Source organism: Ensifer sp. LBL (assembly GCF_050435225.1).
GTDB lineage: Bacteria > Pseudomonadota > Alphaproteobacteria > Rhizobiales > Rhizobiaceae > Ensifer.
In genome coordinates, this window is sequence record NZ_JBNDJY010000004.1 from 333,161 (window position 1) to 780,535 (window position 447,375).

441 protein-coding genes, 1 tRNA gene, 2 other RNA genes, 2 pseudogenes, 2 riboswitches and 1 other annotated feature (2 of these 449 only partly in view) are annotated in these 447,375 nt (G+C 63.9%); of the genes and pseudogenes, 228 read left to right on the plus strand and 218 right to left on the minus strand.

The genetic code is table 11. The features are described 5' to 3' along the window. Positions 1-18, minus strand: the 5' portion of a protein-coding gene (locus OKW20_RS17475; RefSeq protein WP_429173821.1) for a DMT family transporter. 879 nt of this gene lie to the left of the window's left edge; 18 of the gene's 897 nt are visible here — the first part of the coding sequence; it begins with the start codon at positions 16-18; its stop codon lies off the left edge, out of view. A gap of 172 nt (positions 19-190) precedes the next feature. Here OKW20_RS17475 and OKW20_RS17480 point away from each other — a divergent pair, with 172 nt between their 5' ends. Beyond that, a complete protein-coding gene (locus tag OKW20_RS17480; RefSeq protein WP_429173823.1) occupies positions 191-622 on the plus strand; it encodes a hypothetical protein in 432 nt (143 codons plus the stop codon). A gap of 18 nt (positions 623-640) precedes the next feature. On the opposite strand, the gene OKW20_RS17485 is transcribed toward OKW20_RS17480, so the two are convergent. The 3 genes from OKW20_RS17485 to OKW20_RS17495 all read right to left on the minus strand — a co-directional run bounded on the left by OKW20_RS17485 (position 641) and on the right by OKW20_RS17495 (position 4,923). After that, complete coding sequence (locus tag OKW20_RS17485) at positions 641-1,762, minus strand: PQQ-dependent sugar dehydrogenase (protein ID WP_429174525.1); 1,122 nt, start codon at positions 1,760-1,762, stop codon at positions 641-643. 151 nt (positions 1,763-1,913) lie between these two features. Beyond that, positions 1,914-2,666: a class GN sortase gene (locus tag OKW20_RS17490; RefSeq protein ID WP_429173825.1), complete on the minus strand. Its 753-nt coding sequence runs from the start codon at positions 2,664-2,666 to the stop codon at positions 1,914-1,916. Next, entirely contained in the window at positions 2,572-4,923 is a 2,352-nt protein-coding gene (locus OKW20_RS17495) for a marine proteobacterial sortase target protein (RefSeq protein ID WP_429173827.1), read from the minus strand. Before OKW20_RS17495 ends, OKW20_RS17490 begins: the two co-directional genes overlap by 95 nt. Positions 4,924-5,382: 459 nt before the next feature. Between OKW20_RS17495 and OKW20_RS17500 the strand changes: the two genes are divergently transcribed. After that, positions 5,383-6,585 carry a pyridoxal phosphate-dependent aminotransferase gene (locus OKW20_RS17500; RefSeq protein ID WP_034788681.1) on the plus strand — a complete coding sequence of 401 codons (1,203 nt, stop codon included), beginning with the start codon at positions 5,383-5,385 and terminating at the stop codon, positions 6,583-6,585. Between the two features lie 128 nt (positions 6,586-6,713). On the opposite strand, the gene OKW20_RS17505 is transcribed toward OKW20_RS17500, so the two are convergent. The 3 genes from OKW20_RS17505 to OKW20_RS17515 all read right to left on the minus strand — a co-directional run bounded on the left by OKW20_RS17505 (position 6,714) and on the right by OKW20_RS17515 (position 8,826). Then, the gene (locus OKW20_RS17505; protein ID WP_043624500.1) at positions 6,714-7,019 is read right to left on the minus strand and encodes a hypothetical protein; all 306 of its coding nucleotides are present in this window, start codon (positions 7,017-7,019) and stop codon (positions 6,714-6,716) included. A 154-nt stretch (positions 7,020-7,173) separates the two neighbouring features. Continuing rightward, positions 7,174-8,040, minus strand: a complete 867-nt coding sequence (locus OKW20_RS17510) for an NAD(P)-dependent oxidoreductase (RefSeq protein ID WP_429173829.1) — start codon at positions 8,038-8,040, stop codon at positions 7,174-7,176. 24 nt (positions 8,041-8,064) lie between these two features. Beyond that, a complete protein-coding gene (locus tag OKW20_RS17515) occupies positions 8,065-8,826 on the minus strand; it encodes an SDR family oxidoreductase (RefSeq protein ID WP_429173831.1) in 762 nt (253 codons plus the stop codon). A gap of 117 nt (positions 8,827-8,943) precedes the next feature. On the opposite strand from OKW20_RS17515, the gene OKW20_RS17520 reads away from it, so the two are divergent. Further along, positions 8,944-9,834, plus strand: coding sequence for a LysR substrate-binding domain-containing protein (locus OKW20_RS17520; RefSeq protein WP_429173833.1), 891 nt, complete (start codon positions 8,944-8,946; stop codon positions 9,832-9,834). An 81-nt stretch (positions 9,835-9,915) separates the two neighbouring features. On the opposite strand, the gene carA is transcribed toward OKW20_RS17520, so the two are convergent. After that, positions 9,916-11,121: a glutamine-hydrolyzing carbamoyl-phosphate synthase small subunit gene (gene carA / locus OKW20_RS17525; RefSeq protein WP_043624510.1), complete on the minus strand. Its 1,206-nt coding sequence runs from the start codon at positions 11,119-11,121 to the stop codon at positions 9,916-9,918. Positions 11,122-11,449: 328 nt separating this feature from the next. Between carA and OKW20_RS17530 the strand changes: the two genes are divergently transcribed. Then, entirely contained in the window at positions 11,450-11,899 is a 450-nt protein-coding gene (locus tag OKW20_RS17530) for a GatB/YqeY domain-containing protein (RefSeq protein WP_043624513.1), read from the plus strand. A gap of 6 nt (positions 11,900-11,905) precedes the next feature. On the opposite strand, the gene OKW20_RS17535 is transcribed toward OKW20_RS17530, so the two are convergent. Continuing rightward, a complete protein-coding gene (locus OKW20_RS17535; protein ID WP_429173836.1) occupies positions 11,906-12,811 on the minus strand; it encodes a hypothetical protein in 906 nt (301 codons plus the stop codon). A gap of 215 nt (positions 12,812-13,026) precedes the next feature. Between OKW20_RS17535 and dnaG the strand changes: the two genes are divergently transcribed. After that, positions 13,027-15,039 (plus strand): DNA primase, encoded by a 2,013-nt coding sequence (gene dnaG / locus OKW20_RS17540; protein WP_429173838.1) that lies wholly within the window; start codon positions 13,027-13,029, stop codon positions 15,037-15,039. A gap of 58 nt (positions 15,040-15,097) precedes the next feature. Here the strand turns inward: dnaG and OKW20_RS17545 are convergent, their stop codons facing one another. Beyond that, positions 15,098-15,937, minus strand: coding sequence for a hypothetical protein (locus OKW20_RS17545; protein ID WP_043624522.1), 840 nt, complete (start codon positions 15,935-15,937; stop codon positions 15,098-15,100). Positions 15,938-16,135: 198 nt separating this feature from the next. Here OKW20_RS17545 and recQ point away from each other — a divergent pair, with 198 nt between their 5' ends. Next, entirely contained in the window at positions 16,136-18,013 is a 1,878-nt protein-coding gene (recQ, locus tag OKW20_RS17550; protein WP_429173840.1) for a DNA helicase RecQ, read from the plus strand. 64 nt (positions 18,014-18,077) lie between these two features. Here the strand turns inward: recQ and OKW20_RS17555 are convergent, their stop codons facing one another. Next, positions 18,078-18,218 carry a hypothetical protein gene (locus OKW20_RS17555; RefSeq protein ID WP_429173842.1) on the minus strand — a complete coding sequence of 47 codons (141 nt, stop codon included), beginning with the start codon at positions 18,216-18,218 and terminating at the stop codon, positions 18,078-18,080. On the opposite strand from OKW20_RS17555, the gene OKW20_RS17560 reads away from it, so the two are divergent. Next, on the plus strand, positions 18,217-19,404 hold the full coding sequence (locus OKW20_RS17560; RefSeq protein ID WP_429173844.1) for a glycine C-acetyltransferase: 1,188 nt from the start codon (positions 18,217-18,219) through the stop codon (positions 19,402-19,404). The genes OKW20_RS17555 and OKW20_RS17560 overlap by 2 nt on opposite strands. Positions 19,405-19,677: 273 nt before the next feature. Next, positions 19,678-20,712, plus strand: coding sequence for an L-threonine 3-dehydrogenase (gene tdh / locus OKW20_RS17565; RefSeq protein WP_402325069.1), 1,035 nt, complete (start codon positions 19,678-19,680; stop codon positions 20,710-20,712). 38 nt (positions 20,713-20,750) lie between these two features. Here tdh and OKW20_RS17570 read toward each other — a convergent pair whose 3' ends face one another. After that, positions 20,751-21,209 (minus strand): hypothetical protein, encoded by a 459-nt coding sequence (locus OKW20_RS17570; protein ID WP_043613302.1) that lies wholly within the window; start codon positions 21,207-21,209, stop codon positions 20,751-20,753. Positions 21,210-21,426: 217 nt separating this feature from the next. Between OKW20_RS17570 and OKW20_RS17575 the strand changes: the two genes are divergently transcribed. From OKW20_RS17575 to OKW20_RS17585, 3 genes are all read left to right on the plus strand, one after another. Further along, complete coding sequence (locus OKW20_RS17575; protein ID WP_429173847.1) at positions 21,427-21,771, plus strand: GFA family protein; 345 nt, start codon at positions 21,427-21,429, stop codon at positions 21,769-21,771. A gap of 462 nt (positions 21,772-22,233) precedes the next feature. Then, positions 22,234-24,291, plus strand: a complete 2,058-nt coding sequence (gene rpoD / locus OKW20_RS17580; protein WP_043613292.1) for an RNA polymerase sigma factor RpoD — start codon at positions 22,234-22,236, stop codon at positions 24,289-24,291. Positions 24,292-24,484: 193 nt separating this feature from the next. Then, positions 24,485-24,778, plus strand: a complete 294-nt coding sequence (locus OKW20_RS17585; protein WP_034803438.1) for a GYD domain-containing protein — start codon at positions 24,485-24,487, stop codon at positions 24,776-24,778. 55 nt (positions 24,779-24,833) lie between these two features. On the opposite strand, the gene OKW20_RS17590 is transcribed toward OKW20_RS17585, so the two are convergent. Both OKW20_RS17590 and OKW20_RS17595 read right to left on the minus strand, forming a co-directional pair. After that, complete coding sequence (locus OKW20_RS17590) at positions 24,834-25,640, minus strand: DUF2066 domain-containing protein (RefSeq protein WP_429173849.1); 807 nt, start codon at positions 25,638-25,640, stop codon at positions 24,834-24,836. Positions 25,641-25,654: 14 nt separating this feature from the next. Continuing rightward, positions 25,655-26,062, minus strand: coding sequence for a lysozyme inhibitor LprI family protein (locus OKW20_RS17595; RefSeq protein ID WP_402319683.1), 408 nt, complete (start codon positions 26,060-26,062; stop codon positions 25,655-25,657). A 265-nt stretch (positions 26,063-26,327) separates the two neighbouring features. Between OKW20_RS17595 and OKW20_RS17600 the strand changes: the two genes are divergently transcribed. Beyond that, a complete protein-coding gene (locus OKW20_RS17600) occupies positions 26,328-26,897 on the plus strand; it encodes a hypothetical protein (RefSeq protein WP_429173852.1) in 570 nt (189 codons plus the stop codon). Between the two features lie 31 nt (positions 26,898-26,928). Here OKW20_RS17600 and OKW20_RS17605 read toward each other — a convergent pair whose 3' ends face one another. After that, positions 26,929-27,381 carry a VOC family protein gene (locus tag OKW20_RS17605; protein WP_429173854.1) on the minus strand — a complete coding sequence of 151 codons (453 nt, stop codon included), beginning with the start codon at positions 27,379-27,381 and terminating at the stop codon, positions 26,929-26,931. 160 nt (positions 27,382-27,541) lie between these two features. Here OKW20_RS17605 and OKW20_RS17610 point away from each other — a divergent pair, with 160 nt between their 5' ends. From OKW20_RS17610 to OKW20_RS17625, 4 genes are all read left to right on the plus strand, one after another. Continuing rightward, positions 27,542-27,895, plus strand: a complete 354-nt coding sequence (locus OKW20_RS17610) for a DUF1428 domain-containing protein (RefSeq protein WP_043613276.1) — start codon at positions 27,542-27,544, stop codon at positions 27,893-27,895. A 126-nt stretch (positions 27,896-28,021) separates the two neighbouring features. Continuing rightward, on the plus strand, positions 28,022-28,444 hold the full coding sequence (locus OKW20_RS17615; protein WP_429173856.1) for a secondary thiamine-phosphate synthase enzyme YjbQ: 423 nt from the start codon (positions 28,022-28,024) through the stop codon (positions 28,442-28,444). Between the two features lie 98 nt (positions 28,445-28,542). After that, positions 28,543-28,947, plus strand: a complete 405-nt coding sequence (locus tag OKW20_RS17620; RefSeq protein WP_192446863.1) for a ketosteroid isomerase-related protein — start codon at positions 28,543-28,545, stop codon at positions 28,945-28,947. A gap of 395 nt (positions 28,948-29,342) precedes the next feature. Continuing rightward, complete coding sequence (locus OKW20_RS17625; protein WP_402319668.1) at positions 29,343-29,729, plus strand: hypothetical protein; 387 nt, start codon at positions 29,343-29,345, stop codon at positions 29,727-29,729. 740 nt (positions 29,730-30,469) lie between these two features. On the opposite strand, the gene OKW20_RS17630 is transcribed toward OKW20_RS17625, so the two are convergent. After that, positions 30,470-31,210, minus strand: a complete 741-nt coding sequence (locus OKW20_RS17630; RefSeq protein WP_402319665.1) for an SIMPL domain-containing protein — start codon at positions 31,208-31,210, stop codon at positions 30,470-30,472. 262 nt (positions 31,211-31,472) lie between these two features. Between OKW20_RS17630 and OKW20_RS17635 the strand changes: the two genes are divergently transcribed. Next, a tRNA-Ile gene (locus tag OKW20_RS17635) sits at positions 31,473-31,548 on the plus strand. Between the two features lie 172 nt (positions 31,549-31,720). Here the strand turns inward: OKW20_RS17635 and OKW20_RS17640 are convergent. After that, positions 31,721-32,410, minus strand: coding sequence for a hypothetical protein (locus OKW20_RS17640; RefSeq protein WP_429174566.1), 690 nt, complete (start codon positions 32,408-32,410; stop codon positions 31,721-31,723). Between OKW20_RS17640 and OKW20_RS17645 the strand changes: the two genes are divergently transcribed. After that, positions 32,328-32,507: a hypothetical protein gene (locus tag OKW20_RS17645; RefSeq protein WP_429173858.1), complete on the plus strand. Its 180-nt coding sequence runs from the start codon at positions 32,328-32,330 to the stop codon at positions 32,505-32,507. The two genes, OKW20_RS17640 and OKW20_RS17645, sit on opposite strands and share 83 nt — an antisense overlap. Here OKW20_RS17645 and OKW20_RS17650 read toward each other — a convergent pair. Beyond that, a complete protein-coding gene (locus OKW20_RS17650) occupies positions 32,493-33,353 on the minus strand; it encodes a hypothetical protein (protein WP_429173860.1) in 861 nt (286 codons plus the stop codon). The two genes, OKW20_RS17645 and OKW20_RS17650, sit on opposite strands and share 15 nt — an antisense overlap. A gap of 177 nt (positions 33,354-33,530) precedes the next feature. On the opposite strand from OKW20_RS17650, the gene OKW20_RS17655 reads away from it, so the two are divergent. Continuing rightward, complete coding sequence (locus OKW20_RS17655) at positions 33,531-33,785, plus strand: hypothetical protein (protein WP_429173861.1); 255 nt, start codon at positions 33,531-33,533, stop codon at positions 33,783-33,785. A 153-nt stretch (positions 33,786-33,938) separates the two neighbouring features. After that, positions 33,939-34,892 carry a hypothetical protein gene (locus OKW20_RS17660; RefSeq protein ID WP_429173863.1) on the plus strand — a complete coding sequence of 318 codons (954 nt, stop codon included), beginning with the start codon at positions 33,939-33,941 and terminating at the stop codon, positions 34,890-34,892. A 280-nt stretch (positions 34,893-35,172) separates the two neighbouring features. Here the strand turns inward: OKW20_RS17660 and OKW20_RS17665 are convergent, their stop codons facing one another. The 3 genes from OKW20_RS17665 to OKW20_RS17675 all read right to left on the minus strand — a co-directional run bounded on the left by OKW20_RS17665 (position 35,173) and on the right by OKW20_RS17675 (position 37,567). Further along, the gene (locus OKW20_RS17665; protein ID WP_429173865.1) at positions 35,173-35,544 is read right to left on the minus strand and encodes a hypothetical protein; all 372 of its coding nucleotides are present in this window, start codon (positions 35,542-35,544) and stop codon (positions 35,173-35,175) included. Beyond that, entirely contained in the window at positions 35,544-36,089 is a 546-nt protein-coding gene (locus OKW20_RS17670; protein ID WP_429173867.1) for a hypothetical protein, read from the minus strand. Before OKW20_RS17670 ends, OKW20_RS17665 begins: the two co-directional genes overlap by 1 nt. A gap of 248 nt (positions 36,090-36,337) precedes the next feature. Beyond that, positions 36,338-37,567 carry a glycosyltransferase family 4 protein gene (locus tag OKW20_RS17675; RefSeq protein ID WP_429173869.1) on the minus strand — a complete coding sequence of 410 codons (1,230 nt, stop codon included), beginning with the start codon at positions 37,565-37,567 and terminating at the stop codon, positions 36,338-36,340. An 809-nt stretch (positions 37,568-38,376) separates the two neighbouring features. Between OKW20_RS17675 and OKW20_RS17680 the strand changes: the two genes are divergently transcribed. Together OKW20_RS17680 and OKW20_RS17685 are read left to right on the plus strand one after the other, a co-directional pair. Continuing rightward, entirely contained in the window at positions 38,377-38,730 is a 354-nt protein-coding gene (locus OKW20_RS17680; protein WP_043624570.1) for a hypothetical protein, read from the plus strand. A gap of 188 nt (positions 38,731-38,918) precedes the next feature. Further along, positions 38,919-39,935, plus strand: a complete 1,017-nt coding sequence (locus OKW20_RS17685) for a glycoside hydrolase family 26 protein (RefSeq protein WP_429173872.1) — start codon at positions 38,919-38,921, stop codon at positions 39,933-39,935. A 158-nt stretch (positions 39,936-40,093) separates the two neighbouring features. Here OKW20_RS17685 and OKW20_RS17690 read toward each other — a convergent pair whose 3' ends face one another. The 3 genes from OKW20_RS17690 to OKW20_RS17700 form a co-directional block, all read right to left on the minus strand. Beyond that, a complete protein-coding gene (locus tag OKW20_RS17690; protein ID WP_034791960.1) occupies positions 40,094-40,333 on the minus strand; it encodes a DUF982 domain-containing protein in 240 nt (79 codons plus the stop codon). Between the two features lie 277 nt (positions 40,334-40,610). Continuing rightward, entirely contained in the window at positions 40,611-41,321 is a 711-nt protein-coding gene (locus tag OKW20_RS17695) for a GntR family transcriptional regulator (protein WP_429173874.1), read from the minus strand. A 113-nt stretch (positions 41,322-41,434) separates the two neighbouring features. Further along, complete coding sequence (locus OKW20_RS17700) at positions 41,435-42,229, minus strand: DUF1194 domain-containing protein (RefSeq protein WP_192446857.1); 795 nt, start codon at positions 42,227-42,229, stop codon at positions 41,435-41,437. A 147-nt stretch (positions 42,230-42,376) separates the two neighbouring features. Between OKW20_RS17700 and OKW20_RS17705 the strand changes: the two are divergent. Further along, positions 42,377-43,720 (plus strand): annotated as a pseudogene (locus tag OKW20_RS17705) (glucoamylase family protein). A gap of 20 nt (positions 43,721-43,740) precedes the next feature. After that, positions 43,741-44,595: a ferric iron reductase gene (locus tag OKW20_RS17710; RefSeq protein WP_429173875.1), complete on the plus strand. Its 855-nt coding sequence runs from the start codon at positions 43,741-43,743 to the stop codon at positions 44,593-44,595. Between the two features lie 41 nt (positions 44,596-44,636). Here the strand turns inward: OKW20_RS17710 and OKW20_RS17715 are convergent, their stop codons facing one another. The 3 genes from OKW20_RS17715 to OKW20_RS17725 form a co-directional block, all read right to left on the minus strand. Continuing rightward, positions 44,637-45,431: a CbtA family protein gene (locus OKW20_RS17715; RefSeq protein WP_429173876.1), complete on the minus strand. Its 795-nt coding sequence runs from the start codon at positions 45,429-45,431 to the stop codon at positions 44,637-44,639. Positions 45,432-45,628: 197 nt separating this feature from the next. Then, positions 45,629-45,805, minus strand: coding sequence for a CbtB domain-containing protein (locus OKW20_RS17720; protein ID WP_034791966.1), 177 nt, complete (start codon positions 45,803-45,805; stop codon positions 45,629-45,631). Between the two features lie 41 nt (positions 45,806-45,846). Beyond that, positions 45,847-46,108: riboswitch (cobalamin riboswitch) on the minus strand. Next, entirely contained in the window at positions 46,107-46,799 is a 693-nt protein-coding gene (locus OKW20_RS17725; protein ID WP_429173878.1) for a TetR/AcrR family transcriptional regulator, read from the minus strand. Its footprint overlaps the riboswitch before it by 2 nt. A gap of 104 nt (positions 46,800-46,903) precedes the next feature. On the opposite strand from OKW20_RS17725, the gene OKW20_RS17730 reads away from it, so the two are divergent. Together OKW20_RS17730 and OKW20_RS17735 are read left to right on the plus strand one after the other, a co-directional pair. Next, positions 46,904-47,734, plus strand: a complete 831-nt coding sequence (locus OKW20_RS17730; RefSeq protein WP_429173880.1) for an NAD(P)H-binding protein — start codon at positions 46,904-46,906, stop codon at positions 47,732-47,734. Beyond that, positions 47,731-48,210 carry a DUF1772 domain-containing protein gene (locus tag OKW20_RS17735; RefSeq protein WP_043624587.1) on the plus strand — a complete coding sequence of 160 codons (480 nt, stop codon included), beginning with the start codon at positions 47,731-47,733 and terminating at the stop codon, positions 48,208-48,210. Before OKW20_RS17730 ends, OKW20_RS17735 begins: the two co-directional genes overlap by 4 nt. 69 nt (positions 48,211-48,279) lie before the next feature. Here the strand turns inward: OKW20_RS17735 and OKW20_RS17740 are convergent, their stop codons facing one another. From OKW20_RS17740 to OKW20_RS17750, 3 genes are read right to left on the minus strand one after another with little or no spacing between them, the layout of a single operon-like run. Then, the gene (locus tag OKW20_RS17740; RefSeq protein ID WP_192446850.1) at positions 48,280-48,846 is read right to left on the minus strand and encodes an SRPBCC family protein; all 567 of its coding nucleotides are present in this window, start codon (positions 48,844-48,846) and stop codon (positions 48,280-48,282) included. Continuing rightward, the gene (locus tag OKW20_RS17745; RefSeq protein WP_043624592.1) at positions 48,843-49,205 is read right to left on the minus strand and encodes an ArsR/SmtB family transcription factor; all 363 of its coding nucleotides are present in this window, start codon (positions 49,203-49,205) and stop codon (positions 48,843-48,845) included. Before OKW20_RS17745 ends, OKW20_RS17740 begins: the two co-directional genes overlap by 4 nt. A 50-nt stretch (positions 49,206-49,255) precedes the next feature. Continuing rightward, positions 49,256-50,071: a crotonase/enoyl-CoA hydratase family protein gene (locus OKW20_RS17750; protein WP_429173882.1), complete on the minus strand. Its 816-nt coding sequence runs from the start codon at positions 50,069-50,071 to the stop codon at positions 49,256-49,258. A gap of 83 nt (positions 50,072-50,154) precedes the next feature. On the opposite strand from OKW20_RS17750, the gene OKW20_RS17755 reads away from it, so the two are divergent. Beyond that, on the plus strand, positions 50,155-50,751 hold the full coding sequence (locus tag OKW20_RS17755) for a TetR/AcrR family transcriptional regulator (protein WP_429173883.1): 597 nt from the start codon (positions 50,155-50,157) through the stop codon (positions 50,749-50,751). 118 nt (positions 50,752-50,869) lie between these two features. Further along, positions 50,870-51,220, plus strand: a complete 351-nt coding sequence (locus tag OKW20_RS17760; protein WP_429173885.1) for a VOC family protein — start codon at positions 50,870-50,872, stop codon at positions 51,218-51,220. A gap of 212 nt (positions 51,221-51,432) precedes the next feature. On the opposite strand, the gene OKW20_RS17765 is transcribed toward OKW20_RS17760, so the two are convergent. Beyond that, the gene (locus OKW20_RS17765; RefSeq protein ID WP_429173886.1) at positions 51,433-52,716 is read right to left on the minus strand and encodes a cystathionine gamma-synthase family protein; all 1,284 of its coding nucleotides are present in this window, start codon (positions 52,714-52,716) and stop codon (positions 51,433-51,435) included. Positions 52,717-52,842: 126 nt separating this feature from the next. On the opposite strand from OKW20_RS17765, the gene OKW20_RS17770 reads away from it, so the two are divergent. From OKW20_RS17770 to OKW20_RS17780, 3 genes are all read left to right on the plus strand, one after another. After that, entirely contained in the window at positions 52,843-53,301 is a 459-nt protein-coding gene (locus tag OKW20_RS17770) for an Lrp/AsnC family transcriptional regulator (protein WP_043624607.1), read from the plus strand. 136 nt (positions 53,302-53,437) lie between these two features. Next, on the plus strand, positions 53,438-54,727 hold the full coding sequence (locus OKW20_RS17775) for a mechanosensitive ion channel family protein (RefSeq protein WP_429173888.1): 1,290 nt from the start codon (positions 53,438-53,440) through the stop codon (positions 54,725-54,727). A 255-nt stretch (positions 54,728-54,982) separates the two neighbouring features. Then, a complete protein-coding gene (locus OKW20_RS17780; protein ID WP_429173889.1) occupies positions 54,983-56,668 on the plus strand; it encodes an alpha/beta hydrolase in 1,686 nt (561 codons plus the stop codon). Between the two features lie 98 nt (positions 56,669-56,766). Here the strand turns inward: OKW20_RS17780 and OKW20_RS17785 are convergent, their stop codons facing one another. Continuing rightward, a complete protein-coding gene (locus OKW20_RS17785; RefSeq protein ID WP_429173891.1) occupies positions 56,767-57,678 on the minus strand; it encodes a LysR substrate-binding domain-containing protein in 912 nt (303 codons plus the stop codon). Positions 57,679-57,814: 136 nt separating this feature from the next. Here OKW20_RS17785 and OKW20_RS17790 point away from each other — a divergent pair, with 136 nt between their 5' ends. The 4 genes from OKW20_RS17790 to OKW20_RS17805 all read left to right on the plus strand — a co-directional run bounded on the left by OKW20_RS17790 (position 57,815) and on the right by OKW20_RS17805 (position 60,361). Beyond that, the gene (locus OKW20_RS17790) at positions 57,815-58,480 is read left to right on the plus strand and encodes a cysteine hydrolase family protein (RefSeq protein ID WP_429173893.1); all 666 of its coding nucleotides are present in this window, start codon (positions 57,815-57,817) and stop codon (positions 58,478-58,480) included. 62 nt (positions 58,481-58,542) lie between these two features. Further along, a complete protein-coding gene (locus OKW20_RS17795) occupies positions 58,543-58,845 on the plus strand; it encodes a GYD domain-containing protein (protein ID WP_429113069.1) in 303 nt (100 codons plus the stop codon). Between the two features lie 11 nt (positions 58,846-58,856). Continuing rightward, a complete protein-coding gene (locus OKW20_RS17800) occupies positions 58,857-59,672 on the plus strand; it encodes a transporter substrate-binding domain-containing protein (protein WP_429173895.1) in 816 nt (271 codons plus the stop codon). Between the two features lie 17 nt (positions 59,673-59,689). Beyond that, on the plus strand, positions 59,690-60,361 hold the full coding sequence (locus tag OKW20_RS17805) for an amino acid ABC transporter permease (protein WP_429173897.1): 672 nt from the start codon (positions 59,690-59,692) through the stop codon (positions 60,359-60,361). Here the strand turns inward: OKW20_RS17805 and OKW20_RS17810 are convergent. Next, the gene (locus OKW20_RS17810) at positions 60,358-61,233 is read right to left on the minus strand and encodes a LysR family transcriptional regulator (RefSeq protein WP_429173899.1); all 876 of its coding nucleotides are present in this window, start codon (positions 61,231-61,233) and stop codon (positions 60,358-60,360) included. The genes OKW20_RS17805 and OKW20_RS17810 overlap by 4 nt on opposite strands. 123 nt (positions 61,234-61,356) lie before the next feature. Here OKW20_RS17810 and OKW20_RS17815 point away from each other — a divergent pair, with 123 nt between their 5' ends. From OKW20_RS17815 to OKW20_RS17825, 3 genes are all read left to right on the plus strand, one after another. Next, the gene (locus OKW20_RS17815) at positions 61,357-63,804 is read left to right on the plus strand and encodes a GcvT family protein (RefSeq protein WP_429173901.1); all 2,448 of its coding nucleotides are present in this window, start codon (positions 61,357-61,359) and stop codon (positions 63,802-63,804) included. After that, entirely contained in the window at positions 63,801-66,248 is a 2,448-nt protein-coding gene (locus OKW20_RS17820; protein WP_429173903.1) for a GcvT family protein, read from the plus strand. The genes OKW20_RS17815 and OKW20_RS17820 overlap by 4 nt, the downstream gene beginning before the upstream one ends. Positions 66,249-66,501: 253 nt before the next feature. Continuing rightward, the gene (locus OKW20_RS17825; RefSeq protein ID WP_429173904.1) at positions 66,502-67,734 is read left to right on the plus strand and encodes an aromatic ring-hydroxylating oxygenase subunit alpha; all 1,233 of its coding nucleotides are present in this window, start codon (positions 66,502-66,504) and stop codon (positions 67,732-67,734) included. A 63-nt stretch (positions 67,735-67,797) separates the two neighbouring features. Here the strand turns inward: OKW20_RS17825 and OKW20_RS17830 are convergent, their stop codons facing one another. Then, positions 67,798-68,241: an Lrp/AsnC family transcriptional regulator gene (locus tag OKW20_RS17830; protein WP_226020607.1), complete on the minus strand. Its 444-nt coding sequence runs from the start codon at positions 68,239-68,241 to the stop codon at positions 67,798-67,800. 113 nt (positions 68,242-68,354) lie between these two features. Here OKW20_RS17830 and OKW20_RS17835 point away from each other — a divergent pair, with 113 nt between their 5' ends. Then, positions 68,355-68,939: a cysteine hydrolase family protein gene (locus OKW20_RS17835; RefSeq protein ID WP_429173906.1), complete on the plus strand. Its 585-nt coding sequence runs from the start codon at positions 68,355-68,357 to the stop codon at positions 68,937-68,939. A gap of 60 nt (positions 68,940-68,999) precedes the next feature. Here OKW20_RS17835 and OKW20_RS17840 read toward each other — a convergent pair whose 3' ends face one another. From OKW20_RS17840 to lepB, 11 genes are all read right to left on the minus strand, one after another. After that, positions 69,000-69,524, minus strand: coding sequence for a hypothetical protein (locus OKW20_RS17840; protein ID WP_429173908.1), 525 nt, complete (start codon positions 69,522-69,524; stop codon positions 69,000-69,002). Between the two features lie 250 nt (positions 69,525-69,774). Beyond that, on the minus strand, positions 69,775-70,884 hold the full coding sequence (locus OKW20_RS17845; protein ID WP_429174530.1) for an ABC transporter substrate-binding protein: 1,110 nt from the start codon (positions 70,882-70,884) through the stop codon (positions 69,775-69,777). A gap of 32 nt (positions 70,885-70,916) precedes the next feature. Beyond that, positions 70,917-71,672 carry a siderophore-iron reductase FhuF gene (gene fhuF / locus OKW20_RS17850; protein ID WP_429173909.1) on the minus strand — a complete coding sequence of 252 codons (756 nt, stop codon included), beginning with the start codon at positions 71,670-71,672 and terminating at the stop codon, positions 70,917-70,919. Positions 71,673-71,889: 217 nt separating this feature from the next. Beyond that, positions 71,890-72,384, minus strand: a complete 495-nt coding sequence (locus OKW20_RS17855; protein WP_402319370.1) for an ester cyclase — start codon at positions 72,382-72,384, stop codon at positions 71,890-71,892. Positions 72,385-72,444: 60 nt separating this feature from the next. After that, entirely contained in the window at positions 72,445-73,872 is a 1,428-nt protein-coding gene (locus tag OKW20_RS17860) for a gamma-aminobutyraldehyde dehydrogenase (RefSeq protein ID WP_429173911.1), read from the minus strand. A gap of 24 nt (positions 73,873-73,896) precedes the next feature. Continuing rightward, positions 73,897-74,709, minus strand: coding sequence for an ABC transporter permease (locus tag OKW20_RS17865; protein ID WP_429173913.1), 813 nt, complete (start codon positions 74,707-74,709; stop codon positions 73,897-73,899). Further along, positions 74,699-75,649 carry an ABC transporter permease gene (locus OKW20_RS17870; RefSeq protein WP_429173914.1) on the minus strand — a complete coding sequence of 317 codons (951 nt, stop codon included), beginning with the start codon at positions 75,647-75,649 and terminating at the stop codon, positions 74,699-74,701. The genes OKW20_RS17865 and OKW20_RS17870 overlap by 11 nt, the downstream gene beginning before the upstream one ends. Continuing rightward, positions 75,646-76,644, minus strand: a complete 999-nt coding sequence (locus tag OKW20_RS17875; RefSeq protein ID WP_429173916.1) for an ABC transporter ATP-binding protein — start codon at positions 76,642-76,644, stop codon at positions 75,646-75,648. The genes OKW20_RS17870 and OKW20_RS17875 overlap by 4 nt, the downstream gene beginning before the upstream one ends. A 193-nt stretch (positions 76,645-76,837) precedes the next feature. Then, on the minus strand, positions 76,838-77,998 hold the full coding sequence (locus OKW20_RS17880) for an ABC transporter substrate-binding protein (RefSeq protein WP_429173917.1): 1,161 nt from the start codon (positions 77,996-77,998) through the stop codon (positions 76,838-76,840). Positions 77,999-78,181: 183 nt separating this feature from the next. Further along, positions 78,182-79,090 (minus strand): LysR family transcriptional regulator, encoded by a 909-nt coding sequence (locus OKW20_RS17885; RefSeq protein ID WP_043624663.1) that lies wholly within the window; start codon positions 79,088-79,090, stop codon positions 78,182-78,184. A gap of 66 nt (positions 79,091-79,156) precedes the next feature. Then, a complete protein-coding gene (gene lepB / locus OKW20_RS17890; protein WP_429173919.1) occupies positions 79,157-80,098 on the minus strand; it encodes a signal peptidase I in 942 nt (313 codons plus the stop codon). 159 nt (positions 80,099-80,257) lie between these two features. Here lepB and OKW20_RS17895 point away from each other — a divergent pair, with 159 nt between their 5' ends. After that, positions 80,258-81,184: an alpha/beta hydrolase gene (locus OKW20_RS17895; RefSeq protein WP_429173921.1), complete on the plus strand. Its 927-nt coding sequence runs from the start codon at positions 80,258-80,260 to the stop codon at positions 81,182-81,184. Between the two features lie 53 nt (positions 81,185-81,237). Here the strand turns inward: OKW20_RS17895 and msrA are convergent, their stop codons facing one another. Then, positions 81,238-81,918, minus strand: a complete 681-nt coding sequence (gene msrA / locus OKW20_RS17900) for a peptide-methionine (S)-S-oxide reductase MsrA (protein WP_429174532.1) — start codon at positions 81,916-81,918, stop codon at positions 81,238-81,240. Positions 81,919-82,117: 199 nt separating this feature from the next. Here msrA and OKW20_RS17905 point away from each other — a divergent pair, with 199 nt between their 5' ends. After that, positions 82,118-82,519, plus strand: coding sequence for an ACT domain-containing protein (locus tag OKW20_RS17905; RefSeq protein WP_429173922.1), 402 nt, complete (start codon positions 82,118-82,120; stop codon positions 82,517-82,519). A 13-nt stretch (positions 82,520-82,532) separates the two neighbouring features. Here the strand turns inward: OKW20_RS17905 and OKW20_RS17910 are convergent, their stop codons facing one another. The 7 genes from OKW20_RS17910 to OKW20_RS17940 form a co-directional block, all read right to left on the minus strand. Then, the gene (locus tag OKW20_RS17910) at positions 82,533-82,952 is read right to left on the minus strand and encodes a GFA family protein (protein ID WP_429173924.1); all 420 of its coding nucleotides are present in this window, start codon (positions 82,950-82,952) and stop codon (positions 82,533-82,535) included. Between the two features lie 139 nt (positions 82,953-83,091). Beyond that, positions 83,092-84,690 carry an MFS transporter gene (locus OKW20_RS17915; protein WP_429173925.1) on the minus strand — a complete coding sequence of 533 codons (1,599 nt, stop codon included), beginning with the start codon at positions 84,688-84,690 and terminating at the stop codon, positions 83,092-83,094. After that, a complete protein-coding gene (locus tag OKW20_RS17920; protein ID WP_192446824.1) occupies positions 84,683-85,147 on the minus strand; it encodes an SRPBCC family protein in 465 nt (154 codons plus the stop codon). The genes OKW20_RS17915 and OKW20_RS17920 overlap by 8 nt, the downstream gene beginning before the upstream one ends. A gap of 163 nt (positions 85,148-85,310) precedes the next feature. Further along, on the minus strand, positions 85,311-85,874 hold the full coding sequence (locus tag OKW20_RS17925; protein ID WP_429173927.1) for a TetR/AcrR family transcriptional regulator: 564 nt from the start codon (positions 85,872-85,874) through the stop codon (positions 85,311-85,313). After that, entirely contained in the window at positions 85,871-86,365 is a 495-nt protein-coding gene (locus OKW20_RS17930; RefSeq protein WP_429173929.1) for an HPP family protein, read from the minus strand. The genes OKW20_RS17925 and OKW20_RS17930 overlap by 4 nt, the downstream gene beginning before the upstream one ends. Positions 86,366-86,485: 120 nt before the next feature. Then, positions 86,486-88,480: a CocE/NonD family hydrolase gene (locus OKW20_RS17935; RefSeq protein ID WP_429173930.1), complete on the minus strand. Its 1,995-nt coding sequence runs from the start codon at positions 88,478-88,480 to the stop codon at positions 86,486-86,488. A 74-nt stretch (positions 88,481-88,554) separates the two neighbouring features. Next, positions 88,555-90,159, minus strand: coding sequence for an ABC transporter substrate-binding protein (locus OKW20_RS17940; protein ID WP_429173932.1), 1,605 nt, complete (start codon positions 90,157-90,159; stop codon positions 88,555-88,557). Between the two features lie 163 nt (positions 90,160-90,322). On the opposite strand from OKW20_RS17940, the gene OKW20_RS17945 reads away from it, so the two are divergent. Together OKW20_RS17945 and OKW20_RS17950 are read left to right on the plus strand one after the other, a co-directional pair. After that, entirely contained in the window at positions 90,323-91,117 is a 795-nt protein-coding gene (locus tag OKW20_RS17945; protein WP_429173934.1) for a helix-turn-helix domain-containing protein, read from the plus strand. Between the two features lie 55 nt (positions 91,118-91,172). Next, positions 91,173-91,514 (plus strand): PAAR domain-containing protein, encoded by a 342-nt coding sequence (locus OKW20_RS17950; protein WP_429173936.1) that lies wholly within the window; start codon positions 91,173-91,175, stop codon positions 91,512-91,514. 133 nt (positions 91,515-91,647) lie between these two features. On the opposite strand, the gene OKW20_RS17955 is transcribed toward OKW20_RS17950, so the two are convergent. Next, complete coding sequence (locus OKW20_RS17955; RefSeq protein ID WP_429173938.1) at positions 91,648-92,622, minus strand: alpha/beta hydrolase family protein; 975 nt, start codon at positions 92,620-92,622, stop codon at positions 91,648-91,650. Between the two features lie 143 nt (positions 92,623-92,765). On the opposite strand from OKW20_RS17955, the gene OKW20_RS17960 reads away from it, so the two are divergent. Next, positions 92,766-93,671, plus strand: coding sequence for a LysR family transcriptional regulator (locus tag OKW20_RS17960; RefSeq protein WP_245281735.1), 906 nt, complete (start codon positions 92,766-92,768; stop codon positions 93,669-93,671). A gap of 15 nt (positions 93,672-93,686) precedes the next feature. Here OKW20_RS17960 and OKW20_RS17965 read toward each other — a convergent pair whose 3' ends face one another. Continuing rightward, positions 93,687-95,162 (minus strand): LuxR C-terminal-related transcriptional regulator, encoded by a 1,476-nt coding sequence (locus OKW20_RS17965; RefSeq protein ID WP_429173940.1) that lies wholly within the window; start codon positions 95,160-95,162, stop codon positions 93,687-93,689. 223 nt (positions 95,163-95,385) lie between these two features. On the opposite strand from OKW20_RS17965, the gene OKW20_RS17970 reads away from it, so the two are divergent. Beyond that, the gene (locus tag OKW20_RS17970) at positions 95,386-95,640 is read left to right on the plus strand and encodes a DUF1127 domain-containing protein (protein WP_429173942.1); all 255 of its coding nucleotides are present in this window, start codon (positions 95,386-95,388) and stop codon (positions 95,638-95,640) included. A gap of 55 nt (positions 95,641-95,695) precedes the next feature. On the opposite strand, the gene OKW20_RS17975 is transcribed toward OKW20_RS17970, so the two are convergent. From OKW20_RS17975 to OKW20_RS18015, 9 genes are all read right to left on the minus strand, one after another. Continuing rightward, complete coding sequence (locus OKW20_RS17975; protein ID WP_429173944.1) at positions 95,696-97,327, minus strand: ABC transporter ATP-binding protein; 1,632 nt, start codon at positions 97,325-97,327, stop codon at positions 95,696-95,698. Further along, positions 97,320-98,147: an ABC transporter permease gene (locus tag OKW20_RS17980; RefSeq protein ID WP_043624703.1), complete on the minus strand. Its 828-nt coding sequence runs from the start codon at positions 98,145-98,147 to the stop codon at positions 97,320-97,322. Before OKW20_RS17980 ends, OKW20_RS17975 begins: the two co-directional genes overlap by 8 nt. Continuing rightward, a complete protein-coding gene (locus OKW20_RS17985) occupies positions 98,144-99,265 on the minus strand; it encodes an ABC transporter permease (RefSeq protein WP_429174534.1) in 1,122 nt (373 codons plus the stop codon). Before OKW20_RS17985 ends, OKW20_RS17980 begins: the two co-directional genes overlap by 4 nt. After that, entirely contained in the window at positions 99,265-100,854 is a 1,590-nt protein-coding gene (locus tag OKW20_RS17990) for an ABC transporter substrate-binding protein (protein ID WP_192446814.1), read from the minus strand. The genes OKW20_RS17985 and OKW20_RS17990 overlap by 1 nt, the downstream gene beginning before the upstream one ends. 373 nt (positions 100,855-101,227) lie before the next feature. After that, on the minus strand, positions 101,228-102,010 hold the full coding sequence (locus OKW20_RS17995) for a carnitinyl-CoA dehydratase (protein ID WP_429173946.1): 783 nt from the start codon (positions 102,008-102,010) through the stop codon (positions 101,228-101,230). Positions 102,011-102,015: 5 nt separating this feature from the next. After that, the gene (locus OKW20_RS18000; protein WP_429173948.1) at positions 102,016-104,082 is read right to left on the minus strand and encodes an acetate--CoA ligase family protein; all 2,067 of its coding nucleotides are present in this window, start codon (positions 104,080-104,082) and stop codon (positions 102,016-102,018) included. 237 nt (positions 104,083-104,319) lie between these two features. Continuing rightward, entirely contained in the window at positions 104,320-105,480 is a 1,161-nt protein-coding gene (locus OKW20_RS18005; RefSeq protein ID WP_429173950.1) for an acyl-CoA dehydrogenase family protein, read from the minus strand. 281 nt (positions 105,481-105,761) lie between these two features. After that, positions 105,762-107,252, minus strand: a complete 1,491-nt coding sequence (locus tag OKW20_RS18010) for a carnitine 3-dehydrogenase (protein WP_429173952.1) — start codon at positions 107,250-107,252, stop codon at positions 105,762-105,764. Between the two features lie 17 nt (positions 107,253-107,269). Further along, positions 107,270-108,172: a 3-keto-5-aminohexanoate cleavage protein gene (locus tag OKW20_RS18015; RefSeq protein WP_043624717.1), complete on the minus strand. Its 903-nt coding sequence runs from the start codon at positions 108,170-108,172 to the stop codon at positions 107,270-107,272. Positions 108,173-108,280: 108 nt separating this feature from the next. Between OKW20_RS18015 and OKW20_RS18020 the strand changes: the two genes are divergently transcribed. After that, positions 108,281-109,252 carry a GlxA family transcriptional regulator gene (locus tag OKW20_RS18020; RefSeq protein ID WP_429173953.1) on the plus strand — a complete coding sequence of 324 codons (972 nt, stop codon included), beginning with the start codon at positions 108,281-108,283 and terminating at the stop codon, positions 109,250-109,252. Between the two features lie 46 nt (positions 109,253-109,298). On the opposite strand, the gene OKW20_RS18025 is transcribed toward OKW20_RS18020, so the two are convergent. Continuing rightward, positions 109,299-110,528, minus strand: a complete 1,230-nt coding sequence (locus OKW20_RS18025; protein WP_429173955.1) for a LysR family transcriptional regulator — start codon at positions 110,526-110,528, stop codon at positions 109,299-109,301. Positions 110,529-110,737: 209 nt separating this feature from the next. Between OKW20_RS18025 and OKW20_RS18030 the strand changes: the two genes are divergently transcribed. The 6 genes from OKW20_RS18030 to OKW20_RS18055 all read left to right on the plus strand — a co-directional run bounded on the left by OKW20_RS18030 (position 110,738) and on the right by OKW20_RS18055 (position 118,393). After that, on the plus strand, positions 110,738-112,276 hold the full coding sequence (locus OKW20_RS18030; RefSeq protein ID WP_402320618.1) for an aromatic amino acid lyase: 1,539 nt from the start codon (positions 110,738-110,740) through the stop codon (positions 112,274-112,276). A gap of 18 nt (positions 112,277-112,294) precedes the next feature. Continuing rightward, the gene (locus OKW20_RS18035) at positions 112,295-113,662 is read left to right on the plus strand and encodes a dihydroorotase (RefSeq protein WP_429173956.1); all 1,368 of its coding nucleotides are present in this window, start codon (positions 112,295-112,297) and stop codon (positions 113,660-113,662) included. A gap of 64 nt (positions 113,663-113,726) precedes the next feature. Then, positions 113,727-115,007: a Zn-dependent hydrolase gene (locus OKW20_RS18040; RefSeq protein ID WP_429173958.1), complete on the plus strand. Its 1,281-nt coding sequence runs from the start codon at positions 113,727-113,729 to the stop codon at positions 115,005-115,007. Between the two features lies 1 nt (position 115,008). Further along, complete coding sequence (locus tag OKW20_RS18045) at positions 115,009-116,103, plus strand: DUF917 domain-containing protein (protein WP_429173959.1); 1,095 nt, start codon at positions 115,009-115,011, stop codon at positions 116,101-116,103. 11 nt (positions 116,104-116,114) lie between these two features. Beyond that, a complete protein-coding gene (locus OKW20_RS18050) occupies positions 116,115-116,444 on the plus strand; it encodes a TfoX/Sxy family protein (protein WP_429173961.1) in 330 nt (109 codons plus the stop codon). Positions 116,445-116,734: 290 nt separating this feature from the next. Then, complete coding sequence (locus OKW20_RS18055; RefSeq protein WP_429173963.1) at positions 116,735-118,393, plus strand: urocanate hydratase; 1,659 nt, start codon at positions 116,735-116,737, stop codon at positions 118,391-118,393. 36 nt (positions 118,394-118,429) lie between these two features. Here the strand turns inward: OKW20_RS18055 and OKW20_RS18060 are convergent, their stop codons facing one another. Continuing rightward, positions 118,430-118,873, minus strand: a complete 444-nt coding sequence (locus OKW20_RS18060) for a cupin domain-containing protein (protein WP_275020014.1) — start codon at positions 118,871-118,873, stop codon at positions 118,430-118,432. A gap of 71 nt (positions 118,874-118,944) precedes the next feature. Between OKW20_RS18060 and OKW20_RS18065 the strand changes: the two genes are divergently transcribed. After that, complete coding sequence (locus tag OKW20_RS18065) at positions 118,945-120,573, plus strand: winged helix-turn-helix domain-containing tetratricopeptide repeat protein (RefSeq protein ID WP_429173965.1); 1,629 nt, start codon at positions 118,945-118,947, stop codon at positions 120,571-120,573. A 165-nt stretch (positions 120,574-120,738) separates the two neighbouring features. After that, on the plus strand, positions 120,739-121,545 hold the full coding sequence (locus OKW20_RS18070; protein WP_429173966.1) for a class I SAM-dependent methyltransferase: 807 nt from the start codon (positions 120,739-120,741) through the stop codon (positions 121,543-121,545). 15 nt (positions 121,546-121,560) lie between these two features. Here the strand turns inward: OKW20_RS18070 and OKW20_RS18075 are convergent, their stop codons facing one another. From OKW20_RS18075 to OKW20_RS18100, 6 genes are all read right to left on the minus strand, one after another. Further along, complete coding sequence (locus OKW20_RS18075) at positions 121,561-121,938, minus strand: hypothetical protein (protein WP_429173968.1); 378 nt, start codon at positions 121,936-121,938, stop codon at positions 121,561-121,563. A gap of 129 nt (positions 121,939-122,067) precedes the next feature. Next, a complete protein-coding gene (locus OKW20_RS18080) occupies positions 122,068-122,829 on the minus strand; it encodes an SDR family NAD(P)-dependent oxidoreductase (RefSeq protein ID WP_429173970.1) in 762 nt (253 codons plus the stop codon). 4 nt (positions 122,830-122,833) lie between these two features. Further along, entirely contained in the window at positions 122,834-123,652 is an 819-nt protein-coding gene (locus OKW20_RS18085; protein ID WP_429113155.1) for an ABC transporter permease, read from the minus strand. Continuing rightward, the gene (locus OKW20_RS18090; RefSeq protein WP_113540374.1) at positions 123,652-124,518 is read right to left on the minus strand and encodes an ABC transporter permease; all 867 of its coding nucleotides are present in this window, start codon (positions 124,516-124,518) and stop codon (positions 123,652-123,654) included. The genes OKW20_RS18085 and OKW20_RS18090 overlap by 1 nt, the downstream gene beginning before the upstream one ends. Before the next feature lie 300 nt (positions 124,519-124,818). Next, positions 124,819-125,979, minus strand: coding sequence for a polyamine ABC transporter substrate-binding protein (locus OKW20_RS18095; protein ID WP_429173972.1), 1,161 nt, complete (start codon positions 125,977-125,979; stop codon positions 124,819-124,821). 69 nt (positions 125,980-126,048) lie between these two features. Further along, positions 126,049-127,131 carry an ABC transporter ATP-binding protein gene (locus OKW20_RS18100; protein WP_429173974.1) on the minus strand — a complete coding sequence of 361 codons (1,083 nt, stop codon included), beginning with the start codon at positions 127,129-127,131 and terminating at the stop codon, positions 126,049-126,051. Positions 127,132-127,376: 245 nt separating this feature from the next. On the opposite strand from OKW20_RS18100, the gene OKW20_RS18105 reads away from it, so the two are divergent. The 18 genes from OKW20_RS18105 (at position 127,377) to OKW20_RS18190 (ending at position 147,102) form a co-directional block, all read left to right on the plus strand. Beyond that, positions 127,377-128,120 carry a helix-turn-helix transcriptional regulator gene (locus tag OKW20_RS18105; RefSeq protein ID WP_429174538.1) on the plus strand — a complete coding sequence of 248 codons (744 nt, stop codon included), beginning with the start codon at positions 127,377-127,379 and terminating at the stop codon, positions 128,118-128,120. 277 nt (positions 128,121-128,397) lie between these two features. Then, a complete protein-coding gene (locus OKW20_RS18110; RefSeq protein ID WP_043615966.1) occupies positions 128,398-129,363 on the plus strand; it encodes a sugar-binding transcriptional regulator in 966 nt (321 codons plus the stop codon). Between the two features lie 116 nt (positions 129,364-129,479). Beyond that, a complete protein-coding gene (locus OKW20_RS18115) occupies positions 129,480-130,922 on the plus strand; it encodes an extracellular solute-binding protein (RefSeq protein WP_043615733.1) in 1,443 nt (480 codons plus the stop codon). A gap of 232 nt (positions 130,923-131,154) precedes the next feature. Next, complete coding sequence (locus OKW20_RS18120; RefSeq protein ID WP_043615736.1) at positions 131,155-132,078, plus strand: carbohydrate ABC transporter permease; 924 nt, start codon at positions 131,155-131,157, stop codon at positions 132,076-132,078. A gap of 11 nt (positions 132,079-132,089) precedes the next feature. Beyond that, positions 132,090-132,947, plus strand: a complete 858-nt coding sequence (locus OKW20_RS18125; protein ID WP_034792198.1) for a carbohydrate ABC transporter permease — start codon at positions 132,090-132,092, stop codon at positions 132,945-132,947. Positions 132,948-132,950: 3 nt separating this feature from the next. Beyond that, positions 132,951-134,069: an ABC transporter ATP-binding protein gene (locus OKW20_RS18130; protein ID WP_429173977.1), complete on the plus strand. Its 1,119-nt coding sequence runs from the start codon at positions 132,951-132,953 to the stop codon at positions 134,067-134,069. Beyond that, complete coding sequence (locus OKW20_RS18135) at positions 134,066-135,190, plus strand: ABC transporter ATP-binding protein (RefSeq protein ID WP_429173978.1); 1,125 nt, start codon at positions 134,066-134,068, stop codon at positions 135,188-135,190. Before OKW20_RS18130 ends, OKW20_RS18135 begins: the two co-directional genes overlap by 4 nt. Continuing rightward, a complete protein-coding gene (locus tag OKW20_RS18140) occupies positions 135,190-136,767 on the plus strand; it encodes an FGGY-family carbohydrate kinase (RefSeq protein ID WP_429173979.1) in 1,578 nt (525 codons plus the stop codon). The genes OKW20_RS18135 and OKW20_RS18140 overlap by 1 nt, the downstream gene beginning before the upstream one ends. Further along, the gene (locus OKW20_RS18145) at positions 136,764-137,801 is read left to right on the plus strand and encodes a 2-hydroxyacid dehydrogenase (RefSeq protein WP_429113172.1); all 1,038 of its coding nucleotides are present in this window, start codon (positions 136,764-136,766) and stop codon (positions 137,799-137,801) included. The genes OKW20_RS18140 and OKW20_RS18145 overlap by 4 nt, the downstream gene beginning before the upstream one ends. Next, on the plus strand, positions 137,801-139,333 hold the full coding sequence (locus OKW20_RS18150; protein ID WP_429174539.1) for a glycerol-3-phosphate dehydrogenase: 1,533 nt from the start codon (positions 137,801-137,803) through the stop codon (positions 139,331-139,333). Before OKW20_RS18145 ends, OKW20_RS18150 begins: the two co-directional genes overlap by 1 nt. 10 nt (positions 139,334-139,343) lie before the next feature. Beyond that, entirely contained in the window at positions 139,344-140,396 is a 1,053-nt protein-coding gene (locus OKW20_RS18155; RefSeq protein ID WP_429173980.1) for a class II aldolase/adducin family protein, read from the plus strand. After that, a complete protein-coding gene (locus tag OKW20_RS18160; RefSeq protein ID WP_429173982.1) occupies positions 140,393-141,679 on the plus strand; it encodes an FGGY-family carbohydrate kinase in 1,287 nt (428 codons plus the stop codon). Before OKW20_RS18155 ends, OKW20_RS18160 begins: the two co-directional genes overlap by 4 nt. Continuing rightward, the gene (locus OKW20_RS18165) at positions 141,676-142,527 is read left to right on the plus strand and encodes a TIGR01459 family HAD-type hydrolase (protein WP_429173984.1); all 852 of its coding nucleotides are present in this window, start codon (positions 141,676-141,678) and stop codon (positions 142,525-142,527) included. The genes OKW20_RS18160 and OKW20_RS18165 overlap by 4 nt, the downstream gene beginning before the upstream one ends. Positions 142,528-142,539: 12 nt before the next feature. After that, complete coding sequence (locus OKW20_RS18170; RefSeq protein WP_429173986.1) at positions 142,540-143,478, plus strand: sugar phosphate isomerase/epimerase family protein; 939 nt, start codon at positions 142,540-142,542, stop codon at positions 143,476-143,478. A gap of 100 nt (positions 143,479-143,578) precedes the next feature. Beyond that, positions 143,579-144,358, plus strand: coding sequence for a DeoR/GlpR family DNA-binding transcription regulator (locus OKW20_RS18175; protein WP_429173987.1), 780 nt, complete (start codon positions 143,579-143,581; stop codon positions 144,356-144,358). Further along, on the plus strand, positions 144,355-145,122 hold the full coding sequence (locus tag OKW20_RS18180; protein ID WP_429173989.1) for a triose-phosphate isomerase: 768 nt from the start codon (positions 144,355-144,357) through the stop codon (positions 145,120-145,122). The genes OKW20_RS18175 and OKW20_RS18180 overlap by 4 nt, the downstream gene beginning before the upstream one ends. Positions 145,123-145,163: 41 nt before the next feature. Beyond that, on the plus strand, positions 145,164-145,607 hold the full coding sequence (locus OKW20_RS18185) for an RpiB/LacA/LacB family sugar-phosphate isomerase (protein ID WP_043615766.1): 444 nt from the start codon (positions 145,164-145,166) through the stop codon (positions 145,605-145,607). Positions 145,608-145,818: 211 nt separating this feature from the next. Beyond that, entirely contained in the window at positions 145,819-147,102 is a 1,284-nt protein-coding gene (locus OKW20_RS18190) for a low temperature requirement protein A (RefSeq protein ID WP_429173990.1), read from the plus strand. A 355-nt stretch (positions 147,103-147,457) separates the two neighbouring features. Here the strand turns inward: OKW20_RS18190 and OKW20_RS18195 are convergent, their stop codons facing one another. The 7 genes from OKW20_RS18195 to OKW20_RS18225 form a co-directional block, all read right to left on the minus strand. Next, the gene (locus tag OKW20_RS18195) at positions 147,458-147,931 is read right to left on the minus strand and encodes a 6,7-dimethyl-8-ribityllumazine synthase (protein ID WP_429173992.1); all 474 of its coding nucleotides are present in this window, start codon (positions 147,929-147,931) and stop codon (positions 147,458-147,460) included. 92 nt (positions 147,932-148,023) lie between these two features. Then, positions 148,024-148,174, minus strand: a riboswitch (FMN riboswitch). 154 nt (positions 148,175-148,328) lie between these two features. Continuing rightward, the gene (locus tag OKW20_RS18200) at positions 148,329-148,670 is read right to left on the minus strand and encodes a TfoX/Sxy family protein (RefSeq protein ID WP_429173994.1); all 342 of its coding nucleotides are present in this window, start codon (positions 148,668-148,670) and stop codon (positions 148,329-148,331) included. 95 nt (positions 148,671-148,765) lie between these two features. Next, a complete protein-coding gene (locus tag OKW20_RS18205) occupies positions 148,766-149,827 on the minus strand; it encodes an ABC transporter ATP-binding protein (protein WP_043615778.1) in 1,062 nt (353 codons plus the stop codon). Between the two features lie 10 nt (positions 149,828-149,837). Beyond that, entirely contained in the window at positions 149,838-150,620 is a 783-nt protein-coding gene (locus OKW20_RS18210; protein ID WP_429173996.1) for an ABC transporter permease, read from the minus strand. Continuing rightward, positions 150,617-151,498: an ABC transporter permease gene (locus tag OKW20_RS18215; RefSeq protein WP_192446781.1), complete on the minus strand. Its 882-nt coding sequence runs from the start codon at positions 151,496-151,498 to the stop codon at positions 150,617-150,619. The genes OKW20_RS18210 and OKW20_RS18215 overlap by 4 nt, the downstream gene beginning before the upstream one ends. Positions 151,499-151,682: 184 nt before the next feature. Beyond that, positions 151,683-152,789 (minus strand): ABC transporter substrate-binding protein, encoded by a 1,107-nt coding sequence (locus OKW20_RS18220; RefSeq protein ID WP_429113191.1) that lies wholly within the window; start codon positions 152,787-152,789, stop codon positions 151,683-151,685. 204 nt (positions 152,790-152,993) lie between these two features. Then, positions 152,994-153,872 carry a MurR/RpiR family transcriptional regulator gene (locus OKW20_RS18225; protein ID WP_043615788.1) on the minus strand — a complete coding sequence of 293 codons (879 nt, stop codon included), beginning with the start codon at positions 153,870-153,872 and terminating at the stop codon, positions 152,994-152,996. A gap of 175 nt (positions 153,873-154,047) precedes the next feature. On the opposite strand from OKW20_RS18225, the gene OKW20_RS18230 reads away from it, so the two are divergent. From OKW20_RS18230 to OKW20_RS18265, 8 genes are all read left to right on the plus strand, one after another. After that, positions 154,048-154,821 carry an N-formylglutamate amidohydrolase gene (locus OKW20_RS18230; protein ID WP_429173998.1) on the plus strand — a complete coding sequence of 258 codons (774 nt, stop codon included), beginning with the start codon at positions 154,048-154,050 and terminating at the stop codon, positions 154,819-154,821. A 113-nt stretch (positions 154,822-154,934) separates the two neighbouring features. Next, a complete protein-coding gene (locus tag OKW20_RS18235) occupies positions 154,935-156,482 on the plus strand; it encodes an amino acid permease (protein WP_429113194.1) in 1,548 nt (515 codons plus the stop codon). Positions 156,483-156,631: 149 nt separating this feature from the next. Further along, complete coding sequence (locus OKW20_RS18240) at positions 156,632-157,996, plus strand: glutamine synthetase family protein (protein WP_429174000.1); 1,365 nt, start codon at positions 156,632-156,634, stop codon at positions 157,994-157,996. Positions 157,997-158,209: 213 nt separating this feature from the next. Beyond that, positions 158,210-159,595 (plus strand): aldehyde dehydrogenase family protein, encoded by a 1,386-nt coding sequence (locus OKW20_RS18245; RefSeq protein ID WP_429174002.1) that lies wholly within the window; start codon positions 158,210-158,212, stop codon positions 159,593-159,595. Further along, the gene (locus tag OKW20_RS18250; protein ID WP_429174003.1) at positions 159,592-160,737 is read left to right on the plus strand and encodes an iron-containing alcohol dehydrogenase; all 1,146 of its coding nucleotides are present in this window, start codon (positions 159,592-159,594) and stop codon (positions 160,735-160,737) included. The genes OKW20_RS18245 and OKW20_RS18250 overlap by 4 nt, the downstream gene beginning before the upstream one ends. Positions 160,738-160,975: 238 nt before the next feature. Continuing rightward, positions 160,976-161,722: an AAA family ATPase gene (locus OKW20_RS18255; protein ID WP_429174005.1), complete on the plus strand. Its 747-nt coding sequence runs from the start codon at positions 160,976-160,978 to the stop codon at positions 161,720-161,722. A 187-nt stretch (positions 161,723-161,909) separates the two neighbouring features. Then, positions 161,910-162,629, plus strand: a complete 720-nt coding sequence (locus OKW20_RS18260) for a ParA family protein (RefSeq protein WP_043615969.1) — start codon at positions 161,910-161,912, stop codon at positions 162,627-162,629. A gap of 269 nt (positions 162,630-162,898) precedes the next feature. Further along, positions 162,899-164,419, plus strand: a complete 1,521-nt coding sequence (locus OKW20_RS18265; RefSeq protein ID WP_052201755.1) for a globin-coupled sensor protein — start codon at positions 162,899-162,901, stop codon at positions 164,417-164,419. A 123-nt stretch (positions 164,420-164,542) separates the two neighbouring features. Here the strand turns inward: OKW20_RS18265 and OKW20_RS18270 are convergent. The 5 genes and pseudogenes from OKW20_RS18270 to OKW20_RS18290 form a co-directional block, all read right to left on the minus strand. Continuing rightward, positions 164,543-164,785, minus strand: a pseudogene (locus OKW20_RS18270) (N-acetyltransferase family protein); the annotation flags it as partial. A 27-nt stretch (positions 164,786-164,812) separates the two neighbouring features. After that, positions 164,813-165,343 (minus strand): dihydrofolate reductase family protein, encoded by a 531-nt coding sequence (locus tag OKW20_RS18275; RefSeq protein ID WP_429174007.1) that lies wholly within the window; start codon positions 165,341-165,343, stop codon positions 164,813-164,815. A gap of 150 nt (positions 165,344-165,493) precedes the next feature. Continuing rightward, complete coding sequence (locus tag OKW20_RS18280; protein WP_429174008.1) at positions 165,494-165,658, minus strand: hypothetical protein; 165 nt, start codon at positions 165,656-165,658, stop codon at positions 165,494-165,496. A 395-nt stretch (positions 165,659-166,053) separates the two neighbouring features. Continuing rightward, positions 166,054-167,343 carry an NAD(P)/FAD-dependent oxidoreductase gene (locus OKW20_RS18285; protein WP_429174010.1) on the minus strand — a complete coding sequence of 430 codons (1,290 nt, stop codon included), beginning with the start codon at positions 167,341-167,343 and terminating at the stop codon, positions 166,054-166,056. Between the two features lie 383 nt (positions 167,344-167,726). Next, positions 167,727-169,184, minus strand: coding sequence for a L,D-transpeptidase family protein (locus tag OKW20_RS18290; protein ID WP_429174012.1), 1,458 nt, complete (start codon positions 169,182-169,184; stop codon positions 167,727-167,729). A gap of 164 nt (positions 169,185-169,348) precedes the next feature. Here OKW20_RS18290 and OKW20_RS18295 point away from each other — a divergent pair, with 164 nt between their 5' ends. From OKW20_RS18295 to OKW20_RS18305, 3 genes are all read left to right on the plus strand, one after another. Then, complete coding sequence (locus tag OKW20_RS18295) at positions 169,349-170,194, plus strand: DUF4432 family protein (RefSeq protein WP_429174014.1); 846 nt, start codon at positions 169,349-169,351, stop codon at positions 170,192-170,194. A gap of 92 nt (positions 170,195-170,286) precedes the next feature. After that, positions 170,287-170,625 carry a TIGR01244 family sulfur transferase gene (locus OKW20_RS18300; protein WP_429174015.1) on the plus strand — a complete coding sequence of 113 codons (339 nt, stop codon included), beginning with the start codon at positions 170,287-170,289 and terminating at the stop codon, positions 170,623-170,625. A 63-nt stretch (positions 170,626-170,688) separates the two neighbouring features. Next, entirely contained in the window at positions 170,689-171,039 is a 351-nt protein-coding gene (locus OKW20_RS18305; RefSeq protein WP_043615823.1) for a cupin domain-containing protein, read from the plus strand. Between the two features lie 131 nt (positions 171,040-171,170). On the opposite strand, the gene OKW20_RS18310 is transcribed toward OKW20_RS18305, so the two are convergent. The 3 genes from OKW20_RS18310 to OKW20_RS18320 all read right to left on the minus strand — a co-directional run bounded on the left by OKW20_RS18310 (position 171,171) and on the right by OKW20_RS18320 (position 174,783). Continuing rightward, on the minus strand, positions 171,171-172,817 hold the full coding sequence (locus tag OKW20_RS18310) for a thiamine pyrophosphate-binding protein (protein ID WP_429174017.1): 1,647 nt from the start codon (positions 172,815-172,817) through the stop codon (positions 171,171-171,173). A gap of 65 nt (positions 172,818-172,882) precedes the next feature. Further along, on the minus strand, positions 172,883-173,827 hold the full coding sequence (locus OKW20_RS18315; protein ID WP_371742517.1) for a DMT family transporter: 945 nt from the start codon (positions 173,825-173,827) through the stop codon (positions 172,883-172,885). A gap of 20 nt (positions 173,828-173,847) precedes the next feature. Further along, positions 173,848-174,783 (minus strand): alpha/beta fold hydrolase, encoded by a 936-nt coding sequence (locus OKW20_RS18320; RefSeq protein WP_429174019.1) that lies wholly within the window; start codon positions 174,781-174,783, stop codon positions 173,848-173,850. A gap of 184 nt (positions 174,784-174,967) precedes the next feature. Between OKW20_RS18320 and OKW20_RS18325 the strand changes: the two genes are divergently transcribed. The 4 genes from OKW20_RS18325 to metF all read left to right on the plus strand — a co-directional run bounded on the left by OKW20_RS18325 (position 174,968) and on the right by metF (position 180,226). Then, entirely contained in the window at positions 174,968-175,750 is a 783-nt protein-coding gene (locus OKW20_RS18325) for a ribonuclease T2 (RefSeq protein ID WP_429174021.1), read from the plus strand. Positions 175,751-175,957: 207 nt separating this feature from the next. Continuing rightward, complete coding sequence (gene ettA, locus OKW20_RS18330) at positions 175,958-177,607, plus strand: energy-dependent translational throttle protein EttA (protein ID WP_043615834.1); 1,650 nt, start codon at positions 175,958-175,960, stop codon at positions 177,605-177,607. Positions 177,608-178,256: 649 nt separating this feature from the next. Next, positions 178,257-179,276, plus strand: coding sequence for an ArsR/SmtB family transcription factor (locus OKW20_RS18335; protein ID WP_043615837.1), 1,020 nt, complete (start codon positions 178,257-178,259; stop codon positions 179,274-179,276). Positions 179,277-179,278: 2 nt separating this feature from the next. After that, positions 179,279-180,226, plus strand: coding sequence for a methylenetetrahydrofolate reductase [NAD(P)H] (metF, locus tag OKW20_RS18340; protein WP_429174022.1), 948 nt, complete (start codon positions 179,279-179,281; stop codon positions 180,224-180,226). A gap of 743 nt (positions 180,227-180,969) precedes the next feature. Here metF and OKW20_RS18345 read toward each other — a convergent pair. The 5 genes from OKW20_RS18345 to OKW20_RS18365 form a co-directional block, all read right to left on the minus strand. Continuing rightward, positions 180,970-181,908: a DMT family transporter gene (locus OKW20_RS18345; protein WP_429174024.1), complete on the minus strand. Its 939-nt coding sequence runs from the start codon at positions 181,906-181,908 to the stop codon at positions 180,970-180,972. A 297-nt stretch (positions 181,909-182,205) separates the two neighbouring features. Beyond that, positions 182,206-183,435, minus strand: a complete 1,230-nt coding sequence (locus tag OKW20_RS18350) for a lytic murein transglycosylase (RefSeq protein WP_429174542.1) — start codon at positions 183,433-183,435, stop codon at positions 182,206-182,208. Between the two features lie 141 nt (positions 183,436-183,576). Then, positions 183,577-184,368, minus strand: coding sequence for a glycoside hydrolase family 25 protein (locus OKW20_RS18355; RefSeq protein WP_429174026.1), 792 nt, complete (start codon positions 184,366-184,368; stop codon positions 183,577-183,579). 240 nt (positions 184,369-184,608) lie between these two features. Continuing rightward, positions 184,609-185,244 (minus strand): class I SAM-dependent methyltransferase, encoded by a 636-nt coding sequence (locus OKW20_RS18360; RefSeq protein WP_429174544.1) that lies wholly within the window; start codon positions 185,242-185,244, stop codon positions 184,609-184,611. A 36-nt stretch (positions 185,245-185,280) separates the two neighbouring features. After that, the gene (locus tag OKW20_RS18365) at positions 185,281-186,531 is read right to left on the minus strand and encodes a DUF3419 family protein (protein ID WP_429174028.1); all 1,251 of its coding nucleotides are present in this window, start codon (positions 186,529-186,531) and stop codon (positions 185,281-185,283) included. Positions 186,532-186,709: 178 nt separating this feature from the next. On the opposite strand from OKW20_RS18365, the gene OKW20_RS18370 reads away from it, so the two are divergent. Both OKW20_RS18370 and OKW20_RS18375 read left to right on the plus strand, forming a co-directional pair. Continuing rightward, entirely contained in the window at positions 186,710-188,269 is a 1,560-nt protein-coding gene (locus OKW20_RS18370) for a putative bifunctional diguanylate cyclase/phosphodiesterase (RefSeq protein WP_429174030.1), read from the plus strand. A gap of 141 nt (positions 188,270-188,410) precedes the next feature. Next, positions 188,411-189,763: a serine hydrolase domain-containing protein gene (locus OKW20_RS18375; RefSeq protein WP_429174032.1), complete on the plus strand. Its 1,353-nt coding sequence runs from the start codon at positions 188,411-188,413 to the stop codon at positions 189,761-189,763. Positions 189,764-189,830: 67 nt separating this feature from the next. Here the strand turns inward: OKW20_RS18375 and OKW20_RS18380 are convergent, their stop codons facing one another. From OKW20_RS18380 to OKW20_RS18390, 3 genes are all read right to left on the minus strand, one after another. Next, entirely contained in the window at positions 189,831-190,877 is a 1,047-nt protein-coding gene (locus OKW20_RS18380) for a transglycosylase SLT domain-containing protein (protein ID WP_429174033.1), read from the minus strand. A gap of 116 nt (positions 190,878-190,993) precedes the next feature. After that, positions 190,994-191,629: a LysE family translocator gene (locus OKW20_RS18385; RefSeq protein ID WP_429174035.1), complete on the minus strand. Its 636-nt coding sequence runs from the start codon at positions 191,627-191,629 to the stop codon at positions 190,994-190,996. A gap of 128 nt (positions 191,630-191,757) precedes the next feature. Next, positions 191,758-192,975: a pyrophosphate--fructose-6-phosphate 1-phosphotransferase gene (locus OKW20_RS18390; protein WP_043615863.1), complete on the minus strand. Its 1,218-nt coding sequence runs from the start codon at positions 192,973-192,975 to the stop codon at positions 191,758-191,760. 430 nt (positions 192,976-193,405) lie between these two features. Between OKW20_RS18390 and OKW20_RS18395 the strand changes: the two genes are divergently transcribed. The 17 genes from OKW20_RS18395 (at position 193,406) to murB (ending at position 212,290) form a co-directional block, all read left to right on the plus strand. Next, positions 193,406-194,113 carry a J domain-containing protein gene (locus OKW20_RS18395; RefSeq protein ID WP_043615866.1) on the plus strand — a complete coding sequence of 236 codons (708 nt, stop codon included), beginning with the start codon at positions 193,406-193,408 and terminating at the stop codon, positions 194,111-194,113. Further along, positions 194,110-194,874: an N-acetylmuramoyl-L-alanine amidase gene (locus OKW20_RS18400; RefSeq protein WP_043615869.1), complete on the plus strand. Its 765-nt coding sequence runs from the start codon at positions 194,110-194,112 to the stop codon at positions 194,872-194,874. The genes OKW20_RS18395 and OKW20_RS18400 overlap by 4 nt, the downstream gene beginning before the upstream one ends. A gap of 223 nt (positions 194,875-195,097) precedes the next feature. Next, positions 195,098-195,625: a lytic transglycosylase domain-containing protein gene (locus tag OKW20_RS18405; RefSeq protein ID WP_043615871.1), complete on the plus strand. Its 528-nt coding sequence runs from the start codon at positions 195,098-195,100 to the stop codon at positions 195,623-195,625. A gap of 295 nt (positions 195,626-195,920) precedes the next feature. Next, positions 195,921-197,111, plus strand: a complete 1,191-nt coding sequence (locus OKW20_RS18410; RefSeq protein ID WP_043615980.1) for an NAD(P)/FAD-dependent oxidoreductase — start codon at positions 195,921-195,923, stop codon at positions 197,109-197,111. A 106-nt stretch (positions 197,112-197,217) separates the two neighbouring features. Further along, an RNA gene (rnpB, locus tag OKW20_RS18415) (RNase P RNA component class A) lies at positions 197,218-197,616 on the plus strand. Between the two features lie 575 nt (positions 197,617-198,191). Continuing rightward, entirely contained in the window at positions 198,192-198,632 is a 441-nt protein-coding gene (mraZ, locus tag OKW20_RS18420) for a division/cell wall cluster transcriptional repressor MraZ (protein ID WP_429174038.1), read from the plus strand. 14 nt (positions 198,633-198,646) lie between these two features. After that, entirely contained in the window at positions 198,647-199,672 is a 1,026-nt protein-coding gene (gene rsmH, locus OKW20_RS18425; protein WP_429113246.1) for a 16S rRNA (cytosine(1402)-N(4))-methyltransferase RsmH, read from the plus strand. 6 nt (positions 199,673-199,678) lie between these two features. Then, positions 199,679-200,062: a cell division protein FtsL gene (gene ftsL / locus OKW20_RS18430; protein WP_429174040.1), complete on the plus strand. Its 384-nt coding sequence runs from the start codon at positions 199,679-199,681 to the stop codon at positions 200,060-200,062. Beyond that, the gene (locus OKW20_RS18435) at positions 200,062-201,810 is read left to right on the plus strand and encodes a peptidoglycan D,D-transpeptidase FtsI family protein (protein ID WP_429113249.1); all 1,749 of its coding nucleotides are present in this window, start codon (positions 200,062-200,064) and stop codon (positions 201,808-201,810) included. The genes ftsL and OKW20_RS18435 overlap by 1 nt, the downstream gene beginning before the upstream one ends. A gap of 66 nt (positions 201,811-201,876) precedes the next feature. Continuing rightward, entirely contained in the window at positions 201,877-203,340 is a 1,464-nt protein-coding gene (locus OKW20_RS18440) for a UDP-N-acetylmuramoyl-L-alanyl-D-glutamate--2,6-diaminopimelate ligase (protein ID WP_429174042.1), read from the plus strand. Between the two features lies 1 nt (position 203,341). Next, positions 203,342-204,796, plus strand: coding sequence for a UDP-N-acetylmuramoylalanyl-D-glutamyl-2,6-diaminopimelate--D-alanyl-D-alanine ligase (locus OKW20_RS18445; RefSeq protein WP_402319116.1), 1,455 nt, complete (start codon positions 203,342-203,344; stop codon positions 204,794-204,796). A gap of 232 nt (positions 204,797-205,028) precedes the next feature. Further along, entirely contained in the window at positions 205,029-206,129 is a 1,101-nt protein-coding gene (gene mraY / locus OKW20_RS18450; RefSeq protein WP_043615886.1) for a phospho-N-acetylmuramoyl-pentapeptide-transferase, read from the plus strand. Positions 206,130-206,136: 7 nt separating this feature from the next. Further along, positions 206,137-207,528 carry a UDP-N-acetylmuramoyl-L-alanine--D-glutamate ligase gene (murD, locus tag OKW20_RS18455; protein WP_429174044.1) on the plus strand — a complete coding sequence of 464 codons (1,392 nt, stop codon included), beginning with the start codon at positions 206,137-206,139 and terminating at the stop codon, positions 207,526-207,528. A gap of 96 nt (positions 207,529-207,624) precedes the next feature. Next, the gene (ftsW, locus tag OKW20_RS18460; RefSeq protein ID WP_043615892.1) at positions 207,625-208,779 is read left to right on the plus strand and encodes a putative lipid II flippase FtsW; all 1,155 of its coding nucleotides are present in this window, start codon (positions 207,625-207,627) and stop codon (positions 208,777-208,779) included. A 3-nt stretch (positions 208,780-208,782) separates the two neighbouring features. After that, a complete protein-coding gene (gene murG, locus OKW20_RS18465) occupies positions 208,783-209,907 on the plus strand; it encodes an undecaprenyldiphospho-muramoylpentapeptide beta-N-acetylglucosaminyltransferase (RefSeq protein ID WP_429174046.1) in 1,125 nt (374 codons plus the stop codon). Next, complete coding sequence (murC, locus tag OKW20_RS18470) at positions 209,904-211,313, plus strand: UDP-N-acetylmuramate--L-alanine ligase (protein WP_192446742.1); 1,410 nt, start codon at positions 209,904-209,906, stop codon at positions 211,311-211,313. The genes murG and murC overlap by 4 nt, the downstream gene beginning before the upstream one ends. A 2-nt stretch (positions 211,314-211,315) precedes the next feature. Continuing rightward, on the plus strand, positions 211,316-212,290 hold the full coding sequence (gene murB / locus OKW20_RS18475) for a UDP-N-acetylmuramate dehydrogenase (RefSeq protein WP_043615900.1): 975 nt from the start codon (positions 211,316-211,318) through the stop codon (positions 212,288-212,290). Positions 212,291-212,597: 307 nt separating this feature from the next. Here murB and OKW20_RS18480 read toward each other — a convergent pair whose 3' ends face one another. After that, positions 212,598-213,908 carry an MFS transporter gene (locus OKW20_RS18480; RefSeq protein ID WP_429174048.1) on the minus strand — a complete coding sequence of 437 codons (1,311 nt, stop codon included), beginning with the start codon at positions 213,906-213,908 and terminating at the stop codon, positions 212,598-212,600. 324 nt (positions 213,909-214,232) lie between these two features. Here OKW20_RS18480 and aqpZ point away from each other — a divergent pair, with 324 nt between their 5' ends. The 11 genes from aqpZ (at position 214,233) to OKW20_RS18535 (ending at position 228,314) form a co-directional block, all read left to right on the plus strand. Further along, a complete protein-coding gene (gene aqpZ, locus OKW20_RS18485; RefSeq protein WP_043615908.1) occupies positions 214,233-214,919 on the plus strand; it encodes an aquaporin Z in 687 nt (228 codons plus the stop codon). Between the two features lie 310 nt (positions 214,920-215,229). After that, positions 215,230-216,156: a D-alanine--D-alanine ligase gene (locus OKW20_RS18490; protein WP_429174051.1), complete on the plus strand. Its 927-nt coding sequence runs from the start codon at positions 215,230-215,232 to the stop codon at positions 216,154-216,156. Further along, the gene (gene ftsQ / locus OKW20_RS18495) at positions 216,144-217,094 is read left to right on the plus strand and encodes a cell division protein FtsQ (RefSeq protein ID WP_043615914.1); all 951 of its coding nucleotides are present in this window, start codon (positions 216,144-216,146) and stop codon (positions 217,092-217,094) included. Before OKW20_RS18490 ends, ftsQ begins: the two co-directional genes overlap by 13 nt. Further along, positions 217,091-218,422 (plus strand): cell division protein FtsA, encoded by a 1,332-nt coding sequence (gene ftsA, locus OKW20_RS18500; protein ID WP_034792498.1) that lies wholly within the window; start codon positions 217,091-217,093, stop codon positions 218,420-218,422. The genes ftsQ and ftsA overlap by 4 nt, the downstream gene beginning before the upstream one ends. A gap of 97 nt (positions 218,423-218,519) precedes the next feature. Then, entirely contained in the window at positions 218,520-220,307 is a 1,788-nt protein-coding gene (gene ftsZ, locus OKW20_RS18505) for a cell division protein FtsZ (protein WP_192446737.1), read from the plus strand. A gap of 334 nt (positions 220,308-220,641) precedes the next feature. Continuing rightward, positions 220,642-221,595 (plus strand): UDP-3-O-acyl-N-acetylglucosamine deacetylase, encoded by a 954-nt coding sequence (lpxC, locus tag OKW20_RS18510; protein ID WP_429174052.1) that lies wholly within the window; start codon positions 220,642-220,644, stop codon positions 221,593-221,595. A gap of 173 nt (positions 221,596-221,768) precedes the next feature. Then, the gene (locus OKW20_RS18515; protein ID WP_043615925.1) at positions 221,769-222,635 is read left to right on the plus strand and encodes an outer membrane protein assembly factor BamD; all 867 of its coding nucleotides are present in this window, start codon (positions 221,769-221,771) and stop codon (positions 222,633-222,635) included. A 35-nt stretch (positions 222,636-222,670) separates the two neighbouring features. Continuing rightward, a complete protein-coding gene (gene recN, locus OKW20_RS18520) occupies positions 222,671-224,344 on the plus strand; it encodes a DNA repair protein RecN (protein ID WP_192446735.1) in 1,674 nt (557 codons plus the stop codon). Between the two features lie 159 nt (positions 224,345-224,503). Next, entirely contained in the window at positions 224,504-225,493 is a 990-nt protein-coding gene (locus OKW20_RS18525; protein WP_429174054.1) for a hypothetical protein, read from the plus strand. A gap of 75 nt (positions 225,494-225,568) precedes the next feature. Then, on the plus strand, positions 225,569-227,722 hold the full coding sequence (gene ligA, locus OKW20_RS18530; RefSeq protein ID WP_429174055.1) for an NAD-dependent DNA ligase LigA: 2,154 nt from the start codon (positions 225,569-225,571) through the stop codon (positions 227,720-227,722). A 199-nt stretch (positions 227,723-227,921) separates the two neighbouring features. Beyond that, positions 227,922-228,314, plus strand: coding sequence for a hypothetical protein (locus tag OKW20_RS18535; RefSeq protein ID WP_043615937.1), 393 nt, complete (start codon positions 227,922-227,924; stop codon positions 228,312-228,314). Positions 228,315-228,421: 107 nt separating this feature from the next. Here OKW20_RS18535 and OKW20_RS18540 read toward each other — a convergent pair whose 3' ends face one another. Next, positions 228,422-228,829, minus strand: a complete 408-nt coding sequence (locus tag OKW20_RS18540; protein ID WP_429174057.1) for a VOC family protein — start codon at positions 228,827-228,829, stop codon at positions 228,422-228,424. 324 nt (positions 228,830-229,153) lie between these two features. On the opposite strand from OKW20_RS18540, the gene OKW20_RS18545 reads away from it, so the two are divergent. Beyond that, a complete protein-coding gene (locus OKW20_RS18545; protein ID WP_082005993.1) occupies positions 229,154-229,510 on the plus strand; it encodes a hypothetical protein in 357 nt (118 codons plus the stop codon). Between the two features lie 54 nt (positions 229,511-229,564). On the opposite strand, the gene OKW20_RS18550 is transcribed toward OKW20_RS18545, so the two are convergent. Further along, on the minus strand, positions 229,565-229,864 hold the full coding sequence (locus OKW20_RS18550; protein ID WP_429174059.1) for a hypothetical protein: 300 nt from the start codon (positions 229,862-229,864) through the stop codon (positions 229,565-229,567). A 249-nt stretch (positions 229,865-230,113) separates the two neighbouring features. On the opposite strand from OKW20_RS18550, the gene panC reads away from it, so the two are divergent. From panC to OKW20_RS18570, 4 genes are all read left to right on the plus strand, one after another. Then, positions 230,114-230,989: a pantoate--beta-alanine ligase gene (gene panC / locus OKW20_RS18555; RefSeq protein WP_429174061.1), complete on the plus strand. Its 876-nt coding sequence runs from the start codon at positions 230,114-230,116 to the stop codon at positions 230,987-230,989. 1 nt (position 230,990) lies between these two features. Next, positions 230,991-231,812, plus strand: coding sequence for a 3-methyl-2-oxobutanoate hydroxymethyltransferase (gene panB / locus OKW20_RS18560; protein WP_429174063.1), 822 nt, complete (start codon positions 230,991-230,993; stop codon positions 231,810-231,812). A gap of 211 nt (positions 231,813-232,023) precedes the next feature. Next, positions 232,024-232,737, plus strand: a complete 714-nt coding sequence (locus tag OKW20_RS18565; protein WP_429174065.1) for an AzlC family ABC transporter permease — start codon at positions 232,024-232,026, stop codon at positions 232,735-232,737. Positions 232,738-232,739: 2 nt separating this feature from the next. Next, a complete protein-coding gene (locus OKW20_RS18570; RefSeq protein ID WP_104663095.1) occupies positions 232,740-233,054 on the plus strand; it encodes an AzlD family protein in 315 nt (104 codons plus the stop codon). A gap of 85 nt (positions 233,055-233,139) precedes the next feature. Here OKW20_RS18570 and OKW20_RS18575 read toward each other — a convergent pair whose 3' ends face one another. The 4 genes from OKW20_RS18575 to OKW20_RS18590 all read right to left on the minus strand — a co-directional run bounded on the left by OKW20_RS18575 (position 233,140) and on the right by OKW20_RS18590 (position 237,793). Continuing rightward, positions 233,140-234,975 (minus strand): aminopeptidase P family protein, encoded by a 1,836-nt coding sequence (locus OKW20_RS18575; protein WP_429174068.1) that lies wholly within the window; start codon positions 234,973-234,975, stop codon positions 233,140-233,142. A 757-nt stretch (positions 234,976-235,732) separates the two neighbouring features. Continuing rightward, positions 235,733-236,608, minus strand: coding sequence for a 50S ribosomal protein L11 methyltransferase (locus OKW20_RS18580; protein WP_429174070.1), 876 nt, complete (start codon positions 236,606-236,608; stop codon positions 235,733-235,735). 161 nt (positions 236,609-236,769) lie between these two features. Beyond that, complete coding sequence (locus tag OKW20_RS18585) at positions 236,770-237,369, minus strand: SCO family protein (protein WP_043626551.1); 600 nt, start codon at positions 237,367-237,369, stop codon at positions 236,770-236,772. A 265-nt stretch (positions 237,370-237,634) separates the two neighbouring features. After that, positions 237,635-237,793 carry a hypothetical protein gene (locus OKW20_RS18590; RefSeq protein ID WP_429174071.1) on the minus strand — a complete coding sequence of 53 codons (159 nt, stop codon included), beginning with the start codon at positions 237,791-237,793 and terminating at the stop codon, positions 237,635-237,637. 370 nt (positions 237,794-238,163) lie between these two features. Between OKW20_RS18590 and OKW20_RS18595 the strand changes: the two genes are divergently transcribed. The 3 genes from OKW20_RS18595 to OKW20_RS18605 all read left to right on the plus strand — a co-directional run bounded on the left by OKW20_RS18595 (position 238,164) and on the right by OKW20_RS18605 (position 241,291). Then, positions 238,164-240,263 (plus strand): methyl-accepting chemotaxis protein, encoded by a 2,100-nt coding sequence (locus tag OKW20_RS18595; RefSeq protein WP_429174073.1) that lies wholly within the window; start codon positions 238,164-238,166, stop codon positions 240,261-240,263. 2 nt (positions 240,264-240,265) lie between these two features. Next, complete coding sequence (locus OKW20_RS18600; RefSeq protein WP_034792537.1) at positions 240,266-240,730, plus strand: chemotaxis protein CheW; 465 nt, start codon at positions 240,266-240,268, stop codon at positions 240,728-240,730. 258 nt (positions 240,731-240,988) lie between these two features. Further along, positions 240,989-241,291, plus strand: a complete 303-nt coding sequence (locus OKW20_RS18605; RefSeq protein WP_043621430.1) for a hypothetical protein — start codon at positions 240,989-240,991, stop codon at positions 241,289-241,291. A gap of 241 nt (positions 241,292-241,532) precedes the next feature. Here OKW20_RS18605 and OKW20_RS18610 read toward each other — a convergent pair whose 3' ends face one another. Both OKW20_RS18610 and OKW20_RS18615 read right to left on the minus strand, forming a co-directional pair. Continuing rightward, positions 241,533-242,027, minus strand: a complete 495-nt coding sequence (locus OKW20_RS18610; RefSeq protein WP_192446720.1) for a CreA family protein — start codon at positions 242,025-242,027, stop codon at positions 241,533-241,535. A gap of 153 nt (positions 242,028-242,180) precedes the next feature. Beyond that, the gene (locus OKW20_RS18615) at positions 242,181-243,425 is read right to left on the minus strand and encodes a diguanylate cyclase (RefSeq protein WP_429174074.1); all 1,245 of its coding nucleotides are present in this window, start codon (positions 243,423-243,425) and stop codon (positions 242,181-242,183) included. A gap of 329 nt (positions 243,426-243,754) precedes the next feature. Between OKW20_RS18615 and OKW20_RS18620 the strand changes: the two genes are divergently transcribed. The 3 genes from OKW20_RS18620 to OKW20_RS18630 all read left to right on the plus strand — a co-directional run bounded on the left by OKW20_RS18620 (position 243,755) and on the right by OKW20_RS18630 (position 245,742). Next, positions 243,755-244,426: a phosphoribosyltransferase gene (locus OKW20_RS18620; RefSeq protein WP_429174075.1), complete on the plus strand. Its 672-nt coding sequence runs from the start codon at positions 243,755-243,757 to the stop codon at positions 244,424-244,426. A 170-nt stretch (positions 244,427-244,596) separates the two neighbouring features. Beyond that, on the plus strand, positions 244,597-245,232 hold the full coding sequence (locus OKW20_RS18625; RefSeq protein ID WP_429174077.1) for a cysteine hydrolase family protein: 636 nt from the start codon (positions 244,597-244,599) through the stop codon (positions 245,230-245,232). 48 nt (positions 245,233-245,280) lie between these two features. Then, a complete protein-coding gene (locus tag OKW20_RS18630) occupies positions 245,281-245,742 on the plus strand; it encodes an N-acetyltransferase family protein (protein WP_429174079.1) in 462 nt (153 codons plus the stop codon). 179 nt (positions 245,743-245,921) lie between these two features. Here the strand turns inward: OKW20_RS18630 and OKW20_RS18635 are convergent, their stop codons facing one another. Together OKW20_RS18635 and OKW20_RS18640 are read right to left on the minus strand one after the other, a co-directional pair. Next, entirely contained in the window at positions 245,922-248,387 is a 2,466-nt protein-coding gene (locus OKW20_RS18635) for an ATP-dependent helicase (RefSeq protein WP_429174546.1), read from the minus strand. 186 nt (positions 248,388-248,573) lie between these two features. Next, positions 248,574-248,981, minus strand: a complete 408-nt coding sequence (locus tag OKW20_RS18640) for a carboxymuconolactone decarboxylase family protein (RefSeq protein ID WP_429174081.1) — start codon at positions 248,979-248,981, stop codon at positions 248,574-248,576. Between the two features lie 371 nt (positions 248,982-249,352). Here OKW20_RS18640 and OKW20_RS18645 point away from each other — a divergent pair, with 371 nt between their 5' ends. After that, positions 249,353-249,667, plus strand: coding sequence for an EthD family reductase (locus OKW20_RS18645; RefSeq protein WP_043621455.1), 315 nt, complete (start codon positions 249,353-249,355; stop codon positions 249,665-249,667). 196 nt (positions 249,668-249,863) lie between these two features. On the opposite strand, the gene OKW20_RS18650 is transcribed toward OKW20_RS18645, so the two are convergent. Continuing rightward, positions 249,864-250,685 (minus strand): cyclase family protein, encoded by an 822-nt coding sequence (locus OKW20_RS18650; RefSeq protein ID WP_429174082.1) that lies wholly within the window; start codon positions 250,683-250,685, stop codon positions 249,864-249,866. 315 nt (positions 250,686-251,000) lie between these two features. Here OKW20_RS18650 and OKW20_RS18655 point away from each other — a divergent pair, with 315 nt between their 5' ends. Continuing rightward, the gene (locus OKW20_RS18655; RefSeq protein ID WP_402319030.1) at positions 251,001-252,182 is read left to right on the plus strand and encodes an efflux RND transporter periplasmic adaptor subunit; all 1,182 of its coding nucleotides are present in this window, start codon (positions 251,001-251,003) and stop codon (positions 252,180-252,182) included. Positions 252,183-252,241: 59 nt separating this feature from the next. Beyond that, on the plus strand, positions 252,242-255,352 hold the full coding sequence (locus OKW20_RS18660) for an efflux RND transporter permease subunit (protein ID WP_429174548.1): 3,111 nt from the start codon (positions 252,242-252,244) through the stop codon (positions 255,350-255,352). Positions 255,353-255,376: 24 nt separating this feature from the next. Here the strand turns inward: OKW20_RS18660 and OKW20_RS18665 are convergent, their stop codons facing one another. Both OKW20_RS18665 and OKW20_RS18670 read right to left on the minus strand, forming a co-directional pair. After that, complete coding sequence (locus OKW20_RS18665; protein ID WP_429174083.1) at positions 255,377-255,811, minus strand: DUF1772 domain-containing protein; 435 nt, start codon at positions 255,809-255,811, stop codon at positions 255,377-255,379. Positions 255,812-256,002: 191 nt separating this feature from the next. Next, positions 256,003-256,263, minus strand: coding sequence for a hypothetical protein (locus OKW20_RS18670; protein ID WP_429113304.1), 261 nt, complete (start codon positions 256,261-256,263; stop codon positions 256,003-256,005). A 315-nt stretch (positions 256,264-256,578) separates the two neighbouring features. Between OKW20_RS18670 and OKW20_RS18675 the strand changes: the two genes are divergently transcribed. The 3 genes from OKW20_RS18675 to OKW20_RS18685 all read left to right on the plus strand — a co-directional run bounded on the left by OKW20_RS18675 (position 256,579) and on the right by OKW20_RS18685 (position 263,757). Next, positions 256,579-257,985 carry an FAD-binding oxidoreductase gene (locus tag OKW20_RS18675; RefSeq protein WP_429174084.1) on the plus strand — a complete coding sequence of 469 codons (1,407 nt, stop codon included), beginning with the start codon at positions 256,579-256,581 and terminating at the stop codon, positions 257,983-257,985. A gap of 231 nt (positions 257,986-258,216) precedes the next feature. Continuing rightward, the gene (locus tag OKW20_RS18680; RefSeq protein WP_429174087.1) at positions 258,217-261,963 is read left to right on the plus strand and encodes an AsmA-like C-terminal region-containing protein; all 3,747 of its coding nucleotides are present in this window, start codon (positions 258,217-258,219) and stop codon (positions 261,961-261,963) included. Positions 261,964-262,434: 471 nt separating this feature from the next. Continuing rightward, the gene (locus OKW20_RS18685) at positions 262,435-263,757 is read left to right on the plus strand and encodes a TadE/TadG family type IV pilus assembly protein (protein ID WP_429174089.1); all 1,323 of its coding nucleotides are present in this window, start codon (positions 262,435-262,437) and stop codon (positions 263,755-263,757) included. 74 nt (positions 263,758-263,831) lie between these two features. On the opposite strand, the gene OKW20_RS18690 is transcribed toward OKW20_RS18685, so the two are convergent. The 5 genes from OKW20_RS18690 to ssrA form a co-directional block, all read right to left on the minus strand. Continuing rightward, entirely contained in the window at positions 263,832-264,620 is a 789-nt protein-coding gene (locus OKW20_RS18690; RefSeq protein WP_156134195.1) for a hypothetical protein, read from the minus strand. Positions 264,621-264,887: 267 nt separating this feature from the next. Beyond that, the gene (locus OKW20_RS18695) at positions 264,888-265,124 is read right to left on the minus strand and encodes a ribbon-helix-helix domain-containing protein (RefSeq protein WP_429174090.1); all 237 of its coding nucleotides are present in this window, start codon (positions 265,122-265,124) and stop codon (positions 264,888-264,890) included. A gap of 88 nt (positions 265,125-265,212) precedes the next feature. Beyond that, on the minus strand, positions 265,213-265,425 hold the full coding sequence (locus tag OKW20_RS18700) for a DUF4169 family protein (RefSeq protein ID WP_043621476.1): 213 nt from the start codon (positions 265,423-265,425) through the stop codon (positions 265,213-265,215). Between the two features lie 18 nt (positions 265,426-265,443). Beyond that, positions 265,444-265,956 carry an SspB family protein gene (locus tag OKW20_RS18705; protein WP_043621479.1) on the minus strand — a complete coding sequence of 171 codons (513 nt, stop codon included), beginning with the start codon at positions 265,954-265,956 and terminating at the stop codon, positions 265,444-265,446. 139 nt (positions 265,957-266,095) lie between these two features. After that, positions 266,096-266,454, minus strand: a transfer-messenger RNA (tmRNA) gene (gene ssrA / locus OKW20_RS18710). 146 nt (positions 266,455-266,600) lie between these two features. Here ssrA and OKW20_RS18715 point away from each other — a divergent pair. The 10 genes from OKW20_RS18715 to OKW20_RS18760 all read left to right on the plus strand — a co-directional run bounded on the left by OKW20_RS18715 (position 266,601) and on the right by OKW20_RS18760 (position 275,195). Next, positions 266,601-266,909: a DUF2853 family protein gene (locus OKW20_RS18715; protein WP_043621481.1), complete on the plus strand. Its 309-nt coding sequence runs from the start codon at positions 266,601-266,603 to the stop codon at positions 266,907-266,909. A 99-nt stretch (positions 266,910-267,008) separates the two neighbouring features. Further along, positions 267,009-267,803, plus strand: a complete 795-nt coding sequence (locus OKW20_RS18720; RefSeq protein ID WP_429174092.1) for a thymidylate synthase — start codon at positions 267,009-267,011, stop codon at positions 267,801-267,803. A gap of 168 nt (positions 267,804-267,971) precedes the next feature. Next, a complete protein-coding gene (locus OKW20_RS18725) occupies positions 267,972-268,577 on the plus strand; it encodes a glutathione S-transferase (RefSeq protein ID WP_429174094.1) in 606 nt (201 codons plus the stop codon). After that, positions 268,570-269,106, plus strand: coding sequence for a dihydrofolate reductase (locus OKW20_RS18730; RefSeq protein ID WP_429174096.1), 537 nt, complete (start codon positions 268,570-268,572; stop codon positions 269,104-269,106). Before OKW20_RS18725 ends, OKW20_RS18730 begins: the two co-directional genes overlap by 8 nt. Before the next feature lie 156 nt (positions 269,107-269,262). Further along, the gene (gene hflK, locus OKW20_RS18735; protein WP_034792611.1) at positions 269,263-270,381 is read left to right on the plus strand and encodes an FtsH protease activity modulator HflK; all 1,119 of its coding nucleotides are present in this window, start codon (positions 269,263-269,265) and stop codon (positions 270,379-270,381) included. Beyond that, on the plus strand, positions 270,378-271,298 hold the full coding sequence (gene hflC, locus OKW20_RS18740) for a protease modulator HflC (protein ID WP_043621493.1): 921 nt from the start codon (positions 270,378-270,380) through the stop codon (positions 271,296-271,298). The genes hflK and hflC overlap by 4 nt, the downstream gene beginning before the upstream one ends. Before the next feature lie 7 nt (positions 271,299-271,305). Continuing rightward, positions 271,306-271,491: a DUF2065 domain-containing protein gene (locus tag OKW20_RS18745; RefSeq protein WP_034792618.1), complete on the plus strand. Its 186-nt coding sequence runs from the start codon at positions 271,306-271,308 to the stop codon at positions 271,489-271,491. 6 nt (positions 271,492-271,497) lie between these two features. Then, positions 271,498-271,884, plus strand: coding sequence for an ACT domain-containing protein (locus OKW20_RS18750; protein WP_043621496.1), 387 nt, complete (start codon positions 271,498-271,500; stop codon positions 271,882-271,884). Positions 271,885-272,155: 271 nt separating this feature from the next. Continuing rightward, the gene (locus OKW20_RS18755; protein WP_082006127.1) at positions 272,156-273,676 is read left to right on the plus strand and encodes a DegQ family serine endoprotease; all 1,521 of its coding nucleotides are present in this window, start codon (positions 272,156-272,158) and stop codon (positions 273,674-273,676) included. A 613-nt stretch (positions 273,677-274,289) separates the two neighbouring features. Beyond that, a complete protein-coding gene (locus OKW20_RS18760) occupies positions 274,290-275,195 on the plus strand; it encodes a LysR substrate-binding domain-containing protein (protein ID WP_429174097.1) in 906 nt (301 codons plus the stop codon). Between the two features lie 72 nt (positions 275,196-275,267). On the opposite strand, the gene OKW20_RS18765 is transcribed toward OKW20_RS18760, so the two are convergent. Then, positions 275,268-275,843 carry a GNAT family N-acetyltransferase gene (locus OKW20_RS18765; RefSeq protein WP_429174099.1) on the minus strand — a complete coding sequence of 192 codons (576 nt, stop codon included), beginning with the start codon at positions 275,841-275,843 and terminating at the stop codon, positions 275,268-275,270. Next, a complete protein-coding gene (gene serB, locus OKW20_RS18770; RefSeq protein WP_429174100.1) occupies positions 275,840-276,727 on the minus strand; it encodes a phosphoserine phosphatase SerB in 888 nt (295 codons plus the stop codon). Before serB ends, OKW20_RS18765 begins: the two co-directional genes overlap by 4 nt. Between serB and miaA the strand changes: the two genes are divergently transcribed. Further along, on the plus strand, positions 276,726-277,637 hold the full coding sequence (gene miaA, locus OKW20_RS18775; protein WP_429174102.1) for a tRNA (adenosine(37)-N6)-dimethylallyltransferase MiaA: 912 nt from the start codon (positions 276,726-276,728) through the stop codon (positions 277,635-277,637). The two genes, serB and miaA, sit on opposite strands and share 2 nt — an antisense overlap. Before the next feature lie 19 nt (positions 277,638-277,656). Here miaA and OKW20_RS18780 read toward each other — a convergent pair whose 3' ends face one another. Further along, a complete protein-coding gene (locus tag OKW20_RS18780; RefSeq protein WP_402318981.1) occupies positions 277,657-278,058 on the minus strand; it encodes a VOC family protein in 402 nt (133 codons plus the stop codon). 118 nt (positions 278,059-278,176) lie between these two features. After that, positions 278,177-278,569, minus strand: coding sequence for an MAPEG family protein (locus OKW20_RS18785; RefSeq protein ID WP_429174103.1), 393 nt, complete (start codon positions 278,567-278,569; stop codon positions 278,177-278,179). A gap of 160 nt (positions 278,570-278,729) precedes the next feature. On the opposite strand from OKW20_RS18785, the gene OKW20_RS18790 reads away from it, so the two are divergent. After that, positions 278,730-279,143 (plus strand): winged helix-turn-helix transcriptional regulator, encoded by a 414-nt coding sequence (locus tag OKW20_RS18790; RefSeq protein WP_245281695.1) that lies wholly within the window; start codon positions 278,730-278,732, stop codon positions 279,141-279,143. A gap of 21 nt (positions 279,144-279,164) precedes the next feature. Here OKW20_RS18790 and OKW20_RS18795 read toward each other — a convergent pair whose 3' ends face one another. Both OKW20_RS18795 and OKW20_RS18800 read right to left on the minus strand, forming a co-directional pair. After that, the gene (locus OKW20_RS18795) at positions 279,165-279,878 is read right to left on the minus strand and encodes a class I SAM-dependent methyltransferase (protein ID WP_429174105.1); all 714 of its coding nucleotides are present in this window, start codon (positions 279,876-279,878) and stop codon (positions 279,165-279,167) included. Positions 279,879-280,010: 132 nt separating this feature from the next. Then, positions 280,011-282,023: an ATP-binding protein gene (locus OKW20_RS18800; RefSeq protein WP_429174107.1), complete on the minus strand. Its 2,013-nt coding sequence runs from the start codon at positions 282,021-282,023 to the stop codon at positions 280,011-280,013. Between the two features lie 271 nt (positions 282,024-282,294). Between OKW20_RS18800 and cax the strand changes: the two genes are divergently transcribed. Beyond that, positions 282,295-283,395 carry a calcium/proton exchanger gene (cax, locus tag OKW20_RS18805; RefSeq protein WP_429174108.1) on the plus strand — a complete coding sequence of 367 codons (1,101 nt, stop codon included), beginning with the start codon at positions 282,295-282,297 and terminating at the stop codon, positions 283,393-283,395. 12 nt (positions 283,396-283,407) lie between these two features. On the opposite strand, the gene OKW20_RS18810 is transcribed toward cax, so the two are convergent. Both OKW20_RS18810 and OKW20_RS18815 read right to left on the minus strand, forming a co-directional pair. Then, complete coding sequence (locus OKW20_RS18810; protein WP_429174110.1) at positions 283,408-284,418, minus strand: NAD-dependent epimerase/dehydratase family protein; 1,011 nt, start codon at positions 284,416-284,418, stop codon at positions 283,408-283,410. Positions 284,419-284,442: 24 nt separating this feature from the next. Then, entirely contained in the window at positions 284,443-285,054 is a 612-nt protein-coding gene (locus tag OKW20_RS18815; RefSeq protein ID WP_429174112.1) for a class I SAM-dependent methyltransferase, read from the minus strand. 116 nt (positions 285,055-285,170) lie between these two features. Here OKW20_RS18815 and OKW20_RS18820 point away from each other — a divergent pair, with 116 nt between their 5' ends. Continuing rightward, on the plus strand, positions 285,171-285,782 hold the full coding sequence (locus tag OKW20_RS18820; RefSeq protein WP_429174114.1) for a TetR/AcrR family transcriptional regulator: 612 nt from the start codon (positions 285,171-285,173) through the stop codon (positions 285,780-285,782). A gap of 391 nt (positions 285,783-286,173) precedes the next feature. Beyond that, entirely contained in the window at positions 286,174-286,542 is a 369-nt protein-coding gene (locus OKW20_RS18825) for a hypothetical protein (protein WP_429174116.1), read from the plus strand. 46 nt (positions 286,543-286,588) lie between these two features. Here the strand turns inward: OKW20_RS18825 and OKW20_RS18830 are convergent, their stop codons facing one another. Next, positions 286,589-287,962 carry an MATE family efflux transporter gene (locus OKW20_RS18830; protein WP_429174118.1) on the minus strand — a complete coding sequence of 458 codons (1,374 nt, stop codon included), beginning with the start codon at positions 287,960-287,962 and terminating at the stop codon, positions 286,589-286,591. Between the two features lie 510 nt (positions 287,963-288,472). Here OKW20_RS18830 and OKW20_RS18835 point away from each other — a divergent pair. The 3 genes from OKW20_RS18835 (at position 288,473) to OKW20_RS18845 (ending at position 292,320) form a co-directional block, all read left to right on the plus strand. Next, positions 288,473-290,251 carry an acetolactate synthase 3 large subunit gene (locus OKW20_RS18835; protein WP_034792684.1) on the plus strand — a complete coding sequence of 593 codons (1,779 nt, stop codon included), beginning with the start codon at positions 288,473-288,475 and terminating at the stop codon, positions 290,249-290,251. Between the two features lie 22 nt (positions 290,252-290,273). Next, entirely contained in the window at positions 290,274-290,846 is a 573-nt protein-coding gene (ilvN, locus tag OKW20_RS18840) for an acetolactate synthase small subunit (RefSeq protein ID WP_034792687.1), read from the plus strand. A gap of 448 nt (positions 290,847-291,294) precedes the next feature. Continuing rightward, positions 291,295-292,320 carry an NADP-dependent oxidoreductase gene (locus OKW20_RS18845; RefSeq protein WP_429174120.1) on the plus strand — a complete coding sequence of 342 codons (1,026 nt, stop codon included), beginning with the start codon at positions 291,295-291,297 and terminating at the stop codon, positions 292,318-292,320. 19 nt (positions 292,321-292,339) lie between these two features. On the opposite strand, the gene OKW20_RS18850 is transcribed toward OKW20_RS18845, so the two are convergent. Together OKW20_RS18850 and OKW20_RS18855 are read right to left on the minus strand one after the other, a co-directional pair. Continuing rightward, positions 292,340-292,591, minus strand: a complete 252-nt coding sequence (locus OKW20_RS18850) for a DUF7660 family protein (protein ID WP_429113349.1) — start codon at positions 292,589-292,591, stop codon at positions 292,340-292,342. 71 nt (positions 292,592-292,662) lie between these two features. Continuing rightward, the gene (locus tag OKW20_RS18855; protein WP_429113351.1) at positions 292,663-293,019 is read right to left on the minus strand and encodes a metalloregulator ArsR/SmtB family transcription factor; all 357 of its coding nucleotides are present in this window, start codon (positions 293,017-293,019) and stop codon (positions 292,663-292,665) included. A 202-nt stretch (positions 293,020-293,221) separates the two neighbouring features. On the opposite strand from OKW20_RS18855, the gene OKW20_RS18860 reads away from it, so the two are divergent. Next, positions 293,222-294,178, plus strand: a complete 957-nt coding sequence (locus OKW20_RS18860) for an acyl-CoA desaturase (protein ID WP_429174121.1) — start codon at positions 293,222-293,224, stop codon at positions 294,176-294,178. A gap of 145 nt (positions 294,179-294,323) precedes the next feature. Here the strand turns inward: OKW20_RS18860 and OKW20_RS18865 are convergent, their stop codons facing one another. After that, positions 294,324-295,169: an aldo/keto reductase gene (locus OKW20_RS18865; RefSeq protein WP_429174123.1), complete on the minus strand. Its 846-nt coding sequence runs from the start codon at positions 295,167-295,169 to the stop codon at positions 294,324-294,326. A gap of 161 nt (positions 295,170-295,330) precedes the next feature. Continuing rightward, a complete protein-coding gene (locus OKW20_RS18870) occupies positions 295,331-296,239 on the minus strand; it encodes a LysR family transcriptional regulator (protein ID WP_429174125.1) in 909 nt (302 codons plus the stop codon). A 117-nt stretch (positions 296,240-296,356) separates the two neighbouring features. On the opposite strand from OKW20_RS18870, the gene OKW20_RS18875 reads away from it, so the two are divergent. Next, on the plus strand, positions 296,357-297,268 hold the full coding sequence (locus OKW20_RS18875) for an MBL fold metallo-hydrolase (protein WP_429174127.1): 912 nt from the start codon (positions 296,357-296,359) through the stop codon (positions 297,266-297,268). A gap of 316 nt (positions 297,269-297,584) precedes the next feature. Then, positions 297,585-298,178, plus strand: a complete 594-nt coding sequence (locus OKW20_RS18880) for a LysE family translocator (protein ID WP_429174129.1) — start codon at positions 297,585-297,587, stop codon at positions 298,176-298,178. On the opposite strand, the gene OKW20_RS18885 is transcribed toward OKW20_RS18880, so the two are convergent. The 3 genes from OKW20_RS18885 to OKW20_RS18895 all read right to left on the minus strand — a co-directional run bounded on the left by OKW20_RS18885 (position 298,170) and on the right by OKW20_RS18895 (position 301,102). Continuing rightward, positions 298,170-298,649 carry a DUF2269 family protein gene (locus tag OKW20_RS18885; protein ID WP_429174131.1) on the minus strand — a complete coding sequence of 160 codons (480 nt, stop codon included), beginning with the start codon at positions 298,647-298,649 and terminating at the stop codon, positions 298,170-298,172. The two genes, OKW20_RS18880 and OKW20_RS18885, sit on opposite strands and share 9 nt — an antisense overlap. Further along, a complete protein-coding gene (locus OKW20_RS18890; RefSeq protein ID WP_429174133.1) occupies positions 298,649-299,929 on the minus strand; it encodes an SDR family oxidoreductase in 1,281 nt (426 codons plus the stop codon). Before OKW20_RS18890 ends, OKW20_RS18885 begins: the two co-directional genes overlap by 1 nt. Before the next feature lie 150 nt (positions 299,930-300,079). Then, a complete protein-coding gene (locus tag OKW20_RS18895) occupies positions 300,080-301,102 on the minus strand; it encodes a hypothetical protein (protein WP_429174135.1) in 1,023 nt (340 codons plus the stop codon). 345 nt (positions 301,103-301,447) lie between these two features. On the opposite strand from OKW20_RS18895, the gene nthA reads away from it, so the two are divergent. The 3 genes from nthA to OKW20_RS18910 are packed head-to-tail and all read left to right on the plus strand — an operon-like array spanning position 301,448 to position 303,100. Then, complete coding sequence (nthA, locus tag OKW20_RS18900) at positions 301,448-302,086, plus strand: nitrile hydratase subunit alpha (RefSeq protein ID WP_429174136.1); 639 nt, start codon at positions 301,448-301,450, stop codon at positions 302,084-302,086. Beyond that, entirely contained in the window at positions 302,083-302,742 is a 660-nt protein-coding gene (nthB, locus tag OKW20_RS18905; protein ID WP_429174138.1) for a nitrile hydratase subunit beta, read from the plus strand. The genes nthA and nthB overlap by 4 nt, the downstream gene beginning before the upstream one ends. Further along, the gene (locus OKW20_RS18910) at positions 302,729-303,100 is read left to right on the plus strand and encodes a nitrile hydratase accessory protein (RefSeq protein ID WP_429174140.1); all 372 of its coding nucleotides are present in this window, start codon (positions 302,729-302,731) and stop codon (positions 303,098-303,100) included. Before nthB ends, OKW20_RS18910 begins: the two co-directional genes overlap by 14 nt. A 403-nt stretch (positions 303,101-303,503) precedes the next feature. Here OKW20_RS18910 and OKW20_RS18915 read toward each other — a convergent pair whose 3' ends face one another. Next, on the minus strand, positions 303,504-304,394 hold the full coding sequence (locus OKW20_RS18915) for an SDR family oxidoreductase (RefSeq protein WP_429174142.1): 891 nt from the start codon (positions 304,392-304,394) through the stop codon (positions 303,504-303,506). Positions 304,395-304,448: 54 nt separating this feature from the next. Continuing rightward, entirely contained in the window at positions 304,449-305,102 is a 654-nt protein-coding gene (locus OKW20_RS18920; RefSeq protein ID WP_429174144.1) for an O-methyltransferase, read from the minus strand. A 91-nt stretch (positions 305,103-305,193) separates the two neighbouring features. Between OKW20_RS18920 and OKW20_RS18925 the strand changes: the two genes are divergently transcribed. Continuing rightward, complete coding sequence (locus OKW20_RS18925; protein ID WP_429174549.1) at positions 305,194-305,829, plus strand: TetR family transcriptional regulator; 636 nt, start codon at positions 305,194-305,196, stop codon at positions 305,827-305,829. A gap of 159 nt (positions 305,830-305,988) precedes the next feature. Here the strand turns inward: OKW20_RS18925 and OKW20_RS18930 are convergent, their stop codons facing one another. The 4 genes from OKW20_RS18930 to OKW20_RS18945 all read right to left on the minus strand — a co-directional run bounded on the left by OKW20_RS18930 (position 305,989) and on the right by OKW20_RS18945 (position 308,971). After that, positions 305,989-306,822, minus strand: coding sequence for an anti-sigma factor family protein (locus tag OKW20_RS18930; protein ID WP_429174145.1), 834 nt, complete (start codon positions 306,820-306,822; stop codon positions 305,989-305,991). Further along, the gene (locus OKW20_RS18935; protein WP_429174146.1) at positions 306,819-307,370 is read right to left on the minus strand and encodes an RNA polymerase sigma factor; all 552 of its coding nucleotides are present in this window, start codon (positions 307,368-307,370) and stop codon (positions 306,819-306,821) included. The genes OKW20_RS18930 and OKW20_RS18935 overlap by 4 nt, the downstream gene beginning before the upstream one ends. Next, positions 307,354-307,731 carry a COG4315 family predicted lipoprotein gene (locus tag OKW20_RS18940; RefSeq protein WP_043624149.1) on the minus strand — a complete coding sequence of 126 codons (378 nt, stop codon included), beginning with the start codon at positions 307,729-307,731 and terminating at the stop codon, positions 307,354-307,356. The genes OKW20_RS18935 and OKW20_RS18940 overlap by 17 nt, the downstream gene beginning before the upstream one ends. Positions 307,732-307,987: 256 nt before the next feature. Further along, positions 307,988-308,971, minus strand: a complete 984-nt coding sequence (locus OKW20_RS18945; protein WP_429174149.1) for a quinone oxidoreductase family protein — start codon at positions 308,969-308,971, stop codon at positions 307,988-307,990. A gap of 99 nt (positions 308,972-309,070) precedes the next feature. On the opposite strand from OKW20_RS18945, the gene OKW20_RS18950 reads away from it, so the two are divergent. Then, positions 309,071-309,961 (plus strand): LysR family transcriptional regulator, encoded by an 891-nt coding sequence (locus tag OKW20_RS18950; protein WP_429174151.1) that lies wholly within the window; start codon positions 309,071-309,073, stop codon positions 309,959-309,961. A gap of 39 nt (positions 309,962-310,000) precedes the next feature. Here OKW20_RS18950 and OKW20_RS18955 read toward each other — a convergent pair whose 3' ends face one another. Both OKW20_RS18955 and OKW20_RS18960 read right to left on the minus strand, forming a co-directional pair. Then, complete coding sequence (locus OKW20_RS18955) at positions 310,001-310,423, minus strand: hypothetical protein (RefSeq protein WP_429174152.1); 423 nt, start codon at positions 310,421-310,423, stop codon at positions 310,001-310,003. Positions 310,424-310,469: 46 nt separating this feature from the next. After that, positions 310,470-311,558 carry an AbrB family transcriptional regulator gene (locus OKW20_RS18960; RefSeq protein WP_429174154.1) on the minus strand — a complete coding sequence of 363 codons (1,089 nt, stop codon included), beginning with the start codon at positions 311,556-311,558 and terminating at the stop codon, positions 310,470-310,472. Positions 311,559-311,961: 403 nt separating this feature from the next. Here OKW20_RS18960 and OKW20_RS18965 point away from each other — a divergent pair, with 403 nt between their 5' ends. Together OKW20_RS18965 and OKW20_RS18970 are read left to right on the plus strand one after the other, a co-directional pair. Further along, positions 311,962-313,089, plus strand: a complete 1,128-nt coding sequence (locus tag OKW20_RS18965) for an ATP-dependent DNA helicase (RefSeq protein ID WP_429174155.1) — start codon at positions 311,962-311,964, stop codon at positions 313,087-313,089. A 249-nt stretch (positions 313,090-313,338) separates the two neighbouring features. Next, positions 313,339-313,842 (plus strand): glyoxalase superfamily protein, encoded by a 504-nt coding sequence (locus OKW20_RS18970; protein WP_429174157.1) that lies wholly within the window; start codon positions 313,339-313,341, stop codon positions 313,840-313,842. Between the two features lie 22 nt (positions 313,843-313,864). Here the strand turns inward: OKW20_RS18970 and OKW20_RS18975 are convergent, their stop codons facing one another. From OKW20_RS18975 to OKW20_RS18985, 3 genes are all read right to left on the minus strand, one after another. Further along, a complete protein-coding gene (locus tag OKW20_RS18975; protein WP_429174159.1) occupies positions 313,865-314,539 on the minus strand; it encodes a hypothetical protein in 675 nt (224 codons plus the stop codon). 251 nt (positions 314,540-314,790) lie between these two features. Continuing rightward, positions 314,791-315,465 (minus strand): MerR family transcriptional regulator, encoded by a 675-nt coding sequence (locus OKW20_RS18980; RefSeq protein WP_429174160.1) that lies wholly within the window; start codon positions 315,463-315,465, stop codon positions 314,791-314,793. Between the two features lie 399 nt (positions 315,466-315,864). Continuing rightward, positions 315,865-316,977: a hypothetical protein gene (locus OKW20_RS18985; RefSeq protein WP_429174161.1), complete on the minus strand. Its 1,113-nt coding sequence runs from the start codon at positions 316,975-316,977 to the stop codon at positions 315,865-315,867. Positions 316,978-317,450: 473 nt separating this feature from the next. Here OKW20_RS18985 and OKW20_RS18990 point away from each other — a divergent pair, with 473 nt between their 5' ends. The 3 genes from OKW20_RS18990 to OKW20_RS19000 all read left to right on the plus strand — a co-directional run bounded on the left by OKW20_RS18990 (position 317,451) and on the right by OKW20_RS19000 (position 320,174). Then, the gene (locus tag OKW20_RS18990; RefSeq protein WP_192446672.1) at positions 317,451-318,203 is read left to right on the plus strand and encodes a pyridoxine 5'-phosphate synthase; all 753 of its coding nucleotides are present in this window, start codon (positions 317,451-317,453) and stop codon (positions 318,201-318,203) included. Between the two features lie 24 nt (positions 318,204-318,227). Continuing rightward, positions 318,228-318,860, plus strand: coding sequence for a histidine phosphatase family protein (locus tag OKW20_RS18995; RefSeq protein WP_429174162.1), 633 nt, complete (start codon positions 318,228-318,230; stop codon positions 318,858-318,860). A 99-nt stretch (positions 318,861-318,959) separates the two neighbouring features. Continuing rightward, the gene (locus tag OKW20_RS19000) at positions 318,960-320,174 is read left to right on the plus strand and encodes a multidrug effflux MFS transporter (RefSeq protein ID WP_429174163.1); all 1,215 of its coding nucleotides are present in this window, start codon (positions 318,960-318,962) and stop codon (positions 320,172-320,174) included. Between the two features lie 105 nt (positions 320,175-320,279). On the opposite strand, the gene OKW20_RS19005 is transcribed toward OKW20_RS19000, so the two are convergent. Together OKW20_RS19005 and OKW20_RS19010 are read right to left on the minus strand one after the other, a co-directional pair. Continuing rightward, on the minus strand, positions 320,280-320,663 hold the full coding sequence (locus OKW20_RS19005) for a VOC family protein (RefSeq protein WP_043624179.1): 384 nt from the start codon (positions 320,661-320,663) through the stop codon (positions 320,280-320,282). 171 nt (positions 320,664-320,834) lie between these two features. Further along, positions 320,835-321,719 carry an SDR family oxidoreductase gene (locus OKW20_RS19010; RefSeq protein WP_429174165.1) on the minus strand — a complete coding sequence of 295 codons (885 nt, stop codon included), beginning with the start codon at positions 321,717-321,719 and terminating at the stop codon, positions 320,835-320,837. A 200-nt stretch (positions 321,720-321,919) separates the two neighbouring features. Between OKW20_RS19010 and OKW20_RS19015 the strand changes: the two genes are divergently transcribed. From OKW20_RS19015 to OKW20_RS19030, 4 genes are all read left to right on the plus strand, one after another. Further along, the gene (locus OKW20_RS19015; protein ID WP_429174166.1) at positions 321,920-322,324 is read left to right on the plus strand and encodes a winged helix-turn-helix transcriptional regulator; all 405 of its coding nucleotides are present in this window, start codon (positions 321,920-321,922) and stop codon (positions 322,322-322,324) included. 461 nt (positions 322,325-322,785) lie between these two features. Further along, on the plus strand, positions 322,786-324,066 hold the full coding sequence (locus tag OKW20_RS19020) for an FAD-dependent oxidoreductase (protein ID WP_429174167.1): 1,281 nt from the start codon (positions 322,786-322,788) through the stop codon (positions 324,064-324,066). A 52-nt stretch (positions 324,067-324,118) separates the two neighbouring features. Next, positions 324,119-324,511: a VOC family protein gene (locus OKW20_RS19025; protein ID WP_429174169.1), complete on the plus strand. Its 393-nt coding sequence runs from the start codon at positions 324,119-324,121 to the stop codon at positions 324,509-324,511. Continuing rightward, entirely contained in the window at positions 324,512-325,381 is an 870-nt protein-coding gene (locus OKW20_RS19030; protein WP_429174170.1) for a GrpB family protein, read from the plus strand. A gap of 101 nt (positions 325,382-325,482) precedes the next feature. Here OKW20_RS19030 and OKW20_RS19035 read toward each other — a convergent pair whose 3' ends face one another. Next, positions 325,483-326,202 carry an aspartate/glutamate racemase family protein gene (locus OKW20_RS19035; RefSeq protein WP_429174171.1) on the minus strand — a complete coding sequence of 240 codons (720 nt, stop codon included), beginning with the start codon at positions 326,200-326,202 and terminating at the stop codon, positions 325,483-325,485. A gap of 189 nt (positions 326,203-326,391) precedes the next feature. Between OKW20_RS19035 and OKW20_RS19040 the strand changes: the two genes are divergently transcribed. Next, the gene (locus OKW20_RS19040; protein ID WP_043622517.1) at positions 326,392-326,856 is read left to right on the plus strand and encodes an Lrp/AsnC family transcriptional regulator; all 465 of its coding nucleotides are present in this window, start codon (positions 326,392-326,394) and stop codon (positions 326,854-326,856) included. Positions 326,857-326,862: 6 nt separating this feature from the next. Continuing rightward, complete coding sequence (locus OKW20_RS19045) at positions 326,863-327,459, plus strand: isochorismatase family protein (protein ID WP_429174173.1); 597 nt, start codon at positions 326,863-326,865, stop codon at positions 327,457-327,459. Between the two features lie 23 nt (positions 327,460-327,482). Here the strand turns inward: OKW20_RS19045 and OKW20_RS19050 are convergent, their stop codons facing one another. Continuing rightward, the gene (locus OKW20_RS19050) at positions 327,483-328,469 is read right to left on the minus strand and encodes a GlxA family transcriptional regulator (protein WP_429174174.1); all 987 of its coding nucleotides are present in this window, start codon (positions 328,467-328,469) and stop codon (positions 327,483-327,485) included. Between the two features lie 70 nt (positions 328,470-328,539). On the opposite strand from OKW20_RS19050, the gene OKW20_RS19055 reads away from it, so the two are divergent. Together OKW20_RS19055 and OKW20_RS19060 are read left to right on the plus strand one after the other, a co-directional pair. Further along, entirely contained in the window at positions 328,540-328,854 is a 315-nt protein-coding gene (locus OKW20_RS19055; RefSeq protein ID WP_429174176.1) for a DUF1272 domain-containing protein, read from the plus strand. Between the two features lie 138 nt (positions 328,855-328,992). Further along, on the plus strand, positions 328,993-330,261 hold the full coding sequence (locus OKW20_RS19060; RefSeq protein WP_429174178.1) for an NAD(P)/FAD-dependent oxidoreductase: 1,269 nt from the start codon (positions 328,993-328,995) through the stop codon (positions 330,259-330,261). Positions 330,262-330,298: 37 nt separating this feature from the next. Here the strand turns inward: OKW20_RS19060 and OKW20_RS19065 are convergent, their stop codons facing one another. Both OKW20_RS19065 and OKW20_RS19070 read right to left on the minus strand, forming a co-directional pair. Further along, positions 330,299-330,847 (minus strand): tetratricopeptide repeat protein, encoded by a 549-nt coding sequence (locus OKW20_RS19065; protein WP_429113429.1) that lies wholly within the window; start codon positions 330,845-330,847, stop codon positions 330,299-330,301. A 91-nt stretch (positions 330,848-330,938) separates the two neighbouring features. Then, positions 330,939-331,664 carry a class I SAM-dependent methyltransferase gene (locus OKW20_RS19070; protein ID WP_429174180.1) on the minus strand — a complete coding sequence of 242 codons (726 nt, stop codon included), beginning with the start codon at positions 331,662-331,664 and terminating at the stop codon, positions 330,939-330,941. Between the two features lie 278 nt (positions 331,665-331,942). Between OKW20_RS19070 and OKW20_RS19075 the strand changes: the two genes are divergently transcribed. Both OKW20_RS19075 and OKW20_RS19080 read left to right on the plus strand, forming a co-directional pair. Then, the gene (locus OKW20_RS19075) at positions 331,943-332,419 is read left to right on the plus strand and encodes a hypothetical protein (protein ID WP_429174182.1); all 477 of its coding nucleotides are present in this window, start codon (positions 331,943-331,945) and stop codon (positions 332,417-332,419) included. A gap of 3 nt (positions 332,420-332,422) precedes the next feature. After that, positions 332,423-333,655, plus strand: coding sequence for an HlyD family secretion protein (locus OKW20_RS19080; RefSeq protein WP_043622471.1), 1,233 nt, complete (start codon positions 332,423-332,425; stop codon positions 333,653-333,655). A gap of 43 nt (positions 333,656-333,698) precedes the next feature. Here the strand turns inward: OKW20_RS19080 and OKW20_RS19085 are convergent, their stop codons facing one another. The 3 genes from OKW20_RS19085 to OKW20_RS19095 all read right to left on the minus strand — a co-directional run bounded on the left by OKW20_RS19085 (position 333,699) and on the right by OKW20_RS19095 (position 335,732). Next, positions 333,699-334,100: a hypothetical protein gene (locus OKW20_RS19085; protein ID WP_429174183.1), complete on the minus strand. Its 402-nt coding sequence runs from the start codon at positions 334,098-334,100 to the stop codon at positions 333,699-333,701. Between the two features lie 535 nt (positions 334,101-334,635). After that, positions 334,636-335,112 carry an N-acetyltransferase family protein gene (locus OKW20_RS19090; protein WP_429174184.1) on the minus strand — a complete coding sequence of 159 codons (477 nt, stop codon included), beginning with the start codon at positions 335,110-335,112 and terminating at the stop codon, positions 334,636-334,638. A 188-nt stretch (positions 335,113-335,300) separates the two neighbouring features. After that, positions 335,301-335,732: a rhodanese-like domain-containing protein gene (locus tag OKW20_RS19095; RefSeq protein WP_205238400.1), complete on the minus strand. Its 432-nt coding sequence runs from the start codon at positions 335,730-335,732 to the stop codon at positions 335,301-335,303. Between the two features lie 84 nt (positions 335,733-335,816). Here OKW20_RS19095 and ftrA point away from each other — a divergent pair, with 84 nt between their 5' ends. Then, positions 335,817-336,851 carry a transcriptional regulator FtrA gene (gene ftrA / locus OKW20_RS19100; protein WP_429174551.1) on the plus strand — a complete coding sequence of 345 codons (1,035 nt, stop codon included), beginning with the start codon at positions 335,817-335,819 and terminating at the stop codon, positions 336,849-336,851. Positions 336,852-336,876: 25 nt separating this feature from the next. Here ftrA and OKW20_RS19105 read toward each other — a convergent pair whose 3' ends face one another. Further along, the gene (locus OKW20_RS19105) at positions 336,877-337,860 is read right to left on the minus strand and encodes a nucleoside recognition domain-containing protein (RefSeq protein WP_429174186.1); all 984 of its coding nucleotides are present in this window, start codon (positions 337,858-337,860) and stop codon (positions 336,877-336,879) included. Between the two features lie 113 nt (positions 337,861-337,973). Between OKW20_RS19105 and OKW20_RS19110 the strand changes: the two genes are divergently transcribed. Further along, positions 337,974-338,429 carry an Lrp/AsnC family transcriptional regulator gene (locus OKW20_RS19110; protein ID WP_429174188.1) on the plus strand — a complete coding sequence of 152 codons (456 nt, stop codon included), beginning with the start codon at positions 337,974-337,976 and terminating at the stop codon, positions 338,427-338,429. A gap of 28 nt (positions 338,430-338,457) precedes the next feature. Here the strand turns inward: OKW20_RS19110 and OKW20_RS19115 are convergent, their stop codons facing one another. The 5 genes from OKW20_RS19115 to OKW20_RS19135 all read right to left on the minus strand — a co-directional run bounded on the left by OKW20_RS19115 (position 338,458) and on the right by OKW20_RS19135 (position 341,850). Further along, entirely contained in the window at positions 338,458-338,793 is a 336-nt protein-coding gene (locus OKW20_RS19115; protein WP_429174193.1) for a DUF6966 domain-containing protein, read from the minus strand. Positions 338,794-338,993: 200 nt separating this feature from the next. After that, positions 338,994-339,743, minus strand: a complete 750-nt coding sequence (locus OKW20_RS19120; RefSeq protein WP_429174195.1) for an SDR family oxidoreductase — start codon at positions 339,741-339,743, stop codon at positions 338,994-338,996. A 334-nt stretch (positions 339,744-340,077) separates the two neighbouring features. Beyond that, on the minus strand, positions 340,078-340,209 hold the full coding sequence (locus OKW20_RS19125; protein ID WP_256364293.1) for a hypothetical protein: 132 nt from the start codon (positions 340,207-340,209) through the stop codon (positions 340,078-340,080). Positions 340,210-340,619: 410 nt separating this feature from the next. Next, positions 340,620-340,811: a hypothetical protein gene (locus OKW20_RS19130; RefSeq protein ID WP_429174196.1), complete on the minus strand. Its 192-nt coding sequence runs from the start codon at positions 340,809-340,811 to the stop codon at positions 340,620-340,622. A gap of 133 nt (positions 340,812-340,944) precedes the next feature. Then, positions 340,945-341,850 carry a LysR family transcriptional regulator gene (locus OKW20_RS19135; RefSeq protein ID WP_429174197.1) on the minus strand — a complete coding sequence of 302 codons (906 nt, stop codon included), beginning with the start codon at positions 341,848-341,850 and terminating at the stop codon, positions 340,945-340,947. 113 nt (positions 341,851-341,963) lie between these two features. On the opposite strand from OKW20_RS19135, the gene OKW20_RS19140 reads away from it, so the two are divergent. Beyond that, positions 341,964-342,188 carry a DUF1127 domain-containing protein gene (locus OKW20_RS19140; protein ID WP_429174204.1) on the plus strand — a complete coding sequence of 75 codons (225 nt, stop codon included), beginning with the start codon at positions 341,964-341,966 and terminating at the stop codon, positions 342,186-342,188. A 60-nt stretch (positions 342,189-342,248) separates the two neighbouring features. Here OKW20_RS19140 and OKW20_RS19145 read toward each other — a convergent pair whose 3' ends face one another. The 8 genes from OKW20_RS19145 to OKW20_RS19180 form a co-directional block, all read right to left on the minus strand. After that, a complete protein-coding gene (locus tag OKW20_RS19145; RefSeq protein ID WP_429174206.1) occupies positions 342,249-342,821 on the minus strand; it encodes a nucleotidyltransferase family protein in 573 nt (190 codons plus the stop codon). Next, positions 342,818-343,519: a Type 1 glutamine amidotransferase-like domain-containing protein gene (locus OKW20_RS19150; RefSeq protein WP_429174208.1), complete on the minus strand. Its 702-nt coding sequence runs from the start codon at positions 343,517-343,519 to the stop codon at positions 342,818-342,820. Before OKW20_RS19150 ends, OKW20_RS19145 begins: the two co-directional genes overlap by 4 nt. A gap of 44 nt (positions 343,520-343,563) precedes the next feature. Then, entirely contained in the window at positions 343,564-343,962 is a 399-nt protein-coding gene (locus tag OKW20_RS19155) for a hypothetical protein (protein WP_429174209.1), read from the minus strand. Between the two features lie 109 nt (positions 343,963-344,071). Then, entirely contained in the window at positions 344,072-344,497 is a 426-nt protein-coding gene (locus OKW20_RS19160; RefSeq protein ID WP_429174210.1) for a hypothetical protein, read from the minus strand. Between the two features lie 69 nt (positions 344,498-344,566). Then, on the minus strand, positions 344,567-344,989 hold the full coding sequence (locus OKW20_RS19165; protein WP_043622499.1) for a hypothetical protein: 423 nt from the start codon (positions 344,987-344,989) through the stop codon (positions 344,567-344,569). Between the two features lie 92 nt (positions 344,990-345,081). Then, positions 345,082-347,025 (minus strand): MacB family efflux pump subunit, encoded by a 1,944-nt coding sequence (locus OKW20_RS19170; RefSeq protein ID WP_429174211.1) that lies wholly within the window; start codon positions 347,023-347,025, stop codon positions 345,082-345,084. A 20-nt stretch (positions 347,026-347,045) separates the two neighbouring features. Then, a complete protein-coding gene (locus OKW20_RS19175; RefSeq protein WP_429174212.1) occupies positions 347,046-348,383 on the minus strand; it encodes an efflux RND transporter periplasmic adaptor subunit in 1,338 nt (445 codons plus the stop codon). Between the two features lie 180 nt (positions 348,384-348,563). Beyond that, a complete protein-coding gene (locus tag OKW20_RS19180; RefSeq protein ID WP_429174213.1) occupies positions 348,564-349,172 on the minus strand; it encodes a cysteine hydrolase family protein in 609 nt (202 codons plus the stop codon). A gap of 199 nt (positions 349,173-349,371) precedes the next feature. Here OKW20_RS19180 and OKW20_RS19185 point away from each other — a divergent pair, with 199 nt between their 5' ends. Continuing rightward, positions 349,372-350,220, plus strand: a complete 849-nt coding sequence (locus tag OKW20_RS19185) for a LysR family transcriptional regulator (RefSeq protein WP_429174215.1) — start codon at positions 349,372-349,374, stop codon at positions 350,218-350,220. Between the two features lie 390 nt (positions 350,221-350,610). Here OKW20_RS19185 and OKW20_RS19190 read toward each other — a convergent pair whose 3' ends face one another. Together OKW20_RS19190 and OKW20_RS19195 are read right to left on the minus strand one after the other, a co-directional pair. After that, positions 350,611-351,189, minus strand: a complete 579-nt coding sequence (locus OKW20_RS19190; protein ID WP_429174216.1) for an AAA family ATPase — start codon at positions 351,187-351,189, stop codon at positions 350,611-350,613. A gap of 99 nt (positions 351,190-351,288) precedes the next feature. Continuing rightward, a complete protein-coding gene (locus tag OKW20_RS19195; protein ID WP_429174218.1) occupies positions 351,289-351,468 on the minus strand; it encodes a hypothetical protein in 180 nt (59 codons plus the stop codon). Positions 351,469-351,628: 160 nt separating this feature from the next. Here OKW20_RS19195 and OKW20_RS19200 point away from each other — a divergent pair, with 160 nt between their 5' ends. After that, complete coding sequence (locus OKW20_RS19200) at positions 351,629-352,276, plus strand: TetR/AcrR family transcriptional regulator C-terminal domain-containing protein (RefSeq protein WP_043612670.1); 648 nt, start codon at positions 351,629-351,631, stop codon at positions 352,274-352,276. A gap of 54 nt (positions 352,277-352,330) precedes the next feature. Next, entirely contained in the window at positions 352,331-353,350 is a 1,020-nt protein-coding gene (gene ilvC, locus OKW20_RS19205) for a ketol-acid reductoisomerase (RefSeq protein WP_429174219.1), read from the plus strand. 195 nt (positions 353,351-353,545) lie between these two features. On the opposite strand, the gene OKW20_RS19210 is transcribed toward ilvC, so the two are convergent. From OKW20_RS19210 to OKW20_RS19260, 11 genes are all read right to left on the minus strand, one after another. Next, positions 353,546-353,794, minus strand: a complete 249-nt coding sequence (locus OKW20_RS19210) for a hypothetical protein (RefSeq protein WP_429174220.1) — start codon at positions 353,792-353,794, stop codon at positions 353,546-353,548. Positions 353,795-353,910: 116 nt separating this feature from the next. After that, on the minus strand, positions 353,911-354,825 hold the full coding sequence (locus tag OKW20_RS19215) for a pyridoxal-phosphate dependent enzyme (RefSeq protein ID WP_429174221.1): 915 nt from the start codon (positions 354,823-354,825) through the stop codon (positions 353,911-353,913). Positions 354,826-355,084: 259 nt separating this feature from the next. Then, positions 355,085-355,207, minus strand: coding sequence for a hypothetical protein (locus tag OKW20_RS19220; protein WP_256364274.1), 123 nt, complete (start codon positions 355,205-355,207; stop codon positions 355,085-355,087). A 107-nt stretch (positions 355,208-355,314) separates the two neighbouring features. Then, positions 355,315-355,536 (minus strand): hypothetical protein, encoded by a 222-nt coding sequence (locus OKW20_RS19225; protein WP_043612665.1) that lies wholly within the window; start codon positions 355,534-355,536, stop codon positions 355,315-355,317. 41 nt (positions 355,537-355,577) lie between these two features. After that, positions 355,578-355,814 carry a 30S ribosomal protein S21 gene (rpsU, locus tag OKW20_RS19230; protein ID WP_043612663.1) on the minus strand — a complete coding sequence of 79 codons (237 nt, stop codon included), beginning with the start codon at positions 355,812-355,814 and terminating at the stop codon, positions 355,578-355,580. A 176-nt stretch (positions 355,815-355,990) separates the two neighbouring features. Continuing rightward, positions 355,991-356,200 carry a cold-shock protein gene (locus OKW20_RS19235; RefSeq protein ID WP_043612661.1) on the minus strand — a complete coding sequence of 70 codons (210 nt, stop codon included), beginning with the start codon at positions 356,198-356,200 and terminating at the stop codon, positions 355,991-355,993. A gap of 171 nt (positions 356,201-356,371) precedes the next feature. Further along, on the minus strand, positions 356,372-356,641 hold the full coding sequence (locus OKW20_RS19240; RefSeq protein WP_429174222.1) for a hypothetical protein: 270 nt from the start codon (positions 356,639-356,641) through the stop codon (positions 356,372-356,374). 12 nt (positions 356,642-356,653) lie between these two features. Continuing rightward, complete coding sequence (locus tag OKW20_RS19245) at positions 356,654-356,890, minus strand: helix-turn-helix domain-containing protein (RefSeq protein WP_043612659.1); 237 nt, start codon at positions 356,888-356,890, stop codon at positions 356,654-356,656. A gap of 272 nt (positions 356,891-357,162) precedes the next feature. Then, positions 357,163-358,749, minus strand: a complete 1,587-nt coding sequence (locus OKW20_RS19250) for an acetolactate synthase large subunit (protein WP_429174227.1) — start codon at positions 358,747-358,749, stop codon at positions 357,163-357,165. A gap of 154 nt (positions 358,750-358,903) precedes the next feature. Beyond that, entirely contained in the window at positions 358,904-359,536 is a 633-nt protein-coding gene (locus OKW20_RS19255; protein WP_429174229.1) for a LysE family translocator, read from the minus strand. 122 nt (positions 359,537-359,658) lie between these two features. Next, the gene (locus tag OKW20_RS19260) at positions 359,659-360,282 is read right to left on the minus strand and encodes an FMN-binding negative transcriptional regulator (RefSeq protein ID WP_429174230.1); all 624 of its coding nucleotides are present in this window, start codon (positions 360,280-360,282) and stop codon (positions 359,659-359,661) included. A 75-nt stretch (positions 360,283-360,357) separates the two neighbouring features. Here OKW20_RS19260 and OKW20_RS19265 point away from each other — a divergent pair, with 75 nt between their 5' ends. The 11 genes from OKW20_RS19265 (at position 360,358) to OKW20_RS19315 (ending at position 371,294) form a co-directional block, all read left to right on the plus strand. After that, positions 360,358-361,887 carry a PLP-dependent aminotransferase family protein gene (locus OKW20_RS19265; protein ID WP_429174231.1) on the plus strand — a complete coding sequence of 510 codons (1,530 nt, stop codon included), beginning with the start codon at positions 360,358-360,360 and terminating at the stop codon, positions 361,885-361,887. A 126-nt stretch (positions 361,888-362,013) separates the two neighbouring features. Then, positions 362,014-362,601, plus strand: coding sequence for a hypothetical protein (locus tag OKW20_RS19270; protein WP_429113497.1), 588 nt, complete (start codon positions 362,014-362,016; stop codon positions 362,599-362,601). A 63-nt stretch (positions 362,602-362,664) separates the two neighbouring features. After that, on the plus strand, positions 362,665-363,648 hold the full coding sequence (locus OKW20_RS19275; RefSeq protein WP_429174234.1) for a threo-3-hydroxy-L-aspartate ammonia-lyase: 984 nt from the start codon (positions 362,665-362,667) through the stop codon (positions 363,646-363,648). Positions 363,649-363,985: 337 nt separating this feature from the next. Continuing rightward, the gene (locus OKW20_RS19280; RefSeq protein WP_043626719.1) at positions 363,986-364,648 is read left to right on the plus strand and encodes a peroxiredoxin; all 663 of its coding nucleotides are present in this window, start codon (positions 363,986-363,988) and stop codon (positions 364,646-364,648) included. A 429-nt stretch (positions 364,649-365,077) separates the two neighbouring features. Next, on the plus strand, positions 365,078-365,992 hold the full coding sequence (gene ubiA, locus OKW20_RS19285) for a 4-hydroxybenzoate octaprenyltransferase (RefSeq protein WP_429174236.1): 915 nt from the start codon (positions 365,078-365,080) through the stop codon (positions 365,990-365,992). Between the two features lie 138 nt (positions 365,993-366,130). Next, a complete protein-coding gene (locus OKW20_RS19290; RefSeq protein ID WP_043617023.1) occupies positions 366,131-366,346 on the plus strand; it encodes a hypothetical protein in 216 nt (71 codons plus the stop codon). Between the two features lie 130 nt (positions 366,347-366,476). Beyond that, a complete protein-coding gene (locus tag OKW20_RS19295; protein ID WP_429174238.1) occupies positions 366,477-366,806 on the plus strand; it encodes a hypothetical protein in 330 nt (109 codons plus the stop codon). Between the two features lie 160 nt (positions 366,807-366,966). Beyond that, a complete protein-coding gene (locus OKW20_RS19300; RefSeq protein WP_429174248.1) occupies positions 366,967-368,658 on the plus strand; it encodes a methyl-accepting chemotaxis protein in 1,692 nt (563 codons plus the stop codon). A gap of 541 nt (positions 368,659-369,199) precedes the next feature. Next, the gene (locus OKW20_RS19305) at positions 369,200-370,114 is read left to right on the plus strand and encodes a glycine betaine ABC transporter substrate-binding protein (RefSeq protein ID WP_043616378.1); all 915 of its coding nucleotides are present in this window, start codon (positions 369,200-369,202) and stop codon (positions 370,112-370,114) included. Then, the gene (locus tag OKW20_RS19310) at positions 370,111-370,818 is read left to right on the plus strand and encodes a L,D-transpeptidase (protein WP_429174249.1); all 708 of its coding nucleotides are present in this window, start codon (positions 370,111-370,113) and stop codon (positions 370,816-370,818) included. Before OKW20_RS19305 ends, OKW20_RS19310 begins: the two co-directional genes overlap by 4 nt. Before the next feature lie 182 nt (positions 370,819-371,000). After that, positions 371,001-371,294: a hypothetical protein gene (locus OKW20_RS19315; RefSeq protein ID WP_226020593.1), complete on the plus strand. Its 294-nt coding sequence runs from the start codon at positions 371,001-371,003 to the stop codon at positions 371,292-371,294. A gap of 32 nt (positions 371,295-371,326) precedes the next feature. On the opposite strand, the gene OKW20_RS19320 is transcribed toward OKW20_RS19315, so the two are convergent. After that, complete coding sequence (locus OKW20_RS19320) at positions 371,327-372,847, minus strand: arylsulfatase B (protein WP_429174252.1); 1,521 nt, start codon at positions 372,845-372,847, stop codon at positions 371,327-371,329. 630 nt (positions 372,848-373,477) lie between these two features. Here OKW20_RS19320 and OKW20_RS19325 point away from each other — a divergent pair. Further along, entirely contained in the window at positions 373,478-374,719 is a 1,242-nt protein-coding gene (locus tag OKW20_RS19325) for an RDD family protein (RefSeq protein ID WP_429174255.1), read from the plus strand. Positions 374,720-374,764: 45 nt separating this feature from the next. On the opposite strand, the gene OKW20_RS19330 is transcribed toward OKW20_RS19325, so the two are convergent. Then, positions 374,765-375,364 carry a class I SAM-dependent methyltransferase gene (locus OKW20_RS19330; protein ID WP_429174264.1) on the minus strand — a complete coding sequence of 200 codons (600 nt, stop codon included), beginning with the start codon at positions 375,362-375,364 and terminating at the stop codon, positions 374,765-374,767. A 240-nt stretch (positions 375,365-375,604) separates the two neighbouring features. Between OKW20_RS19330 and OKW20_RS19335 the strand changes: the two genes are divergently transcribed. Continuing rightward, positions 375,605-376,267: a LysE family translocator gene (locus tag OKW20_RS19335; protein ID WP_429174269.1), complete on the plus strand. Its 663-nt coding sequence runs from the start codon at positions 375,605-375,607 to the stop codon at positions 376,265-376,267. 125 nt (positions 376,268-376,392) lie between these two features. Here OKW20_RS19335 and OKW20_RS19340 read toward each other — a convergent pair whose 3' ends face one another. Together OKW20_RS19340 and OKW20_RS19345 are read right to left on the minus strand one after the other, a co-directional pair. Continuing rightward, positions 376,393-376,842 carry a hypothetical protein gene (locus OKW20_RS19340; RefSeq protein ID WP_429174274.1) on the minus strand — a complete coding sequence of 150 codons (450 nt, stop codon included), beginning with the start codon at positions 376,840-376,842 and terminating at the stop codon, positions 376,393-376,395. Positions 376,843-377,067: 225 nt separating this feature from the next. Then, complete coding sequence (locus OKW20_RS19345) at positions 377,068-378,699, minus strand: arylsulfatase (RefSeq protein ID WP_429174277.1); 1,632 nt, start codon at positions 378,697-378,699, stop codon at positions 377,068-377,070. Between the two features lie 459 nt (positions 378,700-379,158). Between OKW20_RS19345 and OKW20_RS19350 the strand changes: the two genes are divergently transcribed. The 5 genes from OKW20_RS19350 to OKW20_RS19370 all read left to right on the plus strand — a co-directional run bounded on the left by OKW20_RS19350 (position 379,159) and on the right by OKW20_RS19370 (position 383,804). Then, the gene (locus tag OKW20_RS19350) at positions 379,159-380,388 is read left to right on the plus strand and encodes a PLP-dependent aminotransferase family protein (protein WP_429174281.1); all 1,230 of its coding nucleotides are present in this window, start codon (positions 379,159-379,161) and stop codon (positions 380,386-380,388) included. Between the two features lie 264 nt (positions 380,389-380,652). Continuing rightward, positions 380,653-381,423, plus strand: a complete 771-nt coding sequence (locus OKW20_RS19355; protein WP_429174285.1) for a siderophore-interacting protein — start codon at positions 380,653-380,655, stop codon at positions 381,421-381,423. 301 nt (positions 381,424-381,724) lie between these two features. Beyond that, positions 381,725-382,285 carry a recombination regulator RecX gene (recX, locus tag OKW20_RS19360; protein ID WP_429174288.1) on the plus strand — a complete coding sequence of 187 codons (561 nt, stop codon included), beginning with the start codon at positions 381,725-381,727 and terminating at the stop codon, positions 382,283-382,285. Between the two features lie 80 nt (positions 382,286-382,365). Continuing rightward, on the plus strand, positions 382,366-382,887 hold the full coding sequence (locus OKW20_RS19365) for a MarR family winged helix-turn-helix transcriptional regulator (protein WP_429174290.1): 522 nt from the start codon (positions 382,366-382,368) through the stop codon (positions 382,885-382,887). Further along, positions 382,884-383,804 (plus strand): DMT family transporter, encoded by a 921-nt coding sequence (locus OKW20_RS19370; RefSeq protein ID WP_429174294.1) that lies wholly within the window; start codon positions 382,884-382,886, stop codon positions 383,802-383,804. Before OKW20_RS19365 ends, OKW20_RS19370 begins: the two co-directional genes overlap by 4 nt. Before the next feature lie 51 nt (positions 383,805-383,855). On the opposite strand, the gene OKW20_RS19375 is transcribed toward OKW20_RS19370, so the two are convergent. Then, complete coding sequence (locus OKW20_RS19375; RefSeq protein WP_429174298.1) at positions 383,856-384,326, minus strand: group III truncated hemoglobin; 471 nt, start codon at positions 384,324-384,326, stop codon at positions 383,856-383,858. Positions 384,327-384,637: 311 nt separating this feature from the next. Between OKW20_RS19375 and OKW20_RS19380 the strand changes: the two genes are divergently transcribed. Both OKW20_RS19380 and OKW20_RS19385 read left to right on the plus strand, forming a co-directional pair. Then, on the plus strand, positions 384,638-386,302 hold the full coding sequence (locus OKW20_RS19380) for an arylsulfatase (RefSeq protein ID WP_429174300.1): 1,665 nt from the start codon (positions 384,638-384,640) through the stop codon (positions 386,300-386,302). Between the two features lie 141 nt (positions 386,303-386,443). Beyond that, complete coding sequence (locus tag OKW20_RS19385) at positions 386,444-387,241, plus strand: hypothetical protein (protein WP_043616333.1); 798 nt, start codon at positions 386,444-386,446, stop codon at positions 387,239-387,241. A 91-nt stretch (positions 387,242-387,332) separates the two neighbouring features. On the opposite strand, the gene OKW20_RS19390 is transcribed toward OKW20_RS19385, so the two are convergent. Continuing rightward, complete coding sequence (locus tag OKW20_RS19390; RefSeq protein WP_429113529.1) at positions 387,333-388,823, minus strand: DUF1254 domain-containing protein; 1,491 nt, start codon at positions 388,821-388,823, stop codon at positions 387,333-387,335. Positions 388,824-389,221: 398 nt separating this feature from the next. Between OKW20_RS19390 and OKW20_RS19395 the strand changes: the two genes are divergently transcribed. Beyond that, a complete protein-coding gene (locus OKW20_RS19395) occupies positions 389,222-389,548 on the plus strand; it encodes a GNAT family N-acetyltransferase (protein ID WP_429174553.1) in 327 nt (108 codons plus the stop codon). Between the two features lie 38 nt (positions 389,549-389,586). On the opposite strand, the gene OKW20_RS19400 is transcribed toward OKW20_RS19395, so the two are convergent. The 13 genes from OKW20_RS19400 to OKW20_RS19460 all read right to left on the minus strand — a co-directional run bounded on the left by OKW20_RS19400 (position 389,587) and on the right by OKW20_RS19460 (position 401,357). Beyond that, entirely contained in the window at positions 389,587-390,132 is a 546-nt protein-coding gene (locus tag OKW20_RS19400) for a hypothetical protein (protein ID WP_429174303.1), read from the minus strand. 18 nt (positions 390,133-390,150) lie between these two features. After that, positions 390,151-392,202 carry an alkyl/aryl-sulfatase gene (locus tag OKW20_RS19405; protein ID WP_429174306.1) on the minus strand — a complete coding sequence of 684 codons (2,052 nt, stop codon included), beginning with the start codon at positions 392,200-392,202 and terminating at the stop codon, positions 390,151-390,153. A 391-nt stretch (positions 392,203-392,593) separates the two neighbouring features. Continuing rightward, entirely contained in the window at positions 392,594-392,935 is a 342-nt protein-coding gene (locus OKW20_RS19410) for a DUF6616 family protein (RefSeq protein ID WP_034793040.1), read from the minus strand. Between the two features lie 48 nt (positions 392,936-392,983). Beyond that, positions 392,984-393,778 (minus strand): DNA alkylation repair protein, encoded by a 795-nt coding sequence (locus OKW20_RS19415; RefSeq protein WP_429174312.1) that lies wholly within the window; start codon positions 393,776-393,778, stop codon positions 392,984-392,986. Next, complete coding sequence (locus OKW20_RS19420) at positions 393,775-394,299, minus strand: MarR family winged helix-turn-helix transcriptional regulator (protein WP_429174314.1); 525 nt, start codon at positions 394,297-394,299, stop codon at positions 393,775-393,777. Before OKW20_RS19420 ends, OKW20_RS19415 begins: the two co-directional genes overlap by 4 nt. A gap of 78 nt (positions 394,300-394,377) precedes the next feature. Next, entirely contained in the window at positions 394,378-395,172 is a 795-nt protein-coding gene (locus OKW20_RS19425; protein WP_429174320.1) for a DUF1194 domain-containing protein, read from the minus strand. Between the two features lie 136 nt (positions 395,173-395,308). Continuing rightward, entirely contained in the window at positions 395,309-396,127 is an 819-nt protein-coding gene (locus OKW20_RS19430) for an arginase family protein (protein ID WP_429174324.1), read from the minus strand. Positions 396,128-396,270: 143 nt separating this feature from the next. Next, positions 396,271-397,155: an NAD(P)/FAD-dependent oxidoreductase gene (locus OKW20_RS19435; protein ID WP_429174326.1), complete on the minus strand. Its 885-nt coding sequence runs from the start codon at positions 397,153-397,155 to the stop codon at positions 396,271-396,273. 167 nt (positions 397,156-397,322) lie between these two features. Further along, a complete protein-coding gene (locus tag OKW20_RS19440) occupies positions 397,323-397,757 on the minus strand; it encodes an RrF2 family transcriptional regulator (protein ID WP_043616306.1) in 435 nt (144 codons plus the stop codon). Positions 397,758-398,081: 324 nt separating this feature from the next. Continuing rightward, the gene (locus OKW20_RS19445) at positions 398,082-398,807 is read right to left on the minus strand and encodes a hypothetical protein (protein ID WP_429174328.1); all 726 of its coding nucleotides are present in this window, start codon (positions 398,805-398,807) and stop codon (positions 398,082-398,084) included. Positions 398,808-398,883: 76 nt separating this feature from the next. Then, positions 398,884-399,807, minus strand: coding sequence for a DMT family transporter (locus OKW20_RS19450; RefSeq protein ID WP_429174332.1), 924 nt, complete (start codon positions 399,805-399,807; stop codon positions 398,884-398,886). Between the two features lie 15 nt (positions 399,808-399,822). Then, a complete protein-coding gene (locus tag OKW20_RS19455) occupies positions 399,823-400,785 on the minus strand; it encodes a DMT family transporter (RefSeq protein ID WP_429174335.1) in 963 nt (320 codons plus the stop codon). Next, the gene (locus OKW20_RS19460; protein ID WP_429174336.1) at positions 400,782-401,357 is read right to left on the minus strand and encodes a TetR/AcrR family transcriptional regulator; all 576 of its coding nucleotides are present in this window, start codon (positions 401,355-401,357) and stop codon (positions 400,782-400,784) included. Before OKW20_RS19460 ends, OKW20_RS19455 begins: the two co-directional genes overlap by 4 nt. A gap of 287 nt (positions 401,358-401,644) precedes the next feature. On the opposite strand from OKW20_RS19460, the gene OKW20_RS19465 reads away from it, so the two are divergent. The 4 genes from OKW20_RS19465 to OKW20_RS19480 all read left to right on the plus strand — a co-directional run bounded on the left by OKW20_RS19465 (position 401,645) and on the right by OKW20_RS19480 (position 405,529). Then, positions 401,645-403,048: a DUF1254 domain-containing protein gene (locus OKW20_RS19465; protein WP_429174338.1), complete on the plus strand. Its 1,404-nt coding sequence runs from the start codon at positions 401,645-401,647 to the stop codon at positions 403,046-403,048. A gap of 208 nt (positions 403,049-403,256) precedes the next feature. Then, positions 403,257-403,742: a hypothetical protein gene (locus tag OKW20_RS19470; RefSeq protein WP_429174340.1), complete on the plus strand. Its 486-nt coding sequence runs from the start codon at positions 403,257-403,259 to the stop codon at positions 403,740-403,742. A gap of 146 nt (positions 403,743-403,888) precedes the next feature. Next, positions 403,889-404,584, plus strand: coding sequence for an SOS response-associated peptidase (locus OKW20_RS19475; protein ID WP_043620181.1), 696 nt, complete (start codon positions 403,889-403,891; stop codon positions 404,582-404,584). A gap of 339 nt (positions 404,585-404,923) precedes the next feature. Beyond that, positions 404,924-405,529 carry a histidine phosphatase family protein gene (locus tag OKW20_RS19480; RefSeq protein WP_429174342.1) on the plus strand — a complete coding sequence of 202 codons (606 nt, stop codon included), beginning with the start codon at positions 404,924-404,926 and terminating at the stop codon, positions 405,527-405,529. Positions 405,530-405,649: 120 nt separating this feature from the next. Here the strand turns inward: OKW20_RS19480 and OKW20_RS19485 are convergent, their stop codons facing one another. The 3 genes from OKW20_RS19485 to OKW20_RS19495 form a co-directional block, all read right to left on the minus strand. Then, positions 405,650-406,006: a response regulator gene (locus OKW20_RS19485; RefSeq protein ID WP_429174344.1), complete on the minus strand. Its 357-nt coding sequence runs from the start codon at positions 406,004-406,006 to the stop codon at positions 405,650-405,652. 29 nt (positions 406,007-406,035) lie between these two features. After that, complete coding sequence (locus OKW20_RS19490; protein WP_429174554.1) at positions 406,036-407,019, minus strand: HWE histidine kinase domain-containing protein; 984 nt, start codon at positions 407,017-407,019, stop codon at positions 406,036-406,038. A 187-nt stretch (positions 407,020-407,206) separates the two neighbouring features. Beyond that, a complete protein-coding gene (locus tag OKW20_RS19495) occupies positions 407,207-408,130 on the minus strand; it encodes a bifunctional helix-turn-helix transcriptional regulator/GNAT family N-acetyltransferase (RefSeq protein ID WP_429174346.1) in 924 nt (307 codons plus the stop codon). Between the two features lie 202 nt (positions 408,131-408,332). Here OKW20_RS19495 and OKW20_RS19500 point away from each other — a divergent pair, with 202 nt between their 5' ends. Then, positions 408,333-408,605, plus strand: a complete 273-nt coding sequence (locus tag OKW20_RS19500) for a hypothetical protein (RefSeq protein ID WP_156134171.1) — start codon at positions 408,333-408,335, stop codon at positions 408,603-408,605. 22 nt (positions 408,606-408,627) lie between these two features. On the opposite strand, the gene OKW20_RS19505 is transcribed toward OKW20_RS19500, so the two are convergent. Then, on the minus strand, positions 408,628-408,969 hold the full coding sequence (locus OKW20_RS19505; protein ID WP_043620201.1) for a hypothetical protein: 342 nt from the start codon (positions 408,967-408,969) through the stop codon (positions 408,628-408,630). 308 nt (positions 408,970-409,277) lie between these two features. On the opposite strand from OKW20_RS19505, the gene OKW20_RS19510 reads away from it, so the two are divergent. Then, the gene (locus OKW20_RS19510) at positions 409,278-411,035 is read left to right on the plus strand and encodes an adenylate/guanylate cyclase domain-containing protein (protein WP_429174349.1); all 1,758 of its coding nucleotides are present in this window, start codon (positions 409,278-409,280) and stop codon (positions 411,033-411,035) included. Between the two features lie 26 nt (positions 411,036-411,061). Here the strand turns inward: OKW20_RS19510 and OKW20_RS19515 are convergent, their stop codons facing one another. Both OKW20_RS19515 and OKW20_RS19520 read right to left on the minus strand, forming a co-directional pair. Next, a complete protein-coding gene (locus tag OKW20_RS19515; RefSeq protein WP_429174350.1) occupies positions 411,062-412,342 on the minus strand; it encodes an abortive infection family protein in 1,281 nt (426 codons plus the stop codon). 133 nt (positions 412,343-412,475) lie between these two features. After that, on the minus strand, positions 412,476-412,997 hold the full coding sequence (locus OKW20_RS19520; RefSeq protein WP_429174351.1) for a DUF6428 family protein: 522 nt from the start codon (positions 412,995-412,997) through the stop codon (positions 412,476-412,478). Between the two features lie 42 nt (positions 412,998-413,039). Here OKW20_RS19520 and OKW20_RS19525 point away from each other — a divergent pair, with 42 nt between their 5' ends. From OKW20_RS19525 to arsB, 4 genes are read left to right on the plus strand one after another with little or no spacing between them, the layout of a single operon-like run. After that, complete coding sequence (locus OKW20_RS19525) at positions 413,040-413,390, plus strand: ArsR/SmtB family transcription factor (protein ID WP_043620212.1); 351 nt, start codon at positions 413,040-413,042, stop codon at positions 413,388-413,390. Beyond that, complete coding sequence (gene arsN2, locus OKW20_RS19530; protein ID WP_429174353.1) at positions 413,387-413,836, plus strand: arsenic resistance N-acetyltransferase ArsN2; 450 nt, start codon at positions 413,387-413,389, stop codon at positions 413,834-413,836. The genes OKW20_RS19525 and arsN2 overlap by 4 nt, the downstream gene beginning before the upstream one ends. 12 nt (positions 413,837-413,848) lie before the next feature. Beyond that, the gene (locus OKW20_RS19535) at positions 413,849-414,370 is read left to right on the plus strand and encodes an arsenate reductase ArsC (RefSeq protein WP_429174354.1); all 522 of its coding nucleotides are present in this window, start codon (positions 413,849-413,851) and stop codon (positions 414,368-414,370) included. Next, complete coding sequence (arsB, locus tag OKW20_RS19540) at positions 414,370-415,428, plus strand: ACR3 family arsenite efflux transporter (protein WP_429174356.1); 1,059 nt, start codon at positions 414,370-414,372, stop codon at positions 415,426-415,428. The genes OKW20_RS19535 and arsB overlap by 1 nt, the downstream gene beginning before the upstream one ends. 439 nt (positions 415,429-415,867) lie before the next feature. Here arsB and OKW20_RS19545 read toward each other — a convergent pair whose 3' ends face one another. Both OKW20_RS19545 and OKW20_RS19550 read right to left on the minus strand, forming a co-directional pair. After that, positions 415,868-416,236 (minus strand): VOC family protein, encoded by a 369-nt coding sequence (locus OKW20_RS19545; RefSeq protein WP_043620224.1) that lies wholly within the window; start codon positions 416,234-416,236, stop codon positions 415,868-415,870. Positions 416,237-416,390: 154 nt separating this feature from the next. Beyond that, positions 416,391-417,281 (minus strand): LysR family transcriptional regulator, encoded by an 891-nt coding sequence (locus OKW20_RS19550; protein ID WP_429174359.1) that lies wholly within the window; start codon positions 417,279-417,281, stop codon positions 416,391-416,393. A gap of 286 nt (positions 417,282-417,567) precedes the next feature. Between OKW20_RS19550 and OKW20_RS19555 the strand changes: the two genes are divergently transcribed. Then, a complete protein-coding gene (locus OKW20_RS19555; RefSeq protein WP_429174361.1) occupies positions 417,568-419,019 on the plus strand; it encodes an MFS transporter in 1,452 nt (483 codons plus the stop codon). Positions 419,020-419,053: 34 nt separating this feature from the next. On the opposite strand, the gene OKW20_RS19560 is transcribed toward OKW20_RS19555, so the two are convergent. Beyond that, complete coding sequence (locus OKW20_RS19560; RefSeq protein WP_429174364.1) at positions 419,054-419,635, minus strand: GNAT family N-acetyltransferase; 582 nt, start codon at positions 419,633-419,635, stop codon at positions 419,054-419,056. A 48-nt stretch (positions 419,636-419,683) separates the two neighbouring features. Beyond that, positions 419,684-420,058, minus strand: a complete 375-nt coding sequence (locus tag OKW20_RS19565; RefSeq protein ID WP_429113594.1) for a DUF4180 domain-containing protein — start codon at positions 420,056-420,058, stop codon at positions 419,684-419,686. 389 nt (positions 420,059-420,447) lie between these two features. On the opposite strand from OKW20_RS19565, the gene napE reads away from it, so the two are divergent. The 8 genes from napE to OKW20_RS19605 all read left to right on the plus strand — a co-directional run bounded on the left by napE (position 420,448) and on the right by OKW20_RS19605 (position 427,896). After that, positions 420,448-420,636: a periplasmic nitrate reductase, NapE protein gene (napE, locus tag OKW20_RS19570; RefSeq protein ID WP_034793129.1), complete on the plus strand. Its 189-nt coding sequence runs from the start codon at positions 420,448-420,450 to the stop codon at positions 420,634-420,636. A gap of 9 nt (positions 420,637-420,645) precedes the next feature. Further along, positions 420,646-421,146: a ferredoxin-type protein NapF gene (gene napF / locus OKW20_RS19575; RefSeq protein WP_429174367.1), complete on the plus strand. Its 501-nt coding sequence runs from the start codon at positions 420,646-420,648 to the stop codon at positions 421,144-421,146. Beyond that, positions 421,139-421,423 carry a chaperone NapD gene (locus tag OKW20_RS19580; protein WP_402318591.1) on the plus strand — a complete coding sequence of 95 codons (285 nt, stop codon included), beginning with the start codon at positions 421,139-421,141 and terminating at the stop codon, positions 421,421-421,423. Before napF ends, OKW20_RS19580 begins: the two co-directional genes overlap by 8 nt. Next, positions 421,420-423,927 (plus strand): periplasmic nitrate reductase subunit alpha, encoded by a 2,508-nt coding sequence (gene napA, locus OKW20_RS19585; protein ID WP_429174369.1) that lies wholly within the window; start codon positions 421,420-421,422, stop codon positions 423,925-423,927. Before OKW20_RS19580 ends, napA begins: the two co-directional genes overlap by 4 nt. Positions 423,928-424,034: 107 nt before the next feature. Further along, entirely contained in the window at positions 424,035-424,490 is a 456-nt protein-coding gene (locus tag OKW20_RS19590) for a nitrate reductase cytochrome c-type subunit (protein ID WP_043620245.1), read from the plus strand. Between the two features lie 4 nt (positions 424,491-424,494). After that, positions 424,495-425,193, plus strand: coding sequence for a NapC/NirT family cytochrome c (locus OKW20_RS19595; RefSeq protein WP_043620248.1), 699 nt, complete (start codon positions 424,495-424,497; stop codon positions 425,191-425,193). Positions 425,194-426,077: 884 nt separating this feature from the next. Then, positions 426,078-426,500 (plus strand): YciI family protein, encoded by a 423-nt coding sequence (locus tag OKW20_RS19600; RefSeq protein ID WP_043619622.1) that lies wholly within the window; start codon positions 426,078-426,080, stop codon positions 426,498-426,500. Between the two features lie 547 nt (positions 426,501-427,047). Continuing rightward, entirely contained in the window at positions 427,048-427,896 is an 849-nt protein-coding gene (locus tag OKW20_RS19605; RefSeq protein ID WP_429174371.1) for a hypothetical protein, read from the plus strand. A 70-nt stretch (positions 427,897-427,966) separates the two neighbouring features. Here the strand turns inward: OKW20_RS19605 and OKW20_RS19610 are convergent, their stop codons facing one another. Continuing rightward, positions 427,967-429,904, minus strand: coding sequence for a GTP-binding protein (locus OKW20_RS19610; RefSeq protein ID WP_429174373.1), 1,938 nt, complete (start codon positions 429,902-429,904; stop codon positions 427,967-427,969). Between the two features lie 329 nt (positions 429,905-430,233). Here OKW20_RS19610 and OKW20_RS19615 point away from each other — a divergent pair, with 329 nt between their 5' ends. Then, a complete protein-coding gene (locus tag OKW20_RS19615; protein WP_043619617.1) occupies positions 430,234-431,673 on the plus strand; it encodes a DUF1254 domain-containing protein in 1,440 nt (479 codons plus the stop codon). 63 nt (positions 431,674-431,736) lie between these two features. Here the strand turns inward: OKW20_RS19615 and OKW20_RS19620 are convergent, their stop codons facing one another. After that, positions 431,737-432,081: an antibiotic biosynthesis monooxygenase gene (locus OKW20_RS19620; protein ID WP_429174375.1), complete on the minus strand. Its 345-nt coding sequence runs from the start codon at positions 432,079-432,081 to the stop codon at positions 431,737-431,739. Between the two features lie 125 nt (positions 432,082-432,206). On the opposite strand from OKW20_RS19620, the gene OKW20_RS19625 reads away from it, so the two are divergent. Together OKW20_RS19625 and OKW20_RS19630 are read left to right on the plus strand one after the other, a co-directional pair. Further along, on the plus strand, positions 432,207-433,094 hold the full coding sequence (locus tag OKW20_RS19625) for a LysR family transcriptional regulator (protein WP_429174377.1): 888 nt from the start codon (positions 432,207-432,209) through the stop codon (positions 433,092-433,094). A 109-nt stretch (positions 433,095-433,203) separates the two neighbouring features. Next, positions 433,204-433,971, plus strand: coding sequence for an adenylate/guanylate cyclase domain-containing protein (locus tag OKW20_RS19630; RefSeq protein WP_429174380.1), 768 nt, complete (start codon positions 433,204-433,206; stop codon positions 433,969-433,971). Positions 433,972-434,049: 78 nt separating this feature from the next. Here OKW20_RS19630 and OKW20_RS19635 read toward each other — a convergent pair whose 3' ends face one another. The 7 genes from OKW20_RS19635 to OKW20_RS19665 all read right to left on the minus strand — a co-directional run bounded on the left by OKW20_RS19635 (position 434,050) and on the right by OKW20_RS19665 (position 439,149). Beyond that, positions 434,050-435,534 (minus strand): SulP family inorganic anion transporter, encoded by a 1,485-nt coding sequence (locus tag OKW20_RS19635; protein ID WP_429174382.1) that lies wholly within the window; start codon positions 435,532-435,534, stop codon positions 434,050-434,052. A 71-nt stretch (positions 435,535-435,605) separates the two neighbouring features. Continuing rightward, positions 435,606-435,661, minus strand: a sequence feature (sul1 is cis-regulatory element that is thought to sense ions involved in sulfur or methionine metabolism; They are found in Alphaproteobacteria). 87 nt (positions 435,662-435,748) lie between these two features. Further along, positions 435,749-436,315 carry a hypothetical protein gene (locus OKW20_RS19640; protein WP_429174384.1) on the minus strand — a complete coding sequence of 189 codons (567 nt, stop codon included), beginning with the start codon at positions 436,313-436,315 and terminating at the stop codon, positions 435,749-435,751. Between the two features lie 103 nt (positions 436,316-436,418). Then, positions 436,419-436,820: a GFA family protein gene (locus OKW20_RS19645; RefSeq protein ID WP_429174385.1), complete on the minus strand. Its 402-nt coding sequence runs from the start codon at positions 436,818-436,820 to the stop codon at positions 436,419-436,421. Then, entirely contained in the window at positions 436,775-437,053 is a 279-nt protein-coding gene (locus OKW20_RS19650) for a GrpB family protein (RefSeq protein WP_429174387.1), read from the minus strand. Before OKW20_RS19650 ends, OKW20_RS19645 begins: the two co-directional genes overlap by 46 nt. A 116-nt stretch (positions 437,054-437,169) precedes the next feature. Next, positions 437,170-437,610: a GNAT family N-acetyltransferase gene (locus OKW20_RS19655; RefSeq protein ID WP_429174388.1), complete on the minus strand. Its 441-nt coding sequence runs from the start codon at positions 437,608-437,610 to the stop codon at positions 437,170-437,172. A gap of 433 nt (positions 437,611-438,043) precedes the next feature. Then, the gene (locus OKW20_RS19660; RefSeq protein ID WP_429174390.1) at positions 438,044-438,748 is read right to left on the minus strand and encodes an RES family NAD+ phosphorylase; all 705 of its coding nucleotides are present in this window, start codon (positions 438,746-438,748) and stop codon (positions 438,044-438,046) included. Then, complete coding sequence (locus tag OKW20_RS19665) at positions 438,745-439,149, minus strand: antitoxin Xre-like helix-turn-helix domain-containing protein (RefSeq protein ID WP_429174391.1); 405 nt, start codon at positions 439,147-439,149, stop codon at positions 438,745-438,747. The genes OKW20_RS19660 and OKW20_RS19665 overlap by 4 nt, the downstream gene beginning before the upstream one ends. Before the next feature lie 174 nt (positions 439,150-439,323). On the opposite strand from OKW20_RS19665, the gene OKW20_RS19670 reads away from it, so the two are divergent. Continuing rightward, on the plus strand, positions 439,324-439,947 hold the full coding sequence (locus OKW20_RS19670; RefSeq protein ID WP_429174392.1) for a hypothetical protein: 624 nt from the start codon (positions 439,324-439,326) through the stop codon (positions 439,945-439,947). A gap of 226 nt (positions 439,948-440,173) precedes the next feature. Here OKW20_RS19670 and OKW20_RS19675 read toward each other — a convergent pair whose 3' ends face one another. Beyond that, positions 440,174-441,931 (minus strand): adenylate/guanylate cyclase domain-containing protein, encoded by a 1,758-nt coding sequence (locus OKW20_RS19675; RefSeq protein ID WP_429174393.1) that lies wholly within the window; start codon positions 441,929-441,931, stop codon positions 440,174-440,176. Between the two features lie 196 nt (positions 441,932-442,127). Beyond that, a complete protein-coding gene (locus tag OKW20_RS19680; RefSeq protein ID WP_429174395.1) occupies positions 442,128-443,183 on the minus strand; it encodes an aldo/keto reductase in 1,056 nt (351 codons plus the stop codon). A 325-nt stretch (positions 443,184-443,508) separates the two neighbouring features. Here OKW20_RS19680 and OKW20_RS19685 point away from each other — a divergent pair, with 325 nt between their 5' ends. Continuing rightward, entirely contained in the window at positions 443,509-444,486 is a 978-nt protein-coding gene (locus tag OKW20_RS19685) for a SphA family protein (protein WP_429174397.1), read from the plus strand. 228 nt (positions 444,487-444,714) lie between these two features. Then, on the plus strand, positions 444,715-445,218 hold the full coding sequence (locus OKW20_RS19690; protein ID WP_429174399.1) for a hypothetical protein: 504 nt from the start codon (positions 444,715-444,717) through the stop codon (positions 445,216-445,218). A gap of 12 nt (positions 445,219-445,230) precedes the next feature. On the opposite strand, the gene OKW20_RS19695 is transcribed toward OKW20_RS19690, so the two are convergent. Beyond that, positions 445,231-445,911 (minus strand): glutathione S-transferase family protein, encoded by a 681-nt coding sequence (locus tag OKW20_RS19695; RefSeq protein ID WP_429174400.1) that lies wholly within the window; start codon positions 445,909-445,911, stop codon positions 445,231-445,233. Positions 445,912-446,265: 354 nt separating this feature from the next. Here OKW20_RS19695 and OKW20_RS19700 point away from each other — a divergent pair, with 354 nt between their 5' ends. Next, a protein-coding gene (locus OKW20_RS19700) for an elongation factor G (RefSeq protein WP_429174402.1) crosses the window boundary here: on the plus strand, positions 446,266-447,375 show its 5' portion. Its footprint extends 849 nt past the window's final position; 1,110 of the gene's 1,959 nt are visible here — the first part of the coding sequence; it begins with the start codon at positions 446,266-446,268; the stop codon falls past the right edge of the window.

The following is a 447,375-nucleotide window of genomic DNA, read 5'->3' on the forward strand; positions in this document are numbered from 1 at the left end:
GGCCTGAATGCGCGGCATGTCGTTCTCTCCTCGGACAGGCGCGTCTAGCAGTTGCGTTTTCGCCGGGCAAGGCTCATCGTCGCCAAGGTTGGGCGCAGTTGTCGTTGGCGGAAACGGCCGGAGACATGGCGCCTGGAGAGGGCGCCGAGGAGGGGGCTCGGCTCCAATCACCCATCGGAGATCGGCGGCCATGAGCGATGCCGGCTATTCCGGCACGCCGCTCGGGCGCAAGCTGGGGCTGAAGGACGGGCAGGAAGCCCTGCTTCTCGGGGTGCCAGCCGGGCTCGACGCGATCGGCGGTTTTCCCGGCTTTCGCAGGTGCGAGACCGAGATCGGCGCGGTAGCCGCGCGCGACATCGATTATGCGCATGTGTTCGAAACGGAGCGATCGGCTTTGGAAGAGCTTGCGCCGAAGCTGGTTGCGAGGTTGAAGCCGGACGGCATGCTGTGGATCTCCTGGCCCAAGAAGGCGTCAAAACGGCCGACGACACTGACGGAGGATGTATTGCGCGAGGTCTTCCTGCCGCTCGGCCTTGTCGATGTGAAGGTTTGCGCCGTCGACGCGGTCTGGTCCGGGCTGAAATTCATGTTCCGGCGCGAGGTGCGCGACCGGCTGTCGTGAGCCAGTGGCGGACGCCGCCTATTGCTCTGCGGCCTTGGAGACCCTGAGCACGGCGCCGTCTTCCTCGTCCGTTACCATCAGCAAGGCGCCATCGGGTGCCACGACGACGTCGCGGATGCGGCCGAATTCGCCATCGAACAAGCGCTCCTCGGAGCCGATCGCGCCGCTGTCGTCGCGTTCGAGCCGGGCGAGCAACTGGTACTTCAGCGCCGCCACCAGAAGGTCGCCGTCCCATTCGGGAAACATCTTGCCGCGATAGACGGCAAGCGCGCCCGGCGCGATCGAGGGATCCCAATAGAAAAGCGGCTGGTCGAGGCCCTCTTTCGACGTGCCTTCGCCGATCTCGGCGCCGGAATAATCCTTGCCGTAGGTAATGACAGGCCAGCCGTAATTGTGGCCGGCCTTCGGATTGTTGATCTCGTCGCCACCGCGCGCGCCGTGCTCGACGGTCAGCAACGTGCCGTCTTTCGGGTCGAAGGCGATGCCTTGCGGATTGCGGTGCCCCTTCGACCAGATCTCCGCAAGGCCGCCGGTACCGCCGCGATAGGGGTTCGATCCGGGAATGCTGCCGTCGGCATTGATGTGCAGGATGGCGCCGGCATGATCGCGCGGGTCCTGCGCCCGGTCACCTTCGCCGCGGTCGCCGATGCCGAAGAACAGGCTGCCATCGGGCGCGATGGCGATGCGTGAGCCGAAATGCTGGCCCTTGCCGGTGAACTTGCTCATCCGGAAGAGTTCCTTGACATCGCTAAGCCCGGTTCCGTCGGCGGCGAGTTTCGCCCGTACGACGGCGGTGCCGTAGCCGCCTTTGCCGTTGGCGGCCATCGTCAGGTAGAGCGTCCGGTTTTCGTCGAAACCGGGATCGAGCGCGATGTCGAGCAGGCCGCCCTGGCCACGCTCGGCGACCTCGGGCACGCCGGTCAGCGGCTTCGAGAGCTTGCCGTCGCGCAGGATGCGCAGCCGCCCCGGACGCTCGCTGACGATCAATCCACCATCGGGGAGTGCTTCTACCGCCCAGGGGTGCTCGAGACCGGTGGCGAGCGTTTCGACAATGAGGGTACCCTTCTTGCTCGGGAACTCGCGGGCGTCTTGTGCCTTGGCGCCGAACGGGGAGACGAGGGCAGCCAGAGCGGTGGACATGGCCAGGATGGCGACCTTGCGCACGCCTTTGCCTGTCCGTCCCGATGTTCCTGCAATCGCTCGCCTCATTCCGCTTCTCCGACACCGACTCGTTCCGGGGAAGCTGGAGCGGTCTCTCCGCCGGTTCAAGTCACATCCGATCAAAAGCCGTTTATTTCGAGATCGAGCCCGTCGTCAGCGGTACCGGGCGCTGTTCGCCGATGAGTTCGGCATCGACGATGTAGCGCATCGGTCCCTGCTCGATCGCATCGAAGGGCCAGCAGGTGGCGAGCGCCAGGTGGTGGCCACTGGAAGACGCGTTGATGCCGCTTTCATCCCAGCGGGCAACCCGGCTTTCGCCGGCCCGAAACAGGAAGCGGCGGCCGTCCTTGCGCGTCAGCACCAGGAGGTCGCCGGGGTTGACGTCCTTCAGCCAGCGAAAATGCGTGTCGCGGTGGGCGGCGATGACGGAGGTACCCTCGTCGCCGGGGAGCGGCGTCGTCGTCAACCAGGCGGGGCCGAAGGCCAGCGCTTCGCCGCTGGCGCCTTGGAGCACGATCGCCGAGCGATTGATCCGCGGCGCCGAGATTTCCGCAGCCGTCTGGAAATCGGCCCAGGGCCAGGGCTTACCATCAGGGCTGCCATGAAGCTGCGCCTCGAAGGTGCGCTTCAACAGCACTTGCGAGACCTCGGCCTTGGCTTTCATGTAGAAGCCCTTGCCGATCAGAAGCAGGCCGGCAAGGGCAATGAGCGCGATGATCGCAAGCACGATCGTTTCGACCGCCGAGAGGCGGGCGAGAAAACCCGGGCGCGGCTCGGGCCTTTCGTTGTCAGCGGCCACGGCGGCGCACTCCGGCAGTGACCACGGCGGCGATCGGCGCGCGCCAGAAGACGAAGGTCGTGCCGGCAAGAAGCGCGAAGGCAAGCAGCATCAGGCCGATCAGGATCTGCTTGTCGGCTTCCGTTGCCGTCTGCGGCAGGGACACCTGGTTGTTGGCTTCAGCGATCAGACCGGCCGCCCGCGCCGTCGGTGCGGCGAGCATGCGGTCGGCCGTCACCATCGCAAGCTTGGTTCGGCTTTCGAGCGCGGCGCGTTTGTCGACCTTGCCGGGGACGGTCTCGGCAGGGGCTTCGCCGAAGACCTTGCCGAAGTCCCAGCCGGCGGGGAGATTGAGCGGCAGCTTCGTTTCGCTGAGGTTCTCGCTGCTGGGCCGCGATGGCGTCGCGTCGACGGCAACGAGGCTCGTGACGCGGGAGACGAGATGGTGGGCTAGAGCCACCGTTTCGATCCGCTTGTCGAGGGTCGCCGGGTCGGCGATCGTCGACGCGCTCGCTTCGAGGTCGTCGATCTTGCGGCGGGCCCAGAGCTTGGCGATGCCTTCGCCGGTCGAAGCCTTGGCGATGTCCATCTCCACCCGCCAGGGCTGGTCTCCGGCCTTGCCGAGGATCTGCAGCTTGCCTTCGGGGGCGGTGCCATCGAGTTCGGCCGTCAGCACCACGGGCTCGCCGCGATAAAGATCGGGCATCGGGTTGGGTGTGATGTCGCCGGCCGATGCGCCCTCGAAGGCGGCCGAGATATCCGTCATGGCGGGGCTTTCGAGCTTGGTGAAGAGTTCGCCCATGCGCGCGGCGACCTCGCTCTCCGAGCCGATCAGCGTGAAGGTGCCGCGGCCATATTCGGCGGCCTTGGTCATGAAGTGGCTGTTCGGGGCCGAGCCGATGCCGACGGTGAAGACGCGGGCGTCGCCGCGGTTCTTCTGGATCTCGTCGAAAAGCTGCGTCTCGTTGCCGATCGCACCGTCTGTCAGGAAGACCACCTGGCGAAGGGCGCCGGCCTCAACCGGTCCTTGCGTGCGAAGGGCCGCTTCCAGCGCCGGCAGCATCTCGGTGCCGCCATCGGCCGTCAGGCCGCGCACATAGGCGATCGCATCTTCCCGCTTGTCCGGCGTCGCTTCGACCAGTTCGGGGAAGTGCACCGACATGGTGTCGTCGAAGCGGATGACGTTGAAGCGGTCCTCGGGCTTCAGCCTGGAGATCGCCAGCGCCAAGCTCTCCTTGGCCTGCTCCATCGAGGGGCCGGCCATGGAGCCGGAATTGTCGATGACGAAGACGATCTCGCGCTTGACGGGCTTGGCGTCGGCCTCGCTTGCGGCGGCCGGCGGGGTGACGAAGGAAAGCAGATAGGTCTTGCCGCCGACCGTCTCGCGGAACAGGCCGGCATAGGGGCTCTTGCCCTCGATCGCCTTCCAGGTCAGTTCGAAGTCTCGGTCGGCCGGCACGCTGTCGCCCTTCAGCGTCACGCGGCGGCTGGGATCGTCAAGATTGGCGATATCGACGTCGTGATAGCCGGATTTCACTTCGCCGAGCGGGAAGCCGGCCTTGAGGTTCACCGTCAGCGTGACGGGGTTGATCCTGGCGTTTTCCTTGGGGTCGAGGACCGGGGCTTCGATCTTCTCGCGATCCGGGACCGGGTCGCTGACGGCATAGCCCGTGCGGCTGTCGAGATCGACGGTCTGGACGATCGGCTGCGGATTGTAGCGCGGTGCCACGACCATCGGGAAACGGAGAGAATAGAGCCCGTTCGACTGGCGCACCGCGCTCTGGTACTCGATCTGCACCACCACTGTTTCACCCGGGCCGATATTGGCGACCTGGTTGGTGAAGATGTTCGGGCGCTGCTGTTCGAGAAGCGCTGCCTTCTTGCCTTCGGCCTTTGCCTGTTCGTAGATTTCCTTGGCGGCCTGGCGCGGCTTGATCTGGCCGTCGATGAAGCGGTCGCCGATCTGCATCTTCAGCGTATCGACGGCCGAATCTTCGGGTAGCGGAAAGACATAGGTGCCTTCGACCCAGCCCTTGCTCGGGTTCTCGAACCGCTGGGTGACGCGGGTGCGCAAGATCGGGCCGTTGACGTCGATCTGGACGTCGGTCGCAAGCCGCGGCGCCTCGACGAAATAGCCCGGTTCCTTCGACGGGAAGAGCAGGGCGCCGGCGCCGACGTCGTTGGGGCGAACGTAACCCGCCATCTGCCGCGGCTTGGCATCAGCCGTTTGCGCGGCCGCCTGGGTCATCAGCCCGATGAACATCAGGATGCAGGCAGCAAGGGCCGCGAGCGCCAGATACATGCCCCAGCGTGCTTCGCTCTGCCGTGTCTTCATGGAAGCGATTTCGTCGTCGAGAAACATTGCATAACCCCCGTAATGCGAATGTGTTCGGATCATCGGAGGAAAAGCCCGGAAGCCGGCTGTTGCGCGACGGAATTGCGGCGTTCCGCGACAGTTGTCGTGGCTAAATTATGGCATTTGCAAATTCGGCGGACTGCGCTGATTTTTTTGAATAAATCGCGATCAACAACCGTTTCTGATCGTTACGTTTCGTGGTCGTTCAAACGGGCGCCACAATCCGTTTTCGCAGCGCTCGACGGCCGGTCATGCATCGCGGCGTGTCGTGACCTGCGATCGACGATGCTGATCGCATTCATGAAACTTTGTCATGGTAACGCTTTTTGCCCGCGTTTCCGGCGTTTTTGCCGTTCCGGCGCTTGCAAGACCGGGCGTCTTTCGACATAGACCTAACCGCTATGGAGCCTGGCTTTTTCGTTCCGTAGCGATCACCTCGTCTCGAAACGATCAGGACCTTCACCCATGGCCTTCCTTGCCGATGCCCTTTCCCGTGTAAAGCCTTCCGCCACCATCGCCGTTTCGCAGAAAGCCCGTGAGCTGAAAGCGAAAGGCCGCGATGTCATCGGCCTCGGCGCCGGAGAGCCGGACTTCGACACGCCCGACAATATCAAGAAGGCCGCCATCGACGCGATCAATCGCGGCGAGACGAAGTACACGCCGGTCTCCGGCATTCCCGAACTGCGCGAAGCCATCGCCAAGAAGTTCAAGCGCGAGAACAACCTCGACTACACGGCTGCCCAGACGATCGTCGGCACCGGTGGAAAGCAGATTCTTTTCAACGCCTTCATGGCGACCCTGAACGCGGGCGATGAAGTCGTCATCCCGGCGCCTTACTGGGTTTCCTACCCGGAAATGGTGGCGCTGTGCGGCGGTACCCCGGTCACCGTCTCGACCAAGCAGGAGAACAACTTCAAGCTCAAGGCCGAGGACCTCGACAAGGCGATCACGCCGAAGACCAAGTGGTTCATCTTCAACTCGCCGTCCAACCCGTCGGGCGCTGCCTACAGCCATGCCGAGCTCAAGGCGCTGACTGACGTGCTGATGAAGCATCCGCATGTCTGGATCCTCACCGACGACATGTACGAGCACCTGACCTATGGCGACTTCAAGTTCGCGACCCCGGTCGAAGTCGAGCCTGGCCTTTATGACCGCACGCTGACGATGAACGGCGTTTCCAAGGCCTATGCCATGACCGGCTGGCGCATCGGCTACGCCGCCGGCCCGCTGCAGCTGATCAAGGCCATGGACATGATCCAGGGCCAGCAGACCTCGGGCGCGACTTCGATCGCGCAGTGGGCGGCCGTCGAGGCGCTGAACGGCACCCAGGACTTCATTCCCGAAAACAAGAAGATCTTCGAAGGCCGCCGCGATCTCGTGGTGTCGATGCTGAACCAGGCCAAGGGCATCTCGTGCCCGACGCCGGAAGGCGCCTTCTACGTCTACCCGTCCTGCGCCGGCCTGATCGGCAAGACCGCGCCGTCGGGCAAGGTCATCGAGACGGACGAAGACTTCGTGTCGGAACTGCTGGAGTCCGAAGGCGTCGCCGTCGTCCACGGTTCGGCCTTCGGTCTCGGCCCGAACTTCCGCATCTCCTATGCGACCTCGGAAGCCCAGCTCGAGGAAGCCTGCCGCCGCATCCAGCGCTTCTGCGCCGCCTGCAAGTAAGCGCGAGCAACCGCACCTGACAAAAGAACCCGCCGGAAACGGCGGGTTTTTTCGTTCGCAAAGCGATTCAACGGCTGGCCATGCAGATTCAAGTCATCCGGCTAAGGTCTTGAAATCAGAGTCCATTCTCAGGCGCCGGGAACCTCGTCGTCGCCAACGACGCCGCCCTCGCTTTCGAGGATCGAGAGGCGGCGGGCTTCGGAGCGGGTGAACTTCAGCCGGACGCCGATCCCGCGTTCGCCCTCCGGCAGAAACACCGCGCCGGCATTTTCGAGCGCATGCTTCAACGACAGGATTACCGCGTCGGCCGGTTTTTCCAGCTTGCGCTCGAACCTGAGGATCGTCTCTTCGTCGACGCCCGAAAAGCTCGAAAGCATCTCGCGCGAAATTTCGATCAGCGCCCGGGCGGCGCGGCACTGTGGACCTGTAATCATCGTCACCTCCAGTTGCGGTGAGGATGCGCGAAGGGCGCCCGAGGGTCAACAACAAGCCGGTGGCCCGCGACGTTTCGACCGCGGGCCATCGGCATGTCGCTTGCTTGGCGAGCACCATCGGCGCGTACTCGCATCCAGACCTCTCCGACGGCCTCTATTTGCCCCGCATCGCCTCGATCAGGCCCGAGGCCTCGTCGCTGCCAAAGCCGGCGGCGAGGCGCTTTTTCGCCAGCCTTTCAATCGGCTCCATGAAAGCCGGATCGATGCCCAGGCTGCGGCTTGCGGCCACGATGTTGGTGATCGCTACCGATTGCATCTGAAGGTTCGACATCACGTCGCGGGCATGGTCGCCGCTGTCGATCCGTTCGGCGTAATCGGGCAGCGCCGTCATCATCGCGGCAAGCCAGGGCTCGACCAGCGGCAGGAACTGCTTGGCGGTGAAGCCGACGCTGCCGGCGAGCGCGGTTGTGTGCAGATAGCCGCCGAAGAGACCGTACATCGCCGACAGCAAGGCGAGGTCGCTGACCGCGGCGAGAACAGGATCCTCGCCGAGATAGTGGCTTTGGCCGAAGGCAGCGAGTTGTTCCTCGGCATCCCTGAATGCAGCGCTGTCCCCACTGTAGAGAACGAAGGCGTGCGGCGTGCCGATCATCGGCGGCGTTGCCATGATGCCGCCGTCGAGATAGCGCGCGCCAAGCCCACCAAGCCGGGCGGCGATCGCCCGGACCTCGTCCGGACGGCCATTGGTGAGGTTGACGACTGTCTTGCCGGCGATGGCTGCGCCGACGTCCGCCAGCGTTGTTTCGACGGCGGCGTAGTCGGTGAGGCACAGGACGAGCACATCGCTGGCCGCAATCGCCCCGGCGACCGTTGCCGCCCGGCGGGCGCTACGGGCAATGAGGGCGTCGGCCCGCGCGGACGTACGGTTCCAGACGGTGATGGCATTGCCCGTATCGATGAGGGCGCCGGCAAGGGCTGCGCCCATGGCGCCGAGCCCGATGATCGAGATGGATCTGGACATGTTGTCTCTCCGCTCCGGGCCGCGTCAGGCGGCAGGCGACAATTGCTGGCCAAGGCCACCATCGACGGTCAGGCGTGCGCCGGTGGTGAAGGTGGCGTCGAAGGCGAGGAACAGCACGGCGCGGGCGACTTCGTCCGCCGTGCCGTTGCGGCCCATCGGCGTGATCGCATCGCCGAGCGCCTTGAACTCGGCACGCTCGGCGTCGGTGACGCCTGCCACGCCCTTGGTCGGCGTATCGATGAAGCCGGGGCTGACCGAGTTCACCCTAATGCCGCGCGGCAGAAGTTCGGCGGCAAAGACGGAGGCAAACGAGATCAGCGCCGCCTTGCTGCCGCTATAGACCGCCATTCCCGGATGGCCGCCGACATCGGCAACCGACGAGGTGAAGACGATCGAGCCGCCGTCGCGGATCAGAGGCGCCAGCCGCTGGACGGTGAAGAAGGCGCCCTTGGTGTTGATGGTGAACTGGCGATCGTAGGATGCTTCCGTCACCTGGTCGAACGGCTCGAGCAGCGATGTGCCGGCGTTGACGTGCAGGAGATCGATCGAACCCAGCTTCTGCCCGACCGTCGCCCCGAGCACGGCGATCTCGCCGAGGTCGGCGATATCCGATTTTACGGCATGAACGCGGTCGCCGAAGCGCTGCTGGATCCGGGCGAGGTTCTCTTCGTTGTTTCCGGTCAGGAGCACCTCGGCGCCGCCGTTGACGAGACGCTCGACCGTCGCCAGGCCCATGCCATGCGTGCCGCCGATGACCACGGCTTTCTTGTCTTGATAGATACCCATTGTCTCTCTTCCTTCGATATCAAGTTTCGATGAGGAAGAGATAATTTTATGGACGATGTTGCGTAAGACGGGCAAATGTGGATGTATCGTTCACATTTGCAGACATTGGGAGCCGCGATGCGCAATCTCAACGACTTCATCGTCTTTGTCCATGTGGTTGATCACAAGGGGTTCGCGCCGGCGGCGCGGGCGCTGAACGTGCCGAAATCGACGCTGAGCAAGCGCGTGGCCGAGCTGGAAAAGACGCTTGGCGTCCGGCTGATCAACCGAACGTCGCGCCGCTTCACCGTGACGGAGATAGGCGAGGATTTCTACCGGCATGCCTCGGCGATGTTGATAGAGGCGGAGGCGGCCGAAGCCATCGTCAAGGGCCGCCTTGCCGAGCCGAGCGGCACGGTCAGGATCACCGCCTCGGTGCCGACGGCGCAGATGATGCTGGCCGGGCTGCTGCCGCCGCTGGCGAAGACCTATCCCAAGATGAAGGTGATGTTGCACGCGACGGACCGTTTCGTCGATGTGGTGCAAGAAGGCTTCGATATCGCGGTGCGCGATCACTTCGCGCCGTTGCCCGATTCCGGCATGGTACAGCGGCGGGTGGCAACGGATGCGATCCTCCTGGTGGCAGCGCCGGCCTATCTGGAACGCAGCGGGCATCCGCGCGAGCCCAGCGACCTTTCGCATCACGACGGGCTGCTCGCCTCGTTGAGTACAGAGGGATGGACGATGCGCAACGATGCGGGCGTGGTCGTCAGGGTTCGGCCAATGCCGCGGTTCCTCGCGGACGAATCCAACGTGTTGCTCGAGGCTGCCGTCTCCGGTCTTGGCATCACCGCGTTGCCGCGAAAGATCTGTCGGGCGGCAATCGAAGCCGGAAGTCTGGTGCGCGTGCTTGCGGACTGGGAGGCCGGCAACGTGACGACGACGCTGTTGATGCCGCACCGGCGTGGGCAACTGCCGTCGGTTCGCGCCGTCGTCGACTTCATCGTCGCGCATCTGCAGGAAGGGTAAGTTCGGCGGCAACGAAGGCGCACGCTCGAAAAGAAAAGGCCCGCTCTAAGCGGGCCCTGGAAGCTTGTGTCGGTCGGTCGCTCAGCGCTCCGCGAGCGCCGGTTCGCCCTTCTTCTCGCGCACGAGGTTCATGAAGCGGCGGAAGAGGTAGTGGCTGTCCTGTGGGCCGGGGGAGGCTTCCGGGTGGTGCTGCACCGAGAACACCGGCTTGCCATCGACGCGCAGGCCGCAATTGGTGCCGTCGAACAGCGAAATGTGAGTCTCTTCAACACCCTGTGGCAACGACTTCGAATCGACCGCGAAGCCGTGGTTCATCGAGACGATCTCGACCTTGCCCGTGGTGTGGTCCTTGACCGGGTGGTTGGCGCCGTGGTGGCCCTGGTGCATCTTCTCGGTCTTGCCGCCGAGTGCCAGCGCCAGCATCTGGTGGCCGAGGCAGATGCCGAAGAGCGGGATATCGGTCTTCAAGAGGTCCTGGATGACCGGCACGGCGTATTTCCCGGTTGCTGCCGGGTCGCCGGGGCCGTTCGACAGGAAGATGCCGTCCGGCTTCTGCGCCAGAACTTCGTCGGCACTGGTCGTGGCGGGCATGACCGTGACGCGGGCATTGAGGCCGGCAAAGAGGCGCAGGATATTGCGCTTTACGCCGTAGTCGAGCGCAACGATGTGGTAGGCCGCATCGGTTTCGCCGAGCGTCGAATAGCCTTCGTTCCAGACCCAGGGCTGCTCGTCCCAGCGCGACGACTGACCGGAGGTCGCGACCTTGGCGAGGTCGAGGCCTTCAAGGCCGCTCCAGGCCTTGGCTTCGGCCTTCAGCGTGTCGATGTCGAAGACGCCCGAGGGATCGTGGGCGATGACGGCGTTCGGCATGCCGTTTTCGCGGATCCAGGCGGTGAGCGCGCGGGTGTCGATGCCGCAAAGGCCGATGATGCCGCGGGCCTTCAGCCAGGCGTCGAGGTGCTTGGCGGCGCGGTAGTTCGACGGCTCGGTGATGTCGGCCTTGAAGATGACGCCGACCGCGCCGTGGCGTGCTGCCGGCGTCAGGTCTTCGATGTCTTCGTCATTGGCGCCGATGTTGCCGATGTGCGGGAAGGTGAAGGTGACGATCTGGCCGAGATAGGAGGGGTCCGTCAGGATTTCCTGGTAGCCGGTCAGCGCCGTGTTGAAGCAGACTTCCGCCTGCACCTTGCCGGTCGCGCCGATGCCCTTGCCCTCGATCACGGTGCCGTCGGCCAGAACGAGCAGTGCGGTTGGTTTTTCAGTGGTCCATGCGGGTGTCGCGGTCATCGTTCCTATCCCGTTGCGGCGTGGAGCGCAGGGGCTTGAAAGCCCGGCAGTCGATCGCCATTTCTTTGCTCAGGCATGGACGCGCGGAGACCCCGCGGAAAAGTGCTCTCATGCCGATGTTGTGCAGGTGCGGGAAAATACCCAAAGCGCTTAGCCGGGTCAACCAGCCGCTGTGAATTGTCTGGAAATAAAATTCCTTATAATTCAAGCGGTTGCGTATTCCGTTTGATTGCACCTGTCACACTGGTTTAAGACGACGACAACAATAATGGTTTCGAACCGGTTCCGGGCAGAGCACCGCGGGCCGGTTTCGACATGGAGTATAGACATGCGCGACCTGTTCGCTGACGCACTGAAGGAAGCCCTCAAAGCCAAGGACGCACGGCGTACCTCGACCGTGCGGCTGATCCAGGCGGCGATCAAGGATCGGGACATTGCCAATCGGGGCCTCGGCAAGGACCCGGTCAGCGATGACGACATCCTGCAGATCCTCGCCAAGATGATCAAGCAGCGCGAGGAATCGGCTCGTATCTACGATGACGCCGGCCGGCCGGAGCTTGCCGCGCAGGAGCGTGAGGAAATCGTCATCATCAATCGGTTCCTGCCGGCCCAGCTTCCGGAAGACAGAGTGAAGGAACTCTGCGCCTCGGTCATCGCCGAAACCGGCGCACATGGCCTGCGCGACATGGGCAAGTGCATGAACGTGCTCAAGGAGCGCTATCCCGGCCAGATGGACTTCGCCAAGGCCTCCGGCCTGGTGAAGGAACTGCTCAAGTAGCTCCGCTCAAGTGAGTGCCGGCGCCCGTCGCGATAGGACGGGCGTCGCCACCTCGGCTTTCGCCGGAAACGTCGCCTCGAATGCGCGATCGATCAGGGCGAACTTCTCTGCCTGGTAATCCCAGTATTCACGGATGAAGGCTTTCGACAGCCAGACCGCGCCGCGTCCGGGCGTCCGCTCCCACCCCATATTTCCCAAAAGCGCTGCCTTGTCGAAGATCCGCTTGAGGTGGGTCTTGGAGATAATGAAGCGTTCGCTGAGATCGCTCGGAGAAACCGGCCCGATCGCGTGGCGCTCCGCCTCGGGGTCGAAGTCGCCGATGCGCGAGAAGAGATCATCCATCACCACGCCACCGGAATTGACCCAGGTGAAGAGGTCGAAGGTCGGGCCTGGACGGCGGACCGTGTCGTTGCCGACAAGCGCTTGGGCGACCGCGGCCTGCAGCCGACCGAACCGGTCGTGCTCTTCGTTAAGCCGCGCCAGCCGCGACTGGCCGTCGAAGGCGTCGAGGATGGCCAGATGGGACTGCATCCATTTCCAGACATAGTCGAGTGCCGCCTCGGTAGGCTCCAGCGGCCGGCTGCGCTTGTCCGGCTGCACCGTGATGTAGCGGGCGAAGCGGTAGGCGACCATTTCCTGCACGAAGGATGCTGCGGTGTTGCGGCTGGCGATCCCGTGCATGACGGCATAGTTGATGAAGCGGCCGCTGTAGAGGCCGCTCGAGGGATCATCCGGATCGCGGTCGTGATAGAGCGCAAGGCCGGATTGGGCCATCAGCCAGCGCTGCTGCGAGGCAAAGATCGAGGCGAGCCGCGGGTTTGCCGCATACATCTCCACCATGCCGCGCGCATAGCTCAGCACCGCGCTGAAGAATGCCGGACTGGAGGCGAGCACTTTGACGGAAACGGCCATGGCAAGTGATCCAATTCGAGACGGCGAATTGATCCTTTTCGTCAAAGGGGTGTCAAGCGCTACTTTTGGTCTTTAGAAAATATTCACGCACAACTTTTGATTGGTTATTCGCCGTGCGATTCCCGTTTCGCTCCTGTGAATAGCGTGCAAGCAGGATCACCGTTGTAGCGCCCGCCGGCCATGCCGCCTATATGGAGGATCGACCAGAGGTATCCATGCGCTTTTCACAGTCCTTTCTTGACGAGATACGCGATCGCGTTCCGATTTCGGACGTGATTGCCAAGCGCGTTACCTGGGACCGGCGCAAGACCAACGTCTCGCGCGGCGACTATTGGGCCTGCTGCCCCTTTCACGGCGAGAAGTCGCCGAGCTTCCACTGCGAGGACCGCAAGGGCCGCTACCATTGCTTCGGCTGCGGTGTTTCGGGCGACCATTTCCGTTTTCTCACCGATCTCGAAGGCCTGAGCTTTCCGGAAGCCGTCCAGCAGGTCGCCGACATGGCGGGCGTTGCCATGCCGCAGCCGGATCCGCAGGCCGAGCGCCGGGAGAAGGAACGCACGAGCCTGCTCGACGTGATGGAAATGGCGACCGCGTATTTCGAGGACCAGCTCCAGACGGCGGGTGGCGCCAAGGCGCGCGCTTATCTGCGAGAGCGCGGGCTTACGGGGCGCACGATCGAGACCTTCCGTTTGGGCTACGCGCCCGACAGCCGCAATGCGCTCAAGGAACATCTCGCCGGCAAGGGCGTCGCCAAGGAGCAGATCGAGGCTTGCGGCCTCGTGGTGCACGGGCCGGACGTGCCGGTTTCCTACGACCGCTTCCGCGACCGCATCATGTTCCCGATCCTGTCGTCGCGCGAAAAGGTCATCGCCTTTGGTGGTCGCGCCATGTCGCCGGACGCGCCGGCCAAGTACCTCAATTCCAACGAGACGGAGCTCTTCCACAAGGGCAACGTTCTCTACAATTTCGCCCGTGCGCGCCGTGCTTCGCAAGGCGGCGCCCGCGACGCCGGCGGCGACGATGCGGCCGGAACGATCATCGCCGTCGAAGGCTACATGGACGTGATCGCGCTGCACCAGGCAGGTGTCGAAAACGCCGTGGCACCGCTCGGTACGGCGCTCACCGAAAACCAGCTCGATCTGTTGTGGAAGATGACGTCGCAGCCGGTGCTCTGCTTCGACGGAGATGGCGCAGGCATTCGCGCCGCCAACCGCGGCGTCGACCTGGCGCTGCCGCACTTGAAGCCCGGCCGCTCGGTCCGCTTCGCCATGCTTCCCGATGGCAAGGATCCCGACGATCTCGTGCGCCAGGAGGGCCGTGGGCCCTTCGACAAGGTGCTTGCCAATGCCCGTTCGCTGGCCGAGATGGTCTGGCAGCGCGAGGTCCAGGGCGGCGCCTTCGATACGCCGGAAAAGCGCGCCGAGCTCGAAGCGCGGCTGAAGCAGGTGACATCCGTGATCGCCGACGAAAGCGTGCGCCGGCACTATGGACAGGATATGCGCGACCGGTTGCACGCCTTCCTGCAATCGTCAGGAGCAGGGCGGGGCGAGCGCCGACCGTTCGAGCGCGGCGGCCGGCAGGGCGGTGGCGGCGGAGCGCGCGGCGCCGGTCAGGCACGGGGACCGAATGCGAGCGGGCCGACGGCGATTTCCGATCGGCTGGCGCGTTCGACGCTGGTCAGCGGACAACAGGTGGCCCCGCTTCTGAGAGAGAGCGTGCTGGCGCTTACCATCGTCAACCACCCGCAATTGCTGTTCGACGAGTATGACGAGATCTCGACGATCGAGTTCGATCACCGCGAGCTGCAGCGCTGCTGGGCGGCGGTGTTGAACGCTGCGGCCGAGCAAGGGCCAAGGCTCAACCGCGACGATCTGATCGAACAGTTGCAGGGCGAGGGGTTTGGCGCGCTGATTACCGCGATCGACCAGCAGATCCGCTATGCCAGGCTCTGGACCGCGACGACGGCGGCCGCGCCTGAGGACGCCCGCGAAGGCTATCTGCAGGCGCTGGCCCTGCACCAACGCTCGAAGGCATTGCATTGGCAGGTGCGCGAGCTTGAACGTGAACTGGCCTATGCGACCGAGGAGGGCGACCTCGAAGCCGTGCCGCAGTTGCTGCGCACGCTTCAGGAGGTGCAGCACGAAGTGACGCGGCTTGAAAACCAGGAAGCGATCATCGAGGGCTTCGGCGTACTGTCAGGCCGCGTGAAGGGGCCGGCGGCGCGCTAGCAGCTGGGTTTTTCCGGCCCGCACGACGAAGGCAGGCTCGTTCTTGACGAGGTCTCGACTATTCGCGCCAATGTTCGGCCACCCACGGCGATGGGCGAATGTAGTGGCGCAGGTAGCGAAACGCATTCTTCTCGTAGCGGTCGGATGCAAACAGCCCGAGGATATGGCCGAGCGGCGTGGAGACCTTGTCCTTCTTGCCGAAGCGCCCCTCGATCGCATGCTGCGGCAGGATGTTGCGCGGGAACAGCACGACGCGTGCGTCCTTCGGCAGGCGCGGCGCCAGGAAGTAGTTGAGCGGAAACGGCCGGCGGCAGTCCTGCCGGAAATGCAGGACCCAGCGGCGGGGGAAGAGTTTGGCTCCGCCCGGCGCATTGCGCGTGACGAAGCGTTGTTCGAAACGGTACTCGTCTGCAATGCCTTGCGGGTCGGCGCGGAACCTCTCCTGCAATGGCACCAGCTTGCCGACCGGAAAGCGGAAAATCGAGGTCTGGCCGAGGCGCTCGAACGGCGTCGTCTGGTTGCGGGCGAGGATGACGTCGTCCGGTTCCCCCTGCTCGAAGAAACCATCGAGCGATCCGACGATGACCAGGTCGAGGTCCAGGAACAGGACGGGGCCCTTGAGATTGCCGAGCTTCGGCCCCCAGAGCCGCGACTTCTGCCAGATGCCGGGCGTGTTCTTGGGCATTTCGCCAATGTCCAGCGGCGGCAGGTCCTCGCAGAGAATTTCCGGACGCAATCCTTCGAAATTGTCGTTGAAGCAGGTGAAGGTGAAGGGGGGGGTGATGTTGCGCGCCACCATGGCGTAGAGCCGGTTGATGAACGGTGCGCCGTACTTCGTACCCCAGTTGATGCAAATGACCTGCTTGACGCCGCCGCTCGCCGCGAGAATGTTCGCCATGGTGACTTCCTGATTTTTGCGGGTCACTAAAGTACTGATGTGTTATCAAGGTCAAGCTGGCAAACCGGGCAATCCCCGATGAAGCGCAGCAGGGCCTTCGGGGAAAAACAGCCCTTGTCTCTTCAGTTGCGGCAACGGCTATGGCATTGCCTGCGCATGTGGCCATGATGGCCTAAGCTGATTCCCGAAGGAGATGTGATGGAGTTCGTCGAAAGGGCGACGCCCTCAAGAAGCGCTGCCAGCAAGCTCTTCGACGAAGCCGGCCAGGCACCGCTCGACGTGCTGAAGCGCGTTTATGGCTATTCCGCCTTTCGCGGCAAACAGCAGGAAGTGGTCGAGCATGTGACCGCTGGCGGCGATGCGGTCGTTCTCTTTCCGACCGGCGCCGGCAAGTCGCTCTGCTTCCAGATCCCGGCGCTCTGCCGCCCCGGGCTGGGTGTCGTCGTCTCGCCGCTGATCGCGCTGATGCGCGACCAGGTGGAAGCGCTGAAACAGCTCGGCGTCAATGCGGCGGCGCTGAATTCGTCGCTGACGCGCGAGGAGGCGATTGCGGTCAGGCGCCAGATCCACGACGGCACGCTCGACCTTCTCTATGTGACGCCGGAGCGGACCGTGACCGATGGGTTTTCCGATCTCATCGGCAATGCCCGCATCGCGCTTTTCGCCATCGACGAGGCGCACTGCGTTTCGCAGTGGGGCCATGATTTTCGCCCCGAGTACCGCGCGCTCGGGCTGCTTGCCGAGCGTTACCCCGGCGTGCCGCGCATCGCGCTCACCGCCACGGCCGATCCGCATACGCGCGACGATATCGTCGAGCGGCTGGCGCTCAGCAATGCCGAGGTTTTTACCACCAGCTTCGACCGGCCGAACATCGCCTATGAAATCGTCGAGCGCGACCAGCCGCGGCAGCAATTGCTGCGCTTTCTCTCCCGCTTCAAGGGCGCGTCCGGTATCGTCTATTGCCTGTCGCGCGCCAAGGTCGAAGATACCGCGGAATGGCTGAACGCGCAGGGCATCAGGGCATTGCCCTATCACGCCGGCATGGACCGGACGCTTCGCGACAAGCACCAGGACGCTTTCTTGAAAGAAGAGAGCCTCTGCCTCGTTGCGACCGTCGCTTTCGGCATGGGCATCGACAAGCCGGACGTGCGCTATGTCGCCCATCTCGATCTGCCGGGATCGGTGGAGGCCTATTACCAGGAGACCGGGCGTGCGGGGCGCGACGGCCAGCCGTCGGAGGTCTGGATGGCCTATGGCATGGCCGACGTTTTGCAGCGCCGCCGGATGATCGACGAGGGGGGAGCTGCCGACGACATCAAGCGTATCGAGCGCGGCAAGCTCAACGCGCTGCTTGCGATCTGCGAGACCGCCGGCTGCCGCCGCCAGGCGATCCTCGCGCATTTCGGCGAGGCGCATCCCGGCCGCTGCGGCCATTGCGATACCTGCCTGAAACCGGTCGAGACCTGGGACGGGACGGAAGCGGCGATCAAGGCGCTGGCGGCGGTCTATCGCACCGGCGAGCGTTTCGGTACCGGCCATGTGGTCGATGTGCTGATGGGCACGGTCAACGAAAAGACCGAGCGCTTCGGTCATGTCGACATGCCGGTCTTCGGCGCTGGCAAGGACCTGCCGGCCCGCACCTGGCAATCGGTCTTCCGCCAATTGCTGGCGGCAGGCCTGGTCAGCGTCGACCATGCCGCCTTCGGGGCGATAAAGCTCGAACCGGACGCACGCGCCGTCTTCAAGCGCGAGCGCCAGGTATTCTTCCGCAAGGACCGCCCGACCACGGGCAAGGCGGCGCGCGGCGCCAAGTCCGGTTCGCAGCGCGAGCGCGCCGATCTGGCCGGGTCGGATCTCGAACTCTTCGAACTGCTCCGCGCCGAGCGCTTCTCGATCGCCAAGGAGTTGAACGTCCCGCCCTATGTCGTCTTCCCCGACGCGACCTTGATTGCGCTTGCCAAGGAGCGCCCGCGCGATTTCGACGAACTGCTCGACATTCCCGGCATCGGTGAAAGCAAACGCGAACGCTACGGCGAGGCATTCCTTGCGGTCATCGACGGTTATCTCGACGGGTGAGGGCGGTCGCCCTCGCGGTTCTCCGTCATCGGAAAATGTCTGCGACGAAGCGCTTGGCGACACATTATTTCCGCCGCGCCATTGCAGCGTGAAATGCCCTGTCGTTTTTGCGCTGGATCCGGCCGAGCGCCGGATTTTGCTGCAAGTCAAAAGCCGTCATGATACTCGTCAGCCAAGCGATGTTTTCTTGAAGCGAGAGCGCCATGACTTCAGCCTTCCTGTCCCATCTCCGATCCGAACTCGAGGGCCTGAAGACGGCCGGGTTGTACAAGTCGGAGCGCGTGATCACCTCGAAGCAGGCGGGTGAAATTAAGGTCGCCTCGGGCGAGCGGGTGCTCAACTTCTGCGCCAACAACTATCTCGGCCTCGCCAACAGCGAGGAACTGGCTGCGGCCGGCAAGCAGGCGCTCGATCGTTATGGCTACGGCATGGCCTCGGTGCGCTTCATCTGCGGCACGCAGGAGGAGCATAAAGCACTCGAGGCGCGCATCTCGTCGTTCCTCGGCCTGGAAGACACGATCCTCTATTCGTCGTGTTTCGACGCCAATGGCGGCCTGTTCGAAACGCTCTTGGGCGAAGAGGACGCGATCATCTCGGACGCGCTCAACCATGCCTCGATCATCGACGGCGTGCGGCTGTCGAAGGCCAAGCGCTTCCGTTATGCCAACAACGACATGGTAGCCCTTGAAGAGGAGCTGAAGAAGGCGGAGGGCAGCCGCTTCAAGCTGATCGCCACCGACGGCGTGTTCTCGATGGATGGCATCATCGCCAATCTCGGTGGTGTCTGCGATCTCGCCGACAAGTACGGCGCCATGGTCATGGTCGACGACAGCCATGCGGTCGGCTTCGTCGGCAGACATGGTCGTGGCTCGGCCGAGCATTGCGGCGTCGAAGGCCGGATCGACATCATCACCGGCACGCTCGGCAAGGCGCTTGGCGGTGCCTCCGGTGGCTACACCTCGGCCAAGGCGGAAGTGGTCGACTGGCTCAGGCAGCGCTCGCGCCCGTATCTGTTTTCCAACACGCTGGCGCCGGTCATTGCCGCGGCATCGCTCAAGGTCTTCGACCTGATCGACAACGGCGATGCGCTTCGCGAACGGCTCTATGCCAATGCCAGCCTGTTCCGCACCGAGATGTCGAAGCTCGGCTTCACGCTCGCCGGCGAAGGCCATCCGATCATCCCGGTGATGCTCGGCGACGCGGCGCTGGCCCAGGAGATGGCGGCACGCATGCTGAAGAAGGGCGTCTATGTCATAGGCTTCTCCTTCCCGGTGGTGCCGAAGGGCCAGGCGCGCATCCGCACGCAGATGTCGGCCGCCCACAGCGAACAGGACGTGCGCCGGGCGATCGCCGCCTTCGAAGAGGTCGGCCGCGAGCTGGGCGTGATCTGAGGGAGACGGCGATGTCCGATCCGGAAAGAACGGAGAGTTTGCCCCTCTCCTCGGGTTTAACCCGAGGACTAACCCTCTCCCCGCAGGCGGGGAGAGGGGACGTGCCCGCCGGAGGCCTTGGAGGACTTGGCGGAAGCGCAGTCCTGAAAGAGGAGTGGTGAGGGTGCGGCATATCCCTTCTCCCCGCGCGCGGGAAGAAGGTGGCGGCAGCCGGATGAGGGGCTTCCCTCAACGCGCAGCGCCGAAACGGCAGATGATTTTGGAGGCAGTCAAATGACGAACATGATGAAGGCGCTGGTCAAGTCGAAGGCCGAAGTGGGCTTGTGGATGGAACGCGTGCCGGTGCCGGAGATCGGCCCGAACGACGTGCTGATCAAGGTGAAGAAGTCGGCGATCTGCGGCACCGACGTGCACATCTGGAACTGGGACCAGTGGGCGCAGAAGACCATTCCGGTGCCGATGGTCGTCGGTCACGAGTTCATGGGCGAGATCGCCGAGGTCGGCTCGGCCGTCACCAAGTACCATGTCGGCGAGCGGGTCTCGGGCGAGGGCCATATCGTCTGCGGCAAGTGCCGCAACTGCCGCGCCGGGCGCGGGCATCTCTGCCGCAACACGCTCGGCGTCGGCGTCAACCGGCCGGGCTCGTTCGGCGAGTTCGTCTGCCTGCCGGAATATAACGTCGTGCCGATCCCCGAGGACGTGCCCGACGAAGTGGCGGCGATCTTCGATCCGTTCGGCAATGCCGTGCACACCGCTCTTTCCTTCGATCTCGTCGGCGAGGACGTGCTCGTCACCGGTGCCGGCCCGATCGGCATCATGGGGGCGATGGTCGCCAAGCGCTCTGGCGCGCGCAAGGTTGTCATCACCGACATCAACCCGACGCGGCTGGCGCTCGCGAAAAGCGTCGGCATCGATCATGTCGTCGATGCGTCGAAGGAGAACCTTGCCGACGTGATGAAGGCGATCGGCATGACCGAGGGTTTTGACGTCGGGCTTGAAATGTCGGGGGCGGCACCCGCCTTCCGCGACATGATCGACAAGATGAACAATGGCGGCAAGATCGCCATCCTCGGCATTGCACCGGCGGGTTTCGAGATCGACTGGAACAAGGTGATCTTCAAGATGCTCAACCTCAAGGGCATCTACGGCCGCGAGATGTTCGAGACCTGGTACAAAATGATCGCCTTCGTGCAGGGCGGCCTCGACCTTGCCCCGGTCATCACCCACCGCATCAAAATCGACGAATTCCGCGACGGCTTCGAAGCGATGCGCTCCGGCAACTCCGGCAAGGTCGTCATGGACTGGTGAAGTCCGATGGGCCGTTGCACCCGTGGGGGGGCGGCGGCTCAGTTCGCAAGGCCGAACTGGATCTCGATCTCGTGATAGCGGGCGCCCTGGCCCGCCCAGCGATGGTAGATCTCGCGGCTCTCGCCGGAGAAATTGTGCCTGGACATTTCGATCTTTGCGACCAGCGGCGCGTAGCCTTGGGTGAAAAGGCTGCGCATCGGACCCTGGTGCAGCGTGGACGCCACCATGATCGGCTCCAGTTCGACCAGATCGAGCTTACCGCAATAATCCTTGCCGCCGAAGACCGGGCGGCAGATCCGCCAGTCGAACAGGGTCTTGGCGTTTTTCGGCAGGTTCTGCGCGATGAAGATCCAGGGGCCCGCCGGCGTCAGGCCGACGCGCTCCATCTCCGCCTCGATGACAGGCGCCAGTGCGGCGCTCTCGCCCTTGACATCGGCTATGGTGAGCCGCCGCGCGATCGATAGCACGCGCATGGCGTCGGTTTCCTTGATGAGCATTCGAGCCTCCGTTTCGGAGCGAAGTTCCTGCGCGATCAGGTCAAGCGCAAGCGAAAAGCCGGAATAATCTTGCGAGTTTGCATCGATAATCGGCTCCTTCGGGAATCGTTTTGCGTGCATGTGCCTGGCTGCTGCCTGCGCTTGCTTGAGGGCAGGGACGCTCTATCTTGCTGGCAGAGGTGGCGCAGCTGCGCCGGGAGGAAGAGGAGATGCCTGCATGCGTTATGAGGGAAGCTGTCACTGCGGCAAGATCGCCTTCGAGGTGGAAGGGGAATTCAACGAAGCGATCGACTGCAATTGTTCGCTCTGCCGTCGCCGTGGTGGGCTGCTCGCCTTCGTTGCCCGCGACAAGCTGATGCTGACGACGCCGGAAGCGGACCTCTCGACCTACCTCTTCAACAAGCATGTGATCCAGCACCGGTTCTGCGACACCTGCGGCATCGCGCCGTTCGGCGAGGGCGACGGGCCGCATGGGAAGATGGCGGCGGTCAACCTGCGCTGCCTGCCGGAGTTCGATATCGAGGCGGTGAAGGTCGTCAAGTATGACGGCCGATTGGTTTAGAATCGGGCCGGAAAATGCAGCTCTGGTTGCGCGTGCGGATATGGCACAACGAGACCTTGCCGATTAAATTGTTGCTACCCTTGTCTTTTGGCGGGCAGCGCCTACATCTTCAGCGGAAGCTGATAAACCCCAAAAAGCGATAGGAACGGTGATTTTTACCGAATCATCCGGTTTTTCAGCGGAAATGCTTGACGGGATCGAAAATTCTGGGAATCACCATTTCCGAATAAGAAATGGCGAGATGACACGGCGGTTAGGGAATCATGCCAGAGACGTTTCAGTGGCAGGACTGTCGGAGCTTGCCCGCTTTGCCACGAGTACACTCGTGGTTAAACAGGAATTAAACATCATCCCGTTACGTCAGGGGAAATGATTCGGTGGCGGGTGCGCGGCGCACCCGGACCTTCGAGCGGCATTGGCACCGGGCTCACGCCGGTTGCGACAAGGAAAGCGACGAACTAAATGGCAACCAAAGTCAAAGAAAACGAAGAAGCTGACGTAGAACGCGAAGGCGCTCCGGACGGCCCGCTTCTCGATCTTTCCGATGACGCTGTCAAGAAGATGATCAAGGCCGCCAAGAAGCGCGGCTACGTGACGATGGACGAGCTCAACTCGGTCCTTCCGTCCGAAGAAGTCACCTCCGAACAGATCGAAGACACGATGGCGATGCTGTCCGACATGGGCATCAACGTGATCGAGGACGAGGAAGCCGAAGAGGCAGCCAGCGGCGGTGACGACGAGGGCGGCGACGACGACGGCGACAGCGAAGGTGGCGAACTCGCGCCTTCCAGCGGCACGTCGCTTGCGACCAGCAAGAAGAAAGAGCCGACCGATCGTACCGACGATCCGGTGCGCATGTACCTGCGCGAAATGGGCTCGGTCGAGCTTCTCTCCCGCGAAGGCGAAATCGCGATTGCCAAGCGCATCGAGGCTGGCCGCGAGACGATGATCGCCGGTCTCTGTGAGAGCCCGCTGACCTTCCAGGCGCTGATCATCTGGCGCGACGAACTGAACGAAGGCCAGACGCTGCTGCGCGAGATCATCGATCTCGAAACCACCTATTCCGGGCCTGAGGCCAAGGCTGCACCGCAATTCCAGAGCCCGGAAAAGATCGAGGCCGACCGCAAGGCTGCCGAGGAAAAGGAAAAGACCCGCAAGGTCCGTTCGCCTGCCAACGACGACGACATCACCAATGTCGGCGGCGATGTCATGCCGGCCGAGGAGGAAGAGGAAGACGACGACGAGTCGAACCTTTCGCTCGCCGCCATGGAAGCGGAACTGCGTCCGCAGGTCATGGAAACCCTCGACATCATTGCCGAGACCTACAAGAAGCTGCGCAAGCTGCAGGACCAGCAGGTGGAAGCCCGCCTTGCTGCCACCGGCACGCTTTCGCCTGCCCAGGAGCGCCGCTACAAGGAGCTCAAGGACGAGCTGATCAAGGCGGTCAAGTCGCTGTCGCTCAACCAGAACCGCGTCGACAGCCTGGTCGAGCAGCTCTACGACATCTCCAAGCGCCTGATGCAGAACGAAGGCCGCCTGCTGCGCCTTGCCGAATCCTACGGCGTCAAGCGTGACTCGTTCCTGGAACAGTATTCGGGTGCCGAACTCGACCCGAACTGGATGAAGTCGATCAGCAACCTGGCCGGCAAGGGCTGGAAGGAATTCGCCAAGAGCGAAAACCAGACGATCCGCGACATCCGCCAGGAGATCCAGAACCTTGCGACCGAAACCGGCATCTCGATCGCCGAGTTCCGTCGGATCGTATCCATGGTGCAGAAGGGCGAGCGCGAAGCGCGTATCGCCAAGAAGGAAATGGTCGAAGCGAACCTGCGCCTCGTCATCTCCATTGCCAAGAAATACACCAACCGCGGCCTGCAGTTCCTCGACCTCATTCAGGAAGGCAACATCGGCCTGATGAAGGCGGTCGACAAGTTCGAATACCGCCGCGGTTACAAGTTCTCGACCTACGCCACCTGGTGGATCCGTCAGGCGATCACCCGGTCGATCGCCGACCAGGCCCGTACGATCCGTATTCCGGTGCACATGATCGAGACGATCAACAAGATCGTCCGTACCTCGCGCCAGATGCTGCACGAGATCGGCCGCGAACCGACGCCGGAAGAGCTGGCTGAAAAGCTCGCCATGCCGCTCGAAAAGGTCCGCAAGGTCCTGAAGATCGCCAAGGAGCCGATCTCGCTCGAAACGCCCGTCGGTGACGAAGAAGACTCGCACCTCGGCGATTTCATCGAGGACAAGAACGCACTGCTGCCGATCGACGCCGCCATCCAGGCGAACCTGCGCGAGACGACGACCCGCGTTCTCGCTTCGCTGACGCCGCGCGAAGAGCGCGTTCTGCGCATGCGCTTCGGCATCGGCATGAACACCGACCACACGCTCGAAGAAGTCGGCCAGCAGTTCTCGGTTACCCGCGAACGTATCCGCCAGATCGAGGCGAAGGCGCTGCGCAAGCTCAAGCATCCGAGCCGCTCCAGGAAGCTCAGAAGCTTCCTCGACAGCTAAAGTCGGATACAGGTAAAGATCGAAAGCCGGGCCAAATGCCCGGCTTTTTCGTTTCCGCCTCACCCATGCGATTTATTGTGGGCGCTTTCGCCGGGGAGTATAGTCGCCCCTTCGCAGTAATCTGGGGCACCCCGTCTTGTACGCGGGCGCAATCGCACCGCGGGCGTGAAGCGTGCCCCCGTGGAGGTGTCAGATGACGACGTATGTCATGCTCCTCAACTGGACCGAGCAAGGCGTCAAGAATGTGCGCGATTCCCCGAAGCGGCTCGACCTCGCACGGAATGTGCTCGGCGAGATGGGCGGCTCCTTCAAGCATTTCTTCCTGACCATGGGCGACTACGACATGGTGGCCATCGTCGAAGCGCCTGACGATGCGGTGGCCGCACGCTTCGCGCTCACGCTGGGCATGGCCGGCAACGTGCGCTCGACGACGCTGAAAGCCTTCCCTGAGGCTGCCTATCGCGAACTGATCGCCTCGCTTGGATGAACAGCCGACGTTGCGGCCGTGCGGCAAATGGCGGTCATAACGCCGGATGCCTCGTTCACGGTGCACCGTTTCCCGAGAGGATGCGGGCGGCGCCGCGCATGGCGTTGCGAAAGGCGTCGTCGAAGCTCACGCCGCTCACATGCCAGCGATAGCGCCTGCCGCCCGCGTCCATCTGCCATTGGGCGATCCAGCCGCGGGCGGCATCGGACCAGACGAGCGTGCCGATAAGCGGCATGTCCCCGCCGGTCTGTGCCGCGGGCGAGAAGAGTTGCGCGGGATCCGCGTGCGGCAGGGTACCGAGCGCGGATTTGCGGGCAGTGACGGTCGCTGCATCCGGCAGCACGACCGAGAGCGCCAGTGGCTCTGCCGCTGCCTGAAGCGAATCCGTCATGTAGGGGCTTTCGCTGCCGTCGCGCGCCAGCACGAAGCGGCGCTTCTGGTCCTTGACCGCCAGCCACACGGCGATCCTGGGGCGAGGGGAGAGCCATGGCTTGCGGCCGAGGTCTGCGAGCAGCGGATCGAGCGTTGCCGGCCGATAGCGGCAGCTGAGATCATGCGGGCGGTCATGCGTGCCCTGTTCGTCATGGATCGGGATGCCTTCGAGCCGGTCGCGATAGGAGAAGGCCGAAACGAAGCTGCCGGCCCTGGCCTCCGCTGCAGCAAATCCGGGCGCCTCCGTGATCGCCGGATCGCCGGACACTTTGACGAGCACCTCACGCAGGCATTCGCGAAAGCCGATTTCGCGGTTGGCTTCGCCCGTGCCGGTGACGATCGCGTCACTGCGATAAAGCGCATCGATGTCTGCCGCGCCGGCGCCGCCGCCGGCAAGACAGAGGAGCGCCACGGCGAGTGCCGCGGCCATCGCTCTTTTCCGAGTCAGTTTGCCGCCGGCAGGACGCAACTGAGGTCGCCCTCCTCGCAGCTCAGATAGGTCTTGAAGTCGGCAACGCGCTTCTTCGTGCGGTCGTCGCGGCATTCAAGCGTGATCATCGGCTGGGCCGAGCCACCGGCGACGCCGGAGCTTGCAAAGTCGCATTCGGCGTCACGATAGGCGACCCATGCCCTTTGCGCCGTGACGAGCAGCTTCGTCTTTTCCGCGTCGTCCTTGAGGCGCCCCTGGATTTGCCGGTAGAGTGCGTTCAGTTCGGCGTCGGAAGCCTTTAGCGCCTTGCCGGCGCAGGCATTCATCGTCGCCTGGTCGCTGGCATCGGCGCATTCGTCGGCGCGCGCAGCGCCAGTCGTGGCAAGCAATCCCGCGACCAACAGCAGGGTACGAAGGCGCATCAAGTCTCTCCCTTGCGCCATCCAGGCTTCGGCGCGGTTGCGGATTTGTGCGATCGTAAAACCTCCGGCTTATGAATTTCAATGGTCTGGCAGGGGAGGCGGATCGTTCTCCTTTGAATCAAAAGAGATCCTTAACGTTTACGTTTTATCAATTTCTGGAGCGCCGCTGCCCCCGACGGGCGGCACGTGGTGTTCGAGCATATTTTCCCGAGGCCATATCTTGCCGCGTGCAAGCGGTTGCCCCGGGGAAGCAAGAGGTTCAGCGATGCGTTGCGTATTTGTCGTCGTCCTCCTGTTGCTGGCCGGCTGCGGAACGGTGCCGAGAGACACCCGGAATGCCTGCGCGGTTTTCGAGCAGCGAGATGGCCTTTTCAACAATTGGCGCCGGGAAGCCTATAGCGCCCAGCGTGAGTACGGCGTGCCCGTGCCGATCCTGATGGCGACGATCTATACCGAATCCGGCTTCCGCCATAATGCCCGGCCGCCACGCACCAAGCTTTTCGGCTTCATTCCCTGGACGCGCGCCTCGACCGCCTATGGCTATTCCCAGGCGCTCGACGGCACCTGGGCGCGCTATCAGAGCGAGACAGGCCGCTGGGCGGCGCGGCGTTCGGACTTTGGCGACGCGATCCGCTTTATCGCCTGGTACCACCGCGAAAGCGCCCAGCGAAACGGCATCGCCCTCAACGACGCCTACAGGCTCTACATCGCCTACTATCATGGCCACGCCGGCTATGCCCGCGGCAACTGGAGCGATACGGCCAAGACCGGCGCCAAGCGCGCGGCCGGCATGGCCTCCGCCTACAGCCGGCAGCTTCGAGGTTGCGGCAGCTGAGGCCGCGCCCGGCTGAGCGCTGTCTTTCCGCCTAACCTGCGGCCGCCCGTTCGAGTTCCGCGACATCGATCTTGACCATGCCCATCATCGCCTGCTGGGCGCGGGCCGCACGCGCCGGATCGGGATCGCCGAGATGGCGCATCAGCGCGTCCGGGATGATCTGCCAGGCGAGGCCGAACCGGTCCTTCAGCCAGCCGCAGCGCTGCGGCGTGCCGCCATCAGACAGCCTGTCCCAGTAGTAATCCACCTCCGCCTGGTCGGTGCAGCGCAGGAAGAACGACACGGCCTCGCTGAACTTGAAATGCGGCCCGCCGTTAAGCCCCATGAAGTGCTGACCCTCGAGCTCGAAGGAAGCGGTAAAGGCCCTGCCGTCGGGACCGCGCTTGACGTCGGTGATGCGGGTGTTGCGGAAAATGGCGGTGTAGAAAGCGATTGCGTCCTCCAGTTGATCGTCGAACCAGAGAAACGGCGTGATCTTCTGCATGGGTGTCTCCCGATTTGGATGCTACGCGCGAAGGACGAACGGCGGAGCGCCATTCCGACAAGCACAGCGCTGCGGCCCGAAAGAAAATTCCGTGCCGATGTCGGAACTCTTGCCCGCCCTGCGTCCTATGTTCGTAGAACGAACAGAGGAGACTAAGTCGATGACCTATGTGGATGGCTTTATCGTTGCCGTGCCGAAGGCGAATATCGAGGCCTACAAGGCGATGGCGAAGGCGGCGGGCGTGGTGTGGATGGAGCACGGTGCACTCTCCTACAACGAATGCCTGGCGGACGACGCGCCCTATGGCGAAGTGACGTCCTTTCCCCGTTCGGTCCAGGCCAAGGACGATGAAACCGTGGTTTTCTCCTGGATCACCTACAAGTCGCGCGCCGAACGCGACGCGATCGTTGCCAAGGTCATGGCCGATCCGCGGCTGCAGGGCGATGCCTGGAAGCAGGTGTTCGACGGCAAGCGCATGATCTATGGCGGTTTCGAGACCTTCCTGCAGATGTAGGCACGCCACCGCGGCGGTTTGCGGCAGATCGTCTTGGACCGGGAACGGTCCGGGGATAGAAGCATTGGGCATATCAACCGGTCGCACCGCCAGCCCGGCGGATGCGGCCGACTGCCGGAGGCCTTCATGCCGCAAACGCGCATCACCATCGCCACTCATGGCCAGGGGCTCTATGAATTTGCCGACGAGGCGGCGGCCTTCGTGCGCGCCAACGCGGGAGGCGAGGGGTTGCTCACCGTCTTCGTGCGGCACACCTCCTGTTCGCTTCTCATCCAGGAAAATGCCGACCCGGATGTAAAGCGCGATCTCGACGGCTTTTTCCGCCGCCTCGTGCCGCCGTCCTCCGATCCCTCCATGCGCTGGATCGTGCACACCCAGGAGGGGCCTGACGATATGCCGGCGCATATCAAGGCGGCGCTGACGCCGGTATCGCTCGGCATCCCCGTCGCTGGCGGCCGCATGCTCACCGGCACCTGGCAGGGGCTCTATCTCTTCGAGCACCGCGACCGCCCGCATCGCCGCGAGATCGTCCTGCATCTTTCCGGCTGATCGAACGGCGCGCGATTGAATGGCGGCGGAGCGGTTCTAGATAATGGGGCACGAGTAGAGCCTTGAGAGCCGGCCTTTCATGCCGGGGAGGAGCAGGGATGACCGATGCACAGACGATTGCCAGCCGCTTCATCGAGGCGCTGAACCAGCGGGATTTCGAGGCGCTGGCGCGGCTCGTCAACGAGGACGTCGAGCTCGATTCGCTCACCGGTCAGCGCACCGTCGGCGTCGGCCCCTTGCGCGCCTGGCTGATGAATTATCTGCGCCGCTTCGACGAGCAGTTCGGCGACGTGGTGCTGATGCGTGACGCGTTCGGCCAGCGCGTCGCCGCCGATCTGACGGCGCGCGGCACCTACCGCGAGACGATGGAGGGATTTCCGCCCGCAACGGGCCAGAGCTACTCCATTCCGAGCGTCCTCGTCTTCGAGATCGAGGACGGCGCCATCACCCGCCTCAGCCATTATCGCAACATTCGCGTCTTCGAACGGGCGCTTGCCGGTTAAGCGATAGATCGCCGACGGTTGCGCGCCGCCGGTGCCCTTCCTTTTTGCTTTTTTCACCGCCCGTCGGTCGCCTGACCGTGCTTTGAGCCGGAAATATCGGCGCGAGTCGTCTCTCGCATGCCGATTTTGTCGCCTGATTCGTCGCCTGTCCGGGCCTGGGCGAAAGCCCTTCGCAGCGCTTGCGTTTCGAGAAAAGTCCTTCGAAATATTCGTTTATAAGCAATACCTTATCTAGGTAGATGTGCCTTGGCGCAGGGGCCGATCGTCAGGTTCTGGCAACCTGAACCTCCCATGAACATCGGGTTCCGCTGTCGTTCAGCTTCGCGACCCTATCCTCTGATCAATCGCTTGGGACGGTGATTGCCCTTTGAACCCTTCAAGCCTGGAGAGATCTTATGAAGAACCGCTTTTTTAACGCCGCTGCTGCTGCCGTCATCGGAATGACCGGCCTGCTTGGCGCTGCCTCCACCGCTTCGGCTGACTCGATCGAATTCGGCTTCGGCCCGCGCGGCGGCGTCGACGTGCAGTATCGCGATCACAACGGCGGCTATGGCGACGAGCGCGACTGGGGTCGCGGCCGCGACCGCCACTGGGACCGTGACCGCCGCGGCCGTTGCGCCCCCTGGATGGCCGTCGACAAGGCCCGCGACCGTGGCTTCCGCCGCGCCTATGTTGCCGACGTTTCCTCGCGCCGCGTCGTCGTCGAAGGCCGTCGCGACGGCTACCGCCAGACGATCGTCTTCGCAAACGCCCGCGGCTGCCCGACGATCGGCCGCTGGTAACATCCAAGCAATCTTCCCGCCTCGTCTCCCCCGGCCGGCGGAAGAATGGCCCCTCATGCTACGGCATGGGGGGCTTTTTTGTTTGTCATGCCTCTCGGGTCACGCGGCCTTCTCGTCGTGGCGTGGCAGAGGTTGACCGCTGAGGGGTGGCTAGCATCTGTAGCTTGTCGTTCCCCAATGCGGGACCGCGCGCGTGGCGCACGACACACGGTGAGCCCTTCTCTTGACGATTTCCAGTGTTGCGGCGCGACGTCAGAGGGAATGCGCGGCTCGGTAGGATCGTCGAGGCGGCGTCCCTCTTTCCGGTCTGAGGCCGCGCCAAACTCCGGCCTTATCGAAGGGCGTTGTTGACGCTTCTTGACCGGCTCGACGATCGCGGGCGCCTACCGAGCGACCCTCATCCCTGTCTGCTGACCTGCGGTATCTGACCGACCACCTTGCGGCTTGGCCGCGGGATAGGTCATCCGGTGAAAAGGTGCCGCGCCTTATCCTCAAGACAAACGGAGGCTCACAATCGGAGACGGGAGCGCGGGTGCTGCCGGGTGCTGCTTGCCGACGCAGCCAGCGGTCATCAGGGCAGCGGTCGGCGACAACTGGCCATCGGCCGGTCTGGCCCGCCGAAGAGCGCCTGAGGTCCAGCAATCGTGTCCCCCAAACGAATTTGCCCCTGGCGCCGGTTCCGGAGCCAGGGGCAAGGAAGATGCGAGGGCCCGCGCTTAACGGTGGGCCCTGTTGGACGCTTACTGCTTGATTTCGAAGGTCACGTTGACCGTCACGTTGTAGCTGTTTTCGCCGGTCGCGACCGGAACGCTATCGGCGGCATATTCCTTGGCCATGCCGGCGCGCATCATCGGCACCGGCTCGGGGCGGAAGCCCTGCTCGGAGATGTTGACGATCTTGCCGACCGAGACGCCGGCAGCTTCGGCGAGCACCTTGGCCTTCTCGACGGCATCGGCAACGGCGGCCTTGCGCGCTTCGGTGATTACGGCTTCCGGCTTGTCGTTGGTGAACTGCACGCCGCCGCCCTGGTTGACGCCGAGCGAAACCGACTTGTCGATGACTTCGCCGAGCTTGGCGAGATCGCGAACGCGGACGCTGACGCCGTTCGTCACCTGGTAGCCGATCAGTTCCGGCGCGCGGTTGCTGCCGTCTGTGTTGGTCGGATAGGTGTATTGCGGGTTGAGCATGAAGCCGCTCGTCTGCAGGTCGCGATCGGCAATGCCGCCGTCCTTCAGCGCCTTCAGCACTTCGGCCATGGTCTTGTTGTTGGCGTCCAGCGCTTCACGCGCGGTCTTGCCATCCTTGACGACACTCAGTTGCAGGACTGCCATGTCCGGCGCGGTCGTCGCGCGGCCTTCGCCGGCAACGATGATGGTCGCCTTGTCCTTGTCCGTCTCCTGCGCCTGAGCGGCGGCAACGCCAGCAAAAGCTGCAGCGAAGGCGGCGATCGAAAGCGTGCGGGCAGTGCGTGTGGAAATCATCTTCAATGTCTCTCCGGTTGTTCCGTCCCAAGCGTCTTCTTGGCTATCGATTGTGTGAGCATTGCGGCAATGGCTTGTCCGCAAAAAGGTTTTCCGCTAGAGCCTTGGCCACCCCGCAAACTGCCATTGGTTCGCGGGCCTGGATCAAGACGGTGCCACGCCTCGTTCAGAAGCGCAAAGGCCACCGTAGCACTTAAAGTTGCTGCACCCCGTGTCTTATCCCTGGACCGTTACGGTTTGAGGACAGGAACGGATCCAGAGTGGGCCTGTAGCTCAATGGTTAGAGCCGGCGGCTCATAACCGCTTGGTTGGGGGTTCGAGTCCCTCCGGGCCCACCAAAATTTAACGATTTCAATCAGTTGTGTTCTGGTTAACCAAACAGGTTAGCCAAAATAGTTTGACGCCCTTTATCGGTTTTTCGAAACCACCGGAGCAATGCGGTTCCGCCAAGGATGCGTGTCTATTACGCTATTCTTCTCTCTGTCGTCGCTTCTTGTTCCCAGTCTTCCCTCAGAACCCTATGGAACTGATAGGCGTAAGGTACGTCCTCTTCAGACGGCTCAGGGATCGTGTCATCGCCGCCGGGGGGGCGCCCGTGCGGAAATAGTCCTCAACGGCAAGAAAACCTATTCCGATCTCGTTCAGTTCGACGCTGAAAATGTGCCACGCGACTTCTCCATTCCCCTCGGGGTCGGGAGCCTCATGGTAACGGTAGTTGAGCCACGGAAAGAGCCAATCAAACACGGCACCGGGCGAGAATCCGGCCAAGTAGAAATGGACGGCCGTTTCAGGATCTTCGCCTTCGGGCGAACCGAACGAAAAACAGGCCCTTCTGTAGTTGATGATCTTGTTAATCCACTCATCGATCGTGACGAAGACTTCTTCTTCGTCAGGAACGCGCTGGATAAGCTCCCTGTCCAGCGCCATACGGTTGCGGCGGGAACTCTCGGGGTCAGTGCGGCGGAAACTCTCCAAAAGGAGTTCCTTGGAGTCGGACGTGAGAAGTTGGTACGGAGTGACTTCAAGGCTCCAGCGACCGTTTGCCTCTTCCTTTACTAAGTGACGTTCCACTCTTTCCCAAAGCGTCAATCCACTGTCTGGATTGTGAAGAACGGTTGTGAAGTTGGCGCGGAAAGAGGCAGTCTTTATCGAGCCGGTACTGGTCGCTGATGTCGAGTATCGCGCCTGGTCGGAAGACAAGAAACTGCGGCACCCGTCCTTTAAGGGGGTGAAGAAGCGCGGCGCTAAGACAGTGGTCTATGAGATTAAACGGTTATCCCGTTCACTGCCCACGTAGTCCTGAATATTGAGGGCCTGACAAAATCGTGGAGCGGTTCACCGGGACTTTTCCCATGTAGTGCTCGACAACGTTCTCAATGGCTTTGACGAACCAGGCAGGGCTTAGCGGGCTGACGACCAACTCCTCGATGAGTGTAGGCAGGTCGCAGGGAACGTTGATACCAGGTGGGTTCTTTGTGAGGTCTCCCGTCTGGGGGGCGTCCGAAGGATTGTCCTGCTTGACCGGCATCTCGCTTATATACAGCCTAAGTTCGCTCTCGTGAGAGAAGTTTACTCGCTTCCGGAACGCAGGAACCATGGCATTCCCGTCAGGGAGCATTTCCTTGAAATAGTCTACATATTCGACGCAGCCGAGATACACATCTCCATCCGCCCTGATGGCGCTTTTCAAACGTCCGACCGTAGTGCGTATGGCTATCCCTGCGTCAATCGCTGAGTAGATCTTCCAAAGCGCAGCGGACTCATGGGGGTTCAGGTGCCAGCAATTTATGTAGGAAGTCAGGGCGATCACGTTGGCGATCATCTCTAGGTTTTCGGGTGAGTAAATTCGCCTGATGTTATCGCGAAAGCCCTGGCTTTCTGCGGCGCCAGAGCGTTTGAGAAATTCGTCGCCGATGGCCTGGATGAGAGCTGGATCCGACGAGACCCGCGCGCGCGCCTGGATCTGCGCGCTCGTGTAGTGCCCTTCAAAGGGATCGTCTCGCTGCAAAAGCTTCAACTGACAGAAATACAGGCTCGACGTAGTGAGAAGCGACAGCAGCTTCTCGACAGACATGAAGCGCCAAACAATTTGGTCGTCGCTCGGCGCCCGAACGATTGCCGGGTGCTCAGTTACAATTGGCATCGGCTTCTCCCGGATCTACTTGCTCACTAAATTGCCCTGAACTAGTATCGATTTGCGCATGTGAGCATAAGGGTGACGCCTGGCGCAATCTGAAACAGTCGCCCAGCTTAGAACCCAGCGTCGGAATGGTCCGATTAGGCTGATGAGCACCTTTCCAAATAGAAGGAGAGATATGCCATGAGCAACGATGGTATGGTCACCCGTGTTGGGTTTGCAGATCCGGATTGGCGCGTGGGATTAACGTGTCACGTCGAAATTGATGTGAAGGGGGAAAAGGAACCTGCAGTCTTAAAAGAGGCGGCGCGTGTGCTTCGGGATCTAGCCGGCAAGTTAGAGGCCGACAGCCTCGAAACAGGTTTCCACAAACTTACCGCGCTCGATGGAACTGAATGGGGCGAGGTTTACCTCGATCACTACGCGGAGACAATCTAGCAATCAGACGATGGGCCCGGTTACCGCCGGGCCCTTTTTTTACATGGCGTGAGACGCGGGCGGGAAAAATATTACGAAACGAGGTTCCTACGGTCTGTCCCACAATCCGGCAAGAGGCTGATTTCGTGCGCTTAATTTGCCCCGGCATGGGGCATGAGCCCAAAAGGTTGGCGGGAGGGCATGCGGGGCGGCCTTGGCATTGACGTTCTTCTAGCAGTTGAGCAAGGTGGCGTTTCAACCGAGCGCAACCAAGGAAACATGGGACGGATGCCCACCCTCAGCAACGAAGCCGAAGAAATCCACCGGATGTGTGAGACCTTCAACCAAATACACACGGGGGGATCAACTTCGAGTGTTTTGGCTGGCCTCATTGGGGTGGACCCGGAGTCGCCCGAGTATTTTTCCTTCATTTCAGCAATTCGCCTGCGCTTCAGGCGATTTCTTGAGGTGGCGCAAAATGCGATCGCAAATGAACGTCACCGAGGCCATCTGGAGGCGGCCGTAGCGCAATTGCAATCTTTCACTGATCAGCGCTTCTGGCAGTCCCATTGGCATGAGGCGAAAAAGCATGCGTTTCAGGACAAGCACCTTCTGACGATCGACATGGCTGGTGGAAGCCTTGCCAACGTCGCTCCGGTCGTGGTCTTGAGTGATGAAGAGCGCCGAGAGCATATCCAAAATCTCAACCTGGCCTTGAGCGCAGTTGAGGGTTCCGCCGACTATGCTGCTCAATTGGTGGCCCAAGCCATTCGAACCTCGATCAAAATGATAGAGTTGTTTGATGTCTACGGCTCGGCAGCGATCGGGGAAAAACTCTTCGAAACGCATGCAATCATTAAGCAGGCCGCAACCATCGCGCCGAAGGAGCGTAAATCGTCGTATGGAAGGGCGGCGGCAATCGTCGGCGTTGTGCTTGCTGGTGTTATCGCCGCGGATGACGCTTTCTCCGCAGTAGAGAATTTCTACACGAGAGCCAAAACAGCGGTCGAGATGTTGATGCTCGCCAGCCCGCCCGCTCAGAAGCTGCTTCCGTCTCCTACTGCGGACAAAGAGGCTGATAACGATGATACACCGAGCGGTGAAGGTGATGAGCAACTGAGGCTCTAACCCAAGAATGCTTTGCGTCTCGGGATATCGGGGTTCACGCTACGAAACGTCGGATCGAGAAGCGGGGGGATGACGTGAGACGGTCCCGCGCTACCAATTAAGTCGGTGCCAGCAGGGGCGCCATTTCTGAGATTGGCCGGAGGGCATCTGCCCTCCGGCGTTTGGCTAGCCGGTCACGCGTGGTCGCAGCCCTGAGGCTGCGACGGCGGAGCTGATTGGCGTCGTTCCCGCCCGGCAATCCACAGGGATCCATGAAGGCGCGAATGGTTTTTGCCGTGCCTTAGGGGAGAAGACCGCTGAGAGCGTTTTCCTTATAAGCAAAGTTGTCCTCGACAACTGCGTATAAGTTCGTGATCACATTTAGATCAGGTGCTTTCGCTATTCTAATGTAATCTTCATTCGATCTGATTTTATATACCTCGAACTCAAATTTGTTCGCCCAAGACCATTCGTCTTCATCATGATAGTGACGATACCTAGAAGATTTAACAACATACCTCGCGCCGTTTAGAAGCGTTTCGTAGGCTCTATCGACTTCCGTCCACGGATCTGTATCGTAGGAACTGGATAAATCCCAGGATGCTTCCTGCTTCGACGTGAGCTCAATTAGCTTTGTAATTGCTCTCACCCAGTCATTCGTGTTGTAGGCCATTATTTCGCCTCCTGCTCTTTCAGGTACGCCGTTATTTCTTCAGAGATCTCGTTGATAGTTCTGAATAAGTCCCAGTAAACCGTTGCATCGTTGGCAAAGGAAGCCTTTCTACCGGGGTCGTTGAGCCACTCGATGAGGCTCGCCCTTTCTTTTTTTGCACGCTCTATCAGCGAATGCATTCTATGTCCCGGGATTCGCTCTATCTCTCCAAGGGAAACGGGTATTTGTGAAATAAACCGTTCGGGCCTTAACTCCAACGCGCTTTTACTGGCAGTCTTGGCCATTGCCGTCGTAATCGCCGTCAAACTACTTTTTATTTCTGGAAACCTAGTTCTTGCGAAATACTTTCTAGATAGCGACCCGACCTCGTATGCGGCATACGCTGAAAAAAGCACTCCCAAGTAACTCAAGAGTGTCCCGATGACGGACCACACATCTGTTTTCGTCATCTGATTGCCGCCCGGGAAAATCGGCAACTCCCACCACAATGCACCTATGGTGATAGCTAAGGGGATTAGTACCCCGCCAAATACTACCTTCTTCACCGTTCCTCTCCAAACCTGAACCGATTTGTCAGCGATAAAACCAGTAGTTTAAGAAAGGCAGAAGAAACCGCTCCGTTCAGTTGAACTTTCTAGGGCCTTGAACGAATTTTTGTATCGGATTTGATGGTCCTCCGCGACCATTTGATAAGTTCGCCAAAATCCGAGAACAATCATTGAACTGCGTTGGCTAACCTTTCCGGTAACCAATTGATTCTGCTCGACCTTCGTGGGCCCTCCAGGCCCACCACTCAAAAAATCCAGCTTGCCATGTACATCCAGCTTGCCAGTTCGCCCGAAACGGGCAAGCTCGGCTGCTTGATCGCGGCTTTGCGGGTGGGGGAGTGTTCCAGTGCCGACAGCGCCATGGCGTCCCATTGGGTAAGGATATGATCGGCGTCGTAGCGCCTGACATTGGCTTCGGCGTTGGCGGAAAGGCGGGCGCGGAGGGGCTCGTCGGCCATCAGGTTGGAGAGGGCGGTCGCCAGGGCGTCGATGTTGCCGTTTTCGACGAGGATGCCGTCTTCGCCTTGGGCGATCATGTCGGTCGGGCCCCAATTGCAGGCGAAGGAAACGACGGGGAGGCCTGCGGCCATGGCTTCGAGCAGGGCGATGCCCCAGCCTTCGTAGCGGGACGACAGGACGAAGAGATCGGCGGTTTCGACCCAGAGGCCGGGTTTCGGCGTGACGCCCGGCATTTCCACTCGCTCAGCAAGGCCAAGCGCGTCGCGCTGGGCCTCCAGCGCTTTTCTCGCTTCGCCTTCGCCCCAGATGACGAGCTTCCATTCGGGGTGGTCGGCGGCCACCTTGGCGAAGGCCTCGAGCAGCAGATCGAAGCCTTTTTGCTCTGTCAGCCGGCCGACGGCGGTGAGCACATTGTTGCCGCGCTTCTTTTGCCAGCCCGTGGGCAGGTTGATGGCATTGGCGATCACCCGCCCGTGGCGGCGAACATCCGGCGGGAAATAGTCGAGGGCCCCCTTGGTCATGGTCACCAGCGCAAAGGCGCGCGGGTAGAGGCGAAGCTGCAGCCATTTCCAGAAGGGGCCGAAGGGCTGCACGGCCGGGTTGTTACGCTCGGACACGATCACCGGAAGCCTGAGGCCCCGTGTTGCAAGAAGCGTCAACACGTTCGTGCGCGTCAGGAAGCTCAGGACGAAGTCGGGACGAGTGCGGCTGATGGTCGAGCGCAGCCGGGAGAGCCTTCGTGCCACCAGCCAGGCGGCGCGCAGCTTGCCGGCCTTCTGGGCCGGCACGTCGAGCCGCTCGATGGCGACGCGTGGATCGAGCCGGTAATAGGGGGCGGAGGTTGGCGCTTCGAGCGTGATCACCGTGACAGCGCAGCCGAGGCGGGCCCAGTGGCTGGCAACGAGGCTGACGACGTGCTCGGTGCCGCCAGCGCCGAGTGCGGAAACGATGATGGTTATGCGCGCGCCAGCGATGCCGGCGGCTCCGACGATGTCGGTACCCGTGCCCTGATGCAATTTGGATTGCCCCTCGCTCTCCCCTTTTTATTATTAACAACTCCTTAAATTCGCGCAATGGGACTTTCGCAGTGTGGTAAACACGCAGGCGCGAAGCGATCGCGGCTTCCTGGCCGTCGGGGTCAGGGGGCGGACCTTGAAAAGTTCTCAACCCGTGGGACGATTGCGGGCGCCGAGCGTCTGCGGCGCGCGCAGGAGAAGGGGGAGGTCTCGGGCAATGCCGGTCGGCGATGCGCTTGGGGCGGAGGGCCACAAAAAAATGCCCGCGGGAGGCGGGCAGTTTTGGAGTGGGCGCATACGCTCAAACATGTTGCGCCTCGCTCCAAGGTGGCCATCAGAGGTCAAGGATCTGTAAATGCGCGATAGCTAAAAATGGGAGTGAGGGAAATCCTTCGTTCCGGCGCGCCGGCCGTGCTGCGGATTTCGGTGACGAGCCGGCGGCGAGTCGATTTTTTTTGTCAGGGGGTATCAGCCGTGGCGTCAGCCGGAGATTGCCACCGGGCGTGGTGGTGCGGAAGCGGCGGAGACGGATCGCCGTTCGCCGATGGCGCGATGCGGCCGCCTCGGCAAGCCTTTGCTTTTCCGAAATTGTTTCGCTGATAGCCCACGCCGATGCTGTGCGCTTGTTGTCCGTGAGGCACCGACGTCCGTCAGCGCATGGCGAAAGTGGCCGGCACAACCATGGCGGAAAACGCCGCGAAAGGAATTTTTAATTTAAGCAATGAATAATGAAGGAGGGGGTTGAAGATCGCCGCCGTTTCGCCCTATGGAAGCCCCGGGCGGCTGGACCGCTATTCGAAAGGACGTTTATGCGAATCAAATCCGCATGTGCCGGCGCAAGCCGCACCGCCGTTTCGGGTTTCAAGTTTCTCGTACCGACAACATCAGTTCTCAGCCTCCTGCTTCTGTCCGCCGGCTGCTCGTCGACGGTCATCAGCGAAACGCCGCTGTTTGCTTCGGGCCATTCGAGCGCCTATGCCAGCCCGGCGATCAAGGTTCGCAAGGAAGCGAAGGATCTGAAAGTCGCCGAGGCGGACGAGGATATCGTCGAGCCGGCGCCGACGCGCAGACGCACGACCGCCTATCTCGGCCGCGCGCCCTATATCTGCTCGCCGAGCGGCTTCGGGCGCACGTCGCACTGCTTCCTGAGAGCATCGCTCTAACGGCCTTTCGCGTTCGGCAAGCCGGGCGCAACCGATCATGGACACTGCGGCGGTCGACAGCCGTAGCGGCCGGCCTTTTCGCCATCCGGGCATGATGCCCACGGCCTCGCGGTCGCACAGGTTTCCAGCGCGCAGCAAGCCATGTCTGATTTCATGCGGTGCGACATGTGGCCCGCCGGAGAATATCGTTGCCTATTGCATTACCAAGATCGGTCCTCGGCGCTGGCGCGCTGGTGCTTCTGGCGGTTGCCGGAGCGACGCCGGCCTGCGCGCAGGATGCCATCGACGGTATCGACCGAACGATGACGACCGCCGCCATCACGCCTGAGGCAAGAGGTCGGGAAGCGCGCACGGTGGAAATCGGTGTCTACGATCCGCATGACGCGGTCGCAGACAGCGACGCGCTGACGCTCGAGCATGTCTTCGTCTACTGGCAGAAACCGGATCGGGCGCAGCTGAAGCGAAAATTCGCGAACGCGGCACGACAGGGTCGGGCGCTGATGCTGTCGGTCGAGCCCTATACCCACGCCGCCGACTGGCGCGCCGGTGGCAACCGGCTGTTTGCCGATATCGGCAAGGGCCGCTTCGATCGCGAGATCACCGACATTTGCACGCGCGCCGCCGATTTCGGCGGACAGGTCTACATTCGCTGGGGCCATGAGATGGAAGAGCCCGGCGAGCGCTATCCCTGGGCGCGCCGCGACAGCGAAGGCTACAAGGCGGCGTTCCGCTATTTCGTGCGCAAGTGCCGGGAACTGGCGCCGGCTGCACGCTATGTCTGGTCGCCGAAGGGCCATCGCAATCTCGCGGCCTACTATCCGGGCGACGATGTCGTCGATGCGATCGGCATCCCGGTCTGGGGCCTGCAGAAAATGGATGTCGATTACTGGGGGCGCGAACGGCGTTTCGTCGAAGCGCTCAAGGAAAAGTACCAGCGCGTTTCGCGTTACGGCAAGCCCGTGATCGTCGCCGAACTCGGGGTCTCCGGCTCGGCCGACTACAGGCGCGCATGGTATGCCGAAATCCTGGATCAGCAGACCTACCGCCAGGCCTTCCCGCTTCTGACAACCGTCGTCTTCTTCAACGACAAGGAGCCGTACAAGTGGCCGCTCGGTTACGGCGCGCCGGACTGGCGGCTCGACAAGGCGGCGCTCAAGGCGCTTGCCGACCGCGGACCGAAAGAAGCGGCCGAGCTCGCAGACTGATCGCCGCGCGCGACTTTAAATCTTGCTGATTGCAGCAGAGGCGTCTTCGGTCGGGGCGACGCGCCGATCGTCCTTCGGCGCATCGTGAAAGCTTCAAACTCCGCGCCCTTGATTGTGCCGGACCACGCTTGTGGTTCCGGAACATCCTGGTCGCCGGATCAGGCCAGCAACAGGCCCGATTCCCGGGCGGCGGCAGCAAAGCAGCGGCTCGCCCGGTCCGTACTCGTCAATCCATCCAGCGCATCCAGGCAACGCCTCAGGGCTGCGCGATATTCCCGTCCACGACGGCCCGGCCATTGCCGGAGCAGTTCCACGGCCTCGAACACCGTTCTGACCACAGTCTGCCGTCTTGCCGATAGTTTCAGGGGGATGGGAGTGGGAAAGAGTTTCTCGCTCATTGCATTCCTCGTTCACAGTCTTTTCGAGCGAGAGGGCAACGCAAGAGCGACGGGATGGTTCCACGTTGCCGGTCGATTTTTGTCCGTGCTGACGGCAGCCGACTTCTCTTCGGCTTTGCGAGCGGGATCTTTTCGTGGGCGCATCTTCGTCGATGGCGAACGAAGGGACGTGCGGCAGGGACGCGCCGTGGAGTTCGGACCGGTGTTGAAAGGTTTCGAAGATCCAGGCCGGGGCAGGTTGTGGCCGCCTACCGAGAACACTGAGGCGCAAGCGGGATCAGAGTTCCAGCGCAGCCTTAAGGTCGGTCGATTTCAGAACACGCAGGTCGAGGTCGGCTTCGATATGGTCGATGTGGTGGACCATCAGCCGTGCGGCTGCGTCGATGTCGCCGCGCTCGATGGCGTTGACGATTTCGTCGTGTTCGCTGTGGCCGCAGCTCGAAACGGTCGATTGTCCGTAGAGTGCAATGACCAGCGAGGAGCGGGCGACGAGTTCGTCCATGAAGCGGCGCAGGATCGCGTTACCGGAGAGGTCGGCAAGCGCCAGGTGGAAATCGCCCGATGCCTTGATCTCCGCACGACGGGCCGATTGGCCGCGCTGTTCGGTCAGTTGCCGCTCGGCTGCCAGCATGCGTCTGAGTTCTGACACCTCCGCCTTGCCGATCCGGGCGGCGGCGGCGCGCACGACACCGGGCTCGATCAGCCGGCGGGTCGCAAAGATCTGGCGCGCCTCGTCGATGGACGGGTGGGCGACGAAAGCACCGCGGTTCTTCTCGACGTTGACGAGTCCTTCATAGGACAAAGCCTGCAGAGCGGCGCGCACCAGTGTGCGGCTGACATTGAAGAGTTCGCCGACGTCGCTTTCCGAAAGCTTGGTGCCAGGCGCAAGCCGCCGCTCGACGATCGCATCGCGCAACGTATCGCGGATATGCTGACTGCCGATGTCGGTGGCCAGTTCGGCCTGATGGGGCGTGGTGGTCAAGGACATGAATCGATCCGCGAAGCAACGCGCTATCTTATCGTCGGACGAGGCGAAGGGAAACGACAATCTGACGCGCAAAGGTTGCGTGGGATTGCGCATGATCCTCAGGTCGGGCGAGGCTACTTGTCGAGTTCCGGATAGACCCGGTCGAGGAAGCCGGGCCGCAGTTTCTCGCCGACCAGGCAGTCGGGGGCCGGGAAGGCATCGACATAGCGTATCGTCGGCGGCGGTTGCAGACCGCTGACTTCGAGCACCAGTTTCTGGCGGATCGCGATGGAGAAATCTTCGGGCTCGTGCACCGGCAGCACGAAGGAGCCGGGGCCGCCGATGACACATTCGGCATAATACTGGTCGAGCGGGCCGGTGGAAACCGACGGGCGGATGAGGATCGCGAGCCCGTTGATGGTGATGCCGCGCGCGATCGCGGTCTCGCGGGCCGGAAGCACCGGCGGGCCGATGTTGTTGGGCCCGTCGCCGGAGATGTCGATGACCCGCCGCACGCCGCTGTACGCGTTGGAATCGATCAGTGCGGTGCCGTAGGTAATGGCGTTGGAGATCGAGGTGCCGCGCCGCGTGCCGACCGGGCGCTGCTCGATCAGCTTGGCGAAGGCATCCGCGTCGGCGGCGGTGTCGATCACCCGCCAGGCGACGACGGAGGATTCGTTCACCGTTCCAGCCCATTCGAAATAACCGATCGCGATGCGGCCGAGCTGACCGCTTTCGACGGCATCGAGAAAGTCGCGGTGCCGCAACGCCTCGACATAGCCGGCCCGCTGGATGCGGGCCTCGTCGAGATCCATCGAGCCGGACATGTCGACCGCCAGGATCAGTTCGACGTCGACATTCGTCGCCTCGGCGGTCGATGGGCTCGGGCCACCACTCAATGAAAGGAGTAACGCCAACACGCTCAACATCGCTTCAACCAGTCATTGCGCGCGGTCAGATTAGAAGACTGTAACACAAGATTGGATTTCGGCGACCGTTTGGGTGTAGTTGGCCTTCACTAAAGAGTGATTTTGCCGGGTCATGCATGAGCCCGGATGCCGACCGGGAAAGGCGGGATGCAGCAGCGAAGCGAAAATACCGAGCGATTTCAGATCGATCGATTGCAGCAGGCAGCGTTCGGCTATTTCCTCGAACAATCCGATCCGGTCACCGGGCTGATCGCCGACACCGCGTTGCCGGGCGCGCCGGCGAGTATCGCCGCGACCGGCTTCGGCCTTTCCTGCTACCCGATCGGCGTCGAGCGCGGCTGGCTTTCGCGCGGCGATGCGGCGCGGCGCGTGGTGGCGACCCTGCGCTTCCTTGCCCAAAGCCCGCAGTCCCGCCACCGGCAGGCGACCGGCTATCGCGGCTTCTACTACCACTTCCTCGACATGCGGACCGGCGAGCGCGCCTGGCAGAGCTAGCTTTCAACGGTCGATACGGCGCTGTTGATCGCCGGCGTCCTGACCGCTTCCGCCTATTTCTGTCGGAACGACGCGGTCGAAGGCGAGATCCGTGCGCTTGCTGACCGGCTCTATGCTCGGGTCGATTGGCGCTGGGCGCTCAATCGCGGCGATACGCTGACGATGGGCTGGCGGCCGCCGGGGCGGTTTTTGAAACATCGCTGGCGGGGCTATAGCGAAGCGTTGCTGCTCTATATGCTGGCACTCGGCGCGCCCGAGCATGCGATCGAACCGGAGCATTATGCGGCCTATGCCGAGGGCCATGACTGGATCCCCGTCGAGGGCCGGCCGCACCTGCATGCGGCGCCGCTCTTCATCCATCTCTTCCCGCAGGCCTGGCTCGATCTGCGTGGGCTGGCCGACCGGCCGATGCGGGAGCGGGGAACGGACTATTTCGAAAATACCCGGCGCGCCATCCAGTTGCAGCGGGACCATGCGCGCTCCAATCCCGGACGCTTTGCCGGATATGGTGAACACCTGTGGGGCCTCAGCGCCTGCCATGCGCCGCGCGGCCGGCTGCGGCTTCGCGATGGGCGCCAGCAGCGGCTTTTCGGCTATGTGAACCGCGGCGCGCCCTACGGCCCTGATGACGGCACGCTCGTGCCCTGGGCGCCGCTTGCCTGCCTGCCGTTCGAGCCTGAGGCGGCGCAGGCCTCCCTCGTGCATATGGCGAAGAGTTATCCGGGGCTTCTGAACGAGGGGCGCTTTCCCGGCGGCTTCAACCCAAGCCTCGGTGGCGGCGGGCCGGAGGGCTGGATCGATGCGCGGGTCGTCGGTCTTGACCAGGGCCTCGTTGTCATGATGATCGAGAACTGGCGAAGCGGCCTTGTCTGGACGCTGATGCGCGGCATACCGGCGATCCGCCTTGGTCTTCAACGAGCGGGCTTCGACGGTGGCTGGCTGCGGCAGGGGGAGGGTGCGCGTGGCAATCCGCCCGCATCCAGCGCCAAGGGATGAGAATGGGCGAAGGAGACGGCATGCGCTTGAACGACCACCGGCCGACAGCGGCGATCGCGGACGCATTTGCGCCGCAGGCGCTGGCCGTCGCCGACCGTCTGCGTGCCCAGTTTCCGGAGGCTGCCGTCTCGTTCGGGCCGGCGGCCAGCGAATTCAGCGCGCCGGGCGACTTCTGGGCTGCGGGCAGCGCTGGCCTTGAGGCGGGGCTCGCCTATCAGGATTTCTTCGGGGTCGGCATGACCGACCGGATCCGCGCGGCGCATCTGATCGCCTTCTATAGCCGTCAGCTGAGCGTGGTCCTCGGCGCGTTCCATCTCGGCGCCGGGCTGCAGCCGGAGGTCGCCGGCATTCGTTTCGAGGATTGGGCGCGGCTTCACCGTGGTGCCGAAGTCACGGGCAAACGCTATCATTTTCGCTTCCAGCCGCCGGCGATGGGGCGCAAGGGTGGAGAGGAGGGCGTCAGCGCTTTTGAACAGGGCTTCGTCGCTCATCTGGCACCCGTCATTGCAGTCCTGAAGGCACGGACAGGCCTCTCGAGCGGGGCGCAGTGGCGGCTCGCGGCGGATGCCCTGGCCGGCGCGTTCCTCGAAATCGGCCGCGCGATCGGGGATGAGGCGCGCGGCATGGCCGAGGCGCTGGCGATCGTCAAGCGGCCCGGCTCGCGGCTCTATTCTGATGAGCTTTGCTATGAGCAGATTGCGGCTGTCGATCCGGCAAGTGGTGAACACATTTCACGCCAGTATCGGATCCGCTGCGGCTGCTGTCTCTATTTCAAGACGGAGGGCGGAAGCTTCTGCGACACCTGCGTCCTGCTGGAGCCGGAAGATCGCCGTGCGCGGCTGGCGGCGCATCTCATGCAAAACGGCGGGGCCTGAACCCCGCCGTCGCCTTGCTGACGATCCGTGATCGGCGACCACTATGCCTTGACGAAGCGCTCGTTGATGAAGCCGGAGACGACGCCGAGCACGATCCAGAAGGCGAGCGTAGTGGCGAGTGCGGCCACCGCAAACTCTGCGCCGAGCACGGCCGGAACGTTGCTGGTGATGTCGAGCGGCTGCGGCGCACCGTAGACATGGGGCGCTGCGATCAGCACGAGGCCCGCGACCTTGGAGACGATCTCCTCGCGCAGGACGACGAGATAAAGGCCGACGGCCGAAAGCGCGACCGTTGCCAGCCACCAGGTCTGGCGGTCACCCAGTTCGGCGGCCGGAAAGCCAGGCAGTTCCGGCGGCAGGCCGATCGCCGGCAGCATGTGCACGGCAAGCCAGCCGCAGGCGCCCCAGAGCGCGCCGTTCCTGAGCGTGATCGGATAGCCGATCACCAGGCTGACGCCGGCGAGCAGCAGGCCGAAGCCGGAACCGGTGACGAGGTTCGCGATCAGCGTGCCGGAGAAGCGGCTCATGCCGAACATGATGCCGCCTTCCTCGTGCTCGCCCTCATGGGCATAGGCGGGTGTGATCGGCGACAATGCGTCGAGCAAGGCGCTAAGCGGCGACACGGCCTTGAGCGACGAATGCTGGTCGTGGTTTTCCGCGGCAGGCTGTGCCGCACCCGGCTGGGCGGCGGGCTGTTCGGTGGGGGCCGGAGCCTCGCCTTCGAATTCCTCTGCATGCAGGATCAGCGGCGTGACGCGCAATTCCTGGGCGCCGGTCATGAAGACACCGGCAATCAATCCAGCCACGATCGCGGCCAGAAGCGTTCTGACAATCATCTTGAAATCCCTCGATAACGACAAAAGCCACGCGCTGCGGCGTGGTCCTTGAGCCTTCCCATTTTGCCTGTGCTGCGGATGGCGTTCGCACGCCGGAAAAACCGGGATGCACACAAGCCGACATCCGGCTCGGGCCGGATGTGTTCAGGTCCGCAGATTGTTCGATGCGGAACGTTGTTGACGTTCCGAGGCATCGGTCAGTGGCAGGGGAAGCCGTAGGAGTGGCGGGTGTCGTGCGCCGTGTCGTGCAGCACGGCCGAGTTGGCAAGGCCGGCGCCGAAGACGAGGAATGCGCCGATGAAGAGCGCGATGACGCCAGCGGTCAGACGATCGCTGAGGGAGAGCGGGGTGCTCGAAATGGTAGACGTAGCCATGACAACCTCCGTGATGGCATCGGGAAATTCCCGGTTGGGCCCTATGCCCGCATCGAGTGGCAGGTTTCCTGGCTCACGGCGTTGGGCTCGATGCCCTCGGTCTGCCTCGCCTTCCCAGTTCGGCCGCCCTCTCGCGGCCTTTCCAGTGGCTTCTTCCGGATCGCTCCGGAATGGCAGATCGACGTCGCTCTACAGTCGCGGGGTCGGCCGTGATTTGAATGCCCAGAGTGGGTCCATCCGTCACGTTCCCGTTTACTCCCGAAACGCGTTCGCGTCCCGGGAACCAATCGATCCCAGATGATTAGGATTCTGTCATGGAGTTGTCAATTGAGCCTGCGCCGCCGCGCGGTCCATCCGCGACAAAATCCTTGATGGTCATGCGCTTGTAGGCCTCGACGATCTGGTCGCCCTCGGCCCGATCGACCGAGACCGCAAGCCGCATGGTGCAGTCGCCGAGATGCATGATCAGGAAGGCGGCGCTGTCGATTTCCTCGCGCGGCGTCGCCGGCACAAGCCGGGCCCAGACATCGGCCAGCAGCTTTCCGCCGGCGCGGCTTTGCGCAAGGTCGATTTCGCGCAGCGCCTTGTCGGCCTGCATCGCCGACCAGATGTCGCGCATGACCGGCTCGGCGAGGAACATCTCGTAATAGATGTCAAACAAAAGCGAGAAGGCGTCGCGCAACTCGGCGATCGAGGTCACCTTGGCCAGTTCGGCCGCGATGCACTCGTTGCAGACCGCATTGTAGCGCTCGGCGAGCGTGCGCACGATTGCCGCCTTGTCGGGGAAGTACTGGTATAGCGAGCCGATCGAAATCCCAGCCTTTTCAGCGACTTCGCTCATGCGCATGGCGTCGCTGCCCTTTTCCTGGATGAGCGCCGTCGCGCAGGCAAGGATCTGCTCGACGCGCTCGCGACTGCGCTTCTGGCTCGGTGTCCGGCGCAGCGCAGGCTCGTCGTCGGCGGGAAGCGTGGCGGGGCTTGCATCTGAAATCATGAGTAATGCTCACATTTTGACTTGACTCCTAAAATACGAGGATTTATCACATTTGCAAATGTGAGAGATACTCATGTTTGTTGGTGGAACCTCAGGAGGAAACGATGTCTCAGAAAATCACATTGGTTTTGGGCGGTACCGGCAAGACGGGGCGGCGGGTGGCCGAGCGCCTTCGGGAGCGGGGCGTCGCGGTGCGCATCGGTGCCCGTTCGGCGTCGCCTTCCTTCGACTGGACGGAAGAGACGACCTGGGCGCCGGTCCTTGAAAACGTCGATCGCATCTATGTCTGCTTCCAGCCGGATCTGGCGGTGCCGGGCTCCGTCGAGGTGATCGCCAAGTTCTCGAGCCTTGCCGTCAGCGCCGGCGTCAAGCGGCTGGTGCTGCTGTCGGGGCGTGGCGAGGACGAGGCGGAAGCGGCAGAGCGCGCGCTGCAGGCCTCCGGCGCCGACTGGACGGTCATCCGGGGCAGCTGGTTCTTCGAAAACTTCGACGAAGGCTTCCTCGCCGAGGGTGTCTTGAGCGGTTCCGTCTTCCTGCCCGTGGACACGGTGACCGAGCCGTTCGTCAGCTGCGACGATATTGCCGACGTCGCTGTCGAAGCGCTTCTCGACGACCGCCATATCGGCAAGGTCTATTCGCTGACCGGCCCGCGGCTGATGACCTTTGCCGACGCCGTGGCCGAAATCGCCGCGGCTGCCAACCGTCCGATCTCCTATCAGGCGATCCCGATTGCCGACTTCGCGGCACATTTGCAGGCCGACGGTGTGCCTGATGACTATGTCGAACTCATCCGCTATCTCTTCACCTCGGTGCTCGACGGGCGCAATTCAAACCTGACGTCCGATGTCGAGCATGTGCTTGGGCGGCGTCCGCGTGACTTTGCAGCCTACGCTCGGGAAACCGCAGCAACCGGTGTATGGAGTCTTGCCGCATGATCCCCCTGATCCCCGCTCTGGCGTTTGCCGCCGCGATCGGCTCCGGCCTGATGGCCGGACTGTTCTTCATCTTCTCGGTCTGCATCATGCAGGCCCTGTCGCGGCTGCCGCCGGAGCAGGGGATCGCTGCGATGAATGCGATCAATGTCGTGATCCAGAACCCGATCTTCCTCAGCGCCTTCATGGGCACGGCGCTGCTCGCCCTGGCGCTCATCGTCGTCGCCTTCCTCTCGGGCGGCGAGGGCCGGTGGTGGCTTGCCGCCGGCGGTGTCGCCTATGTCGTCGGCGTGCTGCTGGTGACCATCGTCTTCAACGTGCCGATGAACGATGCGCTCGCCGCCGCAGCGCCCGGCCAGGCGGCGACCGATCTCTGGCGTGAGCGCTATCTGACCGACTGGGTCTGGTGGAACCACGTGCGCAGCTTCGCGTCGATCGGCGCGCTGGCGTTCTTCATTCTCGGTTTCGCCCGTGCCTGACGAAAAGCGCCGGCAAGTGGATCCTTGCCGGCGCCTGCGCGCGTCCTGACCTCTGAACCCATCCCGCCGTCAGGGCTTGGGAATACGCGCGTCGTATTGCGCTTCAAGATCGGCAAACTTGCTCCAGAAGGCCGCCGGCTTTTCGCCTTCCAGCAGCGCGCGCAGAATGTCGAGATGCACGTGCCAGCCGGCGGAGAAGCTGGTCATGATGGCGCGGTCGGCGATGCGCTTGTGGGTGACGACGAGCAGCACCTTGTCGCCGCGGGGGCTGAGTTCGAAACGGACCTCCGAGGGCGTGCCGGTCTCTTCGTTCCAGGTGTAGGCCAGCAGCCGAGGCGGCTCCCAGGCGAGCACGTGACCGTAATTGCGCACCTCGCCGGCGTGCTCGGCATATTTCTGCGGTGGCCGGTCGTCTTCCGCTGTCAGTTCCGAGTGGCGGAAGACGTGCTCGACCTCGGCCCCTTCCTTCGACCCGATCGTTCCGGACGCCATCCAGAGGCGGCGCTTGCTCTCCTCCGTCAGATAGGACCAGACCCGCTCGATCGGGCCGGGAAGCAGGCGCTCGATGCGCACCGCGTCCGGTGCGACGACACGGCCGTAATCGGCGCCGGCAAAGGCTGTGGCAGACGAAGTCATGGCTTATCCTCCGGATCAGGTTGGTTGGTGGCGTCTTCGGCGAGAAGCAGCGCCTCGAGTACGTCGATGCGGGCGCGCCAGAAGGCTTCGTAGTGGCGCATCCACTCCATGCCTGCATGCATCGGCGCGGCATCGAGCCGGCACACATGCGTGCGACCTTTCACTTCGCGGCGCACCAGACCTGCTCCTTCCAGCACCTTGATGTGCTTCGATGCCGCGGCCAGCGAGATCGAGAACGGCGCCGCAAGCTCTCCCACCAGTCTTTCGCCCTGCGAGAGGTCCTGGAGCATGGCGCGCCGCGTCGGGTCCGAAAGCGCGTGAAACACGGCATCGAGATGTGCGTTCTGATATTCAACCATATTGTTGAATATCGTCTCGATGTACCTAATTGTCAACCGTTCGGTTGAATTTAAAAATATCGCGAAAAAAGACCGGGCCGCGGCGGGTCGTCGTGGATGCGCCGTCCCTTCCAGGCGGCAAGCGCATCGGCAAGGTCGTCGGTCGGCACCATCTGGGCAAACTGCTCGCTCTCGACCTGCAATCCCTCGGCGATCGACATGTTGAGGCCGCGGGTGACGGCAGTGATGATCGAGCGGACGGCGAGGGGTGAGTGCGCCATGATGCGCTTTGCCAGGTCACGGGCGGACGCGATCAGTTCGTCATGCGGGACGACGCGGTTGACGAGCCCCAGCTCCAGCGCGCGATCGGCCGGGAAATCCTCGCCGGTCAAAAGCAATTCCAGCGCGCGTTTGCGGCCGGCAAGCCGCGGCAGCCGCTGGGTGCCGCCGAAGGTCGGCGGCATGCCGAGCTTGATCTCCGGCTTGGCAAAGCGCGCCCGGTCGCTGGCAATAGCCAGATGCACGGCCTCGGTGATCTCGCAGCCGCCGCCATAGGCAAGCCCGTTGACGGCGGCGATGATCGGTTTCGGGAAGGCCTCGAGCCGCGCCGTCAGGCCCTGACCGCGACGGACGAAATCGCGCACGGCCGGGTTCACGCCCTTGGCGACGCTGTCCGAGAACTCATGAATATCACCGCCGGCGGAAAAGGCCCGCTGGCCGGCGCCGGTGATGATCACCGCGCTGACGGCATGGTTCACCTCGATCTGGTCGAGAAGGCCCATGAGCCGGTCGATCAGCTCGTAGTTCAGCGCGTTCAGTTTCTGCGGACGGTTGAGAGTGAGGAGGGCGATGTCCTCGGAAATCTGCAGCGGCACGGTGTTCGACATGGTTGCTCTCCGGCAGGTGTTGACGGGGAGAAGCTAGGTGAGGGAAGATGGGATGTATATTCACTAGTCGGTATACTTGAGAGATGACGAAAGCAGAGAAGTCGACCCGGGACGTGTTCGTCGCAGCGGCGGAGAAGCTGTTTTACGCCGAGGGCATCCGCGCCGTCAGCGTCGATGCGGTGGCCGAAGCGGCGGGCGTGACCAAACGCACGCTCTACTATCATTTCGACAGCAAGGACGAGCTGATCGCCGCTTATCTCGAAGGTCGCGACCAGCCCAATCTGAAACTCTTCCGCAAGTGGTTCGACGCGGGCGACGGGGATGTTGCCGACAAGGTCGAGGCGATCTTCGTCAACCTGGCGCGGACGGCGCGCCACCCGAAGTGGAAAGGCTGCGGTTTCCTGCGCACCTCGGCCGAGCTCGCCAACATGCCGGGCCACCCGGCGATCCGCATCGGTGCTGCCCACAAGAAGAAGTTCGAGGCGTGGATGGCAGAGACGTTCGCCGAAGCGGGTGCGGTGGAGCCCGCCGTGCTTGCCAAACAGATCCTGTTGCTGCTCGACGGCAGTTTCGCGGTGGTACTGCTGCACCGGGACGCGAGCTACATGGAGATGGCGGGCAAGGCGGCGGCGACGCTGGTGCGGGTGGCTCTTGCCGGGGCGGACGGGAAGGGGTCCTGACGCGCTGCAACTTCCGCTTCAAACGGCTGCCATCGGCGGGCAATATAGGATGCGGCGCCAGGAGCCAACCATTGAGCGCCGATGTGGCCGCGTTGCGGCTCACCGGAGGAGGAAATCCATGACCGTCAAGCGTATCGTCTCAAACGTCTACGCCCCGGACCCGCAGGTGGCGCGCGCCTTCTACGGCGACCTTTTGGAACTGGACGTGGTGATGGACCATGGCTGGATCCTGACCTTTGCCGCCGAGGGCAAGGCCGCGATGCCGCAGGTCAGCATCGCCAGCGAGGGCGGCAACGATACGCCGGTGCCGGTGCTTTCGATCGAGGTCGACGACGTCGACCGGGCCTATCAACGCGCCAGGGCCGCCGGCGTCGAAATCGTCTACAACATCACCAACGAGCCCTGGGGCGTCCGCCGTTTCTACATGCGCGACCCATTCGGCAATATCGTCAACATCCTGGCGCACTAAAGCAATTCCAGGAAAAGTGCGTAGCGGTTTTCCGTCCGGAATTGCGCCAGTCAAGCGAGCCAATCCCAGGAAAAGTGCGCAGCGGTTTTCCGTCCGGAATTGCGCCAGTCAAGCGAGCCAATCCCAGGAAAAGTGCGCAGCGGTTTTCCGTCCGGAATTGCGCCATCTGAAATCAGCGAAGAGGCCGCCGGCGAAACCGGCGGCCTCTTACATCAGGCGAGCGAGAGCGCGTTTGAAAGATCGGCCACGAGGTCGTCCGGATGCTCGATGCCGATCGACAGGCGGATGGTCGATTCCAGCACGCCGATGCGGTGGCGCACCTCGATCGGCACGCCGGAATGGGTCATCGCCGCCGGGTGGCTGGCAAGCGATTCCGTGCCGCCGAGGCTGACGGCGAGCTTGAAGATCTGCAGCGCATTGAGGAAACGGAAAGCCGCCTCCTGGCCGCCCGCGATGTCGAAGGAGAAGGTCGAGCCGGCGCCGGTGCATTGCGCCTTGAAGGTGCGGCCGACGGGCGTGTCCTCGCCATGGAAGGGCAGGTAGTGGATGCGCTCGACCTTCGGGTGGTCGCGCAGGAATTCGGCGACGATGCGGGCGTTGTCGTCGGCCTTCTGCATGCGCACAGACAGCGTTTCCAGCGAACGGCCGAGCATCCAGCAGGAGTGCGGATCGAGCTGGGTGCCGATTGCGCCGCGCAGCGCCTTCACCTGCTTCATCACCGCCTTGGAGCCGAGCGCGGCACCGGCGATGAGGTCGGAATGGCCACCGACATATTTGGTCAGCGAATAGAGCGAGATGTCCGCGCCGTGCTCGATCGGCCGCTGGAAGACGGGTCCGAGCAGCGTGTTGTCGCAGGCGACCACAGGGGTATGGCCTTGCTTCCTGCCGATCGCATCGGCAACGCGGCGGATCATGGCGACGTCGACGAGGCTATTGGTCGGGTTCGCCGGCGTCTCGATCAGGATCACCGAGACCCGGCCCTTGGCCATCGCCTCTTCTGCGGCGGCGCTGACGGCCGCTTCGTTGACGCCATCGGCAAAGCCGACGGCCGCAACGCCGAGCTTGAGGAAGGTGCGGGCAAGCAGCGTCTCGGTGCCGCCATAGAGCGGCTGGCTGTGCAACACCGCGTCGCCCGGCTTGACGAAGGCGAGCAGCGTCGTGGCGATCGCCGACATGCCCGACGAGAACAGCGCGCAGCTTTCGGTGCGCTCGTAGACGGCGAGGCGATCCTCGACGATCTCGCTGTTCGGGTGGTTGAAGCGCGAATAGACGAGGCCGGCGCCGACACCCGCCGGCGGTTCCTTGCGGCCGGAGACGAAGTCGAAGAAGTCGCGGCCCTCTTCGGCGGAGCGGAAGACGAAGGTGGAGGTCAGAAAGACCGGTGGTTTGACCGCGCCCTCCGACAGTTCCGGATCGTAACCATAGTTCAGCATCTGCGTTTCAGGATGCAGCTTGTGGTTTCCGATGTGGGTTTTGGAGGGATGCGGTGCGGTCATGGCTTGTCTCCTCAAGCGAAGCGGACTCGACTGACAGGCAAATTATATCAGATGCTTGGGCCGATCCTTGCTATTTCCGGCCGGATCGCCTTGAGTTGCGCAAAGATTTGGCTGAGTTGGAAAGATATGGCGCAGAAAATTGCCGACGAGACGGATCGCAGGATTTTGAAGGAGCTGGTGGCGGATGCCCGGCTCACCAACAACGAGCTTGCCGAGCGGGTGGGGCTCTCGGCGTCGCCCTGCCTGCGCCGGCTGCGGCGGCTGGAAGAGACCGGCGTCATCCGCGGCTATACGGCCTTGGTCGATCCCGCAGTCGACGGCTGGACGATGACGGCGATTGCGACCGTTACGCTCAGCCGCCAGCACGAAGACGAGATCGTCATGTTCGAGGAGGCGGTGCGCGGCTGGGACGAGGTGCTCGAATGCCATCTGGTGACCGGCTCGCGCGACTACGTGCTGAAGGTGATGAGCGCCGGCCTCGATCAATACGAGCGCTTCATCAAGGAAAAGATTGCAAGGCTCAAATGCGTCGCCTCGATCGAGACGAGCTTCGTGATGAACACCATCAAGGAGCGGCGGATCTAGCGCCACCCCCTGCATAAGCCTCTGAAGAGGTTCGATAATCGTCCATCCGGCTTTGAAACAATCAGGGATGCCCTAGATTCGCGTTAGGAGGGCGTCCCAACGCTCGGCGGGCGCCTTGATCTCTCGGAGAGAGACGATGGATTTCGCAACAGCGCTCGATGCCGCCGCTTCCTGGCTGCAGACGGTCTTTTTGAACGAGTGGACCTATTATCAGCTCGCCATTATCGTCGCCGGCTACCTGGTCTGTGGCGCATTGGCGAAGCGGATAGAGCCGCGGGTCGAGGCCCGCGCCCGCACGATCAAGGGCAATCCGGATCTGCTGCGTGTCATCATCGCCTTCATGCGGCGGCTGCGGTGGCTGTTTCTGATCGTCTGGCTCTGGATCGCGGATGGCATGATCCTGCGTTTTGGCTGGCCGTCCTATCGCTGGCTGGTGGCGACCGCGCTGACGCTGACGGCGGCGTGGTTCGTCATCTCGGTTCTCACGCGCATCATCCGCAATCAGATGCTCGCGCGCGTCACCGCCGTCGTCGGCTGGATCTATTTTGCACTTTACGCGGTCGGGCTCGATCGGGTGATCCTGACGACACTCGATGGCGTTGCCATCAATCTCGGCGCGGTTCGCCTGTCGCTGCTGCTCGTCCTGAAAGCCATCGTGCTCTCCGCCGCGCTGATCTGGCTTGCCGTTTTGATCGGCAATGTCTCGTCGCACTGGATTCAGCGGTCAGCGGATCTGACGCCCTCCTTCAAGGTGCTGATCAGCAAGCTGGTCAAGATCGCACTGATCGGCTTTGCCGGTGCAATCGCGCTTTCGGCCACCGGCATCGACCTGACGGCGCTGACCGTCTTTTCCGGGGCGGTCGGTGTCGGCATCGGTTTCGGTCTGCAGAAGGTGGTTTCCAACTTCATCTCCGGCATCATCATCCTGCTCGACAAATCCATCAAGCCGGGCGACACGATCACGCTCGGCGATACCTTCGGGTCCGTGCGCGACCTGCGCTCCCGATTTGTTTCCGTCATCACCCGGGACGGAAAGGAATACCTCATTCCAAATGAGGACTTCATTTCGCAGCAGGTGGTGAACTGGTCGTTCTCCAGCGACTTCGTCCGCATCGAAGTCGATTTCGGCACCTCCTATGACAGCGACCCGCACGAGGTGGCGCGCATAGCCATCGAGACTGCCGCATCGCTGCCGCGAGTCGCGAGCAGCTATGCCCAGCCGGTCTGCTGGATGACCGGCTTCGGCGCCTCGTCGCTCGACTTCAAGCTGAGGTTCTGGATCTCCGATCCGAGCAACGGGCTCACAAACATTCGCGGTCAGGTGTTGATGGCGCTGTGGGATGCGTTCAAGGCGGCGGGTATCTCGATCCCGTTCCCGCACCGTGAAATCATCATGAAGACGCCGGTCGAGGTGACCCGCGCGTGAGGGCTAGCGTGTCGCTCAAACGTCAGGAAGCACGCGTCTTCCGGTTGTGGCAATTGACTGGACAGGAGGGGAAGGCGACATTGCAGCCAATGCCTGCTGCATGTTTCGTCAAATCGTCGCCGATTGGGAGATAAATGTGCGGCAATTCAAAATGATGAAGCGACCTTCGGCCGGCTGATACGTTGCGGGGCCCGTAGGTCGCCCGGACGTCCCGTGGCCGTTCCGGTGACATGACTGCATGAGGTGGGATCGGCCATGGAAAATCTTCAACGGACTCAGCTGTCGAGGTTGCCGGTGCCCCGGTTTGTTTCCGCGCTGCTGGCATCGTTCTCGACCACGGGGCTCATCGTCGGTGTCTTCTTCTTCGCCATGTCGCTGACGCCGAGCCTGATCCCGCGGCCCTATGTGGTGCAGGCGGTGATCTCGGGCCTGTCGCTTTCCGCCGGCTATGCGATCGGCGTGCTGTTGCGCTGGCTGTGGTCCTTGCTCGACCTGCCGGAGATCCGCGGCCGCACAGGCCTCACGGTCAAGGTGCTAACGGCGCTCGGCTGCACCGCGGTTGCGCTCGCCTTCCTCTGGCGCACCGCCTACTGGCAGAATACTGTGCGGCAGATCATGGGGCTCGACCCGGTCGAAAGCGCGGAGCCGTTCAAGCTCGGGCTGATCGCGACTCTCGTCTTCGTTGCCATCGTGCTCATCGCGCGGCTGTTCCGGTTGACCTTCCGGTTTCTGACCCGCCGCTTCGAGCATGTGTTGACCCGGCCGCTGGCGAAGGTCGCTGGCGTGGTCGCGGCGCTGGCGCTTTTCTGGTCTGCGGCCGATGGCGTCATCTTCCGGTATGCCCTGCATGCGGCCGACAGCTCGTTCCAGCGGCTCGACGCGCTGATCGATCCGGATGTCGCGCCGCCGACCGATCCGTTGAAGACCGGCAGCAACGCGTCGCTGATGACATGGGACGAGCTTGGCCGCCAGGGGCGCCAGTTCATCGCTTCCGGGCCGGCGGCGAAAGACATCGGCGGCTTCTTCAGCGGAGAGGCGAAGGAGCCCTTGCGCGTCTATGCCGGCCTCAACTCGGCCGAAACCGCCAAGGAGCGGGCGAAGCTGGCGCTCGAAGAACTGAAGCGCGTCGGCGGTTTCGAGCGCTCGAACCTCCTGATCGTGGTTCCGACCGGCACCGGCTGGATCGACCCGCCGGGGCTCGATTCACTCGAATATCTGCTGAAGGGCGATGTCGCGAGCGTGGCGGTGCAATATTCCTACCTGACGAGCTGGCTGTCGCTGCTGGTCGAGCCGGAATATGGCGCCGAGACCGCCGATGCGCTGTTCGATGCTGTCTACGGCTACTGGACGACGCTGCCGAAGGACAAAAGGCCGAAGCTCTATCTCTATGGTCTGAGCCTCGGCTCGATGAATTCGCAAGGCTCGGTCGATCCCTTCGACATCATCAGCGATCCGTTCCAGGGCGCACTCTGGGTCGGGTCGCCGTTCCCGACGAAGACATGGCTGCAGATCACGCGAAATCGCAATCCGGGCTCGCCGGAATGGCGGCCGCTTTATCGCGACGGTTCGGTGATCCGTTTCACCAACCAGGAGAATGCGCTGAACATTCCGGGCGCGACCTGGGGCAATGTCCGCATCGTCTACCTGCAATATGCCAGTGACCCGATCACCTTCTTCGATCCCCATTCCTTCTACCGCGAACCGGACTGGATGAAGGCGCCGCGCGGAGCGGACGTCTCGCCGGCGCTTCGCTGGTTCCCGGTTGTCACCATGTTCCAGCTGCTTGCCGACATGGCGCTCGCGACCACCTCGCCGATCGGCTACGGCCATGTCTATGCGCCGGAGCACTATATCGACGCGTGGATGCAGGTGATGGCACCGCCTGGTGTGACCGAAGCGGATGCCGAGCGACTGAAGACGATGCTCAAGGGGCGCTACTAGAGCAATTCCAGGAAAGGTGTGAAACGGTTTTCCGGACGGAATTGCGTAATTTCAAAGGGTTAGATCATTTCATCGTTTCAAGGAAACGATGAAATGATCTAGGCCTGCTTGTCGCCGGACCGCTCGCCACGCAGGTGGGCGGCGATCTGGTTGGCGAAGGCCTGGATCAGCGGTTCCTCCGCCTTCTCCGTCGGGCAGAGCAGGTAGTAGCCGGCCGACGCCGGTATCGCCGTCGGGAAGGGCTGGATCAGGCGCCCCTCATAGAGATAGGAACGCGTCAGCACGTCGGAGACGAGCGCGATGCCCTGGCCCTGCAGGGCAGATGCGACCGCAATCGCAACCGATTGCACGCGTACGCTGCGGCTGCCTTCGAGCGAGATGCGCGCGGCGGCCGACCAGCGCGTCCATTCCCGGCCGTCATCCTCATGCAGCAGCGTGACGTCGCGCAGCTTGCGCTCGCGCAGCGGCCCTTCGAGCCTGGGGAAGAGCAGCGGCGAACAGACCGTGCGCAGTTTGACGTCGCTGACTGCCTGCCACCACAGGCCGTCGAAAGGCGGGTTGTCGTAGACGACGGCGAGGTCGACATCGTCCCAGACGACGTCTGAGGCGCGGATGCAATTGCGCATCGAAAGATCGGTGACGCCGCGCGCACCCGCGAACTGCACGAGGAGGCCGGCCATCCAGGCAATCGCCAGTGCCGGCGGCAGGCCGACCGTCAGCTTGCGCTGGTGGCTTTCGAGCCTTCGGTCGGTGCCGTCCTCGACGGCGGCGGCAAGATTGCCGATCGCGTGGGAGACCGTCTGCGCGAAGTCGCGGCCGGCGGCGGTGAGTTTGATGTTGCGGCCGGACTTTTCAAGCAGCGTCAGTCCCGTCGTTTCCGAGAGCCGGCGCAATTGCAGCGAAACGGCGCCGGGGCTGAGGCCCAGCTCGTCCGCCGCCTGGCGGACGGAACCGATGCGCGCGACCGCCTCGAACGCCCGGATATAGGGCAGGAAATGCAACGCCTTCACGTGAGTTCTCCTGCTCTGATCGCGCCCTTATGGCGTAAAATCGTTTAGCCAGACTGCACAATATCAAGCATAAAAAATCGCTATTCCCAATCGATATTTGTTCCTATGACTCTGTGCGGAGAGAGGGAGAACGATGATGATCGAGGCACAACCGTTTGATTTTCCTTATGATGGAAAGCTGGTACCGGCGCAGACTGCGCTGATGGTGATCGACCTGCAGATCGACTTCTGCTCGCCCAACGGCTACTTCGCGTCGATGGGCTACGATCCGGCGCCGCTGGCGGCCATCGTGCCTGCGGTCAACCGGGTGATTGCGGCGGCACGTCAAGCCGGCTGCCTGATCATCCACACGCGTCAGGGCTACCGCGCCGATCTCGCCGACATGACCCCTTACGAGAAATGGCGCCGCAAGCGCTCCGGCCTTGAGAACACGCAGGTGCTGTTGCGCTCGAGCCCGGGGTTCCAGCTTTTGCCCGAACTCGATGTCACTGACACTGACGTCATCATCGACAAGACCTGCAACAGCTCCTTCACCTACACGGATCTCGAGCACGTGCTGAGATCGCAGGGTATCACCCACATGCTCTTTACCGGCTGCACCACGGATGTCTGCGTGCACACGACGCTGCGCGAAGCCTGCGACCGCAATTTCCAGTGCCTGACGATCTCGGACTGCTGCGCCAGCGGCGAGCAATGGGCGCATGAGGCGGCGATCAACATGATCTCGATCGAGAACGGCATCTTCGGCACGGTCTCGACCAGCGATGCGGTCATCGCGGGTCTTGCGAGAGCCGCGCGCTAAGCGCGACGCCAACTTCACATCGTCAAAGCCTTTTGCCAACCGTTTCAACGGAATGATGCCCCATGCAAAGATATATCTCGCTGATGCGACTGACCTCCAAGGGACTGGCCGAGCTCTCCGACAGCGGTGCCCGGCGCAAGGTGAGCGAGGATCGGGTCGCCGCACTCGGCGGCCGCTCGGTCGCCTTCTACGCCACGCTTGGAACCTATGACTTCGTCCAGGTTTTCGAAATGCCGGACAATGCGTCGATGATGCAATACGTGCTGACGGCGCGGCGCGACGGCTTCGTGGATCCGCTTATCCTTCCTGCCTTCGACAGCCAGACCTATGGCGACATCGTCGGCCGCGTTTCACCAGCACAATGAGGGGAATGAAGATGATCAGACTGGCATCCTGCGCAACCCTTCTTGCAGCCGTCGCGCTTTCTGCCGGCGTCGCACAGGCCGAGCCGCCGGCTTTTGCCGCCGATGGCGAAGTCGGCGTCTGCACCACCGCGGCCTTTCCGCCGCTTTCCTTCAAGGAGCATCCGGCCGATGCCACGCCGACCGGCATCGACATCGAGATCGCCGAAGCGCTGGCGGCGCAATGGAACGCGCAGGTGAACTACACCGTCACCGAATTCGCCGGTCTGTTGCCGACGCTCGGGGCCGGGCGCTGCGACGTCATCGTCAGCGGCATCTACATCAACGCCAAGCGGCGCGAGACCTATGACGGCGTGCCCTACATGAAGTCGGCGACGGCGATGGTCACCAAGGCAGGCAGCGATACGATCAAGGTGCCGGAGGACCTGAGCGGCAAGGTGATCGCGCTCGAAGCCGGTGCCTACTACAAGGAAGAGCGGATCGGTCCTTTGAACGAGGCGTTTGCCGCCAAGGGCCTGCCGCCGGTCGAGGTGCAGGAATATCCGACCCAGCAGGCCGCCTACCAGCAGGTGCTCGTCGGTCGCGTCGATGCGACCGTGACGGAGGAGGCGGAGGGCGCCTATCGCGCCTCGCGTTCCGACGGCGCGCTTGTGCTCCCTTACATCTGGGCTTCCGATTTCAAATACGGCATCTACAGCCGTCGCGAGGGTGGCGATGCAGCCGCGGTGAAGGCAGGGCTGAAGGCGCTCAAGGAGAAGGGCTTCTTCGGCGATCTCGCCAAGAAATACGGGCTCGATCCGGCGCTCTTCGACGTCGACTACGACTCCTGATCTGAAGGAGGCGGGGCATGAACTTTGATACGAAACTGTTTTTCGATGCCCTGACTATGCCCGTCATGTTGCAGGGGGCGGGCATTGCCATCCTGCTGTCGATCCTGGTGCAGGCGGCGTCGTTCCTGCTCTGCCTGCCGCTTGCCGTCGCGCTCAATTCGATGGCGGCGGTCAGGCGCACGGCAGCGCAGGTCTATGTCTGGCTGTTTCGCTCGGCGCCGCTGATCCTCGTACTCCTGATCGTCTGGAACGGCGCGCCGCAGCTTTTTCCGGGCCTGACGCGGGCGCCCTGGTACACGCCCTTCGTCGCCGCCTTCATCGCGTTTACGCTGGTCACGGCTGCCTATATGGCCGAAGCGATGCGCGGTGCGCTTGCGGCGATCGGTCAGGGACAGACGGACGCCGCTCGCGCACTCGGGCTCAACCGCTGGCAGACCTTCTTTTTGGTGGTCCTGCCACAGGCGCTCAGGATCGTCATGCCGGTGCTGGTCAACGAATTCATCAACCTGATCAAGCTGACCTCGCTTGCCTATGTGATCTCGATGCGGGAGATCATGGCGGTCGTCAACGACGCGATTGCGTCGAGCTTCCGCTTCGTCGAGTGGTATTCGGCAGCGCTGGTCTACTACCTCGCGATCGTTTCGATCCTGATGTTTCTGCAGCGGCTCATTCAAAGCCGCATGGCCTAACCCGTTTCCGAATTCGGCACCGGCAGCGTTGCGAGAAGATCGGCCATGGCGGCGATGATCTTGCGGTGCTGGTGCGCGTGGCGGGTGCGCAGGCTGGTGGCGGCATAGACGGTCTGCGCAATGACCGGCGCATCCTGAACGCGCGCGGCAAATCCATCGCCCGTCAGTTGCTCGGCCGTCGCTGCCGTCACGTAGGCCGCACCGCCGAGTGTGCGAAGCAGCCGCGTGATCGCCATGTTCTGCCCGGCGGCAAGCAGCGCTGCGGAGAGATGCGGCAGCGCCAGCCGGTGGGCGCGATCGAAGCCCGGCGAATAGCTTGAGCGGATGTAGCTTTCGGAGCGGACCTCAGCGAGCGTCTGAGCCTCCGTGCTCACCATGACGTAATGCAGATCGCCGATCCGTTCGTAATAGAGATCGGGCAGGTAGTGGGGCGTATAGAGGATCGCCAGATCAAGGTCGCCGGCGCCGAGATCGCGGTTCATCTGGTTGGAGTAGTCCGCCTCCATGTAGATCTCGATGCCGGGCATCTCCCGTCGGATCGTCGCCATCCATTCCCCGGCAAAGGCCTCCGCCAGATCATGCTGGACGCCAAGCCGCATGGAGCGTTCGAGCGCGCCGGCATTGGTGACTGCGCGCGTGGCCTCATGCCATTGGTTTTGCAGGGCTTTCGCGTAATCGAGAAAACGCAGGCCGGCGGCCGTCGGCACGGTGCCGCCCTTGTTGCGGGTAAAGAGTTTGCGGTTGAATTGCGCTTCCAGTGCCTTCACCCGATGCGAGACGGTCGACTGGGTCAGGTTCAGCCGCTCGGCGGTGCGGTTGAAGGAGCGGCTCTCCATCAGGTCCAGGAAGGTTTCGATCAGCTCCACCTGCATGCCGTTCTCTCCCGCTGCGATCGCTCCAATCTAATCGAAAACGTCGATCAATAAAGCCTGTTTCCGTTGCTTGATGACGCCCGGCTTCACCGGCAAGAATTCGCCAAAACGAGGGAACAGTTGATGTCGAATTTGCCGTCGCACGCGCGTGTCGTGATCATCGGTGGGGGAGCGATCGGCGCTTCCTCGCTCTACCACCTTGCCAAGGCCGGCTGGACCGATTGCGTGCTTCTGGAAAAGAACGAGCTGACGGCGGGCTCCACCTGGCATGCGGCCGGCAACGTGCCGACCTTTTCGTCCTCCTGGTCGATCATGAACATGCAGCGCTACTCGGCCTCGCTCTATCGCGATCTCGGCGCGCTCGTCGACTATCCGATGAACTACCACGTCACCGGCTCGATCCGGCTCGGCCATTCGAAGGAGCGGCTGCAGGAGTTCAAGCGCGTCGTCGGCATGGGCCGCTACCAGGGCATGGACCTCGACATTCTCTCGCCCGACGAGATGCGCGCCCGCTATCCCTTCCTCGAAACGCACGAATTGACCGGCGCGCTCTATGATCCCTACGACGGCGACATCGACCCGGCGCAGTTGACCCAGGCGCTCGCCAAGGGCGCGCGCGACATGGGCGCAAAGATCATCCGTTTCTGTCCCGTGACCGGGGCGCGGCGCGAAAACGACGAGTGGGTGATCTCGACGCCGCAGGGCGAGATCCGCTGCGAATATGTCGTCAACGCCGCCGGCTATTACGCCCGCGAGGTCGGCAAGATGTTCGGCCGCGACGTGCCGATGATGGTGATGAGCCATCAGTACATCCTGTTCGACGAGATCCCGGAGCTGGCCGCTTGGTCGAAGGAGGCGGGCCACAAGCTGCCGCTGCTTCGCGATGTCGATAGCTCCTACTATCTCCGCCAGGAAAAGAACGGCATGAACCTAGGGCCCTACGAGCGAAACTGCCGCGCCCATTGGGTCACGCCCGACGATCCGATGCCGGAGGACTTCTCCTTCCAGCTCTTCCCCGACGATCTCGACCGGCTCGAATGGTACCTGAACGATGCGGTCGAGCGCGTGCCGATCCTCGGAACGGCCGGGCTGTCGCGGATCATCAACGGCCCGATCCCCTATGCACCCGACGGCAACCCGCTGATCGGGCCGATGCCCGGCGTGCCCAATGCCTTCGAGGCCTGCGTCTTCACCTTCGGTATCTGCCAGGCGGGTGGCGCCGGCAAGGTGCTCGCCGAATGGATCACCGAGGGCCAGACCGAGTGGGACATGTGGTCCTGCGATCCGCGCCGCTACACCGATTATACCGACCAGGATTATTGCATCGCAAAGGGCATGGAGATCTACGGCCACGAATATGCGATGCATTTTCCGAAGCATTATTGGCCCGCGGGTCGGGGCAAGAAGCTGTCGCCGATCCACGACCGGATCGCAGCGCTTGGCGCGCAGTTCAAGCCCTACAACGGCTGGGAACGTGCGATGTGGTACGCCAAACCAGGCGACGACACCTCCGAAGAGGCGACGCAGACCTGGGGCCGCGAAGGCCCGTGGGCGGAGCGCATCAAGGAGGAGTGTCTCGCCGTTCGCGACGCTGCCGGCATTCTCGACCTGCCGGGCTTCTCGCGCTTCCGGGTGAAGGGCGAGGGCGCGACCGAGTGGCTGTCCAGCCTCATCACCGGCCGCGTGCCGAAGCCAGGGCGCATCGGCCTTGCCTATTTCTCCGACGACAAGGGCCGGATCGTTACCGAGATGTCGGTGATGATGCTGGATGAGGACTTCTTCTTCCTGATCACCGCCGCGACGGCGCAGTGGCATGATCTTGAATGGCTGCGCAAGCATGTGCCCGGCAACGCCGACTTCAGCATCGACGACGTCACCAAGTCCTTCTCCTGCCAGATCCTGACCGGGCCGAAGTCGCGCGCGATCCTGGCCGAGGTCAGCGAGGCGGACCTTTCCAAGGGATGGCTCACGCATCAGACGGCGCAGATCGCCGGGCGCTACTGCCAGCTGGTGCGCGTCTCCTTCGCCGGAGAACTCGGCTGGGAGATCCACACGAAGGTCGAGGACACGGCCATCATCTTCGACGCCGTCTGGGCGGCCGGGCAGAAGCACGGGCTCAAGCCCTTCGGCATGGAAGCGCTCGACAGCCTGCGCATCGAGAAGGGCTACCGCGCCTGGAAGGGCGATCTTTCCACCGATTACACCATCCTGCAGGGCGGACTTGAGCGCTTCGTCGATTGGGGCAAGCCTGGCTTCAAGGGCAAGGCGGCGCTGGAGCGTGAAAAGCAGCAGGGCGTTTCCAAGCGCTTCGTCACGCTGACGGTTGCCGCCGACGGCTGCGACGCGCCTTACATGTCGACGCTCTGGTCGGGCGGAGAGGTGGTCGGCGAGACGACGTCGGGTAACTGGGGCCACCGCGTCGGCAAGTCGATCGCGCTCGGCATGCTCAGGGCCGATCTCGCCGTGCCCGGCAAGGAAATCGAGGTCGAGATCTTCGGCGACCGCTTCAAGGCGACGGTCGAAGCGGACCAGCCGCTCTGGGATCCCTCCAATGAAAGACTGCGCGCATGACCAAGCCCATTCCCTCGAAAGCCCGTGCGGTCATCATCGGCGGCGGCGTCTCCGGCTGTTCGGTCGCCTATCACCTGGCCAAGCTCGGCTGGACCGACGTGGTGCTGCTCGAGCGCAAGCAACTGACGTCAGGCACCACCTGGCATGCGGCGGGCCTCATTGGCCAGCTGCGCGCCTCGCAGAACATGACGCGGCTCGCGAAATATTCGGCCGATCTCTACGTCAAGCTCGAGGCCGAGACCGGTATTTCCACCGGCATGCGCCAGAATGGCTCGATTACCGTGGCGCTGACGGAGGAGCGAAAGGAAGAGATCTATCGCCAGGCATCGCTGGCGCGCGCCTTCAATGTCGACGTGCGCGAGATCACGCCGGACGAGGTGAAGGCGATGTATCCGCATCTCAACACCTCTGATGTGAAGGCCGCGGTGCATCTGCCGCTCGACGGCCAGTGCGACCCGGCCAACATCGCCATGGCGCTTGCCAAGGGCGCACGCCAGAACGGGGCAACGATCATCGAAGGCGTCAAGGTCACCTCCGTGCTGAAGAAGGATGGTCGGGTCACCGGGGTCACCTGCGAGCAGAACGGCGAGACCTACACGATCGAGACCGACCACGTCGTCAATTGCGCCGGCATGTGGGGACGGGAATTCGCTCGGCAATCGGGCGTCACCGTGCCGCTGCACGCCTGCGAGCATTTCTACATCGTCACCGAGGCGATCCCGGAATTGAAGCGTCTGCCGGTGTTGCGCGTGCCCGATGAGTGCACCTACTACAAGGAGGATGCCGGCAAGATGCTGATCGGCGCCTTCGAGCTCAAGGCCAAGCCCTGGGGCATGGACGGCATCGGCGAGGATTTCTGCTTCGACCAGTTGCCGGACGATTTTGACCACTTCGCGCCGATCCTCGAAATGGCGGTCAACCGCATGCCGATGCTGGAGACGGCTGGTATCCATACCTTCTTCAACGGCCCGGAAAGTTTTACGCCGGACGACCGCTACTATCTCGGCGAAGCGCCGGAGGTGAAGGGCTATTGGGTGGCGGCCGGCTACAATTCGATCGGCATCGTTTCCTCCGGCGGCGCCGGCATGGCGCTCGCGCAATGGATGAACGACGGCGAGCCGCCCTTCGATCTCTGGGAGGTGGATATCCGCCGCGCGCAGCCATTCCAGAAGAACCGTGCCTATCTGAAAGACCGCGTCTCCGAGACGCTCGGCCTGCTCTATGCCGACCATTTTCCCTATCGCCAGATGGCGACGGCCCGTGGTGTGCGCCGCTCGCCGCTGCATGAGCACCTGAAGGCCCGCGGCGCCGTCTTCGGCGAGGTTGCCGGCTGGGAGCGCGCCAACTGGTTTGCGAGGGAGGGCCAGGAGCGCGAGTACCGCTATTCCTGGAAGCGGCAGAACTGGTTCGAGAACCAGAGGGATGAGCATCTGGCGGTCAGGAACGGCGTCGGCCTGTTCGACATGACCTCCTTCGGCAAGATCCGGGTGGAAGGGCGCGACGCGCTTACCTTCCTGCAGCGGCTCTGCGCCAACGAGATGAACGTCGAGCCCGGCCGCATCGTCTACACCCAGATGCTGAACGCCCGCGGCGGCATCGAGAGCGACCTGACGGTGACGCGGCTGTCGGAAACCGCCTTCCTGCTGGTCGTGCCCGGCGCCACGCTGCAGCGCGACCTTGCCTGGCTGCGCAAGCATCTGACCGATGAATTCGTTGTCATCACCGATGTCGGCGCCGGCGAAAGCGTGCTTTGCGTCATGGGGCCGAAGGCGCGCGAATTGATGCAGAAGGTTAGCCCCAACGACTTCTCGAACGCCGCCCATCCCTTCGGCACCGCGCGCGAAATCGAGGTCGGCATGGGTCTCGCCCGCGCGCACCGCGTCACGTATGTCGGCGAACTCGGCTGGGAACTCTATATCCCGACCGACCAGACGGCGCATGTGTTCGAGGCGCTGGATGAAGCAGGCGAGGGGCTGGGCCTGAAGCTCTGCGGCATCCACACGCTCGACAGCTGCCGCATCGAAAAGGCCTTCCGCCATTTCGGCCATGACATCACCGACGAGGACCACGTGCTCGAAGCCGGGCTCGGCTTTGCGGTCAAGGCCGACAAGGGCGATTTCATCGGCCGCGAGGCGGTGCTTGCCAAGCACAATCGCGGGCTGTCGCGCCGGCTGGTGCAGTTCCGCCTTACGGAACCCGAGCCGCTGCTCTTCCACAACGAGGCGATCGTTCGCGACGGCAAGATCGTGGGCACGATCACATCGGGCAATTACGGCCACCACCTCGGCGGCGCCATCGGGCTTGGCTACGTGCCGTCGGAAGGCGAGAGCGCAGACGACGTGCTCGGCTCGAACTTCGAGATCGAGATTGCCGGAACGCGGGTGAAGGCCGAGGCGTCGCTGAAGCCGATGTACGACCCGCGATCGGAGCGGGTGCGGATGTAGGCGGGCGTTTGAGGCTGCCCCTCACCCTAACCCTCTCCCCGCAGGCGGGGCGAGGGGACCTGCCATACCGATGGTTCAGGCAATGGCGAGACGGTGCCGCATATCCCTTCTCCCCGTCAAACGGGGAGAAGGTGCCGGCAGGCGGATGAGGGGCAGCGCCTCGCTGCGCGCATGAGGGGCCGTTCCGGGCCTAGAACAGGACAATACGCGTGCCGGATCGCGGGTTTCCGGTCTTCTTTCTGGAGTTCAGTCCATGCTCGCATCGGAGCTTAAGGATACGACAGTTGCGGGCGACCGCATCGATCAGCTGGTCGCCGCCCATCGTCCCGGTCATGGGCTTGCCCGCGCCTTCTATCTCGACCCGGAAATCTATGAGCGGGACCTGGAGCGAGTGTTCCGGCGTCACTGGCACTGCGTGGCGCACGAAAGTGCGATCCCGAACGCCAATGATTTCGAGGTCTTCCGCATGGCATCCGAGCAGGTGATCGTCACCCGGACGGCGAGCGGCGAGATCCACGCGATGCTGAACGTCTGCCGTCACCGCGGCGCCGAGGTCTGCACCAAGGACAAGGGCAATGCCCGCGCCTTCGTCTGTCCCTACCACGCCTGGACCTATGGCAACGACGGCGCGCTGAAGGCAGCAAGGCTGATGCCCAAGGACTTCAAGCGCGAGGACCACGGGCTGAAGAAACTCAACGTGCGTGTCGTCGAGGGCCTGATCTTCATCTCGTTCGCCGCCGATCCGCTCGATTTCTCCGAGGTCGAACGGCTGCTGCACGCGACCTGCGGCCAATATGGCTGGGGCTCGGCGAAGATCGCCCATCGTCAGTCCTATCCGGTTGACGCCAACTGGAAGCTTGCGGTCGAGAATTACGTCGAGTGCTACCATTGCGGCCCGGCGCATCCGGAATATTCCGAAACCCATGCGCTGGAACAGCCGCTGCACATGATCGAGGAGCTGAACGCCAGGATGGAGGCGCGCACCTGCGCGCTCGGCATCGAGGTCGCCTCCGGCAACCACTGGCAGAATTCCACCGGCGGAAAGGAGACCATCCATGCCTTCCGCTACGCGCTCTATGATGGCGTCCAGACCGGCAGCAAGGACGGGCAGGCGCTGAGCACGCTGATGGGCCGCTTCACCGATTTCGACGGCGGCGTCACCTCGATCCATCTGGGCGGCACCACTTTCCTCGTCTGCTATCCGGACCACGGCATGATCTACCGCTTCATCCCGAAGACGGCCGAAACCTCGGAGATGGAGCTGATCTGGCTCGTCGACGGCAAGGCCGAGGAGGGGCGCGACTACGATCTGGAAAAGCTCACCTGGCTCTGGAAGGTGACGACCGACGAAGACAAGGCGATCATCGAACACACGTCGCGCGGCGTGCGCTCGCACTATTTCGTGCCGGGCCCGATCGCGCCGATGGAGCAGAACGAGCTGCGCTACATCAACTGGTATCTCGACGAGATCAGCCGGCCGGCCTGAACGTCAAGCTGCTGGCAAAATCGCGTCGCCGTTGCAAGCGCGCCGGCGACGCATTTGGTTTCACTAGTCCCGCCGGTTGAAATGCGTCCTTAGCGCCACATGCGTCTGCACCGTCGCGACGCCCGGGATGATCGATATCTGCCGGCGGATGGTGTCGAGATCGCCGTTGGAGGCGCATTCGACCAGCACCATCAGGTCGGTGGCGCCGGCGAGCGACCAGCAGGTGACGATGGGCGGCATGGCGGAGAGATGCGGCACGATGTGGTCGCAGTTCTTGCCGGGCTGGAAGGTGATGGCGATCAGCGATTTGACCGTCGGGCTCTGGTCTTCGATGCCGAGGCGGATGGTGTAGCCGGCAATCACGCCCTTCGATTCCAGCCGCCGCAGCCGGTCATGGGCCGCGCTGCGCGACAGGCCGCTGTGGCGGGCCAGCGCCACCAGGCTCTGGCGCGAATCCTGCCTGAGCGCCGCCAGCAGTAGGCGATCCTTCTCATCGATTTCCGTCATAACGTCGCCTCCTTGTCGATCTTTCCGGACATATGTCCGGTCAGGCGTCATCATGTCCAGTGAAACCGGACGATAGGCAAGATAGCGTCTCCCTGCAACAACGGAGCCTTTCCATGCCCAAACTGAATATCCCCGAGAATGCCGTGCTGCTGCCGATCGACATGCAGCAGGCCTTTGACAGCGCCCCCTGGCCGCGCCGCTGGAACGACGCGGTCGATGAAAACGGCCTTGCGCTCCTTGCCGCCTGGCGGGCGAGCGGTCGGCCGATCATTCACGTGCGCCACGACAGCGTCATGCCCGGTTCGACGCTTTCGCTGGGCGCCCCCGGCAATGGTTTCAGGCCCGGTTTCGGACCGATGGGAGACGAGGCGCTCGTCACCAAGGGCGTCAATGCTGCCTTTATCGGCACGGATCTCGATCTGCGCCTTCGTCGTCTCGGCGTCGACACGGTCGTCGCCTTCGGTATTTCCACCGACATGTGCGTCTCGACCTCGGTGCGCGTCGGCGCCAATCTAGGCTACCGCATGATGCTCGTCGAGGATGCCTGCGACTGCTTCGACCAGCCGGACGGCGAAGGCGGAGTGGTTTCGGCGCGCGACATCCACCGTGCCCATGTGGCGACCTTGCGGGCGGAATTTGCCGAGGTGCTGTCGACGGCGAAGCTCGTCGAGGCGTTGCAGCGCCCCGCAGCGGCTTGACGGTCCGGCGCGGGCAGACGTGGGCTAACGCTTAGCTGCTTTTCTCTCCCGCGTCGCCGATTAACGGTTGGCGCCGCGGACTTCCTGGATCTCGGTCGTCCATTTCGGTGCCGTCAGGCTTTCGCCCTCGCGGTTGGGGAAGGTGAGGAAGGTTTCGAACGAACGGCTCTGGCCCGCCGGTACGCGGGCGAGGATCAGTGCTGTGTCGTTGCCGATCGTCTCGCAATTGCCGTCGGGGCAGTTCTCGAGCGTGACCGCGAGGCGGAAATATTCGAGCAGTTGCGGCCCCTTGTTCGTCACTGTACCGCGCAGCCGGAAGCTTCTCTCCGGCTGGCTCTGCTCGAAGGTCAGGCCTTCCAGGGCGACATCGGCGGCCGTGAGACCGGCGGGCTGCGTCGTCTCGACGGGCTTCGGAGCGGGAGGCGTGCGGCCGTCGCGGTCGGCAAACCAGATGATGAAGGCGACGAGCAGGCCGAGTGCCACGGCGACGGAGAGGATCGGTTCGGCCCAATGACGAAAGCGGCTGAAGCGCGCTGCCAGATACACGACGACAAGACCCAGCGGCAACGCAATCAACCACAGCATCAAGATCCTCCTCAACCCCGCATCATTCCTTGGTCCGGAATCGACGCAACAGAGAAATCGTGCAGCCGATCAACGTGTTACAGCGACGCTCGCCTTCTCGGAACGGCGCGCTACACCACCTGGCCTTTATATAGGGTGGGCGCCGACTGGCAACACGCCGGGGCGTGGACGAAAGGAAGCACCCTGACGAATTGGTGAACACGCGTGACCAGGTCATGCGCTCCCGCGCCTACGTGTGCAGGACGCCTCACTATCTGGCGGATGTCAGGTCCACCCAGTAGGTGCCTTCGAAGGGCACCGCGGCGAAGCGGGCGTTGATCTCGGCAAGGCTCTTTTGCGGATCGAGATCGCCGAACAGATCCGGCCGGATCCAGGTGGCGAAGGCTTCGGCGGCGACGATGTTGAGCGGGATCGCGTTGAAGAAGTTCCAGAGACCGTGCACGCGCTTTTCCTCGATGGCGCGGATGGTCTTCAGCGCCGGCGCTTCGATGGTGCGGGCGAGCGTCTCGCGGGCTTCGTCTTCGCTGACGCCGGGGCCGATCGAGAGCGTGCCGTATTTGCCGCCGGGCGAGGAGGTGGCGATATAGATTTCCGGATTGGCGGCCATGATCGCCTCGGCGTTGACGGTGCCGCCCGGCCTCGGCAGCACGCCTTCGGCAAAGTTGCGGCCGCCGGCCACCGTCAGGAATTCGCCGAGGCCGCCGGTGCCATAGGCCCAGCAACAGCGGTCGGGCTGGGGGAAGGCGTCCATCAGCACCAGCGGGCGCGGTTCCGGCTTGGCGGCGATGCGGTCGCGGATCAGCTTGAGCTTGTCCTCGTAGAACCGGGCGAAGGCCTCGGCCTGTTCGTCCCGTTCGAGGATGCGGCCGAGCAGACGCATCATGCGTGGCGTGCCGGTCAGCGCGTCGTTGTTGAAATCGACGACCACCACCGGCACGCCGATGCCGGTCAGGTATTCGATGGCGCGCCTGCCGGACTCCGTGTCGGACTGCCAGTTGTTGAGCAGCGCGAGATCGGCCTTCACGGTCAGCAGCGTCTCGAAGGAAAGGCCCGGGCCCGTGCCGTCGTCGATCTGCGGCACGTCGGCGATATCAGGGAACTTCCGCCGGAAGCTCTCGTAGATCTCGGGGTTGTCGGTCTTCATGTCGCCGGACCAGGCGGCAAGCAGGCTGACGGGATCGGGATGGATGAGCGACAGGGCGACGAGATTGAATCCGCTTCCAAGCAGGATCGCCTTCGGCTTTGCCGGTATCGTCACCTCGCGGCCGACCGCATCGGTGACGGTCATCGGCCAGATGCCTTCGGCGCGGGCGGAGACGGCAAAAAGCAGGGCGGTGATGAAAACGATCGTCAGCCGCAGGACGGCCGGGAAGGGGAAGCGGGAAGACAAACCTATTGGTTCCTTTGGCTCGGGAGGGCGCAGAGGCTGCCGCAGCTCGGGACCCCGGGCAGCAGATAGCGCAGGCAGCAGATCTTGCGCCGGCAGACACGCGCGCCGTCTTCCTCCTCGTGCCGCAGGCAATCGAAGAAGGGGTTGGGCGTGCCGTCCGGCAGGGACTTGCTGCCGATCAGCGCGTCGGCCTGCGCGTTCAGCGGCTCGATGCCGGAGGCGCGCAGCGCATAGTCGATATAGACGAGCGCATTGTTCCAGGCGAGCTTCGGGGCGATGCCGCCGACGGATTTGAGGTGGCCGACGACCTCGCGCAGATGCCCCTGCATCAGAGGAGCAAGTGTCGCGAAAACGTCGCTATCGTCTCCCTCCTGCCAATCGCCCGAGGTGGCGACGCCGAAGGCGCGGGGCAGGCCGTCCTCGGCAAGCGCCACCTTCATGCGGTCGAAGGAGACGGGAAGGACATGGTGATCGAGAACGCGCGCCACCAGATAGGGGATGGTGAGGGCCGAGAAGTAATAAAGCGACCACATGGAGGCGACGGCGCGCCGGTCGCTGGCGCCGGACTTTTCCGTGTAGATGTCGAGCGCCCGATCGAACGCGCCGGAGGAAAAGAAATCCGTCAACGCCACGCCGTCGGACAGTTCGTCCGCGAGCATCATCTTCTCGTTGCACCAGGCATGGGGGCCGGCAAAGGCGGCCGACAATGCCTTGGGACCACCGGTCGCCATGACCTGTTCGGAAACAGCAGCCGTCATCGGGTCACCCGCGCGTGGGTGAGCCTGATCGGAATTACAGCCGTGGACGAACGCCGTCCTGCAAGCATTGGACACCTTCTGAGCGTGGTCAGAAACTCATAAGGTGATCGTGTTACTCATGATTTCGTGCTGTGCAAGTCATTTATGAGTTTTATGCTCATGATTTCAGGCGCGGATGCGATGGCTGCAAGCCGGAGCCTGCAGCCATCGGGCTCGCCTATTGCATCAGGCCGAGCTGCTTGTAGAAGCCGAGCGCGTCGTAATAGTCGTTCTGGGTGGCGATCTTGCCATCCTTGACGGTGAAGACCGAGGCGCCGGTGAACTTGAAGCTCTTGTTGGTCGCAGCCGTGCCATCGGCCCAGGCACCGGAGTTGGTGCCGGAGAACTCCCATTCGAAAGAGACCTTGTCGCCGCTGGCGATCGGGTCGCCCTTCATGGTCCAGACGGCATCGGGAGCGGCGTTCAGGAAATTGTCGATGACGCCGGTCTTGGCGGCATCCTTGCCGGTCACTGGCGTGCCGACCGACGCGTCGTAATAGGTGACGTCGTCGGCAAAGTAGGATGCGGCCTTGCCTGAGTCATGGGCATTCCAGGCCGCGACATAGGCCGCGACCACATCCGGTGCCGCGTCGGCGGCAAAGGCCGCCGGTGTGAGCACGAGCGCGCTGAGGCCGAGGGCCCCAGCGGCAACAAGCAATTGACGACGGTACATCGCAAACTCCTCCCGTTTGTTTCGTTTGCATGCATTTTTCCGCGCCCGGGGCGGTGAGCCTCAGCCGTGGTTGATCATGATGTGGCGAACGGCGGTGTAGTCCTCGAGCGCGTAGACCGACATGTCCTTGCCGTAGCCCGACTGCTTGACGCCGCCATGCGGCATCTCGTTGGTCAGCATGAAGTGGGTGTTGATCCAGGTGCAGCCGTATTGCAGGCGCGAGGCTGCCTTCATCGCCCTCGAGATGTCCTTGGTCCAGACGGAGGAGGCAAGGCCGTAGTCGCTGTCGTTGGCCCAGGCGATCGCATCGTCCTTGCCGGTGAAACGGGTGACGGAGACGACAGGGCCGAAGACCTCGCGCCGCACGATCTCGTCCTCCTGTGTGGCGCCGGCCACAACCGTCGGCTGGAAGAAGAAGCCGTCCGAACTGCCGGCGGCACCGCCGGTGGTGATCTCGATGTGCTTCTGGTCGGCGGCGCGCTCGACGAAGCTTGCGACACGGTCGCGCTGGCGACGCGAGATCAGCGGGCCGATTTCGTTTTCGGTGTCGTCGGCGAGGTTGTAGCGGATGGTCGAGACGGCCGACGTCAGGTCGGCGACCAGCTTTTCGTAGATGCCGGCCTCGGCATAGATGCGGCAGGCGGCGGTGCAGTCCTGGCCGGCATTGTAATAGCCGAAGGTGCGGATGCCGTTGACCACGGCTTCCAGATCGGCGTCGTCATAGACGATAACCGGAGCCTTGCCGCCGAGTTCCAGATGGGTGCGCTTGACGCTCTTGGCGGCAGCGGCCAGCACCTTCTTGCCGGTGGCGATATCGCCGGTGATCGAGACCATCGAGATCTTCGGGTGGTTGATCAGCGCGTTGCCGACCGTCTCGCCACGACCGGATACGACGTTGACCACGCCTTCGGGCAGGATGTCGGCGAGCACGCGGGCAAGCTTCAGCGCCGTCAGTGGCGTCTGCTCGGACGGCTTGAAGACGACGGTGTTGCCGCCGGCGATCGCCGGTGCCAGCTTCCAGGCCATCATCATCAGCGGGTAGTTCCAGGGCGCGATCGAGCCGACGATGCCGACAGGATCGCGGCGGACCATCGAGGTGTGGCCGGGCAGGTATTCGCCCGCGGTCGGCGCATGCAGGTTGCGCACGGCGCCGGCAAAGAACCGCCAGCAGTCGACGATGGCAGGCAGCTCGTCGTTCCTGACCGCGTTGATCGGCTTGCCGCAGTTGAGCGCCTCAAGGGCCGCAAACCCGTCCGCATCCTTCTCGATCGCGTCGGCGATCTTCAAGAGATAGTTGGAGCGCTCGCCAGGCGTGGTCTGGGACCAGGTGGTGAAGGCCTTTTCGGCGGCATCCACGGCCGCCTCGACCTGGGCGTGCGAGGCTTCCGGCAGATCGACGATCTTGCCGCCCGTCCGCGGGTTCAGGATGTGTTCGTCGGCTTCGGTGCCGGCCTCGAAGCGCGATCCGATCAGCAGTTGGGTGTCCATGTCTGTTCTCCCTTGATAGTCGAGTTACTTGCCGGCGCCGGCGATCTGGTCGCCGTCGCGGGTGAGGTAGTAGGCGCCGAGGATCGGCAGGAAGGTGACGAGCACAACGACCATGGCGACCACGTTGGTCACGGGGCGCTGGCGCGGTCGGATCAGCTCTTCGAGCATCCAGATCGGAAGCGTCGACTGCTGACCGGCAGTGAACGTGGTGACGATCACCTCGTCGAAGGACAGCGCGAAGGCGAGCATGCCGCCGGCCAAGAGCGCCGTGCCGATGTTCGGCAGAATGATGTGGCGGAAGGTCTGGAAGCCGTCGGCGCCGAGATCCATCGACGCCTCGATCAGCGAGCCGGAAATCCGCCGGAAGCGAGCGACTGCATTGTTGTAGACGACGACGATGCAGAAGGTCGCGTGGCCGAGAACGATGGTCCAGAAGGAGAAGGGGATATCGGCCATCGAGAAGGCGGATCTGAGCGCAATGCCGGTGATGATGCCGGGAAGTGCGATCGGCAGGATCACCAGCAGAGAGATCGTCTCCCGGCCGAAGAAGCGCGTCTGGCTGACGGCGGCTGCACAGAGCGTGCCGAGCACCAGAGCCACGGCGGTGGCGATCGAGGCGACCTTTACCGAGAGCGTCAGCGCCGCCCAGACGTCGGGCCGGTTCCAGGCAACGGCGAACCATTGCGTCGTCAGGCCGGGCGGCGGGAACTGGTAGCTCTTTTCCTCGGTTGTAAAGGCGTAGAGGAAGATCAAGAGGATCGGCAGGTGCAGGAAGGCGAGGCCGACGCCGGCTGCGATCTTCAGGCCCATCGGCGAGCGGTTGCGTTCAGAGCGCATCGAAGGCCCCCATGCGTTTGGCGACGAAGAGATAGGCGCCCATGATGACGATCGGCACCACCGTGAAGGCGGCGGCGAGCGGGATGTTGCCGGCAGTGCCCTGCTGGGCATAGACGGCCTGGCCGATGAAGAGCCGCGAGGAGCCGACGATCTGCGGGATGATGTAGTCGCCGAGCGTCAGCGAGAAGGTGAAGATCGAGCCGGCGACGATGCCGGGCAGCGCCAGTGGAAAGAGCACGTAGCGGAAGGTCTGGGCCGGCGTGCCGCCGAGATCGGAGGAGGCCTCGATCAGGTTGCCCTGCACCCGCTCCAGCGCTGCCTGGATCGGCAGGATCATGAAGGGCAGCCAGACATAGACGAAGACGATGAAGGTGCCGGTGTAGCTGACCGAGAGCGAGTTGCCGCCAACGACAGGCAGCGCCAGCCAGCCGTCGAGCAGCCACATGAGATGCAGCTTGCCGAAGATCCAGGTGAGGATGCCTTCCTTGGCGAGGATCAGCTTCCAGGCGTAGATCTTGACCAGATAGCTCGACCAGAGCGGCAGCATGACGCCGAGATAGAAGAGCACCTTCCATTTTCCCTGGGCGTAACGCGCCGCGTAATAGGCGATCGGGAAGGCGATGATGGCGGAAGCGACGGTCACGGTTGCGGCCATCAAGACGGTGCGCAGGATGATGTCGAGATTGGTCTCGCTCAAGAGCTGGCGATAGGTCGCGAAGGTGAACTCGTAATTGATCAGCCCTGAGAAATCGTCGATCGAGAAGAAACTCTGCAGCAGAAGCGCAAAGAGCGAACCGAGATAGACGACGCCGAGCCAGAGCAGCGGCGGCGCGAGCATCAGCGTCAGAAGCAGGTGCGGGTGACGCCAGAAGAAATCCGACAGGCGGCCGGCGGGGCCGCGGCGTTCGGGCAACACGAGGGGTTCGGCAAAGGCGGTCATGCGTCCTCCATCGGGTGCAGCTCGTTGGCGGCGAAGCTGATGGTGACGAGGCTACCGAGCGCGGGCACGGCAAGGGCTGCGGGGCTGGCAACGGCAACGCGGGCGCCGTCGACATCGACGACGACGCGGTTGACGGCGCCGAGGAAACTATGGGCCGAGACGGTGCCCGAAAGGCTGAGCGCGCCATTGGTCGGCGCGGCGATGGCGATCGCCTCGGGACGCAGGCTGGCAAAGGGTGCCTTCAGCCCGAGCCGCTGGCAGAGCTTTTGCGGCAGCACGTTGGACGAACCGACGAAGTCTGCGACGAACCGCGTCTTCGGCTGCTTGTAGACATCTTCCGGGCTGCCGAGCTGTTGAATGCGGCCATCGTTGAAGACGGCGATGCGGTCGGCCATCGACAGGGCCTCGCCCTGGTCGTGGGTGACGAAGACGAAGGTGATGCCGAGCGACTTCTGTAGGCTCTTCAGTTCCTCCTGCATCTGCTCGCGCAGCTTCAGATCGAGCGCGCCGAGCGGCTCGTCGAGCAGCAGCACCTTGGGCTTGTTGACGAGCGCGCGGGCAAGTGCCACGCGCTGACGCTGGCCGCCGGAGAGCTGGCCTGGACGGCGGGTGCCATAGCCCGGCAGCTTGACCATGGCGAGCGCGTTCTCGGCCGCCTTGCGGCGTTCTTCGCGGCCGACGCCCTTGACCATCAGCCCGTAGGCGACGTTGTCGAGGATCGAGAGATGCGGGAAGAGGGCATAGTCCTGGAAGACGGTGTTGACGCTGCGGCGATAGGGCGGCACGCCCTCGGCGGTTTCGCCGAAGATCTCGATGTGGCCGCCGGTCGGCTGCTCGAAGCCGGCCATCAGGCGCAGGCAGGTGGTCTTGCCGGAGCCCGAGGGGCCGAGCATGGCGAAGAACTCGCCCTCTGCAATTTCGAGGTTCACGCCATCGACGGCGCGCACGGCGCCGAAGTGGCGGGAAACATTGTCGAAGAGAACGGCGGTGGTCATTTGAATGCTCCGGAAATGTGGCCCCTCATCCGCCCTGCCGGGCACCTTCTCCCCGCAGGCGGGGCGAAGGGGACGTGCGGCGGGCGTCTTGCCTCAAGTTCACGCCCTGCGGTTTGGCCGGGGGCGTTCCCTCTCCCCGCGTGCGGGGAGAGGGTCAGGGTGAGGGGCAAATGCTTGCGATAGGTCTGACGGCTCAGCGGCCGCCGATCACGCCGATATAGTCGGAGACCCAGCGGTGATAGGGCACGCATTCGCCCTGGCTTGCGCACTTCGTCACCGGCGTCTTCCAGAACTTGACCTTGTCGAAGTCCTCGTAGCCGTTGGTCTTGCAGCCGGCATCGGTCAGGAGTTCGTTGCCCTTGCAGGCGGCACCGACCGACGGGTTGGCGCCGAACCAGGCGGAGACGTCACCCTGGACCTTCGGCGACAGCGAGTGTTCCATCCACATATAGGCGCAGTTCGGATGCTGGCTGTCGGCATGCAGCATGGTCGTGTCGGCCCATCCTGTCACGCCTTCTTCCGGAATGGTGGATGCGATCGGCAGCTTCTCGGCTTCCATCAGGTTGACCTGGAACGGCCAGGAGCCAGAGGCGACGACGCCTTCGTTCTTGAAGTCGTCGATCTGGATCATCGCGTCGTGCCAGTAGCGGCCGACGATCTTGCGCTGGCCGCGCAGCAGCTCGAGCGCTGCCTTGTACTGGTCTTCATTGAGTTCGTAGGGGTCCTTGATGCCGAGTTCCGGCTTGTGTGCCATCAGGTAGTTGGCAGCGTCGGCAACGTGGATCGGGCCGTCATAGGCCTGGACGCGGCCCTTGTTGGACTTGCCGTCGGGCAGCTTCATTTCCTCGAAGACGACGTTCCAGCTCTTCGGCGCTTCGCCCTTGAAGGCGTCCTTGTTGTACATCAGCACGTTCGGGCCCCAGACGTAAGGTGTGCCGTAGTGCACGCCGTTGACCGTGTACCAGGGCGCGTTCTGCATGCGCTCGTCGATGGTCTTCCAGCTGGGGATCAGGTCGGTGTTGATCGGCTGGACGCGCTTGCCGGCAACGAGGCGCAGCGAGGCGTCGCCCGAGGCGGTGACGAGGTCGAAGCCGCCTTCGTTCATCAGCGCCACCATTTCGTCCGAGGTCGCGGCGGTCTTGACCGAGACCTTGCAGCCCGTCTGCTTCTCGAAATCCGTGACCCAGTCATAGGCCTTGTCAGTCTCGCCGCGCTCGATGTAGCCGGCCCAGGCGACGATAGAGAGTTCGCCTTCGCCCTTGCCGAGTTCCTTCAGCGGCTCCTGCGCGAATGCCGGGGCGACAAGGCCGAGCGACAGGGTCAATGCCGTGCAGGATTTGAGCATCTGCTTCATCTGAATTCTCCCAGTTTTGAGCCGCGTTTTGCGGCTTCGTTCCCAGGATGAAGCGTGCCTTCATTTCACCGTATTCGCAAATTCATTAAACAGAATGTCGCTTTCGGTTTTTCCGATATCTCTAGTCGGGAGGCACGCCAAAGGTGTGGTCAGTGGCGGGAGAAGGCTAATAAATCCAGGGAATTAGCGCGGCCTGGCGCTTCGGAGCGCCTCGGCGATGCCGACGAAATCGCGCGCCGATTGTGGCAGGCCGGAACCCTTGCGCCAGACCATGCCAACCTGGACGACGGGAAGGGCGCCGGAGACGTCCCGGCTTTCGATGCGGTCGCCTTCAAGCGACCAGGGGCGGTAGACGAGGTCGGGAAGGAGCGCGATGCCGGCGCCGGTCGCGACCAGACTGCGCACCGCCTCCACCGAGCGGGTGCGGAATGCCACGTGCGGACGGGCTCCGAGCGCGGTTAGAAGCTTGCCGGTGTTCTCCTCGATTTCGTCGACTGTCAGCATGATCAGCGGTTCCTTGGCGATATCGCTGACGGAGATGATGTCGGCGCTGACCAAGGGATGGCCGATCGGCAGCCACAGGCGATAGGGCGAGGTTTCGAGGATTTCCGCCTGCAGCGCCATGCGATCGCGCAGGTTGGAGATGACCATGACGGCGACGTCGAGCTCACCGCCGATCAGCAGATGTTCGAGATAGGAGCCGTTGTCCTCGATGGCGCTGACCTCGACGCCGGGGCAGGCGCGGCGATAGCGGGCGAGCAGATCGGAGAGCACGTAGCCGGCGACCAGCGAGGTGACGCCGAGATTGAGCTTGCCGCCGGTCTCCTCGCGGCTGTCGGAAAAGCTGCGGCGGGCGTCCGAGACATTGGAGAGGATCTTGGTGGCGTGGCGCAGGAACTGATGGCCGTTATGGGTGATCGACAGACCGCGCGGGTGCCGGTCGAAAAGCTCGACGCCGAGATCGCCTTCAAGCTCCTTGATCGCCTCGGTGATCGAGGATTGCGAGATCGACAGGTTCTGCGCCGCACGGGTGATCGACCCCTGTTCGGCAACGGCGACGAAATACTGCAGCTGTCTGAAAGTGAAGGCCATGGCGCGAGTTAATAGGTGCAGGGCGCGGCTGGCAAGCCGTTGCCGCGCCGCCGCTGTCTGCCCGGATTAGTTCACCTTTCGAAAGGCGTCGAAACCACTGCGTTTGTTGAAGAGAACCAGAACGGCTTTCCCGAAAATGTTCTCCTCCGGAACAAAGCCGACATCGTGCCGGCTGTCGGCGCTTCGGTTCCTGTTGTCGCCAAGCATGAAGTAGTGGCCGTCTGGAACGGTGAATTCCTGGGTGTCGGAGACGGGCGTGTCTTCGGCCATTCGGTGAGAGCGGTCGCCGGACAGCCTTTCGCTGTAGATTGTAAAGTCACCGCCCTGATCGTCCGGATTGTGTTGTACCTCCACCTGCACCTTCGGCGTCGGTTCGCCGTTGATGTAGAGAGTACCGCCCCTGTATTGAACGCTGTCGCCGGGCAAACCGACGACCCGCTTGACATAGGGGAGCTCCGGCTGCGGCGGGAAGGCGAAGACGACCACGTCGCCGCGTTCCGGCGCGCTCGCAAGTACCTTCGAGTTCAGTCCGATGCCGAAAGGGAACGAGAACTTGCCGTAGCCATAGGCGTATTTGCTTGCGACCACATAGTCGCCGCTACGGATCGTCGGGTACATCGAAGATGCCGCTGTGCCGAAGGACTGGAACAAGAGCGACGTGAAGGCAATCGGCGCGACGAGGAAGATCAGGGCGAGGCCGTACCAACGTGCATACCAGGGAAAGCTCTGGCCAGGCGAAATGCCGCGAGCCAGCTGATAGCCGTGGTTTGATCCGAAGCAACGGAAGGCAACCAGCGCGAGATCGGCAAGCCACGTCGCGTCATGGGTACTCGTCGCTGCGGCAATCGCCCAGGAGGCGCCGAAGTACAGTGCGACCTCCGCAATGAAGTATGCCAGGGCGAGCTTCCAACGCCCAAGATAGGCCATCATCAGCGCTGGCGCGGCGAAGAAGCCGATCAATGCGGCGCAAACAGGATGGCGATTGCGAAAGGCCTGCAATACTTTCATGGAGACACCACGGGAGAGAGAATCGGAGCGGATTGTAGGTAGAAGGTGTAAATCAGTAATTGTAGGGGGTGGCGTTATCAACCCCGCATATTCTGAGCCGACCTGCTCGCGTGACGACCTGAATGCCAGTGATACCGCTTGATCGAGCGAGGACGTGAAATGGACAACAGGGCAAGCGCCAAACCCATGCCGAGCGAGCCCGGCATCCTCGCTTTCCACCGCCGCTGCGAGGACTTCTATCCGGCCGATGCGGTCGATGCCCCGATCGAACAGCAGCGCAAATGGTATGACGCGCTCTGCGCCGAATTCGATGCGCCGAGCCCGAAAGGGCTCACCCGCGAAGACACGCTCGTCGATGGTCTCATCCCGATCCGGCACTACACGCCGGCCACGGTATCGACCGAGACGCGCATCTACTACATCCACGGCGGCGGCTTTGTCGTCGGCTCGCTCGACAGCCATGATGCGATCTGCGCCGAGCTCTCCGATTTCGCCCACGCCGAACTGGTTTCGGTCGATTATCGCCTGGCCCCGGAGCATGTCTGGCCGGCCGCGTTCGACGATTGCTACGCGGTGCTGAAGGAATTGCTGTCCGATGGCTGTCCTGTTGTCGTTGCCGGCGACAGCGCCGGCGGCAACCTGACGGCGGGCATCGTTCTGAAGGCGCGGGCGGAAGGTCTCAAGGGCATTGTCGGCCAGGCGCTGATCTATCCGGGCCTTGGCGGCGATCTCGTCTCGGGATCTTACGGGGAAATGGCCGAGGCGCCGGGGCTGACGACCGCCGATGTCAGCTACTATCGCGATATCCTGAAGGCGCCGGCTGACAATCCTTTCGCCGCACCCTTGGCGGAAACGGACCTTTCCGGCCTGCCGCCGAGCTACATCACCGGCGCCTTCTTCGATCCCTTGCGCGACGATGCGCGTCTCTATGCGGCGCGGCTTGCCGCCGCCGGCGTCAACGTCACCTTCCGCGAGGAACCACAGATGATCCATGCCTGGCTCAGGGCGCGGCACATGAGCGAGGGCGCGCGGGACGGCTTCCGCCGGCTGGCGGAAGGGGTGGCTGTTCTCGTCGGGACGCGCTGACGCGCTGGCATCGGGTGCGGCAACGCCGAACCGTCGTGTCGGCTGGAACGGCCCTAGCTCTTCGCCTTGAACACCAGCACCGGATTTGCCTGGAAAGCGTCAGGGAACAGGGTTCTCAGGTTCTCGATCTTCGGCAGGTCGTTATAGACGATGTAGGGATGGGTCGGGTTTCGGGTCAGGAAATCCTGATGGTAGTCCTCGGCGGCGTAGAATCCCTTGAACGGCGAGACCTGCGTGACGATCCTCGCCGGGAAGGCGCCAGACTTGCCGAGCTGGTCTATATAGGCATCGGCGATCCGCTTCTGTTCATCCGTGACGGCAAAGAGCGCCGAGCGATACTGGGGACCATGATCCGGTCCCTGATAGTTGAGCTGGGTCGGATTGTGGGCGACGGAGAAGAACACCTGCAGCAGCCGGCCATAGGTCACTTCGCGCGGATCGAAGGTCACTTCCACCGATTCCGCGTGGCCGGTCTTGCCGCCGCTCACCGTCTCGTAGTCGGCGGTTGCCGCCGTGCCGCCGGCATAGCCGGAGACGGCCTTCTTCACGCCTTTGAGGTGCTGGAAGACGCCCTGAACGCCCCAGAAGCAGCCGCCGGCGAAGACGGCGATTTCCGTCGATGCGGATGATTTCTCGTCTAGCGAAGGCGGCGGAATGACGACGGCCGGTTCCTGGGCGACGGCGATCGGCGCCGATGCCATCAGCGCGGCAAAGACTGCCGCTGCCAGGTTCATGAAAGGTCTGCCTGCGATCTGTGCCGACTTGCTGCGCGCCATCGCGTCCTCCCATCGTCCGGCTTCAGCGCCGGACGTTCGATGACCTCATGTTTTCATGGGATTGGCAACGGTCAAATCGCGATCGCGTGCTTCACGCCAACGTGACGATCCGCTACCACTGGACGAATATGAGGTGCCGAGAGCAGGGGACGATGCCATGGCTGGAGAAACGGATCTCGCGAAACTGCTTTCGACGATGAGCCCGGTGCTGTTTCCGCAGACCTATGTCTATTGCACCGTCGCCTATCGGGACGCGGCGCGTTACCAGGCGCTGGAGCCGCTCGCCACCTATCGCGAGGACGAGGGGCTGACGCTGGTGCTGACCCGCGCTGCTGCGGATGAGGTGGGGCTCGGCTACGGCCCGTTGCTGCGCCGCATCACGCTCAACGTACACTCGGCGCTCGAGGCGGTCGGCCTGACGGCGGCCGTTTCTGCAGCGCTGACGCGCGAAGGCATCAGCGCCAATGTGATCGCCGCCTATTACCACGACCATATCTTCGTGCCGGAAGCGGATGCCGAGCGGGCGCTCGATGCGCTCCGGGCGCTGACCGTCGCCTGAAAGGCGGTCGCGCTTACATGAAGCGCGTGTCGGCGGGCGTGTTGAAGTGGTCGTCGTCGCGCCCATTTTCATAGATGATCGGCGCCGCAGCGAGTTCCGCGTCGCTGACGCCATCGAGGCAGGCGACATTGACCGCGTAGAAGTGGCCGATGAAATCCTTGAGGTAGCCGCGCGAGAAGGGCCGGACACCGCAGCGGCTGCAAAAGTAGTGATCGACGTCGCCTTCGATCCAGCTCGAATTGTCGGCCCGGTAGCTCGTGAGCCTGTCCTTGCCTGACGTGATCTCGAATTCCCCGCGCAACGCGAAGGCCTTCTGCATGCGCGTCTTGGCGCAGAAGGAGCAGTTGCAGCGGCGGATGCCCTCGGCAAGATCGAGCTGGCCTTCGAAGGTGACAGCCTTGCAATGGCAGCTGCCGCGATAGAGCTTCTTCATCGGTTTCCTCCCTGGGGTTGGGCGCAGATCACCATCCGCCGGCCGAGGCCGGCGCCGCTTGAGATCTGCGCTACTTTGCGTTTCCGGTCTGGCGTCTGGCGTCTGGCGTCTGGCGTCCGGCGTCTGGCGCCGGGCACCGTTATCCCGCATTGCCCGAAGGCGCCGGCTGATCGGCGGCCACCTGCGCCTTGCCGTCACCGTCATCGCTGGCCTTGCGCAGGAGCAGGAAGGCGATGAGTGCGGTGCCGAGCGAAAGCAGCACGCAGATCGAGGCGGTGAAGGCGAAGGACTGGGTGAAGACGTCGCGCGCCGCCGTCAGCAGCCGTTCGGCCTCTGCAGGTGGCAGGTCGGCAGCCACGGCGACAGCTCCGCCAAGTGTCTGGCGGGCGGCGGCAACGGTTTCCTCCGGCAGGCCGGTGACCACCAGCTGGTCCATGCGGCCGCGATAGGCCGAGGTCAAAAGGCTACCGAGCACGGCGATGCCGAGCGCGCCGCCGAATTCGAAGCTGGTCTCGGAGATGGCGGACGCTGCACCGGCGCGCTCCGGCGGTGCCGAGCCGACGATCATATCCGTCGTCAGCGTGCCGACAGGGGCAAAGCCGAGGCAGAGCACGACGAGGCCCGTGGTGACGAGCAGGGGACTGCTTGATGTGCCGACCTGGGTGCAGATGGCAAAGCCGATCGCCGTCAGCACGAAGCCCGCCGCAATCAGGTTCGAGGCGGCAAAACGGGTGGCAAGCATCGGCACGGTCATCGACGCGACGATCATCGCCACGCCCGTCGGCACGGACCAGAGGCCGGCGACGAAGGGGGTGAGCCCGAGCACCAGCTGCAGGTACTGCGCCACGAACAGGAAGGCGCCGAAGCCGACGAAGAGGCCGAGAATGTTGACGCCAAGGGCGGCGCTGAAGGCCGGCGTCCTGAACAGCGCCAGATCGATCAGCGGGTCGGCGAGACGGAGCTGGCGCCGCGCAAACAGGATCGCGACGACGATGCCGAGCAGGATGAAGAAGACGGCGATCGTATCGAACCCGGCCTCGGCGACATGCTTCATGCCGTAGATCACCGACAGCACGGCGACGAGCGACTGGGCGGCGCTGACGAGGTCGATCCGGCCGGCCTCGGGATCGCGGAATTCCGGCAGGAGGATCGGGCCGAGAATGAGGATCAGCACCATGACCGGCACGGCGAGCAGGAAGACCGAGCCCCACCAGAACTGCGACAGCATCAGCCCGCCGACCACGGGGCCGATGGCGCCGCCGGCCGAGAAGCTGGCGATCCACACCCCGATCGCAAAGGTGCGCTGGCGATCGTCGAGGAACATGTTGCGGATGAGCGAGAGGGTGGAGGGCGCAAGCGTCGCCGCCGCCACACCGAGCACGGCACGCGCGATGATCAGCGTCTCGGCGTTCCAGGCAAAGGCGGCGAAGATCGACGCGAGGCCAAAGGCGACAGAGCCGATCATCAGCAGCCGCCGGCGGCCGATGCGGTCGCCGAGCGTGCCCATGGTGATCAGCGAGCCTGCGACCATGAAGCCGTAGATATCGATGATCCAGAGAAGCTGGGCGGCCGAGGGCTTGAGCTGTTCGGCAAGCTGCGGGACCGCGAGGTTCAGCACCGTCAGGTCCATGGAATAGAGCATGCAGGGCAGCGCCAGCACGGCGAGCCCGATCCATTCGCGCCTGGTCGCCTTCGGACCGGGCGCGTTTTCGGTTTCAAAGTTCGAAATCTCAGACATGGTCGACGTAATCCCTGAGCCGCTCGAGGCACTCGCCCCAGCCATCCTGGTGCGAGTCGCGCTCTTCGACGGTCTCGAATGGTGTTTGCTGGAAGGTGAGCCGCGTCTTGCCGCCGATGTCGGCAAAGGAAACGGTGATCAGCGTGTCGCTGCCGGGCTCGCCGTCTTCATCCCAGGCGAAGGTGAAGACCAGCTTCTCGGGCGCGCGCACTTCGCGAAAGATGCCGCTCATCCAATAGTCCTGGCCTTCGGGCGAGCGGATGCAGGCGCGCCACGCACCGCCCGGACGGAAGTCCATGTTGACCGAATGCGGCGTGAAATCCCGCGGCCCCCACCAGCGCAACAGATGCTCCGGCGTCGACCAGACCTTGAAGACGAGGTTTATCGGCGCCTCGAAGTCGCGCACGATTTCCAAGCTGATATCCTTGCGTGCTGCGTTTGCGGTCGCCGCTGTCATGAAACCTCCTCCTCTGGGCGCCCCAATGCGCCCAGTCTTTAACCGTAGAGTTATTTAACTCATCGGTTAATATCCGGGCGCAAACGCGATTGTCAAGGCTGGCTCAAGCGACGATCTGATTTTTGTCAATTTGGGCGAGGGGAGGAAGGGTGGTCGCTTGCTTTTACGAGGATACGGGCAGGCGCGCCTTGAGGCGAGCCAGCACCCGGCCGAAGGCACCGGGGTCCTCGAGGCTTCGCGCTAGGATCAGCGCGCCCTGGATGCCGCCGACGATTTCCTCGGCAAGGCCGTCGCGCTCGGCAGCGGGCGTGCCGGCGCGTTCAAGCGTGACGGAAAGATCGGCGCGCCAGTCGGAGAAATAGCGGTTGAGTTCGTGGGCGAAGCGGTCGTGCGCGCCGCTGGTCGCGATCACCCCCATCAGGCAGAGGCGTCTGCCTTGGCGGAAGTAGCCGTCGACGGCGGCAAACATCGCGTCCAGCGCCGCGGCGGGATCTTCGGCATTGCGCAGCGGCTCGAAGATGTGCGTGCGGAACCAGGCGGAGATATCGCCAAGCACGGCCTCGGCCATCTCCTCCTTCCCGCCGGGGAAGAAGTGGTAGAGGCTGCCTTTGCCAAGCCCGGTCTTCTCGGTGATCAGGCTGAGGCTGGTGCCGTCGTAACCGTGCTCGCGGAAAATTTCCGCAAGCATGGAGATGACGTCCTTTCGCTCCGTGACGACGCGGCTCATGCGGGCTTCCTCGCCAGCGGATACTCGACCTTGGCGAAGCGGTGGAACAGCGCGCCAACGGCGACGAGAATAAGCGAGCCGGTCAGCACCGGGAAGAGCAGGAATTCGAAGCCGGGATCGGCGGCAAAGACGACGAGCGGGTTTGCGCCCGCCGGCGGATGCGTGAGGCGCAATGCCGCCATCAGCGCGATCGCCGCACCGACGGCGATGGCGACCGCCCACCACTCGTTCGGAAAGACTGACCTGAGGACCAGGCCGACGAGCGTGGCGACGAAGTGGCCGCCGACGACGTTGGCCGGCTGCGACAGCGGGCTTGCCGTGACGGAGAAGATCAGCACGCAGCTGGCGCCGAAGGGCGCCATCAGCATGGGGTGGCCGACAAGGCCTGTCAGCGCGCCGACGGCGGCGATGGCGACGAGGCCGCCGATGCCGGCAATCAGGCCGCGGTTGATATGAACGGGAGGCTGATGACGCGAGAAGAAATGGCGCATTTGTGTACCAATCGGTCAAGTGTTTACCGATTGGTACAATGATGTGCCGACGATGTCAAGACAGGGCCGCCGGACCGGGCGTGGCGGCGGTCGGCCACCGGCCCGCTCCGTGCGCGAGGCTCACATGAAATCGCGCGGGATGCGCTTCTTGAAGTGCTTCTCGAAGATCGGCGTGTCTCCCTCGTAGGCGACGACCTCGGCCTCGGTGATCCACTCGTTCTGTGTGCAGTGGAGCGTCGAGGTAGAGACGGTGCGCACCGACCAGCCCTCGCGCTTGGCGACGCAGGTCCAGGTCGAGGTGCCGATCATCGACAGTGGGTCGTCCGGTGCGATCGACCAGGTCTCGTCGCGCACGTCCTGGGTGGCAAGGCCCGTATCCGGATGTTCGGAGAGCCCGGTGTCCTCGTAGATCCGGTAGTGGGTCATGCCGTGGGTCATGTCGCGCTCGACGGTGCGGCTCGAAACACCGCGTGTCAGCTCGCGATACTTCGGCAGCGGATCGGGGTTCTCCGGCTCGGGCACGACGATCTCCTTGTGCGCGCCGAGCAGCGGAAGGGCGAGCGACAGGCTTGCCGTGTCGATCGAAAGACCCGGGTCGGTGGGGGTGGGGAGGATCAGCGGCCAATAGGAGGTCGAGAGCGAGACGCGGATGCGATTTCCCGCGCGGAAGCGGTAGCCGCAGGCATCGAGCGTGAGCGTGATCCGCGTCTTGCGCCCGGGCTCCATGGCGCGCGGCTGGGCGTTGCTTTCGCGGTGCGCCAAATTGAGCACCCCAAAGGCGACGCGGGTGGCGGTGCCATCAGGATGCACGTCGACCAGGCGGACGGCGAGATTGGCGGTCGGTGCCTGGCAGGTGACGTCGACGGTCAGCGTCGGCTGGCCGAGATAGTCGGCGGCTTCCAGCAGCGGCGCGGTTTCGAAGACGAGCGAGCCGGCATCGTCGATGCGCTGGCCGCCGGCCATTTCGGCATCGGGCTTCAGCGTGAAGTATTCCCCGGATGCCGTGCCTGTATCGAGCGGGGATTTCAGGTAGACCTCGCCGATGCCGGTGCCGCCGGCCGACGGCGTCAGCCGACCGTCATGGGAGATGCCGAACAGCTGCATTTCCGGCGTCGTCCAGGCGTCCTTCGCCACCCAGCGGCCGGGATCGCTGTCACGCCGGAGCGACGGGCGCGGGCCGTCGAGGATATAGGCGCGCACCTGCGGCCCGTTCTCGGCGCCGTTTTCCTCGTCGCGTAGCCAGCGGTTCCACCAGCGGATCGCCTCGCCGTGGAAATCGGCGCGCGGCTTCGGGAAGGCGAAATGCGGGTATTTGTGCACCCACGGGCCGATCAGCGCCTTGGCCCTGTCGCCAAGGCCTTCGACCGCCTTCAGGGGCGTGTTGCGGTAGCCGTCGGCCCAGCCGGCGATGACCAGCGCCGGGATCTCGACCCTGTCGAAATCTTCGCAGATAGAGCCGTGCTGCCAGAATTCATCGCGACGCTGGTGCTCCAGCCACTCCTCCATGAAGAAGGGCTCTTTCTCCAGCCGCTCCATCCACATCTGCTTCCAGCGGTCGCCGACGATGGCGGGATCCGGCGAGCGCGACTGGTAGCCGAGCATCGTCGCCGCCCAGGACAGCTGGGCCGAGAGATGGCAGCCGTTCTTGTAGTGGATGTCGTCGTTGTAGCGGTCGACCGTGGAGGCGATGGAGATGACGGCTTTCAGCGCCGGCGGCTTCAGGGCCGCGACCTGCAGGCAGTTGAAGCCGCCCCAGGAGATGCCCATCATGCCGACCTTGCCGTTTGACCAGGGCTGCGCGGCGATCCATTCAACGATCTCGCAACCGTCGGAAAGCTCGCGCGGCGTGTATTCGCCGTCGATCACGCCCTCGCTTTCGCCGGAACCTCTGATGTCGACGCGCACGCCGGCAATGCCGGCGGCGGCAAAGACCGGATAGGTGGACTCGTCACGCAGGCTCGTGCCGCCCTGCTTGCGGTAGGGAAGGTATTCGAGCACGGCCGGGACCGGATCGGCCTTAGCGCCGGCGGGCATCCAGATGCGGGCGGCAAGCTCGGTGCCGTCCTTCAGCCGGATCCATTCGTTTTCGATGACAGTGAATTCGCGTTCTGACATGTGGTTCCAACGATCTCTTTGTTTTCTCGGGAAATGCCGGACGCGAACCCGCGTCCGGCATTCGTCGCAATGGCTTAGCTGTCGAACCAGACGCGGCTGCCGACATAGCCGTTCGAGAGGTCGTTGCCGATGTCGTCGACGAAGCCCTTGAGCGAGGCCGAGGCGGCGTTCACGTAGTCGTTGAAAACAGGCAGGATCAGCCCGCCTTCGTCGCGCACGGTCATCGCCATGGTGTGATACATTTCCTTGCGCTTAGTCTCGTCGAGCTCGGAACGAGCCTGCAGCAGCAGCTTGTCGAAATCCTCGCGCTTGAAGCGCGTGTCGTTCCATTCGGCGGTCGAGAGATAGGAGGTCGAGTAGCGCGAATCCTGCGTCGGCCGGCCGCCCCAATAGGAGGCGCAGAAGGGCTGCACGTTCCAGACATTGGTCCAGTAACCGTCTTCCGGCTCGCGGCGCACTTCGATCTCGATGCCGGCCTTCTTGGCGCTTTCCTGGAAGAGCACAGCGGCGTCGGAAGCCCCGGGGAAGGCGGCGTCGGAGGTGCGCAAGAGGATCGGCCGGTCGTGGCCGGACTTCTTGAAGTGGAAGGCGGCCTTGTCCGGGTCATAGGCCCGCTGCTCGATGCCTTCGGGGGCCAGCGCATAGTTGCCGTTGACCGGGTAATCGTTGCCGAGCGTGCCGAAGCCGCCGAGCACCCGGTCGAGGATCGCCTGGCGGTCGACCGCATATTTCAGCGCCAGCCTCAGGTCGTTGTTGTCGAAGGGCGCGGTGTCGCAATGCATCAGGAAGCTGTAGAAGCCCTTGCCGGAGGTCCTGAGGATTTCGACGCGCGGCGCGCGCTTCAGGAGCGGCACGGTCTTCGGGTCGATGTTGTTGATGAAGTGCACCTGGCCGGAGGAAAGTGCTGCGATGCGCGCCGTCGTGTCGTTCATCACGATGATCTCGACACTGTCGACGAAGCCGCGGTCGGAGCGCCAGTCATCGGCGTTCTTCTCGAAGGTGGCGCGCAGGCCAGCCTCGTAGCTTGAAAGCTTGTAGGGACCGGTGCCGATGGGCGAGGCCGGATTGTCGACGCCGCCCTTCGGCTGGATGATCAGGTGATAGTCGGTCAGAAGCAGCGGCAGGTCGGCATTGCCTTCCGTCAACGTCAGCACCAGGCCGCCTGCCTTTTCCTCGATCGTCTTGATCGACCGCATCAGCCCGAGCGCGCCGGACTTCGAGCCTTCGTCCGCATGGCGCTTCAGCGTGGCGACGACGTCGGCAACCGTCAGCTTGCTGCCGTCGTGGAAGCTCACGTCGCTGCGGATCTTGAAGGTCCACTCGGACGCATCGGCCGAGGGTGTCCAAGATTCGGCAAGCGCCGGCAGCGGTGCGCCGGTCTTCGGGTCGGATTCGACCAGCGTATCGCCCCAGAGGTGGCCGATCACGAAGGAGACGGAACCGCTATAGGCGGCGGGGTCGAGCGAGTCCGTCGTGGCGCCGCCCTTGAGGCCGAGCTTCAGATGGCCGCCACGCTTCGGCTCCTGAGCCCTTGCGTCAGTGGCGGCGAGCGTGCCACCGAAACCGGCCGCAAGGCCCAAGGCTGCCGTGCCGGCCAGGAAGCCGCGCCGGCTGAGGCCGGTCGAGGCAAGGGTCGCGGGGACAAGGAGGCCGTCAGGACGCTTGGTGAATTCGGTCATTCTAGGGTTCCCTTTGGAGTGATGCTTGTTAGGGAAAACCTAGCGTTTGCCGACCGGCACACAATTTCGCGACTTGACGCTTCTTTACGCTCTTTTACGCTACCTGCGTGCTCCCTGTTCGACAAGGATTGGAAGCGCGTTGAATGGGGTTCGAAAAAGCACCGTGCAGGACATCGACATCTTCGCCGCCAATCTCAAGTTTGCCTGTGCCACGCGACGGTCGATCTCGCAGATCTGCCGCGAAATCGGCATCAACCGCCAGCAGTTCAACCGCTACATCGGTGGCGAGGCGCGGCCATCGGCGCACAATGTGGCGCGCATTGCCCGCTTCTTCGGGCTTTCTGCCGAAGACTTCGCATTGCCGGCCAAACAGTTTGAGGCGCGCATGACGCGGCCCGATCGAGACCGCTCGGATGCCGGCCTGCTGCTTGAGGGTTTCCCGGGCGACATCGCAGGCCTCAGGCGCCATATCGGCTACTACCAGACCTATCACGTGTCGCTCTCCTGGCCGGGGCTCGTCGTCTGCTCCTGCGCGCGGATCTATGAGGAGGCAGGCTCGATCCGGGTGAAATCGATCGAGCGCATCCGCGATCCCGCAAACGAGATCCAGCAGTTCTCGAAATATGTCGGCCTCGTCACCTTCTGGCGAAACCGGATCTTCATCGCCGAGCGCAGCATCGGGCGCGAGCCGATGCTGGCGCAGACCATCCTTCTGCCGTTCGAAGTGCATCAGCGCGTCTATCTGCGCGGCACCACCATGGGGGTCTCCTGGCGCAAGGAGAACCTGCCTTACGCGTCGCGGATGATCTGGCGCTCGCTCGGGGAACAGCCGGACTTGCGGCAGATGCTTTCGCGCTGCGGCGTGCTGTCCTTCGGCTCGCGCCACCTGCCGCAGACAGTCCGGGCCTTTCTCGATACGCCCGATGCCGAGCTCTTGAGCATACCGACTGAATATTGAGGCGGCGTGGCCGTGTGCTAGGTTTCGCCGCAACGGAACCATGGAGGAGGGGATCATGAAACTTGCAGCGACCGCGATTGCCTGTCTTTGCATCGCCGTGCCGCTGTCGCCGGCAATGGCGGAGGAGGGCCAAGCGCCGATCCCGTCCTGCGCGCTTTCGGGTGCGTCCAGCGTGATGATCGGCGGCCAGCCGGCGCTGCGATTGTCCGACGTCGCAAATTGCCCGCCGGAACTCTACGAGGTGGTGCCGAGCATCATGATCGAGGGGCAGCCGGTCGTACACTTTCGCGCCGGCAGCGGCGAAAGGGGAGATTGTTCGGCCAAGGGCGAGGCGACGGTCACCTTCGAAGGCGAGGCGGCGCAGCGGGTGGGCGACGTCGATTGTCGGCAGAAATGACGGTTGCCTGGCGCTCCGATACCATTAGATCTCTCCGCGCCACGCGATGTCGCATGTCCGATCCGACTGAACGAGCCGGAGCGCCCCTGCTGGCTATCGCCACGGTAACCGCTCCGGCATCCGTCTCAAGGCGTCAGTTCATGTATTTGGCCAGATAGGACAGCGCCTTCTCGGGGTGACGGCCGAACCAGTTGTAGCCGTCCTCGAAGCGCTTGGTCGTACCCTCGATCCAGTAGAGTTCCTTGTCGTTGCTCGCCAGCGCGTCGAAGGTGGTCTCCGCGTCGCTCGGGTTGTTGATGACGGCATCGTCGAGCACTTGCCACATGAAGACCGGCAGCTTGACGTTCGGAGCCCACAATCTGCCCGACATGTCAGCGGCAGCAAAACCACCGAGCTTCAGTATCTCTAGGTCGATCAGTTCCTGGTACTGCGCGATGCCCTGGTAGCCCGAGAGCTTGGTGAAGACCGACGTCATGTTGGGAACCAGCGGGCTGAGCAGGCATTTGACGTTTTCGAACAGCTCGGGATGCTTGGTGATGGCCGCATACTGCGAAACGCCGCCCAGGCACTGGCTGAACAGTGCAACGTCCATCTTGCCCAGGCGCGGATGGGCATCGACGAATTTCTTCACGCCGACGCAGTCACGCCATTCCCACTGGCCGACGCCGCAGACGCCGCCGTTGGCAGCACCGCTCTGTCCGTGATTGCGGAAGTCGTAGGTCAGGACGTTGTAGCCGGCATCGGTCAGGTGCTTGTATTGGATGACGAAGTCGATCTCGACAGGCTCGATGAAGTTGCCCCACGGCGCGCCCATATGGCCGGGATAGCCGGCGCGGCACATCGGAAGCGCATGGTTGAAGATGACGAGCTTGTTGCTCTCGCCGCCCTTGGCCGGGATGTACCAGGCTTCGAGCGGCGTGCCGTCGTCCGACGGGATGGACAGGTCGTACCAACCTTCCATGCCGTATTCGTCGGGGTTCTTGAAGATGAAGCTGCGCGGCATCTTGACCATGCCGGCCAGTGCCTTGACCTTGGCGTGATCTTCCGGGGAGATGGATTTTTCCTGCTCCCGCGCCCTCTGCATTCTTTCCTTTGAAATTCCGGTCATAACCAGGTCTCCTCTGACTGCCCTGCCGAGACACGATGTCGGTGGGTATGGGGGCATATTAAGCGAGCGAATTGATCGGATAAACCGCCTGGACATGACATCAGTGTTAAGTGATAACTGACAATATGCCTCTGGATCCTTCCTTGCTTCCTGCCATGGCGTGGTTCGTCCACGTGGCCCGCCGCCGCAGCTTCACCAAGGCCGCCATGGAAATGGAGGTGACGCGCGCAACCGTATCGCAGCACCTGAAATCGCTGGAACGACACTTGAACGTGCGGCTCATCAACCGCACGACGCGCGACATGTCGTTGACCGAGGAGGGCCAGCGTCTGTTCGATGTGCTGCAGCCCGCCTTTGCCGCGATCGAAGGCGCGGTCACGGACCTGGGCGAGGCCGGCACGGAACCGTCGGGCACGATCCGGCTATCCGTCTCACGCGTTGCCGCGCGGTCGTTGATCGAGCCGCATATGGCGGCGTTTCTGGCGCGCTATCCGAAGCTGCGGCTGGAACTGGTGACCGACGACGGTCTCTCCAACATCGTGGCCGAAGGGCTCGACGCCGGCATCCGGTTGGGCGAAAGCCTAGACGAGCACATGATCGCGGTGCCCATCACGCCGCCGCTGGAAATGGCGATCGTCGGATCGCCTCAATACTTCCAGCGCCACGGTATTCCTGAGACGCCTCAGGAGCTGAAGCAGCACAATTGCCTGTCCTATCGCTTCACCTCGAGCGGCACCATAGACCGCTGGACGTTCCTCACGCCCGACCAAGAAGCACGCGCCGTGATCTACGAACCCCAGGGCAACGCCATCTTCAACGACGACGACAGCATGTTGCGTGCGGCGCTACAGGGCGTCGGCCTGGTGCAGCACCTCGACCTCTGCGTTCGTCCGTATCTGGAGGATGGCACTTTGGCGCGTGTTCTTCTGCCGTGGGTTCATCCCCGTCCGGCGTTCTTTCTTTACGTCCCGTCGCGCGCTCAGATGCCCGCCAAGACCCGAGCGCTGATGGACTTTCTTGTCGAGCAGCGCAAAAAGCTGGCGCCATAGCGTTTGGCTTGGGTTTCATGCCGTTGAAGCGGGGTCGGGTAAATCAAGCCTCGCCAGCCGGGCACCCTCCCGAACGGCCGAAAGCGCCGGCGGATTGGAGATGGGATAGCCGGCAATGAAGCCCTCGACCGTGAACGACGGGAACTGGGTGCGCAGCCGCGACACGACCTCTGCCGCTTCCGCCATCTCGCCAAGGTGCGCATGCGCCATCGCCTGGAACATCAGCGTGTTGGGCGATTCCTGCGAACTTCTTTCAAGCGCGGACAAGCATTCGCGATAGCGCCCGACGACGAAGAGAACGCGCGCGAACATGCCATGGTACCAGGGCGGGCCAAGCGGGTTGAGCGAGAGGGCGCGCTCGATGAAGGGGATCCCGTCGGCGGGATCGCCGACGATCAGGGCCTTGGCACCTGCGAGCAGCGCAAGGGTATCGGCGTTGTTCCTGCCGAATTCGAAGGCGCGTGCATGCGCCTCGGCGGCGCCGGCAAGGTCGCCGAGACACGCCTTGAGGTCGCCGAGGCAGGTGTGGCCGGCAGGGTCGGTGGGGTCCAGCCGCACGGCTTCGTCAACCGCGCGCCGCCAGTTGCGGAAGGCTTCGTCGAGGTCGTCGCCGAAGCCGTTCGCCGCCTGGATGGAATGGGCATAGGCAAGTTCGGTCCAGGCGCGCGCCCGCCCCGGATCGAGCTCGATCGAGCGCGTCAGCAACTGCATGGCGGCGGCGTTGCCGTCGGGGCTGAAGCGATTGTGCTGTTCGACGCCCAGCAGGAAATAGTCGTAGGCCTGTAGGCTGCCCGGCGGCTTTTGCCGGCTCGCCTTTCGGCCGATGGCGGCCAGCGTGCCGAAGCAGCCGGCGAGCACGTTGATGACGCTTTCGGTGAGGCTGTCCTGCAGCGTCAGCACGTCCTCTATCGTGCGCTCGTAGCGCTCGCTCCAGAGCGTCATGCCGGTGCGGGTATCGGAAAGCTGAATCGTCAGGCGGACCCGCCGGTCGTCGGCGCGCAGCTGCCCGGTGATGGCATAGGTGGCGCCGACCGCCTGGACGTGGTCTTCGAAGCTTTCCGGCCGGTTGCCGAGCAGCTTCATCGTGTGGAAGGCGATGACGGGGAGATCGGCGAAGCGCGCGAGGTCGACGCAGATGTCGGATGACAGCCCGTCGGCGAAACGGTGCCAGCGCTCCTCCGGATTGAGGCTTTCAATGGGAAAGACCGCAAGCGTCGGGGAGGCCGGCTCAGCCACCCGCGACGGCGCGACTGCTTGCGTTGCCGTCCTGCCGGCCACCATCTGCGCGACCGAGGCGGCAAGCTCGATCTTGTTGCGAACGCCGAGCTTGCCGTAGATCGTCGCCAGATGCGTGCGCACCGTCGACGGCGCGATAAACAGCGCCTCGCCGATTTCGCGATAGGTCAGGCCGGCGGCAAAGCGCTCCGCCACGGCGCGCTCGCGGTCCGACAAGGCTTCGGTGGCGACCTGTGGTGTCGAAATACGGTTCATGGCTGCTTCCTGCCACCTGACCGGGCCGTTTTCAATGGCGACATAGGGCAGGGTGCCACAGCGCCCCTTGCGCGTCCAACGGCGCGCGCGGTGCTGCAGGCAAAATACTACAAATGCAGGAGAGGAAAACACAGCAGCTGCGCGATGTGGCGCGCAGGCGACGCGCCTAGAGTTCCACCAGTTTTTCAACGCCCCTGAGGGGCCAGAAGAGGTGGGAACGGCGATGAGCAGCCTGCTTTCCGGAATGTCCGATTTCTATCACGCCGTCCGGCTGGACCTCAGCCAACCGGCCAGGCATCTGGCCGACAGCCTCGGCCGTCACGATCCCTTCCGCATCCTTGTCATCTGGGAGGACCGCGTTCGCGTCCGCGAGCAACTTCAGCTCATGGCCGATCAATACCCGGAGCGGCTGAAGGATATCGGGATGACGAGGGCCGAGGTTCGCGCAGAGACGAGCAAGGCCTTCTGGCAACGCTGACCTTGCCCGACGAAGCGGAAGACGGCGGCACGCAATCGTGCCGCCGTCTCGTTTTTCAGTTGCCGGCGCTTTCCATGCGGCGTGTCTTCAACACGCGCTCCAGCCAGCCGATTTCCATCTCCGGAACCGACTTCAACAAAAGGTCCGTGTAGTCGTCGAAGGGCGGCGACAGCACCTTCGACTTCGGACCGAAGCGCACGAGGCGGCCGCGATGCATGACCGCGACGCTGTCGGCGATCGCCCGGACGATGGCGATGTCGTGGGTGATAAAGACATAGGAAACAGCGGTTTCCTCTTGAAGCTTCAAAAGCAGATTCAGGATGCCTTCGGCCACCAGCGGATCGAGTGCGGAGGTCGGCTCGTCGCAGAGGATCAGCTCGGGCTTGGCTGCAAGCGCCCTTGCGATCGCCACGCGCTGCTTCTGCCCACCGGAGAGTTCCGCCGGATAACGATCGAGGAAGCGGCCGCCCATCTCGATCTGGTCCAAGAGCTCGTTGACCCGCTCCGTCTTCTTCTGGCCGTGCAGACCGAAGTAGAAGGAGAGCGGTCGGCCGACGATGTCGCGCACCGTCTGGCGCGGGTTCATCGCCGTATCGGCCATCTGGTAGATCATCTGGATGCGCCGCAGCTCGTCATTGCTGCGGCCCTTCAAGGCGCGCGGCAATTCCTTGCCCTCGAAGGTGATGCGGCCCTCGGTCGGCGGCAGAAGCCCGGTGATGACCCGGGCGAGCGTCGACTTGCCCGAGCCGCTCTCGCCGACGATCGCCAGCGTCTGGCCCTTTGGCAGATGCATCGAGACATCGTGCAGCACCTTGAAGCCATTGGCGTAGCCGGCGCTGACATGCTCGATCGTCAGCTGCGTGCCGGTCTGGTCAACCGCTTCGTCGCGCTTGGTTTGGCGGACGCTGACGAGCGCACGGGTGTAATCCTCGCGCGGCGCTTCGATGATCTGCTTCGTCGAGCCGTATTCCACTGTCTTGCCGTGGCGCAGCACCATGATGTCGTCGGAGATCTGGGCAACGACGGCGAGATCATGGGTGATGTAGAGCGCTGCCGTATGCGTCTCCTCGATCGCGTGCTTGATTGCGGCGAGCACGTCGATCTGGGTTGTCACGTCGAGTGCGGTCGTCGGCTCGTCGAAGACGATCAGCTCCGGGTTGGGGCAGAGCGCCATGGCGGTCATGGCGCGCTGCAATTGCCCGCCGGAGACCTGGTGCGGATAGCGGTCGCCGAAGGTTTCCGGATTGGGCAGGCCCAGCACCCGGAAGAGATAGAGCGCCCGCTTCTTTGCCTCGTCGCGGCTCATGATGCCGTGGCGCAGCGACGCCTCGATCACCTGGTCGCCGAGCCTATGGGCCGGGTTGAAGGCGGCAGCGGCCGATTGCGCGACATAGCAGACGCGGGCGCCGCGGATCGAGCGGATACCGTGTCTGTCGAGCGTCAGGATATCCTTGCCGTCGAGCAGGACCTGGCCGCCGGTGATGCGCACGCCGCCGCGGCCGTAGGCGAGTGCCGAAAGGCCAATGGTCGACTTGCCGGCGCCGGACTCACCGATGAGGCCGAGCACCTTGCCCTTCTGAACGTCGAAGGAGACGCCCTCGACGAGGGTGACGACCTTGGGCGGCTCGCCCGGCGGATAGCTGGTCGCTTCGATCTTGAGGTTCTTGACGGAAAGCATCTCAGGCATCGCCGCGTCCTCCCTTGAGGCTGGAGGTTCTCTTCATCAGCCAGTCGACGACGAGGTTGACGCAGATCGCGAGCGTGGCGATCGCCGCACCCGGGATGAGCGCTGCCGAAATGCCGAAGATGATGCCGTCCTTGTTGTCCTTGACCATGCCGCCCCAGTCCGCTGCCGGCGGCTGGATGCCGAGGCCGAGGAAGGAGAGGGTGGAGAGGAACAGGATGGAGAAGGCGAAGCGCAGGCCGAATTCGGCGAGCAGCGGCGACAGCGTGTTCGGCAGGATCTCGCGGAAGATGATCCAGAGCGAACCTTCGCCGCGCAGCCTTGCGGCCTCGACGAACTCCATGACCGCAACATCGAGCGCCACGGCGCGGCCGATGCGAAAGACGCGGGTACTGTCGAGCACCGCCATCACCAGGATCAGGATCCACAGATGCTGCGGCAGCACGGCAAGGACGACGAGGGCGAAGATCAGGGTCGGGATCGCCATCATCAGGTCGTTGAAGCGGGAGAAGAGCTGGTCGGTAAAGCCGCCGACGACGGCGGCCGTGAAGCTTAGGAGCATGCCGAGCGAGAAGGAGAGCACGGTTGCCGCCAGCGCCACGAAGATGGTGGTGCGGGCGCCGTAGATCAGACGCGAGAGCAGGTCGCGGCCGAGATTGTCGGTGCCGAGCAGGAAGTCGCCGCCGGCCGGAAGCCAGACGTCGCCAACGACGTCGCGCTCGCCGAAGGGGGCGATGACGGGCGCAAAGAGGGCGCAGAAGATCGCGATCGCGATGCCGGCGATGCCGATCCAGGCGCTGAAGGGAATGGATCTCAGGTTCATCGCGGATGCCTCAGTCTCGGGTTGGCGATGATCGCGAGAATGTCGGCCGCCATGTTCAGGAAGATGTAGAAGGCGGCAAAGATCAGGCCGCAGGCCTGAACGACCGGCATGTCGCGCACGGTCACCGCATCCACCATGTATTGGCCCATGCCCGGATAGACGAAGACCACTTCGACGACGACCACGCCGACGACGAGATAGGCAAGGTTGAGCGCAATGACGTTGATGACCGGCGCCACGGCGTTGGGAGCCGCATGGCGCGCGATGATGCGGAACATGCCGAGACCCTTGAGTTCGGCCGTCTCGACATAGGCCGACGACATGACGTTGAGGATCGCCGCGCGGGTCATGCGCATCATGTGGGCGAGAACGACGAGAACGAGTGTCGCGACGGGAAGTGCGATCGCCGAGAGCCGTTCGGTGAAGGTCATGCTGTCATAGACGGTCGCGGGGAAGGTCGCGACGCCGTATTTGACGGCAAAGAACATGATCAGCAGATAGCCGACGAAGAACTCGGGCAGGGAGATGGCCGCGAGCGAGACGACGTTGATGATCTTGTCGGGCAGCCGGTTTCGAAACTGTACCGCCAGCATGCCGAGCCCGACGGCGAGCGGCACGGAGACGAGGGCCGCGAAGAAGGCGAGGAAGAGCGAATTGCCGAGGCGCTTGGAAATCTGTTCGCCGACCGAGTTCTTGCTCGCCCAGGACGTTCCGAAGTCGCCCTGCAGGGCGCCGCCGAGCCAGGAGACGTAGCGTTCGGTCCAGGGCCTGTCGAGGCCGAGATCCTTGCGGATGTTTTCGACAGCCTGCGGCGTTGCCGACTGGCCGAGATAGGTTGTGGCGAAGTCGCCCGGAAGCGCCTCAATGCCACCGAAGATCATCAGCGATACGGCAAAGAGCAGCCCGACGCTCAGGCCGAGGCGCTGCAGGACCAGCGCCGCGAGCGGGCGGCGGAAGGTGAAGCGCCGCCAGAAGGTGCCACCGATTTCGCTGTTTGCGGGGTTGGCGCCAGGGTTGGGTTTTGCTGGTACTCCGGAAAGTTCGGCAGACCGCGGGTGTGTTGCACCCGCGGTTCCATCCGTCGAAACCGGACCAGTGAGCGGTCCGCTTTCCATCATCATGCGTCCAGCCATACCCGGGTTGCGACGTAACCGTTCGACATGTCGTTGCCGATGTCGTGCACATAGCCCTTCACCTGCTTGGTGGAGGCGTTCACGAAGTCGTTGAACATCGGCAGGATCAGGCCGCCTTCGTCACGCACCATCATCGCCATGGTGCGGTACATGTCCTTGCGCTTGGCCTCGTCGAGTTCGGCGCGGGCCTCGAGCAGGATCTTGTCGAAATCCGGGCGCTTGAAGCGGGTGTCGTTCCAGTCGGCGGTGGAGAGATAGGCGGTCGAGTACATCTGGTCCTGGGTCGGACGGCCGCCCCAGTAGGAGGTGGAGAAGGGCTGCACGTTCCAGACGTTCGTCCAGTAGCCGTCGCCCGGCTCGCGCTTGACCTCGATCTCGATGCCGGCCTTCTTGGCGCTTTCCTGGTAGAGCACGGCCGCATCGACCGCACCCGGGAAGGCGACGTCGGAGGTGCGCAGGAGCACCGGACCGCTATGGCCCGATTTCTTGTAGTGGAAGGCCGCCTTGTCCGGATCGTAGGCACGCTGCTCGATGCCTTCGGGGAAGAGCGCATAGGTGTCGTTGATCGGGAAGTCGTTGCCGACCTTGCCGTAGCCGCCGAGGATGCGCTGGACCATGGTCTCGCGGTCCATCGAATATTTCAGCGCCATGCGCAGGTCGTTGTTGTCGAAGGGCGCGGTGTTGCAATGCATGATGAACACGTAATGGCCGCGGCCGGACGTGTTCAGGATCTCGACCGTCGGCGCCTTCTTCAAAAGGTTGACCGTCTTCGGATCGACGCGGTTGATGTAGTGCACCTGGCCGGAGGAAAGGGCGGCGATGCGGGCGGTCGCGTCGTTCATGGCGATCAGCTCGACCGAGTCGACATAGCCGCGGTCCGTGCGCCAGTCGTCGGCGTTCTTCTCGAAGGTGGCGCGAACGCCGGCTTCGAAGCTCGTCACCTTGAAGGGGCCGGTGCCGATCATCGCGTCCGGCTTGTCGATGCCGCCGCCCGGCTGGATGATCAGGTGATAGTCGGTCAGAAGCAGCGGCAGGTCGGCATTGCCTTCGGTCAGCACGAGCACCAGCTTGTCGCCGTCGGCCTTGATTTCCTTGATCGACTTCATCACGCCGAGCGCGCCGGACTCCGACTTTTCGTCGGTGTGGCGCTGCAGGGTCTTGATGACGTCGTCGAGCGTCAGTTCTTTGCCGTCATGGAACTTCACGCCCTTGCGGATGGTGAAGGTCCAGGTCGAGGCGTCGGCTGACGGCTCCCAGGATTCGGCAAGGGCCGGCACCGGCGCGCCCGTCGTCGGGTGGCTTTCGACCAGCATGTCGCCCCAGTTGCGGCCGACGACGAACATGAATTGCGAAAGCGCCTTGGCCGGGTCCTTCGAGTCGGTGGCGGCAGCGCCTTCAAGACCGAGCTTCAGGTGGCCGCCGCGCTTCGGCTCCTGCGCCTGAGCGCTGGTGGCAAACAGCGTGCCTGCCGTCGAGGCGAGAATGCCGGCTGCTGCCGCGCGGCCCAAAAACTCGCGGCGGTTCATCTTGCCGAGCATGACCTGGCGTGTGAGGTAATCCTTGTAATCGCTCATTCCCCTGTTCCCTTCTGTTGTCGGCATTCGCCGTTCGTAGTGGTTGGTAGAGATTGCTGCGTACAGCCATTGTATCAGATGGCTTCGGATCGGCCTGACGGCCGCTTTTTCTTCTCTTTCTGTCGTCTTCTCCTTCCCCAGCCGGGGGCGTCCTTCGTTCAGATCGATAAGCGTAATCGCTGGAACTCTTCTTGTAACGCCCTAAATTACAATTTATTTCCATAAGCTTGGCTTATGGATGCGTGTTTGATGGCGCGCGGCTTTTCCCGCGCGTCTCGTCACGTCTTGGTGCCGGTCGCCCGGCTCGGTTGCCTGCGCCGCCAAGGCTTGGCGGGGATGCGCTTTCGGTGATTTCACGCGAAAGCGGGATGCTCTAGCGACCCTTCCAGACGGGGTCGCGCTTCTCGGTGAAGGCGCGCACGCCTTCCAGCTGGTCTTCGCTCGAATAGAGGATATCGACGGTCTTGAACTGCCGTTTGGTAATCTTGTTCATGGTCCCCTGGAAGGTGTCGCCCTCGGCGGCGCGCACCACTTCCTTGATCGCGGCATAGACGAGCGGTGGGCCGCTTTCGAGCAGGCGCGCCAGTTCCCAGGCGCGATCCATCAACTTGCCCGCCGGCAGGATCTCGTTGACGAAACCCCAGCGGTTGGCCTCGACTGCATCGAGCCAGCGGCCGGTCAGAAGCATGTCCATGGCGATGTGATAGGGGATGCGCTTCGGCAGCTTGATCGAGGCCGCGTCGGCAACGGTGCCGGAGCGGATCTCGGGCAGCGCAAAGGTTGCGTGTTCAGCGGCAAGGATCAGGTCGGTCGAAAGGGCGATCTCCAGGCCGCCGCCGCAGCAGATGCCGTTGATCGCCGCGATGATCGGCTTGTTGAGATCGCGCAGCTCCTGCATGCCGCCGAAACCGCCGACGCCATAGTCGCCGTCGACGGCGTCACCGCCGGCGGCGGCCTTTAGGTCCCATCCTGGACAGAAGAATTTTTCACCGGCGCCGGTGATGATGGCGACGCGCAAGGTGTCTTCGTCGCGGAAGTCGCGGAAGATCTCGCCCATCACCCGGCTGGTCGCCAGGTCGATGGCGTTGGCCTTCGGCCGGTCGATGGTGACTTCGAGGATGCCGCCTTCGCGGCGTGTACGGATCGGTCCGGTCATCGCTGTCATTTCCTCCGGCGGATCAGGGCGTCGGCAGCAACGGCACCCTGACCGTTCGGCAACACCATCAAAGGATTGATATCCAGTTCTTCGAGTTTCGAAGCGTTTGCAACGACATAGGATGCCGCTGCCGCGACAGCCTCGATCAAAGCGGCGTAATCGGCGGCAGGCGCGCCGCGATAGCCGTCGAGCAGCCTGCGGATCTTCAGTCCGCCGATCGCTTCCCCGATCGCTTCCGGCGTGGTCGGCAGCGTCACGATGGCGGAATCGTCGAGCAGTTCCACAAGGATGCCGCCGGCGCCGATGGTCAGAACCGGGCCGGCGACCGGGTCGCGCATGGCGCCGATGATGAGCTCGGCGACGGGCTTGCCCACCATCTTCTCCACGAGATAGCCGGATGCGACTCCGGCCATGGTTTTGGCCGCCGTATAGACGTCATCGCGGCTCGTGAGGTTGAGCTTCACAGCACCCGCTTCGGTCTTGTGGGCGACGCCGAGGCCCTTGAGCACGACGGGGAAACCGAGCGCTTCGGCAGCCGTTGCTGCCTCCTCGGCGGTTGCCGCCGTCTTGCCCTTCGGCACGGTGAGGCCTGCGGCGGCAAGCTCCACCTTTGCCTCGTGTTCGCTGAGGGTGACGGCTTCACCATCGTCGGCATCAATACCGTCGAGCAGACGGGGCGGGGCGGGCTTTGCCCAGACAGCGCCGATATCGGCTGCCGTCTCGATCGCGTCCAGAGCCTCCTCTATGCCGAAGAAGGGCACGATGCCGGCCTTCATCAGAAAGAGCGCGGTTGCCTCCGGCATGTTTTCGCCAAGGCTTGCGACGATGCCGGCGCGGGCGCCGGTGGCTCTCGCCGCGTCGATCACCGCGTGGCAGGTGGTCTCCCAGTCGGCCGGGTCGCAGCGGTCGAGACGGGGGAAATCGAGCACGAGCAGATTGATGGCATAGCCGCCCTTCATCATGGCGGTAAAAGCGGTCGTCTGCTTCTCGCGATTGCCCCAGACGAAGGTGTGGTAGTCGAGCGGGTTGGCGATCGTCACCATCTCGCCGAGCGCGTCCTTCAGCGGCTTCTTCTGCTCGTCGCGCAAGGGGCGGTAGTTTACTCGGTAGCGTTCGCCGGCATCCGCCATCAGCGAGGCCTCGCCGCCGGAGCAGCTCATCGAGGAGATGTCGCGGCTGTCGAGCGGGCCTGCCACATGCAGCAGCTTCAGGGTTTCCAGAAGTGCGGGCAGCGTGTCGACGCGGCCAATGCCGAGACGGGCCAGCAGTGCGGACGAAACACGGTCGTTGCCGGCAAGCGATGCGGTGTGCGACACCGTCGCAAGCTGGGCCGCTTCGGACTTCCCGACCTTGAGCGTCACGACCGGCTTGCCGAGTTCGCGCGCCCGCGTCGCCAGCCGCTCGAGGGCCGCCACGCTGTCGAAGCCTTCGATATGCAGGCCGACGGCGGTGACGCGCGGATCTTCGAGCACGGCGCAGGCGATGTCGGACAAGCCCGTCTGCGCCTGGTTGCCGGCGGTCATGACATAGGCGAGCGGCAGGCCGCGCGTCTGCATCGAGATGTTGCAGGCGATGTTGGAGGACTGCGTCAGGATCGCGACGCCCTTTTCGACGCGTTGCATGCCGTGCTGGTCGGGCCAGAGCAGGGCGCCGTCGAGCATGTTGATGAAGCCATAGCAATTCGGCCCGACGATCGGCATGTCGGCGGCCGCCTGCACCAGCGCCTCCTGCATGTGGTTGCCGTCGTCGAGCTCGCTTGCCGCCTCGCGGAAGCCCGAGGCATAGCAGACCGCACCGCCCGCGCCGCGGGCGGCGAGGTCACGGATGATGTCGATCGTCAGCTGCCGGTTGACGCCGACGAAGGAGGCGTCCGGTGCGCCCGGAAGCTCGGCGACCGAACGGTAGCACTTGCGGCCGAGGATTTCGGTCTCGCGCGGATGCACCGGCCAGATCTCGCCGGTAAAACCCATCTTGTCGCATTGTTCGATAACGCGCCGCGCTTCCTTGCCGCCGAAAACGGCGATCGAGCGCGGGCGGATCAGGCGGTCGAGGGAGCGGGGCGTGGAGGTCATGCCGTTTTGCACTCCCTCATGCCGACGGCCGTCGGAGCGCTCGCCATCAACGCCCTCATTCCTGTGCTTGTCACCGGAATCCAGCCGGCTTGCGTCGGCAAGCCGGTAAGGGCTCTCTTCACTTTGAAGCGCATGCGTTGTTTGCTTTGGTCGTGCGCGGCACGGACGTGCCGCTGCTGGATTCCTGTGACGAGCACAGGAATGAGGGAGGGAGAGGAAGCCTGTTCAATCATCCCGTCACGCCCCCAGCGGCCGCAAGAGGTCGCGGCTGATGATGTGGCGCTGGATTTCGGACGTACCGTCCCAGATGCGCTCGACGCGGGCGTCGCGCCAGAAGCGGGCGAGCGGCAGGTCGTCCATCAGGCCCATGCCGCCGAAAATCTGGATCGCCTCGTCGGTGACGCGGGCGAGCATCTCGGTGGCGTAGACCTTGGCCGAGGCAATCTCGCGGTTCGACGGCAGGCCGTTGTCGAGCCGCCAGGCGGCCGACAGCGTCAAAAGGTCGGCGGCGTCGATCTCGGTGATCATGTCGGCGAGCTTGAAGGAGACGCCCTGGTTGGCGCCGATCGGCTTGCCGAACTGCTTGCGCTCGGCGGCATAGTTTAGCGCATAATCGAAGGCGCGGCGCGCCCGGCCGACCGAGGTCGCCGCCACCGTGAGGCGGGTGGCGAACAGCCAGTCATTGGCGACGTCAAAACCCTTGTGCACTTCGCCGAGGATCTGGGCGGACGGCAGGCGGCAATCGTCGAAGGTGAGGACGCAGTTGTTGTAGCCGCGGTGGGAAACGGAGTTGTAGCCCTTGCGGATCTCGAAGCCGGGCGTGCCGCGGTCGACGAGGAAGCAGGTGATCTTCTTCTTCGGGCCGCGCGGCGTCTCTTCCTCGCCGGTGGCGATGAAGACGATGACGAAATCGGCGATGTCGGCATGGCTGATGAAATGCTTGGTGCCGTTGACGATCCAGTCGTCGCCGTCCTTGCGGGCAAAACACTTCATGCCGCGCACGTCGGAGCCGGCGTCCGGCTCGGTCATGGCGAGTGCGTCGAACTTGTCGCCCTTGACCGCTGGCAACAGGTACTTCTCGCGCTGTTCGGCGTTGCAAGCCATCAGGATACCCGAAGGGCGGCCGAAAAAGACGGTGAGGCCCATGGAGCCGCGGCCAAGCTCGCGCTCGACCAGTGTGAAGGACGTGTGGTCGAGACCGGCGCCGCCGACTTCCTCCGGGAAGTTACAGCCGAAGAAGCCGATCTCCTTGCATTTGCGGGCGATCTCCTGGCCGAGTTCGCGCGGCACAATGCCTGTGCGCTCGACCTCGTCCTCATGCGGATAGATTTCCGTTTCGACGAAGCTCCTGACCGTATCGACGATCATCTGCTGTTCTTCGGTCAGTGCGAAATTCATTGTGTTCTCCCTCGCAATTATCTGCCTGCCTGCGACCGATCTCCCCATCAGTCGCTGCATGCTCGGCTGCCCCTCACCCTAACCCTCTCCCCGCAGGCGGGGAGAGGGGACGCCTCTCGGGTATCGCACCGCCTCGGCCGTCAAGAACCGCAGCGACCTTTGAAGGAACCAGCGGTTGCGGCAGATCCCTTCTCCCCGTTTACGGGGAGAAGGTCGCGGCAGCGGGATGAGGGGCTTGACCCGGCATTGCCCGCAATCCCTCCGAAGACGGAGGGCTGGTCTCAGCGCTTCTGGCCGACGAAGCGTCCGGCGCCTTCAGGCGTCGGCAGCTGCGCATGGGCTTCTGTAATCGCACGCAGCTTGCTCAGCACCTTCTCGGGTGCCGCGACCGCCTTGCCGGCCTTGCTGTCGACATGCAGCATCATTTGCTCGGCGGTGGCCACGGCCTCGTTGGTCGCGGCATTGTAGATCGTCGAGAAGATGTGCAGGCGCTTTTCGTCGGACGACAGGATCTGGCAGGTCGAATAGAGCGCCTCGCCGAGCTTGGCCTCGCCGAGGTTCCGGATGTGGGTCTCGACCGTGTAGTAGCTGTGGCCGTCGCGCACATAGTCGAGATCCACGCCGATCAGGCGCAGCAGGCCGTCGGTGGTGTCGCCGAAGACCTGGAGATAGCGGTGCTCGGTCATGTGGCCGTTGTAATCGACCCAGGCGGCGCTGACTTTGGTGTCGACGATGCGCAGCGGCTTGACGTCGCCGAGGTTGGCTTCCGGCTTTTTCGCGTTGGCCCAGAGCTTGGCTTCGAAATCGGCGAGCAGCTTGCCCGCACCCCAGCCTTCGCCGCCATTGCCGGATTTCAGCGCATGCATGATGCCGACGAGGTTTTCGTCGCGGATGCGTTCGAGCTCGCGGATCGAGCGGCCGGCGGCCTGCGCGTCCGACTGGGCACCGATCTTTTCGACCAGCGCGTCATCGAGATCGACGACATCGGTGAACTTCGTCCACGGCCATTTCAGGCACGGGCCGAACTGGGCGAGGAAGTGGCGCATGCCGGCTTCGCCGCCAGCGATGCGGTAGGTCTCGAACAGGCCCATCTGCGCCCAGCGCATGCCGAAGGAATAACGCATGACGTTGTCGAGCGTCTCGGTATCGCAGATGTCGTCCTGGATCAGCCACAGCGCCTCGCGCCAGAGCGCTTCGAGCAGGCGGTCGCCGACGAAGGCCTCGATCTCCTTGGCGATGACGACGCCCTTCATGCCGATCTGCTCGACGCCCAACATGGCGCGTTCGATCGTCGCCTTCGTCGTCTTCTTGCCACCGACCAGTTCGACAAGCGGCAGGAGGTAGACGGGGTTATAGGGATGCGCCACGAACATGCGCTCCGGGTGGTGCATTTCGGATTGCAGGTCGGAAGGCAGCAGGCCCGAGGTGGAGGAACCGATCAGTGCATCGGGCCGTGCGGCCGCGTCGATCTTGGTGATGACGCCGCGCTTCAGCTCCAGCCGCTCGGGCACGCTTTCCTGAATCCAGTCAGCACCTTCGACCGCTTCCTCGATGCTCTTGCAGAAGGTGAGTTTTCCCTTCGGCGGGAGCGGCGCCATTGTGAGCATGGCATAGGCGCGCTCGGCATTGGCCATGACTTCGCCGATGATGCGCTCGGCTTCCGGATGCGGGTCGAAGATCTTCACGTCGATACCGGCAAGCGCGAAACGCGCCACCCAGGCGCCACCGATGACGCCACCGCCGACACAGGCTGCATTCTTGATAAAGGTCATGATTGTTCAGTCCCTGCTCAGCGCTTCGTCAGTTTCAGTTTCTCGCGGACTTCCTTCGGTCCGATGATCTTGGCGCCCATGCCCTCGATGACGCCGACGGCCTTTTCGACGAGCTGGCCGTTGGTCGCGAGCTGGCCCTTGCCGATATAGAGGTTGTCTTCGAGGCCGACGCGGACATTGCCGCCGGCAAGGATCGCCGCTGCCGGATAGGCAAGCGCGTTGCGGCCGATGGAAAAGGCCGAGAAGGTCCAGTTGGCGGGCACGTTGTTGACCATCGCCATGAAGGTGTTGAGATCGTCGGGCGCACCCCACGGAATTCCCATGCAGAGCTGGATCAGCACCGGATCCTCAATCAGGCCTTCCTCGACCAGCTGCTTGGCAAACCAGAGATGGCCGGTGTCGAAGGCTTCGATTTCCGGGCGCACGCCCAGTGCCGTCATCTGACGCGCCATTTCGCGCAGCATCGACGGCGTGTTGGTCATGACGTAATCGCCGAGCGAGAAGTTCATGGTGCCGCAGTCGAGCGTGCAGATTTCCGGCAGGCATTCGGCCACATGGGCAACGCGCTCGGTGGCGCCGGCCATGTCGGTGCCTTTCTCGTTGAGCGGCAGCGGGCTTTCGACGTTGCCGAAGATCAGGTCCCCGCCCATGCCGGCGGTCAGGTTCAGCACCATGTCGACATCGGCGGAGCGGATGCGGTCGGTCACTTCCTTGTAGAGATCAAGCCTGCGGGCAGGGGCTCCGGTCTCCGGATCGCGGACGTGGCAATGGACCACGGCCGCACCCGCCTTGGCCGCCTCGACCGCCGCTTCGGCGATCTGTTTCGGCGTGATCGGCACGTGGCTGGACTTTGAAACGGTATCTCCCGAGCCGGTGACGGCACAGGTGATGAATACCTCGCGGTTCATGCTGAGCGGCATTGCTGTCTCCCTTTTATTGAGCCCATTACGAGCCAAGAAGGACCGCGCTGCTTTTCATTATCGGCTGCATCTTATACATTATCGGCGAAGGCGTGGAGAAGTTTGGGCATGGATCAGAACGTTTCGCAGGTGCAGCACGTCGATATCCTGGTGCTGCCGGAGACCAATCTGATCCTTGTCGCCTCGGTGATCGAGCCGATGCGTGCCGCCAACCGCATCGCCGGTCGACCGCTCTACGATTGGACGATCTATAGCCCGGATGGCGAACCGATCGAGACGAAGAGCGGCATTCCCATTCCGGTCGCAGGCGCCTTCCGGCCGCAGCGCGAGACATCACCGCTCTTCATCCTCTCGAGTTACAACTGGGAACGCAGCGCCACCTCGCAGCTGAAGATGCTGTTGTCGCAGACAGCAAGGCACCGCGAGATGATGGCGGGCATCGAATCGGGCTCCTGGCTGCTCGCCGAAACCAGCCTGCTCGACACCTCCAAGGCGACGACCCACTGGGAGGATTTCGAGGATTTCACCACCGCCTATCCGCAGGTGACCATGGTGCGCGAGCGCTTCGTCATCGACGGCAAGCGCATCACGACGGGCGGCTCGCTGCCGACGCTCGACCTGATGCTGGAACTGATCCGTCGGGCGCACGGCTATTCGCTGGCGCTCGAAGTCTCGCGACTGTTCATCTACGAGCAGGAGCGCACTCGCGGCGATCTTCTGCAGATGCCAGCGATCGGCAACATGCGCATCCTCGACCCGCGCGTCGGCGCCGCCGTGAAACTGATGGAAGAAACGGTGGAAGCGCCGCTGACCCTCTCGCGGCTCGCCCGCCGCATCGGCGTCAGCACCCGCCATCTGCAAGATCTCTTTCGCGACACGATGGGCGTTGCGCCGCACGAGCACTACCTGGCGCTTCGTCTCAATGCGGCGCGGCGCAAGGTGATCGAGACGCGGATGGAATTTGCCGACATTGCCGCGATCTCCGGCTTCAACTCGTCGTCTTCCTTCTCGCGCAGCTACAGGGCGCACTACCGCGAAAGCCCGAGCGAAACGCGCAGGCGGCTGAAGCTGAAGAGCTGAGCGCGCGCTTCAAGTGTTGATTCAAGTCGGAATTTTCAGAGTCGTTTCAGGGGTTTGGCGGCCGACGATCAGAAGCTGATTCCGCCGGCGAACTGGTCTCGGCGGTCATCATCATCATCATCATCGAAATCATCAGCTCGCCGATCTCGGCGGCAAACGCGCCGCGTGGCCAGACGAGGGTGAGCGACTGCCGATAGGCCGGGCCGAGCCGGATCATGGCCGGCGGGCGATGCACGCGGGCGAGCGAGGATTGCGGCAGCACCGAGAGATAGCCGTGCTGGCGAACGAGGTTGATGATCACGGGGATGGAATCGACCTCGACGAGGGTGATGCGCCGCCGCTCGGCTTCATCGAGCGTGTCGTCGAGGAAGCGGGCCGCCTCGCGGCGAAGGCCGCTCCTGACGCTCGGTACCGCGATCGGGCAGGCGGCGAGCAACCGTGGCAAGTTGCCGCCCAGGTCCGAAAGCGCGGAGGCAGGGCCGGCGAGAACCAGCGGCGTCTGCGACACCAGCCGGCCGTCGCAATCGGCGGGGATCTCGGCGACATCGAGCAGGGCCGCATCGAAGCGGCGGCTGCGCAGGCCGACAAGCAGTTCGTCGGCCGTGGTGCTGGAAATGAACAGCGGCTGACGCGGGCGGGCGCGGTGCCAGTTCGCCGTCAATGCGGCCAGCATGCGGGCGATCTCGCTTTCCGGACCAAGCGGCATGACGGCGCCGAGCCGCCAGGTGGCGACATCGCGGCGAAAGCGGTCGGCGGAGGCATGGGTCAGCCGCGCCCAGATATCGAGCAGGGTTTCGACGAGCGGGATGATCCGCTCGGCGGTCGCGGTCGAAAGGATGCCGCCATGGGAGCGCTCGAACAGCCGGATGCCGAGATGGCGTTCGAGGTCCGCCATCTGTCGCGTCAGCTGCGGCTGGCCGAGGCCGAGCGCCTTTGCCGTGGCGCGGATGCTGCCGGAACGGGCGACCCGGACGAAACGATCGAGCGCGACGAGCCCGATCGGCGGCACGGGGTCGGTTGCCGCCTTGCCGGCCAGCGCCAGGATGCCGGCAATGCCTGTGGTCGCCTGCCTGACATCGGCTGCACGGCTGCGCGCCTCCAACGTCAGGACCAGTGTGGTTTCCTCGCGCCGGAAGAGCGGCATCGAGACCGCCTGTTCGAAGCGTTTGACGGCGGCGCTGACGCTCGAAGGTGCGCGACCTGCAAGCGTGGCTGCGCGGCGAATGCCCCCTTCGCGCAGCACCGCATCGACCAGCACTATCGTCGCCAGATCCATGGCCAAATCCCCGGAAGCCACGAACGCCGAACGGCTGTTCTCAATTCGGCATCACCCGTTCCAGATTTGGGATATAGCATGGACGTGCAATAAGCGCATAGCATGCATCATGCGAACCGGCATTTTCGAGCGTCGGTTGCGAGACATCAGAGCATCCGCGCACCCCATCGAAAGCATAGGCGGCCATGCGCGGGAGGATCCGTATCGGCATGCTGCACCAGGTCAAGACCATCGTTCTCTGCGGAAAACCGCTGGATTTCGCGACGCTCGAGGATATCGGGGCGGGGCGGGTGCGGCTGGTGGCGGATGGCGGCGGCATGGAGCGGGTGGCGGCCGCCCACAAGGTGATCGCCGACCGCATCGCGATGGGACTGCCGGTCTACGGCTCCAACACCGGCGTCGGCTCGATGAAGGATCGGCTGTGGACGGCCGACGATCTTGCCGAGTTCAACAACTCGCTGGTGCGCGCCCATCACTTCGGTACCGGCGAGTTCTTTGCGCCGGCGATCGTGCGCATGGCGATCGCCATCCGCGTCAACACCGCCATGCGAGGCCATACCGGCTGCAGCCCGGACCTGATCCGGGCGTTTCTGGCCCTCAGCGAACACGATATTATTCCGGCGGTGCGTCGCCACGGATCGATGGGCTGCGCCGATATCGGCCTGATGGGCCAGATCGCCTCGGTGCTGACGGGCGTCGGCGAGGCCTATTACCAGGGGCGGCTCGTCTCGGCCGAGACGGCGCTTGCCGAAGCGAGCCTGGAGCCCTTCGTGATGCAGCCGCGTGATGCGCTGGCAGCCCTCAGCGTCAATGCCATCGCCTTTTCGGCTGCCGCCAATGTGCTGCGCGAAGCGGCTTCGGCCATCCGCGTGCTGCTCGTCACCGGGGTCATGTCGTCGCAAGCGCTCGGGGCGTCTGCCGATCCCTGGCGGGTGGCGGCGACACTCTCGACCCGCGGCGAGGCGGTGGTCGGCTCCTGGCTCTATGGCCAATCCGGCATCTCCGACTGGCCGGTGCCGACGGCGATCCACGATCCCTTGAGCCTGCGCATGACCGCCCAGGTGTTCGGCGCGGTGGTCGATACGCTGCTGGTTGCGGCCGGCCGGCTGGTGGAGCAGACCTATCTCTCCGACGACAACCCTGTTGTCATCGGCGGGCAGGTCCATTCCTCCGGCGCTTCGCTGCCGCTGACGACGACGCTTTATATCGAGGCGGCGCAGATCGCCTTTTCGCATGCGGCGCGCAACGTCTTGAACCGCTGCATCCTTCTTGCGAACGGCGGCCGCCGCAATCTCTCCGTCAATCTGGTGGCGCCGGGCGAGGTCGCAACCGGGCTCGGGCCGCTGATGAAGCTGGCGGTCGAACTCTATATGCGCGTGCAGTCGCTCGCCGTGCCGCTCTCGGCGCAGTCGATCGTGGTGGCGGGTGGCCTTGAGGAGGAGGCGACCTTCCTGCCGCTGATCGTCGAGCGCATGGAAACGCAGGTGCGGGACCTGCGCCAACTGGCGGCGATCGAGGCGATGCTTTCGGCGCAGGCGATCGACCTCGTCGGCGACCAGCCGCAGGGGATCGTCAAGCGCGCCTACGACCAGACCCGCTCCGTCAGTGCGATCTATCTGAAGGACCGGCCGCTCTCGAAGGAGATCGAGGCGCTGCAGGCTGCCTTCACCTGCCATGATCTCCTGCGCTCCTTCGTCGCCTCCGCGCCGATGCCGGAGTTCGACGACTTCTTCGCGCTCGACAAATAATCCGATTGGGAGAGCAGCATGTCCGATTTCGATCTCGTTCTGAAAGGTACAGTTGTTCTCCCCGAAAGGATCGTCGAGGGCGGCCATGTGGCGGTTCGCGACGGCAAGGTGGTGCATGTCGGGCAGGGTACGGCACCGGCGGCGCGCGAGCGGCATGATCTCGGCAACGCGCTAATCCTGCCGGGCGCTGTCGATGCGCAAGTGCATTCGCTGTCGCAGAAGAACCAGGAAGATTTCATCTGGTCGACCCGTTCGGCAGCCGCCGGCGGCGTCACCACCATCGTCGACATGCCCTATGACGAGGGCAATCTCGTCTGCTCGGCCGAGGCCCTTCGCCGCAAGATCGACCATGCGGGTCTGCAGGCGCGCGTCGATTTCGCGCTCTATGGCACTATCGATCCGGAGGAGGGACCGGCGCGCATTCTCGAAATGGTGGAGGGCGGTGTCGCTGCCTTCAAGTTCTCGACCTTCGGGACCGATCCCAAACGCTTCCCCCGCATTCCGGCAGCTTTGCTCGAAGACTGCTTCCGCGCCATCGCGCCGACGGGGCTTGCTGCCGGCGTGCACAACGAGGACGACGAGGCGGTGCGCGCGGCGATCGACAAGGTCAAGGCAGCCGGTATCACCGACTACCGCGCCCACGGGCTGTCGCGCCCGCCGCTGACGGAGCTGCTTGCGACCAACCAGATCTACGAGACGGGGGCCGCCACCGGCTGCCCGGCGCATGTGGTGCACTGTTCGCTCGGGCGCGGTTATGAGATTGCCGCCGCCTACCGCGCCCAGGGCTACAGGGCGACGATCGAGTGCTGCATCCACTATCTGACGCTCGACGAGGAGAACGATGTTCGCCGTCTCGGCGCCAAGGCCAAGATCAACCCGCCGATCCGGCCGCGCGCCGAGGTGGAAAAGCTCTGGCGGCATGTGGCCGACGGCACGGTAACGATGGTCTCGACCGATCACGTCAGCTGGTCGGAGGATCGCAAGACCAATCCGGACATGCTGGCCAATGCGTCCGGCGTGCCGGGGCTCGAAGTCATGGTGCCGCTCTTCGTCAAGGGCGCGCTGGAACGCGGCATCCCGCTGACGCGGGCGGCGAAGCTGATGACGCTGAACCCGGCCCGGCATTTCCGCCTCGACCATCAGAAGGGCGCGCTCGAAGCGGGCAAGGATGCGGATATCATCGTCATGACGCCGGAGCCCTATGTCTATGATGCGGCGGCAAGCGGTCACAACGTTGTCGGCTGGTCGCCCTATAACGGCATCCGACTGCCCTGGCGGGTTTCTGCGACCTATCTGCGGGGCAGGCCTGCCTTCGATGGTCGCCAGGTGTTGGCCGAGCCGGGCGCGGGACAGTTTGTCCGGCCGCTCGCCACTTTGGCTCTGTAGAGCGGGATACGGAAAAGTGTGTGCGGCTTCCGCCCGCATCCGGCATCGAGATTTAGGAAATGTGATGAGCAAGACCGCCCACAAAGTTCCGGCCAATCTGCCCGTCAATGCCGGCCGCATTGCCGGCATCGTCAACGGTCTCGCCGGGATCACCGAACCGGACCGGCCCTATACCCGCCGCGCCTTCACGCCGCTGTTTCTCGAAGGCCGGGCCTTTCTCGACCGGCGCTTTCGCGCCGCCGGGCTTGAAACTCGGATCGACGCCGCAGGCAACCTGATCGGTCGGCGCAAGGGTAAAAAGTCGGCGCTCGGCACCATCCTGCTCGGCTCGCACTCGGACACGGTGCCCGATGGCGGCCGCTTCGACGGCATCGCCGGCGTCGCGGCGGCGCTCGAAGTGGCCCGCGCGCTTGCCGACAACGGCATTGAGCTCGACCACGATCTGGAGATCGTCGATTTCCTGGCGGAGGAAGTGTCGATCTTCGGGGTCTCCTGTGTCGGCAGCCGCGGCATGGCGGGCGTGCTGCCGGATGGGTGGCTCAGCCGCACGCAAGGTGATCTGAGCCTCAGGCAAGGCATCGTCGAGGTCGGCGGTGATCCGTCGCGGCTCGCGGGCTCGAAGCGCTCCGACATCAAGGCTTTCCTCGAACTGCACATTGAACAGGGGCCCATACTGGAGACTGGGCGGCTCGATGTCGGGGTGGTTACCGCCATTTCGGGCATCACCCGCATCGAGATCATCGTCGAGGGCCAGGCGGACCATGCCGGCACGACGCCGATGGGGCACCGGCGCGATGCGCTGGTCGCCGCCTCGCATCTGGTGCTGGAGATCGAGCGGCTGGCGACGGAATTTTCTCATGGCGACGGGCATTTCACCGCGACGGTCGGTGAATTCTCGATCGAGCCGAACGCGGCCAATGTGGTGCCGTCTCGCGTTCGGTTGCTGATCGATGCGCGTGCCGAGCTGCGGCCGCAGATGGAGCGGTTCCTGGCAACGCTCGGCTCCCTTTGCCAGGGTGTCGCCGAGGCATCGGGCGTGACCATCCCGCCCGCCAATGTGATCTCCGACAACCACCCGACGCCGGGCGATCCGCTGTTGCTTTCGACGCTGGAAGAAAGCTGCGACGCGATCGGCGCCAAGCATCGGCGCATGGCCTCCGGTGCCGGTCATGACACCGCCTGGATGGGGCGCATCACCCGGTCGGCGATGATCTTTATTCCCTGCCTCGGCGGACGTTCGCATGCGCCGGAGGAGTGGGCCGAAAACGACGATATTGCGCTTGGTGCCGCCGTTCTCTTCGATGCGGTGAAGAGGCTCGACAAGAAATTGCAGGAGAAGGTGTGAGATGGGCCGGATACTGAAGGAAAAGGACGTCGAGGCGGCGGTCAAGGGCGGTTCCGTCTATGCCGCCGGCGGCGGCGGCTGGGCTGATCATGGCCGCATGCTCGGCTATGCCGCGGTGTCGATCGGCAAGCCCGAGCTGGTGTCGATCGACGAACTCGATGCGCAGGACTGGGTGGCGACGGCGGCGGCGATCGGCGCGCCGGCCTCGACCACGCCCTGGGAGATGCGCGGCGTCGACTACGTCAAGGCCGTGCAGCTTCTGCAGGAAGCGCTTGGCGAAAAGCTCTCCGGCCTGATCATCGGCCAGAACGGCAAGTCCTCGACGCTCAACGGCTGGCTGCCCTCGGCGATCCTCGGCACCAAGGTGGTGGACGCAGTCGGTGATATCAGGGCGCATCCGACCGGCGACATGGGCTCGATCGGCCTTGCCGGTTCGCCCGAGCCGATGATCCAGACAGCGGTCGGGGGAAACCGCGAGGAGAACCGCTACATCGAGCTGGTGGTGCGCGGCGCCACGGCCAAGGTCTCGCCGGTTTTGCGTACCGCCTCCGACATGTCCGGTGGCTTCATTGCGTCCTGCCGCAATCCGGTCAGGGCATCCTATGTGAAAGCCAATGCGGCGCTGGGCGGTATTTCACTGGCGCTGGCGCTCGGCGAGGCGATCATTTCGGCGGAAGCGAAGGGCGGCAGCGCGGTGATCGATGCCATCGTCAAGACGACCAACGGCGCGATCCTCGCCGAGGGCACGATCACCGACAAATCCGTCGTCTATACCAAGGAAGCCTTCGATATCGGCACGGTGACGCTGGGGAAGGGCGCTGACTCAACGGTATTGCACGTGATGAACGAGTATATGGCGGTTGACTCTGCGGAAGGCACGCGGCTTGCGACCTTCCCCGACGTCATCACCACGCTGTCGCCGGAGGGCGAGCCTTTGAGCGTCGGCCAGCTGCAAGTGGGCATGAGGATCTTTGTGCTGCATGTGCCGAAGACGGTGATCCCGCTGTCCTCCAGCGTGCTCGACCCGACGGTCTATCCATCGGTCGAAAAGGCGATGGGCATCGAGCTTGCCCGCTACGCGCTTGCAGGCAACTGAGGGGCAACGTCATGGCGCGCGATGCCGGACTGGAAGAGTTGACCCGCGAAGAGCTCGGCGACCGTGCCGGGCTCTCGGAAAAGGCGATGTTCGGTGGCTGGGCCTATCTGCTTCACGGAAACCTGCTGCTCGGCGCGCGCGAGGGTTCGCTGCTCGTCCGGCTCGGCAAGGGCAATGACGGCTGGGCGCTCGCGCTGCCTGATATCGAGCTGATGGCGATGAACGGGCGGTCGATGCATGGCTGGGTGCGCGCCGGGGCGGATGCCTATGGTGACGATGCGCTGCGTCGGCGGTTGCTGGATGGGGCGCTAGCGTTCGTCGAGACGTTGCCGCCGAAGTGAGAGTTGGTGGGTGGAATTGCCCCTCACCCTAGCCCTCTCCCCGCTTGCGGGGAGAGGGGATGTGGCCACCAGCCTCCACGATGGGTTTGGCGAGCATTGAGCCAATTGCGTTTGCCGCAAGGTTACGCGCTTCGCCAAGTGTTCGGATGTGACCCAGGCGGCAATCACAACGGTGTTCCCTCTCCCCGCGCGCGGGGAGAGGGCTAGGGTGAGGGGCAATCGCCACGCGCCATAAGCGAATGAGCGGGGCATTTGCTCCTTCCGCCGACACAACAAAGAGGAACGACACCATGCCCAAGGCCAATCCCCGTCATCCTGGTTTTCCCATTCCCGGCGGGCCGGAACTGCGCGCCAAAGGCTGGCGGCAGGAAGCGCTGTTGCGGCTCTTGGAAAACGTGCTTTCGGTCGGCGAGGATCCGGACAATCTCGTCGTCTATGCAGCACTCGGCAAGGCGGCGCGCAACTGGCCGGCGCATCGCGCCATCGTCAAGGCGCTCACCGAAATGGACGAGGACCAGACGCTCGTCATCCAGTCGGGCAAGCCTGTGGGCCTGCTCAAGACTCACGCCAAGGCGCCGCTGGTCATCATGGCCAATTGCAACATCGTCGGCCAATGGGCGAAGGCCGAGGTGTTCTATGATTTGCAGCGAAAAGGGCTGATCTGCTGGGGCGGCCTGACCGCCGGCGCCTGGCAATATATCGGCAGCCAGGGCGTGATCCAGGGTACCTACGAGATCTTCATGCGTATCGCCGAGCGCCGCTTCGGCGGCGATCTCTCCGGCCGCTTCGTGCTGACCGCCGGCCTCGGGGGCATGGGCGGCGCGCAGCCGCTTGCCGGTCGCATGGCGGGCGCTGCCATCCTCTGCGTCGACATCGATGCCGAACGGGCAAAGAAGCGGCGCGAGATCGGCTATCTGCAGGAGATTGCGCCCGATCTCGATGCAGCACTTGCGATGATCGATGCGGCCGTGAAGGATAAACGGGCGCTTTCCGTCGGCCTCGTTGGCAATGCTGCGGAGATCTATCCGGAGATAGCCCGGCGCGGCATCGTGCCTGACGTCGTGACCGACCAGACCTCGGCGCATGACCTTGTCTACGGCTACGTGCCGAAGGGCATGAGCCTCGACCAGGTGAAGTCGCTGCGCGACGACGGACAGGGGCAATTGATGGCGGCGAGCCGCGCCTCGATCGTCGAGCACGTCAAGGCGATGCTCGACTTTCAGCAGAAGGGTGCCGAAGTCTTCGACAACGGCAACCTGATCCGCACCCAGGCGCGCGAGGGCGGCGTTGCCAATGCCTTCGACATCCCGATCTTCACCGAGGCCTATCTGCGTCCGCTCTTTGCCCGCGCCATCGGCCCCTTCCGCTGGATGGCGCTTTCCGGCGAGGAGAGCGACATCGCCCGGATCGACGATCTGCTGCTCGACATGTTTCCGCACAACCGCATCGTCACCAACTGGATCAGGCTGGCGCGCCAGCATATTCCCTTCGAGGGCCTGCCGGCCCGCATCGCCTGGCTCGGCCACGGCGAACGCACGGCGCTCGCGCGGCGCGTCAACGAACTGGTGGCGTCCGGCGAACTCAAAGGCCCGATCGCGTTCTCCCGCGACCATCTCGATGCCGGCGCCATGGCGCATCCGAACATCATGACCGAGCGGATGAAGGACGGGTCGGACGCGATTGCCGACTGGCCTCTGCTCGACGCGATGCTGCTCTGCTCCTCGATGGCCGACCTTGTCGTCGTGCATTCCGGCGGCGGCGGCTATGCCGGCTACATGACCAGCTGCGGCGTGACGGTTGTTGCCGACGGCACGGTCGGGGCCGACGAGCGCCTCGACTATGCGCTCACCAACGACACCTCGCTTGGCGTCATCCGCTATGCCGATGCCGGCTACGACGAGAGCTTTGAGGAGATCGCCGCCAAGGGCATCGGGCATGTGAAGGTGTAAGGACCTGTGGATTTGCCCTAAGCAGTCTCACACCTGTCACGGCACTCGGGAATCCATTTCAGGATAAAGAACAACGCTCTCCTGCGCGGTTGGCTCGTTGCGCGCCCCGACAAATACCGCTGGTTGGGCAGCTCGATTGACGGCCACGTGCAACACGTTGGCGGGGATGTACAGATAGTCTCCTGGGTGCATCACATCCCGGTGCTGGAGTTGATCGCCACTCCATAGTTCCAGCTCTTCACCGCTCAACATGTAGAAGGCAGTTTCGTGGCGCTCATGCACATGCGCCTTGGTGCGCTTTCCAGGCGGGATCGTAGCGATACCGAGCCACAGTGCGGTAGAGCCAACTGACTCTGCACTAATGCCGGGCAGGTAATCGGGCCCCTGTTCAGCTTGGTAACCGGCGTCCCCTTTGGATACGAGGGCCTTGCCCCGCGAGAAGCCTGGACGCGCGTCGGTCCGTTCTTCTGAAATCGTCATGTTTCGGTCTCCTCTGTGGTAGTCTGGTCGACCTACGCAAAGGATCGCAAGAAGACCGGCTGGAGTCCTGAATGGGAGGGCGAAAAGTTCCGAATTCTTCCGAAGACGTCGTGGCCGATAGCGTCGAGCCGCAACTGTTCGCGTTCGGGACATTCATCCTCGACATGCAGCGCGGCGCACTGACGTGTAAAGGGCGGCGTGTCGCGATTGGCCATAAGGGCTTGTTGCTGTTGCACGCGCTGGTGCGAGCGTCGATGCAGGTCGTGAGCAAGTCCGCGCTGATGGAAGCAGCCTGGCCCGCGGCTGTCGTCGAGGAGAGCAATCTCTCGGTTCAGATCGCTGCCTTGCGCAAGATGCTGGGCCCTCAACCGGAGGGTAACGAATGGATCGCCACCGTGCCGCGTGCGGGGTATCGTTTTGCCGCCCGGGTGAATAGCCTGCATCCGGTTGCCGCTGATGCGTCGCCGGCACTGCCAGGTTCGCCCGCGAACCCGGGCAGACCATCGATCGTGGTTCTACCGTTTGCAAATCTGAGCAGTGACAAGCAACAGTCGTATCTGGTCGATGGCATCACCGAAGATGTGATCACCGCGCTCACGAGATTTCGGTGGTTTCGAGTCATCGGGCGCAATTCAAGTTTCGTCTACAAGCACAAGTCGGTGAGTGCCAAGCAGGTGGGCCGAGACCTGGATGTCGATTACGTGCTCGAAGGAAGCGTGCGCCGCTCCGGCGGCCGTCTTCGGGTCTCCACGCAACTGGTCGAGACCACCTCGGCCAGCCAGGTATGGGCCGAACGGTACGACCTGAAAATGGAAGAGGCATTCGCAGTTCAAGACGCCATCGCAGAGAGAGTTGCAGGCGCGATTGAACCAGAACTGCTGAAGACGGCGTCACTCCCTGCGGCGTCGCGGCACACGGGAAATTTGACGGCATGGGAGATCGTGCGGCAGGGGACCTGGTATTTTCACCAGGTTGGCCAGCAGACCCACTTAATGGCGCGAGAGCTATTCAGGGAGGCGCGTCGGCTTGATCCCGAGCTTGCCGAAGCGCATCTCTGGCTTGGTCGCGTGAGCGCAGGCATCGTCGCCTATGGATGGAGCGAGTATCCTTCCAAGGACATCAGGGAGGGTTTGGACGCTGCCCTGGCGGCCGTTCGGCTCGACGAAAAGAACCCGTACACACACTATGCGCTGGCAATCTGCAGCGCGTATGCGCATGCGCCCGACCAGGCGGTCCTTGCCGCCGAAAGGGCGATCGAGATCAGCCCGAGTTTCGCCCTTGGCCATCTTGTCCTGGGAATGGCGGAGCTGTTCAGGGGGAACGCGTCCGGTGCCATAGCGTCGCTTGAACACGGTCTCATGTTGAACGCCAATGACCCGCAGAACTTCGTCTGGCTGAATTTTCTGGCGCTCGCCCACCTGTTTGCAGGCGATGGAACAAACGCGCTCGCTGCTGCCGTGAAGGCCCAAAAGGTGCGCCCCGGATGGCGGCCGGTCCAAGAAACGCTGGCCTGCTGTTATGCGGCTGCCGGGCGTCTTGCAGAGGCTCGATCATCGCGCGCGTTGATGAGCGAATTGGAGAACGTGTCAGGCGACGCTCTAGAGCCGCTAAGACAGCGCAATCCGCATTGGCAGAAACGATTGGCGGAATTGTTGCAACAAATCCCGAGCAACTTGCTTCAGACGCCTCAACCTTCCTGACTTCCTTGCTGCTTTGCCATTCTCAAAAATCAAGCCCGCTCACGCAGGCGATCTGGCGACCGTACCTTCCACCAATGCTGCTGATGGCGCTCGAGCGGTGAGCCGGTGTCTTGGTGTCGCGCCTGCCGCACGTTACAATGCACGCCTCACTGCCCGGAGGCGATCATGACATCGAGCTTCAATGTGCAGAGTGCTGCCGGCTACGAACAGTTGATGGGTCGGTGGAGCCGGCAGCTTGCGCCGCCATTCATCGACTTTGCGGGTGTTGCCGACGGTGAGCGGGTGCTGGACGTCGGCTGCGGCACGGGCAGCCTCACCTTTGCGCTGCCGCATGCAGCCGATATCAGCGAGATTACCGCGATCGACTTCTCGCCCGTCTTCGTCGAGGCGACGATCAAGGCGAACAGCGATCCGCGGATCGAAGTCCAGCAGGCCGATGCCTGCGCGCTGCCCTTTGCCGATGCATCCTTCGACCGGGCGATGGCGCTGCTGGTGCTGCACTTCGTGCCGGAATCGGGAAAGGCGGTCGCCGAGATGCGCCGTGTCGTGCGGCCGGGTGGCGTTGTTGCCGCCGCTGTCTGGGATCACTTCGGCGGCATGCCGGGCATGCGCATGGTGCTCGATGTGGCGGCGATGCTTGACGCCAATGCCGAGCAGGTGCGCAGTCGCTATTGTTTTCAGCCGATGATGCGGCCGGGTGAGATGATGCAGAGTTTTGCCGCACATGGGCTTGCAAACGTCGAGCAGACGTCGCTGACGATCCGCATGGACTATCTGTCTTTCGATGATTTCTGGCAGCCGATCTCAGCCGGCGAGGGACCCTTGGGCAAATATGTGGGCTCGTTGGACGCGGGATTGCGGGCGAAGCTCGATGCGGCGGTCAAGGCCGCCTACCAGGCGGGTCAGCCCGATGGGCCGCGGTCTTTTGCGGCGGTCGCCTGGGCGTGCCGGGGCGTGGTTCCGGGGGCGTGATGGAGCAGCGGTTCGTCACTTCTGCCTGGCCGGCTTATCGGAGCTATCGACGAGCAGCGGGACGGCGGCCACTCTGCTCTGCAAGGACAGCAAAGTGCGCGCGGCACCGCAGAATCCGTTGAGGTCGCGCTTTGCATTTTCCTGGGCCTTGTCCATTGAGTCGCCGAAGGCGCGATGAAACTCAGGCGCCACGCCAGTCGCGCGCACGTATCCGTTTGCAAACTGTTCATTGGCAGCCAAACCTGGGCAGGCGGCAGCAGCGACCGCAGCGGTTCCCAGATATGACAAGAACTGGTCCTCAGGAAGTTTCCGGCGCGGGTAATCTATGTCCTGAGCAAGAATACCACTGGCGCTGCCGGCAGCGATCACAAGCGAGAGGCACAGTGTCTTCATGTCGGGTCCTTGTCATCGCGATAGCGCCGCGTCCACCGCCTTCGGCCCAACCTGATAGTGCCGATCTCGCCGTCAATCAATCGCAAGTATGCCCAGTCCGCCCTTCATAATGTCCTCAGCGCCCGGCAGTCACACCACCGTCTCGCCGCCATCCACCACCAGGATCTGGCCGGTCATGTAGGAGGAGCGGTCGGAGACGAGGAAGAGGATCGACTCGGCGATCTCGTCGACGCTCGCCCAGCGGCCGAGCGGTACCTTCTCGCGGATATAGGATTCGATTGCGCCGCGGCCGCCCATTTGCGCGATGAACGGCTCGTTGAAGGGGGTGTCCACCCAGCCGGGGCAGAGGGCGTTGACGCGGATGCCGTGGCGGGCGTAGTCGCCGGCCATCTGCTTGGTCATGGCGATGACGGCGTGTTTCGTCGTCGTATAGGCGATCATCTCGCGGTCGTAGAGCACGCCCGAAGATGAGGAGGTGTTGACGATGACGCCGCGGCCGGCGGCCCGCATCGACGGCATGACGAGGCGTGCGGCCATGAAATGGGCGCGGACATTGAGGTTCCACGAGCGATCGAAACCCGCGACCTCGACCTCTTCGAGATCACCCGCAACCTGGGCGCCGGCATGATTGTGCAGGATGTCGATGCGGCCGTGGCGATAGAGGATATCGGCAATGCCATCGGAAAGCGCCGTGTCGTCCGTCACGTCGATCGCCAGCGCCTCGGCGCTGCCGCCCTTGGCGGCGATCGCCTCGACGGCGGTCGCGGCTGCCGCAAGGCTGCGGTCGACGACGACGACATGGGCGCCTTCGCGCGCCATGATGGCCGCACCCGCCTGACCGATCCCGGAGCCCGCTCCGGTCACGATCGCGACCCGCTCTTTCAGGATCATGGTTTCACTCCCCGGATTTCGTTTTCTTTTCCCGCATCAGGATGCGGGCGGTCAGGATCAGAAGCAGCGAGGCGACGAGCACCAGCGTCGCGATCGCGTTGATCTCGGGCGTCACGCCGCGGCGGATCGAGGCGAAGACGTAGATCGGCAACGTGGTCTTCGAGCCCGCGACGAAGAAGGCGATGATGAAATCGTCGAAGGAGAAGGTGAAGGCCAAGAGGAAGCCCGCAAGGATCGACGGCAGGATCTGCGGCAGCACGATCAGCCGGAATGTGGTGAGCGGCGTTGCGTAAAGATCGCTCGATGCCTCGACGATATCGCGGCCGAGGCTGGCGATGCGGGCCTTCACGATCATCGTCACCAGCGCCATCGAGAACAGCCCGTGGGCGGCGATGATCGAGCCGTAACCGAGGCCGAGCTGCGGCGGCTGTTCGCCCGGCCAGATGGTGGCGAGCGCCGGGTTGACGAAGGAGAAGACGGCGACGAGCGCCACCAGCGTCGCAATGCCGATGACGACCCCGGGCACGACGATGGCGGCCGCAAAGAGCGCATCGAAGATCGCGCGGTTGCGCGGCGCCAGCCGCTCCATGCCAAGGGCTGCCATGGTGCCGAAGATCGCGGCGAGCGTGGCGCTGGTAAAGGCGATCAGCAGGCTGTTCTGCAGGGCCGAGACCAGGAAGGTGTTGCCAAGCGCCTTGCCGTACCAGGCGGTCGAAAAGCCGGTGAACTCGCTGGCGTTGCGCCCGGCGTTGAAGGAGAAGAGCACGACGAGCGCGATCGGGGCGTAGAGGAAGAGGTAAACGGAGGAGATGAAAGCGCGCATCAGACGAGATCCACCTGTCTTGTGCCGGCGACGCGGAAAGCGATGCGCATCGCCACCATCAGGATCACCACGACGACGGCAACCAGCGTGACGGCGATCGCCGAGCCGAAGGGCCAGTTTCGCGATTGCAGGAAGAGATCGACCAGCGCATTGCCGATGAAGAAGACCTTGCCGCCGCCCAAGAGCTGCGGGATCAGGTATTCGCCAAGCAGCAGGATGGTCACCAGTGCGACGCCGGTCATGACGCCCGGCAGCGACAAGGGCAGGGTGACGCCGAAGAAGGTCGAGACCGGCCTCCCGCCGAGGTCGGCGGAGGCTTCGAGCAGGCGGCGATCGAGTTTTTCGAGGCTCACATAGATCGGCATGATCATCAGCGGCAGGTAGCCGTAGACGATGCCGAGGAGCACGGCACCCGGCGTGTTCAGCATCCTCACGTCCTCGATGCCGATCATCGAAAGCAGGTTCGGGATGCCGCGCGAGCCGAGGATGTACATCCAGGCATAGGTGCGAACGAGCAGGCTGGTCCAGAAGGGCACGACGACGAGCGACACGAGGATCAGCCGGTAGCGCGGGTTTGCCTTGACCGCGAGGTAGTAGGCGACCGGATAGGCGATCAGCAGGCAGGCAAGCGCGCCGATCGGCGCCAGGATCAGCGTGTTCCAGAAGGCCGCCGCTCGCGTCGGCAGATTGGCAAATTGTGCAAAGGTGAAGGCCGCCTGATAGCCGCCTTCCGGTGCGCGCTCGCCAAAGGCGAAGACCAGCATGGCGATGAAGGGCAGCACGAGGAAGATCATCAACCAGGCCGCGGCCGGCGCCACCAGCGCCGCCGTCACCAGGTTTCTCTTCGTGTTCGTCGCCGCGGTCATGAAATGGTATCCGTTTGGTTTCAGTCGTTTTTTCGGGCTGCTGGGTGCGCGGCGAGGGAAGCCCCTCATCCGCCTGCCGGCACCTTCTCCCCGCAGGCGGGGCGAAGGGGAGCTGTGGCGCCCGCTCGATCCCTCTCTCCCGACAGAAGCGAGGAAGCAGGGAGCTCGCCGCTTGTCCCTTCTCCCCGTCCAAACGGGGAGAAGGTGCCGGCAGGCGGATGAGGGGCACTTTTTCTTCGCCTAGATGAGAGGCGTCCCACCAAAGGGCGCGTCTCTCAGCATTGTGCAGTCACGTTCCCATCAAGCCGACTTGAAGCGCGCCATCAGTTCGGCGCGGCCGGGGTCGGTGAGGGTCACGGCGGCGCCGAATTCGAGCGGCGTTAGCGATGCCTCGTCCGGATAGACGATCTTGTTGGAGGTGACGTCGACGGGCAGCAGCTTCAGGACGCGGCTGTCTGTGGTCGGCGCACCGTTGGCGATGTGCTCCTTCATGGCGTTTTCCGGCGCCATCAGGTAGTTGAGCAGGGCATAGCCGGCCGCCTTGTTGGCCGCACTCTTCGGGATTGCGTAGAAATCCGACCAGATCTCGCCGCCGTCCTTGCCGAGCGTGAACAGGATTTCCGGCATGTCGCGGTTGAGCTGTGCGCCGTCATTGGTCCAGCACATGGTCATCCAGGCATCGGTCGCGCGCATGGACGGCTGGTAGTCGCTGTTGATGGCGTAGAGATGCGGCTTGACCTTGATCAGCAGTTCCTCGGCCTTGGCGAGTTCTTCCGGCTTGATCGAGTTGAAGGAGTAGCCGAGCGACACCAGCGCGTTGCCGATGGTGGTGAGCTGGTAGTCGTGCACCATGGCGCGGCCGTCGCCGTCGGTCATGGCGATCTCGAAGAATTCCTTCCAGCTGGTGACCGGCTTCTTGATCTTCGCCGAATTGACCGCAATGCCGGTCGTGCCCCAGTTCTTCGGCACGGCATAGGTCTTGCCGTCGACAGTGCCTTCGTTGGTGAAACGGGCGGTCTCGGTCGCGGCGTCGTAGTTCGGAAGCTTTGACATATCGAGCTCGTCGATGAGGCCGAGCTTCACATAGGTCGAGATCGTGTAGTTGGTCGGAACGAAGAGGTCCCAGCCGGTGCCGCCGGCCTGGAGCTTGGCGAGCATCTCTTCGTTGGAGCCGAAGACGTTGACCTCGACGGCAACGCCGGTCGCCGCCTGGAAGGCCTCGAAGGTCGCCGGGTCATGGTAGTTCGGCCAGGTGGCGATCGACATCTGCGTGCCGAGATCGCCGGCAAAGGCGGTGGAATTGAAGAGGCCCGGCTGGCGGGCGAGCACGGCGGTTGCAAGACCGAGGCCGGTGACGCCGAGGAAATGGCGGCGGGTGACCGAGCCGCGCTTCAGGCGCATCAATTCGTCCGCGAGCTGGTCGGCGGTGATGGGGGCATTTTCTCTGTACCATTTGCTCATGACGCTGTTCCCTTTATCGTTTGACGTTCATGCGTAGGCGGCAGAACCGGCTTTAGAAGCCGGGCGATGTCAGGCCGGAAAGACGTGAAGCGCGTTCGGATCGAAGGCGAGGCCGACCTTTTCGCCGGGTTCGACGAGTTCGCTGTCGCCGAGCGTGCGGCGGTCGGCGGTGACCAGGAAATCGCCGAGCCCATCGACCGCGACGGAATATTCGACCGCTGAGCCCAGGAAGATCCGGTGCGTGACCGTGCCGGCCAGTGCAGACGTGCTGACGGCACCGTTGCGCGTCAGGCGGATCGCCTCGGGCCGCAGCGCCACCGTTGCCGCGCCCTTGGTGCCGTTGACCGCAGGGGCGGAAAACCGGGCGCCGTTGGCAAGGACGAGCGAAGATGCGCCGTCGACGGTCGCATCGATGCGGTTGGTCTTGCCGACGAAATCGGCGACGAAGAGGCTTGCGGGTCGGTCGTAGATTTCCTGCGGCGGGCCGACCTGGACGATGCGGCCGGCATTCATGACGCAGACGAAATCGCTCATCGACAGCGCTTCTTCCTGGTCGTGGGTGACGAGCACGAAGGTAATGCCGAGTTCGCGCTGCAGCGTCTGCAACTCGATCTGCATGGCGGTGCGCAGCTTCTTGTCGAGGGCTGCCAGCGGTTCGTCGAGCAGAAGCACCTTCGGCTTGTTGACGATGGCGCGGGCGAGCGCGACGCGCTGCTGCTGGCCGCCGGACATTTCGTGGATGCGGCGTTTGCCGAAGCCGCCGAGCCGCACCATTTCCAGCGCCTCCTGGGCGCGGCGGGCGATCTCGGCGCTGGCGATGCGCGGGCGCATCTGCCTCAGGCCGTAGGAGACGTTGGCTTCGACGTCGAGATGGGGGAATAGCGCATAGTGCTGGAACACCATGTTGACCGGGCGGCGGTAGGCGGCAACGCCGTTCATCGGCTCGCCGCTGATGAAGACGGTGCCTTCGCTCGGCTGCTCGAAGCCGCCGATCATGCGCAGGCAGGTGGTCTTGCCGCAGCCCGACGGCCCGAGAAGCGCCATGAAGGCGCCGCGCGGCACCTCGAGATTGATGTCGGAAACGGCCGTCACGGCGCCATAACGTTTGGCGACCGAACGGAACTCGATGTCGTTCGTCGAAGCGGATGTCACGTCTGTTCCCTGCGGTTGTTTTCGGATGTCGCCAGGATCTCGTATCCCGGCACTCCACCGTCATTGACACGCAGCCTAGTCACCACATGCCTTGCCGGTATATACCCCGAGAGAGGTATTTCAAGGCGGATTGCTCTGTGTGAGGAGTATACCCCAGAGCAGGAAACACCGGCCGGGAGGGCGGTTTGAGCGTCGATCTCGAAGGACTTTTTCAGGTCATGGCGCCGCTGGTGGCGGGTGCGGCAATGGACGACGAGACCGTCGGCTCCACCTATCGGCGGCTGATGTCAAAGCTGATGACCTTCGACTACGTTGTCGTCTTTGCCTATCGCGGCAAGGAACGGCCGATCGATCTCTACAGCACCTTTAACGCCAGGGATCACGTGCTCTTCGTCAGCCTCTACCAGGCGGGGCCGTATCTGCTCGACCCGTTCTACCACGCGGCGATCAAGAGTGAGCCCGGCGTCTGGCGGATGCGGGAGCTGGCGCCCGACCGGTTCTTCTCCTCGGAATACTACCGCACTTACTACGTGCAGACGGGGCTTGCCGAAGAGGTCGGTTTCTTCGTGCCCGTGGACGAGCAGATCACCGTCGTGCTTTCGCTGATGCGGCGCGAGGCAACGGGGACCTTCAGCACTGCTGAGTTTGCGCTTCTGAAAAAGGTGGAGCCGCTGGTCTCCGGCCTGGTGCGCCATCATTGGGCCGATCTCGGCCGCCGCTTCGATGCGGCGCTGGCGAAAACCGGGCGCAACAAACGCAAGGCGACACACCCGCCGGCCGACGGCGTCTGGCAACATCTCAATCTGACGGACCGCGAAGCCTCGATCATCGAGCTGGTGCTGCAGGGTCATTCGTCAGAATCGATCGGTCTGAGGCTCGGCATCTCCACCGGCACGGTGAAGGTTCATCGCCGCAACGTCTACCGCAAGCTCGGCATTTCCTCGCAGACGCAATTGCTGTCGCTCTATCTGAGAAACCTCGGCCAATAATCCGGCGACCCGTGCACCGCCGACGGTCGGTTGATCGTCTGTCGAGCGGCGCCTTTCCCAGTTTTCAGGAAACTCCCGATCTCCGTTGCCTGCCGAGGGCCGCTGCCATTGCGTGCAGCCGCCGCGACCGCTCAACCGTGTCTGCACAAACGTGATCGCTCATTTGTCAGGCGCTATTGACATTTTTTTCACGCCATGAAATTTCTTTCATTAGCGGATAAAAATATCACGCGGTGCAAAAAATATCATGCAGCGCAACAAGAGCCGGGTGGAAACGATGACGATCGGCGGGACAGGCATTCGGGACGACGAGACCAGCATGGCGACGCGGGCGGCGTGGCTGCACTATGCCGGCGGCCTGACCCAGGCGGAGGTCGCCAAGCGTCTGGGGCTGACCTCGCTGAAAGCCCACCGGCTGATCATGAAGGCCAACCAGGAAGGGCTGGTGAAGGTCTATATCGACGGTGAAGTCTCCGAATGCGTCGAACTCGAGCAAGCGCTTTCGGCCCGCTTTGGCCTCGACTATTGCGAGGTCGTGCCGGACTTTGACTCTGACGAACTGCCTTTGAAGGCGCTCGGCATTTCCGGTGCGCAGTTCCTGAAGCGCGAGATCGAGCGCGGCGAGACCGCGCTGGTCGGCGTCGGCCACGGCCGCACACTCGCCGCCTGTGTCGAATACCTGCCACGGATCGGAAGCGGCAACACCCGCTTCGTCTCACTGCTCGGCGGGCTCACCCGCAAGTTCTCAGCCAACCCGCACGACGTGATCCACCGGCTCGCCGAGCGTACGGGCGCCGAGGCCTATGTCATGCCGGTGCCGTTCTTCGCCAACACGATCGAGGATCGCGACGTGCTCTTCAGCCAGCGCGGCGTGCGCGAGGTCTTCGATCTCGCCAAGACCGCCGATCTCCTGATGGTCGGTATCGGCACCGTCGAGCGCGAGGCGTCGCTGGTCTCGACCGGCATGATCGAGACGAGCGAAATCGAGGACATCCAGAAGGGCGGGGCGATGGGAGAGTTGCTCGGCCACTTCTTCGACCGCGACGGCAAGCCGGTCGAAACAACGCTTTCCGACCGCACGTTTACGCTCAGCCGCGAGGACCTGAAGAACCGCCGCACGGTCGCTGTGGCCGGCGGCAAGATCAAGGTTCCGGCCATCCGGGCGGTGCTCGCCAGCGGGCATTTGAGCGGTCTCATTACCGACGAGAGGACTGCGAGGGCGCTGGCCGCCGACGGCGCATGAGGCGCTGACACATCAGGACCATGAGGGCAGGGAGGATCTGCCCGCGGTCTTAACGGGAGGAATACCGGTGGGGTAGCCGGCAGTCGCAATCATACCCGCAACGGAGGAGAAGACGAATGTACGAGAAGGAGAAGGACCTCATCAGCGCATTCCTGCGTGGGGAGGTGGACCGCCGCGGCATGCTCAAGGGATTGGGGGCTGCAGGCCTGGCAGCCGGCACGGCCGGCACGTTGTTCAACATGATGTCGACGCAGGCGCTCGCCGCCGATTTCGACTGGAAAGCACACTCCGGCAAGAAGCTGAAGCTGCTTCTGAACAAGCACCCTTACGCCGATGCGATGATCGCCAACCTGCAGGCCTTCAAGGACCTGACGGGCATCGACGTGACCTATGACGTGTTCCCGGAAGACGTCTATTTCGACAAGGTGACGGCGGCGCTGTCGTCGGGCTCGGCCGAATACGATGCCTTCATGACCGGCGCCTACATGACCTGGACCTATGGTCCTGCCGGCTGGATCGCCGACCTCAACGAATGGATCAAGGACCCGGCCAAGACCAACCCCAACTACAACTGGGACGATTTCCTGGCGGGCGTGAAGAACTCCTGCGCCTGGAACGGCCAGCCGGGCGGGGCGCTCGGTTCGGAAGACGCCAAGCAGTGGTGCATTCCGTGGGCGTTCGAGCAGAACAACATCACCTATAACCGCGAGATGTTCGACAAGGCCGGCGTCGAGCTGCCGAAGAACCTCGACGACATGATCACGGTTGCGGCCAAGCTGCAGAAGGACATCGGCGGCATCTACGGCATCGGCGTTCGCGGTTCGCGCTCCTGGGCGACGATCCATCCGGGCTTCCTGTCGGGTTACGCCAACTTCAACCAGAAGGACCTGAACGTCTCGGCCGACGGCAAGCTGTCGGCAGCGATGGGCACGGCGGAATCCAAGGCCTATCACGCCAAGTTCGTGCAGATGATCCAGGAAAGCGGCCCGAAGGACTGGTCGACCTATACCTGGTACCAGGTCGGCACCGACCTTGGCGCCGGCGCCTCGGCGATGATCTTCGACGCCGATTGCCTCGGCTACTTCATGAACGGCGGCGACAACAAGATGGCCGGCAAGCTCGGCTATGCCGCCTTTGCCGCCAACCCGGAAGCCACCGCCTCGACGCCGAACATCTGGATCTGGTCGCTTGCCATGTCCAACTTCTCCAAGGACAAGGACGCCACCTGGTACTTCCTGCAATGGGCTTCCGGTCCGGAGCATGCGCTGTTCGGCGCCACCAAGATGGACTTCGTCGATCCGGTTCGCCAGTCGATCTGGAAGGACGAGATGTTCCGCGAGAAGCTGAACGGCAAGTATCCGGGTTATGTCGAAATGTTCGACGCCTCGGCCGCCGGCGCTTCCATCAAGTTCACGCCGCAGCCGCTGTTCTTCGACGTCACAACCGAATGGGCATCGACGCTGCAGAAGATGGTCGCCAAGCAAGTGCCCGTCGATGAAGGTCTCGACCAGCTCGTCGAAAGCATCAACCGCCAGCTCCAAGAGGCGGGTCTCGGCTGATAGGCCTCCCAAGCGATGCCCGGCGCCAGAGTGCCAGAGCGTCCTTCGTGCGTTCGTCTGAACGCACGGCGCTCCGGTGGCGCCGGGCATCCCGCGATGCCGGCCGAGCCGGCCTGTTGCGACCTATTTGAGGCCGCATCGAAATCAACCTGAGATGCCGAGGAACTGGCGCGACGCCCGAAGGCTGCCGCGTGCCGCGTGCTCTTTAAAGACGTCAGGAACGGAGCTCGACATGGCTTCAACAGAAACCCTCAAGAGACCAGCGTCCGGTTTCAGGATCAGCAGGAAGATGCTTCCCTATGTGCTGAGCCTGCCGGCGCTTCTCGTCTGCATCGGCATCCTCATCCCGTTCTTCACGGCGGTCATCTATTCCTTCCAGCGCTATCGGCTGAGCCAGCCCTGGGCGCGCCAATTCAACTGGGGGGAAAACTACCTCAACTTCTTCACCGATCCGGCCTTCTGGAACACGCTCAAGGTGTCGCTGCTCTATGCCGGCCTCACCGTGACGCTGGAACTACTGCTCGGCCTCGGCATCGCGCTGCTCCTGCAGCGGCGCTCGACGGTCAACAACTTCATCTCGATCATGCTGCTTCTGCCGCTGATGATCGCACCGGCGCTCGCCGCCTTGATGTGGAAGCTGATGACCAATCCGAGCTTCGGCATCCTCAGCTATCTCGCAAGCCTGATCGGGCTGCATGATTTCCGCTGGGCATCCTCGCCGGATACCGCGCTGCTGACCGTCGTGCTGGTCGACATCTGGGTCTATACGCCCTTCATCATGATCCTGCTGCTCGCGGGCCTGCGCTCGCTGCCGACCCAGCCCTTCGAGGCGGCGGCACTCGATGGCGTTCCGCGCAGCTTCGTCTTCTTCCGCATCACCCTGCCGATGCTCACACCCTACATCCTGACGGCGACGCTGTTCCGGTTGCTCGACAGTATCCAGCAGTTCGACATCATCTACGCCATGACACAAGGCGGCCCCGGCAACACGCTCACCGTCTTCCAGGTCGAGGCCTATCTCAACTTCTTCCAGTCGACCAATGTCGGCCGCTCGGCAGCGCTGCTGATCATCCTGTGGGCGATCACCTACACGCTGTCCAACGTCTTCATCAAAAACTGGCTGCGGCTGCGCGAACGCGCACGCGGCGAAGCGTAAAGGAGGGACCAATGGAAACCATGTCTCCGCTCGAACGGACCTTACGCGGTCTCGCCCTCACGCTCGTCGTCGTCTTCTTCATGTTCCCGATCTTCTGGATCTTTCTGATGTCGTTCCAGACGAACGAGACGATTCTCGCGATCCCGCCGTCCGTCGTGTTCTCGCCGACCTTGTCGAACTACGCAGCGCTGATCACCGGCAAGCTGCAGACGGCGGCCGGCACGCTCGACATCGCCTTCATGCGCAATCTCGGCAACTCGATCTTCCTGTCGGTCGCCTCCGTTGCCGTGGCGCTCGTGCTCGGTGTGCCCGCGGCCTACGCCTTTGCCCGTCACAAGTTCAAAGGGTCGGAAGACATCGCGTTCACGCTGCTCTCCTTCCGCTTCGCGCCGCCGCTCCTGGTGCTCCTGCCGCTGACCCAGTATTTCCAGTGGCTCGGGCTTTCGAACACCTACTTCGGACTTATCTGGGTCTACCAGCTGATCTGCCTGCCGCTGATCCTCTGGATCGTGCGCGGCTACTTCGAGGACATCTCGGCCGACGTCGAATATGCCTATCGCATCGCCGGCCATTCCTGGTTTGCGACCTTCCGCAAGATCGCCCTGCCGCTTGCCGGACCGGGCATCGCCGCTGCCGGTCTGCTCGCCTTCATCTTCGCCTGGAACAACTTCGTCTTCGCGCTGGTGCTGGCATCTGCCGATAAGCAGCCGGTGACCGTCGGCGCGCTTGCCTTCGTCACCTCCTCGGGCATCCAATACGGGCAGATCGCGGCGGCCATCGTGCTCTCGGTCACGCCGACGCTCGCACTTGCACTCTACGCCCAGCGCTACCTCGTCGAAGGCCTGTCGCTCGGCGCGGTGAAAGGGTAACTCATGACCACGCTGCAACTGAAGAATATCGTCAAGCGCTACAAGAGCCAGACGGTTCTCGACGATCTCACGCTTGATGTCGCCGATGGCGAGCGGCTGGTGCTGTTCGGCCCGTCCGGCGCCGGCAAAACCGTGCTTCTGCGGCTGGTCGCCGGTGTCATTGAACCGGACGAGGGCCGGGTGCTGATCGGCGGCGAGGACATGACCGATGTCGATGCCGAACACCGCGGCGTCGGCATGGCCTTCCAGAATTTTGCGCTGTTCCCGCACATGAGCGCCTTCGACAACATCGCAAGCCCGCTGACGGCGACGCGGTCGTCGAAGGACAGGATAGCCGCCGGCGTGCAGAAGGTCGCAAAGCTCCTGAAGATCGACCATGTGCTGACGCATCACCCGAAGGCGCTGTCGAACGGCCAGAAGCAGCGCACGGCCCTTGCCCGTGCGCTCGTCGGCTCGCCGCCGCTGCTTTTGCTCGACGACCCGCTGCGCAACGTCGATGCCAAGCTGCGTTTCGAGATGCGGCTGGAACTGCCGCGGCTCCTGGCTGCGGAAGGCGCGACGGTCGTCTACGTCACCCAAGACTACAAGGAGGCGATGGCGCTCGGCGACCGGATCGCGGTGATGGCCGCTGGCCGTATTCGCCAGATCGGCACGCCGCAGGAGATCTACAACGCGCCGGCCGATATCGAGATCGCCAGGCTCTTCGGCGATCCCACCATCAACCTGCTCGATGTCACGCCGCAGCGCAGCGGCGGAGACGTCTTCGTCGAGCTTTCGAACGTCCGGGTGCGGCTTGGGGATTACGGCGCCGATGTCGTTGGCCGCCAGTGCGTGCTTGGCCTGCGTCCCGAGGCGATCAGCTTCGTCGATGCGGCAGCACCGGGTGCCATCCCTGTGACGGTGGAGGCGGAAACGCCGCTCAACGAAAAGACGGTGACGTTGGCGCTGACCGCCCGTGGCCGCGAAATCCTGGTGTCGCGGCCGGCCGGCACGCCTGGTCCGACCGCAGGGCCTGCCCATATTGCCGTCAATGGCATGCAGGCTTTCCTCTTCGACAAGGCGAGCGGCGCTCTTTTGCCGCGCGCCGACCTTGCAGCCAAGCGCAATGGAGAAGCGGCATGACCGACACCGCCCTTCTGATCAAGGACGTCGACAAGTTCTACGGCCCCGTCGATTACGGCGTGCATGCCGTGAAGAAGCTGAACATGGATGTGAGGAAGGGCGAGATCATCGCGCTGCTCGGCTCGTCCGGTTGCGGCAAGACCTCGACGCTGCGCATGATCGCCGGCTTCGAGGCGGTGTCGCGCGGCACGATCTCGCTTGCCGGACGCGAGGTCCAGACCCTGCCGCCGGTGCGTCGCAACGTCGCCATGGCGTTCGAAGGTTATTCGCTCTATCCGCCGCTGACGGTGCGCGAAAACATCGCCTTCGCGCTCAAGGCCTCGAAGCTCTCGCAGAGCGTCGTCGACGAGAAGGTGGCGGGCATCGCCAAGCTGCTCGAGATCGAGGACATTCTCGGGCGCTATCCAAGCTCGATCTCCGGCGGCCAGCAGCAGCGCGCTTCGCTCGGACGGGCGCTGATCCGCGACGCCAACCTGCACCTGCTCGACGAACCGATGGGACAGCTCGAGCCGCAGCTTCGCGCGCTGCTTCGCGGCCGCATCAAGCACTTCATCAAGGAACGTGGGCTGACGGCGATCCTCGTCACCCACGACCAGACGGAAGCCAACGCGCTTGCCGACCGCATCGCGGTCATGGAGGGCGGCGTGCTGCAACAGTTCGACACGCCGCAGAAGATCAAGGAGCGGCCGGCCAATCTCTTCACCGGCACCTTCGTCGGCGAGCCGCCGATGAACGTCTTTGAGGCCAGCGTCACCGGCTCGGAAAGCAAGATGGCCTTTGGACTCAAGGACGGCGTGCGGCTCGAATATGCGGCGTCGGATTTCTCGCATGCGGTGCGCGACGAACTCATCAAGCGGCAGAAGGTGGTGCTCGGAATCCGGCCCTATTCGGTGCGCCGCAGCGCTGATGGTGTGACGGGCCGCGTCGCCGTCAACCAGTGGCTCGGCGACCAGACCCATATCGCCGCGGACTTTGCCGGCGGCACCATGGTGCTGGTCGAGCACGATCGCACGGAGCTCGATGTCGGCCAGCCGATCGGCATCCACCTCGACCCGTCGAGCCTGCACGTCTTCGACGGCGAGAGCGGGCGGGCGATCAGCCATGGACAGGAGCTCGCCTGATGCGGGACATCCTCATCGGTATCGATGCGGGCACCTCGGTCATCAAGTCGGTGGCCTTCGATCTCCGCGGCCGGCAGATCGCCACGGCGGCGCTGCCGAACGCCTATGAGGCCGTCGGCCGCGCCGGCAGCGTGCAGGATCTCGATCGCACCTGGGCCGACGCGGCAACGACGCTGAAGCAGCTCTCCGACAAGATCGAGAACCTCGCCGGCCGTGTCGCCGCGATCGCGGTAACCGGGCAGGGCGACGGCACCTGGATGATCGACAGAGCGGGCATGCCCGTCGGCAAGGGCTGGCTCTGGCTCGACGCGCGCGCCGGCGAGACGGTGGAGCGGCTTCGCGCCGACAGCGGCGATATCGCCCGCTTCGAAAGCACTGGCTCGGGCCTTGCCGCCTGCCAGCAGGGGCCGCAGCTTCGCTGGATGAGCGACCATGCGCCCGAGATGCTGAACGGCGTCGCAACTACCTTCCACTGCAAGGACTGGCTCTATTTCAAGCTCACCGGCAAGCGGGCGACCGATCCCTCCGAGGCGAATTTCAGCTTCGGCAATTTTCGCACCCGCAGCTACAACGACGATGTCATCCGCTTTCTCGGGCTCGAAAAGCTGAAACATGTGCTGCCGGAGATCGTCGACGGTGCTGCGACCCATCACGCACTTTCGGCGGAAGCAGCAGGCATTACCGGCCTCACCGAGGGCACGCCCATCGTGCTCGGCTATGTCGATGTCGTCTGCACCGCGCTTGGCGCCGGGCTTTACGATCCGGGCACCGATACCGGCTGCTCGATCATCGGCTCGACCGGCATGCATATGCGGCTTGCCAACGGCGCCGACGATGTGCGGCTGAACCGGGATCTGACCGGCTACACCATGTGCATGCCGATCCCGGGCGCCTACGCGCAGATGCAGTCCAACATGGCGGCGACGCTCAATATCGACTGGATCCTCTCGCTGGCATCCGGCCTGTTGAAGGGCATGGGGGTAGAAAAATCGAAGAGCGAGCTGCTCGCTTATGTCGATGACTGGCTGGCGGACGCGAAGGACACGCCACTGATCTTCCAGCCCTATATCTCGGAGGCCGGCGAGCGCGGGCCCTTCGTCGATGCGACGGCGCGGGCGTCTTTCGTTGGGCTCTCGATCACCCACGGCTTTCCCGAGATGGTGAAGGCAGTCCTTGACGGGCTCGCCATGGCAGCGCGCGATTGTTACGCCGAGATGGGGTCGCTGCCCGGGCGTATTCGCCTGACGGGTGGCGCTGCCCGCAGCGGTTCGCTTCGCCGCATTCTGGGCGCTGCTCTCGGTGCCAGCGTGCAGACGAGCGAACGCGAGGAGGCGGGGGCTGCGGGTGCGGCGATGATCGCCGCCGTCTCGCTCGGCATCTATCCCTCGATGGCTGATTGCCTGGGCGATTGGGTCACGCCCTATCAACGGCCGGCGGAAGCCGCCGACCCGGCGCTTGCCCGCCGCTATGACGAACTCTTCCCCACCTACCAGCAGTCGCGCACAGCGCTCAGACCCGTCTGGCACGCACTCTCCCAAGGTGCGGCCGCGGGAACTCAACAGGAAACATCGAAATGAAGAAGATAGCCATTATCGGCGACCGGTTCATGCTGCCGGACGTGTTTCGCGACAAGATCGTCGAGGCGACCGGCAACGGCCATGACATCCGCACGCTCGAACTGCCCTGGCCGGATGTGCCGATGGAGCACGGCTATGCCGTCGAAGGCATGGACGGTCTCAAGGAATATCTCGGCAAGCCGGAGGATATGATCGACTTCATCGGCGATGCCGAAATCCTGGTGACGCAGCTCGCGCCGCTGTCGCGCGGAATGCTCGAGGCGTTGCCCGGCCTTAAGCTCGTCGCCGTCTCGCGCGGCGGTCCTGTCAATATCGACATGGGCGCTGCGCGCGATGCGGGCGTTCGTGTCGTCAATACGCCTGGCCGAAATGCCAACGCCGTCGCCGAGTTCACGCTCGGCGCGATCCTTGCCGAAACACGGCTGATCCGCACCGGCCACGAAGCCCTGCGCAAGGGCGAGTGGCGCGGCGATCTCTACCGCGCCGACCGCACCGGCCGCGAGCTCTGCGAAATGACCGTCGGCGTCATCGGCTACGGCAATATCGGCACCAAGGTGGTGCGGCTGTTGCGGGCCTTTGGCACCAAGGTGCTGGTGCATGATCCCTATGTGCAGCTCTCGGCCGACGATCTCAACGCCGGCGTCGAGCAGGTTTCGCTCGACACGCTTCTCTCCCGCTCCGACGTCGTGACGCTGCATCCGCGGGTCACCGAGGAGACGCGGAACATGATGAACGCCGAGACCTTCGCCAAGATGAAGCCCGGCGCAATCTTCGTGAACACGGCACGCGGACCGCTCTGCGACTATGACGCGCTTTACGAGAACCTGGTGAGCGGCCACCTGTCGGCGGCGATGCTGGAGACCTTCGCGATCGAACCGGTGCCGGAGGACTGGCCGCTGCTGCAACTGCCGAACGTGACGCTGACGCCGCATATTGCCGGCGCCTCGGTGCGCACCGTGACCTTTGCCGCCGAAATGGCGGCCGAGGAAGTGCGCCGCTACATCGCCGGTCTGCCGCCGGTCAATCCGTGCTGATGACAGGAGGAACGACGTTGAGTTCCGAGACCGGAATATACGATCTGTTCGTCGTCGGCGGCGGCGTCAACGGCGCGGGCATTGCGCGCGACGCGGCAGGGCGCGGGCTCTCGGTGCTGCTGTGCGAGAAGGACGATCTGGCCCAGGGCACCAGCTCGCGCTCCGGCAAGCTGGTGCATGGCGGCTTGCGCTACCTCGAATATTATGAGTTCCGCCTGGTGCGCGAGGCGCTGATCGAGCGCGAGGTGCTTTTGGAGTCTGCGCCGCACATTATCTGGCCGATGCGTTTCGTGCTGCCGCATAATCCTCAGGACCGGCCTGCGTGGCTCGTCCGGCTCGGGCTCTTCCTCTACGACCATCTCGGCGGCCGCAAGCGGTTGCCGGGTACCCGCAGCCTCAATCTTCAAACCGCGCCCGAGGGCGCGCCGATCAAGCGTGCGTATCGCAAGGCCTTCGAATATTCCGACTGTTGGGTGGACGACGCGCGTCTGGTCGTTCTGAACGCGCTCGATGCCCGTGATCGTGGCGCCCGGGTGCTGACGCGCACCGCCTGCAGCGCGATCCGTAGGCGCGATGGGCTCTGGTCTATCGAGATGACCGATACGCGCACCGGCGCCAAGACCGAGGCGAGGGCACGCTGTGTCGTCAACACCGCCGGTCCCTGGGTCAACGACGTCATTGGCCGGATCGGCGGCTTGAACTCCACCCGCAGCGTGCGCCTGGTCAAGGGCAGCCACATCGTTGTGCCGAAATTCTGGGAGGGGCGGCAGGCCTATCTGGTGCAGAACCCGGACAAGCGGGTGATCTTCATCAACCCCTACCAGAACGACCTGGCGCTGATCGGCACGACGGATATCCCCTATGAAGGCCGGCCGGAGGACGTGGCGGCAGACGACAACGAGATCGCTTATCTCCTGAAATCGGTGAACCGCTACTTCAAGCAGCAGCTGACGTCGGACGATATCGTCCACAGCTTCTCCGGCGTGCGGCCGCTCTATGACGACAATGCCGAAAACCCGTCGGCGGTGACGCGCGACTATATCTTCGAGGTCGATGCGGCCGACGGGCAGCCGCCGTTGCTCTCGGTCTTCGGCGGCAAGATCACCACCTTCCGCAAGCTCTCCGAACATGCGCTGGAACGGCTGAAGCCGTTCTTCCCCAGGATGGGGCCGGCCTGGACGGCGAAGGCGCATCTGCCGGGCGGCGACATGGCGGAGGCCGATTTCGATTTGTTCCTGGGCGAGCTTAAGGCGCGCTATCGCTGGTTGCCATCGGACCTCGCCAAGCACTACGCGCGGCTCTACGGCACTCGGACACATGCGCTACTGGCTGGCGCCACATCGCTCGACGATCTCGGCCCGGCCTTCGGGCCGCTCTTCCATGAGTGCGAGGCGCGCTTCCTCATCGAAAACGAATGGGCGCTGGCGGCGGACGACATTCTCGACCGGCGCACCAAGCATGGTCTGCACATGACGCAGGCCGAGCGGCAGGCCTTTACCCATTGGCTGGACCGCCAGCAGGCGGCGGCCTGAAGGAGAACGGATGCGAAGTCTGGAATTCGAAGCGCTTCTCGACCTTTCGGCCCGCGTCGGGGCGGATCCGCTGCTGGTGCAAGGGGCGGGTGGCAACACCTCGATCAAGGAGGGCGGAACGCTCTGGATCAAGGCGTCTGGTCTGTGGCTGGCGCATGCCCGCCAGCGCGACGTGATGGTGCCGGTGGCGCTCGAGCCCTTGCTCGAAGCACTGGATGCGAACGACCCGGCGACAGAAAAGGCGCAGGATTTCGTGATCGCAGAGCGCAACCCCTCGGGCCTGCGCCCCTCGATCGAAACGACGGTGCATGCGCTGATGCCGCAAAAGGTGGTGGTGCATGTGCACTGCGTCGAGACGATCGCGACGGCGGTGCAGGCCAACGGTGCGGCAATCGCTGCCGAGCGGCTTGCCGGCTACCCCCATGTCTTCGTGCCCTATGCTCGCCCGGGCCTGCCGCTAGCGAAAGCGATTGCCGAACGGATGCAGGACAACACGTCGGTGCTGTTGCTTGGCAATCACGGCCTGGTGGTCGCTGCTGAAACCGTGGTCGATGCCGCGATCCTGCTCACGGATATTACCCGTCGGCTGACCGGCGCACGCAGGATCGCTCCCGCCGCCGATGTGGCGGCGCTTTCGCGCCTGGCGGTCGATAGCGACTACCGTCTGCCGGAGGATGTTGCCCTGCATTCGGTCGCCGCCGATCTCGACAGTTGCCGGCTTGCCGCCGGCGGCAGCCTCTACCCCGATCACGTCATCTTCCTTGGCAAGGGCGTCGTGGTCGCCGCGCCCGGCGAGACCGCGCTTTCGATCGAGACGAAGCTGCATGCGACCGGCGACAGCCTGCCGCCCTTGCTGCTCTTTCCCGGCAAGGGCGTGCTGGTGCAGAAGGAGATCTCCGCCGGCGCCTTCGCCATGGCCCGGTGCCTTGCGGACGTGACGACCCGCATTCCGGCGGACGCGCGGCTGCGCTACCTGACGGAGGCGGAAAACGCTGAGCTTCTCGGCTGGGACGCGGAGAAATACCGCCAGCAGCTCAATCGCGCCGGGCAGGTGCTGCAATGAGCGGCCAATCGGACAAGCTCGTCGTCGGCATCGATCTTGGCACTTCGGGCGCCCGTGCGGTCGCCATGGCGGCGGACGGGACCGTCGTCGCATCAGGTGCGGCGAAACTCTCGGCGTTCTCCGAGGATCACCGCGATCCCATGGGTTGGTGGAAGGCGGTGCAGGCGGCGCTTGAGGAAGCGCTTGGCTGTATCGACAGGCGGAAAGTCGTTGCACTTTCGATCGACGGAACGTCAGGCACGATGTTGCCGGTCGATGAGAGAGGCGCGCCGCTGGCGACGCCGATGATGTACAACGACCCGATTGCCGACCGCGCGTTGCTCGACGCGGTCGCGGCCCATGCGCCGCGCGAAAGTGCCGCCCATGGCGCGACGTCCGGCCTCGCCAAGCTGATCGTTTTCCAGTCGCTACCCGGTGTCTTCCGGGTGATCCATCAGGCCGATTGGCTCGCGGGGCATTTCACCGGTCTCTACGACGTTTCCGACGAGAACAATGCGTTGAAGACCGGCTATGATCCGGTTTCGCGGTCCTGGCCGGACTGGATGGAAGGGACCGGCGCCCGCGTCGAGCTTTTGCCCGACGTGCTGCCGGCCGGAGCGCCGATCGCAACGATTGCGCCGGAAGCGGCCGATGCTTTCGGGCTTTCGGATGATGTGGCGATCGTTGCCGGCACCACGGACGGCTGCGCCTCGTTTCTGGCCACCGGCGCCGACCAGCCGGGCGACGGCGTGAGCGCGCTCGGCACGACGCTAACGGTGAAAATGTTGTCCGACCGTCCGCTGTTCGCGCCGGAATACGGGCTCTACAGCCACCGCATCGGCGAGACATGGCTCGCCGGCGGGGCGTCTAATACGGGAGGCGTGGTGCTGGCGGAACATTTCTCAGCCGACCGAATCGCCGCGCTTTCGGCCGGGATCGATCCGGCCGTCGACACCGGGCTCGATTATTATCCGCTGGTGAAGCCCGGAGAGCGCTTTCCCATCGCCGATCCGGATTTCGCCCCGCGCATGAGCCCGCGGCCGGCCGACGACGCGACCTTCCTCAAGGCGATCTTCGAGGGCATCGCCGGCGTCGAGAGCCTCGCCTATCAGCGGCTGACAGCGCTTGGCGGACCGGGGCTCCGATCGCTTCGCAGTGTCGGCGGTGGCGCAAAGAATGCGGCCTGGAGCGCTATCCGGGCGCGCAAGCTCGGCGTTCCGTTCCTGCCGGTTCTCTCCGAGGAGGCGGCGGCCGGCACGGCGCGGCTTGCTCTTGCGGGTGCCAGAAAGGCTGGTGTGTTGTGACGTTTGCTCAAACGACTGCGATCGAGGGACTTGGCGAGATTGCCGATCGCTACGACGCCTTCCTGATCGATCAGTTCGGGGTGCTGCGCGATGGCCGCGGGCCCTATCCGGGAGCGGCCGAAACGCTGGTCAAGCTGAAGGATGCGGGAAAGCGCATCATCATCCTCTCGAATTCCGGCAAGCGGTCGGCGGAAAACGATCGCCGCCTCGTCGATCTCGGTTTCGTCTCGGGGAGCTGGGATTGGTTCCTGACCTCGGGCGAGGTCGCCTGGCAGATCCTCAGGCGGGAAGGCGCGGGTGCCGCGGACAAGCGGCGCAAGTGCCTGCTGATCAGTCGCGACGGTGACGTCTCGCCGCTGACGGGGCTAGACCTCGAACGCACGGAGAGTGGTGCCGATGCCGATTTCGTGCTGCTCGCCGGGAGCGAGGGCGATGTCCATCCGCTTTCCCACTACGAGGCGCTTTTGGCGCCGGCCGCCAGACGCGGCGTGCCCTGTCTCTGCACCAATCCGGACAAGGTGATGCTGACCAAGGAAGGCACCGCCTTCGGCGCCGGGCGTATCGCCGAACTTTACGAGGCGCTCGGGGGTACCGTTCGCTGGATCGGCAAACCCTTTGCCGACATCTATGCGTCAGCGCTCGACTTCCTCGGCCACCCGGATCCGGCGCGGGTCTGTGCCATCGGCGACAGCATCGAGCACGACATTGCCGGTGCGGTGAATGCAGGGCTTCGCGCGGTGCTGGTGACGACCGGGATCCTGGAGCGGGCCTCGGACGCGGAGCGCCGCCGGCTCTTTGCCGAGCATGGCGCCAGCCCCGATTTCATTCTTCCGAAATTTACCTGGTAGGAGGAGCCGACCGTGGCCTTCACGCTCTCGCTCAACACCAATCCGCTGGTCAACCGCTTCGCCGAGCCCGACGACCTGATCGACACGATCGCCGAGAAGATCCGTATCGGCTACGTCCAGCTCACCCACGAGTTCGTCAATCCGGGCTGGCCGGCGGCAACGATCGCCAAGACCCTCAGGCAGTTTCGCAAAGCACTCGACCGTACCGGCGTGAAAATCACCTCGGGCATGACCGGCCCCTATGGCAGGCTCAACCATTTCGGCCATCCGGACCCGGATGTCAGGCGCTACTATGTCGACTGGTTCAAGACCTTTGCCGACATCTCCGCCGAACTCGGCGCCTCCGGCATGGGCACGCAGTTCGCGATCTTCACGCTCAAGGATTATGACGACCCGGCGCGGCGCGAGGAGATGATGCGGATCGCCATCGACTGCTGGCGGGAGGTTGCCGAGCACGGCAAGGCGGCAGGGCTTTCCTATGTCTTCTGGGAGCCGATGTCGGTCGGCCGCGAGTTCGGCCACACGATCGCGGAATGCCGGACGCTCGACCGGCGGCTCGCAGAAGCGCAACTGCCGATCCCGATGAAGATGATGGTCGATATCGACCATGGCGACGTCACCTCCGACAACCCCGACGACATCGATCCCTATGCCTGGGCCGGTGCCTTCCCGGAGCGTTCGCCGATCATCCACATCAAGCAGTCGTCGATGAACAAGGGTGGCCACTGGCCGTTTACCGCCGCCTATAACCGCGACGGCCGGATCACGCCGGAGAAGCTGATCGGCGCGGTTAAGGCCGGTGGCGGCACCGACAACGAGATCTGCCTGGAGCTTTCCTTCCGTGAGCGCGAGCCGACGGATCACAACGTCGTCGAGATGATCCGGGAGTCGGTCGAATTCTGGGAGCCCCATATCGACACGGGATTCAATCGCATAGAAAAATCACACTGAAAGATAACAAAATAACGCAAGGTAAATTGAAATATCACAAATAGGTGTTATCTTCTCACGGTGAGCGCGGCCAAGGCTGCGCGCGATCGGGACCGAGACGATGAAGCCGGAAGACAGGCGACAGGCGATCATGGATGTGCTGATGGAAGCCGGAACGGCCTCCGTCGAGGACCTGTCCTTGCGCTTCGGCGTCAGCAAGATGACGGTGCATCGCGATCTCGACGACCTCGAGCAGGCGGGCCTCTTGCGCAAGGTGCATGGCGGCGCCTCGATCCAGTCCAGCCCGCAATTCGAAAGCGATTTCCGTTACCGCGAGAAGATTGCGATCTCCGAAAAGCGGCGGATCGCCGAACATGCGGCGAGCCTGATCGAGCCGGGGCAGAGCATCCTCATCGACGACAGCTCGACGACGGGCGCGATCGCCGAGTGCATCCGCGACATCCGGCCGCTGACGGTCATCACCAACAATCTCGGCGTCATCACCAGCCTTTCGGGTGCGCCCGGCATCAATGTGATCGCGCTCGGCGGCCAGTACAGCAAGAAGTTCAACGGCTTCTTCGGCATCGTCACCGACGAGGCGCTCAGGTCGCTGCGTGTCGATGTCGCCTTTCTTTCGAGTTCTGCGATCGAGGGCACCACGGCCTTCCACCAAGACCAGGAGGTGGTGCAGGCCAAGCGCCTGATGGTGAAGGCGGCCAAGCGCAAATACCTGCTGGTGGACCACGACAAATTCGGGCGCTCGGCGCTCCATTTCCTGACCGGGCTTAACGCCTTCGACGCGGTGCTGACCGGTGCCGAAGTTTCGGCCGAACATGCAGCCCCGCTCGAAGAGGCGGGCATCCGGCTGGTCAGGGTCGACAATTCCAAGGAGAAAGCATGAAGAAGTCGGGCCTCTGGGTCGGAACCAGCTGGAAGATGAACAAGACGCTCGCCGAGGCGATGGTCTTTGCCGACGGCTTGGCGGCTGCCGACGCGTCGCGTGACAAGCGCATCCAACGCTTTGTCATTCCGCCGTACACGGCGGTGCGCGAGGTCAAGGCGCGTCTATCAGGCACCAGCGTCAAGGTTGGTGCGCAGAACATGCACTGGGACGATGCTGGTGCGTGGACCGGCGAGGTGTCGCCGCTGATGCTTAGAGACTGCAACCTCGACGTGGTCGAGCTCGGCCACAGCGAGCGCCGCGTGCATTTCGGCGAGACCGACCGCACCGTCGGCCTGAAGACGGCAGCCGCCGTGCGCCATGGCCTGGTGCCGCTGATCTGCATCGGCGAGACACTTTCCGAGCGCGAAGCGGGCGAGGCGGATCAGGTGCTGAAGCGCCAGGTCGAAGGCGCGCTGGCACTTCTCGAAGGCGAGGCGAAGACGGCGACGATCCTGCTTGCCTACGAGCCGGTCTGGGCGATCGGCGTCAACGGTATCCCGGCGACGGCTGATTATGCCGACGAGCGCCACAAGCGCATCGCTGAGGTGGCGGAAGCGACACTCGGCAGGCGCGTGCCGGTGCTCTACGGCGGCAGCGTCAATCCCGGCAATTGCGAAGAACTGATCACCCAGGCGCATATCGACGGCCTCTTCATCGGCCGCTCCGCCTGGGACGTGAATGGCTATCTCGACATTCTGCAGCGTGTCGCCAAGGCGATCTGAGCCCCGGCCGTTGCAGCTCAAGAAGAACGAAAGGAACAATCATGAAGATTGCAATTGGAGCCGACAGCGCCGGCAAGCCCCTGCTGGATGTCATCGCCGCCCATCTGAGCGGCCGCAGCGACGTGGAAGTCGTCGACCTCAGCCAGTCCGGCTTCTATGCGGACCTCGCGCAGAACCTGGCGCAGCAGGTTGTCGAGGGCAAGCATGACCGCGGCATCCTGTTCTGCGGCACCGGCATCGGCGTGTGCATCTCCGCCAACAAGGTGCCGGGCATCCGCGCGGCGTTGACGCACGACACCTATTCGGCCGAGCGTGCGGCAAAGTCGAACAACGCCCAGATCATCACCATGGGCGCCCGCGTCATCGGACCGGAACTGGCAAAGTCGATCGTCGACACCTGGCTCGCCTCCGAATTCGACCCGAACGGCTCTTCGGCCGGCAATGTCGAGGCGATCAACCGCCTGGATGCGGCGCGAGCCGGTTGAGGAAAAGGGCGGGCGGTTTGCTGTCTGCATCCGGTTCCCGGTTCAAGGCCTACCCTATCTCGCGATGCCGTTGATCCTCCCTCAGGCATCGTGACGACACGCCCGGCAGCGATGCCGGGCGTTTTCATGTGCGGTCTTGTGCTTCGTCTTGACGAGGCTTCTGCAAATATTTGAATATTCTTGCGGATCGTCAAATGAGGGACGCTGCCGCATGAGTGAAACCACCTCGACCGAGCCGCATCAAAGCGCGCACCACCACGTGGCGCGCATGAGCGGCCGAGACACGCATGAACATCACCGGACCGCGACGACGCTCGAACTGCTGTTCGATCTGACCTTCGTCATTGCCTTCAGCCTCGCCGCTTCGCAGCTCGCCCATTTCCTCGCCGAGGGGCACATCTTTGCCGGCCTCTTCGGTTTTGCACTCGCGACCTTTTCCATCTGCTGGGCCTGGATCAATTTCAGCTGGTTTGCCTCCGCCTATGACACGGACGACTGGATTTTCCGCGCCGTTACCATGGTGCAGATGGTCGGCGTGCTGATCCTTGCGATCGGCCTGCCGCCGATGTTCGAGTCGATCGACAAGGGCGCGCATCTCGACAATGGCATCATGGTGCTCGGCTACGTCGTCATGCGGGTGGCGATGCTCTTCCAGTGGCTGCGCGCGAGCCGCCAGGACCCGGCCCGGCGCAATGCCTGCCTCACCTATGTGAAAGCGATCAGCGTCGCCCAGATCGGCTGGGTCGTGCTGATCTTCGTCGACTTCTCGCTGCTGGTGACCTTCGCCATGGTCGTCGGGCTCACGGCGATCGAAATGCTCGGCCCCTATTTCGCCGAGACGCGGGACGGCGGCACGCCCTGGCACGCGCACCACATCGCCGAGCGCTACGGGCTTCTTGCCATCATCGCCCTTGGGGAAGGGGTCGTCGGCACGGTCGCCTCGATCTCGGCTGTGGTCGAGGGGCAGGGCTGGGACCTCAACGTCGCGCTCGTCTGCCTCGCCGGCACGGGGCTCACCTTCGGCATGTGGTGGATCTATTTCCTGCTGCCGAGTGCGGAGATCCTGCACCACTACCGTCTCAAGCGGGCCTTCGTCTGGGGCTACGGCCATATGCCGATCTTCGCATCGATCGTTGCGACCGGCGCCGGCCTGCATGTGGCGGCCTATTACATCGAGCACAAGGCGCATATCGGTTCGGTCGCAACGGTGCTGACGGTGGCGGTGCCTGTCGCGTGCTACATCGGGCTGCTCTACGCGATGTACGCCTATCTCATGCAGCAGGTGGACCGCCTGCATCTCTGGTTGCTCGCGGGCACAGCGCTGGTGCTGGCAGCGTCCGTAGTTGCGGCGATTGCCGGGCTCGACATGGCCAAGTGCCTGATCATCCTGATGCTGGCACCGGTCGTCACCATCGTCGGCTACGAGGTGGCGGGGCATCGCCACCGCATGGCGGCTCTGGGGCGCAGCCTGCACAAGGGTGATGCGGCGCATTGATTTTGCGAGTCGAAACAGCGGCTTGTCCTTTAACGCTGACGAACCGATTCAGGCGCTTCACGAATTGATTCAGGAGAGGTTGGTAGGGCGTGGCTGCCCCTCACCCTAGCCCTCTCCCCGCAGGCGGGGAGAGGGGACGAGCTCTATAGCCAGCCCGTGCTTCTCAGTCCGGGCGGGCCTCGTCCTCGATGGTGAAGGGTGAGTTTAGGCGACACGAGCGCCGCTTGCGTCCTTCTCCCCGCGTGCGGGGAGAAGGTGGCGGCAGCCGGATGAGGGGCAAGCCCTCACCGTGCGGATGAGCGGCAGCCGCCATTGCGGCGCCGTCAGGCCGGCTGATGTCGGAGCCCGCAGCCGATCAGGCGTTGACGAGCGCCAGCTTGGCGCGGGCGTCGAGGATCTGGGCGCAGGCGTTGGCCGCTTCCGTGCCCTTGGTCACGAAGTGCTCGCGGAAGAAGGCGATCAGCGGTTCGCTTTCCTGGAAATTATGCGGCGTCAGCACGGCCGAAAGCACCGGCACGTCGGTGTCGAGCTGCACGCGCATCATGCCGTCGAGCACGGTGCCGGCGACGAAATCGTGGCGGTAGATGCCGCCGTCGACGACGAAGGCGGTGCCGAGGATTGCGGCATAGCGGCCGGTCTTGGCCAGCGTCTGCGCATGCAGCGGGATTTCGAGCGCGCCCGGCACGTCGAAGATCTCGACGTCGGCGGCCGAACCGCCGAGCTTCGTCCATTGCGCGACGAAAGCATCGACTGCACGGTCGACGATATCGGCGTGCCAGCGGGCACGGACGATCGCGATCTTGGCGGTGGGGTGGGAAAGAATAGTCATAGGTCTCAAGCCTTCCAGGGTTTGGCGTTTCCAATGATCCCGTCGGGCGAACATGCATGCGCGCGGGGTCCCGTTGTGGGGCCCACGTTCCTGCTTGCTCTCTTCCATCCGGACTGTGACCGTCGGCTCCGGAATTCGACCGGATCTGCTGACCCCTGAAGCGTGAGCTTCAAGGCGCTCGCGGGCTTCGGCCTTGCGACCGCTACCGCCGGTGGGGAATTTCGCCCCGCCCTGAGAACAACGCGACTATATAGGGCGACCGCGCGCGGTCAAACGCACGGTGCGACGAAAATGCCGGAAATCACGACAGATTTTTGCTTGTGTGACGGAGCGACGGCAAATTCGTTCCCCGAAGTTGAGCCGTCTCGGCCACTGGTCGAGAGCGGATGCGCGATGATCAGCGCAGATCGTCGTCTTCGGCGGCAAGCGCGCGATTGGCCCAATGGAGCAGTGCATCCCGGTCGTCGAGACAATCCAGAGGCGCTTCGTAGAAGCGATGCACGACCACCGTCTTTCCGCCCTTCGCGTAGCTGAAGGGCTGGCACCCCTCGGCAACGAGCGCATCTTTCAGCGCCCGATCGACCCGAAAGTAAAGGCGATCCTTGATGCTGACGGCAAAGCGCTTGTCGGCGAGGAGATAGGCCCAACCGCCGAAGAAACGGTCGATCTGGACCGTCCCGATGCCGGAGAGTTCATCCTGAATATGCCGGACGAAGGCGCTGGGTTCGGCCCTGGCCATGGTCTCGATACCTCGTCGGCGGGTTCCTTGCCGCAGCAACGCCACGATGGCTTCAGGCCGGCGCCTGACGCGCCAGCCTGTGATGTTGTTTCACCCTATTCGCGAATGACCAACAAGTCCTTGGCGGCAAAGCGCAGCGTGACGTTGTCGCCGGAAACCGGCGGGGCGACGCCCGGATTGTTGAACATGTCGAAGGAGATGACGTCGCCGCCGACGCGAAGGCGCGTGCGGATGACCGAGCCGAGGAAGCTCGTCGAGACGACCTCGCCGGCTAGCGACGTGTCGCCCTTGGCACCTTCGGCGATCGAGCCTGCTTCGGGACGCAGCGCCAGCGAAATGCTGTCGCCGCCCTTCATGCCGGCGATCGGGTCCTTCAGCGCCACCTGCTGGTTGCCGATGGTGACCGAGCCTGCGGCCGGGTCCGCAACCTTGCCTTCGATGATGCTGAGCGTGCCGACGAAGGACGCGACGAAGCGGGTCGCCGGCGTGTTGTAGATCTCGAAGGGGGTGCCGATCTGGTCGGCGCGGCCGGCATTCATGACCACGATGCGATCGGAGATCGACAGCGCCTCTTCCTGGTCGTGGGTGACGAAGACGGTGGTGATGCCGAGCTGCTGCTGGATCTGCCGGATTTCCTCGCGCAGCGACACGCGGATCTTGGCGTCGAGCGCCGAGAGCGGCTCGTCGAGCAGCAGCACCTGCGGCTTGACCGCAATGGCGCGGGCAAGCGCAACGCGCTGCTGCTGGCCGCCGGAGAGCTGGTAGGGGAAGCGGTCCGCCAGGTGCTCGAGCTTGATCAGCCCGAGCATCTGCTTCACCCTCGCGTCGATCTCCGACTTGTCAGTGCCTGCGATCTTCAGACCGAAGGCGACGTTGTCATGCACGTTCATGTTGGGAAACAGCGCATAGGCCTGGAACACCATGCCGATGTTGCGCTGATTGGGCTTCAGCGAATTCTGGTCGCGGCCGTTGATGACGATCTGGCCGCTGGTCGGCGTCTCGAAGCCGGCGATCATGCGCAGCACGGTGGTCTTGCCGCAGCCCGACGGCCCGAGGAACGAGACGAACTCGCCCTTCTCGATGTTCATGTTGAAATCATGCACGACCTGAACCGGGCCGAAGGACTTCTTGATGCTGGTGAGTGACAGGAAACTCATGGGTCGGTCCTCAGGCCTTTGGGGGCGCGCTTTTCTGGAAGCGCGAAACGAGCTGGATGAGGCCGAGGCAGCCCCAGGTGATGCCGAATGCGATGACGGCGAGTGCGGCCGGCTCATAGGCGCGGTTGGCACCCAGAAGCTGCATGTACGGGCCGAAAGCCGGGCGGTTGAGCAGGGCGGCCATGGTGAACTCGCCGATGACGATGGCAAAGGTCAGGAAGGCGCCCGAAAGCACGGCGACGAGCACGTTCGGCAGGATGATCTTGGCGAGGATCGCCACCCAGCCGGCGCCAAGGCTCTGTGCCGCCTCGGTCAAGGTGGCGACATCGATGGTGCGAAGACCGGTGTCGACCGCGCGGTACATGTAGGGCAGCGCAAGCGTCGCATAGCCGAACATCAGGAGGATGTTGGTGCCGGTGAGCGAGCCCGTCAGCGGCAGCCAGCTCGAGGTGTTGTAGAGCCGGATATAGCCGAAGACGATGACGATCGCCGGGATGACCAGCGGCAGAAGCGTGATGAACTCGATGATGGGACGCAGCCGCGGCAGCTTCAGCCGCACCCAATAGGCCGTCGGCACGACGAGCAGCACGCCGAAGAGGATGGTAAAGAGCGCCTGCATTACCGAATAGGTGAACGTCTCCTGGAAACGCGGATCGGCGAAGACCTTGGCGTAGGCGTCGAAGGAATACTCGCCGCGACGCATCTTGAGCGAGAAATTGGTCATGCCGATGAGCGGCAGGGTGAAATAGAGGAGGCCGAAAACGAGGGCTCCCCAGGCCCAGATCTTCTTCATTTCAGCCACCTTTCGCTGCGGCTGCGCAGCCAGATGTAAATCGCGTTGGCGATCCCGGTGACGACGATCATGCCGAAGGCGAGCGCGTAGCCGAGATGCGGATTGCCGAGCACGTCGCCGCGGATCTGGGCGAAAAGCAGGATCGGCACGATCGACAGCGACGAGCCGGTGAGCGCGATCGCGGTCGCAACGGCGCCGAAGGCATTGGCAAACAGCAGCGCCAGCGTGCCGAGCAGCGACGGCAGCAGGATCGGGAAGGCGACCATGCGCCAGTATTGCAGGCCGGTTGCGCCGAGGATTTCTGCAGCCTCGCGCCATTCGCGCTTCAGCCCGTCGAGCGCCGGCGTGATGATCAGGATCATCAGCGGGATCTGGAAGAAGAGATAGGTGACCGTCAGCCCCCAGAAGGAGAGGAGGTTGAAGCCAAGCATCCTGAGGTCGAGACCGAAATTCGAGCGCAGGAAGACGGTGACGATGCCGACCGGGCCGAGCGTCGCGAGAAAGGCGAAGGCGAGCGGCACGCCGGCGAAATTGGAGGCGACGCCGGAAAAGGTCAAAAGCGGCCCGCGGATCCCCTTCGGCAAGCCGCCGAAGACGATGGCTGACGCCATGGCAAAACCGATCAGGCAGCCGAGAAGGGCGGAGGCGATGCTGATCTTGATGGAGATCCAGTAGGCGCCGAGGATCGACGGCGTGAACAGGCCGCGAATGTTGTCGAGCGTGAAGCCGCCATCGGGCGTCTGAAACGCGCCGACCACGATCTTCATCGTTGGCAGAAGCAGGAACAGCGTCACGAAGGCGGCAAAGGGCAGAATGCCCAGCCAGTGAAGCGGTAGGCGACGCGCCGGCGGGCTAGCGTCGGGTTTAGCAGATGACATTCCGTTCGCGCCCCTGAAGCCGCGTTATCGACGCGGGCGTTATAGATGCTTGCAAGTGAGGCGGGAGGCTGGCGCAAAACCGCCAAAACGTATCCTTATCCCGCTCCAAGAACTTGAATTTCTTACAAATAACGTATGCGCCCCGACCGGAAAACCGGTCGGGGCGACAGGACTGTGGAAAGGCTTACTGGACGTTCGCGCCGACGACGGAATCCCAGCCGCCGGTGACGGCAGCCTTGTTGGCGTCGACTTCTTCGAGCGTCGGGAAGTAGGCCTTTTCGTAAGCCGCTGCCGGCGGCAGGGCGTCGATCAGTTCCTGCGGAACCTTGCCGGCCTTGACCATGGCGTTGAAGCGGGTCGGGTGGCAGAAGCCCTTGAGCCAGCCGAGCTGACCTTCGTCGGAATAGAGGTGCTCCATCCACAGCTTGGCAGCGTTCGGGTGCGGCGCGTAGGCCGAGATGCCCTGAACGTAGACGCCGGCGAGAACGCCGCTGGCCGGAACGACGACTTCGGTCGGCGGGTTGCCGTTGAGCGTCTTTGCCCAGCCGAGAGCGTTGTAGTCCCAGGCGACGACGATCGGGGTCGAGCCCTGGGCGAGCGTGCCGGACTTGCCGATGACAGGAACGAAGTTGCCGTTCTTGTTGAGTTCGGCGAAGTAGCCGAGACCGGCTTCACCGGCTTCCTTGCCGGACTTTGCGCCCTTGGCGAGGCCAGCGGCGAGAACGCCGAGGATCGCCTGGTTCGAGGCGCGCGGGTCACCGGCAAGAGCAACCTGACCGGCATATTCCGGCTTCAGCAGATCGGTCCAGTCCTTCGGTGCGTTCTGGACGAGGTCCTTGTTCACGAGGAACGACATGACGCCGTAATAGTCGCCGTACCAGTAGCCTTCGGCGTCCTTGACGCTGTCCGGGATCTCGTCCCAGGTGGAGACCTTGTAGGGCTGCAGCAGGCCTTCGGCCTTCATCTGCGGACCGAAGGCGAGACCGACGTCGACAACGTCAGGAGCCTGCGGCCCCTTGTTGTCCTTGTTGGCCTTGACGGCTTCGACTTCGTCGGCCGAGCCAGCGTCCGGGTTCAGTTCGTTGACCTGGATTTCCGGATACTTGGCCTTGAAGGAGGCGATGACGTCGCCGTAGCCGCACCAGTCGTGGGGCAGGGCGATCGTCGTCAGCATGCCTTCCTTCTTGGCGGCTTCGATGAGCTCGGCGCTCGGCTCGGCAGCGGCGATTGCGGTCGTCGCCAGGAAAATGGCGGTGGAGAGCGAAAGCAGGCGTTGGGTTTTTGAAATCACTGGTGTTCTCCTTATGGGTTTAGTCAAATTCGTGGGGTTTCAGTCGATTTCGGCGAAGCTGTTAAAGAGATGCGATGAAAGTAATGTGACAGGGGTTTATCCGTTCGCGCCGCGTATGTCGTTGTAAGAACATTTCTTTTTTGGCTTCGGCGGGCCACTGTCGCATAACTGCATGAAATCCTGTGAACGTGTCGGCGAATTCTCCTAGACCGGTTTGCGAAAGATGCGGGTGGAATCGAACAGACCCTCGAGCGTTTTCATCCGGTCCCGGGTCTCGTCCCAGTTCGAACTCTGTACGGCCTCGATCAAAGCCTCGATCAAGAACAGGATGACGACGGAGCTGTCCCAGGCGGACGGCACTTCGATCTGCGAGCGAAACACCCTGGAGGCGGACTTGGCGACCGGCGAACTCCAGCGATCGGTAAAAAGGATGATCTCGACGCCGCGCTCGCGGGCGGATTTGGCGAGCGTCACCATTTCCTGCTCGTAGCGGCGAATGTCGAAGAGAATCAGCACGTCGCCCTGGCGCATGTCGAGCACGTAGTGCGGCCAGGCGCTGGCATTGGAGGCGATCTCGATGACACCCGGGCGGATGACCTGAAGGTGGGTGAAGAGATAGTCGGCGAGCGAGCGGGTGATGCGGCCGCCAAGCAGGTAGATGCTGCGCTTGCGGTCGGCGATGAGGGCTGCTGCCGCGTCGAATTCCTGCGGCTCGATCTGGGTCAGCGTCTCGCGCAGATTGCTGGTGATCGCGTCGGCAAAGCGGTTGAGCGTGTGGGTGCCGGGCGCATTGGCGGCCCAGCGGTCGTGCTTGGCGATCGGATTGGAAATCGTCGCTTCCAGTTCCTGATGCAGCCGCGCCTGGAAATCCGGGAAACCGCGGAAGCCAAGCTTCTGCACCATGCGGGCAACCGTCGGGGTCGAAACGCCGGCGTTCTCGGCAACCGTGGTGATCGAACCGAGTCCCGAAACGGGATAATTGTCGAGAAGCGTCTCCGCCAATTGCTTCTCCGCGCGGGTCAGCACGGTGAAGTGGGCGTTGATCACATCCGACACGGTGGTGGACGTCGCCTTGCTGCTCAAATTGTCTCCCCTGAACCGATCTTAAGCCGGTTTGTGACAGATTAAACATCGCTGTCACAATTGGAGTCAATCGCAATTTTGAAGAGATCGTTTCAGATTTTGATTGACATGCGTCATCCTCTGAAGAATTCTTTTCATTAACGAACGTCTAACGGGGCAAGAGGGGATGCCGGTGTTGACGCGACTTTTGACCGAAGCAGATGGCGATCCGGTTGCGATCGAAAACGCCGCAGGCAAAGGCGATATTGTGCTCGTCTGTGAGCATGCCTCGCGCCTGGTTCCCGAACGGCTGGGCACACTCGGCCTCAGCGAGCAGGCGCTCGAAAGCCATATCGCCTGGGACCCTGGCGCGCTTGCGGTCGCCAAGCTGCTTGCGGCAAAGCTCGACGCGTCTTTGATCTATCAACGCTTCTCCCGCCTTGCCTATGACTGCAACCGCCCGCCGGAAGCGGACGCGGCGATGCCTGCCGTCAGCGAGGTCTACGAGATACCGGGAAATCGGACGATGTCGGCCGACGAACGCCAGGCGCGGGTCGACGAGATCTATCGGCCGTTCCACGATGCGGTCGCGCGGTTCGTTTCCGATCGCAAGGCCGCGGGACGCCCGCCTGTTCTTGTGACCATGCACAGTTTCACGCCCGTTTATTTCGGCAAGCCGCGCGCCGTCGAAGTGGGCGTTCTGCACGATGCCGACAGCCGGCTCGCCGACCACATGCTTGCGACCGCCACGAAAGGGCAGGTCGCCTACGATATCCGTCGCAACGAGCCCTATGGCCCGGCCGATGGCGTTACCCATAGCCTGATCGAATACGGCGTCCTGAACGGATTGCCGAATGTGATGATCGAGATCCGCAACGATCTCATTCGCAATGACATCGGCCAAAGGGTCATGGCCGATTACCTGGAAGGGCTGCTGCGCAAGGGCTCGGCGGCACTTTCGGCACAATAAAAGACCCTGGGGAGCGGCGTTGCCGCGGTCCTGTTCCGGCCAGCCGGGGCAGGTGGTTGATGGGACCCTGCCGCAATGGGGCGGTGTGGTCTGAAGAAATCAGGGGAAGAAAAATGCAAGACTACAGTGATTCAGACCAAAAGCAGGACATGAGTGTCTTGCACTCGATGGGCTACGCCCAGGAGCTCGAGCGGCGCATGAGCCAGTTCTCGAACTTCGCGGTGTCGTTCTCGATCATCTGCATTCTTTCGGGCGGCATCAACTCGCTCGCCCAGGCGACCGCAGGCGCGGGGGGCGCCGCGATCGGCATCGGCTGGCCGCTCGGCTGCTTCATTTCCTTCGTTTTTGCCGTTGCCATGGCACAGATCAGCTCGGCCTACCCGACGGCTGGCGGCCTCTATCACTGGGGCTCGATCCTCGGAAACCGGTTTACCGGCTGGCTGACCGCCTGGTTCAACCTGCTCGGCCTCGTCACCGTTCTCGGCGCGATCAACGTCGGCACCTACTACTTCTTCATGGGCACCTTCGGCACGCCGTACTTCGGGCTTGCGGATACGACGCTGACGCGCATCGTCTTCCTTGCCATCATCACCGGCGGGCAGGCACTGGTGAACCACATGGGCATCGGGCTGACAGCCAAGCTCACGGACTTCTCGGGCTACCTGATCTTTGCAACCGCGATCCTGCTTGCGGTCGTCTGCCTGGCCGCAGCCGACAGCTACGATATCGCCCGTCTCTTCACCTTCTCCAACTATTCCGGTGAAGCGGGCGGCAATGTCTGGCCGGAAACCTCGGGCACCTGGGTGTTCCTGCTCGGCCTGCTGCTGCCGATCTACACGATCACCGGCTACGATGCCTCGGCGCATACGTCCGAAGAAACCGTCAAGGCCGCCCATTCGGTGCCGCGCGGCATGGTCTCGTCGGTGCTCTGGTCGGCGCTCTTCGGCTACATCATGCTGTGCTCGTTCGTACTCATGATCCCGAACATGGACGACGCCGCCAAGCAGGGCTGGAACGTCTTCTTCTGGGCGATGGAAGCGCAGGTCCACCCGATCATCAAGGACATCCTCTACCTCGCCATCCTCGTCAGCCAGTGGCTGTGCGGCCTGGCAACGGTGACCTCGGTGTCGCGCATGATCTTTGCGTTTTCGCGTGACGGCGGCCTGCCGGCCTCCAAGGCGCTCGCCAAGGTCAGCCCGACCTACCGCACGCCGGTCGCGGCGATCTGGGTCGGTTCGATCCTCGCAGTCCTCTTCGTCTGGGGCTCCTCGCTCGTCTCGATCGGCGAAACCCCGGTCTACACGATCGTCGTCTCGTGCACCGTCATCTTCCTGTTCTTCTCCTTCGCGATCCCGATCACGCTCGGCCTCTTCGCCTGGGGAACCTCGAAGTGGGACAAGATGGGCCCGTGGAACCTCGGCGAAAGCATGTTCAAGCTGTTCGCGGTGCTGTCGATCATCGCCATGGTGCTGATCTTCATCCTCGGCGTTCAGCCGCCGAACGACTGGGCGCTCTACATCACCGTGGGCTTCCTGGTGCTGACGGCGCTGATCTGGTTCGGCCTTGAAAGCCGCCGCTTCCGTGGCCCGCCGATCGGCGACGAAGTGGCACGCCGCCAGGCCGAGATCGCCGCCGCCGAAAAGGCTGTCGGCCAGGTCTAAGCGACAACAACAAGGCGGGAGCGCGACCGCGACTTCCGCCTTTTCTTTTGCCGGAACCTTTCCGGTTGGTTGAACGGATCACGTTCACGCGGCCCAAAAATATCGTCACCAAGGGAACGGCCGCGTGACCAAACATGGGATGGAAGTTGATGAGCTATACGTTTGACGAGTTGAAGGAAGACGTCGCCGCCGGCCGCATCGATACGGTGCTCGCCTGCCAGGTCGACATGCAGGGCCGGCTGATGGGCAAGCGCTTCCATGCGCAGTTCTTCGTCGATGGCGCCTGGAAGGAAACGCATAGCTGCAACTACTTGCTTGCGACCGACATGGAGATGGAGACCGTTCCCGGCTACAAGGCGACAAGCTGGGAAAAGGGCTATGGCGACTATACGATGAAGCCGGACCTTTCGACGCTTCGCCGCATTCCCTGGCTCGAAGGCACGGCGCTGGTGCTCTGCGACATGCTCGACCACCATACCCATGAGGAAGTGCCGCATTCGCCGCGCGCGATCCTGAAGAAGCAGGTGGCGCGGCTCGAGAAGATGGGCCTCAAGGCCTATATGGCGAGTGAGCTCGAGTTCTTCCTGTTCGACCAGTCCTATGACGATGCCCGCCAGTCCGGCTATCGCGACCTGCAGCTCGTCAGCGGCTACAATGAGGACTACCACATCTTCCAGACGACCAAGGAAGAGGACGTGATGCGGGCGATCCGCAACGGCCTGCAGGGCGCCGATATCCCGGTCGAGAATTCCAAGGGCGAGGCCTCGGCCGGCCAGGAAGAAATCAACGTGCGCTACGCCGACGCGCTGACGATGGCCGACCGGCATGCGATCATCAAGAACGGCTGCAAGGAAATCGCCTGGTCGCGCGGCAAGGCGATCACCTTCCTTGCCAAGTGGAACTACCAGGCCGCCGGCTCCTCCTCGCATATCCACCAGTCGCTCTGGAGCGCCGACGGCAAGACCTCGAAATTCTACGACGAGAGCGGCAAATACGGCATGTCGGAGACGATGCGCCACTATGTGGCCGGTCTTCTCACCCATGCAAGCGAGATCACCTATTTCCTCGCGCCCTACATCAACTCTTACAAGCGTTTCATGGCCGGCACCTTTGCGCCGACCAAGGCGGTCTGGAGCAAGGACAACCGCACGGCCGGGTATCGCCTGTGCGGCGAGGAGACCAAGGCGATCCGCATCGAATGCCGCGTCGGCGGCTCCGATCTCAATCCCTATCTCGCCTTTGCCGCTTTGATCGCGGCCGGCATTTCCGGTATCGAGAACAAGATGGAATTGGAGGCGCCCTTCGTCGGCGACGCCTATGGCGGCAAGGATGTGCGCGAGATCCCGCGCACGCTGCGTGACGCGACGGCGGCGCTGACGGAATCGAAGATGCTGCGCGCCGCCTTTGGCGACGAGGTCATCGAGCACTATGCGCGGGCGGGGCGCTGGGAGCAGGAAGAATACGACCGCCGCGTCACCGACTGGGAGGTCGCGCGCGGTTTTGAAAGAGCGTAAGCAGGGCACGGCGCTTGCCTCCCTCCTCGGGTTTAACCCGAGGACTAACCCTCTCCCCGCATGCGGGGAGAGGGGACTTGGCCTGCGAATAGGGCTTGGCTGGGAGAAACAGTGCGGCATATTTCCTTCGCCCCGCTTGCGGGGAGAAGGTGGCCGGCAGGCCGGATGAGGGGCTGCCTCAGCAATTCGAATGGAACAAACAGGAAGACGATCATGAGCATGATCAAGTGCATTTCGCCGGTGAACGGCGAAGTCTACGCGGAACGCCCGGCGATGCCGCTGGACATGGCAAAGCAGGTGGTGTCCCGCGCCCGCCAGGCGCAGAAGGCCTGGGCGCGCCGTCCGCTCGACGAGCGCGTCAATCTGGTGCTGGCCGGTGTCGCCCGCCTCAACGAGATGGTCGAGGAGGTGGTGCCGGAGCTTGCCTGGCAGATGGGCCGGCCGGTGCGCTATGGCGGCGAGTTCAAGGGCTTCAACGAGCGCTCGAACTATGTCGCGACGATCGCAGCCGATGCGCTGAAGCCGTTGGTGATCGAAGAGAGCGACCGCTTCGAGCGCCGCATCGCCCGCGAGCCGCACGGCGTCGTCTTCGTCGTCGCGCCCTGGAACTACCCCTACATGACCGCGATCAATACGGTCGCACCGGCGCTGATGGCCGGCAACACGGTGATCATCAAGCATGCGAGCCAGACGATCCTCGTCGGCGAGCGCATGGTGCGCGCCTTCGTCGAAGCGGGTGTTCCGGCCGACGTCTTCCAGAACATCTTCCTCGACCACGAGACGACGGCAGCGCTGATCGCGGGCAAGAGCTTCGACTTCGTCAACTTCACCGGTTCGGTCGAAGGCGGGCGCTCGATCGAGCGGGCAGCGGCCGGCACGTTTACCGGCCTTGGCCTCGAGCTCGGCGGCAAGGATCCGGGCTACGTCATGGAAGATGCGGATCTCGACGCGGCCGTCGACACGCTGATGGACGGCGCCACCTACAATTCCGGCCAGTGCTGCTGCGGCATCGAGCGCATCTATGTGCACGAAAAGCTTTATGACGCCTTCGTCGAGAAGTCGGTCGCCTGGGTTTCCAACTACAAGCTCGGCAACCCGCTCGATCCGGAAACGACGCTCGGGCCGATGGCCAACAAGCGTTTCGCCGCGACCGTGCGCGAGCAGATCGCCGACGCGATCTCCAAGGGTGCCAAGGCGCTGGTCGATCCGAAGCTGTTCCCTGCTGATGACGGCGGCGCCTATCTCGCGCCGCAGATCCTTGTGAATGTCGACCATTCCATGGCCTTCATGCGCGAAGAGACTTTTGGTCCGGCGGTCGGCATCATGAAAGTGAAGAGCGACAGCCAGGCGATCGAGCTGATGAACGACAGCCAGTATGGCCTGACCGCATCGCTCTGGACCAAAGATGCCGAGCGCGCCGCGCGCATCGGTGCGGACATCGAGACCGGCACGGTCTTCATGAACCGCGCCGACTATCTCGACCCGGCGCTCTGCTGGACCGGCGTCAAGGAAACCGGCCGTGGCGGCTCGCTCTCGGTCATCGGCTTCCAGAACCTTACCCGTCCGAAATCCTACCATCTGAAGAAAGTCACCGCATGACCATCACCGCCAACTGGAGCTATCCGACGTCCATCAAGTTCGGGGCCGGCCGGATCAAGGAGCTTGCCGACCATTGCAAGGCGGTGGGCATGAAGAAGCCGCTGCTGATCACCGACCGGGGCCTCGCGCCGATGGCGATCACGCAGAACGCACTCGACATTCTCGAGTCTGCCGGCCTCGGCCGGGCGATCTTTGCGGATGTCGATCCGAACCCGAACGACGTCAACCTTGCAGCCGGCGTGAAGGCCTTCAAGGACGGCGGCCATGATGGCGTCGTCGCCTTCGGCGGCGGCTCGGGCCTCGATCTCGGCAAGTGCGTCGCCTTCATGGCCGGGCAGAGCCGCCCGGTCTGGGACTTCGAGGACATCGGCGACTGGTGGACGCGCGCGAGCGTCGAAGGCATTGCGCCGATTATCGCGGTGCCGACGACCGCCGGCACCGGCTCGGAAGTCGGCCGCGCCAGCGTCATCACCAATTCGGCAAGCCACGTGAAGAAGGTGATCTTCCATCCGAAGTTCTTGCCGGCAGTCACGATCTGCGATCCGGAACTGACGGTTGGTATGCCCAAGGTGATCACCGCCGGCACCGGCATGGACGCCTTTGCCCATTGCCTGGAAGCCTATTCCTCGCCCTTCTACCACCCGATGTCGGCCGGCATCGCGCTCGAAGGCATGCGGCTGGTGAAGGAGTATCTGCCGCGCGCCTACAAGGACGGTACCGACATCGAGGCCCGCGCCAACATGATGAGTGCGGCGGCCATGGGCGCCGTCGCCTTCCAGAAGGGCCTTGGCGCCATTCACTCGCTGTCGCATCCTGTTGGAGCGATCTACAACACCCACCACGGCATGACCAATGCGGTCGTGATGCCGCCGGTGCTGCGCTTCAATCGCCCGGCGATCGAGGACAGAATAGTGCGCGCTGCCGCCTATCTCGGCATTTCCGGCGGCTTCGACGGCTTCTACGACTACGTGCTGAAGCTGCGCGAGGAACTCGGCGTTCCGGACAAGCTGTCGGCCCTCGGCGTCGGCACCGACCGGATCGACGAGATGTCGGAAATGGCGATCGTCGATCCGACGGCTGGCGGCAACCCGGTCGAGCTCACGCTCGACGCGGCGAAGACGCTCTTCCGCGAGTGCATCTGAACGATTTCCGACGCCTTTGCCGCCTGGCGAAGGCGTCGGCCGCCCGGTTTAGTTAACCCAAAATACCACTTGCCATTGCGGTCGATCTGTCACCTAATCGTCATCGAACTGTCACGTTTCGGGCCCGTGGAGCCTTTTCTTTACGCTTTGTTTACCGCGGTCTGGAACGCTTGCATTAGGGTGTGCGTATGTATTGGCCCCGCGAAAATCCGGGCCTGCGTTGAGTTAGGGTCGACCGATGGCGATTGTTTCCCTCGCGAATGCGAAGGGGGGAGCCGGCAAGACAACGGCAGCCTTGCTGCTTGCCTGCGAATTGGCACGGCGCGGCGATCGCGTTGCGGTTCTTGATTGCGATCCGCTCGCCTGCATGACCGACTGGTTCCGCCACGGCCGCAACGATGGCAATCTCTTCGTTCTCTCCGGTGTCGCGACCACGACGCTCAGCGATCATCTTCGGCGGTTGCGCGGGCAGGTCGAGCACGTGATCATCGATCTCTCCGGGGCGGCCGACGTGCTGGTGGCGCTGGCGATCGGCCTTTCGGACCTGACGCTGATCCCGGTACAGGGTTGCGTCATGGATGCGCGCGGCGCCATCCAGGTGCTGGACCTGATCCGCTACATCGAAAACAACGCGCGCGCCAACATCAACCATGCCGTGTTCCTGACCCGCGTCAACCCGATCGTTACGACGCGGGCGATGCGCCGGGTCAAGCTGCTGCTTTCGGAGAACCGCATCCGGCTCGTCGATACCCCGCTCGTCGAGCGCACCGCCTTCCGCGAACTCTTCGAACAGGGTGATACGCTCTCCTCGCTCGATCCCGCGAAGGTCAGCAATCTTGCCAAGGCGCAGGCCAACGCCCAGGCGTTTGCCAGTGACGTGCTGACGCTGCTCAGCCCGGCAGGCGAGGAAGTACGGCACGGGCCGTTCTCGTCGATGTGCTATCGATCACAGCACGTAGGCGAACCGGCGGTTTTTCCGGTCTGACGGCAGAACTCCAGCGTTTTCATCATCATAGCAGTGCCGCCGCAACGCAGCTTTAAGGTCGACTGTCAGGTTTGACGTGCCGGCGTTACCGTTTCGTTAACCATCTTCTGTAAGGTTTCGTTAAGAAGCGAACCACCAGCCCTGCGCTCCGTGGTTCGCGCGAAACATGCAGAGAATGGGGAATATCATGGCGGTCATCACTTTCGCCAATGCAAAGGGTGGCGCGGGCAAGACGACCGCGGCGCTGATCCTGTCGACGGAACTGGCGCGGCAGGGGCACCGGGTGGTCGTCCTCGATGCGGATCCGCAGCGCTGGATCACCAGCTGGTCGGAGGCTTCCGGCCATATCGCCAATCTCACCGTCATTTCGCACATCACGCCCGGCTCGCTCGAATGTCATATCCGCGAGGCGAAGGACGAGGCGGATTACATCGTCATCGATCTCGCGGGCGCCAAGGACCAGATCGTAGCGCTTGCGCTTGCCATCTCCGACCAGGTGCTGATCCCGGTGCAGGGCTGTGCCATGGATGCCAAGGGTGCGGCGCAGATCCTTGAGCTGATCCGCCAGATCCAGGACCGCTCGGGCCTCAGGATCAACCATTCGGTCGTGCTTACCCGCGTCAATTCGCTGGTCACCACGCGTGCGCTGCAGACAATCAAGGCGATGCTTTCCGAGCGCGGCGTCTCGGTGCTCGACACGCCGATCGTCGAGCGGGCCGCCTATCGCGAGATCTTCGACTGTGGCGGCACGCTGCAGACCATGGATGCGAACCGCGTCAGCAATCTCGACAAGGCGCGCGAAAACGCCGCAGCCCTTGCCAAGGAAGTGCAGGCGCTGATGCCGGTCAAGACGCGCCGCTCCTGGGCTGCGCGCATGCCGTCCTGGGCCTCGCGCAACGCCGCCTGATCCCCTGGCGTCCCACCGTTTATTGCGTATCAACCGGAATTGATATTCGTCAGTTCCGGTTGAGTTGTATTTCAGGCCTCGCGAAATAGCTGTTTTGCGTAAGGCTTCCTTTACCCTGCGCTTCTATCAGTGACCTTGGATACAGCTTGCCCCTGCGATCGACGCAACAGGGCGACCGGCCGCCATGATTGCGGCCATGATCTCAGACGCTTCAGCGCCCTTGATCCTGTCTCCATGATCCAGAAATGAGCATGCAGGGAAGTTCGCGCATGAAAACGGAACACGCCGCTGCCGGCACGCAAGACGTTGCCGGTCGTCTGAATTTCATGGCGCTCGATGACGCCGCCAAGACGAGCCTGAAGGCGCTGAAGCCGATCCTGGAAAAGGAACTGAAGCCCGCGCTCGACAAGTTCTACGTCAAGGTCAAGACGACGCCCGAGACCAAGCGCTTCTTCTCCTCCGACGCTCACATCGACCGCGCCAAGGGCGCGCAGGTCGGCCACTGGGCCAACATCGTCGATGCCAATTTCAACGAGGACTACAGCGCCAAGGTTCGCACCATCGGCCTGGTGCACGCTCGCATCGGGCTCGAGCCGCGCTGGTACATCGGCGGCTATGCGCTGGTCGCCGAGCATCTGATCACCGAAATCGTCAAGGCGCATTGGCCGAAGGCCGGCCTGTTCTCGCGCAAGGGGACCTCTGCCGAGGACATGGGCGCGATGCTGTCGAGCCTGATCAAGGGCGTCTTCCTCGACATGGATCTGTCGATCTCGGTCTACATGGACGCCTCCGACGTCACCAAGCAACGGGCGGTGCAGGAAGAAGTGCTGGCCGCTGAACGCGCGCTGATCAGCAAGACCTTCGGTGCGGCACTCAAGAAGATCGCCGATGGCGACCTGACGGCGCGCATCGGCGCGGACCTGCCGGTTGCCTATCAGGAGCTTGGCGAAAACTTCAACCACGCGATCGGCGAGCTAGCGCGCGCCATCGGCGGCATCGAGGCCGGCGCCAGCCAGATCCATACGAGCGCCAAGGAAATCGCGGCTGCGGCCGACGATCTGGCCCGGCGCACGGAACGGCAGGCGGCCAACCTCGAAGAGACGGCGGCTGCCGTCGAGCAGGTGACACGCACCGTCAAGCAGACCGCCGAAGGCGCCAACCAGGCGAACTCGACGGTGATTGCCGCACGCGCCAATGCCGAACAGAGCGGCGAGATCGTCAGCCACGCGATCGAGGTGATGCAGGAGATCCAGACGTCTTCCGCCAGCATCGCCCGGATCGTCGACGTCATCGACGAGATCGCCTTCCAGACCAATCTTCTGGCGCTCAATGCCGGCATCGAGGCCGCACGCGCCGGCGAGGCGGGCAGGGGCTTTGCCGTCGTCGCCTCGGAAGTGCGTGCGCTGGCGCAGCGCTGCGCCGAGGCCGCCAAGGACATCCAGGGCCTGATCGCCAAGTCGCGCGGCCAGGTGGATGACGGCGTCAACTCCGTCAACCAGGTGGCGCAGTCGCTGCAACAGATCGTCGCCCAGGTCGTCGAAGTCAGCTCCGTCTTCGGCGCCATCCGCGCCAGCACCGCCGAACAGGCAACCGGCCTGCAGGAGGTCAACACCGCCATCACCCAGATGGACCAGATCACCCAGCAGAATGCCGCGATGGTCGAACAGGCGAACGCCGCCAGCCAGGCGCTGACGGGCGAGGCCGAGCATATCGCCACCCGCCTGCGCGCCTTCCGCACGTCAGGGCAGGTGCAGGTCAGCGTCGCTTCGGGTTATCGCGCGGCGGCGTGAGAGCGCCTTCCGTTCAAGAAACGGCGCCTCGGATCAGGGATGATCCGGGGCGTTTTTCGTTGCGGGACTGGTGGGCCTGCCGAAAGGCATTGCAAACTTTGCGGATTGACCGCGTGTCTTCGCCTAGAGCTTGCGAAATATCACGAAGGCGTCGACGTAGCCGAGCGAAGGGTGAAGGAATGCCTCCGGAACCCGGCCAACGATCTCAAATCCGAGCGACTGCCACAGCCGCACGGCGCGTTCGTTGCTGCTGACGACGACGTTGAACTGCATGGCCCGGAAGCCTCTTGCGCGAGCGTGGGCGAGAGAGTGCTCAAGCATCTGGCGGGCCACGCCTCGGCCACTTGCCTTTGCGTCTGTCATGTATCAATTCGCTACGAGTGCGCCGCCAGACTATGCGGGAACGTAGGTGAGCCTCACGACATCCTCGCCGATCCGGTCATGGGAGATCAGGCGAAGCCGCGGGCGCGGGCCGGCGAAATAGGGATTGCCGCGACCAAGAACGACGGGGTGCAGGTAGATCCGGTATTCGTCGATCAGGCCAAGCTCGGTAAGGCTGTGCGCCAGGACCGGGCCTGCCACTTCGATCTCGCCGTCGTGTTCGGCCTTAAGCTTGCGCACCGCGTCGCCAAGGTCACCGTGGATGAGCCGGGCATTGGGGCCGACGGATGGCGAGGAGCGGGAGGCGACCCACTTCGGCTGCTTTCGCCACGCGGCTGCGAAAGCCTGCCGGTCCGCATCCCATTCGGGATGCTCGTCATCCCAGTACCGCATGATCTCGTAGATACGCCGTCCGTACAGGCTGCCCGTCTGCTGTTCGGCTTCCTTGATGAAGTGGCGGAAGAGCGTGAGGCTTGGCGCAAACTCCATGTGGTCGACGTAGCCGTCCAGCGACTGGTTCATTCCGAACACGAGCTTAGCCATGGCCAGTTCCTTGTCTTGAATGGCGCGTTCAAAGGGGTCTGCTTGCGATGTGCGATACGTTGAGGCTAAGCCGACTGATCTCACATCGCAAGCGGTTTTTGTGCTTCGAAATCGAAGCGCACTGCCGTGCGCCACCAGCGGTCGCTGGCGCTACTGCGAATTGGCCGCTGTCGGCAGCCTTCGCTTCGTCACGGCCTTTTCAAGGTGCTGATCGTACCAGCGATCGGGGAACTTGATGTCCCACATGTGGCGGCGCAGCGTTTCCGCCTCGATGTACTGATATCCCAGTTCCTCTAGCCGAAGCAGAAGCAGCATATGATCGCTAATGACGATCAGCCGGGCGTGGTTTCCGACCTGGAGCAGTGCCGGGCGCAATGCCGCGTAGGATTTGAAGCCGAACGAAGCGGCGATTGCCTCGTCCAGGTGCGATGATCAGATCTGAGGGTAACGATCGCGAAGAGACTTCTTCAGGGTGGCGATGTTGGACGGCGAGAACCTGAGCTGCGGGTTCAGCATGAGACGATCCGATGTTCGTGGTCGAAGTCTGCCGATTACGCTTCGACGTTGATGAACATGGTCGTCGACAAAAGTTCCGCGTCCCTTCAACCCGGCAGCGGGTTCGGATGGGCACCCGAGACGGACGCTACACCTCAGGGTTTCAATGTTCAAGATATGTCAGCATGGGCCGGAACGGCTGTTCCGTGCCCGCCTTAAAACCGCCTGTCGATGAAGTGCTTGGCCTGGGCGCCTGCGTGGTAGAAGGCGGACTTCACGCCGCGCCAGGTATCCGGGGTCACGGGCGTTTCGGCGAGCGGGATCGCCGAGGTTTCGCCGGTGACGTGGCTGGCGAGTGCGCGGCCGAAGACGGTGCCCGGCGCGATGCCGCGGCCGTTGTAGCCGCTGACGGAAACGACGTTCTCGGCGAGCGTGTGCATGGCCGGCAGGTTGTTGGTGGTCATGCCGATGCGGCCGTCCCACCAGTACTCGAAGCGGAAATCGCCAAGGAACGGGAAGAGCTTGCGCACGGAGCGGGCGGCAAAGGCGCGGTGCGTGCCTTCGGCCATCGCGTCGAGGCGGCCGATCGAACCGAAGATCAGCCGGTTCTGCTGGTCCATGCGGAAGGAGGTCATGACAAGGCCGGTGTCCCAGGTGCCCTGGCGCTCCGGCAGGATGCGCTTGGCGATGGCGTCCGGCAGCGGATTGGTGGCGAACTGGAAATAGGGCAGGATCGTCAGTTCCTGCGTATGCGCCTGCCAGGGGCTCTCGGCGAAGAGGCCGCCATAGGCATTGGTGGCGAGGATCACCTGCCCGGCGCGCACCACATTGTTGCCGGCCTTCAGCACCCAGCTGTCGCCCTGACGCTCCGCACCCGTCAATGGCGTGTCGGTATAGATCTCGGCGCCGGCGGCAAGCGCCGCACTGGCAAGTCCGCGGGCATAGGCGAGCGGCTGGATGGTGCCGGCGCGGCGGTCAAGCAGGGCGCCGGAAAAGCCTTCAGCGCCGGTGAGCGCGTGCGCGCGTTCGGCCGAGAGCGCCTCGACCGGGGCGCCGCGTTTCTGCCATTGCGCTTCGCGGTCCTTGATCTCGGTGACGCCTTCGCTGCCGACGGCCATGTGCAGCGTGCCGTTGCGCACGGCTTCGCAGACGATTCCGTGTTTTTCGACGAGCGCATAGACCATCGACGGCCCGTCGCCGAGCTCGGTCAGCAGCCGGTTGCCGGCCTCGGGGCCGAGCGTAGAGATCAGGTTGTCGGGCTTCACCCACATGCCGGCATTGACGAGGCCGACGTTGCGGCCGGAGCCGCCGAAGCCGATCATCTTGGCTTCGATGACCGTTGCCTTCACGCCTTTTTCGGCCAGGTGCAGTGCTGCGGAAAGGCCGGTGAAGCCGCCGCCGATGATCGCCACATCGGTCGTCAGGTCCTGGCCGAGAGGCCTGGTCTCAGGGGCGGCCGGTGCCGTCGCATGCCAGAGGTTGGGCAGGGTGCGCTCCGTCGCCATTCAGGCCATCCTTCAAGTGCGGCCGCAGGTCGGCCATTGTCATAGAGATATCCGGTGATAGCCGATTGCCGGAAAAATTCTCATGACAATGTTTCATGAAGTCATGATGGACGGGGAGGGCGGGAGCGGGGCGTTGCAGCGGGCGCTTGAAAAAGAACCGCAGCTGGGTCGTCGGCAGCTGCGGTCTTCGTAAATGGATAGGTCTGAAACGATTTAGCCGACGGGTCGGCACAAAGACATTTAACAAGAGTGCCTTGTCGTGGATGGTCAACCAGGCAACCCCATCATCTATGCTGCAGACGCGAAGTCACTCACCCAATTGGGGGAAACGTGCAAAAAATGCCAAAAAAACAACGCTCCGCCTGAGGGCGGCGGCCGGTTCGTCAGTCGACGAACTCGACCGTGACGCCGGTGCTCACCATCTTGGCCAGTTCCGTCGCGTCCCAGTTGGTGAGGCGCACGCAACCGTGACTCTGGGTCTTGCCGATCTTCGATGGTTCCGGCGTGCCGTGAATGCCGTAGGTGGGCTTCGAGAGCGCGATCCAGACCGTGCCGACGGGGCCGTTCGGGCCGGGCTGCAGGGTCAGGACCTTGTCGTTGTTGCCCTGCTTGAAGTTGATCTTCGGATTGTAGGTGTAACCCGGATTGAGCGCGATGCGCTCGACATTGACCGTGCCTGACGGAGACGGCGTGTCGGAGGAGCCGATGGTCGCCGGATAGGCGGCGATCAGCTTGCCGGCGTCGTCATAGGCCAGCACCTGCTTGCGGCCCTTGTCGGCAAGAATGCGGGCGACCTTGCCGGTCTTGTTGGCGCCGGGGTTGATCACCTTGATGATCGTGCCGGGAATGGTGAAGTCGACGCCCGGGTTCAGCTCGCGCAGATAGGCTTCGTCCATGTGGAATTTCTCGCCGAGCATTTCGGTCGTCGAGGTGAAGGACATGTGCGGAAGCTGCGCCTTGTGGGCGTAATCCTCGGGGATCGACGCGACATAGGGGCCAGCGGCATCGGCGGCCGTGATCGTGTAGCTGGTGATCGGCATGCCGCCGCTCATGCGCAGCCGCTCGAGAATGTCGTCGGTGTTGTTGGGGTCGAGCGTTTCGCCGGTCGATTGCTGCCAGGCCTCGATCGCCTTGGTGACGTTCGAGCCCATCTTGCCGTCGATCACGCCGGGTGAAAAACCTTCACGATCGAGGAAGACCTGCAGCGCCGTGATCTCGGCGCGCGACTTCGACTTGACCGAGATCGCCGGCGGCATCGACGGGCCCGCCGGTCTGCTGTCATTTGGATCAATCGATGCTTCCTGCGTGCCGTCGATCAGGCCGGGCAGGCTGTTCGGCAGCTCGTTGCCGTCGGTCGATGGCGGCACGACGTCGCGATAGTCGGGGATCGAGCCGGTGGTGACCTCGCCGGGTTCGGAGTAACCGTAGCCGCGCTCGGTTTCCCGGTAGCGCCGGTTGGAATAGATATCCACGTCACCCTGGCGGCGGTAGCCGCCATAGTCACCCTGGCGGTTGCCGCCGTAGTCGCGTTGACGTCCACGATTATTGGGCACCACGGTTGCGACCACATTGCCCCAGTTGTCGATCAGAAGCGTGCGGCCGCGGCTGTCGCGCATCGTCTGCACTTCGTCGGACCGGGGCACATAGTCGAGGATCTCGCCATCGGGCGTGACCAGCATGACGTCGTCGCCATAGCGATTGTAGCCGCGATAGTCCTGTGCGAAGGCGGCCGTCAGATCCACGGCAAAAAAGCCGACTGCGGCGAGAAGCGAAAGGCCTGTGCGGGTCGCTGACGTCACGGGTAAACCTGTTTTCATTGGTGTAGATCTGGCGCGGTACATTTGGATTTCGACGTTAATGTGAAAAAAATGAATTCATCATGAACAAGCGGTTAAATTCTATCTAGGCGGACCGGCATCGGGCTTCAACCGATGAATTGTGTCTATCCTCGGGTATCATCTCTTTGTGATTGCAGTGATTCTCGACCTTTTTGAGGAGCAGCAGCATGCTGAGGACGCTTGAGGAACCAAGGGAGGCCGGAGAGAATCATGTGCTGTTCGACCGGCTTTCGGCGCTCGACATCGCCGCCTTCGTCGTCGACGGCGTCGACCTGTCGCCGGGTGCTGCGATCCCGTCCGATGGCGACCCGAGGATCGACCGGGCGCTCGCCGGCTTTCTCTTTACCTGCGGGCCGGACCATATCCGCCATCCCGAGGCGATCGAAGGTGGCGCGGAGGGCGTACGCTATCCACTGCACGGCTCACTGGCCGGGACTGCGGTCAGCCATACGGAGATGGCGGGCGACGGGGCCGAGTGTACGGCGACGATCGATGTGACGCTTGCGGGTAGCGGGCAGGCTCGCGTCGAGCGACGCTGGCGGATCGATGCCGCGCGGCATGAAGTGGTGCTCGAGGATCGCGTCGTCAATTCAGGCGTCATCGCCTTTCCGCCAATGATGATGTACCACCTCAATATCGGCGGACGGCTGCTCGGGGACGAGACCCGTATCGTCAGCGCGTCGCTTGCGGGCGGTAAGAGCGCCTGGCGCTTCGGCACGGGCGAGAGCGCGCATTTCTGCCTGCCGGCGGCCATCGGTTCCGATGGCTGGTCGGAGGTCACGCTTGCAGGCCTTGACGGTCTCGCCGGGCGAAACCTGAAGGTGCGGTTCCGGGCCGAGACGCTGCCGTTCCTGCAGATGTGGCGCTGCCAGCGCGGCACGGCGGATGTGATCAGCATCGAACCGGTGTCGCACCGGATCGCCAAGCGGCCGGAACTGGCTGAGGCCGGCGAGCTGGTTCCTCTTTCGCCGGGGGAGGCGCGGAGCTATGCCGTCGCCTTCTCGGTTGTCTGATCGCACGTCTCGACGCCTGCGGCTTTTGATTGACGGGAGCGGAGGCTGCGCCTACATCAGAGGCCGAGAAAATTGCCTCAAGGAAGACGACCATGGACATCCGCCAGATCAACGACGAATACTCGGTCACCGGCCAGATCACGGTCGAGGATCTCGACCAGGTCAAGGCGCTTGGCTTCAAGTCCATCGTCTGCCACCGCCCGGACTTCGAGGCGCCGGACCAGCCGACCTTTGATTCCATTGCCGCGCGCGCCGAAGAACTGGGCATCGAAACCAAGCACATTCCGGTCGGCTCGATGGGCGTGACCGCCGATGCCGTGAAAAGCATGGTCGACGCGCTCGACGAGTTCCAGCGGCCGATGCTCGGCTATTGCCGTTCCGGCGCACGCTCGACGGCCGTCTACCAGCAGACCCAGCATATCCGCGGCTGAGCCACGCAAAATCCAGACTCTCGCGCTCGGCCACATCGTTCCATCTGACAGTGGAGGATCGGCATGGCCGAAGCGCATCTCGTTACGCGCGCGCAATGGGCAGACGAGCCCGACGCCTGGAAGGGCGAATTCGAGGGCGGCGCCTATGGCGCCGGCCTCTCGGTGATCTTCGTTTCAACGGATGAGATCGGCTACGGGCCGAAGCTGCACCGCCATCCCTATCCCGAAACCTTCATCGTGCGCGTCGGCCGCGCCCGCTTCACCGTCGGCGACCGCATCATCGATGCCGAGGCCGGCCAGATCGTCGTGGCGCCGGCCAATGTGCCGCACAAGTTCGAGAACCTCGGGCCGGGACGGCTGGAGACGACCGACCTGCACGAGGCCGGTGCGTTTTCGACCGAGTGGCTGGAGTAGGCGGAAGTACGGTTCTCAGCCTTTGGTGGGATTCGCAGACGTGGCGCTGCTGGATTCCGGTGACGAGCACAGGAAGCCAGCCACGGCGCGTCTGCGCCGTGATCGACCATTTCATAAAGGCAGCCTTCCGCTCAGCCGTTGCGGATATCCGTCAGCGTGCGCGTCGGGGTGATCGCTTCGGGATCGAGCTTGATCTCGATGATCGCCGGCTTGCCGCTGGCGCGGGCCCTCAGGAACGCGTCGGCGAACTCTTCCGTCTTCTCGACCGTCTCGCCATGGCCGCCATAGGCACGGGCAAGGGCTGCAAAGTCGGGGTTGGTGAGATCCGTGGCGCTGACGCGGCCGGGATAATCACGCTCCTGGTGCATGCGGATCGTGCCGTAGATGCCGTTGTTGACGACGACGGTGATGATCGGCAGGCGGTAGCGCACGGCGGTCGCGAATTCCTGGCCGTGCATCAGGAAGCAGCCGTCGCCGGCAAAGCAGATGACTTCGCGATCCGGATGCAGCTGCTTGGCGGCGACCGCCGCCGGCAGGCCGTAACCCATCGAGCCGGAGGCGGGGGCCGCCTGCGTGGCATAACGGCGGAAGCGGTGGAAACGGTGAACCCAGGTGGCGTAGTTGCCGGCGCCGTTGGTGAAGATCGTATCCTCAGGCACATTCGCCTCGATCCAGTTCATGATCGGACCCATCTGCACGGCGCCCGGGCCGGTCTGCGGCGGGGTCGACCACTTGAGATAGGCGGCGTGCATGATCTCGGTGCGCTCCGACCAGGTCGGTTCGCTTGCCGGTGCAAGGCCTTCAAGCGCGGCGACGAAGTCGCGCGGGCTGGCGGCGATCGCCAGTTCCGGCCGGTAGACGCGGCCGAGTTCGGAACTGTCGGGATGCACATGCACCAGCGTCTGGCGCGGGTAGGGGCTGTCCATCAGCGTATAACCGGACGAGGGCATTTCCGAGAAACGGCCGCCGACAAGCAGGACGAGATCCGCTTCCTTGACCTCCTTTGCCAGTGCCGGGTTGATGCCGATGCCGACGTCGCCGGCGTACATCGGGTGCAGGTGATCAAACAGCATCTGGCGGCGGAAGGAGCAGCCGACCGGCAGTTTCCAGCGTTCGGCAAACTTCTGGAAACTCGCGACACTCTCGGGCGTCCAGCGGGTGCCGCCGAGAATGGCGATCGGCCGCTTGGCCGCGCTCAGCATTTCGCCGAGCCGCTTGACCTGTGCCGGGCCCGGATGACCTTCGACCGGCTGGTAAGGCTTGGCAGCAGGCGCCTCTGCGCTCCGCGTCAACATGTCCTCCGGCAGCGTCAGCACGACAGGGCCGGGGCGGCCGGAGGTGGCAACGGCGAAGGCGCGGGTGACGAATTCCGGAATGCGGGCGGGATCGTCGATCTCGCCCACCCATTTGGCGACCTCGGTAAAGGCGCGGCGGTATTCGATTTCCTGGAAGGCTTCGCGCTCGCGCGCCTCGCTCTGCACCTGGCCGATGAAGAGGATCATCGGGATCGAATCCTGCTTGGCGACATGGAGGCCGGCCGACGCGTTGGTGGCACCTGGGCCACGGGTCACCATGCAGATGCCGGGCTCGCCGGTCAGCCGCCCCCAGGCGTCCGCCATCATCGCGGCCCCGCCTTCCTGGCGGCAGACGAGCACGTCGATGTCGGTGTCGTAGAGCGCGTCGAGCACGGCGAGATAGCTTTCCCCCGGCACGCAGGCGATGCGCTTCACCCCGTTGGCGACGAGCGCGTCGACGATGAGCTGACCTCCAGTTTTCATGATATTCCTCCCGATGGTCTTTCTTTTGTTTTCAGATTGGCTTTTGTTTTCAGATGGCTGTGTTGTCAGATGGCTGGCGACACCGGAGCGACGCTCGTGTCCTTGTGCACGCGGCGCTCGCGCCAGATGATGTAGAGGCCGGAGCCGATGATGATGGCAATGCCGAGCCACTTCAGCGCGTCGGGCAGGTCTCCGAAGACGAGCCAGCCGAAGATCGTGGCAGAGACGATTTCGAGATATTGCAGCGGCGCCAGCACCGAGGCAGGCGCAGCGCGATAGGCATAGACGCCGAGTACGCCTGATATGGTGGCGGTGACGCCGACGCCGAGCAGGTAGTACCAGGTGTAACCTTCCGGCCAGACCGGATCGAAGATGCCGGAGCCGGTGCCTTCGCCGAAATAGAGCAGCACGAGACAGAAGAGCGCGCCCCAGACACCGGCGTGAAACTGCATCGACCAGGGGTCCTCGTTCTGCGCCACCATGCGGGTGACGAGCAGGAACACGGCAAGGCCGAAGGCGGCAACGACAGGCAAAAGCGCAATCCAGCCGACTTCCTGCATGCTCGGCTGAATGACGAGCAGCGCGCCGAAGAAGCCGACGCCGCAGGCGGTGTAGCGCCGCCAGCCGATGGTCTCCTTCAGGAATATGCTGCCGAGGATCGTCAGGATGATCGGCTCGACGAAGAAGATCGCGATCGCATCGGCGACCTCCATGACCTTCAGCGTGGTGATGAAGGAAAGCATGGTCACCACCAGGAGCCCGCCGCGCAACGCGTGCAGACCGGTCTTCTTCCAGGTGAGATCGAACAGGCTGCCACGGACAAGCACGATCGGCAGGATGAAGACGACCTGCAGCAGAAAGCGCACGGCGGTGATTTCGGCTGACGGGACGGTGGCGATCGCGAGCTTTGCGAAGATGTCGATCAGCGGCGACAGCAGCACCGAGATCACCATCAGCGTCAGCCCGAAGGAGATGCGGTTGTGGTCGGCGGCGATCCTGGGAAGCGACATGTCGGCCATGATAATTCCGGTCAGCGCCGCCCTGCGACGGCGCGCAGGCACCAGGCGGCAAAGTCTGCCGTCGCCTCTTCCCGGCCAATTTCGTTCAGCGTTTCGTGGCGCATGCCGTCATAGACGGTGACGGTAACGTCGCGGAGGCCCGCCGCTTTCATTTTCGTGCCGAGCCAGCGGATGGCGTTGCCCATCTCGGTCGACGGATCGGCGCTGCCGCCGACGAGATGGATGGGGAGGTCTTTCTTCAGCCGCGCCAGCCGCTCGGGCCGGGGGCCATCGAAGGACAGCCGGAAGAGGTCGAGCCAGAGCGAGACGGTGGCATCGAAGCCGCACAGCGGGTCGGCGGCATATTTCGCGACCTCGGCATCGTCGCGCGACAGCCAGTCGAGATCGGTCTTGCGATCCTTGATCGCGCCGCCCCACATGCCGAAGGTGAGCTTGGTCAGGAGCGGGCTCGGCACGTCAGATCCCTTGAGCGCCTTTTCGACCTTCAGGATCGCCTGCCCGCCGCGGCCGGCAAGGCCCGGGCGGAAGTTGGAGTTCCAGACGGCGAGCGCATCGTATAGGCCGGGATCGGTCTCGGCGGCGTTGAGCGCAATCAACCCGCCCATGGAATGGCCAAAGAGGATGACCGGCAGACCCGGATGGGCGGCGGTCGCGATCGCGCGAATGGCGCGGATATCGGCAAACACCTTGTCGAGGCCGTCGCGGTTGGAGAACATGCCGAGCGGCGCGTCGGGCGCGCGCGTTGCGCCGTGGCCGCGATGGTCGTGGGCATAGACGTGGAAGCCGTGTGCTGCCATCGCTTCGGCAAAGCGAGCATAACGACCGGAATGTTCACTTAGGCCATGGCTCAAGAGAAGAATGCCGCGGGCATGGGCGGTCGCCGGCACGTGGCGCCAGCTCAAGCTGGCACCGGTCGGGCTCTGATGCGTCTTCACCTGCCCGAACATCTCTACTCCCGGAAACAATCGACAGACCTCAGCGATTTCAAATCGATTTGCACGGCAAAGGCAATCGCCCCTTGTTGATCGTTGCGCATGAGGTCACAAGCGATTTGACGGCAAGCGCATTAGGAGTTGCAATTTTCCCGTTTTGAGCGATATTCGTTCCTGTTTTGTTTTCGCGGAGGATGCCATGATGAGTTTCTTTAAAGCGATGTCGGGTTCTGTGGCGGGCATCGTGGCCGCGTTGGTGCTGCTGCTTGCACCCGCCGCCTTTGCTGCCGGTGAGGAAGGCGCGGATCAAGGGGCTGGCGACGGGACTGCGAGCCGAACCCAATATGTATTGGCGGTCAGCTGGCAGCCCGGTTTCTGCGAGACGCGGCCGCAACGCAAGGAGTGCGAGAGCCAGACGGCGGAACGCTTCGATGCCACCAACCTCTCGCTGCACGGCCTGTGGCCGCTGCGCAAGAGCTATTGCGGGGTCGCGGCCGAGGTGCGGGCGACCGACCGCAAGGGCAGTTGGCTGGAGTTGCCGAAGCTTGCCATGGCCGACGACACAGCGGCGCGGCTGCTCATCGCCATGCCGGGCGTGCAGTCCGGTCTCGACCGGCACCAATGGCTGCGAAGCGGCACCTGCCAGAGCGGCTCGGTCGACGATTATTTCTCCGTGCAACTGCGCATGCTGGAAGAGCTCAACCGCTCGGCGGTCGGCGCACTTTTCCGCCAGCGCGTCGGCGCGGAACTCGATGAGGCGACGATCAAGCAGGCCTTCGACCAGAGCTTTGGCGCCGGCGCCGGCGACCGGGTGCGCATGCGCTGCCAGACGGTTCAGGGCCGCAGCATCATCACCGGGCTGACGATCGGGCTCACCGGCGACGTCATGAAGGCGGCGAGCCTCGGGCCGCTGATCCAGGCGGCGGGGCCGACCGAATTCAAGTGCGCCAAGGGTATCGCCGATACCGCCGGTCGCGGGTAGGGCGTTTCGCCCGGTTGGGCATGTCAGCGCTTAAGGTGCGGCCTTCACAGAGCCGGCCTGTGGCGCCTCCCGGTGCGGCATGCCGGGCTTGCCGATTGGGATGTTCGTTTTGGGATAGGCGGGGGCGGATGCCTTTGATCATTGCCCCCTTCCACTAATTCGCCTACATAGCGGGCAAATTTCCTTATCCCTGCGGAGCATTCCCTCATGGCACGTCAGTTCATCTATCATATGGCCGGGCTTAATAAGTCCTACGGCGCGAAGAAGGTTCTCGAGAACGTTCATCTGTCGTTCTACCCGGACGCCAAGATCGGTATCCTCGGCCCGAACGGCGCCGGTAAGTCGACCGTGCTCAGGATCATGGCCGGCCTCGACAAGGAATTCACCGGCGAGGCCTGGGTGGCCGAAGGCGCCACGGTCGGCTACCTGCCGCAGGAGCCGCAGCTCGATCCGACGAAGACGGTGCTTGAAAACGCCATGGAAGGCGTTGCCAAGAAGAAGGCGATCGTCGACCGCTACAACGAACTGATGATGAACTATTCCGACGAGACGGCGGAAGAGGGCGCCAAGCTCCAGGATATCATCGACAGCCAGAACCTGTGGGATCTGGAAAGCCAGGTCGAAATGGCCATGGAAGCGCTGCGCTGCCCGCCGGGCGACGCGGAAGTCACCAACCTGTCGGGCGGTGAAAAGCGCCGCGTCGCGCTCTGCAAGCTGCTTCTGTCGCAGCCGGACCTGCTGCTCCTCGACGAACCGACCAACCACCTCGATGCCGAGACGATCGCCTGGCTCGAAAAGCACCTGCGCGAGTATCCGGGCGCCGTGCTGATGATCACCCACGATCGCTACTTCCTCGACAACGTCACCGGCTGGATCCTCGAACTCGACCGCGGCCGCAGCATCCCTTACGAAGGCAACTACTCGGCCTACCTCGTCGCCAAGGCCAAGCGCATGCAGCAGGAAGGCCGCGAAGAGGCTTCGCGCCAGAAGGCGATCGCCCGCGAACAGGAGTGGATCGCATCCAGCCCCAAGGCTCGCCAGGCCAAGTCCAAGGCGCGTATCCGCTCCTACGACGAACTGGTCAACGCGGCGGAAAACCAGCGTCCCGGCGACGCCCAGATCATCATCCCGGTCGGCGAACGTCTCGGCCAGGTGGTCATCGAGATGGAAGGCGTCACCAAGGGTTATGGCGATCGCCTGCTGATCGACGGCCTGTCGCTGAAGCTGCCGCCGGGCGGCATCGTCGGCATCATCGGCCCGAACGGCGCCGGTAAGACGACGCTCTTCCGCATGATCACCGGCCAGGAACAGCCCGACAGCGGCTCGATCCGCATCGGCGACACTGTGCACCTTGGTTACGTCGACCAGAGCCGCGACGCGCTCGACGGCAACAAGACCGTCTGGGAAGAAATCTCCGGCGGTGCCGAAGTCATCAAGCTCGGCAAGCACGAGATGAACTCGCGCGCCTATTGCTCGACCTTCAACTTCAAGGGCGGCGACCAGCAGCAGAAGGTCGGCAACCTCTCGGGTGGTCAGCGCAACCGCGTTCACCTCGCCAAGATGCTGAAGGCCGGCGGCAACGTCCTGCTGCTCGACGAACCGACCAACGACCTCGACACCGAGACGCTGGCAGCGCTCGAAATCGCGCTCGAAAACTTCGCCGGCTGCGCCGTTATCATCAGCCACGACCGCATGTTCCTCGACCGCCTGGCAACGCACATCCTCGCCTTTGAAGGCGACAGCCAGGTCGAATGGTTCGAAGGCAACTTCGAAGACTACGAGAAGGACAAGATCCGCCGCCTCGGCCCGGATTCGGTCAACCCGAAGCGCGTTACCTACAAGCGCCTGACGCGCTAACACGCGATCGGCGCCGCCATGTTGCGGCGCTGGGGCATGCGGCGTCCGTTAAAGCGGGCGCTGCACCAACTGTTCAAGGAACGGGCGAGGCGCAGGTTTCGCCCGTTTTTCCTTTGCCACCGATCGCGAGGCGAGGCCGGCCAAGGACTGTTTGCGTACAAGGTTCGTTGTCACCGCGGCCGCGCCTTGGCCGCACCTGCAGGACGCTCCGGAGGCGTGGCGAACCGCTCTCCAGTTGCCGTCCTTATGCCGGACGCGAGCAGGGCGTTTGCGGGCTTTTGTGGCGGTGCGGCGAGGCGGGGAACCAAACAGGGCGTGGCGTGCCGGAGGCAGGCAGAGGCGGGTAACCAAACAGGGCGTGGCGTGCCGCAGGCAGGCAGAGGCCGGATAGCGGGGCTTTCCACCGGGAAGGGCGGCAGGCTTGTCACGGTTGCGTGGGGTTGCCCTCCTTCGGGTCGTGAAGCAGGCCGATTAGAGGGGCCCGTGCAAGGTATCCTGACGTGCCGCTCGAGACATCGTTTGTGGCGCATGGCGTCCATGTACAAGCATCTGTTCCGCCAGCGCCATTGTTTGGCCTCTCCGCGCAAATCTGCTTGCGTCACCACCGCAAATCACATAAACATATCTTTATGTGTTGATGGGGATCGCTATGGCTCTGCAGAGAGAACTGGGTCTGGATGCGTTGGTAGACGTGCTGAAGGCGGCGGGTGAGCCGACCCGCATGCGTCTCGTCGCGCTTCTCGCCGCCGGCGATCTGACCGTCACCGATCTTACCGAAATTCTCGGCCAATCGCAGCCACGCATTTCCAGGCATCTGAAGCTCTTGGCGGAGGTCGAGCTGATCGACCGCTACCAGGAGGGCGCCTGGGCTTATTTCCGCCTCCGTCAGGACGGTGCCCGGGTCGGGCTCGTGCGGGCGATGCTGGCTTCTGCTTCGGCCGACGACGCGGTGCTTGCGCGTGACGCGGCCCGGCTCACCACCTTGAAGAAGGCGCGGTCGGAAAAGGCGCAGGCCTATTTCAGCCGAAACGCCGCCGGTTGGGACGAGCTTCGCCGCCTGCATGTCAGCGAGCGCGACGTCGAGGCGAAGCTGCGCGAGATGGTGGGCGACGAGCCGGTTGAAAGCCTGCTCGACCTCGGCACCGGCACGGGTCGCATCCTGCAGCTCTTCGAGGGCCTCTATCGCCGCGGCATCGGCGTCGACGCCAGCCGCGACATGCTGGCGGTGGCGCGCTCCAATCTCGACCGCGCCGGCATCACCAAGGCGTCGATCCGCCATGGCGACATCTTCAACCTGCCGCTCGACGGCCAGACCTTCGATCTCGTCACCATTCACCAGGTGCTGCATTTCCTTGAGGAGCCGGAAGCGGCGATCGCGGAAGCCGCGCGTATGCTGATGCCGGGCGGACGGCTGGTCATCATCGACTTCGCGCCACATGGGCTTGAACATCTGCGTGACGAGCACGCCCATGCGCGCCTCGGCTTCTCGCACCAGGCGATGGCCGATTGGCTGGCGAAGGCCGGCCTTGTGCTCGAAAAGACCACGGATCTTTCGCCTGAGGGGGCGAACGATGGAAAACTGACGGTGACGATCTGGCTCGCGCGTGATCGGCGGGCCGTGAACGAGAATGAAACGCCGCGGCCGCGTGTCCAGGCGGGGGGAGTATGAATATGACGGCACAGACGCTTTACCCGGCCGAACGCGGCAATCTCCGGCTCTCCTTCGAATATTTCCCGCCCAAGACCGACGAAATGGAAGCGCAGCTCTTCCAGACGGCAGACGACCTTTCGGTCTTCGGCCCGGCCTTCATCACCGTCACCTACGGCGCCGGCGGCTCGACCAAGGCGCGTTCGCTGACGACGGTCCGGCGGCTGATCGCGGAAAGCGGCTTTGCCAATACGGCGGCGCACCTGACCTGCGTCGGCGCGCCGAAGGCGGAAGTCGATGCGGTGATCGACGAGTATCTCAGCTTCGGCGTCCGCCACTTCGTGGCGCTGCGTGGCGATCCGCAGGGCGGCATCGGCAGCACCTATCAGCCCCATCCAGAGGGTTACGCCAGCAGCACCGACCTCGTGCGGGCGATCCGCGCCCGTGGCGACGACATCGAGATTTCCGTCTCCTCCTATCCGGAGAAGCATCCGGAGAGCCCTGACGTGGCCGCTGACATCGACATGCTGAAGCGCAAGGTCGATGCCGGCGCAACCCGGGCGCTGACCCAGTTCTTCTTCGACAACAACGATTTCGAGCGCTACCTCGAACGGGTGCGGCGCGCCGGCGTCAACATTCCGATCGTGCCGGGCATCCTGCCGATCAACAATCTGGCGCAGGTGCAGAATTTTGCCGGCCTCTGTGGCGCCACCGTGCCGGAGGCGATCGTCACGCGGCTCGTGCATCTCGAGGACCAGCCGGTCGAGCGCTTCAAGGAGGCGACGCACATCGCCGCCGAGCAGATCGTCGATCTCGCCCGGCGCGGCGTACGCGACTTCCATATCTATACGATGAACCGCACGCCGCTGGTGACAGCCGTGCTGGATCTCGTCGGTTTCGAACGGGTCGCCGTGGAAGCAGCCGGCGCGATCGATGCACCGCTGATGGTGGCGGCCGGCGCGGCCGCCTGACCGTCGCCCGCACTTTGGCGACGGGCGAGGGCCGCTCCGCTGTCTTGAACTTGCGCATGGCTGCGAAACGCCCTCGCGTCCTGGCAGGCCTCAACGATCGCCGTGGCGCTTTATATGGGGCCATGCCCGTTGGGGCTTGATAGGCTGCGGGTCGCAGCAACGCGCCGCTCGCGACAGCATCCACCAAAAGGAAAGCGCCCGAAGATCGATCTTCAGGCGCTTTCTCGTTTGTCGCAGCGTCTAGACCTTAAGCTCTCTGGCGGTCTAACTGGCTTGGTGCTGCAAAATGGTTTCCCGGAAATTTAAGTCCCTATTCGGTTTGGACTCTCAGCGGCCGCTCCTCAGATGAAGAGCATCGTGGCCACGAATACGAACGCTGCACTGATCATGAGGACATTCAGCGAATGTGTAAGGCCCATGGAAGACCCTCCCTGCGTTAACGCGTTAAAACATAGGGCGAAATCACGACACGTTAAAGGGAAACTTGTGCTGCAGTGCGAAATGCGTGAGCCGACGCCGCCTTATTCACAGGCCTATAGTTCTGATTTTATTTAAGTTTCCAGGCCGCCACATTTTTTTCACAATCGCTTCGGCAAGGTTAATATAAACGTTTGTAACCGAGCGTGAGTGGCTCGGAGCGGGACGAAATTCGGCTGTCGATTCCCCGCAAACCTCGTCCTTTTCACGCGGTGCGAAGCACTCCAGGCGTCTGGTCTTTTCCCGGATTCGACCGCGATCAGGTGTCAGGCGACCCGCCTGAACCGCAGGATCCGACCGTCGAGCACGGCGAGGCCAAGGGCGATCAGCACCATGCCGGCAAAATCGGCCGCCTGCAGCGTCTCGCCGAGGAAGAGGTAGCCGAGCAGGATCGCGCTTGGCGGCACCAGCAGCGTGACCAGCGAGGCATTGGTGGCGCCGGCCGCACGCATGATGCGGAAATAGAGGATGTAGGCATAGGCGGTCGAGACCAGCGCCAGGCCGAGGATCGAAAGGATGACCTCGACGGGTGGCATCGGCAACAGCCAGGGCGTGTCGGTAAAGGCGGCCACGGGCAGCGCGATCAGCGTCGAGGCGGTCAACTGGCCTGCGGCCGTCACGGGAGGGGCGAGATCGCGGAAGCGTTTGCCGTAGGTCGCCGCAAAACCATAGCTGATGGCGGCAAGCACCGGCAGCAGCAGCGCCCAGAGCGGCACGCTGCTTGTGGTGCCGAAGAGACCGGCAACGGCGCTCGGCCCGATCAGGACGACGGTGCCGGCGAGCCCGAGCAGGCAGCCGGCGATCTTGGCGGAACTCAGCTTCTCGTCCTCGGTCGCCATGTTGGCGATGATCACCGTCCACACCGGGGTCGTCGCATTGAGGATCGCCGCCAGTCCGGCGCCGATATGGGTTTGTCCAAGGAAGATGAAGGCGTGCGGAATGGCGTTGTTGATCAGCCCCATCAGTGCGAATTCGCGCCAGCGGTCGGAAAGAGCCTCGTACATGCCGAAGCGGCCGCGGATATAGATATGCAGCGCCAGGGCCGCCAGGCCCAGGCGCAGGAACACCAGCGTGAAGGGCGGCACATGGGCGACGGCAACGCGGGCGAAGAAGAACGATCCGCCCCAGATCAGTCCGAGCAGGGCAAGCAGCGCCCAGGTCCCGGCGCTCATCTGATTGCCATCGACGGTGGTTCGCGCATTCATGGTGATGCCTATCCGTGCTGATTGCGTGCCGAGCGTCAGTCCTTCTCCGCGCCGGGTGGACGCTTTGGCGCAAGCGCCTGCTTGTCGCTCCCGGATCGGTTGTGTTCCGACACATGATACATAGCCCGGCACGCCCGGCGGAACCACCCAGTTCTTGCGGCGATGACGAGGGCGGCATGAGTGGGGGCGAGCCGGTGGGCACTCATCAACCGGGATCCGGTCGGTCGATGCGGCATGAAAAAACCCCGGAGATCGATCCGATCTCCGGGGTCATGGTTTTGAAACGGCGGCTCGGGCTTAAAGCGCGTTCAGGAGTTCGAGCGTCGCCCAACCGTCGGCCGGGCGGCCGAGGCGAAGCTGCTCCTTCTGGAGTGCCGCGCGGGTGCCGGAGCCGAGGATGCCGTCGATCTTGCCGACGTCGTGGCCGAGCGTCTGCAGCTTGGTCTGCAGCGCCTTCATGCCGGTGTCGTCGAGGCCCGGTTCCGGATTGCCGCCCTCATAGGTCGGCGCGCCGCCGAGACGGGTCGCGAAATAGGCGGCCGACGTCGTGTAGATGAACGACTGGTTCCATTCGAGATAGACGTTGAAGTTGGGGTAGGTGAGGAAGGCCACGCCCTTGCGGCCCTGCGGCAGCACCAGTGATGCTTCCAGATTGCCGAAGGCAGTGTCGCCGTTGCGCGGCTTGACGCCGAGTGCGAACCAGTCGCTGGCCTTCATGCCCGGCTGCAGGCCGGTCTTTTCCCAGGGGAGCTCTTCGGGAACGCTGACTTCCTGGATTACCGGCTGGCCAGCCTTGTAGCCGAGGCTCTGGATGAACTTGGCAGCGGTCAGGATCGCGTCGGGCGAGCTCTTCTTCAGGTTGACGTGGCCGTCGCCGTCGCCATCGACGCCATAGGCGATGATGTCTTCCGGAAGCATCTGCACCTGGCCGATCTCGCCGGCCCAGGCGCCGGTCGTCGTTGCCGGGTCGAGGTCGCCATGCTGCACCATCTCGATCGCCGCGATCAGCTGCGGGCGGAACATTTCCGGGCGGCGGCAATCATGCGACAGCGTTACCAGCGCATCGCGGGTGTTGAAGTCGCCCTGGACGGCGCCGAAGTCGGTCTCCATCGCCCAGAAGGCGGTGATGACGGGGGCCGGCACGCCGAATTCTTTCTCGGCGCGGGCAAAGACGTCAGCATATTCCTTCATCTTCTGCTGGCCGATATCGAGGCGCGACTTGCTGACGGTGCGCTTGGAGAATTCGGTAAAGGTCTGCTTGAACACGCCCTGAGTGCGGTCGCGGCTCAGCACCTTCTCGTTGATGGCGGCACCGGCGAGCGCCCGGTCGGCGACGTCGGCCGGAACGCCCTTGGCAACCGCCTCTGCTTTGACGCCCTGCAGGAAGGCTGCGAGATCGCCACCGCAGGCAACGGCCGGCGAGGCAGCCTTCGCGCCCGTCGAGGCTGCGGTCTGGGCGGCGGCGGCCGAGGTGGTCAGCGCCAGAAGAGCGACGGAGGCAAGCGCGCGCCGGGCTGTGCGGGTCATCATGAAATTCCTTTCTTTGCCGTGGGGCGCCTCGCACCACCACGGGCAATCAAATCGCTACGAAATCTGTCGTTGCTCTTTCAGAGCATTATGACCGAAAGAAGAAAATGGGTTTGTCTGCCGCACCTATCGGCAGGAATGTCAGTTCTGCTTTGGCTGCGAGACCGCGGCGACCCAGTTCTTCCAGTTTTTCGCCGAGCCGGCGAAGACATTGATATCGGTGGCGCCGTCGATGCCGGGGATGACCCCCGTGCTGGTATATTGCCAGAACGCCCAGCGGCGCTCGACATAGACCTCACCCGGATGCTTGGCGACCGAGCGCACCCAGAAGTGATGTTCCTTAAACTGGTCGACGAGATTGTCGCGGTGGAAGTCGACAGAGGTGTAGATGATCGGGCGCTTGCCGTAGTGGGCTTCGAGCCGGTCCATGAAGCGCTTCATCTCGACGCGCACTTCGTCCGGTGTCGGGCGATGGCGGCAGGTCTTCGATTCGCCGTTCCACTCGACGTCGAGAACCGGCGGCAGATAGACCGCGCTCTTCGGCACATTGGCGATGAACCAGTCGGCCTGGTCGTCGGCGGTCGAGCAGAAGTAATAGAAGTGATAGGGCGCGTAGGGGATGCCGGCGGCGCGCGCCTTCTGCCAGTATTCGGCAAAGCGCGTATCGACCCGGTCCTTGCCTTCGGTCGCCTTGATGAAGGCGAAGGAGACGCCGGAGTTCTTCACCTTCATCCAGTCAATGTCTCCATTCCATTTCGAGACGTCGATGCCGTGGATGTTGTGGTGCTGCGGTGTGCGTGTGCCGAAGTTCTGCGGGTCGGTGTCCTGGAAGCGCGGCGGGATCGAAGCCGTCTGCATCAGGTCATAGTCGGTCGACGAGCAGCCCGAAAGAAGGGTGGCAAGAGGCAGCAGAGCCAGGAGAAGCCGGCGCATGATTTTCCTGTCTAGAGACGATCGATGATCCTGCCTCACACGATGGCTTCCCTGTCGGTGATTTCCCCAGTGAGGCGTGAACCTCATTTTCACCATATCATCGTAAAAATTGGGTTAGCTCAAGCGGGAATTGCGGACGGTCGAAAAGCTAAAAAGCGCCGAAAACCAGGTGGTTTCGGCGCTCGCTGGACAGGCCGACGTCAGGCCGGGTGCAAGAACTTGCCCAAATGGTCTGCCGCCTCAGGCGGCGATCGCCACGGAAGGGCGGTGGTAGACGGCGAGCCAGGCATAGCCGCGGCCGATGGCGCGGCGCTCGAGATCGGCGCCATTTTCGCGGGCTTTCTCGCGCAACACGTCGAAAAGCCGCTCGCGTGGCGTCACGTGGAAGCGGTTGAGCCAGCCGTGCAGCGCCCGGCGGAAGCTCGTTGGCAGGCGTTCCTGCTGGCCGAAATCGGCAATGTGCAGCGAGCCACCCGGGTTCAGCGCCGCGATCGCCGCGTCGATCGCCTTTTGCCAGTCGGGGATCATCGACAGCGAATAGGAGATGACGATGTGGTCGAAACCGCCTTCGCCGAAAATCGCCGGGTTGAAGTCCGTCGCGTCGGCGACGCGGAGCGTGGCGCGCCTGTTGCCGCCCCGGTTGAGCTTCGCATCGGCCGAGGTCAGCATTTCCTGGGAGATGTCGAGCCCGAACAGGCGGGCCGAGGGGAAACAGCGGCCGATCAGCGCCAGATTGCGGCCTGTGCCGCAGCCGACCTCAAGCACCGAGGCGCTGGAGGCCGGGTTCATTTCGCGGATCAGCGTGTCGCGGCCGAAAAGATAGTACTTCCGCGTCAGATCGTAGAAGTGGCGCTGATAGCGGTACATGTGGTCCATGCGCCGCGCGTGGGAGATCCCGGCCTGTTGCACGTTTCAGCCCTTCTTGCGGTAGATGTGGAAGCCGCCATAGATGGCGGAGCGGTCATCGGCGCCGAGCCGCAGCGCGGTTTCGGCGTCGTAGTGCCACTGGTCCAGCAGGGCCGGGGAGACACGGCCGGGCACGATGCTGTCTTCCGCCGCCGTGCGGAAGATCACGACCGCACCTTCATCCGCCGTGCGGGTGATCTCGGTCCAGAGGTCGTTCAGCTGCTGGTCGGTCATCCAGTCCTGTGCGTCGAGCAGGATGTAGCGATCGACGGAGCCGGCGGATTTTCCGGCGAGAAGCTCGGTGAAGCTTGCGTGATGCACTTCGACGCGCTCGGCATTGTTGCGGATCGCCTCATAGGCGCCGGCGTCGAGATAGGGCGGCAGGTCGCCTTCATGCGGCAGCGGGTAGCGGCGGCCGAAGGCCTGCCAGGCGAAGTAGTTTTCGCGCAGCGGGAAGTGACAGGTGAGCTTTTCCAGGCGATGGCGCAGAACGGCGGCGAGCGACTTTTCGGCACTCAGGCTTGCGAGCTCGTCGAACTGCTGCGGCGGAATGCCGAGGCCGAAGAGGGAGCTCTTGCGCCCGGTGATCCAGCGGATGACGGGACGATCGAAGAGCGGTGCCAGGCGCTCGTCGAAGAACTGCCGCTGTTCACGCATGGAGCGCGCCTGGACGAAGTCCTCCGGATTGACCCCGTGCAGGCGGGCAAGCAGGTGGCTGGCCGCAATGAAGCGGCCGAGCAGGCCGGTGCGGTAGATGTTGCGCCCGAAGACGCCGATGCGCCGGCGGCCGGTCATGTCGCGGCCGTTCCAGTAGCTGCGCGCCGCCGTATCGAGCTTCGGTGCGAGGAAGAGATCGAAGGCCTGGACGTTGCTCGCCGTGCCCTGGGTCGCGAGAAACCGCGTGACGTCCTTGTGGCTCGGCAGGTGGCGGAAAGCTGCGAGCTTCAGGCGGTTGAGCGCGATGTGGTGCGGATTGAGGTCGACGACGTCTATTCTGCGCGGGCCGGCCGACAGGTAGGTCAGCATGTTGCAGCCGCCGGAGCCGATGGTGACGATCCGGCTTTCCGGGGTCAGCTGCATCGCCTCCATGTCGACGATCGGATCCTCCCAGATCTGCGGATAGACGAGCCCCGAAAAAAGCAGGCCGAAGAGGCGTTCCGAGAGGCCTGCGAGGGAGAAGGTCTTGTGCTGGAGCAGGGCGTTTTTCAGCTTCGGATTTTTTCTGCCAAAGCCTACGTCGGGAGCGAGTTCATTCATCTCTGCCGGTCATCCAGTTGAAACTTAGGCGCTTCTAAAGTGACTCGGCTACACTTTGATGACGGGCTTTCCACAAGGGTCGGGCCGGCCTCCTGAGCCCAAATCTACAATTTTTCACCCATAAGAATTCATTAAACCCTGACGTGCTAGCACCTCCTCACATACGGGGGGCGTCGACATGATGTTAAGTACGTTTCTGCCGAAGCCCGAGCAGCGATTTGCGGCTGCCGGCGCGGCATTGGGGGCTCTGGTTTCTGCGGCGTGGCTTGCCGGTGGAACCGCTCTTCCCGGCGAGATGGCGCCGCACTGGGACGTTCCCGCCGTGCTGGCAGCCGGCGCGATGCCTTTCATTCTCGGCGGCTCCTTCTATCGCTGGCGCTATTCGCGCCGGCTCGAACTCGAGTTGCGTGCCGCGCGGCGCGCCGAGCGCCGCCTGCGCAACGAAGTTCATCGTGACAGGCTGACGGGACTTGCAAACCGCGCAGCGCTCGAGGCCGACATCAGCCAGGCACTCTGTGCAGAAGGTACCGCGTTTGCCCGCAATGCCCTGCTTCTTCTCGACCTCGACCGCTTCAAGGTGATTAACGATACGCTGGGCCATGACGCCGGCGACCGGTTGCTGGCGCTGTTCGGCGCCCGTCTCAGGCGTGCCTTTGCCGGCGAGGCGACGATCTACCGGCTGGGCGGCGACGAGTTCGTGCTTGCGGCTGCGCACGCGCCGTCTCAAGCCGATGCCGAAATGCTCGCGACGCGGGTGGAGAAGCTGTTCGAAGCGCCGTTCGATCTCGGGGAGACGCGCATCGCGTCCGGCTGCAGCATCGGCATCGCCTTCATCGAGCGGTCGGACAAGTCGACATCCGACGTGTTGAAAAGGGCGGACCTAGCACTCTACGAGGCCAAGGCGATCAGCGGCAACAGCCATGCCTTCCACTCGGAAACCCTGAGCCATGCCGTGCGGCAGCGGGCGGAAGCCGAGCGCGATCTTACGCGCGGTTTCGAGGCGGACGAGTTCTTTCTCGCGTTCCTGCCGATCCTCGGCGTTGAAAGCGGCTCCATCGGCGGGTTCCAGGCGCTGCTGCGCTGGCGGCATCCCTATCTCGGCGTCATCGGCGCGGAAACGTTCGAGCCGCCGGAACAGAGCGCGATCACGCTGGCGCTTGGCGCCTGGGCGCTTCAAGCCGCCTGCAGGCAGGCGGCCGGCTGGAACGTCCCCAGGGGGCTGACGATCGCACCCTTCGTCTCGCAACTGCGCGACCGCGATTTCGTCCCCCAGGTGGAGCGGTGCCTTTCGGATGCCGGACTTTTGCCGGAGCGGTTGACGATCGAGGTCGCCGAGGGCGTCTCGACCGACGATCTTGTCATCGTCACCGACAACTTGCGGGGGCTACGTGCGCTCGGCGTTCGCGTCGCGCTTGGCGGCGGCTCCGCCTCGTCGCTGCCTCTGAATCAAATCTCCGACGTGCAGCCCGACCAGGTGACCGTCGATCTTGCCGCCGTTCGTGCCGCACATGGCAGCGAGCGCAGCGTGGCCCTGCTCGCCTGCCTGATCAAAACAGGACAGGTGCTGCGGCTTTCGATCGCCGTCAGCGGTGTCGAGAAAGAGAGTGAGGCGGATTGTGCGCGGGCCTGCGGTGCTGCCGAGATCCGCGGTCCCTGGGTTTCGCCTGTTATGGCCGACGTCTCGGTGCTCGTCGGCGACGGCGAGGCGGAAGAGTCGCGCCGCTCGGCCCGGGCTTAAGCGAGACCACGTCACGGGCAGAAAAGCGCTGCACTTTTTTCGACCGCCTGAACGTCTTTCTAATATGAAAAGTTGAGCCGGCCGGGGCTTTCCCTTGCGGCAAAATGCTGGTTCTCTTTGCGCATCAGGCCGGAGGATCGCATGAGACGTTTGTTGAAGATTTCGGGTGCTGTCCTGGCGCTGATCGTCGTCGGCCTGTTCGGCTGGCTTGCGCTGGCGCCGCCGGAACTGCTGAAGGTCGGCGACGGCTATGCCGCGAAAATCGTCTGCTCCAACGTCTTCATCGCCGGGCGCGATGCCCAGGCGGTGCTCGCCGACGACGTGCAGGCCCCCGGCCATCCCTTGCTCAAGCTCGTGCGCGTCGGCGTCGACAAAGAGAAGCAACTGGTGACGGCGCGCATCCTCGGTTTTGCCGCACCCGGTTATGCGGCCTACCGTCCGGGTGCCGGCTGCGCCAGCCTGCCCGACGGCAATGCCGCGGCCCTGGCACCGATCGAAACGAAAACCGCCGCGGCAGCGCCGGTGCCGGGTGCGGCATGGCCCGAAGGCGAGGGGGCCGCGATCGAGCCGGCCCTGCAGAAACTCATCGAGGACGCCGATCTCGCCGGGCCCGGCATGCGGGCGATCGCCGTGATCCGCGACGGGCAGCTGGTGGCGGAAACCTATGGCAAGGGTTTTAACCGTTCGACGCCGCTGCTCGGCTGGTCGATGACCAAGTCGGTGACCGCGGCGCTGATTGGCCTTCGGATCACTGACGGGCGCATGGACGCGTCGCAACGAAACCTGCTGCCGGAATGGGCCGGGGACGAGCGGTCGGCCATCACGCTTGCGGACCTGATGGGGATGCAGAGCGGGCTTTCCTTCAACGAGAATTATGGCGCCGTCACCGACGTGACGCGCATGCTCTATCTGGAAAAGGACATGGCGGGTTTTGCCGCCACGCGGACGCTGGGTGCAAAGCCCGGCGCGAACTTCAGCTATTCGAGCGGCACCAGCACGCTGCTGTCGCGGATCTGGATGCGGACCTTCGACGACCCGGCGGCAGCGCTTGCCTTTCCCTATGACGCGCTGTTTGCGCCGCTCGGCATGACGAGCGCCGTTCTGGAGACGGACGAGGCCGGAACCTTCGTCGGTTCCTCCTACATGTATGCGACGACGCAGGACTGGGCGCGGTTTGCGCAGTTCCTGCTGCAGGATGGCGTCTGGAAGGGGAGGGCGATGCTGCCGAAGGACTATGTCGCCGTCATGCGCACGCCGACCAAGGCATCGGGCGGGAAATACGGCCAGGGTCAGGTTTGGCTCGAGGAAAACGGCGCGCGGGCAGGAACGGGCAGTTTCCCGGCGGACGCCTTCTGGATGCTCGGCCATGACGGCCAGGCGATCATGCTCGTGCCTTCGCTGAAGCTGGCGGTCGTGCGGCTGGGCCTTACGCCCTCACGCCTTGGCTACGACGTGCAGAAGCTCAACGCCAAAATAATTGAGGCGCTCGATTGAGCGCCTCATAAGGGAATTCCTGAACCGTCGAGAAGCAGCTTCGCTTCGGGCAAGCCGGATGACCGACTTACTTCATGCCGAGCTCTTCGAGCAGGCCCTTGCGCTTGGCGTGGTAGTAATAGCCGCTGGCATAGAGCTTGACTGCGCCGTCATGCTGGTTGTCGGCCACCATCCAGGCGCCATGCAGATACTTGGTCGCGTATTTGAGGTTGGTTTCGGCGTCGAACAGACCTTCGGCCGGACCGTCGTAGCCGAGGCCCTTGGCGGTGTTGTAGCGGATCTGCATCAGGCCGTAATTGCCCTTGCTGTAGGCGCGCGGATTGTAGTTGCTCTCGCGCTTGACGACGCGGTGCACCAGTTCCACCGGAATGCCGTTGAGATCGGCATAGTACTTGATCATCTTGTCGAGTTCGGGACGCGAGCTCGTCGGCGTCTTGGTGAACTTCATCGAATCCGGAATGACGTTGGCGACTGCGGCCACCGTCGAGCCGATCACGCCGGTCTTCGGGCGCTCGGTCGGAACGATCATGCGGTTGGCGACCAGCGTTTCGAGGCCGACCGGTTCGCCGGTGTCGAAGTCCGATTCCATTGCGGCCGCAACTGCGAGCGTCGAGACCGGCAGGTCCTGGACGCGCGTGGTCTTGGTTGCCGCCGGCGAAAGGGCGGCGGATGCAACTTGCGTTGCGTCGGCGGGCGAGGGGGCTTCAGCGGCGGCAATCGCCGCGCTGGCGCCGTTCTGGGTCGTCGGGGCAATCATGGCAAGCGCCATGGTGTCGCCCGGCTTGGACGCGGGAACCGCGACCAGTGCAGGGGCAGCTTCGGCGCCCTGTGCCAGATCGGTCGCGACCGGGTAGGTGGCGGCGACGCCAGCGGTCTGGCCTGCCGTCTGCGCCGTCAGGGCCGCGCTCGTTGCGGTGGCGACGCCGTCGGGCGTCGGCAGCGCATAGGCCGTCATTTCGGTGCCGGGCTTGGCGAGGGGCGTGACCGTCTGCACGGCCGTGAGGTCTGCCAGCGACGTGTGCTCTACCGTTGAGCATCCCGAGACGATGGTCGCCGACAACAAAGCTGCCATGCCAAACGTCTGTTTGGAAAGGGAAATACGGTAATTCGCCATTCTGTCACTTTCGTGCTTCTGGGCCCCGTAGCCCCTGCAAATCAGCGGTTGCCAGCCGCCAAGCGTGAATCTCCATTAACCTATGAGGCTGGCGGCGGCAAGCGTGGGGGCGAATTTCAGGCCGTGGCCCGCTTCATCGTCGCCGTCAGAAGCCCGGCGCCGATCAGCATGGAGCCGCCGGCGCGGTTGACGATCCGGCGTACATTCGGCTTGGAAATCGTGCTGCGGGCAGCGGTCGCAAGGGCTGCATAGAGGCTGGCGTTGAGGATCGCGAGCGTCAGGAACGTCAGCTCGAAAATCGCCATCTGGGTAAAGAGCGGCTGGCCGAGATCGAGGAACTGCGGCAGGAAGGCGACGAAGAAGACGATGCTCTTCGGGTTCAGTGCGGTCACGGCATAGGTATGAAAGAAGATGCGCAGCGGGCGTTCCGTCGACGTGGTTTCGAGGTTGGCGTCGCCGCCGGCGGCCACCGGCGCGCGCCAGAGCTTGATACCGAGCCAGATGAGATAGGCAGCGCCCACCCATTTCAACACGGTGAAGATGGCGGCGGAGGTGGCAAGCAGGGCGCCGAGGCCGAGCATGGAGGCGGTCATGGCGGTGAAATCGCCGAGCGCCACGCCGGCGACCGTCGCGCCCGCGGTTCTGCGGCCATGGCCGAGCGCATAGGAAATGACGAGGAGAATGGTGGGGCCGGGGATAGCGAGCAATACGGCCGAGGCCGCGGCAAAGGCAAACCAGTGTTCGAACGACATGAAAAAAGCTCCGCGTTTGAGGGCGTCTCGGCAATCAATTTGCCGAGCCAGCCACGGAAACGCGGAGCCGTCAACGTCTAATCAGGCGTTGTCGGCGGATGTCCTATGCACCCGCCGGCAAGTGTCGTTCAGTGCTTCTGGGCTTTCCACTTCTGGCCGATGACGTCCATCACCTCGCCGAACCACTTGGTCGAGGTGTCGAACTGCTTGCCGCCCTTGATGCGCGGGAACTCGATGGTGCGCAGCTTGCCACCCTGGTCCTCGTCGTGACCGGTGACGCCCGAGACCTTGTTGAGCGCGCTTTCGACGGCGAGATCGACCATGCTCTGGATCAGGCGCAGGTCGTCGCCGTTGGCCGGAGCCGAGCGGGCGTAGTAGCCGGACTTCTGCACCATGGAGCGCTCGGCGCCGAGAAGGGCCGCGAACTGCTTGGAGAACCAGTTGCCGACATTGATGGTGTCGATCTTCACGTGGCCGAAGGCGTCGCGCTTGACGGTCTCGCCGGCGGCTTCCCGTTCGGCGACGATGGCGTCGAGGCAGGCGCCTTCACTGACGAACAGCGTGACGAAGCCCGAGCGGTCCATGACCTGGCGCAGGCGGTCTGCTTCGGCCTGCAGGTCGAATTTCATCTCCGGCAGGTAAAGGCCGTCGATGTTCTTCATCTGCCGGTTCATCATGAAACCGTCGACAAATTCCTTGTCGTCGGTCATCTGGATGTAGGAGCGGGCGGTGGCCGCCGTCAGCCAGCCGCAGTGGCGGCCCATGACTTCATGGACGACGAGCGTGCGCGGCGCGGCGCTCTGTTCGTTGCTGACATTGTCGAAGAAGCGGGCGCCGTATTCGGCAGCCGTCCAGGCGCCGAGCGTCTGGCGGATCGGAACGACGTCGTTGTCGACGGTCTTCGGCAGGCCAACCACGGTCAGGTCGTAGCCGTTGGCGCCGAGATAGGCGGCAAGATCGGCAGCGGTCGTGTTGGTATCGTCGCCGCCGATGGTGTGCAGGATCGAGATGCCGTCCTTGGCAAGGCGCTCGGCCGCGACACGCAGCGGGTTTTCGCCTTCCTTGACCAGGCCGCGCTTGACGCAGTCGGCGGCGTTGGTGAGCTTGACGCGGCTGTTGCCGATCGGCGAGCCGCCATGGCGGTGCAGGATATGGGCCTTCTCGCGCATGTCGCGGGTGATTTCGATCTGGTCACCAAGGAGCACGCCCTGGTAACCCGAGCGGTAGGCGACCAGTTCGTATTCGGGCGCTATGTCCGTATAGCGCTCGATCAGTCCTCCAACGGCCGATGACAGACAGGGTGCGAGCCCGCCGGCCGTCAGCATTGCGACTTTTTTCTTGGCCATGTTTCCTCCTCGGGACTTTGGCATGCGATGGGTGCGGCCTCCATAGCGCAAATCGGATGGAATTTAAATGACGGCCCTGTGGATGTTGTGTCGAGGCGGGGAGGGAACGGCCGCGTTCTGCCGTCGGAGACGAAGGGCAGGCCCGGCGCCGCGCCGATTGTCGCAGGCGCCGACCGGCGATCAGAAGGCGCGGCCTTCGCAGGCGGTGCATTCGGCGCGTTTTGCGGCATAAATTTGCCGCTTCGGATCGCTAGGGTGTTCCCAAGGGAACAGCTTTCCGTCTACCAGCTGTCGCAAGTTCCAATCGATGGATTGACAATAGTGAGGTGCCATCACAAATTCGTCATCCTCGTGGTTCGGACCATCCCACCGCTTGCAATTTGCCACCACACAAGTCCATGCTATACGCTGGAGAGACAGGGATTCTCGCATGTCATTCTGGGACAGCCTCCTCAAGATCGTTACCGCCACCGGCAATGCGCTTGCCGGTGTGGTCGAGGCCGTGCGTACCCTGTTTGAGGGCGATCCGGAGACACGGCGCAAGGTCGCCTTCTCCGTCGCGATGATCGCGCTTTCGGCCAAGATGGCCAAGGCCGACGGCATCGTCAGCGAAGCCGAGGTCGCTGCCTTCCGCGACATCTTCCAGTTCCCGCCCGACCAGGCGCAGAACGTCGCGCGTCTCTATAACCTGGCGCGCCAGGACGTCGCCGGCTACGAGGCCTATGCCGAGAAGATGGCGTCGCTGTGTTCGTCCTGCGAAGAAAACTGCCCGATCCTCGAAGATATCGTCGACGGCCTGTTCCACATTGCCAAGTCCGACGGTGCGGTTCACGAGCGCGAATTGGCGTTTTTGTTGCGGGTCGGCGAGATCTTCGGCATGGACGAGGCGCATTTCGGTCGCATCATGGCCCGTCACGTGCACGGCGACGGTCGCGACCCCTATCAGGTGCTCGGCGTTTCGCGTAAGGATGATTTCGCCGACATCCGCAAGCGCTACCGTGTGCTGGTTTCCGAGAACCACCCGGACATGCTGGTTGCGCGCGGCGTACCGCAAGAATTCCACGCGATCGCCAATGATCGCATGGCGGCCCTCAATGCCGCCTATGAGGCGATCGAGAAAGAACGCCGAGCTGCATGACGTCTAAATACTGCGACTATCCGGGGGCTCGCTTCATGCCGTCGCCGAATTTCGGCGAGCGCGCTGACAAGCGGGCACCGGATATGATCGTGCTGCACTACACCGGCATGGCGACGGGCGCTTCGGCGCTCGAATGGCTGTGTCGTGAAGAGAGCCAGGTTTCCAGCCACTATTTCGTTCACGAGGACGGGCGTGTTGACCAGCTCGTGCCCGAGACGCTGCGTGCCTGGCACGCGGGCAAGAGCTACTGGAAGGGCGAAACCGACATCAACTCCTCTTCGATCGGCATCGAGATCGCCAATCCCGGCCACCCCGGCGGACTGCCGGATTTTCCGGAGAAACAGATCGAAGCGGTCGTCGAATTGTGTCGGGACTGTGGCCAGCGGTGGTCGATTGCCCCGGAAAGGGTGCTGGCGCACAGCGATATCGCCCCCATTCGCAAGGTCGATCCGGGAGAAAAATTTCCCTGGCACGTTCTTCACCGCGAAGGCGTCGGGCACTGGGTTGAGCCGGCGCCGATCGGCGGCGGGCGCTTCTTTCAGCGCGGCGACCGCGGCCAGCCGGTGGAGGCCATCCAGTCGATGCTGTCGCTCTATGGCTACGGCATTGAAGTGACTGGCGATTTCTGCGAAAAAACCGAGGGCGCCGTTGCCGCGTTCCAAAGGCATTTCCGGCAACAGAGGGTGGACGGCATCGCCGACATCTCAACCCTCGATACGCTCCATCGCCTGCTTTCCGGGCTGCCGCAATTCATCGCCTGACGCGGAAGAATTTTTCGTCCTGAAGTCAGTTTTGCGGATGTTCGTGGCATGTTTTTTTAGCTTTGCCACATGTTTACCATGATGCGCCGTTCATTTCCCGCTCATTGAAACTGCAGGAGCTTCAGGGCGCAACGCTCACTTCCTGTGAATGAAACGATCGGGACGTGAGGCTCGAAGCGGGGTGCGCTTCGGTCCAATCCCCAGACCGGAGAATTCAAACTACATGAGAATATCGTCTGTTGCTGCGGTGGCGGCATGCCTTGGCATGTCCTTCGCCGGGATGGGTACGTCGTATGCGGGGAATGTCGACAAGACCATCAAGACCTCTTCCATCCCGTCCGTCACCCGGACCACAGGCTTCCCGAAACCGGACCTTCCCAAGAACGTTCAGTATTCAGCCCTCATCAAGAGCTATGCGAAGCAGTACGGCGTACCCGTCGATCTGGCGCATGCGGTCGTCAAGGTCGAAAGCAATTTCAATCCCAAGGCACGCGGCAGCGCCGGCGAAATCGGCCTGATGCAGATCAAGCCCGCCACGGCGCGCATGATGGGCTATTCCGGTTCCTCCAAGGGTCTCTACGATCCGGAAACCAACATCAAGTTCGGCATGAAGTATCTCGCCATGGCGCACGAGCTGTCGGGCGGCACCACCTGTGGCACGATCCTGAAGTACAATGCCGGCCATGGCGCCAAGCGCATGAACCCGGTTTCCAAGCGCTATTGCGGCAAGGTCCAGGACATCATCGACTAGAACACCGCGCGTTCCACTGGGCGCACGAAGAACGCACAGGCGTTCTCAGACCAGAGCATCTTTTCGCCTCGGTGGTTCCACTTGAGAGCGGGCGCCCCGGTCGATCGACAGACAAGCGTGGGTGATGCATTTGCCCGCGCGACGAGAGAGCATCATCCGCCGGCCACGCGGCCATGGCGGATGCTCCAGCCGGACAGGTCTCGCGTTCCGGCGCACCAATTAAATCCTTGAGTGGTGGTGTCCTGTCGGCGCCGATATGCTACCTCCTTCCCGTGTCAGCGGAGCGGGGATGGGCATGTCGGAAAGCTTTGATTTCATTGTCGTCGGCAAGGGCATGATGGGCGCGGCTGCTGCCCGGCACCTGGCGCTGTCGGGGGCGAACGTTGCGCTCGTCGGCCCGGACGAACCGAGCGACTGGGCCAGCCATTCCGGCGTCTTTTCCAGCCATTACGACAATGCCCGCATCACCCGCACCATCGACGACGATCCCGTCTGGGCGCGCCTTGCCCGGCGCTCGATCGAGCGCTACGACGAGATCGAGCGCGAGAGCGGCATCCGGTTCTATCATGAGGTCGGCTGCCTGATGGCCGGGCCGGCGCCGGGATCGAGCTACGACTATATCGAGCAGGTGGAGAGGGCACGGGATGCGCTCGGCGTCGAGGCTCCGCTCTACGACCGCGAGACGCTGTCGCAGCGTTTTCCCTGGTTCCGTTTTCCAGAGGGGGCGGCCGGCGTTTACGAGCGCCTTGGCGCCGGTTACGTCAATCCGCGTGCGCTCGTTGCCGCACAGGTCGTCTGCGCCGAGAGGGCCGGCGCGCGGATCGTGCGCGACGAGGTTCGCTCCATCGCAGAAACCGCCGGGCGGGTGATCGTTACCACGCTCAAGGGCGATCGGCTGACGGCGCCGCGGGTCATCGTCGCGGCCGGTGGCTTCTCGCTTTCCAACACGCTGCTGCCGCGGCCGATCGACCTGACGGTGAAGGCCCGCACGGTGCTGTTCGCCGAGGTGGCGGCGAGCGAGCTGCCTGACTTCGAGGGCATGCCTTCGCTGATCGGTGCGGCGCCAGAGCAGGAGAAGAGCTACTACCTGTTGCCGCCGGTCGGCTATGCCGACGGCAAGACCTACATCAAAATCGGCGGCGATCCGAGCGATAGAACGCTTGATGATGAGCCGGCGATACGGCACTGGTTCCGCGGGCCTGGCGGTGCCGCCGCAGCCGAGCATCTGCGTCGGCTGCTGGCCGAGGTGATGCCCGCTTTCAAGCCGGCCTCCACTCATTTTTCGCCCTGCGTCACCTCGTTCACCCGGCATGGCCTGCCCTATATCGGTTTTGCCGAGAGCGACCGAATCGCTGTCGTCACCGGCGGTAACGGCCAGGCGGCAAAAAGCTCCGATGAAATCGGCAGGCTCGGCGCTGTCCTCGTGCAAAACGGCCGGATCGATGAGCCCGAATATGACGCCGATTTCGCGGTGGCGTTCCGTTAGGCGAAGGCGGCATCCGCCAGGCTCCAGCCGATCTGCCTGTTGGTGGCTTTCGAAACCCTGCCGTTTTTTCTGGCGCCGGGCGGGGGCTTGCGTTAAGGAGCGCCTGCCAGTTGGCCGGGCAGCCGCTCTCCGCAAGTGCCGAAAGGCCGCGGGGGGAGGAAAGTCCGGGCTCCACGGAAGCACGGTGCCGGATAACGTCCGGCGAGGGTGACCTCAGGGAAAGTGCCACAGAAAGCAAACCGCTCCGCTTGCGGAGTAAGGGTGAAAGGGTGGGGTAAGAGCCCACCGCGGACATGGCGACATGGACGGCACGGCAAACCCCACCGGGAGCAAGACCGAATAGGGATGACGCGGACGCGCAAGCGCCCAGCCTGTTTCCGGGCCAGTCATCCGGGTGGGTTGCAAGAGGCTGCGTGCAAACGTAGTCCCAGATGAATGGCTGCCACGTTCCGTTGCCTTCGGTGGCGGGGCCATACAGAACCCGGCTTACAGGCCAACTGGCGATTTTCTCTCTCTCTCTCTCTCTCTCTCTCTCTCTCTCTCTCTCTCTCCTCTCAATGCGGGCCGAACGGTTCAGAGCGCGCGGATCGCGCCTTGCAAATCGGGCTGATCCGCATGCCATTTTTGCGGCCGGCAGCGGTGCAGGTTTAGGCGGTTTTGTCGTTGCCGCCGTGCATTCTTCTCTTGCGATGACGCGCAAGCGCCTCTGCGCAACGGTGTGTCTGCGCTTTTTCTCACATTCTGATTTTTCAACGATTTGAAGCCGTTCGACCGTCGCATTCCCGCACGGTGGGGGTCTCTTCGTAACCCTTCGTTAAACTTAACAACCTATCAATATTTGATCAGCCCGGCGGCTGTTTACGATCCATTCCCATTGACGCCCATATGGTCCCATGATATCCCATAATGGCACTGCGCAGGGGCTGCTTCGCGGCCCAAAATCGCAAGAATCCAATGCCTTCCGGCTTCGGAGGGTGGTCGGACATTCCACTGTTCGGCGGGGCTGTTTTGCGTGCGGAGTGACGTGTTCTCGCGGGTCGATGATCGTGGCCCGTCAGTCTTGGGCGGCCGTTTCGCGTTATGAACCGCTTCTTGTCACATGCCACCAATCGGATCGATGCGAAGGGGCGGGTCTCCGTTCCCTCGGTGTTTCGCTCCGTGCTGTCGGATGGGGGCGTTCGGGAGCTATACTGTTTTCAGGATTTCGTCTTTCCGGCGGTCAGCGTCGGTGGGCCGGAGCTCCTGGATCGGTTCGAGAAGCAGATGGCGGCCGAGGATCCTTTTTCCCCGGAGGCCAACGAGATGTCGCTGCTGGTTCACGGCGGCGGGGTCTTTGTGAAGCTCGATCCGGAAGGTCGGTTGATGATGACGGATTTTATCCGCGACTTCACCGGCATCTCGACCGACGTGATGTTCGTCGGGCGGGGCGATTATTTTCAGCTCTGGGAGCCGCAGGCCTTTCAAAAGGCGCAGGCGGCGGCCCGGGAAGGGCGCAAGTCACGGGGGTTGCGTCCAGAATAGAATGGAGAGAGGGAATGGTGACGGATCAAGGCGGAGGTATTTCTGAAGCCGAAGGCGGATCGGTTCGTCACATTCCCGTTCTCTTGCCGGAAGTTCTGGCGGCCCTTGAGCCGGCGCCCGGCAAGGTGATCCTCGATGGCACCTTCGGTGCCGGTGGTTACAGCTCCGCAATCCTGAAAGCCGGTGCCGACGTGATCGCGCTCGACCGCGACCCGACGGCGATTGCCGCCGGCCAGGCGCAGGTCGCCGAGTGGGGCGGTCGGCTGAAGCTTATTCATGCGCAATTCTCCGACCTTGCCGCCCAGGCGCCCGAGGGCGGGCTTGATGGCGTTGTGCTCGATATCGGCGTTTCCTCCATGCAGATCGACGAGGCTGAGCGCGGCTTCTCCTTCCAGAAGAAGGGGCCGCTCGACATGCGCATGTCAGCTTCGGGGGTTTCGGCGGCCGATGTCGTCAACCGCGCCAAGGTCTCCGACCTCATCCGCATCTTCGGTTTTCTCGGTGAAGAAAAGCAGGCGGGCCGCATCGCCCGCGCCATCGAGAAGCGCCGGGCCGAACAGCCCTTCGAAACGACCCGCGACCTTGCCGGCCTGATCGAGGTGGTGACGCCGCGCAAGGCCAAGGACAAGATTCATCCGGCGACCCGCGTCTTCCAGGCGCTGCGCATCTTCGTCAACGACGAGCTCGGCGAACTGGCCGAGGCGCTGTTTGCGGCCGAGAAGGCGCTGAAACCGGGCGGCCGCCTCGTTGTCGTTACCTTCCATTCGCTCGAAGACCGCATCGTCAAGGCCTTCTTCCAGGACCGCTCCGGCAAGGCCAGCGGTTCGCGCCACCTGCCGATGGTTTCGGCGCGGGCGGCAACCTTCACGCCAGTTGGCAAGCCTATGGTGTCGGCCAGCGAGGAAGAAGCGTCCCTCAATCCGCGTGCGCGCTCCGCCAAGCTGCGCGCCGGTATCCGCACTGAGGCTCAGTCGCCGGGAAACGATCTGTCCATTTTCAATCTGCCGGAACTGGCAAGCCTTGCACGGCTGGGGGGCTGACAAGACATGCTTCGAACGTTCGATATCGTTCTGATCGTCGTCATGACGGCCGCGGCCACGGTGACCTACACGATCAAGCATCGCGCCGAAAACAAGCTTGAGGAAGTCCGCAGGCTCGACGTGGCGATCAAGCTCGAGGAAGACACGATCGACCTGCTTCGGGCCGACTGGGCGCTTCTGACCCAGCCGAACCGGCTTGAGCGCCTCGTCGGCGCCTTCGGAGCCGACCTGCAGCTCGTGCCGACCCCCTCGACGCAGCTCGCCCAGCCGCAGGAACTGCCGATGCTGAAGGCCGATCTGCCCGTGCCCGAGGACAAGTCAGCCAAGGATGGCATCGCTGCCATCATCGAAAAGACCGATAAGATCGCAACTGGCTCGGTGGCGCGCTGATGTCGTTTCTCTCCCGCATCATGGTGTTGAAAAGCAAGGCGCACTTCTCGGCGGGCGGCAACAACCGACCGGCCGAAAGCGGCGTCAACGTCACCTTCCAGGGGACACGCAAGAAGACCACGAACCAGGCGAAGAACCGCGTCGCCATCGTGATCTGCAGCTTCGGTATCGTCTATGCCGTCATCGGCGGCCGCCTGGTGCAATACGGCATGGCGGCGCCCGAGACCGTTTCCAGCATCGGCCGGGCCGACAACCTGATGGCGTCGCGCCCCGACATTCTCGACCGCAACGGCGAGATCCTCGCGACCGACATCCGCACCGTCTCGCTCTATGCCGAGCCGCACAAGATCGTCGACGCCGACGAGGCGGTCGAGCGGCTGGCGACGGTGCTGCCCGACATCAATAGCCGCGAAATCTACAACAAGCTGAAGTCGAAATCGCGCTTTCAATGGCTGCGTCGCCAGCTGACCCCGAAGCAGCAGTCGGAGATCCTGGCGCTCGGCATTCCCGGCGTCGGCTTCCGTCCCGAAAAGCGCCGCTTCTATCCCGGCGGCCACACCGCCGCGCATATCCTCGGCCACGTCAACATCGACAACCGCGGCGTTGCCGGCATGGAGCGCTACATCGACAGCCAGGGGCTGGCCGACCTTGCCGCGATCGGCATGACCAGCGACGCCAAGCTCGAGCCGGTGAAGCTCTCGATCGACGTGCGCGTGCAGAACATCGTGCGGGACGTCATCGATGCCGGCATGAAGAACTACCAGGCGCTCGCTGCCGGCGCCGTCGTGCTCGACGTGCACACCGGCGAAGTGCTGGCCATGGCGTCGGTACCCGACTACGACCCGAACAAGCCGGCCGAAGGGGCGGAAGAGGGCTGGATGAACCGCATGTCGAACGGCACGTTCGAGATGGGCTCCACCTTCAAGACCTTCACCATCGCCATGGGGCTCGATTCCGGCAAGGTGACGCTGAACGACAGTTTCGACGCCTCGGCGCCGATCCGCATCGGCGGCTTCACCATCAAGGACTTCCACGGCAAGCGCCGCGTTCTGACCGTTCCGGAAATCTTCCAGTACTCGTCGAACATCGGCACCGCGAAGATCGCCGACCTCGTCGGCATCCCCGGCCACAAGGAATTCCTGACGCGCCTCGGCCTGCTTTCGAAACTGCCGACCGAACTGCCGGAAGTGAAATCCCCGACGCAGCCGCGCGAATGGAAGAAGATCAACTCGGTCACCATCTCCTTCGGTCACGGCGTCTCGACGACGCCTCTGCAGACGGCGGTCGCGGGTGCCGCACTCGTCAACGGCGGCAAGCTCATCGAGCCGACCTTCCTGCCGCGCACCGAAGAGCAGGCCGACGCGGTCGCCACGCCGGTGGTCAAGAAGAGCACCAGCGACGACATGCGTTTCCTGCTGCGCTGGAACGGCATTGCCGGCTCCGGCAAGCGCGCGCTGGTTCCGGGCTTCAACGTCGGCGGCAAGACCGGTACGGCCGACAAGGTGGTCAACGGCCGCTATGCCAGCGACCAGAACTTCAACGCCTTCCTCGCGGCCTTCCCGATCGACAACCCGAAATACATCGTGCTGACCTTCATCGACGCGCCGAAGACCGGCGAAGGTGGCGGGCGCACCGCAGGCTCGAACGCGGCTCCCATGGTTCGTGACATCATCAGCCGCTCTGCGCCGCTGCTTGGGGTCGAACCAAAGTTTGGAGAAGACGGTTCTGCCTTGCTTGTGTCTTATTAGACATGAAATGAGAAAGCGGACGATTCGCGATTCTTGCGGATCGAAATCGATGCGAGACGTGCGTTCATGAAGATCAAAGACCTGGCGGGATCGAACTTCCCGGAACTTTCGGCGCAATTGAGCGGCGCTGCCGCCGATATCGACGTTGCCGGACTGACGGCCGATAGCCGGCAGGTTCAGCCAGGGGATCTCTTCGTCGCCGTTTCCGGCAGCAAGGCCAATGGCAGCACCTATGTCGCCGACGCCCTGAAGCGCGGCGCGGTCGCCGTCGTCACCGAAACGGGCTCTGACGTCGACGCCTCGGCGGCGCCGGTGCTCAAGCTTTCCGAACCCCGCGCCTTTCTCGCCCGCGCTGCCGCTGCCTTCTATGGCCGCCAGCCCGATACCATGGTCGCCGTCACCGGGACCGCCGGCAAGACCTCGGTCGCCTCGTTTACCCGCCAGATCTGGGCCCATTCTGGTCTTGCAGCCGCGATGATCGGCACGACCGGCGTCATCGCGCCGGGGCGTAACGATTACGGTTCGCTGACGACGCCCGATCCGGTGTCGCTGCACAAGCTGCTCGCCGAACTTGCCGATGCAGGCGTCACCCATGCGGCGATGGAGGCCTCCAGCCACGGTCTCGACCAGAGCCGGCTCGACGGCGTGCGCCTTGCGGCTGCCGCCTTCACCAATCTTGGCCGCGACCACATGGACTACCACCCGACGGTGGAGCACTACATGGCCTCCAAGATGCGGCTGTTCGAGGCGCTGTTGCCGAAGGGCGCGCCGGCGGTGATCTTTGCCGACGACCAATGGTCGGACCAGGCGATTGCGGCCGCCCGCAAGGCCAAGCTCGACGTGCGCACCGTTGGCCGCAAGGGCGATTATATCTCGCTGAAGCGGGTCGAACATTTCCGCCACAAGCAGTCGGCCGAAGTGCATGTCGGCGACGACATCTTCGAAATCCACATTCCGCTGGCCGGCGACTTCCAGGTCGCCAATGCGCTCGTTGCGGCAGGCCTTGCGATGTCCACCGGCATCAGCGCCAAGGCGGCCTTCTCCGCGCTTGAAAAGCTGCAGGGTGCCTCCGGTCGTCTCGAACTGGTCGGCCAGACCCGGGACGGCGCGCTCGCCTATGTCGACTACGCCCACAAGCCGGATGCGCTCGAAAACGTGCTCGCCTCGGTGCGCCCGTTCACGACCGGCCGCGTCGTCGTGGTCTTCGGCTGCGGCGGTGACCGTGACAAGGGCAAGCGCCCGATCATGGGCGAAATCGCCACCCGGCTTGCTGACGTGACGATCGTCACCGACGACAATCCGCGCTCTGAAGTGCCGGATGTGATCCGCGCCGAAATCATGGCTGCGGCCAAGGGCGCGATCGAAATCGGCGACCGCGCCACGGCGATCCGCACGGCGGTCGGCATGCTGAAGACCGGCGACACGCTGATCGTCGCCGGCAAGGGGCACGAGGAGGGGCAGACGATCGGCTCCGTCACGCTGCCCTTCTCGGATCATGCGGAGGTCCGCAAGGCATTGGGAGGCTTGTGATTTGAACTGGCTCTGGACAAGCAGCGATCTCCTGGCCGCCATGAACGGCCGGCCGGTCGGCAATCTGCCTGAAGGCATCTCGGGGATCTCCATCGACAGCCGCTCGATCGGCAAGGGCGAAGCTTTCTTCGCGATCAAGGGCGATCGCGTGGATGGCCACGACTATGCGGGCATTGCGCTTGCCAATGGCGCCGCGGTGCTGGTCGTCAGCGAAGGCAAGCTGCCGGCGCTCGGACGGCTGAATGCGCCGATGATCGTCGTCGACGACGTGCTCGAGGCGATGATCCGGCTTGGATGCGCCGCGCGCGACCGTAGCGCCGCCAAGATCATCGCCGTCACCGGTTCGGTCGGCAAGACGACCACCAAGGAGATGCTGCGCCACGTGCTGCAGCCGCAGGGCCGCGTGCATGCGTCGGTCGCCTCCTTCAACAATCACTGGGGCGTGCCGCTGACGCTTGCACGCATGCCCGAGGCCACCGATTTCGGCGTCTTCGAAATCGGCATGAACCATCCGGGCGAGATCAGGCCGCTGACCGCCATGGTGCGCCCGCACGTGGCCATCGTCACCAGCATCGCCGCCGCCCATCTCGGCAATTTCGAGAGCCTCGACCAGATCGCTGAAGCAAAGGCCGAGATCTTCGAAGGCGTCGTCAATGGCGGCCACGCGCTGATCATTCACGACAGCCCGCAATACAAGCTGCTCGAAGACGCTGCGGCTGCAGCCGGCGTCAGCCATATCCATTCCTTCGGCGCGAACCCTAAGGCCGAATTCCGGCTCGTCGAATTCAGCGGCGGTGCGGAAGGTTCGATCCTCTGGGCCGGCATCGGTGGTCGCACGCTCGAAGTCGCGATCGGTGCCCCCGGGCGTCACATTGCCGAAAACGCGGTTGCGGTTCTGGCAGCGGTCAAGCTTGCCGGCGGTGATCTCGACTATGCGGCTTCGGCGCTTGCAACCATGCAGGCCGAAACGGGCAGGGGCCGGCGCCATACGCTTGTCATCGGCAGCGGTACGCTGAAGCTGATCGACGAGAGCTACAACGCCAATCCGAGCTCGATGCGGGCGGCGATTTCGCTGCTGCGCGACAGCGAGCCGCCGGTCGGCGGCCGTCGCGTTGCCGTGCTCGGCGACATGCTGGAAATGGGCGAACACGCGGCCGAGGTGCATGCGGCACTTGCCCGTCCGCTCATCGAAGCCGGCATCACCGACGTCTGGCTCGCCGGGCCGCTGATGGCGCACCTGCGCGACGCGCTGCCGCCCGAAGTTTCGGTTGTTTACCGCGAGAGCGTCGAGGACCTCAAAGCCTACGCGCTGGCCGCTGTCGCACCGGGCGACGTCGTCATGGTCAAGTCATCCAAGGGGACCGGCTGCGCCAAGATCGTGCAGGCGTTGATCGACACCTATCCGGCGGCGCAAGCCGAGGAATACGCGGCCGAGGGATCCGAAGCCGAGGGATAGCGGGCAATAAAAGAGCCGGCGGCACCGCCATGATGGCGCGGTGGATACAGTTTGAGGTTAGGCCGCGCGCCCTAACACTTTCTCATGCAAGCGCGTATCGTTTTTCAGATGATTCTGTTGGACGTGTTTCGAAATACTACGGCGCCGCGCTATTCCCGGGGCGGGAAAGCTTCGCTGTAACACTTTAAACTGCTGCATCATTGTGCAGGAAACCTTTGGGGAAAGGTCCCTTATGCTCATTTGGCTCGTGGAACTGGCGGACCACTTTCAGTTTTTCAATCTTTTTCGCTACATCACGTTCCGCACCGGTGCGGCGCTCTTCACGTCGGCCATGATCGTCTTCCTCTTCGGGCCCGCGATGATTGCCTCGCTGCGCATCCGCCAGGGCAAGGGCCAGCCGATCCGCGCCGACGGGCCGCAGACGCATTTCAAGAAGGCCGGCACGCCGACCATGGGCGGCCTGATGATCCTGGCCGGCATCGTCGTTTCGTCGCTGCTGTGGGCCGATCTGTCGAGCGTCTACGTGGTCTCGACCCTGCTCGTCACGCTCGGCTTCGGCGCCATTGGCTTCTACGATGATTACCTCAAGGTTACGAAGCAGTCGGACAAGGGCTTTTCCGGCAAGGCGCGCCTCGGCATCGAGTTCGTGATCGCGGCGATCGCCGTGTTCTTCATGATGCAGGCCTCGCTCTCGAGCGGCCCGTCCGGCTCCACCTTCGGTTCCTCCGTCACTTTCCCCTTCTTCAAGGACCTGATCGTCAACCTCGGCTATTTCTTCGTGCTGTTCGGCGGCTTCGTCATCGTCGGCGCCGGTAATGCCGTAAACCTGACCGATGGTCTCGACGGTCTCGCGATTGTGCCTGTGATGATCGCCGCTGCCGCCTTCGGCTTGATCGCGTACCTTGCCGGTAACGCCGTCTTCGCCAACTACCTGCAGATCCATTTCGTGCCCGGCACCGGCGAGCTTGCCGTCATTCTCGGCGCCGTCATCGGCGCCGGTCTCGGCTTCCTCTGGTTCAATGCGCCGCCGGCCGCCATCTTCATGGGCGACACCGGTTCGCTGGCGCTCGGCGGCCTGATCGGCACCGTTGCCGTCGCCGTCAAGCACGAGATCGTCATGATCATCATCGGCGGCCTTTTCGTCATGGAGACCCTGTCGGTCATCATCCAGGTCTTCTGGTTCAAGCGCACCGGCCGCCGCGTCTTCCTGATGGCGCCGATCCACCACCACTTCGAAAAGAAGGGCTGGACCGAAAGCCAGGTCGTGATCCGCTTCTGGATCATCGCCGTTATCCTGGCGATGGTCGGCCTCTCCACCCTCAAGCTGCGGTGAGCGGACGATGATCCCGGTCACCTCCTTCAAGGGCAGGAAAGTCGCTCTCTTCGGTCTCGGCGGTTCGGGGCTGGCCACGGCTGAGGCGCTCGTCGCCGGTGGCGCCGCGGTCACCGCCTGGGACGACAACCCGGACAGCGTCGCGAAGGCTTCCGCCGCAGGCGTGCCGACGGCGGACCTGCGCACGCTCGACTGGGCGGCCTTTGCCGCCTTCGTGCTGTCGCCCGGCGTGCCGCTGACGCATCCGAAGCCCCACTGGACGGTGGAGCTCGCTCATGCGGCCGGCGTCGAGATCATCGGCGACGTCGAGCTTTTCGTGCGCGAGCGCCGGGCGCATGCGCCCGATTGCGCGTTCATTGCGATTACCGGCACCAACGGCAAGTCGACGACGACGGCGCTGATCGCCCATATCCTCAAAGAAAGCGGCCGCGACACCCAGCTCGGCGGCAATATCGGCACGGCGGTGCTGACGCTTGACCCGCCGAAGGCCGGACGCTTCTACGTGGTCGAGTGCTCGTCCTACCAGATCGATCTGGCGCCGACGCTGAACCCGACCGCAGGCATTCTGCTCAATCTCACGCCGGATCATCTCGATCGCCACGGCACGATGCAGCATTACGCCGACATCAAGGAACGGCTGGTTGCCGGCAGCGGCACGGCGATCGTCGGCGTCGACGACAGTTTTTCGGCGCTGATCGCCGATCGCGTCGAGCGCGCTGGTACCAAGACCGTGCGCATTTCGCGCCGCCATGTGCTGGCAAGCGGCCTTTATGCCGAGGGCTCGCGCATCCTGACGGCCGAGGGGGGCACGTCCAGCCTGTTCGTCGATCTCGACGGTATCCAGACGCTGCGCGGCGGTCACAACGCCCAGAACGCGGCAGCGGCCATCGCTGCCTGCCTTGCGGTCGGCGTCAGCGCTACGGAAATCCACGCGGGCCTGAAGAGTTTCCCCGGTCTCAAGCACCGCATGCAGCCGGTCGGCCGCAAGGGCGCGGTGGTTTTCGTCAACGACAGCAAGGCGACCAACGCGGATGCGGCGGCGCCTGCGCTTTCGAGCTATGACCGTATCTACTGGATTGCCGGCGGCCTGCCGAAGGAAGGGGGCATCACGACGCTTTCACCTTTCTTCCCAAAGATCGCCAAGGCCTATCTGATCGGCGAGGCTGCACCCGCCTTCGCCGCGACGCTCGGCGACGCGGTGCCCTATGAGATCTCGGGCACGCTGGAGCAGGCAGTGGCGCATGCCGCGGCTGATGCCGGCAGGGACGAGACGGGCGGTTCGGCGGTGATGCTGTCACCGGCTTGCGCAAGCTTCGACCAGTATAAGAACTTCGAGGTACGCGGTGATGCCTTCGTCGGCCATGTGCGCGCGATCGAAGGCGTGACGATGCTGATTTGATCCCTCGACCGGCGCGCAGGCGTGCCGGTCGATGCGGAAGGTGGTGCGGGATTTCGGACGTGGGCGCGATGGGCGCCGGAGAAGGGGACTGACAAGATGGTAAGCCGAGCCGAACGTGGCCCCGTGGCCGACTGGTTCTGGACGATCGACAGGTTCTTTCTGGCGACCTTCATCCTGTTGATGGGCGTCGGCTTCATGCTGTCGTTTGCGGCGAGCCCGGCGGTTGCCGAGCGCATCGGCCTCGACAGCTTCCACTTCGTCCGGCGTCACGCGCTCTTCCTCCTGCCGTCGCTGGTGGTGATGGTCGGCATTTCCTTCCTCTCGCCACGCCAGGTCCGGCGGGCGGCGATCCTGCTTCTTGCCGGTTCGCTCGGCATGATGGTGCTGGTGCTCTTCATCGGCGAAGAGGTGAAGGGCTCGATGCGCTGGATCTCGCTCGGCGGGATTTCGATCCAGCCGTCCGAGTTCATGAAGCCGGCCTTCGTCGTCGTCTGCGCCTGGTTGTTCTCGGAGCATGCGCGCCAGCCGGAAATCCCCGGCAATCTCTTCGCCATCCTGCTCTTCGGCATCGTGGCCGCCCTGCTTGTCGCCCAGCCTGACCTTGGCCAGACGATCCTGACGACCGCCGTCTGGGGCGGCATGTTCTTCATGGCCGGCATGCCCTGGCTCTGGATCATCCTGCTTGGAGGTGCGGCACTCGGCGGCTTCTTCGTCGCCTATACGATGCTGCCGCACGTGGCGGCCCGTATCGACAAGTTCCTGACCGGGGAAGGCGACACCTTCCAGATGGACACGGCGCGCGAGGCGATCATCCGCGGCGACTGGTTCGGCCGTGGCCCGGGTGAAGGCATCGTCAAGCGCATCATTCCGGACAGCCACACCGACTTCGTCTTCTCCGTTGCGGCCGAAGAATTCGGCATCGTCTTCTGCATGGTCATCGTCATGATCTTCGCCTTCCTGGTGATGCGCGGCCTCAACCATGCCTTCCGCGAACGTAACGACTTCAACCGGTTCGCCGTTGCCGGCCTGGTGCTTCAGATCGGCATCCAGTCGATGATCAACATCGGCGTGAACCTCGAACTGCTTCCGGCCAAGGGCATGACCCTGCCGCTGATCTCCTATGGTGGCTCGTCCATGGTGGCGATCTGCGTCACTGCCGGCTTCATCCTGGCCTTGACCCGTCACCGCCCGGAGAAGCGCGCCGTGGAGCGCAGCCTGTTTCGGTCCGGCATTGGCGTGCCGGCGGAGTAAAATATGACTAAAGGCATCATCCTGCTTGCCGCCGGCGGTACCGGCGGCCATCTCTTTCCGGCAGAAGCGCTGGCCCACGAGCTGAAGGCCATGGGCTATTCCGTGCATCTGGTCACCGATAGCCGCGCCGAACGCTATGCCGGCAAGTTCCCGGCCGACGAGGTGCATGTCGTGCCCTCGGCGACAATCGGCTCGAAGAACCCGGTCAGTGTCGTCAAGTCGCTCTGGACGCTGTGGAGCGGCATGCGCGCTGCGCGCAAGCTGATTGCCCGGCTGAAGCCCAAGGCCGTCGTCGGCTTCGGTGGCTACCCGACCGTGCCGCCGCTGCTGGCGGCAACCGGCATGGGTGTGCCGTCGATCATCCATGAGCAGAACGCGGTCATGGGCCGCGCCAACAAGGCGCTGGCCTCGCGCGTCAAGGCGATCGCCGGTGGCTTCCTGCCCGAGGGCACGGGCGCCTTTGCTGCGAAAACCGTGACGACGGGCAACCCTGTTCGCCCGGCGGTGCTAGCCGCTGCCAAGACACCCTATGCGTCGGCTGTCGGCGACGCGCCGTTTCATCTTGTCGTCTTCGGCGGCAGCCAGGGCGCGCAGTATTTTTCCAAGGCGGTACCCCAGGCGATGTGCCGTCTCGACGACGAGGTTCGCCAGCGCTTCAAGGTCACGCAGCAGGCCCGGCCGGAAGACAAGGACGGTGTGATCGCCACCTATGAGAAGCTCGGCGTACCGGCCGAAGTCTCGCCCTTCTTTACCGACATGGCCGAGCGCATCGCCGGCGCCCAACTCGTCATCTGCCGCTCCGGCGCCTCGACGGTTTCCGAGCTTGCGGTCATCGGCCGGCCGGCGATCCTGGTGCCCTATCCCTATGCGCTAGACCACGACCAGGCGGCCAATGCGGCAGCGCTTGCCGCCAAGGGCGGCGCGCGCGTGATCGCTCAAGGCGAACTCACGGCCGACCGTCTCGCCGGCATCCTCAACGATGCGATCGGCAAGCCGCAATCGCTCGCCGATATGGCGGCAAATGCCCGGGAAACCGGCAAGCCGGACGCAGCAAGCTTGCTTGCATCCCTCGTAGAGGCTATTGCCAGCGGTTTGACAGTCGAGAAATTCAGGGAAACACGCTCATGAAAATGCCGAAAACCATCGGGCTGGTCCATTTCATCGGTATCGGCGGCATCGGCATGAGCGGCATCGCCGAGGTGCTGCATAATCTCGGGCACAAGGTCCAGGGGTCCGACCAGTCCGACAGTGCCAATGTGCAGCGCCTGCGCGCCAAGGGCATCGAAGTCTTCGTCGGCCACAAGGCCGAGAACCTCGGCGACGCCGAGGTGATCGTCGTCTCGACCGCGATCAAGAAGGACAATCCGGAGCTAATCGCGGCGCGCGAAAAATTCCTGCCCGTCGTGCGCCGTGCCGAGATGCTCGCCGAACTCATGCGCTTCCGCAATGCGATCGCGATCGGCGGCACGCATGGCAAGACGACGACGACCTCGATGGTCGCAGCGCTGCTGGAAGCCGGCGGGCTCGACCCGACCGTCATCAACGGCGGCATCATCAATGCCTATGGCACCAACGCCCGCATGGGCGAGGGCGAGTGGATGGTGGTTGAGGCCGACGAATCCGACGGCACCTTCCTGAAGCTGCCGGCCGACGTTGCCATCGTCACCAACATCGACCCGGAACATCTCGACCACTACGGCAACTTCGACGCCGTGCGCGCGGCCTTCCGCCAATTCGTCGAGAACGTGCCCTTCTACGGTTTCGGCGTGCTCTGCCTCGACCATCCGGAAGTGCAGACCATGGTCGGCAAGATCGAGGACCGCAAGGTCGTCACCTACGGCGAAAACCCGCAGGCCGACGTGCGCTTCCACAACATCCGCATGGATGGCGCCACCTCCGTCTTCGACATCGAGATCCGCCGCCGCCGCACCGGCCAGGTGATCCCGATGAAGGACCTGCGCCTGCCGATGCCTGGCCGCCACAACGTATCGAACGCGACCGCAGCGATCGCCGTTGCGCAGCGCCTCGGCGTCAGCCCGGAAGCGATCGCCAGAGGGCTCGCCTCCTTCAGCGGTGTGAAGCGCCGCTTCACGCTGACCGGCGAGACGAACGGCGTGCGCGTCTATGACGACTACGGCCACCATCCGGTTGAGATCAAGGCTGTGCTGCGCGCGGCGCGCGAGGCCTGCCAGGGCCGAATCATCGCCGTGCACCAGCCGCACCGCTACTCGCGCCTTTCGAGCCTGTTCCAGGAGTTCTCCGCCTGCTTCAATGATGCCGACACGATCCTGATCGCACCGGTCTATGCGGCGGGTGAAGAGCCGATCCAGGGGGCTACGGCGGAAGAGCTGGTCGATCGCATCAAGGCAGGCGGCCACCGCGACGCCCGTTTTGTTTCCGGTCCGGAAGCAATCGCGCCGGTTGTCAGCAAGATTGCACAGCCCGGCGATTTTGTGGTTCTCTTGGGGGCTGGCAGCATCACCTACTGGGCGGCTGCCCTGCCTAAGGAACTCGCGGATATTTCAGGAAATTGAGCATGAAACAGGTCAACGGTCAGAAACTACTGGAATCGCTCGGAAGTGGCGTCAGCGCTGTGCGCGGCCGCATCACGCCGGATGCGCCGATGGATCGTGTCACCTGGTTCCGCGCCGGCGGTCTTGCCGAGCTGATGTTCCAGCCGCACGACACGGACGATCTCATCACCTTCCTGAAGCTGGTGCCTGCTGAAGTGCCTGTCATGGTTGTCGGCGTCGGCTCGAACCTTCTCGTGCGCGACGGCGGCATTCCCGGCGTCGTCATCCGGCTGTCGGCCAAGGGCTTTGGCGATCTGGAGCTCGTCGGCGAAAACCGCATCAAGGCCGGCGCGATCTGCCCGGACAAGAACATCGCAGCCATGGCGCTCGATCACGGCATCGGCGGCTTCTACTTCTACTACGGCATTCCCGGCTCGCTCGGCGGCGCGCTGCGCATGAACGCCGGCGCCAATGGCGCGGAGACCCGCGAGCGGGTCGTCGAGGTGCATGCGGTCGACCGCCAGGGCAACCAGCATGTGCTGTCGAATGCGGACATGGGCTATGCCTACCGCCATTCCGCGGCGGCGAAGGACCTGATCTTCACCCATGCCGTCTTCGAAGGCTATGCCGAGGACAAGAACAAGATCCGCACCGACATGGACGCCGTGCGCCAGCACCGCGAAACCGTGCAGCCGATCCGCGAGAAGACCGGCGGTTCGACCTTCAAGAACCCCGAGGGCCATTCGGCCTGGAAGCTGATCGACGAGGCCGGCTGCCGCGGCATGATGATCGGCAGCGCGCAGATGTCGCCGCTGCACTGCAACTTCATGATCAACACCGGCCAGGCGACCGGCTACGAGCTCGAATATCTCGGTGAAACCGTGCGCCAGCGCGTGCTCGAACACTCCGGCGTCCGGCTCGAATGGGAAATCAAGCGCATCGGCACCTTCATGCCGGGCTACGAGATCAAGGAATTCCTCGGCCGCGGCATCGCTTAAGGCTGGTTGGGATCGTTTTTCGGAGAGGCCGCAGCGGACGCTGCGGCCTTTTTTGCTTGGGGCGATGGCGTTCCCTCATCCTCCGTCATGCTCGGGCTTGACCCGAGCATCCATGCGCCAGCGTGACTTGAGTGCCTTGGGTTTGGATCCTCGGGTCAAGCCCGAGGATGACGGCGTTGGGGGCTGGCACGAAAGAAGTGAAGTCCCAAAGGGATATGTCCGGCAGGTCAAAGAAAAGAGCCGCAGCGTTGCCGCTGCGGCTCTCCTTGTTTGCGGTCGGCCGCGCCCCGGGGCGCAGCCAGTCGTATCAGGCCGAAACCTCGTCTTCGGTCGACAGCACCAGGCAGAGCAGCGTGATGGCGGCGGCGGCGAGCAGGTAGTAGCCGACGTAGTCCAGGCTGTAGTTGGTGGCGAGCCAGGTGGCGATGTAAGGCGCCAGCGACGCGCCGAAGATGCCGGCGAGGTTGAAGGTCATCGAGGCGCCGGTGTAGCGCACCGAGGTCGGGAAGGGGGCGGCGAGTGCTGCGCCGATCGGGCCGTAGGTGAGGCCCATGAGGCCGAGGCCGATGATCGAGAACAGGAAGGCGCCGCCGATGCCGCCGGCAAGGAGCGGCGCCATGAACAGGCCGAAGGCGCCGATGCCGATGGTGGTGATGATCAGGATCAGGCGACGGCCGTAGCGGTCCGACAGGATACCGGCAACCGGGATCATCAGGCCGAAGAAGACGACGCCGGTCATCTGCACGACCAGGAACTGCTCCCGCGAATAGCCGAGCTTCGCCGTGCCCCAGGAGAGCGAGAAGACGGTCATCAGGTAGAACAGCACGAAGGTCGCAAGCGCCACGAAGGTGCCGAGCACCAGGCTGCGCTTGTGGAAGCGGAAGATCTCCATGATCGGCACCTGCACGCGCTCGTGCTTGTCGACGGCCTTCTGGAACTCCGGCGTTTCGGTGATCTTCAGGCGGACATAGAGACCGACGGCGACCAGCAGGATGCTGGCGATGAACGGCACGCGCCAGCCCCAGGCGAGGAAGGCCTCGTTGCTCATGACTTCGCCGAGGATGAGGAAGGTGCCGGCCGAAAGAATGAAGCCGATCGGCGCGCCGAGCTGCGGGAACATGGCGTACCAGCTGCGCTTGCCCTCAGGCGCGTTCTCGGTGGCGAGCAGCACGGCGCCGCCCCATTCGCCGCCAAGCCCGAGGCCCTGTCCGAAGCGGCAAAGGGCGAGCAGGAGCGGGGCTGCAACGCCGATCGACGCATAGGTCGGCAGAAGCCCGATGACGACCGTGGAGATGCCCATGGTCATGAGCGCCGCCACCAGGGTCGCCTTGCGGCCGACCTTGTCGCCGAAATGGCCGAAGATCACGGCGCCGAAGGGGCGGGCGAAGAAGGCGATCGAGAAGGTCGCGAAGGATTGCAGCATTGCCGAGGTCGGATCGGCGGCCGGGAAGAACAGGTGCGGGAACACCAGTACGGCGGCGGTGGCGTAAACGTAGAAGTCGAAGAATTCGATGGTCGTGCCGACGAGGCTTGCGAACAGCACCCGGGCAGGGGAGTTCACTGCCGCGTGCTTTGACGCATTGTCCTTCGGCGACAGGGAGGTTGTCGCGTCTGTCATTATCATAATTCCTGATGTGGATTTCATACCGTCTTGGGAGGCGGGTGAGGGCCTCTTAACGCAAGTTTCGGCATGGCGAAACCCTGATACCGTAAGAAGTGCGAACGATATCGCCGCCATGCGCAGCATTCTTCTGCTGCGGCGCGGCCCAGGGCCGGCCGCACGGAACCGGCTTTCTGGTTGCGCGCCAACCGGCCTGCTGCCGGCCAAGGCTCACGCTTTGCGGGTGCGTGGTGCGGCCCGACAACCCGGATTGACGGGAATCAAATTGTGGCAAACTCTGGGCAGTTGAAGCGATCGGCTTCGTTTTTCAGGAGCGAATGCATGTTCAAAAAGCTTTCAGCAGAATTTCTCGGTACATTTTGGCTCGTTTTTGGCGGTTGCGGCAGCGCGGTGCTGGCTGCTGCTCTTCCCGGCGTTGGTATTGGTTATCTTGGCGTCTCACTCGCTTTCGGTCTCACCGTCCTGACCATGGCCTATGCGGTCGGCGGTATTTCCGGCGGTCATTTCAACCCGGCCGTTTCCGTCGGCCTGACGGTCGCGGGCAAGTTCCCGGCGTCGAACCTTGTCGGCTATGTCATCGTCCAGGTGCTGGGCGCGATTGCGGCTGCCGCCGTCCTCTATGTGATCGCCAGCGGCAAGGGCGATTTCCAGCTCGGCGGCTTTGCTGCCAACGGCTATGGCGAGCATTCGCCGGGCGGCTATTCGCTGACGGCGGCGCTGGTGGCCGAAGTGGTGCTGACCTTCTTCTTCCTGTTCATCATTCTCGGCTCCACCCATGGCCGGGTGCCGGCGGGCTTCGCACCCATCGCCATCGGGCTGGCGCTGACCCTGATTCATCTCGTCTCGATCCCGGTGACGAACACCTCGGTCAATCCGGCCCGCTCGACAGGGCAGGCGCTCTTCGTCGGTGACTGGGCGCTGTCGCAACTGTGGCTGTTCTGGGTGGCGCCGATCGTCGGTGCGGCGATCGCCGGCATCGTCTGGAAGATCGTCGGCGACGACGATTGATCAAGTCAGGATGCCGTCACGCATGGACCCGCCGCCCTCGATGCGGCGGGTTTTTTCATTTTTTCTTCTGTTTATGCATTAGATTCAAGATTGCTCCGCAACCCTTTGATCTGTCGCTAAAATGCCTTGTTCCACATGCGCTTGCGCCTGCAGATGGCGTTTCATTTCCTGACTGGGGTTAACGAAAGTAAACGGTTCGTTAACCTTAATGACGTTCTAGTGACCCCAATGGCACAGCTGACTCGCGAGGGCGGGAGCCAGCCAGACGCAAGGAAACCTTGCGATAGTGGCGTATTGTCTGGGGGTTTGAATGAACGGCAAGCATGTGGCTGTCCTGATGGGCGGATTTTCTTCGGAGCGACCGGTTAGCCTGTCGTCCGGGGCTGCCTGTGCGGATGCCCTGGAGGCTGCCGGCTATCGCGTCACCCGCATCGACGTCGACCGCAAGATCGCAGAGACGCTGGCCGCGCTGCGCCCCGACGTTGCCTTCAACGCCCTTCACGGTCCGTTCGGCGAGGACGGCACGATCCAGGGCATCCTCGAATATCTCGAGATCCCCTACACCCATTCCGGCGTGCTTGCCTCGGCGCTCGCGATGGACAAGGCGCAGGCGAAGCATGTAGCGGCTGCTTCCGGCATTCCGGTCGCCGATGCGCAGGTCATGGACCGCCATGCCTTCGGTCCGAAGCATCCGATGAAGCCGCCTTACGTCGTCAAGCCGGTTTCCGAAGGCTCGAGCTTCGGCGTCGTCATCGTCAAGGAAGATCAGTCGCATCCCCCGCAGGTGGTGACGTCGAGCGAATGGCGCTACGGCGACCGAATCATGGTCGAGCGTTATGTCGCCGGCCGTGAACTGACCTGTGGCGTCATGGGCGACAAGGCGCTTGGCGTCACCGAAATCATCCCGCAGGGCCACGCCTTCTACGATTATGATTCCAAATACGTAAAAGGTGGTTCGCGCCACGTCATTCCGGCACAGATTTCACCAAATATTTACCAAAAAATACAAACACTCGCTCTGAAGGCGCATCAGGCAATCGGTTGCCGGGGCGTCAGCCGATCCGACTTTCGTTTCGATGACAGTTCCTCCGCTGAGGGCGAGCTGATCTGGCTGGAGATCAACACCCAGCCCGGCATGACTCCGACCTCCCTGGTGCCCGAGATGGCCGCGCATGCCGGCTACAGCTTCGGTGAGTTTTTGAGTTGGATGGTGGAGGACGCGTCGTGTTTGCGTTGAGGGGCAAAAGGGGCAAGAGGGTTCGTCACCTCGATGGCGCCGCCGCCGCCGATGTGGACGGCGCGCGCGTACTGCCGCGTCCGCTTCGTCGTGTCGTGCGCTTCTTCGTCAGCCTCGGTGCTGGCCGCATTCGTTTTCCCGCTCATACCGGCACGCTGTCGGCAATCGCCTTTTTCGCGGCAACCGGCTTCTACGGCATGTCGCTCGGCGGCCACACGCAGAATTTCGCGCAGGCCTCGACCACGGCCGCGGGCTTTGCGATCGAAGACGTCAAGGTTTCCGGCAACGACCAGACCTCGGAAATCGACATCCTCCAGCAGCTCGGCCTCGACGGCACGACGTCGCTGGTGGCGCTCGATATCGCCGAGGCGCGCAAGCTGATTGCGGAAATGCCCTGGGTGCAGGGGGTTACCGTTCGCAAGATCTATCCCGGCACCATCGAGGTCAGCCTCACCGAGCGCAAGGCCTTCGGCATCTGGCAGCACGGTTCCGACCTTTCGCTGATCGAGCGCAGCGGCAGTGTGATCGCGCCCTTGCGCGACAACAAGTTTGCGGCGCTGCCGCTCTTCGTCGGTCGTGACGCCGAAACGGCGGCTGCCGATTTCTACGACGAGTTTTCCCGCTGGCCGGAGATCCGCTCGCGGGTGAAGGCCTTCGTGCGCGTGGCCGGCCGCCGCTGGGATCTGCGCCTCGACAACGGCATCGTCGTCAAGCTGCCGGAGCACGACGTCGCCCGGGCGATGAAGGTGCTCTCCGATATGGAAAGCCAGCACCAGCTCCTCGAGCGCGACATCGCTGCCGTGGATCTGAGGCTTGAAGACAGAACAACAGTTCAGTTGACACCGGACGCAGTGACCCGGCGCGAAGTTGCCTTGAAGGCGAGGGACAAGATGCTGAAGGCGCAGGAGACCGAAAAGAAGAAAGAAGGCCGCATATGAGTCTGTTCGGTTCCTCCAGCTTTGGCCTGCCGCGCCTGAAGCCGCTTTCCTCGAAGCGGTCTCATGTCGTCTCGGTGCTGGATATCGGTTCGACCAAGGTGGTCTGCATGATCGGCCGGCTGACGCCGCGCGCCGAGAGCCAGATCCTGCCCAACCGTACGCATAGCGTCGAAATCATCGGCATCGGCCACCAGAAGTCCCGCGGCGTCAAGAACGGCGTCGTCGCCGACCTCGATGCGGTGGAAAGCGTCGTCCGGCTCGCCGTCGACGCGGCCGAGCGCATGGCCGGTCTCACCATCGACAGTCTGATCGTCAACGTTTCGGCCGGCCGGCTGCAGAGCGACGTCTACACCGCGACGATCGATCTCGGCGGCCAGGAAGTCGACGCCAACGATCTGCGCAAGGTTCTGTCGGCTGCCGGCCAGCAGTCGCTGCGCTCCGACCGCGCCATCCTGCACTCGCTGCCGACGGGCTTCTCGCTCGATGGCGAGCGCGGCATCCGCGATCCGCTGGCCATGTTCGGCGACGTTCTCGGCGTCGACATGCATGTGCTGACGGCCGAACGGGCAGCGCTGAAGAACCTCGAACTCTGCGTCAACCGCGCTCACCTTTCGGTCGAGGGCATGGTTGCCACCCCCTATGCCAGCGGTCTTGCAGCGCTCGTCGACGACGAAGTCGAACTCGGCTGCGCGGCGATCGACATGGGCGGCGGCACGACGACGATCTCGGTCTTTGCCGAAGGAAAGCTGGTTCACGCCGACGCTGTCAGTCTCGGCGGCCATCACGTGACGACGGATCTGGCGCGTGGTCTTTCGACCCGCATCGAGGATGCCGAACGACTGAAGGTCGTGCACGGCTCGGCCCTGCCCAACAGCGCCGACGAGCGCGACATCGTTTCGGTTCCGCCGATCGGCGAGGACGACCGCGATCAGCCGACGCATGTGCCGCGCGCCCTCGTGTCGCGCATCGTGCGCGCCCGCATCGAAGAAACGCTCGAACTCATCCGCGATCGCATCCAGCGCTCGGGCTTCAGCCCGATCGTCGGCAAGCGCATCGTTCTGACGGGCGGCGCCAGCCAGCTGACCGGCCTGCCGGAAGCGGCCCGCCGCATCCTCGCCCGCAATGTTCGCATCGGTCGTCCGCTCGGGGTTTCCGGGCTGCCGGCCGCTGCCAAGGGCCCCGCCTTCTCCACGGCGGTCGGCCTGATGATCTATCCGCAGGTCGCCGACCTCGAGACGCATGCCTCCCACGGCGGCATGTTCTCGGCGCTCGGCGCCGGCAACGGCCGCATCGCCCGCATGGGCCAGTGGCTGAAAGAAAGCTTTTGAGTGACGGCTGGCTCCGAACAGGGACGGGGCCGGTGAAGACAAACTGAAAGATTTGGCCGGCTCGGCAAGGCGGCCAGAAAACAGAAGGAACGGGACTATGACTATCAACTTGCAGAAGCCGGATATCACGGAGCTGAAGCCGCGCATCACCGTCTTTGGTGTGGGCGGTGGTGGCGGCAACGCCGTCAACAACATGATCACCGCAGGCCTCCAGGGCGTCGATTTCGTCGTCGCCAACACGGATGCCCAGGCACTCACCATGACCAAGGCTGAGCGCATCATCCAGATGGGTGTCGCCGTCACCGAAGGTCTCGGCGCCGGTTCGCAGCCGGAAGTCGGCCGTGCGGCCGCCGAAGAGTGCATCGATGAGATCATCGACCACCTCAACGGCACCCATATGTGCTTCGTCACCGCCGGCATGGGCGGCGGCACCGGTACCGGTGCAGCCCCGATCGTCGCACAGGCCGCCCGCAACAAGGGCATCCTGACGGTCGGCGTCGTCACCAAGCCGTTCCATTTCGAAGGCGCGCGCCGCATGCGGCTCGCCGACCAGGGCATCGCCGAACTGCAGAAGTCGGTCGACACGCTGATCGTCATTCCGAACCAGAACCTCTTCCGCATTGCCAACGACCGCACGACCTTTGCGGACGCGTTTGCGATGGCCGACCAGGTTCTCTATTCGGGCGTTGCCTGCATCACCGACCTCATGGTCAAGGAAGGCCTCATCAACCTCGACTTCGCCGACGTCCGCTCGGTGATGCGCGAAATGGGCCGCGCCATGATGGGCACCGGCGAAGCTTCGGGCGAAGGCCGCGCACTGGCCGCAGCCGAAGCCGCGATCGCCAACCCGCTGCTCGACGAAACCTCGATGAAGGGCGCGCAGGGCCTGCTGATCTCGATCACCGGCGGCCGCGACCTCACCCTGTTCGAACTCGACGAAGCGGCAACCCGTATTCGCGAAGAAGTCGACCCGGATGCCAACATCATCCTCGGCGCGACGTTCGACGAAGACCTCGAAGGCCTCATCCGCGTCTCGGTCGTTGCCACCGGCATCGACCGTACGGCCGCGGAGGTGGCGGGTCGTTCCGCCGACTTTCGTCCGGTAGCAGCAAAGCCGGTCGTCCGTCCGTCTGCCGCGGTTCCGGCCCAGCAGCCGCAGGCCGTTGCCCAGCACCAGCCGGCCCCGGTTCACCAGCCGGTGATGCAGCAGCCGGTCGCCCAGCCGGTTCAGCAGCCGATGCAGCAGCAGGCTACCGCCGACCAGATCGCCGCCGCCATCCGCGAAGCCGAAATGGAACGCGAACTCGACATCGCGACCCGCGCCGCCCAGGTGCAGGCCCAGGCTCCGGTTCAGCAGCCGATGCACGAAGACAACTTTCGTCCCCAGAGCAAGCTTTTCGCCGGTGCCGCACCGGTAGAAGCCGCTCCGGTCATGCGCCAGCCGCAGCCGCAGATGCAGCCGGTTCAGCCGCAGCCGCAGCCGATCATGCGCCAGGAGCCCGTCGCTCCGGTCATGCGCCAGCAGCCGGAACAGGTTCGCATGCCGAAGGTCGAAGACTTCCCGCCGGTCGTAAAGGCCGAGATGGACCGCCGCGCACAGCCGGCTGCCCCGATCGCGGAAGAGCGCGGCCCGATGGGCCTGCTCAACCGCATCACCAGCTCGCTTGGCCTGCGTGAACGCGAACAGACCCCGGCAGCCGCCGACATGACGGCTTCCGCACCGACCGCTGCTTCCCAGCAGCGCCGGCCGCTCTCGCCGGAAGCGAGCCTCTATGCGCCGCGTCGCGGCCAGCTTGACGATCACGGTCGCGCTTCGCCGCAGGCGCGCCCGCAAGAAGATGATCAGCTCGAGATCCCGGCGTTCCTGCGCCGTCAATCGAACTGATTGGAAGGCCCGTTCCTTCACCTTGCCGAATGCCCGGGCAACTGCCCGGGCATTTTTGCATTTTGTTCATCATTTCAGGTGTTTGATTCCATGTTACGGACCGTCGCAAATGCGTAACAAAGCGAAACGAACAGTGATTTGGAATGGTGCCTCCAAACTCCTATTTTCAGACTCGGAATTGGGGACGCATGCGATTCGATCAAGCGCTGTCTGTTCGAAACGCAGAGGACCGGTTGTTGAACCGGGACTCTCGGGTATCTTTCTTGTGCCCTGAAGGTTGTTGCGTCCACCAGCAGGTTTTGGCCATCGGCCACAGGTATTGAAAGTGACGAGAATGGGAATCGAATTGCTCGGGTTTCAGACGACGATTGCAAGCCCGGTAACGCTCAAGGGCATCGGCGTGCATTCGGGCGCGGAAGTGTCGATCACCTTCCATCCGGCCGAAGCCGATGCGGGCATCGTTTTCCAGCGCGTCCTGTCCAACGGCCGGGTCAGCGAATATAAGGCGGTTTCCTCGCAGGTCGGTAACACCGATCTCTGCACTGTTCTCGGCATGTCGCCGGCGACCTCGATCGCCACGATCGAACATGTCATGGCTGCGATCTACGCGCTCGGCCTCGACAACCTCACGGTCGAAGTGCACGGCGCCGAAATGCCGATCATGGACGGCAGCTCCGAACCTTTCATCGATGCGATCGAGCTGGTGGGTGTTCGCGCCCTTGCGGTCAAGCGTCGCTACATCCGCATCGTCAAGCCGGTGCGTATCGAATCAGGCGCCTCCTGGTCGGAGTTCACGCCCTATGACGGCATGCGCTTCGAGGTCGAGATCGATTTCGATTGCCCGCTGATCGGCCGCCAGGCCTGGAAGGGCGACATGACACCTTCCGTCTTCAAGCGCGAACTGTCGCGTGCCCGCACCTTCGGTTTCATGCGTGATGTCGAACGCCTCTGGGCCGCCGGCTTCGCACTCGGCTCCTCGCTCGAAAACTCCGTCGTCATTTCCGACGACAACACGGTGATCAACGTCGAGGGCCTGCGCTACACCGACGAATTCGTGCGCCACAAGACGCTCGACGCCGTTGGCGACCTCTCGCTCGCCGGCGCGCCGTTCATCGGCTGCTACCGCTCCTACCGCGGCGGCCACAAGATGAACGCCAACGCGCTGAAGGCACTGCTCAGCGACCCGACGGCCTACGAAGTCGTCGAAACCGCAACCCCGCGCCAGCGTACCCGCGCGCGCGATATGGTTGCAGTGGCAGCTCCGGGCTTCGCGCCCTGGTCCGCATAACAAAAAAAGACATCATCTCCTCCAGTCGCCGGCCGAAAGGCCGGCATTTTCATGGTAGAGCTGCCACAAATTTGCATGAATCACCGATCATGACGTTGCGGTCTCAAGGTAACTTGCTCTAAAAGCGCATGTCTGGCGGGGTCCATGCCCGCAGAGTGGAACGGGAATATCCGATGGTTCTTGCAGTTTCTGTGGATTTGAAGAAGTCAGCGCGCGTCGCCGCCGTCATTGTCGCGGCTGTTGCCGGCAGCGCCCTGATCACCGCCTGCCAGAACGATCCCGATATCGACATCACCAAGCTGACGGCCGAAACCGATCCGCCGGAAGTGCTCTACAATCAGGGCCTTGCCAACCTCAATGCCGGCAAGACGACGGAGGCGGCGCGCAAGTTCGAAGCGCTCGACCGCCAGCATCCGTTTTCGGAATATGCCCGCAAGGCGTTGGTCATGAACGCCTTCGTTTCCTATCGTAACGGTCAGTACCAGGAGGCGATCAACGCCACCGGCCGCTACCTCAATCTTTATCCGCAGTCCGAAGACGCGGCCTATGCGCAGTACATCCAGGGTCTCGCCTATACCAAGCAGATCCCGGCGGTGACGCAGGACCAGAAGCCGGCCTTCAAGGCGATCGAAGCCATGCAGGCGGTCGTCGACCGCTACCCGGACTCCGAATATGTCGACGACGCCAAGTCGAAGATCCGCTTTGCCCGCGACCAGCTGGCCGGCAAGGAAATGCAGGTCGGCCGCTACTATCTCGAGCGCAAGGAATACCTTGCCGCCGTATCGCGTTTCCGCGTCGTCATCGAGCAGTACCCGAACACCAACCAGGTGGAAGAGGCGCTCGCCCGTCTGACGGAAGCCTACTTCGCGATGGGCGTGACCCAGGAGGCGCAGACCGCTGCCGCCGTTCTCGGCCACAACTATCCGGACAGCCAGTGGTATTCCGATTCGTTCAAGCTGCTGCAGTCGGGTGGCCTGGAGCCACGTGAAAGCGGGAACTCCTGGATCTCGCGTGCCGCCAAGAAACTCGTCGGCGCCTGATTTTATCAGCGCCCTCTAGGAAGATATGACCCCGGATGCTTGCCCAGCTTTCGATCCGCGATATCGTCCTGATTGAACGGCTTGATCTCAATTTCGACGCCGGGCTCTCGGTGCTGACCGGTGAAACCGGGGCCGGCAAGTCCATCCTTCTCGACAGTCTGTCGCTCGCCCTTGGCGGGCGCGGCGACGGCTCGCTCGTGCGCCACGGCTCCGACAAGGGGCAGGTGACGGCGGTCTTCGACGTGCCGATGGGGCATTCGGCGCGGCTGATGCTCAGGGAAAACGGCATCGACGACGACGGCGACCTGATCTTCCGCCGCGTCCAGTCGGCCGACGGCCGCACCAAGGCCTATGTCAACGACCAGCCGATCAGCGTCCAGCTGATGCGCCAGCTCGGGCAGACGCTCGTCGAAATCCACGGACAGCACGATGACCGCGCGCTCGTCGATATCGACGCGCACCGCACGCTGCTCGACGCCTTCGGCGGCACCGCCGACGAAGCGGCGCATGTGAGCGAACTCTATCGCGCCTGGAAGGATGCCGAGCGCGGCCTGAAGAAACACCGCGAGCGGGTCGAAGCGGCCGCGCGCGAGGCGGACTATCTGCGGTCCTCGGTCGAGGAACTGGAGAAGCTCAGCCCCCGCGACGGCGAAGAAGACGAGCTTGCCGAAAACCGGGCGCGGATGATGAAGGCCGAGCGCATTGCCGGCGACATCAACGAGGCCTCGGAGTTTCTCAACGGCAACGCTTCGCCGGTTCCGCTGATCGCCTCGCTGGTGCGGCGTCTCGAGCGCAAGAGCCAGGAGGCGCCGGGCCTGCTCGAAGAAACGGTCGAACTGCTCGATGGAGCGCTCAACCAGCTTTCGGACGCGCAGATGTCGGTCGAGCGGGCGCTGCGCAACACGGAATTCGACCCGAAGGAACTGGAGCGGGTGGAGGAACGGCTGTTCGCTCTGCGCGCCGCCAGCCGCAAATATTCGGTACCGGTCACGGAACTGCCGGCGCTCGCCGTCCGCATGATTTCCGATCTCGCCGATCTCGATGCCGGCGAGGAAAAGCTGAAGCAACTCGATGCCCAGGTCGGCGTGGCGCGGGTGGCGTTCGACGCTTCGGCGCGCTCGCTTTCCGAAAAGCGTCGCCATACCGCGACAGCACTTTCCGACGCCGTCATGGCCGAGCTGCCGGCGCTGAAGCTCGAGCGCGCGCGCTTCATGGTCGAGGTGCAGAGCGATCCGTCGCTGCCGACGGTCGACGGCATCGACCTCGTCGAGTTCCACGTCCAGACCAACCCCGGCACGCGGCCGGGGCCGATCATGAAAGTGGCTTCGGGCGGCGAACTTTCGCGCTTCCTGCTGGCGCTGAAGGTGGCGCTCGCCGATCGCGGCTCGGCGCCGACGCTCGTCTTCGACGAAATCGACACCGGTGTCGGCGGTGCGGTGGCCGATGCCATCGGCCAGCGGCTGAAGCGGCTTTCGGCAACGGTTCAGGTGCTCTCGGTCACCCACGCGCCACAGGTCGCAGCCCGCGCGGCAACGCATCTCCTGATCTCCAAGGGTCCTTCGGCCGAGAAGGCCGAGATGATTTCCACCCGTGTTGCCCGCATGGACGACAAGGCGCGCACCGAAGAAATCGCCCGCATGCTGGCCGGCGCTTCGATCACCGAAGAGGCGAGGGCGGCAGCCGCTCGCCTGCTTTCCGGCAACGGCTAGATCATCCTGCCGCCAAGTGGAAACATTGGCGGTTGAAGGATGCGATGTCCTCAGAGTGCGCATCCGAACCCACGGCCTTGGGCTTCCTAAGCCTTTTGGTTGAATTGTTGCGCCGCTGCACCCGTGTTCTATTTCCTCTGCGGTTGGGGCACTTCGAGCATGTGGGAGAAACTTCAGCATAAACTGGAGATCCGGTTTGCGCAGATGCGTGCGCATCCGGAACTGATCCTGCTCATCGCGCTCGCCTATGCCGGCCTTATCCTGACCATAAGGGACGCGAACCAGGAATTGGGCGGCTTCGGGGTGGTCGCGTGCGTTGCGATCGCCGTGATTGCAGCAACTCTTGTCGCAAGGCTACGACGTGCCTCACAGTTCGGGCCGGCGGAGGAGGTGGCCGATCCTCAACCGCCGAACGCGGACGAAGCCACGCCGTTGGCGCTTGTGGCGCCCTGCGCGCGTGGGGACCGTTCCTATCTTGTCCGCGTCCCGGCGCCGACGGCGGTCGCCTATGATGTGGTCCGCAAGGCACAGGATGTGTTTCGCAGCGGCGCGATCGATCCCGAAGAGGATATGAAAGCGTTCCATTCCGATCCCTACAGCCTGATTTGCCTGCAGGATCCCGACCAGAACATCTTCGGCTTCATCGACTACTACGCCTTCGAGAAGAACCACTTCAAACTGTTCTTGCAGGGCCACTATGCCTTCGACAATCTCTTGGCGAGCGGGCTGCTTGCCCATCCGCAGGCGCGAAAGGCGAAGGTCGTCTATCTCGCGACCATCCTCAATTTGAGCTTCCTGCTCGATTCCATGCGCGCCGAGCGCCGGCGGCAGAACGGCATCCTCGTCTGGGCGACGATCTCGGCGATCCTCGAACACCACACGTTCCCGCCCGATGGCATCGACATCTACAGCATCGGCTGGGACAAGGGCGGGGCTGCGATCCTGAAGATGTTCGGCCTGCAGCCGGTCAGCCGGGTGATGCGTGGCCAGGCGAAAGGCAAATGGATCTACTGCAAGCGTGGCGTCCAGAAAAAGGATCTCGAGGCCATCCGCTGCCGTTATCAGAGGCGCTATGAACGCTGGTGCGAACTGGATGTCCGGCCGCTTGCCGGGCTCGCGCCGGGGGGCGTCAATGCCACTGGCGCGTGAGCCGACGGCGCCGGACGGTCTTTTCTTTCCCATCAGTTGCTCTACAAAACGACTCCGAATCCGGAGTTGTCGCGCATGTCCCAAGAATTGAAACCCGTCGAGAATCTCAACGAAGCGGAAGCGGCGGAAGCGCTTGCCTTTCTCGCGGCCGAGCTTGCGCGCCACGACGCGCTTTATCACGGCCAGGACGCGCCGGAGATTTCGGATGCGGACTATGACGCGCTGAAGCGGCGCAACGACGCGATCGAGGCGCAGTTTCCGGCGCTCATCCGCGAGGACAGCCCGTCGAGGAAGGTCGGCGCGGCGCCGTCCGTCACTTTCCAGCCGGTCGTTCACGCCCGGCCGATGCTGTCGCTCGACAACACGTTTTCCGACGAGGACGCCCGCGATTTCGTCGCCTCGGTCTATCGCTTCCTCGGGCAGCTACCGGATAATTCGATCGCCTTTACCGCCGAGCCGAAGATCGACGGGCTCTCCATGTCGCTGCGCTACGAAAACCGCCGGCTGGTGACGGCCGCGACCCGCGGCGACGGCACGACGGGGGAAAACGTCACCGCCAATATCCGCACCATTGGCATGATCCCGCAGACGCTGCCGGCCGGCGCGCCTGATATCGTCGAGGTGCGCGGCGAAATCTATATGGCGAAGTCCGACTTTGCCGCGCTCAATGCCGAGATGGCAGCGCTCGGCAAGCCGCTCTACGTCAACCCGCGCAACACGGCTTCCGGGTCGCTGCGCCAGCTCGACGCCAAGGTGACGGCGAGCCGCAAGCTGCGTTTCTTTGCCTATGCCTGGGGCGAGATCTCGGACATGCCCGCCGATACGCAGATGGGCATGGTCGAGGTCTTCAAGGCCTGGGGCTTCCCCGTCAACCCGCTGATGCAGCGCCTCTCCTCGGCCGATGCGCTGCTCGAACATTACCACCACATCGAGCGTGAACGGCCGGATCTCGACTATGATATCGACGGCGTCGTCTACAAGGTTGACCGGCTCGACCTGCAGGCCCGCCTCGGTTTCCGCTCGCGCTCGCCGCGTTGGGCGACGGCGCACAAGTTCCCGGCCGAGCAGGCCTTCACCCGGTTGACGGCGATCGACATCCAGGTGGGCCGCACCGGCGCGCTGACGCCGGTTGCTCGCCTGGAGCCGATCACGGTCGGCGGCGTCGTCGTCACCAATGCGACGCTGCACAACGAAGACTACATCAAGGGTCTCGGCAATTCGGGCGAGCCGATCCGCGAGGGCAGGGACATCCGCATCGGCGACATGGTGATCGTCCAGCGCGCCGGCGACGTCATTCCGCAGATCGTCGATGTCGTCATGGACGAGCGCAGGCAAGGCTCGGAGCCCTATCGTTTCCCGACCACGTGCCCGGTCTGCGGCAGCCATGCGGTGCGCGACATCAACGAGAAGACCGGCAAGGTGGATGCGGTGCGCCGCTGCACCGGCGGCTTCGTCTGCCGCGCCCAGGCGGTCGAGCACCTGAAGCACTTCGTCTCGCGCAACGCCTATGACATCGAGGGCCTCGGTTCCAAGCAGATCGAGTTCTTCTTCGAAAGCGAGGATCCGACGCTTTCGATCCGCACGGCGCCCGATATCTTCACGCTGGAGAAGCGCCAGGAGGCGTCGCTCACCAAGCTTGAAAACATTGACGGCTTCGGCCGCGTCAGCGTGCGCAAGCTTTACGACGCCATCAACACGCGGCGCTCGATCGCACTGCAGCGGTTCATCTACGCGCTCGGCATCCGCCATGTGGGCGAGACGACGGCGAAGCTCTTGGCGCGCTCCTACGGCACTTATGAACACTTCGGCGAAGCGATGCGCGACGCGTCGACCTTTACGGGCGACGCCTGGAACGAACTCAACAGCATCGACGGCATCGGCGAGGTCGTCGCCCGCGCCATCGTCGAGTTCTACAAGGAGCCGCGCAACCTCGAAGTGGTCAACCGGCTGCTGTCCGAGGTGACGCCGGAGGCGGCGGAAGCGCCGGTCGCCAGCGACAGCCCGGTCGCCGGCAAGACGGTCGTCTTCACCGGTTCGCTCGAAAAGATGACGCGCGACGAGGCCAAGGCCAAGGCTGAAAGCCTCGGCGCCAAGGTGGCCGGATCCGTGTCGAAGAAGACCGATATCGTCGTTGCCGGCCCGGGCGCCGGCTCCAAGCTCGACAAGGCCCGCGAACTCGGTGTCGCGACCATGGACGAGGACGAGTGGCTGGCGCTGATCGGCGGGTAGGGGCTGCCATGATCCATGGCCGATCGCGCGAGGCGCTTGAACCGCGCGAGAGTTTGCAGCGTCTCGAAGGGCGCCGAGCCCGGTTCAGTCGGTGGTGGTGGTGGCTTTGCGCTGAAAACGTGAACGTGTGCCTCGTTGCCGCCGCAACCGGTTCCATTGTATATTAGTGGTCACTTCTTTAAATGATGGGGAGACCACGATGAGAAAGATACTTTCAGGCATCGCTTTGGCGTTCCTACTATCAGGCATTAATGCTTACGCCCTCGACCTTCCGGCAGGTGCCAAGAAGGTCACGATGGACGAGTTCAAGGCCTTTGCCGACGGCAAACCCGTCAAAGTCGAGGTCTACGATTTCGACAAGCCCGTGACCGCAGATTTGGTCTGGAACTGGAAGAAGGGGACGATAACGGGCAAGGCCAAGGTCGACGGAAAAACGTTCGGCGTGAAGACCAAGCTGACCTTCAAGGACGACAAGGCTTGCTCGAACGGGAAAGGTGAGAAGCCGACTTGCTTCACCATCTACATTGAAGGGAACAAGTTCTATGAAGTGCGCGACGACATGAAGGTGCACGCCGTCTCAACCATCGGGTAAACCTTCCAACGGACAGCGCGCATCGTAATGGCTGCGCGCTGCCGGACACGCGGTGCAAAAAGACCGCCCGGCATGCCGGGCGGTCTTTTGCTGCGCTGATGTCGTGATCAGCCCTGCTGCTGGGCTGCTTCCTGATCCATCCACATGTATTCCCAGACGTGGCCGTCGAGGTCCTGGAAGGAGATGCCGTACATGAAGCCGTAGTCGATCGCCGGCTTCCAGGGCTTGGCGCCGGCGGCAAGGGCCTTGGCGAGCACGTCGTCGCATTCGGCGCGGCTGCCGGCGGAAAGGGCGGTGATGACCTCGGTGCCCTTGCGGGTGTCGCTGATCTCGCCGGTGATGAAGTCGCGGAACTTCGGCTCGGTCAAAAGCATGACGAAAATATTGTCCGAGATCACCGTGCAGGCGGCGGTGTCGTCGGAGAACTGCTCGTTGAAGGTATAGCCGAGGGCGGCGAAGAATGCGCGCGAGGCCTTCAGATCCTTGACCGGCAGGTTTACGAAAATCATGCGCATGAAATGCTCCTTGGAATGGATTTTGTGTTTTGGGGCGTCAGGCCACTCCACACCATCCGTGAAAAGGCCCAACTCTTTGAAAATTCTCAACTCCGGACGAAGGACCGATCCATGGCCTCCTGGAATTGTCCTAAGGACGTATGCCGGACGACGATCCCGACACCGGCTCAAAGATTTTTTTGAGCCGGGCTGATGTGGGGTGCAGCTTGAGGTATTCAAGCGATCCGGGCTAAGGCAAAGTTGGTTGAAAATGTGCGCGTCGCGACCTTTATCCGGGAAATCGCGATGATCGCAAAAAAAATGCCTTGAGCTGCACGAGGTTGCATGGCCCAGCTAGAACTGTCACCTGAATTCTATGCGGAATGCGATGAAGGCGCTTCGTTTCGCGAAGGGGAAGTTTTTCATCGGCTCGTCAATGCGCGTGGCGGCTCGCTCGCGACACCGGTGGCTCGGTTCTTTGCTTCGCGCCCTCGTATAGCTGCGGAGGGCTTCCATAAACACACCCGGCTCGATTGTTTCATCAATGATCGGAAACTCGTTCCGCAGCCAGAAAGGCTCGCCGAACGGATACTCGCTGCATTGATCCGCAACGGCTCTATCTCGGAGCCGATCTGGCTCGGCTGGCATCGCTCCGAAGAGATCGGCGGGCGAGCCCACGGTGCTGTATTCGACTTCGATTGAACGGCAGTTTGTCCGCGCCGGAGGTCGGCGAAGAACACCAGCCAAGGCATTCTCCTACTTCACAGTGCACACACCATTGGCGCCGCCCTTGCCGGTGTAGGACACGCTCGGCGAGCCGTCGGGATTGATGCTGAGCGAGATGGTAATGCCGGCGCCCTTGGCCTCGTAGTAGTTCTCGTTGAACACTTTCAGCTTGGCTTCCTTGCCATTGATGTAGATCGGGCCGCCTTCGTCGGCATGGACCTCGATCTTGCCGGGGCAGGTGGCGTTGACGAGCGGGATTTTGGCTTCGGCGGCCGCGGCGAAGGCAAGCGTCGGGACAAGAAGGCTGAGAAGGCGCAGGCAGGGTTTCATCTCGCTCTCCAGCGTGGGTTGCAGGTGGCATCGATGGCCAACCGTGACAGGCTGTCGGTGGAAGTCAAGCGCGGCCGCGCGTCATCAACCTGTCATCAATCCGATTGTTTTTTTGCGCTGCACAAGATAGAGGATTGCAGCCGAATTTTATGCAAATGCCTTTTCGTGGAGCAGGTCGCGGCCATCTCCGAAGGCAGCGCGCCAGCACCCCAAAGGGCAGGGCGCCGGCGCGGATTGGAGGGTCCGGAGATGAAGACTTTCACCACCATCGCCGAGCTGCGTGCAGCGCTTGCGGAACATCGCCGCGCAGGCAAGACCGTCGGCTTCGTGCCGACCATGGGCTACCTGCATGTCGGCCATATGGAGCTGATGCGCCGGGCCCGCGAGGAAAACGACATCGTCGTTGCCAGCATCTTCGTCAATCCGCTGCAGTTCGGCGCCAACGAAGACCTTTCCAAGTATCCGCGCGATCTCGCTCGCGACCAGGCGATGCTCGAAGCGGGCAGCGTCGACTATCTGTTTGCGCCGGGTGTTGCCGACATGTATCCGCGGCCGATGGAGACGGTGGTCGACGTGCCGACGCTCGGCAGCGAGCTCGAGGGATCGGTGCGTCCGGGCCATTTCGCCGGTGTCGCCACAGTCGTCACCAAGCTCTTCAACATCGTCGGGCCCGATCGCGCCTACTTCGGCGAGAAGGATTTCCAGCAGTTGCAGATCATCCGCCGCATGGTGGAAGACCTGGCCCAGCCGGTGACCGTCATCGGCGTGCCGACGGTGCGCGAGGCCGACGGGCTGGCCTGCTCGTCGCGCAATGTCTATCTGACGGCGGAAGAGCGGCGTGCGGCGGCGATCGTGCCGAAGGCGCTCGATGAGGCGTCTCGTCTCGTCGCATCCGGCGTCTACGATGTCGCGGCACTCGAAAAGGCCGTGACCGCCTTCCTTGCGAGCGAGCCGCTGGCGAAGCCCGAGGTCGTGGCTGTCCGCGATCCCGAGACGCTCGAGACGATCGAAACGATCGGCGACCAGCCGGTGCTGCTGCTTCTCTTCGTCCGCTTCGGCACGACGAAGCTGCTCGACAACCGTGTGATCGCCCCGAAATCCGCATCATTTGCAAAGGTTGCCTGACATGAGCGTGCAGACCGCCAAGCGCCGGCTCAGCCCCGCCAACATCGAAGCGCTGAAGGGCGAGCGCCCGATCGTCAGCCTCACGGCCTATACGACGCCGATTGCGCGGCTGCTCGATCCGCATGTGGATTTCCTGCTGGTCGGCGATTCCGTTGGCATGGTGCTCTATGGGCTCGACACCACCGTCGGCGTGACGCTGGAAATGATGATCGCCCACGGCCAGGCGGTCATGCGCGGGTCGCAGCAGGCCTGCGTCGTCATCGACATGCCCTTCGGCTCCTACCAGGAATCGAAGGAGCAGGCGTTCCGCAGTGCCGCGCGGATCCTCAAGGAAACCGGCTGCAGCGCGGTGAAGCTCGAGGGTGGCGCGGAGATGGCGGAGACGGTCGAATTCCTCGTCAGCCGCGGCATTCCGGTGCTTGGCCATGTCGGCCTAATGCCGCAGCTCGTCAACACCACAGGCGGTTATCGTTCGGTCGGCCGCAACGACAAGGAAGTGGCAAAGATCCGCCGCGACGCCAAGGCGATCGACGATGCCGGCGCGTTTGGCATCGTCATCGAGGGCACGGTCGAGCCGGTCGCCCGCGAGATTACCGCCGAACTGCGCTCGCCGACGATCGGTATCGGCGCATCGCCGGCCTGTGACGGCCAGATCCTCGTCTCCGACGACATGCTCGGCCTTTTCAACGACTTCAAGCCGCGCTTCGTCAAGCATTTCGCCGAACTGGCGCCGGCGATCTCGAAGGCGGCCGAGGCGTATGCGAACGAGGTGAAGGCGCGCACGTTCCCCGGCATCGAACATACGTTCCAGGTCAAGAAGTAAGGGGCGGCTGGCCCGCGCCGGCCGCATGTTCCAAGCGACAAAGCGTACCGGTTTCTTGATCGGTGCGCCTTTTGTTCAAGCCTCGTTCGCCGAGGCATCATAAAATTCAATCATTGTATCAGCGCATTTGAATTGTTGCCGGGGGCGCAAGCGCCTATCAGTCCGGCACCGGCCGCGCGGCGCGTCATCGCCCCGGCCGGCGGAGGTTTCCATGAAAAAAGATGAATTCTGGGAAGGGGTCCGCGGCGGCTTTCCCATCATGCTGGCAGCATCGCCCTTTGGCGCGCTGTTCGGGGCGCTTGCGGTCGACAACGGCTTTACCATTGCCGATGCTGTGTTCATGAGCGCGACCGTCTATGCCGGCGCCAGCCAGATGGTCGGCATCGAGCTCTTCGGCAACCATGTCCAGCCCTGGCTGGTGGTGCTCTCGGTCTTTGCCGTCAACTTCCGCCATGTGCTCTATTCGGCCTCGATCGCCAAATATGTCCGGCACTTCACCTTCGGGCAGAAGTTCCTCGCCTTCTTTCTGCTGGTCGATCCGCAATATGCCGAGACCGAGAAGCGCGGCGAGCGCGGCTTGCCGATCACCTTTGCCTGGTATCTCGGCTTCGGGCTGATCATCTACGTTCCCTGGATCATCAACACGCTCGTCGGCGCAATCTTCGGGCAGATGATCGGCGATCCCAAGGCGATCGGCCTCGATGTGCTGCTGCCGGTCTATTTCATGGGCCTGGTCATGGGCTTCCGCAAGCGCGACCGCTTCCTGCCGATTGTCATCGTCTCGGGGTTGGCTTCCGTCGCCGGCATGCATTTCGTCGGCTCGCCCTGGCATGTCAGCATCGGTGCGCTCGCCGGCATCTTGCTTGCCGCCATCCTGCCGCCAAGCGGACAGGCTGCAGCGCCGGCTGTCGAGAAGGGGGCATGACGATGGATCCGCAACACCTGAACCTCATCTATCTGATCATCGCGGCGGCCGTTGCGACCTTCCTGACGCGTGTCGGCGGCTACATCCTGATCACCCAGATGAAGCAGATCCCGCCGCGGCTGGAGGCGGCGCTGAACGCCGTTCCGGCGGCCGTTCTCACCACGCTCGTGGCGCCGGCCTTCGTCTACGGCGGGCTCGACGTCACGATCGCCATGTTCATCGCCTTTGCCATCGCGCTCGGACTGAACCTCTCGACGCTGCGCATGCTCGTTATCGGCTGGGTCGTGGTGATGGTGATCCGCCACCTGGTGATGTAGGGCCGATCAGCGTCCGTTATCGGGAAAGCAAAAACGCCGCGCTCAAGGAGCGCGGCGTTTTTTATTGTGTCGGTCGGCGACTGATTCAGCGTGAGAGCGCTTCCGTTGCGGCCTTCAGCCAGGCGCGGGTCTCGTCGCTCGCCAGCAGCGGCGTCAGCTTTTCGCGCGTCTCGGCGTGATAGGCGTTGAACCAGGCGAGTTCCTCGTCGGTCAACAGCGCCGGCAGCACCAGGCGGCGGTCGATCGGGCAGTAGGTGATCGTGTCGAAGCCGAGCATCGGCAGGTCGCCACCGTCGACCATCGTTGCCGGCTGCACGACGATGAGGTTTTCGATGCGGATGCCGAAGGCGCCGGGGCGGTAGTAGCCGGGTTCGTTGGAGAGGATCATGCCGGCCAGCAGTTCCTGCGTCGAAAGACGGGCGATGCGCTGCGGGCCTTCATGCACCGAGAGATAGGAGCCGACGCCGTGGCCGGTGCCGTGGGCATAGTCGGCGCCCGCCTTCCAGAGCGCGATACGGGCCAAGGGATCGAGATCGACGCCGCGCGAGCCCTTGGGGAAGCGCGCCGTGCTGATCGCGATCATGCCCTTCAGCACCAGGGTGAAGAAGCCTTTCTGCTCCTCCGGTACCGCGCCGATGGCGACCGTGCGGGTGATGTCGGTGGTGCCGTTGATGTATTGCGCGCCGGAATCGATCAGGAACATGGTGCCCGCCTCGATCGCCTGGTCGGTGGCGGTGTTGACGCGGTAGTGCATGATCGCCGCATGCGCGCCGGCGCCGGAGATCGTGTCGAAGGAGATGTCCTTCAGCGGGTTCTGCATGCGCTCGCCGACAGTCGTGCGGGCCGCTTCCAGCTGGTTGGTGGCAGCGATCTCGGTCACCGTGCCCGGCTGCTGGCCGTCGAGCCAGGCGAGGAACTCGACCATGGCGGCGCCATCCTGCAGATGGGCGCGGGTCGAGCCTTCGATTTCGGCCATGTTCTTCTGGGCGCGGGGCAGGCGGGCGGGATCGACCGCCTCGACGATCTTGCCACCCTTGGCGCGGATCAGTTCAGAAATTGCAAAGGACGCGAGGTCCGGATCGATCATGACAGACGCGCCGGCAGTGCCGAGTGCGGCCAAGCGATCGTCGAAGGTCGACGGTGCGACGATCTCGGCGATCTGGGTGAGATAGGCTTCCTGCTCGATGCCGGTCTTGCGCTTGTCGAGGAAAAGCTCGGCGCGACCGTCGGTGTGGATGATGGCGCGAGCCAGCGGATGCGGCGTGTGCGGTACGTCGGACCCGCGGATGTTGAAGGTCCAGGCGACGGAGGAGGGGTCGGTCAGCACGACGGCTTCGGCGCCCGCCTTGGAAAGGCCGGCTGCGATCGTCGCGATCTTGTCCTTGGCGAGCGTGCCCGCATGCTCGATCGGCTGGATCGTCACCTTGCCGAGCGGGGCAGCCGGACGGTTCGTCCAGATCCTGTCGAGCGGGTTGTGATCGAGGAAGACGAGCGAACCGCCGAGGGTGGCGAGCGCCTTTTCCAGCCGGCGGACTTCCGCACCGGTGTGAACCCAGGGATCGATGCCGAGCTTGAAGCCCTTGGTTCCATGGTTTTCGAGCCAGAGATGCGGTGGCTCGCCGATGAGGTCGCCACCGGTAAAGACGGCGCCATCGACTTGTTCCTTCAATTGGGTGACGTAGCGGCCATCGACGAAGACGACGGCTTCACGTTTCGTGATGAGAGCGACGCCGGCCGAACCGGTGAAGCCGGTCAGCCAGGACAGGCGCTCGGACGAGGCCGGCACGTATTCGCCCTGGAACTCGTCGGCGCGCGGCACGAGAAAGCCGTCGATGCCGAGGGCCGCGAAGGACGCGCGCAGGGCTTCGGTGCGCTCCTTGCCGAACTGCGGCGTGGAGGTGACTTCAAAAGACTGAAACATGAGGGAATTCCGGTAGATTGAGCGGCAAACCGCGGGAAAAGATGGGCCATGTTAGCGGAAACGGCCCTTTGGAGGAAAGAGGCGATATCCTGCGGGGCGGCCTGATCCCCGGTCCGTGCAAAGCTGCAGTTGTGCTGCGATAAGAGAGCAATTGCCCATTTACCATACATATGCGCTCAGCGCATGGCACCCATGCTCAGAAAACTCTTTCTCTATCGGAATAATAGTTTATAAGCCGCCTCAACGAACACGGACGAACATCCGGTGGTTCAAAAAGCTGCGGTTCCGAGAATAGTTGGTCACTCTGTTCTCCTCCTCCCTCAAGGGTGGTCAGCTTCGGAACAGTAGACGCCCGCTCGAGCACTCCTCCTCCTCAGGCTCGCGGGCATGGTTGGCCACAAGCCAACCAGCAGGCGATGCCTCTGGCATCGCCTTAGTTTCGAAAGGCCGCCCGTCATGAAGGACGAGGCGGCCTTTTCGTTTTTCCCAGGTTGATTTGGTGGGGCAGCGTGCATTCAAAAGAATGCCCCTCACCCTAGCCCTCTCCCCGCAGGCGGGGCGAGGGGACGTGCCCTAAGCGCGGCTCGCGCATGAGTTGACATCGATCCGGCGCGTGGCCGGCGTATGTGGCTGGGCGAAAGAGTGCGGCAAAGCTCCCTTCGCCCCGCTTGCGGGGAGAAGGTGCCGGCAGGCGGATGAGGGGCAAGCCCTCACCGGGCGGATGAGGGGCAGCCTCAATCGCCGCCGGACCCGTGCCTCACTTCTCCAGGTGAATCGTCACCCAGCCGTTGCGCCAGATGGTGCGCACGTGGCGCAGGTGCTGGCCGTTGTAGTGGGCAAGCACCTTCCAGCGCTGTTCGGCGAGAATGCCGGACAGGATCACCGAGCCGCCGGGGGCAAGGTTGGCGACGAGTTGCGGCGCCATCTTCATCAAGGGGCGGGCGAGGATGTTGGCGATGATGAGATCGAACGGGCCGTTGGTGCTGAAGGCCGTCGAATGGAAGCCGGGGGCTGTGGCAAAGGTCATGCCGGTAACGACGCCGTTCACCCGGGCGTTTTCTTCGGCGACGCGGGTGGCGATCGGGTCGATGTCGGTGGCAAGCACCGGCACGTGCATCAGCTTCCAGGCGGCGATTGCGAGCACGCCGCTGCCGGTGCCAAGATCGAGCACGTTGCGAACGGTGCGGGTGCGCGCGACGGTGGCCAGCACTTCGAGGCAGCCGGCAGTCGTGCCGTGGTGGCCGGTGCCGAAGGCCTGGCCGGCGTCGATCTCGATGGCGATCTCGCCGGTCTTGACCTTGTCGCGGTCATGCGAGCCATGCACGACGAAGCGGCCGGCGCGCACCGGCGCCAAACCCTCGAGCGACTTGGCGATCCAGTCGATATCCGGCAGCACTTCGCGGGTGATCGGGAGATGGGCGAAGTTTTCGGAAAGCGCCTCGGTGAGACGTTCGTTCACGCTCTCCTCGTCGACCATCATCATATAGATCGAGGCTTCCCAGATGTCGCGCTTCTCGTCGACTTCCGTCGTGCCGATGGCATAGTCCTCTTCGCCGAAGACCTCGCTCATGCGGTCGAGCACGGCTTCCGCCTGCTTCTCGGTGGTGGTGACGAAAAGTCTGATCTCGCTCAAGGGTCCGTCCTTCGGCTGGCAAATCCGCCGCCCGCACCAAGCCGTGAAAGGGGTGCGCTCGAGCGTCGGCAATCGTGTGCTGTGCGCTATCACGATTGCCCTGCAAAGGCAAAGCGCCGGACGGGGCCGGCGCTTGCATCTTCAGGTCAGGATCGAAGGGCTCAGCCCTTGGTCAGGTTTTCCAGCTTCTTGACCGCCGTTTCCGGGTTCTCCTCGTAGGCGATCGTGCCGGAGAACTTGCCGTTGGCGTCGAGCAGGAATACCGATGCGGTGTGGTCCATCGTGTAGTCGCCATCGGGCTTGGCGGCGTCGACCGGCACCTTCTTGGCATAGACGCGGAAGCCCTTGACCATTTCCATGACCTTGTCGGCCGGGCCGGAAATGCCGGTGATGCGCTTGGAGACGTTGGATACGTACTGGCCGAGGATTTCCGGCGTGTCGCGCTCGGGATCGACGGTGATGAAATAGGCCTGCAGCTTGGTGCCGTCAGGATCGACCTTTTCCAGCCAGCCGTTCAGTTCGAACAGCGTCGTCGGGCAAACCTCGGGGCAATGGGTGAAGCCGAAGAAGAGCGCCGTCGGCTTGCCGGTGAAGGCCTTCTCGGTGATTTCCTTGCCGTCCTGGGCGACCAGCGTGAAGGGAACGCCGAAGGGGCCGGAGGCCGCCTGCTGCTTCGACTGGGTCATTTCATAGGTCAGCCAGCCCAGGATACCCGCCATGACGACGACGGCGGCCCAAAGGACGATGCGGATGGTTTTCATGCGTGCTACCGATGTGTTGGGGCCGAAGACGGCCGTGTCCGGTTGATCGGCCCTTGATACCGCCTTCACGGACCCCGCGCAAATGGGACAATTGCCGCAGGTTGTGGCGGTGCGTTGCGGTCGGGAACTGCCCCTCAGCCCGCTGTCGCGACGTTCTCCCCATCATGACGGGGAGAAGGGGCCGTGGCAATCTCCCACGTCAACACTGTCCGGGGAGAGCTTAAAGGTCAGGGGCGGCGTCCGATCTCGGCGACGCTAGTCCATGCTAGAGGCACCAGGAAAGGCCGGACTGGGCAAGCGCCAGGAACATCTCGGCGCCGTTCTCCATCCAGCCGCGGAAGGCGAGCAGCAGCACGACAGCGATCGCCGCCGCAAGGGTCGCGGCGAGAGGAAGGCGGATCGAGCGCGCGGTCTTCGTGTTCATGGTGTCATCATAGCAGTTCGGGCGGCAAGGGGAAGCGGGCGTGCTTGCCGACGGGCCGTGGTTCTGCACGGGCCCGACCAGACCGGGGTGAAAAGCGGCGGCCGGCGCGCTGATGGATTGTGCCCTTAAATGCCGGGAAAACCGGCGCTTGCAGCAAATATGCGCAAACTCGAAAATAAGGCGTTTTCCCTGGGGATCTATGGGGCGCCTTAGCGAATGTTTAAGGTCTGTTTGACAGTGTTTTTCCAGCGCGGGGGGAGCGTTGTGCTCCGACATGACATGAGGTCATCCGGTTTGATCGAGCCCGGTTTTCCGCATCGATCCTAACGGAGGATCCGGCCCGCGCCGGGTCCGTGAGCATGGACTGTCTATGACTGCCGCATCTTCCCCATTGAAGCGCAATCTTTCCGTAAGCCAACGGCTGGCAACGCTTGCCGGTGCCGCTTTCGTCGGTTTCGGCTCCGTGCTCGGCGTCGGCTGGTACGAGGGCCGCCAGGCCAACGATGCCCTGCAAGGCGCGCTCGCCGCGCAGAACGGGCTGACCACGGTCGACGAGGTCCGGCTTGCGACCACCAATCTCGTGCTCAATGCGATGGACAGCATCATCGACCGCGAGGAGGGCGCGATCCAGCCGGCGCGCGCCGCCAGCATCGCCGAGATCCTGAAGCTGCTCGAGACGAAATCGACCGATATCAAGGCGCTTGCCGGTCTGCTCGGCCGAAGCGATGCGCTTTCGACCTTTGACGCCGACGTGGCCGAACTGCGCCAGGCGATCGGCACGGACCTGAAGGCGCTGATCGAGGGCAAGGCTTCGGCCGACGACTTCGGCAAGATCGACGATGCGATCGACGGCGCCGGCGAACGGGTGGCTCAGGCGCTCGCCAATCTCTCCGAGGCGGCAGCGACGCTGGTTCAGACGCGCGTCGCCGAGGCGCGCGCCACCTCCGACCAGGCGTTCCAGCTTCAGCTCGCCTCTGGCCTCCTTGCCATGGCGACGCTGCTTTACCTGCTCTGGTTCCATGGCAGCACGCTTAGGCGGGGCATTCTGTCCTTGCGCGACGGCATGCAGCGGATCCAGAAAGGCGAACTTTCGACCAAGCTGGAAGCACTCGACCGTGGCGACGAAATCGGCGCGATGGCGCGCTCCGTCGACCTCTTCCGCCTGTCGGCGATCGAGAAGCAATCGCTCGAACAGAGTGCCGCACACAGCCGGCGCGAAATCGAGAAGGAACGCGAACAGCAGCAGCACGAGCGCGAGGAGGCGGTACGCCGCATCCAGGCGGCGATCGACACTCTCGGCCGGGCGCTGACGCAGCTTGCCGACGGCGATCTCGCGGTTGCCATCGACCGGCCGTTCGACGGCAATCTCGACCAGCTGCGGCAGAATTTCAACCAGACGGTCGAGCGGCTGCGCGTGGTGCTTTCGAGCGTCAAGGACAATGCGCTCTCGATCGAATCCAACGGCCGGCAGATGCGCACGGCCGCCGACGACCTGGCGCGCCGCACCGAGCGGCAGGCCGCCTCGCTGGAGCAGACCTCGGCAGCACTCGACGAAATCACCGTGACGGTCCGCACAGCGACCCAGCGCGCCGAAGAGGCGAGCCAGATGGTCGACCAGACCCGCACCAATGCCGAGGAGTCCGGCCGCATCGTCGGCCAGGCGATCGCCGCCATGGCGCGTATCGAGGGGGCCTCGAACGAAATCGGCAAGATCATCAACGTCATCGACGAGATCGCCTTCCAGACCAACCTTCTGGCGCTGAATGCCGGCGTCGAGGCGGCGCGCGCAGGTGAGGCCGGCAAGGGCTTTGCGGTCGTCGCGCAGGAAGTGCGCGAGCTGGCGCAGCGGGCAGCCGGTGCTGCCAAGGACATCAAGGCACTCGTCAGCCGCTCCGGCACCGAGGTCGGCTCAGGCGTCAAGCTGGTGCAGGCGACCGGCGAGGCGCTCGGGCGGATCGGCACCGATGTCGCGCGCATCAACGAATTGATGACCTCGATCGTGATGGCGGCGCGCGAACAGTCGACCGGCCTCAACGAGATCAGCACGGCCGTCGGCCAGCTCGACCAGATGACGCAGCAGAACGCAGCGATGGTCGAGCAGACCAACGCCTCCAGCCACACACTGGCGCAGGACGCGGAGCGACTGACGGACCTCGTCGGCCAGTTCCGCGAGGGGCACACGATGCGGCGCGCCATGCCGACCGCGGCGCCGACGCCCGTGACGCCGGCGGCAAGGACCGCTGCGCCGGTGCCGGCAAACGCACCTTCGGTTTCGGCCGTTCAGCGGCCGGCAGCCAAGGGCACCAGCGAAGCGGTGCCTCTGCGCAAGATCGGCGCGGCCAAAATGGCCTCGTTTCCAACTCCATCCCCCGCCAAGGCCCTGATGGGCAAGCTTGCGGGCGCATTCGGCAACAAACCGGGCTCGGTGCCGTCGACGACGGCCTCCGGTGAGAACTGGGAAGAATTCTGATCATGAGCAACGCAATCAAGCAGTCCGGCGCCTATCTCGAAATCGTGTCGTTCCACCTCGGCGACCAGGAATTCTGCATCGATATCATGGCGATCCGCGAAATCCGCGGCTGGGCGCCGGTGACCCCGATGCCGCACACGCCGCCCTACGTGCTCGGTCTCATCAACCTGCGCGGCGCGGTGATCCCGGTCATCGACATGGCGGCCCGCCTCGGCATGAAGATGACCGAGCCGTCGGAGCGTTCGGCGATCATCGTTACCGACATTGCCGGCAAGCTTGTCGGTCTGCTCGTCGAGCAGGTCTCGGACATGATGACGATCAAGAGCGAAGCTTTGCAGCCGGCGCCGGAGATCATCCCGGAAGCGCAGCGCGCCTTCTGCCGCGGCATCGTCGCGCTCGAAAAGACCATGGTCTGCTTCCTCAACCTCGACACGGTCATCGCCGACGAGCTGGCCCAGGCCGCCTGAGACAAGCTTGTTTGCCGCTTGAGAAAGCCCCGGCGCATCGGCGCCGGGGCTTTCTTGCGTTTGGGCATGATTTCGGCCCGGTTTCGTCCGTTCTGGAACGATACGGTCAAGTTAAACTTCGGCAATGAACTTCACGCTTGGGGGATGCCATTGTGACAAAACGTCATGCGGCCGGCGACGATACTTGTACTAACTTATGATTGTTGCTGGTGCCCGAACGGAGGCCGGGTGCCTGTCTCGCAAACAGGAGTTGAACCTATGACAATCTCTCTCAGGAAACTCGCCGCCGTGCTCTCCGTTACGATGGTCATCGCCGGACCGGCTTTGGCCGATAGCTACTATCCGGGCATCGACGTCAACAACCCTCCCGGAACGATGAACACGCACAAGACGATGACGCCGATGAAGCGGCCAACCGCTTCGGTTGACACGATGTCGACGGGCAGCATCAACAGAACTGCAGCACCGACCCCGGTCTATCGCGACCGCAATCCCTATGGCCAATACCAGGGCGGCGATGGCGATTACTACCAGGGCATCGTTCCGCCGACGGCCTACTAGACTATCCCGCGCCAGTGGAAACGCTTGAAGCGGACAGATGATTTGAAATGAATGTGCCAGGAAGTCCTAGTGCGTTCGCTCGAACGCACGGCACTTCAGGCATGCACGAAAGCGGAACGGGTTGCTCCCAGACTTCTCCCTGTTCCGCACCGAAGAGGTTTCGGAAGCGCCTGCGAAGGGGCAGGCGCTTTCAACCTTGACCGATCGCCTTGCGCGCCGATGCCGGCGGCAGGGGCCGCTCCTATTGCGGCTTGCCGTTCTGCCAATTGACCGTCTGGCCGTAGAGCGGAATGGTGGTGATCGACATCTTCGCCGAGCCATCCGTCAATTCGCGCGAATGCGCCAGATAGATTAGCGTGTCGTTCTTGCGGTCGTAGATCCGCGTGACGAGCAGGTTCTTCCAGACGAGCGACAAGCCGGCGCGAAACACTTCTTCGCCTTCCTTGGAAAGATCGATATCGCCGATTTCGATCGGGCCGGTCTGCCGGCAGGCGATCGAATTGTTGGACGGATCCTCGAACCAGTTGCCGTTCTTCAGCCGGTCGATGACGCTGCGGTCGAAATAGGTGACATGGCAGGTCACGCCCTTGATCTTGGGGTCGGTGACCGCATCGATCATGATGTCGTTGCCGAGCCAGTCGACCCCGACTTCGCCCACCGTTTCGGCGCGGGCAGGCAGGGCGGCGGCGGCGATGGCAAGGCCGGCAAAAAAGAGCGCACGAAGCGAACGCGACATGAATGTCCTCCTGCAGCGCCTGGCGTCTCTCGCAAGGGCGCCGTATCGATATGAATTCGCGCGTATTTTCACCGGGAGGGGCCCTTAGAAACGTGCGCGCGGGCAGCGAGGTTCACATAGGTTCGCCAGTTCGCTTTACAAGGCGCTGGCGGCTCAGGCGGTGCCGCGAAGCAGCTGCGGCTCGAGGTTTCGGGTCTCGGCGGCCCGCATCTGCGCGGCTGCCGCGGCAAGCGCCCGTGCGCTGGCCTCGGGCTGGAAGCGGCCGGCGATGGTGCAGCGGTCGCGGCCGTCGGCCTTGGCGTCGTAGAGCGCCATGTCGGCGCGGATCATGATGTCGCTGATCGTATCGCCGGGCTCTGCTTCGGCAAGGCCAATGCTCACCGTCAGCCGGATCGGGCGATCGAAGCGGCCGATCGGCGTATCGCGCACGGTGCGGCCAATCTCCTCGGCCACCGCAAAGGCGGCGTCCTCCGAGTGGTTGGGCAGGACGATGCCGAACTCTTCGCCGCCGATGCGCCCGAGCGTGCCGCGGCCGCCGAGACAGGCGGCGACGGTGCCCGCGAAATGGCCGAGCGCCGTGTCGCCGACCGCGTGGCCGTAGCGGTCGTTGATCTGCTTGAAATAGTCGAGATCGAGCAGCAGGAAGGTGACGGGTCTCTGGCGCGCAAAACCCACTGCCAGCGCCCGTTGTCCGAGGTCGAGCAAGGCACGGCGCGACAGGGCGCCCGTCAGCTCGTCGCGGGCAATGGCGCTCTTCAGGTCGGTGATCACCCGGTTCTGGATCATCAGGATCACGCCGAGGAACAGCACAGGCAGGTAGAAATATCGAAGCACGACGCAGGCAAAGTCCCAGCTGGCCGACGCAAGCGGGCTTTCGGCGGTGCCGTGCGCAACCGGCGAGAAAATCGTGACCGCGATCAGGGCGGAACAGCCGATGGCGGCGCAACCGATGACGCAGAGGTGCTCGATCGGCCCGGGTGCTGCGCGCCGATGCTGCGAACAGACGGCGATGATCAGCACGAAGGCGGCGGCAATGCCGACGGCCGACAGTGCGTGCAATGTCGCGCTCTGCGGGCCGAAGGCGGCAATCAGCAGCACCACGGCCGAAATCGACGCGGCAGCGACCAGCGGCGTCGACATCGGCCGGAGGACACCGAGCGCCCGGTGAAAGCCCGAGAGCACGAAAAGACAGGCGCCGACGAGAAAGACGATGCCGATCAGTGACAACGGCCGCAGCGCCGGGATCTCGGACAGCATCAGAAACAGCGTCGCCGCGGCTGCAATGGCGCAGGCGGCTGCGAAATCCGTACCTCCCTCGACCATGGAGGCCCGCAGGGAAATCAGCACAGGGAGCATCGCCAGAAGAGCGATGATCGATATGGCAGGGAGAAAGCTCATTTCGAAACGGCCTGTCGTGCTAAAATCAACAAAGGCGGCTTGCGTCTCAGCCAGATATGTGACGCCAATTGGTAGCGATGGCGCCTTAACGAAACCCGGCGAAATCCGTTGCAATTTTAGCGATTGGCCGGGATTGGCCCGGTTGTTCACAGCGGCGCCGGATCAACCGGGAGAGGGCGCGCCGACAGGCGATGAGGCGCGCGCGAGCGGCGGCGCGGACAGGCCCGGTTGATGCTCTTCAGGTGGCGTAATTTGCGCCCGGGCCGGGCATTTGCGCCCCTGTTTTCAGGCCCGATGATGAAACAGGAGAACGAGCCGGGAGAGGCGACATGTTCACGGCGACGTGGCTCTTCGAGGACAGGGCGGATGCCGGGCGCCAGCTGGCGCGCGCGGTCGAAGACGAGCGCCTTGATGACCCGCTCGTGATGGCGCTGCCGCGCGGCGGCGTGCCGGTCGCCTATGAAGTCGCCATCCATATCACCGCGCCCTTGGAAATCCTGATTGTGCGCAAGATCGGTGCGCCGGGGCATGAAGAATTCGGCCTGGGCGCGCTGGTGGACGGTGAGGAGCCGGAACTGGTGCTCAACCGCCGGGCGATCCGGCTGGTCCGTCCGCCGAAAGGCTATCTGGAGGCAGAAACCGAGCGCCAGCGCGCCGAGATCCTGCGCCGCCGAACCCTCTATTTCGGCGACCGTGCGCCGACGTCGCCCCGAGACCGCGACGTGATCCTCGTCGACGACGGTATCGCCACCGGCGGCACCGTGCGCGCAGCGATCAAGGCGCTGCGGCGCATGGGGGCGGGGCGCCTCGTGCTCGCCGTTCCGGTGGCGCCGAAAAGTGAGCTCGCGGAATTGCGCAGCGAGGTCGATCGTATCGTCTGTCTCGCCACACCCTTCGCCTTCCGTGCTGTCGGGCTCTACTATCGCAATTTCGAGCAGACGGCGGACGAGGAGGTAATTGCGCTGATGGAGAAGGCGCGGCTGCGCAGCGAGCGCGATTGATCCCTGTTCCGGGCAAGCTTGGCCGCGGCTGCCGCGACTTTCGCCAGGCATCCGAATAGTTGCGCGAGGCAGCCGAAACCGTCTTGCAAGCCTCCTTCTCCCGCGCCACATTCCCGGCGCGCGATGTTGCCGGGAGAGGGGCGCCGCAGGAGGCGCCCGGAGGAGATGTCATGGCCGCGAAACTGGAGATCGGAAAGACGCTTGAGGATTTCTGCCGGCCCGAGCGAATGGCGCTCATCGTCTACGACATGCAGGTGGGGATTACCAATCAGGTCAAGAACGGCCCGGCGGTGCTGTCCAAGGTGCTGAAGGTACTGGAAGCGGCGCGGGTCGGCGGGTTTCCGGTGATCTTTCTTAGGCATCTGTCGATGCCGAAGCCGCTGATGGGCGCCTTCCAGCTGCGCCAGGCAATGGCCTGGCAGCGCACCGATGATCCGGATGTGGTGCATCCCTGGTTCCTGCGGGGCACGCCGGGCTTCGAACTGGTGCCGGAACTTGCCCCTCGCGACGACGAGGCGATCCTCGACAAGATCACGTTTTCCGCCTTCGAGGGCACGCCGCTCGCCATGATCCTGCGCGATCTCGGTCTCACGTCCTTTGCCATCTGCGGCATCGCCACGGAAATCGGCATCGACCCGACTGTGCGGCACGCCACCGACCTCGGCCTCGTGCCCGTCGTCGTTCGCGACGCCTGCGGGGCAGGACATGACGAGGCCGGCGAACGCGCGATGGAAAACATCGCCTTCATGGGCGATGCGATCATGACCGACGTTCAGACAATCACCGCGGTAATGACCAAACGGTAACACCGCTTCAGCTATTCCTTCGATTTCATCCCGTTTCAGGACCTTGCAATGACCGAAAACCTTCACATCCGCCCGATCGCCCGCACCGACTACGAGCAGTGGCTGCCGCTCTGGGACGGCTACAACGCCTTTTACGGCCGCTCCGGCGAAACGGCGCTCGACCCGGCGATCACTGCGATGACCTGGTCGCGCTTCTTCGATGCCTACGAGCCCGTTCACGCGCTGGTGGCCGAAAGCGAAGGGCGGCTGATCGGGCTGACCCACTATCTCTTCCACCGCAGCACGACGATGATCCAGCCGAACTGCTACCTGCAGGACCTCTTCACCAACGCGCAAGCGCGCGGCAAGGGCGTCGGCCGGGCGCTGATCGAGGGTGTCTACGAGGCAGCACGCGCCGTCGGCGCGCCGCGCGTCTACTGGATGACGCACGAAACCAATGAGACGGCGATGACGCTTTACGACAAGGTTGCGGAGAAGTCGGGGTTCCTGGTGTACCGGAAGGCGGTCTAAAGCTGTCCTTGCGGTTCCTCACGTCGCCCTACGTGCGCGGTCCCGGGTTCGCACGAGTGCAAGAGCTCCCATCAACCGGAGCCGGGATCTATTGACTTTAACGGTACGGGAGATGCCGGATCGGAATCCGGCACTCCAGATCGTCTTCTCGTCAACCTGTCCTAACAGGCGAAACTCACTCACGCCTTCTCGACAAACCCGTCCAGCACGCGCTTCTGGCCGGCGCGGTCGAAGTCGATGGTGAGCTTGTTGCCCTCGATCGCGGCGATGTTGCCGTTGCCGAACTTCATGTGGAAGACGCGGTCGCCGACCGAGAAACGCGAGGGTTCGGTGGCCGTCGATTTCGCCACCAGCTCGCCGTCGATGGTGCGGCCGCGCGGACCGCTTTCGCCGTAGCCGATGCGTTCGACCGCGTGGCCGGAGCGGGTGCCCCAGTTGTCGCGGGTGGCGTCGGAACGGTTTTGCTGCGCGCGCTTCCAGCCGGGCGTCGAGTAGTTGTTCTGGAACGGGTCGGCCTTGTCGAAGCGCGACTGGCCGTAGCCGCCGCGACCATAGCCGCCATAGGACTGCTCGTTTTCGGCCACGTCCACATGGGCAAGCGGCAGCTCCTCGAGGAAGCGTGACGGCATGGTCGACTGCCAGAGGCCGTGGATGCGGCGGTTGGAGACGAACCAGATGTGGCAGCGATGCTTGGCGCGGGTGATGCCGACATAGGCAAGGCGGCGTTCTTCCTCGAGGCCCGAGCGGCCGCCTTCATCGAGCGCACGCTGGTGCGGAAACAGGCCTTCCTCCCAACCCGGCAGGAAGACGGTGTCGAACTCCAGACCCTTGGCCGAGTGCAGCGTCATGATCGAGACGGCGTCGAGGTTCTCGTTCTGCTCGGCATCCATGACCAGAGCGACGTGTTCGAGGAAGCCGCGCAGGCTCTCGAACGCTTCCATCGAGCGGATGAGTTCCTTCAGGTTTTCAAGCCTGCCGGGGGCTTCGGCCGTCTTGTCGTTCTGCCACATCGCCGTATAGCCGCTCTCGTCGAGGATCTGCTCGGCAAGCTCGGTGTGCACGGTGGTCTCGAGCAGGCTCTGCCAGCGGCGGAAGTCGGTGACGACGTCGAACAGGGCTTTCCGAGCCTTCGGCTTCAGCTCGTCGGTCTCGATGATCTCTGAAGCGGCCGCCAGCATGGGCACGTCGCGGGCGCGGGCATAGTCGTGCAGGGTGCGCACCGTGGTGTCGCCAAGGCCGCGCTTCGGCGTGTTGATGATGCGCTCGAAGGCGAGGTCGTCGGCCGGCTGGCAGACGAGGCGGAAATAGGCCATGGCGTCGCGGATTTCGAGGCGCTCATAGAAACGAGGCCCGCCAATGACGCGGTAGTTGAGGCCGAGGGTGACGAAGCGGTCTTCGAACTCGCGCATCTGGAACGAAGCGCGCACCAGGATCGCCATGTCGTTGAGCTTGTGGCTCTTGCGCTGCAGCTGCTCGATTTCTTCGCCGACGGCGCGGGCTTCCTCTTCCGAATCCCAGGCGGCATGCACCTGCACCTTCTCGTCATCCGGGTCGGTTCGGTCGGTAAAGAGCGTCTTGCCGAGGCGGCCCTCGTTGTGGGCGATCAGATGGCCGGCAGCACCCAGGATATGTTCGGTCGAGCGATAGTTGCGCTCGAGCTTGATCACCTTGGCGCCCGGAAAATCCTTCTCGAAGCGCAGGATGTTGTCCACCTCCGCGCCGCGCCAGCCATAGATCGACTGGTCGTCGTCGCCGACGCAGCAGACGTTCTGCGGGACGCCCTTCGGCCGCTGGGCGAGCAGCCGCAGCCACATATACTGGGCGGTGTTGGTGTCCTGGTACTCGTCGACGAGGATGTAGCGGAACTTGTCGTGATAGTCCTTCAGCACATCCGGATGATTACGGAAGATGCGGATCGGGTGTAGCAGCAGATCGCCGAAGTCGCAGGCGTTCAGCGTCAAGAGCCGGTTCTGGTAGGCGGCGTAGAGTTCGCGGCCCTTGCCGTTAGCAAAGGCGCGGGCGTCGCCCTCGGGGATCTGGGCGGGGTCGAGGCCCTTGTTCTTCCAGCCGTCGATCAGGCCGGCGAACTGCTTGGCCGGCCAGCGCTTGTCGTCGATGCCTTCGGCCTGGATCAACTGCTTGATCAACCGCACCACGTCGTCGGTGTCGAGAATGGTGAAATCGGAGCGCAGGCCCACGAGTTCGGCGTGGCGGCGCAGAAGCTTGACGCCGATCGAGTGGAAGGTGCCGAGCCAGGGCATGCCTTCGACCGCATGGCCGACGAGCACGCCGATGCGCTCCTTCATCTCGCGCGCCGCCTTGTTGGTGAAGGTCACCGCGAGCATCTGCGAGGGGAAGGCGCGGCCGGTCGTCAGGATATGGGCGATGCGCGTGGTCAAGACCCGGGTCTTGCCGGTGCCGGCACCTGCGAGCACCAGCACGGGTCCGTCCAGCGTCTCGACGGCTTCGGCCTGTTCCGGGTTGAGGCCTTGGAGATAATCCGGGCGCGGCTGAGCGCGATCACGCGCCGCCATGGCGCGCGCGGCGATGCCGCCGGTTGCCGGAACACCTGCGGGGGCGGGCTGCTGCTTGCGCGGCGCCGGCTCCTCGTCGAAGAAGGGAATATCGTCGAAACCACTCATCATGCGGCTCAATGTAGTGATTCGGTGGGGAAAGGCCAGAAAGGATGTTCTTCTTTTATTCCGTTTTCTGCGCCAGCCGCACCAAGCCTGTGGAAAGACAGGCGATTTCGAGACCGCTTATTCTTGGGCCTGTTTCGTTTGTCGCATGTCGTCGCCGCAAAACCGCTTCACACTTTTGCGCGACATGCTTCAGCCAGCCGTCTTGTCGAAAGCGGGATCGACGGGCACCTGCAACGCGGTCGCAAGCTGGTTGGTGCGGGCGGCAAGCGAGATCACGCGCAGGAGATCGGCGTGCTCGGCATCGCTCATGCCCTTGGCTTTTGCCGCCGCCGTATGGGAATGGGCGCAGTAACCGCAGCCATTGGTGACGGAAACGGCGATGTAGAGCATCTCCTTGACCAGCGGGTCGAGCGCAGACGGCGTTGCCATCACCGCCTTCACATCGCGCCAGGTCTGCTCCAGCAGCTCCGGGTCGAAGGCGAGCCACAGCCACATATTGTTGATGAAATCGGACTTGCGGGTGGCGCGGATGTCGTCGAACACGGCCTTGACGCGCGGATCGGCTTCCGGATTTGGGGGCGGGGTTACGGTGCTCATGGGGCTCCTTCGCTGTTGTCGTTGGTGGCGGCATGCGGGCTGGCCGGTCGCTTGATGCGACGACGATAGCCGACGTTGCAGCGATTGCCAGCGTTGCGTTTGAGGAGCCGTCGCCGATGCGTTCAATTGGGGATTTCGGTGCAGGGTTGATTGTTCGAGCCAAGGGGCCCGATGTAAACAGCACGCCCTTGCTCGAGCCCTGACAGGCGTTGCCGTTTTGCGTGACGATGAAGACCCGGCGGCCGCAAAAGCCCGAAAACAACCTTGCTCTCGTAAAACGTGTTCCAGCCAAAAGCTGGTTGTGCTCCATAGGTCGGTGACCTAGAAGTAGCTTCGGACGCTCGAAGCGGCGTTCAGGCAGGAGCCCGACCATGATCAAGATGAGCGTCTACTATCCGGCCGATGGCGGCACGAAGTTCGACCACGACTACTACCGCACCACGCACATGCCCTTGCTCCAGGACCGGCTCGGCGATGCCTGCCTGCGCTACGAGATCGACAAGGGCCTTGCGGGGCGCGAGCCTGGAAGCGCGCCACAGTTCGTCGCGGCGTGCCACGTCTACGCGCCGAGCCTCGAGACATTCCAGGAGGCGTTAGGTCCGCACCGCGCCGAGATCTCCGCCGATGTCGCCAACTATACGGACATCGCGCCCATCGTGCAGATCAGTGAAGTCGTTGGCGGGTAGGGTGCTTCGGCGCGTCAGGCGTCGCCGTTGACCTTCCGCGATCGGCGTAGCGTTGGCGCACCATGATCCATGGTGACGCAGCCAGTGCGGAACTGGTCGACGATCGGGAACATGTGTTGCCGTCGAAGCGTAAACGACCTTGCTCTCGTCAGGCTCGCTTCAGCCAAAACCTGGTTGTGCTCTATAGGTCGGGGAGCTAGGCCAGCGCGAAGACGCGGGCCGGGCCGCCGGTGCCGCCGCGGTGCTTCGGTGCGCCGAGGATGAGGGTTGCGCCCTTGACCGGCAGCTTGTCGAGATTGGCTGCTGCCTCCAGCCCCCAGCGACCCTCCGGCAGCCAGGCGTAATGGGTGGCGAAATCGGGCGAGGGGCCGTGGTCGAGCGAGAGCGTATCGACGGCAATGCCGGCCGCCTTGCTCTCTTCGAGGAGATATTTGGCCGCCTCGACGTGAAAGCCGGGGAAATGCAGCTTGCCGGCGCCATCGGCATTGCGGAACGTGTCCGTGCCCATATGCGCGCTCCAGCCTGACAGCATGGCGACGCAGGCGTTTTCGGGGATTTCGCCATTGGCTGAGACCCAGGCCTTGAGATCGTCGGGCGTCACCTGCGCATCGGCATCGGCCTCAGCTTTCTTTCTGATATCGACGATCACGAGCGGCACCACCAGCTTGTCGACGGGCAGTTCGGCGACGGAGAGACCGTCGGCTGAGAAGTGCAGCGGCGCATCGACATGGGTGCCGGTGTGCTCGTTCACCCGCAGCTCGAACATGTTGAACTTGTCTTTGGCGTAGTTGAATTTCTCCTCGCGGAAGAACTGCTGCTGGCCGAAGAAGGTCGGGAAATCCTCGTGCAATTCATGGGTCAGGTCGGTGACGCTTGAATGCCCCTGCGCGAGCGCCGGCGGTGCCGCGCCCACGCTTGCGGCGGCAAGGCCCGCGGTCCCGACCGCGGCTGCTTTGAAGAAGCTGCGGCGCGAGAGCATGCGCTCTTTCACCGTTTCCATGACACAGGCATCGCACATCGACTTCTCTCCCCCAAGAGGCCTGAAGACAGGCGCAAAGCCGGCCGAAAGACGCTGCCGGCGGTTGCAGGATAGCGCAGTGTCGGCGGCTGTAAATGGTAATTGTCTAGTGAATTTCTGGACAAAGCTGCGATGCGTCGAACGAAGCGTCGGTGCGTCATCATCCCGCCAACAAATTCGCTTTTATTACAATTGCGTAATGATGGTATTCTGTCATTGCCCCGACACGTGCGAACAGGGATACTCCGGGCAATCGGAACGAACCGCCGGCCGCGCCGCGCTGGGGCGTGTTTTTTGCTTAATTCGGAGACTTGAATGCGGGTTTGGAAACAGCTTGCGGTGAGCGCCGCTGTGCTTCTCGTGGGCGCAGGCGTCTGGGTGCGGTTTGTGCCCGGCGCCGGTGAAACGCTGGCGGCGATCGGTGTTTCGCACCCGCTGATCGATGCCTTGTCCAAGCCAGGTGCTGAAGGCGGCGCGGGCGGCGAACGCGGCAATGGACGCGGGCAGGGCGGCAACAATGCCATCCTCGTCATGGTCCGGCCTTCGGGCACGTCTGTTGTCAACGACCGGCTGAACGCGATCGGCAACGGCGAGGCGATCCATTCCGTCACCGTGACGCCGACGGCGACCGGCAACCTCACCGAAATCCTCGTGCGCTCCGGTGAAAAGGTGGCGCAAGGCCAGGTGATTGCCAGGCTCGATAGCGACGACCAGAAGATCGCCGCCGATCAGGCGCGGCTGACACGCGACAGCGCCCGCGAAAAGGTCGAGCGCTACCGCAACCTCAGCACGGCGCGGGCGGTGTCGGCGGTGGATGTGCGCGATGCCGAGATCGCCATGCAGACCGCCGAACTGGCGCTGAAGACCGCCGAACTCGACCTCAAGCGCCGCGATATCGTGGCGCCGTCGAAGGGCGTCGTCGGCATCATCACCGTCAATGTCGGCGACTATGTCACGACCACGACGCCGATTGCGGTCGTCGACGACCGCTCGGAAATCCTCGTCGATTTCTGGGTGCCGGAGCGCTTCGCCAACAAGATCAGCGTCGACCAGCCGGTCACGGCCTTCGCCATCGCCCAGCCGGGCAACCAGCTCGACGGAGCGATCCATGCGATCGACAACCGCCTCGACCAGGCGAGCCGGACGCTGCGCGTGCGCGCACGGCTTGAAAACCCCGACGACAAGCTGAGGGCAGGCATGTCCTTCTCGGTCACCGTCGCCTTCGACGGCGACACCTATCCGACGGTCGATCCGCTGGCGATCCAGTGGAGCTCGGAAGGCTCCTATATCTGGCGCGTCTCGGGCGACAAGAGCGAGAAGGTGCCGGTCAAGATCATTCAGCGCAACCCGGACAAGGTGCTGGTGGACGCAGCGCTTAAGGAAGGCGACGAGGTCGTCACCGAAGGCGTGCAGCGCCTGCGCGACGGCGGCGCCGTGCGCATTGCCGGCCGCGAGAATAAGCAGGAACCGCAGAAGGTTGCGGAGGAAACCAAGTGAGCGGCGGCGACAGTCAGTCGAGCGGCCATGGTGGTGGTCACGGGGGCGGTGGCGACAAGATGTCAGCCCGCGAGCGTGGCAAGACCGGCTTTACCGCACTCTTCATCCGCCGGCCGATCTTCGCGCTGGTGGTCAACACGCTGATCGTCGTTGCCGGGCTTGCGGCCTGGAACGGCATCGAAATCCGCGAACTGCCTCAGGTCGACCAGCCGGTGATCTCGGTAACGACGACGCTCGATGGTGCAGCACCCGAGACGATGGACCGCGAGGTCACCTCGGTGGTCGAGGGTGCCGTGTCGCGCGTGCAGGGCATCCGCGACATTTCCTCGACCTCGTCCTTCGGTCGCAGCCGGGTGACGCTGCAGTTTTCCGACACGACCGATATCGGCCAGGCTTCCAACGACATTCGCGATGCGCTCGGCCGGGTGCGCAACCAGTTGCCCGACAATGTCGACGAGCCGAGTATCGTGAAGGCCGACGCCGACAGCCAGCCGATCATGCGCCTGGCTCTCACCTCCGACACCATGTCGATGGAAGACATGACGCTGCTCGTCGAAAACGAGATCAGCGACCGGCTCGCTGCCGTCGAGGGTGTGGCCGACGTCGCAGTCTATGGCGACCAGGAGAAGATCTTCCGCATCGACCTCGACCAGGCCAAGCTCGCCGGGCGCGGGGTGACGGTCGCCAACCTCAGGACGGCGCTGGCCAACGCCTCTTATGACGTTCCGGCCGGCAAGCTGACCAGCGCCAGCCAGGACATTTCCGTGCGCGCCACGGCCGACCTGCAGACGCCGGAGCAGTTCGAAAACCTGATCCTCGTCAACAATGTGCGCCTGCGCGACGTCGCCACCGTCACGCTCGGTCCCGACACCGGCACGACGGCGCTGCGCTCCAACGGCCGTCAGGGCATCGGGCTTGGCATCGTGCGCCAGGCGCAGTCCAATACGGTCGATATTTCCGAGGGCGTGCGCAAGGTCGTCGACACGATCCAGACGCAAATCCTGCCCGAGGGCACGCAGCTCAGGATCACCAGCGACGATGCCGTCTTCATCAACGGCGCCATCCATGAGGTGGAGATCGCGCTGATCGTCGCGGTCTTCATCGTGACCTTGGTCATCTACATGTTCCTGCTCGACTGGCGGGCGACGCTGATCCCGACGATCTCGATGCCGATCGCGCTGATCGGCACGGTGGCGGCGATCTACATGGCGGGCTTTTCGATCAATATCCTGACGCTGCTGGCGATCGTGCTGGCGACGGGTCTCGTGGTCGACGACGCGATCGTGGTGCTTGAGAACATCGTGCGACGGCGCGCCGAGGGCTTGGGCCCACGGGCCGCCGCCGTGCACGGCACGCTCGAAGTGTTCTTCGCGGTGCTGGCGACGACCGCGACGCTTGCCGCCGTCTTCGTGCCGCTCTCGTTCCTTCCGGGCCAGACCGGCGGTCTCTTCCGAGAGTTCGGCTTCGTGCTTGCCTTCGCGATCCTGCTCTCCTCCTTCGTGTCGCTGACGCTCTGCCCGATGCTCGCCTCGCGCATGCTGACGAAGGATACCCACACGGTGCCGGGGCCGATGGCGCGGTTCGGGGCGCGGGCGGCCGGCTTTTATCGCGTGACGCTGCGCGCCTGCCTCAACGCGCCGCTGATCGTCTTCGTCATCGCGGGCTTCTTCACCGCGATGGGCGCTGTCGGCTTCCTGACTCTGAAATCGGAGCTGACGCCGACCGAAGACCGCTCGCAGATCATGATGCGCATCAACGCGCCGCAGGGTGTTTCGCTCGAATATGCCCAGGCCCAGATGCGCCGCATCGAGGACGGCCTGCAGCCGCTGGTCAAATCCGGCGAGATCGACAATATCTTCTCGATCTCCGGGCAGGGCGGTTCGGTCAACAGCGGCTTCATGGTGCTGACGCTCGCTCCCTGGGACAAGCGTGACCGAACGCAACAGGATATTGTCGCTGATATCAACAAGGTGACCGGGCGGATCCCCTCGGTTCGCGTCTTTGCCATGCAGCCTAACAGTCTCGGCATTCGCGGCGCCGGCAGCGGCCTGCAGGTGGCGCTGGTCGGCAACGACTACAACAAGCTCGGCGATGCGGCGGCAAAGCTGGTGCGCCAGATGGAAGACACCGGGCGCTTCGAAAACGTCCGCCTCAACTATGAAGCCAACCAGGCGCAGCTGTCGATCACCATCGACCGCGAGCGTGCGTCCGACATGGGCGTCGATATCGGCGGCCTCGCCTGGGCGCTGCAGGCCATGCTCGACGGCAACAGCGTCGTCGATGTCTATGTCGACGGCGAATCCTATCCGGTGAAGCTTCTGTCCTCGACCAACCCGGTCAACGACCCGACCGACCTGCAGAACATCTTCCTGAAGGCCGGCGACGGAAAGATCGTGCCGATGTCGACGATCGCCAGTGTGGAGGAGATGGCGGTGGCGCCGCAGCTCTCACGGGAATCGCAGCTTCGCGCCGTGTCGCTTTCGGCCGGCCTCAAGTCTGACCTGGCGCTCGGCGAAGCGCTGACCATGGTCGAGCAGATGGCCGAGCCGCTGCTGCCGCCGGGCTCGCGCATCATGCCGCTTGCCGAAGCCGCAACGCTTAACGAAAATGCCAACGGCCTGTTCGTCACCTTCGGCTTTGCGCTCGTCATCATCTTCCTGGTGCTGGCGGCCCAGTTCGAAAGCTTCGTCAGCGGCCTGATCATCATGTCGACGGTGCCGTTGGGGCTTGCCTGCGCGGTCTTCGCGATGATCATGACCGGTAACACGCTGAACATCTACAGCCAGATCGGCCTCGTGATGCTCGTCGGCATCATGGCGAAGAACGGCATCCTGATCGTCGAGTTCGCCAACCAGCTGCGCGATCGCGGCGAGGACGTGCGTTCGGCGATCGAGAATGCCGCCAATATCCGTCTGCGGCCTGTGATGATGACGATGATCGCCACCATCGTCGGCGCCGTCCCGCTGGTGCTGGCAAGCGGTGCGGGCGCCGAGGCGCGTATCGCGCTTGGCTGGGTGCTCGTCGGCGGCCTTGGCCTGGCGGTGATCGTCACGCTTTACCTGACGCCAGTCGCCTATCTCGTCATTGCCCGCTTTACCAAGCCGCATGCGGACGAGGAGCGCAAGCTGCACGAGGAGATGGACGCAGCGGCGGCCATGGAAGTGCGCTAACTGAAACGGCCGTCAGCGGGCGGCTTACAATTCGAGCCAGGCGGCAACGAGAAAGATCGCTGCCGCCAGGCCGCCAAGCGCGCTGCGCCCGGCGTGGAGCCTGCCCCAATATTTGAGCAGCTCGCGACTGTCGTTGCCGGCGTCTTCGGGCCGGACTGCCTCCAGCTGGCGGTTGACCGGCAGGACGAAGAGCAGCGTATAGGGCCAGTTGAGGATGATGATCGCGGCGCCCAGTCCCCAGAGAACATGGCCGGTCTGCCCCCAGGCGCCGGCGCCGAGCAGGCCCGAGATGAGCGCGAGCGTCGCCTGCATCTCGAAGCCGCGGCGATAGGACGGCAGCCACTGCACGAGTGCGGCGCGATCGTCGAGATGCAGCCGTGCCGGCTGTTCGGCCCAGGTGATGTAGATGGCGGCGCCAAAGAAAACCGACGCGGTGAGCAAAGCGGTGAGACCCAACATTTGCCTCTCCTTCCTTCACGCCGATATCATAGCGCAAGGCCGGGCAAACGGCAGGTGTTTTCCACTGTTTCGCTCTCATACGTAGCAGTACCAGAGTTCGGTCGGTCTGAGGCGTTCCTTTTGCCAGTGGCAAATCTGGTGCGACGCGGCTTGCCCGCCTGCAAGGCCCTCTGTCTACCGGCTCGCCCGCCCTATGTGCCGTCACGCCGCACGATCAGCGCCGTCGCGCAGAGCACGACCTCCACCTCTTCTTCGAGTTCGAGGCAGATTTGGCGGTATTCGTCAGCGAGATCCGGGCGGCCGCCGCCCAACACGAGTGCGTCCCGCATGTTGACCGCAAGTTCGTAACTGCAGAACAGCTCAATCATGCAATCTGACGATGCCGACGCGATGCTGCCCCTCAAGTGCGGCAACCGCATCATCAGTCGCTTTCTGCCGATCTCTCCAAGCACGTCACACGTCCTTCCGCTCGGCCTTTATACGCAAGGACTTCCCGAACGGATCACCGCGCGGCGTGGTGTGGATATGACATTTCGGCAAACGGGGACACATCGTGTCGGCTTTTCAGCGTTGGTGTTTTCCACGCTGTCATACAGTCTTGTGACACTCCGGTCTCACGTCAGGCGTTTTCCTGCGCTACTGTGAGCGGGAAGTGGGCGAGCGTCTGGACAAAGTGATTCCGATTTGCACAGTAGCGCCTTGAAATGACTGCGCTTCCCGAACATCAAAAAGGCAGCGCGGCGAATGCAAAAGGAAGGGCGTTTTCCGTGGCATTGAAGGCGATCAGGGCTGGCGCGCGAAACGGGGCGGGGATTGCGGCGGCAAAGGCGGAGCTTTCCGCCCGCTTCGGCGACCGGTTCCAGACGGGCGAGGCGATCCGCGCCCAGCACGCCCACACCACCACCTATATTCCGGCGCAGCTTCCCGATGGCGTGGCGTTTGCCGAAAGCGCCGGCGACGTGCGCGAGATCGTCCAGATCGCCACCCGTCACAAGGTGCCGCTGATCCCGTTCGGCACCGGCTCCTCGCTCGAGGGTCATATCAACGCGCCCCATGGCGGCATCTCGGTCGATCTCTCGCGCATGAACAAGGTGCTCGAGGTCAATGCCGAGGATCTCGACTGCTGCGTCGAGCCGGGCATCACCCGCGAGGAGCTCAACACCTACCTGCGCGACACCGGCCTGTTCTTCCCGATCGATCCCGGCGCCAACGCCTCGATCGGCGGCATGGCCTCGACGCGGGCGTCCGGCACCAATGCGGTGCGCTACGGCACCATGAAGGACAATGTGCTGGCGCTGACGGTGGTGACCGCTGACGGACGTGAAGTCCGCACGGCGCACCGGGCGCGCAAGTCCTCGGCCGGCTACGACCTGACGCGGCTCTTCGTCGGAGCCGAAGGCACGCTCGGCATCATCACCTCGATCACGCTTCGGCTGCAGGGCATTCCGGAGGTGATTTCCGGCGGCGTCTGCCCGTTTCCGACGATCGAAGACGCCTGCAATGCGGTGATCCTGACCATCCAGTCGGGCATTCCGGTGGCGCGCATCGAGCTGCTCGATGCGCTGCAGATGAAGGCCTGCAACGGCTATTCCGGCCTTTCCTACCAGGAGACGCCGACGCTGTTCGTCGAATTCCACGGCAGCCCCGAGAGTGTCGAACTGCAGGCGCGCCAGTTTGGCGAGATCGCCTCGGAGTTCGGCGCCAGCGACTTCCTCTGGACCACCAATCCGGAGGAGCGGGCGCGGCTCTGGAAGGCCAGGCACAATGCCTACTGGGCGCAAAAGAGCCTGATCCCGGGTGCTGCAATCCTGTCGACCGATGTTTGCGTGCCGATCTCGCGGCTGGCGGAATGCGTGGCGGCAACGCAGGAAGACAGCGCCGCCCACGGGCTGACCGCGCCGATCGTCGGTCATGCCGGCGACGGCAACTTCCATGTCGGCCTGCTGTTCGACGACAAGGACCCAGCCGATGTGGCGCGGGCCGAGGCCTTCGTCGAACGCCTGAATGCTCGCGCCTTGGCGATGGACGGGACCTGTACCGGCGAGCATGGCATCGGCCAGGGCAAGATGCCGTTCCTCGAGGCGGAACTTGGCGATGCGCTCGACCTCATGCGGCAGGTCAAGCGCTCGCTCGATCCGGACAACATCTTCAATCCCGGCAAGATTTTCGCCTGAGGCGGAGAAGGAATGCGACCGTCGGGCGTAGCGCTTTTTTGGGGCGATGCGCCGGGGCGAAAGTGTGATACTGCATAGTTCCGATGTCGGCATGGACGCCCGGCGATTTATGCGGCAAATCAAGATGCTACAGTGCTGGACACGGCGCTGTCGGCGGGCGCCAGGTCCTGGCGCTCCAATCGATGCGCGGCGCGCCATGCGCCGCTGAACTGATATGGGAATATACGCACGGTGCTTTCGCGAATTCTGCTTGCCGTCGGTGGACTTGTGGTCGTTGCGCTCTTTGCGGCGCTGATCGCTCCGTGGTTCATTGACTGGACGGATTTCCGCAAGGAGTTCGAGCGCGAGGCAAGCCGCATCATGGGCAAGCCCGTCGTCGTGCATGGAAGCGTCGATGCGCGGCTGATCCCGTTTCCGACCGTGACGCTCAACGACGTGCGCGTCGGCGCCGCCGAGGATGGCGACCCGCTGATCCAGGTGGCGCAGTTCTCGATGAGCGCCGAGCTTGCGCCGTTCCTGAGCGGCGAAGCGCTGATCTTCGACATGAAGCTTGACCGCCCGAAAGCCAAGGTGCGCCTGCTGCCCGACGGCACGCTCGACTGGGCGAGGGGCCGGCGGGCCTCGATCCCGGCCAAGACCGTCGTGCTTGAAAATGTCGAGATCACCAACGGCCAGATCGAATTCGTCGACGAGCAGACCGGCCGCACCCGCCGCGTGAGCGGACTTGCCGCAGACATTTCGGCCCGCACGCTCGCCGGGCCCTGGAAGGTCGAGGGGCGCGCCGCGCTCGATGGCGAAGCCGGCAGTTTTTCCTTGACCAGCAACGAGGTGGACGAGGCGGGTACGCTCAGCCTGAAGGCGCGCGTGACACCCGACAAGCGCCCCTTCGGCGTCGAGACCGACGGCTCGCTGCGCATCGTCGATTTCAGGCCTGTCTATAGCGGCCGTTTCACGCTGACGGAGAACCGGCCGCAGGGCGAGACGAAGAACGCGGACGGGCGGGCGCCGCTGCGCATCAACGGCAACTTCCAGCTGACCAACGAGAGCATCCGCGTCCCCGAATACCGCTTCGAAATCGGCCCGTCGGACGATCCCTATGTGGTCACCGGCGAGGCGACGCTCGATACCGGCAAGGACCAGAAATTCCTGCTGATCGCCGACGGCCAGCAGATCGACGTCAGCCGCATCGGCCCGAGCCGCAACAACAAGACCGGCCGCGATCCGGCAATCTCGATGCGCCAGCGGCTCGAAGCCATGCTGGCGATCGCCGCCGACATTCCCATCCCGCAGGTGCCCGGCCGCGCCAGCCTGAAACTGCCTGCGATCGTCGTTGGCGATACGACCGTGCGCGACGTGCGCATCGACGTACAGCCCGATGGCGCCGGCTGGGTGATCGACAATGTCGTGGCGCTGCTGCCGGGGCGCACGCAACTCGAAGCCAAGGGGCGGCTGAACCTCAAGGGACAGCGCAGTTTCCGCGGTGACCTCTTGCTTGCCTCCAACCAGCCTTCCGGCCTCGCCAACTGGCTGGCGGGTTCCGTCGACCCGGCGATCCGCAAGCTCAGGACCGCCGGCTTTTCGGCCAAGGTGAACCTGACCGATACCTTGCAGCAGTTCGAGAACCTCGAAGTGGCGGCCGACGAGGCGAGCCTCAAGGGTCGGCTCGAGCGGCAGTCCTTCGCCGACCAGCAACCGAACCTTTCGCTGCAGCTGAAGGGCAACCGCATCGACTTCGAAGCGCTGCAGGCGCTGACCGGGCTGGTGGCGGGCGACGCTTCCACCGACACCTTGCTGCAGCACGCGATTGCCGCCGATCTTTCGGCCGACGAGTTTTCCGCCTTCGGAGAGGAGGCGCAGGACGTGCAGGCGGTGCTGACGCTGAAGAACGGCCAGCTCCAGGCCGAGCGCGTGGCGATCGGCTCGCTTGCCGGCGCGCAGCTCGCCTTTTCCGGGCGGGCCAGCGGCGACCTCGACAAGCCCGTCGTCTCGGCCAAGATGAAGCTTGCGGCCAAGAACCTGACGCCGTTCCTGGAAATGATCGGCCGCCACGCGGTCAATCATCCGGCGCTGAGGCAGCTGATCAAGGCCGGCCCCTATTACAGCGACACGGCCTTCGACGTGACGCTGACGGCCGGCAACAAGGAAGGCAATGCGCCCGCGACCTTCGGCATCTTCGGAACCGCCAACGGCACGAAGATCGCCGCCAGCTACCAGGCGCCCGACATGGCGCAGGCGCTGACCGGCAAGGCGATGCTTTTGGAAGCGACGCTCGAAAATCCCGAGACGCGGCTGCTGCTCGGCCAGACGGGTTTCGATCCCTTGCCCTTCGATGCGGATGCTAACGGCATTCTCTCCGTCAAACTGCAAAGCACCGACGGACCGACGGCGAACGGCACGGTGACCTTTACCACCGAGAAGACCTCGCTCGCCGCCAAGGGCAGCGTCGATCTTTCCCGCGATCATTTCCTCGAGGGTCAGGCGAAGGTGACGCTGCAGACCCAGGACCTGGAGCCCTATCTTCTGCTCCAGGGCGTGGCCGTGCCGCAGATGGGCAGCGGCCTGCCGCTCACCGTCTCCGCGGATATCGCGACGACGCCCGAAACGATCGCGCTCACCACCGTCGAGGGCAAGGCCGACCATAACGGCTTTACCGGCAATCTGACGATCGACCGCAAGACGCCCGGGGCGGCCAGCGGACAGCTGACGCTCGACACGCTCGATCTTGCCTGGCTCGGCGAGGGCGTCCTCGGCCCGATCGAGGATACGAACGGGGCCTTTTCGAAGGGCGCTCTGGCGCAGCCTGCCTGGACCGGGCTCAACGTGGCGCTGGACGTGCAGGCGCAGAAATTCTGGCCGGGCGTCTATGGCGCGGTCACGAGCTTTGCCGGCAAGATGGCATGGAAGGGCGACGAGGTCGCGCTGACCGATGCGGCCGGCGACTGGCTGGGCGGCAAGCTCGCCGGACGCGTGCAGATCGGCAATGCCAACGGCTCGGGTTTCCTGCGCTCACGCCTGGACGTCAAGGGCGGCGACCTTGCGCAGGCGGGCTGGGCCCATGCGGGCACGCCGGTCGCGACCGGGACCTTCGATCTTTCCGTAGCGCTTGAGGCTTCGGGTGCGACGCCCGAGGCAATGGCGCATTCGGCAAGCGGCTCGGGTACGGCAACCTTCAACGGCATGACGCTTGCCGGCATCAACAGCGGGGCGCTGCCGCAGCTGATCGCAGCCGCCGATGCGCTGAAGACGCAGATCTCGGCGGACGCAATCAAGGGTGCCGCGGAGGCGACCATCTTCTCTGGCCAGTCGCTGGTCGGCGTCGTCAAGGCGCCCTTCAGCATCGCCGGCGGGGTGCTGCGGGCGCAGAACGTGACGGCCGGCGACGGCAACGCGGCGATGACCGGCGAGGCCTCGCTGGACCTTGCGGCGGGCCGTATCGACGCCGGTATCGACCTGACCTTCCGGCCCGGCGACGAGGCGCTTGCGGGTGCTGAGCCGCGCGTGCGCATCGGCTATGCCGGCCTGATGGAAGATCCGGGCGTCGATCTCAACGTTGCCGATCTTGCGAACTTCCTGTCGCTGCGCGCCTTCGAGCGCGAGCGCCGGCGGGTCGAGATCCTGCAGGCAAACGTGCTGGAGAAACAGCGCCTTCGCCGCGAACTCGCGCTTTACAAGGCGCGGGCGGAGGCAAGGGAACTGGAGCGCAAACGCGCCGTTGCCGAGGAACGCCGGCGGGCTGCCGGCGCTGCGGAGGCCGCCCGCCTCAAGGCGGAAGCAGATGCGCGCGCAGAGGCCGAACGGAAGGCCGAAGCGGAGCGGCAGGCGGAAGCTGCACGCCGGGCGGCAGAGGCAGCGCGCAGCGCCGTCCAGGGCCAGCCGCAGACGGGGCCGAACCCCCAGACCCAACCGGACGGAGCCACCGGCACCCCTCCCGGACAGAAGCTCAACTTCGACGTCCTGCCCGACGTCACGGTGCAGTAGCAGGCGATTGCGCCGGAGCACGACGGTCCCGGCCTTTCGGGGCCGGAGATGCGTTGCCGTTTGCGCAGGCGGCCGTAATCCCATCCTTGGCTGGCGGCCCCTGAAGCCCGTCGCGATCCTAGCCTCGCTCTCTGCGCTTTCGGTCTTTGATGCTTCGCATGCCGCTATCGCAAACGGCTGCGCAGCTTTGCGACGTGCTTCAGCTTCAGATTTCGAAGGTGGTTCATCGAACCGGCGTTCGTCCGGCGCATCGTGGCGCGCGAAGGGATCGGCAGAGTTTTAACGAATTCTGAAGCACATCCTCCACTATTGATCGCTAAATTAGCAATTTGCGTTGGATGGGGCAGGGGGCGCGGCTTGCGGGCCGCGTCGTTAATCGGCGCATGGGAAGGATGACGTCGATCGCTCCGGATTGACCTGAGCGGCGCGTCGCCGTCTGCTGAGGGGCTACGATCAGAGATGCGCTACAATTTGAGGAAGAGAGCCGCCCGCATCCTTGCGGACGAGAAGGGCAACTTTACCGTTCTGACCGCGCTGATAGCGGTGCCGCTGCTGAGCGCCGCGTCGATCGCCATCAACCTGGCGCGGATCAACCTCGAGGCCGCCAAGATGCAGACGGCGCTCGATGCCGCTGCCTTTTCGGCGGTCAAATCCTACGGCGAGGGGGAGACCGAGGCCAGTGCCAGGGATCTCGCCAACAACGTCTTTTTCGCCAATTTCGGCCAGGCGGAGCCCGTCGACCAGATCGGCGCGGAGAGCGGCGTGTCGGTGGCGGCCGCGCCGGTGCAGATCGCCTTCGGCGCCGCCGGCGTCGAGACCACGGCGACGGCGGCCTACGCGCTGAAATACAATCCGCTCTTCTTCGGGCTGCAGCCCTATACGATCGACCGGGAAAGCGTTGCCGCGCGCATGCCGGGGCGGGAGGCCTGCATCCTGGCGCTGCACCCGACGGCGAGCCGGGCCTTCGAGGTCAGCGGCGGGGCAAGCGTCGACACGTCCGGCTGCACGATCACGTCGAACTCCACCGACGCGCAGTCGATCTATCTCAGCGGCTCGGCCACGCTCAAGGCCGAATGTCTCTATGCCGCCGGCAAGGTGTCGGCGACGCTCGCCAATCTCCAGCTTGCCTGCGGCAATGCGGTCGAGGAGGTGGCTCCGATTCCCGACCCCTTCCGGTCGAAGAAGATGCCGACCACGGGAGGCTGGGTGAGCCTTGCCGGCTGCGGCCAGAATTTCGTCGGCGGCGGTGGCGGCAACGGCGACTGCAACGGTACCGGCAAGACACCGAACAACGCGCCCGACACCTACCGCGTCGAGTTGAATCCCGGCACCTATGGCGCGCTCGAGATCAAGGGGAGGGTTCTTCTGAGGCCCGGCAACTACATCATCGACGGCGGCAGCCTGAAATTTACCAGCCAGTCGGTGCTGAGCGCCGAAGGGGTTACCTTCTTCCTCCTGAACGGCGCCCAACTCGACATTCACGGCGGGGCGACTTTCCAGGTCAGCGCGCCGACGACCGGCGATTGGGCCGGCTTCTCGATCGTCGCCGGGCGCAACAACACGGCCACCGCCACCATCAACGGCAACAGCGCCTCGTCGCTCGCCGGCATCATCTACATGCCGGCATCGCGCGAGATCCAGTATGCCGGCAACGGATCGACCGGCGGTGAATGCGTGCGCATCGTCGCCCAGGAGATCACCATGATCGGCAACAGCAGCTTCAAGCTGGATTGCAAGGCGGTGCTGGCCAACACCACGATCAACAATCCCGGTGCGATCCGGCTGGTGCGATAACGACGGACGCGTCTTGCCTCCGGCCGTTGGGCCGGCGGCGTGATGGCTTGCCGGTGTCCAGGCGCGCTTTTCCCTCAGAAGCGGATGGACAGTCCGAGGATTGGACCTTGCTGGACCACGTCGAATATGAAGCCGTCATTGTCGTAGTTGACGCCCAGCGCTCGATAACCGGCAATCGCCGAGATCGTGTCGTTGAAACGGTAGCCGAGGCCAAGGCCGACGTCCCAGTCGACGTCGGCGCCGCCGCCACCGACCAGGCCCCAGCCGGTCAGGTATATTTCCGGGGTGAAGAAGTAGTTGCCGCGCACGCCCACCATGCCGTCGACCCAGGTCTTGCGGTCATCGCGGCTGATACCGTCGAGCGGGCCGCCCTGGAAGGACATGGTGGTGTTGACCGACCAGATCCTGGCGCCGCCGACCACGTCGAGATGCGAGTTCTGATCCTCAAAGACCGTGTAACCGACACCAATGAGGCCGGCGAAGGTCTCCGATTCCACATCGACGGTATCGGTGAAGATGCCACGCGCTTTGCCGTCGCCGGAGAGCTTCGTATAAATCAGGTCGCCAAAGATGCTGAACCGGTCCTTTCGCGCCTCCAGGGTTGCCATGGCGGCGAAGTCGAGATTGCTCCAGATGTCGCTGAAGCTTGAATCGATGTGAACGGTCGGGAGCCCGAATTGCGCTGTGTCGCCGGAGAGACCCGCCATCCAGAAATAGGGCGCGAAGGTGAATTGCCAGCCGCTCTCGGTTTCTTCCACGGGGGCCGCGGGCGCCATCAGCGGCGTGATATCGGCGGCATGAACAGGCAGAAAGGGAACCAGGCTCAGGCAGGCCGCAAGGCCCAGTCGCGTAGAGATACTCATGAAACGCCTCCCGCTTGCGCAGTCCCTGGGAAACGATGCGCGCGTTTTCCGTCCGGTCCTGCTTACTCATAAGAGTTGTGCGTATCGACGGCAGAAGCCGCCGCCTCCAACATGGCCATCTTTATATAAGCGATTCCGAAAACAACCAATTTCCACCGCCAGTGCAATCCTTGGCTGACGAAATGGCCCCTGCTGTTGCAGGCGCCACACAGTCGCGTGGGATCTGATGAGGCGGACTCGGGCCCGTGGTCCGGTGCTGTGGCGGGATCAGCGCGGCTCGGTAGAGAGGGCAGGCACGTTCGATTTCAGCCATTCGAGCACATAGACGCGCAGTGCCGAGGAGAGATTGCTGTCGGGCGTGCGCTGGTCGTCGATCTCGGCGATCAGCTGGGCGAGCGGCATCTCGCGCCTCGCGGCAATCGTCTTCAGTTCCTGCCAGAAGGCGTCTTCGAGCGAGAAGCTGGTGCGGTGGCCGTGGAGCGTCGCGGAATGCTTACGGATCATCGCCCGGCCTTAGAGATTGATTCAAGGGATTGGCATTTCGAGTCCGGACATCGCCGCAAGTCCTTGCTCCGGAATCGCTTTTGCGGGCTCAGTCCTTGCCGGCGTCGCCTTCGTCTGCGGCAGGGCGCTCGATGCGGCCCTGGTCAAGGCGGGTTTCCGCCTTGTCGTTCAGCGCCTTCGTCAGGGATTTTTCGGCCTTGGTACGGCCGAAGGAGATGCGGTTCTGCTCGGCCTGCTTTTCCTTTTCCGTGCGCTCGCGGCGCTTGCGGAACTGGCGCAGATTGACGACGTCGCCGGTCATGAGCCGCGGCTCCTCGGATCAGTTCTTCTTGCGGAAGGAATCGAGCGAGACGACGGAGCCGCCGCCGTTCTTCGGCTCGGTGGGCTTGTCGTCCTTGGCCGAGGTCTCGGCATTTTCTTCCGGAACGGGGTAGGCGGTGATCTCCGCCGATTCCTGTTCTTCCTCCTCGCCGGCCGCCACGTCGAACTCCAGTTCGAAATTGACCGAGGGGTCGTAGAAGCCGCGGATGGCGTTGAACGGGATGACCAGCCGTTCCGGCGTGTCGGAGAAGGAGAGGCCGATCTCGAAGCCGACGTCCGTGACCTTCAGCTCCCAGAACTGGTGCTGGACGACGATGGTCATCTGTTCGGGATACTTGGCTTTCAGGTGCTGCGAGATGCGCACGCCCGGCGCGCCGGTGAGGAAGGTGATGAAGAAATGGTGTTCGCCCGGCAGGTGGCCGGTCGTCGCGACTTCGGTCAAAACCTTGCGGATGACGCTGCGGAGCGCGTCCTGTGCCAGAATGTCGTAGCGGATGTGGTCCTGGCCCATGAGTGTCCCGTCTTTCCTCGAACTCAATCTTACTTGTCGGCTGCCGGCACGACGTCTTGCCGTCGGCTTTTCATTGCCCGTCTGAAGCAGACGAGTCAATTATTCAAGCATCTATAGACCATTTCGAAGCGGGGGAGAAGGTGAAGGCTTCTGTTGCCAGGTGCCTTCGGACCCCGCCTTACGGTGCTACCCGGAAGGACTTGATTTGAAGTGTCGCACCGCGATTAAGCAGCGAGACGTGCTTCAGCATAGTTGTCGTTTGCAACTATAAGTTTAGCCCGATAACGGTGGTACAATGCCGAGCAAAAAGTCGATCTTTACGCCCTTGTCGATCCTATTTCGCCCCCATCAAAAGCCGATCCCGGAAGATCGGTTTTTGGTGGAGGCGCCGGGTACCGCCCCCGGGTCCAATGGGTTTATTTCATCGCCCGTTTATTGCCATAGCCGCCCGAAGACGGCAGGGTTCATATAGGTCTTTCTGGGGCTCAAGAAAAGGGGGATGTGTCGGATATATGACTTTCTCCCGGACTGGCTCGCGCCGAACTGCCTTGACTTGACCGGCATCCGTGAAAAACTCCCGCTGCTGCCACGCGGCCGGCATTCTCCGGCTGCAATTTCGAAAAGCAAAGCAAGCTGGAGGCCTCATGACGGACTACCTCGCAGATGTGCAGAAATACGACAGCGGCGCCGACGAAGCGATCGTCAACAAGATCGTGCGCCACCTTGGCATCGCGCTTCGCAACCGGGATTCCTCGCTCGTTTCGGCGTCGGATCCGAAGGAGCTCGAGCGGGTCAGGGAGAAATGGTGCGAAAAGAAGCTCGGCATCAGCGGCGCCGATGCGGACAGCGCGATCGACGCCACCGTCAAGGCGATGTCGGCGGACCGGTCGAAATCGCGCGTCACCTTCTATTATCTGGTGGCCAAGAACCTCGGCAAGCTGCAGACCTTGTAGCGCCCCGCCGAATTATCCGGGATAATCGTCCCGTGGTCATTGGTTCGCCGCCGGCTTCGTCCTAAATTTAGGGAAAATACGAATCGGCGGCGCCAGACCATGCAGCAATATCTCGATCTTCTCGACCACGTGATGACCAACGGATCCGACCGGGGCGACCGGACCGGAACGGGCACGCGCTCGGTCTTCGGCCACCAGATGCGCTTCGACCTTTCCGAGGGCTTCCCGGTGCTGACGACCAAGAAGCTGCACCTGCGCTCGATCATCCATGAACTGCTGTGGTTCCTGAAGGGCGATACCAATATCCGCTACCTCAAGGAAAACGGCGTCACCATCTGGGACGAATGGGCCGACGAGAACGGCGACCTCGGCCCGGTCTACGGCTACCAGTGGCGCTCCTGGCCGGCGCCGGACGGACGCCACATCGACCAGATTGCCGGCCTTGTCGAAAGCCTGAAGACCAACCCGAATTCGCGCCGCCACATCGTCTCGGCCTGGAACCCGGCACTGGTCGACGAGATGGCGCTGCCACCCTGCCATTGCCTGTTCCAGTTCTACGTCTCCAACGGCAAACTCTCCTGCCAGCTCTACCAGCGCTCGGCCGACATCTTTCTCGGCGTGCCCTTCAACATCGCCTCCTATGCGCTTTTGACGATGATGGTGGCGCAGGTGACGGGCCTGAAGCCGGGCGATTTCGTGCACACGCTCGGCGACGCGCACATCTACCACAACCATTTCGAACAGGCCCGGCTGCAGCTCACCCGCACGCCGAAGGCGCTGCCGCGGATGGAAATCAATCCAGACGTGAAAGATCTCTTTTCCTTCCGTTTCGAAGACTTTACGCTCGTCGGCTACGAAGCCGATTCATCGATCAAGGCGCCGATCGCCGTCTGACATATCCTGATGCTGCGGGTGGCCGGTCCGCATTTCTGAATTCTTCTCGATGCCGATGCCGCGCCACCCTTCGGGCGGGGCAGGTGCTTCCGTCGCCCACAAGCGCAGGGGCCGGCAATCCAAAGCTGAGGGGCGGCCGGGGAGGGCTGTCGTCCAAGGGAGGTATCGATGCTCACACTCGTCCATGCGCCGCTGTCGCGATCCTCGCGCATCGTCTGGCTGCTTGAGGAGCTGGGCGCGGAATACGAGATCCGCTACGTCTCGATCCGCCGCTGGGACGGATCCGGCGCGCCCGACGACAACAACCCGCATCCGCACAAGCAGGTGCCGGCGCTCATTCATAATGGCGCGGTGATCTGGGAGTCGGCCGCGGTCGTGCAATATCTCACCGACCTTCATCCCAACTGCAGCCTCGGCCGGCCGCCCGGACACAAGGAGCGCGGCGCCTATCTCTCCTGGCTCGCCTATTATGCAGGCGTGATCGAGCCGACGGCGCTCGCCCATATCTCGGGCGCGACCATCAATAACCCGGCGCAGGCGCGGCTCTATAGCGAAATGTGCGCCCATGTGATCGATGTGCTCACCCGCCAGACCTATCTGCTCGGCGAAACGATGAGTGCGGCCGATCTGCTTCTAGCAAGCGCGCTGCAGTGGATGCGCAAGTTACTTCCGGAAAGCACAGTCGTCGATCGCTACATCCGCGTCGTGACGGACCGGGCCGCCCATGACCGGGCCATAGAAATCGACAGCAAACCGAACGGGTTCCATGACTGAAACGAAGACCACTCATCCGAAAATATCGATCGTCGTCGCCGTTGCCGCCAACGGCGTCATCGGCCGCGATGGCGATCTGCCCTGGCGGCTTTCGACCGACCTCAAGCGCTTCAAGGCGCTCACGATCGGCAAGCCCGTGGTCATGGGGCGCAAGACCTGGGCGTCGCTCGGGCGCCCGCTTCCCGGCCGTGCCAATATCGTCATCACCCGCAACGCGGATTTTGTCGCGGAAGGGGCAAGTGTCGTGCCGTCGCTCGATGCGGCGATCGCGCTTGCGGGCCGAGAGGCGCAGGCTGCGGGCGTGGGCGAGATCTGCGTGATCGGCGGTGGCGAGATCTACCGCCAGTCGATTGCGCTGGCCGATATCCTGCACGTGACCGAGGTTCAGGCGACCGTGGATGGCGATACGCGCTTCCCTGATATCGATCCCGGCGTGTTCGAGAAGGCGTTCGAAGAGGATCTGCCGCAGGGTGAGAAGGACAGCCACGCCATGCATTTCGTCACGTTTAAGCGGCGTGCGACAGCCTGACGCGGCGGATCGTCAACTATTTTGAACCATTTACGGTGAACTCGGGTCTATCGCGTTGAAAGCGGTGCGGGTGATACCTATAACGGTTTCACATCATAAACGACCGTGCGGTGGCGCGGCCGTTTTGCGTGGGAAGTATTCAAAAGAGAGGTTTTGATGCCCTGGAGCAATCAGAATGGCGGCGGCGGTGGCCCATGGGGCGGCGGCGGCGGTGGCGGCAATCAGGGAGGTCCCTGGGGCCAGGGGCCAAACCGGCCGCGTGGCGGCAAGGGCGGCCCGCCGGATCTGGAAGAGATCATCCGCCGTGGCCAGGACCAGCTTAAGAACGTCGTTCCCGGCGGCTTCAATGGTGGCGTCTTCGCCATTATCGGCTTGCTGATCGTCGGTTTTGTCCTGATCAATTCGATCTACACGGTGCAGCCGGACGAGCGCGGCGTCGAGATGCGCTTCGGCAAGCCGAAGGACGAGATCTCGATGCCTGGCCTGCATTATCATTTCTGGCCATTCGAGACCGTCGAATTCGTCAAGATCACCGAGCAGCAGCAGAACATCGGCGGGCGCTCCAGCGGTCAGTCGAATTCCGGCCTGATGCTGACCGGCGACCAGAACATCGTCAACGTCCAGTTCTCGGTGCTTTATTCGGTCACCGATCCGAAGGCTTACCTCTTCAACGTCGAGAACCCGTCCGACACGCTGCAGCAGGTCGCCGAAAGCGCGATGCGCGAAGTCGTCGGCCGCCGTCCGGCGCAGGACATCTTCCGTGACAACCGTCAGGCGATCGCCGCGGACGTGAAGAGCACGATCCAGGCAACGATGGACACCTACGGTACCGGCGTTTCCGTCAACACGGTCGCGATCGAGGACGCCGCACCGCCGCGCGAAGTGGCCGATGCGTTCGACGAAGTGCAGCGCGCCGAGCAGGACGAAGACCGCTTCGTCGAAGAAGCCAACCAGTATGCCAACCAGGTGCTCGGCAAGGCACGCGGTCAGGGTGCGCAGATCCGCGAAGAAGCGGCCGCCTACAAGGACCGTGTCGTCAAGGAAGCACAGGGTGAGGCGCAGCGCTTCATCTCCGTCTATGACGAGTACTCCAAGGCGCCTGACGTGACCCGCAAGCGTCTCTATCTCGAAACCATGCAGGGCGTTCTCGGCAAGTCGAAGAAGGTCATCATCGACGAGAAGAACGGGCAGGGCGTTCTGCCATATCTGCCGCTGAATGAAATCGGTCGTCCGACGACGTCGGGTGCCGCAGCAGTTTCGGGAGCAGGCCAGTGATCAACAATCGTACCTCCGTTATCCTGATCCTGCTCGCCGTCGTCTTCGTCGGTATCTATTCCTCGGTCTTCGTCGTCAACGAGCGCCAGCAGGCGATCGTCGTGCGCTTCGGTCAGATCAAGGACGTCAAGAGCCAGCCGGGCCTCTACTTCAAGCTGCCCTTCGCCTTCATGGATGCCGACCGCGTCCAGTATGTCGAAGACCAGGCACTGCGCTTCGACCTCGACAACATCCGTGTCCAGGTCTCGGGCGGCAAGTTCTATGAAGTCGACGCCTTCGTCGTCTACAAGATCTCCGATCCCCGTCGCTTCCGCGAAACGGTCTCGGGCGACCGCGATTCTGCGGAATCGCGCCTGCGCACCCGTCTCGACGCATCGCTGCGTCGCGTCTACGGTCTGCGTGGCTTCGAGGCTGCCCTTTCGGACGAGCGCGCATCGATGATGCGTGAAGTTCGCGCCGACCTCAAAGGCGATGCCGAGTCGCTCGGCCTCAACATCGAGGACGTCCGCATCCGTCGTACCGACCTGACGCAGGAAGTTTCGCAGCAGACCTACGACCGCATGAAGGCTGAGCGTCTGGCGGAAGCCGAACTGATCCGCGCCCGCGGTAACGAAGAAGGCCAGCGCCGCCGCGCCATCGCCGACCGTCAGGTCGTCGAGATCGTCGCCGACGCCCAGCGCGATTCGGAAATCCTGCGCGGTGAGGGCGAAGCCGAACGGACGAAGACCTTTGCCGACGCCTTTGCGCGCGATCCGAAGTTCTTCGAATTCTACCGTTCGATGACGGCCTATACCCAGTCGATCGGTAGCCCCGACACGACGCTGGTGCTGTCGCCGCATTCCGAATTCTTCCGTTTCTTCAATGACTCGGAAGGCACCGCACCGGCTGCACCTGCGCAGCAGCCGGCCGGAAACTAGGCGGACCATGTCAGATTTTCTGACAGGATTTGCTTTCTTCCTGATCATCGAGGGGCTGGTGTACGCACTGGCCCCTTTGGTTTTGGTGGAAATGGCGAAGCGTTTGCCGTATGTCCCCGAACATCAGCTTCGACTGGCGGGGCTCGTTTGCGTGGCTGCCGGGGTCGGACTTGTATGGTTGCTTCGAGGATAATGCGAAATGCCACATAAACTGCTGATCCGGCTGGTCGATGCCGAATACGCCATCACCCGCCTCAATATCGGTTCCATCATGCCCGAATGGCTGCCGGGGCCAGGCTTCTGGACCGTGTCGAGCTCCCGCGAGGAGATGACGCTGGTCTGCCGGGCCGCCCGCGTGCCTTCCAGCGTCCAGAGTTCGCTCGGCTGGCGCTGCTTCCGTGTCGAGCAGCATTTTGCCTTTGACGTGCCCGGCGTGCTCGCCTCGGTGCTCCGGCCGCTTTCGGACGCCGGTGTCGGCGTCTTTGCCAATTCGACCTTCAGCACCGACTACATCTTCGTTGCCGGCTCCGATCTCGACAAGGCGGTGCAGGCGCTGAAAGACCACGGCCACGAGCTCACCACCTGATCAGTCGCGCCCGGCCTCGACGTAACGGCTTGGCCGGGAACGCCCGTCCTTTCGCACCCTTCTGCGCAAGGATCAGGAAATCGTGTTTGGACCCTTCCGAATTCCGCCTTATCTTCAGAGGAAGGTCGGACGTTGCGGTCTTGTGGCTTGCGTTTGTCAAATCCGCCGCATAAGCCCGGCCGGCGGTTTCGGTCGAGGCGGAATTATGCGAAGAATCAAAGTGCTATGGTGTGCCGGTGTCGCCGCACACAGCCAGAGGAGCTGAAGCGAATTGTCCACGCGATCAAAATCCCGAGTACACTCGCTTGGCGCGTCCCTGGGCGTTCTGGCGCTCGCAGGCGCGCTTGCCTTCAGCAGCACCGCACTCGCGCAGAACACGGCGATCCGCCCGCCGAGCAATGGCCCGGCCTCCGTTGCCGATCTCGCCGCCGGACTGCTGGATGCCGTCGTCAACATCGCGACGTCGCAGAAGGTCAAGAACGACGACGATGCGCCGGCGCCGCAGGTGCCGGAGGGCTCGCCCTACCAGCGCTATTTCGACGAATTCTTCAAGGGCCAGGGCAATCAGGGCGGTAACCGGCAGCGCACGGTCGAATCGCTCGGCTCCGGCTTCGTCATCGATCCCTCCGGCTATATCGTCACCAACAACCACGTGATCGAGGGCGCCGACGATATCGAGATCAACTTCGCCAATGGCAGCAAGCTGAAGGCCACGCTGGTCGGCAAGGATACCCAAACCGACCTCGCCGTCCTGAAGGTCGAACCGAAAGGGCCGTTGAAGGCCGTGCCCTTCGGGGATTCGCGCAAGATGCGCATCGGTGACTGGGTAATGGCGATCGGCAACCCGTTCGGCCTCGGCGGCTCCGTTTCCGTCGGCATCATCTCGGCGCGCGGCCGCAACATCAACGCCGGCCCCTATGACAATTTCATCCAGACGGACGCTGCGATCAACCGCGGCAATTCCGGCGGGCCGCTGTTCAACATGGCGGGCGAAGTGATCGGCATCAACACGGCGATCATCTCGCCGACGGGCGGTTCGATCGGCATCGGCTTCTCCGTGCCGACTGAACTTGCCGCCAATGTGGTGCTGCAGCTCAAGGACTTCGGCGAGACGCGGCGCGGCTGGCTCGGCGTGCGGGTCCAGCCGGTGAACGACGATATCGCCGAGAGCCTGAAGATGGACGCGCCGCGCGGCGCGCTCGTTTCCGGCATCATCGAGGGCGGACCGATCACGCACGGCGAGATCAAGGCCGGCGACGTCATCGTCAAATTCGATGGCCATGATGTCGGCGAGGTGCGCGACCTGAAACGCGTGGTCGCCGAAAGCCCCGTCGGCAAGGCGGTCGATGTGGTGGTGATCCGTGACGGCAAGGAACAGACGGTCAAGGTTACGCTCGGACGCCTTGAGGATGGCGCGCTTGCAAGTGCTGACGCGGCGACCGGCGACGAGGGGGCGAAGCCCGACAAGCCGGAGGCTGCACCGCTTCCAGCGACCGATGTCGTGCTCGGCATGAAGCTTGCGACACTCAACGAAGAGGCGCGCAAGAAATACGGCATCGCCGAGGACATCGACGGCGTCGTGATCACCGAGGTGACACCGAATTCGGTCGCGGCAGAGCGGCGCGTGGAGCCGGGCGACGTTATCGTCGAGGTCGGTCAGGAGGCGATGGAGACGCCCGCCGACGTGGTCGATCGGGTCGAGGAGCTGAAATCCAGCGGCCGTCGCCACGCGCAGCTGTTGCTCTCCAACAAGACCGGCGAACTGCGCTTCGTCAGTGTCAGGGTGGAATAGGGCGCGTCGCGCCTCCCCTGATCCTGCGGCATCGGATCGATGCCGCAGCACTGCTTCGGTCGAGGTCGATTGTCTGAGTCTTTTCAGTGGTATCGCCTCTGGGGCTGAGAAGCTGAATCCACGTCCTCAGGTTTTGATTCAAGGCTGCGGTCCGCTCGACGGGCCGCAGTGCGCTTGTAATGTGTATCAGGCGCAGCCCCTCATTTCGCTGCCGGGACCTTCTCGCCGATTGCAGGAAGAAGGGACGTTGCCGCGCCCGCTCGCAGACCTGCGCCATGCAACACTCTCTGAGCGATCCCGTGACTTCTCAGATCGTGCCGCAGCAGAGCGTTCGCGGTGGCGTACGTTCCCTCTCCCGTCGGCGGGGAGAGGGCTGGGCTGAGGGGGCATTCCCGAAGCGGTGAGGTGCCTTTCCTTCAGCAGTCGTTGCTCGCTTGCGTGGGGTGCGGGGACGACTTGCGTGTCGGCTGGAAAGTCATCAGCCTGAGAGCTTCGAACAGAATTTCGATGATCGTATGCATTGCCGCACCTCCTTTCCTGCAAGCATTTCACTCCACTTGCCGGGATCCCTCAAACGAGTTTACAGTCGCCTTCAGATAACTTGAGGTTATGCATGAAGCGTGGACGACTGCCCTTGACGGCGTTGCGGAGTTTCGAGACGGCCGGGCGGCTGGAGAGTTTTACGCTGGCCGCGGCCGAACTCTTCGTCTCTCAGGCCGCGATCAGCCGCCAAGTGCGGGAACTCGAGGAACTGGTTGGCAGGCCGCTGTTTGAGCGGCACCACCGCAGTGTGGCGCTGACTGCCGATGGCCGTGCGCTGCTTGCGACGCTGACCTTGGCCTTCGACATGGTGAGCGAAAGTCTCGATGCGCTGTCCGGACGCCGACTGTCGCAGACGCTGAAGGTGAGCGCAGAGCCATCCTTTACCGGCTGCTGGCTGGTGCCGCATCTTCAGGAGTTCCAGCGGGAGCACCCGGACATCGATCTGGTGATCGATGCCGATCCGCGACTTGCCGAGTTTCGCAGCGGCGAGGCCGACATCGCCATTCGCCACAGTCTGGCCTCGGAACGCTGGCCGCGGGTCGAGGCGCGACCGCTGGCGCGCGTGCAGATGATCCCGGTGATCGCGCCGGCACTTGCCACGGCCGGCCGGCCGCTCGACCGGCCCGAGGACCTTTTGCAGCATGCGCTTCTGCACGAAGACAACCGTGCGCTCTGGGAGCAATGGTTCGCGGCCGCGGGCGTGGCTCCGGTCAAGCTGGAGCGCGGCGCGATCTTTGCCGATGGCGCGATGGTGCTGCAGGCGACCGTCAGGGGCAGCGGCGTCGGCCTGATCGACCGTGACCACGCGCTCGACGATCTTGCGGCCGGAAGGCTGATCCAGCCCTTCAACGTCACCGTGCCCTATGGCGCATTCTTTCTGGTGACGCGACGTTTCGAGGCGTTGTCGCAGGCGGCGCGGGCTTTTGTCGACTGGGTCGAGCGAAGCTATCCGGGGGCGGGGCGGCAGGCACGGTAAGCGCCGGCGTCTGCCACTGGTGTCTCTCCCTCGGCTTGCGGGAAGAAATGTCCGGCAGGGCAGTGCGGCGGCTTACGTCCCAGCCTGTGAACGGTGCGCCCACCATTCCTCGGCGCTGATGGCATAGAGCACATGCCGGATCAGGGCCGGCTGGTCGGTTGGGACGCGGGGGTGATCGAAGTCGCGGCTTGGGTCGCGGTGCATGCCGATCCGTTGCATCACGGCCGTCGAGCGGGTGTTGGCGGGAACCGCGAAGGAGACGACCTCGCTCAAGCCCCTGTCCTCGAAGCCATAGCGCAGCAGGGCGTTGGCCGCTTCGGTGACGTAGCCTTTGCCCCAAAAGGGCGTTGCCAGCCGCCAGCCGATCTCGACCGTTCCCGTGGGCAGGTGCGGCTCCAGATCGGTGAGCGCGAGGCCGCAGAAGCCGATCGGTCGGTCGTCGGCCTTGAGCGCCACGGCGAAGAAACCGAAGCCGGTTTCGGCGATACCGCGGCCGACGCGCGCAAAGAGCGCATCGGCCTGTTCGCGGCTGCGGCGGAAGGGAAAGAACTCCATCACCGTGGGGTCGCTGTTGATCGTGAAGAAGAGCGCGCGGTCGCTCTCCTTCCACGTCCGGATGCGAAGCCGCTCGGTCTCGGCAATGATCATCCGGCGAAATCCGTCTTGCGATAGCCCTGCAGATAGAGAAGGGCGGTGAGGTCGCCGTGGTCGATGCGGACCTTCGCCTGCTCGGCAACGACGGGCTTGGCATGCAGCGCCACGCCGGTGCCGGCAAGCTGGATCATGCCGAGATCGTTGGCGCCGTCGCCGACAGCAAGCGCATCGTCGGTGGAGATGCCGAGGCGGTCTGCGATCTCGACCAGCGAGTCGACCTTGGCCTGCTTGCCGAGGATAGGATCGGCGACTTCGCCGGTGAGGATCCCGTCTTCGGCGATCAGCGTGTTGGCGCGGTTCTCGTCAAAGCCGAGCATCTCGGCGATCGGGCCGGTGAAAACGGTGAAGCCGCCGGAGACGAGCGCGGTGTAATGGCCCTTGTTCTTCATTGTCGCGATCAGTTGTTTACCGCCCGGGGTCAGCGTGATGCGCTTGGCGATGACCTCGTCGACGACACCGAGCGGCAGACCCTTTAGCAGTGCGACGCGTTCGATGAGGGCCGGCTCGAAGGCGATCTCGCCGTTCATGGCGCGGGCGGTGATCGCTGCCACCTTGTCTTTCAGGCCCACTTCTGCGGCGAGTTCGTCGATGCATTCCTGGCCGATCATGGTCGAGTCCATGTCGGCGATGAGCAGCTTCTTGCGGCGGCTCTCGGCCTCCTGCACGGCGACATCGACCGGCGCATCGCCGATCACCCCGCGCAGCAGGGTTTCGGCTGCATCCGGATCGGTGCCGTCGGTCAGCGCGATATCGCAGGCGATGCCATCGGCGAGCCAATAGAGGCCGGATGCCTTGACGGCGTCAGCGGCGGCTTCCGCCAGTGCTGGCGTCAGAACAGGATTTGACGGATTGGCGATAAGCGTGGCAACGAGAGCCATGGACAACAACCTTGATACCGAGAGCGACGCGATCCTGATAACCGGGCCGACCGCCAGCGGCAAGTCTGCGCTTGCCGTCGAACTGGCGCGCCGGCACGGCGGCGTGGTCGTCAATGCCGACAGCATGCAGGTCTACGACACGCTGCGGCTTTTGACGGCGCGGCCGGACGAGGCCGACATGGGCGGCATCGAGCACTGTCTTTACGGCCATGTGCCGGCAGCATCCGCCTATTCCACCGGCGCCTGGGCGCGCGAGGCGCAGGCTCTGGTCGCGCGGCTGAAGGGCGAGGGGCGCTTGCCGGTCTTCGTCGGCGGCACGGGGCTCTATTTCAAGGCGCTGACCGGCGGGCTCTCGGATATGCCGGAAATCCCGGCAGCAATCCGGGAAAGGCTTCGCGATCGGCTGAAGGCGGAAGGGCCGGAGGCGCTTTATCTCGACCTTCAAACCAAGGATCCGGAAACGGCGGCGACACTGAAGCCCGGCGACGGCCAGCGCATCGTCCGCGCGCTCGAAGTGGTGGAGGCGACCGGCAAGCCGATCCGCTTTTTCCAGCAGCAGACCGGGCCTGTCATCGTCGATCCGGGCCGGGCCCAGAAATATGTGGTGCTGCCGGAGCGAAAGCTCCTGCACGATCGCATCAACCGGCGCTTCCAGTTGATGCTTGCCGGCGGCGCAATCGACGAGGTCAAGGCGCTGCTTTCCCTCCAGCTGCCGCCGGAAATGCCTGTTATGAAGGCGATCGGCGTCAGCCAGATCGCAGCCCTTCTGAAGGGCGAACTCGACGAGGCCGAGGTGGTCGAGTTGGGCGCTGCGGCCACGCGGCAATATGCCAAGCGCCAGATGACGTGGTTTCGTAACCAGCTCGACGACAGCTGGCAGCGCATTGCGAGCGCCGAGGAGGTGCTTTGACGAGCGGCGTTGCTGCGGATCAGTCGGCGAGGTTCAGCTGCCAGGACACGCCGAAGCGGTCGTTGACCCAGCTGAATCGCTGGCTGAAGCCGTAATTGCCGAGCGGCATCAACACCGCTCCGCCTTCGGCGAGCATGCCCGAGAGCGTGATGATCTCATCCTCGCTCTGGCATTCGACGAAGAAGGAAAAGGATGGGGTGAAGTCGAAGGCGTGCCTGACCGGGCTGTCGATACATTTGACCCGCTGCGCGCCGAGCCGGAAGAGCGCCACCTTGACGCTGCCTTCGGGGCCTTGCTCGTCCGGGCCGTAGCGCTCGACCTCCAGCACCTCGGCATTGGGAAACAGCGAGACGTAGAAGGCCATGGCGGCGTCGGCGACGCCATCCTGGAACATCAGGAAAGGGGTGATGCTTGTGACCATGGCGCGCTCCCGTCCTCGTCGGCCGTTCGACAGCCTCTTGAGCGATACTACCCCAAGGTGTCGCCACGACAACGGGTGGCTTGCCCGATTGTTCCACCGTTGCTCCCGACCGTCGTCGTCACGCCAGCTGCGGCCACAGCACCAGTCCGATCCCGATGATGCTGGTCGCAAACAGGGCCGAGCGCAGAACGGGGATGCCGATCGCATAGGCGAGCCAGAAGGCCAGGCGCGCCGAAAGCCAGACGATCGCACCGAGTCCCGTCGTCGCGTCGTTTGCGCCGGTGATTTCGACCGCCAGCAGCGCGGACGCAGCGAAGGGAAAAGTCTCGAGAAAATTTGCCTGTGCGCGCTTCAGCCGGCCGACCAGGGGTGTCGGCGGCGGCATGGCCACCTCGCGCGACGAGAGCGACCAGGCGAGTCCATGCTGGCGGGTCTGGAGTTGCGCCGCGACGAAAACCTGGACGATGCCGAAGACGCAGCCGAGCGCCAGAACGGTCATCTCAACACTCATGGCCGCGCTCCGAAAGCCGTCTCGGACGGCGCCAGTGAGTTCGCCCGGTCGCGCTTTGCCATCGTGCCTTCCTCCCTGCAATGTTTCGCTGGAAGGACGCTAACTCTTTGGTATGATATCGTAAATACGGACAAATAGGATAGTACGGAGGGCCGCCTGCATGACGGAACAAGCCGTGGAACCCGGACGTGGCGTAGGCCCGAAAGTGTCCAGCCTGACCGGGCTCGACATGAGCCATATCCGGCTCTGCCCCGCCATCGCCTTTACCCGGATCGTCGGCGGGCGCTACAAGCTGCACATCCTCTGCGTGCTCGAAGGCGGCACGCATCGCTATGGCGAGATTGGGCGCTCGCTGCTTCGGGGCGGGCTTGGAAAACCGATCACGCCGCGTGTTCTCAGCCGCGAATTGCGGGAGCTGGAGGAGCGCGGCCTGATCAGCCGTCGGGACTATCCGGTGGTGCCGCGCAAGGTGGAATACAGCCTGACCGACCAGGGCCGAGCGTTGATGCCGATCCTGGCCGAGATCGTCCGCTGGGGCGCAACCGGGGCGCACGAGGAAATCCTCGGGATCTGAGTTTTTCCTGTCCAATCGGCTTCAATAGGGTTGCCGGTCTGCCGCCTTCACGAGCGAGAAGAAGAGGAAGCGCGGCTCGGTCGTGAGGCTTTTGTAGGCTTTCGGAAAGAGCGTGCGCGCGCGCGGATCGGGTTCAGGCTCGCTCACCGTTTCGATGGCAAAGCCGGCCGATTTGAACACGTCGAACATGGCATGCAGCGGGCGATGCCAGAAGCGCATGTGGATGGTCCTGCCGCCGCGTTCCCAGGTATCGTCGAAGCGATAGGTCTCGAAGTAGTTGTCGTGACCGGAGAGCGGGTGGTCCATGAACGGGTGATGGGTGGAAAGAACCAGCCGGCCGCCCTTCGCCAGAACCCGGTTGAATTCCAAAAGCGGAAGCGACCAGTCCTCCAGATAGTGCATGACGAGCGATGCCACGACGAGATCGAAGTCGCCGTCGCCGAACGGCAGGGGTTCGCTCAGATCGGCCAGCAGTAATCGAGCACGCCCTTCGAGGCGACGCCGGGCGATTTCCAGCAGCCCGGCGCTCCGGTCGATGCCCGTCACCGTGGCGCCGCGCGCGATGAGCGCTGCCGCATGCGCCCCGCCGCCGCAGCCGGCGTCGAGCACCCGAAGGCCGGCGACGTCGCCGGCGAGAGACAGGGTCGCCGGCCGCTCGTAATAGGCGTTCCAGGCGTTGTTTTCGTTGTCGGCATCATAGTCTGCCGCAAAGGCGTCGTAGTCGTTCTCAGACAAGATTGTTCCTCCGCGGCCCGCCGGAAGGCGCCATTCGGCTGCCGAAGCGATTGAAATGACTATCCTATCGGCCGGTGCCGCGATCGGGCAAGGCCGAACGTGCGGTGCTGCCTGGTCGGCCGGTGCCGCAAACTACGGCTTGCGGATGATGCTGCCGAGCGGGCGCTTCAACAGGCTTTCGCGAAGCGAGCCTTGGCGCGGGCGCTCGCCGGACGCGGGGTCCGGGCGGCGTTGGTCGGTCGCGGGCGGCTCGTTCAGGAGCTGCTGGCGGATCTGGTTGAAGCGCTCCAGCTCCGGGTTGACGGGAGTAGGCGCGCGCGGAAGCATGTCCGGACGATAGGGCTCGATTTCGACCTGTGGTTCGCTGAGGCCCTGTTGCGGCTTGGTTTCTGCCGTGGCGCCCAGTTCCGCTTCCCAGCGTTGTTCTTCGCTGGCGGTCTGTGCAGCGATGTAGCTTTGCTGGAAGTTCGAAATATCCGGCCCGTTGATGGCGCGCATCCGGCTGACGATCGCGCGCAGGTCGACGGTCGGCGGATGGTCCTCGTCGATGCGGTCGATGATCCCGTGGGCGCGCGGCAGGCGCTCCTCGGCAATGCGGGAGAACCGCATGCGCATCGGCACGGCGACAGCCTCACCGAACGCGATCGCCTCGCCGTTGCCGATCGAGGAAATGAAGCTGGTGGTCGAGGTCGACGAATTCGGAATGGCCGAGCGGATGATGTCCTGGTCGCGGTCGTTGGCAAGCCGCATGGCAAAGACCGTCGAGCACTGCGACAGGATCGTCGGATCGAGCTCGCCGGGGCGCTGGGTGATGATGCCGAGCGAGACGCCGTATTTACGGCCCTCCTTGGCGATGCGGGCGATCGCCTGGCGGGTCGGCAGAAAGCCGAGCGACGGATCGGCCGGAACGTAGCGGTGCGCCTCTTCGCAGACGACGAGCATGTGGATGCCGCCATTGCTCCAGAGTCCGATTTCAAACGCCATGCGGCAAAGCACTGAGGCAACAGAGTTGACGACTTCCGAGGGGATGCCGGCGAGCTGGAAGGTGGCGATCGGCCGCCCGTCGCCGGGAATGCGGAACACCCGGGCGATCGTGTCCTGGATGGTGTCGGTGATCGTGTTCGAGGAGAACATGAAATGATAGCGCGGATCGTTGATCGCCGAGACGATCTTGACCTTGAGCGAGCGCAGATGCGGCTTGTCGTTCCGCCCTTCGAGCCGGCCGATGCGCTCGTCGATCAGCGCGAGCAGGTCGGCGATGCGGTAGGGCACCGGCGTGTCGGCGGTGATCGAGCTCTTTTCGGTCTGTCGGCGCACGATGCCGTCGCTGCCACCGCCACGGAAGGCCTTCTTCGCCTCGGGGATGATGTCGCGCAGCATGTCGAGTTCGTCCGGCGGCGCCGGACGGCCGCGGAAGATCACCTCGGCGAACTCGTCGAGCCGGAAGAACCAGAAGGGCAGGTCGAGCGTATCGGTGTCGATGACGACGGCAAGGTCGGGGAAGGCGGCGGCGAATTCGTTGTGCGGGTCGAGGATCAGCACGCGCAGCTTCGGATCTGCCGATATCGCTTTGTTGAGCAGCAGCGTGACGGCGGTCGACTTGCCGACGCCGGTCGTGCCGACGATCGCGAAATGCTTGGCGAGCATCGAGGGCACGTGGATCGTGGCGTCGAGGCTCTCGTCCTGGGTCAATTTGCCGATGATGCAGCTGTCGTTGCGGCCGGAATCGTAGATGCGCGCAAGGTCGGCAGCGCGGATGCGGTGGGCGATGGCGCCGAGATAGGGGTATTGGCTGATGCCGGCGGAAAACTCTTCGCGACCGTCAGGCCCCCTGTGGACCTCGCCCATCAGCTCGACTTCGATCCGGAAGGTGTTGTTGGCCTCTTCGCCCCACTCGCTGGAGGCTGTCTGCATCGAATAGACCAGCGCCACTACGCGGTTCCTGCCGACGGAAATGGAGATCAGCCGGCCGACGGACCAGAGCTCGGTCAGTGACGTCTCGCCGCTTTCAGCAATGGCGGCAATCGTGGCGCGCGCGCCGTTGCAGGCAACCACCCGTCCGAGGAAACGGTTGCCAGGCTTCAGGCCGTCACGGCGATCCTGCTCTCCGGCACGGATCGAGGAATGAAGTTCATTGTTCAGCAACGCGAGAAACCCCGGCAATACGGCGCTTCATGTTAGCCAATGGGATTTAATAAGTGGTTTCGCAGCGCTTGCCCCGTGAAGAGGCGCGCACTGCTCCAGCGGATCTGAGCGATCCGGCCCGTACTTTCAACGCGCGGCTGCAGGACTTGACGAAAGTCAATGCGGGCTCATGCCGAACGCGGGATAATTACAGTGCTTTCAAGCGACTCGTCTCGCGGACCGGGAAGGCGCTTTGGACTGCGGATGCTCAAGGGGCTAGGGGGAAACGGCCATGAGCGATGCACTGGATCATTTTCGTCGTACACCCATTCTCTGGCTGATCGTCTTCGTGCCCATCGCCATCGCCGGCGAGCATATCTGGCCGGACGCCCATACGCTGCTCTTCCTGCTGTCGGTGGCGGCGATCGTGCCGCTGGCCGCACTTTTGAGCCAGGCGACGGAGGCGGTCGCGTCCCGCACCGGCGACACGGTGGGTGCACTGCTCAACGCGACGCTCGGCAACCTGACGGAGCTTGTCATTGCGCTGATGGCGCTCGCCGCCGGCCAGTATCTGCTGGTCAAGGCCTCGATCGCCGGTGCGATCGTCACCAACACGCTGTTCATGCTCGGCGGTTCGTTTCTTCTCGGCGGACTGAAGTTTCACCTGCAGGAGTTCAACCGGGTGAATGCGCGGTTTCTGTCGAGCCTGCTGTTCATGGCGACGATTGCCGTGCTCGTGCCGTCGTTGATCGGGGCTGCCGACGGCCAGCCGCAGGCAGCCTTCACCCAGCAACTGAGCGCCGGTCTCTCCGTCGTACTCATCATCGTCTATGGGCTCTGGATGCTGTTTTCGCTGAAGACCCACAGCGAGCTTTTCGCCTCGGCTGCATCGGAGCATGGCGGCGATGAACCGCATTGGCCGCTTTCGGTGGGTATCGTCGTCCTGCTGGTGGTGACGGTTCTTGTGGCGCTCGTCAGCGAAGTCTTCGTCAGCTCGGTGCAGGTGGCGGCCGAAGAGCTTGGCATGACGCCGGCCTTTGTCGGCTTCGTCGTCGTCGCGCTCGTGGGCGCTGCCGCCGAGATGGCGACGGCTTTCTCCGCGGCGCGCAAGGATCGGCTCGACCTCAGCGTCGGCATTGCGCTCGGCAGCGCCGTGCAGATTGCGCTCTTCGTGGCGCCGCTGCTGGTGCTCCTGAGTTACGTGCTCGGGCCGCAACCGATGGACCTGCAGTTCTGGCCGGGGGCGATCGTGATGATGCTGGTCTCGACCATGGCCGCGACGCTGCTTTCCAACGGCGGGCGGTCCGCCTGGTACATGGGCGTGCTGGCGCTCACCGTCTATGTGATCTTTGGCATGACGCTGTTCCTGCTGCCGCCGCAGGTCCAGCCCTGAGGCAGGCTGAAATCAGCGCCCGCCGGCCGCGATCAGGCTGCGGGCGCAGTCGAGGAGGGTGGCGCTCACCGGCCTCGGTGCAAAGCCAAGCACGCGCCGGGCCTTGTCGGAGGACAGCGCAAACTTGCGACCGAGCAACGGCGCCAGCGGCTTCAGCTCGGTGCTGAGCGGGGCCAGCAGTCGCACGAGCGCGGTCGGCAGCCGTCTTGTCGGCACCTTGCGGCCATTGGCGCCGAGGCCCGATCGTAGCGTGGCGGCGATATCCTCCATCCACTGGAAGTCGCCGGCAGCGAGGAAGCGTTCGCCTGCAGCCTCCGGCGCGGTCATGGCGGTCACGTGCAGATCGGCGAGATCGCGCACGTCCACCACCCAGAAGCCGAGGCGCGGCAGGAACCGCGGCCGGCCGACGACGAGGTCGCCGATGATCTTCACCGAGCCGAGGTTTTCACTCGAAAGCACCGGGCCGAAGACGGCGCCGGGCAGCACCGTGGCGAATTCCGTTGCCTTGCCGGCCATGAACTTCCAGGCGGCGCGTTCGGCAAGGATCTTGGAGACGCGGTAGTTGTCGAATTGCGGGTCGTCGGGGTCGGCCCAGCGCGTCTCGTCGCTGGTTAGGCCCGAATCCAGCGGCGGCCGGGTGGTGGCTGCTGCCGAAGTCATCACCACACGCCGGATGCCGGCATCGACGGCGGCGGAAAGCACCCGCAGCGTGCCTTCGCGCGCCGGCGTAACATAGGCCGCGCGACCGCTGCCGGAAACGCCGCTGAGCGGCGAGGCGACGTGCAGCACATAGGTGCAGCCCGCCATCGCCTCGGCCCAGCCGTCATCGCTGGTCAGATCGGCTTTCGTGAAGGACAGGCGGTCGGTGGCGTCGCTGACGGCGGCGATGGAGCGCCTGACGGCCTCGGCCTTTGCCATATCGCGCAAGGTCGCGCGAACGTGGTAGCCGCGCTCGAGCAGGGAGACGATGCACCAGCGGGCGACGAAGCCGGTGCCGCCGGTGACGAGAACACATTCATTCATCGGTTTTCATCTTCTTTCGTTGCGTCAGTCGCCGGTCCTGCGCATGGCTGCGAAGGGTTGGCGCCGGCTGATCCGGTAGACGGAGGCGGGCGGGAAGTTTCTGATGGTGCCGCCGACGTGCCGGGCGCGAAGGCCGAGCCGGTCGAGCAGCGGCCGCGGGATCGGGCAGCGCGGACCGTAGGTGAACTGGTAGAGATGGCCCCCCGTCCGCATGTGCAGGAAGATACCGGAGAGGATTGCGATAACCTTGCGGGTGGGCATGGAAAGCAGCGGCAGGCCGCTGACGGCAGCGCCGATGCCGGCCGAAATCTCGGGCCGGCCTTCGGCGAGCCGCGCCGCATCGATCGCAAGTATGGTGGAGGCCGGGAAACGGCCCTTGAGCACGGCGGCGAAGTCCGGGCCGCTTTCGACGAGGACTAGGTCCTGCTCGCGTACGCCGCGCGCGATCAGCGCGCGGGTAAAGACGCCGGTGCCAGGGCCAAGTTCGAGCACCGGGCCATGGCGAGGGTCGATCTCGCGTGTGATCAGCCGGGCAAGCGACCGGGAAGAGGGCGTGACGGAGGCGACACGCAAGGGATCTGACAGCCAGGAGCGGAAGAAATTGAGACTGTCGCTATAGGCGCAAATGCTTGTCACGTGGGGCTCCGTGGATGAAATGAAGGCTCTGCGGCACGGTGCGTTGCGGCAGCATGTCTACATCCGTATACTTCCGATTCATGCGAATGTCTACATGTGTATACTAAGGGGAAGCCATGTCCGCCAAAAAGCCGTCTGCCGAAAAGCCGTCTGCGGAAAAGGACGGGCGCCGCCGCGACGCGGCCGCCACGCGCGCCGCCATTTTGGAATCCGCACGGGCCGCCTTCATCGCGTCAGGCTATGAGGGCGCCGGCGTGCGCGAAATCGCCGAAGGGGCCGGGGTGACGGCGATGCTGATCAACCGCTATTTCGGGTCGAAGGAGGGGCTCTTTGCCGAAGTGCTTTCGACCGCCAACAGGCGGCCGATCATCGCGACGCCAGAGACGCTTTCGGCACCGGATCGGGCGGCGCGCATCAGCAAGGCGCTGCTCAAGGTGACGGAACCGGAGGCGACCGCGCTCGACGGCTTCTTGATCATGCTGCGCTCGATCTCCAACGAGCGGGCGGTGGAGATCGCGCGTGCGGTGGTGGAAAGCCATCACCAGAAGAACGTGACCGAAGCCCTTTCAGGCCCCGACGCGGCCGAGCGTGCGGCGCTGTTGATGTCGCTGGTCGCCGGCGTCCAGATCATGCGCCAGGTGGTGGGACTCGACGCGCTGAGCAAGGATCGCGACGCCGCACTCGAGCGCGTGCTTGGCGATCTGGTCGCGCGCCTTGTCGACGAATAGGGGACGCCTCCGCGCTCCCCAAGGGGATCGCAGGCGTGCGCGGAGGCAGCCGTTGGGCGGTTCTATTTCGGGGCGTTCATATCGAACACGACCCAGCGAAAGAACAGGTAGATCGCGCCGAAACTGAGGAGGAGGGGAGTGAGAAAGGAAAGGTCAAGCATCTCATTGCCTTTGTTTTTAAGCTGCATCATGCAGCCAAGCTAATTTGCCACGGCAAGTGTTAATGCCGGGTGCATGCGCACGCGGCCGACCTCTAATATTGCTCTGGTATTCGGCGCTTGACCTCAACCATGCTTGAGCTCCTACAAACCTCTCCATCGGCGTTCACCCGAGCGCCGTCCCCGGCCTGAATCCGGCCCGGGGAGCCAACAATGCGCGACAGGGAGGACGCATGACCGAGCAACTGCTTTTCCGAAACCTGATGAGGATTACGCCCGGCCATCTCGAACCGTTCTGCGAGGCTGTGCGCAGCGCGATCGCCTTCGTCGAAGCGCATGCGCCGCAGCTGATGGTGCAGACCTTCATCGACGAGAAAGGAATGCAGGCGGTGAGCATCCAGCTCTACCGCAATTCCGAGGACGTGCTTCGCCATTGGGAGATGTCGGATGCACACATCAACGACGTCTCCGCCCATTGCACGGTGGAGCGGTTCGAGGTCTATGGCAATCCGAGCGAAGAGGTGGTCGCGGGACTGGCGCCGTTCATTAGGGATGGCCGCGGCTCCATCATGCCGCCGCTTGTCGGGTTCTCGCGGTTCTAGCGACAGGGGCCACGACGCGCCGGAGAGCCGGCGCGTCGTGCGCAGATCAGCCTGACGGCGCCGTTGCGGCTCGCTGCCGCGAGGCCCGCCACAGAACCAGTAGCGCGACCGCAAGCAGCAGCGCCTCTGCGGTCGGCGTCGCGAACCAGATGCCGGGTTCGCCGAAGCTCGCCGCGTAGAGTGCGACCAGCGGCATAGTGAAGAGGTAGGGCTTGGCAAGCCCCAGGATCGCCGCCCGGCCGGCATCGCCGATCGCCTGGAAGTAGCTGCCAAGCATGATCAGCGGCCCGGAGAAGACATACATCGCGACCATCACCGGCATGATCCGCGCGACGTCGGCGATGACAGCACCGTTGTCGACGAAGGTCGCGCCGATCGGCCGGGCAAAGCCGACGAGCAGCACTTCTATGGCGAGGCAGTAGGCCAGCGCCACAAGGAGCCCGAGCCGCAGCATCCTTTCTGCTCGGTCCGCAAGGCCTGCGCCGACATTGTTGCCGACGATCGCCTGCATCGCCTGGCTCAGACCCAAGAGCGGCAGCAGCGCGAAGGTCATGGTGCGGGTTATGATGCCGTAGGCGGCGACCGTGGTGTCGTAGTTATCGGCCGCCGTCTTCTGCAACGCTGCCATGATCGTCACCGACACCAGCGCCATGCCGATGAAGCCGAGGCTCTGCGGGCTGCCCAGCGCAACCATCCGGCTCCATCCCGTCAGTGGATTGTGCCGGAGGAGGGCGGAGAGCCGCAGCTCCGTGCGTCCGGACAGCCGGAAGAGGGCAATCAGCGCAAGCCCCAGGACCTGCGCCAGTACCGTGGCGGTGGCGGAGCCTGTTACGCCCATGTCCATGAGCGCGATCAGCACATAGTTGAGGACGAGGTTCGCGATCGAGACCAGCAGGCTGAGGCCGGCCATCAGCCCGGCACGCCCCTCGCAGCGAAGTGCATCCGATTGCACCGCCAGCAGGAACTGCACGGGCGCGCAGAAGATCAGGATGGCGATATAGCTTTCGGCCATGCCGGCGAGCGGACCCGGGCCATTGGTGAGCGTCAGCACCAGGCGGTCGCCAAAGACTACGAACAGCGCGATCAGTGCAACAGCGATCGTCAGCGCCAGCATGTGGGCGCCGGCGAAGACTCCGCGGGCTTCAGCAAAGCGGCTGGCGCCGAGATGGCGGGCAAGCAGGCTCGCCATGCCGCTGACGACGAGCGTGGCCAGCGCCACGATGAGAATGAAGATCGGAAATACCGTGGTCACGGCGCCGACGGCTTCGGCGCCGACATAGATCCCGAGCATGATGGCATCGACCACCGTCAACAGTCCGTTCATGCTCATGACGAAGATGATCGGCAGCGCCGTCTTCAAGAAGATCGTACCGAGCGGCGCGGTCAAATAGGCATTCGGCTTGGAGGTGTCCTTGGACATCCCGCGCTCCTGTTCTCGCATTTCGATTGGGAAGAGGAGGGGCTCGCATTGCCTGCCACACGAAATGCGTTCGGGGCGAGAGGATATCGTCAGAAGTCAGATTTCACCGAGACCGGAAGCCTGCGAGCGGCGGGGATCTGAAGCCCGGAAAGGGAGGTAGCGCCAAGCCGCACCGCCGTCAAGTCGGCACCTGATGGTCTTCGCCCGTCCGCAGACGTGCCGCTTTCTCGGGCCGGCCACGCGGTCAGACGCGTCGGTGCGCGCAACATTGTTCCGCGGCAAAGCCAGATCGCGTAACTAAAAGCCGTTGACGCCTTAGGCATTTGTGGTTATCAACTCGGCCCATGAAAAATTTTGCGGTTATTCTTGTGGTGGGACGGCGCATGGGCAGGATGGTGTAACCATCCGGCGGTAGCCACCCATGCGCTGAACGAGGCTCCTGACGGGGCCTTTTTTTATGCCTTCAAACAAGCTAAGCACCCAACTGGGAAAAGGGACGGAAGCAAGTCAATGAGCGGTACAGAAAACCAGATGACAGGCGCGGAGATCGTTCTCCAGGCCCTGAAGGACAACGGCGTCGAGCATATCTTCGGCTATCCCGGTGGCGCCGTGCTTCCGATCTACGACGAAATCCACCAGCAGGACGATATCCAGCACATCCTCGTTCGCCACGAGCAGGGCGCCGGCCACATGGCCGAAGGTTATGCCCGCTCGACCGGCAAGGTCGGCGTCATGCTGGTCACGTCAGGTCCGGGCGCGACGAACGCGGTCACCCCGCTGCAGGACGCGCTGATGGATTCGATCCCGCTCGTCTGCATCTCCGGCCAGGTTCCGACGTCGCTGATCGGTTCGGACGCCTTCCAGGAATGCGACACCATCGGCATCACCCGCCCGTGCACCAAGCACAACTGGCTGGTTCGCGACGTCAACGATCTCGCCCGCATCATCCATGAGGCGTTCCGCGTCGCCCAGTCCGGCCGTCCGGGTCCTGTTGTCGTCGATATCCCGAAGGACGTTCAGTTTGCGACCGGCACCTACACGCCGCCATCGGCCGTTCCGACCCAGAAGAGCTACCAGCCGAAGAAGCAGGGCGATCTGAAGAAGATCGAGGAAGCGGTCGAACTGATGCGCAATGCGCGCCAGCCGATCATCTATTCCGGCGGCGGCGTCATCAATTCGGGACCGGAAGCCTCGCACCTGCTGCGCGAACTGGTCGAGCTGACCGGCTTCCCGATCACCTCGACGCTGATGGGCCTCGGCGCCTATCCGGCCTCCGGCAAGGCCTGGCTCGGCATGCTCGGCATGCACGGCACCTACGAGGCCAACATGGCGATGCATGACTGCGACGTCATGATCTGCATTGGCGCGCGCTTCGACGACCGCATCACCGGCCGCCTCAACGCCTTCTCGCCGAACTCCAAGAAGATCCACATCGACATCGACCCGTCGTCGATCAACAAGAACGTCCGCGTCGACGTCCCGATCCTCGGCGATGTCGGCACCGTTCTCGAAGACATGGTTCGCCTGTGGCGTGCCGCTTCCAAGTCGACCGACAAGGCACGTCTCTCGGACTGGTGGGAGATGATCACCAAGTGGCGCGCCCGCAACTCGCTCGCCTATGCGCCGAACGACGACGTCATCATGCCGCAATATGCGATCCAGCGGCTCTATGAGCTGAGCAAGGACCGCGACACCTACATCACCACCGAAGTCGGCCAGCATCAGATGTGGGCAGCCCAGTTCTTCGGCTTCGAGCAGCCGAACCGCTGGATGACCTCGGGCGGCCTCGGCACGATGGGTTACGGTTTCCCGGCGGCGATCGGCGTGCAGGTCGCGCATCCGAACAGCCTCGTCGTCGACATCGCCGGCGATGCCTCGATCCAGATGTGCATCCAGGAAATGTCCTGCGCGGTGCAGTACGGCCTGCCGGTCAAGATCTTCATCCTCAACAACCAGTACATGGGCATGGTGCGCCAGTGGCAGCAGCTGCTGCACGGCAACCGCCTGTCGCACTCCTACACGGAAGCCATGCCTGACTTCGTCAAGCTGGCGGAAGCCTATGGTGGCGTCGGCATCCGTTGCGACAAGCCGAGCGAACTCGACGCTGCGATCCGCAAGATGATCGACACGCCGGCGCCGGTCATCTTCGACTGCCGCGTCGCCAATCTCGCCAACTGCTTCCCGATGATCCCCTCGGGCAAGGCCCATAACGAGATGCTGTTGCCCGACGAAGCCACGGACGAAGCGGTCGCCAACGCGATCGACGCCAAGGGCCGTCAGCTGGTCTGAGACAGGTAGAGGAACCACGCACATGAACGCACACCTTCAACCGACCGGCTCCGCCTACTTCATCGCCAAGGAGACCGAAGTCGCCGAAACCCACACGCTTTCGGTCCTCGTCGACAACGAGCCGGGCGTCCTTGCCCGCGTCATCGGCCTGTTCTCCGGCCGCGGCTACAACATTGAGAGCCTCACGGTTTCGGAAACGGAACACGAGGCGCACCTGTCGCGCATCACCATTGTGACGCGCGGTACGCCGCACGTGCTCGACCAGATCAAGAACCAGCTGGAACGGCTGGTTCCGGTCCACCGCGTCGTCGACCTGACCGTGCGCGCCGCCAGCCTAGGCCACGACCGGCCGATCGAGCGCGAACTGGCGCTCGTCAAGGTGCACGGATCTGGCGATCATCGGGTCGAGGCGCTGCGTCTCGCCGACGCCTTCCGCGCCTCCGTCATCGACGCCAACATCGATCACTTCGTCTTCGAGATCACCGGCAAGCCGTCGAAGATCGAACAGTTCATCGCCATCATGAAGCCGCTCGGCCTCATCGAAGTCTGCCGCACCGGCATCGCTGCGATGAACCGCGGCCCGCAGGGCATGTGATTTTGCCGAGGTGAGGGGCTCGCGTGCATTCTTGCGCGCGAGATTTTCCGAGCGGGATTGGCCCTCGCGCTTTGTGCGGAGACTGCCCCTCACCCCAGCCCTCTCCCCGCAGGCGGGGAGAGGGGGCGCTCGCACCGGGCGAGCCTTCTTTTCCTCCTTCATGACGACCGTCCATCAGAGGCACGCCTCTGCCGAAGATGCTAAGCGCTCGCCGTTCAAGGGGACCGGGCGCCCGCTGCGCGTTTCCTTCTCCCCGCTTGCGGAGAGAAGGTGGCCGGCAAGCCGGATGAGAGGCCGCCGCAGTTGCAGCCGAAACCTCTCGGCAGGCCGGATGATCGGTGCACGCGCTTGCGAGCGAAACCGCCAGACGTCACGCGCGTGGTTGACTTCGCACTGCATTTCTCGCCGAGTAATCCCGAAGACAATTTCTCACGATCGCAGGTGCCCGATGCATTCTACCAAGATGAAGGCTTTGGTCCTGACGAGATATCGTGGTTCCGATGCCGCGGAGTTGCGCGACGTGCGGCGCCCACGCGCAGCGAGCGGCGAGGTGCTTGTCCGAGTGCATGCCGCCGGCCTCAATCCCGTCGATTACAAGACACGGGACGGGATGCTGAAGGTCGTCCAGCGCTACTCCTTGCCTGTGGTCATGGGCAACGAACTCTCAGGTGTCGTCGAGGAACTGGGAGAGGGCGTCACGTCGTTTGCGCCGGGCGACCGGGTCTTTGCGCGCATGCCCAAGGGCGCCATGGGCGCTCTCGCCGAATATGCCGTCGTACCCGAACGGTTTCTGGCGAAGATGCCCGCATCGATCGATTTCAACACGGCCGCCGGCGTGCCCCTTGCCGGCCTCACGGCCCTGCAGGCGCTGCGCGACGAACTTCACGTGGGGCGAGGCAGCCGGATTTTCATCTCTGGTGGCGCCGGCGGCGTCGGCACCTTCGCCATTCAGCTGGCGAAATGGCTGGGCGCGGAGGTCACGACCACCGCATCGCCGCGCGGCCGTGCGCTGGTCGAGGACCTCGGCGCCGACGTGGTGATCGACTACACGAAGGAGCGCTTCGAAGAGCGCCTGCGCGACATGGACGGCGCTTTCGACCTGCTCGGCGGCGAGACGCTTCTAAAATCCTTCGGCGTCGTCAAGCGCGGCGGCAAGGTGGTGTCCATCGCCGGCATGCCCGAGCCGGAAACCGCACGAAAGGATCTCGGCCGCGGCCTGTTCCTGAGGGTGCTGTTCTGGCTGGCGTCCTACAAGATCCGCGCCGTCGCCCGAAAGCACGGCGTTGCCTACCGCTACCTCTTCATGCATCCGAGCGGACCCGAGCTGACCGAGCTCGCCGGCCTCATCGACGCCGGGACGGTCAGGCCGGTGATCGACCGCGTGTTTACCCTGAACGATGTCGCCGTAGCCTTCGCCTATCTGGAATCCGGCCGCGCCAAGGGCAAGGTGGTGGTGGAGATTGTGGGCGGATAACGATCATCGCTTTTCCGCGCTACTCGTAGATACTTGCCGCCTGGAGGACTTTGGCAAAGGTCCTCCAGCTTGGATTGACAGCATCCTTGTCACCGGAGTTGGCGATGTACCCGTCGATGTCGCGGACCCAGGCCTCCATCGCTTCGAGAAAGCTCTCAAGAGTTACGTTTTCCCATTCTTCGGGAGATTGCTGCAGGTGATCCCGCAGTTTTTCCACGAAACACGCGAAAACGTCCTTGGTGGTGATTTTGTCGATGTCATCGAGGGTCAAGATCTTTCCCTTCGTGCGTCGCGCCGTCCGCGTTTGATGCGCAAGCGTTTCGCCAGGCTGAGCTCTTGCTTTCAGTCTTTCTTCGCCTTGGCCTCGCTCTCCCGCTTGAGCGGACGGCTGACGGGGCAGACCTCCTGGGCAAAACCATTCAGCGTGTTGACCAGATTGTTTGTCACCAGCGTGTAGTGAACGAACTGGCCGCGCTTCTCCTTGGCAATCAGGCCGGCATTTTCCAGCACACTCAGATGCTGTGAGATAGAAGGCTTCCTCATGTTGAAGCGTTCGGCGATTTCGCCAGCCGTCAGGCTCGATGCTGAAAGATAGGCCAGGATCTTGCGTCGATGCAGCGACGACAGCGCGTTGAAGACACGCTGGACCGATCCGCCTGCGTCGCCTTCGAGCGCGTTCTGGGCCCTGTCGTCTTCCACGGTCGCCTCCTCCACAGTGCTGGCATTTGCCGCTAGATAATTAGTTTATTGCCTAATTATCATTTGGCGCGTACATGTATATTTAGCTTATTTCCTAATTACCTTCTGCGCCGGTAGTTTTCAACCGGAGCCTTCAGTGTTGCCTGGCATCGGATGACGATGTCGCTACGGGGGTGTCATGGATGTCCAATCGACAGGGCGAATGATCGCGCAAACCGGCAGCGATCCGGTGAACGGTAAGGCTGTCTGGGCTGCGAGCAAGTCGCTGTGGATCAGCGGCATGACGGTCGTGGCGCTCGTCGGCGCACCAGTGACGTTTTCCTTGGAGGCACTTGCGGTCTTCGTCGCTCTCACGGCCCTGACGATCTGCGTCGGCCATTCGGTCGGCATGCACCGGCTTCTGATCCATCGTTCGTTCGAGGCGCCTCTCTGGCTCGAGCACATCCTCGTCTATCTCGGGGTGCTCGTCGGCATGGCCGGGCCGTTCGGCATGATCTACGCCCATGACATCCGCGACTGGGCGCAGCGCCAGCCGGCCTGCCACGATCTCTTCGCCCATCGCCGGCCGTTCTTTCAGGACGCCTTCTGGCAGATGCACTGCGTGCTGGCGCTCGATCATCCGCCGCGCTTCGTCATCGAAGATCGCGTCGCGCAGGATCGGTTCTATCGCTTCCTTGAGGCGACCTGGATGCTGCAGCAGGCGCCGCTGGCGCTGTTACTGTTCGTCTTTGGCGGCATTTCCTGGGTGGTCTGGGGCGTGGCGGTGCGTGTCTCGGTGTCGCTGACCGGGCATTGGCTGGTCGGTCATTTCGCCCATCGCGATGGCGAGCAGGGCTGGCGCGTCGATGGCGTCGCGGTGCAGGGCTACAACCTGCCGCGTTTCGGCCTGGTGACCTTCGGCGAAAGCTATCACGGCAACCACCATGCCTTTCCCGAATCCGCCCGGCTCGGCATCGAGCCCGGACAGGTTGATCTCGGCTGGTGGTTCATCCGCCTGCTTGCACGCCTTGGCCTGGCCTCGACGATCAAGCTGCCGTCCAATACGCAACGCCGCGCCGGCCTCGTGCGCGTCGCGCCGGAGACCGTTCACGGCGCCAGAACGGACAGTGCCCCTAACCCTCTCCCCGCAGGCGGGGAGAGGGTACGAGGTTGCCGCTGAGATATGCGCCAGCCTTCCAGGCATGGGGCGGCCGTCAACGGTGTTCGATGGAACGTGCGAGTGCAGCGAATCTCCTTCTCCCCGCCGGCCGGTAGGCCGGATAGGCTTCCTTGTGGGCGGGCGGCCTTGTCCGCGGGCAGAGCCCTCAGATCATCTCCAGAGACCGCTTGCGCTTCGGTGGCGGGAAGGCGTTGTCGAGAGCCGCGAGGTCTTCGGCGGTCAGGTGGATGTCCATCGCGTCGCGGTTTTCGCGGACGCGGTCGGCCGAGCCGGTCTTGGGGATCGAGATCACGCCGGGGCGGGTCTTGAGGAAGGCAAGGGCGATCTGGGATGGCGTCGCCTGATGCGCCTTGGCGATGTGAATGAGATCGGGGTGGCGCAACAGCCGTCCCTCGTCGAGCGGCGAATAGGCCATGATGGCGATGCTTTTGCTCTGGCACCAGGGCAAAAGGTCGAACTCGATGCCGCGGCGGGAGAGGTTGTAGAGCACCTGGTTGACGGCAACGTTCTTTCCATCCGGTACGCCGAGCAGTTCCTCCATGTCGTCGACGTCGAAGTTCGAGACGCCCCAGGCGCCGATCTTGCCTGACCTCTTCAGCGCCTCGAAGGCGGCAACCGTTTCCGCCAGCGGATAGCCGCCGCGCCAGTGCAGGAGGTAGAGATCGATGTGGTCGACACCGAGATGTTTCAGGCTGCGTTCGCAGGCCGCCTCGGTGCCGATGCGGCTGGCATTGGACGGCAGCACCTTGCTGACGATGAAGGCTTCGTCGCGACGCCCGCGCACCGCTTCGCCGACCACGCGCTCGGACGCACCGTTGCCGTACATTTCCGCCGTGTCGATCAGCGTCAGGCCGAGATCAAGGCCGAGTTGCAGGCTCTTCACCTCATCGGCCTTGCGCGCGGCGCTGTCGCCCATGCGCCAGGTGCCCTGGCCGAGAACCGGGATCGCGCGGCCGTCGGGAAGTGTCGTCGTCGGGATCGGATCGTGCATGCTGTTCTCCTCGCGGCCGAATTTGCCCGCACCCTTGACGATGCGCCAAGGTCATGTAGCACTTTGACGTGCACCAAGTTTCTATACCTAAAAACGGAAACGCTTTCAGGAAACAGGCGGGTAGCGGGCAATCTAGCGCATCTTGCCGGTCTTTCGAGCCTTCATCCGGAAAGCCGCCCGCGCTCCTTCTCCATGCGCTGCAGGATCTCGACGAAGGCGCGTACGCGCGCCGGGCGGAAATGGGAGGGCGGATAGACGACATGGATGCCGCCCGAGGGCAGCGACCAGTCGGAAAGCAAGCGCACCAGCCGGCCCTCGGCGATGTCAGTTCGCACCTGATAGTCCGGCAGCACGGCAAGGCCGATGCCGGCAACAGCGCAACAATGGGCGGAATCGGTGCTGTCGGCGGTGACCAGCGCTTTGCCTACGATCGCCGTCGCGGCGCCCGCTGCATCCGTGAAGGTCCATTCGAGCGGTGCCTTCAACGCGCCATTGGCGACCCAGTCGGCCTCCATCAATTGATCGGGATGCGCGATGGTGCCGAGCTTGGCGGCATAGACGGGTGCCGCGACAAGGTGCTGCTGAAAGGTGCCGATGCGTTTTGCCCGTTCACTGGAATCGACCAGCCAGCCGGCGCGGATGGCGAGGTCGAGGCGCTTCTCGATCATGTCGAGAACGGTGTCGCCGAAGCTCAGCTCCACCCGCATGTCGGGATAGGCCGCGAGATAGGCGGCGACGGCGTTGGTCACGACCTTGGCGCCATAGTCGAGCGGCGCCGTCAGCGTCAGCGTGCCGCTCGGGATTTCAGTTTCGGCCGAGACCGCGCCGACGGCCTCGCCGGCATCGCGCAGGATCAGCGCGCAGCGCTCGTAGAAGCGCTGGCCGGTGGCGGTCGGGCTCAGCCGGCGGGTGGTGCGCACGAGCAGGGTGGTGCCCAGCTCCTTTTCGAGCTGGGCGACCTGATGGCTGACGGCGGCCTTGGCAAGGCCCAGCCGTTCCGCAGCCGCGGTAAACGAGCCGCATTCGACCACGGCGACGAAATGCGACAGGCGATTTAAGTTTACAGTCATTCGATATTCTTCGCGATTGTCTGAAATTGTCAGACAGTCTGTTCGGACGGCCGGGCTTTTTCAAGAGTGCCCGTGCCGTCATCCTGCCGGGCAAGACAAAAAGCCCAAGGAGACCCCATGCAGATCCAGTTGACCCGGCGGACCGCACTCAAGACGGCGGCGGCGGCCGGCGCCGCCATCATCATCCAGCCGATCGGTGGTCGCCTTGCCAATGCGGCCGCGGCGCTCGAATGGCGCTATTTCCAGGCGGATGATGCCGGCTTCAACCGCACACCGGTGCTGCTGACCGGCAAGAGCGACGCGATCCTCATTGATGGCGGCTTTACGTTTTCCGACGGCCGGGCGGTGGCCGAGGCGATCAAGGCAACGGGCAAGCGGCTGACGACCATCTATGTCAGCTGCAACGACCCGGATTTCTATTTCAGCCTCAAGCCGATCGTCGAAGCCTTTCCGGACGCGAAGGTCATCGCCGCTTCGGCGACCGTCGAGGCGATCAAGGCCAATGTTCAGGGCAAGCTCGAGACCTGGGGCCCGCAACTGAAGGACAACGGTCCGCAGGCGCTCGCCGATGTGGTGATGCCGACGGCCGACGATCGCACCGTGCTGACGCTCGAAGGCAGCACGATCGAGATCGTCACGATCGAGGGGATGAAGGACCGACGCTACCTTTTCGTACCGGACCTGAACGCCATCTTCGGCGGCGTGCTCGTCTATTCCGGTTCGCATGTCTGGGTGGCCGACGAGGCGACCGTCGAGGGCAAACAGAAATGGATCGAGGCGCTCGACGCCATGGCAGCGCGCAAGCCCGCGGTCGTCGTGCCGGCGCACAAGAGCGCGGGCGGGCCGGAGGGCGTCGAGGCCATCCGCTTCACCCGCGATTATCTCGCAGCCTTCAACGAAGCGGCCGCCGCCGCCAAGGACAGCGGCGAGCTGATTGCGGCGATGACCAAGCGTTATCCGGATCTGCCCGGCATCTCCACGCTCGAACTCGGCGCCAAGGTCGCCAAGGGCGAGATGAAGTGGGGCTGAAACGGGCGCTCGGCCCGGCCGGACAGCCTGGCCGCCCGCTGCAGCAACGTCCCTTGATTGAAGCCGCTCATATCCGCGTCCGCCTGACGTGGATATGAGCGCCGGTCGTTGGAGCTGAGGGGCCTGGGCCAATTGGGGGCGCAACCGGATGATCGGCGATATCCGGCGGTCGCGCAGTGCGCCGGACAGGCGAGCCGCAACAACAGCCGTCGCCCGATGCATCGGGCACCACCAGCAATTGTCACCATGACAAGTTCGCGGCTGGCACCGGTGATTAGGTCAGTTATGCTGACCCAATTGTACCGGGAGGGAACCCATGCAGGCCGATACGCTGCTGGCGCTGTTTTTGTTCGCATTCACCACCTCGATCACGCCGGGCCCGAACAACATGATGCTGTTCGCGTCGGGCGTGAACTTCGGTTTCGTGCGCACCATTCCGCACATGCTGGGCATCGGCGCCGGCTTCTTCCTGCTGCTGATCGCCGTCGGTTTCGGCCTCGGCGCGCTGCTTCATTCCGTGCCGGCCGTCTATACCGCGCTGAAATTTGCCGGCGGTGCCTATCTCGTCTGGATCGCCTGGAAGATCGGCACCTCGCGTTCGCTGTCCGAAGGCAAGGCCAGCGCACAGCCGATGACCTTCATCGGGGCCGCCGCCTTCCAATGGGTCAACCCCAAGGCCTGGGTCATGGCGGTGTCGGCGATGGCCACCTATACCAGCAGCGACAGCTACCTCTTCAGCGTGCTCGTCGTCGGCCTCGTCTTTGCGCTGGTCAACGTGCCGAGCGTTTCCACCTGGGCAGGCTTCGGCTCGGCGCTGCGCCAATGGCTCTCGGAACCGTCGCGGCTGAAATGGTTCAACATCACCATGGCGGTACTGCTCGTCATCAGCCTCTGGCCGATGCTAAAATAGGGTGAACTGCGGCTTCGCCAGCATCAGCCAGAAGATGCCGATGACGGCGAAGAAGGCGGGGAAGCCGCAGGCAAACCAGACGGCATAGAGCCGGTCGAACTCCGGTGGTAGCGGCGCACCGTTGGCCGTTGCAAGCCGGGCGAGATCGCGCAGCCGCAACTGGATCCAAACGACCGGCAGCCAGAAGAGGCCGGTGACGACATAGAGGATCAGCGACAGTGCGATCCATCCTTCCGTCAGCGACCAGCCGATACTCGTCGCCAGCAGGTAACCGGTGATTGGCTGGAGCAGCACCGCTGTCGCGGTGAAGACCGTGTCGGCGACGACCACCGTTCCGGCGACGTGCGCGATCAGCCGGGCATCGCGCGTGCGTCTGGCCATCAGCATGAAGAAGGCGATACCAGCGCCGGTGCCGAAGAGCACCGCGGCACCGATCACATGGGCAAGGCGCAGCAGATCTTCGAGCGGCATCAGCGTTCATCCAGTATGGCCAGCGTCGCCAGCGTGAGAAGCAGCGACGGCAGCACCTTGACGAGCGGCCCGAGCGGATCCGCCCAGAGTTCGGGTTCGACGAGGGTAGCAGAGGCGAGATAGGCGACCGACAGTGCGAGCATGCCGAAGAGCGCGCGCCTTGCCCACGGGCGCACCAGCACGGCGACGCCGAGTGCAATGTCGGCAAAGCAGGTGGCAAGCGTCAGTGCCGTTGCCGGGCCATGGTCAACAAACCGCAGGAAATGTTGCCGGGCCGCGTCGAGGTCGAACAGCGGGATCGCGCCCGAGAGCAGCCAGAAGAGCGACAACCCGACGATCACCAGCGGCTTCAACAGATAGAGGCGGGCAAACCAGAGGTCCTGTACGCCGGATGGCGCAGCCGAAAGGCTTTGGCGCGCGGAAAGGAACGGGACCGCAGCGCGGGCGCCATCCTGGGCCGAAACACCGCCGGCCATGACCGACAGAGCGGTCGAGCGCAGGGGTGAGCGCCAGCCGAGCCGCCCGGCGAGGTCTGCAAGGAGGCCGACAGGCGCGGCAAGTGCCGGCGGCAGCCTGACGGTCCTTGCCACCGGAAGGCCTAGCCATTGCCGGTGCAGCGCCACGAGTTCGGCGAGCGTCGGCGGTTCCTTGTGGCCGAGCACGACGTCGCTTCCATCGGGGAGCAACCCGGCGACGGCGGCGCTGACGGCCTCGGCCACGTCGCTCAGGGCCACGGTCTCGACGCGGGCATCCGCATGGACGAGCGGCGTGACGAAGGGCAGGGCTGCGAGTGCGCGCAGAAGCGCTGAGCCGCCATGGGCGTTGCGGCCGAGAACCAGCGCCGGCCGCAGGATGACATGCGCCACGCCGCTTGCCGCCAGCGCCTCGTCGGCGCGGAACTTGGTGGCGAGGAAGGCGCTGTCGCTGCCGGCACCGCCACGCGGTGCGGAAATCTGGACGATGCGGATGGGAGACGCCTCGGCTGCCGCATAGAGCGCCAGCATCGCGGTCTCCTGCGTCGCGGCCACTTCATCGGCAAGGCCATCCTGCAGCGCGCCCGCGCTATTGACGATGACGTCATGGCTCTCGATGAGCGGCTTCCAGTCGCTGGCGTCGCGCATGCGCGCAAGATCGGCCGCAAGCCATCGGGCCTCCGGCCGCTTCAACCGGGAGCGGGCGACATGGCGGCCAAGCCCGGTCACCGCGTGTCCGTCGCTTGCCAGTCGATCGAGGAGGGCCGAGCCGATGAAGCCGGTAGCGCCGAGAATCAGAACCTTCATGCCGTTATCTTACAGGGCAGCCGGTTAAGAGGGCGGGCAAAGATCGATTGCCTTTGCTGGTGTATTGCCATGCGGGCCTGCGCTTCTTCGGTCACCGCGCGTAAAGCGCGCGCTGTGGCAAAGCCAAGTCTGGTGGCCGCGAGGAGCCCTTCAAAGGATCTGAAGAACGATGAACCAGATGGTCGCCAGGAGAAACGGCGGGATCGTTACGGCAAACCTCAATGCCCATTTCTGAAGCCACCATGGCCTGTTGAAGGGCTTATGTCCCAGAAACGGCTGGATGAGTCGCTGCCGAATGTAGGCGGGTGTTGCCGTTTCGCCAGGGGGCAATCCGATGGCTTCATCGATGCCGGCGCGAATGCGGTTGCGTTCCGGCTCACTGAGTTCAAGCCGCGTGAGTTCTCGATCAAGCAGGATCGGTAGAGGGACCCCCTCAGCGATCACGGCAAGGGCGGGGTAGGGATGCCCGGCAAAAGCCTCCGGCGGCAAAGCGCTGCGGTCGCCCTGCGGTCTGATGTAAAGCGGCGCCTGTTTCGGCGCCATCCGGGTGTAAGCGGTGTTGGTCGCGTGAGGCGCAAATGGGCTGCCTGGAATGTAGCGCAGAACACGCTTGCCGCTGACATCGACGATGACGGGTTTCAGCAGGTACCTCCGGCCGGCGGCGCGGCGGGCAAGCAGGATGGGTACCGCCTTCATCAGCATCGCGACACAGAACGACAGGAGGCTCACGCCGAGAATGAGCCGCAACGCCGATGTGCGAAGGCTGCTGCGATAGTCATGGGCAAGGCTGACATATTCCGGGCGGTCGGCCGCGATGGTGATGCTGCCCTGCCGGCAAGGCCCTGGTTCGCCAACGGAGCGACCCGCCAGCATTTGCTGATGGGGCCGCCCGTTATGGACAAAGCGAACTTCCATAGCGCACTGCAGACGTTCCTGCGGGCCGCTCTCCTCGGGAGCACAGTCGATCGCGCAGATCTCGGCACCGCTGATGAAAGTGGGGTTCCGGTTGATGAAATAGTCGCGCCTGATCTCGTCGATCGGCAACATTAACAGCCCGATGGCAATCGGCAGCGGCAGGATTGCTGACAGCAGGAAGAGGAAACCGAGGGAGAAGCCAGGGGCAACAATGCGGACTGCGCGGTTCGGGAATGCACGCTCGATTGATGTCATCATTCCTTGTCAGCCGCCCTCATGTCGCCCTTAAACCTTTCGCGCCTGCCGGCATCGGGCGATCCGAATCGCCATGCTGCAACGGAGCATAGCCCAGCTCCGGCGTGCGAGAGAGATGGCACAGATGATACATTCGGAACTGCATGGCAAATGATCGCCGGCAGCGGTAGCCGGCTTACTCGGTGGCCTGGTACGAACCGCATCGGGCCAGACTTGTTATGGTGACAATTGCGGGTACCCGCGGGCGTTGAAATCGATTTCGAATCCGGGGTTTATGCGCTACGACTTTATGAGGAGGCAGCGCCATCTTTGTGCCTGTGATGGCACGGCGTTGCGAGGAGCCAGGCAATGTCCGAACACCATCACGATCACCACGATCACGACCACCACCACGACAACCATTTCACCGACATGGAAGCGCGGGTGAAGGCGCTGGAGATGGTGTTGACGGAGAAGGGGTTGATCGACCCGGCGGCGATCGATGCGATCGTCGAGACCTATGAGACGAAGATCGGCCCGCGCAACGGCGCGCGCGTGGTGGCAAAGGCCTGGGTGGATCCCGAGTTCGCCGAATGGCTGAAGCGGGATGCGACCGAGGCGATCGCCAGCCTCAGTTACACCGGCAGGCAGGGCGAGCATATGCGCGCCGTGTTCAACACGCCCGACACCCACAACCTCGTCGTCTGCACGCTCTGTTCCTGTTACCCCTGGTCGGTGCTCGGTCTGCCGCCGGTCTGGTACAAGGCGCCGCCCTATCGCTCGCGCGCCGTCATCGATCCGCGTGGGGTGCTCCAGGAATTCGGCCTGAGCCTGCCTGAGACGACGCGCATCCGTGTCTGGGATTCGACGGCGGAGCTCAGATATCTGGTGATCCCCGAACGCCCGGCAGGGACGGAGGGGTACAGCGAGGAGGAGCTTGCTGCCCTCGTTACCCGCGACGCGATGATCGGCACGGGTCTGGCACTTTCGGTGGAGGCGCTTCGATGAACGGTCCGCACGATCTCGGCGGCGCCCACGGCCTCGGCCCGGTGGCGCCGGAAAAGGACGAGCCCTATTTCCACGGCGAATGGGAAAAGCGGGCGCTCGGCGTCACGCTCTCCTGCGGCGCCTTCGGCGCGTGGACGATCGACGAAAGCCGGCATGCGCGCGAAAGCCTGCCGCCGGCGACCTATCTGTCGGCGAGCTATTACGAGATCTGGACCCGCGCGCTGGAGACGCTGTTGAAGCGCCACGGCTTCGTGACCCAGGCTGAGCTCGATGGCGGGCATAGGCTGGAGCAGGGGACGGCGCCGAAGCGGGTGCTGAAGGCCGACATGGTGGCGGGCGTGCTGGCCAAGGGTGGCCCCTGCGATCGGCCTGTCGATGCCGCGCCATGCTTCGCTGTCGGTGACCGGGTGCGCACGAAAAACTTCAATCCGGAGACCCATACGCGCCTGCCGCGCTATGCTCGCGCCAAGCTCGGCCGGGTCGAGGCGGTGCAGGGCTCCTTCGTCTTTCCTGACGACAACGCCCATGGCCGCGGCGAAAATCCGCAATGGGTCTATACGGTCGTTTTCGACGGGCCGGAGATCTGGGGCGAGAGCGCCGATCCGACGCTGACGGTGTCCATCGACGCTTGGGAGAGCTACCTTGAGCACGTGTAAGGTGACATCGCCGCTCGTCGCCTCGGCCGAACTGCCGAAGTCGCCGGAGGGCGATCCGGTCTTTGCCGAGCCCTGGCAGGCCAACGCCTTCGCCATGACCGTGCGCCTGCACGAAAAGGGCGTGTTCTCCTGGCCGGAATGGGCAGAAGCGCTTTCGGCCGAACTCTACAAACCCGGCCGCAAGGCCGATGCCAGCGACTATTACGACTGCTGGGTGGCAGCCCTCTCGCGCCTCGTCACCGAGCTTTCGCTCGCTTCCGGCCGCGAACTGGACGACCTGACCCTGAGCTGGCAGCGCGCGGCGGAGGCAACGCCGCACGGCAAGCCGATCGTGATCGAGAACGATCCGCTCAGGTAGGTGCGGCCGCTTCGCAAGGTCGGTGCGGCTTTGCCCCTCATCCTAGCCTTCTCCCCGCAGGCGGGGAGAAGGGACGTGCCCTTTGTCGCCCCGGCACTTGGCGTCATCGTCGAAAGGTGAGCCTGAGTCGAAAGGTGAGCCTGACGGAGCACCTGGGTGACGAGCGGGCGCCACACGTTTCACTTTGCCATCTGCGGCTAGAGGGAGCCGGTGGCGGCGGTTCTACCCGTCGCGAAGGCTGGGACTGATTTTGGCGCGGCGAGGATTGGCGCTGACGGGCGCGCCCAGCGGTTCTCTCCCCGCCTGCGGGGAGAGATGTCCGGCAGGACAGTGAGGGGCACGCGCTCACGGGGCGGAGGGAGCATCCCGCTACCGCGCCTGCGGATTCCACGGGTTCCTCGTTTCAAGCGTAATAGGCGGCCTGATCCAGATCGGAGAGCAGATCAGGACCGATGGGTCGCCACCCGAGAACGGCGCGGGTATGGGCGCTGGAGGCGGCCATGGTGCCGCCGGCAATGCCGGCGAACCAGCCGAAATGGGCGCGCGGACGGGCTTCGACCGGCAGGCCGAGATTGCGGCCGACGACCTCGGCGATCTGCCGGAACGGGATCCTTTCGTCCGCCACGGCGTGGTAGACGCTTTCGGTCGTGCCGCTTTCGAGCGCAAGCCGATAGACGCGCGCGGCATCGTCCCGGTAGACGCCCGACCAGCAATTGGCGCCGTCATCGAGATAGGCCGAGACGCCGGTCTGGCGCGCCAGGCGCACGAGGATGGGGATGAAGCCGTAGTCACCCATGCCGTGAACCGAAGGTGCGAGCCGGACCGTTGCCGCCCGGACGCCGCGCTCGGCAAGGGCATGGGCGGCAGCTTCGGATTTGCGCGGCACGGCGGCATTGGGGCGATCGGTTTCCGTCGCGCCGGGCGGCAGACCGGCAAGACCCGAGGTCACCAAAAGCGGCCGAGCCGATCCGGCGAGAACCTCGCCCAGAAGCGCGATGGCGCGCTGATCTTCCGCCGCACTTTCCAGGAAACTGGAAAAATCCTGGTCGAGCGGGCCATGGACGAAGTCGTGCCTGAAGGCCGTGTGAATGACCGCATCGGCTTGCCCTGCGGCCCGCTGCAGGATCGCCGCGGACTCAAGGCCGCCTTCGACGACTAAAGCCCCGGTTGCGGCGAGGGTTGCGGCCTTTTCCCTGCAGCGTGCCAGGCCGGACACCGTGTGCCCCGCCGCGATCAGGTCCTTGACCACGGCCGACCCGACCCAGCCGGTCGCGCCTGTTACGAATACATGCATTGCTGTTCTCCTTGATTGGGTGGACCACGCGGGTCCGTGAAGCGATGGCGCCGATCAGATGAGGCGCATCGTCACTTCGATGTCCTCGGCAAACGGCGTCGACAGGTAGGTGCCGGAGGCCGAGCGGATGTAGTCGAGATATTCGGGGCAACTGTCGGCATCGTCGGCGATGATCAGGGCGCCTGGGCGCAGGCGAGGCTCGATCAGCCTGAAGACGTCGAGGTAGATCGGTTTTGCCCCGTCGAGCAGCACAAGGTCGATCGCATCGGGAAGATCGGCGAAAGTCGAAAGCGCGTCGCCTTGCCGGATCTCGACGAGATCGTCGAGACCGGCTGCCGCGAGGTTCTGTCCGGCCCGCGCCACCTTCGCCGGTTCGAATTCGCTGGTGATCAGCTCGCCGCCGCCATTGTCGCGCAGCGCCGCTGCCAGAAAGAGCGTCGAGATGCCGAAGGACGTTCCGAACTCGACGATCCTGTGGGCGCGGCTTGCGCGGGCGAGCATGTAGAGGAGGTTGCCGGTCTGACGCGAAACCGGAAGCCACAGATCCTTCAAGAGCCCGTAGAGCTGCAGATACTCGGTCTTGCTGTGCAGCAATCGCTCGCGTTCGCCTGCGGGCAGTTGCGCGACTGCGGGGCTGGTCGCGGCATCGGCCTCGTCGAACAGGCGGTCGAGAAGGCCCTTGAGAGGCTGGCTGGTGAGCGTGGTCATCGGATGTTCCTTCGTTTTCGATGGGCTTGCGTTCACGAGGAAAAATACGAATAATTCGTCGCATTCGCTAATCGCATTGCGGACGATGCCAATGGCCAACAGATCAAGTGCCCGTATTTCTTCACGAAAAGCGCCCAAACAGGCGCGCTCGAACGAGCTGGTGAAGGCTATTCTCCAGGCTGCTGTTCAGGTTTTGGAGGAGGAGGGCGCGCAGCGATTTACCACGGCCCGCGTCGCGGAGCGGGCGGGCGTCAGCGTCGGGTCGCTGTACCAGTATTTTCCCAACAAGGGCGCGATCCTGTTTCGCCTGCAAAGCGACGAGTGGCGGCAGACGTCGGGGCTGCTGGCGACGATCCTCAGCGACGGCTCGCGCGCGCCACTCGATCGGCTGCGGTCCCTGGTTCACGCCTTCCTGCGCTCGGAATGCGAGGAAGCGGCCGTTCGGGTCGCCTTGGGCGACGCGGCACCTCTTTATCGCGATGCGCCGGAAGCGCGGGAAGCCAAGGAGGCCAATGACCCGCTCATCGACCGGTTCATGATCGAGCTTCTTCCGAGCGCATCCGCCGACATCAGGGAACGCGTCGGCGACCTGATCATGACGACGATGACGACGGTGGGGAAAGATTTTTCGGGAACGGCGCGCAGCGATGCGGAGATCGAGGCCTATGCGGATGCGATGGCTGACATGTTTTCGTCCTATCTCGTGGCGAAAGGTGCCAGCACCTGAGCCATGCCGACAACCGTAAGCGTCCCTGCGATCGTGAGCGCAGGGGGGTAGAGTCACGTAGGGGCCGAGTCACGTGGGGTAAGGCGAGTGTGCGGAGCCGACCGTAACACTCTGATATGGCTCGCCAAGAGCGCCGGAGCAGCAGGCGCCGCTTGGCCCTCAGCTCTTCGTTGCCTCGCTCTTTTCGAACTGCCGGTAGCATTCATCCGCCACCTGCTGCAGCAGATCGCGCGGCACCTCGCCAGTGACGGCGTAGCCGAGCGGGCCGTCGATCCAGTAGAAGGTCTCGACGCCGTCGTTCTCGTCGATGCGGAACGAGGTTTCGCGGTTGTCGTCGTTGCGGCCGAGCAGCACCGTCAGCCGCCGGCCGGTGCCATCCTCATACATGAACATCGCGCCCGCCTTGCCGTTGACCGGCAGCAGCCGGCCGCCGACCAGCGAGAAGCCGAGCGAGGAGAGATCGGGGATCGAGAGCGGATGATCCAGACGCTTGCCAAGCCACGTGGCAAGATGGGTCTGGTCGTCGGCGCCGACCTCGACGGCATGGCGCACTTCGCTGGCATAGACCAGGAAGGCCGATTGCGCCTGGCGCGGCAGGCTGTCGGCCGTCTGCGTCAGCCGGGGGCTTTGCTCGGGCGAGAGCAGTGGCGGCGCGTAGAGGCCAGTGAGGCCGCCGGCCACAAACAGCGCCAGCCCGGCGGCGATGGCGCGGGCGATGCCGGCAAACGATCGGGTGTTCTTGACGGCGTGCTGTTGCGGGCGTTCGCTGCCGTTGCTCAGAAGCAGCGCCCGGTCATCGGCGTCGCTGCGGGCATAGCCGGCAAAGAGCGCGCGCAACTCGACCGCCTGCGCCCGCCATTGCCGGACCTCGTCGGCCTGCGCGGGGTTCTGCTCGAGCCATTGCTCGATCCGCAACCGCTCGCGCGGGCCAAGGGCGCCGTCGACATAGGCGTGCAGGTCGTCTTCGGAGACGGTGTTGTGGCCTTCCGTCATTTCGGTCTCCGCATGCTGATCACATTGTCGTCCTTCATGGCTTCTGCAAGCTGGCGCCGCGCGCGCGACAGGCGCGACATCACGGTGCCGATCGGTATGGCCATCATCTCGGCCACGTCCTGGTAGCGGTATCCTTCGATCACCACGAGCATCAGCACCGAGCGGTTCTCGGTGGAGAGCCCGTTCAGCGCCCGTTCAAGCCTTGAGCGCTCCAGGGGGTCGCTCTCGTGGGTCTCGGCCTCAAGCCCCAGATCCTCGTCCAGCGTCACCTGCGGGTGCATCGCCACATAGCGGTGCCGGTTGCGGCCGAGATTGGTCATGATGGTGAAGGCCCAGGCGCGCAGGTTCACGCCGCGCCACTGCGCGCGGCGCGCAAGCACCTTCTCCACGCAATCCTGCAACAGGTCCTCGCCATCCGGGTCCGAGCGCACCAGGCTGCGGGCATAGCGCCGCAGTGCCGGCACCAGGGCCAGCACATCCTCTTCGAACCGGTCGGAGGCGGGGTGGTCCCCCGCATCCTCGTTGCCGCCGTTACGGCTTGGCGACATTCCATTCGCCCTTCTTCATGCCGTCGCCGGTCATGTCACCCATCTTCTTGTCCTTGATGAAGAAGTAGAGCGGCATGCCGTCCTTGGCCCACTGCTTCTTGCCGTCCTTACGCTCGACGAGCGTGTAGGCGCCATCTGCCTTGGCGCTCGCCTCGGCCATGAATGGCGGCCAGTTCTTGGCGCAATCGTCGTAGCACATGGACATGCCGCCATGATCGTCCTTGTAGGTGTAGAGCGTCATGCCGTTTTCTCCGGCCAGCACCTTGCCCTTGGCGGTCTCGACTTCCTTGACCGGCGGCGCGGCGAAAGCCGTGACGCTGGCTGCAAGCAGCATGGCGATCGTCAGTGGAAACGTTCTCATGGCAATTGTCCTTCCTCAAGATGGTTTTCCTGTCCGGAAACGGGCGAAAAGCCTCCTCGTCCCGTTTCCGCGGGAGCCGCATGGTGCAGATCCAACCGTAAGACACGACACGCACAGGATTTATTCCCGGAGAACGGGCGGAAGTTTGGGTTGGCCCTGTCTCCGCTCGGGCCATGGGACGCAACCGGCCACGCGACGTTCATCGCGTGGCCGGTGAGAGGGTGACAAGGATGGTGACCCGCTGGCGGCGATCCGCTCAGGGTATCAGAACCACCGACCCGGTGGTCCGCCGTGCCTCCAGGTCTTCCTGTGCCCTTGGGGCGTCGAAAAGCGGATAGGTGGTGATCGCAGGCGCACGAACGACGCCTGCCTGCATGGCGCCGAACAGCTCTCGCGCTGCCGCTTCGTACTCGCCGCGGTCGGCGGTGTAATGGGCGATCGAGGGGCGGGTGACATAGAGCGAGCCCTTGGCCGAGAGCGAGGCGACGTCGAGCGGCGGGACGGGACCGGAGGAGGCGCCGAAGGAAACCAGCGTGCCGCGTGGGCGCAGGCAGTCGAGCGACCTGGCGAAAGTGTCGGCGCCGACGGAATCATAGACGACATCGACACCCTTGCCGCCGGTGATTTCGCCGACGCGGGCCCGGAAATCCTCTTGGCCGTAAAGGATGACATGATGGCAGCCATTGGTCCGGGCGATCTCGGCTTTCTCCGTGGAGCTGACGGTGCCGATGACGGTGGCGCCGATGTGGCTCAGCCACTGGCAGGCAATCGAGCCGACGCCGCCGGCGGCCGCGTGGAAGAGCACCGTGTCGCCGGGCTTCACGGCAACGCAACGCCGGATCAGGTATTCGACGGTCAAACCCTTGAAGACGAGGGCTGCGACCTCTCGGGTCTCCAGTTCCTCCGGCAGCGCCAGCGCCCGGGCGGCGGGCAGGTTGCGGTGGGTGGCATAGGCACCGGGCGGGCCGCCCACATAGGCGATGCGTTGGCCGATCGAAAAACCCGGGACACCATCGCCAAGCGCGGTGATCACGCCGACGCCCTCGACGCCGATCCCGCTCGGCAGGGGCAAGGGTGCCGAGCCCCGGCGGTGGTAGATGTCGATGTAGTTCACGCCGATGGCGAGATGGCGGATCTGGATTTCGCCGGGTCCAGGGTCGCCCAGCGTCTCGGCCTTGAAGGCGAGTACCGACGGATCGCCAAATTCGGAAAATCGAAAGGTCTCGATATTGATCGTCATGCTTGTTCTCTCTCCAGATGTCGCCAAAATCTGCTTGATTTTCCGATTTCGGTCGAGAAACCTTTCTGCAATACCAGTTTCCAAAAATGGAAAGCAAAGATGGATTGGAACGATCTCAAGTTCTTTCTGGCCGTTGCCAATGCGCGCTCGCTAACTGCGGCCTCCGCCAGGCTTAGCGTCAGCGCCTCGACCGTGTCGCGCCGGATCGAGGCGCTGGAGGCGGCGTTGCAGGTCAGGCTTTTCCGGCCGCACCGCGACGGTTATGACCTGACCCCGGCGGGCGAGGCGCTTTTGGCGCCGGCCGAGCGGGCCGAGGCGCAGATGCGGGTCTTCGAGCGCACGGCACGGGAGAAGGACAGCGACCTCGCCGGCCCGGTGCGCATCGACGTGCCGGAACTGTTGGGGCAGGAGGTGTTGATGCCGGGGCTAGCGGGCTTCCTGCTGGAGCATCCGGACATCCGCCTGGAGATGCATTCGAGCGTGCGCCCGGTGCGGCTTGTCGGCGAAGCGGCCGACATTGTTCTGCGTCTGGTGCGGCCGCAGCAGGGCAATTATCGCCAGCGCCGGCTGGGGCAGCTCGCCTTCGGCCTGTATGCGACGCCCGGCTACATCGCGCGCCACGGCATGCCGGGCACTCCTGCCGACCTCCATCGCCACCGGCTGGTCGGCTGGAGCGAAGAGCTGAGCTACCTGATCATGGTCGCCTGGCTCGAAGCGCTATGCCCGGGCTTGCAGCCAGCGATGCGTTTCTCTTCGCTCGGCGCGCAGATGGCGGCGGTGAAAAACGGGCTCGGTTTTGCCGTGCTTCCGGCCTTTGCGGCCGAAGCGGCAGGCTTCACGCCACTGTTGCCGCAGGTGCCGCCATTGGCCCCGGATCTTTGGCTGCTGGTCCATGAACAATCGGCCGAGCTGCCACGCGTGCGGCTGACCAAGGAAGCGGTCACCACCGTGATGGCGCGCTTCGCTGCGCGCTCGGCGGAAAGCGCCTGAGGATCGTGGACGTTTTTCGTGAGGGAGGGGCCGATGGTGCTAACCGGCTGGTTTCCACGGGGCATCAGAACGGCGAACGCCCTGGAAGCCGGTTTCTACACGTTGCAGAACCGTCTCGTCATCCGTGGTAATTTCGTAAAACGTGCTGTCGATGGCGCGAACGATGATCCAGGGTCTGTCCGGGGCGCCCGGCAGGAAGCCGGTAAACTCTCCCCAGATGACTTGCAGAACGTCTTGCGCAGCTGCGGCCAGTTGCCGGCCCTCGACCATGCTGCCGGACTGGGCCCAAGTCTCGAGAACGTCGCCGCCGGGGCCGGTGGCATCGAACCATTGATAGCCTCCGTCGACCGCGGAAACTTTCCACGACGCGCCCAGCGAGCGCGGTGCGAGGCGTTGCAGGATGTCGCGCAGGTCGAAGGGAAGCGCGGCTCCCGACGGTCCGTAGATTCTGAGCGTCTTCACCTGTCTCCTCCCGGCAGCGCATTGGAAACGTGCCGGGCCAGCATCGTCAAGCCCGGTCGGCGACGAAGCGGGCGAGCGTCGGGCCGATCATGGTGATGATCAGGAGGCGGGCAGTCTGCAGCGCCATGACGAAGGAGAGGTCGACATTGCTCGAGGCGGCGATGACGGCGATCGAATCGAGACCGCCGGGGCTAGTGGCGAGATAGGCGGTCAGCGGATCGATGCCGACCACCTTGATCAAAAGCAGGGCGAGCAGGCCGGAGAACGAGATCAGCACGACGATCGAGATGATCGTCGGCACCAGCGCGCGACGCGCATGGATGAGGATCTGGCGGGTGAAGCCAAGGCCGATGTTCCAGCCGAGCATGGCAAAACAGATCGCCAGCAGCCATTGCGGCAGCGCGGTGGTCATGACGCCCGAGACATTGAGCGCGGCGCCGAGAAGGAAGGGCAGCAGGAAGGCGCCAGCGGGCACGCGCAGGAAGCGGCCGGCGAGCGCTGCGCCCAGCCCGACGGCGATAGTCTCGAGGAAGAGCAGGCCATCGATCGGCGCGAACCAATGGGTGGTCTGCTCGACTTCGGCGCCGGTGACCCACATATGCGCAACCACGGTTGCGGTACTGGCGACGAAGATCACGCGCAGATACTGCATGAAGGCGACGAGGCGCGCATCGGCGCCATAGGCGTCAGCCATCAAGAGCATGGTCGAGGCAGCCCCCGCCGACGAGCCCCAGATCGCCGTCGTGCCCGGCAGGATGCGCATGCGCGTGATCACCCAGCCGCAGAGCGTGCTGACGGCGATGACCGAGAGAATGACGGCGAGAAACAGCGGCCAGTTGCCGGAGAAGGTGACGAGCATGCCCGGCGTCATGGCGCCGGCAATCATCATCGCCAGGATTAACTGCACGCAGAAGAACAGCTGGCGCGGCAGGCGGATGGTGCCGCCATTCATGCCGACGAGCACGGCGGCCAGCATCGGGCCCATGAGCAGCCCGGCCGGAAGGCCGATGAATTCGAAAAACGAGGCAAGGACGATCGAGACCGCCAGCAGCAGGCTCCATTGCAGCCAGGGCGCGAGCCGACCGATGCCGACCTTGTCCGGGGTGGGCGGCGCAGCTGGCTTGTCGGTTTTCACGGGCACTCTCCGGCATGACCCGGAAAGGCGGGAACGGCCATCGGGGCCGGCCTTGACGGGCTTCGAGCGATGGTCTTCGCCAGCAGGACCGCGGGCGCCATCACGTCACGCTCGTTTGCAACAATGCGGCGTTGCATTCAAGAGGCAGAGCAAGAAAGTGCCACAGGATCGACAGCGGGGAAGGCAAGCGCTGTGCGGGCAGGCGGCGAAATGAGAAAAAAACGTGAACAAATTCCGCCGGCCGAAAGCCCTGCTGCTAGGCGCGGTAATGAGGCGCGAGCTTGATTTTACGGGGTAATTTCGCGTGCTTCGGTGATGTTCGCGATACCGGTTGTCTCTGGCCCTCCGGTGGTGCCGCAATTCCGGGCTTGCGTGTGCGGCCCGAATCCTGACACTCAGCCTCATGCAATTCGCACCGCAACAGGACGAGGCCCTGAAGGCCGTTTCGCAATGGCTGAAAGAGGGCCGCTCGCCGCTCTTCCGGCTGTTCGGCTATGCCGGTACCGGCAAGACGACGCTGGCCCGACATTTTGCCGAGCATGTCGATGGCGACGTGCTGTTTGCCGCCTTTACCGGCAAGGCCGCGCAGGTGCTGCGCTCCAAGGGGGCGACCAACGCCAAGACGATCCACTCGCTGATCTACCGGCCGCGCGGCGAAGAGGAGGTTTCCGACGAGGAGACCGGCAAGACCTCGATCGCGCCAATGTTTGCGATCAACCGCCAAAGCCCGGTCGCCAAGGCGGCGCTGATCATCGTCGACGAATGCTCGATGGTGGACGAGGCGCTCGGCAAGGACCTGATGAGCTTCGGCACGCCGATCCTCGTGCTCGGCGACCCCGGCCAGCTGCCGCCGGTTACAGGCGGCGGCTTCTTCACCAACCAGGAGCCGGATTACCTGCTGACGGACATTCACCGCCAGGCGCGCGACAACCCGATCATCCAGCTGGCGATGCAGGTGCGCGAAGGCAAGGAAATCATGCACGGCGACTACGGCACCACGCAGGTGATCGGTCGCGGCCAGGTCAATCAGGAACTGGTGCTCGAAGCAGACCAGGTGCTGGTCGGCACCAACAAGACCCGCCGGCGCTACAACCAGCGCCTTCGCGAGCTGAAGGGCTTCACCAGCGACTACCCGCAATCCGGCGACAAGCTCGTCTGCCTCAGGAACGATCCCGCCAAGGGCCTGCTCAACGGCTCGCTCTGGCAGGTGATGAGCTCGTCCAAAGAGACGGTGAAGCCGGGCATCAACCTGATGATCCGGCCTGAAGACGACGACATGGATCGCGGTGCCGCCAAGATCAAGCTCTTGAAGGCGGCCTTCGAGGACGTCGAGGGCGAGATCCCCTGGACGACGCGCAAGCGCTACGACGAGTTCGACTACGGCTATGCGCTGACGGTGCACAAGGCGCAGGGCTCGCAGTGGAACAATGTCGTGCTCTTCGACGAAAGCTGGGCCTTCCGCGATACCCGTGAGCGCTGGCTCTATACCGCGATCACGCGGGCGGCAGAGCGGCTGACGATCGTTCGCTAGGCGGGGCGGATCCCTGAGGAAGGGGCGGCGCCGTTCGCACGCAGCTCGCGTGTCGCGCTCGGGCCGTTGGCTTCATTGACAATCCAGATTCGGCCTATACTAATTCGTGATGGCCTTGTGTTGCCCGCCGCTCACGCCACGTTTGGTATGGTGAAAACACCTATGTGATACCCCCGTTCGACTTCCAGCCCTTGGGCCGTCGGTCAGCAATGTGAGCTCTGACATTTGGTTGCCCCTGGAGGAACTGGAATGCTTAGAACCGCCGGTATCAAAAGCATGGCGAACGCCCTGCGACAGGCGCTCAGTGATCGCAAGATGGACCTGTCGCACAGCGACTGCCTGGAATTGATTGCAAAGCAATTTGGGGTGAAAGATTGGAACGCGCTTTCCGCAGCGGTCGGCCAGGATGCGGGCGACAAGCCGCTTCTTTTCTCGGCCGAGGGCAATGAGATAAAGTTCCATCGCACGACGCAAAGGCTGGATGTCAACGACACCGACCTGGCGGGATCACGTTTCAACGACGCCAATCTGTCGGCAACATCGTTCAATCAGATCAATTTTTCCGGCGCCAAGTTCAACGACAGCAACATGACGGGCTGGTACGTGAACGACGTTAATCTGTCCGGAGCGCAATTCCAGAATATCAATCTCTCCGGGGCGGCCTTTTCGAACTGCCGCATCGCCGGCGTTACGCTCGACGGGGTGCCGCTCGAAGACATTGTCGAGGCCTATCGAAAAGCGCAGATGATCTGATCTGCCAAATGAGCCGGATGCGCTAGCGCTTCGTCGCGATCCAAATCATGTGGCGGGCGCCGCCGCGTTTGCCGTTGGCGCGCACGTTCACCTCGTCGGTGGCAAAGCCGACTTCGCGCAGGCGGCGGGTGAAGGCGCTGTCGGGGGCAGACGACCAGACCGAAAGCACGCCGCCGGGCCGAAGGGCGGCTTGCGCGGCGCGAAGGCCGGTGTGGCTGTAGAGGCTGTCGTTGGAAGGGCGCGTCAGGCCGTCGGGGCCATTGTCGACATCGAGCAGGATGGCGTCATAGGCGGCCTTCTTCGAGCGGATCAGCGCACCGACATCGCCGACATGGATATCGACGCGGGGATCGTCGAGCGTGCCCTTGTGCAGATCGGCCATGGGGCCACGCGCCCAGTCGACGACGGCGGGCACCAGTTCGGCGACCACCACCCGCGCATCCTCGGGCACGACGCCAAGCGCTGCGCGCAGGGTAAAGCCCATGCCAAGGCCGCCGATCAGCATGCTCAGGTTTTTCCGGCCGGCGATGCGCTCGTGGGCGAGCGTCGCCAGCGCTTCCTCCGAGCCGCTCAGCCGGCTGTTCATCAGCTCGTTCGAGCCGAGCATGATCGAGAATTCCTGCCCGCGCTGCTTCAGGCGCAGCTCATCGCCGTCGCCGGGAATGGTTGCGCGGTCCAGCTCTATCCAGGGAAGCATCGGGGTCTCTCATCCGTATTTGTTCAGGCGCCCTCGTAACACGCACATGGCAATGACGACACCGCAATGTCAGTCGTTCAAGTGAATTGTGCCGCGTGGACCGGTAAGCTGTTCGGCGTGCCTTAGTGTGGCGGCCTGCGGGTAGGGGCTGCGGGAGAGCGTCGCGACTTAGGCGAGGCGCAACGCGACCTCGTCCCCGTGACGCACGAGGATGCTGACGGAAAGGCATCGGGGCAGCGGCCGTGTTCGCGCTATTCCGCCGAGATCATGCCTGAAAGCACCGCCTTGGCGATCGCCTGGAAGCGGTTGTTGGCGCCGAACTTGCGGATGATGCCGGCCTCGAGGGTGAGCGCTGCCGCCACATCCATGTCCATCAGCCCGGCGATGCGCGCCGCCGGATAGCCGTCGGCCATGAAGGTCAGGCATTCGCTTTCGATCGGCGAGAGATGGACATGGCCGTCCTCGTCGGTGGCTTCGCCTCCGTCGGTGGTTTCGAGCAGTTCGGTGATGCGCTGCATCTGCCGGCGCAGGTTGGCCTGCTGGGCAGCGAGTTCGCGCCTTCGGGCAAGCAGGGCGTCGCGAAACAGCTTGTCCGCTTCGGCCTGTTCCTCGGTGCCCGCAAGGGCAGTCAGCAGTTCCTGGATGGTCGAGATCGGCATGTCGATCTCGCGGCAGGCATTGATAACCGCCATGCGGCGAATGTGATCTTCGTTGTACACTCGCATCGGCCCCATGCGGGCGGCGGTCAGGAGCCCCTTTTCCTCGTAGAAATGCAGCGTGCGATGGGTGACGCCGAAAGCGTCGGCCATGTCGGCGATCGCCAGCGGCGTCGTGGGGTCGTGGTGGGGAAGCGGTAGGTCCGGCAGAAAGCCGACACGATCAGGCGCGGCCAGCACGCCCTCGAATTTCCAGTGGTCTCGCGGCATGTCGAAGGTCCCCGGTCTACAGCCTGCGCGTCTTTCGGCGCGCTGTTTCTGCAATTTCCTGGAATCGAGACCGACCCAGGCGTGCGCGCAATCCGCGTCCGGAAGCGGTGGCGATCGCCGGGTCTCAAAGGTGCGGACGGATCCGCGCGGTGAGGCACTCGTTGATCGTCAACGACAATACCTGCTGCTCGGTTGGGGCACCTCCGCGCGCAAGGCACGGTTTACTCAGGACATCGATGCTTGCCTGACGAGCACCCAGGCACCCATTCCCAACGCATGCGTGTACCGTATACGCGAATCGCTAATATGACCAGTCTTTAGTAAGGCGGGTGAGTATGCTGGGCCGGGGTCCTCAGCCGCTTCCTGCGGGCCGGCTCTTGGCCGCCCCGCCGGGCACGTTCAGTGTCCGATGACCTTGAGCGGGCTGTTGGCGCTGAGGATGAACAGCGGCTCGTCGCCGCGCAGCGGCGAGAGTTTCTGCTGGCAGGACCAGGCGGTCTCGAAGGTGTCGCGGGTGAGGTGCTTGCGATAGCGCTGGGTAGCGGCCATGCAGCCCATCAGCGGGCTTTCGATCTGCTCTTCGCGGGCGTGATTGTAGATCTCGCCATCGAGCGAAAACAGTTCGGCGGCGAGCGACATGCTCTCGAAAAGCAGGTCCGGCTCGGTCTCGAGCCGCTTCCAGGTGATGAAGTCCTGGCGCAACGGCACAGTCTCGCCGTCATGGGAGAGCGTGACGCGAATACCCTGGGCCGGCGCCTCGTACCAGGTCACCTGGACGGTGAAGGAGAGGGCGGAGTTGCGCGAAACGGGGCGGCCGGTGTCGCCGTCGGTGGCGCGCGCCAGCGTCTTGTGACGCTGGGCGGCAAGCCGAAGCGCTGTGGCAAAGGCTTTTGCGTCGCTGTTTTCGGCGCCGCTGAGCTTCACGGTGACGGCGGGGAGCACCCGCTCGGTGGCGTGGCGGGCGTTGAAGAGCTTGGCCTGGGCGTCGAGGTCCAGCGTCATTTCCTGCGACGGCATCGGCGCAAAGAGCAACAGCGGCAGGACGCTGAGAACCGAGAGCGGCGAAGAGAGCGGTGCCGGCGGCCAGGTGGGGCGATGTCCGGCAAACCGTCGCTTGGCCGGCTTCGGCTGGCGCGACGCGGGGGCGACCGTTTCGGCCACTTCCGTCCGCGCGTGGCGATATTCCGGAACGTAGGTGCCCTTGGGGATGGCGATGCGCCATTCTTCGTCGGCGCCGTCGCCCTCGTAAAAGGCCTTGAGCAGCTTGCGCAGCTTGCCGGCATGCACGCGCACCAGCGGGTCGCTGTCGGCGTTGAAGGCCTGCGGCCGGTCGAAGACGTCGATGGCGATCGAGTAGCCCTTGAGCTGATGGCCTTCGCCGATCATCTCCTTTTCGACGACATAGGAAAGAAACGCCCGCAAGCGCTCGGAACGCGCGAAAGCCTTGCTTTCGAGGATGCGACGGAGCGTCCGCCGTATCGTCTCATCGCAGGGTCTTTCGACCGTCGTCATCGGTGCTTGCTCCAGGGTCATGTGATCTAAAAATCTAAGAAGGCGATCGCGGCTTAGGCCAGGGCCATTCGATCTGATTCGGAAATTTAAGGCCAAAAGAAGTGGTTGTCAGGGGTAGTAGACGCCAAATTTGAGTTTTTTCTGAAATAAACGTAAAAATTGCGTCCTTAATCCCTGTGACAGATCGTAGCGGTGACCGCTCACCCGGTGCCGGCGCGCCGTCGGCGCGAAGGTTTCGATCCGGTGATTGAGCTTTCCTGCATATTAGAGAGATCGATTGTCAAGATTCGATCAAGACAAGGCGGGCAAATGCACTGCGCGGCATTGCCGCGGCCATTGCATTGGTACTCCTTGGAATTGCTGCATAATCCCGACCTCAAATCGTTTCTGCTTTCGTTAAATATGCAGTAGAACATTGCATCCACATTGCCCGCATCGGGCCGTGAGCGGCCCCGCCTCTGGAAAGTTCAGACATGCCTGCAAAACTGTCCGTGAATCTGAATGCCGTCGCAATGCTTCGCAACCGGCGCGATCTGCCCTGGCCGTCCGTCACCGCACTCGGGCGCATCGCGCTCGAAGCCGGCGCCGCCGGCCTGACGGTGCATCCCCGGCCGGATCAGCGCCATGTCCGCTTTTCCGACCTGCAGCCGATCCGCGACCTGATCGACGGTGCATTCCCGGCGACGGAATTCAACATGGAAGGTTACCCGAACGAGGAGTTTCTCGGTCTCGTCGAAGCGCACCGGCCGGAGCAGGTGACGCTGGTTCCGGACGATCCGGCGCAGGCGACCTCCGACCATGGCTGGGATTTCCGCAAGAACCACAATCTGCTCGGCAATGTCGTCGGCCGGCTGAAGAAGAAGGGCTTTCGTGTCTCGCTGTTTGCCGATGGCGACGAGGACATGGAGGCGCTGCGCATCGCCAGGGAAACGGGTGCGGACCGCATCGAACTCTACACCGGCCCCTATGGCGGCTGCTATGACGATCCGGAGAAAGCCGAGAAGATCGCCGGCGAACTCGGCCGTACGGCGGCGATGGCGGCCGAGCTCGGTCTCGACGTCAATGCCGGCCACGACCTGACGGTCGCCAACCTGCCGCTGCTTGCAAAACACATTCCGAACCTTGCCGAAGTGTCGATCGGCCATGGCCTGACCGCCGATGCGCTGGAATACGGCATGGCCGAGACCGTGCGCCGCTTCCGCCGCGCCTGCGGCCAGGAGGTCTGATCAGAGGTCTGAGGCGCCTTCGCCATGAAGGAAATCTTCGTCGTCACCCACACGCAGTCCGTCCACCATGTCGAGGGCAAGGTGGGCGGCTGGTACGACACCGGCCTGACCGAGCGCGGCCGAAAGGATGCGGCGGCCACGGCCGAGCGTCTCGCGACCCTTGTCGGCGGGAGGCAGGTCGAGATCTTCAGCTCCGACCTTTTGCGCACGGCTGAAACGGCGGCGGCAATCGCCGCGCGCCTTGCCGCGCCCGTGACGGAAACCGCAGCCCTTCGCGAAATCAGCTATGGCGAGGCGGGCGGCAAACCGCAGGCCTGGCTCGATGCGCGCTATGCCGCGGCGCCTGACGACAATCGGCTGGATTATGATTGCGGCATCGAGGGTGCGGAAACTCGCCGCGACGTGGCGCTACGGGTCTACCCTTGCGTCGAAGCGATTGTGGCGAGGTCTTGCCCAACGCAGATCATCGTCACCCACGGCTTCACGCTGACGCTGGTGATGGCCGCCTGGATGAAGGTTCCGATCGAGGCCGCTGGTTTCTTGAGTTTCCCGGCGAAATCCGGAAGCATCACCCATCTGCGCGAGGATGATTTTTTCAGGAACCGAGCCGTCGTCAGCCTGGCGGATGCCGCGCATCTGGCAAATGAGACGCTGTAACGCCCTGAAAATACTCATGGCAACGCAGGCGCGAACGCAATGCAATCTGCAACAGGGGCTGCTATAGAGGAAGCCCGTCCTCTCGCCCATCTCCGGCCCATGACCATTCAGACCAGTTTTCGCGAGCGCATCGTTCTCTATGCGCTTTTGACATCGCTGACCTCGATCAGCATCGACGCGCTGTTGCCGGGGCTGCGCCAGATCGGCGTCGATGTCGGCGTCGCGCCGCCGCTTTCCACACAACATGTGATTTCACTGTTCATCCTCGGCATGGCGTTCGGCGAGCTTTTGCTCGGGCCGCTTTCCGATGCAATGGGGCGGAAGAGGGCGCTGGTCCTGGGTCTTGGCGTCTATGCGCTCGGAACGGTCATCGCCATGGTGGCGGGCTCGCTCGAAATGGTCATCCTCGGCCGGTTTCTTCAGGGCGTCGGCGTTTCCGGGCCGAAGATCGCGACGAGGGCGATGATCCGCGACCAGTTCGAGGGTGACGCTATGGCCCGCGTCATGTCGTTCATGTTCACGCTGTTCATTCTGGTGCCGATGCTGGCGCCGACGCTGGCGCAAGGGATCATCGCTGTGGCCGGCTGGCGCAGCATCTTTGCTGTCTATCTCGCGGCGGCCGGCCTTCTCGGCCTGTGGCTGGTGATGCGGCAGCCGGAAACATTGCCGGCCGACAAACGCATTCCCTTTCGCCCGCGGCTTCTCGTGTCGAACGGCCGGCGCATCCTGTCGCATCGGCGGGTAACCTTGCTGATCGTTGCGACCGGGCTCGTCTTCGGCGCGCAGCTTCTCTATCTGAGCACGGCGGCTGACCTCTTCTTCGACGCCTACGGGATCGGCGAGACCTTTCCGCTCTATTTTGCCATGCTGGCGACAGGCATCGGGCTGGCCTCGTTCCTCAATGCCAAGCTCGTGCAGCGCTTCGGTGCGGAGGCGATGGCGCGCCGGGGTTTTCTGGGCCTGGCCGCCGCCGGCCTGGCGATGCTCGTGGCCTCGCTCTACTGGGGCGGGCGGCCGCCGCTTGCGGTGCTGCTGATGTTCGGCTTTGCCGCCTTCTTTGCGGTCGGCGTGCTGTTCGGCAATCTCAACGCCATGGCCATGCGTTCGCTAGGGCAGGTGGCAGGTCTCGGCGCGTCGCTGATCGCCTCCGGCTCCAGCCTTGTCGCGACGGTGTTTTCGATCGCGGTGGGTGCCTTCTACGATGGCACGACGCTCAACCTTTCGGCCGGCTTCTTTCTCGCCGGGGTCGGGGCGCTCGTTTTGGCCGAGCTGGCGCTAAGGGCCGATGCTTCGCCGGTGGAGGCCATCCGGTAGGGAGCGGCAAACGCTGCCAGGCCCGCGTGGCGGCATCAACGTCCCATGCCGTTGTGCCCGGCGCACCGGATGCCGGTTAAAGTATCCCGCCGAGGCAGCGAAGGGCTAACCGTTGTAGACCACGGAGATCTTGTTTCCGGCGGGATCGCGCATGTAGGCGGCGTACCAGTGCGGCCCATAGTGCGGCCGCGGATTGGGGGCGCCCTCATCCATTCCGCCATTGGCCATGCCCGCCTGGTAGAAGGCATCGACGTCCTGACGGGACTGGACCATGAAGCCGACCATCGAGCCATTTCCAGCGCTTGCCGGCTCGTTGTTGAAGGGCTTGCAGACCCATAAGACGGGACCATTGCCGGTTCCGCCTTCGGAATAGGCTCGCCAGTCCGGAAATTCCGTGTGCGTCTTCCAGCCGATCGTCGCCAAGGCGGCATCGTAGAAGGCATTGGATCTGGCGGAATCCAAAGCACCGACGGTCAGATAAACGCTCATGATGTCCCCTTTTTTGAAGCGGTGAAGCCGGGAGAATTCATAGAGCGAAAACGGGAACAAATCAAGAACAAATGCGGCGGCCGTCTCGCCGGGCGCCCGATGCCGACAGCATGGCAAATCGTTTCGAGAGCCCGGTGCAAACGCCCGGGCTCCCGCTGGTTGGCTTACCGCTTAGCCTGCAAGTCGCGCTTTGCTGGCTTCGAGGAAGGTGGCGAGCGTCACTGGCGTTGCGCCGGTCAGCGCCGTGACATCGCTCGTCACCATGTCGATGTGACCCCCGCGGGTGTTGGCGTCGAAGGAGACGACGATCGGGATCAGGAAGTCCGGCAGCCCGGCGCTCTTCAGACCACCTGCAAGCGCCTCGTCGGAGATGTGCACGACGTTGAGCGGCTTGCCGGTCGCCTTGGCGACAAGGGCGGCAATCTCGTCCGTCGAGCGCAGTTCGCCGCCGGTCAGCGTATAGGTGTGGCTCTCGCCGGTGGAGGAGGCAAGGGCTGCGGCTGCAGCCTTGGCGGCATCACCGCGGGCGATGTGGGCGAGGCGGCCTTCGCCCGACGAGGAATACCATTGCCCGGTCTCAAGCGCATGCGGCAGCGCCATGAACAGGTTCTCCATGTACCAGCCGTTGCGCAGGATGGTGTAGGGAATGCCGGTTGCCTTGATGGCGTTTTCGGTGCCGAGATGATCGGGCGCGAAGGGGATGACGGAGGTCTCCGGGCTCGGCATCGAGGTGTAGACGATGTGCTTGGCGCCGGCCTTCTTCGCGGCCGCGACGGCAGCAAGATGCTGCTTCAGTCGCTTGCCCGGCTGGTCCAGCGCGTCGGTCGAGATGATCAGGATCCGGTTGGCGCCGGCAAAGGCCTGGTCGAGCGACGCGGGATCGTCGAAATCGGCGACGCGGGCCTGGACGCCCCTGGCGATGTAAACGGCGAGCTTCGCCGTATCGCGGCTGGTGGCGATGATCCGGGCCGGTGCGACGCCGGATGCCAGCAGCTGGTCGAGCACGAGCTTGCCGAGTTGGCCGGTTGCGCCGGTGACGAGCAATGTATCGGACATGGTCTTTACCTTTTCTGTTTGGGCCGAGACGGAAACGCGCGCAGAACGCCGCGGCGCAGGCCTCGCCGGCTCTTCCTACCGTTGCCTGGGAGACGCTTCGGCACATGGTCTCTTTTTGAGACTTGCTCTTATTGCGTAATCGCAGTAGGGCTGTAAAGGAGGCAGTTTTTTCTGCTGTGGTTACAAAAAGGGTACCGCCGATGAACAAGCCTACCGGGGACATGAAGGGCAAGCGCGTGGCGATCGTCTGCGGCGTGCCGATGGATATGGAAAACTGCCCGGTCCGCGACGTCATGGACAATATCGGCGGCAAGTGGAATTCGCTGATGATTCTGTCGCTCGCCGACGGCCCCTTGCGCTTCTCGCAGCTCCGCCGGCTGATCCCCGATATTTCCCAGCGCATGCTGACCCAGACGCTGCGCGACCTGCAGCGCGACGGCTACATCCACCGCACCGTCTACCCGACGCAGCCGCCGAGCGTCGAATATGCGCTCACCGATCTCGGCCGCTCGCTGCTCGGCCTGCTCAAGCATTTCGTCGACTGGTCGGTGGAAAACCACGGCGCGATCCGCGCGGCGCGCGAGGTCTATGACGCGGAGGCGTGAGCACTTCCATTGCGACAGCGTGACACCCTTGAGCCGCGGGTACGTGCGCGCCGTGGCGCGCCTGCCACTTTCGTTTCCGGGACCGTTAGCGTGGTTTGCCCCTCTCCTCGGGTTAAACCCGAGGACTAACCCTCTCCCCGCAGGCGGGGAGAGGGGACTTGCCCGCTCGCAGCGCTTCCGAACGGGGCGGCGGTCAATGGAAAACGAAGGCGGCTATCGCGGAATCGGGCAGGTGCCTGGCTTGGCGAGGGGGGAGGTCAAACGAGCGGGTGCCAAGCGTCTCCTTCGCCCCGCCTGCGGGGAGAAGGTGGCCGGCAGGCCGGATGAGGGGCGGTCGCTCCTTTGCAGAATGACGTAACGTCAGGATCACGCGCGACGTCGTGTCCCGGTACCGCGACCTTGCCCTAGCACTTTGATTTTCCCTATAGTTTCGCCGATCAGTTGCGTCACATCGGGGAACCATGAAGACACTTCATATCGGCATAGCAGGCGCTGGCCCGGCGGGGTTGGCAGCGGCACTGATGCTTTCGCAGCGCGGCCATAGGGTGGAGATCCTCGAGCGTTTCGACGCAGCTTCACCTGTCGGTTCCGGGCTGATGCTGCAACCAACGGGGCTCACGGTCCTGAACACGCTCGGCCTGCTCGATCCGATTCTTGCACTCGGCAGCCGGATCGACCGGCTCTATGGCGCCGATGCCAGATCCGGACGCACCGTGCTCGACGTGCGCTATGATGCGCTTGCCGGTGGGCGCTTCGGGCTGGCAGTGCAGCGCGCGGCCCTGTTCAATACGCTTCACGACGCCGTCGCCGCGGCTGGGCTGCCGGTCAAGACCGGCGTCACGCTGACCAATGTTCGCATGGCGGGCGGCAAGGCCGTGCTGCTGGATGCGCAGGGGCATGAGGCTGGCGCCTATGATCTGGTGATCGATGCGAGCGGCGCGCGCTCGGCGCTCGCTGCCGGTTCGACCGCCGCGCCCAAGGTGCGCGAGCTTGCCTATGGCGCCTTCTGGGCGACGCTCGACAGCGACGGCCTCAATCATGATCCGCACGCACTGGTGCAGCGCTACGACCGGGCAAAGGTGATGATCGGCATCCTGCCGGCGGGCCGCGCGCGGATGGGCGCGCGCGCGCGCGTCGCCTTCTTCTGGAGCGTCAGGGTAGCGGACGCGGAGGCGATAAAGCAGGCCGGGCTCGACCGCTGGAAGGCGCGCATTCTCGACTACTGGCTGGATTGTGCGCCGGTGCTGGATCAGATCGGTGACTGGGAGCAACTGACGCTGGCGCGCTATGCGCATCGCACGATGCGCCCGCCGGTCTGCGGCCGCATCGCCTTTGTCGGCGACAGCGCCCATTCGACGAGCCCGCAGCTCGGGCAGGGGGCGAACATGGCGCTGCTCGATGTCGCAGCACTTGCGCATGCGCTGGAGACGGCTGGCGATCTCGATGCCGCACTTGCCGCCTATGCCGCCGCACGCCGCAACCACGTCGCGCTGTTCCAGCTGCTGTCGCTTCTCTTCACGCCCTTCTACCAGTCGGACTCGACGGCTCTCGCCTGGCTGCGCGACCGGCTGGTGGCAACAGTTGCGCGCACCCCGCCGATGCAGGCGCTGCTCGCCTCGATCGTCTCGGGCACGCTGATCGATCCGTTCAAGCCGGCGGGATTGGCCGAATGCGATTGGCAGGCGGTGGGGGACGGCGCAGACGAGCGCGGCCAAGCGGACCTCCCGGCTATTTCCATCTGAGACGGCCGCGAATCCTGTATCAAGGCGATCCGGATGGCGGATGGAGGATTTGATGACGGACGGCGTGGCGGCCATTCTCGTGCATGTGGCCGATACGCAGGCGGGGCTTGCCTGGTATCAGCGCGCATTTCCTGACGCTGAACGTCGGTTTCTTGCCGCCTTTGATTTTGCCTACCTGCGGATCGGCGCCATCGATCTCGAGATCGTCCAGGCCGACGAGAAGGTGGCGAGCGGGGCTGCCGGTTCCGTCGTCTACTGGGCGGTCGCGGATCTCGATCGGGCGCTTGCGCATTTCGAGGCGCTCGGCGCGCATCTCTATCGCGGGCCGATGGCGATCCAGGAGGGGCTTTGGATGTGCCAGGTGCGCGACCCCTGGGGCAATTGCATCGGCCTTCGCGGGCCGCGTCCGAGAGAGGGCGGCGTCGACAACGAGGTGGGGCTCTGAATGGCGACGCGGGTGGAGATCGTGGCCTATGATCCCAGCTGGCCGCAACGCTACTTGGAGATCGCGCAGGAACTCAGGCGCATCCTGGGTGCGCTGGTGATTGCCGTCGACCACATCGGCAGCACGGCCGTTCCCGACATGCCGGCAAAGGCCGTCATCGATATCGATGTGACCTTGAGGGGGCTGCCCGACATTGCGGCTGCCAGTGCCTTGCTCGTTTCGGCCGGCTATCAGGCGCGCGGCAACCGCTACGACGACGATGTCTGGGCGTTCATGCTGCATGGGCGGGAGCCGAAACAGCGGGTCTATCTCTGCCCGCCGGACAACGAGACACATCGACGGCGTCTTGTCTTCCGCGACCATCTGCGCAGCCATGCGGACACCGCCTTGGCGTATGCGGCGCTGAAGGCCAGCCTCGCCGAGGCCTATCGGTATGACGGCGATCGCTACACCACTGAGAAGACGCGCTTCGTCAACGCGATCGTCGAGCGCGAAGACCGGATGACGGGAGATCAGTCGGCTATGTCACAGACATCCATCACCTGCGAGATCCGCTACCGGCTGAAGCCTGGCGACCTGGCGGAGTTCGAGGCCTATGCGCAGAGCTGGATGACGCTGATCGAGCGGCACGGCGGAACGCACCACGGCTATTTCGTGCCACGAGAAAAACCCGCAGGCGTCGGCGCCAGCTTTCCGGGGGTGGGCGAAGACGGCGCCGGCGACATCGCCGTCGCGCTCTTCACCTTTCCGGACGAGGCGGCGTATCTGCGCTATCGCAGCGATGTCGCCGCCGATCCGCCGTTCGTGAGCTACGAGCGTGTCTTTCTGCGGCCGCTTGCGCGCAACCCCCAAGTCATCCCCGAAGCTTGACCCGAATGAGTCATCCTCGGGCATGTGGCGACGAGGGCCGTGCGGAAGGAGTGGGCTTTGCCGTCCTTCGTGCATCAGCCTCCAAGGCCTGAGCGTTGCGCTCAAGCCGCCCGCGCCAGGCAGGTACCTTCCAGCGCGAACGCAACCGCGGCTTCGGCGTGGATCGCGGTGGAATCGAAGCCCGGCAGCGGTAGGGCCCTGGGGTCGAGGGTCAGGCAGATCTCGGTGCAGCCGAGGATGACGGCGTCGGCGCCTTGCGCCTCGGCCTTGTCGATCAGTTCGATCAATGCTCGGCGGGAGGAGCGCAGCACCTTGCCGGCGCAAAGCTCGTCGAAGATGACATCGTGCACGAGCGTGCGGCCGTCTGAATCCGGCACCAGGATGTCGATGCCGTGGCTTCTCATGCGCTCGGCGTAAAAGCCGTGTTCCATGGTGTAGCGCGTGGCCAGCAGCAGCGGGCGGCGACTGCCGGCCGCCTTCAGGCGCATGGCCGTCTCGTCGATGATGTTGATGAGCGGAATGTCGATCGCCGCCTGAACGGCATCGGCGACCAAGTGCATGGTGTTGGTGCAGATCAGCACGCAGTCCGCACCGGCCGCTTGAAGGCCGCGGGCGACATCGGCAAGGCGCTTGGCGGCGTCTTCCCAGCGGCCGGCCTTCTGCAAGTCGACGATCGACTGGAAATCGACGGAATGCAGCAGCACCTCGGCCGAATGCAGCCCGCCCAGTTGCTCGCGAACGGCCTCGTTGACCATGCGGTAGTAGACTGCCGAGCTTTCGAAGCTCATGCCGCCGATAAGACCGATCTTGCGCATAACCATTCCTCTCTGTCCGCTGTTGTCGCCGTCCGTTGCGGCCGTCGTTTGATGGGAGGAACTATGCCGCAGGGATGGCGGCAATGGTTCGCTTTGATCGGAGCGAAAGGGATGTTTCGCGCGATCTGTTTGTGCATTCATGAGTAAATGTGCAAACATGAGGCGCGTGAATTTCAGATCATGGGAGGGATCGGCGTGCTCGACGATAGAGACAGGAAGCTGCTCGCGCTGCTGCAGCAGGATGCAAGCGTGGCTGTCGGCGAATTGGCGGAGCGGGTGAACCTATCGCTTTCGGCCTGTTCGCGCCGCATTCAGCGGCTGGAGGAGGCGGGTTACATCGCCAGGCGCATCGTCGTGCTCGACCGCGAGCGCATGGGCGTGCCGACGACGGTCTTCGCCCTGATCAAGACGGCGCATCACTCGGACGAATGGATCGAGACCTTCCGCCGCGCGATCAGCGACATCCCCGAAATCGTCGAGGCCCATCGTCTGACGGGAAATCATGACTATATCGTCAAGGTCGTGCTGCCGCGTGTCGAGCATTACGACGTGGTCTACAAGCAGATCGTGCGCAAGGTTGAGCTGTTCGATGTCTCCGCCTCGATCTCGATGGAAATCCTGAAGAGCGGCACGGCGGTGCCGGTCGATTATGCGGTGTGAGGCGAAATGACGAATGAAGCAGTGAGCAAGGCGTTAGGCGATGACGTTGCCGATGCGCTGGTGGTTGTCGATGTGCAGCGGGCCTTTATTTCCGGGCCTGAAGCCGTGCCCGGTCATGTGGATCTGCAGCGCGCCGTTGGCCTGCTCCTGGAGAAGGCGCGTGCGGCCGGCGTGCCGGTGATCTTCCTGCAGAACGATGGGCCGAAGGGCGCTGTCGACGAACCGGAGACCGATGGCTGGCAGCTGTTCTTTCCGGCGAGGGCAGGCGAGGTGGTGGTCCGCAAGCGGAACGACGACGGCTTCGACGGCACTGACCTCGAAGACCAGCTTCGGGCGCGCAAGATCGAGACGATCGCGATCTGCGGCATGCTTTCGGAGATGTGCCTGGCGGCGACGGCCCGCGCGGCGATGGCGAAGGACTTCACCGTGATCCTCGCCAATGATGCGCATGCGACCTACGACGTGCCGCCCGGTCCCGGCCGCTCGCCGATGGTGCCGGCGCGACTGGCCGCGCGCGCGGCCGAGTGGTCGCTCGGCGACGAGATTGTGCTGGTGGACGCGGTGGAAGACATCGCCTTCGCCGTCGCGTCTCCGTCCCCTTAAGCTTCCCCTCCGGGTTTCGTCCGTCAGGGCGGGCCGAAGCGGGCCGCATAGTCCGAGGGCGCGATGCCCTTGCGGCGCTGAAAGGCGCGGCGCAGGCGCTCGGCGTTGCCGAAGCCGAAGAGAAACGGCGCCTGCGCGACGGACACATCCCCACGCTCGATTGCCTCGCAGGCCGCATCGACCCGCAGTTCCTCGACGAACTGCGCCGGGCTTGCCCCGACCTCCTGGGTGAACAGGCGGGAGAAATTGCGCTCGCTCATGCGCGCCATCTCGGCAAGCCGCGGCACGGAGAGGTCGGCTGCCAGGTCGGCGCGGATCTCGGCCACCAGCGTATCGAAGCGGTCGCTTCGGCTCGTCATCTGCTGGTGCAGGGCGGCGCTGAACTGGCGCTGGCCGCCCGTGCGCCTGACGTAAAGCACCAGGGAACGCGCGAGCCGCAGGGCCTCGCTGCGGCCGAGGTCCGCTTCGACCATCGCCAGCGCCATGTCGATGCCGGCGGTGACGCCGGCTGAGGTCCAGATGCCGCGATCTTCCTCAAAGATCGAATCCTCCCGCACGTCGATCTCTGGGAAATCCTGCTGGAGCTGGTCGCAATCCTCCCAATGGGTCGTTGCCCGCCGCCCATGGAGATGGCCGCCGCGTGCCAGGATGAACGCACCGAGGCAGATGGAGCCGAGGCGCCGGCATCGGCCGGCCATGGCGGAAAGGAATGCCTGCAGTCCCTCCGAATTCGCCGCCTCGAGCGCGCTCTGCCCACCCGAGACGAGCAGCGTGTCGGGCGGGGCGCAATCGGCAAAGGGGCGTGTGTCGAGCGCAACGCCCGTATCCGTTGCGACCGGTCCGCCGAACTCAGAGACCAGCGAGACCGCATAGGCCCGGGAACCCGACGCGGTGCGGGCGTCGTTGAAGACCTGCAGCGGGCCGGTCACGTCGATCAGCTTGGTGCGGTCGAAAAGCACGATCACGACGGTTCGCGCCGCTTTTTCGGGTTTGGCGTAAAACGAGGGCATATTGTCATTTATGCCAAAGGCTTTTCATGGGAGCAAGCGGGTCCATTATCCGTCACCCTTGGAGCCGACCATGCTGGAACTCAGACCGAACTGCGAACTGTGCGACCGCGACCTGCCGCCAGCCTCTCTGGATGCGCGCATCTGCAGCTACGAATGCACCTATTGCGCAAGCTGCGCGGAAACCGTGCTTCACAATGTCTGCCCGACCTGCGGCGGCGGATTTGCGCCAAGGCCAATCCGGCCGATGCGCGCCTTTCGCCCGCAAAAGCGGCTGGGTCTCGGCTTCGATCCGGCAAGCGAGGTACGCCGCCATTCGCCGTACACGGCGGAGGATATTCAGGCGCATGTGGCGCGGATCCGGCATCTCGCGCCGAACGAGCGCTGACCGCAGCGGCGGCTTTCCGCGCCGTTCTTGACTTTTTGCAAGGGTGACATGAGGTGGTTGCGCTTGTGCTTGGCTGCCACAACCCCAATGTTGTGGCATGTCCAACGGAAGGCCAGTCGAAAGCCGACTGGGAAGAACATGCAGGACAGGCATCACGTGGTCGTCGTCGGCGGCGGGTTCGGCGGATTGCAGCTCGTCAAGGGGCTGGCCGGCGCGCCGGTCAGGATCACGCTCATCGACCGCCGCAACCATCATCTTTTCCAACCCTTGCTCTACCAGGTCGCAACGACGCTGATCGCGACCTCCGAGATCGCCTGGCCGATCCGCAGCCTTTGGCGCGACCGGCCGGAGGTGACGACGCTGCTTGGCGAGGTGAGCGATGTCGACGAGCCCGGAAAGGCGGTGGTGCTCCGGGACGGAAAGCGGATCGCCTATGACACGCTGGTGCTGGCGACCGGGGCGACGCATGCCTATTTCGGCCATGACGAATGGGAACCCTTCGCGCCCGGCCTGAAGACGCTGGAAGACGCGACGACGATCCGGCGCCGGGTGCTGCTCGCCTTCGAGCGGGCGGAGCTGGAAGAGGATCCCGATCTTCGTGCAGCCCTCCTGACCTTCACCGTCATCGGTGCCGGCCCGACCGGCGTCGAGCTTGCCGGCATCATCGCCGAGATGGCGCACCGCACACTTCCCGACGAATTCCGCCGCATCGACACCCGGCAGGCCCGTGTGATCCTGGTGGAAGCGGGGCCGCGCATTCTCGCCGCCTTCAGCGAGGATCTGTCTGCCTATGCGGTCAAGGAGCTTGAGCGCCTCGGCGTCGAGGTGCGCACCGGCACGCCTGTGACCTCCTGCACGGAGGAGGGCGTTGTTATCGGCGACGAATTCGTCGGCAGCCGCACGCTCGTCTGGGCCGCCGGCGTGCAGGCGTCGCCCGCTGCCCGCTGGCTGGATATCCCGGCCGACCGCGCCGGCCGTGCGATCGTCGGGACTGATCTCACCGCTCCCAACCATCCCGACGTCTTCGTCATCGGCGACACGGCTGCCGTTACCTATGACGGCGGCAAGCCGGTGCCGGGCATTGCGCCCGCCGCCAAGCAGCAGGGCGCCTATGTGGCCGACGTCATCCGCGCGCGGCTTTCAGGCGCCAAGCCTCCGGCTGATTTCCGCTATCGCCACCAGGGCAGCCTTGCGACCATCGGCCGGCGCGCCGCGATCATCGATTTCGGCCGCTTCAAGCTCAAGGGCGCGCTTGCCTGGTGGATCTGGGGCATCGCCCACATCTACTTCCTGATCGGCACCCGCAGCCGCTTCGCCGTCGCCTGGAGCTGGTTCTGGACTTATCTCAGCGGGCAGCACAGCGCCCGGCTGATCACTCAGAAAGAGACGTTGAAGGAGAAGGGGTAGGGGAAGCCGACAGGTCGCTATGCGTTCGGGCACGGTCTTATTCTTCGCCAATGCGATCCAGTGCTTCTCCAATTATCTGGTTAGCTGGGTCCTGTTCGCTCCGCGCCTCCCAATGTGACGCCTGTTCTGGATCTTTCGGCACACCCACGCCTTCGCGGTAGTGGTGTGCAAGAGACAATTGAGCGAGTGAGAACCCACCTTCTGCTGCCTTCCTAAGCCAGTGAACAGCGGCTTGGATATCTTGCTCGACACCGCGACCGGTCTCGTACGATTGGGAAACGGCATATTGTGCGCTGAGATCACCTTGATCAGCCGCGCGTTTGAACCACTGAAACGCCTTGGAGTAGTCTTGTTCCACTCCGCGGCCATATGAATATAGGGATCCCACCATATTCTGTGCCGCAACATTGCCGCGCTCGGCCTCTGGCAGGGCGTGGCGATATGCGTCTCGATACTCCGCTCGCCTGAACGCTTCCGTCGCTTCGTTCATCCCGGCCGCTGCAAAGTCGCCACTAACCAGCCCCAGCCCAAAGAGCGTCGCGACTGTGAAGAACGCAATTGTCGGTGCTTTCCGGAAGGTTGGCATGCGGACAATCGTCCTATTTTGAACAGTGACTTCTGCGCGAGATACCCGTCGCCCGGGAAGCAGCAAAGCGACCGGCAACATCGGCTACGGACTACTTCTGCACCTTGACGATCAGGATCATCGGCCGGTCGACCTCTTCGGCCAGCGCCGGGATCTCGGCGATCTGTTCTTCCGTCGGTCGCCACTCCTGAACATGGCGGATCGCGAAGCCCACTGACATCAGCGTGTTCAGCGTCGTGCCGATAGTGCGGTGGTGCTTGATCACGCCTTTCGCCAGCCAGTTTGTCGTGCGCGGGCCTTCGGCTGAGTAGTGATCGACGGGCCAGGTGCGCTCGCCATCGGTGATGCGCCAGCCGGGGTTGTGCGAGGCCATGTAGATCGGGTGCTCGATGGTGAAGACGAAATGGGCGCCGGGTACGAGCGCCTTGTGGATGGTCGCGACCAGCCGGCCGAAATCCTCGACATAGTGGAAGGCAAGCGAGCTGTAGGCGAAGTCGAAGCTTGCCTCGGGCAGGTCGAGTTGGTCGAGATCGGCGATCTTGTAGTCGATCGCCGGATCCGACGTGTCGGCCTTGGCGCGGGCGATCATTTTTTCGGAGAGGTCGAGCCCGAGCACATGGGCGGCACCGGCCTCGCGGGCGTAACGCGAAAACCAACCATAGCCGCAGCCGAGATCGACGACGCGACTTCCCGAAAGATCCGGCAAAAGCGCGCGAATCGCCGGCCATTCCGCGGCACCCGCAAGACCGTGCACCGAGCGCCCAAGCTGGCTGTAACCCTCGAAGAATTCCGGACGATCATAGATGTTCTGGGCCATGGCGGTCTCCTTCTTCGGCAATTCGTGGGGGCGTCGGGCGGCGCAGATGCCTGCGCGCGATAGGCCGCTCCGGCATCCAACGCCGTTCCCGCGGGAACAGCAAGCTGGCTTTGATCCTGCTCGAACGCGGCGGCATATCAATGCGTCGTCGCGGCGATTTGTTAGGGTGCGCGGTTCCGCAATGTCAAGTTGCGCTTGACGTGCAAGCTTTTGTTTTTGTTTTCTAGCGGTGTGCTAATGTACGATTCTCGTGGTCCAGTCCGAATTGCGGAGGCCTAATGTCCGAAGCCATCCATCCTGCTGCCATTCATCATCTTCCAGGCTTTATCACGGCGCCCGGCCAGTCCGACTGGCTCCTCAATGCGGTCGCCGTGTTCCTGATCGTTTCGGTCTTCGCGCTCGGCACGATCTATCTCAGACTGCACTCCTTGCCCGAGCTCATGGCGCACAAGACCAACAAGATCCAGCTCGAGCTGGTGGCGGTCCTGGCGCTGTTGTCGCTGCTCACCCACAACAACATCCTTTGGGGCGCAGCGCTGCTGTTGGCGCTGATCGACCTTCCCGATTTTTCGTCGCCGCTGTCGTCGATCGCCGGGTCGCTGGAGAAAATCGCCGGCAAGGTGGCTGGCGAACCTGGCGCGGCCGAGAGGGCGCTTGCCGAGACAGAGCCAGCGCCAACCGAGCCGCTGCCGCTGCCGCGCGCTTTGCCCGGCCACGCGTCACCCGATCAGCCGTCGACGGAAGGGAAGGCATAAGCCATGTTCGAGTTCATCCTTTGCTCGATGCTGACCATCCTGCCCGACTATCTCTTCCGCCGCTATGGCCAGGGAAAACGCATCGGGCGCGAGATCACCATCTACTCCATGTGGTTCGAACTGCGCTGGGGCATCACCGCCTGCATCGTGCTGACGATCTCGCTGATCACGCTGATCTTCTACTTCCACCCGTCGACGAAAAACGTGACGGCGGCGTTCCGCACGGTCGCCGTTCTGCCGGAGACCAACGGCCGCGTCACGGAAATCTACGCCACGCGCTTTGAGAAGGTGAAGGCCGGCCAGCCGCTGTTCAAGCTCGACAGTTCGGAGGAGGAGGCGAAAGCCGAGGTTGCGCGCCGCCAGATCGCCGAGGTCGACGCCGAGACGACCGTTGCCCGCACCGAACTTGTCGCCGCCGACGGCGTGATCGTCCAGGCGCAGGCCGCCGTGCAGCAGGCGCAGGACGAGTACGACACCCAGGTCGAGCTCAACAAGCTCAATCCGAATGTCGTTGCCCGTCGTGAGATCGAGCGCCGCCAGGTCAATCTCGAGGGGCGCAAGGGCGCGCTGACGGCCGCCCAGTCCAACAAGCAGACGCTGGAGACGAAGCTTTCCTCGCTGCTACCCTCGCAAAAGGCCAGCGCCGAGGCGGCGCTGAAGCAGGCGGAGGTCGATATCACCAAGACCACCGTGCGCGCAGGCGTGTCCGGCACGTTGCAGCAGTTTACGCTCCGGGTCGGCGAAATCGTCAACCCGCTCTTGAGGCCCGCCGGCGTGCTCGTTCCCGAAGACGCGGGCCGAGCACGACTGGTGGCCGGCTTCGGGCAGATCGAGGCGCAGGTGATGAAGGTGGGCATGATCGGGGAGGCGACCTGCGTCGGCAAGCCGTTCACCATCATCCCGCTTGTTGTCACCGAGGTGCAGGACGTGATCGCCGCCGGTCAGGTGCGCGCCAGCGACCAGTTGATCGACGTTGCGCAGATCTCGCAGCCAGGCACGCTGACCGTGGTGATGGAGCCACTTTACCCCGGCGTGCTCGACGACGTGCCGCCCGGCAGCAGCTGCATCGCCAACGCTTATACCAGCAACCACGAGGAACTGGACAAGCCCGGGATCTCGACGCTGCAATGGGTCTATCTGCATGGCGTCGATACCGTCGGCCTCGTGCATGCGGCGATCCTGCGCATCCAGGCGCTGATGCTGCCGGTTCAGACGCTGGTGCTTGGCGGACACTAAGCGACAAGCCAAACCGGCCGGGGTTCTCGATCCCGGCCGGTGCCTATTGCACGCAGACCTTGCCCTTCATGTGAGCCACGGCTTCTTTCAGCCTTGCCCGGTCGGTCTGCACATTCCTGCTCTTGTCCTTCTCCATCGGGCCGATCCTCCAGCGCCAAAGCCCGTGCGGGCCGTCCTTGCTGTTGAAACGGTCGCATGCGCCGTCGAATTGCGATGCGAGGCAGCGCATCTTCGCGCCGGCAAAGATCGTCACGGCCCCATCGTCGGTCTTGCCCACCTCGACAGTTTCAAGGGCGGAGAAATCGACGGAGAACGTACCCGCGCGAAAGACCGCAAGCGCCCCCGTGTCCGAAAGCTCTGCCCTGAAGCTGCAGGCCCCGGTGCGTTCGACGGTAATTCGCCCGATTTCGGCGCGCTGGGACCCTTCCACCATGGCGATGGCCACGGTCAAAGGCTTTGCCGACGGGGAGAAGGTCAAGAGGCCGGGCGGTGCCGGGGCATGCCGATCCAATCCGAACAGGAGATAGGTTGCGACCTCCTCCTCGGACATGGTCTCGAAGGAACCGGCTGCGCTCGGGGAGGCCAGGAGCATCAGGGCGAGGGCTGTGCAAAGACGGCTGATTTTCACCTTGCTGCGATTTCTGGAAAGTCCCGACAATGCCAGTCGGTCAAGGACCCAAACGGGCCCCAAAAATGATTGAGCCCCCGTGGGGACGGAGGCTCAAGCGCGCAATTAAATTAATAAAGCAACTGCACTGCAATATAACCGCAAGCATGCATACTCTTCCGGGGATTGCATACTTCCGGGGCGCAATCGCAAGTACAGTGTGGCAAAACCGGCCGCTGAAAGCAATGGAATTTAAGGGGATTTTAATAGTCAATTTGGGTTACGGGAAAATCCCCAACTTATTCACCCGATAGGGCCAGGATTTTCCTGACAATAGCCCGCAGGGGCAAAGGCGGGATCCCGACACATTCTTTTAGGCGTCATCACTTCCGATCGACAGCGCCCAGGGCTCCCAGATTGCGTCGAGCACGGCGCCCTGGCGCCGATAGAAGCGCTTCGCCTCGTCGTTGCTCGCAAGCACCGACCACTCGATACGCGGCGCGCCGATCGCCGCGGCGTGGCGTTTCAGCGCCGCGATCAACGCCGCGCCGGCGCCCAGGGAACGTGCTGTTTCATCGACGAAAAGCTCCTTCAGCACGAGCGTCGGCTTCAGGTCGTAGGTCCAGGGGATGACGTAGTGCACGGCGATGCCGACGACGCGGCCGTCAAGTTCGGCGACCAGCACGCCGAAGCGCGGGTTGTCGCCAAGTCCGTGCGCGATCAGATCGCCCTCGGTCACGCGGAAATCGTCGATGTAGCCTTCGAACACCGCAAGGTCGCGCATCAGTCGCAGCACGCAGGCGACGTCATCTCGTTCGAATGGGCGGACGATAAGGGGTGACGCGGTCATCGCGATACCTCGTGCAAAGGGGTTAGCGGGCCGGCGCGGGTTACAGAGGCCCGGTGAAGGGGCGATCGTACCGCATCATCGGCTGCAATCGCGATCGATTTCAGGCTGAAACCGACCGCGATCCAGAATGCTGCAGCGCCGTGCATCCGGCCAGGCGTGCGGCGCTGCAAAGGGCCTTCGGCGCCGGCTCAAGCGGCGAGCAGCGCCTGTGCTTCGCCGGGGGCAGCGCCGGTCGCAAAGGCGAGACCTTCGTCCTCCCAGCCGGTGATGCCGCCGATCATGAGCTTCACCGGCCGGCCGAGGCGGGCGAGCTTGAGTGCGGCCTGGTCGGCGCCGTTGCAATGGGGACCGGCGCAGTAGACGACGAACAGGGTGTCTTGCGCCCATTCGGCCAGACGCTCGGCCGAAATCTGGCGGTGGGGCAGGTGGATCGCGCCCGGCACATGGCGGCGGGCATAGGCCGCATCCGAGCCGACGACGTGCAGCAGCACGAAATCCTGATCGCCGCTCTTCAGCGCCTGGGCGACGTCGGAGCAATCGGTCTCGACGCTCAGGCGCCCGGCGAAATGGGCAATGGCGATTTCAGGCGATGCGGCGGCGATTTCGGTGACGGTGCTCATCGGGCTCTCCTTGGGGGGTGCGTGTTGACGAGGAGATGTGTAGCAGCGCTCGATCGGGGCTGGCAGTTGGCAACATTGCCATATATGCTCAAGATCATGCCAAAGTCGTTTTCCGCTGCTGTGCCACTCACAAACCCGCTCGTCGTCGCGCTCGCCTATGACGGGCTCTGCACCTTCGAGTTCGGCGTCGCCGTCGAAATGTTCGGCCTGCCGCGGCCGGAAATGGGCGAGGGCTGGTATCGCTTCTCCGTCGCCTCGGTCGATCCGGGCGAGCTTCGGGCAACCGGCGGCGTGCGCTTTGTCACTGATGGCGGCATCGAGCTTTTGAGGCAGGCCGGTACGATCATCGTGCCCGGCTGGCGCGGCGCCGACCAGCCGGTGCCGGAAGCGGTGTGCGCGGCGCTGCGCGATGCCCACGCCCGCGGCGCGCGCGTGCTTTCCATCTGTTCCGGGGTCTTCGTGCTGGCGGCGGCTGGGCTGCTTTCGGGCCGCCGGGCGACGACCCACTGGCGCTATACCGACAAGCTGAAGGCGCTCTATCCCGATATCGAGGTGGTGCCGGATGTACTTTACGTCGATGGCGGCCAGGTTCTGACCTCGGCGGGCAGTGCCGCCGGCATCGATCTTTGCCTGCATCTGATCCGCCGCGATTTCGGCAGCGAGGCTGCCAACCGCGTGGCCCGTCGTCTCGTCGTGCCGCCGCATCGCGACGGCGGCCAGGCGCAGTTCATCGAGCGGGCAGTGCCGGACGTGCACGAGAGCGCCAGGCTCGGGCCGCTGCTTGACCGGATGCGCGCGCGGCTCGGCGAGGATTTTTCGATTGCAGCGCTTTCAAAGGCTGCCGGCATGAGCGAGCGCACCTTCCTGCGCCGCTTCGAGGCGGCGACCGGCACGACGCCGGCGCGCTGGCTCTTGTCCGAGCGGCTGTCGCGCGCCCGGCAATTGCTGGAGGAAACAGCACTCGGCATGGAGCAGGTGGCCGAAGCTTCCGGATTCGGCTCGACCCAGACGCTGCGCCACCACTTCCGCCAGCAGCTTTCGACCACGCCCGCCGCCTATCGCGCCGCCTTCGGGCGGATGCCGGGTCCTGCACTGGCTGTAGAGGTCGCGGCGGAATAGCGCCGCCGCGCCTCGATTGCAGGCTTCAAGCCTCCGACAGGGCGGGCTCGCCGCCGTCCTTGCGGAAGAAGGAGCGGAAGAACACGGCGTCCGGCGCCGAAGCGACCACCCGGGCGATGATCGCGGTGGCGACGATGGCGAAAACCAGCCGGCCGAAGAAGACGCTGGCGAAATCCGCGCCCAGTGCCACGACCACCAGCGTGTCCTCGATCAGGCTGTGGCCGAAACCCATGAAAACGCAGGCGAGGAAGACCTGGCGCGGCTCGACCTTTGCCTCGCGCGCCTCGCGGATCAGAAGCGCGCCACCATAGGAAATCCCGAGCAGCACGCCGACGGCGGTGAAGGGCACCGTTTGCGTCTGGATGCCGGCCAGACGGAAGAGCGGCGCCATCGCCCGGTTCAGCCAGCCGAGAATGCCGACAAGCTTCAGGATCTCGATCAGCCAGCTCAGCGAGAGCAGCACGACGAGCATGGTGGCAAGGGTCTTCAGCGTGCTCCACGCAAAACCGGTCCAGGTGGCCGTCTCGTTCGCCGGTATCCAGCTCGGCGCCAGCGGCGTCGAAAACCAGCCGGTCAGCGCGAAGACCTGGTGCAGCAGCGCTGCGAAGACCAGGCCGCCGCCGATGCGGATCAAGGCCGTGGCGAGAAAGCTCGGGCCGGCCTTCTGGATGATGCGCTGCTCGATCGGGATCGCGTGCGCTACCAGGATCAGCGCCGAAAACACCGTCATGTCGGCGGTCGTCAGCTCCGAGACCGGCACCAGCGTGAAGACGACCACTACGGCGCCCCAGATGCCAACGAGCAGGCCCGTCAGCCAGGCAAAGGCAAACTCCGGCGGCAGGCCGACGATCGTCATCAGCGGCTCGAAAACCGGCGCGACGGCGCGGATGACGCCGAGTTCCTGCAGCACATGGGTGGCGATGGTGACGGGAACGATGATGCGCACCAGGTCCCAGTAGACTTCGAGCGTGGCGAGTGTCTTGCGGTAAAAAATGATCAGAACGGGCATGGCGGTCTCTCCTTGAATTTGTTGTCCAAGGACTAACGCGAGGCGCTTCGCAGTTGTGGTCAAAATATGCGCTTTCGTGCAATAAAATTGCATGGGTCGAAACGGGGATGAACATGGACAAGATCGACAGCAAGCTCCTGAGGCTCCTGCAACAGGACGCGTCGCGCACCAATGCCGAGCTTGCAGCGCAAGTCGGCCTGTCTCCTTCGAGCTGCCTGCGCCGCATCAGGCGGCTTCATGAGACGGGTGTCATCGACCGCATCGTCGCGGTTCTCAATCCGGCCAAGGCCGGTCGCACCATGAAGGCGATCATCACCGTCGAACTCGAGCGCCACGGCGAACAATATATCCGCCGCTTTCTCGACATGGCGACCAGGGAGCCGGCGGTGGTCCAGGCCTATAGCGTCAGCGGCGAGACCGACGCCATTTTGATGCTGCGGCTGAAAGACATGGACGAGCTTGACGCGCTGACCGAGCGGCTGTTTCGCGAGGAAACCAACGTCGCGCGCTATTACACCGCGTTTGTGATCCGCACCGGCAAGGAGACGACGGAGATCCCGGTGGGGTAAGGCGTTGGCCATGCGGCTGGCCGAGAATTCACGAGAGCGAAGAGTGCCCATTTGTTGCGAGCGTGCTCAGTTCTTCGTGCTGCAACCGTGTGCCGAGTGTCCAAGCCTTCGTCAGCATCGCGCGAAGCTCGTCGTTCTCCGTCGCAAGCACCCTGCCGTCCCGTTGAAGAACCAAATCATTGAGCGAGCCCATGCCGCCGAACATGGCCAGGAAGCCACGTAGGCCCCAGGCGTCAGATTTCTCCAGGCAAGCGCGGCACCGGCCCAACAGTGTCGCCCACTGCGTGGCTTCGTGGGTTGTCAAATGCCCCTCGATGTTGCGCAGCAGATCGGCAAGCTCGGCGATTTCAGGATGGAGTTGCATCCGGTCATCTTATGGTCCGATCCGGAGCCATTCAACAGGAGTGAGCGCAGGCCGGCTATTCCATAGCGCCAAATACTGATTGAGCTTTCGTCGTTTCGACACGATGCAATGCAAACTCGTGGCGGTTGGTAGGCTTCGCCGCGAGAGCGTTTTGGTCGGGTTTGCGCCGGGGAACAGTCTCCCCGGCGCTTCGGGTGGCGTCACTTGACCGCTGCGTTGCCGCCATCGGCAAAGAGTGCGGCGCCCGAGACGAAGCTTGCCATCGGGCCGGACAGGAAGAGGGCGGCCTGGGCGATTTCCTCCGGCTGGGCGATGCGCTTCATCGCATGCAGGCCGGCGGCCCATTCCTTGTTCTCCTTGCTGCCGGCCGCCGGCGTGTCGACGCCGCCCGGAAGCAGCGCGTTGGCGCGGATACCCTTGGCGCCATAGTCGGCGGTGATGCCCTTGACGAGGCCCATCAGGCCGGCCTTTGCCGCGCCATAGGCGGCCATGCCGGGGATGCCGACGCTGGTGCCGACGAAGGTGGAGGTGAAGACCAGCGAGCCGCCATCGCGCTCAAGCATCGCCGGGATCTGGTGGCGGGCGCCGAGGAAGGCGGAGGTGAGGTTGGTTGCAAGCGATTGCTGCCATTCCTCAAGCGTGATCTCGGCGACCGGCTTCATGACGTTGACGGCGCCGGCATTGTTGACGGCAATGTCGAGGCCGCCGAAGTGCTTGAGCGCCGCTTCCACCAGCCGGATATGGGTGTCTTCCGCGGTGACGTCGCCGCCAACCGCGATCGCTTCGCCACCGTCCTTTCGGATCGCTTCGACGACGGCGTCGAGCTGCTCTTCGCCGCGAGCGTTGGCGACGATCTTCGCGCCCTCGGCGGCAAAGAGCCTCGCGACCGCGCGGCCGATGCCGGAGGACGCACCGGTGACGATCACGATCTTGTCTTGCAGCATGGTCATGGACTTTTCCCTTCTCTTGATTGAGGCGCCCTGACTACTGCCGGCGCGGGACAGCGCCCACCCGATTTCCGATCGGCGATTGTGACGGCGCAGATTTTCAATCTCACCGGCGGCATAGCCCGCGTGGGCGAGGAAGGAGAGAGGGAAGGATGCTGAAGACCGAGACGGGCAGCTGCCAATTGCGGCGCAGTGCGGATCGAAGTGGCTGAGATCCGCCATGTGCGGCGCACCCAGACTGTACTAATCGCAGCCGCCCAATTTTTCACCGGGCGGCTTTTCCAATCTGGCAAGCGCGGCCGTGGCCGCCCCGTACCGGTTTGTCACTCGAGCAGGGTCACTTCTTTTTGTTGAGCGCGCTCTCGCTATTCTTTACCTGCGAGCCAAGGGCTGGCGCCGCCGATTTCTCGACCTTGTCCTTCTTCGGCTTGCGAACCTCTTTGTTGCTGCGAACCTGACCTTTAGCCATCACCTAGACTCCTCTGGTTGATGGACGAGAAATACCCGCTTTCACCCCACTATCCAAGGGCGCGCCAGGGCTGCTAATCCCGCATGCCTGAATAGGGAGCCGGACCTCAGGCCCGGTTCCCCCGATGTCTCAACTTGTGCCCTCAGGAGGATAGAGGTTGCGATGCCATGCACCCCGCTCGTCAGCGCTCTTCGGTCTAACAATCCTCAAGATGCTTTCGGCAGGCCCCGACGTTCAGCGGATCGGCTGGCCGCCCGGTGTTCGTCATCCGTGCACACGAGGCGCTCGCGGGAGTAGCCAGACGTTTGGGTGCTGCCGGCGTCCGGGCCATGGTTGATGCAGCCAACCAGAAACCCGAGATCGCCAGAGTGCAGCGCGCATGCATGCGGCGTCTGCCAGTTTCGCGTTGCTTAGTCCTTGTCCGGCGCAGCCGACATATCGCGCAAGACGGCCTCGGCCGCGACTTCGGCATTGCGTCTCGAGCCCGAGATGGTTCCGGATTTGACGATCTGCTTGCCATCGAGGAGCAGTTGCCAGTTCCACGTGTTCAGGCCGCGTCCCTGGATGCGGAGTTTCAATCTATCGGGATCGTACTTCGTCACTTCTTGCTCCTTTGACGGACTTTGACAGATCAATGGCCAAACCAAAACTAAACGATGAGGTCAAGTGCTACATCGTTCGGGCCCCGGCATGCTTCGACAGCCCGTCCGTCGTCGCTAGGCCTTGAAAAGGGGTTTAGGGCTTGATGTCGGGCTGTCCAAGTGTCGCCGTCGTCTTCAGGGCGGCGAGCGTTTCGCGCAGGGCCCGGTCGAGCCGCTTGTCGCTTCGAAGCACCAGGGCGAAACGGCGGAAGAGCGTTGGGCTGACGGGGCGCACCACCAGGCGTTCCCGGTCGCCGGGGCGAAGGGCAATTTCCGGGACCAGGGCTGAGCCGAGGCCGACGGCGACCATTTCCTTGATTGCGTCGACGCTGCCGAGCGCCATCACCGGCTTGACGGCCGTGCCTGTGGTCGCCAGCCATTCGTCGGTGATCCTTCGCGTATTGGCGCCGGGCTCGTAGAGGATCAGCGGCCGTTCAGCGAGCATCGCGGGCGTGACGGTATCGGGCAGAACGGTTCCGAGCGGCGCAATCGCCACGAAGCGCTCGTCGAAGAGCGGGGTGATGTCGAAGATGCGGCCGGAGACGGGCAGGCTGACGAGGCCGATGTCGAGGAGGTTCTCGTCGACCGCGCGGACGATGTCGGCGCTGTTGCCCGTCGTCACGGTGATGTCGAGATCGGGAAAGCGGCGCTTGAGATCGGCCAGAAGCGGCGGCAGCAGGAAGGCGCAAGGGGTGGCCCCGGTTCCGAGCCGGACGCGGCCGAGCACGCCCTTGGCGTGGCGGGCGACGGCCTCGATCGCCCGGCTGGTGGCAGCCTCGATGCTGCCGGCATGGGCCAGCAGTTCCTCGCCGGCCGCACTCGGCCGCGCCCTGCGGCCGACACGCTCGACCAGGCGCACGCCGAGCTGCTTTTCCAGCACCCGCACCTGCAGGCTGACCGCCGGCTGGGTCAGGCCCAAGCGCTCGGCGGCGGCCGAAAAGCTGCCGAGTTCGGCGACCAGCGCGAAGGTTTTGAGATAGTCGAGATCAAGCGCACTCATGCCCGGGTTTCTCTTGTTGTCAAAGTTTCTCTTATGCGTGGAATAGGAATGCTAAGCTTCTTTTAGGAGATGTCGAGGCGCAGACTGTGTCCATGGTTGGAAACGAAGCATGGATGTTCGACATGATCCGGGAACTCGGTCTTTATCTCGTTGCCTCGCCGCGCTCGCGGTACTGGCAATTGCAACACCTGCGCGACCTCGATGCGGAGCGGCTTGCCGATATCGGCCTGACGGAGGCGGAGGCGAAGCTTGGACGGCGCAAGGCCGCGCCGCTGCCGGTGCGCGAAGGGGCGATGGCCGTCCGGCATGCGGAAGCTGCGCGGGCAGGTGCGATGTAGCGGTTTCAGCCCGCGCACGGCCTCAAGCGGCGCGAGCGACCGTCGCAGGAGCGTCTCGCCTCAAGCCGGCTTCAGGTCCCAGCTTTCGATCGCAAGGCCTGGCCAAAGGGCACGCCACCGTTCCACTTTGCGCTCGTAGATGGCGCGGGTGATCTGGCTCCTGTTGGCGCGCACGATCGGTGCGAGCAGGTCCGCAAGGCCGAAAGGGGCGCAGATCTCCAATCCGTCCCGGGACGGGCGAAGGCCGACAGCGGTTGCCGTCGTCGGAAATGTCGCGATCGCGTCTCGCGTCGATCGATAGGGCCTGATCGGCGCGCCGAACTTTTCTTCGTACCAGAGGTGGACGCGCGCTTCGTTCTTGACGTCGATCCGCACGGGCAGGTCTACAAACAGGCCGCCGATCCGCTTCGCATGCGCGGCCTCCGCCTCTTCCGAGAGGTCGTCACCGTCAAAATAGACGATGTCGATGTCGCCGATGCCGTGCGTCGCGGGCAAGGCGAAGGCATGGTTCCAGACGGTCTGCGCTATAGCGCCGGCCGCCAGCCAGGCATCGGGCAGGGCAACCCGGTGCCAGTGATCCAGGATAGGAACCAATAGCGCGCTCTTCAGGATGACAGTCTGCAGGCACGTCATGGGATCTGCATCGGCGTGAAGCCTTGGAGCATGCGTTCCGCCGGCGCTCGCGCGGCACCTGTGGATATCCATAGAGGATCGCCAAAGCACTCGATCCGCCCGCCTGAAACGACGATGCCGTCGCCGTCGTTGCAGGCAAGGATCGGTCGCGGCGTCGACAGGCTGTAGCGCAGAAGCGCGGGAAGGTAGCCGTCGTCGTCGCCGAGATGCGGGAAGAACTCGAAGGGCGTGAGACCGAGTGCAGCGCCGTCCTCGATGTCCTCGGGCCGTTCGCCGATGAAGAGCGCGTCGGTCGCGATCGTCGGGGCCATCAGAATTGCGCCGGCGCTGACGCCGATGAGGATGCCGCCGGACCGTGCCCAGTCGCTGAGCGGCCCGAGCATGCCGCTCCGCTTCAGCCGTTGGAGAAAGCCGCCGGTGTGACCGCCTGCAAGGTGAATGGCGTCTGAGGCGAAGAGCGCTGCAATGTCGTCTGCCGAATGCGGTTCGTCCAGATCGAAGAACAGCGCGAGATCGAGACCCAGCCTGCCGTAATAGGCCTGCCCGGCGAGGAAGAAGGCGCGGTCCGGTTCCGGACCGGAGGCGACATAGGCGATGCGGTTACCGGCGCCGCGTGACGCCACCATCTCCACGAGCCTGAGGTCGATCGCCGCGCAGGCGGGGACGATCTGGTCGCTGTAGAGGACGAGGTTGAGCATGTCTTTCCTGTCGTGACGAAGGGCTAAAGCCCGGTTCGCCCGGGCTAGCCTGCAATCGCCTTCACCCGGTGGCCGTAACGCCAGATCCCGAGCCAGCTGAAATAGTTGACCAGAAGGGACAGGCAAAGCCAGAGCAGAGGGGTGAAGTCGTCACCGCCTTCGAACTGGCCGGCAAATCGCACGACGCTGATCAGCGACAGTCCGCCGAGAAGGATGCCGAGCAGCCAGCTGTAGGGCCGCCAGAACCCGAAGGGGGGGACCTGCAGGTCAAAGGCGTAAGCGACGAGGCCGACCGCCGTTGCCAGCGCCATGACCAGGCTGATGCCGCCGAGGATCTTGATCCCGTATGCCATCTCGTCCCACAGGCCCAGGAGCAGCGTCGCGCCTATGACCAGGCCGAAGGCGAGGCTGAGCACGTAGAAAATTGCAAATGCCTTCCACATCGCGAATCATCCTGTATCTGCGTTGGTGGCAGCTTCGGCGGTGATGGGCGCCTTGTCCATCGTTCGGCGGGACAGGTCGTCGCAAGGCCAAGCGGCCTGCGTGCCGCCGCTAGGCCATGGAGGCCGGTTGCTGCGCTATGCGGCGGCCATAGCGCCAGACGCCCAGCCAGCCGAAATAGTTGAGAAGAAGCAGGAACAGCAAACCGAAAGAGGCTGACAGCAGGCCTTCGTCTCCGGGCTGGGGGCTGGTAATGAGCGTGACGAGATCCCAGGCATCGGCCAGCGACGTGTAGAGACACCAGCAGGCGAGAACCCAACTGAATGGCCGCCAGAATGACAAGGGCGGGACCCTCAGGTCGAAGGCGTAGGCAAAGATGCCTATCATGGCCGCAAATTCCACGGCCAGGCCCGCATAGAACAGGGCCCGGTCGGCGGACGACAGCTGCACGGCGATTTCAGGGGGTAGCGTGACGAAAGCCAGTGACAGCACGAAAACGAAAATCAGCCCGTAAAGAACGGCAAACGCCTTCCACATCGCGACGCGTATCTCCCAACCAGAATGCTTCGTCCGTCCTTAGCAGCACCAGACCCTGAACACTTGCCCCTAGCGCGCTTGCGCCGGTTGCTGCACCATGCGCTGCCCATAGCGCCAGACGCCGAGCCAGCTGAAATAGTTGAGAGCCAGGCCGAGGACCAGCCAGATCAGGTTCGTGACACCAACGTCGCTTCCGGCCGGGATGGTGGCGAACATCTGTGCGAACCGCACGACGCTGAGCAGCGACACCAGCAGCTGATAGATGCCGATGAGCCAGCTCAGCGGCCGCCAGAGCCCATAGGGTGGGGCATTCAGGTTGAAGGCGTAGGCGACGAGCCCGACGGCGGTCAACAACACCATCACGAAGGCCACGGAAGCCAGGCCAAGGCCGATAGTTGACATCGGCACTGACCGGCCCGCCATGATGTAGCCGCCAAGCAGAACGCCGAACGTCGCCAACAGGCAGTAAAAAACGGCAAACGCCTTCCACATCGCGAATCATCCCCCGAGCGTGCAGTGCCTGCTATCTTGGGTCGTGTCGCGACACTTGTCTACCGTCTGGCGGGCAGGAGCGTCGCTCTTGCCTAGTCCGCGCTCAGCGCCACCGCCGGCTGCAGGCGCGAGGCGTTGCGGGCAGGCAGGAAGCCGAAGACGAGGCCGGTGAGGAAGGCGCAGGCAAAGGCGAGCGCGACCGGGCCGAGGGTGAAGGAAACGGGCATGCCGAGCTGGCCGGCAAGCGCGCCGGTGCCAAGCCCGAGCGCCACACCGAGCGTGCCGCCGATCGCCGAGACGACCAGCGCCTCGATGATGAACTGCAGCAGGATATCGCGCTGGCGGGCGCCGGTCGCCATGCGCACACCGATCTCTCGGGTGCGCTCGCTGACCGAGACGAGCATGATGTTCATCACGCCGATACCGCCGACGAGCAGCGAGATCGCGGCCACCGAGGCGAGGAACAGCTTCAGCGTGTTCGAGGTCTCGGTGAAGGCTTCGCGCACGGAGGACATGTTGGTGATCTGCGTGTCCTGGCGCTTGTGGCGCTGGTCGAGCAGCGTCTGGATCGTCTGCTGGGTGATGTCGATTGCCGAGCCGTCCTTCACCTGAACGGTGATGGTTCGGATGTTGCGCTGGCCGAAGAGGCGGATGCTGCCTGTCGAAAGCGGCACCAGCACCACGTCGTCCTGGTCGTTGCCGAAGGAGGTGGCGCCCATTTCCGCCATCACGCCGATCACCTGGAAGGGGATCTTGTTGACGAGCACATATTGGCCGATCGGATTGTCGCCGTCGGGAAAGAGCGTCTTGACCACCGTCTGGCCGAGGACGGCCACAGGTGCGTAGGTGTCCATGTCGTTCTGGTTGATGAATTCGCCCTTGGCCATCTTCCAGGATTTGGCGGTGGTGAACTGCGGAACGGTGCCGTTGGCGGTCGTCTGATAGTCGACATTGCCGCGGCGGAGCGTGACGGAGCTCGTCATCTCCGGCACGGCGAAAGCGACGTTCGGCACCTCGAGGATCGCGTCGGCATCGGCCGGCACCAGCGTCACGTTGCTGCCGCCCGCGCTGCCGCGGAAATTAGCCATGCTCGGGCGCACCACCAGCAGGTCCGAGCCCATCGACGAAATGCGGCTCAGAACAGAATCCTGCGCGCCGGTGCCGATCGCAAGCATCGCGACGACCGAGCCGACGCCGATGACGATGCCGAGCAGTGTCAGGATGGTGCGGAAGAGATTGGCCTTCAGCGCCCGGAACGCCATCTTGACGGCTTCGGTGACGTCGGCGATCGCGGCCGAACCTTCGCTGACATGGCGGGCGAGGGCGGCAGCACCCTCGGCATTGACGCGGGCTTTCCTGGCGCGGTCGGCGACGATGCGGCCGTCATGGATCTCGATCAGCCGGTCGGCCTGTTCGGCGACCTCGCGCGAGTGGGTGATGACGATGACGGTGTGGCCCTGTTCGTTCATGTCGCGCAAGAGCGCCATCACGTCGGAGCCGCTCTGGCTGTCGAGCGCGCCCGTCGGCTCGTCGGCCAGGATCACCCGGCCACCGTTCATCAGCGCGCGGGCGATGGAGACGCGTTGCTGCTGGCCGCCCGACAGCTGGCTCGGCCGGTGATCGAGGCGCTCGCCGAGCTTCAGCGCTTCGAGCAGCGCCTCGGCGCGGTCGTGGCGGTCGCGGGCGGACATGCCGGCATAGACGGCGGGTACCTCGACATTTTCCTTGGCGCTTGCCGTCGGAATGAGATTGTAGCTCTGGAAGACGAAGCCGAAGGTGCGGCGGCGAAGGGCCGCCAGCTCGTCACTGTCGAGGGTCGCGACACTCTCGCCGTCGATCAGGTAGTCGCCGCCGGTCGGCTGGTCGAGGCAGCCGAGAATGTTCATCAGCGTCGACTTGCCGGAGCCGGACTGGCCGACGATTGCCACGAACTCGCCGGCCTCGATATCGAGCGACAGGCCATGCAGCACCTCGACGGCAAGGTCGCCGTTGAAATAGGTCTTGCTGACGTGCTTGAGCGAGATGAGCGGGGTCATGGCCAGTCTCTAAGCCCTGATCAGAACATCGGCGGCATGCGCATGCCGCGCTGGTTTCTGTTGTCGCGGGTGTTGCCGCTGCCGGTCGATCCGGTGCTGACGACGACTTTCTCGCCCTCTTCGAGGCCGCTCTTGATCTCGGCGCTGACGCGGTTGCGAATGCCGACTTCGACGTCGCGGGTTTCGAGCGCGCCCGAGGCGGTGACGACCGTCACCTGCGCTTTGCGGGGCTCGCTTCCGGTCCCGTTCCTTTGGCCGTCGCGCCGGCTGCTGCCCTGGCCGGTTGCATCCCCGGTACCCTTGGCCTGGTGGCTCAGGGCGCCGCTCGGCACGATCAGCACATCCTTGGCGGCGGCCTGCACGAAGAACACCTGGGCGCTCATCGACATCATCAGCTCGCCTTCGGGATTGGGCACGTCGAAGAGCGCGTAATAAAGCACGACGTTGTTGGCGGTGTCGGGCATCGGCTGGATCTGGCGAAGCTTGCCGGCGAAGTGCTTGCCGGGCTGGCCGAGCAGGGTGAAATAGGCATCCATGCCGACCTTCAGCCGGGTAACATCGGCCTCCGATACCTGCGCCTTCACCGTCATGGTCGAAAGGTCGGCGATGGTGACGATGGTCGGCGTCGTCTGGTTGGCGTTCAGCGTCTGGCCAGCCTTGGCCGGGTTGGCGACAATGGTGCCCGAGATCGGGGCATAGATCTTGGTGTAGCCGAGATCGACCTTGTCGCCGGCGAGCGTCGCCTGCTGCTTGCGGATCTGCGCCTCGATGGCGTTGACGTCGGCTTCGGCGGCGGCGAGATCGGCAATCGCCTGGTCGAGCGTGGACTGCGCCACGCTCCGGGTATCGACGAGGTTGCGCTGCCGCTCGATATTGGCCTGTTTCAAAACCAGCTGCGCCCTCTTGGAAATCAGCTGCGCCTGGAGGTTGGCAAGCTCGGCCTGGTCGATCTCGATGCGGTTTTCGATCGTGGCCGGATCGATCTCGGCGACGAGCTGATTTTGCGTGACCGTGTCGCCGATCGCCACATGCAGCGCCTTCAGCTGGCCGGAGACCTGAGCGCCGGCATCGACGGAATTGACCGCATCGAGCGTGCCAACGGCGGTGACGCTGTTTTCGATGTCGCCGAGGGCCACCACCTCGGTCACCATTGCGGTCGAGGCCGGGTTTTCGCCATAGCGCGTCCAGCCGTAATAGCCGGCGCCGGCGACGGCGAGGATGACCGGCAGCCACAGCCAGGACCGCGCGCGGCGTTTGCGCTTCACCGTCTTCACCGCACCGGGAATAAAGGTGACGTTGGGCGCCGCATCGTCGCGGGGCGTGGTGTCGGCTCGCGCCGTCTTGGCTGTCTTGTTCATCGCTTGCGCCTAACCGGCATCGCCGATGCCAAAAATGGATAGGTTCAAAAATAGAAGCGAATGGACGCGGCGAAAAGCATTGAGATCATTATATTTTCGTAATCTTCGCCATCTGCATGGCAGGAGAAAGGCGCCCGCGGCTGCGGACGCCCCAGTTTTCAACGGGGAATGACGGGTCTGTCAGCTGCGTGCCGCAATCAGTTCGGCGACGTCGACGACCGCTCCGTGGTGGTCGGCAAGGCCGGCAAGCTCGGCCTCATGCAGGGCGCGGGCGGAGATGGTGCCGCTTGCCGATGGCAGGTCGCGCGTGGTGCAGGCGTCGGCTGCGATGGTGATGCCATAGCCGAGATCCTTGGCGGCGCGGGCGGTCGAAGACACGCAATTGTGGGTCATGAAGCCGGCGAAGATGACGGGTGTCCCGGCCGGGCCGATGATTTCCGAGAGGTTGGTGTCCGAGAAGCCATTGGGCCGGATCTTCTCGACGATGGCTTCGCCCGCGATCGGCGTCAGCGCATCGACGATCGCGCCGCGATGCGCCGCCCTGTCGAACATGCCTCCCGCGGCTCCCCTATGAGCGACATGGATGACCTTCGTGCCGGCGGCACGGGCGGCGACCAGCAGCTGGCGCGCCTTTTCGATCGCTGCTTCCGGCTCGACGAGGCGCACCGGGCCGGCCAGATATTCGTTCTGGTAGTCGATCAGGACCAGCGTCGCTTCGCCAAGCGGCGGCGGGGCGAGCGTGACGCCGGCAAGCGTGAAGAGGGTTGCAGCGGGGGCGGAATCGGACATCGGAAGGCTCCTTGTTTTCAAGCGCGCGAGGGTCGAAATGGGTTCGTGGAAGGCGGGTCGGTGGACGCCGGCCCTGGCCGGGCGTTGGCTCCGGGGCCACGGCCCCTGGGTTTGGTTCGTCGAAGCGGTCTGTCTATGGGCTTGATCTTAGAGGCTGCGTCAGCGCAGAGTGATCCGAAATTTTCGGAGGAGGATCTGCATGAGTGCAGGGTCGTGGGCGGATCTCGAACTGCTCGATCATCTCGTGCGCGGCGCGACGCTCAGCCAGGCGGCGCGCTCGCTCGGCGTCGACCAGACGACGGTGTCGCGAAGGCTTGCGGCGCTGGAGCGCCGGGTGGGGGCCGCACTCTTCGACCGCATCGATGGCCGGCTGACGCCGACGCCGGTGCTTGCCCCTGTTGTCGAGCGCCTCAGGACGATCTCTGAGGAGGCCTCGCTGTCGCTGGCGACCTTGTTGCGGACCACGGCGGAACTCAAAGGCCAGGTGCGGGTGACCAGCATCGGCTTCGTCTTGAGCGCCATCCTGGCGCCGGCGCTGGCCCGCCTGGAACAGCGTCATCCGGGTCTCACCCTCGATCTCGTCGCCGACAACCAGATGCTGAGCATCGAGCGGCGCGAGGCCGATATCGCCATCCGCATGGCGCGCACCGGCGAGGACAGCATACGGGTGAAAAGCCTTGGGCTGCTGCGTTTCCGGCTGTTCCGGCCCAAGGGCCAGGGGGCGGGGCCGTGCCCGGTCGTGCGCTACGGCGCCGCACTCGCCCATGTGCCGGAAATGCAAGCGCTCGACCGGCTGCGCCCGGATGCCCGCGTGGCGCTGACGGCCGACAAGCTGGAGATCCTGATGGAGGCTGCCCTTTCGCTCGGCGCCGAACTGATGCTGCCGGAGGTTTCGGCAAGGCGCGACCCGCGCTTCGAGCCGGTGGACGAACCGGATGCCACCGCCGAGCGTCCGGTCTACCTGATGATGCACCCGGAGCGCGCACGGGTACCGAGCGTGGCGGCGGTGGCGGCCTTTATCGAGGAGACGATGCGGGGGTGGCGGTAGGAGGGGCGTCGAGACGTGCACTCTGCTTTGAGCGGTGCGCAAGTCTCGCCCCTCACCCTAGCCCTCTCCCCGCAGGCGGGGAGAGGGGACGCGGCCGAAAGCCGGCTTCTCAATTGGGGTCGCTGCCGGCGAACATTTGATGCCGAACCATGGACTGCTCCGCCGGGAAGCGATGATGCATGTTGAAGGCTCGATGTTCCTGCAGTGAGCGGTCGCGGCGTTCTCCCTTCTCCCTGCCTGCGGGGAGAAGGTGCCGGCAGGCGGATGAGGGGCGCGCCCCTCACCGTGTGAAGGAAGGGCGCAAAAACGGGAACCGAACACCGTGAATGCTGTCGGGAGAACCGGCCATGGCCACCAACAACAGCCCAAGCCGCCATCGATCCTCACCGTTCAGCCCGCCGAGAACTCCTGCGCCACGGCCTCTACCGCCCCCGGCACTGCGACATCGATACAGCGGATGTCGGCTGCTCGCGCCGACTCCAGCATGTCTCTGTTCTCCCGAAGTGAGCGCTCAATGAATTTGTTGATGATCCCGGCTTTCTGCTCGTATCTTTCGTCACGTCGCGCTTCGTCCAGCATCCGTTGCCGCAGGAAATCGTCGTCCGCATAGAGGAAGACGGCGGTGACACTCCCGGCTTCGAGTTCGGCCACATATTCCGGCCGCAACGCCGCACCCTCCAGCACGAAGGGCTGCCCACGCTCCCGATGGCTATCGACGATCTGGCGGATGCGCGGCCACATGTTTTCGTGGTGCACCTTCAGGAACCAGTGGGTCGTCTCGTCCGTCAGGCTGGCGTAGTATTCGGCGACTTCGGGGCGAACAGTCGGCCAGGGCCTGCCGGGATGGCGGCCGAGCGCGTCCGTCGAGATCAGCTCGCGGCTAAGCGAACGGGCCAGGGTTCCCGCCAATGTCGATTTGCCGACATGCGAGGTTCCGCCAATCAGGATGCCGAGGGCTGGCTGCTGCATGCGTTGAACTCCTTCACACGATCGACTGGTCTAACTTCGCCGGGACCAGGCCGTTTTGACACGTTGCGCCGATTGTCTGCATTTGCGGGGCGCATACAATCAGCCCCAGGCGACGTAAACGAAGCGGGCAAGCACAAGTGTCCCGCCAATACCGGCAAGACCGCAGCACCATGCGGTGATCGCGTCCCGTTCGTAGTGGAAGTGCCAGACGCCCTTAACGCAAAGAGCGATGAAGAAAACCACGACAACAAGAATGTATGCCTTTTGATGCGGTGGCACCGTCGACCTCTCTGCAGTCTGCTTCTTCAGCTTATGGACAGAGACTTTCTCCGTCACGGCCGAAATTTTGCCGCTTCTTGAGAATCGTCTTGACGCCTCCGGGAGGCTTCACTAGAAGAATGCGAACCGTACCGTACGGTACTGATTGGGGCGAGGCAGCGTGCAGATGACTGTGGCGATGAGGGAGGCGAATGCCGGGGAGGGGCTGACGGAACGTCAGGGCGCCGTTCTCGAGCAGGCATTGCGGCTTCTCGTCGATGGCGGCGAAAAGGCGCTGACGACGGCCGGCATCGCGCGGGCTGCCAATTGCTCCAAGGAAAGCCTCTACAAGTGGTTCGGCGATCGCGACGGGCTGATCTCGGCGATGATCGGCTTCCAGGCGAGCAAGGTGCGCACGCAGGACGTTGCCGCCCGCGCGCTCGATGCCGAGAGCCTGCAGCGCCATCTGATCGTCTTTGCCAAGGATCTGCTTGAGGTTCTCGCCGGTGATGTGTCGCTGGCGCTCAATCGTCTCGCGATCGGCCAGGCGAGCCGTGACGGCTCCAAGCTTGGCCACATGCTGCAGGAGCGCGGGCGCCGGCAGATCGGCCGCCGCGCGGCAGCGCTGCTCGAAGCCGGCCGCAAGGCGGGGCTCTTGACGTTCGACGATGCCGAGGAGGCCTATGGCGCGCTCTATGGGCTGATCGTCTCCGACTGGCATCTGAAGATGCTGCTCGGCGAAGAAGCCGAGGAGATGAGACAAAGTTTTGGCCGCAAGGCGGAGCAGGCGGTTTCCGCCTTTCTCGCGCTTTACGGCACGAAAAGGTAACGGCGAGGGGAACCTCGCTTAAACGACTGACAAACAACGGGAAGGACCACAACAATGCGCGTCTATTACGATCGTGATGCCGATATCAACCTGATCAAGTCGAAGAAGGTCGCCATCGTCGGCTACGGCAGCCAGGGCCGCGCCCATGCGCTGAACCTGAAGGATTCCGGCGCCAAGGAAATCCGCATTGCGCTGAAGCCGGGTTCGGCGACGGCTGCCAAGGTCGAGGCCGACGGTCTCCAGGTCATGTCGGTTGCTGAAGCCGCCAAGTGGGCCGACCTGATCATGATGGCGACCCCGGACGAACTGCAGGCCGAAATCTACAAGGCCGAAATCGCCGGCAACATCCGCGACGGCGCTGCGATCGCCTTCGCCCACGGCCTCAACGTTCACTTCGGCCTGATCGAGCCGAAGGCTTCGCTCGACGTCGTCATGATCGCGCCGAAGGGCCCGGGCCACACGGTTCGCGGCGAATACCAGAAGGGCGGCGGCGTTCCCTGCCTCGTTGCCGTTCACCAGGACGCTTCGGGCAACGCCCTTGACCTCGCGCTCTCCTACGCCTGCGGCGTCGGCGGCGGCCGTTCGGGCATCATCGAAACCAACTTCAAGGAAGAGTGCGAAACCGACCTCTTCGGCGAACAGGTCGTTCTGTGCGGCGGTCTCGTCGAGCTCATCCGCGCCGGCTTCGAAACGCTGGTCGAAGGCGGCTACGCTCCGGAAATGGCCTATTTCGAGTGCCTGCACGAAGTGAAGCTCATTGTCGACCTGATCTATGAAGGCGGCATCGCCAACATGAACTACTCGATCTCGAACACGGCCGAGTGGGGCGAATACGTCACCGGTCCGCGCATCATCACCGAAGAAACCAAGGCCGAGATGAAGCGCGTCCTCAAGGATATTCAGACCGGCAAGTTCACCTCCGAGTGGATGCAGGAATACAAGTCGGGTGCGGCTCGCTTCAAGGGCATCCGCCGCGTCAACGACAGCCACCAGATCGAAGAAGTCGGCGCCAAGCTCCGCGGCATGATGCCCTGGATCGGCAAGAACAAGCTGGTCGACAAGGCGAAGAACTAAGTCTTATCGAACGGTCGAATGAGACAAGCCGGGGCGTCAGCTCCGGCTTTTTTCGTGGCGTGGACAGGCGGATTGTAAAACCCCGTCATTGCTGTCGGATCAGCGCGATTGGTCGATGCAGGCCGGTGGAGCTAACCGTCCATGGTGCAGGCTTCCGGCCTGGAGAGACGAGGGCACCAGAACCCGGCCCCGCAATTAGTTCCAGAAAAACCGAAACAAGCCGACAAAGGCATGCTCTAACAGGTCGATAAGCAACAGGTCGGGGAACCAGGCGGCAAAGGCAGAGCCGGCTGTGAAGCCAATCAGACCGAAGCCGAGCGCTCCATCCCAGCCGTGGCCCTGCCAGCCGTACATGGCGCCGATCGTGGTCGCTCCGCCGACGACGGTGACCAACCAGAGAACCTTGAGGGTGGTCATTGCACGGCGCATGAACGTATCAAACATCTGCTTCCCCTGTCGCAGGCCGGAACACGCTGTGGTTCCGTATTGGACGTAAGTTCGCGCAGAGGTAAATTCCAGATCCGTCGAAAAACAATTGCGAGGCGGCGACCCGGCTCGGCTTAAAACTCTTGCCAGGCCTGCAGCCGCTCGACGGTCGTCGTCGCGCCGCCGCAGACGATCATGAGGATGCGCTTGAAGCGTGCCAGCCGGTCGGCGTGGGCGTAGGCGACGGCAAGGGCGGCGCCGCAGGCGGGCTCGACCAGAACGCGGTGGTCGTCGAGGAAGCGAATGCAGGCCCCCGCGGCGTCCGCGTCGCTGACGACGACGCTCTCGACAGGGCGTGTCTGGCTGAGTTCGAAGGCGCGCTGGCTCACCTGCCTTGCGCCAAGCGAGGTGGCGATGCCGCTGACGGCCTGAAGCGCCACCAGTTGCCGTGCCTCGATGGAGGCGGCGAGCGAGGCGGTTCCTTCGGTCTCGACGGCAAGGATCGGTACCGCGCCAAGCCCGTTGCGCTGAAGCCCCTCGGCAACGCCGGCAAAGAGCCCGCCGCCGCCGACCGACAGCACCACCGCATCGAAGGCGAGGCCGGCCTTGACGGCCTCGTCGATCATCGTCGCGTGACCGGTCCAAAGCAGCGGATCGTCGAAGGGATGGATGAAGGCGGAGTCCTCGTCGAGGGAGGCAAGGGCCTTGGCATTGGCTTCATCCCAGGCGGCACCGTGCACGATGACGTCGGCGCCCTCCTGGCGGATCAGCGCCTTTGCCCTTTCGGTGGTCGTTTCCGGAACATAGACCGAAACCGGGATCGAAAGCTGGCGGCCCGCATAGGCGACTGCCATGCCGGCATTGCCGCCGGAGGAGGAGACGAAGCGTCGCTTGCCCGCCCGCGCGTGGTGTTCGCAGGCGGCGCCCACGCCGCGGATCTTGAACGAACCCGGCGGCTGCAGCGCGTCCATCTTCAGCCAGACGTCTCGCCCTGCGGCAAGGCCGAGCGGAAGGGATTGAATGAGCGGCGTTTCGATATGAAGTGGCATGGGGCGCCCCGTCCGTGCCTGTCTCCCTGGATCGCCCTCGATACAGGAGAAAGGCATGCAGAAAATCAAAGTGTTACAGCGATTTTTGCGTGACTGACAAGAGACGCGCTGCGCTGCGGGTGAGAGGTTGGCCGGCGGCCGGCGAAAAGCCGGCGCCCGCGAATCTGCCCGCAGTCTGCCTCCGGTCGCCGCTTCGACGCAACACTGGAAGCGTTCCGTGGCGGCGTGATGGCCGCGACCGAAGACGGCGCAGCGCCGTCTACCAAAGAAGTCCGTTCAGGATCATCAGCACGACGAAGAGCAGGGAAAAGGCAAGCGATAGCCTGATGGCTACCGGCGCATAGTCATAGCGTCGGATCCTGCGTGCGAAGGTATGGAGCATGTGGTCGTCCGTCTTGATTGTTCGCATGAGCGACTGGCCGCGGCGTGCGGATCTCTTCCGTTTCGGAAGAACCGACCCTGGCGCCCTGCGTTGCCGGGCGCCTGCAATTACACGCGTTGCGATTTTCGCGGCGGCTTGGATGGCGCCGCATCCACGGCCGGTTCGGCCGCGGCGCGCTCAAGGCGCTGTGCCTTGAGCTTTTCGGTCTTCCTGTCGCGCGCGAGTTTCTCGGCGGCGACGATCGCCCTTGCCGTGTGGTCGGTTGCTGCCGCCCTGTCACTTGCGGAGGTCTTGGCCGGCTTGGAATTGGCGCCCTGGTGTGGAGTCATGTTCTGTCTCCTTCAGGGGCCGCGTCTGCCGGCCCCGATCGTTAGCGTGTGCGCGCTGCTCGCTTGGGTGCGGGCAGCAGGCCTTCGCGCTGCAGCTTCTTGCGCGCCAGCTTGCGCTGGCGGCGAATGGCTTCCGCCTTTTCGCGAGCGCGCTTTTCCGACGGCTTTTCGTAGCTCGTGCGCGCCTTGAATTCGCGGAACAGACCTTCGCGCTGCATCTTCTTCTTCAGCACGCGCAAAGCCTGGTCGACGTTATTGTCCCTGACGAGTACCTGCAAAACTTGTTCTCCTGTTGTTGGCCGACGCAAATTTGAGCGCCGACATGCCTATCTCCCGTATCGAGAAACGTGGGGTCCAAAGACGCAAAAAGGTCGGGGTGTTGTCCCGACCTCTTCCCGTCATTCAAGCGCCTTCCTGCCAGTACATCCGTGGTCAGAGAAGGGCGAATGACAAATTATGCCGACCTCAGATTGTCGGCCGAGCTCTTGCCCGTCTTGCGGTCGCTGACGACGTCGAAGGTAACCTTCTGACCTTCGGCGAGCGAGCGCATGCCGGCGCGTTCGACTGCGGAGATGTGAACGAACACATCGGTGCTGCCGTCATCCGGCTGAATGAAGCCGAAGCCCTTGGTGCCGTTGAACCATTTTACCGTGCCTGAAGCCATGGTGATTTCCTTTCAATCACTGCGTTTTCCAGGAAATATTTCTCTGGAATTGATCGATATTTGAGAGGAGATCTGGCCACGCGAAAGCGCGCTGTCAAAGGTCACAAGCAATATTCGACGAGGTGATATATAGACGATACGCCTCAAAACTCAATGAAGATATTGAATTATTCAGTTTTGGGCATCCGTGAAAACCTCGTCAAAGCCCTGAAACAGCGGGCTTTTCGTGCCTTCAATTTTCCCTCTATTCTGCGTCATTGTCCCCGGAATGGCCGCCGAAATGCTGTCGATGCCGGCAGCGCAAAGCAGCTGCCAGAGGTTGAACATCAGGGGATCTTCATTGGGGAAAGTTGGCTTGGCCTTGCGCCGTGTCACGCAATCGCGCCGGTTCGGCGCGGCCGAAGATAAAGTGAGGCGGCGGTACGCATGTCTGTCGCGCACCGCCCCCGCTTTTCAGGTGAAGGTCTGCGGCGAGACCTGCAATGCGGCGGCGATGCGCTGCAGCTTGGCGGGATCGGTATCGGCGCCGAGCTCGATCTTGGATATTTCAATTTCCGTCAGGCCTGTGGTGACCGACAGATCGTCAACCGAATAACCGGCGGTTTCACGCGAAAGCTTGATAGCGGCTCCGATTTTGACGCGGGACAGAGATGCGCCTGGAGCCTTGGTTAGGTCTTTCTTAAAGGACATGAAGTGTCTCCTTCGTTGGTCCACCGGCAAAGAACGCTGCCGGTTGAAGGGGGCCCAAAACTGAAATGCGACTCGGGCAGATGAGTGCGAACCTAGGGCGTCGCTAATATAAGCGAGAAGTCCGCAGGCGCAAGTTTGCGCCCGAATTTTTGTAAAAACGCTATTTATATCAATATTTTACCCTGTGATTATCGGGCGCTGGGCAGTCCGTTTCCGGGCAATCTGGCGTGCCGAGCTCGCGCGCCGATCGCCATCGAAACGGGTGCGAAAACTCACGCCAGGCGCGCCTCGATCAGGAACGGTCCGCGCCGCGACAGGGCTGCGGAAAAGAGCGCGGCGAAGGCTTCGCAGGAGGTGGCGACGGCGGCTTCGACGCCAAGGCCGCGGGCGAGCGACACCCAGTCGAGCGCGGGATTGTCGAGGTTCAGCATCTGCCGCGCATTGGTGCCGATCTCCGCGACGCCGACATTGCGCATCTCGGCATGCAGGATGGCATAGGTGCGGTTGGAGAAGATGACGGTGACGATGTCGAGGTTTTCGCGCGCCTGGGTCCACAAGCCTTGAATGTTGTACATGGCGCTGCCGTCGGCCTGCAGGCAGATCACTTTCCGATCCGGGCAGGCGATGGCCGCGCCGGTTGCAAGCGGAATGCCGTCGCCGATCGCGCCGCCGGTCTGCATGATGAGGTCGTGCGGTGCGGAGAAGGCGGACAGGGCAAAGAAGCGCCGCGCCGAGGTCACCCCTTCGTCGCAGACGATTGCGTCCTCCGGTACCTTGTGGGCGACGATGACGGCGATTGCGTCTTCGGTCAGCGTCCCCGAGGGCTCGCCGGTATCGGTGGGAGCGCCTGCCACCGGCAGCGGGGCGGTCGGGCTGACGCCGAGTTCGTCGCCAAGCGCCTCCAGCGTCGCCTTCAGGTCTTCACCGTGGCGGGCAAGGGTTGCGACCGTGCAGCCCTCCGGCACCAGTCGGCCCGGCATGCCGGGATAGGCGAAGAAGGCGACCGGCTCCGGCGCGCCGACAAGGATGAGAACGCGGATGTCCTTGAGCGTGGCGAGCGCCATGTCGATCGGGTAGGGGATGCGCGCCGGCGCCACCCGTCCGCGGCCGCGCTGGGTGTGGGCGACCAGAACCTCGTTGAAAAGCTGGATGCCGCACGCAGCCGCGATCCGCCCGGCGACCGCAAGGCCATCGGCTTGCGCCGCAGCGCCGCTTACGACCATGGCGACCCCTGCAGGATTCGAACGTATCAGACGCGCGACTTCGCGCACGGTTTCGGCGCTGGCCGGGCGCGGGACTTCGAGGATCGCCTTTTGTGGCGGGGTGGCAAGGGCAGGCGTTCCCCAGGCGGCGTCGGCCGGCAGGATCATGGTGGCGACGCCCGGCGGCGTCAGCGCGGCCTGAACGGCGGCGGCAACGGTGGGGCCGACATCGGCCGGCTCCTTCACGCGCCGGACCCAGTTCGACATCGGCGCGGCCAAGCTTTCGATATCGGTCGTCAGCGGCGCGTCGAGCGCGAGGTGATGGGAGGCGTGGTCGCCGACGATGTTGACGACAGCCGCTCGGGCGCGGCGGGCATTGTGCAGGTTGGCAAGGCCGTTGGAAAGGCCAGGGCCGGTGTGCAGAAGGGTCGCCGCCGGGCGTCCGGCCATGCGCGCATAGCCATCGGCAGCGCCGGTGACGAGGCCTTCGCTGAGGCCCAGGATGCAGCGCAGCTCCGGCTTGCGGTCGAGCGCCGCGACGAAGTGCATTTCCGAGGTGCCGGGATTGGCGAAGCAGACGTCGACGCCGTTTGCAAGCAGCGTGTCGACAAGCACATCCGCGCCGGTGGTGCGAATTCCCTGGCCGCCTTCTCCCATGCGCGTGTCCCTCGATCACCCTCAAGGGCATGATAGCGGCAAGTTGCGCCGGTGCAACCGGGGCATGGCGAGCCGCCCGGCGCAGGACCAGTCGGCCAAACGTCGGCCGGCCAATGCAGGTCGGCTAGCGCATGGCCGGTTTACCTGTCGGGTATCAGGTCCGCTGCCAGGCGAGGTGGGCGCCAAGCCCGATCAGCACCGTGCCACCGGCGCGCTGCATCAGGCGCTGCGCCCTGCCGGAGCGGCGCATCCGTGAGACGACGGCGCCGGCGAGGAACACGCAGACGATATCGGCCGAGGAGAACATCAGGTTGGCGAGGGCGCCGAGCACCAGGAACTGCACCCAGATCGGGAAGGCGGCAGACGCATCGGTGAACTGCGGCAGGAAGGCGACGAAGAAGATCGCAGTCTTCGGGTTCAGCACTTCGACAGTGATGCTCTCGAAGAAGGCGCGGCGCGCCGATTTCGCCTCAGTCAGCGGCAGGCTGCCGTCGCCCGTCGCCTTGGTGCGCATCAGCGTGAAGCCGAGCCAAACGAGATAGGCGGCGCCTGCAAGCTTTACCGCCAGATAGAGCGTCGGCACCGCATGAAACAGGATCGAAAGGCCGGCAGCGGCGGCAATGACGTGCACGTAGCAGCCGAGATGGATGCCGAGCGAAGCCATCAGCCCGGCGGAGCGGCCGCGCGCCACGGTCTGCGCGGCGGCGTAGAGCATGGCCGGGCCCGGGATATAGGCGAAGATCGCCGTGGTTACGAAGAAGGTGAGGAGGATGTCGAGCGATGGCATGCGGTATACCTCGTCTGCTGCTGCGTGGCCTCTTGCGGGAGTCGTTGTAAGGGCTTGCGCGGGAAAGTTGAAGGAAAAACATAAGTGCCAGGACTGTGGGGTCAGGCGCCGGCGGTCCGTCGTCAGACCGGTATTTCCTCCGCGACGAGGCGATCCTCGCGGCGGGCGCTGACCGCAAGCCCGGCTGCGACGCCGGCGCGGTCCTCGACACTGCGGTTCTGGCTCATCTTGCGCTTGCCGTCGAGGCGCTCGATCGGCAGCCTGAGGCCGATGATGCCGCGAAGCTGCGCCTTGACGTAGGCGGCGGGCGCGTCGCTGACCTGCCAGCGTTCGGCCCGTCCGGCCTCATGCCGGTTGGTGAGGCGCGTGACGATGTCGAGCAGCCGATCCTCGTCGGTGAAGAACTCGGCCGCGCCATAGGCGTGCACGGCAACATAGTTCCAGGTTGGCACGACCTTGCCGTGTTCGCGCTTGGAGGCGTACCAGGAGGGCGTGACATAGGCGTCCGGTCCCATGAAGGTCGCCATGGCCGCGCCGATCGCCGGCGTCGTTCCCTGCGGATTGGCGCGGGCGACGTGGCCGTAGAGCGTGCCGTTCGGTCCCTCGTCGCGAACAAGCAGCAGCGGCAGCGGGGTCGCAAGCAGCCCCTCGGCCGTGGCGGTGACGAGGGTCGAGAGCGAAGCGGCCTCGATGATGTCGTGCAACACGCTCAGCGTTTCTTCTTTGAAGGCGGGCGGTGTGTACATGATCTCGCTCCTTGTGCTCGTCCCGTGATAGAGGCAAACTGGACGGACCAGAACATCCAGTTTCCGTGTAAATGCGTGGGCCAGTTCGTGACGGTGAAGGACGAAGCGACGATTGGGACCACCCGGCGGATCTATGAGGCGCTGAAGGCGCAGATCCTTGACGGTACCTATGGCGCCGGAGCGCTTTTGCCATCGACGCGGACGCTCGCCGCCGAGCTCGGCGTTTCGCGCACGACGGTGACGGCCGCCTATGAGCAGCTTCTGTCCGAGGGGTATCTGGAAAGCCGCCAGGGCGCGCGCTCGCGGGTCGCCTTGCTTGCGGCCCGGCAAGGCCTCGGCCCGGTGGCCGCGCCCGGGCATCCTGCGCGCCAAAAGCATCGGGAGGAGGGTGTGGCGGCGGCTCGCCTGTCGCGCCTGGGGGCAGCCCTTTGCGACGGGCCGACCTGGATGCCGCCGGCTTCTTCGAGGCTGATTGCCGATTTTCGCTATGGCGACCTGTCGGCCGCGGATTTTCCACAGGAGGCGTGGCGACAGGCGGTCAACGCCGCGCTCCGCCGGCGAAGGCCGCGGCTTGCCTATGATCATCCCGCCGGCTCGTCTGCCCTGCGCACAGCCTTGCAGGCCTATCTCTGGCGGGCGCGGGGGCTCACTTGCGATCCGGATCAGATCATCGTCGTCAACGGCTCGCAGCAGGGGCTGGACCTTGCGGCGCGCGTGCTTGTCGACGCCGGCGACCGGGTGGCGATGGAGGATCCGGGCTATGTGATGGCGCGCCGGGTCTTTGCGGCTTCCGGCGCGCAGGTGGTTCCCGTCGCCGTCGACGCGGAGGGGTTGCGGACCGACATCCTCGAACAATCGGCGGACGCCAGGCTCGCCTATGTCACGCCCTCGCATCAGTTCCCGCTCGGCAGCGTGCTGTCGGCGCGGCGGCGGCAGGAGCTTCTGGCGTGGTCGAGGCGGAGCGGAGCCTATGTGCTCGAAGACGATTACGACGGCGAATATCGCTACGACATCCGGCCGATCCCGCCGCTTCAGACCATGGCGCAAGCGGAAAACGTGCTTTATCTCGGCACGATTTCCAAGAGCCTGTCGCCGATGCTGCGGCTTGGCTATCTCGTCGTGCCGCCGCCGCTAGTCCCGGCCTTTGCCGCCGCCAAGCAGCTGATAGACCGCCATTCGCCAAGCCTCGAGCAAGAAGCGCTGGCGGCGATGATTGCAAGCGGCGCCTATGAGCGCCACATCCGCCGAAGCCGGCGCAACAATGGCCGCCGGCGCGAGGCGCTGTTGACGGCGCTCAAGGCGGAACTCGGCGACGCGGTGAGCATTTCCGGCGCCGATGCCGGCCTGCATGTGGTCGTCTGGTTCGAACAGCTGGAAAAGGCGCAGGAAGACGCGCTGATCGCGCGGGCACGCGCGGCTGGCATCGGCCTTTATCCGGTTTCGCCGCTCTATGCGGCGGGTGAGGCCGGCCACCGGCCGGACCGGGCCGGCATCGTCATGGGCTATGCGAGCCTGGAGGCAGCGGAGATCGGCAAGGGGGTGGCGGCCCTTGCGCAGGTGTTGCGGCCCTGGGACAACGAGAACGCGGACGCGAAGCCGTCATAGGCTTGGAGCGAGCGATGTGGAGCCCGTAAGGGTTGGCATCGCGGCGGTACGTTACGGTTAGCCGCTTGCGCCCGGCCAACGTGCCTTCATAGTGGCGGCCATTCCGCGTTGGCCCAGGCGATTTCCATGAGATCTCTTCGCATCCATCCCCACCTGCACGACGTTTTCGGCGAAGAGCAACCGGTCGCCTATCTCGCCGCCATTCTGCTGTTCGGTGCCGCCGTTGCCGCCGTCTTTACGCTGTCGGCGGGGCCGCTGCTTGCCGATCTTGCCTGGTGGCGGGCGGCACTGGCGCTTGTTTTCGTGCTCGACATCGCCGCCGGCTGCGTCGCCAATTTCACGCCGTCGACCAATGATTTCTACGCCGCCCGGCCGCGCAACCGCTGGGTTTTCATCGCCATCCATTTCCACATCGTTCTCGTCGCGCTGCTTGTCGGCAGCGGGACCGCGGCGGCGGTCGTCGTCTGGGCCTATACGATCGCGGCGGCCGCGCTCGTCAACCGGCTGGCGGGGCAGGGCGCGCAGACCTTCGTCGGCGGATTGCTGCTTGCGATCGGCCTTACCGGCCTGCCGCTTCTGCCCGGTCTGACGCCGGCGATGATGGCGGTCTCGGGCCTCTTCATGCTCAAGGTGCTCTTCAGCTTCGCCGTCGATCACTATCGCACGGTCCCGGCCCACGATGGACAGGTGTCCAAAAATGGGGGACGCGGCTGACGTCCTTGCCTTGCATGGCGGTCTTTACTAGCCTTCGGAAAGCAGGCTCAGGGGAGAGACTCGATGGCAGTTTCAGCGGCGGACGAGGCAGTGCGTATTCCGACATTCGACGACGTGCAGCTGGCCCGAAACCGCATCGCCGGCGTCGCGCACCGCACGCCGGTCCTGACCTCGCGCACGGCGGACGCCGCCACCGGCGCCCGGCTGTTCTTCAAGGCGGAAAACTTCCAGCGCGGCGGCGCCTTCAAGTTCCGCGGCGCCTATAACGCCATTGCTGCGCTCAGGGAAAAGGGATCGAGGCAGGGCGTCGTCGCCTTTTCCTCCGGCAACCATGCCCAGGCGATCGCCTATGCCGCGCGCCTGCAGGGTGTGGCAGCGACGATCGTCATGCCCGCGGATGCGCCCGACATGAAGGTGGCGGCCACGCGCGGCTATGGCGCCGACGTCGTCTTCTACGACCGCTACAAGGAAGACCGCTCGGCGATCAGCGCCAAGCTGGCGGCCGAGCGCGGCGCCGTGCTGATCCCGCCCTTCGACCATCCCGATGTGATCGCGGGCCAGGGCACGGCAATTCTCGAACTGATCGAGGAGGTGGGTGAACTCGACCTGATCGTCACGCCGCTCGGCGGCGGCGGGCTGCTTGGCGGGACGGCACTCGCCGCCCGGGAGCGCTCGCCCGGCGCGACCATCGTCGGTGTCGAGCCCGAGGCCGGCAACGATGGCCAGCAGTCGCTGCGCCAGGGCCGGATCGTCGAAATCGCCATCCCGAAGTCGATCGCCGACGGCGCGCTGACCCCCAGCATCGGCGCCCACAACTTTCCAATCATCCAGCGCGCGGTCGCCGACATCGTCACGGTGAGCGACGCACAGCTGGTCGAAACCATGCGTTTCTTCGGCGAGCGCATGAAGATCGTGGTCGAGCCGACCGGCTGCCTGGCGGCGGCCGCCGTGCTCGAAGGGGTGCTTGCCTGCGCCGGCAAGCGCGTCGGCATCGTCCTCAGCGGCGGCAATGTCGATCTGGCCACCTATGGGGCGCTGCTGCGGTAGATCCCCCGCGCATAGACGGCCGACGACCAACCAAGCGGTGTCACGGGCGGGGCGTTGCAATTGCCCGTCTTTCCGGTTGCCTTAAACGGCAAAAGTGGCAAACTGGGCGTCGCGCCAATTGCGACGGGCATCCGAACGGGCTTGCAACGGTTACTGTAACAATTTGATATTCCAATAAATATTTCCTCCTGCCATTTCAGGGCGGAGCGTGGAAATGGAAGAAACCGGAGACTTACAGCGGACCAGCCAACGCCCCGGCGGACGCGCCGCGTTGCCAAAAATCTAAGCGCTGCCACCGCTCCGGATGGGCGCGGTGCATACACAACTGGAGGGTATCGTGACGCTTGCAATCAATGACCTCGCACCGGACTTCGAGGTCGGGACGACCGACGGCACGATCCGGTTTCACGACTGGATCGGCGACTCCTGGGCGGTGCTGTTTTCGCACCCGAAGGATTTTACGCCCGTCTGCACAACGGAGCTCGGCTACATGGCGCGCATCAAGCCGGAATTCGACCGGCGCGGCGTCAAGATCATCGGCCTTTCGGTCGATCCGCTCGACCGTCATGCCGGCTGGGCCGCCGATATCGAGGAGACACAGGGCCACGCGCCGAACTTCCCGATGATCGCCGACGTCGACTACACCGTCTCGAAGCTCTACGGCATGCTGCCGGCGCCGGTTTCCGGCGATCCGACCAAGCGCACGCCCGCTGACAACCAGACGGTGCGTAACGTCTTCGTCGTCGGCCCCGACAAGAAAATCAAGCTGATCCTCATCTATCCGATGACGACGGGCCGCAACTTCGACGAAGTGCTGCGCGTCATCGACTCGCTGCAACTGACGGCCAAGCACAAGGTGGCGACGCCGGTGAACTGGCAGCAGGGCGACGACGTGATCATCGCCGGCTCGGTCAGCGACGAGGATGCCCGCAAGGTCTATCCCGAGGGCTGGAAGGCCCCGAAGCCCTATATCCGCATCGTGCCGCAGCCGAAGGGTTGAGGCGGGGCTGAGATTTCGCCAGGGCGCGGAAGCGCCCCGCGCTGAAGGTTCGTCCTTCGTCGCTGGGGTGAGGGCTTCTTCGCACTCCGCGGTGAGGGGACTACCCCTCATCCCGCGGTGAGGGGACTACCCCTCATCCCGCGGTGAGGGGACTACCCCTCATCCGCCTGCCGGCACCTTCTCCCCGCATGCGGGGAGAAGGGACGTTGCCGCGCCCTCCGGGTTTGCTTCTCTTTGTCTGCGGTAAACGGGTCGTTTGGATGGGGACCGTTCCCCCACCCACGGTGCTGTGGAGCAGTGAACCTCGCGCCGGAGGCCTGTTTCTTCTGCGACAGAATCCCTCCTTTATCTAAACACGCCCCCGCCTATAGTGCCGCTGTTTGCGGCCGCAGCCGGAGCGCGCCGCCCCCTGACTGGATGACCCGCCCCATGACCGCAGCAAGCCGACCCGACCTGACAGACATTCACCGGGGCGATTGGGTGGATCGCCGGTTGCCGCGGGCGGTGCGGCCCTATACCCGTCTTGCGCGGCTCGACCGGCCGGTCGGTATCTGGCTGACGCTCTTTCCCTGCTGGGCGGCGCTGTTCCAGGCGGCGCACGGCCTTCCCGAGATCCGCGATATTCTGGTGTTCACGCTCGGGGCGTTTCTGATGCGCAGTGCCGGCTCCACCATCAATGACATGGCCGACCGCAATTTCGACGGGCATGTCGAGCGGACGCGGTTCCGTCCGCTTGCAAATGGCGAGATCGGCATGTCCCGCGCCGTTCTCTTCCTGATCGCCCAGCTTGCGCTTGCCGCCTCGCTGCTTGTGTTCCTGAGCCCCGCGACCCGCGTGCTTGCGGTGTGCGTCGTGCCGCTCGTGTTCCTCTACCCCTTCTGCAAGCGGTTCACCCACTGGCCGCAAGCGGTCCTGGGCGCTGCCTTCAACTGGGGCATGCTGATGGCCTGGTCGCAGGTTGCCGGACATGTTCCGGCTGGCGCCGTGCTGATGTGGGCCGGTGCCGTTGCGTGGCAGATCGGCTACGACACGGCCTACGCCTATGTCGATGTGCGCGATGACACGCGCCTCGGTCTCAAGTCCACGGCGATCCTGTTCGGGGCTCGCGGCAAGGCCTGCATCGCCCTGTTCTACGGCCTGACGCTCGCCGCCTGGTCGCTCGGCGGCTGGATGCTCGGCATGTCGAGCCTCTATGCCGTCGGCATGGTGGTGATCGCGGCCCATCTCGCGTGGCAGGCCTGGCGTTTCGACCTCGATCGCCCCGAACTCAGCTATCGCCTGTTCCTGGCGAATATCCTGACCGGCGTGCTCTTGGCTGCAGCCGCTCTCGCCGGAACGTTTTGACGGACGCCGAGCGTCCGGCTCGCCATAGGAAGTCGACGATGAGGGGGGTGACGCATTGACGCCCGGCGCGCGCGCTCCATGTCATATCCAGATGTCAAATCCAGGTGTTCAGCGCAGTCAAACGGGCAGGGGCAGGCCATGCAAAGGTTCTTCGTCAGCGTCGCCAAGGAATTCGAGGCCGATAGCGCCGAGGAGGCGGCCCTTCTGATGTACCAGTTCTTGACCCGCGAGCCGGCACCGCTTTCCTACGCCGTCACCGACGAGGCGAAGAACATCACCAGGCTGACGCTCGAGCGCGACAAGGCGGACGAATTCGCCAGCGTCGACCACACCGCCGATCCCGGCAACTGGTAGCGCCTGCCGGCTGTAACGGCCGCGGGCGGAAGCCATCAAAGCGACATGTTCGGTTGCAAATCCTCCGGCGTTCGCGTCAACGCTGCGCCTGTTGGGTGCAGCTGTCGCCGCGCTTCGGGAGGAAGCTCACTTGTTCATTGCCCACCTGCCGGCCGGCTATCTGCTGAGCCGCCCCTTTGCGCGCCGCAACCCGTCGCAGGCACGCGCCATCTTCGGTGTCGGGCTTCTCTGTTCCGTCCTGCCGGATTTCGATCTCGCCTCGATCGCGGCCGATATCCGCTGGTTCTTTCCCTTCGCCGATCTCAGGGTGAACCTTGTGCATGTGCAGGCGGTCTACAAACCCTGGTACGTGAACTTCATCCTGCACTGGACCTTCGCGCTTGAAGTTTTGATCTGGCTGCTGGCCGGTCATTTCGCCTTGCGCGATTTTCGGGCGCAGCGCGCAATCGGGACCGCATGAGGGCAAAAGCACAGCAATTCTAGGGGTCGCGAAAAGAATCGCTTAAGGAATTTATCATACCAATAGCTACAATTCGCATGTATCCCTTTTCGATTTGTTAGCTATAGGTCCCGCCCTCATGACTGGCCTGCCGTCTCTTTTTTCGTCCGATGCCAAAGCCATGCTCGATGCGATCAACCGGTCGCAGGCGATCATCGAATTCGATCTTTCCGGCACGATCCTGACCGCCAACGAGAATTTCTGCCGCGCGATGGGTTACGATCTCCACGAGATCGTTGGCCGGCATCACCGCATGTTCGTGCAGCCGGAGGAGGCGGCGTCCGCCGCCTATGCCGATTTCTGGGCGCGCCTTGCCCGCGGCCAATACGACAGCCAGCAGTACCGGCGCATCGGCAAGGGCGGGCGCGAGATCTGGATCGAGGCCTCCTACAATCCGGTGTTTCGCGGCCGCAAACCCTATAAGGTGGTGAAGTTCGCGACCGACATCACCGCGACGAAGGCAAAGAGCACCGACGACCAGGGCAAGATCGACGCCCTGTCGCGGGCCCAGGCGATTATCGAATTCACGCCTTCGGGCGAGATCATCACCGCCAACGAAAACTTCCTTTCGGCCATGGGCTATGCGCTTCCCGAGATCGTCGGCCGGCACCATTCGATGTTCTGCGAACCGGACGATGTCCATTCGCCCGCCTATGCCGGCTTCTGGCGCGATCTTGCGGCCGGGCGCTTCGTCACCGACCAGTTCAAGCGCATCGGCAAGGGCGGCAAGACGGTCTTCATCCAGGCGTCCTATAACCCGATCCTCGACGATGCCGGCCGGGTGTCGAAGGTGGTGAAGTTCGCCGTCGACGTTTCCGACCGCGTGCTTGCGGTCCAGGAGATCGGCGCCGGGCTCGGCCGCCTTGCCGAGTGCAACATCCGCATGACGCTGGATGAGCCCTTCGTCGGCGAACTCGAAACGCTCCGGCGCGACTTCAACACCTCGATCGGCATGTTCCAGGAAACGCTGTCGGCGGTGCTCAGCCAGACCCGCGACCTCAACAGCAACAGCCACGAGATGAAGGATGCGGCCGAGCATCTTTCTGACCGCACCCGCCAGCAGGCGGCAGCGCTGGAGCAGACCTCGGCGGCACTGGAACAGGCGACGGCGACGGTGCGCACCTCGACCGAAAACACCCAGCAGACCCGCGCGTTGGTGCAGAATGCGCGGCAATCGGCGCACAGCTCATCGAGCGTCGTGCGCGATGCGGTGACGGCGATGCAGCGCATCAAGGCGGCGTCCGAGGAGATCAGCCAGATCATCGGCGTGATCGACGAGATCGCCTTTCAGACCAACCTCTTGGCGCTCAACGCCGGGGTCGAGGCGGCGCGCGCCGGTGACGCCGGCAAGGGCTTTGCCGTCGTCGCCTCGGAGGTGCGCGAGCTTGCCCAGCGCTCGGCCAAGGCCGCCAAGGAGATCAAGGCGCTGATCCACAATTCGGTCGCCGAGGTTGCCGAAGGCGTGCGCCTCGTCGGCGATACCGGCAATGCGCTGAAGGAGATCGAGGACTTCGTCGCGGCGATCGACATGCGCATTGAGGCGATCGCAACGGCCGCGACCGAGCAGACGGCGGGTCTCGGCGAAATCAACGCGGCCGTCAACGACATCGACGTCATGACGCAGAAGAATGCGGGCATGGTGGAGCGCACCGCCGACGTCAGCGTCCGGCTGGCCGAGGGCGCGCAGCGGCTGACGGAACTCGTCAACCGCTTCCAGCTCAACCGCCGTGCCGAGCGGCGCGAGGCGGGCACGGCAGCGGCTGCGGGCGGCATCGGCGATCGTCGCCGCGCGACCGACGCGCGCGCCGCCTGAGGCAACAAAGCGGGACGTGCGGGGCGATCACGCCCTGCCGTTCGCGGGCAGGCGGGCCGGGGGTGCGGCCCGCCTCATCCCCTTCACGGCAATCGTCCGTGCATGCGAGCCCGTGGGCCACAACGAATTCCGACACTGTCGTCTCCAAGGTCCGGCGTGGATTGCCGCGTGATTGACGGTCGGCAGACGTGTCCGTGCAACGTGTGGTATCGCTGATACGTTGACGAAGCCCGCGGTTCTATGCATCCTGCCGGCCAACGAACGAAGATGCCGGATACGGCACGGGGAAGAGCAGGGCCAACGGCCCAAGGCATTGATAAGCTTCGCATTCGCCCAAGGGGACCGCGCGTCTCGCAAGGTCGCCATGGCATTCTGAAGAGCTGCAGGGTCTCGTCATCAAGGGAAACCTGCAGAGTTGCGGCGCGCTTCGGCGTCGCGAAAGCACGACATACGCATTCACGACGTCATTCGCATCGATTGCTCGAGGCCGGAGGGGATTGTGAAGGAAAAGTCGAGGTTTCTGCCAGCCCTGCTGGCTGCCATGCTGGCCGCATCCGTGGCGCTGCCTGCCACTGCCGCCGATCTGGTGATCGCCATGCCCAACTGGCCGTCGGGCCAGGCAACGGCCAATATCCTGAAAGTGGGCATCGCCAAGAAGTTCGGGCTCGACGCCGAGGTCAAGGAACTCGGCACGCTCAATGCCTTCGTTGGTTTCGAAGCGGGCACGGTGGACATCCAGCCGGAAGTCTGGCGACCGAACTTCGAAGACGTCGTGCGCAAATACGTGACCGACAAGAAGGTCGGCCAGCTGACAGAGCGTAGCGTGCCGGCCTGGCAGGGGCTTTGCGCCACGCCGGAAGCGGCAAAGACGATCAAGTCCGCCGCCGATCTCAGCGACCCTGAAAAGACCAAGATCCTCGACACCGACGGCGACGGCAAGGGCGAGATGTGGATCGGCGCCGCCACCTGGCTTTCGACCGGCATCGAGCGGGCGCGGGCGGCCGGCTACGGCTACGACAAGACGCTGACGCTGTTCGAGGCGGAAGAGGAGGTGGCGATGGCTGCTGTGGACGCGGCGGTCGCGACCGAGCGGCCGATGGTCTTCTACTGCTACGCGCCGCATCACGTGTTCGAGCTGCACCAGATCGCACGGCTCGAAGAGCCGCCGCACGATGCCGCCAAGTGGAAGATCCTGCCGCCGAGCGATCCGCTCTGGGTGTCGAAATCCAGCGCTTCGACCGCCTGGCAGGCGGCGCATTTCCAGATCGCCTATGCCACCGCCTTCGGCAAGAAACACCCTGACGTGGCGAAGTTCCTGGAGAAGGTGGATTTTTCGCCGGAGGAAGTGACCAAGATGAGCTACGCGCTGGAGGTCGAGCGGCAGGCGCCGGCCGACTACGCGAAGAAATGGGCCGAAGACAACGCGGCGCGCATCGACGGGTGGGCCAAGCCATGAGCGGACGTTCTGACGACAATCGCCCTGTCGGCAAGGACCGGCCCCTGTGGACGCGGCGCAGGTTTGGCATAGCGGTGCTTGCCGCTGCCCTGACGCTCGGGCCGCTTGCCGCCTGGGCGCAGACGCAGATCTACGACGCCCGCACCAAGAAATGGGTCAACTACGACAAGAAGAAAGCGCGGCAGTATTTCGCCCGCAACAATCAACTGCCGGAGGCCTTCCGCCGCCAGGTGGTGACCTTCCGCACGGCGGAACAGCCGGGCACCATCATCATCGACGGCAACCAGCATTTCCTCTATCTCGTCCAGCCCGGCGGGCAGGCGATCCGCTACGGCATCGGCGTCGGGCGCGAGGGCTTTGGCTGGGCCGGCATCGTGCGCGTCGGGCGCACGGCCGAATGGCCGACCTGGACGCCGCCAGCCGAAATGGTGGCGCGCGACCCGAATGCGGCGAAATGGGCGGCCGGCATGCCCGGCGGGCCGGACAATCCGCTCGGCGCCCGTGCGCTCTATCTCTATGAGGGCGACCAGGACACGATCTACCGCATCCACGGCACGGTGGAGCCCTGGACGATCGGTCTCGACGTTTCCTCCGGCTGCATCCGCATGAACAATGACGACGTCATCGACCTGCATTCGCGCATCGAGATCGGCGCCAAGGTGATCGTGCTGATGCAGGGGGCAGCGCTCTACAAGGGCGTTTGAGCAGAGCAAGGCAGGCCGCTTGAGAGCGGCGCGCCGGCGCAGGCACTTTGTGGGGGCAGGCGCCTTGCGGGCGCCAGGATGGAACCGATCGGCTGCCGGGGACGCGCGTGGCCGATCGCGCGAAGGAACAGGGACAGAAGATCCGAAGGGGAGGATACGTGGTGAGCGAGGGGATATTGCGTATGAAGGGCCTTGTTCTGGCGCTGGCGGCCACGGCCGCGATCAGCGGTTGCCAGTCCGCGCCCAAGCCCGAGGATATGGCGCGCACCAGCCTGCAGACGGCGCCGGCTGATCTGCAGCTTCTGTGTGCCCATGCGGCCGCCGGTGCTGCCCAGGTCGACAGCGCCAAGGTCTTGCCGACCAGTTCGCGGGCGCTCGATGCCGCCTCCTACAGCGTCGACCTCGACGCCGCCGGCCGCAAGTTCACCTGCATCGTCGATACCGCCGGCAGCGTGAAGTCGGTCACGCCGGTCTAGCGACAACCCGGCCGCGGCCATGCCGCCAGCCGTCAATCACCCAGATTGAACAGCGTCGAGGGATCGGCAACGACGGGCGGCGCGTAGAAGGTCAGGCGCGCCGCTTCCATCAGCAGCAGCGGCTGGTCCATCTCGACCGCAAGGCTGGTGATCCAGTCCTGGAAGTCGCGCACCCGGTCGGCGTAGTCGGCCGAAAGGTCATGTGCCTCCGACGGGTCGGCGCCAAGGTCGAAGAGTTCGACCTTTTGCGGCAGCGTCGCCTTCCAGACGAGCTTCCAGTTGTCCCGGCGCACGGCGCCGCCCATGGGGTCGACGTTGTAGACCACCTCGGTGCGCGGCGTCGGCTTGCCCTCGCTCAAAGAGGGCCAGAGGTTGATGCCGTCGAGCGGCTGGTTCTTGTCGAGCGTCGCGCCGACGATCGCGGCCAGCGTCGGATACATGTCGACCACGTGGACCATGCCTGCGACCTTGCCGGGCTTGATCTTCTTCGGCCAGTTGGCAAGCGCCACCACGCGGGTGCCGCCCTCATAGAGCGTGCCCTTGCCGTCGCGGTAATGGCCGTTGTCGGCCGGCAGTTCGCCGCTCACCTTGCTGTCGCCGGCAAAGAGCGAACTCGTCACGCCGCCATTGTCGCTGTGAAAGACGATCAGCGTGTTGTCGCGCATGCCGCGTTTTTCGAGCGAAGCCAGCAGTTTGCCGATGCCGTCGTCGAGCACGGAGACCATCGCCGCATAGGCCCGGCGGTTCTTGTCCGTGATGTGCTTGTAGCGGTCGAGTGCGTCGTCCGGCGCCTGGAAGGGCGTGTGTGGCGCGGTGAAGGCGAGGTAAAGGAAGAGCGGGCTTGCGGGATCGTGGCTATCGACCACCCGGGCCGCCTCGTCGCCGATCAGCGTGTTGTCGAAGCCGGTCTCCTCGATCGGCCTGTTGCCTCGGTACCAGTCCTTTACCCCATGGGAAGAGTGCTTGAAGTGGTCGATCTCGCCGACCAGCGCGCCGTAGAAGGTGTCGAAGCCGCGTTGCTTCGGCCAATATTCCGGCTTGGCATGGCCGAGATGCCACTTGCCGACGAGCGCCGTCCGGTAGCCGGCGTCTTTCATCACCTGGGAAAGCAGATACTCGTCGAGCGCCAGGCCATAGGAACCGGGCGAGGGGATCACGCCCGTCTGCAGGCCATAGCGCAACGGGTAACGGCCGGTGAGGAAGGCGGCGCGCGTCGGCGTGCACATCGGCTGGGTGTAGAACTGGTCGAAGGTTACGCCGGTGGCCGCCAGCCGGTCGAGATTGGGCGTCCTGATGTCCGAGCCGCGGAAGCCGACATCGCCCCAGCCGAGATCGTCGGCGATGATGTAGACGATGTTCGGCGCCGTCGTGCCGGCTGCTTGCGCCGCATCCGGGGCAAGAGCCGCAAGGCCCGCCGGCAGTCCGGCGGCAAGGGCAAGCGCCGCACCGCTCATGAGAACGTCGCGCCGGGTCGGGCCCGCTTGCGGATCCGCGCCAGCCGTCTTGTCGCCGCATGCGTTTGCACGGGCGTTATTCGCTTGCAGTTCAGACATGCGCACCCCCTGGAAATGCGACCCGGCCGGACGGCGGATCCTTCTATTCGATATAGCTAATATCTGCATCTTCCGGTAGCGCCGTCAATTAACATTGTCGTGGTGGCGAAGGGGCGAAATGCGGCGCCTCGGACGGCCTATCGACGGCTGCATCAAAGAGCTGTCGTGGCACTGAGGCCGATAATTTTCATGGGATTAAGCTTTGTGCGGTGCAAATAAATAATGCTGCAGTGCAAATAGTATTTTGACTAATTGCGTTGTTTGATCAGTATATTTTTCAAAACTTCTTCCAAGTTTTGGAAATGTGTGCTCTCATAGGTTTAGTTGGAAGGAGGAAATGCCATGCCCTCGTTCTTCGAGCACTTTGCACTTTTCGACGCCTTGATCGTTGCGGCGATCTGCACGCTTCTGATCCTGAGTTACTTCAGCCGCGAGGCCTGAAGACTGCGGTCGCGAAGGCGGGTTGATTGCCGACCCGGAGCGGTCGGAAAAGTCAGGCATGCGCGTCATGCCAGCCGTCGTGGCGCCTCCGAGCGGCGACAACTCCTGGCTATTTTCATTTTCTATCTGCACAACTTTACGGCTGTGAAGGTGTTTGCTACCTGAGACGCTCAGTCGAGGGGTAGCAGCATGGCAGTTTGGTACTATTTGACCGGACCGGATCAACACGGTCCTGTCGATGACGACGATCTCCGAGCGCTTGTTCGGGATGGCAGGATCACGCAAGAAACCATTGTGTGGCGCGAAGGTCTGGAGGAACGGCAGGCGGCCGGATCCCATCCAGACCTTGTCGATGCCTTTGTGCCGCCACCCATCTCGGCGACCGCAGCCGAGGCGGATGTCGCCGAACCCATCGTCGATGAACCAGCCGTTCAGCCCGGACTGATCCGCAATTCCCGGCCCTGGCCACGGTTCTGGGCGCGCCTCATCGACAATTTTCTATTCACCCCGCTGCTCGGATTCGGTATCGGGCTATTGGCCGTTATCCACGCGCCGAACATCTACCTGCAAATCGTCTCCATAAATGGCGTTCTATTCGGCTTGATGTTGTTGCCGCTTGTCGCTTTGGTGCTGGCGCTTAGCATGACGATCACGGGGACGACGCCGGGCAAGGTGATCGCGGGTGTGCGCGTCCCGGTGCCTGCGGGTCGCAACCGTGCCCTGTTCTTCCTCGTAAGGGAGTTCAAGGTATGGGTTATCGGCCTCGGGCTGGGCATTCCGATCATCGCGCTCTTCACCCAGATCCGACAGCACCGCCGCGTCTCTCTTGGGCAACCCGCAAGCTACGACAGCGGGAACCCCGTCGTTGTCGCCGATCCCTCGCAGTTTCGGTTCGGGGTGACCCTGGTCGTGGCGGCCGCTCTCCTCATCGGTAGTTTCGCGCTGCAAGCGGAGGAGCGGGCCATGGAGAGCAACCTAAAGACCACTCAGAGCTGGTCCAACCCGATGACCCAGCGTGTGGCGACGATCGGGAGGTCCTGGAGGCCAGAGGAACTTGAGACCAATAGCGGTCGGATTTTCTACTTCGTTTCCGACGAACTTCTCTCCGAGGCGCTTTTCGGGCACGAGCAGTTGCCTTCGGATGGCATTGGAGCGGACCTCTATGCGGAGGCGCTCGAGAAAGTGCTCCGCGAGGAGGTCGATATCACCACCGGCTGGCAGCCCGTCACTATTTTTGACATGGCGGGCCTTCAGGCAGGCCTCAGGGCAACGGGCAAGGCAGTGAGCGCCGAGGACACGTCTGTTGAAGTGACGGTCGCCGTCAGCGGTCGCGATGCGTGGAGAACGCTGGTTTACACCCGCGGCAATTCCGCTGAGCAGGAGGCGGAGAAGAGACGGTTTGTCGACGCCATGTTTGCGACGACGAAGTAGCGGAGTTCGGCGGCGCGGGCGCGCGGGCGGCTCTCTGAATGCGCGTCAGTCGGCGCGGTTCGCCGCGACATGCAGCCAGCGGGTCGGCTCGCCGTCATAGCCGCCGCCGTCGGCCTCGCTGATGTCGACTTCGGGCCAGCCGGCGTCTTCGAAACAGGCACGCAACCAGCCGGCCGAGGGATAGTTGAAGTAGCGGCCGAAGCGGTCGTGGCCTTCCGTCTCGCCTGCCTTGAAACTCGCCTGCAGCAGGCCGCCCGGCTTCAGCGCCCGGCGAATGCGGGTGAGCACGTCGGCGAACTCCGTGCGCGGCACATGCAGGAGCGAGGCCTCGGCCCAGATGCCGTCGAACCGGTCTTCCCAAACGACCTCCTGAAACGCGATGACCTCGACCTTGCAGCCGATGCGCGCTTCCGCTTCCCGCGCCAGTTCCGCCGAGCCGTCGCAGGCGCTGACGTCGAAGCCATGCTCCAGCAGGACGAGGCTGTCATGCCCGCCGCCGCAGCCGAGATCGAGCACGCAAGCCCCGGGAGCGAGGCGGGCCATGAAGGCCGCCAGACGCGCCTGCGGCGGCTTGCGGTCGCGCGCCGCATAGGTGGCGGCATTGTCGCGATAGAAGGCGAGGGTATCGTCGTCGGGTTTTGTCATCGATGCTTTCTGGGCGTTGCCGCCGGCGTGGGAAGGGCGATTGCTTTGGGCCGCGAAAAGATCCGTTCCGTCAGCGTTTCGCCGTGGACCGTTCTTGCCTTTCCGAGCCCGGGACCATGCTAGACGAAGATGGCGGCAGGCGGAGCAAAAAATATCGGCATGCCGCGGGTAAAGCGGGCTGATCGACAGGCCTGACGCTTCCGGATAAGCATGTGGCAGTTGCCCCAGCCGGAACCTTCAATGGCCGATCTTCCCGTTCTCCTGACCTTCGTTGCAGCCCTCTTTGTTCTTGAGATCACGCCCGGTCCGGACATGATGCTGGTGCTCGCCCGCGGGATCGGGCAGGGGCGCCGGGTGGCGCTATTGACGGTGGTCGGCATGATCTTCGTCGCCGGCGTCGTGCAGGTCGGGCTGCTCGTTCTCGGCGTCGCCTCGCTGTTGAAGGCCTATCCCGCCGGGCTCATGCTTCTGCAATGGGCGGGGGCGGCCTACATGCTCTATCTCGGCGCGCGGATGGTCTGGTCGAGTTTCGGCGATGCAGGCGCAGCCAAGCGACTGGCGGCGACCGAGGTTTCCGACTGGCGCGCGGTCCGCGAGGGAACGATCAACAGCCTGACGAACCCGAAGTCGCTTCTCTTCATGTTCGCCTTCCTGCCACAGTTCGTCGATCCGACCGCCGGCCCCGTGTGGGTGCAGCTTGCCGTGCTTGGCACCGTGCAGAAGCTCGCAGGCATCCTCTCGCTCGGTTCGGTGGCGCTCGCCTCGGGAACGGTCGGCCAGGCGCTTTATCGTTTTCCGCGACTGCTCGTCTGGCAGCAGCGTTTTACCGGTGCCGTCATGCTGGTGCTCGGCATCCGCCTGCTGTTCACAGGCAACGCCGGCGCGCCAGCGGTCAGAACGTGAAGCAGCGCCTGCCCCCGCTGGTGGCGGGGGCAGCGCTTGAATGACGTACCGCGTTGGCAGAGTGCCCAGGCCCTCTGCCGCGTCGTGTCGATCGGCCGGGTGTGGAGCCGGCAATATCTACGGTGTCACTTGGCCGCCTGGGTGGTTCCGAGCACGTAGTCCCCGTCCCAGTGCCAGATCTGCTTGTCGTCGACCGTGACCTTCACGATCGCCTGGAAGCCGGCGAGCGTGCCGCTGCCGGCATGGAACGCGCAGGTGCCGAGCGGCGGCTTGGCCGTATCGTAGACGACGCAATATCCGACCGCCGAGTCACCGTTTCCAACCGAGATGACAGCAGTGCTGCTGGAGAAGAGGGGGTTGGCGACCACCGGTCCATAATAGAGGATCTTGGTGCCCGCCGGGATCGCTTCGAGGTTCGATTCCGTGATGGTGCAGAAGCTCGGCGTATCGCCGGTAAATTCGCTGCACTCCTTGGATATCTTGAGGGGTTGCGTTTCGGGTGCTGCGGGTGCTGCGAACGCCGTTTGTGCCAGCGCCAGGATGGTGCCAGCCGACAGGATAAACAGTCTGCTCATAGCCTAGTCCCTCCGGTCGAATTGAGGGGCGGGATTTTACGCTTCGGCCTCTCCCCCGGCAATTTGCCTCTTCGGATTATCAGGGCACCGGGTGCAGCGGTCGGCCCGTTCTGAAAGCCTCGCAAGGCACGTGTCGGGCAGTCTGAGCCATCCGGTCGAAAGGCAAGGAAAGACCATCCCGCAAGGCGCTGCCCTGCGAGATGGCGGCGGCAAAGGGCATCCTCTCTACTGCTTCGCGTTCGACAGCTTGCCCATCACCTCGTCGAGGTTGAAGCTCGCCGGCTTCTGGCGGATTGGGAATTCCTTGAAGCTTTCGAGCCACTTGGCGACGAGCGCCTGCGAGGGCACGAGGATGAAGGCACGCTCGGCCATCCAGCGGTCGTATTCGAAGGATTCCGGGCCGCGCTCGAACGGATCCGCCCTGAGGTTGAAGATCAGCGGGATGCGCATGTTGGTGAACTCGCGCTGCCAGACGCCGATGCCGGTGTGTTCCTGGATCTTGAAGTTGAGCTTCCAGTCCAGCACGCGGACCGCGACCAGTTCGCCGTCGTCGTTCCAGTAGAGGAAGTCGCGGCGCGGGCCATCGGCGACTTCGCCGCGGAAGAAGGGCATCAGGTTGTAGCCGTCGAGGTGCACCTTGAAGGTCTTGCTGCCGGCCTGATAGCCGGTCAGGCACTTGGCGACGACATCCGGTTCGCCGGCCGCCGCACAGAAGGTCGGGATCAGGTCGTAGTGCGAGAACATGTCGTTATAGACCGTGTTCGGCTTGATGACGCCCGGCCAGCGGATCAGCATCGGCACGCGGTAGCCGCCTTCCCAGTTGGTGGCCTTCTCGCCGCGGAAGGGCGTCGTGCCGCCATCGGGCCAGCTCATCACCTCGGCGCCGTTGTCGGTGGTGTAGACGACGATGGTGTTGTCGAGCACGCCGAGATCCTCGAGCTTCTTCAGGAGTTCGCCGACCATGCCGTCATGTTCGACCATGCCGTCGGGGTAGAGGCCCTTGCCGGTCTTGCCCTGGGATTCGGCCTTCAGGTGCGTGAAGATGTGCATGCGGGTGGAATTGAAGTAACAGAACCAGGGCTTCTCAGCATTATGCTGCCGGTCGATGAAATCGAGCGCTGCCGCCAGGAACTCGGCATCCACCGTCTCCATGCGCTTCTTGGTCAGGGCGCCCGTGTCCTCGATCCGACCGTCGGCATAGGAATGGATGACGCCGCGCGGGCCGAAGCGTTTGGCGAATTCCGGGTTCTTCGGATAGTCCGGGTTCTCCGGCTCCTCTTCGGCATTGAGGTGGTAGAGGTTGCCGAAGAACTCGTCGAAGCCGTGGGCGGTCGGCAGGAATTCGTCCTTGTCGCCCAGGTGGTTCTTGCCGAACTGGCCGGTGGCATAACCCTGCGCCTTCAGGAGTTCGGCGACGGTCGGATCTTCCGGCTGCAGTCCAAGATCGGCGCCGGGCAGGCCGACCTTCGTCAGGCCCGTGCGGATCGGCGACTGGCCGGTGATGAAGGCGGCGCGGCCGGCGGTGCAGCTCTGCTCGCCATACCAGTCCGTAAAGAGCGCGCCCTCATTGCCGATGCGGTCGATGTTCGGCGTGCGGTAGCCCATCATGCCGCGGTGGTAGATGCTCGGATTGAGCCAGCCGATATCGTCGCCCATGATCATCAGGATGTTCGGCTTGCCGCTGCCGCCCGTGGCCGGCGTGCCCGATTGCTGGGCGTGCACGTCGGGGGCCGAAACGGTGAGGGCGGCTGCGGCGAGCGCGCTGCCGCCAAGCAGGAGATCGCGTCGGCTGACGCTCAAATGCGGTTCGGTCTGGGGATCTGTCGGTTCGGGATCGGATACCGGATGCTTGGTCATGGCACATCGCTCCATATCGTCAGAGGGTCGAGGCTTAACGAAACTCAGGCTATCGGGATTGAGCTGGTGAACGACAATCGGTCGGGCGGGACTCTGCGCCCGGTTGCCGCCGGCGGCAAGAATGTAACTGTTATGCTGCGCTTGCATTGCGGCGGGGCGCGTGGCATTCGCCTCGGACTGACGTTGCGTCAGGCTCTGGACGCTACGTGCGGAGGGTCGAAAAGCCCGAAAAAGGCACGGAATTAGGTCAATAATATTGACATAAATTGGTCGTCGTGGTCCTGTCGCTTCACCGTCCAGGGTATCCTGCTTCCAAGGGGGATCGCTCGAGGCGGAAAGATGCTCTAGAACAAAAACCAGAGCGTCCTTTGTGCGTTCAAGCGAACGCACGGCGCTCTAGAATGACGCGGGAGGAAGCGGAGAACCGCTTTCCGCATATAATCTCTGAGGAAACACCCCATGCTGGATTGGGAACATATCTTCGCGACGCGCTCGAGCCGGATGCGCGCCTCGGAAATCCGCGAACTGTTGAAGCTGCTCGACCGTCCCGACATCATCTCCTTTGCCGGCGGCATTCCCGACCCGGCGCTGTTCCCGGATGCGGAATTCAAGGACGCCTATGCGGAGATCTTTTCCGGTCCGGCCGTAAGTGCTGCGCTGCAGTACTCGGTCAGCGAAGGCTACAAGCCGCTGCGCGAATGGCTCGCCAAGGAGATGGAAAAGATCGGCATCCCCGCCGGTGCCGACAACATCTTCATCACGTCGGGCTCGCAGCAGGGCCTCGATTATCTCGGCAAGCTGTTCCTGTCGCCGAACGATACGGCGCTCGTCACCTGGCCGACCTATCTCGGCGCGCTGCAGGCGTTCAACGCCTACGAGCCGACCTACGATCAGCTGAACCCCAACGGCAACCGCACGCCGGAAGCCTACCGCCAGGCGGCAGGCGAGGCCGGCGGCCGCGTCAAGTTCGCCTATCTCTCGGCTGACTTCGCCAACCCGACCGGCGAGACCGTTGACAGGGCCGGCCGCGAGCGCGTGCTTGAACTTGCCGAAGAGCTCGACATTGCCGTCATCGAAGACGCTGCCTACCAGTCGCTGCGTTACGACGGCGAGCCGGTGCCGCCGATCCTGGCGCTCGAAATCGCCAAGAAGGGCGACATCAACAACACCCGCACGATCTATTGCGGCTCGTTCTCCAAGACGCTCGCCCCCGGCCTTCGCGTCGGCTGGGTCTGCGCCTCGGAAAAGGTGATCCGCAAGCTCGTGCTCCTGAAGCAGGCAGCCGACCTTCATTCCTCGACCATCAACCAGATGGCGATCTGCACCGTTGCCGAGCGCGGCTTCGACCAGCAGGTGGCCAAGATCCACCGGGTCTACAAGCAGCGCCGCACGGCCATGCTCGCAGCGCTTGAGAAGTACATGCCCGAGGGCGTGTCCTGGACGAAGCCGGAAGGCGGCATGTTCGTCTGGGTGACGCTGCCGAAGGGCATGGATGGCGCCGCACTGCTGGCAAAATCGATCGAGACGGCCAAGGTCGCCTTCGTTCCCGGTCGCGCCTTCTTTGCCGATGGCTCGGGCGAGAACACGCTGCGCGTCTCCTTCTCCTGCGCCAACGACGAAATGATCGACGAGGGCATCCGCCGTCTCGGCGACCTTATCCGTGGCGAAGTCGCGGCGCTGGCGGCTTAAGGCACCGGCTTTCCGGAGATTGTCGAACGCGCTCGCTCCGGCGGGCGCGTTTTTCTTTTGGCTGGTAAAACCTTCTTCTTTTAGTCAAGATGACGCATTGATCGAAGCGGGGCCTTCCGATAGACAGGACGGACATGACCGGGCACGCCCGGCCACGTAAGCGTTAACGTCACTCAACGCGTATGATCGAACGGCCAGAAGCGGCTTCGATCTGCGCGACTGTGTCCTGCGGATCGAGCTTTCAAGGCCCTCCAAAGGATGCAAATGGACAACTTTCCCGCCTATTCCCATCTCCCGACGCCGCGTATCGAACGTGTTCGCCACGAGCTGAAGCGCCGATCGCTTGTCGTTTCCGCGATCGAGCGGGTCACCCCCGGCATGCTGCGGATCACGCTTTCCGGCGACGATCTCGGCGATTTCGTCAGCCTCGGGGCGGATGACCACATCAAGATCTTCGTGCCCGGCGCCGATGGCACGGTGGAGCACCGGGATTACACGCCGCGGCGCTACGACACCGACGCCTGCACGCTGGTGCTCGACTTCGCGCTGCATGAGGCGGGGCCGGTGACGGCCTGGGCGATGAATGCCGCGGTCGGCGATCATCTCGAAATCGGCGGGCCGCGCGGCTCGGCGGTCGTCTCGGGAGACTTCAAGCGCTGGCTGCTGATCGGCGACGAGACGGCGCTGCCGGCGATCGGCCGACGGATCGAGGAAACACCGGCGGGCCACCAGGTCACCAGCATCGCGGTCGTCACCGGGCCGCAGGAGCGGCAGGATTTCCGCACCGAAGCGTCGCTTGAAACCCATTGGGCCTATCGCCCGCTCGACGCGGCACATGACCCGGCGGCGCTGCTTGCCGTCGTGCGCCAGGTTCCGCTCGAGCCGGGCACCTTCGTCTGGATCGCGGCCGAAGCCGCGGTCACCCGGGCGATCCGCGCCCATTTCGTCGAGGAGCGCGGCTTGCCGCTCACCTGGCTGAAAGCCTCGGGCTACTGGGTGAAGGGCAAGGCCGACAGCACCGAGAAGTTTGAATAGACCATCCCGTGCTCGGGTGCCCTTTTCAGGGCATCGCGACGGGAACGCTCGACCGGCGGATCGAAAGATCCGCGCGGGCCTCCCGCGATTGCCTCAGGCGCGCCTTTCCGAAGGGGCGCCTGCCGCGCTGATGCCGACAGAGCAGGGCCGGCAGAACAAGGCCGGGAAAACCGTTCGGTTGCCCGGTTGCGCGGTTGCCTTGTCGCGGAGAGTCAGCTCATTTCGCTTGCTTGGGCGACGTCGATCCGATCCTGCGGAGCGACGGCTGCCACCCGTGGTTCACTTCGAGGGCAGGGCAGGCTTGGACCTCATCGACGATCAAGCGCAATCCGATCAGCCGACGCCGCGCATGTATGCCTGGGCGCGCAATTCGGCCGCCTATCGGCTGGCGCGGCAGATGCTGACGGAAAAGCAGCTCTTCGACGCCATCTCGCGCAAGGCGCGGGAGAAGTTCGAGGGTATCAGCGTCAACCAGGTGGAACTGCTGGCCGCTGCCGCCGTGACCTTTGCCTATGACAACGGCGCGCTCAACGACAAGGCTTACGCCGAGATCAAGACCCGCTCGGCCATGCGCGGCGGCAAGTCGAAGCGGGCGATCGCCCAGAAGCTGTCGGAAAAAGGCGTCGCGCGGGATGCCGTCGCTGCGGCGGTGGCGGAAGCCGACGATCTCTATGCGGCCGTCGTCTTGGCGAGAAAGCGCGCCTTCGGGCCGTTCCGCAAGGCGGCGCTCGACGAAAAGCGCACGGCCAAGGAGCTTTCCGCCTTTGCCCGGGGCGGCTTCGGCTTCGAACTGGGCAAGCGGGTCTTTGCGATGTCGATCGACGAGGCCGAGGACATTCTGTTCTCCGGCCGCTCGCTCTGACCTCAAGGGTCAGCTCCTGCCGTCAGAGCCGCGAACGGTCATGCCCTAAAATAGACATATGAATGAGTCATTCATTTATTATGACATCGGCTCGTTTCATCAATCTGGTCTCGGCACTCGGCACGGCTCTCGCCGATGCCCAGGTCAGCGCCTGCGAAGAGCTCGGCGTCGTTCCGAGCGACGCCGCTGCCCTGATCACGGTCGGCTACCACAAGGGAATGTCGGTCGGCGCGCTGGCGCCGATCATCGGTTTTACGCAATCGGCTGCCGTGCGCTCGGTCGATCGGCTGGTGGCCCAGGGGCTGATCGAGCGGGGGCGGGGCGAGGACAAGCGCCAAGTCGCGCTATCGCTCACGGCAGCCGGCATGGCCCTGCGCAGCGATATACTCGATGCCCGCGGAAGGGCGGTCGAAAAGGCGGTCGCCGCACTCGATCCGTGGCAGCAGGTCGATCTCGAACCGATGGTGGAGACGATGCTGGCGGCGCTGACCGCGGACCGCCGCAGCGCCGACCATATCTGCCGGCTTTGCGACGAGACCGTCTGCACGCCGGAGATCTGTCCGGTCGAGCGCGTCGCGGTCGCCCGAGAGGCCGGGCCGTGACCGGGCACGGGCAGGAGGCGGTTGCCGGTAGGCTCGGGCTTGGGGCTGCCGTTGCCGCCATGGTGCTGTCCGCCGCCTGCTGGGGCTTTGCCACCGTCATGTCGAAGGGCGCGCTTTCGGCCTTCTCGCCGGCGCTGCTGGTCAGCCTGCAGCTCGGTGCCAGCGTCGCCTTTCTCTGGAGCGCCGTCGGCGTTTCCAGGCAAAGGCTGCGCTTCGATCGCCACACGCGGCTGGCGGCGCTGAGCGGCGTGCTCGAACCGGGGCTTGCCTATGTCTTCGGCACCTTCGGCCTGCTCCTGACGACGGCGGGCAATGCCTCGCTGATCGCCACCACCGAACCGCTGCTGATCGCGCTGCTCGCCTGGCTCCTGTTTCGCGAGAAGGTCGGCCTGCCGACCCTGCTTGCGATCCTTGCGGCGATGGCCGGTGTTGCGATCGTCACGGGCGCGCATGGCGCCGAAAGCGGCTTCAGCCCGGCCGGCGATCTCCTCGTCATTCTCGGCACGGTGTTTGCGGCGCTCTACGTGGTGGCAAGCAGCCGGCTCGTCGCCAAGGTCGATCCGCTGGTGCTCGCGGCCCTGCAGCAGTCGGTCGGCCTCATCTTCGTGCTGGTCTTCCTGTTCGCCTGGGTCTCGCCCCCGGCGATCGGCAACGACCTGGCCGCTGCGGAGGCGGGCATGCTGGCGCTCGCCCTTGTGTCCGGCATCGTCCAGTACGCGCTTGCCTTCTGGCTTTATCTGATCGGCCTCAAGCGCCTGCCGGCAAGCACGGCCGCGCTGTTCCTGACCCTGACGCCGGTCTTCGGCATCGGCGGCGCGGCCTTTTTCCTCGGCGAAGCGGTGACGCCGTGGCAGGCGATCGGCACGCTCGTCATCATCGCCTCGGTCGCCGTCGCATCGCAGGTCTCACGCAGGTGACACCGATGCAAGCGCGGGTCACGGGGATCGACGGCGCAAGAGCGGCCGCGACTATCCGCGCTTCAGCGCCGGATCGTCCATCGCCGGATTGTAGAACAGCGACAGCGTCAGGCTGCGGGCGATCCGCTCGGCCGAGGCCATGAACCAGGCCTTGGCCTCGCCGTTCGGGGCGATGTCGTCGAGCGTCGTGGAAAAGAGATCCAGCCATTTCGGGAAGAGATCCGGCGTCATGTTGGCGACGCCGGCATGGGCCTGCACCGGCTTGCCGCCATAGGCGCCGTTGCGAAAGGCCACGGCCGACCAGAAGCTCTTCATCTTTTCCATGTGCTCCGGCCAGCGGCCGGAAAGCCGGGCGTCGAAGACGGGGCCGAGCTCGGGATGGGCAAGCACCCGGGCATAGAAGGTCTCGACGAGACGGTCGATGAAGGCCGCATCGATGCCGATCGCCTTCATCTCGGCTTCCGCTCGCTCGCGGATCGCCGCGACATGGGCGGCGCGGCCCTGCAAGTCGTTGTCGTCCATCCCGATGTCCTTGGTCTAAGTAGCCTTGCGTCTGCGTGCTTGTATTTGACGCCTTGCATATAGGCATGCGGGGGTGTCGCGCCAGAGGCGAAAGGGGCGGTTGCGGCAATCTGTCAGGATGGCGCCGGTCGAATTCTCCAAGGGCCGCTCACCCGGCCTTGCAACGGATTGCCCGAACCGTGCGGGGCAGTAACGGTTGCGGAGCGGCACATCGTAACTGTTACGTACTTGGACACCCGCCCCCTCAAGCGCATCATTCGCCCGGTCCTCGACAGCAGTGCATTTCCGATCGCCTTAACAAGGAGAATACGATGAGCATGCATGACGATAGCAAGGCCACGCCCGCAATGGCCGAGAATGGGGTGACGGATGTCAGCCGCCGCGACCTCCTCCTCAGCGGAACGATTTTTGCGGCCGCGTCGCTGGTGGCAGGCGCTGCTTCGGTAAGCCCGGCCAAGGCGCAATCCTCATCCTCCTCGAGCGGCAAGCCGCCGAACATCCTCGTCATCTTCGGCGACGATATCGGCATTCCGCAGATCAGCGCCTACACGATGGGGCTGATGGGTTATCGCACGCCCAATATCGACCGCATTGCCGCCGAGGGTGCAATCTTCACCGACAGCTACGGCCAGAACAGCTGCACGGCGGGACGCGCCTCGTTCATCCTCGGCCAGGAGCCGTTCCGCACGGGGCTCTTGACGATCGGCATGCCGGGCGACCCGCATGGCATCCAGGACTGGATGCCGACGATCGCCGACGTCTTGAAGACCAAGGGCTATTCGACGGGCCAGTTCGGCAAGAACCACCTCGGCGACCGCGACGAGCACCTGCCGACAGCCCACGGCTTCGACGAGTTCTTCGGCAACCTCTACCACCTGAACGCCGAGGAAGAGCCGGAAGGCTACTTCTATCCGAAGGATCCGGAGTTCAAGAAGAAGTTCGGCCCGCGCGGCGTCATCAAGTCGAGCGCCGACGGCAAGATCGAAGATACCGGCGCGCTCAACACCAAGCGCATGGAAACGATCGACGAGGAGTTCCTGACCGCCGCCAAGGACTACATCGACCGGCAGGTCAAGGCCGACAAGCCGTTCTTCTGCTGGTTCAACTCGACCCGCATGCACGTGTTCACCCATCTGAAGCCGGATTCGATGGGCAAGACCGGCAAAGGCATCCATGCCGACGGCATGGTGGAGCATGACGGTCATGTCGGCCAGCTCCTGAAGCAGCTCGACGATCTCGGCATCGCCGACAACACCATCGTGCTCTACACCACCGACAACGGTGCCGAACTGGCGCTGTGGCCGGATGGTGCGCAGACGATGTTCCACGGCGAGAAGGGCACCACCTGGGAAGGCGGCTTCCGCATTCCGATGATGGTGCGCTGGCCGGGCGTGGTGAAGCCGGGCACGCAGATCAACGACCCTGTGACCCTGATGGACTGGCTGCCGACATTCGCGACGGCTGCCGGCGTCGGCGACGTCAAGGAGGAGATGAAGAAAGGCTTCAAGGGCACCTCGAAGACCTTCAAGGTGCATCTCGACGGCTACGACTTGACGGCGCTGCTGAAGGGCGAGGCGAAAGAGCCGCCGCGTGACTCGGTCTACTACTTCGACCAGGGCGGCAACCTCAACGCCATCCGCTGGAACGACTGGAAGCTGAGCTTCGCCCAGGCAAGCCACGGCAATATCGCCACGGCTACTCGTGAGGTGCCGAGCTGGGCCGTCATCGCCAACCTGCGCATGGATCCCTATGAGCGCGGCATGGAGGACGGCGGCGGAGCGATCGAGTTCCTGGCCCGCAACATGTGGCTGCTGGTGCCGATCCAGGGCAAGATCAAGGAGTTCTTCGCCGACTTCAACGATTACCCGTACCAGGCCGGCAGCACGCTGAATGCCAGCGGCATCAACTACGGTTGGTTGGCCCAGCAGGCCGCGATGAAGCGGCTCGGCGAGCTGGAGAGCCTCGCTCCGCGGTAACTGCACGAGATCCCGCCGCTGGCATGCGCTGGCGGCGGGGACTCTTTTGACGACCCCAGCGGCTGGCAGGGCACCGATCGCCCCGATCTGGATCGCCGTCCCGCTGCGCGCAGCACGCACCTCAGATGATCCGGGACCTCCATGGATTTCCTCATTTCGCTTGCCGAAGTCAGCATCCCCGCCTTTGCTGCCGTCCTGCTGGTCGGCCAGCTTGCGGCCCACGAAATCGGCTATCGCTTCGGCGTGCGCAGCAAGGAGCGCGCCGGCGGCCAGATCGAAAACGTCGGGGTGGTCGTCGCCGGCATGCTCGGGCTCTTGGCCTTCGTGCTGGCGTTGACGCTTTCGTTCTCGACCACGCGCTTCACGGAGCGCCGGCAGGGCACGCTTGCCGAGGCCAATGCCATCGGCACCGCCTGGCTGCGGGCCAAGGCGATCGGCACGCCCGAAGCGCTCGATATCGCCAAGCTGCTCGAAGACTATACCAAGGCGCGCGAGGACTTCGTGCGCGCCGGGCGCAACAGCGATGCGCTTGCCAAGGCCAACAGTGACACCTCCAAGCTGCAGCAGCAGATCTGGCAGCGGGTGACGACGATCGTCCAGCAGGACCCGGACGCCGTCTCGGCATCGCTGATGTCCGCCGTCAACGAGACCTTCGACGCCAGCACCGCCGAACGCTATGCGCTCGGCATCCGCCTGCCGTGGCAGATCTTCTGGCTGCTGCTCGGCGTCATGATCCTGAGCATGGGCGCACTCGGCTACCAGTTCGGCCTCAAGGGACGGCCGGTACGCATGCTGATCGTGCTCCTGACGCTCGTCTGGACGGCGATCATCGTCAACATCCTCGATCTCGCCTCAGCCAGGGTCGGCAACTTCCGCACGGATACGTCCGTCTATCAGTGGACGCGGCAGGGGTTCAGCGGGAGCAGCGCGCCGCAGTGATGTCGGCGGGATGGACTTGCGCGCAGGTTGTCGACGGAAACGGAGCCGCGTCATCCTTTCGGTGCGCGGCTCCCACTCGTTGGCTTGACCGTTACTTCACCTTCACCAGATCGTCTGGCTTCCAGGTCTGGTCGTAGAATTCGACACCGGTTCCATAGAGCCGCACTGTGGCGATGAAGTTGCGATCGGGCACCGTCTGGATCCAGTTGCTGTCTTCGGCCCCGGTGGGCTTGCTCGCCCCGAAATAGAGGTCGACGGAACCGTCCTCATTCACCTTGACCTTGTTGAAGGCATTGATCGAGGGCAGCAGCTTCGGCGTCTCCACCATCGTGCCGTCAGTGACATTGTAGGCCGTTACCGCCCAGAAAAGCTTGGCCGGCGGGTTTGGCGGCAGGTGCAGCTTGTAGCCGTTCGAGCCGTTGAGGAAATCGCCATCGGCGTCGCGAAGCGCGGTCGGATATTTCGAGCCGGAATCGATCGTGTGCATGGCCATGGCCGGTGCCGAGGAATAGGCGACCTGGAAGAATCCTGCGCGCTGGTTGACGTCGAGATAGCTTTCCTGGAACCACTCGGCCGTCGAGCCGGCCCAGACGTTCTCGTACTGCCGGTCCTTGTAATAGAGGTTGCGTCCGTCGGGCCGGCCGCTCTGGCGCAGCGCCATGATCATCCGCGGCGCGGTCTCGACCGCCTTCTTGAGCAGCGCCTGCTGTTTTGTGGTCGGCTTGAACGGCTGGCCCTTGATGATGCCGATGGAGGCCAGCACGCCGCGAAGCTCAGGCGTGATAGCCGAGACCGGCTCGTAGTCGACGAAGTCCTTGAGCTTGGTCCAGTAGGTGCTGTCGACCGGGTACATCATGTTGATGCGCTTGCCCGAGCCGTTCGGAAAGTCCATCGGCTTGGCGTCCTTTTCGGTCGCGTAAAGCGGATAGATGCGGGTCTGTTCGGCGTTGGCGACGGCCGGCACCGGATCCGGCCCGTTTTCGCCCTTGCCCATGATCGTGCGGAAGAACAGGAAGACGTTGTAGGTCGATGAGGTGAAGGTGAAATAGCCCTTCGGCACCTCGCCGTCATAGCCCGGCGGCAACAGCAGGTAGAGGCCGCCGCGCGCCCGGTCCGGGCCGATCGCGCCCACGTCGGTAATGGTGCGCTGGAAGAAATCGGTGAACATGCCGATGACGTTCGGCGGTGCTGCAATCACCAGCGGCCCGGTTTCCTTGAGGTCCAGATAGTTCATCGAATAGATGACGTCGGCATTCGGCGTCGGCACCCAGGCGCGCGCATCCATGCGGTCCTTCCAGATCGGCAGCACGTTGTAGCCCTTGCCGAATTCGGCCTCCGACCCGTCGCGCATGCCGATCACGTTCAGCGCCGGCAGCATGGTCATGTAGGCGTGGATGGCGCGCTGGTAGAAGAGTTCGTCCAGCAGGCTTTCGGCCTCCGCCTGGTCCAGCCATTTGCCGTTGTTGATCTGCTCGACCAGGGGAGGCGCCTCCACCGCGTCCTGGGCGATCGCCGGCGATGTCAAGGCGATCGTGGTCAGCGCGGTCGCTGCTGCCGCAAGGTAGGCGAAACGGCGGGTCATCCTCTTCTCCTCTGGCTGGGCGGCCTCTCGCAAACCGAGGCGAAGGAAAACCGCCGTTGGAAGCATCCTGGTTTCACTGGCGCCGCGACGGCGCCCTCACGGCCTCGCCGAAACACGCCGTTGGCGTAACCGGGTCGGCGGGCGTGATTTCATTCTGTTGACGTTGCCAATAGGCGCAGGAAAATCGCCGAACGGTAAGTACGTAACTGTAAATGGCCGCGTTAAAGGCGGGGCGGTTTCACCGATTGCACGGGCCGGGCAATCCCCCTAGTTTCCCGCGAAACTTGCGGGAGCTGGAGCATGCGAATTCGGTTGGCGGTCACGGATGACCTCGCTGCGCTCTGCGCGATCGACACGATCGCTGCTGAAGACCCGAGGCGACGCGCCGATATTGCTGGCTGGATCGAGACGGTTGCTGCCATCTTATCGAGATCGAAGGGGAGGTTGCCGCCTATGGCGTGCTGACGCACCACTTCTTCGGCCATGCCTTCATCGAGATGCTGATGGTTGGCGCGTCCTGGCGCCAGCGTGGTCTGGGTGCGGCGCTGATCGCCCACTTTCGATCCATGTCTTCGGGCGCGAAACTCTTCAGTTCGACAAACATGTCGAACCGCCGGATGCAGGACCTCCTGGTCAAGGCCGGGTTCCGGCCGAGCGGCTATATCGACAATCTCGACGAGAACGATCCGGAGATCGTGTTCTATAGCCCGTTAAGCCGGCCGTGATCTGGGGTGGCCGGCAAGAGCCGATCGCCGAGCCTTCCCTACGCGACTTCGGTACAGACGAAATCGCTGAACTGATCGACCGGATAGGCCATCGCCAGTGCCGCGTGGATCAGCGCCGCCTCGCCATCCGGCGCGTCGATGACGGCGACGCCTGTCTCAAGCGCCTGCTCGAAGGGCAGGCGGCCCGGCGTAATCTCCTCGGCCGCCGCCTGCGACAGGACGATGGTCGCGTCGCGAAGGTTGTTTTCGTCGGCAACGATGCGCGGGGGCGATGGGTTGGCGCGCGGGTCGAAGCCGCCCGAGGTCGGATGGAAATAGCCCCAGGTCCTGCTTTCGATCATCAGGACGTAGAAGCTCGGCAGCCGCATGAGGCGCGATGCCGGCAGCACCGTTTCAAGGCGCTGCTGCATGGTGGTGAGCAACACAGTCGCGTGGTGACGCGACTGTGCCATGTCCATTTCCCGGTTGGGGTCGAATTCCGGCAGAAGACCGGTTTCGATCGCCTGCCGTGTTGCCACCGCAACCGCAAGGGCCTGCGGGTGCTCCACGGCAAACTCGATCGTCAGTGAGCAGATGGTGCACATCGTCTTCTGCCTCCTGGCTCAGGCGGTCACGATGTTGAACCAGAACTCGAAGTTGTCGAGCAGGCCGACGAACTCCGAGAGCTTCTTCGGGTCGCCCGTCAGCTTCGCCTTTCCTTCAACCACCTGCTTCTCCATGGTGGAGATACCGAGCATGACGTCGTTCAAGTCCGCCCGCGTGGTGACGATCGAGACATCGGCATTCGGGTCACTCTTGTCCTTGGAATAATGGATCGCCGAGTTTTCGACGCCGACGGCATACTTCTCCTTGGTGTCCGTCAGCTCCATGTTGATGTTGATGATCTTGCCGGCCGCCCGGTCGCCGTTCAGCCGGACGCCGAGGAAGTCGAAGAACATCTCGAGCGGCATGGCCTTGATGGTATCCGGGCTTGCCGTGTTCGGTGTCGGAAGCTCGGTGACGCCCTCGCGCAGTTCGCGGGCACCGGTCAGGTAGAAGTTGCGCCAGGGGCCGGATTCCGCCTGATAGCCCAGTTGCTCATAGGTATCGGCGAGCAATTGCTTGGCGGCGACGTTGTTGGCATCGGCAAAGACGACGTGGTTCACCACCTCGGCGACCCAGCGATAGTCTCCCTTGTCGAAGGACACCTTGGCCTGGCGCAGTACATTGTCGGCGCCGCCCATGAAGTCGACGTAACGTCGACCAGCCTCCGTCGGGGGAAGCTGGTGCAGGTTGGACGGAACGCCGTCGAAGAAGCCGAGGCGGAGGTTATACTGCGCCACCGCATCGTGATAGACGGTGCCGTAGTAGCTGCGGCAGGCCCAGGTCGTCGCCAGTTCCTCGGGGAGCCGGATCACTTCGCCGATTTCCTTCGGCGTCATGCCGCTGTTGGCCATGCGCATGACCTGGTCGTGCAGATAGCGGAACAGGTCGCGCTGTTTCTTGATGTGGGTGACGACGCGCTCATTGCCCCAGGTCGGCCAATGGTGCGAGGCAAACAGCACCTCCATCTCGCCGCCGAACATGTCGAGCGCCTGCTGCAGGTATTTCGACCACAGGAGGCCGTCACGAACCTTTGCGCCGCGCAGCGTGTAGAGATTGTGCAGCGTGTGGCAGGCATCCTCGGCGGCGCAGAAGGCCTTGTACTTCGGAATGTAGAACATGAATTCCGAAGGCGCTTCCGAGTTCGGCGCCATGAGCACCTGAAGCTCGAGGCCGTCGATTACGATCTTCTGCCCGGTTTCGGTGGCCCAGTCGGTCGGAAGGGCAAGGCCGATCTCGCCCGATGAGGTCGATTTGCCGAGGCCGCCATCGACCTGGCCCTGGGCGCCACGCGACAGGAGGTTGCCGTACATGTAGCTTGCGCGGCGGCTCATGGCGTTGCCGGCGATGATATTTTCGCCGACGGCCGCTTCGGTGAAATCGGCAGGCGCGATGATCTTGACCTTGCCGGCGTCGATATCGGCCTGGCTGACGAGGCCACGGACGCCGCCGTAATGGTCGACGTGGCTATGGGTATAGAGCACCGCGACGATCGGCTTGTCGCCGAGCTTCGGGATGACCAGTTCCTTCCAGACGGCTGCTGCGGTTTCCGAGCTGACGAGCGGATCGATCACCAGATAGCCGGTGTCGGTCTTGAGGATGCTCATGACCGACAGGTCGTAGCCGCGGGCCTGGTAGACGCCATCGGCGACGACCTCGAACAGGCCGTGGATCATGTTGAGCTTGGCCATGCGCCACAGGCTGGGGTTCACCGTATCCGGCGCGTCGTCGGTCTCGGAATTGCCGAGGAACTGATAGACGCTGAGATCCCAGACCGCCGCGCCATCGGCATTCTTGATGATGACCGGATCCGGCAGGGCGGCAAGCAGGCCCTTGCGGGAGTCCACGAAGTCTTGAACATCGTCGAACGGCAGCCCGTTTCGATACATCGCGTTGTATTCAAGGGTCGCCTGCGTCGCCGGCTTCGGCTTGATGCCGGATTGGGGAACGGGCGGTGCGTCCTGCGCACTGGCCTGTCCTGGTTTTGCGACGAAGGTGACGGCGAGCCCCGCCGATGCAACGCCACGAAGAAAGTCTGCTCTGCTGATACCACTGCCATTCGACGAAGTCATAATGCCCTCCGAACCCAGGTTTTCAGGATGTTTTCAGATTTCCCGGGAGTGAGGCTAGGGCGACAGGTCGTGGTTGGAAGTACGTAACGGTTAAATTCTCCGCCGGGCGTGATCACAGTGGCGTGAAGGGTTAAGGGCAGGCGCGCATCTATTTGCGGCAATTATACCTTTGCCGGGACAAGAGCCTGAGCGTTCGAAAAAGACATGCGCAATGCTTCAGCGCGCGTGAAGATATCGACTATCGGCGCAAATGTTATTCATGAACTTGGTTTTCGGCGCGCTGGATCAGGCGGACCCAGGTGTTTTGGCGATCCCCCGCGCGGTCGGCGCCGGGTTCGAGAACCTGGGTGTAGCGAACGGGAGATCGTGTCGGATTTTTACGGCAATTGCCTCAAGCGGCGGCGCCGAGTTCAGCGAGGTGGCCGGCGAGGTCGGTGCCGCGGCCGGCGGCATTGATCGTATCGAAATATTCATGCCAGCCCGATTGGGCGATGCCGGCGACGAGGGCTTCGAGTGCGGTCGCGTCCGGGCAGCGCCAGACGGCGAAGAAGGTCTGCGATGCCGCATGCAGCTTCGACTGGTCGACCTTGCCGAAGGTGATGAGCTCGACGCCGAGCGCCGACAGGCCCGGCATGGCGGAGCCGATCGCGGCCAGGAACTGCTGACGCCCCTGGCGGGGAAGGGCGAGCCACGCCGGCTTGGCGCTGTAAAGTTCGGTCAGGTAGTGAGGCATGGTCTGCTTTCTTGTTGTCAGTCTGAGGTTATCGAAGTCCGGGCGCTCTCAAGCGGTTCCGGAACTGGATTTCGTGGCGATGGAGCGCAGTGCGCGCCGGCAGATGCGGGCTGTTGCGGGCCCTGGGCTTTCGGCGGACCAGCGTGCCGTGAGCACTTGAACCCACGCCGGTCGATCCTTGGCAGCATCGTTCAGCCAGTTGCCGACCGAATCCTGCACGTAAGGCGAGGGATCGGCACGCAACGGCTCGAGCACGGGCAGCGCGCGTTCGGGCTCCTTCTTGAGCGCTTGGATATGGGCGCACCAGACGCCGCGCGGGCGGATGGCCTCCGAGGCGAAACGGCGGATGCGTTCGGATGGATCCGACGTCCAGCCGGCCGCAAGCAAGGCGATTGCCTGATCCAGATTTGCGGCGAGATGCGGGCGAATGGCGATCCAGGCCCATTCGCGCACACCGAAATGGCTGTCGTCGGCGAGCGGGCGGATCGCGGCCAAGCGCTCGGCGAGGGGCATATCCTCGCCGGCTGCAACCATGAAGCAAGCCCAGCCCCGCGCCGTGTCCGAGGAATGATGCGCGAGCGTCTCGAAGGCGGAGGGGCTGAGGCGATCCGCGATCAGCCTTGCCGCAAGCGGCATGCGCCGGGAGATGCCGGCCGAGGCGACCGCGCGCATCTCAGTCAAGGCATCGTCGCCGATGTCGGGCAGGACGGTGGCCATGAGCGCTGCAAAATCGACAGCCAGGCACTCGGTCAGGGTCGTCGCTTCCGCTCCGGCGTTCAGCTGCGCCAATCGCTCGGCACCGATGGCGCTGACGCCGCGTTCCTTGGTCCTGCTCCCGCTCACGTCTGTGTTTCCGGCGTGTTCTTGGGCGTGGCGCCGGTCTCGAGATTGCGCCAGATGCGCTGAAGCAGCCGGTGGAACGTCTGGTGTTCATCGGCGCTGAAGCCGGCAAAAAGCGAAGCGATCCAGGCGCTGTGTTCACCGAGCAGGTTGCCTGCCGTCTTGCGGCCGGTTTCGGTGAGCACGACCACGATCTTCCTTCGGTCATTAAGGCCCGAGCGGCGCTCGACGAAGCCGTCGCGCTCCAGCCCGTCCAGTAGCCCGGTGATGGTGGCGCGCGTCACGCCGGCGCGATCGGCAAGCTCGTGCGGCGACAGGCCCTCGGGTTGATCGTTGAGCAGGAAGAGAATAACGAACTTGCCTTCCGAAAGCCGGTGGGGCGCCAGTCTTGCGGCGCAGTCCCGGTCGATCGCGCCTGTGAGCGCCAGCAGTTCGAAGCAGGCGCGCATGTTGCCGGTTTCGGCGACCGCACGACGCTCGGCTTCCTGCAACATGGCCCGGTGTTTTTGTTCCAGTATTGTCATAAGGCGACAGATAATAAGGCGCCTAACTGAAGTCAACGGCTTCTTGCGTGTTGGCTGTGGATGGGCGGCAGACTTGCGCTAGCGCCCGATCATCCGCTCCTGCATTTCTTCGCCGATGAAGCAATTGTAGCCCTCGCTGTATTGGGCGGGACGCACGACGGCGGGCGACAGGCGGCTTATCTCCAGGCCGGAGATTTCTGTGACCAGCTTGCGAAGGATGGCGCGGGCGAATTCGCCGCTGTCCTCCACCTTGACGAGAAAGGCGCCGTCGCCGCCGATCACGCATTCGCGGTAATAGGCGTCGAGGTCGGGGATCGCGGCGGAGTCCCGGGCCGCGTGGGTCTTCAGCATGATCGGCAGGCCGTCGATGGTGATGCCGCGGGCGACGGTGGAGTTGCGGGCAACGGGGGCGGGCACGCCCGAATTGTTGGGACCGTCGCCGGAGATGTCGATGACGCGGCGGCTGCCCTCAAAGGGGCTGTAATCGAACAGGCGGCGGGTGAAGGCCAGCGCGTTGGAGATCGAGGTGAAGGCGATGCGCCGGATCGGCTGGCGCCGCAGCAGCTCGGAATATTGCGCGGCCGTGCCGCGGCCGTCGATCAGCGTCCAGGGCGTGACCTGCACCGCCGAGCCGCCCCATTCGACATAGGTGACGGCGATGCGGCCGAAGGGGCCGTTCTCGATCGCCTCGATGAGGGCGGGCTCCAGAAAGGCGGCGACATAACCCTGCCGCTGCAGGCGCTGCTCGTCGAGTTCCATGGAATAGGAGACGTCGACGGCGAGCACCAGTTCGAGATCGACCCGGAGCGGCTCGGCGGAGGCGCTTCCGCAGACCAGGCAGGCGCAGGCAAGAAGAACCGATCCGAGCTTCATGGCAGCCGATACCGAAGGCGAGCGGGATATCTATGCTACGCCCAAACCGGTTGCGTGCAATGCGGGGTACTGTCGATGGATCAACGCCGACCGGGCGCCCTGCGGTCAGGCAGCAGGCCGCCAATCTCTGGTCGGGTCAGCGGCGCAGCTTCTGCAAGAGCGGGTCCAGCGCTTCGATGAGCGGTTCGGGGGACACCGGCTCGCCGCCGTCCTCCCAGACGTCCTGAAACTCGGCGATTTCCAGCCCGACGACCTTGCTCTTGGCAAGAACCACGCAGGCCGCGTGCAGGTCGTCGAGCGACAGGCCGTCCTCGTGCTGGTAGTCGGTGGGCACGATGCCGGGGTTCAGCACGTCGCAGTCGAGATGGATGTAGACCGGCCGGTCCGCGACGGCTTCCGCGAGCCTTTGCGGGAGATCAGTGCCGGGGCGGATATGCGGGATGCGCTTCGCCGCGATCAGCTCGGCTTCGAAGGGGTCGAGGTCGCGCTGGCCGACGAGCACGATATTTTCAATCGGAAGCCCGTCGCCGAGGCCGGACTGCCAGAGGCCGCAGGGGCCTGACAGCGCCAGCCCGCCGAGATAGCCGGTGCTGCTGGCCTCGGGCGTGTTCAGGTCGCCATGGGCGTCGAACCAGACGACGACCGCATCCGCGTGGTGCCTGGCGACGGCGGGCAGCGTTGCCAGCGAGACCGCGCAACGGCTGGTGGCGGCCAGCGAGACCGATCCGTCGGCGTAGATCGTTTCGAACCGATCGCGCATGCGCCGGAGCGTCGGCATCGCGGCCTCGAGCTCGACCGTCCAGTGGCCGTTCAGCGCCGGTTCCGGCTCGCCGATCGTGACGGTTTCGAGGCCGAACTTTCGGGCGAGATGGGCGGCAACGGACTTCGCGCCGGGAATGCCGAGGTCGTTGTGATCGCCGGCGCGACCCTGGAAGCAGGTGAGGGCAAGGGGCATCGGTGCGGGCTCCAAACACAGGTTTGAAGCGAGCGAAGCACGGGGGGCGTCGATTTGGCAAGGCGGGTAGCCGAACGGCGCAAAGCGGTTGCGCCCGTCGGCTCCCGTCAGGCCACTGCGGGGCGCCACCCAGTGCCGGTGGCTTAACCGAACACCAGCGAGCGGTGCAGTTGCGCGCCGGCCCAGGCGCCGTCGCCGACGGCAAGCGACACGGAATGGGGAACGCGGCCGACATCGCCGCAGGCATAGGCGCCGGAGACGGTGGTTTCCTTGGCGGCCGTCGCCCTGATCTGCAGGCCCATCGGCGTTTCCTCGATCGCGCAGCCGAAGCGTTCGGCGATGTCGCTTGCGGGCGTGGTGCGGGTGGCGACGAAAAGGCCTGCGAAGGGCAGGCGGCGGCCATCCGTGAGCACCACGTCGGCATGGCCCTCAAGCCGTGCGACCCGGGTTTCGTCGATGGTGACGCCGCGCCGGATGAGGTCGGCACGGCCTTCGGCATCGAGCGTGATCGCACCGTTGGTGAAGAAGGTGACCTTGCCCCATTCGGGGATGAGCTGGGCCTGGTGGATCGACATCGGGCTTGCGGCGATGACGGCGATTTCGCCCTCGTTCAGTTCGTAGCCGTGGCAATAGGGGCAATGGAAGGCGCTCTTGCCCCAGCGTTCCGCCAGCCCCTCGATGTCAGGCAGGCCATCCTTGACGCCAGTCGCAAAGAGCAGGCGCCGGCCTTCGAGGGCGGCGCCATCGGCTGTGGTGACGACGAAACCGTCGATCTTGCCGCTCGCCTTCTCGGCGCGGCCGTCGATCCAGGTGAGTGTGGGGTAGGCGAGCAATTGTTTGCGCGCGGTCGCGGCAATCTCGCCGGGGTCGATGCCGTCCTGGCCGAGGAAGCCGTGGGAGTGGCTGGCGAAACGGTTGCGGCGAACGCCCTCGTCGATGATCGTCACGCGGCGGCGGGCGCGCAGCAGCTGAAGGGCGGCGGCCATGCCGGCATAGCTGCCGCCGATGATGATGACGTCCTGTTGCATGGGGATGGTCCTTTCGGTTGGGCGCAGGCCAGCCCACCGGCTTTTTGCACCAGTGTGTCGACCCGCGCTTTGGGCAATAGGGTTCCGGCCGGAAAACCGCCTATGCGGTTCCGGGGCGGCCGGATGTGTCGGGATCGATCACGTCAGGACGGATCGACCGGCTGCTGTCATTGCGATCGGAGCCGGTGCCGCCGCGCAAAGTCCTCGGCGAGGTCGGCAAGGGTTACGTGGGCGAAACGCTCGAGCAGCAGCGCCTCGGCCTCGGCAAAAGCGGTGTCGAGGGCGGCGTTGACCGCCTGCTCGACGAGGCATTCCGGCATTTCCTGCCGGTTGCCGATGGCAAAAATCGCGGGTTCGCCGAGCGTTTCGTGCAACTGCCGAAGCGTCACGGTCTTGAGATCAGCGGTGATCGCCCAGCCGCCGGCATGGCCGCGGGCGGAGGAAACGATACCGGCATCGCGCAGGAAACCCATGGTGCGGCGGACAACGACCGGATTGGTGCGCATGCACATGGCAAGCTCGTCCGAGGTCAGGGGCTCGCCGCGCTCGGCCATGTGCAGGAGCGCGTGCAGGACGGAGGAAAGGCGGCTGTCTTTTTTCATGTAACTTCAATTATTACGAATCGAGGTGCGATGCAAGGGGTATGGGCGCGGGCGTGGGCCAGGCGGGTTTGGAACCCGGCTCGCTATTGCAAGTCACGGAGTGTGCAAGCCATCTCCGCGGCCCTCATTCCTGTGCTTGTCACAGGAATCCAGCCAGCCCAAATCTTTGGCTGGAAGGACCCTTCTGCACGCGGGCGCGACGCGAAGGGCATCTTCTTAAAAAGCCGGAAGGCGTCGCGCCGGGTTCGCATATTGCGCCGTGCCGACGCACGGCTGCTGGATCTCTGTGACGAGCACAGAGATGAGGGTGGTCCGCCGTCCTGACTAGAGATGGATGGCGCCATAGGGATTGTACTTGAACTCATCCTCGCCATAGGCGTCGACGGGCAGCAGTCTGGCGCCGCGGCGCTTGAGCACCTGATCGATGCCGTCGGTGACGACCTCGTCGGCAACGGTGTCGATCAACGCGCTCAGGGCCAGTTCGTCGTCGGAGAGGGTTTTCGGCGCGTAGACTTCGGGTATGCCGACCAGGTGGAAGCCGACGCTGTAGAGATGTTCGTCCGTGCCGATCGGCCGCTTGGCAAAGGCGAGGCGGCAGGGGCGGGCAAGCGCAGCGCCGGTCTGGCCGTCTGCTTCACGCGCCAGCGCTTTCCATCTCTCGATGCCGTGGGCGACGCCGGCGCTCTCGCCCTTGGCGGCGACGATGCCGTTGTCGAGGGTGTGGGCGACCAGCCGAAGCGCGATGGCTGAATGTTTGACGGCATCCTCCGCCGTCATCGGCGGGCCGAGCACATAGACGACCGAGCGGTGGTCGCCGACGGCCTCTTCATCCGCTTCGCTCCAGGCGCCCCTGTGGACCCGATCCCGGCAGACCTCGAAGGACATCGACATGCGATCGTCAGGCGCGTCCTCGGAAAAGGTGTCATCGATCTCGAAGCCCGGCGCGAAACTCTCGATCGCCGACTGGATGGTTTCACAAAGCTTAGAGAAGGGCGTCTGCCCGCCGAGCAGGCAGAGCACGTGACGTGGCTTGACTTCGGAAAAACTCATGGCCGCTCCTCAGTGGTCTGGAGCAAAGCTGTCGCAGACACCACCGCAAGATGCAAGCGGTCAGTGTATGGCTTTCCTAAGCGTGCGTTTGGCTCTGCCCCCGTGCGACGAGGACGATGCCGGCGAGCGAGACGACGAGGCCGGCGGCCATGGCCCAGGAGAGGGGTTCGCCGAACATGATAAAGGCCCAGATCATCGTCACCGGCGGGCTCAAATAGAGGATGGCGGTGACGCGGGCGGGCGAGGATTTTTTCAGCGCCAGGTAATAGAGGCTCCAGGCGCCGAAAGTGGCGACGAAGACCAGCCACAAAATGCCGCCGACGAAGCCCGGATCGAGAACCGGCAGCACGCTGCCTTCGCGCCAGGCAAAGAGCGCGAAGATGGCGGATGCCGAAAGGCACTGGATGCAGAGGCTCTGATGCACCGGCATGGAGCCGGCCGCGCTGCGCTTCTGCAGCAGTGTCGCCAGCGCCAGTGACAGGGTGCCGAGAACCGGCAGGCCATAGGCCCAGAGCGGCACGTTGCCTATATCGAGCGACCAGCCGGACGCGATCAGGACACCGGTGAGGCCGATGAAGGAGCCGAGCCACTGGCGGGCGGTCAAGGCCTGGCCGAGGATTGGCCAGGAGAGGATGGCGACGGCAAGCGGCAGCATGTCGGTGATCAGCGCCACCAGCCCGGTCGGCACGCCATAGGAGATCGCCAGCGCAAAGCCCGCGAGGTAGCCGGACATGGCAAGCGCGCCGAAGAGCATCTGCGGCACGGCGTCCTTCATGCGGATCTTCGGCCCGATCGCCAGGGCGAAGGGCAGGAGGATGAGGCCGGAGACGAGGCTGCGCCAGAGGAGGATCAGGAACAGCGGCGCGTGGTCGATGGCAAAGCGGATGCCGACGAAACCGGCGCTCCAGGAGATGACAAGTGCTGCCTCGAGCAGGATCAGGATCGAGACCGCCCACACCCCGTTTGGACGGCGGGAGGGCAGCGCGGCAACGTCGCTCATGGCAAGGGTCCGGCGTCAGCGGGTGGAAAGGGCCGCACCGATCGCGGCATCGGAGTTCCGAGGCTTGGCGCGGCGCCGGCCCGGTATCGGCAGGGTGAGAATGAAGAGCGAGCCGACGATGAGCCCGATGCCCGCCCAGCCCTCGGCCGGCAGCCGCTCGCCGACGATGGCGACGGCAAGGACGGCGGCAATAACCGGCTCGAGCAGCGACAGCGTGGTCGCCATGGTGGCCGACACGCGGGCGAGGCCATAGGCAAAGAGCACGTAGGCGACCAGCACCGGCACGAGCGCCATGTAGATGCCGACGGCGATGTTGGTCGTGGAAGCAAGCAGCGGTGCGCCGGTAAAGGCGAGCACCGGCAGCAGCAAGGTGCCGCCGAGGCCGATGATCGACCCCATGGCGGCGCGCGGCGGAATGCCCGCCTGCATCAACCGCCGCGCCACCCAGGAATAGAGCGCATAGAGCAGGCCGGAGACGAGGCCGAGCAGGATGCCGTAAAGCACAGCCGTCGGGTCGGCGGCACCGCCGCTGCCGTGGCTTTCCGAGAAGGTGAGAAGCACGGCGCCGCCAAGGCCGGCGGCGGCACCCAGTAGCCAGCGGGTCGTCAGCTTCTGACCGTCGAAGAAACGCTCGATCAGCGAGGCGGCGAGCGGCGCCGAGCCGATGGAAATGACGGTGCCGATGGCGACACCGGCCAGATGCATGGAGGAGTAGAAGGCGAGCGGATAGATCGCGACCGAGAGCGAGCCGAGGATCAGCATCGGCCATTGCGCCGCAAGCTTTGCCCTGCTTTTCACGATCGAGCGCAGCGCCGTCAGCGCCAAGAGCAAGCCGCCAAGGCCCATGGCGACGGCGCCGATGCCGAGCGGGCTGACACCTGAAGCAAAGGTGGCGGTGGTGCCGGTCGTGCCCCAAAGGGCCGAGGCGACGAGCACGCAGGCAAAGCCGACGAAAGAAGCGGAGGTCCTGGAGGTCATAGCTGGTCCATGATCGAGATGGCGATCCGGCGCGCGGTCTTCAGCCGTGCGTCATGACCGTCGAGCCCGGCGCGCGACATGGCGCCTTCGAGCAGGAAGGAGAGGTGTTCCGCCGTCTCGTCGATGGCAGCACCGGCGTCGGGCTTCATCTCCCGGAGATACTGCTTGAACAGCGTTTCCACCTCGTCTTTCTGCGAGGCGACGATGTCGCGGGCGGGATCGCCGACCGAGAGTTCGGCTGCGGCATTCAAGAGCCCGCAGCCGCGAAAGCCCCAGGAATAGGCCATCTCGGCATGGTCGACATAGCTGTCGAAGATCGCAAGCACGCGCTCGCGCGGCGTCGCCGCATGGGCCAGGCGCTCACGGTAAAGGTCCTGCCATTCCCGGTGTCGCGCCTCGATATAGGCGTTCACCAGATCCGTCTTGGACGAGAAGTTGTTGTAGAGGCTCATCTTGGCGACGCCCGCATGGGCGGTGATCGCATCGATACCCGTGGCGCCAACCCCATCCCGATAGAAGAGTTCCGCTGCCGCCTTCAGCAGGCGCTCGCGCGCCGGTGCTTTCTCGCTCATGGCTTGCTCCAAATTTCTAGGTAGACCGATCTACCTATTTCGGCGCGATGTCAAGGGAGGCATCGTTTTCTGGAGAACGGTTGAGCGTGCGCCGACGCGCCGGCGGATCGCGGTGGCCGTTGTTTTCGGCTGTAACCGTAACGTACTTCCGCACGTCACAGGCAACGGGTCTACTGCTCGGCATGCATTCGCACTAAGTTTCGCATCGGCGGCTCGCACCGGAGTCTGGGCAGCGGCGGTCGAGAAATTTCAAGACCGCCGGCCGCGGCGTATGAGGGAGATTCGGCATGTTGCGATTTGTACTGACGGGTCTGGCGCTTCTGGCCGGCGCGACCAACGCCCCGGCGCAGGATACGTTGCCGGCCGAGATGCGGGACCGCGCGATCGAGCGTCGGGCGACGGAGGCGGTCATCTGGGGCATGCCGGCGGTCAATGCCGACCTGATGTTGCAGGCGATGCTTTCGACGACGAAGGCCAAGGTCAACGAGATCGTCTACTGGTCGAAGCCGGTCAACTGGAAGAACCAGACGCTGACGCCGAACCCGGATTCGATCTATTTCATGTCCTTCTGGAACGTGAAGGACGGGCCCATCGTCATCGAGATCCCGCCGGCCGAGGGCGGATCGATCGCCGGCAACATCGTCAACGCCTGGCAGATGCCGCTCGAAGATGCCGGCCCGCATGGCGCCGACGAGGGCAAGGGCGGCAAGTACCTGATCCTGCCGCCGGACTACATGGGCGAAGTGCCGGAGGGCTTCATTCCGCTGCGCTCCGATACCTTTACCGGCTTCGCGCTGCTGCGCTCGAATTTGAAGAGCCATGCCGCTGCCGATGTCGAAAAGTCGGTCGCCTACGGCAAGAAGATCAAGATCTACCCGATGCCGGTGACCGACAAGCCGCCGGAAACGGTCTTTACCGACGCCTATGACGTGCTGTTCGACAGCACCATCCGCTTCGACGCCAGCTTCTTCGACAATCTCAACCGGGTCGTCCAGACCGAACCCTGGCTCGAGCGCGACCGGGTGATGATCGACCAGCTGAAGACGCTCGGCATCGAGAAGGGCAAGCCCTACCAGCCAAGCCCGGAAACCAGGGCGCTGCTCGACAAGGCGGCGGCCGAGGCGAAGGCAGAGCTTTCCGCACGCTACGATGCCGGATTCCCTGTCATCAACGAGGGTATTCGCTGGTTCCCGGCGGCTGTGGCCGAAATGGTGAAGGCCGCCTCGGAAGCCTATTCCGATCCCGATCTCTATCCGGTCGATGCCCGTGGCGTGACCTATACGCTCGGCTTCACCGGCATCAAGCGGCTGGGCACGGCGCAGTTCTACCTGATGGCCAACAAGGACAAGGACGGCAACGCCTTCGACGGCAGCGCCAATTATCGCCTCGTCGTGCCGAAGGATGCGCCGGTCGAGCAGTACTGGTCGGTGACCGCTTACGACCGCGAGACCCATGCGTTGATCCGGAATATGGACAAGGCCAGCGTCGCCTCGATCGGCGAGGGGGTGAAGAAAAATGCCGACGGCTCGGTGGATGTCTATTTCGGCGCCAAGGCGCCTGCGGGCAAGGAGGCGAACTTCGTGCCTGTCGATCCCGCCCGCAAGTTCGAGCTGCTCTTCCGCCTCTATGGACCGGAAAAGCCGCTGTTCGAGAAGACATGGAAACTGCCTGACGTCGAGAAGCTGCCGTGACTTCAGGGGCGGCAAGCTGTGGCCGCGCCAAAATTCGAGTGAACGCAATGGAGACCATTGTGACCCATAGAAGAGCCTACCGGGCGCGCTGCCAGGCCGACCGCTGGCACGCACCCTTGGCAGCGCAACTTCCGCCCACATTTTTCCATGATCCACAATCACGACTACCCTGTTCCCGTCGCGTTGCGGGCATACAGGGGAGATTTCAGTGATTTCAGTTCGTGCTGCGGCCCTCGTCGCCGCCCCGGTTCTGGTGATGATGATGGCGCCGGAGGCGTCTGCTTGCACTTGCGGGGACCGAGTGCTTGGAAAACCGGGGAAAACCTCCACCGAGAAGTTTCAGGAGTCGGATCTGGTCATAAGGGGTCGAATGAAGACGGTGACCTATGGCGTCGAATTTGCAAACCCGGACGAGCCGGACATGCCGTTCCGGATGACGCGCGGCGAGATCGATATCAAGGCCGTGCTAAAGGGCAGCTTCAAGGAGAAGACCATTTCTGTCTACACCGGAGCCGGTAATGGTGACTGCGGTCGCCTCGGCGAGTTCATCGGGCAGGCGGTCTACTACAATCATGAGAAATTCGGCGAGTTTGAACTCGGGCTGAGCAAGGGCGAAATCGAGGGGAAGACAATCTACATGACGTCGATCTGCGACTACATCAAAGGACCGGGAGACGGCGAAGCGGAGCCGTGAGGCTTGCCCGGCTCATTCGGAGACCACGAGAAAACCGCATGCTTTTGGGCGGCCCTTTCGCTGGGCCCACCGTTGCCGGTTGAAATCTCACATTCCTGCCTTCTTATATAGAGTTGAAGTTGGAGAGATGTGCGGGAGAGGCGATCATGTGCGGACGCGTCTATCTGAAGACCAATCTCGAGGGGCTGCTGCGCGCCTTTGGCTTTGCGACGCGTGGCGGCGTCGAGGCGATTGCCAACCAGTTTCCGCGCTATAACGGCGCGCCGACGCTGATCTATCCGATCATCATTCGCGACGTGATCCGCGATCCCGATCTCTTCGGCCCGGTCTTCGTTTCGGCGCGCTGGGGGCTGATCCCGAGCTGGACGAAGGACCCGAAGGCGGGCAGGCCGCTGGTCAATGTGCGCTCCGACACGATCGCGACGAAGTTCCGGTCGAGCTACCAGCGGCGCCGCTGCCTGGTGCCGATCGACGGCTTTTTCGAATGGAAGGACATTCACGGCACCGGCAAGGACAAGCAGCCCTATGCCATCGCCATGAAGACGGGCGAACCCTTCTGCCTTGCCGGCATCTGGGAGAGCTGGCGCAACCCTGTAACCGACGAGGACATCCGCACCTTTGCAATCGTCACCACCGACGCCAACGCGATGATGGCCGACATCCACGACCGCATGCCTGTCATCCTCCACCCCGACGACTACGAGCGCTGGCTCTCGCCCGAGCCGGAAGCGCCCGATCTGATGCAGCCCTTTCCGCCTGAGCTGATGACCATGTGGAAGATCGGCAGCAAGGTCGGTTCGCCGAAGAACGATACGCCGGACATTCTGGATCCGGTGGATTGAGGGCGACACGCCATCGCGAAGGGTGGCGTCAGCACCTTCATGGTCTTTCTCTTGTTCCCGCTGGGGAAACGCGTTGACGCGATGATGGGAACGGGTGAGAAACGAGGGACCGAAACTTGAGGTAGCGTAATGTCGCGAAAGATTGCCGTCATCGTCTGCGTTCTGATTGTCGGCATGTCTCTGGCAAGCTGCGCGCGGAACTCCTGCCGGGATTGGCCGGGAACCTGCATCATCCAGTGATGATGGGGGCCATCGCCGGAGCCGGAGTGGCAAGGCATCTGCGAACGCCGGTTCGAACGACAACGATCGATAGCCACAAGTTTTGAAGGAAGCCAGCTCTTGATCTATCTTCTGCGCCACGGCGAAACCGTCTGGAATACGCTCGGTCGCTTCCAGGGGCAGCTCGATTCTCCGCTGACGAGGCTTGGCGTCGCGCAGGCGGACGCCGTCGCCCACCTCCTGAGCGCCGAGATCGGTGAAGATGTGCAGTCGTTCGAGATGCATGTCAGCCCGCTCGGACGGACCCGCGAAACCGCCGAAAGGGTTCAGCGGGTGCTGCCGCTGGCGAGCCGCGAGGATGCGCGGTTGATGGAGGTTACCGTCGGCTCGTGGGATGGCATGACCATGTTCGAGATCGACATGGAGTATCCGGGCCAACTCGATGGTTCCGATGTCTTCGACTGGTACTTCCGCTCGCCGGATGGGGAGAGCTTCGATGCCGCCTGCACACGGGCGAAAAGCTGGCTTGCGGATATCCGGCGGCCGACGGTCGCGATTTCCCATGGGCTGTTCGGCCGGCTGCTGCGCGGCGTTTATGCCGGCCTCTCTCGGCGGGAAATGCTGGAATTGCCGGTGCCGCAGGATGGGTTCTATCGTCTCAGTGACGGGGCGTTCAACCTCGTCACCGTATCGACCGGCCGGCAACTGGCGTCCGCTACCGAGTGAAAGCACGAGCGTGGCAGCCTCGTGTCGGCTGCGGGCTCTCCCGGTGGCCGCCGCCGTGGATCGACGTTTCTTCTCGGTCGGATGGCTTTCGGTCAAAGGCAGCCGCGAACTGCGTCAGATTCACGTGTGCATCGCCTGCTCCAGGGCGCTCAGCAACGCCTGCGCATCCGCCGGCTTGCCGACATTTATCGCCCCCGCCAGAACCTCTCCGCCGACCTGCTCCGGCTTTTCATAGGCGCTCGCAAGCACGAAGGGCACGCTCTGCGCCCGCAGCGCCTCCGCCACCGGCGTCACGGTGCCGTCTTTCAGGGTAACGTCCAGAATGGCCACCGCCGGCTCGGCGTTTCGCAAAAGTTGCAGGGCCTGCTTGACCGTCGCGGCGGGTCCCAAGACATGCCAGCCGTGCCGTTCGAGCAGCATCTCGAGGTCCATGGCGATCAGGAACTCATCCTCGACAAGAAGCACGGTCTTGGACATGAAACCAGTCTCTGTCTTTTTGAGACCGGTCACAGGGGTGTAGCGATCTCTGCTGCCAAACCCTCTGGTGCATAGTTCAGTTCCACGCGGCCGCCCAATTCGCGTCTCACGGAGAATTCGATAAGCCTGGTGCCGAAGCCCGTCGTCGTCGGCGGCGTGGCCGGGGGGCCGCCGTTTTCCTGCCAGCTCAACAGCAGACGCCTCTCGCCGGTCTTCTCGACCTTCCAGCGGATGTCGAGTTTTCCCTTCGCGGTCGACAATGCCCCGTACTTGACCGCGTTGGTCGCGAGCTCGTGCAGGATCAGGCTCAGAGACATGGCCTGGCTCGGTGTCAGCAACACCTTTTCACCTGGGCTGATCGTGATCGCCGCCCCTTCCGAATAGGGCTTCAGCGTCTGTTCGAGCAGGCCCTTGAGATCGGCCTCGTGCTCTTGCGTGTAGACCGCATCGTGGGCGCGCACCAGCGCGCCAAACCGGCCAAGGAATGCATCGCGGTACTCTTCGCCCGACCGCCCGTCGGCCGAGGTTTGGCGGGCAAGTGCCTGGACCAAGGCGAGCAGGTTCTTCATGCGGTGCCGCATTTCGCCGAGAAGCACGTCTTTTTCTGCCTCCAGCCGGCGCCGGTCGGTCGCATCGACGATCGACAGAAGCAGGGATCGGCTGTTGTCGTCCGGGTGAAACAGCCGGTGCGCGCTGACCAGCATCGTTCTTTTCCCAATGGTCGGAAACGTGTGCTCGACCTCATAGTCGACCACCGTCATGCTCTTCGGGATCACCTCGTCGAGCAGGCGGCGCAGTTCGGGAATGTTCCATTGCCCGTTGCCGAGATCGTATATGTGCTGGCCGATCGTCTCGTCGCGGTCGACCTTGAAGGTGGCGAAGAAGGCGCGGCTGGCTGTCTGGACGCAGAGGTTCTCATCCAGCAGCAGCAGCGGATCGGGAACCGTATCGACGATGCCCTGCGCCTCAAGGTGGCCGTTCCGCAACAGGCGGTAAAGGTCTTCCAGATTCATCACAATGCCCCACGCGCTGAATCCGCTAACCGATAGCGTCGCAAACAAACGCGCGAGAAAACGACCTTGTTCCCGACAGCCCAACGGATTTCTGTGTGGCTAAAGGCGCCGCGTTTGCGGTCGGCGCGCCGCCACCGGCTCCCCCAATAAGCTGCGCCCTCAGGCGGCGATGCGTTGCCGGCCGTTCTTACAGATCCCGCGCGAAAATCTGGCCGGTGAGATCCTTGCCGAAGCTGTGGTGCTGTTCTTCCTCGATCAGCGCGAAGCCGGCTTTCTCGTAGATGTGGCGGGCGGCGTCGAGGCCGGCATTGGTCCAGAGGATCATCCTGATATAGCCGAGAAGACGGGCGTGGCGCATGCATTCCTCGACCAGCCGGCGGCCGATGCCGAGGCCCCGGGCGCTCGGCTCGACATAGAGCAGGCGCAGCTTCGCCGTCGTCTCGTCATGGCGGACGAGAAACACCGAGCCGACGACCTTGCCGTCCTTTTCGGCGATCCAGCAGCGGTCCGACTTCGCATCGTAGTCGTGCATGTATTTGACGACGATCTCGGCGACCAGCGCCTCGAACGCGGTGGTCCAACCATATTCCTCAGCATAAAGCGCGCCCTGGCGGTGGATCACCCAGCCCATGTCGCCCGGCTGCGGATCGCGCAGGATGAAGCCCGGCGTGCGCTCGTCGGCAAGCAGGCTCTCGATCTCGCCCATGGCGCCCACCAGTTGCCGTTGTTCCGGCACCGAGAGTTTTTGCAGCATGGCGACCACTTCGCGCTGGGACGCATCCTCCAGCGGCTGGAAGATCGCGCGGCCCGCATCCGTCAGCGTGAGCTGCGTGACCCGGCCGTCGTCCGGCGAACGGGTCTTTTCAATCAGTCCCTTCTTCTCGAAGCCGGCAATGACGCGGCTGAGATACCCCGCATCGAGGCCGAGTTCTCGGCAGAGGTCGCTCGCGGTCAGACCGGAACGATGCGCCAGCTCATAGAGGATACGGACCTCCGTCAGCGAAAAGGCGCTGGCGAGCAGATGCTCATGCAGCAGGCCCATCAGGCGGGTGTAAAAGCGGTTGAAGCGCCGCACGGTCTGGGCGCGGTCCTCGATGTGCTGCGGAGACATGGGATGTCCTTATGAATTTGCTTTAATCAGGTAATTAGTTGCCTAAGGCAAATATTGTCAAGCGGGATTGCACCAAAGCGTCCGAACCCGGTGGCGCATGTGGCGTTTGTCCGACCGATTTCGGCTTCGTCGGGGCCGCATTGACGTCTATGGTATGACCACAAGGGCCGCGAAAGCCTTGCCTCGACACCTGGATCAAGTGATGACGAAAACCGTGATTTTGGGTCCGGAATACGACGAGCGCCTGCGGGCGAGGGTCATGGACGTCATGCTGGCCCTTGGCGCCTCGATCGACGATCGAAGTGGGGCGGTCGCCGGTTCGCAGGAAATCGAGACTGTTCGAGCACGGCTGGCAGGGCAGGAAATAACCATCGAGGCCGAGACCTATGTCGGACTTTCGATCACGGGCGGCGAGAAGGCAGTCGATGACATAGCAGCGCGCGTGAGGTTAGCCGCGCGATCGGTGCCTACCTGATGCGGCTCGGAAGCGGCTCCAGTTACTTCGCGAGCAGTTTGCGCGCGTCCTCGACGGCCTGGTCGAGGCGCATGCGGCTCTTCCCTTGACCGATTTCGTCTCGATATCGGGCTAGTGGAGAAACGCGAAACGCAATGGCCGCCGAGATGCCGTCACGCGGGACTTCGAAACTTGCAACTAGCCGATCGTCGACAAGCAAAGTGTAGATGTCTTCGCCCTGTTCCGGGACGTGTTTGAGCACATGAACGACCGCGCCGCTTACGCCGTCCGCGGCCAAAAGCTCGACCAGATGGGCGTGCCGACTATTCTCGTCCGGCTGAAGCAGGGGAGACTTGTCTCTGTCGCGAAGGGGGCGCGCGGGCACGGCTTCATTCCTTCAGTTCTGCTGGATCCGCTCCGTTTATGGAGGAAGAACAACCCATCAAATGGATCCGCCCCCACTCTTCGCTTGAGGGCGCCTGGTACGCGTCCTTGTGTTTCAGTCGCATCCCGCGATTGAGTTGCTGTACTAGGTTGCAATCTCTCGGCGCGCAACAGGCTACCGCCCTCGGGCTTCGCGTCCCGCCTGTTGATTTGGGTAGGAGATCGTTTCGTGCTGCGATAATATCGGATCGGATATCTCCTTGGTCCGGAAGACCGGAACGGGCCGCTTTTCAACGTGTTGGCAAGCCCATGGAGCAGAGATTAGCTGCAGTGCTGGCGGCCGATATGGCCGGCTACTCCAGGCTGATGGAGGCCGATGAAGCGGGCACGCTTGCGCGGCTTCGCACCCACCGCATCGAGCTTATCGACCCGGCGATCGCCAAGAACAAGGGCCGGCTGATCAAGACCACCGGCGACGGGCTGCTGGTGGAATTCCAGAGCGTGACCGATGCGGTCAAATGCGCGGTCGAGATCCAGCAGCGCATGAAAAGGCGGAACTCCGACGTGCCGGAGGACAGGCGGATCGAGTTTCGCATCGGCATCAATCTCGGCGACATCATCTTCGAGGACGACGACATCTTCGGCGACGGCGTCAACATCGCCGCGCGCGCAGAGCAACTGGCCGAAGTCGGTGGCATCTGCGTGACGGCGGCCGTGGCGACGCAGGTGGCCGACCGGCTGGAACTGCCGATCGACGATCTCGGCGAAAAGACCTTGAAGAACATCAGCCGCCCGGTGCGCCTCTATCGCATCGGGCTCGAAAGCCTCGGGCTTTCAAGTTCCACGGGGGACGGCGAGGCGAAAACCGGCGTCTGCAAGCCGACGATCGTGGTGCTGCCCTTCGACAATATGAGCGGCGATCCGGACCAGGAGTTCTTCGCCGACGGGCTGACCGAGGACATCATCACCGAGCTTTCGCGACGGCACGAGCTCTTCGTGATCTCGCGCAACTCCTCCTTCGTTTACAAGAACCAGTCGGTGAACGTGCGCGAGGTGGCCGCCAGCCTCGGGGCGCAATATCTGGTCGAAGGCAGCGTGCGCAAGATCGGCGAGCGGGTGCGCGTCACCGTGCAGCTCATCGACGCGGTCAACGACGCGCATATCTGGGCCGACAAATACGACCGGCAGCTGGACGACATCTTCGCCATTCAGGACGAGGTGACGGCGGCGATCGCCGCGACCGTGCCCGGACGGCTGGAGGCCGCCCAGCGCGACCAGCTTTCGCGCACCAAGCCGGCCAACATGGCGGCTTACGAATGCGCGCTTGCCGCCAAGGTGCTGCACCACCGCAGCAGCGCCGAGGACAACAGACAGGCGCAGGCGCTGATCGACCGGGCCGTTTCGCTCGACCCCGGCTATGCCCACGCCCACGCCTGGCGCGCCTGCATCCTCGGGCAATCCTGGGTCTATGGCTGGTGTGCGGACAAGGAGGCGACCTGGGCCGAGGTCAATGCCGAGCTGGAACGGGCGCTTGCGCTCGACGACAACGACGCCGATGTGCATCGCATCCTTGCCGCCGTCAACGTCAACACCAACGCGCTGACGACGGCGCGCTATCACCAGGAGCGGGCGCTGTTCCTCAACCCCAATTACGACCTCGTCGTGGTGCAGCAGGGCGAGCTGCTCACCTGGCTCGGCCGGCCGGAGGAGGGGGCGGAATGGATCCTGAAGGCGATGCGCCTCAACCCGCACCACCCGGAACGCTTCTGGAGCCACCTCGGCAAGGCCCATTTCGCCGCCCGCCGATATGGCGAGGCGATCGAGGCCTTCATGCATCTCTCCTCGATGGACGAAACCCAGCACGCCTTCGTCGCCGCCTGCCACGGCTGGCGCGGCGATGCGATCGCGGCGGGCGCGCATATCGCCAAGGTCAGGGCGCTGTGTCCATCGTTTGACGTCGAGGCGTTTCTTTCGACGTTGCACTATGCGCAGGAGGCCGACACCGAGCACCTGCGCGAGGGGTTGGTGAAGGCGGGGGGCGAAATCGCTACCGATCGTCTGTCTTAGTCAATTGCAGAAAACTCGCGCGTCGCTCACGCGGTCGTCTCTTCGGCGACTGTATTAGGTGGGGCGCTCGTTTCGCTCCGCCTATGATGAGTATCGGTGACGAAGTCGATAAATGCGACCGCAGCCCCGACGGCTAGACGCGCGTGACGGGGTTCTAGGCCGCGGTGTTTCCCGTCTCTACCGTGCCCGGAGCCGTAAAGTCCCCGGAGTTGCGCGAGGTATTGTGTTAGGGATCCAAGGTTTCTCAGGATAAGACGAACCGTCTCCGCACCCTTCGCTTCATCTGCTATGCCTTCCGGAACCAGCTTTAGTTCTTTTGCCAACAGTTTCGTCAACTCTGGCAGGTCGGCCTTTTGTGAGAACTGAATTCCTCGCTTCGATAGGATGCTCTTGCAACACGACTCAACCAGTTCTTTCGCAGTTCCAATAGCAAGAGCGGGGTCACGCTCCACTGACAGTTCGAGACGCTCAATCTCTTTCTGCATCCATGCCGCGTCGAGCGCGTCAGCGACTGTGCGGGCACGTGAGACGGAGCGTGCGCTGGTGCCTTGGAACCGCTTTGCAACGAACCTAGGACGTCCTGCGATCCGTTCCTCTTCAACGAGGTGCCATCCCTCACGGCGTAGCTGATCGTTGAATTGCTGCACGAGTCCGAGAGCTTCATTTCGATCAGGGCGCACAACCGGGTGCACTATTTCGCACAGGAACCTTAGGAACTGTTCGCTCGGCCCGTTAAGGAGGCTTAATCGCGTATCGCCATAGACCCAATCGTCATCCCAGTCGCTGTTGTTTATTCGGTGTTGCCAAATATCCCCAGCAGCGTCCTTGTAGCGGCTATCATGCGAACGTAGTTTTTGTAAGTCGAACAGTCGTTGAAGGAACTCAACTTCATCCAAGCGACCGTTCCACACCACGGAGTTTAAACGCAGGCCGTCCACTATGTTTTGCCGTGTCTTGATTGGCAAGTCTTCTGCAGGCTCCCGCCAATTTTCCCGAATGGCGACGCTAGGGGCAACAATTACGCTAAACCAGTCAGACGTATACTGCTCAATAACTGGTTTGAGCCTTGCTGATATTTGCTCTTCTATCCCTTCACGTCTCGTGCCAAGCTTTGAATACTCTGCCGGCTCAATCAGAAGGTAGATTTTCCAGATTGCGGTTCCACCATTCCAATTGTCAAAACCAGTTTCCTCGAACCTTGGAGTTGACCGCCTAAGGATCTCTGCCGCTTCCCCCATGCCTTCTGCAGCCAACATCTCAGTAGCAGCAGCGAGATATTGTTCTGGGTCTTCCGAGATGTCTTTCAAGATCTGCCTCTCGGCTGAGTCGTTGTATTTGGTAAGCGTAACTCATCTTTGAGGGAATAGCGCGGTCTCAGTTGGCGGAGACGATATCATTTCGTATTTGGCTCCGAACGTCCGGCGCATTTCTTAAGGGTTCTCACTCGCAGCAGCCGCTTGTGGTCGCCTTCGGTCCGCAGCAGGCCTGAGCCGATGCCGTCTCGGCCAGCCAGCGGTCGCGCGGCTTGCAGCTTGCCGGTCGCGGCTCCAGGGAAACGTGCATGCTGCCATTCTTCAGCACAGGCGCTCCGGCGCAATAGAGCGCCATCGGGCGCACGCCGTCGCTGACCTCGAAGGTGAGGCGGGCCGTCGGGTCGAGGCGGACGTGGTCGGAGACCTTGCGGACGATGGCCGAGAATTTGCCGGCGGAAAGGTGCGTCCGGCCGGCTTCCTCGACGTCCCAGAGCTGCACGAAGATCTCGGACCAGGCTTCGGGATTGGCGCCGCAATCGAGGCCTGAGAACTGGCCGGCCTTGACCTCGGTGACGTGATAGCCGGAGCGCACTGCATTGCCGTCGTAGTGAAACACCAGCGGCATATCGCCGGCCGGCTTGAGCGCGCCGAGCAGGTCGGCAAGGTTGAGGTCGTGGTCGCCGATTTCGGGCTTGTCGAGAACAGTCATCTGGGTTATTCCTCATTTCAACGATTCAAGGATTATTGAAATATGGATGAGCGTCAAGCCCTGGCAGCCTTCGGGGCACTTTCTCAGGAGACCCGCCTTCAGATCGTCCGCCTGCTTGTCGTTGCCGGGAGCGACGGCATGGCGGCGGGTGCGCTTGCCGAAAAGGTCGAGGTCTCGCCCTCGAACATTTCCTTTCACCTGAAGGAACTGGAGCGTGCGGGCCTGATCGCCCAGCAGCGCGAATCCCGGTCGATCATCTATCGCGCCGATTATGACGCTCTGGGCGGTCTGATCCGCTTCCTGATGGAAGACTGCTGCGGCGGGCATCCAGAAATCTGTGCGCCAGCGGCCGCCGTGGCGTCATGCTGTGCGCCTTCGGGGAGCAAGGAATGATGGAACTCGACATGCGATCCATTCCCGGCAGCGACCCCGGGCTTCGCGTTGCCCTGGCAGAGGCAAAGCTTCCGATCGACGATCTCGAAGAGGAGGGGCGCCTGTTCTTTGCCTTCACGCTTGACGGCAAGGTCGTCGGATACGGCGGCATCGAGCGGTGTGGGCAGGATGCGTTGCTGCGCTCCGTCACCGTCCTGCCGGAGCATCGCGGACGCGGCATCGGAAGCCGGCTGCCGCCCCTGATGTTCGGGCACGACTACAGGTTCGCCATGCGGTCGGTGTTTCTGTTCACGGAAACGGCCGTGCCGTTCTTCGAGCGTCTCGGCTTCAAGCGTATCGAACGCGCACAGGCCCCGGCGGAGATCCTCAAGACCCGGCAGGCGTCCTCCCTCTGTCCCGCGTCAGCAACCTTGATGGAGCTCGTTCTCCCCGACCCCTCGAACTAGATGGACCACCCGATGTCTGATCGTATCTACAACGTGCTCTTTCTGTGCACGGGCAATTCCGCTCGCTCCATTCTCGGCGAAGCCATCCTCAACCGGGAGGGAAAGGGCCGCTTCCGCGCCTTTTCGGCGGGTAGCCAGCCCAAGGGGCAGGTGAACCCCTATGCCATCCGTGAGCTCGATGCTCTCGGCTATGCGACGGACGGTTTGTCGTCGAAAAGCTGGGACGCGTTTTCCAAAGCCGAGGCGCCGCAAATGGATTTCATCTTTACCGTCTGCGACAGTGCGGCGGGAGAAGCTTGCCCCGTGTGGATCGGCCATCCGATGACGGCGCATTGGGGCATCGAGGATCCAGCCGCGGTCGAGGGCAGCGACGCGGACATTCAGAGGGCGTTCGCCCAGGCTGCAAGGTTCCTGAAGAACCGCATCACGGCATTCGTCAACCTGCCGATGGCTTCGATCGACCGCATGGCGCTGGAGCGCCATCTTCGCGAGATCGGCGGCATGGACGGCGCGACCGGGCGGAGTGCGTCCTGATGCCGGCCTTCGAGCGCTATCTGACCCTTTGGGTCGCTCTGTGCATCGTTGTCGGCATCGCGCTTGGCCATCTTCTGCCGGGTGTGTTCCAGGCCATCGGTGCGGCCGAGATCGCCAAGGTCAATATCCCGGTCGCGATCCTGATCTGGTTGATGATCATCCCGATGCTGATGAAGATCGACTTTCGAGCCCTTTCCCAGGTGGGGCGCCACTGGCGCGGCATCGGCGTGACGCTCTTCATCAACTGGGCGATCAAGCCCTTCTCGATGGCGCTGCTGGCCTGGTTGTTCATCGGCTGGTTCTTCCGTCCGCTGCTGCCGGCAGAGCAGATCGAATCCTACATGGCCGGCCTGATCATCCTGGCCGCCGCGCCCTGCACGGCGATGGTTTTCGTCTGGTCGAACCTGACGAAAGGGGAGCCGCTGTTCACCCTGTCGCAGGTCGCGCTCAACGATGCGATCATGATCGTCGCCTTTGCGCCGATCGTCGGGCTACTGCTGGGCTTGTCGGCGATATCGGTTCCCTGGGCCACCCTGATGCTCTCGGTGGGGCTCTATATCGTCATCCCCGTCATCATTGCGCAGGCGCTTCGCGCGCGCCTTGTCGCCAGAGGGCCGTCCTCGGCGCTCGACCGCTTTCTGGCGAAGCTTCAGCCAGTCTCGCTTGCCTCGCTGCTGGCGACGCTGGTGCTGCTCTTCGGCTTCCAGGGCGAGCAGATCATCGCCCAGCCGGCAGTCATAGCGCTGCTCGCCGTGCCGATCCTCATCCAGGTCTATTTCAACTCCGGGCTTGCCTATCTGCTCAATCGGATCTCGGGCGAGAAACACTGCGTGGCCGGTCCCTCGGCACTGATCGGTGCATCGAACTTCTTCGAGCTCGCCGTTGCCGCCGCCATCAGCCTGTTCGGCTTCCAGTCGGGGGCGGCGCTTGCCACCGTCGTCGGGGTGCTCATCGAGGTGCCGGTGATGCTGTCGGTGGTCTGGATCGTCAACAGGTCCAGGGACTGGTACGAGCAAGCGCCGGCCGTGGCCCGGAATTCCGTCTCGAAAGGCACATGAGCGATGGAGGCGAGCGTTGCGTGTCGCGCTCGCTGGACAACCCGTCATGCGCGCGCCAATGGTGACGGATGGAAGAAATCATCATTCGAGCGCACAGGCATAGCGCCAACCATCGAGCGGAAATCGATGCGAGCCCGTCCTGCGGATGCTTCCATTGTTGCGAGATCTTTCCGGCTGCCGAGATCAATGAATGGGTCGACGATGACACAACGGCGATCTGTCCCCGTTGTGGCATCGATTCCGTCATCGGCAGCGCCTCAGGCTTTCCTGTCACGACGGTCGAATTCCTGGCGCGAATGAGACGCTATTGGTTTTGAGCGTCGGGGCGACCGCGCTCAGGCGGGGGCGGCAACGCCACGTGATCTTCAGCCTGTCGCCATCACGGCGCAGTCTGTTTGCCGGCAATCGATGGCGAGGCCTTGCGGTGATCCCGGTCGGATCAGGCCTCGGCCTCGTGGCAGACTGCCTCGATGTTGTGGCCATCCGGATCGAAGACGAAGGCGGCGTAATAGTTGGCGTGGTAGCGCGGGCGCAGGCCCGGCGCGCCGTTGTCCTTGCCGCCCGCCGCAAGGGCTGCGTGGTAGAAGGCGTCGACCTGCGCACGGGTCCTGGCCATGAAGGCGAGGTGAAGATGCGCCGGCTTTTCCTCGGTCGGGTACAGGCAGAGGGAGGACTTGCCGTCCGAGCTGATCTCGATGCCGGGCGTGTAGCGGGCGACGACCTCGACACCGAGCGGTTCGAGCGCCTTCAGGTAGAAGGCCTCGCTGGCCGCATAGTCGCTGACACCGAATTTGACGTGGTCGAACATCGCGTTCTCCTGTGCGGGTTTGGCTCGCGCGGACGAGGCGGCGCATTTGCGGCCAGGGTTTGGCTGATACCCCGATGGCCTGTTGCAGACAACCGTAGCTCCTTGGGGGCGCATCGCCGAGCGCCCGGAGCCTAACGTCTTGTCGCGCGCCGCGTCACAGGCTGCAGACCGCCCGCACGCAGGCCCGCAACCAGCGATGCGCCGGATCGGCGTCGAGGCGGGGATGCCAGAGCAGCGAGATGGTGATTTCGGGCAGGGCGACGGGCAGGGTAAAGGTGACGAGATCCTGGCGCAGCGTCCCCGTGTAGCGCTCAGGCACGCTGGCGACGAGATCGGTGGCGCGCACGAGCGCCAGCGCCTCGGAGAAGCTGCCGACGGAGGCGGCGATCGGACGGCTGAGACCGGCTGCCTCAAGGGCGTCGTCGATCGGGCCGGTGTCGTTGCCACGGCGCGAGACGTGGATGTGGTGGGTTTCAGCGTAGCGGGCCGACGTGATTTCGCCTGTGGTCAAGGAGTGCCCCGGGCGAACCACGCCGACGAAACGATCATGAAAGAGGGCCTGGGCGCGAAGCTCCGGGCCCGTGTTCTCACCGACAACGCCGGTTTCGAGGTCGACGCCGCCTTCGCGAAGCGGACTGCTTTCCCGGTCGAGCTTCTGCACGAAACGCAGGCGCACGCCGGGTGCCTCGCGCGCGACACGGGCAATCAGCGCCGCGCCGAAGTTTTCGACGAAACCCTCGCGGTTCCTGAGGGTGAAGGTGCGCGTGAGCGTCTTCAGGTCCAGGCTCTCGGCCGGGCGAAGGCAGGCTTCGGCCGCTTCGACGATGGGTCCGGTGAGAGCGCGCAGTTCCAGCGCCCTTGGGGTCGGAACAAGGCCACGGCCGGCGCGCACCAGCAGCGGGTCGCCGGTCGCCTCGCGCAGCCGGGCCAGCGCCCGGCTCATGGCCGAGGGGCTGAGCCGCAGGCGCCTGGCGGCACGGGCGACGCTGCCTTCCGCAAGTAGCACGTCGAGGGTCACGAGCAGGTTGAGATCCGGTCTGGTCATTGCCCTTCATAGCATGAGTTCTCGTGAGATGTGGCGCCAAACGCACGAATGAAGTGCAAATGCTGCGCCTTCCGCCATGTGAGCCTGAGGTCTAATTTTTCGGAGAACCGACCTTGGAGGGTTTTCCGATGACGCCATGCCCGCTAATGCCCGCCCCGATTTTCCCGTCTGACCGGACGTCGTTGCCGCATGTTTTGATTCATGAAGGCGCGCTATCGCCTTGTTTTTCCGCAATTTCCCGTGCTGCAAATGGGCATCGTAAGGCATCGCTCGCGGGAGGTGGCCGATGAGCGCTATCGGGCCAGCCAAGGCTTCCGGCGCGCCGGTTCGCTGGGTGATCGCCAGCCTGTCGCTGTCGATGCTGCTCTCCTCGCTTGGCACCAGCAGCGCCAATGTGGCGCTTCCGGCGCTGGCGGACGCCTTCGGTGTCTCGTTCCAGGCGGTGCAATGGGTGGTGCTTGCCTATCTGCTTGCCATCACCACGCTGATTGTCAGCGTCGGGCGGCTCGGCGATATCGTCGGCAGGCGGCGGCTGCTTGTTGCCGGCATCGCGCTTTTTACCGCAGCCTCGGCGCTTTGCGGCCTGACGCCGGGCTTCGCGCTGCTGGTCGCCGCGCGGGCCGTGCAGGGCATCGGGGCTGCGATCATGATGGCACTGACCATGGCCTTTGTCGGCGAGGCGGTGGCGAAGGAAAGAACCGGCAGCGCCATGGGACTGCTCGGCACAATGTCGGCCATCGGCACGGCGCTCGGGCCGTCGCTTGGCGGTGCGCTGCTCGCCGGCCCCGGTTGGCGGGCGATCTTCCTCGTCAATGTTCCGCTGGGGCTCGCGGCGCTCGTACTTTCCCATCGGTATCTGCCCGCAGACCGAAACCTCGAGGGCAGGGCGCGCCCACGCTTCGATGTCGCCGGCACCTTGCTGCTCGCGCTTTCGCTCGGCGCCTATGCGCTGGCGATGACGGTGGGACGGGGCAGCTTCGGGACGTTCAACGTCGCGCTGCTTTCTGTCGCTGCCGTGGGGCTTGCGCTGTTCCTGCTGGTCGAGGCCAGGGTAACCTCACCGCTGATCCGGCCGGTGATGTTGCGCGATCCGGCCTTGAGCCGCGGGCTCTCGACCAATGCGCTGGTCTCGACCGTGATGATGGCAACGCTGGTGGTCGGGCCGTTCTATCTGTCGCGTGGGCTGGGGCTCGATGCGGCGATGGTCGGGCTCGTCCTCTCGGTCGGTCCGGTCATCTCGGCCTTCGGGGGCGTTGTTGCCGGCCGCATCGTCGATCGCCTGGGCGCGGGCTCGGTGGTCACGGTCGGGCTGGCGGCGATGGTTGCGGGCTGCGCCGCGCTCGTGCTGCTGCCGGGGATCTTTGGCGTTGCCGGCTATGTCGCGGCGATCGCGCTTCTGACGCCCGGCTACCAGCTGTTCCAGGCGGCCAACAACACGGCAGTCATGGCGGATGTCAGCGCCGACCGGCGCGGCGTCGTTTCCGGCCTGCTCAACCTTTCGCGCAATCTCGGCCTGGTCACCGGCGCATCGGTCATGGGCGCGGTCTTCGCCGCAGCGGTTGCGGCAAGCGACATGGCCGGGGCCGCGCCGGCGGCGGTCGCCTGGGGTATGCAGGTAACCTTTGCAGTCGCCGGGCTGTTGACCGTGGCTGCGCTGGCGATCGCCATTGCGGGCAGGGCGCTACGCGGAGTGCGCGCACAACGGGCCGCGACCGCGCAGCCTGCGGGAGAGGGGTGAACCCGCCGGCTGGGCGGGATCGGCACGGCGCCGCTCAGCGATCGGCGCCCGGCAGATTGCGCCACGCGTGCGAGGTGAGGCTGTAGCTCTGGTGCAGGATCTCTTCGCCCCTTGAGCGGGAGGTCTTCCGCATGGCCTGCTGCGGGCGAAAGCCGAGCTTGAGCAGCACCTTGCCGGAGGCGGGATTGTCGGCCGCGTGGCCTGTTTTCAGCCTCGCGAGCCCGAGCTGCTCGAAGGCGAAGGCCACCACCGTTTTTGCCGCCTCGAAGGCGTAGCCCTGGCCCCAGCTCGCCTTTTCCAGCCAGTAGCCGAGTTCGCCTTGCTCACCGTCGATCCCGTCAAGATCGACCAGACCGATCATGCGGCCGTTTCGTTCGATGGCAAATCGAAAGGCCGTGCCGGCGATCCACTCCTGCGGGTGCTCGCCGAACCAGCCGGTCATGTCGTCGAGATCGGGCGGGAACTGCGCCATGCGCAGCATGCGTGTGACATCCCAGTCCGACTGGATCTCGAAGGCGCGCTGCGCGTCGGCCGGCGTCGTCGGGCGCAGGAGGAGACGATCGGTCGCCAGCGTGACCGCCGGGCGATTTCCGGTGTTCGTCGCGGCTGGCTTCATCGTCGTGGCCTCCCATCGATCTGGGCTGGTCGCCAGACCTTACCGCGTTCAGGCCGTCGGCAAACGTTCCAGCCGGGCGCGAAGCGTTTCGAAATCCGGCACGAACCAGATGGATGTGCCCTTGTTCGTCTCGCGCACGAAATCGGTCAGCGCCTTGCTGGCTTCGAGCCGGGCGCTGATATCGCCGACAATGGCGAGCCGCATGCGGTAGTTGACGAACTTCTGGAACACTTCGCCGGCGACGCGCGTCGAAAGATCGAGAAAATCGGGGCCCAGCCGCTCCACCGGGACCGCCAGCAAGTCGGCCTCATGCGCCCAGCCGTCGCCCAGGAAATCATTGGCGTCGCCCGGGGCTGCAAGCAGGGGGCCATTGTCAGCGCAGTGCAGGACGCGCGCGGTTCCGATTTCGATGAGCTGTGTCATGCGCCAAGAAGTAGGCTGCAAAGCCCAGGGTTGCAAGGGCGCGCGTCTCTTGTCCTGCCGCCGGGGCCGGTTGCCTTCGCCGCGGGCAAGATTGCCGTTCAATTCGCAGGATCCGGCGGGCCTCGGTGATCGGGCGAGAGTCGATATATTCCTAGAAATATATCGGTCTGCATAAAAGCTGATTGGCCTCCGCAAGTTACGCTGAACCGGCGCTTGAGAATTTCTGGCGAAACCGGCGCCTGTTTCCTGCCAATTTGACACAGATCAATGACCCCTTCTGTTTCGCATTTACTCTGAGGTCCGGTGAAAATCTGTCATCGGCCGGTCACGGGATTGATTTTTATTTCCGGTGGCGCATCTTACCTTGGATTGTGTTGGGGGACGCAGGAATGCCGGAAGTCGTTCAGGCACAGCCGATCGAAAAGCCGCCGCGCTCGCGACGCGCGGAGCTGATCACCTTCTTCGTGCTCGCCTTCGGCATCTGGCCGATCGTCGCCGTCGGCATCGTCGGCGGTTATGGTTTCCTCGTCTGGATGCTACAAATCATCTTCGGCCCGCCGGGCCCGCCCGGGCATTGAGGTCGAGCCATGAAGGTCGAACCTCTTTCACGCCGTGAACTTTTTACCGGCCGCGCTGCCGCAAAGCCGGTCCGCATCCGTCCGCCGGGTGTTTCGGAACTGAGCCTTGCCTCTTGCACCGGTTGCGGCGCCTGCGTGGAACGATGTCCCACCGCCATAATCCGTCTTTCGGACGGTCTTCCCTTCGTCGACTTTTCGGGCGGCGAATGCACCTTCTGTGGCGCCTGTGCGCAAGCCTGTCCGGAGCCTGTTTTCGAGGCGATGGACGTGCGGCGTTTTCCGCATGTCGCCGCTGTTACCGACAGCTGTCTCGCGCGCCGTTACGTTGCTTGCCAGTCCTGCGGCGAAAGCTGCCCGGAGCAGGCGATCCGTTTTCGCCCGCGCATCGGCGGGCCGTTCCTGCCTGAGATCAACGAGGCGAAATGCACCGGCTGCGGCGCCTGTATCAGCGGCTGCCCGGTGAGTGCGATTGCGGTGAAGGCATTGGAATTGGAGGTGGCTCATGTCTGAGGCCGCAACGGCAAAGGCGGGCACGCCCTATCACATTTCGAGCGCCGTGGTCGCCACGATGCCGCAGAGCACCGAAGCGATCCTGGCGACGCTCGCGGACATGGAAAACGTCGAAATCCATGGCCATGGCGGCGGCAAGATCGTCGTCGTCATCGAAGGCAGAAGCACGGGCGCGCTCGGCGAACGGCTGACGCAGATCTCGCTGCTCGACGGGGTGATCTCGGCCAACATGGTTTTCGAGCATGTGGAAATGGAAGAGGAAGGGCAGGAGCCATGAGCGGAGAACTGACGCGGCGTGACATTCTGAAGGCCCATGCGGCCGGCATCGCCGCCGCCACGGCCGGCATTGCGCTGCCCGCCGCCGCACAGCCGGTGCCGGGCGGCGTCAACGCGCTGGAGATCAAGTGGTCGAAGGCGCCCTGTCGCTTCTGCGGCACGGGCTGCGGCGTCATGGTTGGCGTGAAGGAAGGCCAGGTTGTCGCCACCCACGGCGACATGCAGGCCGAGGTCAACCGCGGCCTCAACTGCATCAAGGGCTATTTCCTCTCCAAGATCATGTACGGCAACGACCGCCTGACGACGCCGCTCTTGAGGAAGCGCGGCGGCGCCTACGCCAAGGACGGCGAGTTCGAGCCCGTCAGCTGGGACGAGGCCTTCAACGTCATGGCCGAGCAGGCAAAGAAGGTGCTGAAGGAGAAGGGGCCGACGGCGCTCGGCATGTTCGGCTCCGGCCAATGGACGATCTTCGAGGGCTATGCCGCGACCAAGCTGATGCGCGCGGGCTTCCGCTCCAACAACCTCGACCCCAACGCCCGCCACTGCATGGCGTCTGCCGCCGTTGCCTTCATGCGCACCTTCGGCATGGACGAGCCGATGGGCTGCTACGACGACTTCGAGAACGCCGATGCCTTCGTGCTCTGGGGCTCGAACATGGCGGAGATGCACCCGATCCTCTGGACCCGCGTTGCCGACCGGCGTCTCGGCCAGCCGCATGTGCGCGTCGCGGTGCTTTCGACCTTCACCCATCGCAGCATGGACCTGGCCGACATTCCGATCGTCTTCAAGCCGGGCACCGACCTCGTCATCCTCAACTATATCGCCAACCACATCATTGAGACGGGCAAGGTCAACGAGGACTTCGTCAACAAGCACACGAAGTTTGCGCGCGGGGTCACCGACATCGGCTATGGCCTGCGGCCCGACAACCCGGTCGAGGTGAATGCCGCCAACTCCAAGGACCCCGGCAAGACCGAGCCGATGGATTTCGAGGCGTTCAAGGAATTCGTTTCCGAATACACGCTGAAGAAGACCGCCGAGATGACCGGCGTCGATCCGGAGTTCCTGGAGCAACTGGCCGAGCTTTACGCTGACCCGAGCCGCAAGGTGATGTCGCTCTGGACCATGGGCTTCAACCAGCATGTGCGTGGTGTGTGGGCCAACCAGATGGTCTACAACCTGCACCTTCTGACCGGAAAGATCTCCGAGCCCGGCAACAGCCCGTTCTCGCTGACCGGCCAGCCGTCTGCCTGCGGCACGGCGCGCGAGGTCGGCACCTTTGCCCATCGGCTGCCGGCCGATATGGTGGTGACCAACCCCGAGCATCGCAAACACGCCGAAGAAATCTGGCGCATTCCCCACGGCGTCATCCCGGAAAAGCCCGGCTATCACGCCGTGCAGCAGGACCGGATGCTGAAGGACGGCAAACTCAATTTCTACTGGGTACAGGTCAACAACAACGTCCAGGCAGGCCCGAACACCGCCAACGAGACCTGGCAGGGCTATCGCAACCCGGACAATTTCATCGTCGTTTCCGACGCCTATCCGACGATCACCGCGATGAGCGCCGACCTGATCCTGCCCGCCGCCATGTGGGTGGAGAAGGAAGGGGCCTACGGCAATGCCGAGCGGCGCACCCATGTCTGGCACCAGCTGGTGCAGGCGCGCGGCGAGGCGCGCTCGGACCTCTGGCAGATGGTGGAGTTCTCCAAGCGCTTCACCACCGACGAGGTGTGGCCGAAGGAAATCCTCGACGCCAGCCCCGAATATCGCGGCAAGACGCTGTTCGAGGTTCTGTTCAAGAACGGCGAAGTCGACCGTTTCCCGATCACCGATGTCAGTGCCGAATACGACAACAACGAAGCCAAGGACTTCGGCTTCTACATTCAGAAGGGGCTGTTCGAGGAATATGCCACTTTCGGCCGCGGCCATGGCCACGACCTGGCGCCCTACGACACCTATCACGAGGTGCGCGGGCTGCGCTGGCCTGTCGTCAACGGCCAGGAGACGCGCTGGCGCTACCGCGAGGGCTTCGACCCCTATGTGAAGCCGGGCGAGGGCGTGAAGTTCTACGGCAACAAGGACGGCAAGGCGATCATCCTTGCGGTGCCCTACGAGCCGCCTGCCGAATCTCCTGACGACGAATACGATACCTGGCTGGTGACCGGCCGCGTGCTGGAACACTGGCACTCGGGCTCGATGACCATGCGGGTGCCGGAACTCTACAAGGCGTTTCCGGGTGCGCGCGTGTTCATGAACGCTGAGGATGCCCGCAAGCGCGGCATCAACCAGGGCATGGAAGTGCGCATCGTCTCGCGGCGCGGCGAAATCCGCTCGCGCGTCGACATCCGCGGCCGCAACCGCATGCCGCCCGGCGTCGTCTTCGTACCCTGGTTCGACGCCAGCCAGCTGATCAACAAGGTTACCCTCGACGCCACCGATCCCATCTCCAAACAGACGGATTTCAAAAAATGCGCGGTCAAGATCGTTCCCGTCACCCTCTAGGGTGGATGCGGCTCACTCGGGCCGTGCAGTCTTTTTGTCGTGCGGCGTTCGTGGACGCGGCAACGCTTCGCACCTCTGCTGGAGTTGACCGGCGACGGCCGGTCTGGATGGCCCTTGCAGCCGGGCTGATGGTGTTCGCCACGACGGCGGCCGTCGCCCAAGTGGCGGAAAAGCTGGTGCCGCAGCTCGAAGGGCCGACGCCGCAGATGGCGACGGAGGCGGCAGCACCGCTGCCGAAATGGGTGGTCGACGACAAGCGCAAGATGCGCGCCTATCCCGACCAGCCGCCGGTCATTCCGCATTCGATCGAGGGCTATGAGCTTTCGGTCAATGCCAACCGGTGCCTGTCCTGTCACAAGCGCGAATTCACCCAGGATTCCGGCGCGCCGATGATCAGCGTCACCCACTACATGACGCGAGACGGGCAGATGATCGCCGACGTTTCGCCGCGGCGCTACTTCTGCACCGCCTGTCACGTGCCGCAGGCCGACACCAGCCCGCTGGTGCCGAGCAATTTCAAGGACATGAGCGAACTGGGCTTCAAGCCGGCCGGAAGCGAGTGACGATATGATCGGTTGGATCAGGACAATCATCCTCTGGGCCTGGGGCATCATGAAGACGCCGGCGGGGACGCTCGGCCTCGGCTTCCTCACGCTCGGCGGCTTCGTCGGCGGCGTCATGTTCTGGGGCGCCTTCAATACGGCGCTGGAGCTCACCAACACCGAGAAGTTCTGCACCTCGTGTCACGAGATGCACGACAACGTCTACCAGGAGCTGACGCGTACCATCCACTTCTCCAACCGCTCGGGCGTGCGCGCCACCTGTCCGGACTGCCACGTGCCGCACCAGTGGACCGACAAGATCGCCCGCAAGATGCAGGCCTCGAAGGAGGTCTGGGGCAAGATCTTCGGCACGATCAACACCCGGTCGAAATTCCTCGAAAAGCGGCTGGAACTGGCGCAGCACGAATGGGCGCGCATGAAGGCCAACGACAGCCTGGAATGCCGCAACTGCCATTCCTCCGTCGCCATGGACCTGCAGAAGCAGACGCAGCGCGCGGCCGAGATCCACACCCGCTATCTGCTGTCGGGCAAGGCGACCTGCATCGACTGCCACAAGGGCATCGCCCATGAACTGCCCAACATGGAAGGCATCGATCCCGGCTGGAAGATGCCGCCGGAACTGGAAGGCAAGAAGATGGCGGGCCAGACCCCGATCGACGATCTGCGGCAGGCGATGGCGGACCTGCACATGCAGGCGCAGTAGGCGAGCGGGGCCGAGGTTTTCGGCAAGACACCACAGCGTTAACAGAGGGCCATGCCGGCGCGGCGTGGCCCTTTTTCGTGGGCTTTGGGCAGCAAACCTCCCTCGTGCCAAACGGTCGGGGAGGCGATGGGTTGTGGTGGCGCCACCATTACCTCCCTCATTCCTGTGCTTGTCACAGGAATCCAGCCGCGCCGCGTCCGCGGCGCGAGGGATTTTTGCCACCAAGCCGGAAGGCAGCGTGCCAGGACCGCATTTCCCGCCGTGCCGACGCACGGCTGCTGGATCTCTGTGACGAGCGCAGAGATGAGGGTGGGTGCGGCCGGCGTCGTGCCAAGCCGCCGGCAAAAGCATGGACAAATACTGGTGCCAACATCGCCCCCTCATTCCTGTGCTTGTCACAGGAATCCAGCCGCGTCGCGTCGGCGGCGCGAGGGATTTTTCCCACCAAGCCGGACGTTAACGTGGCCGGAACCGCATTTCCCGCCGTGCCGACGCACGGCTGGTGGATCTCTGTGACGAACACAGAGATGAGGGTGGGTGCGGCAGGCCTCGTGCCCAACCGCCGGATGAGGGTGGAGGGGGTGGGGCTTGAGCCAATGGGACACATTCGGATCGGCGGCGATGGTCTCGTCGAACAGCGCTTTTCTCTTCGCTTCCCCCGCGCCAAACTTTTTTCGGAAAAAATCGGCCCCCCTGTCGGCACCGTGATTTCCCGTTCGTCATTTAGGCAGGGAGGCAATCTGGCTTCCTCCACCGGAGCGGGATAGGAAAAAAATCCGCGCGGGTCTTTCGCCCGTAACCTGCTCTACCTATCTGGGTTTCACCACGCCGGCACCCCCTGAGGTCACGAGGACCGGGACTGGCGTGACAGAGGAGAATGGACAATGCGCGTAGTGGTTTTTGTAAAGGCGACCGAAGACAGCGAAGCGGGCAACATGCCCTCGACCGAGCTGCTGGAAGCCATGGGCAAGTACAACGAGGAACTGGTCAATGCCGGCATCATGCAGGCGGGCGAGGGGCTGCAGCCTTCGTCGCGCGGCGCCCGCGTCGCCTTCGACGGTGCCGACCGCATGGTCATCGACGGTCCCTTCGCCGAGACCAAGGAACTGGTCGCCGGCTTCTGGATCTGGACCGTCAAGGACATGGCCGAGGCGATCGCCTGGGTGAAGCGCTGCCCGAACCCGATGCCGGGTCCGAGCGAAATCGAAATCCGCCCGGTCTTCGAGATGGAAGATTTCGGCGACTTGGTGACGCCGGAGATCGCCGCCCGGGACGAGCAACTGCGCGAGAAGATCGCCAACCAGTAAGGGCTCTTTGCTGAAGCTTGAGGCGGCCTTGCCTATCTCCCCGGGTTTAACCCGAGTGCCAACCCTGCTTGCCCCTCACCCTAACCCTCTCCCCGCAGGCGGGGAGAGGGGACGAGTCCGGATCGCAGCGTTTTCGAACGCGGTCGCAACGAGCGTCAAATGGCGTTTGGTCCCAGGCAGACCAATTCGACCGGGGTGTAAACTGGACCGGCATAAAACTGTGGCGCTTGTTGCCGAGGGAGTGAGTGCCACACATGTCCTTCTCCCCGCCAAGCGGGGGGAAGGTGGCGGGCAGGCCGGATCAGAGGCAAGTCGTCGCCGGGCGGATGAGGAGTAAGTCCTCACCGCGGGATGAGGGGCCGCCGCTGGTGTTGCGCGGTGACAAGGTGCTGCGCGGCGAGTGGGACGAAGGCCGTCCGCGGGATGAACAACTGCCGCAATGTCCGGATCGTGTCGACGTTGGCTGAAGGTCTGATCTGCTTCCCGTAGAGATTGTATTAACCGTGTTCGTTTACCTTATTTGCGGGGTTTGAACCGGAGTGGGGCAATGGTCAGGACGAGCGGTTTCGTCATTTTTCTTCTTTCAAGTGTCTCGATTGCGGAGGCTGCCGATATCGACGGTCCGCTGGTGGGGCCGCAGGACGCCTATGAAGTGCCGGTGGAGCAGGCGTCGGGCGGCATCGTCGGCTATGTCGAGACGTCCTATGGCGCTGCCGTGGACTCGCCCGGCGATATCGATGCGGATGCATGGGACCTGCGCGGCGCGGTGAACTTCGACGCTGGCGCCGGCTTCAACCTGCAGGTCGATCTCGGCTACACGCGCGCCTCCTTCGAGGACATCGACACCAACAGCTATGACGGCGCGCTGCACGGCTACTACCGCAACGATCTGTTTGCGGCCGGCGTCTTCGTGCAGGGCGCACGGCTCGACCCGGGTATCGGCGTCGACCTCAACGACTACATGGGTGGTGTCGAGGCGGCTTACTTCCTCGATACCTGGACGCTGCACGGCGCGCTCGGCTACGGCCAGGCGAGCGTCGAAGACTTCGACGACATCGACGCCGATCATTACATGGGCTCGCTCGGCGCCCGCATCTACGCGACCGACAACCTGCGCTTCGACGTCGACGGCTCGCTGCATCGCATCAGCGAAAACGACCTGGATTACGACCTGCGCAGCGTGAAGCTGACGGCCAACTACCGGCTGGACACTTTCCCGGTCACGCTCTTTGCCGGCTACAAATACACCAACGAAGAGCTTTCAGGGCTGAGCGCCTCGGTTTCCGGCGACACCAGCACCCTCTTCGGCGGCCTTCGCTTCTCCTACGGTTCGACGACGCTCAAGGAAGAAGAGCGCCTCGGCCCGGTCTGGTCCAGCAATCGTCTGGCCTTCTGATCGACCAGATACAACCATCAGGAAAGAATAAAGGCACCGCGCGTCTGAAGAGACGCGCGGTGTTCTTATGTCATCGCAGGCTCCTCAGATAATTAGCCCGATCGAACGGGTTCGCACCCAGCCTGGGCCGGGCGGGTTGTGTGCCTGCGATCGGGGCGTAATGATCGAACGCGCTTTCAAGCACGCCTGCGCCGCTGGTAAGCCCCGGCAACTGCCGCTGCACGCCCTGGACGTTGGCCGATGCCATCGTTCCCGCGAGCCGGGCGACGCCACCCTCGATCACCGCATCCGTCGTCGATGCGCCTGATTTCGCGAGCAGCGTGTGGATGGCGGTGAGCACGGATGCGGGCGCTTCGAGGCGGAAGCTGTCGATCGGCTCGCAGACGACCGTGCCGGCCGAAGACAGTGCCTCGGCGAGCACCAGCGGCGTCAGCCGGCGAAAATCGACGGCAGTGCTCGCCGGCGATGTCTGGCGCGCCGCCGTCATGGCGACGTGGCAATCGATCACCTGCCAGCCGAAGAGACCCGCCTTCAGTGTCTCGGCAACGGCTTCTTCGACCGCCCGGTAAAAGCTCGCGGGCATCTGCCCGACATCCACTTCCAGGGCAAAACTGTTGCCAGCTGCGGGCGGCCGCGGTTCGATCCTGAGGCCGACGGTTGCGAGAAACGGGTTCGGTTCGCGGAAGATGATCTCGATGCCGGTGCCGGTACCGACGGGCCTTTCGACACAGATGACCGTGCTTTCCTCGAACTGCGCGGCGAGGCCGAAATCGGCGGACAGGGTCGCCTCGATCACCTCCTTCTGCACCTCGCCATAGAGCGAAACGAACATCTCGCTGGCATCGTCGCTGGTGCGCAGGTTGATGAACGGGTCCTGTTCGGCCAGTTGCTGGAGCGCAAGCCAGAGCGCCGTGTTGTCCGACGGGCGCACCGGGCGCACGAGGGTTTCGAGCGTCGGCGGCGCGAAGTGAAACGCCCCGGCAGCACCGCCGCCGACGCCGACCCAATCGCCGATGCGGGCTTGAGCAAGCCCGCCGATCTTGGCGATGCGGCCGGCTGTCACCTGCTCGACCTTCTGCAGGTGGCCCTGGTCGAAGAGCTGGATGCTGGTGACCTTTGCCGCGCCGCCGGGCAAGGCGAGATAGTCGCGCGTGGCGACGGTGCCCGAGGTCAGGTTGAGGAAGGCGAGCTTTTCTCCGCCCCAGCCGCGCTCGATCTTGAAGATCCGGCCTTCGACCGGCGCATCAGGGGCGTGCGCTTTCGCCGGCAACAGCGTCTCGATTGCGGCGATCAGATCAGGCACGCCGATGCCGGTCATGGCGATGCCGCAATAGACCGGGTGCAGAAAGCCGCCGGCAAGCTGTATCGCCAAAGCCTTCTTCAACCGCTCGGCGGTCAGGCGCTGAGGCGCCAGCACATAGTCGTCGAGCAAGGCCTCATCGTTGGCGGCAAGCGCCTCCGAAAGCGCCGAGAAATGCGGCTCCTGCGCAAGGTCGACCGGCACGGTTCTCGCCTGCCGGCTGCCGGCCCCGACCGCCGCCGACATGATGACGGGGCGGACCGAGAGTTGGCCGGCGATCTCTTCGACGACCTCGGCGGGACGCGCGCCCAGACGATCGATCTTGTTAACGAAGAACAGGAAGGGGACGCCGAGACGGCGTAGCGCCCGCACCAGCACGCGGGTCTGCGCCTGCACGCCTTCCACGGCCGAGACGACCACGACGGCGGCATCGAGCGATTGCAGCACCCGCTCGACCTCGGCGATGAAGTCCGGATGCCCGGGGGTGTCGATGAGGTTGACGACCAGATCGCCAAGCCTGAACGACACGACGGAGGCGGCGATGGTGATGCCTCGCTGCCGCTCGAGTTCCAGGCTGTCGGTCTGGGTATTGCCGCTGTCGACGCTGCCGAGCTTGTCGATCGCGCCGGTGTCAAAAAGCAGTCGTTCCGTAAGGCTAGTCTTGCCTGCATCCACGTGGGCGAGGATGCCCAGATTCAATGTGCGCATATCCCATCAGCTTCTCAAAAATTCGGATCTGGGTTTCTTGAGAAGTGACTCGGCGCATCGGGGCCTCCAGACTTGAGCTTCTTGCGGATCGCGCAACCCACGGCAGGCGAGGGTGCTCGTGAAATCTAAGGACGCCACGTGAAGGGCGTCAAGCGCCGCCGGATAACTCTGAATTGGTGTTGCAGATTTGCTGGCTGTGGCCGGAGCCATCGAAAATCGCGATGCTCCCCCTTCAAGGGCGCACGCGAGATCCGGGCGAACACAATGTCTGGTCGTACTTATTAGTATATGCTAACTTCCTTCCGCCAAAGAAAAAGGGGGAGGCAAACATGGATATGACCCGTCGCGCCGTCGCTTTGGGCGGCGCCGGCCTGCTTGCATCAGCATCGTTCTTACCTGCGAACGCGCTGGAATCGCCGCTTTTCGATCCGGTCGAGGCTGCCGATGATTTCTGGCTGGCGGTGGAAGCCTATATCTACGGCTACCCACTGGTGACGACGGAAATGACCCGCCGGGTGGTGACCAATGTGGCTAAGCCCGAAGGCAGCAAGGGGCCGATGGGCCACGTCATCAAGCTGCGTGAATATCCGAACGCATCCTTCAAGGATGTCACCGCGCCGAATGCCGATACGCTGTACACGACAGCCTTCGTCGACGTCGGTAAGGAACCGTGGGTGCTGTCGATCCCCGACATGAAGGATCGCTTCTTCCTGTTTCCGATGCTCGACGGCTGGACGACGGTGTTTCAGGTGCCGGGCAAGCGCACGACCGGCGGCGGGGCGCAGGCCTATGCCATTACCGGGCCGGGCTGGCAGGGAAGCCTTCCCGACGGCGTGACCGAATACAAATCCTCAACCGGCATCGTCTGGATCCTCGGGCGCATCTATTGCGATGGCACGCCGGAGGACTATGCGGCGGTGCATAAGCTGCAGGACGAATGCAAGCTCTGCCCGCTCAGCGCCTATGGCAAGGACTGGACGCCGCCCGCCGGCAAGGTCGATCCGGCGATCGACATGAAGACGGCGGTGCGCGAGCAGGTCAACCGCATGGATGCGGTCGAATATTTCACGCTTCTTTGCGAGTTGATGAAGACCAATCCGCCGACGGCGGCCGATGGCGAAGCGGTCGCCAAGTTTGCCGAGATCGGCATCGTACCGGGCCAGGATTTCGACAAGAGCAAGCTCGACGTCGCCTTCGTCTCGCGCATTCCTCCCATGGCGTTCCACCGCACCATGCTGCATTTCAAGTTCAGCGATGGCGACATCCAGAACATCAACGGCTGGGGCTTTACCACCAAGACCGGCATCTACGGCACCAACTACCTGCAGCGGGCGCTGATCACGGCGATCGGGCTTGGCGCCAACCGTCCGCAGGATGCGATCTATCCGACGTCGCTGAAGTCCAGGGACGGCCTGGTTTCCCGCGCCTATCACGGCTCCAACAAATACGTCGTCACCTTCCCCAAGGGGCAATTGCCGCCGGTGCGCGGCTTCTGGTCGATCACCATGTACGACGAGAACTATTTCTTCGTCGACAATCCGCTCAACCGCTATTCGATCAGCGCCCGCGTCAGCCCCAAGGCCAATGCCGACGGATCGACGGAGATCTACATCCAGAATGAATCGCCCGGAAAGGACAAGGAAAACAACTGGTTGCCGGCTCCGAAGGACAAGTTCATCCTGATGATGCGGCTCTATTGGCCGGACGACAGTCCGCCTTCCATTCTCGACGGCTCGTGGCTCATCCCGCCGGTGAAGAAGGCGGGATGACAAAGGCGAAAGCCTCCCTGCGTCTTCGCGTGAAGGCGCAGGGCGTCGCGATCAGGCCGCGGCTCAGCGCTTCGGCAGCACGAGATCGCCGACCGTATAGATGTGAAACTCGCTGCGCGAGACCTCGTCCAGCTTGCGGAACTTCTCCGCGAACACCGGATCGGAGAAGAACTCGTCGACATTTCCGGTGCCCTGGATCGCCTCGACATTGACGACGGTCTCACCGTCCGTGCTCTTCGACAGCGTGCTCCAGAGAAAACCTTCCTTCCGTTCGGCAACGTAATGCACGACGTCCTGGATGACGGCGAAGGCTTCTTCCTGCTTGCCGGGATGGGCGTGGATGACGTTGACGACGAAGGTCGTCGGAGCGGGGGATGCCGAGAATGTGGGGCTAGGGATCGTTGTCATGCTTCTCTCCATTTGAACGCTGCGGCGCATCGGCCGCGACGGCATCTGGATATCGGGAGAGAAATAGCGGATAAACGAGCGCGTATTCTCATCACTTCGGAAAATAATTCCGCAATCGGCGCGCGATGGACAAGCTCGGAACGCTCAGCATTTTCATTCAGGTGGCAGAGGCCGGCAGTTTCGTGGCCGCCGGCCATCGCCTCGGGCTTTCGGGCTCGGCCGTCGGCAAGGCGATCGCACGGCTCGAAGACGAGATGGGCGTGCGCCTGTTCAACCGGTCGACGAGAAGCATGGCGCTGACCGAGGACGGCAGCTTCTTTCTCGACACCTGCCGCCGCATCCAGTCCGAGTTCGAGACCGCGCAGGCGCAACTGTCGCGCTCGCATGCGACGCCGCGCGGGCAGCTGCGCGTCAGCCTGCCGCTCGCCGGCATGCTGCTGATGCCGACCATTTCGGACTTCATGCGCGCCTATCCGCTGATCAATCTCGACCTCGATTTCACCGATCGGCTGGTCGACGTGATCGAGGAGGGTTTTGACGCGGTCATCCGCACCGGCGACGTCAAGGATACGCGCCTGATGAGCCGCAAGCTCGGGACCTTCCGGCACCGGATCGTCGCGTCGCCGGAGTATCTTGGCACGCATGGCCGGCCGGAGGTGCCGGAGGACCTGCTCGGGCATCGTTGCCTGCATCACCGCTATGCCAATTCCGGCCGCCTCGAACCCTGGCCGCTTCATCGTGACGGGCGAGAGGTGAAGCTGGACCTGCCGGTGACGACGGTGGCAAGCACGCTCGATCCCCTGATTTTTCTTGCGGAGCGCGCCTTCGGCATCACCTGCCTGCCGCCCTTTGCGGTGTCGGCGGAACTGGCGGAAGGCAAGCTGGTCTCGCTGCTGGAGGATTACCTTCGCGAAACCGGCACATTCCGCGTGCTCTGGCCGACCAATCGCTATCTCTCGCCCAAGGTGCGCGCCTTCGTCGATTTCATGGCGACGAACCTCTTTGCCGGGTGACGGTCGGGCGGCGCGGGCGGTCGTCCCCGTGCCAATCCAGTCGTTGCTAAAGTGCGGCAAATGTCCGAAGCTTCGCTGACGCCCTCGGGTCATGCGAGCCGGAGCAGCCATGACAGACGCCTCTTCGATTCAGCCTGCCGCGAGCCATGATGCCCGCATCTGCCGGGGATGCTGGGACCAGATGCATGTGCCGATCCCGATCCGCGGGCCCCTGGCGCTGCCGTTCCGCGCCTTCGGCATCACCCGCAGCAAGATGAACCCGAACATCTGCACGATCTGCGAGCGCTCCTTCCGTTACGTGAAGAAGCAGAGTCACGTCGCGGCAAGCGCCACAATCCTGTTTGCCGACATCCGCGGGTTCACGCATCTTTCGGAGCGGATCGAGCGGGTGCGGTTGAGCCAGATCGTCAGCCTGTTCCAGGATCGCTGCGCTGAAGCCATCTGGGCGCATGACGGCATCGTCAACAAGCAGATGGGCGACGGGCTGATGGCGATCTTCAACTTTCCGATCATCCGGAAAGACCATGCGCAAGCGGCGATCATGGCAGCACGCGATATCCAGCGTCTCTGCGCCGATGCACTCGGCCGCCTCGACCTCGACGGTCTCGGCGAGCGCCCGCTCGGCGTGGGCGTCGGCATTCACACGGGCGAGGTCGAGATCGGCGAGTTCTCGACGTTCCGCAGCGATTTCACCGCGATCGGCGGCACGGTCAACCTGGCGTCCCGGCTCGAATCCCAGGCCGAAGCGGGCGAGATTCTGCTTTCCCCGGAGACGGCCGCTCAGGCGGCAACGCTGACGACGGGCGCCGGCACCCGGCTGCTGGTCCTGAAAGGCATCGACAAGCCGGTCGAGGCGAGGGTGCTCGCGACGCATTGACTGGCCCCCAAAAGTCCGACGCCGGAAGGTGCCCGGTGCGGTGTTTCCGCGGGGCCAGACGGCCGTCGCCGGCGTTGGTCAATGCAGCGCGGCGCTTGCAGCTTGCCGTTCGTCCTTGTCGTGCAACGCAAAGCGATCGACCATGTCGGCGCTCGCCTCGTTGAAGCCGAGCACCTCGACCTCGACGCCGAGGCGGCGGAACTTGATCACCACCTTGTCGAGCGCGCCGACGGCGGTGATGTCCCAAAGGTGTGCCGCATTCAGATCGATCACCACTTTCCGGCCAGTATCCGAAAAGTCGAAGGCCTGCACGAAGCTTTCGGCCGAGGCGAAGAAGATCTGTCCCTTTACGCGGTAGATCGTCGTGCCGGCGGTCTCTTCGCTTTTGGTTACGCTGAAGAGCTTTGCGACCTTTCCGGCGAAGAAGATGCCAGAGAGAAGAACGCCTGTGATGACGCCCTTGGCGAGATCATGCGTTGCGACGACGGTTGCGACCGTTGCCAGCATGACGATGGACGAGGGCAGCGGATTGCGCCTGAGATCGAGCATCGAGCGCCAGGAGAAGGTGCCGATCGACACCATGATCATGACGGCGACCAGGGCCGCCATCGGAATGATCCGCACGAGGTCGTTGAGAGCGACGATCAGGAACAGGAGGAACGCTCCGGCAACGAAGGTCGACAGTCGGCCGCGGCCGCCCGAGGTCACGTTGATGACGGACTGGCCGATCATGGCGCAGCCGCCCATGCCGCCGATCAGGGCGGAGGCGATGTTTCCGGCGCCCTGGCCGATGCATTCCTGGCTCTTGTTGCTCGGCGTGTCCGTCATGTCGTCGACGATCTGGGCCGTCAGCAGGGATTCCAGCAGGCCGACGGCCGCAAGCGTCACCGAATAGGGCAGGATGATCTGAAGGGTTTCGAAGGTGAGCGGCACCTGCGGCAGCATGAAGAAGGGCAGCGACGAGGGAAGCTCGCCAAGATCGCCGACCGTGCGCAGGTCCATGCCCGTCCACCAGGCGATGAGGGTGAGCACGGCGATCGAGACCAGTGGCGAGGGCACCGCGCGAGTGACGAAGGGGAAGAGATAGATGATCGCCAGCCCGGCGGCGATCATGAAATAGGTCTCGACCGGGACGCCGATCAGCTCCGGCAGCTGCGCCATGAAGATGAGGATCGCCAGCGCATTGACGAAGCCGGTGATGACCGAACGCGATACGAAGCGCATCACCCGGCCGAGCTTCAGGAAGCCGGCTGCGATCTGGATGATGCCCATCAGGATCGTGGCGGCAAAGAGATACTGGAGCCCGTGCTCCTTGACGAGCGTGACCATCACGACTGCGGTGGCAGCGGTCGCTGCCGAAATCATGCCGGGGCGGCCACCGGTGATGGCGGCGACGCAGGCGATGGCAAAGGAGGCGTAGAGCCCGACCTTGGGATCGACCCCGGCGATCACCGAAAAGCCGATTGCTTCCGGGATGAGGGCGAGGGCGACGACGATGCCGGAGAGGATGTCGCCACGGATGTTGGAGAACCACTCCTGACGGTAGTTTGAAAAAGCGCGCATGGGAAAATTTCACAGTTGAATGCAACGGGCCGAGGGGGCTCGGTCCTGTGGATACAGAAGTTGCGTTGCTGTGTTGTCTGGCGGATCGGCGGCCAGAAGAGCCACCCGGAGTTTCACCGGGTCCTTGTGGATCGCCTTTCGTAGCCGAGAATAGGGTGCCGCGCAACAATCGCTGCCGGTACAGGCAAGCGCGGTGGCGAAAGGCGGCCGAGGTTCAGTCGATCCGTCTGACGCTTCCCGCAAACACGCCCCATCGCCAACCCCGCCCCGTGATCGAAACTCGCGAGCCGGGGCCGAGCGGGCCTGCCAATTCCTTGGCAAGACCGCAGAACCTGTTAGCCAGCACGGGCAGTTCGGCGACCGTTATACTGTTCGAGCATCTGAAGTCCGATTCCGTCGACTTCACTGTGAAGGTGTGTTCGATGCCGCTGCCGACGGCGAGAGCAACGAGCATCGGTCCGCCGAGCACCACGACCCTGTATCCGAGCCAGAAGCCAACAAATGGCGCGGAAAGAGTCAGCAGAACTGTCTTTGCACCCAGGCGCTGAAAGCGATCACTCGCAGCCCCCAGCGTGATCAACCATAAGCAATAGACTGCCGCGAGAATGCCAATCACGATAGCCGCCGACCCGCTCCAGGCGATCCAACTGGCTGTGGGCACGTAGGGATGTCCGAACAGTTCCGGCAAGACCGGCGAGACAGCAACGCCGATAAAAGAGAGGAAGAGGCAGCCCGACATTTTAGAACCCCGCGTCGGCTTCGCTTGCTCGAGCATATTCATCTACTTTCTTGGAGCCGATCTGCTTTGATTGCAGCCGTTGCGCAGGCTGGAGCTGCCAGACTGCTTCTTGCCTTAGGTTGCCATCTCGTGGTGGTGCAAGCTCCTACGCCCACATGTCGCGCACGCAGCGGCCGTCCGGCGCCAGATCCTCGAACGTGTCGAAGCCGTCGAAATGGTCGATCGGGAGATGGGCGACCTGCTCCAGCGCGGCCAGCCTGACGTTGACGGCGATGCGTCGGCGGCCCCGTGGGTCGAGCGTGAGGCTGCGCCAGGCAACGACGCCGGCGCAGGTCGGGCAGAAGAGGATTTCGAGCGTCGGGTCCTTCTCGTCAGCCCGCGTGTATGCGCTGAGATCGCCGCTGACCGCGATGCGCTCGCCTTCGTAATCATAGGCCCAGAGCGTGCCGTAGCGGTGGCAGAGCGTGCAGTTGCAGGCGGTGATCGGGCCGGGATCGCCCTTCAATGTCCACTTTCCGTTGCCGCAATGGCATGAGCCGTCGAGCATGGGCCGCTCCCGCTGTTGTTTTGAGGCGGCATAGTGCCCCGTTGGCGGGGCGTCCGCAATCGGTGCCGGACGTCAACCTTGCCCGAGCGCCAGTCAGCGTCGATGAAGGGCGCCTTCAAGGCGAGATAGTCGCCGATGCCACGCTGGTTCGTGGCTTCCAGATGCAGCTTCAACGCCTGATAACGGGCACAGAGATCCGGATCCCGCCGAAGGAGATCGCGAAAGCGCAGCATTCTTGCAATCTGCCAATGTCCTGATCGCAGACATGGACCTTGTGGGTTCGAACGCCGTTGACGTCGCGCCGGTAGAAGTGGTGGCCCTGCGAAAGGTCCATGTCGGATCGCGCTGCCTAGTTGCGGTCGAGCCGCATGACCTTTTCTTCGCCAAGCACCATGCCGGTCTCGCGGAAGCCGAAGCGGTGGTAGAGGGCGTGGGCGCGGGCGTTTTGCGGGTAGACGCCGAGATAGATGTCGCCGCATTCGGGGATCTTGGCCATGTGTTCGAGGAGGGCCGCGAGCGCCTTGGCGCCATAGCCCTTGCCCTGGTGGCTGGCGTCGATCATCAGCCGGTAGATCCAGTGGTTGCCGTCATCGGGGTCGAGCGCATACATGGCGAAACCCACCGGCGCGCCTTCGGCCATCACGGCAAAGCCGACGCATTCGGGGCGTTCGGCGAGTTCTTCGAGAGATTCGTCGTTGCTGGCGATGAAATCTATCTGGTTTTCGTGAACGTCGAGCCTTCGGATGACATCGGCATCGACGGTATCGACGGGCAGGAGTGTAATCGTCATTCGGTCCTCGTGGTCGACGCTTTGGCCTTGCGCGGTGGTCTCCGTTCAATCCCGTCTGCGGTCGCCTTCTCCCCGCGGGGCGAGCGGGGAGAAGGGACCTTGCAGCATGCTCGGCGTCCACATCCTGCGCCGGGGGGCGCGAGCGGTTACCTCTGCGGGGCGGGCAGGGAAACCAAAGGGTAGGCGGAGCCGGGCCGCTGCCGTTCCCTCTCCCGGTCAGCGGGCGAGGGAGTTGGGGGCAAGGAACCGGAGGCACGGGGACACGCGTCCAGCTTGGCTAAGCGTCAATAACAACTTGATTATACGTCTTCAGTTTCTGCCGTACCGGCCCGGCCGCTGCAGGCGCCGAAATCCGGAAAGCGAGCCCTTCTCCAACGGGTGCATTACCGCAACATTGCGATGGCAAGAAAGGATCGGCCGTCCTGTCGGCCGCTCAGGTCTCTTCCACGATCTTCGGCTCGGCCTTGCCCGTCCATTCTAGGGTGATGGTGCGGCCCTGGCGGACGTTCTGGATGACGGAGGGGCGGAAGACGGCGAGGCACTCGCCCTCGGGGTCGCGCGCCGACGGATAGATCAGGCCGTTGCCGCCTTCGGCAAGGATGGTGGCGGCAAGCGCCTGGCCGGCGGGGTAGGCGACGGCGGTGTCGGACGAGAGATAGGCGGCATCCCTTTCGCCGCGCACGTCATGGAAGCGGCAGGTGAAGCCGGCGATCAGCTCGCGGTAGCGGCCGATATCGTGGAAGCTGCCGGCTTCGCTGAGCGCCCGGGTGCGGTGATAGACGATTTCCGCCTGGCAGGTCTGAAGCGCGCGCGGGCCGAAGGCGCAGTACCAGGCGCCGCGTTCCTCGCCGTTGAAGCGGTTGCCCGGCGGGCGGGCATGGCAGAAGGCGGCATTGATCAGCGACCAGCCGTAGCCGAAGGTCTCGTTCAGGAGTTCGGCCGGATCGACGCCGACAGGCAGAGCGAGCGGGCTCAGCCGCGCCGAGGTCATCGCCTCCAGCCGGTTGAGGATCTCGATCTCGTCGTCACCGTCGGCGAGCGGCTTGACCGCGGGCTCGTCAATATAGGCGGTCGAGATCAGCCGGACGGTTGCCGGCTCGTTGAAGTCGATTTCCGGAATGGGCGCTTGGGCGATCATAGGCCGCCGCGCAACCCGTCGAGATAGCGCCTGACCTTCATCATCACGGGAATGCCGCCCTCGATCATCAGCTCCACCGGCGAGCGGCCGGAAAACAGCGGGCCGGTGTTGACCGCCTTCGGCCATTGATAGGTGAGCGGCCCATTGAAGAACAGCCGCAGGCCCTTGAAGATGCCGACGATCAGGCTCGCGCGCATCTTCTTGTCCTGGTCGAGCTTGCCCTTGAAGTCGCCCGCCTTCATGCGGTTCCAGGTGGCGATCGGCACGTCGAAGAGCTGGGCCGCCTCCCGGTTGGTGAGGTTCCAGAGGTCGCAGGCCTTCACCACCGCCTTGACGATGACAGCCTCTTCCTGCCGGGCAGCTTGCCGGTCGGGCGCGAAAGTCGATTGTGCGAGGGTCATGGATGTCTCCTATGCGGCGACCGCGTGTATCATATGATATAAATTGATCGCGAGCGTGTGAAAGTCAAGGGTTGAGCCGGTTGCTGGCTTGAGATCTGCCATCACGGCAATTCGATTTTACTCCCTTGAAGGCGATCGCTAGGCTTTCGGGCACAGTTGATGGGAGAGAGAGTCATGAAGCGCGCACTTGCAGCAATCGCATTCGCACTCGCCTGTTCCGGCTCCGCCTATGCGCAGGACACCAGCATGAGCTTCTTCGTCACCAGCGCCAACCCCGGAAAAGGCGGTGACCTCGGCGGCCTGCAAGGGGCGGATGCCTATTGCGACACACTGGCCAAGGCGGCGGGATCGACGGGCAAGAGCTGGAAAGCCTATCTTTCCACGGATGCGGAGAACGCCAAGGACCGGATTGGCACCGGACCGTGGTACAACGCCAAGGGCGAGAAGATCGCCGATGACGTCGCATCGCTCCACAGCGACAAGAACAACCTGACCAAGCAGACGGCGCTCAACGAAAAGGGCGAAGTGATCAGCGGGCGCGGCGACACGCCCAACCGCCACGATATCCTGACCGGCTCGAAGGCCGACGGCACGGCGGCACCGGACACCTGCGGCAACTGGACGATGGGTGGCGCCGACGGTTCGGCGATCGTCGGCCACAGCGACCGCACCGGATTGAACGATTCCGCCGAGGCCAAATCCTGGAACTCGTCGCACGCGACGCGCGGCGGTTGCACGGTCGAGGCCTTCAAGGGCACCGGCGGCGAGGGGCTGTTCTACTGCTTTGCCGTGAAGTAGGGCGCCCTCGGTTCGCCGCTGTCCGTGTCTGGCCGGTGTCTTTGTCCCATGCCTCTGAGGGACGGCGTCCTGGTGGCTCTTGCCGCTTGAGTTCTTGTCCCGAGGTGGCCGGCAGGTCGGATGAGGGGGCAACCCTTAGCCGTGCGGATGAAGGGGAACCCGAAGACTTGGAAAGAAGCACGGCATTCGGCAGCAAACGCCGCCACCGGTTGTTGCGGTCAACCGGTCAGTTCAGGCCGGCGCGGGCCAGTCCCTCGACCAGGCGCGCCCGGTCCTCGGCGCGGACGAAAGACGACGTCACTGCGACCGCGTTGCGGGAGATGTCGGGAACGAGCGACTTCAGCCGTGCGAGCAGGTCCGTGGCAGCCTCCCGGTTGTCGAGAAGCCCGGCACAGGCGGTGCCGATAATCAGCGGAACCACGTGGCCGGAGCGCAAGCGATGCGCCTCCCGCGCGTAGTGCAGTCCACGTTCGTAATTCGCACCCTGGAAGTGCGCCATGGCGTAGTAAAACTGAAAGTCGCCGAGAAAGGCTTCGCGCGGGCTCAGCCTGAGGGCGTAGTCGATGCAAGGAATGGCGTCGGCTGCGCGGCCTCCATTGGCATGCGCAAGGCCCAGCTGGCCGTGGGCAAAGGCGGAGTTGGGATTGATCGCGACAGCCTGGCTGATCGCTGCCATCGCCAGCGCATTGTCCCGCGTTGCAAAGGCGATCATCGCCTGCGCAAGGTAGGTCCACGGCTCCTTGTCGTCAGCGGCAATGGCTTGCTGGACGAAATCCCTGCCAAGGGAGAGCGCGTAGCCCATGTCCTCCCACCCCTGGAAGGCGCGCCACATGGTAATCCAGCCTTTCATGGCCAGCGCCTGGGCATAGCCGGGAGCCAGCGTGATGGCCCGGTCGAGCAGCGGCAGCATCTTCCCGCTGCTCTCCTCGGACAGTTGCGAACACAGGAACACCGCCCGCACGACACATTCCCAGGCATCGAGGCCATGATGCGGCTTGGGGCTTTCGCGGGCATGCTCTGCCGCCAGCAGTTCCGGCCCGATGCGGCCGACGACGCTTGCGGTGATTTCGTCCTGGATGGCGAAGATGTCGCCGAGGTCGCCGTCGTATCTCTCGGCCCAGAGATGGACTTCGGAGGCGGCATCGATGAGTTGCGCGCTCACCCGCATCCGGTTGCCGGACTTGCGCACACTCCCCTCGAGAACATAGCGGATGCCGAGTTCGCGCCCGATGGCGCGCACGTCCACCGGCTTTCCCTTGTAGGTGAACATCGTGTTGCGGGCGATCACGAAGAAGCCCTTGAGCTTGGAGAGCGCTGTCGTGATGTCCTCGGTCAGCCCATCGCTGAAGAAGTCCTGCTCCGGATCGGCGCTCATGGCGCTGAACGGCAGCACGGCGATGGACGGCCGATCAGGAAGGGCGGGCCTCGGCGGCGGCGCCCGTGCGGCCGCTTTTTCCAGTAGGGGGCGATACAGCCGCACCGGCCGGTCCATGTTCTTGAGCGCGCGTTCCCCGAGATACTCGTAGTCGCAGTCAAGCTTGCCCTGGAGGTGATCGTAGGCCGTGCCGGAAATGCAAATGCCACCGGGATCCGCCACGGACTGCAGGCGGGCGGCGATGTTGACGCCATCGCCGTAGAGATCGCCGTCGACCTCGTGGATCACATCCGCGAGGTTGACGCCGATCCGGAAGACGATGCGTCGCTCCGCAGGGATATCGGCCTGGTCCTCGGCAACGCGTTTCTGGATGGCGACCGCGCAGGCGACGGCATCGACGACCGAGCCGAATTCGACGAGCGCGCCGTCGCCCATCAGCTTGACGATGCGGCCCTGGTGTTCGGCGAGCAGCGGATCAATCAGCTCCCGGCGCAGAGCCTTGAGAGCCGACAACGTCCCGGCCTCGTCCTGTTCGACGAGGCGGGAATAGCCGACGACGTCAGCGGCCAGGATCGCGGCCAGCCGCCGCTCCGCTCTTGCAGGTGCCATGGCTGTCTCCCCCTCAGGAGATCCGCCGCATGAAGCCCAGGCGATTGACGGGATGCACCATCCGGCTGCCCGACACCGCGACCGTGCCGGCACATGATACCACTCAGGCGGTTCCATGGCGACGCTTCACGAGTGCCGCCTTCGATGGGGCTTGCATCCACGATGCCGACGAAGCGTTGGCGAGCCTGATCGGGCGCTATTCTCTTACATACGGCCCGAGCAACGACAGGTCCGCTTCGCCGAGCCGGTCCTTGGCGGTCCAGAGCTGGTGCCAGTAGGGATAGATGACCGGTGGCAGGCTGACGGCGTCGAGCAGTTCGCGTTCCTCATCGGAGAGCTTCAGGCCGGCGGCGGCGAGGTTGTCGGCGAACTGGGCCTCTGTGCGGCCGCCGATGATGACGGATGTCACGCCCTTGCGGCCGATCAGCCAGGCGAGCGCCACCTGCGCCGGCGACACGTCGCGCTCGCCGGCGATGGCCACGAGCATGTCGACGATCTTCCACAGCCGCTCCTCGTCGCGGATCGGTGGTTCCTTCCAGCCGGCGAGCTGGCGGGTGCCTTCGGGCGTCTCGTTCCGCCGGTGCTTGCCGGAGAGCAGGCCGCCAGCAAGCGGGCTCCAGACGAGCACGCCGAGCCCCTGGTCGATCGCGATCGGCATCAGCTCGTATTCGGCCTCGCGCGCCTCGAGCGTGTAGTGGATCTGCTGGCTGACAAAGCGCTGGCGGCCTTCGAGCGCGCTGACGCCAAGCGCCTTCATGATGTGCCAGCCGGAATAATTGGAGCAGCCGATGTAGCGGACCTTGCCGCTGCGAACGAGGCTGTCGAGCGCCTCCATCGTCTCTTCGAGCGGTGTGAGGCCGTCCCATTCATGCACCTGATAGAGATCGATGACGTCGGTGTTCAGCCGCTTCAGGCTCGCCTCGCAGGCGGCGATCAGGTGCTGGCGCGACAGCCCGCCGTCGTTGGGGCCGGGGCCCATGGAAAAGCGCGCCTTGGTGGCGACGAGCACGCCGTTCTTGCGCTTGCCGCCGAGCACCTCGCCGATGATCTCCTCGCAATGGCCGGTCGAATAGATGTCGGCGGTGTCGATCAGGTTGACGCCGGCATCGAGGCAGAGATCGACATAGCGGCGCGCCTCCTTCAGCCCGACATTGCCGACCTCGGCGAACTTGCCGCGGCCGCCGATGGTCATCGTGCCCATGGTGATCACAGAGATTTTCAGGCCGGAACGGCCGAGCAGCCGGTATTCCATGGTCTCTGATCCTTTGCTGGTGCGCGGAGCGGGAGGAGAAGCCTTGGCCCGCGATGAAAGCCGATGGCGATGGGGGCGGTCAAGAGGTGGCCAAGGGGCGGGTCAGGAGGCGGGTCACGGGACGCGTGCGAGTGGCGATCACATGGGCGATCACGAGGGCAATCAAGGGCGATCGCATGGGCGCGGCGTTCGTGCGCGGGCAGGGTGTGTAGACCTGCAACACTCTGCAATCGGATGTTGCGGTTGTTTCGGCTCCGGTTTCTTAGGGCTGGCTTGGGAACGGCAAAATGTTATCGTTTGGTCGAGAGATGAGGGGAATCACTCGATGAGCGTTGTAAAGCGTCTGCTGTCCGCATCGGCGATCGTTGCCGGTCTGGGCTGCGTTGTTGCACCTTTGACGGCGAATGCGGCCGAAAACGGCGCGGGGTTCTATCTCCTGGGTGCGCGCGGCCCGATGGCCGGCCTGCTGGCGCCGCCCGGAACCTATGTCCAGAACGACACCTATTTCTATTTCGGCGAGCTCAAGGGCAACAAGCAGCTTCCGCTCGGCGGCGAGATCGTCGGCGAAGTCGATGCGAAGCTCGTTGCCGATTTCGTCACCGGCCTCTGGGTCATGCCCGAGGAAGTGCTCGGCGGCAATCTCGGCTTCACCGCTATCGTGCCCTTTGGCGGGCCGACCGTCGATGCGACGCTGTCGGCGCCGGGGGCCGGCCGCTCGGCCTCGGTCAGCGATTCCGTCTTTACCATCGGCGATCCCGTATTCGGCGCGGTTCTCGGCTGGCATGAGGGCGATTTCCACTGGACGGCGAACGCCACCGTCAACGTGCCGATCGGCGACTACCAGAAGGGGCAGCTTGCCAATCTCTCGTTCAACCGCTGGGCGGGCGACTTCACCTTCGCCGGCACCTGGTTCAACCCGGAAACCGGTCTCGACATCTCCGGTGCCGCGGGCTTCACCTTCAACGGCGAGAACCCGGCGACGGACTACCGGACGGGTACGGAATTCCACGCGGAATGGGCGGTGACCCAGCACTTCAGCCCCGAATTCTCCGCCGGTGTCGCCGGCTACTTCTACCAGCAGGTAACGGGCGACAGTGGCGCGGGCGCAAGGCTCGGTCCGTTCAAGGGCCGCATTGCGGCGATCGGCGGCACCATGGGCTACAATTTCAAGATGGCCGAGACGCCGGTGTCGCTGACGCTCAAGGTGTTCCAGGAATTCGGCGCCAAGAACCGGCCGGAGGGCACCGCCGGCTTCGTCACCATCGCCTTCCCGATCGGCACGCCGCCGGCACAGGTGAAGTAGGCCCGAACCGGGCTTCCCTTTCGTCCGCCGGCGCCGTTTTCGGCCGGCGGGACGAGGGCAATGCATGATTACCGTCCGGGGCGAAACGATCGCCCGCGGCAGGGTTCGCCTGTGGCGACGTTGCTTTATCTCCCGAACGGCGCATACTGCCGCCATCGCTGGGCAGTGATACGGGCCCCGGCGGCTGGAAGATCATTGCGCTTTCGCCCCAGTTCAGGAGGTCGCGCGATGTATTCCACCGCCAGCCCACAGGCGCTTCTCCCACACGACATGAACAGAATAGAGCAGGTTTTCGCAGAGATCCTGCTCGAGCGCGGACTTTCGCGCGACTGCGTGATGGCGGAGGCAATCGCAAGACGCATCTTCAGTTGCTACCAGCGAGGCATCCGCGAGAGCGGTGCCCTCAAATACATGATCGGTTTAGACCTGCGGTCGGCGGCGCAAACGGATGCCGGCACGCCCGTCTATGGCAGCCAGGAGGTTTCAATGCAGGAGATTGCACGCGAACCGGACAGTCAGATCGGCCCTGACGATCTTGACATGTTGCAGCGCACTTTCGACCGCGTCTGCATCTGGTGCAGCATCCCGCGCTACGGCAAGCGCGCCGACCGGCTGGCCCGCCACATCACGGGCCAGTTCCGTCGCGGCGTTTCCGACGAGCGGGTGCTGTTTGAAAACGCCATGTGGCTGGAGCAGCAGGCCGATCCAAGGCGGTACCGCGCCGACAACTGACGCAACCCGCATCTACATCTCGAAGAACCGCTCCGGCATCAGGTTCCGGTAGGGGAACATGTGGAAATAGGGGCGCGCCTCGGCGAGCACGCGGCGCACGGACGCGCGTTCGAGCAGCCGCTCGAAATAGGCCGAAAGATGCGGATGTGCCGCATCGAAGGGCTCGACAATGCCGCCATAAAAGAGCGCCGGCGTGGCGGCGCAATCGGCAAGGCTGAAGGCATCGCCGGCGGCGAAAGCATGCGTGGCGAAGTGCTTGTCGGCCATGCCGTAGGCCAGAGCCAGTGCTGCGCGGGCATCGGCAACGCCGCGGGTGTCGTTTTCGCCCTCGGCGCGCAGCGTATCGGTGACGATCTTCTGCATCGGCACGTGGATGTAATTGTCGAAGAAGCGATCCCAGAGCCGGACTTTCAGGGCCGTGTCGGGATCATCGGGGATCAGCCGCTGGCGGCCCGGATAGTGGTGGTCGAGATAGTCGATGATGATCGACGTCTCCGGCATCACCACGTCGCGGGCGCTGTCGGTCAAGACCGGCATCTTGCCGACCGGCCAGAGCGCCGCGAAGCGGGCCGCTTCTTCCGGGTCGAGCAGATCGACCAGGCTGCTTTTGAACGGGGTCTCGTTTTCGTAAAGCGCGATCAGCACCTTGTGGCAGAAGGAAGCGAGCGGGTGCTGGTAAAGCGTGAGGGACATGCGCGTAGTCTCCAGTGCGGAAGGGACGCTTGCGGATCGGTCGTCAGGTCTTTACGGGCCCGCTTATTGCAAAACCGGTCCTGTTTTGCAATCGGTTTTCGAGGGGTGAGGACCAAAAGATCTGGGGGCGCAGCGGTGAACGGCGGCAGCCGCGCTGGAAGCGCGCCGATTTTTTGGGGACGCCATGCTGATGGATTCCAAGCGGTTAGCGCCGGAAACGGGGGCAGAAGCGCAAAGACTTGCCGCCATCGTGCCCGGCGACCATTGAAAGCGCAAAAGCTGCCCTAGAATTAATAGAACGAGGGCGTCGCAACGCTCGGCGCCCGTCGTCATCGCGACAGGGGAGGATTGCCGATGCGCTGCTTCACGGTACTAGGGCCCTCGCAGACCGGAAAAACCACGCTGGTAGACAAGCTGGCCGGTCTGGAGGGGGCCTCTCGAAAAGCCGCTTCACCCTATGGATTGAACCTCACGGAATTCGAATTTGGCAATGAGCCCTGGTGCGCGCTCGACGCACCCGGCGGCACCGAGGCCCTGGGCCACGCGCAGCACGCGCTGATCGCCAGCGACGCCTGTGTGCTCTGCGTTTCGCCGGTGCCGGAGGAGGCGGTGCTGGCCGCGCCCTACCTGAAGGCGATCGAGGCGTCGGGCACGCCCTGCATTCTCTTCATCAACCGCATGGACGAGCCGCAGGGGCGGCTGCGCGACGTGATAGCAGCGCTTCAGGATTATTCCGGCCACATGCTGCTCCTGCGCCAGGTGCCCATCCGCGAGGGCGACAAGATCGTCGGCACCTGCGACCTGATCTCCGAACGCGCCTGGCGATACCGCGAGGGGCAGACCTCGGCGCTGATCGAAATCCCCGACACGGTGATGGATCGGGAAAAGGAGGCGCGGGCCGAGCTGCTCGAACATTTCTCGGAATTCGACGACTGGCTGCTGGAAGAGCTGATCGAGGACCGGGCGCCGGCCAACGATACGATCTATGCGATCTCCACGCGGCTGTTGAAGGAAAACCGCATCATTCCGGTGCTGGTGGGTGCGGCAAGCCACGCCAACGGCATCATGCGGCTGATGAAGGCGCTGCGCCATGAGGCGCCTCAGGTCGATGCGCTGCGAAAGAGACTGGCCGAGGCCGGCCCGATCGCCGAGAACGCCCTTTCAGCCGTCAGCTTCCACGCCTATCACAAGGCAAATGTCGGCAAGACCGTGCTGGTCAGGGCGCTGACCGCAGGCATCAAGCAGGGCGCGACGCTTGGCGGCGGCAGCCTCGGCTCGCTGCAGGACCCGGCGACCGGCAAGCCGCTGCCCAACGCCACGCCAGAGGCGGGCGCAATCTTTGCCGCCGTCAAGGCCGACCACCTGCCGGTGCCGGCGCTGCTTGCCGCCAACACCAGTGCCGAGGCGCCGGACTGGACGGCGCCGCCGACGCCGATGCTGGTGCGCATATTGGTGCCCGACAGC

Bases quoted from the DNA above. Each gene is read 5' to 3' on its own strand.
- OKW20_RS17480 (WP_429173823.1), top strand. From the start codon at position 191: ATGAGCGATGCCGGCTATTCCGGCACGCCGCTCGGGCGCAAGCTGGGG.
- OKW20_RS17485 (WP_429174525.1), bottom strand. From the start codon at position 1,762: ATGTCCACCGCTCTGGCTGCCCTCGTCTCCCCGTTCGGCGCCAAGGCA.
- OKW20_RS17495 (WP_429173827.1), bottom strand. From the start codon at position 4,923: ATGTTTCTCGACGACGAAATCGCTTCCATGAAGACACGGCAGAGCGAA.
- OKW20_RS17500 (WP_034788681.1), top strand. From the start codon at position 5,383: ATGGCCTTCCTTGCCGATGCCCTTTCCCGTGTAAAGCCTTCCGCCACC.
- OKW20_RS17505 (WP_043624500.1), bottom strand. From the start codon at position 7,019: ATGATTACAGGTCCACAGTGCCGCGCCGCCCGGGCGCTGATCGAAATT.
- OKW20_RS17510 (WP_429173829.1), bottom strand. From the start codon at position 8,040: ATGTCCAGATCCATCTCGATCATCGGGCTCGGCGCCATGGGCGCAGCC.
- OKW20_RS17515 (WP_429173831.1), bottom strand. From the start codon at position 8,826: ATGGGTATCTATCAAGACAAGAAAGCCGTGGTCATCGGCGGCACGCAT.
- OKW20_RS17520 (WP_429173833.1), top strand. From the start codon at position 8,944: ATGCGCAATCTCAACGACTTCATCGTCTTTGTCCATGTGGTTGATCAC.
- carA (WP_043624510.1), bottom strand. From the start codon at position 11,121: ATGACCGCGACACCCGCATGGACCACTGAAAAACCAACCGCACTGCTC.
- OKW20_RS17530 (WP_043624513.1), top strand. From the start codon at position 11,450: ATGCGCGACCTGTTCGCTGACGCACTGAAGGAAGCCCTCAAAGCCAAG.
- OKW20_RS17535 (WP_429173836.1), bottom strand. From the start codon at position 12,811: ATGGCCGTTTCCGTCAAAGTGCTCGCCTCCAGTCCGGCATTCTTCAGC.
- dnaG (WP_429173838.1), top strand. From the start codon at position 13,027: ATGCGCTTTTCACAGTCCTTTCTTGACGAGATACGCGATCGCGTTCCG.
- OKW20_RS17545 (WP_043624522.1), bottom strand. From the start codon at position 15,937: ATGGCGAACATTCTCGCGGCGAGCGGCGGCGTCAAGCAGGTCATTTGC.
- recQ (WP_429173840.1), top strand. From the start codon at position 16,136: ATGGAGTTCGTCGAAAGGGCGACGCCCTCAAGAAGCGCTGCCAGCAAG.
- OKW20_RS17560 (WP_429173844.1), top strand. From the start codon at position 18,217: ATGACTTCAGCCTTCCTGTCCCATCTCCGATCCGAACTCGAGGGCCTG.
- OKW20_RS17555 (WP_429173842.1), bottom strand. From the start codon at position 18,218: ATGGCGCTCTCGCTTCAAGAAAACATCGCTTGGCTGACGAGTATCATG.
- tdh (WP_402325069.1), top strand. From the start codon at position 19,678: ATGACGAACATGATGAAGGCGCTGGTCAAGTCGAAGGCCGAAGTGGGC.
- OKW20_RS17570 (WP_043613302.1), bottom strand. From the start codon at position 21,209: ATGCTCATCAAGGAAACCGACGCCATGCGCGTGCTATCGATCGCGCGG.
- OKW20_RS17575 (WP_429173847.1), top strand. From the start codon at position 21,427: ATGCGTTATGAGGGAAGCTGTCACTGCGGCAAGATCGCCTTCGAGGTG.
- rpoD (WP_043613292.1), top strand. From the start codon at position 22,234: ATGGCAACCAAAGTCAAAGAAAACGAAGAAGCTGACGTAGAACGCGAA.
- OKW20_RS17585 (WP_034803438.1), top strand. From the start codon at position 24,485: ATGACGACGTATGTCATGCTCCTCAACTGGACCGAGCAAGGCGTCAAG.
- OKW20_RS17590 (WP_429173849.1), bottom strand. From the start codon at position 25,640: ATGGCCGCGGCACTCGCCGTGGCGCTCCTCTGTCTTGCCGGCGGCGGC.
- OKW20_RS17595 (WP_402319683.1), bottom strand. From the start codon at position 26,062: ATGCGCCTTCGTACCCTGCTGTTGGTCGCGGGATTGCTTGCCACGACT.
- OKW20_RS17600 (WP_429173852.1), top strand. From the start codon at position 26,328: ATGCGTTGCGTATTTGTCGTCGTCCTCCTGTTGCTGGCCGGCTGCGGA.
- OKW20_RS17605 (WP_429173854.1), bottom strand. From the start codon at position 27,381: ATGCAGAAGATCACGCCGTTTCTCTGGTTCGACGATCAACTGGAGGAC.
- OKW20_RS17610 (WP_043613276.1), top strand. From the start codon at position 27,542: ATGACCTATGTGGATGGCTTTATCGTTGCCGTGCCGAAGGCGAATATC.
- OKW20_RS17615 (WP_429173856.1), top strand. From the start codon at position 28,022: ATGCCGCAAACGCGCATCACCATCGCCACTCATGGCCAGGGGCTCTAT.
- OKW20_RS17620 (WP_192446863.1), top strand. From the start codon at position 28,543: ATGACCGATGCACAGACGATTGCCAGCCGCTTCATCGAGGCGCTGAAC.
- OKW20_RS17625 (WP_402319668.1), top strand. From the start codon at position 29,343: ATGAAGAACCGCTTTTTTAACGCCGCTGCTGCTGCCGTCATCGGAATG.
- OKW20_RS17630 (WP_402319665.1), bottom strand. From the start codon at position 31,210: ATGATTTCCACACGCACTGCCCGCACGCTTTCGATCGCCGCCTTCGCT.
- OKW20_RS17650 (WP_429173860.1), bottom strand. From the start codon at position 33,353: ATGCCAATTGTAACTGAGCACCCGGCAATCGTTCGGGCGCCGAGCGAC.
- OKW20_RS17655 (WP_429173861.1), top strand. From the start codon at position 33,531: ATGAGCAACGATGGTATGGTCACCCGTGTTGGGTTTGCAGATCCGGAT.
- OKW20_RS17660 (WP_429173863.1), top strand. From the start codon at position 33,939: ATGAGCCCAAAAGGTTGGCGGGAGGGCATGCGGGGCGGCCTTGGCATT.
- OKW20_RS17665 (WP_429173865.1), bottom strand. From the start codon at position 35,544: ATGGCCTACAACACGAATGACTGGGTGAGAGCAATTACAAAGCTAATT.
- OKW20_RS17680 (WP_043624570.1), top strand. From the start codon at position 38,377: ATGCGAATCAAATCCGCATGTGCCGGCGCAAGCCGCACCGCCGTTTCG.
- OKW20_RS17690 (WP_034791960.1), bottom strand. From the start codon at position 40,333: ATGAGCGAGAAACTCTTTCCCACTCCCATCCCCCTGAAACTATCGGCA.
- OKW20_RS17695 (WP_429173874.1), bottom strand. From the start codon at position 41,321: ATGTCCTTGACCACCACGCCCCATCAGGCCGAACTGGCCACCGACATC.
- OKW20_RS17700 (WP_192446857.1), bottom strand. From the start codon at position 42,229: ATGTTGAGCGTGTTGGCGTTACTCCTTTCATTGAGTGGTGGCCCGAGC.
- OKW20_RS17710 (WP_429173875.1), top strand. From the start codon at position 43,741: ATGCGCTTGAACGACCACCGGCCGACAGCGGCGATCGCGGACGCATTT.
- OKW20_RS17715 (WP_429173876.1), bottom strand. From the start codon at position 45,431: ATGATTGTCAGAACGCTTCTGGCCGCGATCGTGGCTGGATTGATTGCC.
- OKW20_RS17720 (WP_034791966.1), bottom strand. From the start codon at position 45,805: ATGGCTACGTCTACCATTTCGAGCACCCCGCTCTCCCTCAGCGATCGT.
- OKW20_RS17725 (WP_429173878.1), bottom strand. From the start codon at position 46,799: ATGATTTCAGATGCAAGCCCCGCCACGCTTCCCGCCGACGACGAGCCT.
- OKW20_RS17730 (WP_429173880.1), top strand. From the start codon at position 46,904: ATGTCTCAGAAAATCACATTGGTTTTGGGCGGTACCGGCAAGACGGGG.
- OKW20_RS17735 (WP_043624587.1), top strand. From the start codon at position 47,731: ATGATCCCCCTGATCCCCGCTCTGGCGTTTGCCGCCGCGATCGGCTCC.
- OKW20_RS17740 (WP_192446850.1), bottom strand. From the start codon at position 48,846: ATGACTTCGTCTGCCACAGCCTTTGCCGGCGCCGATTACGGCCGTGTC.
- OKW20_RS17745 (WP_043624592.1), bottom strand. From the start codon at position 49,205: ATGGTTGAATATCAGAACGCACATCTCGATGCCGTGTTTCACGCGCTT.
- OKW20_RS17750 (WP_429173882.1), bottom strand. From the start codon at position 50,071: ATGTCGAACACCGTGCCGCTGCAGATTTCCGAGGACATCGCCCTCCTC.
- OKW20_RS17755 (WP_429173883.1), top strand. From the start codon at position 50,155: ATGACGAAAGCAGAGAAGTCGACCCGGGACGTGTTCGTCGCAGCGGCG.
- OKW20_RS17760 (WP_429173885.1), top strand. From the start codon at position 50,870: ATGACCGTCAAGCGTATCGTCTCAAACGTCTACGCCCCGGACCCGCAG.
- OKW20_RS17765 (WP_429173886.1), bottom strand. From the start codon at position 52,716: ATGACCGCACCGCATCCCTCCAAAACCCACATCGGAAACCACAAGCTG.
- OKW20_RS17770 (WP_043624607.1), top strand. From the start codon at position 52,843: ATGGCGCAGAAAATTGCCGACGAGACGGATCGCAGGATTTTGAAGGAG.
- OKW20_RS17775 (WP_429173888.1), top strand. From the start codon at position 53,438: ATGGATTTCGCAACAGCGCTCGATGCCGCCGCTTCCTGGCTGCAGACG.
- OKW20_RS17780 (WP_429173889.1), top strand. From the start codon at position 54,983: ATGGAAAATCTTCAACGGACTCAGCTGTCGAGGTTGCCGGTGCCCCGG.
- OKW20_RS17790 (WP_429173893.1), top strand. From the start codon at position 57,815: ATGATCGAGGCACAACCGTTTGATTTTCCTTATGATGGAAAGCTGGTA.
- OKW20_RS17795 (WP_429113069.1), top strand. From the start codon at position 58,543: ATGCAAAGATATATCTCGCTGATGCGACTGACCTCCAAGGGACTGGCC.
- OKW20_RS17800 (WP_429173895.1), top strand. From the start codon at position 58,857: ATGATCAGACTGGCATCCTGCGCAACCCTTCTTGCAGCCGTCGCGCTT.
- OKW20_RS17805 (WP_429173897.1), top strand. From the start codon at position 59,690: ATGAACTTTGATACGAAACTGTTTTTCGATGCCCTGACTATGCCCGTC.
- OKW20_RS17810 (WP_429173899.1), bottom strand. From the start codon at position 61,233: ATGCAGGTGGAGCTGATCGAAACCTTCCTGGACCTGATGGAGAGCCGC.
- OKW20_RS17815 (WP_429173901.1), top strand. From the start codon at position 61,357: ATGTCGAATTTGCCGTCGCACGCGCGTGTCGTGATCATCGGTGGGGGA.
- OKW20_RS17820 (WP_429173903.1), top strand. From the start codon at position 63,801: ATGACCAAGCCCATTCCCTCGAAAGCCCGTGCGGTCATCATCGGCGGC.
- OKW20_RS17825 (WP_429173904.1), top strand. From the start codon at position 66,502: ATGCTCGCATCGGAGCTTAAGGATACGACAGTTGCGGGCGACCGCATC.
- OKW20_RS17830 (WP_226020607.1), bottom strand. From the start codon at position 68,241: ATGACGGAAATCGATGAGAAGGATCGCCTACTGCTGGCGGCGCTCAGG.
- OKW20_RS17835 (WP_429173906.1), top strand. From the start codon at position 68,355: ATGCCCAAACTGAATATCCCCGAGAATGCCGTGCTGCTGCCGATCGAC.
- OKW20_RS17840 (WP_429173908.1), bottom strand. From the start codon at position 69,524: ATGCTGTGGTTGATTGCGTTGCCGCTGGGTCTTGTCGTCGTGTATCTG.
- fhuF (WP_429173909.1), bottom strand. From the start codon at position 71,672: ATGACGGCTGCTGTTTCCGAACAGGTCATGGCGACCGGTGGTCCCAAG.
- OKW20_RS17855 (WP_402319370.1), bottom strand. From the start codon at position 72,384: ATGTACCGTCGTCAATTGCTTGTTGCCGCTGGGGCCCTCGGCCTCAGC.
- OKW20_RS17860 (WP_429173911.1), bottom strand. From the start codon at position 73,872: ATGGACACCCAACTGCTGATCGGATCGCGCTTCGAGGCCGGCACCGAA.
- OKW20_RS17865 (WP_429173913.1), bottom strand. From the start codon at position 74,709: ATGCGCTCTGAACGCAACCGCTCGCCGATGGGCCTGAAGATCGCAGCC.
- OKW20_RS17870 (WP_429173914.1), bottom strand. From the start codon at position 75,649: ATGACCGCCTTTGCCGAACCCCTCGTGTTGCCCGAACGCCGCGGCCCC.
- OKW20_RS17875 (WP_429173916.1), bottom strand. From the start codon at position 76,644: ATGACCACCGCCGTTCTCTTCGACAATGTTTCCCGCCACTTCGGCGCC.
- OKW20_RS17880 (WP_429173917.1), bottom strand. From the start codon at position 77,998: ATGAAGCAGATGCTCAAATCCTGCACGGCATTGACCCTGTCGCTCGGC.
- OKW20_RS17885 (WP_043624663.1), bottom strand. From the start codon at position 79,090: ATGGCCTTCACTTTCAGACAGCTGCAGTATTTCGTCGCCGTTGCCGAA.
- lepB (WP_429173919.1), bottom strand. From the start codon at position 80,098: ATGAAAGTATTGCAGGCCTTTCGCAATCGCCATCCTGTTTGCGCCGCA.
- OKW20_RS17895 (WP_429173921.1), top strand. From the start codon at position 80,258: ATGGACAACAGGGCAAGCGCCAAACCCATGCCGAGCGAGCCCGGCATC.
- msrA (WP_429174532.1), bottom strand. From the start codon at position 81,918: ATGAACCTGGCAGCGGCAGTCTTTGCCGCGCTGATGGCATCGGCGCCG.
- OKW20_RS17905 (WP_429173922.1), top strand. From the start codon at position 82,118: ATGGCTGGAGAAACGGATCTCGCGAAACTGCTTTCGACGATGAGCCCG.
- OKW20_RS17910 (WP_429173924.1), bottom strand. From the start codon at position 82,952: ATGAAGAAGCTCTATCGCGGCAGCTGCCATTGCAAGGCTGTCACCTTC.
- OKW20_RS17915 (WP_429173925.1), bottom strand. From the start codon at position 84,690: ATGTCTGAGATTTCGAACTTTGAAACCGAAAACGCGCCCGGTCCGAAG.
- OKW20_RS17920 (WP_192446824.1), bottom strand. From the start codon at position 85,147: ATGACAGCGGCGACCGCAAACGCAGCACGCAAGGATATCAGCTTGGAA.
- OKW20_RS17925 (WP_429173927.1), bottom strand. From the start codon at position 85,874: ATGAGCCGCGTCGTCACGGAGCGAAAGGACGTCATCTCCATGCTTGCG.
- OKW20_RS17930 (WP_429173929.1), bottom strand. From the start codon at position 86,365: ATGCGCCATTTCTTCTCGCGTCATCAGCCTCCCGTTCATATCAACCGC.
- OKW20_RS17935 (WP_429173930.1), bottom strand. From the start codon at position 88,480: ATGTCAGAACGCGAATTCACTGTCATCGAAAACGAATGGATCCGGCTG.
- OKW20_RS17940 (WP_429173932.1), bottom strand. From the start codon at position 90,159: ATGACCGAATTCACCAAGCGTCCTGACGGCCTCCTTGTCCCCGCGACC.
- OKW20_RS17950 (WP_429173936.1), top strand. From the start codon at position 91,173: ATGAAACTTGCAGCGACCGCGATTGCCTGTCTTTGCATCGCCGTGCCG.
- OKW20_RS17955 (WP_429173938.1), bottom strand. From the start codon at position 92,622: ATGACCGGAATTTCAAAGGAAAGAATGCAGAGGGCGCGGGAGCAGGAA.
- OKW20_RS17965 (WP_429173940.1), bottom strand. From the start codon at position 95,162: ATGAACCGTATTTCGACACCACAGGTCGCCACCGAAGCCTTGTCGGAC.
- OKW20_RS17970 (WP_429173942.1), top strand. From the start codon at position 95,386: ATGAGCAGCCTGCTTTCCGGAATGTCCGATTTCTATCACGCCGTCCGG.
- OKW20_RS17975 (WP_429173944.1), bottom strand. From the start codon at position 97,327: ATGCCTGAGATGCTTTCCGTCAAGAACCTCAAGATCGAAGCGACCAGC.
- OKW20_RS17980 (WP_043624703.1), bottom strand. From the start codon at position 98,147: ATGAACCTGAGATCCATTCCCTTCAGCGCCTGGATCGGCATCGCCGGC.
- OKW20_RS17985 (WP_429174534.1), bottom strand. From the start codon at position 99,265: ATGATGGAAAGCGGACCGCTCACTGGTCCGGTTTCGACGGATGGAACC.
- OKW20_RS17990 (WP_192446814.1), bottom strand. From the start codon at position 100,854: ATGAGCGATTACAAGGATTACCTCACACGCCAGGTCATGCTCGGCAAG.
- OKW20_RS17995 (WP_429173946.1), bottom strand. From the start codon at position 102,010: ATGACCGGACCGATCCGTACACGCCGCGAAGGCGGCATCCTCGAAGTC.
- OKW20_RS18000 (WP_429173948.1), bottom strand. From the start codon at position 104,082: ATGACCTCCACGCCCCGCTCCCTCGACCGCCTGATCCGCCCGCGCTCG.
- OKW20_RS18005 (WP_429173950.1), bottom strand. From the start codon at position 105,480: ATGAATTTCGCACTGACCGAAGAACAGCAGATGATCGTCGATACGGTC.
- OKW20_RS18010 (WP_429173952.1), bottom strand. From the start codon at position 107,252: ATGACCTTTATCAAGAATGCAGCCTGTGTCGGCGGTGGCGTCATCGGT.
- OKW20_RS18015 (WP_043624717.1), bottom strand. From the start codon at position 108,172: ATGCCGCTCAGCATGAACCGCGAGGTATTCATCACCTGTGCCGTCACC.
- OKW20_RS18020 (WP_429173953.1), top strand. From the start codon at position 108,281: ATGGATCAGAACGTTTCGCAGGTGCAGCACGTCGATATCCTGGTGCTG.
- OKW20_RS18025 (WP_429173955.1), bottom strand. From the start codon at position 110,528: ATGGATCTGGCGACGATAGTGCTGGTCGATGCGGTGCTGCGCGAAGGG.
- OKW20_RS18030 (WP_402320618.1), top strand. From the start codon at position 110,738: ATGCTGCACCAGGTCAAGACCATCGTTCTCTGCGGAAAACCGCTGGAT.
- OKW20_RS18035 (WP_429173956.1), top strand. From the start codon at position 112,295: ATGTCCGATTTCGATCTCGTTCTGAAAGGTACAGTTGTTCTCCCCGAA.
- OKW20_RS18040 (WP_429173958.1), top strand. From the start codon at position 113,727: ATGAGCAAGACCGCCCACAAAGTTCCGGCCAATCTGCCCGTCAATGCC.
- OKW20_RS18045 (WP_429173959.1), top strand. From the start codon at position 115,009: ATGGGCCGGATACTGAAGGAAAAGGACGTCGAGGCGGCGGTCAAGGGC.
- OKW20_RS18050 (WP_429173961.1), top strand. From the start codon at position 116,115: ATGGCGCGCGATGCCGGACTGGAAGAGTTGACCCGCGAAGAGCTCGGC.
- OKW20_RS18055 (WP_429173963.1), top strand. From the start codon at position 116,735: ATGCCCAAGGCCAATCCCCGTCATCCTGGTTTTCCCATTCCCGGCGGG.
- OKW20_RS18060 (WP_275020014.1), bottom strand. From the start codon at position 118,873: ATGACGATTTCAGAAGAACGGACCGACGCGCGTCCAGGCTTCTCGCGG.
- OKW20_RS18065 (WP_429173965.1), top strand. From the start codon at position 118,945: ATGGGAGGGCGAAAAGTTCCGAATTCTTCCGAAGACGTCGTGGCCGAT.
- OKW20_RS18070 (WP_429173966.1), top strand. From the start codon at position 120,739: ATGACATCGAGCTTCAATGTGCAGAGTGCTGCCGGCTACGAACAGTTG.
- OKW20_RS18075 (WP_429173968.1), bottom strand. From the start codon at position 121,938: ATGAAGACACTGTGCCTCTCGCTTGTGATCGCTGCCGGCAGCGCCAGT.
- OKW20_RS18080 (WP_429173970.1), bottom strand. From the start codon at position 122,829: ATGATCCTGAAAGAGCGGGTCGCGATCGTGACCGGAGCGGGCTCCGGG.
- OKW20_RS18085 (WP_429113155.1), bottom strand. From the start codon at position 123,652: ATGCGCGCTTTCATCTCCTCCGTTTACCTCTTCCTCTACGCCCCGATC.
- OKW20_RS18090 (WP_113540374.1), bottom strand. From the start codon at position 124,518: ATGACCGCGGCGACGAACACGAAGAGAAACCTGGTGACGGCGGCGCTG.
- OKW20_RS18095 (WP_429173972.1), bottom strand. From the start codon at position 125,979: ATGAGCAAATGGTACAGAGAAAATGCCCCCATCACCGCCGACCAGCTC.
- OKW20_RS18105 (WP_429174538.1), top strand. From the start codon at position 127,377: ATGGACGACGAGACCGTCGGCTCCACCTATCGGCGGCTGATGTCAAAG.
- OKW20_RS18110 (WP_043615966.1), top strand. From the start codon at position 128,398: ATGACGATCGGCGGGACAGGCATTCGGGACGACGAGACCAGCATGGCG.
- OKW20_RS18115 (WP_043615733.1), top strand. From the start codon at position 129,480: ATGTACGAGAAGGAGAAGGACCTCATCAGCGCATTCCTGCGTGGGGAG.
- OKW20_RS18120 (WP_043615736.1), top strand. From the start codon at position 131,155: ATGGCTTCAACAGAAACCCTCAAGAGACCAGCGTCCGGTTTCAGGATC.
- OKW20_RS18125 (WP_034792198.1), top strand. From the start codon at position 132,090: ATGGAAACCATGTCTCCGCTCGAACGGACCTTACGCGGTCTCGCCCTC.
- OKW20_RS18130 (WP_429173977.1), top strand. From the start codon at position 132,951: ATGACCACGCTGCAACTGAAGAATATCGTCAAGCGCTACAAGAGCCAG.
- OKW20_RS18135 (WP_429173978.1), top strand. From the start codon at position 134,066: ATGACCGACACCGCCCTTCTGATCAAGGACGTCGACAAGTTCTACGGC.
- OKW20_RS18140 (WP_429173979.1), top strand. From the start codon at position 135,190: ATGCGGGACATCCTCATCGGTATCGATGCGGGCACCTCGGTCATCAAG.
- OKW20_RS18145 (WP_429113172.1), top strand. From the start codon at position 136,764: ATGAAGAAGATAGCCATTATCGGCGACCGGTTCATGCTGCCGGACGTG.
- OKW20_RS18150 (WP_429174539.1), top strand. From the start codon at position 137,801: ATGACAGGAGGAACGACGTTGAGTTCCGAGACCGGAATATACGATCTG.
- OKW20_RS18155 (WP_429173980.1), top strand. From the start codon at position 139,344: ATGCGAAGTCTGGAATTCGAAGCGCTTCTCGACCTTTCGGCCCGCGTC.
- OKW20_RS18160 (WP_429173982.1), top strand. From the start codon at position 140,393: ATGAGCGGCCAATCGGACAAGCTCGTCGTCGGCATCGATCTTGGCACT.
- OKW20_RS18175 (WP_429173987.1), top strand. From the start codon at position 143,579: ATGAAGCCGGAAGACAGGCGACAGGCGATCATGGATGTGCTGATGGAA.
- OKW20_RS18180 (WP_429173989.1), top strand. From the start codon at position 144,355: ATGAAGAAGTCGGGCCTCTGGGTCGGAACCAGCTGGAAGATGAACAAG.
- OKW20_RS18185 (WP_043615766.1), top strand. From the start codon at position 145,164: ATGAAGATTGCAATTGGAGCCGACAGCGCCGGCAAGCCCCTGCTGGAT.
- OKW20_RS18190 (WP_429173990.1), top strand. From the start codon at position 145,819: ATGAGTGAAACCACCTCGACCGAGCCGCATCAAAGCGCGCACCACCAC.
- OKW20_RS18195 (WP_429173992.1), bottom strand. From the start codon at position 147,931: ATGACTATTCTTTCCCACCCCACCGCCAAGATCGCGATCGTCCGTGCC.
- OKW20_RS18200 (WP_429173994.1), bottom strand. From the start codon at position 148,670: ATGGCCAGGGCCGAACCCAGCGCCTTCGTCCGGCATATTCAGGATGAA.
- OKW20_RS18205 (WP_043615778.1), bottom strand. From the start codon at position 149,827: ATGAGTTTCCTGTCACTCACCAGCATCAAGAAGTCCTTCGGCCCGGTT.
- OKW20_RS18210 (WP_429173996.1), bottom strand. From the start codon at position 150,620: ATGAAGAAGATCTGGGCCTGGGGAGCCCTCGTTTTCGGCCTCCTCTAT.
- OKW20_RS18215 (WP_192446781.1), bottom strand. From the start codon at position 151,498: ATGTCATCTGCTAAACCCGACGCTAGCCCGCCGGCGCGTCGCCTACCG.
- OKW20_RS18235 (WP_429113194.1), top strand. From the start codon at position 154,935: ATGCAAGACTACAGTGATTCAGACCAAAAGCAGGACATGAGTGTCTTG.
- OKW20_RS18240 (WP_429174000.1), top strand. From the start codon at position 156,632: ATGAGCTATACGTTTGACGAGTTGAAGGAAGACGTCGCCGCCGGCCGC.
- OKW20_RS18245 (WP_429174002.1), top strand. From the start codon at position 158,210: ATGAGCATGATCAAGTGCATTTCGCCGGTGAACGGCGAAGTCTACGCG.
- OKW20_RS18250 (WP_429174003.1), top strand. From the start codon at position 159,592: ATGACCATCACCGCCAACTGGAGCTATCCGACGTCCATCAAGTTCGGG.
- OKW20_RS18255 (WP_429174005.1), top strand. From the start codon at position 160,976: ATGGCGATTGTTTCCCTCGCGAATGCGAAGGGGGGAGCCGGCAAGACA.
- OKW20_RS18260 (WP_043615969.1), top strand. From the start codon at position 161,910: ATGGCGGTCATCACTTTCGCCAATGCAAAGGGTGGCGCGGGCAAGACG.
- OKW20_RS18265 (WP_052201755.1), top strand. From the start codon at position 162,899: ATGAAAACGGAACACGCCGCTGCCGGCACGCAAGACGTTGCCGGTCGT.
- OKW20_RS18275 (WP_429174007.1), bottom strand. From the start codon at position 165,343: ATGGCTAAGCTCGTGTTCGGAATGAACCAGTCGCTGGACGGCTACGTC.
- OKW20_RS18280 (WP_429174008.1), bottom strand. From the start codon at position 165,658: ATGCTGCTTCTGCTTCGGCTAGAGGAACTGGGATATCAGTACATCGAG.
- OKW20_RS18285 (WP_429174010.1), bottom strand. From the start codon at position 167,343: ATGGCGACGGAGCGCACCCTGCCCAACCTCTGGCATGCGACGGCACCG.
- OKW20_RS18290 (WP_429174012.1), bottom strand. From the start codon at position 169,184: ATGTACCGCGCCAGATCTACACCAATGAAAACAGGTTTACCCGTGACG.
- OKW20_RS18295 (WP_429174014.1), top strand. From the start codon at position 169,349: ATGCTGAGGACGCTTGAGGAACCAAGGGAGGCCGGAGAGAATCATGTG.
- OKW20_RS18300 (WP_429174015.1), top strand. From the start codon at position 170,287: ATGGACATCCGCCAGATCAACGACGAATACTCGGTCACCGGCCAGATC.
- OKW20_RS18305 (WP_043615823.1), top strand. From the start codon at position 170,689: ATGGCCGAAGCGCATCTCGTTACGCGCGCGCAATGGGCAGACGAGCCC.
- OKW20_RS18310 (WP_429174017.1), bottom strand. From the start codon at position 172,817: ATGAAAACTGGAGGTCAGCTCATCGTCGACGCGCTCGTCGCCAACGGG.
- OKW20_RS18315 (WP_371742517.1), bottom strand. From the start codon at position 173,827: ATGTCGCTTCCCAGGATCGCCGCCGACCACAACCGCATCTCCTTCGGG.
- OKW20_RS18320 (WP_429174019.1), bottom strand. From the start codon at position 174,783: ATGTTCGGGCAGGTGAAGACGCATCAGAGCCCGACCGGTGCCAGCTTG.
- OKW20_RS18325 (WP_429174021.1), top strand. From the start codon at position 174,968: ATGATGAGTTTCTTTAAAGCGATGTCGGGTTCTGTGGCGGGCATCGTG.
- ettA (WP_043615834.1), top strand. From the start codon at position 175,958: ATGGCACGTCAGTTCATCTATCATATGGCCGGGCTTAATAAGTCCTAC.
- OKW20_RS18335 (WP_043615837.1), top strand. From the start codon at position 178,257: ATGGCTCTGCAGAGAGAACTGGGTCTGGATGCGTTGGTAGACGTGCTG.
- metF (WP_429174022.1), top strand. From the start codon at position 179,279: ATGACGGCACAGACGCTTTACCCGGCCGAACGCGGCAATCTCCGGCTC.
- OKW20_RS18345 (WP_429174024.1), bottom strand. From the start codon at position 181,908: ATGAATGCGCGAACCACCGTCGATGGCAATCAGATGAGCGCCGGGACC.
- OKW20_RS18350 (WP_429174542.1), bottom strand. From the start codon at position 183,435: ATGACCCGCACAGCCCGGCGCGCGCTTGCCTCCGTCGCTCTTCTGGCG.
- OKW20_RS18355 (WP_429174026.1), bottom strand. From the start codon at position 184,368: ATGCGCCGGCTTCTCCTGGCTCTGCTGCCTCTTGCCACCCTTCTTTCG.
- OKW20_RS18360 (WP_429174544.1), bottom strand. From the start codon at position 185,244: ATGGACCACATGTACCGCTATCAGCGCCACTTCTACGATCTGACGCGG.
- OKW20_RS18365 (WP_429174028.1), bottom strand. From the start codon at position 186,531: ATGAATGAACTCGCTCCCGACGTAGGCTTTGGCAGAAAAAATCCGAAG.
- OKW20_RS18370 (WP_429174030.1), top strand. From the start codon at position 186,710: ATGATGTTAAGTACGTTTCTGCCGAAGCCCGAGCAGCGATTTGCGGCT.
- OKW20_RS18375 (WP_429174032.1), top strand. From the start codon at position 188,411: ATGAGACGTTTGTTGAAGATTTCGGGTGCTGTCCTGGCGCTGATCGTC.
- OKW20_RS18380 (WP_429174033.1), bottom strand. From the start codon at position 190,877: ATGGCGAATTACCGTATTTCCCTTTCCAAACAGACGTTTGGCATGGCA.
- OKW20_RS18385 (WP_429174035.1), bottom strand. From the start codon at position 191,629: ATGTCGTTCGAACACTGGTTTGCCTTTGCCGCGGCCTCGGCCGTATTG.
- OKW20_RS18390 (WP_043615863.1), bottom strand. From the start codon at position 192,975: ATGGCCAAGAAAAAAGTCGCAATGCTGACGGCCGGCGGGCTCGCACCC.
- OKW20_RS18395 (WP_043615866.1), top strand. From the start codon at position 193,406: ATGTCATTCTGGGACAGCCTCCTCAAGATCGTTACCGCCACCGGCAAT.
- OKW20_RS18400 (WP_043615869.1), top strand. From the start codon at position 194,110: ATGACGTCTAAATACTGCGACTATCCGGGGGCTCGCTTCATGCCGTCG.
- OKW20_RS18405 (WP_043615871.1), top strand. From the start codon at position 195,098: ATGAGAATATCGTCTGTTGCTGCGGTGGCGGCATGCCTTGGCATGTCC.
- OKW20_RS18410 (WP_043615980.1), top strand. From the start codon at position 195,921: ATGTCGGAAAGCTTTGATTTCATTGTCGTCGGCAAGGGCATGATGGGC.
- mraZ (WP_429174038.1), top strand. From the start codon at position 198,192: ATGAACCGCTTCTTGTCACATGCCACCAATCGGATCGATGCGAAGGGG.
- rsmH (WP_429113246.1), top strand. From the start codon at position 198,647: ATGGTGACGGATCAAGGCGGAGGTATTTCTGAAGCCGAAGGCGGATCG.
- ftsL (WP_429174040.1), top strand. From the start codon at position 199,679: ATGCTTCGAACGTTCGATATCGTTCTGATCGTCGTCATGACGGCCGCG.
- OKW20_RS18435 (WP_429113249.1), top strand. From the start codon at position 200,062: ATGTCGTTTCTCTCCCGCATCATGGTGTTGAAAAGCAAGGCGCACTTC.
- OKW20_RS18440 (WP_429174042.1), top strand. From the start codon at position 201,877: ATGAAGATCAAAGACCTGGCGGGATCGAACTTCCCGGAACTTTCGGCG.
- mraY (WP_043615886.1), top strand. From the start codon at position 205,029: ATGCTCATTTGGCTCGTGGAACTGGCGGACCACTTTCAGTTTTTCAAT.
- murD (WP_429174044.1), top strand. From the start codon at position 206,137: ATGATCCCGGTCACCTCCTTCAAGGGCAGGAAAGTCGCTCTCTTCGGT.
- ftsW (WP_043615892.1), top strand. From the start codon at position 207,625: ATGGTAAGCCGAGCCGAACGTGGCCCCGTGGCCGACTGGTTCTGGACG.
- murG (WP_429174046.1), top strand. From the start codon at position 208,783: ATGACTAAAGGCATCATCCTGCTTGCCGCCGGCGGTACCGGCGGCCAT.
- murC (WP_192446742.1), top strand. From the start codon at position 209,904: ATGAAAATGCCGAAAACCATCGGGCTGGTCCATTTCATCGGTATCGGC.
- murB (WP_043615900.1), top strand. From the start codon at position 211,316: ATGAAACAGGTCAACGGTCAGAAACTACTGGAATCGCTCGGAAGTGGC.
- OKW20_RS18480 (WP_429174048.1), bottom strand. From the start codon at position 213,908: ATGACAGACGCGACAACCTCCCTGTCGCCGAAGGACAATGCGTCAAAG.
- aqpZ (WP_043615908.1), top strand. From the start codon at position 214,233: ATGTTCAAAAAGCTTTCAGCAGAATTTCTCGGTACATTTTGGCTCGTT.
- OKW20_RS18490 (WP_429174051.1), top strand. From the start codon at position 215,230: ATGAACGGCAAGCATGTGGCTGTCCTGATGGGCGGATTTTCTTCGGAG.
- ftsA (WP_034792498.1), top strand. From the start codon at position 217,091: ATGAGTCTGTTCGGTTCCTCCAGCTTTGGCCTGCCGCGCCTGAAGCCG.
- ftsZ (WP_192446737.1), top strand. From the start codon at position 218,520: ATGACTATCAACTTGCAGAAGCCGGATATCACGGAGCTGAAGCCGCGC.
- lpxC (WP_429174052.1), top strand. From the start codon at position 220,642: ATGGGAATCGAATTGCTCGGGTTTCAGACGACGATTGCAAGCCCGGTA.
- OKW20_RS18515 (WP_043615925.1), top strand. From the start codon at position 221,769: ATGGTTCTTGCAGTTTCTGTGGATTTGAAGAAGTCAGCGCGCGTCGCC.
- recN (WP_192446735.1), top strand. From the start codon at position 222,671: ATGCTTGCCCAGCTTTCGATCCGCGATATCGTCCTGATTGAACGGCTT.
- OKW20_RS18525 (WP_429174054.1), top strand. From the start codon at position 224,504: ATGTGGGAGAAACTTCAGCATAAACTGGAGATCCGGTTTGCGCAGATG.
- ligA (WP_429174055.1), top strand. From the start codon at position 225,569: ATGTCCCAAGAATTGAAACCCGTCGAGAATCTCAACGAAGCGGAAGCG.
- OKW20_RS18535 (WP_043615937.1), top strand. From the start codon at position 227,922: ATGAGAAAGATACTTTCAGGCATCGCTTTGGCGTTCCTACTATCAGGC.
- OKW20_RS18540 (WP_429174057.1), bottom strand. From the start codon at position 228,829: ATGCGCATGATTTTCGTAAACCTGCCGGTCAAGGATCTGAAGGCCTCG.
- OKW20_RS18545 (WP_082005993.1), top strand. From the start codon at position 229,154: ATGGCCCAGCTAGAACTGTCACCTGAATTCTATGCGGAATGCGATGAA.
- OKW20_RS18550 (WP_429174059.1), bottom strand. From the start codon at position 229,864: ATGAAACCCTGCCTGCGCCTTCTCAGCCTTCTTGTCCCGACGCTTGCC.
- panC (WP_429174061.1), top strand. From the start codon at position 230,114: ATGAAGACTTTCACCACCATCGCCGAGCTGCGTGCAGCGCTTGCGGAA.
- panB (WP_429174063.1), top strand. From the start codon at position 230,991: ATGAGCGTGCAGACCGCCAAGCGCCGGCTCAGCCCCGCCAACATCGAA.
- OKW20_RS18565 (WP_429174065.1), top strand. From the start codon at position 232,024: ATGAAAAAAGATGAATTCTGGGAAGGGGTCCGCGGCGGCTTTCCCATC.
- OKW20_RS18570 (WP_104663095.1), top strand. From the start codon at position 232,740: ATGGATCCGCAACACCTGAACCTCATCTATCTGATCATCGCGGCGGCC.
- OKW20_RS18575 (WP_429174068.1), bottom strand. From the start codon at position 234,975: ATGTTTCAGTCTTTTGAAGTCACCTCCACGCCGCAGTTCGGCAAGGAG.
- OKW20_RS18585 (WP_043626551.1), bottom strand. From the start codon at position 237,369: ATGAAAACCATCCGCATCGTCCTTTGGGCCGCCGTCGTCGTCATGGCG.
- OKW20_RS18590 (WP_429174071.1), bottom strand. From the start codon at position 237,793: ATGAACACGAAGACCGCGCGCTCGATCCGCCTTCCTCTCGCCGCGACC.
- OKW20_RS18595 (WP_429174073.1), top strand. From the start codon at position 238,164: ATGACTGCCGCATCTTCCCCATTGAAGCGCAATCTTTCCGTAAGCCAA.
- OKW20_RS18600 (WP_034792537.1), top strand. From the start codon at position 240,266: ATGAGCAACGCAATCAAGCAGTCCGGCGCCTATCTCGAAATCGTGTCG.
- OKW20_RS18605 (WP_043621430.1), top strand. From the start codon at position 240,989: ATGACAATCTCTCTCAGGAAACTCGCCGCCGTGCTCTCCGTTACGATG.
- OKW20_RS18610 (WP_192446720.1), bottom strand. From the start codon at position 242,027: ATGTCGCGTTCGCTTCGTGCGCTCTTTTTTGCCGGCCTTGCCATCGCC.
- OKW20_RS18615 (WP_429174074.1), bottom strand. From the start codon at position 243,425: ATGAGCTTTCTCCCTGCCATATCGATCATCGCTCTTCTGGCGATGCTC.
- OKW20_RS18620 (WP_429174075.1), top strand. From the start codon at position 243,755: ATGTTCACGGCGACGTGGCTCTTCGAGGACAGGGCGGATGCCGGGCGC.
- OKW20_RS18625 (WP_429174077.1), top strand. From the start codon at position 244,597: ATGGCCGCGAAACTGGAGATCGGAAAGACGCTTGAGGATTTCTGCCGG.
- OKW20_RS18630 (WP_429174079.1), top strand. From the start codon at position 245,281: ATGACCGAAAACCTTCACATCCGCCCGATCGCCCGCACCGACTACGAG.
- OKW20_RS18635 (WP_429174546.1), bottom strand. From the start codon at position 248,387: ATGATGAGTGGTTTCGACGATATTCCCTTCTTCGACGAGGAGCCGGCG.
- OKW20_RS18640 (WP_429174081.1), bottom strand. From the start codon at position 248,981: ATGAGCACCGTAACCCCGCCCCCAAATCCGGAAGCCGATCCGCGCGTC.
- OKW20_RS18645 (WP_043621455.1), top strand. From the start codon at position 249,353: ATGATCAAGATGAGCGTCTACTATCCGGCCGATGGCGGCACGAAGTTC.
- OKW20_RS18650 (WP_429174082.1), bottom strand. From the start codon at position 250,685: ATGTGCGATGCCTGTGTCATGGAAACGGTGAAAGAGCGCATGCTCTCG.
- OKW20_RS18655 (WP_402319030.1), top strand. From the start codon at position 251,001: ATGCGGGTTTGGAAACAGCTTGCGGTGAGCGCCGCTGTGCTTCTCGTG.
- OKW20_RS18660 (WP_429174548.1), top strand. From the start codon at position 252,242: ATGTCAGCCCGCGAGCGTGGCAAGACCGGCTTTACCGCACTCTTCATC.
- OKW20_RS18665 (WP_429174083.1), bottom strand. From the start codon at position 255,811: ATGTTGGGTCTCACCGCTTTGCTCACCGCGTCGGTTTTCTTTGGCGCC.
- OKW20_RS18690 (WP_156134195.1), bottom strand. From the start codon at position 264,620: ATGAGTATCTCTACGCGACTGGGCCTTGCGGCCTGCCTGAGCCTGGTT.
- OKW20_RS18695 (WP_429174090.1), bottom strand. From the start codon at position 265,124: ATGATCCGTAAGCATTCCGCGACGCTCCACGGCCACCGCACCAGCTTC.
- OKW20_RS18700 (WP_043621476.1), bottom strand. From the start codon at position 265,425: ATGACCGGCGACGTCGTCAATCTGCGCCAGTTCCGCAAGCGCCGCGAG.
- OKW20_RS18705 (WP_043621479.1), bottom strand. From the start codon at position 265,956: ATGGGCCAGGACCACATCCGCTACGACATTCTGGCACAGGACGCGCTC.
- OKW20_RS18715 (WP_043621481.1), top strand. From the start codon at position 266,601: ATGACGGACTACCTCGCAGATGTGCAGAAATACGACAGCGGCGCCGAC.
- OKW20_RS18720 (WP_429174092.1), top strand. From the start codon at position 267,009: ATGCAGCAATATCTCGATCTTCTCGACCACGTGATGACCAACGGATCC.
- OKW20_RS18725 (WP_429174094.1), top strand. From the start codon at position 267,972: ATGCTCACACTCGTCCATGCGCCGCTGTCGCGATCCTCGCGCATCGTC.
- OKW20_RS18730 (WP_429174096.1), top strand. From the start codon at position 268,570: ATGACTGAAACGAAGACCACTCATCCGAAAATATCGATCGTCGTCGCC.
- hflK (WP_034792611.1), top strand. From the start codon at position 269,263: ATGCCCTGGAGCAATCAGAATGGCGGCGGCGGTGGCCCATGGGGCGGC.
- OKW20_RS18745 (WP_034792618.1), top strand. From the start codon at position 271,306: ATGTCAGATTTTCTGACAGGATTTGCTTTCTTCCTGATCATCGAGGGG.
- OKW20_RS18750 (WP_043621496.1), top strand. From the start codon at position 271,498: ATGCCACATAAACTGCTGATCCGGCTGGTCGATGCCGAATACGCCATC.
- OKW20_RS18760 (WP_429174097.1), top strand. From the start codon at position 274,290: ATGAAGCGTGGACGACTGCCCTTGACGGCGTTGCGGAGTTTCGAGACG.
- OKW20_RS18765 (WP_429174099.1), bottom strand. From the start codon at position 275,843: ATGATCATTGCCGAGACCGAGCGGCTTCGCATCCGGACGTGGAAGGAG.
- miaA (WP_429174102.1), top strand. From the start codon at position 276,726: ATGGACAACAACCTTGATACCGAGAGCGACGCGATCCTGATAACCGGG.
- serB (WP_429174100.1), bottom strand. From the start codon at position 276,727: ATGGCTCTCGTTGCCACGCTTATCGCCAATCCGTCAAATCCTGTTCTG.
- OKW20_RS18780 (WP_402318981.1), bottom strand. From the start codon at position 278,058: ATGGTCACAAGCATCACCCCTTTCCTGATGTTCCAGGATGGCGTCGCC.
- OKW20_RS18785 (WP_429174103.1), bottom strand. From the start codon at position 278,569: ATGAGTGTTGAGATGACCGTTCTGGCGCTCGGCTGCGTCTTCGGCATC.
- OKW20_RS18790 (WP_245281695.1), top strand. From the start codon at position 278,730: ATGACGGAACAAGCCGTGGAACCCGGACGTGGCGTAGGCCCGAAAGTG.
- cax (WP_429174108.1), top strand. From the start codon at position 282,295: ATGAGCGATGCACTGGATCATTTTCGTCGTACACCCATTCTCTGGCTG.
- OKW20_RS18810 (WP_429174110.1), bottom strand. From the start codon at position 284,418: ATGAATGAATGTGTTCTCGTCACCGGCGGCACCGGCTTCGTCGCCCGC.
- OKW20_RS18820 (WP_429174114.1), top strand. From the start codon at position 285,171: ATGTCCGCCAAAAAGCCGTCTGCCGAAAAGCCGTCTGCGGAAAAGGAC.
- OKW20_RS18825 (WP_429174116.1), top strand. From the start codon at position 286,174: ATGACCGAGCAACTGCTTTTCCGAAACCTGATGAGGATTACGCCCGGC.
- OKW20_RS18830 (WP_429174118.1), bottom strand. From the start codon at position 287,962: ATGTCCAAGGACACCTCCAAGCCGAATGCCTATTTGACCGCGCCGCTC.
- OKW20_RS18835 (WP_034792684.1), top strand. From the start codon at position 288,473: ATGAGCGGTACAGAAAACCAGATGACAGGCGCGGAGATCGTTCTCCAG.
- ilvN (WP_034792687.1), top strand. From the start codon at position 290,274: ATGAACGCACACCTTCAACCGACCGGCTCCGCCTACTTCATCGCCAAG.
- OKW20_RS18845 (WP_429174120.1), top strand. From the start codon at position 291,295: ATGCATTCTACCAAGATGAAGGCTTTGGTCCTGACGAGATATCGTGGT.
- OKW20_RS18860 (WP_429174121.1), top strand. From the start codon at position 293,222: ATGATCGCGCAAACCGGCAGCGATCCGGTGAACGGTAAGGCTGTCTGG.
- OKW20_RS18865 (WP_429174123.1), bottom strand. From the start codon at position 295,169: ATGCACGATCCGATCCCGACGACGACACTTCCCGACGGCCGCGCGATC.
- OKW20_RS18870 (WP_429174125.1), bottom strand. From the start codon at position 296,239: ATGACTGTAAACTTAAATCGCCTGTCGCATTTCGTCGCCGTGGTCGAA.
- OKW20_RS18875 (WP_429174127.1), top strand. From the start codon at position 296,357: ATGCAGATCCAGTTGACCCGGCGGACCGCACTCAAGACGGCGGCGGCG.
- OKW20_RS18880 (WP_429174129.1), top strand. From the start codon at position 297,585: ATGCAGGCCGATACGCTGCTGGCGCTGTTTTTGTTCGCATTCACCACC.
- OKW20_RS18885 (WP_429174131.1), bottom strand. From the start codon at position 298,649: ATGCCGCTCGAAGATCTGCTGCGCCTTGCCCATGTGATCGGTGCCGCG.
- OKW20_RS18890 (WP_429174133.1), bottom strand. From the start codon at position 299,929: ATGAAGGTTCTGATTCTCGGCGCTACCGGCTTCATCGGCTCGGCCCTC.
- OKW20_RS18895 (WP_429174135.1), bottom strand. From the start codon at position 301,102: ATGATGACATCAATCGAGCGTGCATTCCCGAACCGCGCAGTCCGCATT.
- nthA (WP_429174136.1), top strand. From the start codon at position 301,448: ATGTCCGAACACCATCACGATCACCACGATCACGACCACCACCACGAC.
- nthB (WP_429174138.1), top strand. From the start codon at position 302,083: ATGAACGGTCCGCACGATCTCGGCGGCGCCCACGGCCTCGGCCCGGTG.
- OKW20_RS18915 (WP_429174142.1), bottom strand. From the start codon at position 304,394: ATGCATGTATTCGTAACAGGCGCGACCGGCTGGGTCGGGTCGGCCGTG.
- OKW20_RS18920 (WP_429174144.1), bottom strand. From the start codon at position 305,102: ATGACCACGCTCACCAGCCAGCCTCTCAAGGGCCTTCTCGACCGCCTG.
- OKW20_RS18925 (WP_429174549.1), top strand. From the start codon at position 305,194: ATGGCCAACAGATCAAGTGCCCGTATTTCTTCACGAAAAGCGCCCAAA.
- OKW20_RS18930 (WP_429174145.1), bottom strand. From the start codon at position 306,822: ATGACGGAAGGCCACAACACCGTCTCCGAAGACGACCTGCACGCCTAT.
- OKW20_RS18935 (WP_429174146.1), bottom strand. From the start codon at position 307,370: ATGTCGCCAAGCCGTAACGGCGGCAACGAGGATGCGGGGGACCACCCC.
- OKW20_RS18940 (WP_043624149.1), bottom strand. From the start codon at position 307,731: ATGAGAACGTTTCCACTGACGATCGCCATGCTGCTTGCAGCCAGCGTC.
- OKW20_RS18945 (WP_429174149.1), bottom strand. From the start codon at position 308,971: ATGACGATCAATATCGAGACCTTTCGATTTTCCGAATTTGGCGATCCG.
- OKW20_RS18950 (WP_429174151.1), top strand. From the start codon at position 309,071: ATGGATTGGAACGATCTCAAGTTCTTTCTGGCCGTTGCCAATGCGCGC.
- OKW20_RS18965 (WP_429174155.1), top strand. From the start codon at position 311,962: ATGCAATTCGCACCGCAACAGGACGAGGCCCTGAAGGCCGTTTCGCAA.
- OKW20_RS18970 (WP_429174157.1), top strand. From the start codon at position 313,339: ATGCTTAGAACCGCCGGTATCAAAAGCATGGCGAACGCCCTGCGACAG.
- OKW20_RS18975 (WP_429174159.1), bottom strand. From the start codon at position 314,539: ATGCTTCCCTGGATAGAGCTGGACCGCGCAACCATTCCCGGCGACGGC.
- OKW20_RS18980 (WP_429174160.1), bottom strand. From the start codon at position 315,465: ATGCCGCGAGACCACTGGAAATTCGAGGGCGTGCTGGCCGCGCCTGAT.
- OKW20_RS18985 (WP_429174161.1), bottom strand. From the start codon at position 316,977: ATGACGACGGTCGAAAGACCCTGCGATGAGACGATACGGCGGACGCTC.
- OKW20_RS18990 (WP_192446672.1), top strand. From the start codon at position 317,451: ATGCCTGCAAAACTGTCCGTGAATCTGAATGCCGTCGCAATGCTTCGC.
- OKW20_RS18995 (WP_429174162.1), top strand. From the start codon at position 318,228: ATGAAGGAAATCTTCGTCGTCACCCACACGCAGTCCGTCCACCATGTC.
- OKW20_RS19000 (WP_429174163.1), top strand. From the start codon at position 318,960: ATGACCATTCAGACCAGTTTTCGCGAGCGCATCGTTCTCTATGCGCTT.
- OKW20_RS19005 (WP_043624179.1), bottom strand. From the start codon at position 320,663: ATGAGCGTTTATCTGACCGTCGGTGCTTTGGATTCCGCCAGATCCAAT.
- OKW20_RS19010 (WP_429174165.1), bottom strand. From the start codon at position 321,719: ATGTCCGATACATTGCTCGTCACCGGCGCAACCGGCCAACTCGGCAAG.
- OKW20_RS19015 (WP_429174166.1), top strand. From the start codon at position 321,920: ATGAACAAGCCTACCGGGGACATGAAGGGCAAGCGCGTGGCGATCGTC.
- OKW20_RS19020 (WP_429174167.1), top strand. From the start codon at position 322,786: ATGAAGACACTTCATATCGGCATAGCAGGCGCTGGCCCGGCGGGGTTG.
- OKW20_RS19025 (WP_429174169.1), top strand. From the start codon at position 324,119: ATGACGGACGGCGTGGCGGCCATTCTCGTGCATGTGGCCGATACGCAG.
- OKW20_RS19030 (WP_429174170.1), top strand. From the start codon at position 324,512: ATGGCGACGCGGGTGGAGATCGTGGCCTATGATCCCAGCTGGCCGCAA.
- OKW20_RS19035 (WP_429174171.1), bottom strand. From the start codon at position 326,202: ATGGTTATGCGCAAGATCGGTCTTATCGGCGGCATGAGCTTCGAAAGC.
- OKW20_RS19045 (WP_429174173.1), top strand. From the start codon at position 326,863: ATGACGAATGAAGCAGTGAGCAAGGCGTTAGGCGATGACGTTGCCGAT.
- OKW20_RS19050 (WP_429174174.1), bottom strand. From the start codon at position 328,469: ATGCCCTCGTTTTACGCCAAACCCGAAAAAGCGGCGCGAACCGTCGTG.
- OKW20_RS19055 (WP_429174176.1), top strand. From the start codon at position 328,540: ATGCTGGAACTCAGACCGAACTGCGAACTGTGCGACCGCGACCTGCCG.
- OKW20_RS19060 (WP_429174178.1), top strand. From the start codon at position 328,993: ATGCAGGACAGGCATCACGTGGTCGTCGTCGGCGGCGGGTTCGGCGGA.
- OKW20_RS19065 (WP_429113429.1), bottom strand. From the start codon at position 330,847: ATGCCAACCTTCCGGAAAGCACCGACAATTGCGTTCTTCACAGTCGCG.
- OKW20_RS19070 (WP_429174180.1), bottom strand. From the start codon at position 331,664: ATGGCCCAGAACATCTATGATCGTCCGGAATTCTTCGAGGGTTACAGC.
- OKW20_RS19075 (WP_429174182.1), top strand. From the start codon at position 331,943: ATGTCCGAAGCCATCCATCCTGCTGCCATTCATCATCTTCCAGGCTTT.
- OKW20_RS19080 (WP_043622471.1), top strand. From the start codon at position 332,423: ATGTTCGAGTTCATCCTTTGCTCGATGCTGACCATCCTGCCCGACTAT.
- OKW20_RS19090 (WP_429174184.1), bottom strand. From the start codon at position 335,112: ATGACCGCGTCACCCCTTATCGTCCGCCCATTCGAACGAGATGACGTC.
- OKW20_RS19095 (WP_205238400.1), bottom strand. From the start codon at position 335,732: ATGAGCACCGTCACCGAAATCGCCGCCGCATCGCCTGAAATCGCCATT.
- ftrA (WP_429174551.1), top strand. From the start codon at position 335,817: ATGCTCAAGATCATGCCAAAGTCGTTTTCCGCTGCTGTGCCACTCACA.
- OKW20_RS19105 (WP_429174186.1), bottom strand. From the start codon at position 337,860: ATGCCCGTTCTGATCATTTTTTACCGCAAGACACTCGCCACGCTCGAA.
- OKW20_RS19110 (WP_429174188.1), top strand. From the start codon at position 337,974: ATGGACAAGATCGACAGCAAGCTCCTGAGGCTCCTGCAACAGGACGCG.
- OKW20_RS19115 (WP_429174193.1), bottom strand. From the start codon at position 338,793: ATGCAACTCCATCCTGAAATCGCCGAGCTTGCCGATCTGCTGCGCAAC.
- OKW20_RS19120 (WP_429174195.1), bottom strand. From the start codon at position 339,743: ATGACCATGCTGCAAGACAAGATCGTGATCGTCACCGGTGCGTCCTCC.
- OKW20_RS19125 (WP_256364293.1), bottom strand. From the start codon at position 340,209: ATGGCTAAAGGTCAGGTTCGCAGCAACAAAGAGGTTCGCAAGCCGAAG.
- OKW20_RS19135 (WP_429174197.1), bottom strand. From the start codon at position 341,850: ATGAGTGCGCTTGATCTCGACTATCTCAAAACCTTCGCGCTGGTCGCC.
- OKW20_RS19140 (WP_429174204.1), top strand. From the start codon at position 341,964: ATGTTCGACATGATCCGGGAACTCGGTCTTTATCTCGTTGCCTCGCCG.
- OKW20_RS19145 (WP_429174206.1), bottom strand. From the start codon at position 342,821: ATGACGTGCCTGCAGACTGTCATCCTGAAGAGCGCGCTATTGGTTCCT.
- OKW20_RS19150 (WP_429174208.1), bottom strand. From the start codon at position 343,519: ATGCTCAACCTCGTCCTCTACAGCGACCAGATCGTCCCCGCCTGCGCG.
- OKW20_RS19155 (WP_429174209.1), bottom strand. From the start codon at position 343,962: ATGTGGAAGGCATTTGCAATTTTCTACGTGCTCAGCCTCGCCTTCGGC.
- OKW20_RS19160 (WP_429174210.1), bottom strand. From the start codon at position 344,497: ATGTGGAAGGCGTTTGCCGTTCTTTACGGGCTGATTTTCGTTTTCGTG.
- OKW20_RS19165 (WP_043622499.1), bottom strand. From the start codon at position 344,989: ATGTGGAAGGCGTTTGCCGTTTTTTACTGCCTGTTGGCGACGTTCGGC.
- OKW20_RS19170 (WP_429174211.1), bottom strand. From the start codon at position 347,025: ATGACCCCGCTCATCTCGCTCAAGCACGTCAGCAAGACCTATTTCAAC.
- OKW20_RS19175 (WP_429174212.1), bottom strand. From the start codon at position 348,383: ATGAACAAGACAGCCAAGACGGCGCGAGCCGACACCACGCCCCGCGAC.
- OKW20_RS19180 (WP_429174213.1), bottom strand. From the start codon at position 349,172: ATGTCCGATTCCGCCCCCGCTGCAACCCTCTTCACGCTTGCCGGCGTC.
- OKW20_RS19185 (WP_429174215.1), top strand. From the start codon at position 349,372: ATGAGTGCAGGGTCGTGGGCGGATCTCGAACTGCTCGATCATCTCGTG.
- OKW20_RS19190 (WP_429174216.1), bottom strand. From the start codon at position 351,189: ATGCAGCAGCCAGCCCTCGGCATCCTGATTGGCGGAACCTCGCATGTC.
- ilvC (WP_429174219.1), top strand. From the start codon at position 352,331: ATGCGCGTCTATTACGATCGTGATGCCGATATCAACCTGATCAAGTCG.
- OKW20_RS19210 (WP_429174220.1), bottom strand. From the start codon at position 353,794: ATGTTTGATACGTTCATGCGCCGTGCAATGACCACCCTCAAGGTTCTC.
- OKW20_RS19215 (WP_429174221.1), bottom strand. From the start codon at position 354,825: ATGCCACTTCATATCGAAACGCCGCTCATTCAATCCCTTCCGCTCGGC.
- OKW20_RS19220 (WP_256364274.1), bottom strand. From the start codon at position 355,207: ATGCTCCATACCTTCGCACGCAGGATCCGACGCTATGACTATGCGCCG.
- OKW20_RS19225 (WP_043612665.1), bottom strand. From the start codon at position 355,536: ATGACTCCACACCAGGGCGCCAATTCCAAGCCGGCCAAGACCTCCGCA.
- OKW20_RS19235 (WP_043612661.1), bottom strand. From the start codon at position 356,200: ATGGCTTCAGGCACGGTAAAATGGTTCAACGGCACCAAGGGCTTCGGC.
- OKW20_RS19245 (WP_043612659.1), bottom strand. From the start codon at position 356,890: ATGTCCTTTAAGAAAGACCTAACCAAGGCTCCAGGCGCATCTCTGTCC.
- OKW20_RS19250 (WP_429174227.1), bottom strand. From the start codon at position 358,749: ATGGGAGAAGGCGGCCAGGGAATTCGCACCACCGGCGCGGATGTGCTT.
- OKW20_RS19255 (WP_429174229.1), bottom strand. From the start codon at position 359,536: ATGCCATCGCTCGACATCCTCCTCACCTTCTTCGTAACCACGGCGATC.
- OKW20_RS19260 (WP_429174230.1), bottom strand. From the start codon at position 360,282: ATGTACACACCGCCCGCCTTCAAAGAAGAAACGCTGAGCGTGTTGCAC.
- OKW20_RS19270 (WP_429113497.1), top strand. From the start codon at position 362,014: ATGAGATCTCTTCGCATCCATCCCCACCTGCACGACGTTTTCGGCGAA.
- OKW20_RS19275 (WP_429174234.1), top strand. From the start codon at position 362,665: ATGGCAGTTTCAGCGGCGGACGAGGCAGTGCGTATTCCGACATTCGAC.
- ubiA (WP_429174236.1), top strand. From the start codon at position 365,078: ATGACCGCAGCAAGCCGACCCGACCTGACAGACATTCACCGGGGCGAT.
- OKW20_RS19290 (WP_043617023.1), top strand. From the start codon at position 366,131: ATGCAAAGGTTCTTCGTCAGCGTCGCCAAGGAATTCGAGGCCGATAGC.
- OKW20_RS19300 (WP_429174248.1), top strand. From the start codon at position 366,967: ATGCTCGATGCGATCAACCGGTCGCAGGCGATCATCGAATTCGATCTT.
- OKW20_RS19305 (WP_043616378.1), top strand. From the start codon at position 369,200: ATGCTGGCCGCATCCGTGGCGCTGCCTGCCACTGCCGCCGATCTGGTG.
- OKW20_RS19310 (WP_429174249.1), top strand. From the start codon at position 370,111: ATGAGCGGACGTTCTGACGACAATCGCCCTGTCGGCAAGGACCGGCCC.
- OKW20_RS19315 (WP_226020593.1), top strand. From the start codon at position 371,001: ATGAAGGGCCTTGTTCTGGCGCTGGCGGCCACGGCCGCGATCAGCGGT.
- OKW20_RS19320 (WP_429174252.1), bottom strand. From the start codon at position 372,847: ATGTCTGAACTGCAAGCGAATAACGCCCGTGCAAACGCATGCGGCGAC.
- OKW20_RS19325 (WP_429174255.1), top strand. From the start codon at position 373,478: ATGGCAGTTTGGTACTATTTGACCGGACCGGATCAACACGGTCCTGTC.
- OKW20_RS19330 (WP_429174264.1), bottom strand. From the start codon at position 375,364: ATGACAAAACCCGACGACGATACCCTCGCCTTCTATCGCGACAATGCC.
- OKW20_RS19335 (WP_429174269.1), top strand. From the start codon at position 375,605: ATGGCCGATCTTCCCGTTCTCCTGACCTTCGTTGCAGCCCTCTTTGTT.
- OKW20_RS19340 (WP_429174274.1), bottom strand. From the start codon at position 376,842: ATGAGCAGACTGTTTATCCTGTCGGCTGGCACCATCCTGGCGCTGGCA.
- OKW20_RS19345 (WP_429174277.1), bottom strand. From the start codon at position 378,699: ATGACCAAGCATCCGGTATCCGATCCCGAACCGACAGATCCCCAGACC.
- OKW20_RS19350 (WP_429174281.1), top strand. From the start codon at position 379,159: ATGCTGGATTGGGAACATATCTTCGCGACGCGCTCGAGCCGGATGCGC.
- OKW20_RS19355 (WP_429174285.1), top strand. From the start codon at position 380,653: ATGGACAACTTTCCCGCCTATTCCCATCTCCCGACGCCGCGTATCGAA.
- OKW20_RS19365 (WP_429174290.1), top strand. From the start codon at position 382,366: ATGACATCGGCTCGTTTCATCAATCTGGTCTCGGCACTCGGCACGGCT.
- OKW20_RS19375 (WP_429174298.1), bottom strand. From the start codon at position 384,326: ATGGACGACAACGACTTGCAGGGCCGCGCCGCCCATGTCGCGGCGATC.
- OKW20_RS19380 (WP_429174300.1), top strand. From the start codon at position 384,638: ATGAGCATGCATGACGATAGCAAGGCCACGCCCGCAATGGCCGAGAAT.
- OKW20_RS19385 (WP_043616333.1), top strand. From the start codon at position 386,444: ATGGATTTCCTCATTTCGCTTGCCGAAGTCAGCATCCCCGCCTTTGCT.
- OKW20_RS19390 (WP_429113529.1), bottom strand. From the start codon at position 388,823: ATGACCCGCCGTTTCGCCTACCTTGCGGCAGCAGCGACCGCGCTGACC.
- OKW20_RS19400 (WP_429174303.1), bottom strand. From the start codon at position 390,132: ATGTGCACCATCTGCTCACTGACGATCGAGTTTGCCGTGGAGCACCCG.
- OKW20_RS19405 (WP_429174306.1), bottom strand. From the start codon at position 392,202: ATGACTTCGTCGAATGGCAGTGGTATCAGCAGAGCAGACTTTCTTCGT.
- OKW20_RS19410 (WP_034793040.1), bottom strand. From the start codon at position 392,935: ATGCCTCACTACCTGACCGAACTTTACAGCGCCAAGCCGGCGTGGCTC.
- OKW20_RS19420 (WP_429174314.1), bottom strand. From the start codon at position 394,299: ATGACAATACTGGAACAAAAACACCGGGCCATGTTGCAGGAAGCCGAG.
- OKW20_RS19425 (WP_429174320.1), bottom strand. From the start codon at position 395,172: ATGAAGCTCGGATCGGTTCTTCTTGCCTGCGCCTGCCTGGTCTGCGGA.
- OKW20_RS19430 (WP_429174324.1), bottom strand. From the start codon at position 396,127: ATGCCCCTTGCCCTCACCTGCTTCCAGGGTCGCGCCGGCGATCACAAC.
- OKW20_RS19435 (WP_429174326.1), bottom strand. From the start codon at position 397,155: ATGCAACAGGACGTCATCATCATCGGCGGCAGCTATGCCGGCATGGCC.
- OKW20_RS19440 (WP_043616306.1), bottom strand. From the start codon at position 397,757: ATGAAAAAAGACAGCCGCCTTTCCTCCGTCCTGCACGCGCTCCTGCAC.
- OKW20_RS19445 (WP_429174328.1), bottom strand. From the start codon at position 398,807: ATGAGTTTTTCCGAAGTCAAGCCACGTCACGTGCTCTGCCTGCTCGGC.
- OKW20_RS19450 (WP_429174332.1), bottom strand. From the start codon at position 399,807: ATGAGCGACGTTGCCGCGCTGCCCTCCCGCCGTCCAAACGGGGTGTGG.
- OKW20_RS19455 (WP_429174335.1), bottom strand. From the start codon at position 400,785: ATGACCTCCAGGACCTCCGCTTCTTTCGTCGGCTTTGCCTGCGTGCTC.
- OKW20_RS19460 (WP_429174336.1), bottom strand. From the start codon at position 401,357: ATGAGCGAGAAAGCACCGGCGCGCGAGCGCCTGCTGAAGGCGGCAGCG.
- OKW20_RS19465 (WP_429174338.1), top strand. From the start codon at position 401,645: ATGTTGCGATTTGTACTGACGGGTCTGGCGCTTCTGGCCGGCGCGACC.
- OKW20_RS19475 (WP_043620181.1), top strand. From the start codon at position 403,889: ATGTGCGGACGCGTCTATCTGAAGACCAATCTCGAGGGGCTGCTGCGC.
- OKW20_RS19485 (WP_429174344.1), bottom strand. From the start codon at position 406,006: ATGTCCAAGACCGTGCTTCTTGTCGAGGATGAGTTCCTGATCGCCATG.
- OKW20_RS19490 (WP_429174554.1), bottom strand. From the start codon at position 407,019: ATGAATCTGGAAGACCTTTACCGCCTGTTGCGGAACGGCCACCTTGAG.
- OKW20_RS19495 (WP_429174346.1), bottom strand. From the start codon at position 408,130: ATGTCTCCGCAGCACATCGAGGACCGCGCCCAGACCGTGCGGCGCTTC.
- OKW20_RS19500 (WP_156134171.1), top strand. From the start codon at position 408,333: ATGACGAAAACCGTGATTTTGGGTCCGGAATACGACGAGCGCCTGCGG.
- OKW20_RS19510 (WP_429174349.1), top strand. From the start codon at position 409,278: ATGGAGCAGAGATTAGCTGCAGTGCTGGCGGCCGATATGGCCGGCTAC.
- OKW20_RS19520 (WP_429174351.1), bottom strand. From the start codon at position 412,997: ATGACTGTTCTCGACAAGCCCGAAATCGGCGACCACGACCTCAACCTT.
- OKW20_RS19525 (WP_043620212.1), top strand. From the start codon at position 413,040: ATGGATGAGCGTCAAGCCCTGGCAGCCTTCGGGGCACTTTCTCAGGAG.
- arsN2 (WP_429174353.1), top strand. From the start codon at position 413,387: ATGATGGAACTCGACATGCGATCCATTCCCGGCAGCGACCCCGGGCTT.
- OKW20_RS19535 (WP_429174354.1), top strand. From the start codon at position 413,849: ATGTCTGATCGTATCTACAACGTGCTCTTTCTGTGCACGGGCAATTCC.
- arsB (WP_429174356.1), top strand. From the start codon at position 414,370: ATGCCGGCCTTCGAGCGCTATCTGACCCTTTGGGTCGCTCTGTGCATC.
- OKW20_RS19545 (WP_043620224.1), bottom strand. From the start codon at position 416,236: ATGTTCGACCACGTCAAATTCGGTGTCAGCGACTATGCGGCCAGCGAG.
- OKW20_RS19550 (WP_429174359.1), bottom strand. From the start codon at position 417,281: ATGACCAGACCGGATCTCAACCTGCTCGTGACCCTCGACGTGCTACTT.
- OKW20_RS19555 (WP_429174361.1), top strand. From the start codon at position 417,568: ATGAGCGCTATCGGGCCAGCCAAGGCTTCCGGCGCGCCGGTTCGCTGG.
- OKW20_RS19560 (WP_429174364.1), bottom strand. From the start codon at position 419,635: ATGAAGCCAGCCGCGACGAACACCGGAAATCGCCCGGCGGTCACGCTG.
- OKW20_RS19565 (WP_429113594.1), bottom strand. From the start codon at position 420,058: ATGACACAGCTCATCGAAATCGGAACCGCGCGCGTCCTGCACTGCGCT.
- napE (WP_034793129.1), top strand. From the start codon at position 420,448: ATGCCGGAAGTCGTTCAGGCACAGCCGATCGAAAAGCCGCCGCGCTCG.
- napF (WP_429174367.1), top strand. From the start codon at position 420,646: ATGAAGGTCGAACCTCTTTCACGCCGTGAACTTTTTACCGGCCGCGCT.
- OKW20_RS19580 (WP_402318591.1), top strand. From the start codon at position 421,139: ATGTCTGAGGCCGCAACGGCAAAGGCGGGCACGCCCTATCACATTTCG.
- napA (WP_429174369.1), top strand. From the start codon at position 421,420: ATGAGCGGAGAACTGACGCGGCGTGACATTCTGAAGGCCCATGCGGCC.
- OKW20_RS19590 (WP_043620245.1), top strand. From the start codon at position 424,035: ATGGCCCTTGCAGCCGGGCTGATGGTGTTCGCCACGACGGCGGCCGTC.
- OKW20_RS19595 (WP_043620248.1), top strand. From the start codon at position 424,495: ATGATCGGTTGGATCAGGACAATCATCCTCTGGGCCTGGGGCATCATG.
- OKW20_RS19600 (WP_043619622.1), top strand. From the start codon at position 426,078: ATGCGCGTAGTGGTTTTTGTAAAGGCGACCGAAGACAGCGAAGCGGGC.
- OKW20_RS19605 (WP_429174371.1), top strand. From the start codon at position 427,048: ATGGTCAGGACGAGCGGTTTCGTCATTTTTCTTCTTTCAAGTGTCTCG.
- OKW20_RS19610 (WP_429174373.1), bottom strand. From the start codon at position 429,904: ATGCGCACATTGAATCTGGGCATCCTCGCCCACGTGGATGCAGGCAAG.
- OKW20_RS19615 (WP_043619617.1), top strand. From the start codon at position 430,234: ATGGATATGACCCGTCGCGCCGTCGCTTTGGGCGGCGCCGGCCTGCTT.
- OKW20_RS19620 (WP_429174375.1), bottom strand. From the start codon at position 432,081: ATGACAACGATCCCTAGCCCCACATTCTCGGCATCCCCCGCTCCGACG.
- OKW20_RS19625 (WP_429174377.1), top strand. From the start codon at position 432,207: ATGGACAAGCTCGGAACGCTCAGCATTTTCATTCAGGTGGCAGAGGCC.
- OKW20_RS19630 (WP_429174380.1), top strand. From the start codon at position 433,204: ATGACAGACGCCTCTTCGATTCAGCCTGCCGCGAGCCATGATGCCCGC.
- OKW20_RS19635 (WP_429174382.1), bottom strand. From the start codon at position 435,534: ATGCGCGCTTTTTCAAACTACCGTCAGGAGTGGTTCTCCAACATCCGT.
- OKW20_RS19640 (WP_429174384.1), bottom strand. From the start codon at position 436,315: ATGAATATGCTCGAGCAAGCGAAGCCGACGCGGGGTTCTAAAATGTCG.
- OKW20_RS19645 (WP_429174385.1), bottom strand. From the start codon at position 436,820: ATGCTCGACGGCTCATGCCATTGCGGCAACGGAAAGTGGACATTGAAG.
- OKW20_RS19650 (WP_429174387.1), bottom strand. From the start codon at position 437,053: ATGCTGCGCTTTCGCGATCTCCTTCGGCGGGATCCGGATCTCTGTGCC.
- OKW20_RS19655 (WP_429174388.1), bottom strand. From the start codon at position 437,610: ATGACGATTACACTCCTGCCCGTCGATACCGTCGATGCCGATGTCATC.
- OKW20_RS19660 (WP_429174390.1), bottom strand. From the start codon at position 438,748: ATGATCGCCCAAGCGCCCATTCCGGAAATCGACTTCAACGAGCCGGCA.
- OKW20_RS19665 (WP_429174391.1), bottom strand. From the start codon at position 439,149: ATGACCCTCGCACAATCGACTTTCGCGCCCGACCGGCAAGCTGCCCGG.
- OKW20_RS19670 (WP_429174392.1), top strand. From the start codon at position 439,324: ATGAAGCGCGCACTTGCAGCAATCGCATTCGCACTCGCCTGTTCCGGC.
- OKW20_RS19675 (WP_429174393.1), bottom strand. From the start codon at position 441,931: ATGGCACCTGCAAGAGCGGAGCGGCGGCTGGCCGCGATCCTGGCCGCT.
- OKW20_RS19680 (WP_429174395.1), bottom strand. From the start codon at position 443,183: ATGGAATACCGGCTGCTCGGCCGTTCCGGCCTGAAAATCTCTGTGATC.
- OKW20_RS19685 (WP_429174397.1), top strand. From the start codon at position 443,509: ATGAGCGTTGTAAAGCGTCTGCTGTCCGCATCGGCGATCGTTGCCGGT.
- OKW20_RS19690 (WP_429174399.1), top strand. From the start codon at position 444,715: ATGTATTCCACCGCCAGCCCACAGGCGCTTCTCCCACACGACATGAAC.
- OKW20_RS19695 (WP_429174400.1), bottom strand. From the start codon at position 445,911: ATGTCCCTCACGCTTTACCAGCACCCGCTCGCTTCCTTCTGCCACAAG.